Origin of the sequence: Streptomyces sp. NBC_01537, from assembly GCF_045040445.1 — a bacterium.
In the GTDB taxonomy this organism is placed as follows: Bacteria; Actinomycetota; Actinomycetes; order Streptomycetales; family Streptomycetaceae; genus Actinacidiphila.
In genome coordinates this window covers 4,137,501-4,598,873 of record NZ_CP109392.1, presented here as the reverse complement: position 1 = coordinate 4,598,873, position 461,373 = coordinate 4,137,501, and the positions used below count along the sequence as shown (strand labels likewise).

At 69.9% G+C, this 461,373-nt stretch carries 410 protein-coding genes, 10 tRNA genes, 9 pseudogenes and 1 riboswitch (2 of these 430 running past the window's edge); of the genes and pseudogenes, 219 read left to right on the top strand and 210 right to left on the bottom strand.

Annotated features, from left to right (window positions below):
- Positions 1-32 carry the 3' portion of a pectinesterase family protein gene (locus OG607_RS21155; RefSeq protein ID WP_405725530.1) on the top strand. It extends 2,695 nt beyond the left edge of the window, so the window shows 32 of its 2,727 coding nt (coding positions 2,696-2,727); the start codon falls outside the window, past its left edge; it ends in the stop codon at positions 30-32.
- Between the two features lie 52 nt (positions 33-84).
- Here the strand turns inward: OG607_RS21155 and OG607_RS21150 are convergent, their stop codons facing one another.
- The gene (locus OG607_RS21150) at positions 85-531 is read right to left on the bottom strand and encodes a hypothetical protein (protein ID WP_405725527.1); all 447 of its coding nucleotides are present in this window, start codon (positions 529-531) and stop codon (positions 85-87) included.
- A gap of 118 nt (positions 532-649) precedes the next feature.
- Here OG607_RS21150 and OG607_RS21145 point away from each other — a divergent pair, with 118 nt between their 5' ends.
- Positions 650-1,174: a hypothetical protein gene (locus OG607_RS21145; protein WP_405725524.1), complete on the top strand. Its 525-nt coding sequence runs from the start codon at positions 650-652 to the stop codon at positions 1,172-1,174.
- A 58-nt stretch (positions 1,175-1,232) separates the two neighbouring features.
- Here OG607_RS21145 and OG607_RS21140 read toward each other — a convergent pair whose 3' ends face one another.
- The 6 genes from OG607_RS21140 to OG607_RS21115 all read right to left on the bottom strand — a co-directional run bounded on the left by OG607_RS21140 (position 1,233) and on the right by OG607_RS21115 (position 3,909).
- On the bottom strand, positions 1,233-1,709 hold the full coding sequence (locus tag OG607_RS21140; protein WP_405725521.1) for a hypothetical protein: 477 nt from the start codon (positions 1,707-1,709) through the stop codon (positions 1,233-1,235).
- Between the two features lie 2 nt (positions 1,710-1,711).
- Positions 1,712-1,846 (bottom strand): hypothetical protein, encoded by a 135-nt coding sequence (locus OG607_RS21135; protein ID WP_405725518.1) that lies wholly within the window; start codon positions 1,844-1,846, stop codon positions 1,712-1,714.
- Positions 1,847-1,861: 15 nt separating this feature from the next.
- Positions 1,862-2,014: a hypothetical protein gene (locus OG607_RS21130; RefSeq protein WP_405725515.1), complete on the bottom strand. Its 153-nt coding sequence runs from the start codon at positions 2,012-2,014 to the stop codon at positions 1,862-1,864.
- 75 nt (positions 2,015-2,089) lie between these two features.
- Positions 2,090-2,806, bottom strand: a complete 717-nt coding sequence (locus tag OG607_RS21125) for a GAF and ANTAR domain-containing protein (RefSeq protein ID WP_405725512.1) — start codon at positions 2,804-2,806, stop codon at positions 2,090-2,092.
- A gap of 30 nt (positions 2,807-2,836) precedes the next feature.
- A complete protein-coding gene (locus OG607_RS21120; RefSeq protein ID WP_405725509.1) occupies positions 2,837-3,469 on the bottom strand; it encodes a GNAT family N-acetyltransferase in 633 nt (210 codons plus the stop codon).
- Complete coding sequence (locus tag OG607_RS21115; protein ID WP_405725506.1) at positions 3,466-3,909, bottom strand: STAS domain-containing protein; 444 nt, start codon at positions 3,907-3,909, stop codon at positions 3,466-3,468. Before OG607_RS21115 ends, OG607_RS21120 begins: the two co-directional genes overlap by 4 nt.
- 350 nt (positions 3,910-4,259) lie before the next feature.
- Between OG607_RS21115 and OG607_RS21110 the strand changes: the two genes are divergently transcribed.
- Positions 4,260-4,580, top strand: coding sequence for a GlsB/YeaQ/YmgE family stress response membrane protein (locus OG607_RS21110; RefSeq protein ID WP_405725503.1), 321 nt, complete (start codon positions 4,260-4,262; stop codon positions 4,578-4,580).
- A gap of 19 nt (positions 4,581-4,599) precedes the next feature.
- On the opposite strand, the gene OG607_RS21105 is transcribed toward OG607_RS21110, so the two are convergent.
- Entirely contained in the window at positions 4,600-5,514 is a 915-nt protein-coding gene (locus OG607_RS21105; RefSeq protein ID WP_405725500.1) for a LysR family transcriptional regulator, read from the bottom strand.
- 279 nt (positions 5,515-5,793) lie between these two features.
- On the opposite strand from OG607_RS21105, the gene OG607_RS21100 reads away from it, so the two are divergent.
- From OG607_RS21100 to OG607_RS21080, 5 genes are all read left to right on the top strand, one after another.
- A complete protein-coding gene (locus OG607_RS21100; protein WP_405725497.1) occupies positions 5,794-6,075 on the top strand; it encodes a UBP-type zinc finger domain-containing protein in 282 nt (93 codons plus the stop codon).
- Between the two features lie 21 nt (positions 6,076-6,096).
- Complete coding sequence (locus OG607_RS21095) at positions 6,097-7,092, top strand: acyl-CoA desaturase (RefSeq protein WP_405725494.1); 996 nt, start codon at positions 6,097-6,099, stop codon at positions 7,090-7,092.
- A gap of 4 nt (positions 7,093-7,096) precedes the next feature.
- Positions 7,097-7,723: a GNAT family N-acetyltransferase gene (locus OG607_RS21090; RefSeq protein WP_405725491.1), complete on the top strand. Its 627-nt coding sequence runs from the start codon at positions 7,097-7,099 to the stop codon at positions 7,721-7,723.
- 79 nt (positions 7,724-7,802) lie between these two features.
- Positions 7,803-8,159 carry a PRC-barrel domain-containing protein gene (locus OG607_RS21085; RefSeq protein ID WP_405725488.1) on the top strand — a complete coding sequence of 119 codons (357 nt, stop codon included), beginning with the start codon at positions 7,803-7,805 and terminating at the stop codon, positions 8,157-8,159.
- 25 nt (positions 8,160-8,184) lie between these two features.
- Positions 8,185-8,352, top strand: a complete 168-nt coding sequence (locus OG607_RS21080) for a hypothetical protein (protein ID WP_405725485.1) — start codon at positions 8,185-8,187, stop codon at positions 8,350-8,352.
- Positions 8,353-8,470: 118 nt separating this feature from the next.
- Here the strand turns inward: OG607_RS21080 and OG607_RS21075 are convergent, their stop codons facing one another.
- On the bottom strand, positions 8,471-8,650 hold the full coding sequence (locus OG607_RS21075; RefSeq protein WP_405725482.1) for a hypothetical protein: 180 nt from the start codon (positions 8,648-8,650) through the stop codon (positions 8,471-8,473).
- A 4-nt stretch (positions 8,651-8,654) separates the two neighbouring features.
- Positions 8,655-9,233: a DUF5994 family protein gene (locus OG607_RS21070; RefSeq protein ID WP_405725479.1), complete on the bottom strand. Its 579-nt coding sequence runs from the start codon at positions 9,231-9,233 to the stop codon at positions 8,655-8,657.
- A 239-nt stretch (positions 9,234-9,472) separates the two neighbouring features.
- On the opposite strand from OG607_RS21070, the gene OG607_RS21065 reads away from it, so the two are divergent.
- Positions 9,473-9,952 (top strand): DUF5994 family protein, encoded by a 480-nt coding sequence (locus tag OG607_RS21065; protein WP_405725476.1) that lies wholly within the window; start codon positions 9,473-9,475, stop codon positions 9,950-9,952.
- An 81-nt stretch (positions 9,953-10,033) separates the two neighbouring features.
- On the opposite strand, the gene OG607_RS21060 is transcribed toward OG607_RS21065, so the two are convergent.
- Complete coding sequence (locus tag OG607_RS21060; RefSeq protein ID WP_405725473.1) at positions 10,034-11,638, bottom strand: ice-binding family protein; 1,605 nt, start codon at positions 11,636-11,638, stop codon at positions 10,034-10,036.
- Between the two features lie 498 nt (positions 11,639-12,136).
- On the opposite strand from OG607_RS21060, the gene OG607_RS21055 reads away from it, so the two are divergent.
- The 3 genes from OG607_RS21055 (at position 12,137) to OG607_RS21045 (ending at position 14,287) form a co-directional block, all read left to right on the top strand.
- Entirely contained in the window at positions 12,137-12,511 is a 375-nt protein-coding gene (locus OG607_RS21055; RefSeq protein WP_405725470.1) for an STAS domain-containing protein, read from the top strand.
- Between the two features lie 121 nt (positions 12,512-12,632).
- Entirely contained in the window at positions 12,633-13,514 is an 882-nt protein-coding gene (locus OG607_RS21050) for a SigB/SigF/SigG family RNA polymerase sigma factor (protein WP_405725467.1), read from the top strand.
- Between the two features lie 17 nt (positions 13,515-13,531).
- Positions 13,532-14,287, top strand: a complete 756-nt coding sequence (locus OG607_RS21045) for a hypothetical protein (protein WP_405725464.1) — start codon at positions 13,532-13,534, stop codon at positions 14,285-14,287.
- Positions 14,288-14,350: 63 nt separating this feature from the next.
- Here the strand turns inward: OG607_RS21045 and OG607_RS21040 are convergent, their stop codons facing one another.
- Positions 14,351-17,680, bottom strand: a complete 3,330-nt coding sequence (locus OG607_RS21040) for a S8 family peptidase (RefSeq protein ID WP_405725461.1) — start codon at positions 17,678-17,680, stop codon at positions 14,351-14,353.
- 241 nt (positions 17,681-17,921) lie between these two features.
- Between OG607_RS21040 and OG607_RS21035 the strand changes: the two genes are divergently transcribed.
- Together OG607_RS21035 and OG607_RS21030 are read left to right on the top strand one after the other, a co-directional pair.
- Positions 17,922-21,599 (top strand): hypothetical protein, encoded by a 3,678-nt coding sequence (locus OG607_RS21035; RefSeq protein WP_405725458.1) that lies wholly within the window; start codon positions 17,922-17,924, stop codon positions 21,597-21,599.
- Positions 21,600-21,723: 124 nt separating this feature from the next.
- The gene (locus OG607_RS21030) at positions 21,724-23,214 is read left to right on the top strand and encodes a subtype B tannase (RefSeq protein WP_405725455.1); all 1,491 of its coding nucleotides are present in this window, start codon (positions 21,724-21,726) and stop codon (positions 23,212-23,214) included.
- Between the two features lie 45 nt (positions 23,215-23,259).
- Here OG607_RS21030 and OG607_RS21025 read toward each other — a convergent pair whose 3' ends face one another.
- Positions 23,260-24,309, bottom strand: a complete 1,050-nt coding sequence (locus OG607_RS21025; RefSeq protein WP_405725452.1) for a LacI family DNA-binding transcriptional regulator — start codon at positions 24,307-24,309, stop codon at positions 23,260-23,262.
- Positions 24,310-24,511: 202 nt separating this feature from the next.
- Between OG607_RS21025 and OG607_RS21020 the strand changes: the two genes are divergently transcribed.
- Positions 24,512-25,294 carry a TIM barrel protein gene (locus OG607_RS21020; RefSeq protein WP_405725450.1) on the top strand — a complete coding sequence of 261 codons (783 nt, stop codon included), beginning with the start codon at positions 24,512-24,514 and terminating at the stop codon, positions 25,292-25,294.
- Positions 25,295-25,338: 44 nt separating this feature from the next.
- Positions 25,339-26,364 carry a Gfo/Idh/MocA family oxidoreductase gene (locus OG607_RS21015; RefSeq protein WP_405725448.1) on the top strand — a complete coding sequence of 342 codons (1,026 nt, stop codon included), beginning with the start codon at positions 25,339-25,341 and terminating at the stop codon, positions 26,362-26,364.
- 98 nt (positions 26,365-26,462) lie between these two features.
- Here the strand turns inward: OG607_RS21015 and OG607_RS21010 are convergent, their stop codons facing one another.
- Both OG607_RS21010 and OG607_RS21005 read right to left on the bottom strand, forming a co-directional pair.
- Complete coding sequence (locus OG607_RS21010; RefSeq protein WP_405725445.1) at positions 26,463-26,636, bottom strand: CsbD family protein; 174 nt, start codon at positions 26,634-26,636, stop codon at positions 26,463-26,465.
- A gap of 500 nt (positions 26,637-27,136) precedes the next feature.
- The gene (locus tag OG607_RS21005; RefSeq protein ID WP_405725442.1) at positions 27,137-28,111 is read right to left on the bottom strand and encodes a DUF1152 domain-containing protein; all 975 of its coding nucleotides are present in this window, start codon (positions 28,109-28,111) and stop codon (positions 27,137-27,139) included.
- A gap of 54 nt (positions 28,112-28,165) precedes the next feature.
- Between OG607_RS21005 and OG607_RS21000 the strand changes: the two genes are divergently transcribed.
- Together OG607_RS21000 and OG607_RS20995 are read left to right on the top strand one after the other, a co-directional pair.
- Positions 28,166-29,011 carry a DUF1932 domain-containing protein gene (locus OG607_RS21000; protein ID WP_405725439.1) on the top strand — a complete coding sequence of 282 codons (846 nt, stop codon included), beginning with the start codon at positions 28,166-28,168 and terminating at the stop codon, positions 29,009-29,011.
- A gap of 190 nt (positions 29,012-29,201) precedes the next feature.
- Complete coding sequence (locus OG607_RS20995) at positions 29,202-30,770, top strand: carbohydrate-binding protein (protein ID WP_405725436.1); 1,569 nt, start codon at positions 29,202-29,204, stop codon at positions 30,768-30,770.
- Positions 30,771-30,901: 131 nt separating this feature from the next.
- On the opposite strand, the gene OG607_RS20990 is transcribed toward OG607_RS20995, so the two are convergent.
- Entirely contained in the window at positions 30,902-32,503 is a 1,602-nt protein-coding gene (locus tag OG607_RS20990) for an MFS transporter (protein ID WP_405725433.1), read from the bottom strand.
- Positions 32,504-32,654: 151 nt separating this feature from the next.
- Here OG607_RS20990 and OG607_RS20985 point away from each other — a divergent pair, with 151 nt between their 5' ends.
- Positions 32,655-33,650, top strand: a complete 996-nt coding sequence (locus OG607_RS20985; protein WP_405736941.1) for an Lrp/AsnC family transcriptional regulator — start codon at positions 32,655-32,657, stop codon at positions 33,648-33,650.
- A 25-nt stretch (positions 33,651-33,675) separates the two neighbouring features.
- Here OG607_RS20985 and OG607_RS20980 read toward each other — a convergent pair whose 3' ends face one another.
- On the bottom strand, positions 33,676-34,596 hold the full coding sequence (locus OG607_RS20980) for an alpha/beta hydrolase (RefSeq protein ID WP_405725430.1): 921 nt from the start codon (positions 34,594-34,596) through the stop codon (positions 33,676-33,678).
- A 107-nt stretch (positions 34,597-34,703) separates the two neighbouring features.
- Here OG607_RS20980 and OG607_RS20975 point away from each other — a divergent pair, with 107 nt between their 5' ends.
- The gene (locus OG607_RS20975; protein WP_405725427.1) at positions 34,704-35,636 is read left to right on the top strand and encodes a LacI family DNA-binding transcriptional regulator; all 933 of its coding nucleotides are present in this window, start codon (positions 34,704-34,706) and stop codon (positions 35,634-35,636) included.
- A 17-nt stretch (positions 35,637-35,653) separates the two neighbouring features.
- Here the strand turns inward: OG607_RS20975 and OG607_RS20970 are convergent, their stop codons facing one another.
- Positions 35,654-36,115: a hypothetical protein gene (locus OG607_RS20970; RefSeq protein WP_405725424.1), complete on the bottom strand. Its 462-nt coding sequence runs from the start codon at positions 36,113-36,115 to the stop codon at positions 35,654-35,656.
- A 23-nt stretch (positions 36,116-36,138) separates the two neighbouring features.
- Entirely contained in the window at positions 36,139-36,675 is a 537-nt protein-coding gene (locus OG607_RS20965; RefSeq protein ID WP_405725421.1) for a GtrA family protein, read from the bottom strand.
- Between the two features lie 236 nt (positions 36,676-36,911).
- Between OG607_RS20965 and OG607_RS20960 the strand changes: the two genes are divergently transcribed.
- From OG607_RS20960 to OG607_RS20940, 5 genes are all read left to right on the top strand, one after another.
- A complete protein-coding gene (locus OG607_RS20960) occupies positions 36,912-37,250 on the top strand; it encodes a helix-turn-helix domain-containing protein (protein WP_405725418.1) in 339 nt (112 codons plus the stop codon).
- A gap of 9 nt (positions 37,251-37,259) precedes the next feature.
- Positions 37,260-37,520, top strand: a complete 261-nt coding sequence (locus tag OG607_RS20955) for a helix-turn-helix domain-containing protein (RefSeq protein WP_405725415.1) — start codon at positions 37,260-37,262, stop codon at positions 37,518-37,520.
- A 252-nt stretch (positions 37,521-37,772) separates the two neighbouring features.
- Entirely contained in the window at positions 37,773-38,210 is a 438-nt protein-coding gene (locus OG607_RS20950) for a hypothetical protein (RefSeq protein ID WP_405725412.1), read from the top strand.
- Between the two features lie 294 nt (positions 38,211-38,504).
- A complete protein-coding gene (locus OG607_RS20945) occupies positions 38,505-39,461 on the top strand; it encodes a YrhB domain-containing protein (RefSeq protein ID WP_405725409.1) in 957 nt (318 codons plus the stop codon).
- 106 nt (positions 39,462-39,567) lie between these two features.
- Entirely contained in the window at positions 39,568-40,146 is a 579-nt protein-coding gene (locus OG607_RS20940) for a DUF5919 domain-containing protein (protein ID WP_405725406.1), read from the top strand.
- 37 nt (positions 40,147-40,183) lie between these two features.
- Here the strand turns inward: OG607_RS20940 and OG607_RS20935 are convergent, their stop codons facing one another.
- Positions 40,184-41,809: an MFS transporter gene (locus OG607_RS20935; protein WP_405725403.1), complete on the bottom strand. Its 1,626-nt coding sequence runs from the start codon at positions 41,807-41,809 to the stop codon at positions 40,184-40,186.
- A 207-nt stretch (positions 41,810-42,016) separates the two neighbouring features.
- Between OG607_RS20935 and OG607_RS20930 the strand changes: the two genes are divergently transcribed.
- A complete protein-coding gene (locus OG607_RS20930) occupies positions 42,017-42,307 on the top strand; it encodes a hypothetical protein (protein WP_405725400.1) in 291 nt (96 codons plus the stop codon).
- 43 nt (positions 42,308-42,350) lie between these two features.
- On the opposite strand, the gene OG607_RS20925 is transcribed toward OG607_RS20930, so the two are convergent.
- The gene (locus OG607_RS20925) at positions 42,351-42,995 is read right to left on the bottom strand and encodes a TetR/AcrR family transcriptional regulator (RefSeq protein WP_405725397.1); all 645 of its coding nucleotides are present in this window, start codon (positions 42,993-42,995) and stop codon (positions 42,351-42,353) included.
- A 105-nt stretch (positions 42,996-43,100) separates the two neighbouring features.
- Positions 43,101-43,289, bottom strand: a pseudogene (locus tag OG607_RS20920) (TetR/AcrR family transcriptional regulator); the annotation flags it as partial.
- 15 nt (positions 43,290-43,304) lie between these two features.
- Between OG607_RS20920 and OG607_RS20915 the strand changes: the two are divergent.
- Positions 43,305-43,826 (top strand): LmeA family phospholipid-binding protein, encoded by a 522-nt coding sequence (locus OG607_RS20915; RefSeq protein ID WP_405725394.1) that lies wholly within the window; start codon positions 43,305-43,307, stop codon positions 43,824-43,826.
- 37 nt (positions 43,827-43,863) lie between these two features.
- Here OG607_RS20915 and OG607_RS20910 read toward each other — a convergent pair whose 3' ends face one another.
- Positions 43,864-44,649: a hypothetical protein gene (locus OG607_RS20910; RefSeq protein WP_405725391.1), complete on the bottom strand. Its 786-nt coding sequence runs from the start codon at positions 44,647-44,649 to the stop codon at positions 43,864-43,866.
- Positions 44,650-44,874: 225 nt separating this feature from the next.
- Between OG607_RS20910 and OG607_RS20905 the strand changes: the two genes are divergently transcribed.
- Positions 44,875-45,603 carry a DUF4232 domain-containing protein gene (locus tag OG607_RS20905; protein ID WP_405725388.1) on the top strand — a complete coding sequence of 243 codons (729 nt, stop codon included), beginning with the start codon at positions 44,875-44,877 and terminating at the stop codon, positions 45,601-45,603.
- Positions 45,604-45,637: 34 nt separating this feature from the next.
- On the opposite strand, the gene OG607_RS20900 is transcribed toward OG607_RS20905, so the two are convergent.
- The 4 genes from OG607_RS20900 to OG607_RS20885 all read right to left on the bottom strand — a co-directional run bounded on the left by OG607_RS20900 (position 45,638) and on the right by OG607_RS20885 (position 48,192).
- Complete coding sequence (locus OG607_RS20900) at positions 45,638-46,444, bottom strand: Rieske 2Fe-2S domain-containing protein (protein ID WP_405736938.1); 807 nt, start codon at positions 46,442-46,444, stop codon at positions 45,638-45,640.
- Positions 46,445-46,788: 344 nt separating this feature from the next.
- The gene (locus tag OG607_RS20895) at positions 46,789-47,289 is read right to left on the bottom strand and encodes a DUF6328 family protein (protein WP_405725385.1); all 501 of its coding nucleotides are present in this window, start codon (positions 47,287-47,289) and stop codon (positions 46,789-46,791) included.
- A 44-nt stretch (positions 47,290-47,333) separates the two neighbouring features.
- Positions 47,334-47,906 carry a type 1 glutamine amidotransferase domain-containing protein gene (locus OG607_RS20890; protein ID WP_405725382.1) on the bottom strand — a complete coding sequence of 191 codons (573 nt, stop codon included), beginning with the start codon at positions 47,904-47,906 and terminating at the stop codon, positions 47,334-47,336.
- Positions 47,907-48,018: 112 nt separating this feature from the next.
- On the bottom strand, positions 48,019-48,192 hold the full coding sequence (locus OG607_RS20885) for a CsbD family protein (protein ID WP_405725379.1): 174 nt from the start codon (positions 48,190-48,192) through the stop codon (positions 48,019-48,021).
- A gap of 340 nt (positions 48,193-48,532) precedes the next feature.
- On the opposite strand from OG607_RS20885, the gene OG607_RS20880 reads away from it, so the two are divergent.
- Positions 48,533-49,075, top strand: a complete 543-nt coding sequence (locus OG607_RS20880; protein ID WP_405725376.1) for a hypothetical protein — start codon at positions 48,533-48,535, stop codon at positions 49,073-49,075.
- 179 nt (positions 49,076-49,254) lie between these two features.
- On the opposite strand, the pseudogene OG607_RS20875 reads toward OG607_RS20880, so the two are convergent.
- Both OG607_RS20875 and OG607_RS20870 read right to left on the bottom strand, forming a co-directional pair.
- A pseudogene (locus tag OG607_RS20875) lies at positions 49,255-49,722 on the bottom strand (SRPBCC family protein); the annotation flags it as partial.
- A gap of 77 nt (positions 49,723-49,799) precedes the next feature.
- Positions 49,800-50,840, bottom strand: coding sequence for a cation diffusion facilitator family transporter (locus OG607_RS20870; RefSeq protein WP_405725373.1), 1,041 nt, complete (start codon positions 50,838-50,840; stop codon positions 49,800-49,802).
- 188 nt (positions 50,841-51,028) lie between these two features.
- Between OG607_RS20870 and OG607_RS20865 the strand changes: the two genes are divergently transcribed.
- Positions 51,029-51,355, top strand: coding sequence for a carboxymuconolactone decarboxylase family protein (locus OG607_RS20865; RefSeq protein ID WP_405725370.1), 327 nt, complete (start codon positions 51,029-51,031; stop codon positions 51,353-51,355).
- 118 nt (positions 51,356-51,473) lie between these two features.
- Here OG607_RS20865 and OG607_RS20860 read toward each other — a convergent pair whose 3' ends face one another.
- Positions 51,474-51,641, bottom strand: a complete 168-nt coding sequence (locus OG607_RS20860; RefSeq protein ID WP_405725367.1) for a hypothetical protein — start codon at positions 51,639-51,641, stop codon at positions 51,474-51,476.
- Positions 51,642-51,686: 45 nt separating this feature from the next.
- Positions 51,687-51,869, bottom strand: coding sequence for a hypothetical protein (locus OG607_RS20855; RefSeq protein WP_405725364.1), 183 nt, complete (start codon positions 51,867-51,869; stop codon positions 51,687-51,689).
- A 179-nt stretch (positions 51,870-52,048) separates the two neighbouring features.
- Here OG607_RS20855 and OG607_RS20850 point away from each other — a divergent pair, with 179 nt between their 5' ends.
- Both OG607_RS20850 and OG607_RS20845 read left to right on the top strand, forming a co-directional pair.
- Positions 52,049-54,925, top strand: a complete 2,877-nt coding sequence (locus OG607_RS20850) for a SpoIIE family protein phosphatase (RefSeq protein ID WP_405725361.1) — start codon at positions 52,049-52,051, stop codon at positions 54,923-54,925.
- Positions 54,926-55,168: 243 nt separating this feature from the next.
- Positions 55,169-56,956, top strand: coding sequence for an endo alpha-1,4 polygalactosaminidase (locus tag OG607_RS20845; RefSeq protein WP_405725358.1), 1,788 nt, complete (start codon positions 55,169-55,171; stop codon positions 56,954-56,956).
- A 253-nt stretch (positions 56,957-57,209) separates the two neighbouring features.
- On the opposite strand, the gene OG607_RS20840 is transcribed toward OG607_RS20845, so the two are convergent.
- Both OG607_RS20840 and OG607_RS20835 read right to left on the bottom strand, forming a co-directional pair.
- Entirely contained in the window at positions 57,210-57,383 is a 174-nt protein-coding gene (locus OG607_RS20840; protein ID WP_405725355.1) for a CsbD family protein, read from the bottom strand.
- A 53-nt stretch (positions 57,384-57,436) separates the two neighbouring features.
- Positions 57,437-57,577: a DUF5670 family protein gene (locus tag OG607_RS20835; protein WP_405725352.1), complete on the bottom strand. Its 141-nt coding sequence runs from the start codon at positions 57,575-57,577 to the stop codon at positions 57,437-57,439.
- Positions 57,578-57,815: 238 nt separating this feature from the next.
- On the opposite strand from OG607_RS20835, the gene OG607_RS20830 reads away from it, so the two are divergent.
- Complete coding sequence (locus OG607_RS20830) at positions 57,816-58,532, top strand: ribonuclease BN (protein WP_405725349.1); 717 nt, start codon at positions 57,816-57,818, stop codon at positions 58,530-58,532.
- Positions 58,533-58,563: 31 nt separating this feature from the next.
- Here OG607_RS20830 and OG607_RS20825 read toward each other — a convergent pair whose 3' ends face one another.
- The 9 genes from OG607_RS20825 to OG607_RS20785 all read right to left on the bottom strand — a co-directional run bounded on the left by OG607_RS20825 (position 58,564) and on the right by OG607_RS20785 (position 63,954).
- The gene (locus OG607_RS20825; protein ID WP_405725346.1) at positions 58,564-58,704 is read right to left on the bottom strand and encodes a hypothetical protein; all 141 of its coding nucleotides are present in this window, start codon (positions 58,702-58,704) and stop codon (positions 58,564-58,566) included.
- 123 nt (positions 58,705-58,827) lie between these two features.
- On the bottom strand, positions 58,828-59,544 hold the full coding sequence (locus tag OG607_RS20820; RefSeq protein WP_405725343.1) for a GAF and ANTAR domain-containing protein: 717 nt from the start codon (positions 59,542-59,544) through the stop codon (positions 58,828-58,830).
- 54 nt (positions 59,545-59,598) lie between these two features.
- Positions 59,599-60,336, bottom strand: coding sequence for a GAF and ANTAR domain-containing protein (locus tag OG607_RS20815; RefSeq protein WP_405725340.1), 738 nt, complete (start codon positions 60,334-60,336; stop codon positions 59,599-59,601).
- On the bottom strand, positions 60,323-60,994 hold the full coding sequence (locus OG607_RS20810; protein WP_405725337.1) for a GNAT family N-acetyltransferase: 672 nt from the start codon (positions 60,992-60,994) through the stop codon (positions 60,323-60,325). Before OG607_RS20810 ends, OG607_RS20815 begins: the two co-directional genes overlap by 14 nt.
- Positions 60,991-61,407, bottom strand: a complete 417-nt coding sequence (locus OG607_RS20805; protein ID WP_405725334.1) for an STAS domain-containing protein — start codon at positions 61,405-61,407, stop codon at positions 60,991-60,993. Before OG607_RS20805 ends, OG607_RS20810 begins: the two co-directional genes overlap by 4 nt.
- Before the next feature lie 285 nt (positions 61,408-61,692).
- Complete coding sequence (locus tag OG607_RS20800) at positions 61,693-62,667, bottom strand: magnesium transporter CorA family protein (protein ID WP_405725331.1); 975 nt, start codon at positions 62,665-62,667, stop codon at positions 61,693-61,695.
- A 61-nt stretch (positions 62,668-62,728) separates the two neighbouring features.
- Positions 62,729-62,956: a three-helix bundle dimerization domain-containing protein gene (locus tag OG607_RS20795; RefSeq protein ID WP_405725328.1), complete on the bottom strand. Its 228-nt coding sequence runs from the start codon at positions 62,954-62,956 to the stop codon at positions 62,729-62,731.
- Positions 62,957-63,132: 176 nt separating this feature from the next.
- Positions 63,133-63,507, bottom strand: coding sequence for an ATP-binding protein (locus OG607_RS20790; RefSeq protein WP_405725325.1), 375 nt, complete (start codon positions 63,505-63,507; stop codon positions 63,133-63,135).
- A 96-nt stretch (positions 63,508-63,603) separates the two neighbouring features.
- Positions 63,604-63,954 carry a PRC-barrel domain-containing protein gene (locus tag OG607_RS20785; RefSeq protein ID WP_405725322.1) on the bottom strand — a complete coding sequence of 117 codons (351 nt, stop codon included), beginning with the start codon at positions 63,952-63,954 and terminating at the stop codon, positions 63,604-63,606.
- An 884-nt stretch (positions 63,955-64,838) separates the two neighbouring features.
- On the opposite strand from OG607_RS20785, the gene OG607_RS20780 reads away from it, so the two are divergent.
- On the top strand, positions 64,839-65,336 hold the full coding sequence (locus OG607_RS20780) for a hypothetical protein (RefSeq protein ID WP_405725319.1): 498 nt from the start codon (positions 64,839-64,841) through the stop codon (positions 65,334-65,336).
- Positions 65,337-65,597: 261 nt separating this feature from the next.
- Here OG607_RS20780 and OG607_RS20775 read toward each other — a convergent pair whose 3' ends face one another.
- The 3 genes from OG607_RS20775 to OG607_RS20765 form a co-directional block, all read right to left on the bottom strand.
- The gene (locus OG607_RS20775; protein WP_405725304.1) at positions 65,598-66,347 is read right to left on the bottom strand and encodes a transposase family protein; all 750 of its coding nucleotides are present in this window, start codon (positions 66,345-66,347) and stop codon (positions 65,598-65,600) included.
- Positions 66,348-66,641: 294 nt separating this feature from the next.
- Positions 66,642-67,292 carry a response regulator gene (locus tag OG607_RS20770; protein ID WP_405725316.1) on the bottom strand — a complete coding sequence of 217 codons (651 nt, stop codon included), beginning with the start codon at positions 67,290-67,292 and terminating at the stop codon, positions 66,642-66,644.
- Positions 67,280-68,539 (bottom strand): histidine kinase, encoded by a 1,260-nt coding sequence (locus tag OG607_RS20765; RefSeq protein WP_405725313.1) that lies wholly within the window; start codon positions 68,537-68,539, stop codon positions 67,280-67,282. The genes OG607_RS20770 and OG607_RS20765 overlap by 13 nt, the downstream gene beginning before the upstream one ends.
- A gap of 134 nt (positions 68,540-68,673) precedes the next feature.
- Here OG607_RS20765 and OG607_RS20760 point away from each other — a divergent pair, with 134 nt between their 5' ends.
- Genes OG607_RS20760 through OG607_RS20750 form a run of 3 tightly spaced genes read left to right on the top strand, consistent with a single transcriptional unit; the run spans position 68,674 to position 70,564 of the window.
- Complete coding sequence (locus OG607_RS20760) at positions 68,674-69,189, top strand: hypothetical protein (RefSeq protein WP_405725310.1); 516 nt, start codon at positions 68,674-68,676, stop codon at positions 69,187-69,189.
- Between the two features lie 53 nt (positions 69,190-69,242).
- On the top strand, positions 69,243-69,785 hold the full coding sequence (locus OG607_RS20755; protein WP_405725307.1) for a methyltransferase domain-containing protein: 543 nt from the start codon (positions 69,243-69,245) through the stop codon (positions 69,783-69,785).
- Positions 69,786-69,814: 29 nt separating this feature from the next.
- A complete protein-coding gene (locus OG607_RS20750; RefSeq protein ID WP_405725304.1) occupies positions 69,815-70,564 on the top strand; it encodes a transposase family protein in 750 nt (249 codons plus the stop codon).
- Positions 70,565-70,606: 42 nt separating this feature from the next.
- On the opposite strand, the pseudogene OG607_RS20745 reads toward OG607_RS20750, so the two are convergent.
- Together OG607_RS20745 and OG607_RS20740 are read right to left on the bottom strand one after the other, a co-directional pair.
- Positions 70,607-70,774, bottom strand: a pseudogene (locus OG607_RS20745) (cyanate hydratase); the annotation flags it as partial.
- Between the two features lie 74 nt (positions 70,775-70,848).
- Positions 70,849-71,472 carry a DJ-1/PfpI family protein gene (locus tag OG607_RS20740; RefSeq protein WP_405725301.1) on the bottom strand — a complete coding sequence of 208 codons (624 nt, stop codon included), beginning with the start codon at positions 71,470-71,472 and terminating at the stop codon, positions 70,849-70,851.
- A gap of 99 nt (positions 71,473-71,571) precedes the next feature.
- On the opposite strand from OG607_RS20740, the gene OG607_RS20735 reads away from it, so the two are divergent.
- Together OG607_RS20735 and OG607_RS20730 are read left to right on the top strand one after the other, a co-directional pair.
- The gene (locus OG607_RS20735; RefSeq protein ID WP_405725298.1) at positions 71,572-72,909 is read left to right on the top strand and encodes a PLP-dependent aminotransferase family protein; all 1,338 of its coding nucleotides are present in this window, start codon (positions 71,572-71,574) and stop codon (positions 72,907-72,909) included.
- Positions 72,906-73,083: pseudogene (locus tag OG607_RS20730) on the top strand (TerD family protein); the annotation flags it as partial. The gene OG607_RS20735 and the pseudogene OG607_RS20730, both read left to right, overlap by 4 nt.
- 142 nt (positions 73,084-73,225) lie before the next feature.
- Here OG607_RS20730 and OG607_RS20725 read toward each other — a convergent pair.
- Positions 73,226-73,654, bottom strand: coding sequence for a hypothetical protein (locus OG607_RS20725; protein ID WP_405725295.1), 429 nt, complete (start codon positions 73,652-73,654; stop codon positions 73,226-73,228).
- Between the two features lie 531 nt (positions 73,655-74,185).
- Between OG607_RS20725 and OG607_RS20720 the strand changes: the two genes are divergently transcribed.
- On the top strand, positions 74,186-74,494 hold the full coding sequence (locus OG607_RS20720; protein WP_405736935.1) for an SRPBCC family protein: 309 nt from the start codon (positions 74,186-74,188) through the stop codon (positions 74,492-74,494).
- Positions 74,495-74,594: 100 nt separating this feature from the next.
- Here the strand turns inward: OG607_RS20720 and OG607_RS20715 are convergent.
- A pseudogene (locus OG607_RS20715) lies at positions 74,595-74,807 on the bottom strand (nucleotidyl transferase AbiEii/AbiGii toxin family protein); the annotation flags it as partial.
- Positions 74,804-75,151, bottom strand: a complete 348-nt coding sequence (locus OG607_RS20710) for a transcriptional regulator (protein ID WP_405725292.1) — start codon at positions 75,149-75,151, stop codon at positions 74,804-74,806. The pseudogene OG607_RS20715 and the gene OG607_RS20710, both read right to left, overlap by 4 nt.
- A gap of 612 nt (positions 75,152-75,763) precedes the next feature.
- Here OG607_RS20710 and OG607_RS20705 point away from each other — a divergent pair.
- From OG607_RS20705 to OG607_RS20675, 7 genes are all read left to right on the top strand, one after another.
- On the top strand, positions 75,764-75,901 hold the full coding sequence (locus OG607_RS20705; RefSeq protein WP_405725289.1) for a hypothetical protein: 138 nt from the start codon (positions 75,764-75,766) through the stop codon (positions 75,899-75,901).
- A gap of 226 nt (positions 75,902-76,127) precedes the next feature.
- Positions 76,128-77,078: an aKG-HExxH-type peptide beta-hydroxylase gene (locus OG607_RS20700; RefSeq protein WP_405725286.1), complete on the top strand. Its 951-nt coding sequence runs from the start codon at positions 76,128-76,130 to the stop codon at positions 77,076-77,078.
- Entirely contained in the window at positions 77,075-78,259 is a 1,185-nt protein-coding gene (locus OG607_RS20695; RefSeq protein WP_405725283.1) for a HesA/MoeB/ThiF family protein, read from the top strand. Before OG607_RS20700 ends, OG607_RS20695 begins: the two co-directional genes overlap by 4 nt.
- A gap of 119 nt (positions 78,260-78,378) precedes the next feature.
- The gene (locus tag OG607_RS20690) at positions 78,379-79,674 is read left to right on the top strand and encodes an MFS transporter (protein ID WP_405725280.1); all 1,296 of its coding nucleotides are present in this window, start codon (positions 78,379-78,381) and stop codon (positions 79,672-79,674) included.
- Positions 79,671-81,053 carry a metallopeptidase TldD-related protein gene (locus OG607_RS20685; RefSeq protein ID WP_405725277.1) on the top strand — a complete coding sequence of 461 codons (1,383 nt, stop codon included), beginning with the start codon at positions 79,671-79,673 and terminating at the stop codon, positions 81,051-81,053. The genes OG607_RS20690 and OG607_RS20685 overlap by 4 nt, the downstream gene beginning before the upstream one ends.
- Before the next feature lie 36 nt (positions 81,054-81,089).
- Complete coding sequence (locus OG607_RS20680; protein WP_405725274.1) at positions 81,090-84,089, top strand: lantibiotic dehydratase family protein; 3,000 nt, start codon at positions 81,090-81,092, stop codon at positions 84,087-84,089.
- Positions 84,086-85,021 (top strand): lantibiotic dehydratase C-terminal domain-containing protein, encoded by a 936-nt coding sequence (locus OG607_RS20675; RefSeq protein ID WP_405725271.1) that lies wholly within the window; start codon positions 84,086-84,088, stop codon positions 85,019-85,021. Before OG607_RS20680 ends, OG607_RS20675 begins: the two co-directional genes overlap by 4 nt.
- Positions 85,022-85,102: 81 nt before the next feature.
- Here OG607_RS20675 and OG607_RS20670 read toward each other — a convergent pair whose 3' ends face one another.
- The 3 genes from OG607_RS20670 to OG607_RS20660 all read right to left on the bottom strand — a co-directional run bounded on the left by OG607_RS20670 (position 85,103) and on the right by OG607_RS20660 (position 88,377).
- A complete protein-coding gene (locus OG607_RS20670; protein WP_405725268.1) occupies positions 85,103-86,806 on the bottom strand; it encodes a DUF885 domain-containing protein in 1,704 nt (567 codons plus the stop codon).
- A 97-nt stretch (positions 86,807-86,903) separates the two neighbouring features.
- The gene (locus tag OG607_RS20665) at positions 86,904-88,127 is read right to left on the bottom strand and encodes a threonine aldolase family protein (protein WP_405725265.1); all 1,224 of its coding nucleotides are present in this window, start codon (positions 88,125-88,127) and stop codon (positions 86,904-86,906) included.
- Positions 88,128-88,137: 10 nt separating this feature from the next.
- Entirely contained in the window at positions 88,138-88,377 is a 240-nt protein-coding gene (locus tag OG607_RS20660) for a response regulator transcription factor (RefSeq protein WP_405725262.1), read from the bottom strand.
- 570 nt (positions 88,378-88,947) lie between these two features.
- Between OG607_RS20660 and OG607_RS20655 the strand changes: the two genes are divergently transcribed.
- Positions 88,948-91,830 carry a BTAD domain-containing putative transcriptional regulator gene (locus OG607_RS20655; protein WP_405725259.1) on the top strand — a complete coding sequence of 961 codons (2,883 nt, stop codon included), beginning with the start codon at positions 88,948-88,950 and terminating at the stop codon, positions 91,828-91,830.
- Between the two features lie 119 nt (positions 91,831-91,949).
- Entirely contained in the window at positions 91,950-92,126 is a 177-nt protein-coding gene (locus tag OG607_RS20650; protein ID WP_405725256.1) for a hypothetical protein, read from the top strand.
- Positions 92,127-92,201: 75 nt separating this feature from the next.
- On the opposite strand, the gene OG607_RS20645 is transcribed toward OG607_RS20650, so the two are convergent.
- Positions 92,202-92,612, bottom strand: coding sequence for a hypothetical protein (locus OG607_RS20645; RefSeq protein WP_405725253.1), 411 nt, complete (start codon positions 92,610-92,612; stop codon positions 92,202-92,204).
- Positions 92,613-92,973: 361 nt separating this feature from the next.
- Here OG607_RS20645 and OG607_RS20640 point away from each other — a divergent pair, with 361 nt between their 5' ends.
- Positions 92,974-93,582: a leucyl/phenylalanyl-tRNA--protein transferase gene (locus tag OG607_RS20640; protein ID WP_405725250.1), complete on the top strand. Its 609-nt coding sequence runs from the start codon at positions 92,974-92,976 to the stop codon at positions 93,580-93,582.
- 8 nt (positions 93,583-93,590) lie between these two features.
- Here the strand turns inward: OG607_RS20640 and OG607_RS20635 are convergent, their stop codons facing one another.
- The gene (locus tag OG607_RS20635; RefSeq protein ID WP_405725247.1) at positions 93,591-94,334 is read right to left on the bottom strand and encodes a 4'-phosphopantetheinyl transferase family protein; all 744 of its coding nucleotides are present in this window, start codon (positions 94,332-94,334) and stop codon (positions 93,591-93,593) included.
- A 283-nt stretch (positions 94,335-94,617) separates the two neighbouring features.
- Between OG607_RS20635 and OG607_RS20630 the strand changes: the two genes are divergently transcribed.
- The 13 genes from OG607_RS20630 (at position 94,618) to OG607_RS20570 (ending at position 113,375) form a co-directional block, all read left to right on the top strand.
- The gene (locus OG607_RS20630; RefSeq protein WP_405725244.1) at positions 94,618-95,433 is read left to right on the top strand and encodes a phytanoyl-CoA dioxygenase family protein; all 816 of its coding nucleotides are present in this window, start codon (positions 94,618-94,620) and stop codon (positions 95,431-95,433) included.
- Positions 95,430-98,786, top strand: a complete 3,357-nt coding sequence (locus OG607_RS20625) for a non-ribosomal peptide synthetase (RefSeq protein ID WP_405725241.1) — start codon at positions 95,430-95,432, stop codon at positions 98,784-98,786. The genes OG607_RS20630 and OG607_RS20625 overlap by 4 nt, the downstream gene beginning before the upstream one ends.
- 31 nt (positions 98,787-98,817) lie before the next feature.
- Positions 98,818-99,048, top strand: coding sequence for an MbtH family protein (locus OG607_RS20620; RefSeq protein ID WP_405725238.1), 231 nt, complete (start codon positions 98,818-98,820; stop codon positions 99,046-99,048).
- A complete protein-coding gene (gene gntD / locus OG607_RS20615; RefSeq protein ID WP_405725235.1) occupies positions 99,041-100,021 on the top strand; it encodes a guanitoxin biosynthesis L-enduracididine beta-hydroxylase GntD in 981 nt (326 codons plus the stop codon). The genes OG607_RS20620 and gntD overlap by 8 nt, the downstream gene beginning before the upstream one ends.
- Positions 100,011-104,732, top strand: coding sequence for an amino acid adenylation domain-containing protein (locus OG607_RS20610; protein ID WP_405725232.1), 4,722 nt, complete (start codon positions 100,011-100,013; stop codon positions 104,730-104,732). The genes gntD and OG607_RS20610 overlap by 11 nt, the downstream gene beginning before the upstream one ends.
- The gene (locus OG607_RS20605; RefSeq protein WP_405725229.1) at positions 104,729-105,544 is read left to right on the top strand and encodes a class I SAM-dependent methyltransferase; all 816 of its coding nucleotides are present in this window, start codon (positions 104,729-104,731) and stop codon (positions 105,542-105,544) included. Before OG607_RS20610 ends, OG607_RS20605 begins: the two co-directional genes overlap by 4 nt.
- A gap of 24 nt (positions 105,545-105,568) precedes the next feature.
- Positions 105,569-106,222: a phosphopantetheine-binding protein gene (locus OG607_RS20600; protein ID WP_405725226.1), complete on the top strand. Its 654-nt coding sequence runs from the start codon at positions 105,569-105,571 to the stop codon at positions 106,220-106,222.
- 24 nt (positions 106,223-106,246) lie between these two features.
- Entirely contained in the window at positions 106,247-107,188 is a 942-nt protein-coding gene (locus OG607_RS20595; RefSeq protein WP_405725223.1) for a hypothetical protein, read from the top strand.
- Positions 107,185-107,478, top strand: coding sequence for an acyl carrier protein (locus OG607_RS20590; RefSeq protein WP_405725220.1), 294 nt, complete (start codon positions 107,185-107,187; stop codon positions 107,476-107,478). The genes OG607_RS20595 and OG607_RS20590 overlap by 4 nt, the downstream gene beginning before the upstream one ends.
- Positions 107,475-108,674 (top strand): acyl-CoA dehydrogenase family protein, encoded by a 1,200-nt coding sequence (locus OG607_RS20585; protein ID WP_405725217.1) that lies wholly within the window; start codon positions 107,475-107,477, stop codon positions 108,672-108,674. Before OG607_RS20590 ends, OG607_RS20585 begins: the two co-directional genes overlap by 4 nt.
- Positions 108,671-109,531 carry a hypothetical protein gene (locus tag OG607_RS20580; protein WP_405725214.1) on the top strand — a complete coding sequence of 287 codons (861 nt, stop codon included), beginning with the start codon at positions 108,671-108,673 and terminating at the stop codon, positions 109,529-109,531. The genes OG607_RS20585 and OG607_RS20580 overlap by 4 nt, the downstream gene beginning before the upstream one ends.
- A 158-nt stretch (positions 109,532-109,689) precedes the next feature.
- Positions 109,690-112,128 (top strand): alpha/beta fold hydrolase, encoded by a 2,439-nt coding sequence (locus tag OG607_RS20575; protein ID WP_405725211.1) that lies wholly within the window; start codon positions 109,690-109,692, stop codon positions 112,126-112,128.
- Positions 112,077-113,375: an MFS transporter gene (locus OG607_RS20570; RefSeq protein ID WP_405725208.1), complete on the top strand. Its 1,299-nt coding sequence runs from the start codon at positions 112,077-112,079 to the stop codon at positions 113,373-113,375. The genes OG607_RS20575 and OG607_RS20570 overlap by 52 nt, the downstream gene beginning before the upstream one ends.
- A 383-nt stretch (positions 113,376-113,758) precedes the next feature.
- Here the strand turns inward: OG607_RS20570 and OG607_RS20565 are convergent, their stop codons facing one another.
- Positions 113,759-115,234, bottom strand: a complete 1,476-nt coding sequence (locus tag OG607_RS20565) for a hypothetical protein (protein WP_405725205.1) — start codon at positions 115,232-115,234, stop codon at positions 113,759-113,761.
- A 957-nt stretch (positions 115,235-116,191) separates the two neighbouring features.
- Between OG607_RS20565 and OG607_RS20560 the strand changes: the two genes are divergently transcribed.
- Positions 116,192-120,673: a DNRLRE domain-containing protein gene (locus tag OG607_RS20560; RefSeq protein WP_405725202.1), complete on the top strand. Its 4,482-nt coding sequence runs from the start codon at positions 116,192-116,194 to the stop codon at positions 120,671-120,673.
- A gap of 596 nt (positions 120,674-121,269) precedes the next feature.
- On the opposite strand, the gene OG607_RS20555 is transcribed toward OG607_RS20560, so the two are convergent.
- From OG607_RS20555 to OG607_RS20530, 6 genes are all read right to left on the bottom strand, one after another.
- Positions 121,270-121,431 (bottom strand): hypothetical protein, encoded by a 162-nt coding sequence (locus tag OG607_RS20555; protein ID WP_405725199.1) that lies wholly within the window; start codon positions 121,429-121,431, stop codon positions 121,270-121,272.
- Positions 121,428-121,802 (bottom strand): SseB family protein, encoded by a 375-nt coding sequence (locus OG607_RS20550; protein WP_405725196.1) that lies wholly within the window; start codon positions 121,800-121,802, stop codon positions 121,428-121,430. Before OG607_RS20550 ends, OG607_RS20555 begins: the two co-directional genes overlap by 4 nt.
- A 918-nt stretch (positions 121,803-122,720) precedes the next feature.
- On the bottom strand, positions 122,721-122,987 hold the full coding sequence (locus OG607_RS20545; RefSeq protein WP_405725193.1) for a hypothetical protein: 267 nt from the start codon (positions 122,985-122,987) through the stop codon (positions 122,721-122,723).
- Positions 122,988-122,989: 2 nt separating this feature from the next.
- Complete coding sequence (locus OG607_RS20540; RefSeq protein ID WP_405736932.1) at positions 122,990-123,802, bottom strand: FAD:protein FMN transferase; 813 nt, start codon at positions 123,800-123,802, stop codon at positions 122,990-122,992.
- A gap of 32 nt (positions 123,803-123,834) precedes the next feature.
- Positions 123,835-124,296: an FMN-binding protein gene (locus tag OG607_RS20535; RefSeq protein ID WP_405725190.1), complete on the bottom strand. Its 462-nt coding sequence runs from the start codon at positions 124,294-124,296 to the stop codon at positions 123,835-123,837.
- Positions 124,297-124,320: 24 nt separating this feature from the next.
- Entirely contained in the window at positions 124,321-125,715 is a 1,395-nt protein-coding gene (locus tag OG607_RS20530; protein ID WP_405725187.1) for a ferric reductase-like transmembrane domain-containing protein, read from the bottom strand.
- Between the two features lie 482 nt (positions 125,716-126,197).
- Here OG607_RS20530 and OG607_RS20525 point away from each other — a divergent pair, with 482 nt between their 5' ends.
- Both OG607_RS20525 and OG607_RS20520 read left to right on the top strand, forming a co-directional pair.
- Positions 126,198-127,748 (top strand): SDR family oxidoreductase, encoded by a 1,551-nt coding sequence (locus tag OG607_RS20525; RefSeq protein WP_405725184.1) that lies wholly within the window; start codon positions 126,198-126,200, stop codon positions 127,746-127,748.
- A 16-nt stretch (positions 127,749-127,764) separates the two neighbouring features.
- On the top strand, positions 127,765-129,144 hold the full coding sequence (locus tag OG607_RS20520; RefSeq protein ID WP_405725181.1) for a cryptochrome/photolyase family protein: 1,380 nt from the start codon (positions 127,765-127,767) through the stop codon (positions 129,142-129,144).
- Positions 129,145-130,056: 912 nt separating this feature from the next.
- On the opposite strand, the gene OG607_RS20515 is transcribed toward OG607_RS20520, so the two are convergent.
- From OG607_RS20515 to OG607_RS20505, 3 genes are read right to left on the bottom strand one after another with little or no spacing between them, the layout of a single operon-like run.
- On the bottom strand, positions 130,057-130,809 hold the full coding sequence (locus tag OG607_RS20515) for a hypothetical protein (RefSeq protein ID WP_405725178.1): 753 nt from the start codon (positions 130,807-130,809) through the stop codon (positions 130,057-130,059).
- A complete protein-coding gene (locus tag OG607_RS20510; RefSeq protein WP_405725175.1) occupies positions 130,809-134,567 on the bottom strand; it encodes a DUF6531 domain-containing protein in 3,759 nt (1,252 codons plus the stop codon). Before OG607_RS20510 ends, OG607_RS20515 begins: the two co-directional genes overlap by 1 nt.
- Positions 134,564-135,301 (bottom strand): WXG100 family type VII secretion target, encoded by a 738-nt coding sequence (locus OG607_RS20505; RefSeq protein ID WP_405725172.1) that lies wholly within the window; start codon positions 135,299-135,301, stop codon positions 134,564-134,566. The genes OG607_RS20510 and OG607_RS20505 overlap by 4 nt, the downstream gene beginning before the upstream one ends.
- Before the next feature lie 604 nt (positions 135,302-135,905).
- Here OG607_RS20505 and OG607_RS20500 point away from each other — a divergent pair.
- From OG607_RS20500 to OG607_RS20485, 4 genes are all read left to right on the top strand, one after another.
- Positions 135,906-136,373, top strand: a complete 468-nt coding sequence (locus tag OG607_RS20500) for a helix-turn-helix domain-containing protein (protein ID WP_405725169.1) — start codon at positions 135,906-135,908, stop codon at positions 136,371-136,373.
- Positions 136,374-136,418: 45 nt separating this feature from the next.
- Positions 136,419-136,985, top strand: coding sequence for a PIN domain-containing protein (locus OG607_RS20495; protein ID WP_405725166.1), 567 nt, complete (start codon positions 136,419-136,421; stop codon positions 136,983-136,985).
- A 975-nt stretch (positions 136,986-137,960) separates the two neighbouring features.
- Complete coding sequence (locus OG607_RS20490) at positions 137,961-139,166, top strand: cytochrome P450 (protein WP_405725163.1); 1,206 nt, start codon at positions 137,961-137,963, stop codon at positions 139,164-139,166.
- Between the two features lie 28 nt (positions 139,167-139,194).
- On the top strand, positions 139,195-140,811 hold the full coding sequence (locus tag OG607_RS20485) for a type III polyketide synthase (RefSeq protein ID WP_405725160.1): 1,617 nt from the start codon (positions 139,195-139,197) through the stop codon (positions 140,809-140,811).
- 264 nt (positions 140,812-141,075) lie between these two features.
- Here OG607_RS20485 and OG607_RS20480 read toward each other — a convergent pair.
- Positions 141,076-141,149, bottom strand: a tRNA-Gly gene (locus OG607_RS20480).
- Positions 141,150-141,648: 499 nt separating this feature from the next.
- Here OG607_RS20480 and dcd point away from each other — a divergent pair.
- Together dcd and OG607_RS20470 are read left to right on the top strand one after the other, a co-directional pair.
- Positions 141,649-142,224, top strand: a complete 576-nt coding sequence (dcd, locus tag OG607_RS20475) for a dCTP deaminase (protein ID WP_405725157.1) — start codon at positions 141,649-141,651, stop codon at positions 142,222-142,224.
- A 6-nt stretch (positions 142,225-142,230) separates the two neighbouring features.
- The gene (locus tag OG607_RS20470; RefSeq protein ID WP_405725154.1) at positions 142,231-142,731 is read left to right on the top strand and encodes a phosphoribosyltransferase; all 501 of its coding nucleotides are present in this window, start codon (positions 142,231-142,233) and stop codon (positions 142,729-142,731) included.
- A gap of 71 nt (positions 142,732-142,802) precedes the next feature.
- On the opposite strand, the gene OG607_RS20465 is transcribed toward OG607_RS20470, so the two are convergent.
- A complete protein-coding gene (locus tag OG607_RS20465) occupies positions 142,803-143,606 on the bottom strand; it encodes a Yip1 family protein (RefSeq protein ID WP_405725151.1) in 804 nt (267 codons plus the stop codon).
- Positions 143,607-143,772: 166 nt separating this feature from the next.
- Here OG607_RS20465 and OG607_RS20460 point away from each other — a divergent pair, with 166 nt between their 5' ends.
- Positions 143,773-144,534 carry a DsbA family protein gene (locus OG607_RS20460; RefSeq protein ID WP_405725148.1) on the top strand — a complete coding sequence of 254 codons (762 nt, stop codon included), beginning with the start codon at positions 143,773-143,775 and terminating at the stop codon, positions 144,532-144,534.
- Positions 144,535-144,579: 45 nt separating this feature from the next.
- Here the strand turns inward: OG607_RS20460 and OG607_RS20455 are convergent, their stop codons facing one another.
- The 3 genes from OG607_RS20455 to OG607_RS20445 all read right to left on the bottom strand — a co-directional run bounded on the left by OG607_RS20455 (position 144,580) and on the right by OG607_RS20445 (position 148,371).
- On the bottom strand, positions 144,580-145,521 hold the full coding sequence (locus tag OG607_RS20455; protein WP_405736929.1) for an FG-GAP repeat domain-containing protein: 942 nt from the start codon (positions 145,519-145,521) through the stop codon (positions 144,580-144,582).
- Positions 145,522-145,562: 41 nt separating this feature from the next.
- Positions 145,563-146,000, bottom strand: a complete 438-nt coding sequence (locus tag OG607_RS20450) for a hypothetical protein (protein WP_405725145.1) — start codon at positions 145,998-146,000, stop codon at positions 145,563-145,565.
- Positions 146,001-146,106: 106 nt separating this feature from the next.
- Positions 146,107-148,371 carry a (Fe-S)-binding protein gene (locus tag OG607_RS20445; protein WP_405725142.1) on the bottom strand — a complete coding sequence of 755 codons (2,265 nt, stop codon included), beginning with the start codon at positions 148,369-148,371 and terminating at the stop codon, positions 146,107-146,109.
- 353 nt (positions 148,372-148,724) lie between these two features.
- Here OG607_RS20445 and dnaK point away from each other — a divergent pair, with 353 nt between their 5' ends.
- From dnaK to OG607_RS20425, 4 genes are all read left to right on the top strand, one after another.
- The gene (gene dnaK, locus OG607_RS20440; RefSeq protein ID WP_329314600.1) at positions 148,725-150,575 is read left to right on the top strand and encodes a molecular chaperone DnaK; all 1,851 of its coding nucleotides are present in this window, start codon (positions 148,725-148,727) and stop codon (positions 150,573-150,575) included.
- Positions 150,572-151,228: a nucleotide exchange factor GrpE gene (grpE, locus tag OG607_RS20435; protein ID WP_405725138.1), complete on the top strand. Its 657-nt coding sequence runs from the start codon at positions 150,572-150,574 to the stop codon at positions 151,226-151,228. The genes dnaK and grpE overlap by 4 nt, the downstream gene beginning before the upstream one ends.
- 66 nt (positions 151,229-151,294) lie before the next feature.
- The gene (dnaJ, locus tag OG607_RS20430) at positions 151,295-152,470 is read left to right on the top strand and encodes a molecular chaperone DnaJ (protein ID WP_405725135.1); all 1,176 of its coding nucleotides are present in this window, start codon (positions 151,295-151,297) and stop codon (positions 152,468-152,470) included.
- Positions 152,471-152,474: 4 nt separating this feature from the next.
- Complete coding sequence (locus OG607_RS20425) at positions 152,475-152,951, top strand: heat shock protein transcriptional repressor HspR (protein WP_405725132.1); 477 nt, start codon at positions 152,475-152,477, stop codon at positions 152,949-152,951.
- Positions 152,952-153,031: 80 nt separating this feature from the next.
- Here the strand turns inward: OG607_RS20425 and OG607_RS20420 are convergent, their stop codons facing one another.
- From OG607_RS20420 to OG607_RS20400, 5 genes are all read right to left on the bottom strand, one after another.
- The gene (locus OG607_RS20420; RefSeq protein WP_405725129.1) at positions 153,032-155,464 is read right to left on the bottom strand and encodes a hypothetical protein; all 2,433 of its coding nucleotides are present in this window, start codon (positions 155,462-155,464) and stop codon (positions 153,032-153,034) included.
- Positions 155,465-155,568: 104 nt separating this feature from the next.
- Positions 155,569-157,611 (bottom strand): hypothetical protein, encoded by a 2,043-nt coding sequence (locus tag OG607_RS20415; protein WP_405725126.1) that lies wholly within the window; start codon positions 157,609-157,611, stop codon positions 155,569-155,571.
- Between the two features lie 71 nt (positions 157,612-157,682).
- Positions 157,683-158,498, bottom strand: coding sequence for a hypothetical protein (locus OG607_RS20410; protein ID WP_405725123.1), 816 nt, complete (start codon positions 158,496-158,498; stop codon positions 157,683-157,685).
- An 18-nt stretch (positions 158,499-158,516) separates the two neighbouring features.
- On the bottom strand, positions 158,517-158,921 hold the full coding sequence (locus OG607_RS20405) for a pyridoxamine 5'-phosphate oxidase family protein (RefSeq protein WP_405725120.1): 405 nt from the start codon (positions 158,919-158,921) through the stop codon (positions 158,517-158,519).
- 13 nt (positions 158,922-158,934) lie between these two features.
- Complete coding sequence (locus OG607_RS20400; protein WP_405725117.1) at positions 158,935-160,989, bottom strand: PA14 domain-containing protein; 2,055 nt, start codon at positions 160,987-160,989, stop codon at positions 158,935-158,937.
- A 182-nt stretch (positions 160,990-161,171) separates the two neighbouring features.
- On the opposite strand from OG607_RS20400, the gene OG607_RS20395 reads away from it, so the two are divergent.
- On the top strand, positions 161,172-163,823 hold the full coding sequence (locus OG607_RS20395) for an ATP-dependent Clp protease ATP-binding subunit (protein WP_405725114.1): 2,652 nt from the start codon (positions 161,172-161,174) through the stop codon (positions 163,821-163,823).
- Positions 163,824-163,892: 69 nt separating this feature from the next.
- A complete protein-coding gene (locus OG607_RS20390; RefSeq protein ID WP_405725111.1) occupies positions 163,893-164,426 on the top strand; it encodes a YbjN domain-containing protein in 534 nt (177 codons plus the stop codon).
- A 97-nt stretch (positions 164,427-164,523) separates the two neighbouring features.
- Here OG607_RS20390 and OG607_RS20385 read toward each other — a convergent pair whose 3' ends face one another.
- From OG607_RS20385 to OG607_RS20375, 3 genes are all read right to left on the bottom strand, one after another.
- Entirely contained in the window at positions 164,524-165,381 is an 858-nt protein-coding gene (locus tag OG607_RS20385; RefSeq protein ID WP_405725108.1) for a hypothetical protein, read from the bottom strand.
- Between the two features lie 80 nt (positions 165,382-165,461).
- Positions 165,462-166,529, bottom strand: coding sequence for a glycoside hydrolase family 26 protein (locus OG607_RS20380; protein WP_405725105.1), 1,068 nt, complete (start codon positions 166,527-166,529; stop codon positions 165,462-165,464).
- Between the two features lie 103 nt (positions 166,530-166,632).
- Positions 166,633-167,952, bottom strand: coding sequence for a UDP-glucose dehydrogenase family protein (locus tag OG607_RS20375; RefSeq protein ID WP_405725102.1), 1,320 nt, complete (start codon positions 167,950-167,952; stop codon positions 166,633-166,635).
- 331 nt (positions 167,953-168,283) lie between these two features.
- Here OG607_RS20375 and OG607_RS20370 point away from each other — a divergent pair, with 331 nt between their 5' ends.
- From OG607_RS20370 to OG607_RS20355, 4 genes are all read left to right on the top strand, one after another.
- A complete protein-coding gene (locus OG607_RS20370; protein ID WP_405725099.1) occupies positions 168,284-169,603 on the top strand; it encodes a glycosyltransferase family 2 protein in 1,320 nt (439 codons plus the stop codon).
- Between the two features lie 79 nt (positions 169,604-169,682).
- On the top strand, positions 169,683-170,807 hold the full coding sequence (locus OG607_RS20365; protein WP_405725096.1) for a glycoside hydrolase family 26 protein: 1,125 nt from the start codon (positions 169,683-169,685) through the stop codon (positions 170,805-170,807).
- Positions 170,804-172,393, top strand: coding sequence for a glycosyltransferase family 39 protein (locus tag OG607_RS20360; RefSeq protein WP_405725093.1), 1,590 nt, complete (start codon positions 170,804-170,806; stop codon positions 172,391-172,393). Before OG607_RS20365 ends, OG607_RS20360 begins: the two co-directional genes overlap by 4 nt.
- Before the next feature lie 18 nt (positions 172,394-172,411).
- Positions 172,412-173,761 carry a glycoside hydrolase family 26 protein gene (locus OG607_RS20355; protein ID WP_405725090.1) on the top strand — a complete coding sequence of 450 codons (1,350 nt, stop codon included), beginning with the start codon at positions 172,412-172,414 and terminating at the stop codon, positions 173,759-173,761.
- Here OG607_RS20355 and OG607_RS20350 read toward each other — a convergent pair.
- Positions 173,753-174,937 carry a pyridoxal phosphate-dependent aminotransferase gene (locus OG607_RS20350; protein ID WP_405725087.1) on the bottom strand — a complete coding sequence of 395 codons (1,185 nt, stop codon included), beginning with the start codon at positions 174,935-174,937 and terminating at the stop codon, positions 173,753-173,755. The two genes, OG607_RS20355 and OG607_RS20350, sit on opposite strands and share 9 nt — an antisense overlap.
- Positions 174,938-175,661: 724 nt before the next feature.
- Between OG607_RS20350 and OG607_RS20345 the strand changes: the two genes are divergently transcribed.
- The 12 genes from OG607_RS20345 to OG607_RS20290 all read left to right on the top strand — a co-directional run bounded on the left by OG607_RS20345 (position 175,662) and on the right by OG607_RS20290 (position 186,925).
- Positions 175,662-176,186: a DUF2617 family protein gene (locus OG607_RS20345; RefSeq protein ID WP_405725080.1), complete on the top strand. Its 525-nt coding sequence runs from the start codon at positions 175,662-175,664 to the stop codon at positions 176,184-176,186.
- Positions 176,187-176,358: 172 nt separating this feature from the next.
- Entirely contained in the window at positions 176,359-177,828 is a 1,470-nt protein-coding gene (locus OG607_RS20340; RefSeq protein ID WP_405725077.1) for a polyamine aminopropyltransferase, read from the top strand.
- Between the two features lie 89 nt (positions 177,829-177,917).
- Positions 177,918-178,724: a carbon monoxide dehydrogenase subunit G gene (locus tag OG607_RS20335; RefSeq protein WP_405725074.1), complete on the top strand. Its 807-nt coding sequence runs from the start codon at positions 177,918-177,920 to the stop codon at positions 178,722-178,724.
- A gap of 22 nt (positions 178,725-178,746) precedes the next feature.
- The gene (locus tag OG607_RS20330; RefSeq protein WP_405725071.1) at positions 178,747-179,547 is read left to right on the top strand and encodes an aldose 1-epimerase; all 801 of its coding nucleotides are present in this window, start codon (positions 178,747-178,749) and stop codon (positions 179,545-179,547) included.
- Positions 179,548-179,578: 31 nt separating this feature from the next.
- The gene (gene pyrE, locus OG607_RS20325) at positions 179,579-180,127 is read left to right on the top strand and encodes an orotate phosphoribosyltransferase (protein ID WP_329314549.1); all 549 of its coding nucleotides are present in this window, start codon (positions 179,579-179,581) and stop codon (positions 180,125-180,127) included.
- A gap of 134 nt (positions 180,128-180,261) precedes the next feature.
- Positions 180,262-181,302 (top strand): class II fructose-bisphosphate aldolase, encoded by a 1,041-nt coding sequence (gene fbaA, locus OG607_RS20320; protein ID WP_405736926.1) that lies wholly within the window; start codon positions 180,262-180,264, stop codon positions 181,300-181,302.
- 95 nt (positions 181,303-181,397) lie between these two features.
- The gene (locus tag OG607_RS20315) at positions 181,398-181,811 is read left to right on the top strand and encodes a DUF3151 domain-containing protein (protein ID WP_405725068.1); all 414 of its coding nucleotides are present in this window, start codon (positions 181,398-181,400) and stop codon (positions 181,809-181,811) included.
- Between the two features lie 170 nt (positions 181,812-181,981).
- Positions 181,982-182,827, top strand: coding sequence for a tryptophan 2,3-dioxygenase family protein (locus tag OG607_RS20310; RefSeq protein ID WP_405725065.1), 846 nt, complete (start codon positions 181,982-181,984; stop codon positions 182,825-182,827).
- Complete coding sequence (gene kynU / locus OG607_RS20305) at positions 182,820-184,028, top strand: kynureninase (RefSeq protein WP_405725062.1); 1,209 nt, start codon at positions 182,820-182,822, stop codon at positions 184,026-184,028. Before OG607_RS20310 ends, kynU begins: the two co-directional genes overlap by 8 nt.
- A gap of 3 nt (positions 184,029-184,031) precedes the next feature.
- Positions 184,032-184,874: an alpha/beta hydrolase gene (locus tag OG607_RS20300; RefSeq protein WP_405725059.1), complete on the top strand. Its 843-nt coding sequence runs from the start codon at positions 184,032-184,034 to the stop codon at positions 184,872-184,874.
- Between the two features lie 93 nt (positions 184,875-184,967).
- The gene (locus OG607_RS20295) at positions 184,968-186,266 is read left to right on the top strand and encodes a sensor histidine kinase (RefSeq protein ID WP_405725056.1); all 1,299 of its coding nucleotides are present in this window, start codon (positions 184,968-184,970) and stop codon (positions 186,264-186,266) included.
- On the top strand, positions 186,263-186,925 hold the full coding sequence (locus OG607_RS20290; RefSeq protein ID WP_405725053.1) for a response regulator: 663 nt from the start codon (positions 186,263-186,265) through the stop codon (positions 186,923-186,925). The genes OG607_RS20295 and OG607_RS20290 overlap by 4 nt, the downstream gene beginning before the upstream one ends.
- Before the next feature lie 12 nt (positions 186,926-186,937).
- Here the strand turns inward: OG607_RS20290 and OG607_RS20285 are convergent, their stop codons facing one another.
- Complete coding sequence (locus OG607_RS20285; RefSeq protein WP_405725050.1) at positions 186,938-187,177, bottom strand: hypothetical protein; 240 nt, start codon at positions 187,175-187,177, stop codon at positions 186,938-186,940.
- Positions 187,178-187,326: 149 nt separating this feature from the next.
- Complete coding sequence (locus OG607_RS20280; RefSeq protein ID WP_405725047.1) at positions 187,327-188,058, bottom strand: DUF6082 family protein; 732 nt, start codon at positions 188,056-188,058, stop codon at positions 187,327-187,329.
- A gap of 278 nt (positions 188,059-188,336) precedes the next feature.
- On the opposite strand from OG607_RS20280, the gene OG607_RS20275 reads away from it, so the two are divergent.
- Positions 188,337-189,560 carry a cytochrome P450 gene (locus OG607_RS20275; RefSeq protein ID WP_405725045.1) on the top strand — a complete coding sequence of 408 codons (1,224 nt, stop codon included), beginning with the start codon at positions 188,337-188,339 and terminating at the stop codon, positions 189,558-189,560.
- Here OG607_RS20275 and OG607_RS20270 read toward each other — a convergent pair.
- Positions 189,550-191,124 carry an ABC transporter permease gene (locus OG607_RS20270; RefSeq protein ID WP_405725042.1) on the bottom strand — a complete coding sequence of 525 codons (1,575 nt, stop codon included), beginning with the start codon at positions 191,122-191,124 and terminating at the stop codon, positions 189,550-189,552. The two genes, OG607_RS20275 and OG607_RS20270, sit on opposite strands and share 11 nt — an antisense overlap.
- Entirely contained in the window at positions 191,121-192,023 is a 903-nt protein-coding gene (locus tag OG607_RS20265; RefSeq protein WP_405725039.1) for an ATP-binding cassette domain-containing protein, read from the bottom strand. The genes OG607_RS20270 and OG607_RS20265 overlap by 4 nt, the downstream gene beginning before the upstream one ends.
- A gap of 115 nt (positions 192,024-192,138) precedes the next feature.
- Between OG607_RS20265 and OG607_RS20260 the strand changes: the two genes are divergently transcribed.
- Complete coding sequence (locus OG607_RS20260) at positions 192,139-192,558, top strand: GbsR/MarR family transcriptional regulator (RefSeq protein WP_405736924.1); 420 nt, start codon at positions 192,139-192,141, stop codon at positions 192,556-192,558.
- Positions 192,559-192,561: 3 nt separating this feature from the next.
- Here the strand turns inward: OG607_RS20260 and OG607_RS20255 are convergent, their stop codons facing one another.
- Positions 192,562-193,386, bottom strand: coding sequence for a diacylglycerol kinase family protein (locus tag OG607_RS20255; protein ID WP_405725034.1), 825 nt, complete (start codon positions 193,384-193,386; stop codon positions 192,562-192,564).
- Between the two features lie 138 nt (positions 193,387-193,524).
- On the opposite strand from OG607_RS20255, the gene OG607_RS20250 reads away from it, so the two are divergent.
- The 4 genes from OG607_RS20250 (at position 193,525) to OG607_RS20235 (ending at position 197,765) form a co-directional block, all read left to right on the top strand.
- Positions 193,525-194,808, top strand: coding sequence for an adenylosuccinate synthase (locus tag OG607_RS20250; protein ID WP_405725031.1), 1,284 nt, complete (start codon positions 193,525-193,527; stop codon positions 194,806-194,808).
- A 104-nt stretch (positions 194,809-194,912) separates the two neighbouring features.
- A complete protein-coding gene (locus OG607_RS20245; protein ID WP_405725029.1) occupies positions 194,913-196,271 on the top strand; it encodes an aspartate aminotransferase family protein in 1,359 nt (452 codons plus the stop codon).
- A 101-nt stretch (positions 196,272-196,372) separates the two neighbouring features.
- On the top strand, positions 196,373-197,047 hold the full coding sequence (locus tag OG607_RS20240; RefSeq protein ID WP_405725026.1) for a GntR family transcriptional regulator: 675 nt from the start codon (positions 196,373-196,375) through the stop codon (positions 197,045-197,047).
- Between the two features lie 61 nt (positions 197,048-197,108).
- Positions 197,109-197,765: a hypothetical protein gene (locus tag OG607_RS20235; RefSeq protein ID WP_405725023.1), complete on the top strand. Its 657-nt coding sequence runs from the start codon at positions 197,109-197,111 to the stop codon at positions 197,763-197,765.
- Positions 197,766-197,801: 36 nt separating this feature from the next.
- Here the strand turns inward: OG607_RS20235 and OG607_RS20230 are convergent, their stop codons facing one another.
- Positions 197,802-198,530, bottom strand: a complete 729-nt coding sequence (locus tag OG607_RS20230) for an SLATT domain-containing protein (protein WP_405725020.1) — start codon at positions 198,528-198,530, stop codon at positions 197,802-197,804.
- Positions 198,531-198,767: 237 nt separating this feature from the next.
- Between OG607_RS20230 and purD the strand changes: the two genes are divergently transcribed.
- From purD to OG607_RS20210, 4 genes are all read left to right on the top strand, one after another.
- Complete coding sequence (gene purD / locus OG607_RS20225; protein ID WP_405725017.1) at positions 198,768-200,045, top strand: phosphoribosylamine--glycine ligase; 1,278 nt, start codon at positions 198,768-198,770, stop codon at positions 200,043-200,045.
- 269 nt (positions 200,046-200,314) lie between these two features.
- Complete coding sequence (locus OG607_RS20220; protein ID WP_405736921.1) at positions 200,315-202,033, top strand: hypothetical protein; 1,719 nt, start codon at positions 200,315-200,317, stop codon at positions 202,031-202,033.
- 142 nt (positions 202,034-202,175) lie between these two features.
- Complete coding sequence (locus OG607_RS20215; protein WP_405725014.1) at positions 202,176-203,666, top strand: N,N-dimethylformamidase beta subunit family domain-containing protein; 1,491 nt, start codon at positions 202,176-202,178, stop codon at positions 203,664-203,666.
- Positions 203,667-203,739: 73 nt separating this feature from the next.
- On the top strand, positions 203,740-204,639 hold the full coding sequence (locus OG607_RS20210; RefSeq protein ID WP_405725011.1) for a phosphoribosylaminoimidazolesuccinocarboxamide synthase: 900 nt from the start codon (positions 203,740-203,742) through the stop codon (positions 204,637-204,639).
- A 93-nt stretch (positions 204,640-204,732) separates the two neighbouring features.
- Here OG607_RS20210 and OG607_RS20205 read toward each other — a convergent pair.
- The 4 genes from OG607_RS20205 to OG607_RS20190 all read right to left on the bottom strand — a co-directional run bounded on the left by OG607_RS20205 (position 204,733) and on the right by OG607_RS20190 (position 205,553).
- A tRNA-Gly gene (locus tag OG607_RS20205) sits at positions 204,733-204,805 on the bottom strand.
- Between the two features lie 122 nt (positions 204,806-204,927).
- Positions 204,928-205,000: transfer RNA gene (locus OG607_RS20200), tRNA-Gly, on the bottom strand.
- A gap of 56 nt (positions 205,001-205,056) precedes the next feature.
- Positions 205,057-205,128: transfer RNA gene (locus tag OG607_RS20195), tRNA-Gly, on the bottom strand.
- A 107-nt stretch (positions 205,129-205,235) separates the two neighbouring features.
- On the bottom strand, positions 205,236-205,553 hold the full coding sequence (locus OG607_RS20190) for an Lsr2 family protein (protein WP_329314503.1): 318 nt from the start codon (positions 205,551-205,553) through the stop codon (positions 205,236-205,238).
- Positions 205,554-205,819: 266 nt separating this feature from the next.
- Here OG607_RS20190 and purS point away from each other — a divergent pair, with 266 nt between their 5' ends.
- The 9 genes from purS (at position 205,820) to purM (ending at position 215,862) form a co-directional block, all read left to right on the top strand.
- The gene (purS, locus tag OG607_RS20185; protein ID WP_329314501.1) at positions 205,820-206,065 is read left to right on the top strand and encodes a phosphoribosylformylglycinamidine synthase subunit PurS; all 246 of its coding nucleotides are present in this window, start codon (positions 205,820-205,822) and stop codon (positions 206,063-206,065) included.
- Positions 206,062-206,745, top strand: coding sequence for a phosphoribosylformylglycinamidine synthase subunit PurQ (purQ, locus tag OG607_RS20180; RefSeq protein ID WP_329314499.1), 684 nt, complete (start codon positions 206,062-206,064; stop codon positions 206,743-206,745). The genes purS and purQ overlap by 4 nt, the downstream gene beginning before the upstream one ends.
- Positions 206,742-208,991, top strand: a complete 2,250-nt coding sequence (gene purL / locus OG607_RS20175; protein WP_405725006.1) for a phosphoribosylformylglycinamidine synthase subunit PurL — start codon at positions 206,742-206,744, stop codon at positions 208,989-208,991. Before purQ ends, purL begins: the two co-directional genes overlap by 4 nt.
- 97 nt (positions 208,992-209,088) lie before the next feature.
- The gene (locus OG607_RS20170) at positions 209,089-209,940 is read left to right on the top strand and encodes a hypothetical protein (protein ID WP_405725003.1); all 852 of its coding nucleotides are present in this window, start codon (positions 209,089-209,091) and stop codon (positions 209,938-209,940) included.
- A gap of 98 nt (positions 209,941-210,038) precedes the next feature.
- Positions 210,039-210,242: a DUF4177 domain-containing protein gene (locus OG607_RS20165; RefSeq protein ID WP_405725000.1), complete on the top strand. Its 204-nt coding sequence runs from the start codon at positions 210,039-210,041 to the stop codon at positions 210,240-210,242.
- Between the two features lie 223 nt (positions 210,243-210,465).
- Entirely contained in the window at positions 210,466-211,254 is a 789-nt protein-coding gene (locus OG607_RS20160; RefSeq protein ID WP_405724997.1) for a sterol carrier family protein, read from the top strand.
- A 23-nt stretch (positions 211,255-211,277) separates the two neighbouring features.
- Positions 211,278-213,014, top strand: a complete 1,737-nt coding sequence (locus OG607_RS20155) for a hypothetical protein (protein ID WP_405724994.1) — start codon at positions 211,278-211,280, stop codon at positions 213,012-213,014.
- A 225-nt stretch (positions 213,015-213,239) separates the two neighbouring features.
- Positions 213,240-214,760, top strand: a complete 1,521-nt coding sequence (gene purF / locus OG607_RS20150) for an amidophosphoribosyltransferase (protein WP_405724992.1) — start codon at positions 213,240-213,242, stop codon at positions 214,758-214,760.
- A 34-nt stretch (positions 214,761-214,794) separates the two neighbouring features.
- Positions 214,795-215,862 carry a phosphoribosylformylglycinamidine cyclo-ligase gene (gene purM / locus OG607_RS20145; RefSeq protein WP_405724989.1) on the top strand — a complete coding sequence of 356 codons (1,068 nt, stop codon included), beginning with the start codon at positions 214,795-214,797 and terminating at the stop codon, positions 215,860-215,862.
- Between the two features lie 326 nt (positions 215,863-216,188).
- Here the strand turns inward: purM and OG607_RS20140 are convergent, their stop codons facing one another.
- Positions 216,189-216,449 carry a DUF3073 domain-containing protein gene (locus tag OG607_RS20140; RefSeq protein WP_329314483.1) on the bottom strand — a complete coding sequence of 87 codons (261 nt, stop codon included), beginning with the start codon at positions 216,447-216,449 and terminating at the stop codon, positions 216,189-216,191.
- A 291-nt stretch (positions 216,450-216,740) separates the two neighbouring features.
- Positions 216,741-217,853 (bottom strand): Leu/Phe/Val dehydrogenase, encoded by a 1,113-nt coding sequence (locus tag OG607_RS20135; RefSeq protein ID WP_405724985.1) that lies wholly within the window; start codon positions 217,851-217,853, stop codon positions 216,741-216,743.
- A gap of 137 nt (positions 217,854-217,990) precedes the next feature.
- On the opposite strand from OG607_RS20135, the gene OG607_RS20130 reads away from it, so the two are divergent.
- Positions 217,991-218,881, top strand: coding sequence for a hypothetical protein (locus OG607_RS20130; protein WP_405724982.1), 891 nt, complete (start codon positions 217,991-217,993; stop codon positions 218,879-218,881).
- 464 nt (positions 218,882-219,345) lie between these two features.
- On the top strand, positions 219,346-219,552 hold the full coding sequence (gene bldC, locus OG607_RS20125) for a developmental transcriptional regulator BldC (RefSeq protein ID WP_027749187.1): 207 nt from the start codon (positions 219,346-219,348) through the stop codon (positions 219,550-219,552).
- Positions 219,553-220,164: 612 nt separating this feature from the next.
- Here bldC and OG607_RS20120 read toward each other — a convergent pair.
- From OG607_RS20120 to OG607_RS20070, 11 genes are all read right to left on the bottom strand, one after another.
- A tRNA-Asp gene (locus OG607_RS20120) sits at positions 220,165-220,239 on the bottom strand.
- Positions 220,240-220,732: 493 nt separating this feature from the next.
- A complete protein-coding gene (gene hrpA, locus OG607_RS20115; RefSeq protein WP_405724978.1) occupies positions 220,733-224,704 on the bottom strand; it encodes an ATP-dependent RNA helicase HrpA in 3,972 nt (1,323 codons plus the stop codon).
- A 108-nt stretch (positions 224,705-224,812) separates the two neighbouring features.
- Positions 224,813-224,886, bottom strand: a tRNA-Phe gene (locus tag OG607_RS20110).
- A 4-nt stretch (positions 224,887-224,890) separates the two neighbouring features.
- Positions 224,891-224,965, bottom strand: a tRNA-Asp gene (locus tag OG607_RS20105).
- A 47-nt stretch (positions 224,966-225,012) separates the two neighbouring features.
- A tRNA-Glu gene (locus tag OG607_RS20100) sits at positions 225,013-225,085 on the bottom strand.
- A gap of 81 nt (positions 225,086-225,166) precedes the next feature.
- Entirely contained in the window at positions 225,167-226,633 is a 1,467-nt protein-coding gene (locus OG607_RS20095) for a metallophosphoesterase (RefSeq protein ID WP_405724975.1), read from the bottom strand.
- Between the two features lie 56 nt (positions 226,634-226,689).
- Positions 226,690-227,040 carry a metallopeptidase family protein gene (locus OG607_RS20090; RefSeq protein WP_405724972.1) on the bottom strand — a complete coding sequence of 117 codons (351 nt, stop codon included), beginning with the start codon at positions 227,038-227,040 and terminating at the stop codon, positions 226,690-226,692.
- Positions 227,041-227,071: 31 nt separating this feature from the next.
- A complete protein-coding gene (gene crcB / locus OG607_RS20085; protein ID WP_405724969.1) occupies positions 227,072-227,428 on the bottom strand; it encodes a fluoride efflux transporter CrcB in 357 nt (118 codons plus the stop codon).
- Complete coding sequence (locus OG607_RS20080; RefSeq protein ID WP_405724966.1) at positions 227,425-227,778, bottom strand: DUF190 domain-containing protein; 354 nt, start codon at positions 227,776-227,778, stop codon at positions 227,425-227,427. Before OG607_RS20080 ends, crcB begins: the two co-directional genes overlap by 4 nt.
- A complete protein-coding gene (locus tag OG607_RS20075; protein WP_405724963.1) occupies positions 227,775-228,236 on the bottom strand; it encodes a fluoride efflux transporter FluC in 462 nt (153 codons plus the stop codon). The genes OG607_RS20080 and OG607_RS20075 overlap by 4 nt, the downstream gene beginning before the upstream one ends.
- The gene (locus OG607_RS20070; protein ID WP_405724960.1) at positions 228,212-228,838 is read right to left on the bottom strand and encodes a hypothetical protein; all 627 of its coding nucleotides are present in this window, start codon (positions 228,836-228,838) and stop codon (positions 228,212-228,214) included. The genes OG607_RS20075 and OG607_RS20070 overlap by 25 nt, the downstream gene beginning before the upstream one ends.
- 258 nt (positions 228,839-229,096) lie before the next feature.
- Here OG607_RS20070 and OG607_RS20065 point away from each other — a divergent pair, with 258 nt between their 5' ends.
- The 6 genes from OG607_RS20065 to OG607_RS20040 all read left to right on the top strand — a co-directional run bounded on the left by OG607_RS20065 (position 229,097) and on the right by OG607_RS20040 (position 243,444).
- Complete coding sequence (locus tag OG607_RS20065; protein ID WP_405724957.1) at positions 229,097-231,256, top strand: DEAD/DEAH box helicase; 2,160 nt, start codon at positions 229,097-229,099, stop codon at positions 231,254-231,256.
- Positions 231,257-231,394: 138 nt separating this feature from the next.
- Positions 231,395-233,458, top strand: coding sequence for a LamG-like jellyroll fold domain-containing protein (locus tag OG607_RS20060; protein ID WP_405724954.1), 2,064 nt, complete (start codon positions 231,395-231,397; stop codon positions 233,456-233,458).
- A 167-nt stretch (positions 233,459-233,625) separates the two neighbouring features.
- Positions 233,626-236,709, top strand: coding sequence for an FG-GAP-like repeat-containing protein (locus OG607_RS20055; RefSeq protein WP_405724951.1), 3,084 nt, complete (start codon positions 233,626-233,628; stop codon positions 236,707-236,709).
- Between the two features lie 59 nt (positions 236,710-236,768).
- Positions 236,769-238,739, top strand: a complete 1,971-nt coding sequence (locus OG607_RS20050) for a hypothetical protein (protein WP_405724948.1) — start codon at positions 236,769-236,771, stop codon at positions 238,737-238,739.
- 69 nt (positions 238,740-238,808) lie between these two features.
- Positions 238,809-241,856, top strand: coding sequence for an FG-GAP-like repeat-containing protein (locus tag OG607_RS20045; protein ID WP_405724945.1), 3,048 nt, complete (start codon positions 238,809-238,811; stop codon positions 241,854-241,856).
- Positions 241,857-241,926: 70 nt separating this feature from the next.
- Positions 241,927-243,444 carry an amino acid permease gene (locus OG607_RS20040; protein ID WP_405724942.1) on the top strand — a complete coding sequence of 506 codons (1,518 nt, stop codon included), beginning with the start codon at positions 241,927-241,929 and terminating at the stop codon, positions 243,442-243,444.
- On the opposite strand, the gene OG607_RS20035 is transcribed toward OG607_RS20040, so the two are convergent.
- Complete coding sequence (locus OG607_RS20035; RefSeq protein ID WP_405724939.1) at positions 243,431-244,165, bottom strand: SDR family NAD(P)-dependent oxidoreductase; 735 nt, start codon at positions 244,163-244,165, stop codon at positions 243,431-243,433. The two genes, OG607_RS20040 and OG607_RS20035, sit on opposite strands and share 14 nt — an antisense overlap.
- Before the next feature lie 88 nt (positions 244,166-244,253).
- Here OG607_RS20035 and OG607_RS20030 point away from each other — a divergent pair.
- The 5 genes and pseudogenes from OG607_RS20030 to OG607_RS20010 all read left to right on the top strand — a co-directional run bounded on the left by OG607_RS20030 (position 244,254) and on the right by OG607_RS20010 (position 246,497).
- Positions 244,254-244,326 (top strand) — tRNA-Lys (locus tag OG607_RS20030).
- Between the two features lie 173 nt (positions 244,327-244,499).
- Positions 244,500-244,706, top strand: a pseudogene (locus OG607_RS20025) (transposase); the annotation flags it as partial.
- Positions 244,707-244,836: 130 nt separating this feature from the next.
- Complete coding sequence (locus OG607_RS20020) at positions 244,837-245,037, top strand: hypothetical protein (RefSeq protein WP_405737505.1); 201 nt, start codon at positions 244,837-244,839, stop codon at positions 245,035-245,037.
- A 484-nt stretch (positions 245,038-245,521) separates the two neighbouring features.
- Positions 245,522-245,986 carry a hypothetical protein gene (locus OG607_RS20015; RefSeq protein WP_405724936.1) on the top strand — a complete coding sequence of 155 codons (465 nt, stop codon included), beginning with the start codon at positions 245,522-245,524 and terminating at the stop codon, positions 245,984-245,986.
- Between the two features lie 7 nt (positions 245,987-245,993).
- Positions 245,994-246,497, top strand: a complete 504-nt coding sequence (locus OG607_RS20010) for a hypothetical protein (RefSeq protein ID WP_405724933.1) — start codon at positions 245,994-245,996, stop codon at positions 246,495-246,497.
- 153 nt (positions 246,498-246,650) lie between these two features.
- Here OG607_RS20010 and OG607_RS20005 read toward each other — a convergent pair whose 3' ends face one another.
- On the bottom strand, positions 246,651-247,007 hold the full coding sequence (locus OG607_RS20005) for an immunity 51 family protein (protein WP_405724930.1): 357 nt from the start codon (positions 247,005-247,007) through the stop codon (positions 246,651-246,653).
- A gap of 210 nt (positions 247,008-247,217) precedes the next feature.
- Here OG607_RS20005 and OG607_RS20000 point away from each other — a divergent pair, with 210 nt between their 5' ends.
- A complete protein-coding gene (locus OG607_RS20000; RefSeq protein ID WP_405724927.1) occupies positions 247,218-248,069 on the top strand; it encodes a hypothetical protein in 852 nt (283 codons plus the stop codon).
- Positions 248,059-252,315, top strand: coding sequence for a caspase family protein (locus OG607_RS19995; RefSeq protein ID WP_405724924.1), 4,257 nt, complete (start codon positions 248,059-248,061; stop codon positions 252,313-252,315). The genes OG607_RS20000 and OG607_RS19995 overlap by 11 nt, the downstream gene beginning before the upstream one ends.
- Before the next feature lie 19 nt (positions 252,316-252,334).
- On the opposite strand, the gene OG607_RS19990 is transcribed toward OG607_RS19995, so the two are convergent.
- The 6 genes from OG607_RS19990 to OG607_RS19965 form a co-directional block, all read right to left on the bottom strand.
- Positions 252,335-256,909 (bottom strand): hypothetical protein, encoded by a 4,575-nt coding sequence (locus OG607_RS19990; RefSeq protein WP_405724921.1) that lies wholly within the window; start codon positions 256,907-256,909, stop codon positions 252,335-252,337.
- A 471-nt stretch (positions 256,910-257,380) separates the two neighbouring features.
- Positions 257,381-257,812: a GntR family transcriptional regulator gene (locus tag OG607_RS19985; RefSeq protein ID WP_405724918.1), complete on the bottom strand. Its 432-nt coding sequence runs from the start codon at positions 257,810-257,812 to the stop codon at positions 257,381-257,383.
- A complete protein-coding gene (locus OG607_RS19980) occupies positions 257,770-258,528 on the bottom strand; it encodes a hypothetical protein (RefSeq protein ID WP_405724915.1) in 759 nt (252 codons plus the stop codon). Before OG607_RS19980 ends, OG607_RS19985 begins: the two co-directional genes overlap by 43 nt.
- A gap of 92 nt (positions 258,529-258,620) precedes the next feature.
- Positions 258,621-260,489, bottom strand: coding sequence for a SpoIIE family protein phosphatase (locus tag OG607_RS19975; RefSeq protein WP_405724912.1), 1,869 nt, complete (start codon positions 260,487-260,489; stop codon positions 258,621-258,623).
- Between the two features lie 55 nt (positions 260,490-260,544).
- Entirely contained in the window at positions 260,545-261,225 is a 681-nt protein-coding gene (locus OG607_RS19970; protein WP_405724909.1) for a class I SAM-dependent methyltransferase, read from the bottom strand.
- A gap of 238 nt (positions 261,226-261,463) precedes the next feature.
- On the bottom strand, positions 261,464-263,752 hold the full coding sequence (locus tag OG607_RS19965; RefSeq protein WP_405724906.1) for a M4 family metallopeptidase: 2,289 nt from the start codon (positions 263,750-263,752) through the stop codon (positions 261,464-261,466).
- A gap of 276 nt (positions 263,753-264,028) precedes the next feature.
- Here OG607_RS19965 and OG607_RS19960 point away from each other — a divergent pair, with 276 nt between their 5' ends.
- On the top strand, positions 264,029-265,597 hold the full coding sequence (locus tag OG607_RS19960) for a serine/threonine-protein kinase (protein ID WP_405724903.1): 1,569 nt from the start codon (positions 264,029-264,031) through the stop codon (positions 265,595-265,597).
- 317 nt (positions 265,598-265,914) lie between these two features.
- On the top strand, positions 265,915-267,855 hold the full coding sequence (locus OG607_RS19955) for a phosphatase PAP2 family protein (RefSeq protein ID WP_405724900.1): 1,941 nt from the start codon (positions 265,915-265,917) through the stop codon (positions 267,853-267,855).
- Between the two features lie 33 nt (positions 267,856-267,888).
- On the opposite strand, the gene OG607_RS19950 is transcribed toward OG607_RS19955, so the two are convergent.
- Positions 267,889-268,848 carry a D-2-hydroxyacid dehydrogenase family protein gene (locus OG607_RS19950; RefSeq protein ID WP_405724897.1) on the bottom strand — a complete coding sequence of 320 codons (960 nt, stop codon included), beginning with the start codon at positions 268,846-268,848 and terminating at the stop codon, positions 267,889-267,891.
- A 38-nt stretch (positions 268,849-268,886) separates the two neighbouring features.
- On the opposite strand from OG607_RS19950, the gene OG607_RS19945 reads away from it, so the two are divergent.
- Both OG607_RS19945 and OG607_RS19940 read left to right on the top strand, forming a co-directional pair.
- Complete coding sequence (locus tag OG607_RS19945) at positions 268,887-269,399, top strand: GNAT family N-acetyltransferase (RefSeq protein ID WP_405724894.1); 513 nt, start codon at positions 268,887-268,889, stop codon at positions 269,397-269,399.
- A 155-nt stretch (positions 269,400-269,554) separates the two neighbouring features.
- On the top strand, positions 269,555-270,865 hold the full coding sequence (locus OG607_RS19940; RefSeq protein WP_405724891.1) for a hypothetical protein: 1,311 nt from the start codon (positions 269,555-269,557) through the stop codon (positions 270,863-270,865).
- A 42-nt stretch (positions 270,866-270,907) separates the two neighbouring features.
- Here the strand turns inward: OG607_RS19940 and OG607_RS19935 are convergent, their stop codons facing one another.
- Together OG607_RS19935 and OG607_RS19930 are read right to left on the bottom strand one after the other, a co-directional pair.
- The gene (locus tag OG607_RS19935) at positions 270,908-271,885 is read right to left on the bottom strand and encodes a zinc-binding dehydrogenase (RefSeq protein ID WP_405724888.1); all 978 of its coding nucleotides are present in this window, start codon (positions 271,883-271,885) and stop codon (positions 270,908-270,910) included.
- Positions 271,886-271,939: 54 nt separating this feature from the next.
- Positions 271,940-272,437: a superoxide dismutase family protein gene (locus OG607_RS19930; protein WP_405724885.1), complete on the bottom strand. Its 498-nt coding sequence runs from the start codon at positions 272,435-272,437 to the stop codon at positions 271,940-271,942.
- A gap of 209 nt (positions 272,438-272,646) precedes the next feature.
- Here OG607_RS19930 and OG607_RS19925 point away from each other — a divergent pair, with 209 nt between their 5' ends.
- The 4 genes from OG607_RS19925 (at position 272,647) to OG607_RS19910 (ending at position 278,465) form a co-directional block, all read left to right on the top strand.
- A complete protein-coding gene (locus OG607_RS19925) occupies positions 272,647-273,849 on the top strand; it encodes an IS110 family transposase (protein WP_405719032.1) in 1,203 nt (400 codons plus the stop codon).
- A 172-nt stretch (positions 273,850-274,021) separates the two neighbouring features.
- Positions 274,022-274,534 (top strand): SigE family RNA polymerase sigma factor, encoded by a 513-nt coding sequence (locus tag OG607_RS19920; protein WP_405724882.1) that lies wholly within the window; start codon positions 274,022-274,024, stop codon positions 274,532-274,534.
- 25 nt (positions 274,535-274,559) lie between these two features.
- Positions 274,560-275,765 (top strand): hypothetical protein, encoded by a 1,206-nt coding sequence (locus OG607_RS19915; RefSeq protein ID WP_405724879.1) that lies wholly within the window; start codon positions 274,560-274,562, stop codon positions 275,763-275,765.
- Positions 275,766-276,002: 237 nt separating this feature from the next.
- Positions 276,003-278,465 (top strand): lamin tail domain-containing protein, encoded by a 2,463-nt coding sequence (locus OG607_RS19910; protein WP_405724876.1) that lies wholly within the window; start codon positions 276,003-276,005, stop codon positions 278,463-278,465.
- 100 nt (positions 278,466-278,565) lie between these two features.
- Here the strand turns inward: OG607_RS19910 and OG607_RS19905 are convergent, their stop codons facing one another.
- The 4 genes from OG607_RS19905 to OG607_RS19890 are packed head-to-tail and all read right to left on the bottom strand — an operon-like array spanning position 278,566 to position 281,440.
- The gene (locus OG607_RS19905) at positions 278,566-279,612 is read right to left on the bottom strand and encodes an NAD(P)-dependent alcohol dehydrogenase (protein WP_405724873.1); all 1,047 of its coding nucleotides are present in this window, start codon (positions 279,610-279,612) and stop codon (positions 278,566-278,568) included.
- The gene (locus OG607_RS19900; RefSeq protein WP_405724870.1) at positions 279,596-280,531 is read right to left on the bottom strand and encodes a helix-turn-helix transcriptional regulator; all 936 of its coding nucleotides are present in this window, start codon (positions 280,529-280,531) and stop codon (positions 279,596-279,598) included. Before OG607_RS19900 ends, OG607_RS19905 begins: the two co-directional genes overlap by 17 nt.
- Before the next feature lie 59 nt (positions 280,532-280,590).
- Positions 280,591-281,280, bottom strand: a complete 690-nt coding sequence (locus tag OG607_RS19895) for a hypothetical protein (RefSeq protein ID WP_405724867.1) — start codon at positions 281,278-281,280, stop codon at positions 280,591-280,593.
- Between the two features lie 4 nt (positions 281,281-281,284).
- Positions 281,285-281,440 carry a hypothetical protein gene (locus OG607_RS19890; RefSeq protein ID WP_405724864.1) on the bottom strand — a complete coding sequence of 52 codons (156 nt, stop codon included), beginning with the start codon at positions 281,438-281,440 and terminating at the stop codon, positions 281,285-281,287.
- Between the two features lie 129 nt (positions 281,441-281,569).
- On the opposite strand from OG607_RS19890, the gene OG607_RS19885 reads away from it, so the two are divergent.
- The 5 genes from OG607_RS19885 to OG607_RS19865 all read left to right on the top strand — a co-directional run bounded on the left by OG607_RS19885 (position 281,570) and on the right by OG607_RS19865 (position 287,823).
- Positions 281,570-281,896, top strand: coding sequence for a hypothetical protein (locus OG607_RS19885; RefSeq protein WP_405724861.1), 327 nt, complete (start codon positions 281,570-281,572; stop codon positions 281,894-281,896).
- Between the two features lie 96 nt (positions 281,897-281,992).
- Positions 281,993-282,403 carry a hypothetical protein gene (locus tag OG607_RS19880; protein WP_405724858.1) on the top strand — a complete coding sequence of 137 codons (411 nt, stop codon included), beginning with the start codon at positions 281,993-281,995 and terminating at the stop codon, positions 282,401-282,403.
- A 9-nt stretch (positions 282,404-282,412) separates the two neighbouring features.
- Positions 282,413-284,854 (top strand): substrate-binding domain-containing protein, encoded by a 2,442-nt coding sequence (locus OG607_RS19875; protein ID WP_405724855.1) that lies wholly within the window; start codon positions 282,413-282,415, stop codon positions 284,852-284,854.
- Positions 284,851-286,224: an extracellular solute-binding protein gene (locus OG607_RS19870; protein WP_405724852.1), complete on the top strand. Its 1,374-nt coding sequence runs from the start codon at positions 284,851-284,853 to the stop codon at positions 286,222-286,224. The genes OG607_RS19875 and OG607_RS19870 overlap by 4 nt, the downstream gene beginning before the upstream one ends.
- A gap of 218 nt (positions 286,225-286,442) precedes the next feature.
- Positions 286,443-286,594: riboswitch (cyclic di-AMP (ydaO/yuaA leader) on the top strand.
- Positions 286,595-286,605: 11 nt separating this feature from the next.
- Positions 286,606-287,823: a M23 family metallopeptidase gene (locus tag OG607_RS19865; protein ID WP_405724849.1), complete on the top strand. Its 1,218-nt coding sequence runs from the start codon at positions 286,606-286,608 to the stop codon at positions 287,821-287,823.
- Positions 287,824-287,901: 78 nt separating this feature from the next.
- Here the strand turns inward: OG607_RS19865 and OG607_RS19860 are convergent, their stop codons facing one another.
- Positions 287,902-288,177: a hypothetical protein gene (locus OG607_RS19860; RefSeq protein ID WP_405724846.1), complete on the bottom strand. Its 276-nt coding sequence runs from the start codon at positions 288,175-288,177 to the stop codon at positions 287,902-287,904.
- A gap of 122 nt (positions 288,178-288,299) precedes the next feature.
- Complete coding sequence (locus tag OG607_RS19855; RefSeq protein WP_405724843.1) at positions 288,300-289,028, bottom strand: DUF6227 family protein; 729 nt, start codon at positions 289,026-289,028, stop codon at positions 288,300-288,302.
- A 568-nt stretch (positions 289,029-289,596) separates the two neighbouring features.
- Here OG607_RS19855 and OG607_RS19850 point away from each other — a divergent pair.
- Positions 289,597-290,499 carry a PfkB family carbohydrate kinase gene (locus OG607_RS19850; protein ID WP_405724840.1) on the top strand — a complete coding sequence of 301 codons (903 nt, stop codon included), beginning with the start codon at positions 289,597-289,599 and terminating at the stop codon, positions 290,497-290,499.
- A gap of 8 nt (positions 290,500-290,507) precedes the next feature.
- On the opposite strand, the gene OG607_RS19845 is transcribed toward OG607_RS19850, so the two are convergent.
- The 4 genes from OG607_RS19845 to OG607_RS19830 all read right to left on the bottom strand — a co-directional run bounded on the left by OG607_RS19845 (position 290,508) and on the right by OG607_RS19830 (position 292,452).
- On the bottom strand, positions 290,508-290,756 hold the full coding sequence (locus OG607_RS19845; protein WP_405724837.1) for a hypothetical protein: 249 nt from the start codon (positions 290,754-290,756) through the stop codon (positions 290,508-290,510).
- A complete protein-coding gene (locus tag OG607_RS19840; protein WP_405724834.1) occupies positions 290,756-291,247 on the bottom strand; it encodes a hypothetical protein in 492 nt (163 codons plus the stop codon). Before OG607_RS19840 ends, OG607_RS19845 begins: the two co-directional genes overlap by 1 nt.
- Positions 291,248-291,391: 144 nt before the next feature.
- On the bottom strand, positions 291,392-291,607 hold the full coding sequence (locus OG607_RS19835; RefSeq protein WP_405724831.1) for a DUF397 domain-containing protein: 216 nt from the start codon (positions 291,605-291,607) through the stop codon (positions 291,392-291,394).
- A complete protein-coding gene (locus OG607_RS19830; RefSeq protein WP_405724828.1) occupies positions 291,607-292,452 on the bottom strand; it encodes a helix-turn-helix domain-containing protein in 846 nt (281 codons plus the stop codon). The genes OG607_RS19835 and OG607_RS19830 overlap by 1 nt, the downstream gene beginning before the upstream one ends.
- 197 nt (positions 292,453-292,649) lie before the next feature.
- On the opposite strand from OG607_RS19830, the gene OG607_RS19825 reads away from it, so the two are divergent.
- From OG607_RS19825 to OG607_RS19815, 3 genes are all read left to right on the top strand, one after another.
- Positions 292,650-293,342: an ATP-binding protein gene (locus OG607_RS19825; protein ID WP_405724825.1), complete on the top strand. Its 693-nt coding sequence runs from the start codon at positions 292,650-292,652 to the stop codon at positions 293,340-293,342.
- A 150-nt stretch (positions 293,343-293,492) separates the two neighbouring features.
- Complete coding sequence (locus OG607_RS19820; RefSeq protein ID WP_405724822.1) at positions 293,493-294,497, top strand: DNA cytosine methyltransferase; 1,005 nt, start codon at positions 293,493-293,495, stop codon at positions 294,495-294,497.
- A 148-nt stretch (positions 294,498-294,645) separates the two neighbouring features.
- Positions 294,646-295,743, top strand: coding sequence for a DNA cytosine methyltransferase (locus OG607_RS19815; protein WP_405724819.1), 1,098 nt, complete (start codon positions 294,646-294,648; stop codon positions 295,741-295,743).
- 124 nt (positions 295,744-295,867) lie between these two features.
- Here OG607_RS19815 and OG607_RS19810 read toward each other — a convergent pair whose 3' ends face one another.
- Genes OG607_RS19810 through OG607_RS19800 form a run of 3 tightly spaced genes read right to left on the bottom strand, consistent with a single transcriptional unit; the run spans position 295,868 to position 299,834 of the window.
- The gene (locus OG607_RS19810; protein WP_405724816.1) at positions 295,868-296,776 is read right to left on the bottom strand and encodes a DUF6339 family protein; all 909 of its coding nucleotides are present in this window, start codon (positions 296,774-296,776) and stop codon (positions 295,868-295,870) included.
- Positions 296,773-297,750 carry a hypothetical protein gene (locus OG607_RS19805; protein ID WP_405724813.1) on the bottom strand — a complete coding sequence of 326 codons (978 nt, stop codon included), beginning with the start codon at positions 297,748-297,750 and terminating at the stop codon, positions 296,773-296,775. Before OG607_RS19805 ends, OG607_RS19810 begins: the two co-directional genes overlap by 4 nt.
- Positions 297,747-299,834: a helix-turn-helix transcriptional regulator gene (locus tag OG607_RS19800; protein ID WP_405724810.1), complete on the bottom strand. Its 2,088-nt coding sequence runs from the start codon at positions 299,832-299,834 to the stop codon at positions 297,747-297,749. Before OG607_RS19800 ends, OG607_RS19805 begins: the two co-directional genes overlap by 4 nt.
- Positions 299,835-300,519: 685 nt before the next feature.
- On the opposite strand from OG607_RS19800, the gene OG607_RS19795 reads away from it, so the two are divergent.
- The 5 genes from OG607_RS19795 to drmB all read left to right on the top strand — a co-directional run bounded on the left by OG607_RS19795 (position 300,520) and on the right by drmB (position 312,798).
- Positions 300,520-300,855, top strand: a complete 336-nt coding sequence (locus tag OG607_RS19795; protein ID WP_405724807.1) for a hypothetical protein — start codon at positions 300,520-300,522, stop codon at positions 300,853-300,855.
- A 138-nt stretch (positions 300,856-300,993) separates the two neighbouring features.
- Positions 300,994-305,796, top strand: coding sequence for a DEAD/DEAH box helicase family protein (locus OG607_RS19790; protein ID WP_405724804.1), 4,803 nt, complete (start codon positions 300,994-300,996; stop codon positions 305,794-305,796).
- On the top strand, positions 305,793-307,739 hold the full coding sequence (locus OG607_RS19785; protein WP_405724801.1) for a UvrD-helicase domain-containing protein: 1,947 nt from the start codon (positions 305,793-305,795) through the stop codon (positions 307,737-307,739). Before OG607_RS19790 ends, OG607_RS19785 begins: the two co-directional genes overlap by 4 nt.
- Positions 307,736-310,966, top strand: coding sequence for a helicase-related protein (locus OG607_RS19780; protein ID WP_405736918.1), 3,231 nt, complete (start codon positions 307,736-307,738; stop codon positions 310,964-310,966). The genes OG607_RS19785 and OG607_RS19780 overlap by 4 nt, the downstream gene beginning before the upstream one ends.
- A 2-nt stretch (positions 310,967-310,968) precedes the next feature.
- On the top strand, positions 310,969-312,798 hold the full coding sequence (gene drmB, locus OG607_RS19775) for a DrmB family protein (RefSeq protein ID WP_405724798.1): 1,830 nt from the start codon (positions 310,969-310,971) through the stop codon (positions 312,796-312,798).
- 48 nt (positions 312,799-312,846) lie between these two features.
- On the opposite strand, the gene OG607_RS19770 is transcribed toward drmB, so the two are convergent.
- The 4 genes from OG607_RS19770 to OG607_RS19755 all read right to left on the bottom strand — a co-directional run bounded on the left by OG607_RS19770 (position 312,847) and on the right by OG607_RS19755 (position 316,791).
- The gene (locus tag OG607_RS19770) at positions 312,847-313,248 is read right to left on the bottom strand and encodes a very short patch repair endonuclease (RefSeq protein WP_405724795.1); all 402 of its coding nucleotides are present in this window, start codon (positions 313,246-313,248) and stop codon (positions 312,847-312,849) included.
- 96 nt (positions 313,249-313,344) lie between these two features.
- The gene (locus OG607_RS19765) at positions 313,345-314,685 is read right to left on the bottom strand and encodes a DUF222 domain-containing protein (protein ID WP_405724792.1); all 1,341 of its coding nucleotides are present in this window, start codon (positions 314,683-314,685) and stop codon (positions 313,345-313,347) included.
- 253 nt (positions 314,686-314,938) lie between these two features.
- Positions 314,939-315,856 carry a hypothetical protein gene (locus OG607_RS19760; RefSeq protein ID WP_405724789.1) on the bottom strand — a complete coding sequence of 306 codons (918 nt, stop codon included), beginning with the start codon at positions 315,854-315,856 and terminating at the stop codon, positions 314,939-314,941.
- Positions 315,857-315,885: 29 nt separating this feature from the next.
- The gene (locus OG607_RS19755) at positions 315,886-316,791 is read right to left on the bottom strand and encodes a hypothetical protein (protein ID WP_405724786.1); all 906 of its coding nucleotides are present in this window, start codon (positions 316,789-316,791) and stop codon (positions 315,886-315,888) included.
- Between the two features lie 412 nt (positions 316,792-317,203).
- On the opposite strand from OG607_RS19755, the gene OG607_RS19750 reads away from it, so the two are divergent.
- Together OG607_RS19750 and OG607_RS19745 are read left to right on the top strand one after the other, a co-directional pair.
- Positions 317,204-317,503, top strand: a complete 300-nt coding sequence (locus OG607_RS19750; RefSeq protein WP_405724783.1) for a hypothetical protein — start codon at positions 317,204-317,206, stop codon at positions 317,501-317,503.
- A gap of 55 nt (positions 317,504-317,558) precedes the next feature.
- On the top strand, positions 317,559-318,080 hold the full coding sequence (locus OG607_RS19745) for a hypothetical protein (RefSeq protein WP_405724780.1): 522 nt from the start codon (positions 317,559-317,561) through the stop codon (positions 318,078-318,080).
- Between the two features lie 62 nt (positions 318,081-318,142).
- Here OG607_RS19745 and OG607_RS19740 read toward each other — a convergent pair whose 3' ends face one another.
- The 5 genes from OG607_RS19740 to OG607_RS19720 form a co-directional block, all read right to left on the bottom strand.
- Positions 318,143-318,943 carry a DUF4184 family protein gene (locus OG607_RS19740; protein ID WP_405724777.1) on the bottom strand — a complete coding sequence of 267 codons (801 nt, stop codon included), beginning with the start codon at positions 318,941-318,943 and terminating at the stop codon, positions 318,143-318,145.
- A gap of 114 nt (positions 318,944-319,057) precedes the next feature.
- A complete protein-coding gene (locus tag OG607_RS19735) occupies positions 319,058-319,795 on the bottom strand; it encodes a class I SAM-dependent methyltransferase (protein WP_405724774.1) in 738 nt (245 codons plus the stop codon).
- Positions 319,796-319,907: 112 nt separating this feature from the next.
- A complete protein-coding gene (locus OG607_RS19730) occupies positions 319,908-321,095 on the bottom strand; it encodes a hypothetical protein (RefSeq protein WP_405724771.1) in 1,188 nt (395 codons plus the stop codon).
- Between the two features lie 249 nt (positions 321,096-321,344).
- On the bottom strand, positions 321,345-321,734 hold the full coding sequence (locus tag OG607_RS19725) for a hypothetical protein (RefSeq protein WP_405724768.1): 390 nt from the start codon (positions 321,732-321,734) through the stop codon (positions 321,345-321,347).
- Between the two features lie 138 nt (positions 321,735-321,872).
- Positions 321,873-322,694: a hypothetical protein gene (locus OG607_RS19720; protein WP_405724765.1), complete on the bottom strand. Its 822-nt coding sequence runs from the start codon at positions 322,692-322,694 to the stop codon at positions 321,873-321,875.
- Positions 322,695-322,825: 131 nt separating this feature from the next.
- On the opposite strand from OG607_RS19720, the gene OG607_RS19715 reads away from it, so the two are divergent.
- On the top strand, positions 322,826-323,464 hold the full coding sequence (locus OG607_RS19715) for an HAD family hydrolase (RefSeq protein WP_405724762.1): 639 nt from the start codon (positions 322,826-322,828) through the stop codon (positions 323,462-323,464).
- Here OG607_RS19715 and lepB read toward each other — a convergent pair.
- Positions 323,445-324,254, bottom strand: coding sequence for a signal peptidase I (gene lepB / locus OG607_RS19710; protein ID WP_405724759.1), 810 nt, complete (start codon positions 324,252-324,254; stop codon positions 323,445-323,447). The genes OG607_RS19715 and lepB overlap by 20 nt on opposite strands.
- Positions 324,255-324,484: 230 nt before the next feature.
- Here lepB and OG607_RS19705 point away from each other — a divergent pair, with 230 nt between their 5' ends.
- Positions 324,485-324,871, top strand: a complete 387-nt coding sequence (locus OG607_RS19705; protein WP_405724756.1) for a hypothetical protein — start codon at positions 324,485-324,487, stop codon at positions 324,869-324,871.
- Positions 324,872-324,910: 39 nt separating this feature from the next.
- Positions 324,911-325,147 (top strand): DUF2277 domain-containing protein, encoded by a 237-nt coding sequence (locus tag OG607_RS19700; RefSeq protein ID WP_405724753.1) that lies wholly within the window; start codon positions 324,911-324,913, stop codon positions 325,145-325,147.
- Here OG607_RS19700 and OG607_RS19695 read toward each other — a convergent pair.
- The 4 genes from OG607_RS19695 to OG607_RS19680 form a co-directional block, all read right to left on the bottom strand.
- Positions 325,144-326,643 (bottom strand): PrsW family intramembrane metalloprotease, encoded by a 1,500-nt coding sequence (locus tag OG607_RS19695; RefSeq protein WP_405724750.1) that lies wholly within the window; start codon positions 326,641-326,643, stop codon positions 325,144-325,146. The genes OG607_RS19700 and OG607_RS19695 overlap by 4 nt on opposite strands.
- 10 nt (positions 326,644-326,653) lie before the next feature.
- Positions 326,654-327,439, bottom strand: a complete 786-nt coding sequence (trmB, locus tag OG607_RS19690; RefSeq protein ID WP_405724747.1) for a tRNA (guanosine(46)-N7)-methyltransferase TrmB — start codon at positions 327,437-327,439, stop codon at positions 326,654-326,656.
- A gap of 78 nt (positions 327,440-327,517) precedes the next feature.
- A complete protein-coding gene (lhgO, locus tag OG607_RS19685; RefSeq protein WP_405724744.1) occupies positions 327,518-328,747 on the bottom strand; it encodes an L-2-hydroxyglutarate oxidase in 1,230 nt (409 codons plus the stop codon).
- Positions 328,748-328,851: 104 nt separating this feature from the next.
- Positions 328,852-330,948: an asparagine synthase-related protein gene (locus tag OG607_RS19680; protein ID WP_405724741.1), complete on the bottom strand. Its 2,097-nt coding sequence runs from the start codon at positions 330,946-330,948 to the stop codon at positions 328,852-328,854.
- Between the two features lie 720 nt (positions 330,949-331,668).
- On the opposite strand from OG607_RS19680, the gene OG607_RS19675 reads away from it, so the two are divergent.
- The 3 genes from OG607_RS19675 to OG607_RS19665 all read left to right on the top strand — a co-directional run bounded on the left by OG607_RS19675 (position 331,669) and on the right by OG607_RS19665 (position 335,119).
- A complete protein-coding gene (locus OG607_RS19675; protein ID WP_405724738.1) occupies positions 331,669-333,114 on the top strand; it encodes an MFS transporter in 1,446 nt (481 codons plus the stop codon).
- A gap of 177 nt (positions 333,115-333,291) precedes the next feature.
- Positions 333,292-334,608, top strand: coding sequence for a D-inositol-3-phosphate glycosyltransferase (gene mshA / locus OG607_RS19670; RefSeq protein ID WP_405736915.1), 1,317 nt, complete (start codon positions 333,292-333,294; stop codon positions 334,606-334,608).
- On the top strand, positions 334,601-335,119 hold the full coding sequence (locus tag OG607_RS19665; protein WP_405724735.1) for a YbjN domain-containing protein: 519 nt from the start codon (positions 334,601-334,603) through the stop codon (positions 335,117-335,119). The genes mshA and OG607_RS19665 overlap by 8 nt, the downstream gene beginning before the upstream one ends.
- Here OG607_RS19665 and OG607_RS19660 read toward each other — a convergent pair.
- On the bottom strand, positions 335,051-336,295 hold the full coding sequence (locus OG607_RS19660; protein WP_405724732.1) for an MDR family MFS transporter: 1,245 nt from the start codon (positions 336,293-336,295) through the stop codon (positions 335,051-335,053). The two genes, OG607_RS19665 and OG607_RS19660, sit on opposite strands and share 69 nt — an antisense overlap.
- A gap of 96 nt (positions 336,296-336,391) precedes the next feature.
- Here OG607_RS19660 and OG607_RS19655 point away from each other — a divergent pair, with 96 nt between their 5' ends.
- A complete protein-coding gene (locus tag OG607_RS19655) occupies positions 336,392-337,153 on the top strand; it encodes a phosphoglyceromutase (protein WP_405724729.1) in 762 nt (253 codons plus the stop codon).
- A gap of 80 nt (positions 337,154-337,233) precedes the next feature.
- Here the strand turns inward: OG607_RS19655 and OG607_RS19650 are convergent, their stop codons facing one another.
- On the bottom strand, positions 337,234-337,518 hold the full coding sequence (locus tag OG607_RS19650) for a DUF5959 family protein (RefSeq protein WP_405724726.1): 285 nt from the start codon (positions 337,516-337,518) through the stop codon (positions 337,234-337,236).
- Here OG607_RS19650 and OG607_RS19645 point away from each other — a divergent pair.
- Positions 337,510-337,902 (top strand): hypothetical protein, encoded by a 393-nt coding sequence (locus OG607_RS19645; protein ID WP_405724723.1) that lies wholly within the window; start codon positions 337,510-337,512, stop codon positions 337,900-337,902. The genes OG607_RS19650 and OG607_RS19645 overlap by 9 nt on opposite strands.
- A 329-nt stretch (positions 337,903-338,231) precedes the next feature.
- Here OG607_RS19645 and OG607_RS19640 read toward each other — a convergent pair whose 3' ends face one another.
- From OG607_RS19640 to OG607_RS19630, 3 genes are read right to left on the bottom strand one after another with little or no spacing between them, the layout of a single operon-like run.
- Positions 338,232-338,513 carry a type II toxin-antitoxin system RelE/ParE family toxin gene (locus OG607_RS19640; protein ID WP_405724720.1) on the bottom strand — a complete coding sequence of 94 codons (282 nt, stop codon included), beginning with the start codon at positions 338,511-338,513 and terminating at the stop codon, positions 338,232-338,234.
- A 4-nt stretch (positions 338,514-338,517) separates the two neighbouring features.
- Positions 338,518-338,799: a type II toxin-antitoxin system Phd/YefM family antitoxin gene (locus tag OG607_RS19635; RefSeq protein WP_405724717.1), complete on the bottom strand. Its 282-nt coding sequence runs from the start codon at positions 338,797-338,799 to the stop codon at positions 338,518-338,520.
- Between the two features lies 1 nt (position 338,800).
- Positions 338,801-339,265 carry a hypothetical protein gene (locus tag OG607_RS19630; RefSeq protein ID WP_405724714.1) on the bottom strand — a complete coding sequence of 155 codons (465 nt, stop codon included), beginning with the start codon at positions 339,263-339,265 and terminating at the stop codon, positions 338,801-338,803.
- 493 nt (positions 339,266-339,758) lie between these two features.
- Here OG607_RS19630 and OG607_RS19625 point away from each other — a divergent pair, with 493 nt between their 5' ends.
- Entirely contained in the window at positions 339,759-341,030 is a 1,272-nt protein-coding gene (locus tag OG607_RS19625; RefSeq protein WP_405724711.1) for an aldehyde dehydrogenase family protein, read from the top strand.
- A gap of 24 nt (positions 341,031-341,054) precedes the next feature.
- Here OG607_RS19625 and OG607_RS19620 read toward each other — a convergent pair whose 3' ends face one another.
- From OG607_RS19620 to OG607_RS19600, 5 genes and pseudogenes are all read right to left on the bottom strand, one after another.
- On the bottom strand, positions 341,055-341,369 hold the full coding sequence (locus OG607_RS19620; protein ID WP_405724708.1) for a TetR/AcrR family transcriptional regulator: 315 nt from the start codon (positions 341,367-341,369) through the stop codon (positions 341,055-341,057).
- Positions 341,370-341,604: 235 nt separating this feature from the next.
- Complete coding sequence (locus OG607_RS19615; RefSeq protein ID WP_405724705.1) at positions 341,605-342,579, bottom strand: NmrA family NAD(P)-binding protein; 975 nt, start codon at positions 342,577-342,579, stop codon at positions 341,605-341,607.
- A 71-nt stretch (positions 342,580-342,650) separates the two neighbouring features.
- Positions 342,651-342,872, bottom strand: coding sequence for an alpha/beta fold hydrolase (locus tag OG607_RS19610; protein WP_405724702.1), 222 nt, complete (start codon positions 342,870-342,872; stop codon positions 342,651-342,653).
- A gap of 183 nt (positions 342,873-343,055) precedes the next feature.
- The gene (locus OG607_RS19605; RefSeq protein ID WP_405724699.1) at positions 343,056-343,757 is read right to left on the bottom strand and encodes an SDR family oxidoreductase; all 702 of its coding nucleotides are present in this window, start codon (positions 343,755-343,757) and stop codon (positions 343,056-343,058) included.
- A 124-nt stretch (positions 343,758-343,881) separates the two neighbouring features.
- Positions 343,882-344,696: pseudogene (locus OG607_RS19600) on the bottom strand (oxidoreductase).
- A gap of 93 nt (positions 344,697-344,789) precedes the next feature.
- Between OG607_RS19600 and OG607_RS19595 the strand changes: the two are divergent.
- A complete protein-coding gene (locus tag OG607_RS19595) occupies positions 344,790-345,323 on the top strand; it encodes a TetR/AcrR family transcriptional regulator (RefSeq protein ID WP_405724696.1) in 534 nt (177 codons plus the stop codon).
- Between the two features lie 87 nt (positions 345,324-345,410).
- Here the strand turns inward: OG607_RS19595 and OG607_RS19590 are convergent, their stop codons facing one another.
- The 5 genes from OG607_RS19590 to OG607_RS19570 form a co-directional block, all read right to left on the bottom strand.
- Positions 345,411-345,980: a TetR/AcrR family transcriptional regulator gene (locus OG607_RS19590; RefSeq protein ID WP_405724693.1), complete on the bottom strand. Its 570-nt coding sequence runs from the start codon at positions 345,978-345,980 to the stop codon at positions 345,411-345,413.
- Positions 345,981-346,214: 234 nt separating this feature from the next.
- Positions 346,215-347,513, bottom strand: coding sequence for an SNG1 family protein (locus tag OG607_RS19585; protein ID WP_405724691.1), 1,299 nt, complete (start codon positions 347,511-347,513; stop codon positions 346,215-346,217).
- A 379-nt stretch (positions 347,514-347,892) separates the two neighbouring features.
- Positions 347,893-348,336: a hypothetical protein gene (locus OG607_RS19580; RefSeq protein WP_405724689.1), complete on the bottom strand. Its 444-nt coding sequence runs from the start codon at positions 348,334-348,336 to the stop codon at positions 347,893-347,895.
- A gap of 748 nt (positions 348,337-349,084) precedes the next feature.
- Positions 349,085-349,576: a DUF6114 domain-containing protein gene (locus OG607_RS19575; RefSeq protein ID WP_405724687.1), complete on the bottom strand. Its 492-nt coding sequence runs from the start codon at positions 349,574-349,576 to the stop codon at positions 349,085-349,087.
- Between the two features lie 118 nt (positions 349,577-349,694).
- A complete protein-coding gene (locus tag OG607_RS19570) occupies positions 349,695-350,309 on the bottom strand; it encodes a DUF6230 family protein (RefSeq protein ID WP_405724685.1) in 615 nt (204 codons plus the stop codon).
- Between the two features lie 273 nt (positions 350,310-350,582).
- On the opposite strand from OG607_RS19570, the gene OG607_RS19565 reads away from it, so the two are divergent.
- On the top strand, positions 350,583-351,287 hold the full coding sequence (locus OG607_RS19565) for a MerR family transcriptional regulator (protein ID WP_405724683.1): 705 nt from the start codon (positions 350,583-350,585) through the stop codon (positions 351,285-351,287).
- 298 nt (positions 351,288-351,585) lie between these two features.
- Here the strand turns inward: OG607_RS19565 and OG607_RS19560 are convergent.
- Positions 351,586-351,690: pseudogene (locus OG607_RS19560) on the bottom strand (MMPL family transporter); the annotation flags it as partial.
- Between the two features lie 341 nt (positions 351,691-352,031).
- Between OG607_RS19560 and OG607_RS19555 the strand changes: the two are divergent.
- Positions 352,032-352,865, top strand: a complete 834-nt coding sequence (locus OG607_RS19555; RefSeq protein WP_405724681.1) for a PIG-L family deacetylase — start codon at positions 352,032-352,034, stop codon at positions 352,863-352,865.
- A 342-nt stretch (positions 352,866-353,207) separates the two neighbouring features.
- On the opposite strand, the gene OG607_RS19550 is transcribed toward OG607_RS19555, so the two are convergent.
- From OG607_RS19550 to OG607_RS19535, 4 genes are all read right to left on the bottom strand, one after another.
- A complete protein-coding gene (locus OG607_RS19550) occupies positions 353,208-354,365 on the bottom strand; it encodes an L-dopachrome tautomerase-related protein (RefSeq protein WP_405724679.1) in 1,158 nt (385 codons plus the stop codon).
- A complete protein-coding gene (locus OG607_RS19545; protein ID WP_405724677.1) occupies positions 354,362-354,520 on the bottom strand; it encodes a hypothetical protein in 159 nt (52 codons plus the stop codon). The genes OG607_RS19550 and OG607_RS19545 overlap by 4 nt, the downstream gene beginning before the upstream one ends.
- Positions 354,521-354,658: 138 nt before the next feature.
- A complete protein-coding gene (locus OG607_RS19540) occupies positions 354,659-355,177 on the bottom strand; it encodes a nuclear transport factor 2 family protein (RefSeq protein ID WP_405724675.1) in 519 nt (172 codons plus the stop codon).
- A gap of 50 nt (positions 355,178-355,227) precedes the next feature.
- A complete protein-coding gene (locus OG607_RS19535) occupies positions 355,228-356,040 on the bottom strand; it encodes an oxidoreductase (RefSeq protein WP_405736912.1) in 813 nt (270 codons plus the stop codon).
- 214 nt (positions 356,041-356,254) lie between these two features.
- Between OG607_RS19535 and OG607_RS19530 the strand changes: the two genes are divergently transcribed.
- On the top strand, positions 356,255-356,713 hold the full coding sequence (locus tag OG607_RS19530; protein ID WP_405736909.1) for a hypothetical protein: 459 nt from the start codon (positions 356,255-356,257) through the stop codon (positions 356,711-356,713).
- 61 nt (positions 356,714-356,774) lie between these two features.
- Here the strand turns inward: OG607_RS19530 and OG607_RS19525 are convergent, their stop codons facing one another.
- A complete protein-coding gene (locus OG607_RS19525) occupies positions 356,775-357,416 on the bottom strand; it encodes a TetR/AcrR family transcriptional regulator (protein WP_405724673.1) in 642 nt (213 codons plus the stop codon).
- A 152-nt stretch (positions 357,417-357,568) separates the two neighbouring features.
- Between OG607_RS19525 and OG607_RS19520 the strand changes: the two genes are divergently transcribed.
- The 5 genes from OG607_RS19520 (at position 357,569) to OG607_RS19500 (ending at position 362,664) form a co-directional block, all read left to right on the top strand.
- Positions 357,569-358,480, top strand: a complete 912-nt coding sequence (locus OG607_RS19520; RefSeq protein WP_405724671.1) for an SDR family oxidoreductase — start codon at positions 357,569-357,571, stop codon at positions 358,478-358,480.
- A gap of 4 nt (positions 358,481-358,484) precedes the next feature.
- Entirely contained in the window at positions 358,485-359,621 is a 1,137-nt protein-coding gene (locus OG607_RS19515) for a hypothetical protein (RefSeq protein ID WP_405724669.1), read from the top strand.
- The gene (locus tag OG607_RS19510) at positions 359,618-360,541 is read left to right on the top strand and encodes an alpha/beta fold hydrolase (protein WP_405724667.1); all 924 of its coding nucleotides are present in this window, start codon (positions 359,618-359,620) and stop codon (positions 360,539-360,541) included. The genes OG607_RS19515 and OG607_RS19510 overlap by 4 nt, the downstream gene beginning before the upstream one ends.
- An 87-nt stretch (positions 360,542-360,628) precedes the next feature.
- On the top strand, positions 360,629-361,540 hold the full coding sequence (locus OG607_RS19505) for a metal-dependent hydrolase (protein WP_405724665.1): 912 nt from the start codon (positions 360,629-360,631) through the stop codon (positions 361,538-361,540).
- Between the two features lie 23 nt (positions 361,541-361,563).
- Entirely contained in the window at positions 361,564-362,664 is a 1,101-nt protein-coding gene (locus OG607_RS19500) for a PDR/VanB family oxidoreductase (protein WP_405724663.1), read from the top strand.
- 336 nt (positions 362,665-363,000) lie between these two features.
- Here the strand turns inward: OG607_RS19500 and OG607_RS19495 are convergent, their stop codons facing one another.
- From OG607_RS19495 to OG607_RS19485, 3 genes are all read right to left on the bottom strand, one after another.
- Positions 363,001-363,261 carry a hypothetical protein gene (locus OG607_RS19495; protein WP_405724661.1) on the bottom strand — a complete coding sequence of 87 codons (261 nt, stop codon included), beginning with the start codon at positions 363,259-363,261 and terminating at the stop codon, positions 363,001-363,003.
- Between the two features lie 440 nt (positions 363,262-363,701).
- Positions 363,702-364,070: a hypothetical protein gene (locus OG607_RS19490; RefSeq protein ID WP_405724659.1), complete on the bottom strand. Its 369-nt coding sequence runs from the start codon at positions 364,068-364,070 to the stop codon at positions 363,702-363,704.
- A 261-nt stretch (positions 364,071-364,331) separates the two neighbouring features.
- Positions 364,332-365,204: a metallophosphoesterase family protein gene (locus tag OG607_RS19485; protein ID WP_405724657.1), complete on the bottom strand. Its 873-nt coding sequence runs from the start codon at positions 365,202-365,204 to the stop codon at positions 364,332-364,334.
- Between the two features lie 179 nt (positions 365,205-365,383).
- On the opposite strand from OG607_RS19485, the gene OG607_RS19480 reads away from it, so the two are divergent.
- Positions 365,384-365,749 carry a hypothetical protein gene (locus tag OG607_RS19480; RefSeq protein ID WP_405724655.1) on the top strand — a complete coding sequence of 122 codons (366 nt, stop codon included), beginning with the start codon at positions 365,384-365,386 and terminating at the stop codon, positions 365,747-365,749.
- Positions 365,750-365,811: 62 nt separating this feature from the next.
- Here the strand turns inward: OG607_RS19480 and OG607_RS19475 are convergent, their stop codons facing one another.
- The gene (locus tag OG607_RS19475) at positions 365,812-366,852 is read right to left on the bottom strand and encodes a hypothetical protein (RefSeq protein ID WP_405724653.1); all 1,041 of its coding nucleotides are present in this window, start codon (positions 366,850-366,852) and stop codon (positions 365,812-365,814) included.
- Positions 366,853-367,092: 240 nt separating this feature from the next.
- On the opposite strand from OG607_RS19475, the gene OG607_RS19470 reads away from it, so the two are divergent.
- Complete coding sequence (locus OG607_RS19470) at positions 367,093-368,088, top strand: matrixin family metalloprotease (protein ID WP_405724651.1); 996 nt, start codon at positions 367,093-367,095, stop codon at positions 368,086-368,088.
- Positions 368,089-368,101: 13 nt separating this feature from the next.
- Positions 368,102-368,518 carry a DUF6281 family protein gene (locus OG607_RS19465; protein WP_405724649.1) on the top strand — a complete coding sequence of 139 codons (417 nt, stop codon included), beginning with the start codon at positions 368,102-368,104 and terminating at the stop codon, positions 368,516-368,518.
- Positions 368,519-368,874: 356 nt separating this feature from the next.
- Here the strand turns inward: OG607_RS19465 and phoU are convergent, their stop codons facing one another.
- Positions 368,875-369,561 carry a phosphate signaling complex protein PhoU gene (phoU, locus tag OG607_RS19460; protein WP_405724647.1) on the bottom strand — a complete coding sequence of 229 codons (687 nt, stop codon included), beginning with the start codon at positions 369,559-369,561 and terminating at the stop codon, positions 368,875-368,877.
- Between the two features lie 198 nt (positions 369,562-369,759).
- Between phoU and OG607_RS19455 the strand changes: the two genes are divergently transcribed.
- Positions 369,760-371,022 (top strand): sensor histidine kinase, encoded by a 1,263-nt coding sequence (locus tag OG607_RS19455; RefSeq protein WP_405724645.1) that lies wholly within the window; start codon positions 369,760-369,762, stop codon positions 371,020-371,022.
- Positions 371,019-371,699 carry a response regulator transcription factor gene (locus tag OG607_RS19450; protein ID WP_031525271.1) on the top strand — a complete coding sequence of 227 codons (681 nt, stop codon included), beginning with the start codon at positions 371,019-371,021 and terminating at the stop codon, positions 371,697-371,699. The genes OG607_RS19455 and OG607_RS19450 overlap by 4 nt, the downstream gene beginning before the upstream one ends.
- Before the next feature lie 73 nt (positions 371,700-371,772).
- On the opposite strand, the gene OG607_RS19445 is transcribed toward OG607_RS19450, so the two are convergent.
- Positions 371,773-372,384, bottom strand: coding sequence for a DUF461 domain-containing protein (locus OG607_RS19445; RefSeq protein ID WP_405724642.1), 612 nt, complete (start codon positions 372,382-372,384; stop codon positions 371,773-371,775).
- A 617-nt stretch (positions 372,385-373,001) separates the two neighbouring features.
- On the opposite strand from OG607_RS19445, the gene OG607_RS19440 reads away from it, so the two are divergent.
- From OG607_RS19440 to OG607_RS19415, 6 genes are all read left to right on the top strand, one after another.
- Positions 373,002-373,484 carry a CarD family transcriptional regulator gene (locus OG607_RS19440; RefSeq protein WP_033174074.1) on the top strand — a complete coding sequence of 161 codons (483 nt, stop codon included), beginning with the start codon at positions 373,002-373,004 and terminating at the stop codon, positions 373,482-373,484.
- Positions 373,485-373,699: 215 nt separating this feature from the next.
- The gene (gene ispD, locus OG607_RS19435) at positions 373,700-374,431 is read left to right on the top strand and encodes a 2-C-methyl-D-erythritol 4-phosphate cytidylyltransferase (RefSeq protein ID WP_405736907.1); all 732 of its coding nucleotides are present in this window, start codon (positions 373,700-373,702) and stop codon (positions 374,429-374,431) included.
- Positions 374,432-374,569: 138 nt separating this feature from the next.
- Complete coding sequence (gene ispF, locus OG607_RS19430) at positions 374,570-375,073, top strand: 2-C-methyl-D-erythritol 2,4-cyclodiphosphate synthase (RefSeq protein WP_405724640.1); 504 nt, start codon at positions 374,570-374,572, stop codon at positions 375,071-375,073.
- A gap of 74 nt (positions 375,074-375,147) precedes the next feature.
- Positions 375,148-376,542 carry a cysteine--tRNA ligase gene (cysS, locus tag OG607_RS19425; RefSeq protein WP_405724638.1) on the top strand — a complete coding sequence of 465 codons (1,395 nt, stop codon included), beginning with the start codon at positions 375,148-375,150 and terminating at the stop codon, positions 376,540-376,542.
- 70 nt (positions 376,543-376,612) lie between these two features.
- Positions 376,613-377,566, top strand: a complete 954-nt coding sequence (rlmB, locus tag OG607_RS19420; RefSeq protein ID WP_329314200.1) for a 23S rRNA (guanosine(2251)-2'-O)-methyltransferase RlmB — start codon at positions 376,613-376,615, stop codon at positions 377,564-377,566.
- Positions 377,567-377,676: 110 nt separating this feature from the next.
- Positions 377,677-379,263: a DoxX family protein gene (locus OG607_RS19415; RefSeq protein WP_405724635.1), complete on the top strand. Its 1,587-nt coding sequence runs from the start codon at positions 377,677-377,679 to the stop codon at positions 379,261-379,263.
- An 82-nt stretch (positions 379,264-379,345) separates the two neighbouring features.
- On the opposite strand, the gene OG607_RS19410 is transcribed toward OG607_RS19415, so the two are convergent.
- From OG607_RS19410 to OG607_RS19400, 3 genes are all read right to left on the bottom strand, one after another.
- Positions 379,346-380,074, bottom strand: a complete 729-nt coding sequence (locus OG607_RS19410; protein ID WP_405724633.1) for an NDP-sugar synthase — start codon at positions 380,072-380,074, stop codon at positions 379,346-379,348.
- A 33-nt stretch (positions 380,075-380,107) separates the two neighbouring features.
- Positions 380,108-380,518, bottom strand: a complete 411-nt coding sequence (locus OG607_RS19405; protein WP_329314194.1) for a hypothetical protein — start codon at positions 380,516-380,518, stop codon at positions 380,108-380,110.
- A gap of 205 nt (positions 380,519-380,723) precedes the next feature.
- Positions 380,724-381,845, bottom strand: a complete 1,122-nt coding sequence (locus OG607_RS19400; protein WP_405724631.1) for an ABC transporter ATP-binding protein — start codon at positions 381,843-381,845, stop codon at positions 380,724-380,726.
- Between the two features lie 214 nt (positions 381,846-382,059).
- Between OG607_RS19400 and OG607_RS19395 the strand changes: the two genes are divergently transcribed.
- Both OG607_RS19395 and OG607_RS19390 read left to right on the top strand, forming a co-directional pair.
- Positions 382,060-382,133, top strand: a tRNA-Thr gene (locus OG607_RS19395).
- A 78-nt stretch (positions 382,134-382,211) separates the two neighbouring features.
- Complete coding sequence (locus OG607_RS19390; RefSeq protein ID WP_405736904.1) at positions 382,212-383,369, top strand: MFS transporter; 1,158 nt, start codon at positions 382,212-382,214, stop codon at positions 383,367-383,369.
- Between the two features lie 46 nt (positions 383,370-383,415).
- On the opposite strand, the gene OG607_RS19385 is transcribed toward OG607_RS19390, so the two are convergent.
- The 7 genes and pseudogenes from OG607_RS19385 to OG607_RS19355 form a co-directional block, all read right to left on the bottom strand.
- Complete coding sequence (locus OG607_RS19385; RefSeq protein ID WP_405724629.1) at positions 383,416-384,180, bottom strand: hypothetical protein; 765 nt, start codon at positions 384,178-384,180, stop codon at positions 383,416-383,418.
- Positions 384,181-384,288: 108 nt separating this feature from the next.
- Positions 384,289-385,164: pseudogene (locus tag OG607_RS19380) on the bottom strand (TauD/TfdA dioxygenase family protein); the annotation flags it as partial.
- 27 nt (positions 385,165-385,191) lie between these two features.
- Positions 385,192-386,550: an LLM class flavin-dependent oxidoreductase gene (locus OG607_RS19375; protein ID WP_405724627.1), complete on the bottom strand. Its 1,359-nt coding sequence runs from the start codon at positions 386,548-386,550 to the stop codon at positions 385,192-385,194.
- A 219-nt stretch (positions 386,551-386,769) separates the two neighbouring features.
- On the bottom strand, positions 386,770-387,468 hold the full coding sequence (locus tag OG607_RS19370) for an ABC transporter ATP-binding protein (protein ID WP_405724625.1): 699 nt from the start codon (positions 387,466-387,468) through the stop codon (positions 386,770-386,772).
- Positions 387,444-388,295: an ABC transporter permease gene (locus tag OG607_RS19365; RefSeq protein ID WP_405724623.1), complete on the bottom strand. Its 852-nt coding sequence runs from the start codon at positions 388,293-388,295 to the stop codon at positions 387,444-387,446. Before OG607_RS19365 ends, OG607_RS19370 begins: the two co-directional genes overlap by 25 nt.
- 8 nt (positions 388,296-388,303) lie before the next feature.
- Positions 388,304-389,377, bottom strand: a complete 1,074-nt coding sequence (locus OG607_RS19360) for an ABC transporter substrate-binding protein (protein ID WP_405724621.1) — start codon at positions 389,375-389,377, stop codon at positions 388,304-388,306.
- 364 nt (positions 389,378-389,741) lie between these two features.
- Positions 389,742-390,983: an ROK family protein gene (locus OG607_RS19355; protein WP_405724619.1), complete on the bottom strand. Its 1,242-nt coding sequence runs from the start codon at positions 390,981-390,983 to the stop codon at positions 389,742-389,744.
- Positions 390,984-391,250: 267 nt separating this feature from the next.
- Between OG607_RS19355 and OG607_RS19350 the strand changes: the two genes are divergently transcribed.
- The 4 genes from OG607_RS19350 to OG607_RS19335 all read left to right on the top strand — a co-directional run bounded on the left by OG607_RS19350 (position 391,251) and on the right by OG607_RS19335 (position 395,847).
- Positions 391,251-392,567 (top strand): wax ester/triacylglycerol synthase family O-acyltransferase, encoded by a 1,317-nt coding sequence (locus OG607_RS19350; RefSeq protein WP_405724617.1) that lies wholly within the window; start codon positions 391,251-391,253, stop codon positions 392,565-392,567.
- A gap of 223 nt (positions 392,568-392,790) precedes the next feature.
- Positions 392,791-393,576, top strand: a complete 786-nt coding sequence (locus tag OG607_RS19345; protein ID WP_405724615.1) for a VOC family protein — start codon at positions 392,791-392,793, stop codon at positions 393,574-393,576.
- A 96-nt stretch (positions 393,577-393,672) separates the two neighbouring features.
- A complete protein-coding gene (locus OG607_RS19340) occupies positions 393,673-394,797 on the top strand; it encodes a nitrous oxide reductase family maturation protein NosD (RefSeq protein WP_405724613.1) in 1,125 nt (374 codons plus the stop codon).
- 3 nt (positions 394,798-394,800) lie between these two features.
- Complete coding sequence (locus OG607_RS19335) at positions 394,801-395,847, top strand: methyltransferase (RefSeq protein WP_405724611.1); 1,047 nt, start codon at positions 394,801-394,803, stop codon at positions 395,845-395,847.
- A gap of 25 nt (positions 395,848-395,872) precedes the next feature.
- Here the strand turns inward: OG607_RS19335 and OG607_RS19330 are convergent, their stop codons facing one another.
- From OG607_RS19330 to OG607_RS19295, 8 genes are all read right to left on the bottom strand, one after another.
- Positions 395,873-397,237, bottom strand: a complete 1,365-nt coding sequence (locus OG607_RS19330) for an acetyl/propionyl/methylcrotonyl-CoA carboxylase subunit alpha (protein ID WP_405724609.1) — start codon at positions 397,235-397,237, stop codon at positions 395,873-395,875.
- A 5-nt stretch (positions 397,238-397,242) separates the two neighbouring features.
- On the bottom strand, positions 397,243-397,797 hold the full coding sequence (locus tag OG607_RS19325) for an acetyl-CoA carboxylase biotin carboxyl carrier protein (RefSeq protein WP_405724607.1): 555 nt from the start codon (positions 397,795-397,797) through the stop codon (positions 397,243-397,245).
- Entirely contained in the window at positions 397,781-399,694 is a 1,914-nt protein-coding gene (gene accA / locus OG607_RS19320) for a carboxyltransferase subunit alpha (protein WP_405724605.1), read from the bottom strand. Before accA ends, OG607_RS19325 begins: the two co-directional genes overlap by 17 nt.
- Entirely contained in the window at positions 399,694-400,047 is a 354-nt protein-coding gene (locus OG607_RS19315; protein WP_405724603.1) for a TcmI family type II polyketide cyclase, read from the bottom strand. The genes accA and OG607_RS19315 overlap by 1 nt, the downstream gene beginning before the upstream one ends.
- Complete coding sequence (locus OG607_RS19310; RefSeq protein WP_405736901.1) at positions 400,044-400,304, bottom strand: acyl carrier protein; 261 nt, start codon at positions 400,302-400,304, stop codon at positions 400,044-400,046. The genes OG607_RS19315 and OG607_RS19310 overlap by 4 nt, the downstream gene beginning before the upstream one ends.
- 8 nt (positions 400,305-400,312) lie before the next feature.
- Positions 400,313-401,542 carry a ketosynthase chain-length factor gene (locus tag OG607_RS19305; RefSeq protein ID WP_405724601.1) on the bottom strand — a complete coding sequence of 410 codons (1,230 nt, stop codon included), beginning with the start codon at positions 401,540-401,542 and terminating at the stop codon, positions 400,313-400,315.
- Complete coding sequence (locus OG607_RS19300; RefSeq protein WP_405724599.1) at positions 401,539-402,843, bottom strand: beta-ketoacyl-[acyl-carrier-protein] synthase family protein; 1,305 nt, start codon at positions 402,841-402,843, stop codon at positions 401,539-401,541. The genes OG607_RS19305 and OG607_RS19300 overlap by 4 nt, the downstream gene beginning before the upstream one ends.
- A gap of 167 nt (positions 402,844-403,010) precedes the next feature.
- Positions 403,011-404,147 carry a SchA/CurD-like domain-containing protein gene (locus OG607_RS19295; RefSeq protein ID WP_405724597.1) on the bottom strand — a complete coding sequence of 379 codons (1,137 nt, stop codon included), beginning with the start codon at positions 404,145-404,147 and terminating at the stop codon, positions 403,011-403,013.
- Positions 404,148-404,300: 153 nt separating this feature from the next.
- On the opposite strand from OG607_RS19295, the gene OG607_RS19290 reads away from it, so the two are divergent.
- Positions 404,301-405,938: an FAD-dependent oxidoreductase gene (locus OG607_RS19290; RefSeq protein ID WP_405724595.1), complete on the top strand. Its 1,638-nt coding sequence runs from the start codon at positions 404,301-404,303 to the stop codon at positions 405,936-405,938.
- Positions 405,939-405,993: 55 nt separating this feature from the next.
- On the opposite strand, the gene OG607_RS19285 is transcribed toward OG607_RS19290, so the two are convergent.
- Both OG607_RS19285 and arfB read right to left on the bottom strand, forming a co-directional pair.
- Positions 405,994-407,112 carry a threonine aldolase family protein gene (locus OG607_RS19285; RefSeq protein WP_405724593.1) on the bottom strand — a complete coding sequence of 373 codons (1,119 nt, stop codon included), beginning with the start codon at positions 407,110-407,112 and terminating at the stop codon, positions 405,994-405,996.
- A 10-nt stretch (positions 407,113-407,122) separates the two neighbouring features.
- On the bottom strand, positions 407,123-407,560 hold the full coding sequence (gene arfB, locus OG607_RS19280; RefSeq protein ID WP_405736898.1) for an alternative ribosome rescue aminoacyl-tRNA hydrolase ArfB: 438 nt from the start codon (positions 407,558-407,560) through the stop codon (positions 407,123-407,125).
- A 139-nt stretch (positions 407,561-407,699) separates the two neighbouring features.
- Here arfB and OG607_RS19275 point away from each other — a divergent pair, with 139 nt between their 5' ends.
- The 4 genes from OG607_RS19275 to OG607_RS19260 all read left to right on the top strand — a co-directional run bounded on the left by OG607_RS19275 (position 407,700) and on the right by OG607_RS19260 (position 411,030).
- The gene (locus tag OG607_RS19275) at positions 407,700-408,275 is read left to right on the top strand and encodes a TerD family protein (protein ID WP_405724591.1); all 576 of its coding nucleotides are present in this window, start codon (positions 407,700-407,702) and stop codon (positions 408,273-408,275) included.
- Positions 408,276-408,364: 89 nt separating this feature from the next.
- Positions 408,365-408,859 carry a hypothetical protein gene (locus tag OG607_RS19270; RefSeq protein ID WP_405724589.1) on the top strand — a complete coding sequence of 165 codons (495 nt, stop codon included), beginning with the start codon at positions 408,365-408,367 and terminating at the stop codon, positions 408,857-408,859.
- A 109-nt stretch (positions 408,860-408,968) separates the two neighbouring features.
- On the top strand, positions 408,969-409,955 hold the full coding sequence (locus OG607_RS19265) for a zinc-binding dehydrogenase (protein WP_405724587.1): 987 nt from the start codon (positions 408,969-408,971) through the stop codon (positions 409,953-409,955).
- Positions 409,956-410,238: 283 nt separating this feature from the next.
- The gene (locus OG607_RS19260; protein ID WP_405724585.1) at positions 410,239-411,030 is read left to right on the top strand and encodes a triphosphoribosyl-dephospho-CoA synthase; all 792 of its coding nucleotides are present in this window, start codon (positions 410,239-410,241) and stop codon (positions 411,028-411,030) included.
- Positions 411,031-411,032: 2 nt separating this feature from the next.
- Here the strand turns inward: OG607_RS19260 and OG607_RS19255 are convergent, their stop codons facing one another.
- The 3 genes from OG607_RS19255 to cdgB form a co-directional block, all read right to left on the bottom strand.
- On the bottom strand, positions 411,033-411,716 hold the full coding sequence (locus OG607_RS19255; RefSeq protein WP_405724583.1) for a response regulator: 684 nt from the start codon (positions 411,714-411,716) through the stop codon (positions 411,033-411,035).
- Positions 411,717-411,737: 21 nt separating this feature from the next.
- Positions 411,738-412,937: a sensor histidine kinase gene (locus OG607_RS19250; RefSeq protein WP_405724581.1), complete on the bottom strand. Its 1,200-nt coding sequence runs from the start codon at positions 412,935-412,937 to the stop codon at positions 411,738-411,740.
- A gap of 133 nt (positions 412,938-413,070) precedes the next feature.
- Complete coding sequence (gene cdgB / locus OG607_RS19245; RefSeq protein WP_405724579.1) at positions 413,071-414,816, bottom strand: diguanylate cyclase CdgB; 1,746 nt, start codon at positions 414,814-414,816, stop codon at positions 413,071-413,073.
- Positions 414,817-415,235: 419 nt separating this feature from the next.
- Here cdgB and OG607_RS19240 point away from each other — a divergent pair, with 419 nt between their 5' ends.
- From OG607_RS19240 to OG607_RS19190, 11 genes are all read left to right on the top strand, one after another.
- Positions 415,236-415,709 carry a flavin reductase family protein gene (locus tag OG607_RS19240; protein ID WP_405736895.1) on the top strand — a complete coding sequence of 158 codons (474 nt, stop codon included), beginning with the start codon at positions 415,236-415,238 and terminating at the stop codon, positions 415,707-415,709.
- Between the two features lie 129 nt (positions 415,710-415,838).
- Positions 415,839-416,753, top strand: a complete 915-nt coding sequence (locus tag OG607_RS19235; RefSeq protein WP_405724577.1) for a Rossmann-like and DUF2520 domain-containing protein — start codon at positions 415,839-415,841, stop codon at positions 416,751-416,753.
- Entirely contained in the window at positions 416,750-417,619 is an 870-nt protein-coding gene (gene panC / locus OG607_RS19230; protein ID WP_405724575.1) for a pantoate--beta-alanine ligase, read from the top strand. Before OG607_RS19235 ends, panC begins: the two co-directional genes overlap by 4 nt.
- Entirely contained in the window at positions 417,616-419,346 is a 1,731-nt protein-coding gene (locus tag OG607_RS19225) for an L-aspartate oxidase (RefSeq protein WP_405724573.1), read from the top strand. Before panC ends, OG607_RS19225 begins: the two co-directional genes overlap by 4 nt.
- A complete protein-coding gene (gene nadC, locus OG607_RS19220) occupies positions 419,343-420,329 on the top strand; it encodes a carboxylating nicotinate-nucleotide diphosphorylase (protein ID WP_405724571.1) in 987 nt (328 codons plus the stop codon). The genes OG607_RS19225 and nadC overlap by 4 nt, the downstream gene beginning before the upstream one ends.
- Complete coding sequence (locus OG607_RS19215) at positions 420,329-421,129, top strand: type III pantothenate kinase (RefSeq protein ID WP_405724569.1); 801 nt, start codon at positions 420,329-420,331, stop codon at positions 421,127-421,129. The genes nadC and OG607_RS19215 overlap by 1 nt, the downstream gene beginning before the upstream one ends.
- A gap of 78 nt (positions 421,130-421,207) precedes the next feature.
- Positions 421,208-421,852 carry a hypothetical protein gene (locus OG607_RS19210; RefSeq protein ID WP_405724567.1) on the top strand — a complete coding sequence of 215 codons (645 nt, stop codon included), beginning with the start codon at positions 421,208-421,210 and terminating at the stop codon, positions 421,850-421,852.
- A 33-nt stretch (positions 421,853-421,885) separates the two neighbouring features.
- Positions 421,886-422,056 carry a hypothetical protein gene (locus tag OG607_RS19205; protein ID WP_405724565.1) on the top strand — a complete coding sequence of 57 codons (171 nt, stop codon included), beginning with the start codon at positions 421,886-421,888 and terminating at the stop codon, positions 422,054-422,056.
- A gap of 295 nt (positions 422,057-422,351) precedes the next feature.
- A complete protein-coding gene (locus OG607_RS19200; RefSeq protein ID WP_329314126.1) occupies positions 422,352-422,747 on the top strand; it encodes a BlaI/MecI/CopY family transcriptional regulator in 396 nt (131 codons plus the stop codon).
- 9 nt (positions 422,748-422,756) lie between these two features.
- A complete protein-coding gene (locus OG607_RS19195) occupies positions 422,757-423,275 on the top strand; it encodes an amino-acid N-acetyltransferase (protein ID WP_405724563.1) in 519 nt (172 codons plus the stop codon).
- A 143-nt stretch (positions 423,276-423,418) separates the two neighbouring features.
- Positions 423,419-423,763, top strand: coding sequence for an Lsr2 family protein (locus OG607_RS19190; RefSeq protein ID WP_405724561.1), 345 nt, complete (start codon positions 423,419-423,421; stop codon positions 423,761-423,763).
- Here OG607_RS19190 and OG607_RS19185 read toward each other — a convergent pair.
- Positions 423,694-424,152 carry a hypothetical protein gene (locus OG607_RS19185; RefSeq protein WP_405724559.1) on the bottom strand — a complete coding sequence of 153 codons (459 nt, stop codon included), beginning with the start codon at positions 424,150-424,152 and terminating at the stop codon, positions 423,694-423,696. The two genes, OG607_RS19190 and OG607_RS19185, sit on opposite strands and share 70 nt — an antisense overlap.
- Positions 424,153-424,580: 428 nt before the next feature.
- Between OG607_RS19185 and OG607_RS19180 the strand changes: the two genes are divergently transcribed.
- Positions 424,581-427,106, top strand: a complete 2,526-nt coding sequence (locus tag OG607_RS19180) for an ATP-dependent Clp protease ATP-binding subunit (RefSeq protein ID WP_329314118.1) — start codon at positions 424,581-424,583, stop codon at positions 427,104-427,106.
- A gap of 80 nt (positions 427,107-427,186) precedes the next feature.
- On the opposite strand, the gene OG607_RS19175 is transcribed toward OG607_RS19180, so the two are convergent.
- The 3 genes from OG607_RS19175 to OG607_RS19165 are packed head-to-tail and all read right to left on the bottom strand — an operon-like array spanning position 427,187 to position 431,213.
- Positions 427,187-427,639 (bottom strand): PPOX class F420-dependent oxidoreductase, encoded by a 453-nt coding sequence (locus tag OG607_RS19175; protein WP_405724556.1) that lies wholly within the window; start codon positions 427,637-427,639, stop codon positions 427,187-427,189.
- A gap of 17 nt (positions 427,640-427,656) precedes the next feature.
- A complete protein-coding gene (locus tag OG607_RS19170) occupies positions 427,657-430,863 on the bottom strand; it encodes an NACHT domain-containing protein (protein WP_405724554.1) in 3,207 nt (1,068 codons plus the stop codon).
- Positions 430,864-430,868: 5 nt separating this feature from the next.
- Positions 430,869-431,213: a trypco2 family protein gene (locus OG607_RS19165; RefSeq protein ID WP_405724552.1), complete on the bottom strand. Its 345-nt coding sequence runs from the start codon at positions 431,211-431,213 to the stop codon at positions 430,869-430,871.
- Positions 431,214-431,506: 293 nt separating this feature from the next.
- Between OG607_RS19165 and OG607_RS19160 the strand changes: the two genes are divergently transcribed.
- Complete coding sequence (locus OG607_RS19160; RefSeq protein ID WP_405724550.1) at positions 431,507-432,226, top strand: M23 family metallopeptidase; 720 nt, start codon at positions 431,507-431,509, stop codon at positions 432,224-432,226.
- Here the strand turns inward: OG607_RS19160 and OG607_RS19155 are convergent.
- Entirely contained in the window at positions 432,208-432,795 is a 588-nt protein-coding gene (locus OG607_RS19155) for a TetR/AcrR family transcriptional regulator (protein WP_405724548.1), read from the bottom strand. The genes OG607_RS19160 and OG607_RS19155 overlap by 19 nt on opposite strands.
- Positions 432,796-432,957: 162 nt before the next feature.
- Here OG607_RS19155 and OG607_RS19150 point away from each other — a divergent pair, with 162 nt between their 5' ends.
- Positions 432,958-434,547 (top strand): MDR family MFS transporter, encoded by a 1,590-nt coding sequence (locus OG607_RS19150; RefSeq protein ID WP_405724546.1) that lies wholly within the window; start codon positions 432,958-432,960, stop codon positions 434,545-434,547.
- On the opposite strand, the gene OG607_RS19145 is transcribed toward OG607_RS19150, so the two are convergent.
- The 5 genes from OG607_RS19145 to OG607_RS19125 all read right to left on the bottom strand — a co-directional run bounded on the left by OG607_RS19145 (position 434,527) and on the right by OG607_RS19125 (position 439,009).
- The gene (locus tag OG607_RS19145; protein ID WP_405724544.1) at positions 434,527-435,870 is read right to left on the bottom strand and encodes a sensor histidine kinase; all 1,344 of its coding nucleotides are present in this window, start codon (positions 435,868-435,870) and stop codon (positions 434,527-434,529) included. The two genes, OG607_RS19150 and OG607_RS19145, sit on opposite strands and share 21 nt — an antisense overlap.
- Positions 435,871-435,882: 12 nt before the next feature.
- Entirely contained in the window at positions 435,883-436,569 is a 687-nt protein-coding gene (gene cseB, locus OG607_RS19140) for a two-component system response regulator CseB (RefSeq protein ID WP_405724542.1), read from the bottom strand.
- Positions 436,562-437,203, bottom strand: coding sequence for a hypothetical protein (locus tag OG607_RS19135; protein ID WP_405724540.1), 642 nt, complete (start codon positions 437,201-437,203; stop codon positions 436,562-436,564). Before OG607_RS19135 ends, cseB begins: the two co-directional genes overlap by 8 nt.
- Positions 437,188-437,787: a SigE family RNA polymerase sigma factor gene (locus OG607_RS19130; RefSeq protein ID WP_405724538.1), complete on the bottom strand. Its 600-nt coding sequence runs from the start codon at positions 437,785-437,787 to the stop codon at positions 437,188-437,190. Before OG607_RS19130 ends, OG607_RS19135 begins: the two co-directional genes overlap by 16 nt.
- 328 nt (positions 437,788-438,115) lie before the next feature.
- Positions 438,116-439,009: an A/G-specific adenine glycosylase gene (locus OG607_RS19125; RefSeq protein WP_405724536.1), complete on the bottom strand. Its 894-nt coding sequence runs from the start codon at positions 439,007-439,009 to the stop codon at positions 438,116-438,118.
- Between the two features lie 211 nt (positions 439,010-439,220).
- Between OG607_RS19125 and OG607_RS19120 the strand changes: the two genes are divergently transcribed.
- The gene (locus OG607_RS19120; RefSeq protein ID WP_405724534.1) at positions 439,221-439,955 is read left to right on the top strand and encodes a hypothetical protein; all 735 of its coding nucleotides are present in this window, start codon (positions 439,221-439,223) and stop codon (positions 439,953-439,955) included.
- 308 nt (positions 439,956-440,263) lie between these two features.
- Here the strand turns inward: OG607_RS19120 and disA are convergent, their stop codons facing one another.
- Both disA and radA read right to left on the bottom strand, forming a co-directional pair.
- Positions 440,264-441,388: a DNA integrity scanning diadenylate cyclase DisA gene (gene disA, locus OG607_RS19115; protein ID WP_405724532.1), complete on the bottom strand. Its 1,125-nt coding sequence runs from the start codon at positions 441,386-441,388 to the stop codon at positions 440,264-440,266.
- 66 nt (positions 441,389-441,454) lie between these two features.
- Positions 441,455-442,843, bottom strand: coding sequence for a DNA repair protein RadA (radA, locus tag OG607_RS19110; RefSeq protein ID WP_405724530.1), 1,389 nt, complete (start codon positions 442,841-442,843; stop codon positions 441,455-441,457).
- 301 nt (positions 442,844-443,144) lie between these two features.
- On the opposite strand from radA, the gene OG607_RS19105 reads away from it, so the two are divergent.
- Positions 443,145-444,671 carry a BACON domain-containing protein gene (locus OG607_RS19105; RefSeq protein ID WP_405724528.1) on the top strand — a complete coding sequence of 509 codons (1,527 nt, stop codon included), beginning with the start codon at positions 443,145-443,147 and terminating at the stop codon, positions 444,669-444,671.
- Here OG607_RS19105 and OG607_RS19100 read toward each other — a convergent pair.
- Positions 444,668-445,462, bottom strand: coding sequence for a hypothetical protein (locus OG607_RS19100; RefSeq protein ID WP_405724526.1), 795 nt, complete (start codon positions 445,460-445,462; stop codon positions 444,668-444,670). The two genes, OG607_RS19105 and OG607_RS19100, sit on opposite strands and share 4 nt — an antisense overlap.
- A 98-nt stretch (positions 445,463-445,560) precedes the next feature.
- Between OG607_RS19100 and OG607_RS19095 the strand changes: the two genes are divergently transcribed.
- From OG607_RS19095 to ilvD, 4 genes are all read left to right on the top strand, one after another.
- Positions 445,561-446,499 carry a Ppx/GppA family phosphatase gene (locus OG607_RS19095; RefSeq protein WP_405724524.1) on the top strand — a complete coding sequence of 313 codons (939 nt, stop codon included), beginning with the start codon at positions 445,561-445,563 and terminating at the stop codon, positions 446,497-446,499.
- A 176-nt stretch (positions 446,500-446,675) separates the two neighbouring features.
- Complete coding sequence (locus OG607_RS19090) at positions 446,676-447,479, top strand: sugar phosphate isomerase/epimerase (RefSeq protein ID WP_329322021.1); 804 nt, start codon at positions 446,676-446,678, stop codon at positions 447,477-447,479.
- Positions 447,479-448,105, top strand: coding sequence for a TetR family transcriptional regulator (locus OG607_RS19085; protein ID WP_405724522.1), 627 nt, complete (start codon positions 447,479-447,481; stop codon positions 448,103-448,105). The genes OG607_RS19090 and OG607_RS19085 overlap by 1 nt, the downstream gene beginning before the upstream one ends.
- Positions 448,106-448,236: 131 nt before the next feature.
- On the top strand, positions 448,237-450,090 hold the full coding sequence (gene ilvD / locus OG607_RS19080; RefSeq protein WP_405724520.1) for a dihydroxy-acid dehydratase: 1,854 nt from the start codon (positions 448,237-448,239) through the stop codon (positions 450,088-450,090).
- A gap of 37 nt (positions 450,091-450,127) precedes the next feature.
- Here ilvD and OG607_RS19075 read toward each other — a convergent pair whose 3' ends face one another.
- Complete coding sequence (locus OG607_RS19075; RefSeq protein ID WP_405724518.1) at positions 450,128-452,308, bottom strand: protein kinase domain-containing protein; 2,181 nt, start codon at positions 452,306-452,308, stop codon at positions 450,128-450,130.
- A gap of 123 nt (positions 452,309-452,431) precedes the next feature.
- Here OG607_RS19075 and OG607_RS19070 point away from each other — a divergent pair, with 123 nt between their 5' ends.
- Positions 452,432-452,722 carry an SH3 domain-containing protein gene (locus OG607_RS19070; protein WP_405724516.1) on the top strand — a complete coding sequence of 97 codons (291 nt, stop codon included), beginning with the start codon at positions 452,432-452,434 and terminating at the stop codon, positions 452,720-452,722.
- Positions 452,723-452,807: 85 nt separating this feature from the next.
- Positions 452,808-453,662: a class I SAM-dependent methyltransferase gene (locus tag OG607_RS19065; protein ID WP_405724514.1), complete on the top strand. Its 855-nt coding sequence runs from the start codon at positions 452,808-452,810 to the stop codon at positions 453,660-453,662.
- On the opposite strand, the gene OG607_RS19060 is transcribed toward OG607_RS19065, so the two are convergent.
- The 4 genes from OG607_RS19060 to OG607_RS19045 all read right to left on the bottom strand — a co-directional run bounded on the left by OG607_RS19060 (position 453,619) and on the right by OG607_RS19045 (position 456,789).
- On the bottom strand, positions 453,619-454,071 hold the full coding sequence (locus OG607_RS19060) for a hypothetical protein (protein WP_405724512.1): 453 nt from the start codon (positions 454,069-454,071) through the stop codon (positions 453,619-453,621). The two genes, OG607_RS19065 and OG607_RS19060, sit on opposite strands and share 44 nt — an antisense overlap.
- A 33-nt stretch (positions 454,072-454,104) precedes the next feature.
- Positions 454,105-455,625, bottom strand: a complete 1,521-nt coding sequence (locus tag OG607_RS19055; protein ID WP_405724510.1) for a SulP family inorganic anion transporter — start codon at positions 455,623-455,625, stop codon at positions 454,105-454,107.
- 20 nt (positions 455,626-455,645) lie between these two features.
- Complete coding sequence (locus tag OG607_RS19050) at positions 455,646-456,248, bottom strand: carbonic anhydrase (RefSeq protein ID WP_405724508.1); 603 nt, start codon at positions 456,246-456,248, stop codon at positions 455,646-455,648.
- 139 nt (positions 456,249-456,387) lie between these two features.
- Entirely contained in the window at positions 456,388-456,789 is a 402-nt protein-coding gene (locus tag OG607_RS19045) for a hypothetical protein (protein ID WP_405724506.1), read from the bottom strand.
- 150 nt (positions 456,790-456,939) lie between these two features.
- On the opposite strand from OG607_RS19045, the gene OG607_RS19040 reads away from it, so the two are divergent.
- From OG607_RS19040 to proC, 3 genes are read left to right on the top strand one after another with little or no spacing between them, the layout of a single operon-like run.
- On the top strand, positions 456,940-457,770 hold the full coding sequence (locus OG607_RS19040) for an ABC transporter ATP-binding protein (protein ID WP_405724504.1): 831 nt from the start codon (positions 456,940-456,942) through the stop codon (positions 457,768-457,770).
- Positions 457,767-458,504, top strand: a complete 738-nt coding sequence (locus tag OG607_RS19035; RefSeq protein WP_405724502.1) for an ABC transporter permease — start codon at positions 457,767-457,769, stop codon at positions 458,502-458,504. The genes OG607_RS19040 and OG607_RS19035 overlap by 4 nt, the downstream gene beginning before the upstream one ends.
- 42 nt (positions 458,505-458,546) lie before the next feature.
- Positions 458,547-459,356, top strand: coding sequence for a pyrroline-5-carboxylate reductase (proC, locus tag OG607_RS19030; protein ID WP_405724500.1), 810 nt, complete (start codon positions 458,547-458,549; stop codon positions 459,354-459,356).
- On the opposite strand, the gene OG607_RS19025 is transcribed toward proC, so the two are convergent.
- Positions 459,357-459,938, bottom strand: coding sequence for a cysteine hydrolase family protein (locus OG607_RS19025; RefSeq protein ID WP_405724498.1), 582 nt, complete (start codon positions 459,936-459,938; stop codon positions 459,357-459,359). It abuts the gene before it with no gap.
- A 95-nt stretch (positions 459,939-460,033) separates the two neighbouring features.
- Between OG607_RS19025 and OG607_RS19020 the strand changes: the two genes are divergently transcribed.
- Complete coding sequence (locus OG607_RS19020) at positions 460,034-461,020, top strand: GlxA family transcriptional regulator (RefSeq protein WP_405724496.1); 987 nt, start codon at positions 460,034-460,036, stop codon at positions 461,018-461,020.
- On the opposite strand, the gene trpS is transcribed toward OG607_RS19020, so the two are convergent.
- Positions 460,987-461,373, bottom strand: the end of a protein-coding gene (gene trpS / locus OG607_RS19015) for a tryptophan--tRNA ligase (RefSeq protein WP_405724494.1). The gene runs 615 nt beyond the window's last position; 387 of the gene's 1,002 nt are visible here — the last part of the coding sequence; its start codon lies beyond the right edge, outside the window; its stop codon occupies positions 460,987-460,989. The two genes, OG607_RS19020 and trpS, sit on opposite strands and share 34 nt — an antisense overlap.

The window sequence follows — 461,373 nt, the reverse complement described above, 5'->3', positions numbered from 1 at the left end:
ACATCGTGCAGAGCAAGGCCACCGTCAAGTGATCACGTAGCACCGACCCGACCCTGACGCCGTGACCGGCCCGAGAACCACCGGTCACGGCGTCTGCGTCGGGGTCGGCGTCGGGGAGGAGCCGTAGGGGCCCTGCTCCTCGACGGTGCCGCCGAGTTTGGCCGCCAGGGTCTCCATGTACTGCTTGGACTTCGCCGAGAGCACCCAGCGGTTGCCGACGAGATAGACCCCGCCGTACATCTCGGCGTAGTCCAGCCAGGCGCGTTGCCCCGCGGTCGTGTCGAAATCAAGGAAGACATGCTCGACTCCGGAGGCCTTGCAGGTCGCCTCGCGGTAGTCGGCAGCCTTTGAGGTGATCTTGGCTGTGCACCCGACGGCGGCCGCCAGTTGCTTCACGGTCAGGGCCCGGGAGGCGGCCGTCGTGCGTTCGGCGGCTGCGGCGTCCGGCGCGGTGCTTCCGCCGCATCCGGCAACGAGCAGCGCCGAGGCGGCTGCCAGGACGGTGATCACCAGGCGGGACGGATTGTGCATCGGTGCCCTCTCGTGGCAGGCGGGCGTTACGTCCATCCGAGATACGCGCGTCCGGCGGCCGCCGTTCAATCTCTGCGGATTCGTGCACGGGCCAGGGCAGGTAGGCGAGGGTGGGCCCATGCTGATGACACCGAGCCGCCCCGGGACCATGACCAGGACCAGGCCGTCGGCGAAGGCGCTGTTGATGTTCGCGACCGCTGTCGTGCTGCTCGCCATCGTCGTCATTGCCGCCGCGTTCACCGGCCTCGGCGACAACAGCACTCGGGCAACGGCGACCCCCAGCACCGCGTTCCCGCAGTTCACCGTCCCCTTCGACACCGGGTCGGCGGGCGGAAAGGGCCTGGCCGACATCACCGTCGAACCCGGCCTGATCGGCCGCAACAGCGTGCAGGCCGTCATCCTTGACGCCGAAGGCGGCCTCGCGGCGGTCCCCGAGGTACGCATCACCTTCACGCTGCCCACCAAGGACATCGGTCCGCTCGACGCCGAGCTCAAGAACAAGGGCGGCTACTGGTCGTCCGATTCCCTGAACCTCCCCTTCCCCGGTACGTGGTCCATGTCCGTCACCATCCGTACCTCGGACGTCGATCAGGCGACGGTCCGCAGGAACGTGACCATCAGGAGCAGCAGTTCGGCCTCCTGAGTTGGTTCGGGCTCGACAAGTGGATGCTCCGCGACTTCTGGCGCCACATCAAGAGTCGTTACGGATACTGATCCGCCCGCGACCGAGGAGTACCGAGAGCTCGACCGGTAACGCATGCACGGGCGTCGCCCTCGCAGGGAGCGAACAGCACCCACAGGCCCGCGCGCAGCCGGGTGGCGATGGTGTGCTCGGGCAGGCCGAGGGTCCTGGAGACGGTGGCGCAGGTGCGGTCGCCGATGAGGGCCAAGGTCAGTTCGATGCGGTCGAGGGGTGAGGAGGCGTCGTCGGGGCACTGGTCCCGGGGGGTCAGGGTGCGGGCGGGTGCGGGTTGCGGGCGGGCTCCGAGTGGTGCGGGCGCGGCGAGATCGGCCAGGGCCGCCTCGACCACGAGCGGGTCTTCCAGCATGAGGGTGGACAGGGCGTGGACGGTCATCAGGTGACGGTCGCACCAGTCGGTGATCGAACGCCGACGGGCGAGGTACTCCTCGGCCCCGGGAACGAGTGGACGGGGACTGGTTCGCGTGGTGTCCGGCATGGTCACCACGGCAGTCGTGCGTCTCGTACCCGGCCTGTGACGGCTGCCGGGGCGTGTGCGTCGAACCAGGACAGGCACATGAGGGTGCCGAGCAGGAGGTAGGGGGTGAGGGAAAGGAAGAGCAGCAGCGCGTACATGAGTACTGCCTGTCGTCAGATGCGTGCGAAGCCGACGGGCAGCGGGTTCAGGCCCGTGGTGCGCGCATCGGGACCGGCCGCGCCGGGCTCGCGGTGCGCAACGTGCGCCTCCGGGGGGAGGCGGTGGCTTTCGACGCTGCCGGGGACCGGAGCCGCGCTGGTTCGCACGGTAGTCCTGTGTGCGGGATCCGAACAGGTGGCGGGCGGCATCCGGCCACGCCGCCGTGGCGCGGTCGTGGGTGGTCAGCGCATCAGGCCGGTGAGGAGTTCGGTGCCGTTGACGAAGTCGCGGGCCACGTCGGAGAGGCGGAGGTTGTGTGAGCGGGCGTGGCCGCGCAGGGCGGTGAAGGCCTGTTCCATGTCGATGTCGAGGCGTTCGGCGAGTTTGCCTTTGGCTTGTTCGATGAGCACGCGGCTGTTGAGGGCGGTCTGGAGCTGCTCGTTGAGGACGGTGCTGCGCAGGGCGGAACGCTCCTGGAGGAGGCTGATGGTGGCGACGTCGGCCAGGGCCTGGGCGATGGGCGTGGCGACCGGGTCGAACGGGCCGGGGGCGGCGCGGAAGAGGTTGAGGGCGCCGACGACCTCGTCGCGCAGGCGCATGGGCAGGGCCTGGACGGCCGTGAAGCCGCTCGCCCGGGCCTCGGCGACGAAGCGCGGCCAGCGGTGGGCCTCGGTGGCCAGGTCGGGGACGGTGACGGGGGTGCCGTGGTGGAAGCACTCCAGGCAGGGGCCTTCGTCGTTCTGGAGCTGGAAGAGCTCCAGCAGGCGTACGCGTTCGTCGGAGGCGGCCATCACGCGGAGTTCGCCGTCGCGGTCCGCGAGCAGGACGCCGGCCGCGCCGGCGCCGAGCATGCCGACGCAGCGGTCGGTCAGCAGGCGCAGGAAGTCGATCAGATCGAAGTCGGCGACGAGGTTGTCCGCCAGTTCGACGAATGTCTTGGCCAGGAGCCGCTCATCCATCGTGCACACCCTCTGTTGAGCTGCCGGGGGTCATGTGGTGCCTTGGACACGGGCTCGGGCCCGGGCACGGGCCCGGGCGCGCTGCGCCCGGTCGGCCGAATCCGCCGCCGTACGCTCTTCGGCGCGCAGGACCAGCGCTCGCAGCACCGTGGGACCGGGCGGCCGGTGGACCTCGCCGATCTCCTGCCACCCCCAGGACCAGAACGCGCTGCGGGCCGCGCGATTGACCCCGTCCACCAGGGTGGCCCCCAGAGACGCCCGGTGGTCGGTGAGCAGCCGCTCCTGCATACGGCGGGCGAGCCCGCGGTTCCGCTCGTCCGGATGCACGACCATCCCAGTGATCGCGAAGACGTCCCCCGACGCGGTGAGCCGCGCGACACCGGGCGGCAGTTCGCCCTGGAAGCCGCTCCACCAGGAGCCGTCAGGCCGGACGGGGAATCCGAAGGCGCATCCCGCCAGGACCGGTGTCTCCGCGACCAGCATGGCGAATTGCGGCCGCCGGATGTCACCGGCGAGACGGAGCAGGAAGTCCTCCCGGCTGCGATGTTCCCATCCGGGCGCGGTGGCGCAGGAGCGTACGTACAGCTCGGCCAGTTCGTCCCGCCGGCCTTCGGTCTGCCCGCGGTTCAGCCGGTTCAGCCACACCCTGAGCGGATCGGTCACAGCACACCGCCGGCGACGGCGGGCCAGGCGGCGGCCGGTACGAGCCGGAACACCGACTCGTACACGGGAACAGGCGGCAGGGCGTCCGGCGCACTCCCGTCGAGGGTGCCGGGCAGTACGTGGAAGAGGGAACCCGCGCCGGTGAGGGCGAAGAGCCTGGTCAGTGCCGGACGAGGGTGGTGCAGTCGCAGGGTTCCTCCGGCGGATGCGGTGCGAAGTGACGCGTGCAGGAAGGCGTTGAGGCCGCTGCAGTCGCAGAAGGTGACGTCGGAGAGGTCGACGTCGATGGCACGTATGCCGTCGTGCAGGCACTGCGCCAGCGTCCGGCGCACCTGGGGCGCCGAGGACAGGTCGATCTCCCCGGAGAGGCTGATCTGCGAACCCTGTTCCGTGTCGCGTCGGTAGACGTTCAGGATGTGCGGCATGCGCGATGTGGCCATGATGCCTCGGTTCACGAGACCGCCCGGGTTTCCCGGTACGGTCGGTCGTACATCGGGTAGGCGAATGACCTGTCCAGCAGCCGGAGTGCTCGAACGCTTCCTGAACGTCGGGACGTCGGGACGGAGCCGGTCCGTTCGGGGATGCCTTGGGCATCCGCCCAGCAGAGGTGAGCCGCCGGGGTCTGGGACGTCTGCTCAGGAGCATAGCCCGCATGCCTGCGGGCGTGGGCGCCCCGGTGATCGGCGGAGGAGATGAGCTCTTCCCGGACCGGTGCTTTCCCGGTGGGCTGGGGTGGGGTTGGCTCAGGACTCCGTTAGTACTTTCGTTCGACTGTTGTCTGGAGTCGGTCATGGGCATCATCGCCTGGGTCATTCTCGGTCTCGCGGCCGGGATGATCGCCAAAATGCTGGTCCCCGGCAGGGATTCCGAGGGGCTGATCGTCACCACCCTGATCGGCATCGGCGGCGCGCTCCTCGGCGGCTTCCTGGCCACGAAGGTGTTCCATGTCAGCGGCACCCAGGGGTTCTTCAACCTCTCCACCTGGGTCACCGCCATCGCCGGGGCGGCCGTCCTGCTGTTCGCCTTCCACACGTTCGGCGGGCGCGGCAACAGCCGGGATTCCGGGCGCCGTTCCAGCCGCCGTTCCGGGCGCCGTTACGGCCGTAACTGAGGGCGTCAGCCGAGGGGCGTCAGGTCGTGGCCCGGTCCGTGGTGACCAGCCAGCCGAGCCGCGCGGACATGGCCCGGGCGCAGTCGACGATGGCGCGTACGCGGTCGGACTCGTCGCTCGCGCGCCACAGCACGGACCACGGGTAGTACGACGCCGGTTCGGTGAGCGGCCGCCAGATGGTCCCCGGAAGCGCGGAGATGCAGGAGGCCGGCACGCAGTACAGGCACCGTCCCTGGGCGACCAGGTCGGCGGCGGCGCGGATGCTTTCCACCGTGCCTTCGTACACGGTGGGGGTGAAGCCGGCGGCCCGGCACATCTCGACGGTGAACTGGTTGAACTCCGGTGCCTGGACCTCCTCCGCGAGCAGCAGCGGCTCCTCGGCCAGTACGGCGACCGGGATGCCGCCCATGGCCGCGAAGCGGTGGCCGCTGGGCACCATGACCCCCAGCGGGTCGTGACGGAACAGATACGAGGCCACCTGGGGCGGGGCGAGTGCGGCCCTGCCGATGCCCACGTCCAGGCGGCCGTCGATGAGTTGCTGGTACTGCTCGGGCACGCCGGTCTCGACCTGGTGGATCACCAGGCCGGGGTAGCGGGCCTGGGCCTCGTGCAGGATCTGCGGCATCGAGTCGTAGCCGGAGTCGATGATGCCGACCCGCAGCGCGGGGGACGTACCGACCGTGCTGCGGGCGATCAGCACGGCGCGCTCCACGTGGGCGAGGATCTGCCGTGCCTCGACCAGGAACACCGCCCCGGCGGTGGTCAGTGCGACATGGTGCGTACTGCGCTCCACGAGGCGGACGCCCAGTTCCCGCTCCAGCCGCTGGAGTTGCTGGCTCAGCGCCGACTGCACGATGTGCTCGCGGGCGGCCGCCCTGCCGAAGTGCAGTTCCTGGGACAGAGTGACGAAGTAGCGAAGCTGGCGCAGTTCCACGCCGTGCCACCCCCTCGCCGGCCGGGCCGGCCGGAAGGCCGTGCCGACTGTGCCGGTAAGCCAGCCTACTTCCGCGCCCCGGGCCCTGGAAGACGGGTCGGAAGGCGGGCCGGAACACGGGTCATCGGCTGCGGTGATGGACCTTGCTCGGGTTGCTCGTTTCCGTCACCGGGCCGCCGGCGTTGACTGATGCCGACAGGCCGGGCCACGCCCGGCGTCCTCGTCGCGGTAGAGAGGTTCGCCATGATCTCCGGCCGGCCCATGGTTCAGGGAACGCCTGTGGCCAGTGTGAACGGGTCGGCACCCCGGTGCGAACACCTCTACGGCCTCCCGCCGGTCATACCCAGATGGGACGGCTGCCGGGACTGCCAGGCCCGTGACGACGACTGGGTGAGCCTGCTGCTCTGCCTGAGCTGCGGCTGGGTGGCCTGTTCCGACGACTCACCGGGCCGGCACGCCAGGGCCCACTACGAGGAGACCGACCACCCGGTCGCCCGTTCCCTGAGAGCGGGCCCGGGAACGAGCCAACGCTGGTGCTACGTCCACCAGCGTGCCGTGTGATCCGATGCGAAGGAGCCAGCGATGACCCTGACAACTCAGGGGACCATGCCCGCCGCCGACTACGACGGCACGGGGCCGTTTCCCGCCGACAGCGCCGAAAGCACCGACAGCGCCGAGCCTCAGGCCGCCGGGTGGCGGATCCAGGCGGCGCTGACCGGGCTGTTCGTCGTACTCCCGTTCGCGGGCCTGGCAGTCGCGGTGTGGTTGCTGTGGGGCCACGGCATCCGGCTCGCCGACGTGCTGCTGGCCGTCGGTTTCTACGCGCTCACCGGTCTGGGAGTCACGGTCGGCTTCCACCGACTGATCACCCACCGCAGCTTCACCGCCCGCCGGTGGCTGCGGACCGGGCTGGCGGTCGCGGGCTCGATGAGCTTCCAGGGCAATGTCATCGACTGGGTGGCCGTCCACCGGCAGCACCACGCCTTCACCGACCGCCCCGGCGACCCCCACTCGCCCCACCGGTACGGGACCGGGCCCATCGGCCAACTGCGCGGCCTGGCCCACGCCCACCTCGGCTGGCTGTTCCGCTACGCCCCCACCTCCGCCGCCCGCTACGCCCCCGACCTGCTCGCCGACCCCGCGATCGTCCGGGTCGCCCGGGCGTTCCCCGCCCTGTGCGCCGCCTCGCTGCTCCTGCCCGCCCTCGCCGGCTGGGCCATCGGCGGCAACCTTTGGGCGGCGCTCACCGCCTTCCTGTGGGCCGGGCTGGTGCGGATCCTGCTGCTCCAGCACGTCACCTGGAGCGTCAACTCCCTGTGCCACATGATCGGCACCCGCCCGTACGCCAGCCGCCGCTTCGACCGGTCCACCGACCTCTGGCCGCTCTCGCTGATCTCCTTCGGGGAGAGCTGGCACAACGGCCACCACTCCGCGCCGACTTGCGCCCGGCACGGAGTGGGCCCGCACCAGATCGACCTGTCCGCCGGCCTGATCCGCGTCTTCGAACGCCTCGGCTGGGCCACCGCCGTCCACTGGCCGGCGCCGGAACGCCCCCTTCGAATTCCAGAACCGAGGTGACCGCATGCGTTCCGTCCCGCAGCCGTCAGGGCTGTCCTTCGCGCGGCTGCGGCGGCTCAACCGCTGGCAGGCCGAGGGCATGCGCGAGGACCTGGCCGACCTGTACGTGGAGTCCACCAGCACCGCCGCCGGCGCGGAGTACCGGGGGCGGGAGGACTTCCTCACGCGGCTCGCCGCAGACGTCCGGCAGCCTGGGTTCAGCATGCTGGTCGCGGAGACAACATCCCTGGCCGGGTGCGTCTTCGGTTTCCCCGTGGGCCGTGACGGCTCCTGGTGGCACGGGTTTCGCGGGCCCCTCCCGCAGAATCTCGAACAGCTCACCGCCTCCGGCCACGTCTTCGCGATCACCGCGATCGTGGTCCATCCGCACGAGCGCAACCGCGGCCTCGCCGGCCGCCTCCAGGAGCGACTGCTCGGCGACCACCACGCCTCGCTCGGCGCGGCCCTGCTGGACGAGGACGACCACGCCGCGTACAGCGCCTTCCTGTCCTGGGGATGGCAACAGATCGGCGAGGTCCACAGGTCACCCGGCCCGGCCGTGCTCCGGGCACTGATCCTCGCCCTGGGCGAGCGGACCGCCGCCGTACCTGACGGGCTCGCGCACGACGCACGCACGCAGCGCCCCGAATAGCCGCGGCTGAACATACCCGCGGAAGGATTCGGAGTGCCGAGAGCGGTAAGACGTCGGGTAGCGGGCAAAGGAGGGCACTGTGTTCGAAGCCGGCGACATCCGGGAATGGCGGGGCCATGCGGTCGTCGACGCCGGCGGCCACAAGGTCGGCACGCTTGAGGCGATCTACGTTGACACGCGCACCGACGAGCCCTCGTTCGCGACGGTCACGGTCGGTCTGCCGACGCGGCACCGGCTGGTGTTCGTGCCGCTCACCGGGGCGACCGTGGGCCCGGAGTACCTGAAGGTCGCCTACGACAAGCAGCAGGTCAAGGACGCTCCCTCGATCGGTACCGACGGGGAGCTGCTGGCGGAAGCGGAGGAGAAGGTCTTCGCGCACTACTCCCTCGGCTACCAGCTCGGCAGCGGGGGCGAGCGGCGGCTCGCCCGCCGCTGAGGTACCGGAGAGAGGAAGGCCGGGGATGGCGCTGTTTCTGCTGCTGCTCCTCGTGGCGGTCGCCCTGGGCATCGTGGGCGCGGTCGCGAAGGGTCTGCTCTACCTGCTGGTCATCGGGGTGGTCGTGTTCGCCGCCGCCCTCGTCCTGGGAGGCGTACGGCTTCGGCGAAGCGGCAGAAGCCCCGGGCGCTGAGGCCGACTGGTCAGGCGGGCGACGGGGACCTCAAACGGCCCCGGCGCATTCACGCAGGCACACCGAGGCCGTCCCTTCCGGGCCGTCCCACGTGAGGGTGGTCGACCCACTTTCCAGGCTACTGCTCCCCGCCGTGTTCGCCCCGGCGCCTCCGGTGCCGTCGGCCGACTCCCGGCAGGACGTCGCTGTAGTGGAAAGCCGTGATCCTCTCGCCGTGCTGCAGGTTGAGCCGGTGGATCAGGACCACTCCTGCGATGATCGCAACGACGATCACGGCCACGGCGACAACGGTCTCCATGTCCTCACATCCCTTGGGTGCACAGCAGCCCGGTCGGGACCGGGCTCCCGACCTCGACGGGGGCGCCGCCTCCGTCGGTCTCCCACTCCTCCTCGCGGCTCAGCGTCTCCCACGCCTCACGGGGGCCGTCCTCACCCGCCATCAGAGCGCTGGCGGTGAGAAGGTCGCCAGGCGCGGCGGCGGCAGCCATCAGCCGGGCCGCGGCGGCCGCCCCGGTCTCCGGAGGGATCACCAGCAGGTCCCAGCGGCCCACGCTGTACGAGAACAGCATCAGCTTGTTCGGGTCCTGCTCGGCGGCGAACCAGCCCACGCGCAGCGTGTGCCCGGTGACGGGCACCTTGTGCGGGATCACGGGCCAGTGCGTCGGGTTCACGGTGACGTGGGTGATCCGGCCCCAGCGCCCGTCCAGCGCGTCCGTAAGAGCCGGCAGTTCACGGGAGAGATCGCGGGAGCGGGGCCACCAGGCACCGTCCAGGAGGCCTGGACCCGACCCTGTCGGAGTGAGGGAGAGACGGGCCGCCGGTGCAGGTACGCGCTCGTTGACGATCGTGCGGTTGATGTTCGCGGTCGCGGTCGCGGTCATGGCGCGGACCTGTCCCCGGGTTCGTGTTCGACGTCCCGGCGTTGTTGCTCACCGAGAACGACACCGGCGCAGGAGCCGGTGCGCGAAGTACTCCCGGTGTCTCCAACCCTACTCCGGTCGGCAGGCCGCGGACGGGGCGCGTGACCAGGTATTTCCCGGGGAAGCGGCACCCGGAGTACCGTGAACTGACGAGATCGATTCCTTCGGCGGACCCCACCCCGACGACGGGCGGACACACGATGGCCGACTCCGACACTCCCCACGACCTGCGGCTTCTGCCGGACGCGATCAGCCATGCCGTGAAACCCGGGACGGCTCTCCTCAGGCTTGAGACGACCCATACCCGCGCCAGAATTCTCGACGGCGCATGGTGGCCGCGTTCCCGCGACATCGGCGCCGAGCTTCCCAGCCTGATCACCGCCCTGACCGAGCATCTCGGACCCGTCACGCGCGTCGGCCTGGACGCCAGTGCCTGGGAGGAACTGCCGTCACGCCTGATCGTCGACGACCGGGTCGTGCACATCGACTCCTTCCCGGTCGGTGACGACACCGTCCTCATCACCCGAGGGGACCGCGACCACTTCTCCCTGCTGGTGATCCCGCCGCGCGCTACGCCTGATGCGGCGCGCGCAGCGATGGCCAAAGCTCTCCGGGCCGACAACGTCACCCAGCCCGAACAGATCCTCATCGACACGGGCTCGGGGCGCCGCGAACGGTGAGGATGCCTCTTCGAAGGGGCGCCCCCGTTTTCCGGGAGCGCCCCTTGGCTGTGCGTTTTCCTTTCTGTCAGTTGCGGCCCGTCACCACTCGGGCTGCCACATCGGGCTCCAGTGGTCCTCCTGGTGCTTGAAGGGCGGCTTCACGTCTTCAGGGGGGCAGTCCTTCTTGTGGTCGCCGTGGTCGCCGTGGTCGCCGTGGTGATCGCCGTGATCACCGTGGTCGCCGTGGTCGCCGTGGTGATCGCCGTGATCACCGTGGTCGCCGTGATCACCGTGGTGGTCCTCGCCCGGACCACCACCAGGCCCGGCAGGGCCCTGCTCTCCGGTGTCACCCTTGGGTCCCTGCTCTCCGGAGTCGCCCTTGGGGCCGCCAGGGCCGGTCGGGCCTTGCAGACCGGTGTCGCCCTTGGGGCCGCCAGGGCCGGTCGGGCCTTGCGAACCGGTGTCGCCCTTGTCGCCCTTGGGTCCCTGCGGGCCGGTGGTTCCGGGAGTTCCGGCAGGTCCCTGCGGGCCGGTGGCTCCGGGTTTACCCGGTGTTCCGGGTGTTCCGGGTGTTCCGGGCGTTCCGGCGGGTCCCTGCGGGCCGGTGGTTCCGGGTGCCCCGGGGGTCCCGGGTGCCCCGGGCGTCCCGGGTGCTCCGGGCGTCCCGGGTGTCCCGGCGGGTCCCTGCGGGCCGGTGGTTCCGGGTGTTCCGGCAGGTCCGGCGGGTCCGGCGGGACCGGCGCCTCCGGCGGGTCCGGCAGGTCCAGCAGGTCCGGCAGTTCCGGCGGGCCCAGCGGGCCCGGCGGGCCCGGCAGTTCCGGCGGGTCCAGCAGGTCCGGCAGTTCCGGCGGGTCCGGCGGGACCAGGAGTTCCGGTAGGTCCAGCGGGTCCGGCGGGGCCCTGCGGGCCAGTGGTGCTGCAGATCGAGTTCGTGATGACGTTGTTGTCCAGCGTGACCTGGGCGGTGCTCGCCAGAGCTCGGCCTTCGATCGTGGCGCCGGTCTGTACCGCGATTTGGGCAAGGGCCATGATGGTGCCCACGAACTTGGCACCGGTCGCGATGGTGGCGGAACTGCCCACCTGCCAGAACACGTTGCAGGGCTGTGCTCCGTTGACGAGCTTGACCTGGATGTCCGAACCCGTGATCAGCGTCGATGCGGCCTGGAAGATGAAGACGGCGTTCGGGTCGCCCCCGGCGTTGAGAGTGAGGGGGATGGGTCCGGTGATTGACATCGCGTCTGTGGAGTTGTAGACGCCGGGCACCAGTGTCTTTCCGCCCAGATCCACGTTCGTGACGTCAGCTCCGCCGGTCCGTCCGGCCGCATTGTTGTAGGCGGTGGTCAGATCGTCCTGCGCCTTGAGGGACACGGCGTCGGCGCGGTGCACCGCGCCGAAGACATGCCCCGCGCCGGGGGTCGTCGAAAAGTCGAAGCCCGTCACGGCAGCGCCCGGGGAGGTCCCCAGGTCACCGTTGATGACGGTGGGGCTGAGGGGGGTATTGGTGACCGTTGGACCTGCCAAAACCGCGTAACTGGCAGCGGTCCCCATGGGGACGGTGGCTACTACTGCGGCGTGCGCGACGCCCGAGGCCATGGTGGCCGTTGCCAGCAGCGCTACGCCGGGCAGCAGAGCGAGACGTGCCTTGAGCCGATTGGCTATACGGCTTCCGCGTGGTGGACGGGACGAGGTGGCATCCACTGCCATGGGACAGACCTTTCTTGTCGCCGTTTGAGCTCAGCCGCCCCGGCAAAGGGGGACCCCGAACTCCCGTAGTGAGCTGCAGTCAGGTGATGAACCATCACCTACTCGCCAAAACCTAGGCAATAGACTGATAAAGGACATACAGATAAAGGGCCAATGGGGTTACAGGGGGTCCCTCATTCACTCGGCCGGTGGTGTCCGTAGCGGATCGAACGGGCCGTCAGCCTGGTGATCGGCCACCGAGATGAGCCGTTGCCGGATCGGTTCTTTCCCGTCCCGGGCGGGTGGGGTTTGCTGTGGGGTGAACGAGTGCGCGGATGGCGGCCCGGAGCAACCGCCGCAGGAGCGGCGGGAGTTCACGACGCCGTTCGGGCGGCCGGCGCGGCCACAGCCGCCGATGACAGGACTTATCCGGCGCATACACAGCAGGACTAGGATGCTCGGTGAAGCCCCAGACTCCCGGCAGCGTGATCGACTGTTCCGCTCCGAGGAGGCACCTGAATGCGCATCGAAGCCCTCCGCTCCGCACGGACGCTCACCCGCGCGTCCGCCGAGGACGGCATCGTCATCGCCATCGTGGGCCGCCTGGACCTCGGCACCGTTCCGGAAGTGCGAGAACGCCTCCTGCGGGCGTCCTGCGGTCCCGGCGCTGCGCTGGTCCTCGATCTGTCGGGCGTCGGCTTCTGCGATGCGCTCGGCCTGGGGATGCTGGTCGCTGTCGACCGGAGGGCCCGTCAGCGCGGTGGTGGCATGCGCCTTGTCGCGGCGTCAGATGCTGTCGTCGAGGCACTGAGAGCCAGTGGGCTGAACCGCATCCTCCCGGTCGTCCCGGCCCTTCCCGTCCTGCCCTTCCCGGAGGTCGGGGAGGCTGCCTAGGACGCCGAAGGCCGGATCACCAGGGGTGGCCGGACTTCGACGGCGTACGCATGCCGGTCCCGGGTACACGAGCGCTGCCACCTGTCACACGGGGAAGGTCTGCCTACGGAAGGTCCAGCACATGACTGCACTTGCGGGTTCGGCTTTACGGGCGCCGGTTGGGATTCGGTCGGCGGAGGAGTGTGCCGTGGCCGGCCGGCTTCCGTGGATCGAGGAAACGGGCAAGGTCGCTCCCATGGACGCGCGGGTGCTGTCGAAGGAGTTCTTCGTCCGGCTCCGGGTTCTGGAGGAGGGCACGCCGGAATACCAGTACGCGCGGAACACCCTCATCGAACTGAACGTGTCCGTGGTCAAGTTCGCGGCGGCCCGGTTCCGGCACCGCAGGGAGGGGATGGAGGAGCTCATCCAGGTCGGGATGATCGGTCTGATCAAGGCCATCGACCGCTTCGACCTCTCCCGCGAGGTCGAGTTCACCACCTTCGCGATCCCCTACATCTCGGGGGAGATCAAGCGGTTCCTGCGTGACACGAGCTGGGCGGTGCACGTACCCCGTGATCTGCAGGAGCGGCGCCTGGCGCTGGCCAAGGCCACGGAGGCGCTGTCGCAGACCCAGGACCACATGCCGACGACGGCGGAGCTGGCGTCCTACCTGGATCTGAGCCCGGGACAGGTCCTCCAGGGCGTGGTGGCGGGCAACGGCTACACCGCCGGATCACTGGACATCCCCACCGGCGAGGGCAGCGACGCCCCCGGCACCTACTCCTCCTACGCCGACCGGCTCGGCGAGGAGGACCCGGGCATGGAGAACGTGGAGAACCTGGAGGCGCTCAAGCCGCTGCTGGCCCAACTCGGGGCACGCGACCGGACGATCCTGCGGATGCGCTTCGGAGCGGAGATGACACAGTCCGAGATCGGTGCCGAACTCCACCTCTCCCAGATGCACGTGTCCCGGCTCCTGGCACGAATACTCAGGACCCTGCACGCCGGGATGTTCACCCAGTAACCGACCAGAGGATATTGATGGGTGATCCGGGAGCGGACGAAGAAGCAGAAGAAGGACGAACCCCCGAGCGCAGGGTGCTCGACCTCAGCGCCGTCCAGGTGGCCGCGAGCACGCTCGCGGCTGTCGTGGGCGCGTTGATGGCGTCCTTGCTGGGGGTGCACGGGACGATCGTCGGCGCCGCCGTGGTCAGCACCAGCGCGACCACCGGCGCCGCGCTCTTCCAGCATCTCTTCCACCGGACCGGCGAGGGGATCCGTGGGCGCATGCCGGTCGGGGGAGCGCCGAGCACACCGGGCGAGGAGCGGGTGGCTCACCGCGCCGACGCCCGGGAGGCGTTCGGTCCGCCGGCGGACGCCACGGACACCGAGCAGCGGGACGGCGTGGGCCGGAAACCCAGGGGCTGGAAGACGTACGCCCTGACGACGGGCCTGGTGTTCGTCCTGGCGATGGGCGTGGTGACCGCGGTGGAGCTGATCGCGGGCAAGCCGGTGGCGGCCGTGGTCAGGAACGAGCCGGGCAGCGGAACCTCGCTGGGCGGCGGCTCGACCGGCTCGACCGGCACCCCGAGCCCGTCCACCAGCGGGACACCAACACCAGGCGTGTCCACCGACGTGGCACCGCCGGCGGACGCCTCCACCTCCGCCTCCGCCTCGCCCGGCGCAAGTGCCTTGCCGGACGCAAGCGCCACCGCCTCCCGCACTCCGAGCCCGGGTCCGACTTCCGGTGTCAGCGTTCCGCCCTTGCCGGTTCCGTCCAGCGGCAGCGCCGGCTGAAAGGGGACAGGGACAGGAAAGGCCTGCCGGAAGTCGCGCTTCCGGCAGGCCTTTCCCCTCACTTCACTTGCCGTAGTACGCGTTGTAGATCGAGATCATCGACGTGTTGTTCTTCTTGTCGGTGATCTTGGCGCGGAGGGAGACGGCCTTCCCCTTGGCCGGGTTCTTCACGGTGATCCTGCCGTGCGTGACGGTGACCTTCTTCCACGTCCGGCCGTGGTCGTACGACACCCACACCGCCAGCGACTTGAGGTTGCGGCCCTTGGCCGGGCCCTCGACGGTGACCGGGAAGGTGGCCTTCTTTCCCGCGACGACCTTGCTGTCCAGGCCGGTGGTGACGTTGAAGCGGACCGAGGAGGCCGGCAGCTGGACCGCCAGGCCGCCGGACGGCTTCTTCGAGCGGAACGTCCAGGTCGCGTCGATCCGGTTGGAGGCGGCCGCGACAGCGGCGCTGCGCCTGACCGAGGTGGTCAGCCTGTACGTGGCGACGCCGGCCGGGACCTTGAACTGCTTGTCGCCGGTGAGCGGGTCGTGGTTGGTGCCGACCTTCACGCCGTTGCGGTACAGCGTCGTCGTCGCCGAGGTGAAGTCCGAGTCACCCGCGTGGCCCGCGCCGTCGGTGAACATCCGCATCATGCCGTAGACGCTGTTGCCGTCGCGGTAGACGCCGTTGCCGAAGGTCTCGCTGCCCGTGATCCGCGGCGCGACCACGGCCGCGTTGAACTTCTGCTGATAGGTCCGGCCGGCCTTGAGAGGGAGGTAGTCCTCGGCCCCGGAGGTCACGTCGGAGAGCGGGTTGCCGTCGGCGTCCTTCTTCCCGGAGTACTGGTAGAAGTCGGGCCGCCACTGGACGCCCTCGATGGCCGACACGTGGTACGTGCGAGTGCTGGGCAGCGTCTGCGGGACGGCGTCGGCGAAGGCGGACCGGTAGCCGAGGCCGTCGGACACGACGCCGGTGAGCGTGACGGCGCCTGTCTTGCCGGGGACCGAGGAGCCCATGCCGACCTTGAGGGTGGCGAAGTCGGCGGCCTTGTAGTGGCGGACGTACGCCCCCTTGAGCTTCTTCACCGTGGCGGCGGCGGCGATGTCGTACTCCGCCTTGCCGCCCTTGGTCCACTGCCCGGACCAGGTCTGGGTCAGGTAGGGGACCGCCGGGCCGATGTGCGCGATCCGGAGGTCGGAGAAGGAGTGCACCAGGACGCTGCTTCCGTTCTGCCCGTTCGCACCCGCGTAGTACTTGTACCCCACCTCGGCGTTCAGCGGCTTGGCCGCGGCATCCGGCACGGTGATGTCGGGCGACTTGGCCTTGTTCAGGTCGAGCGTGATCGTCGTGTCCTTGGTGACCTTGAACAAGGGCGCGATCAGCCAGTCGAGGCCGCCCTCATAGGTGGTGAGGTTCTTCGAGCTGAACGACTCCAGCATGAACGTGCCCTTGGTCACGCGGATGGTGTCCGTGTCGGCGGTGGACTCCGACGACTGGTAGGAGAGCGCTTCCGCGCTGTCGACGCTCAGCACGGAGGAGAGGTGCAGCGGGGCCTCACCGGCGCGGTTGATGTACTTCAGGGTGAGGTTGTAGTGCTCGGTCTCCCGGATGACGCCCACCGAGGTACGGACGCTCTGGCCGTCGCCCGTGGCCGTCACGACACCCGAGTAACCGCCGTTGAGGGTGCCGCCCAGCTTGGTGTTCACGGTGACGCCGGCCGAGGCCGTGCCGCCGGCCGGGACGGTGACCGTGGTCGAGGCGAGGCCGAAGAAGCCCGCCGGGGCCGCTTTGCCCTTGGGGTCGCGGCCCGCGACGGACAGGGCCAGCGTGATGTCCTTCGTACCGAGGTTGCGGTACGTCACCTGCTGGGTCGCCGGGGTGTCGTCGGTGTGCGGCCACTGCTGGACGGGGAAGAGCACCGACGCCGACTCGGCGACCACGGTCTGCGCGATGGCCTTGTCGACCTGGATGCGGCCCGCACCGCCCTGGAACGCCGAGTAGTCGCCCGCCTTCGTGGAGCCGATGAGCGCGTCCTTCAGCCGGCTGAAGGTCCAGTCCGGGTGCTCCTGCTTGAGGATCGCGGCGGCGCCGGCCACATGCGGGGTCGCCATGGACGTACCCGAGATCGTCAGGTAGCCGGCGGGGTTCTCGCCGACCTCCTTGTCGACGACGCTGCCCTTGGCCGCGGCGGCGGTGATCTGCACGCCGGGTGCGGTGACGTCCGGCTTGATGGTGCCGTCGGCGGTCGGGCCCCGGCTGGAGAAGTAGGCGAGCTTGTCCGCGCTGTCGACGGCGCCGACGGTGAGCGCGTCGGCCGCGCTGCCCGGGGAGTCGATGGTCGAGGCGCCCCCCTCGCCCTCGTTGCCGGCGGCGATGGCGAAGAGCATGTTCTTGGTCTCGGAGAGCTTGTTCACCTCGGCTTCGAGCGCGTCGACGCCCTCGCTGTCGGCGCCGCCGAGGCTGAGGTTGACGATGTCGGCGCCCTGCTGGGCGGCCCACTCCATGCCCGCGAGGATGCTGGAGTCGTCACCGTTGCCCTCGTCGTCCAGGACCTTGCCGTTGAGGATCTGCGCGCCGGGCGCGACCCCCTTGTACTTGCCGCCGGACTTGGCGCCGGTGCCCGCGATGATGGACGCCACGTGCGTGCCGTGGCCGAAGCGGTCGACGGTGTCCTTGGAACCGGAGAAGTTCTTGGCGGCGATCACCTGGGTCTTCAGGTCCGGGTGGGTCGTGTCGACACCCGTGTCCAGGACGGCGACCTTGACGCCCTTGCCGTTGTAGCCCTTCGCCCAGGCCGTGGGCGCGCCGATCTGCGGCACCGACTTGTCGAGGGCGGCCTTGCGGACGCCGTCGAGCCAGACGTGGGCGACGCCGGAGGCGGCCTTGTCGCCGTCGGTGACCGCGTCCCACAGCTCCGGCGTGTCCGCGACCGGGGTCTGCACCGCGTCCGCGTTCAGCTGCTTGAAGGTCGCGTGCAGCGTTCCGGTGTCCCGGACGTTCGCCTTCGCGGCGGATGCGGCGCCCTTGTAGCCGACGATGACCTTCAGGCCGTTCCGCTGGCTCTTGCGGGTGGCGGCCTTGTTGAGCACGGTGACGTCGAACAGCCGCTGGTCGATCCTGCCACTCGCGATCAGCCGGACCGCGTCCATCGGTATGACGAGGGTGTGGCCGCCGACGGTGCGCATCTGCACGGGGACGCGCTCGCGCCCCTTGGCCCGTTCCACGCCGACGACCTTGCCCTTGGCGTCGACGACGACACGGTCACCGGTGATGAGGGTGATGGTGTGATTGCCGGTGACGGCCGCGCCTTTGACTGTGGTCACGGACGTCGCCTGTGCCGTGCTGGTCAGTCCCGTGGCGAGGGCGGCCACCGCCGCTGCCGCGGCTGTGCCCACGCAGGCGATTCTCATTTGTTTGCGCAAGGTTCCCCCTGGAGCCGGAGTGTCGGGTGATGCGTTGCCGGTCTGCCGGCGACACCGAGACTCGCAAGCGGAAAGTTGATGCACAGCCCCCTCCCACCAGATGAATCAACTCGGAGGACTCCGCCCGGCTGTCATCAACGCCACACACCCGAGGCGCACCTTTTCGCACCGCAGCGGCATCTAACGCGGTGACCGGAATGGTTCGCTCCGTGCAGGAGGAGGTGGGCCCGTGGGCCGTCCCGAGAAACCCCTGGACCCGAAGGCCGGGCCCGTCCAGCGCCTCGCGCACGAACTGCGCGAGCTGCGCCGGGCCGCCGGCAACCCGTCGTACCAGAGCATGGCCGCGAAGGCCGGGTTCTCCGCGACGACGCTGTCCCGGGCCGCGTTCGGGGAACGGCTGCCGTCGCTCGACGTCCTGCGGGGATACGTACACGCCTGCGGGGGCGAGCCCGGGGAGTGGGAGCCGCGCTGGAAGGAAACCGAAGCGGCCAGCGTCGAAGCCGTACGGGAGGAGGCGCAGGACACGAGTCCGCCGTACCGGGGGCTGGCCCGCTTCGAACCCGGCGACCGGCATCTGTTCTTCGGCCGCGACCGGATGGCGGAGGAGCTGACCGGGCTGGTGCAGAATCACCGGCTCGCGGTGCTGTTCGGCGCGTCCGGGAGCGGCAAGTCCTCGCTGCTGCGGGCCGGGCTGATCCCCCGCCTCCAGGAGAGGATCGCCGGCCGGAGGAGCCCGGCGGTGCTGCGGATCCTGACCCCCGGTGCGCGGCCCGCTGCTGCCTACGGCCACCTCCTGGCGCCCGCCGAGGGCGAGCCCGAGAGCTGGGTCGTGGTCGACCAGTTCGAGGAGGTCTTCACCCTCTGCAAGGACCCGGCCGAGCGGGCCCGGTTCATCGACCTCCTGCTGGCCTCAAGGGCTCCGGGCAGCCGGCTGCGGGTCCTGATCGCCGTACGCGCGGACTTCTACGCCGCCTGCCTGGAGCACCGGGGCCTGGCGGACGCGCTGAACGGCGCCGGACTGGCACTCGGGCCCATGACCGCGGACGAACTGCGCGAGTCGGTGGTCAGACCGGCCGCCGCGACCGGCCTCATGGTCGAGCGGGAACTGACCGCGCGGATCGTCGAGGAGGTCCTGGACGAACCCGGCGCCCTGCCCATGCTCTCCCACGCGCTGCTGGAGACCTGGCGCCGGCGCAGGAGCCGGATGCTGACCCTCGCCGCGTACGAGGCGGCCGGCGGGGTGCGCGGCGCGATCGCGGCGACCGCGGAGGAGGCGTACGAGCAGCTGTCCCCGCCGCAGGCGCGCGCCGCGCGGCAGTTGCTGCTGCGGATGGTGGAGCCGGGCCGGGGCGCCCCCGACACCCGGCGCCCGCTGACCCGGGTGGAACTGGACGAGTGGGCGGACCCCACGGTGCCGCCGGTCGTCGAGCGGCTGGCCGGCGCCCGGCTGCTCACCGCCGACGAGGACGGCGTCCAGCTCGCCCACGAGGCGCTGCTCACCTGCTGGCCCCGCCTGGCCGCCTGGCTGGAGGAGGAGCGCGAGCGCCTGCGCCACCACCGGCAGCTGACCGAGGCCGCCCGCGCCTGGGCGGAGACCGACCGCGACCCCGGCGCCCTGTACCGCGGGGCTCGGCTCGACCGCGCACAGGAGCTGTTCACGCACGACGGCTCGCTCACCGCGACCGAGCGGGCCTTCCTCACGGCGGCGCTGGAGGCCCGCGACGCGGAGCGCCGTACGGCCGTCCTGGCCGCCCGCCGCTCCCGGATCCTGCTCATGTCGTTGTCCGCCGTCCTGGCTGTGGCCCTGCTCGCCGGGCTGACCGCCTGGACCCAGCACCGCGCCAACGACCGCCAGCGCACCGATGCCACCGCCCGCCGCGTCGCCGCCGTCGCCGACTCCCTGCGCACCACCGACCCGCGCACCGCGATGCTGCTCGGCGCCGCCGCCTGGCGGACCTCCGCGCTGCCCGAGACCCGCACTGCCCTGTTCGACGCGCTCGCCCAACCCGAACTGGACGCCTTCACCGACCCCACGCCGGGCAACGAATCCAATGACTTCCTCACCGACTCCGGCCGCACCCTGCTCGGCGTCAACGGACGGACCTGGCGCACGTGGAACGTGGCCACGCACCGCCGCACCGCCTCGGGGACGCTCCCGGCCGGGACGCAGGCGTTCGCCGCGGGCCCCGGCGGCCGGGCACTCGCGCTGTACACGGACGACGGGATACGGCTGTGGGACACGGCGCGGGACCGCTGGACCGGTGAGGCGCGCCTCCTGCCCCGTGCCTCCACCGACATCGCCTTCGGCACCAGCGGTCGCAGCTACCTGGTGAGCGACTCGCGCGACGACCGCGTACAACTGCGCTCCCTCACCGACGGCCGGCTGCTCTTCGAGACCCGCGCGCCCGGTACGGCTGTCGCCCCGAGCCCCGACGACCGGTACGTGGCCGTCTGCACCGCCGGGAAGGCCCCGCAGGTCTGGGACACGCACAGCCACAGCACGCTCCCCGGCGCGTGGAGCGGCGACCGCGGCCTGTGCGACGAAGGCGACGTGGACGTGGTGTTCGGCGCCCACCGGTTCGCCGTCGTGTCGCCGCCGGGCGTGCGCGTGTGGGACACGAGGACGGGACGCCAGGTGGCCGCTCTCGACGACTCGCAGGTGAAGTCCGCCGTGATCAGCGCGGACGGGGCGTTCCTGGCGACCGCCGACGGCGCGCAGATCAAGGTCTGGCGCCTCTCGGCCACCGACACCCCCGTCTTCAGCCACTCCCTCGACGAGCAGCAGACCTACGGCACCCTGGCCTGGGACCCCGGCCACGCCACCCTCCGCTACCTGACGGGCGGCACCGTCCACTCCTTCGACACGGCGACGGCCACCACGTCGGCCTGGCGCGCCCGCGCCCTGGACGGCGTCCTGCTCGCCCCGGACGGGCACACGCTCGCCACCGCCGAACGCAGCGGCACCCAGTACCGATTCGAGCTGCGCGACACCCGCGACGGGCACGTGCTGCGGACTCTGCCGTCCGTGCCGCTCGCCGACTCCGCCGCCCCACTGATGGCGTTCAGCGCCGACGGCAGGACGTTCGCGTACGGCGTCTCTGCCCGGCGGATCACCATCTGGGACCTGCGCCGCAGCCGCGCCCTGGCCACCCTGGACCTGGCACCGGCGGGATCCACGGCGGGCGTGGTCGCCCTCGCCCTCGGCTCCGGCGGCCGCACCCTGTACGCGGCCCGTCCGACGGACGACGGCCAGGTGGTGGACGAGGTGTGGGACACGACGGCCCACCGCAGGCGGGCCGTGCTGACGGGACTGGCGAGCGCCCACCTCACACTCCGCGCCGACGGCCGGCTCCTCGTCGGCGACAACCACGCCGCCCGCCTCACCGCAGAGATCCCCGACGGCCGTTCCACTGCCCTGAACCTGGTCCAGGGCGAGGGGATCGAGGCCCTCGCCTTCGCGGCCGACGGCTCCCGGCTGGCCGCGAGCGACCTCACCGGCCGAGTGGCCCTGTGGGACGGCGATCTGCGCCACCGCGTGGGCGTCCTGCGCAACGCCTTCCCCGGCTCCCCGGCCAACAGCCCGGAGACCGTCAGCGCTCTCGCCCTGAGCCCCGACGGCCGTACGCTCGCCGTCGGCGGCGACCAGGGAACGCTCCAGCTGTGGGACACGGAGACCCTGCAACCGCTCGGCGGCCCCCTGCGGACCCCCGGCGAGGCGATCGCCTCCCTGGCCTTCGCCGCCGACAACCGCACCCTGTACGCCGCCGGCGCCCACGTCCCCGTACAGGGGTACGCCGTCGACCCCGTCCAGGCGGTCCGACAGGTCTGCGCCCGCGCGGGCGCAGACCTGACCCGGGCACAGCGGAAGACATACGTGCTGCGGACCGCCCCCGTATGTCCGCGATGAAACATGTACGTTAGCAATAAGGTCAACATGATTGTTGACAATGTTGTGCGAGGGTCCTACGTTCGCTGTGACAACGCCGGTACCGGGCGTCACGCGCACCTACGCGAATGCGAAGGAGAGACCAGTGAAACGCAGGACCATGGTCAAGGGATTTGCCGCGGCCGCCGCGGTGCCGGCGGTCGGCGTCGCCCTCGGTTCGCCGGCATCGGCCGCGACCGGCTCGGCGTCCTCGGACTCGCTCGTCTTCGATCCGGCCGGTTACACGGAACTGACCACCACCATCACGGACACCGACGGCGTCGCCCACGAGGTGGTCTACCACTTCTACAAGGCCATCACCTACGTGGCCAAGCCGGTGGACGCGACGTACCAGTCCCTGAACGTCAGTGTTCCCGTGAAGATCGACGGAACGGCCGTCGACGCGACCCACGCGCCCATCCTGCTCGCCAACCAGGTGGGCGGATACATGCCGTCGTCGACGGCGAGCGCCACCGGCATCGGCGGCGCCATGGGCCCCGCCGGCACGATCAGCCGCCAGCAGCTGGCGCTCGCCGCCGGGTACGTCGTCGTGGAGCCGGGCGCCCGCGGCCGCACCCTGGTCGACTCCAGCGGTACGTACTACGGCACCGCGCCCGCCGCCATCGTGGACCTCAAGGCCGCCGTACGGTACGTGAAGTCCAACAAGGGCCGCATCCCGGGCAACGTGCACCGGATCGTCTCCGCCGGCGTCAGCGCCGGCGGCGCCCTGTCCTCCCTGCTCGGCGCGTCCGGCGACAGCCCGATCTACGACTCCTACCTCAAGGAGATCGGCGCGGCGGAGGGGAGCGACGCGATCTTCGCCACCGGCGCCTGGTGCCCGATCACCGACCTCGAACACGCCGACATGGCGTACGAGTGGAACTGGGGCGCCAACGCGCTGAGCAGCGGTTCGCTGGTCGACCGGACCATCTCCAAGGAACTGCGCACCGCGTACGGCGACTACCTGGCCTCCCTCAAGCTGCACGCCAAGGGCTTCGGCAAGCTCACCGTCCGCAACCTCGACGAGTACCTGGTGAAGACCCACCTGGAGCCCTCGGCCACCAAGTACCTCGCCGCGCTGTCGGACGCGGACCGCGCGACCTACCTGGCCGCGAACACGTTCATCACGTGGTCCGGCGGCAGGGCGACCTTCGCCTGGGCCGACTTCCTCACCCACGTCGGCGCGCGGAAGAAGGACGCCCCGTCGTTCGACCTCTTCGACCTGTCCTCCGGTGAGAACAACCTGTTCGGTACGGGGACCACGAAGGCCCGGCACTTCACGCTGTACAGCCTCCGGCACGAGAGCGGCAGCAGCGCGCGCCTCGACAGCGACATCCCCGGCAAGCTCGACCTGATGAACACGATGCACCACCTCGCCGGGGACGCCAACCAGAACCGGTCCAAGCACTGGTGGATCCGCCTCGGCACCAAGGACAGCGACACCTCGCTCTCGGTCGCGAGCAACCTCGGCGCCCGCCTGGAGAACCTGGGCGACGACGTCAACACCTCGTACTACTGGGACGCCGGTCACGGCGCGGACGAGGACCCGGGCGACTTCATCACCTGGATCGGCAAGGTGTCGGGCTACCGCAAGTAGTCCCAACCACGGCCTGAACCCCACCGACCACGACGCCGGTGGGGTTCAGGCCGTGGCGGGTGGTGGGGCCGTGGTGCCGCGCGTGATGAGATGCGGGGCGATGACGGTCTCCGTCCCGGGTGCGGGTTCGTCCGCCGGTTCGCCTTCCAGCCGGGCGATGGCCCGGCCGACCGCGAGTCCGGCCATGCGCGGGATGTCCTGGCCGACGGTGGTGAGGTCGATGTGGGCAAGGCGGGCGAGCCGGCTGTCGTCGAAGCCGATGACGGAGATGCCGGCGGGGACCGGGACACCGGCGCGGAGGAAGGTGTCGAGCAGGCCGGTGGCGCAGCGGTCGTTGAAGGCGAGCACGGCGGTGGGGGGCCGGGGGCGGGTGGCGAGCAGGGCGCGGGCGGCGGCGGCTCCGTCGTCCTCGGTCAGTCCGCCGGGCAGCACGCGGGCGTGGGCGGCGAGGCCGTGGCGGTTCATGGCGGTGCGGTAGCCGCGCCGGCGGTCGGCGGCGCCCGGGGCCCGGCCGCCGTCGACGTGGGCGATGTCGCGGTGGCCGAGCGCCACCAGGTGGTCCACGGCCTGGCGGGCTCCTTCGTCGTCGGCGGTCCGTACGACCTCGACGTTCCCGGCGGACGGGCGCAGCCGGCGGGCGAGGGACACGACCGGCAGCTGCGCGGCGAGTTCGGCCAGGCGGGCGGCGGGGGCCTGCGGGCCGAGCAGGATCAGGGCCTCGCAGCGGTCGGCGAGGAGGGTGTCCACGGCGTGCTGTTCGCTGCGGCTGGGGGCCACGGCGCTCAGGGCGACCTGGTAGCCGGCCGGTTCGGCCGCCGCGTAGATGCCCTCGACCAGGTCGGTGTGGAAGGCGTGCTGGAGGTCGAACTGCACGCCGAGCAGGCGTGAACGGTGGCTGCGCAGCAGCCGGGCCCGGGTGTCGGGCCGGTAGCCGATGTCCTTGGCGGCCTGCAGGACCCGTTCGCGGGTGGCGGCGCTCGCGCCCTTGGTCCCGCGGATGACGATGGAGACCAGTGCCGTGGACACGTTGGCCCGCGCGGCCACGTCGGCGAGAGTGGGCCGCTTCCCGTCCGGGACCTCGGGGGTCGGTGACACCGCTGCCCTCCCTGTCGTGGAGTTAAGAGGCCGCGCCGATAGGGCCCGCGGCGTCGCCCGCGCTCCCCATCGGCGCGGCCTCTAAGTCGCTGCTCCAAGGTACTGCAACGTTCTAGTTTTCGTGCGGCGGGCTCTTGACAGGCCGAGCCGGTGGCTGGCGTACTACTGGAACTAGAACGTTCTATACGTGGAGGTGGTGGCGATGGTCACGCTGGCTGTCTGCGCCGAGATGGTCTTCCGGGACCGCCCGATCCAGGAGCGGGTCCGCCGCATCCACGACGCGGGCTTCCAGGCCGAGATCTGGGACTGGACCCGGCACGACCTCGATGCCCTCGCCCGCACCCCGGCCGACTTCTCGTCCATGACCGGCTACATCAGCGGCACCCTGACCGACGAGGACGGCGCCGCCGAGCTGCTGCGCACCGCCGAGGAGTCGGTGAAGGCCGCCGAGCATCTGAGCTGCCCGCGGCTGAACCTGCACGGCACAGGCCTGGACGGCAGGGGCCTGCCCGTGGTGCCGGTGACCGGCGAGCCCGACGGCCCGATGCGGGCCACCGCCCACCGCACGCTCACCCGGATCGCCGAGCTGGGCGAGAGCGCCGGTGTCGTCTTCACCCTGGAGAACCTCAACACCGCCGTCGACCACCCCGGAGTGCCGTTCGCCAGGGCCGCCGACACCCTGGCCCTGGTCGAGGCCGTGGACCGGCCGGGCCTGCGGATGAACCTGGACCTGTACCACGCACAGATCGGCGAGGGAAATCTCATCGAACTGGTCCGCCGGGCGCACGGACTGGGCCTGATCGGAGAGATCCAGATCGCCGACGTACCGGGCCGCTGCGAGCCGGGCACCGGGGAGATCAACTACCCGGCCGTCGCACGGGTCCTCGCGGACCTCGGCTACGACGGCACGGTCGCCATGGAGGCCTGGGCCTCCGGTGACGACGACCTCGCCCTGGACCGTTTCCGCGCCGCCTTCACCCTCTGACTCACGCTGACCCACCCTCTGACAACGACGTACGGAGAACTCTCATGACCACTCAGCAGCCGCTCGCCGTCGCCCTCGTCGGCGCCGGACGAATGGGCTCCTTCCATGCGGAGTCCCTGGCCCGCCGCATCCCCGGGGCCCGGCTCGCCGCCGTCGCCGACCCGGCCCCGGGCGCCGCGCGGGGCCTCGCGGACCGGCTGGGCTGCCCCACGTCGTACACCGACATCGGCGAGCTGCTCGCCGACCCGGACGTCGACGCCGTGGTCATCTCCACCCCGGCCCGCACCCACGCCGACCTCGTCGAGGCGGCGGCGCGGGCGGGCAAGGCCATCTACTGCGAGAAGCCCATGGCCGTCACCCTCGCCGAGGCCGACCGCGCGATCGCCGCTGCCGAGAAGGCGGGCGTCGCCCTCCAGGTCGGCTTCAACCGGCGCTACGATGCCGGCTTCCGCGCCGCCCACGACAAGGTCGCCTCCGGCGCCATCGGCACCCCGCAGCTGCTGCGCTCGCTCACCCGCGACCCGAAGCTGGCCGACCCGGCGCCCATCCCGCCGTGGACGATCTTCCTGGAGACCCTCATCCACGACTTCGACACCCTGCGCTACCTCAATCCCGGCGCCGAGCCCGTCGAGGTCTTCGCCATGGCCGACGCCCTGGTCCGCCCCGACTTCAAGGACCGCGGCCTGCTCGACACCGCCGTCGTCACCATCCGCTTCGACAACGGCGCCATCGCCACCGCCGAGGCCAACTTCCAGGCCGTCTACGGCTACGACGTACGCGGCGAGGTCTTCGGCTCCGCCGGCATGCTCACCATGGGCGACGTCCGCCGCACCCACCTGACCTCCTACGGCGCGGAGGGCATCGCCGCCGAGTGCGTCACCTACGACCAGGACCTCTTCCACGACGCGTACGTCGCCGAGCTCGCCGACTTCACCACCTGCGTACGCACCGGGACCAGCCCCACCGTCACCGGCCAGGACGCCCGCGCCGCCCTGTCCATCGCCCTCGCCGCCGTCCAGTCGGTCACCACTGGCGGCCCCGTCCGGATCGACGAGCTCAAGGAGCAGTGAGCGCGAGGGACTGCGCTGCCGGACGCCCCGTCGGTCGCCACCAACCTCACCGTCGTCATGGCAGCCGAGCTGATCGCCGAGCGTTTTCGCGCACCGCGTCACCGCTTGAAAGCGGCCTTGGCCTTCTCTCCGGACTGCTTCAGGCTTCCCATGACCCGGCCGGCCCTGCCTTCCCTCTTCAGCCGCTGGTTTCCGGTGGCACGGCCGAAGCCTTCCTTGATCCTGCCCTTGACCACCTGCGTGTTGTTCTTGAACTTCGCTCCGAGGCTCATGGCTCTCCCATTTCGCTGGTCTCGTTCATACGCCTTGAGATACGCGGGGCCTACGGGGCCCGGGTGCGGCGAGGCGGGGAGGACGTCGACCGGGCGCGGCAGCGGTAGTGGTAGTGGCAGCGGTAGCGGCAGGGCCCGGGATGGGTCTGCGTGGTGCCTCGGGGGTGATTGGGGTCGGTTCGGTCTGGGGGAGGATGTGGTCCTCCAACCAGGCCAGGCCCATGACGGTGCCGAGCAGGACGAAGGGGGTCAGGGCGGGGAGGAGTAGCACGTACATGAGTACTGCCTGTCGTCGAATGCGTGCCGAGCCGACGGGCAACAGGATCATGCCCGGCAAGGAGCGCATCGAGAGTTCCCGCGCTGATGCGCATCAGGGTGCCTCCCGGGGAGGCGGTGGCTTGCGACGCTGCCGGGGGCCGGAGCCGCGTCCTCACAGGGCGCCTGCCCGCATGACTCAAGAAGATGCCGGCCGGTCGAGTGGCCGGCCCGGAGGAGAGCGATCAGTGCGGGATGGTGCGTGGCGGGCGCTGGCGGGGCAGTTCGTCGCGGAATTCCTCGATGATGGTGCTGATCTGCCGGGTGAGATGGGTCTGTTCCAGCCGGTCGAGGTAGAGGTTGCGGCGGGCCAGGCCGGGGGCGTCCACGCAGAAGTACAGGGACATCAGGGGGTTGACGAACAGCTCGCTGTGTTTGGTGCGTTCGGTGAACTGCACGTTGCCGAAGTCGCCCCGTACGGCGGCGGCTATGGAGCCGTTGACGATGCTGGGGTGGTCCGGGGTGCAGGCGTGGGCGTGGGCCACCGCTTCCAGGTAGAGCGCGCCCTCGCGGGAGGTCCGGGGGAGGGAGAACGCTCCGAGGTAGGCGCCGTCGCGTTCCAGGGCGGCGAGGTTCTCCAGGACGAGGGCGTGGTTGACGCCGTGGTAGGCGTCGATGCCGAAGCCGAGGCAGGCCACGAGCCGGTGCGGGACCTCGTGCAGCCCGTTGACGGCGGCGAGGCTGGCCATGTCCTCCTCGGGGGTGCCGAGTCCGTTCTCGTCGCCGCGCATGAGGATGTCGGTTCCGCCGTCGACCAGGACGATCGCGTCGACGGGGTCGGTGCCGCCGAGGTGGTCGAGCAGTGCCCGGTAGGCGGCGCGCAGCGGCTGCACGCCGGTGCGGCTGAGGGCGTACACGGTCGAGGGCAGGCCCTGCAGTTCGAGCCACTGGGCGAGGGTGCGTTCGGGGAAGTAGTCGCCTCGGGCGGTGGTGTCCGGGCGGATGGCGGCGACGTCGTGGTCCAGCCATACGTCCAGGTCCAGGCCGTACAGGTCGGCGAAGGAGAGGTTGGCCAGATGGACCTCCTTTCCCGACGCGCGCAGGGCGAGGGCCAGCGGGAGTCCGGCGTAGACGTCGAAGCCGCCGCCGGCACCGGCGATGAGCACGCGCCGGGCGTCGCGCAGCCGGGTGAACAGGGCGGGCTCGTGGAGGGAGAACACCGTGGGACGGTAACAGGGCGTCCCAGGTCAGGACTGCTGAATATGATCGGGCACATGATGGATCAGGGTGTCGGGATACTTCATCCGGGCTCGATGGGCGCCGAGGTGGGGCGGCAGATCGTGGCATCCGGCACGCCCGTCCTGTGGTTGCCGCAGGGCCGGGGAGAGGCGACGCGGCGGCGGGCGGAATCGGCCGGACTGCGTGCCGCGGCGGGCCTCGGGGAGTTGGCCGATTCCTGCTGGCTGATCATCAGCGTGTGCCCGCCCGCCGCGGCGCTGGACGTCGCCGAGCGGGTCGCGGCGTCGGGGTTCACCGGCGTCTACGCGGAGGCGAACGCGATCAGCCCGCAGCATGCCCTCCAGATCGCCGATCTGGTCGGCGCCGCCGGGGCCACGGTTGTGGACGGCGGGATCGTGGGGCCGCCGCCCCGGTCCTCCGGCGCGGCGCGGCTGTATCTGTCGGGGCCGCACGCGGCGGTGGACCGGGTACGCACGGTGTTCGACGGCACCTTCCTGGAGCCGGTCGTGATGAGTGGCGGTGTGGGTCGCGCCTCGGCTCTGAAGCTGGCGTTCGCCTCGTACAACAAGCTCACCTACGCGCTGGCGGCCCAGGCATGCGCACTGGCGGACGGGCACGGGGTGCTTGAGGAACTGCTCGCGTTGGCCCATGACAAGCTGCCGCGCACGCCGCTCGGGCAGGCCGAGCAGTTGCTGAGCGCGGGACCGCGTGCGTGGCGGTGGGCGCCTGAAATGGGAGAGATCGCCGAGGCGTGCGCCGCGGCGGGTCTCTCCGACGACCTCGTCAGGGCGTCTTCGGCTCTCTTCGAACGCTGGGAGTCCTTCAAGGACGCCGAGGATCTGACGTTGGATCAGCTGATCGCCGCCCTGGGCACTATGTAACGCCCGCCATTCATACTCGTGAACAAAAATTACGTACGTGGATATTGACGTGCCCATGGTCGCTCCCTAGCGTCGGAGAAAGCGCTTTCCGTCTGTGTATGCCAGGTACGACAGGGGGCCCTGTTCACGCACTCGGACAGATCAGACCTGCCAACCAGACACGGCGATCCACCGACCTGGAGGCACCACGATGCAAGCGAGACCCGTCATTACGTGTGTCAGCCTGCTGGCAGGCGCGCTCGTCGCGCTCTCCGGCAACGCGGCGCAGGCCGCGTCCGTCCGCTACGAGGCCGAGAGCTCCCCGGCGGTCTGCACCGGCACCATCGACTCCGACTGGACGGGCTACTCCGGCAGCGGATTCTGCAACGGCACCAACGCGTCCGGCGCCTACGCGCAGTTCACCGTGACCGCCGCCACCGCGGGCACGGCGACACTGAACGTCCGCTTCGCCAACGGGACCACCACCGCACGGCCCGCCGACGTCACGGTGAACGGCTCGGCGGCGACCTCGGCCTCGTTCGAGGCCACCGGCGCCTGGTCGACGTGGGCGACGAAGACGCTGACGGTGCCGGTGAGCGCGGGCAGCAACACCATCCGGCTCAACCCGACCACCGCCGCCGGCCTGCCCAACGTCGACTACCTCGACGCGGACGTCTCCGCAGCGGCGACAGGCACCGTGCTGTACGTGTCGCCGAGCGGCACCGACAGCGCGGCCGGAACGGAGTCGGCCCCGACCACGCTCACCTCGGCGATCAGCCGCATCACCTCCGGCGGCACGATCTACCTGCGCGGCGGGACCTACGCCTACTCGTCGACGGTCACCATCCCGGCCGGCACCGACGGCACCTCCAGTGCCCGCACCACGCTGTCCGCCTACCCGGGCGAGACCCCGGTGCTGAACTTCTCGGCCCAGAGCGAGAGTTCGTCGAACCGCGGGCTCCAGCTGAACGCCTCCTACTGGCACGTCTACGGCCTCACCGTCGAGCACGCGGGCGACAACGGGATCTACGTGGGCGGCAGCAACAACGTCATCGAGCGCACGGTGACGGCGTACAACCGCGACACGGGGCTGCAGCTCGGCCGGATCGCCTCCAGCACCCCGAGCAGCCAGTGGCCGTCCAACAACCTGATCCTGAGCGCGGAGTCGCACGACAACGCCGACTCCGACGGCGAGGACGCCGACGGCTTCGCCGCGAAGCTCACCACCGGCACCGGGAACGTCTTCCGCTACGCCGTCTCCCACAACAACATCGACGACGGCTGGGACCTCTACACCAAGACCGACACGGGCGCCATCGGCCCGGTGACCATCGAGTACTCCCTCTCCTACAACAACGGCACCCTGAGCGACGGCACCGTCAACGCCAACGGCGACCGCAACGGCTACAAGCTCGGCGGCGACGACATCGCGGTCAACCACGTCGTCCAGCACAGCATCGCCTACGGCAACGGCCATCACGGGTTCACCTACAACAGCAACCCCGGCACGATGACCATCTCGAACAACGTCAGCATCGACAACGCCGAGCGCAACTTCTCCTTCGACGCCGGTACTTCGGTGTTCCGGACCAACACCTCGTGCCGGTTCGCCGTCGACGGGTCCAACGACAAGACCGTCGGTGACGCCGACAGCTCCAACCAGTTCTGGACCGGCTCCAACGGATCCCGGTGCTCCTCCTACTCCGGGGCCCTGGGCTGGTCCTTCGCCTCGGACGGCCACCTCGCCGTCACCTTCGGCGGCACGGTGGTGACGCCGTAGCGCATGAGGCCCCCGGGCGGCTCGACGCCGCCCGGGGGCCTGGCGAGGGCCGGGCCCACCCGTGGTGGAGGAACAGCCCCTGTGAGACCCGCTGGACGCGGACGAGGGGCGTCACGCTGTCCGTCGATGCCTCACCGGACGAGATCGCCCGCCGTGCGCCGGCTGTCCTGCCGTAGGGATGAGCCGGCGATCGGGCGATCAGGTGCCTCCCGGGGGCGGCGCAGCAGGACGGCGGAGACCACGGCGGCGAGCAGGGTCAGGGCGGCGGCCACGATCAGGCAGAGGCGGAGGCCGTCGAGGAAGGAATCGCCCACCGCGGCAAGGACCCGCCCGGTGTCCGCGCCCAGGTTCAGCTGGGCGACCGCGCCCAGTCCGCCCGCGTCCGCGGCGGACACGATGGTCTGCTGCGTCCCGCCTGTCAGCCCGGCGTCGGCGAGATGACCGGGAAGCGTGTCGACGGCCCTGGTGGTGAGCAGCGCGCCGAGGACGGCCGGGCCCAGGGCGCCGCCGACCTGGCGGAAGGCGTTGTTGCCGGCAGCCGCCATACCGGCCAGCTGATACGGCACGGAGGCCACGGCGGTGGCTGTCATGGGGACGATGACGGTGCCCATGCCCAGGCCCAGCAGGGCCAGCCGCCAGGCCACGGAACCGAAGGAGGTGTCGGCGTCGAGGGGTATCAGCGAGAACAGCGAGCCCGAGACGACGATCAGGCCGCCGGTGATCAGGACGCGAGCGGAAACCCGGTGCATGAGACGCCCGACCGGCTGACCGACCACGATCGCCGTCAGGGTGACCATCAGCAGACGCCAGCCCGCCTGGAGGGTGTCGAGCTGCTGCACCATGCCGAAGTAGAGGCTGAGGACGAAGAAGAAGCCGATCAGCCCCAGGAAGCTGATCATCGCCACGAGGGTGGTGGCGGTGAAGGCCGGGCTGCGGAACAGGGCCAGGTCCAGCATCGGGCTCTCACTGCGCCGCTCGGCCAGGACGAAGGCGACGGCACTGACAGCGGCCGTGACCAGTGCCACCAGCACCTTGGTGTCCGTGAAGGAGCCGGCGCCGCCTTCGATGACGCCGTACACCACGGCGGTGATCGCCAGTGCGGCGGTGATCTGGCCGGGCCAGTCCAGTCGGCGCCCGTGCGCGGCGCGCGAGTCGGTCAGCAGCCGTGCGGCGAAGACCATGGCGACGAGGGACACGGGGACGGGCAGCAGGTAGATCCAGCGCCAGGCGAAGTGGTCCAGGAGCACCCCGGCGATCAGCGGGCCGACGGCCAGCGACATCAGCAGGGAGGTCGCCCACAGGCCGATGAACCTGCCGCGCTCCCGGTGGTCCGGGACCGCGTGGCTGATCAGCGCCAGCGTGGTGGGCAGCAGTGCGGCCGCGCCGAGACCCGCGACGGCCTGGCCGGCCCAGAGGACCTGGACCGACTGGGCGCAGAGGGCGACGCCGGCACCGATGGCGCAGAAGGCCAGGCCGGCCTGGAACACCTTCTTGCGCCCGTGGACGTCGCCGAAGACACCGGCGGTCAGGATGAGTGCGGCCATGGGCAGGACGAACGCGTCCGAGACCCAGGACAGTTGGGCGGTCGACGCACCCAGAGCCGCCTGGATGGCGGGCAGGCTCGCCGCGACGGTGGTGACCGGCAAGTAGGCGACGAAAACGCCCAGGCAGGCCATGACGAGCGTGGCCGCGCGCCGGTCGGTCGGCCCGCTCGCCGCGGTCGTGACGTTCATGCAAGTTCTCCAGTGGCTCGGATCGACTAACCCCGCAGTGCAGCATCGGTGATGCCCGCAACAACCACCAACGAATCAACTCACACTGAACACGAACCGCCACCTGATCCTCTCCAGGTGGCATACTTCCTCCGTGGCTGACGACATCGACATGAAGATCCTCCACGCATTGCTGTGCGCACCGCGTGCCCCGTTCCGGCGCATCGGTGAGGTGGTCGGCGTCTCGGAGCAGACCGCGGCCCGCCGCTACCACGCCCTGCGCCGCAGCGGGGTGGTGCGCGTGGCGGGCCTGGTCAACCCCAGCGTGTACGGACAGGCGCAGTGGGTCGCCCGCATCCGCTGCCGTCCGGACCGCGTCGGCCCGCTCGCCGACGCACTCGTCCGGCGGCCCGACATCGCCTACGCCAACCTCGCCTCCGGCGGCTCCGAGATCATCTGCGTCATCAGCTCACCGGTCGAGGCGGAGCGCGACGACATGCTGCTCCGGCAGCTGCCCAAGTCGGCCTCCGTCCTCGACCTGAGCATCGACCTGCTCATCCATCCGTTCGGCGACCCCGGCACCGTGGGCTGGACCAGCCAGGGCGGCCGCCTCACCCCCGAGCAGGTGCGGCAGCTCACCGGCGACCGGCCCGCCGCCCCCACCGGCCCTCTGCTGCCCCCGGCCGAAGAGGACGCCCCGCTGCTGGATGCCCTCGCCCAGGACGGCCGCACCACCCACACCGAGCTCGCCGCACTCACCGGCTGGTCCAAGGCCCGTGTCGCCCGCCGCCTCGAAGCCCTGGAGACCTCCGGCACCCTCTCCTATGACGTCGACTCGCTCCCCGAACGTCTCGGTTACCACCTCAACGCCACCCTCTGGCTGCGCGTCTCCCCCGCCCACCTCCAGCGCATCGGGGAAGAACTCGCCCGCCACGACGAAGTCGCCTTCGCCGGTGCCACCAGCGGCCGGCACAACGTGATGGCCATCGTCATCTGCCGCGACGCGGAGGACTTCTACCGCTACCTGACCACCCGGGTCGCCGCCATCCCCGGCATCGACGCCTACGACGTCAGCATCAGGGTCCGCCGCCTCAAACAGGCCGCGTCCCTCATCTCCCGCGGCCGCCTGGTCCGCCCGGCCCCCGTACAGGCCGCTGCTCGACAGTGATCGCGACGGTCAGGCGCTCAGGCGGTCAGGCGGTCAGCCGTGCGCCCAGCCAGGCGCGGCCGCGCTCCAGCAGTGCGCGGGCCACGCGCGTCTCGGGTGCCCATACCTCGAAGCCGTGGGGACCGCCGGGGACGAGGTCGAAGGCGCAGCCCACGCCCGCGTCGCGCAGGCGGTCGGCGTAGGCGCGGCACTCGTCGGCGAACAGGTCGATGTCGCCCACGCTGATCCAGGCCGGCGGCAGTCCGCGCAGGTCGGCGCGCCGGGCGGCGGCCGCGCGGTCGGGGGTGTGCGGGCCGCCGGGCTCGGTGCCGAGGTAGGCGGCCCATCCGGTCCGGTTCGCGGTGTTGCTCCACACCCGGTGTTGCAGCTGGTCGAGTTCGCGGCGTGCGGCGGTGCGGTCGTCGAGCATCGGGGAGAACAGCCACTGCCCGACCGGCTGGACCCCGCCGGCATCGTGCAGCCGCTGCGCCAGGCAGGCGGCCAGACCCGCGCCGGCGCTCGACCCCCCGACGGCGATGCGCTCCGGGTCGACCCCGAGGGTCCCGGCCGCCTTCTGCAACCACTGCCAGGCGTCCAGGACGTCGTCGAGAGGGGCCGGGAAGGGGTGTTCAGGGGCAAGGCGGTAGTTCGTCGAGACGACGACGATGCCGAGTTCATGCGCTGTCGCGGAGCAGAAGGCGTCGTCCTGGACGACATCGCCGATGACGTAGCCACCGCCGTGCACCCACAGCAGTGCCGCGCCCGAACCGCCACCCGCAGGGGTGTACAGGCGTATGCCCTGACCTTCGTCGAGGTTGCTGACGTCGACGCCCTCGACCGGCTTCCCCAGCCCGCGCCGGCGGACCAGGGCGCGCACGACGCGCCGTCCCCACTTCCCACGGATCGGCAGTCGCGGCATCCGCGCGACGCTGCGGCGCAGCTCCGGGTCGACCAGGTCGAGCTTCATGGAGGCGCGCCCTTTCCGGTGGTAAATCGTATTACCACGTGCCTGCGGTACTGTAACCAGCGCACCCACACCGCACAAGCCCCAGACCGGACCGCAGGAGCGAGCGAGTGAGCAGGTCCACGCGCGCGACGGCCAAAGACGTCGCCCGGGCCAGTGGCGTCTCGCAGACCACGGTGAGTTTCGTCCTCAACGACGCGGCCGGGCACGTCTCCCAGGAGACGCGGGAGCGCGTACAGCAGGCCGCTCGCGCGCTCGGCTACGTCCCCAACGGATCGGCGCAGGCATTGCGCAAAGGGGCGTCCCGCATCGTCCTGCTCAACGTCGAGGGAATCCCCACCGGCAGCAGCCTCGGCGGCTACATCCACGGCCTCGACGCCGAGCTCGCCTCGCACAACCACGTGCTCCTCGTGCTTCACGGCCACCTCTCCTCCCAGGCACTCTCCGACGTGGCCCAGGCCGTCTCCGCCCGAGCCGTGATCGACCTGAGCAACGCCGGCCACGCGGACGCGCTCGCCACCGACACCCACACCTCCCTCGACGCCTTCTCCGCACAGGCCGACGTCCCGGTCCGCCACCTCGTCGACCGAGGCCACCGGCACATCGCCACCGTCCTGCCGGACACCCCTGAACTCCAGGCCCTCGCCGGCCTACGAGAGCGACTCATCCGCCAGGCCGCCCACACCGCAGGCCTGGACGGCTGCCCGACACTCGTCCTTCCCAGCAGCCTCGGCCCCGCCGAGGAACGGCTACGGTCCTTCCGCGCCGAACATCCGGAAGTGACCGCCGTCGTGGCCTACAACGACGACCTCGCACTCGTGACGCTCGCCGCGATGCGACGCATCGGTCTGCGGGCGCCCGCGGACCTCGCCGTCATCGGATTCGACGACACCCCGCACGGAGCACTGTTCTCTCCCGCCTTGACCACCGTGCACATTGATGCGGAGGCCATCGGCCGAATCGCCGCGCGCAAAGCACTCGGCCTGCCGGCCGCCGACACCACCCCCGAACCGGCGCGGGTGATCGTTCGGGAATCCGGGTAGTGCCGGGCCGGGGTCGGCTACTTGTCGCTGCTGGTGGCGGCCTCCGCGGACGGCCACTGCGCCAACGAGATCATCCCCATCACCCGGTGGATGAGGAAGGCGGCCAGCGGCAGTTCGACGAACACCGCGAGCGCCGCCGACAGCCAGACCTCCGAGGTGCCGAAGGCGAGCGACACGTCGAACCACGCGTCGCAGATCAGCAGCACCGCCATCGCGAGTCCCGACACGATGACGGCCCGGTGCCGCAGCCAGCCGAGGATCGCGGTGGACGCCATCGCGATCACGAGCAGGACGTCGAATCCGACCCAGCTCGCGCGCCACTGGTGGACCTTGTACTCGGACGGCAGCGTCAGCGCCAGCACGACCGTCCACGGGACGAGCCCGACAGCGCAGACGGTGAGCAGTTCCAGCGTGTGACGTCGGTGCCGTCGTACCCGCTCGAGCACGTCGGTCGCCGTGCCTGCCTGTGAGTCGCTCACGTCGACTGCTCCGTTCTGGTCTGTCAGTACTGGCCGGCGAGGGTCATCGGGCGCGGGAGATGGTTCAGCGCCCGCCTGCTGCCGGGGCTGACCGGGATGGGCGCCTGCTCCGTCGTGCGCTGGGTCCGGTCGCCGGCGAAGACGAACAGGCGCAGTACCAGGAAGCGTCCGATTCCGGCGAGCGCGGAGGCGCTGAGGTAGACGACTTGCTCACGCAGCATTCCGGGCGAGGGCTGGACTGTGTGGAGTATGAACATCGCTGTGCAGGTCACAGCGTAGGCGGCCGTGGCCGACCCCGCGGACTGCCAGTGCTGGCGCCATCCGGCGCGCTGCCCGGACCCGAAGGTGAAGCGGGCGTGTAGCTCCGTGCAGAGGATGGTCGAGGCGATGGTGATCAGCGCGTTCGCCATTGCCCACGGCATCAGCGTGGCCAGCAGCGCCACGGCGGGGCTGGAGGCGACCCCGACCCCTCCGCCGCACAGGACGAACCGCGCGAAAGCGGCCAGCGGACCGGGAGCTGCCAGGCTCCGGGGCGCCTCGTCCATGCTGGTCGCGTTCATGGGGGTTTCCTTCCGGAAGGGTGGGTTCGGGCTGTGAGCCGCTGGGGATCACCTGAGGTCAATGTTGGCAGACTTACTTAACTCACGCAACTAAAATGACTGCTTGACTTAGGCAAATATATCTGGGAGTGCGAGGACGTCGAGGTGAAGCGGGCCAGGCAGGCTAAGCAACTGCGTGAGGCGGAGCATCCGGCTGCCCACGACACGTACAGTCGAGAAGCACCCGAGGAGGAACGATGACCCACGCACGCTGGAAGCTGGCCCGTGAGCGGCAGCTGGCTGAGGGGTACACCGACCCCCCCGAGGCGACAGTGGAGCGCGAGCAGATCCGGCTTGCCATGGCGCTCGGCCAGCTCGTCTATGACCGGCGTACCGAACTGGGCTTTTCCCAGGAGGATTTGGCGCGCCGACTCGGTACCTCGGCCGACGAGGTCGACAGCATTGAGGTCGGAGGAGCGCTGCCGGTCACTTCGGACTTGCTGGCCCGGCTGGCTGCGGCCCTGGAGGTGGGCGTTGATGTGCACCTGGCTCCGTCGGGTGGCACTGCTGTGTCCTTCGACAAGCACGCCGCGTAGGGGCGCGCGGTGGACTATGCGCAACGTCTGGCTGACGGAGTACGCGAGAGGCGTCGGCAACTAGGCATTTCGCAAAGTGAGCTCGCCCGTCGGGCGGGCATGACTCAACCCGGGATCTCGCGCATAGAGCTGGGTGGCACCACCCCGACACTGCCGCTGCTCTCGCGGCTGGCTCAGGCGATGGAGTCCGACCTGGACATCCACGTTGCCCCCGAACGCGGCGAGGTCATCGTTCGCTTCACGCCGCGCCGGGCACAGGAAGCGGCCTGAACGGGACCCGGCTTCTGGCACGGATCTGGCACGAGCACTTGGGCAGGTCGAGTGGGGTCTGACGTCGCTTGGATGATGTCCCTCTCTCCTGCTTGCCGGAACAGATCGGACAGCTTCCGCCCGGTCGACACAGGGCAGCATGCCGAGGGTGTACGCCGGTGGGACCGGAGTCAGGGTGGCAAGTCGATCGACAGCCCTCTTCGTCATCGGAGACGATGTGAAGCCACTGATTGTGTTTTCGCAGGAGCCGTCATGTCGTCCAGAACCTCTGACATCGACTTCACCTTTAGGCGTGAGGTGACGGTACGTGGTGCGGTTGGCGCTCTGGCCGACGGAGGGTGGTCGTTGAAGGAGCCCCTCGGCATCTCGTATGTGGTAAACGACGACGACGCATACGACTGGCAGTCTACGAACCTCGACCGCGCGGCGGAGGTGTTCACGCTGCTGGACGCGCCCGAGAACCTGGGATGCCACGTTGGTGTCTGCGTCTACCACGCGGAGGCCGAAACGGGCGGTCAGCTTCTCTTCTTCCCAGGTCGTACGCGGTGCGCCTTCAGCCCGACCATCAACCGGCGAAGCCTCCCCGATGCGCCGGCATTCACCGATGTGTCGTGGTATCTCCAAGCATTGGTGAAACCCCTCCTGCCGATCGGCCTCCACAGCTACGAGGCCTGCGACATTGGGTTCTAACTCGCTGCTGGTTACGGCCTGTCCTGGTGTACAGCACCAGTTCGGAAGACACCCTACGCACCTTGCTGCTGGCCTGGGCCTCCGTCGGCCTGCGCAGGAGTGGTCTCTTCGCCGTGATTTCCCGCTGTTCCCCGTGCCGTGCCCTCCGTACGGGCACGCGGCGGGCGGGCACGGGTTCACTCGTAGACGCGGGCGGCACTGAGCGCCCGCGCGAAGAACGCAGAGAATTTCGCTGGCCAGATCAGGTGGCAAGTGTGGATGATCCGTCCCGTGAGGTTCGAGCGGGATGCTGCGGTGGGTGTGGTTGAGGCCTGGCTTGCGCGCGAGCGGGTGCTGGAGGAGCGGGCACATCGGTGGACGCAGGACCTGCAGGTGTCCGGCACGGAGGAGCACCCGCTGGGCTGGTTGGTCTTCTGCCAATCGGCCGAGTACATCCGCACTCGCGACCCGGGGCACATGCTGGGCGGCCTGGGCCCGTTCCTGGTTGATGCGGTGGACGGCAGCTTGCACCTGATCCCGGTCACGACCTATGTGAGCGACGCATGGCAGGACCTCTACCGGTACGACGTGAAAGGCCTCTCACGCCCAGACCCGGTCGCCGGCATGGTCCGCACCGTCCTGGACGCCCAAGGCACCGTGGCGGCGATGCGGGAACTGCGCCGACAGGCACCGGGGATGAGCATCGGTCAGGCCCGCGAATACGTCACTGCTCTCGCCTCCCACCAGACACCCTCTGCCGAACTGGCCGCGCTCACCCAGCCTCCGAAGGTCTGCCCGCCGCTGCCGATCACCACTCTGACCCTTGTTCCGGTGGCCGCCCAGCAGCTCGGCGTAGGCGCAGACGTGGCCCGGACCCTGGGCTACTACCGCGAACTGGTGCCTGGTGAGGAACGGGCCCCGAGCGTACTGCCGTTCCTGCGGGCCCACCCCGGCGAGGACGACCCCGCTCTCGTCTCCTATCTGCACGCGGGGACAGTCCTGGTGGCCACCGCCTCCGCAGCCAGGTGCCGCCTTGCAGCAGGCGCCCCGTCGCTGGGCAGTTGGGCGCTGCTGACCGACGGCACATGGTTCTGGCACAGCGACCTGGTCCACTACATCGAGCAGCACCACTTGCAGCTCCCGCCCGACTTCGTCGACCACGCGCGTAGCAACAGCTGGGCGCCCCCACAGGTCAGCCCGCAGCGCCTACGGGACCTTGAGCAAGAACTCATAGGAGATCAGGACTCCGACGACCCACCCTCCTGCAGCTGATACTGGTCAGAATCAGCCCAGGATTACGCCGCTGCTTCCGCTGGGTCCATCGGCACGGGCAAGCAATCGTGAGGACGCCTGCCGGGCGTTGGGAGTCGATGAAGAGATGTTGTGGCCCCGGGCAGTGAAGGACCGGATCAAGACCGGCAACGACCGTGAGCTGGTCCACTCATACCCATACCGGTCTGCCTGTCCTTCCACGGTGTGGGCTGAGCTTGTCGAGAACAGCGGCGAGGAACTGTTCCTGGCCGGGTACACGAATTACTTCTTCTGGACCCAGCTCCCCCAGTTCTCCGAGACGGTCCGCCGCAAGGCCGAGTCTGGATGCCGGGTCCGGTTCCTGCTGGGGGATCCCGCCGGGGAGGTCACACGGCAGCGCGAGACGATCGAGGACGTGGCGCTGAGCGTGTCCACCCGCATCCGGATCTCGCTGGAACATCTGGAGCGGCTCGGCCATCTGCCGGGGCTGGAAGTGCGCTACAGCAGTGTTGAGGACGCCGTGAACCACGTTTCCCTGTCGGTGTTCCGGTTCGACCGGGACGCGCTCGTGACGCCGCACCTGGCCCGGCTGGTGGGTCACGACTCGCCGCTGCTGCATCTGCGCCGCCAGAGCGCCGGGGGCATGTTCGACCGGTTCGCGGAGCACGCCGAGGAGCTGTGGAGCCGGGCTGTGCCGGTGGCGTGAGCTTCGGGGGCTCCGCGGGGCGGCGGCCACCGTGGCGTCACTGGACGGAGTCGGCGTACGCCTCGTCCCGGTCGGCTTCCGTGGCTTCCGCCGGCTCCTCCGGGCCGGGCTTTGCGGCACCCCGGCTGCCGGGCAGGACGGCGAGGACGACGAGGGTTCCGGCGGCCATGATGATGCCGCCGACGAGGCTGGTCTGGACGACGCCGTGGGCGAAGGCCTGGTGGACGGCGTCTGTGAGGGCCTGGGCCTGCTGGAGTCCGCCGGAGGGGTTCTTGGCGATCTGCTCGGCGACGGCAAGGCCGCCGCCGACGGAGTCCTTGGCGGTGTCCAGTGCGGCGGCCGGGAGGTGGCCGCCGACGAGGTCGGCCAGCTTGTCGCGGTAGGCGGTGCCCAGCAGCGAGCCCAGCACCGCGATGCCCAGGGAGCCGCCGAGTTCCAGGGCGGTGTCGTTGGCGCCGCCGCCGACGCCCAGTTCGCTCTCCGGGAAGGAGCCCATGATGGTGTCGGTGGCCGGGGAGACGCTCAGGCCGATCGCGAAGCCCAGGAGCAGCAGGGTGGGCAGGAAGTCGGTGTATGTCGAGCTCTTGTCGACCTGGGTGAGCAGGAACACGCCCACGGTGCCGATCGCCATGCCCGCCGTCACCATCGGCTTCATGCCCACCTTCGGGGTCAGCTTGCCGGTGAGGGCGGCGCCGACGAAGACGGCCCCGGCCAGGGGAAGCAGCCGTATGCCGGTCTCCAGGGCGTTGTAGCCGAGGACGAACTGCAGGAACTGGGTGGCGTAGTAGATCGAGCCGAAGGTGCCGAAGAAGAAGAACAGCACGGCGAGCATGGAGCCGCTGAAGGGGCGCTGCCGGAACTTGCGCACGTCCAGCATGGGCTGCGGGTGGCGCAGCTCCCAGGCCACGAAGGCCAGTAGGCCGACGCCCGCGACCACGGCGGCGGTGACCGGGCCGGCGCCCCATCCGAAGTGCGGGCCCTCGATGGTCGCGTAGACCAGGCTGCCGACGGAGACGATGGACAGCAGGCCGCCCACGTAGTCGATGCGGCCGGTGCCCTGTGCCTTGGACGGCGGGACCAGGGCCAGCGCGCCGATGGCGGCGACGACGGCGATGGGGACGTTGATCAGGAAGGTGGAGCCCCAGGCGTGGTCCTCCAGCAGCCAGCCGGCGACCAGGGGGCCGACGGCGATGGCCAGGCCGGAGGTGGCGGTCCAGGCGGTGATGGCCTTGGCGCGCTCGGCCCGCGGGAAGATCGCGACCAGCAGGGACAGCGTGGCCGGCATGACGACGGCGGCGCCGACGCCCATGATCGCGCGGGCGGCGATGACCAGTGCTGTCCGGTCGACCAGGCTGCCCATCACCGAACCGCCCGCGAAGATCACCAGGCCGGTGATGAGCGCGCCCCGGCGGCTGTACTTGTCGCCGATCGAGCCCAGCACCAGCATCAGGGCGGCGTACGGGACGGTGTAACCGTCGATGACCCACTGCAGGTCGCTGCTGCTCAGGCCGAGGTCCTTGGTCATGTCCGGTGCCGCGACGATCAGGGACGTGTTCGCCATGACCACGATCAGCAGGCTCAGGCAGAGCACCAGCAGGGCGAACCAGCGTCGTGGATACGGCCCGGTCATCTTCTCGACCGGTGTGTTGGCAAAGAGCGGCATCGGAAGCTCCTCAGGGTGAAGCGGCGCAGGAGAGCAGCGCGGGCACAGCCACGGGCACGGCACTGCGGGCAGTTGTTTGCCCATTGATGTGCAGATTAATTTATTGCCCATCGATGTGCAAGTAACTCCCACTCGCTCACGCAGGGACCCCGGACGGGTATGATCGGCGTGTAGTTTTGAACTCGTTCAAAAAAGGGGGAACGGATCATGCCTGACCTGGTCGTGTCCGACGGAAGCGACACACCCGCTGTCGCGCTGGGCCCCACCGCACTCGTCCTCGGCGCGTTCTCGGCCGTGGGCGCATGGGTGCCCGCGCTCGTGTTCGTCACGCTTCCATGGGCGCTCATGGCCGGAGCCCTTGCCGTCACCTTCGGCGCATGGGGCGTCCACCACGCCCGCCGCGGCGCCGGCCGCCTGTGGACCGCCGTTGCCGGAACCGCCCTCGGCGCCATCGGATGCGCCGGCACCATCACCCTGCTCTGGGCGCTCGGAGGCTGACTCCGGGTCTCAGCTGACCCCGAGTGTCAGCTGTCGGCGGGTGTCAGCTGTCCGCGGCGGCGGTCCGTAGCTCCGGCGCCATGCCCTCGACGACCGCGGACGCCTCCTTCTCCGGTACGCCCGCCGCGATCAGTGTGGCGACGGCGGTTCGCGTCCCGTCGTCCTCCCACGTCCCGGTGTTGACGCTCTCCAGGAGGGAGATGGTCAGGGCTTCCAGGGCGGAGCTGAGCACTGCCGCCGGCAGCCGGTCGTGAAACACGCCGTCGCGCTGTCCTCGCTCCAGGATGCCCGCGACCTCGTCGCGGGCAGGTGTCAGAGCCTCGGACACCCGTTCCGTGCCCAGGTCCTGGCGGGCGAGGGTGAGGAGCAGCCGGTAGCGGTCTCCCACGGACCAGGTCGACAGGACGAAGTGGGCGAGCGCGCGCTGGGGGGTTTCGGCTGCGCCCGGCTGCCGGGACACGGCTGCGCGCAGGGCCTCGGACGCCTCCTCGGCGAGGGCCTCCATCAAGGCCGCTCGCCCTGGAAAATGCCCGAAAAGCGTCCGGCGGACCACGCCGGCGGCCTGGGCGATCTCCTCCAGGGTCACGTCGGGGTTCCGGCCGAGTTCCTGTCGGGCGGTGGCGAGGATGCGGGCCCGGTTGGAGCGCGAATTGCTTCGCAATGGTTCACGAACCACGGGCTTGGACACGACACATCCTCGCGGGTGCAGGGGGTAGGGGCGGCCTTCGCGGGTAGGGGCGGGCCCTGTCGATTCTCCCACGGGGCTGAGCCACCCCAGGGGCGTCTCCGCTCGTCAGCCGAGGTCGGGGAGGGGGCGCCGGGCGACGTCGTGGGCGTCCTCCGGCGGGACGCCGAGCATGCGCAGCAGCATCTCGGCCAGGTTCGCGGCCGCCTCGTCGCCGTCGAGATCCGGGCGGGCGAACCGCAGTTCCAGGAGGGCCAGCAGGGATCCGCCCAGGGCGGACAGGGCGACGATCGGGTCGGCACCCTGCGGCACGTGGACATCACCGCGCACGACATCCCCGCCGACGGGTCCACCCGCCCCCTGCCGGTGACCGAACTCGACCTCAAGTTGTACGACTTGCGGAAGTCCGACGACGACAGCGAGGCGCGGGCCCGCAGCGCCGAAGCGGCCGCCCACCTGTCGTACACCGACATCTCCAGCGCCCTCGGCGTGGAAGTCTCCCAGGGCACCCGTCCCGGCCGGATCAGCGCAAGCCTCCAGCTGCCCCTCCTTGGCGAGACCACCGTGACGGCGACCGTCTCCGCGGTCTCCGGCAACCGCGTCGCCTTCACGGACTTCCAGGTGACGGGCGGCGCACTGCCCGGTGCGGGGCGAGCACTGTTCAACGAGATCTTCGAGAAGCCGATCCAGCTGCAGAACATCCCCGACGGCCTGCACCTGCGCTCGGTCACCACCACCGCCGACGGCCTCACCGCCCGCTTCTCGGGCCAGTCGGTCACCTTCCGGCCCGACAGCGCCTCGCGGAGCAACTCGGCACAGGACAGCTCGGCGTAGGGGACATGTGGGAGCCGCAGGCGGACGGCATCCCGGATCAGGAGTGACCGCTCCCTGCCCCCGTTGCTGTCCCGTCCGGTCCGCCCACCACGTGGGTGGGCGGGGCGTCGTCATCCAGGTCGCCGCGCAGGGCGGCGATGGCGAAGGCCACCATGGAGGCCAGGAGGAGCAGCGCGAGCGGTCCCCAGATGGCCGGGATCGCCCATAGCGGCCAGTCGTTGGCCGCCTGCGCCCAGAGCGTCAGGATGGCTGCGACGCCCATGCCGACGCCGTGCCGCCGCACCGTGGCCGCTGCTGCCGCGTGGCGCCGGTTGCCCGGAACGAAGAGTGGCCACAGCCCTCCGACCAGGGCGGTAAGGCCGAACGAGATGCAGGCGAGCGCGCCGCCGAGGCGGTCCTCGGGCCACTCCAGGGGCCCGGAGGACGTCTCCTGCCGCCGTCCGCCGGCGTCCCGTACCTCGACGACATGCCCGTGCCAGATCAGGCCGACGACCTTGTCGCCCGGCTCCATCTCCGACACCACCGGATCGGTTTGCTGGAACGTCACTTCCCACGGCTTTCCGGATGGCAGCAACAACTCCGCCTCCGGCGACGCCCGCTCGCCGCGGTGCGCGTCGGCCTTCCGTACGGTGAATTTCTGCTCCCACAGGCACCCCGACGCCTTCACCGGGACAGAGGCGCACGCCGGCGCGGCACGGAACTCCCGCTCTCGCTCCAGCGCTCCGCGGACCTCAAAGGCCGTCACCACCCCCATGACGAGCGCCACTACAGCGATCAGCAGCCACACCACGGTCTGTACTGCCTTGTGCTCCCCCGACCCCACCGTGCCTCATCACCTTTCCCGCGAACCCCCGCACGCGTATTTGAGCACACCGGCCGAGTGCAGTGTCACGGGCTCGTGACATTCCCCGTTACAAACGGGACAGACCCGCGACGGGCCCGTGACAGCGATCTCCGAACTTCCCCTCAGCCGGCCACATCGAACGGGGTGTCCGACAGAAAGCCGGACAGCGGACCAGAACACGGAACACAACCACTGGGGGACCCCATGTCGAACCGTCGCACGAACCTTCGCCTCCGCAAGAGCGCCGTGGCCCTGACGGGCGCCGCCGCCCTGATGGCTCTGCTCACCGCCTGCAACGGCACTGTGAACGGCACCATCAGCGACACCTCGCCGAAGCCCGCCACCAGCGACTCCGCCACCACAGGTGCCACCACCGGAGCCACCGGTGGTGCCACCACCGGCGCCACCAAGAGCGGCTCGTCGACCGCGGGCAGCGGCCAGGGCACCGCCAAGGGCTCCGACACAACGGGCAAGGGAACCGAGGACGGGGTTGGCTCCGGCGTCGACACCGGCAATGGTGAGCGGGTGCCGGTCGGCCAGAGCTGCGGCGCCAACGACATCACCTGGAGCACCAGGTCCGAGACCCAGGCCGGCGGATACATCCTGATCATCGCGAAGGCGAACCCGGGGATCACCTGTGTCCTGCCCGCCGCGCTTCCGACGGTGGCCTTCGGATCCGACGGCACCGAGGCGGGTCCCGCGGAGCAGGCCGTCGGCAAGCAGATCACGCTCAGTGGTGGCACCACCGCCTACGCCGGGGTGAACCCGAAGAGCACCGGGGGCAACGGTGGCAAGGAACTGGACACCATCATCGTCGCCGTCGGTGACGACGACGCCAATCCGGTTTCCCTGCCGGTCGGCACCATCACCGTCGAGGACCCGATCGTCACCAACTGGCACACCGCTGCGAAGGACGCCGTTCCCTTCAGCTGAACAGACCCGCAGCCGGCGGCCCGCTACGCCTCCGTCACCGGGGCGGCGTAATGCGCACCTCGACCTGGCCGTCGGCGGTGACGCGGCTGTCGAAGGCGGGCTGCGGGGACGTCGCGGGGCCGTGGAGGTTGGCGCCGTCGGAGAGCCGGAAGAGGCTGCCGTGCCAGGGGCACTCGACGCACCCGTCGAGGATCTTGCCCTCGGACAGGGGGCCGGACAGGTGGCTGCAGCGGTCGGCCAGGACATGCACCCGGTCCGCCTCGCCGTCGGGTTCCGGGATCACGACCACCAGCACGGGGACCTCGTCGGCCATGCGGCGGACCGGTTCCCCGGCGGGGAACTCGGTCAGGGCGCCCACCCGGTGCCAGCCGGGCTCGACCAGCCGCGGCACCGCCTCGGCGTGGTTGACGCCCGCGGCCTGCCGGTATGCGAGGTGGCCGCCGAGAATGCCGCCGACCGTGGCGACGGTGAGGCCGGTGAAGCCGAGCGAGCGTCCGAGGACCGGGCGGCCTTTGAGCCGGGCGGCGAGCGAGCCCGCGTACGCGGCGACGGCCGTGATGTTGGCGGCGGCGTGCACCAGGCCCACGCGGGCCTGCGGAGGCCGCTGCTCGGCCCAGTCCACCCACCCGGCCAGCGCCGCCGGCCCGGCGCCGGCCAGGCCAAGGGCGACCATCAGGCGCGCCGCACGGCTCTGGCCGGGCAGCAGGTCGAGCACCGCCGCCGATGTCCAGGCCCCGATGGGCACCTGCACCAGCGCCGGATGCATCGGATGGCCGATCCACAGCCCTCGCAGTACGTCCCGCCCCCGCCCCAGCGGCAGGGCCCGTACGGCGCGCCGCATCACGTCGGCGGCCCCGTCCAGCCACTCCTGGTTCTCCACTGCGTCCAGCGCGGCCGCCACGGGCGGGGCCACCGAAGCGTTACGGGGGCCGGGACTCTGCAATATCTGCGTAAGCCTCATAGGGTCCGGCTTTCTGTGCCTTGTCTTGGCAAACCATTACATTTCGGACCAGATGACCGGTGCGGCGTTCCCCAGTGAGATGTGCGCTGTCCCGGGCGCCGAGCCGGGGGGAGAAACCCGGCGCCCGGGACCCGCACATTCACGGCCGCTCAGCCGCAGTCATCGGGTGCCCTCCGGCTCGCGGCCAAAACCTGGCCACGAGCCGCAGATCCCCCGAGCCGGGTTCACCGCCTGGACGGGCGCGCACGGCGAGCCCATATCGGCAGAGCGAACCAGCACAGGGCGAACCACAGCACCATCCCGATGACCACCCACACGGCGAACGTGTCGTGCACGGCGATCCGGAGGATGAGCAGAAGGGACGACGCCATGGTGCACAGCAGGAGCACCAACCCGAGCACGGTCAGACGGGAAGCCCAGACCACCGTCTCGGGCTTCAGCCGCTTGCCGGTCAGCAGGCGGTGCATGGACACCGGCCCGATCAGCGCACCCGTGGTGGCGGCGCCCAGGATCACGGTCACCACATAGATGTTCCGGTCGGCGGCTGACAGTTGGGGGAAGCGTGCCTGGAAGACCACGGTGAGCAGGAACCCGAAAAGGATCTGCACGCCCGTCTGGGCAACCCGCAGCTCTTGCAGGAGATCGCTCCAGCGCCGATCGGCCCGCTCCTCAGCGGTCTCCTGCCGACCCCGGCCTCCCTCTGGGTCGCGAGTGGCGTCAGCCACGGCCGTCACCTGCCCTTCGGAAGAACGCGCCCCTCGGCCGTCTGCTACTGCTTCGGGCCTTTGGCGAATTCGGTCACCAGCGACTCGTCGAACGCTTTGAGATCGTCCGGCATGCGGCTGGTGACCAGGACGTTCGGGGCGTTGTCCCTGTCACAGACTCTGACCTGCTCGTCGACCCAGGTGCCGCCCGCGTTGCGGATGTCGGTGCGCAGACTGGGCCAGGAGGTGAGGGTGCGGTCGCGCACTGCCTCCGCTTCGATCAGAGGCCAGGGGCCGTGGCAGATCGCCGCGACCGGCTTGCCCGCGTCGAAGAAGGCGCGGATGAAGGCGACGGCCCTGTCGTCCGTGCGCAGGATGTCGGGGTTGGCCACCCCGCCCGGCAGCACGAGGCCGTCATACGCGCCCGGGGACGCCTCGGTCACGGTCTCGTCGACCGCGAAGGTGTCGGCCTTGTCCAGGTGGTTGAACGCCTGGACGCGTCCGCTCCGGGTGGACACCAGCCGTGGCGTCCCACCCGCCTCCTGGACGGCCTGCCAAGGATCGGTGAGCTCGATCTGCTCGACGCCCTCCGGAGCGACCAGGAAGGCCACCGTCTTGCCCTGGAGTGAGGTGAACATGCTCCGACACCGTCCTTCCGTAGGCGATCCTCCTCTTGGCCGCCTTACCGGACGGCCCCGGCCCAAACCCGGCCTCGCGGGCCGCCCGGTAAGGCGGCCGCCTTCGGTGGGTTCAGTGGCGGAAGGTGTCCTTGCCCTTTTCGACGGTCTGCTTGGCGTCGCCCTTGATCTGCTCCGCCTTGCCCTCCGCCTCCAGGCCCCTGTCACCCGTCGCCTTGCCCGTGGCCTCCTTTGCCTTGCCCTTCAGGGTCTCGCCCGTATTCCTGGCTTTCTTTCCGGCACCCATGTCCTTCTCCTTCCGGGATCCGTTCATGATCGGCTCGCAGGTGCTCAAGCAGTGTGAGGACCTGTCGGGGAACCGCGCCTGACGGGCGGCGCCGGCGGACGGCGCACCACCGCAATGGCGGCCGACCTCGACCCGCCACAGGGCATCACTAACATCCTCACACCGACGGTGAGCGGCTACAACGCGGGGACTGCCGTTTATCAACGCTGGTAGGCGAGCGCCCGGCGCGGGTGCAGGGCACGATGGAAGAACACGTCCGCGCCGCACGGCAGCCCGGCGCCCCTGCCCGAGCCGGCCACGCGGCGGCCCTGATCGGCCCACTCTTGTCGGAGGACACAACATGTCTCCTCAACTCCTGACGGAGCCCCTGGACGTCTATCTGAACGACCATCTGACGGGGGCGTTCGCAGGCACCGCGCTCGCCCGCCGCATGGCCGACACCCATGCCGACAGCCACCGCGCGGCCGAGCTGCGCCGCCTGGCCCGCGACGTTCAGCAGGACCGGGACGACCTCGTGCGGATCATGAACCGCCTCGGTGTGCCCGTACGCCACTACCGCACCTGGCTCGGCCTCGCGGGCGAACGGCTCGGCCGTCTCAAGCCCAACGGGACGCTGATGCACCGCTCCCCGCTGAGCGACCTGATCGAGCTGGAGACGATGCGCACCGGCGTCGAGGGCAAGACCGCGCTGTGGCGGGCGCTTCGCGCCCTCGCCGACAGCGACTCCCGTCTGGACCCTGACGAGCTCGACCGCCTGGCGGAGCGAGCTCGCGAGCAGGCCCACACCCTCAACAGGTGGCACCAGACGGTCAGCCCAGCCGTCCTGCGCCCCAATGGCGCCGCGACCGTCGGCCACGACAGTGGCTCGTCAAGGCCCCTGTGAGATCAGATCACGGAGAGTCACGCATGGCCTGTGTCGTCCGGGTCCACGGGACGCGAGCCGGGGGCCCGGTCCGAGGGAGTGCCGAACCGCGTGTCCTCGGGCGGGGGCGGCGCTCCTTCATCGGTCATGCGGGACTGCGGTGTCTCCCTGGGGGCATTTCCCGTGGACGGGCCGGCACCCGCACCCGCACTGCCGGGGGTGATCCGGCCACGCCAGCCGCCGCTCTCCTGTCCGCGCCCCTCGATGAAGCCCTTGAACCGCTTGAGGTCGCCCTTCACCTGCCGGCCGGGAACGCCCAGCATGGCGCCCGCCTTCTCGGCCAGGCCCCGGGGTTCGAGCTCCATGACCAGGCTGACCCGGGTGTGGGCGTCATCCAGCTGCTGGAACGTGACGACGCCCCTCTGCTGCACGTCACCGCCCATGGTGCGCCAGGAGATCCGCTCATCGGGCAGCTGGTCGACGATCTCGGTGTCGAACTCGCGCCGTGCACCCGCGACCTTCGTCGTCCAGTGGCAGTGCCGGTCGTCGGTCTGACGGACCTCCTCCACGCCGTCCATGAAGCTCGGGAAGTCCTCGAACTGCGTCCACTGGTTGTAGGCACGGTGCAGCGGGACGTCGACGTCTATGGATTCCTTCACTGTGCTCACAGCGTTCTCCTCCACACGATCAGGCCGGATAATCCGGGCAAACGGGTCTGGCCGACGCCTGCCCAGTGCACCGGGCCTCAATCCCGGTCACCGGTCGCGCCTCGCTGACGTGCGCCCCGGGCGCGGGCCCGGTCCTCCTGGGAGGCGTCGGTGATGTCCAGGAACACGCGGTCCACGGACGGCCATCGCTGCTCCACGGAGTCCTTGATCCGCTCGGAGACCACCTCGACCTCCTCGCTGTCCAGCCCGGGGACGAGGTCGATCCGCGCCGCCAGCAGGGTCGAGTCCAGGCCGAGCCGCATCGTGAGCAGCGCGGTGACCGTGTCCACTTCCGGCTGTCCGTCCAGGTGGGCCAGGATGGCCTGCCGGAGCTCGGGGTCCACCGCCTCGCCGATCAGCTGCTCGCGAGCGTCGCGACCGAGCCCGTAGGCGACGTAGACGAGCAGCGCGCCGATGCCCAGGGAAGCCCACCCCTCCCACAGCACACTCCCTGTGACCATGTGCAGGCTCAGCCCGGCGATGGCGGTCAGTACGCCCAGTACCGCCGTGCTGTCCTCGGCCAGCACCGTACGCAGGGCGGGGTCCTCGCCGCGCCGGAGCTGCCGCAGGAACCCGTGCCCGGTCCGCCGGGCCTGACCGTGCACCTGGTGCAGGGCCCTGACCAGCGACGTGCCTTCGGCGAGCAGCGCGACGCCGAGCACCGCGAGCCCCATGAGGTAACCGGTACGCGTCTCGGAGCCGCCGGAGCGTATGGCCTCGATGCCCTGGAAGAAGGAGAAGCAGCCGCCCATGACGAAGATGCCGACCGCCGCCAGCAGGGACCAGAAGTACCTTTCCTTGCCGTAGCCGAAGGGGTGGGCCGCGTCGGGGGCGCGTTTGCTGCGCCGCAGCGCGACCAGCAGGAACACCTCGTTGAAGCTGTCCGCGACCGAGTGCGCGGCCTCCGAGAGCAGCGCGGGAGAACCCGAGTACAGACCGCCCAGGATTTTGGCGACCGCGATGACCATGTTGGCGGCGAGCGCCACGAAGACCGTGACCCTGGTCCGCCCGTCCTCGCCGCCGCTCCTGCCCGCGCCGGGCGCCTGAGTTTCCCGCCCCCCTGTTCCTGTCCTGTCCACGGATGAGTCCCTCTCGCCGACCACCGGCACCTACCCCGCCCGACCCCGGTGAGTCATCCGTGCCCAGCCACGCGACGAGCGCTCCCAGCCGCCTCCTCGGACGATCCCCCGACAGGCAATCCGCAAGAAACGGACTTACGGTCGAGCAGTAGACGCTGCATCACGACACCAACAGGAGACGACCCGCCATGGCCACAGCATCTGAAACCCCGGTACTGGACACCCTCGCCGCGATGACCGTCGACTCGGTTGAGCGGTGCGGGCTGGCCCCGGACGTGTTCATGCTCACCCGCATCGCGGCCCTCGCCGCTTCGGACGCTCCGCCGATTTCCTACGTTGCCAACATCGACCCCGCCCTCCAGGCCGGCCTGACCGCCGAGCAGCTGCAGGACGTCCTGGTCGCCATCGCTCCCATAGTGGGCACAGCCCGCGTCATGACGGCAGCCGGCAACATCACCAAGGCCCTCGGCATCGCGATCGCCGTCGCCGACGCCGACGCCCAGGGCCGAGCGTAGGGACGCCGCCGGAAGTGCTTCGAGGTCGATCAGGCTCCAGCGGCCCGCCGCGGCTTTCACATCGATGAGAACGCCGCTCGCTCCGACGCGCAGACCGCGTCGGAGCAATGGGGGTGGGTCAAGGTTGTCCACCGTCCTTCGTCGGGGCGAAGAGGAGGATCAGGCCGTGCAGGACGGGCGTGACGTTTGCGGCGGTGGTCGGCGTGCGTCGTGCGGGGGCGGGGGTGGCGTGTGCCGGTCGACCGGTGCGGGATTCCTTGGTCGCTGCGGTGGTGGTGTGCGGCATGGGAGACGCTCCTGCGAGTCGGAGGGATCGGAGGACCGGAGAGGGTCAGGCTCGCTGTCCGCGGCTGCGGAGGAGGCCGGTGCCTGCGCCGAGGGAGACGATGCCCATGCCGGCGCTGGTCATCAGACCCTGTGTGCCGTCGATGGCGAAGGGTGCGACTGCGGCGACAGCGAGGTTGAACAGGAACAGGAACCACAGGGCGGGGCGGGAGGAGAGGAGCGCCTTCATGGGAGTTGCCTTTCGGGGAAGCGGGGCTGCTGATTTCCTTACTTGAGTTAGGCAACCACATCAGGCTTACTTGAGTCAAGCAACGTTTTTGAGGAGGGTGTCTGCCGTATTGACCGGTGTGCTGTTCACGGTCAGTATGCGACTTCACCAGCAATGCGGATCTTCTGTACATTATGGACATGAAGGGGCGGCTGAACATACTCCGTGCCATCGATGACGGCTTGCCGTTGACCGAGGCCCTGCGTCTCGCTCTCGAGCACGCCGTGGCCGAGCTCGGCGGGGTGGGCGGCATGATTCATGTGCGCCGGCTCGGCGGCCTGCGCGGCCTGCGCCTGGTGGCGAGCAGCAACCTGCCGCCGGCGCTGACCGGCCCCTGGGAGCGCATCGAGGATGACGGAGACTGGCCCCCGGCCCACGCCACGCGGGAAGAGGCCCGTGTCTGGCTGCCCGCACTCCCGCCCGACGGACCCGGCCTCGGGACCGCCGACGCCGCGGGTTCCGCAGGCGGTGCCGCCGCCGTCCCCGTGCCCGGCCCGGACGGCCCGCTGGGTGCGCTCACCGTCCTGACCACCACCACCCGCGAGCCCGACCCCGAGCAGTGGGCCTTCCTCGACGCTGTCGCCGCCTGGGCCGCCTCGCGGATGAGTCGCCCGCTGACGCCCGCGCCTGCGTCACCGCAGGATCAGCCGGTCGCCGGGGGCGGGGGAGGACTGCGGCAGGCGCTCAAGGCCGTACGCGTCGGCTCCTGGGAGTGGCGCATGGGCACCGGAGAACTGGTCCTGGACGAGTCGGCAATGACCGTGCTCGGCATCGATCCGGAGACGTACGACCGGCGGACGGAAACCTGGCTGGGCCTCGTCCACCCGGACGACGTTCCCTTGGTGACGACAGAGGTCGACAAGGCGGTGCGCGACCGGAGCCTGTACGGCACCGAGTACCGGGTGAACCGCCCGGACGGCACGACCGGCTGGGTGCAGGTGCGCGGCCGGGTGAAGGTGGACGACGCGGACCGGACGGTCGGCATGGTCGGTACGGTCTGGGACACCACGGAGTCCCGAAGTGCTCATGACGCGATCAGCCGCGCCCTGCGTCACATGAGCGACGGCTTTCTCGCCCTGGACCAGCAGTGGAGGATCACTTTCGTCAACGCGGAGGCGGAGCGGGTCCTCGGCTGCGGCCAGGAGCTGATCGGCCGCACGGCGTGGGAACTCTCCGCCGCTCTCCAGGTCCCCGGTCTCCGGGCGCTCTGCGAGGAGACGGCCGCCCGGTCCACGCCCACCGGCCTGGACGTCCTGGCCGGGGGAACCGGACGCTGGTACCACATGCGGCTGGTCCCCCTCCCCGACGGCCTGGCCTTCTACTTCACCGACGTCCACGACAAGCGGATGCGGGACGCCGAGCGCGAGGCGGCCGCGCGCGCCGAGGTCGAGCGGGCCGCCCGTATCGCGGAGCTGACGGCTGCGCTCGCCAGCGCGACCGGCTCGGCGGGCGTGGTGGACGCCGTGGCCCGGCACGTACTGCCGCCGTTCGGTGCGGCCGGGCTGGTCGTACAGGCCATCGAGAACGACCGGACGCAGGTCGTCGGCAGCCTCGGCTATCCCCGGGAATTCCTCGACCGGCTAGACGACCGCCCCCTCTCGGAGCGCGGCGCGGCCATGGACGCCCTGCGCCTGCGAACCCCGCAGTTCATCTCCTCGCCGGAGGAGTACGTCGCGCGCTACCCCCCGCTGGCCGACCATCCTGAGGCGGGAGGCAAGAAGGCCTGGGCGTTCCTGCCGCTGATCGCTTCGGATCACCCGATCGGGGTGTGCGTCATCTCCTTCGACCGGCCGCGCCGCCTCACCGGTGAGGAGCGCACGCTCCTGGTCGCGATCAGCGGCTTCGTCGCCCAGGCGCTGGAACGTGCCCGGCTCTTCGACGCCGAGCACACCCGAGCCCAGGAACTCCAGCGCGGCCTGCTGCCACAGGCGCTGCCGTCGCTGCCCGCCTGCACCGCCGCCGCCCGCTATCTGCCGGCCGGTCAGGGCATGGACGTCGGCGGCGACTGGTACGACATCATCCCGCTCTCCGGCGAGCGGGTCGCTCTCGTCATCGGCGACGTGATGGGCCACGGCCTGCCGGAGGCAGCCACCATGGGGCGGCTGCGCACCGCCGTACACACCCTCGCCGAGCTGGACCTGCCCCCGGACGAGATCCTCGCCCACCTCAACGACATCGTCTCCGGGCTCGGCGACGACTCGTACGTCACCTGCCTGTACGCGGTCTACGACCCCACAACCGCCATCTGCGCCTTCGCCCGTGCCGGGCACCCGCCGCCCGCCGTCGTCCTCCCCGACGGCACCGTCGACTTCCCCGATGCGGCTCCGGATCCCCCACTGGGCGCCGCCGACCCGCCCTTCGAGAGTGTCGAACTCGCGCTGCCGGACAACAGCCTCCTCGTCCTCTACACCGACGGGCTCATCGAGTCCGCCAGCCGCGACATCGACGCCGGCATGGCCCATCTCGCCCGGCTGCTCGCCCAGGACCGCGGCAGCGATCTCGACGTCCTCTGCGACACGCTGACCGCCGGCCTTCTCCCGGCCCAGCAACAGTCCGCGGACGACGCGGCCCTGCTGGCCGTCCGCGTACACAGGCTTCCCCCCGAGGCGATCGCCGCCTGGCCACTGCCCATGCTGCCCCAGGCCGCGGGCGAGGCGCGCAAGCTCGTCCGTGAGCAACTCTCGCAATGGCGCCTGGACGACCTGGCAATGACCACGGAACTGCTGGTCAGCGAATTGGTGGGCAACGTCGTGCGCTACGCCAAGGGCCCGGTGCTGCTCCGCCTGCTGCACAGCCGCACCTTGGTCTGCGAGGTCTCGGACGGCAGCCTCACCACCCCCCGGATCCGCCGGGCGTCGGAGACGGACGAGGGCGGCCGGGGCCTGCAACTGGTCGCGGCTCTGTCGCAGCGGTGGGGCGCGCGGTACACCGCGACGGGCAAGTGCATCTGGACGGAGCAGGCCCTGACCGGCCCCGACTCGCCGGATGCCCTGCTGTCCGTCCTGGAAGCGGCATGAAAGCGAACAGTCTGCCGAGCACCGATGGCAGTTGGAGGGACGTCACCCGGGAAAGTGCTTCGGGTGCTCATTCCTTCGTCTCGGCATCGCCCGCCCGCACAGCCTCGTCCTCGCCGGACAAGCCGAACTGCGGCAAGCGACCGGCCCTATCCACCGGGACCCAGAGATCATGTTCGGGACAGCCTTTAGTCTGATGCCCTGAACGGCTTTTCGAAGCACGGCACATGGGAAAGGTGACCGGTGATGCCGCTGAGCCCCGGAGATTTGGAGTCCATAGGCGGCTATGCGCTGGTCGACCGGCTCGGTAGCGGCGGCATGGGCGTCGTCTTTCTGGGCCGCTCGGCCTCGGGACGCCAGGTCGCGGTCAAGGTCGTGCACGCGCAGTACGCGCAGGACGAGGAGTTCCGGACACGCTTCAGGCAGGAGGTCGCGGCGGCCCGCCGGGTGAGCGGGGCATTCACGGCCCCCGTGGTGGACGCCGATCCGGACGCCGTGCAGCCGTGGATGGCCACGCTGTACGTACCGGGCCGCACGTTGTCCGACACCGTTGCCAAGGGCGGCCCGCTGCGCGGACACGAGTTGCGCGCGCTCGCGCTGGGCCTTGTCGAGGCGCTGCGGGACATCCACCGGGTGGGTGTGGTGCACCGTGATCTGAAGCCGAGCAACGTCCTGATGGCCGAGGACGGACCCCGCGTCATCGACTTCGGCATCTCGCACGCCGTCGACAACCAGGCCCTCACCGTGACCGGGCGATTGATCGGCACCCCGCCGTTCATGTCTCCCGAGCAGTTCACCGCGCCGCGGGATGTCACCGCGGCCTCGGACGTCTTCTCGCTGGGGTCGCTGCTGGTGTACGCGGCCACCGGCAACCGCCCGTTCGACGGCGCCAGCCCCTATTTGACGGGCTATCAGGTGATGTACGAGGCGCCGGTTCTGGAGGGAGTCGCCGAACCGCTCCGGAGCATCGCCGAACGCTGCCTGGACAAGGACCCGGCCGCCCGGCCCGAACTCGCCGAACTGCACCGTATGCTCCTGGCGCTGCCCGATTCCGCCGCTCCGGTCGTGTCGGTCGTGCCGGGAGTGGCCGACTCCGCGGAGACCACCCGCCAGGTTTCCCATGCAGGCCCCGTTCAGGGAACGGAAGGTACGGACAGGACCCGACCCGGTCACGGACGTCGAGGGCGGCGCATCCTCGTCAGCCTCGCCGCAGCGCTGGCCGTCACCGGACTGAGCATCATGGCGGTGAGAACCGGATCGCACCAGAACAACACATCCCAGTCGTCCACCGCGCCCGCGTCCACCGTGCCTACGTCCGCCGCCACGGTGACGCCACCGCCGAAGCACGTGCGGTGGGACTACCAGGTCGGCGGCGCGTATACCCCGCCCACCGGTGTGCAGGTGGTCAGTCGCAGCCACGAGGACCCGGCCGCGCCGGGTGTCTACAACATCTGCAATATCAACGCTTTCCAGGCACAGGAGGACGCGGAGGGCGACTGGGACCCCGACCTGCTGCTGCGCGACGCCAACGGGGATGTCGTCTACGACGAGGACTGGGGCGAGGCGGTCCTGGACATCCGCACTGACGCCAAGCGGCAGCGCATCGCTGCCAAGGTGAACGCCTGGATCGACGAGTGCGCGGCCAAGGGGTACGAGGCTGTCGAGCCCGACAACTACGACACGTTCACCCGCTTCCCGAAATACCTCGCGGCAGGCCAGGCCAAGGCGTTGATGAAGCTGCTGTCGGTGCACGCCCACGAGAAGGGGCTGGCCATCGCCCAGAAGAACACCCTTGAGCTCGTGCCCGACCGTGCGTCCGTGGGTCTGGACTTCGCCGTGGTGGAGGAGTGCGGCGAGTGGAACGAGTGCGGCGAGTTCGCCAAGGCGTTCGACAACAACGTGCTCGTGGTCGAGTACACGGCGAAGGGCCTGTCGGATGTGTGCTCCGGCTGGAGCAGCACACTGAGCATTGTCCGCCGCGACCAGTTGATCGTGTCCAAGGGCACGAGCGGCTACCTCCGCCAGACCTGCTGACGCCTCGTCCGGGCCTACACGGCGGCCACCCCTGTAGCTCCGCGCTTACCTCCGGCCAGGTGCTGGTGGGCCTCGCGGTACGGGCGGCGATGCGGCGCTTCCTGCGGCAGCTGGACACCGCCGCCATGGGCCGCCGGGTGATGCGACGGCGGTTTCTCCTTCGCGTCGGCGCGCTGGCGCCGCCTGCGAGCGGTCGCCCGGGGTCACCCGCCACGGCCCGGGTGCGTGCCGGGTGTCACCCGGGCGGTCGTGGTCACCGCTTGAAAGCGGCCTTGGCCTTCTCGCCGGACTGCTTGAGGTTTCCCATGACCCGGCCGGCCCTGCCTTCCCTCTTCAGTCGCTGGTTTCCGGTGGCACGGCCGAAGCCTTCCTTTATCCTGCCCTTGACCACCTGCGTCTTGCTCTTGAACTTCGTTCCGAGGCTCATGGCTCTCCCATTTCGCTGGTCTCGTTTGCTGGAGGGGGGTGTACCGGCGTCGGTCAGTGGCTCCGGCGGTGGCGGGCGAAGCCGAAGAGCCAGACGACCAGGAGTACGGCTGCGGCGATCCACAGCATGTGCGTGGTGAAGCCGAACCCGAACAGAACCAGGGCCAGCAGAAGGAGAAGAATCCAGAGGATCATGACCGGGCCTCCACATGGTCACAGGGAGATTCCCTGTATTCCGCGGGGTCCGGGCGAAACGGAACGGGGCGCGTCTCCCGGACATTCCGGAGCGTCATAGCCCTACGCCGTACTTGTCAGTGAACGCCGGATACCGGTGCCTGTCAACGGACCGGGAATACTGGTGCTTTCCGGGCCTGGGGCCTGGGGTCGTCGCGCCCTCGCGCGGCGACGTCATCGATCGTGGTAGTCGAGAGCCATGTCGATGAAGCCATCCAGTGCGGCGGGCCGTTCGTCTCTGCTCGGACGGCTGCGTCGCGTGATCAGCCATTCGCCGGCCGGACGCGGGCGGGGCTTCGCGCAGTGGCTGGGGGAAGGACTCGGCGTGTCGGCGGCCTCCAGAGAGCAGGTCGAGCTGCTGTTCACCCGGCCTGGTCAGGCCCTGCGTACCACGACCGTGTTCGGCATCGTGGTCCTCGCTGCCTTCGGGCTGACCTTCGGGGCGGCGGTGCAGGCCGGCTACGAGAAGATCTGGAATCTGCCGCCGGCCCGCTGGTGGGCCGGGTGGCGGCATGTGGTGTGGCTCGGCGTGCTCACCGGCTATCTCTTCGTCTCCGCGACCACCACGCTGCGACGCGAGTCCCCGGCCGGTGCGTTCGCCGCGACGGTGAGCGCCGTCCTGTTCTTCTGGTGGTCCCAGCGCCTGCTGCTCGGCGGGCGGGTCCGCTGGCGTGCGCTGTTGCCCGGCGCGGTCGCCACCATGATGGGACTGCTCGTTCTCAGGGTCTTCTCCCGGCTCGTCTTCTCCCCACTGATCGCATCCAACGCCGTCACCTACGGCGCCATCGGCACCGTCCTGGTCCTCCAGTCCTGGCTGGTCGGCGTCGGCCTCTTCGTATTCGGGGGCGCCCTGGTCGGCCGAGTGGTGCACGAGGAACTCCCGCGCGTGGCACGTGCACTGAAACGTCGGGAATGAGATGCGCACCCCTGACGGGACTGGGCGTTCGTCAACGGCTCTGGCAGGTACGGCCGAAGCCGAGGATCCAGATGAACACCAGGGCGGCCGCACCTGTCCACAGGATGTGCATGGTGATGCCGGCGCCGAACAGCACCAGGATCAGCAGGAGGACAACGATCCAGAGGGTCACCGGCCGGGCCTCCACAGGGTCACAGGGATGACTTGCCACGCTGCCGGGGGCCGGAGCCGCGTTCTCACAGGGCTCCTGCCCGCATGGCCCGAGAAGATGCCGGGCGACCTCTGGCGCGGGTGTTCAGGCTACGAGGCCGTTGAGGGGTTCGGTGCCGTCGATGAAGCCCCGGGCGAGGTCGGACAGGCGGCGGTTGTGGGCGCGGGCGTAGGCGCGTAGCGCGGTGAAGGCTGTTTCCATGTCGATGTTGAGGCGTTCGGCGAGTTTGCCCTTGGCCTGTTCGATCAGCACGCGGCTGTTCAGGGCAGTCTGCAGCTGTTCGTTGAGGACGTTGCTGCGGTGGGTGGAGCGCTGTTGCAGGAGGCTGATGGTGGCGACGTCGGCCATGGCCTGTGCGATGGGGGTGTCGACCGGATTGAAGGGGCCGGTGCTGGTGCGGAAGAGGTTGAGGGCGCCGACGACCTCGTTGCGCAGCCGCATCGGATGGGCTTGGACCGCCGCGTAGCCGCTTTGGTGGGCCTGTGCGACGAAGCGCGGCCAGCGGTCGGTCTCGGTGGCCAGGTCGGGGACGGTGACGGGGGTGCCGTGGTGGAAGCACTCCAGGCAGGGGCCTTCGTCGTTCTGGAGCTGGAAGAGCTCCAGCAGGCGTACGCGCTCGTCGGAGGCGGCCATCACGCGGAGTTCCCCGTTGAGGTCGGCGAGGAGCACGCCGGCGGCGCTGACATCGAGCATGTCCACGCAGCGGTCGGTGAGCAGGCGCAGGAAGTCGATCAGGTCGAAGTCGGCGACGAGGTTGTCCGCCAGTTCGACGAACGTCCTGGAAAGGAGCTGCTGGTTCATCGTGCACATCCTTTTGGTGGGACTGGTTCCGTCGGGGAGGGGCGGGACGTGCGGTCAGTTGTCATCGTCGCTCCGGTCTGTGCCCGTGTCCGGGGGAAAGCGGAGACGGCGGGCGACCACGTCGGCGGCCACGTCGGCGAGGCGGCGGCCATGGGCGTAGGCGTGGGCGCGCAGCCGGACGAAGGCCTCTTCGAGGCCGACGCCGAGTTGTTCGGTGAGCATGCCGGTGGCCTGGTCGATCTCGGCCCGGTACCCGCCCAGGTCCGCCAGGCCTCCGTCGTGCGGCCCGTCGGTCCCGGCATCGAGCAGTACCAGGGTGGCTGTGTCGGCGAAGGCCATCGCATCGGCCAGCTCTTCGGTGTCCAGTCCACCCGGCGAGGTGGCGTACATGTCGAGGACGCCGGGGCTGATCGCCCCGATCTGCAGGGGGAACGCGAAGACCGCCCCGGCGCCGGCCTCGGTGGCGGCGGGGGCGAACACGGGCCAGCGTGCGAATGCTTCATCGGTCCGCAGGTCGGGCGTCAGAACGGCCAGCCCGAGGGCGAAGGCATCCACGCATGGTCCCTCGCCGAGCGTGAGCTGCAGTTCCTCCAGCTGCTCGCTGACGTCGTCGGTGCTGCACAGGGGGTGGCTGACGGCGGTCCGGGACATCGCCGACACCCCGGCCCCGCCGACCGGCAACGCCGCCACCGCCGCGGCACACACATCCACCACGCCGACCCGCGCGCCTCGGCGGGCCGCCTGCTCGGCCACCAGCCCCTGGATCCGGGCCGACCGGCTACCAGCCGTCACCGGGCACACCTGCCGCCCGGTCGGTCGTCGGGTGATCCTGCCGGCTCATCATCCCTGCTCTCCCTGAGGCTGTTGAATCCGTGCGCTCTGCGAGGGGAAGGACCAGCGCCCGCAACACGGTGGGGCCCGGCGGCCGGTAGACCACGCCGATGTCGCGCCATCCCCACGACCGGAACCCGGCACAGGCCGCACGATTGGCCCGGCCCACCAGGGTCGCGCCGAGCGACGCCCGCTGGTCGGCGAAGAGCCGCTCCTGCAGACGCCCGGCCAGGCCGCGGTTCCGCACGGTGGGATGGACCACCATGCCGGTGATCGCGAAGACCCGCCCGGACGTGGCGAACTGTCCGACCTCTTGCGGAAGTACGCTACGGAACCCGCTCCACCAGTCGCCGTCGCGCCGCACGGGGAATCCGGACGCGAACCCGACCAGCGCCGGCGACTCCAGCGCCGGCGACTCCAGTGCCGGCGACTCCGCGACCAGCATGGCGAACCCCGGGTGCCGGAGGTCGCCCGCCAGACGGTGGAGGAAGTCCTTCCGGCCGCGATGCTCCCAACCGGACGCCGTGGCACAGGACTCCACGTACAGGTCCGCCAGGTCCTCCCGCAGGTGCTCGGCCTGCCAGCGGCTCAGCCCGCGCAGGCGCACCCTGCGGTTCACCACACCGCACCTCCGCTGAAGGCGAGTGCGACCGCAGTGCGCTGGTCCGGCGTCTGGTGGCCCGGCGCGGTGTCGGCGAGGGGGTCGGGAAGGCTGAGGAAGAGGGATCCGCTGCCGGTGACGGCGAAGAGCTGCTCCACGGCCGGGCTGGGGTAGTGGAGGCGCAGGTATCCGCCGGTTCCGGCGGTGCGCAGTGCGGCGTAGAGGAAGGCGTTGAGGCCGCTGCAGTCGCAGAAGGTGACGTGGGTGAGGTCCACGTCGATGGCGCGGATGCCGTCGTGCAGGCACCGCTCGAGCGTGGCGCCGAGCAGGGGTGCTGTGTCCAGGTCGATCTCGCCGGACAGGGCGATCAGTGCGTGGCTGCGTCTGTCGTGCCGTAAGACGTGCAGGGCGGGTGGGACGGTCGTGGGCATGGCGCCTCGGTTCACGGGACCGGCCGGGTTTGCCGGTGCGGTCGCACTGTTGGGTGGCAGGTGAATGACCTATCCAGCAGCCGGTGTTCCGGGGCGTAGGACCCAGCCGGTTCCCCTCGGGGATGCCGCTTTTCGCGGCATGTGTGCCAAGCAGCAACTGGCCGTCGGGGTCTGGGACGTCCGAACAGCAGCGTAGTCCCGGGGCCGGTCGGTTGGTCGGCCCGGAGGAGAGCGATCAGGATGTTTACACGGCGGTGCCGGGCCGCGACGCCGGCTCCACGGCCGTCACAGCCAGTCCTTGCGTTTGAAGGTGACGTACAGCAGCACGGAGAGGATCACGATGGCGGCGGTGGAGGCGATGAATCCCGACTGGTGGGCGAAGCCGGGATAGGGGAGGTTCTGCCCGTAGAAGCCGGTGATGGCGGTGGGAACGGCGATGATCGCGGCCCAGCTGGTGACCTTTTTCATGATCAGGTTCATGTGGTTGGACTGCACCGACAGGTTCGTCTCCATGGCCGACTCCAGCATGTCCCGCACGGACTCGGTCTGTTCGGTGGCGCGCAGCACGTGGTCGTAGACGTCCTGGTAGTACGGCAGGAGCGGCTCGGTGACCACGTGGAGGCCGGGGCGCATCAGTGTGTTGACGACCTCACGCATCGGAAGGACCACGCGGCGCAGGCGGACCAGGGATTTGCGCAGTGCGTACAGGCGCCGGTGCACGGTCCGGATCTGCCGTCGTCCTTCTTCGAAGAGCAGGTCCTCAAGCCCCTCGATGCTGTCGTCGAGTTGCTGTACCGCGGCGAAGTGCCCGTCGACGACGTGGTCCAGCAGGCCGTGCAGCAGGAATCCGACGCCGTGCCCGGCCAGGTCCGGGCTCTGGTCCCAGCGGGCGACGACGTCCTCGACAGGGAACCCGTCGTCCTTGCGGACGGTGATCATCGCCTGGGTGGTGAGGAAGGCGGAGATCTCGCTGGTGGACAGGGCCGCGCTGTCCGGGTCGATGGTGACGGCGTAGACGCTGAGGAACTCATGGGTGCGGTAGCGGTCGAGTTTCGGACGCTGCCCCTGGTGCGCGGCGTCCTCCAGGGCCAGTTCGTGGATCCCGAACTCCCGGCCGACCATGGCGAATTCCTCCGGCCCGGGCCGGAGCAGGTCCAGCCACACCACCGACGACGGATCGGCGAGGTGCTCGGAGATGTCGTCGGCGGGGAAGTCTTCCAGGACCAGGGTGCCGTTGCGGTACAGCCGGGTGCGCGCCATGCCCCGAGCCTAGGGCTACGCCGCAGCCACGCTCAGCGACAAACGGATGCGGGACGTGGCGTCACTGGTCCCGAGGGGACTGACGGTGTTCTCCTGAGGCGTCGAGCGTGGTGCGGGCCTGGCGTTCGATGAAGATGGGCACGTAGTCGCGAATCCGGGACTCGAGGCGGTTGTCCCGGGCTGTCCTGACCGCTGCGTCAACCGTGGCCGGTTCGGTAGTGGTGTAGCAGGACTTCAGCCGCTCGGAGATCTGCTGGATGGCCTTGGTCTCGCTGTTCCTGGTGCGCATGACTGCTGCTCCTGCCGTGGATGTGCGACTCATGCGGGTCTGTGTCAAGCGTCGCACGGTTCGGGAGTCGCCGGGGCCCGAGCCGCCGTCGCACTTGGCGCGGCGCGACCGCAGGATATTGCGGATGCGCTTCGGCGCGGAGACGCGGATCCCGGCGACCCTGCGGGCCGGGATGCTCACGCGGGCGTGACGTCCGGCACCGGGCGCAGCCACATGGCGCGGATCGTCTTGCCGGCGGGATGCTCGGTGATCTCCACGCGTGAGGCGAGGGTGCGGACCACGTGCCATCCCAGGCCGCCACCGTCGTGGTGCACGCTGCGGGGACGGCAGGCCGGCAGGGTGTGGCTGGAGTCGTCGACGGCAACGGTGAGGCGGTCGGGGGATCCTTCCATGCTCAGCTGCCACCAACCGGTGGTGTGCCGGACGGCGTTGGTGACCAGCTCGGAGACGACCAGGATCACGGCGTCCAGGTCGGCCCATGGGCAGACCCGGGCCACGAACGCGGTCACGGCCCGGCGGGCCTGAGCCACAGTGCCGGTCAGAGAATCCATGATGACCATCCGCTCACCCTCCCTCCAGTCGGGCCCAGCGCGTGGCCGGCACCGGCGAACCCCGATGTCGGCCACCGCGTTCGTACGGAGCGCGGGTCAGGCGTGGGGCGTCCCGTAGTAGCCGGCGACCCGCTCGTGGTAGCCGGCGTCGCCGGTGTGCCTGTCCTTGTCGAACTCGGGGGAGTCCTTGATCTCCTCCTTGGTGCGGTCGACGTGGATCCTCTGCTCCGCGACGTCGATGGACGAGATCGTGCCGACGGGCAGCAGCACATGCTTGCCGAAGATCCACATGCCGGTGTCGACGACTATGTGCGCGGCGCCGACGTCCTCGGAGTGCTTGTCGACCTTGCCTATGCTGCCGTCCCTCGCCTCGACCTTGAATCCCGTCAGGTCCGTCCCTGCCTTGTGACCCGACTCTTCCTGATAATCCCACACGCCGTCGGTCATGAAAGCCCTTCCGTTGTGGTACGCGAATATCAAGAAAGCTGGCCCGATATTTCCGCGGGCATCGCTCGGTAGGTCGAATACCCCTCATCCTCCCGTGCACACTGTCTGTGCTTCGTTTTCGAGAATGACGGATCCGGGAAGGTGCGGATATGGGTGGCTGTCCGGCGGTCGTCTGCCCGGCCTGGGAAGAACCATGCGCCTGGAGAGAAGGAAATACCGCCGCATTATGCGAGGTGGGCAGATCTCGAAATCTGGAGTTTCCCGTCGGTCGGGGGACAACCGCGCGGGGAAAGTCCGCGACTACCGCAGGAGGTAGAGGAGGTGGCCCGTCAGTACGCCGCCCATTGGGGATCGGGTGGAGCTGCCCGCTCGTGGTGAGTAAGGTCTGGCAGCGGCCCGGCAGGAGTGACTCGACGGATCTGAGGATGGTTCGGGCGGTCGGGGTCTGGCACGACGAGGAAAGTCAGTTCTGTGGTCAACCGCGATGGGCGAGGTAGGTGTGGCGTGGTATCAGGAAGGCTCACCATTGGGCAGTCAGCCACAGGAAAGGCATTGCGATATTCGCAGGCTACGCGTCAATCGGAGTATGCACCTTCACCGCAGGCGTGGGATGCGCCATTGCGGGCGGAATAGCCTTTGGGGCATCTGTCTTTAAGGGCGGATACGGCAATGGTATATTTCAGCGCCACATCAGGCATAGGAAGTGGCGAAGATTCGCAAGGGGTCTCGCCATCGACTACGCATTCAATAAATTCCGTGGACTCCGCCACGGACTGACACGCGACATGGAATTGAGCAGGGTCCTCGAAGCGTATACTTCGAGGGCGTCACGCGGCATGGCAATGGATCGGTGACCGGTGATCATGCATCGTCAACTAGGTCCCTTGGAACTCGTCGCAGGCGAGTGGATCGTCGGTGATCCTTCAGGTCGCCAGAGCAGGTACCTGAAGCTCCAGGGGCAGGGCATCAGCTGCTGGGTGGGTGGAACGGAGACCGAAGTCATTCCCTGGTCTCGGTTCATGAACCTTCACCTATCGGTCCAGCCCAGTCGGCTTGGAAACTCAAAAGTACTCGCGAAGGTGACGGACATCGCCCTCGCCCTCACGGGAATCTTGCGTATCGGCGGAGGGGAAGCCTACCTTGCTGCGACGCTGCGCCATCCTTACGAGGACTGGAGCGCGGATTTTACGCACGCTGCCAGGAAGTATGACAGGCGTGAGATTCATCTGGCAGAAGAGTTCTTCAAGCAGGTAGTGGAATCCGGCCGTGCTACAAGGCTCGGCGACCCTCAGTGGGTCACCGAAATGGTCGAGAAAATCGCAAGCCTGCCGCCCTCCCCTCGGAATGCGAAAGCCGCCGTTGGGGAAATTGTACGGAGTTAGTCCCGAAATCCTTGTGGCGTAGTGCCAATGCGCGGCGCCAAACGTCAACGATGCATCCATAGCTGCCACGACTTCAGTCGTGCGACGCCGCGCTCAGCTGGTGCCCGCGCCGCGGACAACACCCGGAAAACCAACAGGGCTCCTGCGCAGGTGAGTTGAGACTTCGAACGCCTCCCTCAACGGCACGGGAGCCTCGTGCGTAGCGGACACCGACACCCTCCCCCGATCAGTGGCCGCACCGAAAAGGCTCAGTGAGCTTCTTCAGCGTTGCCGCTCCAGGGTGAGGACGGCTTTGGCGATTGACGTCATGCGGTTGGGGCTGCATCGGGATCTGCGGAAGATCCGCCAGGACTTCAGCCGTGCGACGCCGCGTTCGACCGGTGCCCGCGCCGCGGCCAGCGCCTCGTTGAGGGTCTTTTCGGTGGGGGTGAGTTCCTGCAGGGGCCTGCGCTTGATGCCGGTGGTCAGCCAGGGGCCGGCGCCCTGGTAGGCGAGATCGGCCAGGATGGGGACGCCCTGCCGCTCGCAGATGCGGATGATCTTGTGGGTGCGGGCGGCGGTCAGGTCGTGGGCTCGGCCCGGCAGCGCGGGTGGGAGCCACAGCAGCCGGCCGTCCGGATCGGTGACCACCTGCACGTTCACCCCGTGGCGGCGGTGCTTGGCCGAGTAGTCGGCCCGACTGTCGCGGACCCTGTCGCACTCGGCGAGCGTACCGTCCAGCAGGACGAACTCGGGATCTGCCTCGCGCAGGACCTTCAGCAGACCCGGCGCCCGTTCAGAAAGCAGGCCGATGACCGTGCTGGTGTAGGCGTGGGCGGTGGACTCGCTGATCCCGAACCCGGCAGCGATCTTCGCCAGGGTGGTGTGCTCTCGCAGATAGACCAGTGCCACCATCGCGCGCTGGGACGGGCGGAGCTTGCAGCGCCGATCACCCTCGCGGGTGACGATCAGCATGGTGACCCACTCCACGAGCCCGTGGGGCAGGTCGAGTGCGGCAGGATAGATAGCCAACGAGGCCCCCGAGCAGCGTGATTGAGACGTCAGACATCTCGATCAACAGCCCGGAGGCCTCGCCCGTTGCGGCTCACGGCCATCACCCGATCGGTGGCCACCTCGAAGAAGCCCACTGCGAATACACCAGCGCTGACCGGCCCCACCCATGCCTTGGCCCTGCGCACGACGGCCACCGCCTTCGACGCCCACCGCGGCAAAGCCTGGTGAAGAGCACGTGTCCGAAGGCGCCGCATTCCCCACCAATTGGCGATCAGCACCGTTGTCGACTGGGCATGCGGGCGTGATCGCGCACTATGCGGTCACAACGCCCAGGAAGCGCAGCACCGCCAGGACTCGGCGGTGGTCGGCGTCGGCCTTGGGCAGGTCGAGCTTGGTGAAGATGCTGTTGATGTGCTTGGCGACCGCGCTCTCGCTCACCACCAGCTCGGCGGCGACGCCGGAGTTGGACCGGCCGCCCGCCATCAGCTCCAGCACCTTCCGCTCGCGCGGCGTCAGCCGGTCGAGCGGATCGCTGTGCCGGCGCACCAGCAGCTGCGCGACGACCTGCGGGTCGAGCGCGGTGCCGCCGGCCGCCACCCGGCGTACCGCCTCGGCGAACTCCTCGACGTCGGCGACGCGTTGCTTGAGCAGATAGCCGACGCCCGAGGTGTTGGCGGCGAGCAGATCGGCCGCGTACCGCTCCTCCACGTACTGCGACAGCAGGAGCACGGCGGTACGCGGGTACTGGCGGCGGATCACCAGCGCGGCGCGCACTCCCTCGTCGGTGAAGCCGGGCGGCATGCGCACGTCGACCACGGCGATGTCGGGCTGGTGCTCCTCGACGGCCGCCAGCAGCCCTTCTGCGTCGGCGACTTGCGCGCACATCTCGAAGCCGGCCGCCTCCAGCACCTTGACCACGCCGATGCGCAGCAAGAGGGAATCCTCGGCGATCACGGCGCGCACGGCAGCTCCACGGTGATGACGGTCGGGCCCCCGGCGGGGCTGCGGCAGGAAAACGTGCCGTCGACGGACGCGACGCGCTTGGCGAGCCCGGCGAGCCCGGTGCCACCGCCGGCCGCCGCGAGATCCGCGCCGCCCGCGCCGTCGTCCGCGACGACCACCAGCAGTGTCTCCCCGATCCGCTCCACGGTCACGTCCGCCCGGGTCGCCTGGGCGTGTTTGACCACGTTCGTCAGGGCTTCGGAGACCACGAAGTACGCGACGGCCTCGACCGTGGGTGAGGGGCGCTGCGGCAGGTCCACCGCCACGCGCACCGGGATCGGGAGGCGGGCGGCGACCCCGGACAGCGCGGCGTCGAGGCCGCGGTCCTCAAGGACGGCCGGATGCAGGCCGCGCACCAGGTTGTTCAGCTCGGCGATCGCCTCCTTCGCCTCGCGGTGCGCCTCGTCGATCACCTTGCGGGCGTCCTCCGGCAGGTCGCCGAGGGTGGACCTGGCCAGGCCCAGGTTGACGGCGAGTGAGACGAGGCGCTGCTGTGCGCCGTCGTGCAGGTCGCGCTCGATCCGCCGCCGCTCGGCGTCGGCGGCGTCGAGCACACCGGCCCGGCTCTCGGCGAGGTCGGCTACCCGGCGGGCCAGCTTCTCCGTGCGGCTGGGGCCGAGCAGGACCTCGGCCGCCCGGGTGTCCAGCCGCACCAGAGCGCCGGTCAGCCGGGGCCCGAGGAACAGCAGGGCGAGGCCGCCAGCGGTGATGTACGCGGCCTGCGTGGTGTACCCGAGGTCGGTGACCCGCCACTGCGGGGGCAGCGCCCAGATCCACACGTAGATGGAGGCGGCCACGAGAGCGGCGGCCCAGACGGCGAGGACGGCGAGGTCCAGGACGGCGAGCAGCGGACCCGCCACGGCGTGGTAGCAGACCTGCCGCCACAAGGCCCGGCCGGTCAGCCGGCGCACCGCCGACTTCCAGTTGCGTCCCGGCCCGGGTACGGCGGGGCGCGGGAGGTCCTTGCCGACGAGCGCCCGGTAGCGCCGCCGCTGCCCGACGGTCAGCAGGGGTGTCACCACGAGCGTGAGCAGCACGGGCAGCGGAGTCACGGCCGGCACCAACGCCGCCATCGTGCCGAGCAGCCAGAGCCACAGTGGCACCACGGCGAGGTGGAGCGGCAGGCCGGCGGCGACGAGCGCGGTCCGGTGTCCCGCCCTGCGGAACGGCCGGCCCAGCACCAGCTGCAGCCACGTCGTGAGTTGCATGCGTCAAACGGTAAGCCGCAGGCCATCCCCGTGCCATGACGCTCCCGCCCGGTTCGGGGGTGCACTTATCTCCACCCCGGGTCGGAACCCTGCGTGACTGACGGCGCCCCCGTGTGCGGCGGAGGGTGGAGCACGTGAAGGGGAGAGCCGGCGGGGAGCGGGGGAAGACGATGCGTCAACTGGTGTTGCGCAATGACGAATTGGCCGGTGCCGAGGGCTTCGACCGCGCCGAGGTCATCCCGCTCCACGAAGAGGCGGAGGAGCCGCGCCCGGCGCGGGGCATGCGGCGGGCCGGGTGGCTGCTGGTCGCCTGCGGGCTCGCCCTGCTGCCGTGGCTGTACGTGCTGGCCACCGGCCTGCCGGCCACCGCGACCGCGGCGCACTGGCCAGTCGCCTGGGTCGGGCTCGACGCGCTGGAGGCGCTCGGCCTGATCGCCACCGGCCTCCTCGCCGCCCGCGGCGACCGGCGGCACGCCCTGGCAGCCGCCGCGACCGCGACGCTGCTTGTGGTGGACGCCTGGTTCGACACCACGACCGCGGCCCCGGGCGGCGACTTCGCCACCGCGGTCGCCATGGCGCTCGGCGCCGAGCTGCCGCTCGCCGCGCTGTGCGGCCGGCTGGCGCTGCGGACGCTGAGCCGGCCCGCGTGACGCCGACCGCCCGACTACGTACCACGGACCGAATCGATCCACCGGAGAACACCATGCACCGCATCACCACCGCCCCCGTCGCCCCGATCCCGGCCCGGACCCGCTGGGCGGTCGCCGCCGGCGCGGGCGCCGCGTTGGCCGCCGCCTGGTGGCTGGGCGACACAGCGCCCTATCCGTACGCCCAACGCGGCCTGCTCGACGTGCCGTTGCCGTTCCTGACCGCCGGCAGGATGGACGCCGTACTGCGGCCGCGACCGGGGGAGCGGATGCTGAAGATCGGCCCGGGGACCGGCCTGCAGTCGCTGCACGTCGCCCCGCAGCTCGGGCCGGAGGGACGGCTCGATGTGCTCGACATCCAGCAGGAGATGCTCGACCATGTGATGTGCCGCGCCGAGCGCGACGGCCTGGCGACGATCACGCCCACCCGCTCGGACGCACGTGAACTGCCCTACGCCGACGGGACCGAGTCGAGGATTGCCTCATCACGAGTCACCCGGCGGACGATAGCAGTGGGCTTCTTCGAGGTGGCCACCGATCGGGTGATGGCCGTGAGCCGCAACGGGCGAGGCCTCCGGGCTGTTGATCGAGATGTCTGACGTCTCAATCACGCTGCTCGGGGGCCTCGTTGGCTATCTATCCTGCCGCACTCGACCTGCCCCACGGGCTCGTGGAGTGGGTCACCATGCTGATCGTCACCCGCGAGGGTGATCGGCGCTGCAAGCTCCGCCCGTCCCAGCGCGCGATGGTGGCACTGGTCTATCTGCGAGAGCACACCACCCTGGCGAAGATCGCTGCCGGGTTCGGGATCAGCGAGTCCACCGCCCACGCCTACACCAGCACGGTCATCGGCCTGCTTTCTGAACGGGCGCCGGGTCTGCTGAAGGTCCTGCGCGAGGCAGATCCCGAGTTCGTCCTGCTGGACGGTACGCTCGCCGAGTGCGACAGGGTCCGCGACAGTCGGGCCGACTACTCGGCCAAGCACCGCCGCCACGGGGTGAACGTGCAGGTGGTCACCGATCCGGACGGCCGGCTGCTGTGGCTCCCACCCGCGCTGCCGGGCCGAGCCCACGACCTGACCGCCGCCCGCACCCACAAGATCATCCGCATCTGCGAGCGGCAGGGCGTCCCCATCCTGGCCGATCTCGCCTACCAGGGCGCCGGCCCCTGGCTGACCACCGGCATCAAGCGCAGGCCCCTGCAGGAACTCACCCCCACCGAAAAGACCCTCAACGAGGCGCTGGCCGCGGCGCGGGCACCGGTCGAACGCGGCGTCGCACGGCTGAAGTCCTGGCGGATCTTCCGCAGATCCCGATGCAGCCCCAACCGCATGACGTCAATCGCCAAAGCCGTCCTCACCCTGGAGCGGCAACGCTGAAGAAGCTCACTGGGCCAGTTGTAGGGCAGAAGCCCCGTCGTGGGCCGCGCGCCCGATGTCCAGCTTGAAGTTGATCGCGCTCGTGATCCCGTCGCCGAACTGCTCGTGGATCAGCTCTTTCAAAGCCGGGCCATAGACCTGCAGCGCCTCACAGAGGCGGTAGATCGTCGGATCGGTCGGTATCCCGGTGGGAAGCCCGCCGCGGTACGGAACGGCCGCGAGCGACCGGCCGGCCTCCGGGGGCGTGGCTTCCTGGCCGGTCGCCGCTTGCGACTGGTGGTTTTTCAGACGAGCGTCGGTGTGGGAGCGGGCAGGTAGGGGGTGATGTTGCGCCAGGCGCGCTCGATGTATTCCTCCTTCTCGCCGACCGGGGCGACATAGTGCAGCGCGCTTTCGGCGGCGTCGTTGCCCTCGAGGCGGGCGATGATCCAGGCGGCGAGGTAGTGCGAGGCCAGGCAGCCGCCGGCGGTGGCGATGTTCTCCTTGGCGTAGAAGGGCTGGTTGAGTACCTCGACGCCGGCGGCGACGACCCAGGGCTTGGTGATCAGGTCGGTGCAGGCGGGGATGTCGTTGAGCAGGCCGAGCTTGGCCAGTACGAGCGCGCCGGAGCACTGTGCCGCGATGAGCTGGCGTGAGGGGTCCAGGCGGCGCAGGGTGTTCATGATCGCAGGGTCTTCGACGACCTCGCGGGTGGCGATGCCACTGCCGACGATGACGGCGTCAGCGGCGCACGCCTCCTCAAGGGTGGACATCTGTTCGATGACCACCCCGTTCATCGACGTCACCTTGGGGCTGGGGGTGGCGATGGTGACGCGCCAGTCGTCGGTCCTGATGCGGTTGAGCACACCGAGCGCGATCAGGGAGTCGAGCTCGTTGTAGCCCTCGAAGGTGAGGATGGCGATGTGCACGGCGGCTGTCCTTCCGCGTGGGTGGATGGGTGGTGGGTCTTGACGGTAAGGACCCACGAACAGGACAGTCAAAGAATTGTCATGCGTACAATTCGGCGCATGGCAGCCTCGCGGTACAAAATCCTGGTCGACGCGCTCGCATCCGACATCCGGACCGGGCGGCTCGCCGCGGGCGTGCGGCTGCCGACACACCGCGGGCTCGCCGCCCGTGAGGGCATCGCCGTGGTGACCGCGACCCGGGTGTACGCCGAGCTGGAAACGATGGGCCTGGTGAGCCGGGAACAGGGCCGCGGGACGTTCGTGCGTGACATCGCGGTTCCCGCCGGTCACGGCATCGATCAGCAGGTCGTCGCCACGGACGCGGTCGACCTCAACTTCAACTATCCGTCGCTGCCCGGGCAAGCCGATCTCCTTCGGCAGGCCCTGCGAGAGCTGGCCACCTCCGGTGATATCGACTCGCTGCTGCGCTACCAGCCACATCGGGGGCGTCCCCAGGACAGAGCCTCGATCGCACGGCACCTGAGGCGCCGGGGAATCACCACTGACGCGGACCGGATCCTCATCGTCAACGGTGCGCAGCACGGCCTGGCCATCACCGTCATGGCCTCGCTCAACGCCGGCGACGTCGTCGCGGTCGACGCACTCACCTACCCGGGCTTCAAGGTGCTCGCGCATGCCTTTCATCTCGACCTGGAGCCCATTCCCGTAACCGCAAACGGGCCCAATCTCGATGCCCTCGAGAAGCTGTGCGCGACCCGCCCTGTGCGCGCGATCTACACCATGCCCACCTTGCACAACCCTCTGGGCTGGGTCATGCCGGCAACCGACCGAACCCGCCTGATCAAGATCGCCCGAGAGCACGGTCCGCTCATCATCGAAGACGCCTCCTACGCCTACCTGGTCGAGGACCCTCCCCCGCCTCTGGCCGCGACCGCGCCGGACATCACCGTCTACGTCTCAGGACTGTCCAAGAGCATCGCCACCGGCCTCCGGGTCGGCTTCGTCGTCGCCCCGCCATCCGCGGTGCCCTCGCTCGAACGCGCGATCCGGGCGACCACCTGGAACACCCCGGCCCTCACCACCGCGATCGCCTGCCGCTGGCTCGATGACGGCACGGTGGACCACTTGGAAGCGCAGAAACGAGACGACGCCAAGGCCCGCCAAGCACTCGCCGGACAAGAGCTGGCAGGCCTACCACTCATCAGCCACCCCTCCTCCTACTTCACCTGGCTGCCGCTGCCCGACGACGCACGCGCCGACCGCCTGACCGCCACCCTCGCCCGTCAGCACATCTCGGTAACCACGGCCGAGCCGTTCACCACCTCGATGCACACACCGCAGGCGATCCGCCTCGCTCTGGGCTCGACCGATCTGGACAGCCTCCGGCCGACGCTGCGTACAGTGCGACGAGTCGCCGTCGAGGACGCCTACGCCTGAACTCCCCTCGATCAGCCGATTCCTGCCCGCACCGGCGTCTCAGCGAGGACACCGCTTCGGTGGTCTGAGCCTGTCGTGGAGCAGCGCGGCGGGAGACGGGGATGCGGATGTGTCCGTCCTGCTGCTGGACCTGACGGGAAGGTGCGCAGCGACGCGGACTTCTTCTTCTACAACAAGGGGGACCGACGAAATGCGGCTGCGGAGGTGACGGAATGCGCCGAGCGGGGGTAGCGGGCCGGGTGGCCGCCGCGTTTGTGGCACGCTGGCTGGCCACTCTGGGCGTCGCAGTTGGCCGGCCCAACGAACCCGTTGCTGGTCAGCAGTTGATGGGGGGATTACCGGAAGCGACTCTGCAGAAGTCCGACCCGAGTCCGCCGTCGACAATGCCGGCGTTCGGGCCGACAAAGATGAAGTCGCCGTCGGCGCCGCCCAGGATCCTGCCGGTCGCCGTGGTACCGGCGTTGGCCGTGATGGAGTCGCCGCCGGCGCCGCCGTCGACGGTGCCGGCAACGATGCCGTTGATGACGATGTAGTCGCTCCCGCCCAAGCCGCCGACGCTATCGCCCACGGCAAGGGCGCCGCAGCTGATGTAGTCGGGGCCGGCAGTACCGGTGACGGTCGTACCGGACACGGGCCGGCCGTTGACCGTACATGAAGTCAGGGCTTGTGCAGGCGTCGCGGTCAGGGCGAGGGGAGCGGCCACGAGGGTGGCGGTGCAGAGCGTGCGTATCGCGTGTCTGATCATGTAATGAGTGGTTCACGGTGACTTCATGATCGCAATTCTGCACCATCGGTGACTCTGCCGTCCGGGGTGGTTTGCCGCCCGGACGGGCCACCGAGGCTGACGGTCGGATGATCGGGTTTGCGGCTGGTGTCCGAGGCAGGAGTCCGGGGCCCATCCCGCAGGTTCCCTCGGTAGCCCCACCACGGGGGACCGACGAAATGCGGAAATGGCGCCTGCCCGGTGCGCAGGTACGGAAATCTGGTGCCCGTGGCAAATGGTCGGCACAGGTATAATTCTGGTGATCGCGGTCCTGTTGCCGAGCATTGATGGGCCAGTGTCTTCGCTCTCGCCGGATCCGGTGCCATCCGCCTCATTCTGAGTCAACTGGGCGGAGACTGATTCCCATGCTTGGCCGTTGGTATCCGCTCACCGAAAGCGGAGATGCATTTCTGAAGTCCGCGCCCTTCCGCTATGTGCACTCGGTCGAGACCGCGGCCCCTGCTGAGCGCCTCTGGGTAATCGTGGGATTCACTGCCGCCGTTGACCGGTACGGTGCGTGACGTCACGCTGCTGAGAGTGCTCACCGCCCGTGAACGGTTCTTCCGCTGGGATGACGGAAAGCGTTGTACGTACGCCGCCGTCGAGGCGTCCCTTCCCGGTCTGCGCCGTGTGGCGGAGGACTGGATCGTCGAACCCACCCCTGGCGGCTCGCGACTCACCTGGACCCTGGCCATCGAGCCCGTCACGCCGGCCAGCCATTGCTGTGGGCAGGCAGCCCCGATGATCAATCTCATGAAACAGCACGTCATGCGCGTCGTACGAGTCCATGCGGGAAGCCGAGGCACCACTTCCGGAGCCTGACGGGCACCTGGCGTCCAGGTCTGTGGTCGGAACCACATTGCCCGGTAAGGCCGCCGACGTACGATATGGCACACGCCGCGGCGGGTGGCGTTCGCTCGTACCAGCCAGCCGAGCTTTCCAGGCCGGTCCGGACGGTGGCGGCGATGTCTGCCATGGGGTCGGGGTTCTCGGTGGCGACGTCGAGATCACGGCTGAGCCGGCTGACCAGGCCGTGGGCTTGTACGGCGTAGCCCCCGGTGAGTGCGAGCGGGTAGTCCCCGCCGACGGCGAGTACGTCGGCCAGCAGGCGGCGGTGCAGGTCGGTGAGGTTCACGCGGCAGGCCGGGCGGCGGAGGCCGGCTCGGGGAAGGCGTCCTCCCAGACGTCGCGGAGGTCGCGGCTGATCAGCGTACGGAGTACGGGCCACAGGCTGATGAGCAGGCTGTGGTTGAGGTAGCGCACCAGGTCGCCGTGCATGCCTTCGGCCAGGACGATGCGGTAGTAGCTCATCCGCAGCCGGGGCTGGTCGAGGTCGAACCGGGTCAGGCCGGACCACGCCAGGTGGACGGGGAGCGCGACCGTACCGTGGGCGGGGCCCGCGAGCTCGGCCAGCTCTGCGGGCTGCCGTCGGGCGTACCTGTCGCGGCGCAGCTCCGAGATGCCGGGCGTTGATGACATGCCGCGATTATCCCCGGCCTGCCATGTCGTGGCTAAGGCGCACTTCGCGTGTACGCAATGTGGTCAGAGCGTCACGCGAACGGCTGGGGGGCTTGCATGCACCGGGGCGACGTACGCCAGCCCCGGCTACGAGCGGCGGCGGGTGTTACGCGGCCGTCGCGGGCACTCTGGCCCGGACCCCATGGATGGCTGTGTCAGGGGCTCCTTCAATACCCAAGCCTGGGTGCAATTCGCGACATAGTCCAATGCTCCAGTGTGAATTCATGTGGTGCAGGGCGCTTGAAATGTACCTAGCCATGTGGGCGCCTGCGGCTATCCACGGTCAATGGGGGGCAATTCGTGGCCTCTTGGGCCCGGATCCCGCACCATCTGGCACGGGTCTGGCGCGAGAGCCTGCAGGAGGCCTGGACAACAAACAAGCCTCAGGCCTCTGACCTGGGGCGGGTGCCTCGGCTTCCGTGCGGGGTCGGCGGCGAGGAGCAGCGAGACGGAAAAGCATTCATCAAGCGAGCCACTTGTCAAGTCGTGTTCTCACACGACTACTCGGCACCTGCGGCTGTATTGGATTATTTCATCAAGCCCGAACGGCGGGCCCCGATAAAGGAGCAGAAAATGGCTGAGAACAACGAGACCCAGGTCGCCCAGATCCAGGACCAGGTCGAGACGAAGGTCGCTGCGGACCTCGACGTCGAGATCGAGCTCGAGACGGCGGAGACCTCCTTCACCTACACCGAGCCGCGCCTCGCCTGAGCATTCAGCTGTTGAACGGCAGCGGTCGCCGTCCCCGGTGGCGCGACCACCAGGGGACGGGCTCGCTCAGAGCGTGAACGGAGCCCGGCTCCGGCACAGGCCGCACGTCTGAGAGCTGCCCGAGGTGCGGGCAGCAGCCCCGGGGCGGGACCTGACACAAGGTCCCGCCCCAGCTCGTCGCAGACCAAGACGGGATCGGAGAGAAGAAAGCCGAGAAGGAGGACCAGTGAAGGCGATACCCGCTGATCTTGCCGAGCAAGTGCGCTCGGTCGGTATCGACACGGGCGCGACCGGGAGGCTCGCTGCGACCTACCACCGCAGCCTCGCCCGCCGAGCCGTGAACCAGATCGAGGAGGCCCAGCGGCTGCACATGGACGACCTCGTCCGTCACACCCGACGGCTCGCGCCGGCCACCGTGTACTCCGTGTACAAGGGCACCCCCGGCACTGATCCCGCCGAGACCGCCCGTCGGCTCCAGGCCGCTGCCGAACTCGCGCCGACCGCGGTGTACGACGGCCCTCACGACCCGCTGTGGCTGCGCGACGGACTCCAGGAAGTCCTGCGCTCGCTGAACTGGGGCGAGGAAGAAGTCGGGACCGTTGTCACCGAGCTTCCCCACCAGGTGAGCACCGCGCTGGAACTGGCCCGTCAGGCGCTTCGCGTCTCCTGGCCCCAGGCATGGGCCGAGCACAACACGCTGGTGCACTATCTCGTGTTCGCTCAGGGCCCCCTGCGCTCGGCCACCATCCAGAGCACCTTCGGCGTCGTGTACGCCGAGGTGGAGGAAGCCGCCGACCCCCTGCGCATGTACGAGCTGCTCCTGCACGAATCCGCACACCACGCACTGGCTCTGCGCGAGCAGTTCACGCGCTTCCTCGACAACCCCGACACCATCGGCACCCATGCGCTGCGCCCGGACCCGCGGCCGCTGCGCGGGGTCCTGCATGCCGCGTTCGTCATGTGCCGCATGGCCGAGGGCATCAGCCGGTACCGGCAGAGCCACCCCTCCGGCGGCCCACTGGACGGATGCCCGCTGGCGGAACGAGGGAAGTTCGCCATGGACTCCCTGCGCGAGGCGCTGAACGTCCTGGACGAGTCCGCGCAATGGACTGACGACGGACGTGCCCTTCGCATGGCGATGGAGATGTGCGCCGAGCGTCAGGGCGTGCGGTCATGACAGCGACGACCACCGCTCCAGCCACGGGTCCGCGCTTCGGCGTCAGCGGACGCACCACGGCAGACCGCACGATCGACCCCGGCCAACCCGGACAGCGCTGGCAGTTCAGCACGCAGTGGGAGATGCTCGAACTGGCTGACGGGTCCCTGTTCTTCGACAGCGTCTACGCTGACCACCGCGTCATCGCCGCACCACCCCCGGTGCTGCGCCAGATCCTGCTGCTGATCGAAGAGAGCAAACCGGCGCTGGAGACCGTGGCCGGACACATCGCCGGTGCCGCGGACGCCGCGACGGTCACCCGTATTGAACGGCTCCTGGAACCCTTGGTCAAAGCCGGCATTCTCGTGCCGCTGCGCGACGGCGACCGCCCCGAATGGGCGGACGACGCCCTGGTGGAGCGGTTCTCCACACAGCTCGAGTGGCTGGGCACCCTTTCCGCCGGGTCCCAGGGCCACTGGGACTACTTCGGCCGCCTGCGCCAGGCGCACGTCGCGGTGATCGGCCTCGGTGGGGCGGGAAGCCTGCTGGCCCAGGCGCTGACGGCCGTGGGGGTCGGCAGTCTGACTCTCGTGGACGGCGACACCGTCGAGAACTCCAACCTGGTGCGGCAGATCCTCTACAGCCCCGACCAGGCCGGCCGCGGGAAGGCCGACTCGCTGGCCGAGCAGCTGCGGCGGTTCTCCCCCTACACCCGCTATCAGGTGCTGCCCAAGTACGTCAGCAGCCAAAGCGACGTGCAGCACTGCATCGAAGGGGCCGACTTCGTCGCCGTCTGTGCGGACGCCCCCCGGTTCGTGCTCAACCGCTGGATTGACGCGGCCTGCAAGGCGGACGCAACACCGTACCTCGGCGCGTTCGCCGGGGCGGTCGGGCCGATGTACCGCCCGGGGTCATCCGGGTGCTTCGGCTGCCTTGAGCACCAGTTCCGCAGTGAACTGGGCGACCGCCATGACCTGCTGGTCAATGCGCTGGCTGCCAAGAAGGCGTGGCGCTATCCGGCGTTCGTCTCCGGGCCGCTCACCGTTGCGCAGCTGATGACAACGGAGATAGTGCTGCATCTGACCGGAGCGGCGAAACCGTCCTCCGCCGGCGGGATCCTGCGCTTCCAGCACCCGCACACCGTGCTGGAGCCCTTTACCGGACATCCCGACTGCGACTGCTCGGCGTCGCCGAGCCAGTGATGCGGGATCGGAGCCCGGCGCACCGAAAGCCCCCGTCAGACCTGGCTGTCCGAAGCCGGCCCGTTCGCCGTTGACACAAGTGCGCCGGCAACGGCCACCAGGAAGCAGAGCGAGGTCGTATGAAAACCGCCCTGAAGAACTACAAGGACATCGCACACCTTCCCGACGTCCGGCGCCTGCTGGCCGCGGACGCGATCTCGAAAGGTGGCGACTGGATCCTCTACGTCGCGATGAGCGCCCTGGTCTTCCAGTCAGGAGGGGCGAGCACCCTCGCGCTGTTCACCGCGCTGCGCATCGTGGTGCCGTTCGTCCTGGGGCCCTGGGCGGGGCGCTGGGGAACGGCACTGCCCCCGCGCACGCTCATGGTCTGCGCCGATGTGGCCCGGGCGCTGCTGTTGTTGTTGGCAGCCGCGGCCGCCGGCACCGGGCAGTCGGTATGGGTGCTGGTGGCTCTCGTCGTGGGCTGCGCGATCCTGTCCGCGTTCCACGCGCCGGCGGAGCGCCGCTTCCAGCGTGATGCCGTCGACGCCGACCAGCGGGCGAGCTTCAACGCCGTGCTCGGGGCTACTGGCACCACCGTCATCGTGGTGGCTCCCGCGTTCGGTGGGCTGTTGACGACCACGGTCGGCAACGTCGGCGCGCTCATCGCGGATGCCGTGAGCTTCCTGGTCTCGGCTGTGTTCGTAACCGCAGTCCGCAGGCCTGCGGCCGTCTCGGCCACCGAGTCCCCGGCGCAGGAGCCGGCCGCAGCGGCCGCCGGCATACGCAAGGGGGCCCTGGCCACCGCCCTGCGCGCCATGAAGAAGGACCCCGTCGTCATGGCCTGCGTGGTGACGCAGGCCGTGGCCTGCACCGTTGCCGGCGCCTCCCTGGTTCTCGTGCCGATGCTCGGCAGCCGACTCGACGCCGGAGCAGGAGCGATCGGATGGCTGACGGCCGCGATCGGCGCCGGTTCCGTGACGGGCGTCCTCATCGGGGGCAGTGTCGCGCGGCAGGGCCGGCTGCTGCTGTGCGTGGCCAGCATCATCGCCATGGGCCTGATCCTGGGCCTGATGGGATCCAGTCCCAACCTGCTCGCCGCCCTCGTGTGTGCTGCCGCGGTCGGCACCGCCGCGAACATCCCCGAGCCGATGTACTGGACCTCCTACGGCGACCGCGTGAGTGAGGCCGACTCCAGCTCCTTCTATGGACTGGTCGAATCGTCCATCACCGGAGGCTTCGCCCTGGGCGGGGTTATCCTCAGTGCGGTGGTCGCCGCCATGGGAACCACCACCGGGACATGGATCCTTGGCGCCACAGGCAGCGTGCTGGCCACCGTCGCGCTCGTTCCCGCCCTGCGGCACCACCGGGCACGCGGCACCCGCACCATGAGCCCGCCGTTGGTGAACGCCGGTGCCGTGGAGCAGATCTCGTGACCAGCGCACTGGAACAGGCCGGCGGTGACGCTGCGGCCATGGTGTCCGAGGGCGACGTGGGCTGCGTCCTGGTCCGCAGCCAGCGCCGTGCCGCCGCGGTGGGTGGCCGCTGCGAGGGCCCCACCCAGGCTCGACGGCTCGCGGAGCACGCCGAGCAAACCACTGCCGCGCTCCTGCTCGGCGGGGCGGCACGCGACGAGCAACCGGCCCGGTACGCGGCTGTCACCGGATGCGGAACCCAGTCGGTGCACCGCGCAGCCCGCCTTGCAGCCGAGCGGTCCGGGGGCCACTGGCGGGGCGCTCCCAGCGCGGCAGACGAGCACCGGCTTGTCGACACGCCGTCCATGGACCGGGACCCCGCCGAGATCATCAAGGAGATCGTCGGCCACATGCCCCGCGCGGACTCGCTGGAGATCTCCGCCGAGGCTCACACCGCGGTGGAGAACAGGCTGTTCGTCCCCGCACACGGATCGCCTGTCCGCGAGACGCTGCACACCGGCGCGGCGGTGGTCGACGTCCTCCACGCGGGAGTGCGGGTGGCGGAGGCGGACCTGGCTTGGAGCGGCAGAGCCCTCCCGAACCTCGGCAAGCTCGCGGAACGTGTGGAGCAGGCCCTTCACCGGGCCCGCGCTCCGCACCGGCCGGTTCCTGCGCAGATACAGATGCTGCTGCTCGACGGCAGCGCCGGCGCATTCCTGCACGAGGTGTGCGGCCACCTGCTGGAAAGCACCCGGCAACGTCCCTCGCTGCTCGCGGAGCACGAAGCACGCCACGTGGCGCACCACTGCCTGAGTGTCGACGACGACCCCCGCCACCCCGCGGGCTTCGGAACGCACCAGTACACGATGCTCGGCACACCGGCACGCCGCCGCGCCCTGCTCACGGATGGACGCCTGACCGGTCTGCTGAAGGACACCTCTGACGGGCCGTGGCGCGCCGAGAACGCCCGTCACCGGCCCCAGCCGCGCATGAGCCACCTGACACTGGCACCCGCACCGAACTTCGAGCCCCTGGACGAAGCCATCGGTGACGCACGCGTCCCCGTGGTCCACGTGCACCGCCTCGGGTTCGGGTCCTTGGACCACCGCGATGGAACCGTCGTCCTCGAAGTCAAGGACGCCACCCTTCACGAGGGCTCCAGGGGACATCGCCTTCAGCCGTTCCTGGTCACCGCGGAGGCCCGCCAAGTGCTGAGAGATATCAGGGCCGTGGGGTGTGCGGCGAGCGTGCAGACGTGGTCGGCGTACTGCCTGGCGACTTCCGGCAGCCTCCCTGTCGGGGCGAGCGTGCCCTCCCTCCTCACCGGTCCGATGGCGACACTTCCTCACCGCCCACTCGCCCCGCCGCGCACCGCTGTCCCCACTTCCCGCAGCCGGTGACACCCCGGACATGACACCGCAGCGAAGGAGAACCCGATGACGATGACGCCGCAGCCGTCCCCTCTCACCTTCACCACCGCCGGACCTGTGCTCATCCGGATCCCCCTCGCCCCGCTCAGCGATGCCGCCGGCACTCGCGCGGTGCCGCGCGAGCCCGCCGCTGAACCCCCCACGGCCGTACAACTGCGGGCGCGCATCACAGCCCTGCTCGATGACGACCTGCTGATGGAAGCCGTCGCCCTGGCAAGCCCCTCGACGGCGCAGACCTGCCGGCAGCCGCTGCACAGTCTGTCTCCGAAGAAGCTCCGCACCCTCGCCGCAAGCCTCACGGGCTACGCGTCGCGCATGCAGGCCCGCGCCACCCCCTTCGGACTGTTTGCCGGGGTCACCCTGGCGCACCCCGCGCCCGTCGGCCGGGGGGAGGTCTCGGACCTCTCCGGCCATCGTCGTGTCGCCCGTCCGGACGCGGGCTGGCTGCAGTCGGTCCTCCATGGCATCGAACGGTCGGACGCGGCGCTGTCCGCCCTCGCATACATCGCCAACCCCGCCGTGCAGCGCGAAGCAGACATGCTCGTCCTGCTCGCACCCGACGCGGACACGCGCCGCATCAGCCTGCGCGCCACTGCGGGCCGCCATGCGGCACTGGACGCCGCCGCCCGGTATGAGTCCGGCCGCCGGATCCTCCAGGCCGTCGCGGAGCACTGTGACACCGAGGACGACGCCCTCCCTCTCGTACGCACCCTGGTCGAGCGCGGCTACCTCCTCTCCGAGCTCCAGCCGCCCGCGCACGACGCCGACCCCCTCTCCCACGTCTTGCGCTGCCTGCGTCTGCGACAGCTGCGCCCGGACATCGTCACCGTGCTGGAGGAGTTCGAGACGGCCGCCGCGACCTATGCGGCTCAACCCCTCGGCCGGGCCGGAACGGCTCTCCACCGGGTCCATCAAGTGGCCGACTGCGCAGCACAGATGGCCGGGGCATCGGCCACGGCAGCAGGCAGCCCTCTGCAGGTCGACACCGTGGTGCAGGCTGACATCGCACTGGGCCCCCGGGTCATGACGGAAGCCCAGGAAGCGGCGGGTGTCCTCGCACGGTTCGGCACTGGCCGGGACCGACAGCACATGCAGCGCTATCTCCAGCAGACCGCGGGCGGATACGCGATCCCGCTGACCGAGGTCTCCTGCCCGCCTCTGCCGATCCGTGAGCGCACCTCATCCCCCGCGCTGCTGGCCGCCTATGCCGCCTCTTTGCACGAAGACCGCACCGAGATCGAGCTCGACGACGCTCTGCTGGATGCCATCGCTCCCGCGGAGCAAGGCGTCCCGGTGCTGGAGATGGACCTCTTCGCCGTCGTCAGTGCTCCGGACGTCGCCTCGCTCGACCGCGGCGACTTCACCCTCCACCTGCGCCGTCCTGCCTCCAGCAGCTCCGGCACCGCCCTGGCCCGCTTTGCCGCGGCCCTGGGCACGACCGGTGCGCAGGCCCTCCGCACTATCAACAACCAGGCGGACCGGGCCGCCGCCGGCGCGCAGTCCCCGAGCGCTCTCACCGCCGACGTCACCTTCCGCCCCCGCCAGCACGCCGCCCAGAACGTGGCACGCTCGACCCTCACGCGAGGGATCCGTATCTCCACAAACGGCCCGACCGACAAGCCGGAGCCCGGGGCTGTTCTGACCCCGCAGGACCTGCTGCTCTCCGCCGGCCCCCACGGCCCTCAGATATGGTCGCGGAAACTGCGAACGCAAATCGTTCCGCGGGCGGTCACCGCCCTCAACTCCGAGGCCACCGGCCCCCGCAGCGCTCATGTCCTTGCCGCAGCGACCAGCCAGAACGTCGCCGTCGGCTTCGACTGGGGGGCACTGGCCACAGCACCCTGGCTGCCGCGTGTCCGCCGTGGCCGCACCGTCTACAGCCCGCAGACCTGGCAGCCGGGAGACGATCTCCTGTATTCGGGCGCCAAGGACCCGGCATGGCACACGCACTTTGCCCGCTGGTGCCGGCAGTGGTCCGTCCCCGAACACGTCACTCTCGTGGACGGCGACCGTCAGATCCCTCTCCACCTGAGCGATCCCGTCGATCTCGGCATGCTGCGGCGCCAGGCTCAACGGGGACCGGTCGTCCTGACCGAGACACTCTCCTCCGAACACTGCTGGGCGCGCTCACCGCGCGGCGCACATCTCGTGGAAGCCGTCTTCTCCCTCGTCGCCTCCGGACAACGCTCCGCACCGGCCGGGCCTGCCTTCGCTCCCCCCGAGCGCCCCCTGCCGGTGAGCCACGCGCTGCCCGGCGGTGACTGGCTGCGCGCCCGGCTGAACTGCCCCGGGGCGAAGCAGACCCGCCTGCGACACGACCTCAACCGCACACTCGCACAGCATCACTGGTTCCTCACCCGGCCCGACCCGGTCCACCTGGAGATCCATGTGCACCGGGGAACAGCGCCTTCGGCATCATGGGACCAGCTGGTGTCCCAGCTGTCCCAGGCCATGGTCAGGGCCGGCGCACCGCACCACCACAACGCGCTGACGATCCTGACGTATCCGCGCGACGCCGGCTTCGGGATGCCGGTGCGCCACCCCGATCTCGCGGAGCGCTGGGCCATGGCCGACACTCGCTGCACGCTCGCCGCCCTGGATACCGGATCGCCGGACACACTGTTGCTCAGCACCCTCGACCTCGCCCGGCACCTCGCCCGGATCACCAACTGCACGCCCTTGTCCGGCATCGACCCGGACCGCCAGGGCTTCGCACCCCTGCGGCGTCGGGTACTGCCGCTGATCACACGCGACGGCGGCCTCGTGCCCCCGGCACAAACGGCGGGCGACCTGCCCCAGCTCTGGGAACAGCGCGCGGCAGCGACGCAGGAGTACCTGTACGCCCTCCGCACCCCTGCCGAAACGGCCCACGCGGGGAGTCTTCTCCTCGAGCAGCACACCCAGCGGCTTGCGGGACGCGACGGTGGCCCCGCTCTGCTGGCACTGGCCGCCGCGGCAGAACACACTGCCCGCGGATGGCACCGAGCGACCAGGAACATCGCATGAACCGCAGTCCGGCACCGAGCGCCCCTTCACAGCCCCTGCGGCCGGTCACATCCGGTGCCGAGGACACACTCATCCCGCCCCACCGGGCCGGACACCGCGACGCATGGGTGGATATCGGACTGGCCTTGCCCGCCTACCCCCCTTCACCCGAGATCTACCAGCGACTGCTCGACGAAACGCAGAGCCTCCAGGTGACCGGGCACGCCGGCCTGTGCATGTTCATCCACAAACCACCGGGCCTGCGCTGGAGGCTCGACGTGCCGGACCAGGCGCCTCTCACCGAACTGCGCGAGGCGGCAACGGCGGCCGCCGCACGGATCGTCGGTGCGGACCATGTCCGCTCCGCCGTCTACGAGCCGCAGCAGGCACTCTTCGGCGGTGAGCGCTCCATGCGTTTCGTTCACCGCACCTGGAGTGCCGACTCCGTCCTCTGGATGCGCTGGCACGCGCAGATCCCTCGCCCTTCGCCCACGCGACGATGGGACCTGTCCCTCAAGGTGCTGGCGCACGTCTTCACCCAACTGGGTGTGGTGGGCTGGGAGGACCGGGAAGTCTGGGACTGCGTCAGCGAGGACACCGGCCGGCGGCTGGCTGAGCGCGAGTGGACGCGACCGGAAGTCGCCGCGCTGGCCGGTTCGATCCGCAGCCACTGGGACACGATCTGGCGGGGCGCGGCGCGCCAGGACCGAGCGTCCGGCGCCGAACCGCCGGGCGATGCTCTTCGCGATTTCGTCCACCACACGGGCCCCGTCCTGGCCGACTGGCACGCGCAGTGCCTGACCAACCCCCTCACCCACCACCCGTTGACGCCGCGCAGGGCTGCCGCCTACTGGACGGTCTTCCACTGGAACCGCGCCGGGCTCACCTCCGCGCAGCAGGCGCTGGCCGCCCAGGCACTGGCCGGCCGGTCCATGGACCCGCCCGCCGGGTGAACAGCCCATGGGCAGCCGCGCGCGTGCCTCCGGCACAGCGCGGCAGGCGGGTGGCCGGAAGCGAACCGGCCACCCGCCTTGTCACAGCCTCGACAGCTCATCGACGAGGTCGTCCAGGCCCAGCGAGCCGAGGGACAGGGCCGCCATGTGCCACCTCTTGAGGTCGAACGCCTCGCCGTGGTGTCGGCGGGCCTTCTCACGACCCAGCAGCCACGCCCGCTCCCCGAGCTTGTAACCGATGGCCTGCGCGGGCATCGACAGATAGCGCGTCAGCTCGCTGGAGATGAACTCGTCGGAGCGTCCGCTGTGCTTGCGGAAGAACTCCTCGGCGAGCTTCGGCGTCCAGCGCTCTCCGGGACGGAAGGAGACATCGGCCGGGATCTCCAACTCCAGGTGCATGCCGATATCGATGATCACGCGGCAGGCCCGCATCATCTGTGCGTCCAGGTACCCGAGGCGATGTTCCGGATCGGTGAGAAAGCCCAGCTCGTCCATCAGACGCTCGGCGTACAGGGCCCAGCCCTCGCAGTTGGCCGACACCCAGCCGATCGTGGTCTGGTAGCGCGAGAGCGACTCCGCGACGTGTGCCCACTGCGCGAGCTGCAGATGATGCCCCGGCACCCCCTCGTGGTACCAGGTGGACACCAGGTCGTAGACAGGGAAGCGGGTCGCGCCCATGGTCGGCAGCCAGGTGATTCCCGGCCGTGAGAAATCCTCCGAGGGCGGCGAGTAGTACGGTGCGGCCGCGCCGCCGGGCGGGGCGATCCGCGACTCCACCCTTCTTATGCGCTCGGCGAGTTCGAAGTGCGTGCCGTCGAGTGCACTGATCGCCTCGTCCATCAGGCCCTGCAGCCAGTTCCGTACCTCCTCGACACCGTCGATGTGCCTGCCGTGTTCCTTCAGGTGCGCGAGCGCCTCCCACGGCCACTCCGCTCCCGGAAGCACCTTCTCCGCTTCCGTCCTCATCTCGGCGAGCAGCCGGTGATACTCCGACCAGCCGTACGCGTACGCCTCGTCCAGGTCGAGTTCGGTGCCGTTCCAGTAGCGCGACCACAACGCGTAGCGCTCGCGTCCCACCGCGTTCGGTGTGCCCGTGATGGCCGGAAGGTAGACCTCGCGCATCCAGTCTCGGAGCGCGACGAGGGCTGCTGCCGCCTCCTGTGCCGCCGAGTCGAGTTCGGTGCGCAGCGCCGGCGCACCTTCCGCCACCAGCTGCTGGAACCAGCCCTGCTCGCCGCCCGTCCATTCGTCGAGTTGTACGACGAACGCTTCAGCGGGACGCGGCCCGCCGTACAGGTCGTGTTCCAGGCCCAGCGCCAGCGACTCCCGGTAGCCCTGCAGCGCTGCGGGCACGGCCCGAAGCCGTGCGGCGATCGCCGCCCAGTCCTCCTCGGCGTCGGTGGGCATCACCGCGAACACGTCGCGCAGGGCGTGCACGGGAGAGTGTGTATTGCTCACTTCACGCAGTTCTTCCTGCGCGGCGTGGACCGCCAGCTCCGCTGTCAGCCTTTCGCGCAGCAGGCGGGCGCAGCGCCGCTCGGCCTCGCACCGCGCGCCTGGATGCCGCTCGGCGGCATCCAGCTCCGCCAGAGTCCGGTGGCACAGGTCGGCCAGCCTCGCGCGGCCGGCGGGGGAGAAGTCGGGCAGATGAGCGGAACTCTGCTTCAGGCCCAGGAAGGTACCGGTGATGGGATCAAGAGCTGTGAAGCGCCGCACATAGGCGTCGGCGACCTGGCGGGGGAGCATGATGACGGTTTCCGGCGCGACGGTCGCGGTGTCCGGCATGCGGGGCCTCCTTGATGTGTCGAGGGACAAGCGATGCGGGACTGCGCTTCCTGGTGGGCCGCGGTCCACAGCGTGAGTTCGGGATGGCCACCGGCAGTCAGGCCTCGATGCGGCGGACGAAATCCATCACGGCTTCCCGGACGTCGCCCGGCGTCCAGTCCAGGCTTGCCGCACCGACCGTCACCTCGGTCAGAGCGATGCCCGGCGGCAGGCCCGGTTCCCACCACGGCATCTGGAACACGGCGACCCCGGTTTCCTCCGCCTGCCGTGCGGCTGCCTCCACGAGCGACTCGGCAGGGAAGGGAAGCCAGGCCTGGAACTGCAGGGTGTGCGGCTTTTCCGGCAGCACCTTGAACCATCCGAGCCCAGCGTCCCGGAAGCCGTCGGCCATGGCCGACGCGACCATGTGCGTCTGCGCCACGTATTCCGAAAGCCGCGGCAGTTCCCGGTCCAGCCCGATGAGTGCGGCGAGTGCGGCGGGAAACTGCTGGAAGACCCTCCCTCCGTAGCGGTGCCGCCAGATCCTCGTCTCGGCGATGAGCGAGTGCGGGCCCGCCAGCGCGGCACCGGACAGCCCGTCGAGCGACTTGTAGAACGACACGTACACGGTGTCCGCGAGCGCGGCGATCTCCGCCAGCGAGCGGCCGAAGTGGGCAGTGCACTCCCACAGCCGTGCGCCGTCGAAGTGGACGATGGCGTCCCGCTCCCGCGCGGCGTGGGTGACGGCGACCAGTTCTTCCCAGGTGGGCAGCAGGTACCCGGCGTCGCGCATCGGCAGTTCGAGCATCAGCGCACCGAACCGCTCCGGTATTTCACGGATTTCCTCCGCGGTCGGATGCCGCGGCGCTCCCGTGGTCCGCACGGGGTGCAGGTCACTTACCGTACGGAAGGCGTTCGCCTCGAAGACCTCGGGGTGGGACAGCGGGTGGAGTGCCACCTGCTTGCTGCCCGTGCGCTCCGCCCAGCATCGCAGCGCGACCTGCTGGGCCATCGTGCCCGTGGGGAAGAAGGCGGCGTCCTCCTTGCCGAGCAGGTCTGCGACCCGCTTCTCGAGGTCGGCCACAACGCCGTCACCGTAGGTGTCGGGGGACGACGAGAGGTCGTAGACCGTGGGGCCCTGCTCGATCAGGGACGAAAGACGTTCGCGCAGCGACACCGTCGCCGAAGGGCGGGCGAGAACCCGCTTCGCGTTACGCATGACGCGCTGGTGCCGGTCCTCCGTCCGCTCGGCGCACGGGTCGCCGTCCGCGGTAGAAGCGGTGGAAGCGGTGGAAGGCGAGTCGGCGACGTCGGTCCTGTCGATCAAAGTATTCGTGGTCATGCCGTCCCTTTCAGAGCCCGAGACGGATCGCGGCACGGATCAGATCTGCCCGTGTCGGCGCGTCCAGCTTGGTCCGGATCCGCTGCAGATATGTGTCGACCGAGCTCTGGCTGATGCTGAGCCTCCTGGATGTCTGAAAATGGGTGTAGCCTGCGGCTATATGGGCGAGAACCTGCCTTTCCCGAGGAGACAAGTCCTTTCCGGTACCGGAGTCGAGTGCCACCTGGGGCGCGGTGAGGTTGGCAGCCATGCGAGCTTCTCCCTCTTCTCGTCTTGCGTCATGTGCCGGCCGCGGCGGTATTGATGCGGATATGCGGATACTTGGACCGCAGATCCCTGTGCCACGGAGAGAGCCTGGCCGGGCTGATTCCCGATCCGCTCCCGCCCCGGTACCGCCCTTCCGCTTGATGGCCCTTGACGGCATTGCTGTTGCAAAAAAAGCCCCATGCTTCCGAGATCGGCCTTGGTCAGCGCGGTGCGACGTACCGAGTGAGCCGATCCAATTGGCGATCCGTCAGAATTCCGCAAGCGGTTCGAGAGGCTGGGACCAGCGGCGATAGCCCGTCCGAACGTCCCTCGCGCTCCTGACGCTGTCCGAAGGGAGTACCGCATACGATCAGCACTGGCTCCGGTCCGATGTGACCGACCGTAGGTTGATGGGGGCAATATGCGGATAGATACCGAGGTTGAGGGACAACTTCGTTTCAACGTGCTGGGTTCATTGGAAGGATGGGTCGGGGATCAGAGAATCCGCCTCGGCGGAATGATCCAGGAACGGGTTCTTGCCACTCTGCTGCTGGAGCCGGGCAGGGTGTTGCCTGTGCCACGCTTGGTGGCCGCCGCCTGGGCCGAGGAACCTCCCGCCACCGCGACTCATCAGGTCCGCAAAGCCATTGCCGATCTGCGCCAGCGCATTCCCCGCGGCAACGAGGTGCTCGTCACCGACGGCCCCGGATATCGCACAGCACTGAACGACGGCCAGCTCGACCTGTCCGAGTTCAACACTCTTGTCAGCAGCGCCAGACAGGCCGCAGCGGCCGGCCGCGCAGCGGACGCCGTCACCACCTACAGCGATGCGCTCGCCCTGTGGCGAGGCCCGGTGCTCTCCGGCGCCGGAGGTCCGGTCATCGAGGCGGCTGCCACCGCTCTTGAAGAGCGCCGACTGGCCGCGGCAGAGCAGTTCTTCGCGCTGCGGCTCGCACTCGGCGAAGCCGCCGAGCTCGTCGTGGACCTGCGCGAACTTGTCGGCGCCCACCCCTTGCGGGAGACCCTGCGCGGACAGCTGATGCTGGCGCTCTACCGCTCCGGCCGCCAGGCCGAGGCACTCGAGGAATTCGGCCGGGTCCGCGACCTCCTGGTAGAAGAACTGGGCATCGATCCCGGGGCGCAACTCACCAAGCTGCACGAAGGCATTCTCCGTGAGAGCCCCGAGCTGGCCGCCCCCGAGACCGAGCCCGCTGCCGCCTCGTCCGCCCCCACCCCTTCGCCTGCTCCGGCCTTCCTTGACTCGCCATGCACCCTGCCCTACGACACACCGGACTTCTCCGGCCGGGAACACGAACTCAGCCGGATCGTCGACCGGGCACAAGGCACAGGCACCCGCGTCATCGCGATCGACGGTATGGGCGGCAGCGGCAAGACCTCACTGGCCGTACGAGCCGCACACCGCCTGGCCGACGACTACCCGACCGGCCAACTCTATGTCGACCTGCGCGGTTACTCGCCGGACCAGGGACCCGTCAGCTCGTCAAGCGCCATGAACGCGATGCTCAGAGCCTTGGGACTGCCCGACGACCAGATACCGGACGACGTCGCGGGGCTGGCAGCACTGTGGCGCACGACCGTCAGCGGGAGGCGCATGCTGATCCTCCTCGACAACGCGTCGAACGACAGCGATATCCGCTCACTGCTCCCCACGGGAACCGACTGCCTGGTGCTGGTCACCAGCAGGGCCCGTCTCGTCGACCTCGACGGAGCCGACTGGATCTCCCTCGACGTGATGACCACCGAGGAGAGCGTCGCCCTGATCGCCGAGACGCTGGGCGTGGAGCGTGTCGACGCCGAACCCGAAGCCGCGGTCGAGCTGGCGCAGCTGTGCGGCGGCCTTCCCCTGGCCCTGCGCATCGCGACCGCCCGTCTGGGCAATCGCCCGCGGTGGAACCTGCGGTACATGACCGACCGGCTCCGCGACGAGACACGACGGCTGGACGAGCTCAGCCTGGGCGAGCGGAGCGTGGCCGCCAACCTCCGGTTGTCCTACCAGGCGCTCGACGCGGACAGCCGTACCGCCTTCCGGCTCCTGTCCCTCCACCCAGGAGGCACCCTCGATGTGTACGCTGCGGCAGCGCTGCTGGACAGCACACCGCGCCACGCCGAAGACGTCCTGGAGTTGCTGCTCGATGATCACCTGGTCCAGCAGCCGGAGATAGGCCTCTACACCTTCCACGACCTCGTGAGCAGCTTCGCCCGCGCACTGCACGCGGGCACGGCCGCGGACACCGGCGAATCCGCGCGAGAGCGCCTGCTCACCTACTACCTCGATGTCACCGAGGTGGCCTGCACGACGCTGTTCCCGGGGCGCCGCAAGCTCCAGACCGGGATCAACGGGCCCGCGTTCGCGCAGCCCGACGTAAAGGACCCCGACCTGGCCCGTGCGTGGTTCGTGCGCGAGCAGACCACACTGCTGCCGGCGGTCGCAATGGCCGTACGACACAGACACGACAAACACGCTGTGTTCCTGGCCCGAAACGTCGCCTTCCACCTCAACGCCCGCGGCCTTCTCAATGACTTCGAAGAACTGTGCCGCAGCGCGGTAGCCGCCGCCCGCCGACTCGGCGACGACGCGCTGCTGGGCCTGAGCCTTGCCAACCTGGGCGTCGCCTACTGGAAGATCGGCAATTTCACCGAGGGCATCGAGGCAGCCGAGGAAGGACGCGACGTCGCGGCACGCCTGGGCGACCGCGGCACGGAAGCCCACAGCAACAGCACACTCGGCCTCTACAAGAGTCTGCTGGGCCGCTTCCCCGAAGCCCTGGAGCATCTGCGAACAGCCATTGCCCAAGAAGCCGAACTCGGCCTGAGCCGAGCGGAGGCAGAGTCCCTCACGATCCTCAGCAGCCTGTACGAGCAGTGGGGCCGACATCGAGAGGCTGCGGAGGCAGCCCGCCGCGCGGTGGAGCTGTGCCGAAAACTCGGCCAGCACGAGAACGAGCTCGAGGCCCTGATCGACCTGGCATTCGCACAGGTCGGTCTCGGCCAGCACGCGGAAGCGGACACGCTGATGGCCCGGGTCCGGCAGCTCTGTGACGACACCCGAGAAGCAGGCACCGTCGCCATAGCCATGGCGCTGTCGGCCGACATCGCCTACCGCCTGGGCCGTGAGGAGCAATCCGCTGAGTACGCCCGCTGTGCCGTCGAACACGCCGATTCCAGCGCATCGCCGCTGCGCCGCGCCAAGGCCGGGAACATGATCGGACGTCTGCTGCACAAGCGCGGCGAGCACGCCTCAGCGAAAGCGCTGCACACTCAGGCCTACGAGTATGCCGTCAGCATGAACTACCGACCCGAGCAGGCATACGCCCTTCTCGGAATGTCCCAGGCCGCACACGCCCTCGGCGACCACCGGATCGCAGCCCGACAACGGGCGGAATGCGAGGAGCTGTTCGAAGCCATGGGAGTGCCGGCGGATCGCCGCCGCACCTGAGCCCGCCACATGACACGACTGCGCCCTCCCGGGCGGAAACCCGGGAGAGCGCAGTCGTGTGAGGGGTGAGGTCCGGATCAGGACCCTGCCCCCGTCGGACCCTTACCTTCGGCAAGAACATGACGCACGTCCTGCTGCACCGGGGAGTGACCCATCTCGACCGTTGCCGTGAGGCCGAAGGCCAGCACAGCGGTGACAATTCCGATGAGTCCAGCCAGCTTGCGTCCCATGCTCATGCCCTTCGAGTGGTCCTCGCTTTGACGCAACTGATGCTGGTCGTGACCCTTCCCGAATGATTCCCGCTGTATTACCCCGGCCGGGATCGCACCGGGAACGGCGCCCAAGGGCGGATCAGGGACTGGGCCAGCGGGTCATTCGGCTTCACGATTCGTCGCCGCATCGAGCCGGAGAGCGCTGATCCGCGGGCCCCGAGCCGTCAGGACAACGTCCGTGCGAGCGACGCCGGACTCGTACCGCGCCAGATCGAGCACCGCCGTGACCGCGGAACGCAGCACCGCGAGTTCGGCCTCGTCAGACGGCACCGGAGCAGAGCTCTGCTCCTGATGCGCCTGTCCGGAGGAGATGCTGACCACCTGATGCATTCCGTTGCTGCTCCGCGTCTCGACGCAGAACACCGGGCCTTCCAAGGGCTCATGGGCAATGTAGACGCCTGATCGCCGGGCGGTTTCGACATGCGCAGCCCATCGCTCGGCATCCACGAGCTCTCCGGGCGACATGCGCAGACCCGCGCCGTCACTGGGGTGGTTGTTAGGGGGAGCCATCGAACGATCCTCCTGCAAGTACATCTGGAATGGTCAGAAGACTGTCCCGCGCCCTGGTTCTGATTCACTCCCGGTTGACTCCTGTCGGCGGCGGCCGAACCCTGGCCCTGGCCGGGGCGCCGCGGTGACCAGCAGCCGTCAAGCCGTGAAACCGGACAAGCCGGTCGAGACTGCCCTTTGGCGAAGGCCTGAGTCACAAATGGCAAGCTGATAGCCTGGCATTATAGGAAGGTCGGGAGCCCGGCCTCTTGGCGAGCTCATCATACGGGGGGATCGTGCGAGTAAGGAAAACAGGAGATCCGTCGCCTCGAGGGTGCGAAATTCCAGGCCGCTTGGAGCGACGTTGAGTGCGCAGGTTGGCGTGGCTGACGCCCTCGCCTATTATGCCAACGGCTGGTACGTCGGCGGGCGGGCTGACAAGCCGGATGCCCCACTCAAGTGGGAGAGGCCTGAAACTCGATGCATTATCGATCTACGGGGCCGCACATGGGATCGCTATCTCAAGAGGGCTTGTCGTTCCGTGGAATCCGCGGGATTCGAATTGCGGTGGAATACTGCTTTCACTGACGTAGTGAAATCCTGTGCCGTGGGCCGCAAGGTCGGCGAATCAACGTGGATCGATGGCGCAATGATCGACCTCTATGGGAGACTTCATATCGCGGGGGCGGCCCACAGTGCAGAAGTGTGGCTCGATGGCCGTCTTGTGGGCGGCACTCTGGGTATAGGCATGGGCCGCTGGTTTTCCATGGAGACGCTCTTCCATACCGTGCCGAATGCGGGACACGGGGCCATCGCCGCAATGGCCGACCTGATGGCGCGGCGGGGCTGCGTACTCGCCGATGTGCAGGAACTCCACGGCTTCACCAAGCAGCTCGGCGGTATCGAAATCCCGCGGGACGTCTATCTCCAGCTTCTGCGAGCAGCCCTGGATCCGACGAACGCAGCGGGGGCCGCCGTAGTTGACCAGTGATCACTTGCTCATGCGGCCTTCGGTGATGGCCGCCTTTCCGCGACCGCGCCGGCGTAGCCCGCAGGTACGGGGACATCGCGGAGCCGCCACCCGCGCGGAGCGGAGGCAGGGGCCGGCCCCGCCCCCACATGGTCGAGTGAGAAATCGCGAGCGAGGCCTATTCCTATTCCTTTGAGATAGGCCTCTTTGCGCGCCCAGGTCCGGGCGAAGACCAATGGCTTTGCATCGTCCGAGGCCGCAGCCAGCTCCGCTTGTTCCGCAGGGTGCAGTCGAGCGCCGACTTCTCTTGCCGTATCCAGTTGTGGTATTTTCTCCACGTCTATGCCCACGGGTGAATCGGCCAGTGCAAGCAGGGAAATGCTACCGCTGTGCGAGAGCGAGAAATGAACACCGCCTCCCTCTGTCGCGGGACGACCGTGCGGGCTGCCGCATTTCGGGCAGTCCTCTCGGGTGAATCGTACCGCTGCGGCAGGGATATCCAGGAAGGAGCCGAGCAGTAGTCGCAGCGCCACATGGGCCACGACGTAACTGACCCGGTTCGGTTCCTGTCGGATCGCCGCTGCCTTCTGTTGCTCCGACGCGTCAAGAATCCCAGAAGCCAGGCGACAGGCAGTTTCCCCCTGTTGTTCGGCGTTCGCAATCCATACCGATGCCGAGTTCGCTGCACGACGATGCGCCGCTACGTTCAGTTCCCCCTCGCGCAGTTCGAGGTTCAATTCCGCCGGCAGGTTGACCGCTGGTGACGTGGACATCCGCCGAGCATACCCACACCCGCACCCGCTCCCGCGGCAGCACTGTCACGCGTGCACGATCACACAAGGGCCTGGGCGGTCATCCTCCACGACCGTCCTGGGGCGTCAGGCTCCTGGTGTCAACGCCTCACCGATCACTCCCGCCTTCTCACACCTGAGGGGCTGCGTAAAGTCACCAATTCCGCTGACTGATAGCAGGGCTCCCGACGGTAAATAGTGACACCGGGATGCTGACGAGGACTGGCTTGTCGGTGGCCTTATGGGAAGGGGCGGTGACTCATAGATGCTGACCGGAGAGCAGATCCAGCTATTCGAGCAGGACGGGTACATCCTGTTGCCCGAAGTCTTCGACGAAGCGGAGTTGGACAAGCTGCGCGGGGAACTCCCCGAAGTTTTCGGCGAGGCGGGCCCGCACCGGGTCGTCGAGGCAGAGTCGGGGGTGGTCCGAGGCGTCCACGGAGTCCACGAGACCAACCCGGTGTTCGGCGCGCTCGTGAGGCTGCCGAGGCTCGTCGAGCCGGCTCGTCGGCTCCTCGGTGACGACGTCTACGTTCACCAGTTCAAGATCAACGCGAAGCTCGCACTCGTCGGCGAAGTATGGGAGTGGCACCAGGACTACCGCTTCTGGCGCGACGAGGACGGCATGCCAAGCCCTCGCGCGCTGAGCGCGGCGATCTTCCTCGACCGCGTCGACGAGTTCAACGGGCCGCTCATGGTGGTGCCGGGATCCCACGAGGACGGCGTTCATGAAACGACGGTTCGGGACGATGCCGGGTGGGCCGAAACGCTGGCGGCGAAACTGAAGTACTCGCTCAACGTCGAGGCACTCGCCCACGCGACCAGTGGCCGGGGGATCGTCGCCCCGAAGGGCGAGGCGGGTTCGGTGCTGCTGTTTCACAGCAATCTGCTGCACGGCTCCACGCCGAACATGTCTCCCAGTAACCGAACCATTGCCCTGGTCAGCTACAACAGTGTGGAGAACCGCCTCAACGAGGTGCCGGATCCGCGGCCGGAGTTCATCGCGAGCCGGAAGTTCGTGCCACTGATGACGATCGATGACGAAGCGCTCGTCGCCAACGGAAGCCCCGTTTCGGCATGACGACGAATGACGGCAGCCCTGAGCGCCGGATCGAAGAGCTCATCGCGCAGCGTGGGTTGCGCATTCCCCGGGCCGCCCGTGGTGTGACACGGCGAGGGTTGTCAGGGGGGCCGCTGGCTCCCGGGCAGCAACGGCTCTGGATGCTGGACCGGCTGCATCCCGGAAGCAGCCAGTACAACGTGCCGATGGCCTGGCGGATCGAGGGCGCACTCGACGAGGACGCGCTGGGTCGGAGTCTGCGCGAGGTCTGCCTGCGCCACGAAGCGCTCCGCACGCTGTTCCGGGTCCGCGACGGTGAGCCGGAGCAGGTCGTCATCGGTGACGTACCTGTGCTGGACATCGTGGATCTTGGTTCCGTTCCGCTCGATGAGCGGGACGAAGAGGCACTCTCTCTCCTTCGTGCCGATGCCGACGACCCCTTCGACCTGGCGGCCGGGCCTCCGGTGAGACTGCGTCTGTACCGGCACGGCGACCACAGGTGGACGCTGTCGGTGATCGTCCACCACATCGTCTTCGACGACTGGTCGTCGGCCGTCCTTGAACGTGATCTCACTGCCCTGTACCGATCCGCGGCGACCGGGAACGCCGCTCAGGTTCAGCCACTGCCGATGCAGTACCTGGACTGGGTCGTACGGGAGCGGGAGTGCGACAGTGCGGCCGCCGAGCAGCTGGGCTACTGGCAGAGGCAACTCGAAGGGGCTCCGGCCACCATTGAGCTCCCGGCCAACGCCGTGGTGAGTCGCGATCCTGCTCCAGCGGTTCAAGAGCGCGTGGCCGCCGATCAGGCGGATATCGAGGCCCTGGAAGTGCTCGGCCGGGCAGAGGGCTGCACCTCGTTCATGGTCATGCTCGCCGTCTGGTCCGCGCTGCTGCACCGCTCCACCGGCCAAACGGACCTGGTGATCGGCACCCCCTACGCACAGCGGGAGTCGGCCGAGACCCATGAGCTCATCGGCTTCTTCCTCAATACGCTCGCCCTGCGTACGGACCTTGGCGGCAACCCGAGCTTTCGGGACGTGCTGGCTCGTACACGCTCGGTGGCGACCGAGGCCTTCGCACGGGCCGATGTGCCCTTCGACTCCGTCGTCGAAGCCCTGCGCCCCGAACGGGCCGGAGGTCGGCATCCGCTCTTCCAGGTCTGGTTCGCCGCCGATAGCGCGGGCGGGGACGGGCTGGACCTCGAAGGAGCCGTGTGCACCAAGCTCCAGCTCGATGGAGGCCAGGCCAAGTTCGATTTGGCGCTCTTCGTCACCCGTCAGCCGGGCGGTGCCGGGCTGGTGCTGGAATTCGACAGCGCCCTGTTCGAGCGCAGGACCATCGCCAGTCTGGCGCGTCAGCTCTCCCGGCTGATCGGGGAAATCGCCGCAGCGCCGGACCGTCCGCTCTCGGAGCACGACCTGTTCGACCCGGGTGAGCGCGAGCTGGTCCTGAAGACCTGGAACGACACCGCGGAGTCCTTCGACGCTGAGTCCCTCGTTCATCGCTGGTTCGAGAAGCAGGTGGAACGCACCCCGGACGCGATCGCAGTGGAGTTCGGCGACGAGCATGTCTCGTACGCGCAGCTCGACAGGCATGCGGACGACGTGGCGCGGGCTCTGCGGAGGGCCGGCGCGGGTACGGGCACCTATGTCGGCATCGCCGTCCGGCGTTCGGTGCCCATGCTGGCAGCCGTGCTGGGCACGCTGAAGGCAGGGGCCGCGTACGTACCGCTGGATCTGAGCCACCCCAGGGAACGCGTGGCCCTGCTCCTGGAGGACACCGGCGCTTCCGTCGTCCTGGTGGACAGCATGACGCGGGGACAGCTTCCGCCCACCGGAGCCCGGTGCATCGACGTGGCCGACGTGGCCGACGTGCCCGCAGAACCGGATACCGGGATCATCTCCGGCGCTTCGGGCGCCGGACCTGATTCCGTCGCCTACATCACGTACACCTCGGGCTCGACGGGCCGGCCCAAGGGAATCCTGATGTCACACCGCGCGGTCAGCAATCTGGTGGCCTGGCAGCTGGACCGGTACGGCCCGTGGCAACCCGGTTACCGGACGTTGCAGTTTGCCTCCCTGAGCTTCGACGTCTCCTTCCAGGAGATCTTCACGTCGCTCGCCACCGGCGGCACGCTCGTCCTGATCACGGAGGACGAGCGGCGTGATGTGCACGGTCTGGCGGCGCTGCTGAACCGGCGCCGCGTGCAGCGGCTGTTCATCCCCGCGGTGGCTCTGCAGCAGGTCGCCGAGGGGTGCCGGGCGGGCGGCCAACTGCCGTGCACGCTGGACACGGTGATCGCCGGGTCCGAGCAACTGGTGGTCACGGATGACCTGCGTGAACTGTTCGCCGCCCTTCCCGATGGGCGGTTGCACAACGAGTACGGGCCGTCGGAGACTCATGTGACGACCGCGTACACGCTGCCCGACGACCCTTCGCAGTGGCCGGCCTGGGCACCCGTCGGACGGCCCATCGCCAATGCCCGGGTGTACGTACTCGATGCGCAGCGCAGGCCGACGTCGGTCGGTACCCGCGGCGAGGTGTACATCGGCGGATCCGGGCTTGCGCACGGGTACCTGGGGCGGCCCGGCCTCACCGCGGCGGCCTTCGTGCCCGATCCGTACGCGGACGAACCGGGTGCCCGGTTGTACAGGACCGGCGACATCGCGCGCCATCTGCCGAGCGGCGACCTGGAGTTCCTCGGACGCGCCGATGGGCAGGTCAAGATCCGCGGGTTCCGCGTCGAGATCGGCGAAGTGCAGGCACATCTGGGCGCCCACCCGGGAGTCAGGTCCGCCTTCGTCAGGGTGGACGGGGAGCAGTCGGCGGAGCGACGGCTCGTGGCCTATGTCGTGCCTGCCACCGGAGGGACTCTCGACCTGGGAGCGCTGCGTTCCTTCCTTCAGCAGCGGCTGCCCGACTACATGGTCCCCTCGGCGTTCGTGCTCCTCGAACGCTTTCCGCTGACGGTCAACGGAAAGGTCGACCAACGCCGTCTTCCGGAACCCGACTTCGGCGCCTTTGGGAGCGAGTACTCCTATGCGGAGCCGCGTGACGCAATGGAGAAGGAAATCGCCGGCGAGGTGGCGAGGCTTCTCAGGATCGTGAGCGTCGGAAGGGACGACGACTTCTTCACGCTCGGAGGCCATTCCCTCCTGGCGACACGGGTGCTGTGGGCCGTGCAGACGAGGTTCTCCGTCGGGCTCGCCCTTGGCGACTTCTATCAGCGGCCGACCGTGGCTGGTCTCGCGGACAGCGTGCGTCGGGCGCAAGCGGGCCCATCGGCACCGGTCCGGGAGACGACCGAAGCACAACAGGGGGTCGAGCAGCGTCTTGACGCCCTCTTCGACGACCTGCTGGGGCCGGCGAATTAACGAGGCGACCCCTCGGAAGGAGAACGTATTCATGAGCGAAAAGACGACCACCACCGCGCCCCCTCGCCAGTACGCCGTAGTGGTGAACAACGAACGGCAGCACTCCATCTGGCCGGCGGAGCAGGAAGTGCCGCTCGGCTGGGCAACAGTGGGACGCCCCGGCGACGAAGCGGAGTGCCTGGCGTACATCGAGGCGCACTGGACGGACTTGCGCCCGCTGTCGGCCCGCAGGACCGAGGCGGCCGGAGTGACCGATGGCTGAGGCTACGGCCGGACTCGACTTCGCGCTCGACCATGATGAGCGTCGGCTGCTGACGGAACTGGCGGCGAGTGTCGCGGGACCCGCCGCCGGGGCGCACGCGCACGACTTCTTCCGGCAGGCCCCGGTGCTGGCACAAGAATTGCCGGTACGTCTCAGGCAGGCCCTGGTAGGCATGCGGCAGCGGGAAGACACCGCCTATGCCCGGGTGACCGGGCTGACGGTGGATGACGAGGCCATCGGGGATACTCCCGGCCGGTGGCGGGAGCGCGCGTCGCGGCACCGCACCTGGCTGCACGAGAACCAGCTCACCCTGGTCGGTTCCCTCTTCGGCGAACTGTTCGGCTGGAGCGGCCAGCAGGACGCGTCCGTGATCCATGACGTTCTGCCGATGCGGGAGTTCGAGAACGCACAGATCAACTTCGCAAGTCAGGAGCCGATCTGGTGGCACACCGAGGACGCCTTCCACACCTACCGACCCGACTACGTCGGTCTGATGTGTCTGCGCAACCCGCAGCGTGCGGCCACCACGGTCAGCTGCGCCTCGGACTGGGACCTCAGTGAAGCGAAGTTCGACCTCCTCTTCGAAGAGAGGTTCCAGCAGCGCCCCGACCAGTCGCACGGTGGGGCGGCCGAGTCGGCCAAGCCACGCTCCCTGCTGACCGGCGAGAGGAACAGGCCGTTCGTCTGTGTGGACCCCTACTACCTGGAGGACCCTACGGACGACACGGTGGCCAAGGTCCTGCAGGACTTCTACGCGGTGGTGGATTCCGCACTCCGGCAGGTGGTGCTGGAGCCCGGGGACGTACTGATCGTGGACAACTTCCGTGCCGTGCACGGACGGAAGCCGTTCCGTGCCGCTTATGACGGTCGCGACCGATGGCTCAAGCGCATGTCCGTGAGCAGGGATCTGCGCCGCTGCTGGCCTGCCTGGACCACGGATTCATGCCAGGTGCTGGACAGCAATGACCACTGACGGGGAGCGAATGACCAAGGAGACGGCCGTGGTGGGGTCGGCAGGATGGACATCGGTGATCGAGGCGTTCACGGCACAGCGTGCCGCGAGGCCTCGGGCGGCAGCAATCACAGGCGACTACGGGACGTTGTCATTCGAGCAGCTGGGGACGATGGCGGATGCGATCGCGGAACGGGTACGCCGAAGCGGAGAGCTCCGTGTCGGCTACCTCGGGACCCGCGATCCGCAGTTCCTCGCCGTGCTTCTCGGTGTGCTGGGCTGCGGAGCGGCCTATGTGCCGCTGGATCCCGCCTGGCCCGCTGCCAGGATCGCGGAGGTCGCCGACGAGGCGGCGATGAGCTGCGTCTTCGTGGACGCCGACCACGCTGCGGTGGCGGCCGCCGCCGGGCTCGACGGAGTTCTCGGCGTTGAGAATGTGCTCGCACGGACCGGGCCTTCGGCCCGTCGGCTGGCCTGGTCGGGAAGCGGCCGCGACCTGGCGTACATCGTCTTCACCTCCGGGTCGACCGGCCGGCCGAAGGGAGTGCTGACCGAGCATGCCGCCCTGCTCAACAACTGTGCAGGCCTGGCCGACCGGTGGGCGCTCACCGAGGACGACCGCGTGCTCCAGTTCACTCCGCTCGGTGTGGACATCACGCTGGAGGAGGTGTTCTCCGCCTGGGCAGCAGGCGCCGCCGTGGTGCTGATGGAGCCGTCCGCCGCAACCGACCTGGCACGCTTCACCGGCTTTCTCGCCAGGCACCGCGTGAGCGCCCTCGACCTCCCCACCTCGTTCTGGACGACCTGGCTCTCGGCGATCGAGGCCGGCGACGTCCCCGAACCACCCCCCACGGCCCGGGTGATAGCGGTGGGCAGCGAGGAAGTCGACTCCTCGGACATCGCACGGTGGCATGCGGTCGCCGGGCCCCACAGCCGCGTCTTCAACATGTACGGATCCACGGAACAGGCGATCACCTCCCTTGTCCACGGTCCTGTCGCCGCAGGTGACCCCATCGGGGTCGGCGTCATCGGTGTGCCTCTGCCCGGTGTCCTGGTCCATGTGCTCGACGAGGAGCTCCGGCCCGTGGCCCCGGGAGTTCCGGGAGAGCTGTACGTCGGCGGGCTCGCCGTGGCCCGGGGCTACGTCGGGCAGCCCGGCCGGACGGCGGCCCGGTTCAGGCCCGACCCGTTCGCCGGAGTCCCCGGTGCCCGGATGTACGCGACCGGGGACCGTGCGGTGGCGCTCACGGACGGCAGCTTCCGCTTCGCCGGACGGATCGACGGGCGGCTGAAGATCCGGGGCTTCACCGTGCAGCCCCACGAGGTCGAATCGGTCCTCGCCGAAGTGCCCGGTGTGGAGCGTGCCGTCGTGACGGCCGAGCCGGGCCCCGACGGCCGTGACCGGGTGGTCGCCGAGATCTTCGCCACGGTCTCCGACGACGAGATCGCGGAACTCGTCGGTGTGCTCACCACGAGCATCGCCGACCGGCTGCCCGTCCCTTCCCACCCGCAGCGGTACATGGTCCATGTCCCGGGCCGGGAGTCCCCCCGCACGCTTCGCGCGGGTGTGTCCCGCACCCCTTCCGAGCCGGACGAGGTCGCCGAGAGCCCCGAGTACCGCGCGGTCGCCGATGCGGTCACCAGCCTGTGGCAGGAGCTGCTGGGCCCGCAGCGCATCGGTCCGCACGACAGCTTCCTCGATCTGGGCGGCAACTCCCTGATGGTCACCCAGCTCCTGACCCGGCTGCGCAGCCGCCTCGGTGCGGAACTGGGCTTCGCCAGGTTCTTCGAGGCTCCGACGGTGACGGCGGTGACCGCGGCGGTCCTGGAGTCGGATGCCGATGTGCCCGAGGTCGGCGGCACCGCCCGCGGGGCCGCCGAGGACATCGAGAGCACGTCGGCCGTCGAAGGACCGTGCTGGCCCGGCCAGGAACGCATGTGGTTCCTGCACCGCCTGGCGCCCCAATCGGCGGCGTACAACCTGCCGCTCGCCTTCGAAGTGGCGGGCGGCCTCGATCCGGCGGCACTGGAGACCGCGGTGCGAACCGTCGTCACCCGCCATGAGCCGCTGCGCACGGCCGTCCGGTTCGACGGCGGCGGGCTCGTACAGAGCGTCCGAAGCGCGGACATCCGTATCGAAATCGTCGACGCCCAGGGATCAGTGGAGTCGGAACTGCGGCGCTCCGACGGATTCCTGGCCGCATTCGTCGCGCGTCCCTTCAGCCTGGAGACAGGCGACGTGTTTCGTGCGGCGGTCCTGAACTGCGACGACGGAATGCAGTTGCTGGCCTTCGTCGTCCACCACTCGGCGTTCGACGAGTGGTCCTCCGGACTGTTCGTCGACGAACTGACCCGTGCCTACGACGCAGCTGTCCGTGGCGTCGACCCCGCACTGCCGCCGCTCGGCGTGCGTTACCTGGACTTCAGCGCCTGGCAGGCGGGCGAGGACTTCCGGCGCCACGCCGACCAGCAGCGTGACTTCTGGCGGGAATACCTGCGCGGGCTGCCGGCGTCCCTGCCGCTGCCCGCCGACCGTGAGCCGTCCCGGCAGCCGACCGGCGCGGGCGCGGCGAAGGCGTTCTCCATCCCGCGCAAGGAGGCGGCCGCGCTCGGCGCGCTCGCCCGGCGGGAAGGCGTCACCCGGTTCCACACGCTCCTCACGCTGTTCTCCGTGTTCCTCGCCCGGCACGCCGGGCAGTACGACCTGGCCGTCGGCGTGCCTACGGCCAATCGCGGATCGGAAGAGCTGGAACAGCTGATCGGGCTGTTCGTGAACACCCTTCCGGTACGGGCGGCCCTGGACGACAATCCGCGGTTCTCCGAAGCGGTTCAGCGCCTCAGCAAGAGCACGCTCGCCGCGCAGGCCGCGGGCGCCCTGCCGCTCGACGAGATCGCGCGCGCCGCCGGCACGCACAGTGCTCCCGGGCAGAACCCGGTCTTCCAGACCATGTTCCTGATGGACGAGGAACGGATCGGCGCACAGGAGCTTGCCGGTGCCCGGCTGCGCCCGCTGGAAATCCCCGCGCGTACGTCCACCCTCGATCTCACGCTGATCCTCGGTGAGAACGACGGGCAGCTGGACGGAAGGCTCTGGTACTCCACCGACCGGTTCGACGAGGAGACGGCGGGTCGCCTGGTCGAAACCTTCCTCGCCCTGGTCGAGCAGGTCGTGACCGATCCCGATCTCCGGGTGAAGGACCTCGCGTTCGTACGCCCCGCTGACCGCGCGCTCGCCGCAGGCCCTTCCCGCGACACCGGCGCCGCGCCGCGTCCGCCGCTGGCGATCCAGATCGCCGAGGCGGCTCGCGTGTGGCCGGAGCGGCCTGCGGTGGTCTCGGGCGCGCGGACGCTGTCGTACGCACAGCTGATGCGGCTCGTCGACGACATCCGGGGCCGGCTGCTCGCGGCGGGCGACGCGGGGGCATTCATACCACTCGTACTGCCCGGCGGCATTGCGATGCTCGCCTCGATGATCGCGGTCAACAGCATCGGCCGTGCCTTCGTGCCTGTCGACCCGGAGTGGCCCGCGCAGCGCACGGCTGACATCCTCCGTGAGATCGGCAGCCCGTTCGCCGTGGTGGCCGACGACGCCGACGACCTCGCGGGAACCGGTGCGGCGCGTTGTGTACGGGTCCCATCGGAGCCGGTCGGGGAGCACGGGCCGACGCCCTGGCAGCTAACCGCCGACGACACCGGCCGCCCGATGTACGCGATCTACACCTCGGGTTCCACCGGGCGCCCCAAGGGGGCGATCGTCCACCATCTCGGGGTCGCCAACCGCATCGCGTGGATGAACCGCGAGTTCGGGGCCGAGGCTGCCGCGTCGGTTCTGCAGACCACGCCCCCGGTGTACGACAGCTGTGTCTGGGAGTACTTGTGGGCGCTCACCCGCGGTGGCAGGACCGTCCTGTCCGGGCCCAGGCTGCAGGCCTCCCCCGACAAGCTGATCCAGGTCATCGCCGACAACGAGGTGCGCACCATCGACATGGTGCCGAGCTTGCTCGACGGCCTGGTCCGGCACGCGGCCAAGGATCCCGCGACCGCGGCCGCCCTCGCCACGCTGAGGATCGCGATCGTCGGCGGCGAGGAGCTGGGCCGTGACCTGGCCATTCGCTTCGAAGAGCTCGGTCTGACCGCCAGGCTCTACAACCTGTACGGGCCGACCGAGGCGAGCATCGGGTCGATGTTCCACCGGGTGAGGGGCACGGACAAGGGCAGGGTGCTGATCGGTCTCCCGATCGACAACACCGGTGCGGCCGTTCTCGACGCACGGCGTCAGGTGGTCTCGCGCAATGTGGTCGGTGAGCTCTACCTGGCCGGCGACTGCGTCGGTTCCGGCTATCTGGGCGACGCGGGACAGACCCGGCGGCGCTTCGTGGAGAACCGTTTCCCGGACGCGCTGCCCGGAACGCGCCTGTACCGGACGGGAGATCTCGCCCGGATGCGGCCGTCAGGCGAAGTGGAGTTCTGGGGACGTGCCGACGACCAGATGAAGATCCGCGGTGTGCGCGTGGAGCCCGGTGAGGTCGCCGCCGTCCTGGAGTCGCACCCCGGTGTCCGTGGCGCCGCCGTGATCAGTGCGCCGCGGCGTACCGAAGCCGACTCGACACGTCTGCGGGTGGAGGCCCTTCTGGCCGCCGCCGCACCCGAGTTGGCCGCTGCCGCGCTGCTCCGGGTGACCGTACCGGACTCGACGGCAGGGCTCCTGACCACCACAGAAGCGGGGGAATGACCGTGCTGCGCCGTTACAAGGACTTCACCATCGAACTCGGGCTGCACCGCGGCTCGTTCATCGCCGCCCCGCGGTCGGAACAGCAGCGCTGGGTCGTTCACCGTGCGGTGGACGAGCTGGCCGAGCAGCTGCGTCACCTCGATGTCATCGCTCCTGATTTCGTGGACGGCACGACGCGCGGCGAGATCAACGCGGAATGGCAGGACAGCGAGGCCGATTACCACGATGGCCAGCTGATCATCGAGGGTCAGCAGGTGATGCAGGACTGGGAGGAAGCTCTCATGCGGCGCATGGCCGAAAGGGTCGGTGCATCGCGCGGGGACATCCTGGAGATCGGCTTCGGACTCGGACTCTCCGCCTCCTTCATCGAGGAACAGGACGTCAGGTCCCACACCATCGTCGAATTCAACGAGGAGGTCCTCGCCAAGGCCCGCAAGTGGGCTGCGCAGCGGCCCGGGTCGGACATCGAGTTCGTCCAGGGAAGCTGGCAGACGGTGCTGCCGCAGCTCGGGGACTTCGACGGGATCTTCTGGGACGCGTTCCCCACCAGCGAGGACGAGTTCGACCAGTACGTCCTGAGGGACAGCACCGTGGCCGAAGCGTTCTTCTGCGAGGCAGCGGCTCATCTGCGGCCCGGCGGTGTCTTCACGTACTACACCAATGAGCGCGACTCGCTCAGCCGCCGGCACCAGCGAAGTCTGCTGCGGTACTTCAGCTCGTTCGCGGTGGAGGTCGTGGACGGCCTGGTTCCGCCTCCGGACTGCCAGTACTGGTGGACCGACCGCATGACCGTCGTCACCGCGACCCGCTGATCCGCCGCAGAGAGAGGAACGCCCATGCCGTACAGCGTCGAAGGCCTTTCCGAGTCCCAGCTGCGGGAGCTGGAGCGGCTGCTCACTGCCGGGAGCCAGGACAGAGCAGAGCCCGAGGAAAGTGAACTGGTCGCCTATTTCGTGCCGGAGGGGCCGGCTCCCGCGCCGGCGGAACTGCGGGTCCACGCCGCCCGGTCCCTTCCCGCCTCGCACGTACCGGTCAGGTTCGTGGCAGTCGCCGAACTGCCGAGGCTGGCCAACGGCAAGCTCGATCGGCGTGCGCTCCTGAACGCGACGTGCACCGAGGGCATGGACCCGGAGGCCGCGGCGTCGGCCGAGCTGCCGTCCGATGACGTCGAGCGGTGGCTGGCCGCGGTCTGGGCCGCCGTGCTCGACGTGCCGGTGCCGTCCCTCCGGGCGGACTTCTTCGCGATCGGCGGCAGTTCTCTGCGCGCGGTGCAGGTGCTCGCACGTGTCGAGACCGTCATCGGTGTCGAACTGCGCCTGGCGGGTCTCTTCGAGAACCCCACGCTGGGTGCTTTCGCCGCGATGGTGAAGGCCCAGTCCGTACGGGTGGAGGGATTCGACGAGATCGTCGCCGTCGCGGCGGAGGTCTACGCCCAGGAAGCACCCGGATCCGTCCCCGCGGCCACGCCCCGGTTCGCGCCGAGCCACTGACCCGTACGGGAACGGAGGAGGCTGATGATGCCCGACAAGAACAAGCCCGGGACGCTGTCCCTGCCGCATCCCCGGTACACGGGGGAAACCCCTTTCGGGAGCTGCTACCAGCAGTCCGTCGCCAACCTGCTCGAATGGCAGGGGCTCGGGGACGCGGCGGATGCCATCGGAATGAGCTGGGGCTTCTCCTGGACGTCCGGGGACTTCCTGGAGGGCAGCGGACGCTGGCTCGAATCCGTCCGTACGGTGCACGGCACGGATCTGGAGGATCTGCGTTTTCCCCTCGCCGGTGCCGCGTTGGAATTCGAGCGGGAGTCCGTCGCCTCAGGGCATCCCGTGGCGGCTGCGGTGGATTCCTACTTCCTTCCCTCGCCCTTTGAGAACCAGCGGCACATCACGCATTGCGTGCTGGTGATCGGCGCCGATTCCACCGGCGTCCAGGTCGTCGATCCCATGAACAACGTTTCGCCCGCCTTCTACGGATTCGACGACTGGGTGCGGATGAGATCGGCCTCCTGCGCGCAGGAGTCGCGTACCTTCCTGGTCCGTTCGAAACCGGACCGGGTCCCCGGGCCGCTCCGGCTGGCCCGCGCCCTCGCGGACGATCTGCGCGCGGGTAAGGAACGGGACGAGGCCGCACTGTCCGCATACCTCACCGCCTGCGACGAAGGGATCGTGACCGGGACGCCGGACGTGAGCGGGGTGGCGGCTGAGCGGCTCTATCTCGCCCTGTTCCTCAAGGCGCTGGCCCAGCGGCTGCCCGGACTCCGGCCCGCGGTGGAGGCAGTGTCCTCGCTGGAGCGCCGCTGGTACCTGGCGCACACGCTGGCCATCGAACCCGGCGGCGTCTCGCGTGCGCGCCACATCAGGCTGATCCGCGATCTGGGCCAGCGGGAGCTGGAACAACGGCGGCGCACGCTCGCCCTTCTGGAGGCGCTGCCCGACGACACCGAGGAGAACGAGTGAAAACCCTACGCGATCGATGTGAGCAGGTTGTCCGTGCCAAGCTCGACGCCCACGCGGAACTGCAGGCGACGGCCGACCGGTTGGCTCTGACGGACGATCTCTACGATCACGGTCTGACGTCCCTGGCCGCCGCCCGCGTCATGCTGGCGGTCGAGGGGGAGCTGGCCATCGAGTTCCCGGAAAAGTGGCTCGGAAAGGCGCTGTTCTCCAGCATCGGGCGGCTGACCGACGCATGTGCCGAACTGATCGGTGCCCAGAGCGACTCGATGTCCGTCGGGGCGGCGAAATGACCGTCGAGGCGCAGCCGCAGCCGTCCACCGCGGCGCACGCCCCGCTGACCTTCCACGCCGCGCAGGCCGCTGTGGAGGCCCTCGCGGGTGTGCTCGAACAAGAAGCGGTCAGGGCCGACCGGACCGCCACCGTGCCGCGGGCCTCCATTGACGCGCTGCGCGAGGCCGGTCTGTGGTCGGCCGCGATCCCCGGGGAGTTCGGCGGCCACGGCTTCGGCGTCGAGGATCTCACCCGGCTCGGCATGCGACTGGGCGGACACTGCGCGGCCACGGCGATGATCTGGGCGATGCACCAGCTCCAGGTCGCCTGCCTGGCCAGGTCCGCCACCGAACAGCCGGTGCTCGGCGACTACTTGAGGCGCGCGGCCCATGACCAGCTTCTGATCGCCTCCGTGACCTCCGAAGCGGGCATCGGCGGCAGCCTTCGTACCAGCAGTGCGGCGGCCGTACGTCTGGGCTCGGTCGTCAGCTTCGAGAAGCAGGCGACGACCGTGTCGTACGGGGCGGTGGCGGACGCCTTCCTCGTGTCGCTGCGCAGGGATGAGGCCGCTCCCGCCTCCGACCAGGTACTCGTGCTGGCCGAGCGCGGCCAGATGGACCTGGAGCAGACCGGCGGGTGGAACACGCTCGGTATGCGGGGCACCGGCAGCCCGTCGTTCCGGGTCCGGGCCACAGTCCCCGCCTCCCAGATGCTGGACGAGCCGTTCGGTTCGATCGCCGCCCAGTGCATGGTGCCGCTGTCCCATGTCCTGTGGGCCGGTGTCTGGGCGGGCGTCGCGGGAGACGCCGTACGGCGTGCGGCGAGGCTCACTCGGGCCAAGGCGCGGTCGGCGGCGCGGGCGGGAAACACCCACACCGACGAGCGGCTCGGAGAGGCATACGCACAGCTTCGCCTGCTCCAGGGCGCGGTCCACCACTTCGCCGGCGAGTACGCCCGATGGGACGGGGGCGAGGACGACGGCAGCATCACGGTGCGGGCCAACGCTCTCAAGACCTCGGTCTCCGTGGAGGCGTCCCGCATCGTCGAAAGGACCTTGGAAATCTGCGGCATGGCCGGATATTCCGAGGACGGCCCCTATTCCGTGGCACGGCACATCCGTGATCTCTACTCGGCCCGCCTGATGGTGTCCAACCGTCAGATCAATCTGGCCAATTCCGAAATGCTGCTCTTTGGCGAGAGGATGTTCCAGCAGTGACCACTGCGACGGGCCGGGCCGATCAGTTCACGGGCCAGGGCGGATGGGCGAAGGAGACGGGGATCCCCGGGACGTTCGGGTTCGGGGCACGGTTCGAGGAGGTGGTGTCCGACCTCCAGTCCGCATTGACCCGTACGGCACAGGACGTGATGTTCGGACCGACCTGGTATCCGCCGATCATGGCGACGCCGCGGGTCGAGCGCTCGGAGTACGCCGAGTCCTTCCCACACCTGCTCGGAACCGTGCACGCGTTCTCCGGCGAGCAGGCCGGCGATGCGACGGAACCGCAGGGTGCGCGGCAGCCCACTGATGTGGTGCTCGCTCCCGCCGTCTGTTACAACGTCTATTCGGAACTCGCCGACCTGGAACTTTCGGGGCTCAACACCTTTGACGCCTCCGGCTATTGCTACCGGCACGAAGCGACCAGTGAGATCGGACGGTTCCGGGTCTTCCGGATGCGTGAGTTCATCGCGGTCGGCGGGCCGGAAGCGACGGCCACGTGGCGGGACGAGTGGATCGGCCGGTGCCAGTCGCTCTTCACCGGCCTGGGTCTTCGGATCGAGACCGTGTCCGCGACGGACCCTTTCTTCGGCCCCGGCGGCCGGTTGATGCGCTCCACCCAGCTGGAACAGGGCCTCAAGTACGAGTTCGTCGCCAAGGTCCGGGAGGGGGACCCAGGGACCGCCATCGCATCGGCCAACCGCCATCGGGACCATCTGGGCCGACGGTTCGACATCCGGTACGAGGGCGGGGAGAGCGCCCACAGTTCCTGCGTGGCCTTCGGCCTGGAACGTATCGCACTCGCCCTGATCCACGCGCACGGCGACAACCGGAGCAATTGGCCGGAGATCTCCTAGGAACTCCTGCGCGACCTGGCGTCCGACCGTTGTGTTGAATGAGCGAGCAGGGAAAAGGAATGGGAACCGACAGGTACGAACGCTTCATGCGCTTGTCTCCACGAGAGAGACAGTCATTTCTGGCGCGGACGGCGGAGGACGCCGAGCTGGCCGATCAGGTGCGGCTCTCAGAGGCGCAACGACGCCTGTGGTTCCTGGAGCGCCTCACCTCGGGCAAGGCGCTCTACAACCTGCCCTCGGCACACCGCTTCCGCGGGGAACTCTCCCTGGACTCGCTGCGCTCGGCGCTCAGGGAACTGGCGGACCTGCACGGGATGATGCGGATGCGGTACGCCGATGTGCTGGGCGAGCCGCTCCAGATGCCCTCCGGCGAACCGCTGGACTGCCCCGTGACCGATCTGCGGGGGATGCCCCCGGCCGACCGTGAGGCCGAGGTCCGCCGGCGCGCCGAACAGGATGCGCGTACCCCGTTTTCCCTGCTCGGTGGCCCATTGGTGCGGGCCGCCGTGCTCAAGGTGGCCGAGGACGATCACGTGCTCCTGCTGAACCTGCATCACAGCATCGCCGACGGCTGGTCCCTGGGTGTGCTCTACGATCAACTGGCGACGCTCTACGACGACTTCGTCCAGGAACGCCGGCCGTCGGTGTCAGCTCCGAAGTCCGGCTACCTGGACCACTCGGCACGGCAGCGCCGCTGGCTCCGTACCCCGGATGCCGAGCGCGATCTCGACTTCTGGCGCCAAGAGCTGGCCGGGGCGCCGACCGAACTCGGTCTGCCGCGGGACCCGGTCGACCCGGCCCGCTCGGCCGGCGACGGCGGGGTCGTGTCGCTGGACGTACCCGCCGCGCTGGCGGAATCGCTGCGTGCCCTCGCGCGCCGGGAGAGCGCCACGCTCTTCATGGTGTTGCAGAGTGCGTACGCCATGATGCTGCGGCGCTTCTCCGGCAGCGACGACATGGTCATCGGTTCAGCGGTGTCCGGGCGCGACCACCCGGACACCGCTGGAATTGTCGGACTGTTCACCAATACGGCGGTCTTCCGTATCCGTCTCGACGGCTCCGCGACCTTCCGTCAGTTGCTCGCCGGAGTGCGCGGCACCGCTCTGAACGTATACGCGCACCAGGACGTTCCCTTCGACTGGCTGGTCGAAAAGCTGAACATGCCGCGGATCTCCGGCCGCAACCCGCTGTTCTCAGCTTTCCTTTCGGTGGAGAGCTTCTCCGAGCAGCCCGTTTCCCTCGGGAGTCTCATCGGAGAGGACGTGGAGGCACACGGCATCACCTCCTGGTTCGACGTCAGCCTGTGGGTCGGTGAACGACAGGACGGAAGCCTGCGCGTGGACCTCACCTACGCGGCCGACCGCTTCGAACCCGCAACCGCCCGAGCCATGACGAACCATGTGCTGGAAGTCCTGGAAGCGGTGGCGCACGACCCGTCCGCTCTCCCCGTCGACGAGGTGTCGCCTCTCCTCGGGCGCACCCACACGGCGTTGTCGCCCAAGGCGCCGCTCGCGGGCTGCGGGGAGGGAACGGCCGAAGGCCGGGCTCCGGTGACCGCCATGCAGCGCGTGGTCGCGGAGACCTGGGGCGAGCTACTGGGACAGGCGGAGATATCCCTGACGGACGACTTCTTCGAGCTGGGCGGCCGCTCGATCGTTGCCCTGCAGGCCGTCGCCAGGCTCAACGAGATCTGCGGCACCGATCTGCACCCGGTGGAGCTTTTCGAGGCACCGACCGTCGAAGGCTTCGCCCGGCTGTTGTCCGAGGTGGGAACGGAGCCCCTGACCTCACTGCGTACCATCCGCCCGGGATCTGGCCCGGCCATCGTCTGCCTGCCGCCGGTCGGCGGGGACATCCTCTGCTACGCGGGCCTGGTAATGGCCCTGGACACCGGGCGGCCGGTGTACGCGGCGGCCATGCCGGGACTCCACGACGGCGCACCCCCGTTGCGTTCGGTGTCCGAACTCGCCGACCACTACCTGGAGCTACTACGCGAGGAGGGAGTGACCAGCCTGTCGACGCCGGCGCTGACGCTGATCGGCTGGTCCATGGGCGGGCTCATCGCCCTGGAGATGGCCCGCAAGCTCGATGACTCCGGAGCGGGGCAGCCGAAGGCGGTGCTGATCGACAGCCCTCCCCCGGGGCCCAGGGACGAAGAGTCGGACCTGGTCGAGGAGTTCAGCGGCTATCTGTCGGCTGCCGTGGGCCGGAGCGAAACGCTGACCGCTCGGGAGTGTCCCGACGACGCGACGCTCTGGGCCTGGGCTCGCAGACTGGAGATCATCGGCCCTGAGATCGACAAGGACCGCTTCGGCAGGCTGTTCGAGCTCTTCCGTACCAACGTGCACGCGATGGATGAGCACCGGATTCCGCCGTACGAGGGTCCGGCTCTCTATCTGGCGGCCGGTGAGGACGCATCCGAGCAGCGGTGGTTCCCATGGCAGTCGGCACTCGGGCCCGGGCTCGAGGTCAGAGAGGTACCGGGCGACCACTTCAGCATGATGGCACGACCCCATGTCGCGATGCTCGCGGCGGAGATCGGGCAGTGGAGCGATCCGTCATCCGACGGAGGAGCGCACAACAGGAGGACGCGTTGAACGGTATGGGGTCGGAGTTCCGCAAGTTGTGGGTCGGCAGTGCCCTGTCCAACCTCGGGGATGGCGTCAGCTTCGTCGCCATCCCCCTGCTGGCGGCCACGCTGACAGACCGGCCCGAGCTGGTGGCCGCACTGTCAACCGCCTACGCCATGCCCCGGCTGCTGGTCTCCGTCGTCAGCGGAGCAGCGGTGGACCGGCTGGACCGACGCAAGCTGATGGCCGGTGTGAATCTGGCGCGCGGTGCGGTGCTGGCCGTGCTCGGGGTGCTGGCCGGGTTCGACCTCGCTTCCATCTGGACGCTCTACAGCGTCTTCGTGCTGCTGGGTTTGCTGGAGACGCTGGCCGATGTCTCGGCCTTCTCCGTACTGCCCACCATGGTCAAAACCAAGGATCTGGACAGGGCCAACGGCCGGCTGGCCGGTGCCCAGACCGTGTGCGACGAAATCGCCGGACCTCCGCTGGGCGGCCTGCTGTTCGGCATCGCGGTGATGCTACCGATCCTCTTCGACGCGGCTTCCTTCATGGTCGCCGCTGTGTGCTTCTGGTGGATGAAGGGGGACTTCGCCCCGCGTCCGGCCGCCGCCGACAGCCCGCGACCGCATATGGCACGGGAGATAGGCGAAGGCCTGCGCTACTTGAAGGGGCATCGGCTGCTGCGGTCGCTCGCGCTGATGTCCTTCTCCGCCAACCTGGCCTATATGCTCCCGTTCTCCGTGTTGGTGCTCTTCGCCACCAAGACGCTGGGCCTCAGCCCAACGGAATACGGCGTGATCCTGACGGTCTCGGCCGCGGGCAGCCTCGCCGGCAGCGCCGCCGCCGTCAAGGTGCGCCAACTACTGGGCACCGGCCGGACGATTGGCGGTACGTTGCTGCTGGGCGCGACCGCGTACCTGGTGATCGCGGTGACCGATTCCGTCGCTCTTGTCACCTCGATGCTGGCGGTCTACTTCTTCTACACGTCGGTGTGGACCATCACTGTCACCTCCTTGCGCCAGGCCCTGATCCCCAGCGAACTGCTCGGCAGGGTCGCCGGTGCGAGCAGGACCTTCAGCCTTCTCGGCCTGCTCGTGGGCTCACTGTGCGGTGGGCTCGTCGCGTCCGCCTACGGGCTGCGGGCCCCATTCTGGTGCGGAGGTGTGCTGCTCGTCCTCACCGCTCTGGTCACCTTTCCGCTACTGGGCGCATCGGTCGGTGAGCACCAGGAAGCGGAGGTGGAGGCCGAGAAAGACATGGTGCCGAGCGAATGACCCTGCGGATCCTGACCTGGGCCTTTGTCGTGGAGCGGGTGACGGGAATCGAACCCGCGCTCTGAGCTTGGGAATCACATGATAGCGAGCGCCCGAAAGGCCAGCTGAGCTGGGAAAACCCGGTGAGTGAGTACTTCCCGGCAACGTGAATCCACCCCGCTGCTGACCCTGGTGTACCGCCCGTCAGGGCACGGCCAGGGCATGCCCACCGGGTAGGGGTGTGAGGACTGATGCGGCTCCCCGGCCTCAACGTTGTGCCGCAGCACTCGGCGACCCCGCGCCGGTGTGTGCGGCCGGAGAAGGCGACCGCGGAGAAAGGATTACGTAGGAAAGTGGCATCTCGGCTGGTGTTGGGCTCCGCCCGTAGTCGTGGCGACGAGGCGTCACGGCAGCAGGCGCTCCAGGAGGGTGTTGCACTCCTCGACCAGCCGGGCGGTGACCTGGTCCATCAAGGCGAACGGCTGGAGTTGCACGGTGATGCCGCCCAGCCAGCCGGCCAGGTCCTCGGCTATCACCGCACCTCCGGGGCTGTTCTCGAAGGCGGGAATCAGGGCGAGGAGCATCCGCGCCCAGGTGGCTCCGTAGTCATGGAACTGGTAGCGCATGGACATCACTTGGGCCCGGGAGGCCGCGGCGAACAAGTAGTGTGCCTCGCGACCCAGGAGACCGGCCTCGCGGGCGCTGGACGGGTCCGGGTCGTTCAGGAGGTCGACGGCGAGTCCGGCGAGCATCGTCGCGACAGCGGGTGCGGTCTGCGTCTGGCAGCGCAGTGAGGGGACCACGGTCGTGGCCCTGTCCGCCGGGTCGAACGCGAGGTCTCGCAGCGCCGATGGCACCCTGTCGTCACCGAGTCGCCGTGCTGCGGCGGCCAGGGCGGCGGAGAAGGACGCCGACAGCGGCTCGTCCCCGTTCCCGGTGGCCTCAGCCTCGGCTGCGGTCGCGGGATCGAGCCTGTGGCCCTCTTCGATGAGTTCTCCGCCCTCATCGGTACGACCAGCGTCGCGAAGAACGAGTCCGTGGCGGGTGAGGGCCGAGGCCAGGTGGGCGAGGTCCTCGGGGGCGTTCGACCGGGCCATCGCCCTCGCGCTGTGCACCTCGGTCGCGCCGACGGCGAGGGCGATCTCGGGCCGGCCCTGTTCGCTGTGCACACGCGCCGCGATCCCGGCGGCCCCCCGCAGGTACCGCCCGTGCATGAAGGACTCCGCGAGGGAGCCGCTGTTGATCGCTTCGGCCCTGGAGAGGTAGAAGCGGACGCCCCAGTCCGCCGAACAGACGGCGAGGTCGTGGTCACCGTAGCTGTACAGCACATTCGCGTTCAGGGTCAGCACCCGGGCGAGGTCCAGGCACAAGGGGTGAGCGGAGTTGTCCGCGCCGAGGTCCAGGTAGGTCATGACCGCCTGGTCCGACTCCATGACGGCGGACACCCCGCGGCCCAGCTGGGTCAGAACCTGCGCCTTGCGTGCCCGGACGTCAGCGACCAGCGGCCGCATGTCGGGCTCCCCGAGTTCCGCGAGCTCCTCGTAGACTCCGGCGCACTCCGTGAGCGCCGCGAGCGCCCGGTCCGGTTGCCTCGCGCTGACCAGCGTCGAGCCCAGGCCGTACAACAGGCTGCCGAGCATCAGCTTGGCCTCCCGATCGCCCGGGTCGCGCTCCACGAGCACGTACATCAGCCTCCTGGCCTCCTGCTGAAGCGGCGCAGCGTCGGCGGAGAACCCACTGACCATCAGCGCCTGCGCCTCGGAGGACAGCTCTCCCACCTGCCGCTGAAGGTCGGCGGTACCGGCTGCCTGGGCCGGTCCCGGTCCCGGTCCCGTACTGCCACTGGATGAGCTGGACTTCGCCGAACGACGCCACTTCATGCGCCCGCCCCCTGTCGGATGACCACCATCTGCTGGACCCGCCTGACCTCGTCACCGGCGAGATCGATCGGCATGGGGACCGCAGGAGTTATCAGCCGCTCTGCTTGCCGAGGGACACATCTGACCCCGGATCACACCCCTCAAACCCCGCCCCTACCACCTTCCTCCCCCGTCAACTAGCTCGAAAACAAGGGGAGTTGGTTCCTCCGGAGCGCTCGGGACGCCGGATCGACCGACGCCGGCAGCGAGCCGCCCCCGGAAGGCGACGACGCACGCCCCTTCCAGCGCGGGCGCGCTGGCGGTGGGTCGGTGCCGTCGTACTTCTACCGTTGCGGGGTAGAGGTGGGGTGCCATGGTGTCGTTGCCGGAAGAGCTTCAGGCGCGGGGGGCTGCGGCTCGACAGCGGGTGGAGGAACTTGAGGCCGAGGCGGTGGAGTTGGCTGTCCGGCTGCGGAGTCACTGCGGCCGTCCTCTTCGCGAGCAGTACCTAGCTCGTACAGCGGTACGGGTTCTTTACGCCCACCGGTAGGCGAGGCGGCGGTCAGTGACGCGCGCGGGTTCGCCGCAAAGCCGTCACAAAATGATCACAAAATGCGGCCGGGTGCTCGCCTGTGCGGTGAGCGGGTCCATAAATGGTGGCAAAGCGGATCATGTCAGCGGTTTGTCGTGCCCAAATCGGGTATTGCGTTGCTTCGTTGCTTTGTGCCGGATGGAGAGTGCGGCTCCGAGGGCGAGCGCTCGGCAATGTGTATATCGGGATAAAAGCTTTGGTCAACTCCTGGTCTGTTCAGGTTCTTGATGCAGACTCCTGCGGATGCCGGTCATGATCATGTTCCGGTCTCTTTGGGGAGGGAAACCGAGTTGAGAGTGCTGTTCCGAAGAGGGTCCTTCAGTCGCATACGCAGGGGAGGGACCGCCGCGCTGCTGGTCCTGACGCTGACCGGCGGAGCCGTCAGCATGGTCGCAAGCCGGGCCGCAGCCGACGACACGCAACAGGCATCGTCCGAAAGCGCAGCCCAGGATGTGGCCGAGGCTGACCTCGGGCCTGCCGAAGCTGACGACGAGGCGACGGCGCGGGTACTGGCGCAGGCTCAGAACCGCGCGATCGAGATCCTCTCGGCGCGCACCGAAGACTCGTCCACGTATGCCAATCCGGACGGCACCCTGACCGTGAAGGCTTACGCCGGGCAGATCCGGTTGAAGCAGGACGGTGAGTGGAAGGACATCGACACCACTCTGGCCGACACCGGCGCCAGTCTGACTCCGGAAGCCGCTCCCACCGATGTCACCGTTTCCGACGGTGGGGACACGCACCTCGCCTCGGTGACCGACGGGGGCAAGTCATTCGGCCTTGGCTGGGAGGACAGCCTTCCGACGCCCACGGTCAAGGACGACACAGCCTCCTACGACCTCGGGGACGGCCAGACGCTCAGCGTCACGGCGCTGCCGCAGGGATTCTCGCAGAACGTACTGCTGGACAGCCCGCCCGACGAGGCGGTGTCGTACCGGATCCCGCTAAACCTGGACGGGCTGACGCTGTCCCAGGCCGAATCCGGCCACCTGCTGCTCAAGGACACCAGCGGCAAGCTCGTGGCCGAGGCCCCGGCGCCGATGATGTGGGACTCGACCAAGGACGAGGCGTCCGGAGAGCCGGAGCACCAGGCCAGAGTGGCCAGCCGGATCGAGACCGCCGACGACGGATCGCAGACCTTGGTACTGACCCCGGACGAGGACTTCCTCGCCATGGCGACGTATCCCGTCACCGTGGACCCGACATCGACGCTCGCAGTGACCACCGACACCTGGGTGGCCACCAACTACACCGACTCGCAGGTCTCCTCCACCGAGCTGAAGTCCGGCACCTACAACGCGGGCTCGACTGTCGCCCGGTCGTTCCTGAAGTTCGACGTGTCGGATTTCGTGGGCAAGCACATAGTCGACACGAACCTGGGGCTGTTTTCGTACTACTCCTCGACCTGCTCTACCTCGGGTGCCGGAACCCGAGTTCGTCGAGTCACCTCCGCATGGTCGTCCTCCGACATCACCTGGGGTGATCAGCCGACCACCACGACGGTGGGCGCGGTGGTCAACACCAGCGCCTACGGCTACAGCTCCTCCTGCCCGGCGGCATATTCGAACTGGGACATTGACGACATCGTGCAAGCGTGGGCCGACGGCCTGCCCAACTACGGGCTGCGGCTCAACAGCGCTGACGAGGACGATTCGCTGACCTGGCGACGCTACCGCTCGGCGAACTACACCACCTCCGGCTACGCACCGAAGCTGACGGTCACCTACAACTCTTACCCCAGCACCGCGACCCTCGTCACTCCCCCCAACGGCACTGCCACGAGCGACACGACACCGACCCTCTCGGCCAAGGCGACCGACGCCGACGCAGACGAACTCCGCTACACCTTCGAGGTCTGGAACAGCGCCCTGACTACCCGTATGACCACGGGTAACTCGGCCTACGTGCTGTCCGGCAGCACCGGGTCGTGGACTTCGGGCACGCTGTCGACCGGCACGTACAAGTGGCGGGCCAAGGCATACGACACGACCGACCTTTCCAAGGCCTGGTCCTCCTGGCGGACCCTGGTCGTGGACCCGACCGCGCCCACCGCACCGACGGTCACAAGCACCAGCCACGCCTCGTCCACCTCCTGGTACGCCGCCAACGACTTCACCGGCACCCTGACCGCCAGCGACACCAGCAGCATCGTCGGCTACGCCGTCAAGATCGACCAGAACCCCTCCACCTCTGCCGGCACCACGGTCACCCAGACCACCACGGCCGTCACCGCCTCCGACAAGGCCGACGGCACCTGGTACGTCCACGCCGCCGCCAAGAACGCGGCCGGACTGTGGTCGGCCACCAGGACCTTCACCTTCAACATCGACACCACCGCGCCCGGCACCCCGACGGTCTCCTCCTCGACCCACCCACTCAGCACCGCCACCTACGCGAGCCGCGCGGCGAGCTTCAGCTGGACGGCACCCAGCGACCGCTCCGGCGCGGCCGCGTACACAGTCTCTGTCGACCAGAGCGCAACGACTCTTCCGTCCAGCGGCGGCACCACCCAGACCACCACGGCGTACAGCACCACGGTCAGCGCCGACGGCACCTGGTACCTGCACGTACGCGCCAAGGACGCGGCCGGCAACTGGTCCGCCTCCGCCGCCCACTTCGCCTTCACCGTCGACTCGACGCTGACCCTGCTGCCCACCATCAAGTCCACCACCCACCCCGACCAGACCAGCGCCTACAACTCCGGAGCCCTGACGGCGACCTGGACCACCTCGGGCACCGCGACCGGCTACAGCTACGCCGTGGACTCCAGCGCCACCACCGTCCCGGACACGACCAGCGACACCACCTCAGCTGCCTACAGCGGCACCAAGGCCGAGGGCACCTGGTATCTGCACGTCCGCGCCGTCAACTCCTCCGGTACCTGGGGCGCAACTGCCCACTACCGCTTCACCGTCGACACCACCGCCCCCGCCGCGCCGACCGTCGGCTCGGCGGACTTCCCCACGGACTCCTGGACCGGCGACGCGGGCGACACCGGTGTGTTCACCCTCACCTCCAACGACAGCCGCCTGGCCAAGCTGAGCTACTCCCTGGACGGCGCCACGGCGACCTCCCTGACCGTCTCCGCCGCCACCACCAGCATCACGCTCACCCCGGCCGACGAGGGCAGCCACCTGCTGGCCGTCACCGCCACCGACAAGGCCGGCAACGTCTCCGCCGTCACCTCGTACACCTTTCACGTCGGCACCGCTGGGCTCACCGCCCCGCTGAACGGCGAAGAGGTCGGCTACGCGGCTACCTTGGCCGCTGCCGGGCCGTCCGACCTGACCGGCGCCACCTTCCAGTACCGCCGCAGTGATGCCGAAGCCTGGGCCGACATCCCCGCCACGGACGTTGTCCAGGCGTCGGACGGCGGCGCGGTCACCTGGCCCGTCACCATGACCGACGGCGTCGCGCCGGAACTCACCTGGAACACCGGCGGCCTTGCCGCTGATGGTGACCTCGAACTGCGTGTCGTCTTCGGTGGAGCCAACTCGCCGGCACCCTCCGAGGCCGTCACCGCACTGCTCACCCGCGTCGACCTCCTCGGTGACACCTCCGACGACACCACCGAACCCACCACCGTGCAGTCCTACGCCCTGGACGCGGCCGAGACGAGAGCCGAGGCCAACCCCGACAACTTCGCCCCGCCCTACCTCGACGAGAGCAGCGGCAACATCGTCGCTCCTGTCACGGATCTCACTGCCGAGGACGACGCCTCCGAAACCATCAGTCTCACCGGTGTCCCCGCCGACATCGGAACGGACGACGACACTGTCGACGATGCGGAAGAGGCTGCCGACGGCACTACAGACACCGAGGACGGCATCGCCGACGCGGCGGCCACGGTCAGTGTCGATGTGACCCCTGCCACCGGTGTGGTGGCCCACAGCCAGGCCGAACTCGAATCGATCTCGGACGAGATCCTGCTCCTCGACGACACGGACATCCCTGGAGCCTCCGCGCTGGCCACAGCCGGCGTCGATGCGGAGACCAACCGGGTCGTCGTCCAGACCGCGACCGAGGACCAGACCCTGGCTGACCTGCTGGGACAGCGCTACGGCACCGACACCATCGCCATCCAGGTGTCCCCCGGCGTCGGCACGATTCAGCAGGCCGCAGGCCGATGGGATGACACCACCCCGTACAAGGGCGGTGCCGCTTTCCGCGCCGGCGACCTGAGGACCGACGACGAATACCTCTGCACCACAGGATTCGCCTGGAAGTACAACGGCCATCCCTACATGGTCAGCGCCGGGCACTGCACCACGAGCACCGGGTACATGGACAGCTGGGATCCGGATCTCACCATCGGATATGTGTCCGCGGACAACTGGGCCAACAGTTCCGGCTCCGTCAAGCTCTCCGGGCAGGGATACTACTCCGGTGACCTTTCCCTCACCGAAATCATCGAGAACAAGTACAACGTATCCGCCCGTATATACAAGGGCACCAGTGAGAGCAAGACGATGAGGCGGGTCGAAGGGAGATGGACGACCCGGTCCAAGGCGGGTGAGCAATTCTGCAGCGGTGGAACCAGGACCGGTGAGGTGTGCGGCTGGAAGGTCACCGGGACCAAGAAGAAGGTGAAGTACAAGGAGGACGGAAAAACGTACGTCGCCCAGAACATGACCATTGCCCAGAAGAATTCCGGAAGGTGCATCAAGAAGGGAGACTCCGGGGGGCCGGTGTACACGGTGAAGAAGAACGGGCACGCGTACGCCAAGGGGATCATTTCCGGCAGCGAGTGCGATTCAGTGACCGACGATGGTGAATGCAGCGACGCGTGGGATGGGAAGTGCACGATCATTTTCACGGATATCTCGCTCGCGGAGAAGGCTCTTCCTGGAGCGGTGAAGCTGTGGTGAACTCGCAGATCCGTTCGCAGGGCCGAGTGCTCCGTCTGATGGCTGCGGCCGCCGTCGCTCTCACCCTCGGCGTGGCCGGGTGCTCCGCTCCCGGGGCTGATTGCGCGGCAGCGCCGGCGCCGTCCTCCGTGACTGTCCTTTGGCTACAAGCCGATTATTCGGATCTCGGCAACGCGGCCTACGAGCTGTGCGTCGAGGGGAATTGCAGCACCCAAGCGCCAACGGCTCAGACGATCACGAAAATGTCAGTGGACATACCGAGCGACTCTGGCCCGGGCAAGGTTCAAGTCCACCTCCGCATCACTCCAGCCGGAGAGAAGACAGCCAGCGTCGACGAATCCGCTCGGATCGCGCTCAAAGAGCGCGACAAGGTCTGCGGCCAGCCCGGCGGTTACGGCGCGCGACTCGCTCTGACGCCCGAGGGCGGACTGACGGGCTCCATCCCCACCGGCGGGGACTGGAACTGGAGGGGCGGCTCCCAACAGTCGACCGCCACTGCGCGGAACTGACCGAAGACCCGCCCAGGGGAGGGGAGCGCCCGTCGCTCCCCTCCCGAGGCGCCCGCAGCCGTCCTCCGGGCCTGTGCCGCCGTCAGTTCACCGCGGGCCGCTCAGTTCCTCGAAGCCCCGGCCGACATCGGAGTAGCCGATCTGCCCGGTGACGTCCTTCAGCTCGGCGATCACACCGTTCAGACCCTTGGCCACCTCCGCCAGCGCCTCCGGGTCCGCGCTGTAACCGTCCCCCGCCCCGCCGCTCACGCGTCCACCGCCACCGCATCCGGCACGATCCCCGCCACCGGCGGCAACATCACCGGCCGCTCACCCGCTACATCCAGCGCCACCCCGGTAGGCACACCGACCTGAGGGATCACCACATCCAGCAGCCGCGCACCCAGCACGGATATGAACTCCCAGCCCGGATCGGCTGATTCGGAACGCGCCCCGCGCGCTGCAGCGAACCGTGCCAGCTCAGCCTCGTCCGAGAACGCGTAGATCCACCGGATCCCGCCCAACTCCGCTGACCACATCCCGCCCCCGGCATCCAGCGGCACCAGCACCGCAGTGCGCCGGAACTCCCCCAGCAGCACGCCGAACCACCGCCTGAATTCCGTGGTCCCGGTTGTGGGCACGGCCGCACTTCCCCCGTTAGCACGCATGAACGCAATCCTCCCAGCTGGCACTTTGCAGCCGCAACGCCCCTTTGGTGCCGTAGCGGATTCACGGGTCCGGCAATCCGCCCACATCGACTACAGTCCGGTGCTGCCAGGCCGTGCCTTCCCACCTGCGGCGGCACCGGCGGTCATGGCCCGGGAGCCGGGCCGTGGTGTTTCCGGTTTGTCGGGGTGCCGTTGCTGTGCGGCGGTGCAGATGGTGGACGGTTCGCGGGTTGCTTCGGCGACCCGGCTGGGAACCCCGCCTCGCCGCCGCAGGCCCGCCCGAGAAACACCCCCACCGCCCAGCGCAACGTGCCACCGACGCGGGCACAACATGAGGCCTCTCGAGAGATGCATCGGGCACGCAACGGGTACGGGAGGGGTAAATAGGTCTAGACAATAAACAAGGCCCGGGTCGTTGACCTGGGCCTTTGTCGTGGAGCGGGTGACGGGAATCGAACCCGCGCTCTGAGCTTGGGAAGCTCGCGCGCTCGGATTTCGTACATGCAGGTCAGCGGCTTGCGGCACGGTTGGGTGCGGCCTCCGGAGGCTGCCGACTTGTGCCCTGACTGTCCGTGGTTTACCGCCTCTACTGGTGCGGCGGTGGCGTGAGGCGGGGTGCATTTCCGCACTGTGGTGCGGACGTGAGTGCTGCGGCGGTTATGGGTTTTCGGCGGCGTCGGAAGCCGCCAATGGCCGACGCCTCGCACGAATCTCGTGATGCCCGGAGTCTGGCTGATATGCCCACTCCGACCGGGGCTCTGATCAGTTTGCGCCATTCACCGGGTGAGGCGGGCCAGGGCTTTGAGGGCCAGTCGCGTCGTCCGCATCCACCGGCACCCCCACCGCATCGCCGATTCGCAGTGCTTGGTCGTCGCTCAACAGTTCATGGGGTCACGTCCGCCGGACCAGGCGTTTGGCGAGCCGGTGGAATCCCAGGAGAACCCAGCCGTCCCGCCGCAGGCGGCGCGGTTCCACCCAGCCGTGGTTCACCGTGTCGTACATCGCATCGCGCCCGTGCCAGCACTCAGCCGTCAGCGTCAGCTCGCCCGGTGACGTTGCCGGGCCGTCCGCGCACAGCACCGCGTCGGTGAGCTCGAACAGCGCATCCGCACGGGAGCAGAGACAGTCGTAGAACTCGACACGAAAGTGGGACAGCACACTCAGGGCGTCGGCCTGCCGGGTGCGCTGAGGGCCGGGAGCGCGCTGCGCCAGTCTGCGGGGTCGGGGGTGGGGAGGGCCGGGGCCGCGTAGGCGGGGAAGCCGGAGGTCCAGCGGCGGCTCCCGTCGGGCAGGACGGCCAGAGCGTCCAGTCCGTCGACCGCCTCGATACGGGTCAGGCAGTCCGGACCCATGGCGAAGCCGGCGGTGGCCCAGACGTCGGCCCGGGTGATGCCGGCGCCGACCACGGTCAGCGACGCCAGGGCGGTCGCCGGGCGGCCGGTGTGCGGGTCGAGGATGTGAGCGCCGCGTTCTGCGGTCCCGGACGTGGCCACCGCGATGTCCTGGCCGGCGACCACGGCCGTGAGTATGCCCGGCTGCAGGGGGTGGGCGATGCCGATCCGCCAGGGCTGCTCCGGAGCGGGCCCGCCCACCGTCTGGACGTCGCCGCCGCCGGAGATGCTGTGGCGCACCGAGCCGGCTTCCCGCAGCAGGCGGGAGGCCTCCTCGACGGACCAGCCCTTGACGTAACCGCAAGGGTCGAGGCGCCCTGCGGGCCGGTCGCTGAACCAGCCTCCGGTCTCTCGTGCGGCCTCCGCGCAGGCCCGCAGTACGCGGTCGACCTCCGGGTCGCAGGCGTCGAGCGCGAGTTCGCCGCGGTCGAGCCGGCTGATCTGGCTGTCTTCGCGGTAGGGGGAGAACAGCTCGTCGATGCGGTGAAGGCGGTCCACGGCGCGTCGCAGCGCGCCCTGGACGGCGTCCCTTCGCGCTCCTGATCCGGCGTCACGGATGTCGAAGGAGAACACGGTGCCCATCACGTGTTCCACGTGCCGCAGCGGTGTGCCGGTCACAGCCCCGCCTGGTCGATTGCGCTCTGCAGCGAGCTCACGTAGCCGTCACTCGTGTACGTGGCCCCGGATACGGAGTCGATCTGGGCGCTTTGGGCGCTGATCGCCTCCTGGTTGAGGACCGGCAGGGCGTAGTTGTTGATCTCCTGGTCCTTCGGGTTGTCGCTGGGGTACTCCACCACCTCGATGTTGGTGATCTTCTTGTTCTTGACGGTGATCTTCACCTGGACGGGGCCGAAGCGGGTCTGCGCCGCCGTGCCGGTGAAGGTCCGGGTGGAGGTGGACGAGCCGGCACTGGGGCTGGGACTCGCACTCGTGCCGCCGGCTGTCGAGCTGCTGCTCTGGGAGGAGCCGGTGGAGATCGACGCACTGGAGGTGGTGGCGGTGGAGTGTGGTTTGAGGGAGAGCAGCAGGACGACGCCGGAGATGGTGGCGGCGCAGCTGACGATGATTCGACGCACAAGAAGCTCCTGGAGCGTTCGGTATCAGAAGGTGAATGACTCGTGGTGAATGCGGCGGGGGGGCACCCCGGCCGCGCGCAGGGCGCTCACCGCGGTGGCGGTCATCGCATCCGGGCCGCACAGGAAGACGTCGTGCTGGGCGAGGTCGGGCACGTATCGCTTCAGGTTGTCCGAGGTGAGCGGCTCGCCCACCTCGCGGCGCGCTCCGATCACGTAGTGGATCCGGGCGCCGCGGCCGGTGGCGATGGCCTCCAGTTCGGAGCGGAAGAGCAGGTCCTCGGGCCGGCTGGCCCGGTACACCAGGGTCAGGTCCCCCGGGGCGGCAGGCAGCGTCTCGAACAGCGCGCGCAGAGGGGTGATGCCGACGCCGGCCCCCAGCAGCAGGACCTTGCGCGACCGTCGGCGTGCGGCGGTGAAGGCTCCGTACGGGCCTTCGGCGCGTACCCGGGTGCCCGGCCGCAGCCGCGCCACCGCCGCGCTGTGCCCGCCCAGGTCCTTGACGGTGAAGCGCATGTAGCGCGAGGTCACGGGGGCGGACAGCGAGTACGGGTTGGAGGCCCAGCGCAGCCCGGGGGTCAGGAACTGCAGCCGGAAGAACTGGCCCGATTCGGCCTTGAGCTCGTCCAGCCGCCGCCCGGTGAGGATCACCGAGACCGTCCCGGGCCCCTCGGGCCGTACCTCGGCCACCGTCAGCCGGTGACGCCGGTCGGCGAGGAACGGCACGAACAGCCGGTACCAGCCGATCGCTGCGATCGTCCCCAGGTACAGGCCGTACCAGGCGGCGCGGGCCAGCGGCTGGGAGACGAAGTCGGCGCCGTTGGACAGCTGGTGGGCGAACCCCAGGGCGACCGCCAAGTAGGTGGCCAGGTGCAGGTAGTACCAGGTCTCGTAGCGCATCCGGCGGCGCGCGGCGCGGGCGGAGACCGCGGCCACGCCCAGCAGCAGCAGGGTCCCGATGGTGGCCTTGAGCATGTCCGGATAGTTGAAGACGATGTCCACCGTCTCGCCGATCAGGCCCTTGCCGTCGGTGAGCGCGTAACCCCAGATGATGAGCACGACATGGGCCAGTACCAGGCCGACCATGTACCGCCCGCCCATGGCGTGCCAGCGGGTCAGCCGGTCCGCGCCGACGCCCCGTTCCAGGAACGGCAGCCGGGCCATGAGCAGGACCAGCAGGGGCGCGGCGTAGCCGGCCAGCAGCCCCGTGATCCGCCCGGCGTCGGTGAGCCAGGCCCCGGTCCCGGAGACCGTCGAGGTGTTGATCCACCACAGGCCCAGTACCGCGGCGGCGCCGGCCCAGATGAGCGTGAGTACCGCTGCGGGCAGCGCCCCGGGCGGGATGGCGGGCGGGGGTTCAGAGGGACGGCGGTGGCTGGTCGACTGGTCGTAAGCCGATCGGCCGTCCGCGACGGTGGTCACGACGGGGCCTCCTCACTGCGCCGCTGGCGGGACGGAATGCCCCCGATGTACCGCGACGCACTGCCAACGCTGGAGGCACAACTTCTACGTTTTCTATGAGGCGTGGCCGCCGGATGACGACGTCTGACAGCGAAATCGCAGGTCAAGAGAGGTAATGAGGCATGGGAGTCCTGCCGGGATGACAGCCGGTTCTCAGGAACTTCTCAGTGAGCCTGTTTCAGCCTGATGTTGCTGGTCGCGGCTGGCTGTCCGGGCCGTGGATCATCTGTCAGCGGGCGATCTCAAGGTTGGTGAGCCGAGCCCGCTGTCACCCTCCGTCCGGGATCGGCGAGGTTGCGGCGCTCGGCCACGGGCCCAAGCATGGACTCAGGGAAACAGCGACAGGGCCCTGGGAGGGGCACGTCCCCGGGAGATATGAGAGCCATGACGTTTCTTGCGGTCCGGACCTCCAGCCGTCGCCGGACAAGGCGCACTCGGCCGGCATGCGAGCGATCGGTTTGACCGACGACGACCGGCCGCTGCGCTGTCTGGTCACCGGTGCCACCGGTTACCTGGGCGGCAGGCTGGTGCCGGAGTTGCTGGCCGCCGGGCATTCCGTGCGCTGTCTGGCCCGCTCGCCGGCCGGGCTGCGGGACCATCCATGGGCCGGGCAGGCGGAGGTCGTGCGCGGGGACGTGACGGACGAGGTGTCCGTGCGCGCGGCGATGGAGGGGATGGACGTCGCGTACTACCTGGTGCACGCGCTGGGCGCCGGACGGGGTTTCGAAGAGACCGACCGACGCGCGGCCAGGATCTTCGGCGAGCAGGCGCGCTCCGCCGGAATCCGGCGGATCGTCTACCTGGGCGGGCTGACGCCTTCCGGAGTACCCCAGCACGCGCTGTCCCCGCACCTGCGGTCCCGCACCGAAGTGGGCAGCATCCTCCTGGCCTCGGGGGTCCCCACCGCCGCGCTGCGGGCAGCCGTGATCATCGGGTCGGGTTCGGCCTCGTTCGAGATGCTGCGGTATCTGACCGAGCGGCTCCCCGTGATGGTGACCCCGAGCTGGGTACGCACGCGCATCCAGCCGATCGCCGTCCGCGACGTGCTCCGCCTCCTCGTGGGATGCGCGCGGCTGCCGTACGACGTCAACCGCACCTTCGACATCGGCGGGCCCGACATCGTCACGTACCAGGACATGATGCGGCGGTACGCCGCCGTCGCCGGCCTGCCGCGACGCGTCATCCTCCCCGTGCCGCTGCTCACCCCCCGGTTGTCCAGCCTCTGGGTAAATCTGGTCACCCCGGTGCCGGGCGCCCTCGCTCGCCCGCTGGTCGAGTCACTGAAGCACGAGGTGGTCTGCGCCGAGCGCGACATCGTCCGTTACGTGCCGGACCCGCCGGAGGGACCGGTCACCCTCGACCGGGCGATCCGGCTGGCTCTCCGGCGCGTCCAGGAGGCGGACGTGGCCACCAGATGGTCCTCGGCCTCGACTCCCCGCGCCCCCAGCGACCCGTTGCCCACCGACCCCGGCTGGGCCGGCGGAAGCCTCTACGCGGATCACCGTGAGCGCACGGTCGCGGCGTCGCCGGGGGAGCTGTGGCGGGTGGTGGAGGCGATCGGCGGCGAGAACGGCTGGTACTCCTCGCCGCTGGCCTGGTCCCTGAGGGGATGGCTGGACACGCTGGTGGGCGGTGTGGGCCTGCGCAGGGGCCGCCGGGACGCGACCCGGCTCCGGGCCGGCGACAGCCTGGACTTCTGGCGCGTGGAGGAGATCGAGCCGGGCCGGCTGCTCCGGCTGCGCGCGGAGATGCGCCTTCCGGGCCTTGCCTGGCTGGAGATGAACGTCGACCGGGATCCGCGGGGACGCACGGTGTACCGGCAGCGGGCACTGTTCCATCCACACGGACTGGCCGGGCACGCGTACTGGTGGGGCGTGGCACCCTTCCACGCCGCGGTCTTCGGCGGCATGGCCCGCAACATCGCCGCCGCGGCTGAGTCGGCCGCCCCTGAACCGGCCCGTACACACTCCCGTTCCCACTCCCGTTCGCACTGAGGGGGCTCAAGGAACCGTGCGCGTCTCGGTCGCCCTGTTCACCGCGGACCTGCGGGTGCACGACAACCCGGTCCTCCAGGCCGCCCTGCGGGACGCGGAACGCGTGGTGCCGCTCTTCGTCGTCGACACCGGCATCCGGCGTACCGGCTTCGTCGTACCCAACCGCGCGGCGTTCCTCGCCGACAGTCTGGCCGACCTCGACGCGGCCCTGCGTGCCCGGGGCGGCCGACTGACGGTGCGTGTCGGCGACGTGGCCGAGGAGACCTGCCGGGTGGCGACGGAGACGGGGGCCGCGGCGGTTCACATCGCGGGCGGGGTGAGCCGTTACGCGGCACGGCGCGAGGACCGGCTGCGCGCGGAGCTGGCCGGCGACCGACGCGAACTACGCGTTCACGACGCCTCGTTGACGACCGTACCCCCTGGGGCGCTGACGCCGGCGGGCAAGGACCACTTCGCGGTCTTCACCCCGTACTTCCGCCGCTGGCAGGGCTTTTCCGTACGCGGCGTTCTGCCGGCTCCGGGCGCGGTGCCGGTCCCGGACCTACGCTCGGCCGGCCTGCCACCTGCGCAGTCCCTCGCGTCGGGCCCCACGTCGCCGGGCCTGCCCGCCGGAGGGGAATCCGAAGGCCGCCGCAGGCTGCGGTCATGGCTGTCCGGCCCGCTGGCCGCATACGCGGACCGCCAGGACGACCTGGCCGCCGACGCGACCTCCAGGCTCTCCCCGTACCTGCATTTCGGCTGCCTCTCACCGACCGAGCTGCTGCACCGGGCCCGCGCACAGGACAGCCCCGGGGCGCATGCCTTCGTCCGCCAACTCGCCTGGCGGGACTTCCACCACCAGGTCCTGGCGGCCCGCCCCGACGCGGCAGACCACGACTACCGCCCCCGGCACGACCGCTGGCGCCGCGCCACGAAGGAGGTCAAAGCCTGGCAGGAGGGCCGTACGGGCTACCCCGTCGTCGACGCGGCCCTGCGGCAGCTCCGCCACGAGGGCTGGATGCCGGGCCGGGCCCGCCTGCTCGCGGCAAGCTTCCTCGCCAAGACGCTGTACGTGGACTGGCGGGTGGGAGCCCGCCACTTCCTGGACCTCCTCGTCGACGGCGATGTCGCGAACAACCAGCTCAACTGGCAATGGGTCGCCGGGACCGGCACGGACACCCGGCCGAACCGGCTCCTCAACCCACTCGTCCAGGCGCGCCGGTTCGACCCCCGCGGGGAATACGTACGCCGCTGGCTCCCCGAACTCCGCAACCTCGACGGCACGACGGTCCACCGTGTCCCGTACCTCGACGATGCCACCCGCACGGGCCTGGACTACCCCGCATCGATCGTGGATCTCGCGGCGGCCGCTGCCCGGTACGGGGAGGGGCGAGGGCCGGCCGAGCCACGTGCGTAGATCCACTGCAGGATCCGGGTCCCGCCGAGGAGGATGGCGTACAGCACGAAGAGGGTCAGGACCACGGCCGAGGGCCGCCGGGGCAACCGTGCTGGTCACCTGGAATCTTGATGACTTCCCCGCCGGTGAACTCGCGGCGCGCGGCGTACGCGTTCTCGCCCCGGACTCCTATCTGTGCGAGCTCCATGGCGAGTTGCCTCAGGAGGCGTCCGACGCTGTCGTCCGACTGGCTGCCGAAAAACGCAACCCACCGATGACAGCGCATGACGCGATCACTCGCCTGGGTAAGGCGGACTTCCCCGCAAACGGTGCGCAAGTGGTGCGAGGCCTTCGATAGGTCTAGACAATCAACAAGGCCCGGGTCGCTGACCTGGGCCTTGTTGTGGAGCGGGTGACGGGAATCGAACCCGCGCTCTGAGCTTGGGAAGCTCGCGCGCTCTTTTTGCGTACGCGCAGGTCAGTGGCTTGCAGCGCTGTCAGGCGCGGCCTCCGGAGGCTGCCGTCTTGCGCCCTGACTGTCCGTGGTTTACCGCCTCTACTGGTGCGACAGTGGCGCGAGGCAGGCAATTGGGGCATTTCTGCACTGTGGTGCGGGCGTGAGCCCGGCGGTGGTTACGAACTCGGCATGGTCCGCGGGTGCGTCGTCCCCCGCCAGGTGGAGCGGCCCGGTCCGGGAATGATGGCTCCTTTGAGTCCCCCGAGAAGCTGGGGGCGGAGACACTGATACGGCCGGAAGCTCGACGTACCGCTCCGCCGGGCCAGGCAGATGTGATGGCGCGGACTTTTACCGTGCTCGGCCAGGGGCTCAACGATGAGAGATTCCCGACTTCGCTTTGATCGAGAAACGGCTCTGTCGACCACCGAATTGGACGAACGGACATAGAGCGTTGGGCGTTGGCGATATCATGTGTGTCAGGCGCTGGTGTCGGACGACTCTTTAGGGTGCACAGGATCCGACTCGAGTGCTGTCAGCGCCAGTTTACCGGCCCGCAGTGCCGCGCCCCAGTTCGCTTCGGCCAGGCCTGGGAAGTCGGCCGCCACCTGGTCTGGGATAGCCGTACCGTCTGCGTACCACAGCACCTCCGACAGTCGGAGGTGGTATTTCTTCAGACACAGACCCACATTCTGTCCAGTGGGGCCGTCCTCGACCGAGACTTCCAACTGATCGACAGCCTGCTGGAACTCTGGAGTCCGTGGTCCGAACTCACGCAGTGCGTTGGCAATGTCCCCGGTCAATCGGGACAGTGGTGCCTGCGGATTCTCGCCGATCGCCCACAGGGCTTCCCTCAACCGTAGCCAAGCAGGCGTGTCACCGGATTCAAGGGCGAGAAAGATGTACTGACAGATCCTGAATGCGGCGTCCCATTCGGCCTGGGTGAGCTCGGGGAGGTCCTCTCTTGCTTCGATGGGGATCGGGCCACCGACCGCGACTCCGATCAAGCGGGAGAGTCGGACGTGAGGACGCTTCAAGCACAGCGCTGTGCCGCCCGCGGATGTCACATCGAGTGATTGAACCATTTCCAGATTGTCAGGCGTTTCGGACCCAAAGTCGAGCAGTGCCCTGACCAGATCATTCGCGAGTCCAATGGGTGCCTTTTCCGGTTGATCGCCGATCGCCCGGAGCGCAGCGCGAAGACGTGCGTACGTGACGGTCTGACCGGTCATTACCTCTTCCTCCGGATCTGGATGGTCTTGGTGCTGATGACATGCTCGTTGAATTCATCGACCTTGTCAGCGGGCACGGCGTAGCGGTTCGGCTCATTAGTCGGTTTGATCTCGTATTGTTTGAGCCAGTCGAGTACTTCGGGCTTGCAGGTGAACTCCATTTTATGGGTGTAGTTCTTTCCCTGGCCGAGTGTGCTGGAATTCACTACACCGTTCTTGGCGATCCATTTCGGTTGACGGTCATGCGGTGCCGGCTTGAGGACAAGCCCATTGGCAGCCTGGCTCGCCTTGGCCTCGTCCTCGTTTCCGTAGCGCTCGATGATGACGTTGGCGCACTTCTTCGCCAGGCCGAGAGGATCGATTTCCGCGAGCGGGTTGTCCACGTATGCGTAGGCGTCCGGAGCTGGGTCGAGCCCGAGCGGGTCGGAGGTGAGGTAGCGACCGGTGTCGGGGTCGTAGTAGCGGTGGAAGTTGTAGTGCAGCCGACTCTCGGGGTCGTAGTACTGGCCTGGGTATCGCAGCGGCGTACTGGTGCTGGTGACTGCCTGCCTGGCGGTGGTGCCCCACAGGGTTGCACGGGCCTGCCAGGCAGTGCTCCCGTCTGGGGCGATCAGATGGGTGGGAGCCCCGACAGGGTCCGTGATGATGGCGAAAAAGCGCCGGTCGACCTCGTCCTGCGGCATTTCTGAGGCTGATATCCGCTCGGTCTGAGCGACGGGCTGCAGGCCCTGATGGTCCCATGTGAGAGTGTAGGGACCGGGAAGCTGCGGACCGTGGGCGGTTTGCTCAGCCAGGGCTGGGCCGTCCCAGGTGAAGTCGGTCCACTCGACCACCGCCGCTGTGTCGTCGGCCATGCGCTGCTTGCTGATTCTTCGGCCGAGGGGGTCGTAGCGGTACTCCCATCGGGTGCCGTTCGGGGTGGTGACGTGGGTAAGACGGTCCTCGGCATCCCACACGTAGGCCCATGTGGTGGTGCGGCCGGACAAAGTGATTACTCGTCGGCTCGTGACGCGGCCCTGTGCGTCGTACTCGTAGCGCGTACGTCCGGCTGCCCGGACCAGCGTGCCGCTGTACGCGCGGGTCCCCAGGGCTTCGCTGCTCTGCGACGGCCATTGGGCGTCAGCGAGCCGGCCTGCGGCGTCGTAGACATAGGTCTCTGTCCAGTCGGTGGCCCGGACAGCGGTGACCCTGCCCACCCTGTCGAGGTCAAAGCGTTGGGGGCCGACGTGCTGGTCAGTAACGCCGATCAGCTTCCCGTCGGCCCGGTAGGTATAGGCCCGGTGCTGCAGGGGGCTGGGAGCCGCGCCACGCCCGAGTGACTGTGCGACGAGCCGGTCCAGTTCGTCCCACGTGGAGTTGAGGATGAGACCGGGGGCGAGATGGCGGGCGGTCTCCCTGCCGAGTTCGTCGTGCTCGAAGGAGATGGTGTGCCCGGACGCGACGAGGGCACTGAGGTTGCCGGCATGGTCGTAGGACCAGCTCGTCTCGGCGCCGGAGGGGGTGCGCCGATGGGCGCGGCGGCCGAGCAGGTCATGGCTGACAGTGAGGGTGCGTCCGTTGACCGTCTCGGTCAGAGTGGTGCCAGGCCCGTCGTACTCACGCACCAGACTGCACGATGGACTGATCGCGGTAAGCAGCCGTCCAGCCCGGTCATAGCCGAACGTCGTGGTCTGTCCATCGGCGGACTTGCCGGTCAGCCTGCCCATCGAGTCGTAGGCATGGCTGATGGTCTGCCCGAGGGCATTGGTACGAGCCGTGAGGTGCCCGACGGCGTCGTGTGTGTAGCCCTGGTGCCGGCCGTTGAAGTCGGTCTCGGAGCTGATCTGACCGAGACTGTCGTACGTGTAGCTCCAGGTCAGCCCTTGGGCATCGGTGACGCGAGTGAGCCGCAACTCCGTGTCGTAGGCGAAGGTGCAACGGGCTCCATCTGGCTCGGTCCGGCAAACGAGCAGGTCGAAGTGCGTGTATTCCATGCGGGTGACACCGCCGAGTTGGTCGGTGTGAGTGAGCGTGTTGCCCTCAGCGTCGTAGGTCCACCGCTCTTGCGCGCCGTCGGGGGTGATGCGTGAAACAGGCTGTCCTTCCGGCGTCCAGATGGAGCGGGTGGTGCGACCGTCGGGGCTGGTCACCGCAATCGGGTGGCCGAAGGGATCGTAGGCCAGGTGGGTGGTGCGGCCCAGCGGGTCGGTCACCTCGATGAGCAGGCCGGCTGGATTGCAGCGCAGCTGAGTCGCGTTGCCAAGAGGGTCGGTCAGCTGGTTGACGCAGCCGCGTTCGTCGTAGCCGAATTCGGTGACGGCGCCGGTGGGGTCTGTCAGGCGGATGCGATTTCCGGCCTGGTCGTAGGCCTGCCGCCACACTTGCCCGTCGGCGGTGACGATCTCGACGGGCAGCCGGAGCGGATTGTACTCGGCGCTTGTGCTGGTGCCGTCGGGGCGATCGATACGGATGAGGTCTCCGCGAGCGTCATAGCTGTAGCGGGTGGTGTGACCGAGGGCGTCCGTGTGGGCAAGCAGGCGGCCGTAGCGGTCATGGTCGGCGCGGACGGTGTGGCCGAGCGGGTCCACCATCATGCTGATGTGCTGATAGCGGTCGTAGTAGAAGCGGGTGGTGTGGCCGAGGCTGTCGGTCACCTCGGTGGACCGCTCGTTCAGGTCGTAGTCGAAGCTTGCTTCGAGGGCTCCGTCTGAGCCGACGCCGCGGATGACGCGGCCGTCGGGGCCGTATTCGTACTCGTACCAGTGGCCGTTGCGGTCGGTCCAGGAGGTGATGCGGTCGTCGGTGTCGTGCGCGTAGACCAGGGGGAGGCCGGAGGAGTTGACGATGTCGGTGAGGCGGCCCAGTGCGTCGTAGCGGTAGGTGATGACGGTGGTGCCCAGGCCGGTGTTGGTGCCGTCGAGGAGGCGGAGGGCTTCGATGCGGGGGCCGGCGCCGGTGTGGATGCTGTCTATGGCGACGCGGTAGCCGCCGGAGTGCTCGACAAGGGTTGGGAGGCCGTCCTCATCGTAGGTGTACGTGATGCGATTCCCGTTACGGTCGGTGAGGGCTGTGAGGGGACGTGTCGGTGCGCCGCCGGAGGGGGCGTCGAAGTGGCGGGTCCAGCCGGCCTGCGGGTCCTCGATGCGGATGCTGCCGGTGTCGTCGTCCCAGGTGAGGGGCCATTGGGCGCCGTATTCGGGGAGGACTGGGCGGTCGGGGGCGGTAGGACGGGGGTAGTGCAGGATCTGCCCGTCGTCGCCGGCGTAGTGGATTCCCTGGGTGTCGATCTGGACGCGCTGGTCGAGTGTGGCGGACCAGCCGGGCCCGAAGTGGCGGCCGGCGCTGTAGCCGGAGGCGTACGCGCGGCGCAGGATCAGGGGTAGCAGGCCGGGGAGTTCGAGATCGGTGGCCGACATGATCATCTGTCCCGAGACCACGTCCACCGGGTCGCCGCCGGTGGTGCACCTGCCGTTGCCCTCGGACGATTGGCCGCCCCGGCTTGTGCCGCCCAGCGATGGTTCCTCGCCACTGCCGTTCCGGCCGCGCGAGCCCACCGCCCCGGGGGCGTGCGGCAGGTCTTCCTTGCCGCCGCCCTTGAGGATCTTCTCCATCTCGGAGGCGTGCTTGGCGTCGTTCTCGACGTGGTTCTCGGCGACCTTCTTCAGGCGTTTGCCGGTGTCCTGGTAGAACTCCTTGACCGCCTTGCCGGCGTCCTCGCCGATGGTCTTGCCCATTTTCTGCGCCCCGTGTTCCAGGGCCTTGACGATCTGGTTGGTCACTCGAAGCTCACCCCGGCGAGCTTGGTGCGGAATGCCTCGGCGTGCGAGGCCACCGTCTCGGCGTGGCCGCGCATGAGCTCCGCGTGCGCGTGCATCTGTTCCGGATGGACCGAGAAGCCCTCACCCACCGACCCGGTGCCCCCGGTGTCGGCGGACACTCCGAGCGCGGATTCGGCGGCCTGGAACACCAGCCCCGTCACGGCCCGCCCCACCACTTCCACCAGCGGGTCCATGGCAGCCTCGATGACCTGCCCGATGATGTACTGCTCCAGCTGCTGCTCCAGGAAGTCCATCAGCTTCTCCGCCGCCTCCACGACCAGCACCTCGGCCGCCTCGGCCAGCCCCAGGGTCGCCACCGCTGCCGCCTGGTCCGCGACGAACGTCGCCGCCAGCACCGCCAGTTCGGCGATCGCCTCGACCTTCATCGCCACGATCACATCCGCCGCGGCATCCAGACCGGTGGCCACGGTGTGGCAGGCCTGCACCAACTCGCTCATATGGCTGTTCGACAACTTCGCCCAGCTCGCGAGCAGCGCCTCGTACGACGCCCCCTGGTAGGACTCGCCCAACCGCTTGATCGTCGCGGTGGAGTCCTGGTGCGTGCTGTCCACGTTCTCCGCGAACTCCCGCACATGCGCGGCGAACTCACGGACCTTGTCCTCGTTGACGTTCGGCCAGTTCACCCCGATGAACTGGAGGAACGACACCACCTCGCCCGGCAGCTCGATCGCCATCCTGACCCCCGTCGGTCATGTCTCCGACAGCTCATCAGACACGTCGCTCAAGGAGGGGCAATGGACAGGTAAACGCACAATCAAGGTCGATGACCTCGACCCGTACGCAAGAACCTCGACACGGTCCAGGTCCAGCGCTGCCCGACACTGAGCCGTATACCTCTGCCCGCCCGGTGAGGACTGGCAGGCACCCCAGTGCTGACGCGCAAAGTGCGCGGCGAACCCCCGGAAAGGTCTGGACAATAAACAAAGCCCCAGGCTGCTGACCTGGGGCTTCGCGCTGGAGCGGGTGACGGGAATCGAACCCGCGCTCTGAGCTTGGGAAGCTCGCGCGCCTCCCGGTGCGTATGCACAGGTCAGCTGGCATCTGCTCCTGATCGGCTGGGGGAGGACCTGTTGCCGCTGCTGCCCCTTGTTGCCCGTGGGATGCCGCCCTGACTGGTGCGGAAGTGGTGCGCAACGTGCGGAGTGTGTGGTTCGGTCCTGCCCGGTGGGTCAGGGGTAGGACCGGGATGAGGAGGCTGCGTCCGGCCGGGATGGGGTTTGTGCCCGGTTGCCCGAGCCGTAGTCGGGAGTTACAGTTATTTCTGATACGAGGACTGACGTGGATCGGGAGGTGGCTGTGGTGCGCACGAGTGTCCTGGCGGGTGCCACGAAGGTCGAACCGAGCCCGGCGGATCAGACTGTGTTCGCCGAGGCCGGCCGGATGGCGCCTGATCGGGTCGAGGTGATACTGCGCGCGGCTGATGGCAGTGAGCTGGTGCTGCCCATCGAGTTGGTCAGGATTCTTATTGCTTCGGCGGGTGAGCTGGCGACCGGGCACGCCGTGACGGTACTGGCTTCCGAGACCCAGCTGACTCCGGCCGAGGCGGCTGAGCTGTTGGGTTTGTCCCGGCCGTTCGTCGCGCGGTTGCTTGATTCCGGTGACATCCCGTCGAGCCACCTGCCCGACAGTCGTCATCGGGTTGTGCGTCTCGCCGATGTGCTGGCGTTCCAGGGGCGCCGTGAGCGCCGACGGGAGGGGCGTCGGCGGATCGCTGACGCGATTGACGAGGCAGGGCTGCCCTACTGAGTCCGGCTGTGGCTGTGTTGAACGTTCGAGGGGGAAGGTGTACCGGTGCGGGTCTTTGTGGACACCAATGTCCTCTTCCCGTTCTCTGTCATGGATCTGATGCTGGCCCTCACGGAGGACTCGGTCCACGAGATCGTGTGGTCCGAACGGCTCCTGTTGGAGTGGGAACGAGTCATCATCCGGGAACAACGACGCTCGGCCGAGTCGGCCGCAGCTGTCACCCGGGCCATACGCCGGTTCTTCGCGGACTCAGAGATCCCGGAACCTGCCTATGCCCACCTCGTTGACGAGATGCCCGGCGGCGACCCGGATGACCGACACCACTCCGCAGCCGCTGTGGCCGCTGGGGCAACCGCGCTGATCACCTGGAATCTTGATGACTTCCCCGCCAGCGAACTCGCGGCGCGCGGCGTACGCGTTCTCGACCCGGACACGTATCTGTGCGAGCTCCATGCCGAGTTGCCTCAGGAGGTGTCCGACGCTGTCGTACGGCTGGCTGCCGAAAAGCGCAACCCACCGATGACAGCACATGATGCAATCGCTCGCCTGGGCAAGGCAGGATTGCCCCGCTTCGCTGACCTCTTGCTGCGAACACTGGACTTGAGCGCGTGACCGTTCGATCTGCTTTTTCAAGTGGCGCGCAAGTGGTGCGAGGCCTTCGATAGGTCTAGACAACAAGCAAGCCCCAGGTCCCTGACCTGGGGCTTCGCGCTGGAGCGGGTGACGGGAATCGAACCCGCGCTGTGAGCTTGGGAATCACGGGTTCTTCAGGCTGTCCATGACTCCTGACCTGCGGAAACGTCTGAGTCACCACGCTTTGATCGACGCGATGATGTACCGCTGTTAATCGTGGCGTACCACCTTATCTGGCACAGATCTGGCACGACCCGGATCGACATTCGTCGCGGCGCCACGGGCTGTGGGCGGTCAGGTACCTTCGTCCCCGCCTCGCCCACACCCACCGCAGGTGAACGGCCCCCGACCAGGCGATTCGGTCGGGGGCCGTCTGCATTTCCGCCACCGCCGGTCACCGTGGTTCCCTGCCAGATGGGGCACGACAAGGGCGCGGACCGGGCACGTGGGTGGAGGTCGCTCCGTTGATGTGTCCGTCCTGCTCGCCGCCGTTCAGTCGAGAAAGCAGGACCAGAACGGGATCGTGGCGGATTGATGGCCCTGGCAGACCCGTCCGGCCGGCCTGAGCCGACCGGAGGCCCGTACGCGGGTGCGGAGGCGTAGGGCGGCTCCGCCGCGCCCGCTCTGCGTGCGAGGGGATGTACGAAGCCGCGGCAGGCGCGCGGCTTCGACACCCCCTCCCGGCGACTGTGCCGGTGGTGATGTCCCGCCCGAGACGAAGCCACGGACGGACAGGGGATGGCTCACGAGGCGGCAACATCCCTGGTCGGCGGCCTGCTCTTGCGTGGATGGGCGGTCAGCAGGGCGAACAACGCCTCGGACGCAGTAACGGCCCTTCATGTGGACTAACGAAGACGGAGCCGTGCGTACATCTGTAGGTGATTGGGAATTAATGCCACGTTCAGACCAGTAAGTACCGATTCACCCGCTTAGTTCCCCTATCTGGAACTCCGCATGGAACCCGGCTCTACCGCACGGAACTGTCCTTTCGACTATGCCGAGGCCCTCGAATTCGACCCACTACTCAAGCAACTACTGACCGACGAACCCGTCGCCCGCATCCGGCTGCCCCATGGCGAGGGGGAAGCCTGGCTCGTCACCCGCTATGAGGACGTGCGTATGGTGACCACCGATCGGCGTTTCAGCCGGAGCGCCATCATCGGCCGGAACTTTCCGCGGATGACACCTGAGCCGATCGTTCAGGACGAAGCGATCAACGTGATGGACCCACCGGCCAGCAGCCGCCTGCGCAGCCTGATCTCCAAGGGTTTCGCACCGCGCCACATGGAACACATGCGAGTCCGTACCCAGCATGTCGTGGACCAACTGCTGGACCGGATGACGGAGTACGGCTCCTCCGGCGACCTTGTCGAGCACCTGGCGAACCCCCTGCCCCTGACCACGATCTGCGAGGTCCTCGACATCCCCGAGGCCGATCGCTCGCAGTTGCGTGCTCACGCGCGGACCATGATGGATACCGGCGTCGACAACCGGGACAACGCCGTACGGGCCAAAGCCGACCTCCGCGCCTACTTCAGCACGCTCACGGCGCACCGGCGCAAGAACCCCGGCGACGACCTGATCAGCACGCTGGCCACCGCTCGCGACGGAGATGAGATCCTCGACGACGAGGAACTGACCGTCATGGCCATGGTCTTGCTCATCACCGGCCAGGACACAACCACCTACCAGATCGGGAACATCGCCTACACGCTTCTCACTCGGCCCGAAGAGCTCGCCATGCTGCGTGCCCGCCCCGAGATGCTCCCGCAGGCCATCGAGGAACTGTTGCGGTTCATCCCCTTCCGCAAGGGTGTCGGCATCCCCCGCGTCGCAACCGAAGACGTAGAACTGAGCGGGGTGACCATCCGAGCAGGGGACATCGTGCACGTCTCCTACCTGACGGCCAACCGGGACGGCCGGAAGTTCGACCGGCCTGACGAGCTGGATCTGGAACGCACTGGTCCGCCTCACATGACCTTCGGCTGGGGTGGGCACCACTGTCTCGGCGCTCCGCTTGCCGCCACGGAACTCCACGTCGCATTCCGAACTCTCCTGGAGCGCTTCCCTGAACTGAGGCTGACGAAGGCGGTCGAAGAAGTGCGCTGGAACACAACCTCGATCTGGCGCTATCCGCTCGAACTGCCCGTCACTTGGTGACGGTGGTACCCCAGCAAGGCGCAAAGCCATGGTGCTCGGCCTTGCCGATGCCGGCCTGCGGATCAGCAACCGTGCGACGGCAGAGCGCGATCAAGACCACCATTGGCAGCCGGCGGCCGCGTTCTGCGCGGCCACCGGCTGCGCACGCGGCACCCGACCCGAGGGTCGGTCATGCGCGTTCCGGACGGCAGCCGGCTCCGGTGGCCCGCTCGCCACGACCGTGACCGCAGACATCGCTGTCATGGATGATCCGCCGCCCCATGAAGAGCGGCAAATCGGAATCATTCATGGGTCGTCCCGGTGGCATTCCGCTCGACATGCGGCCCTCATCTGCCTGCCGTACATTCAGATCCGGGTGCCAACCACGTGGCAGACGCCCTCTGCTCGTACGGCGAGAACTCAACTGTTCGACGGTCGGCCCGTCCGTACCCTCCCAGGGGTGCGGACGCCGTCGCCGCCGGATCCGCTGGTGGTCTGTTCCGCGTTCCGCGCGAACAGCGCCGCAGCGGCTACCGGGGGCGGACGAAGGCTTCGATCGGCCAGGGTCGCACCGTGTGGATCACAGTCCGCTAGGAGGAGATCCATGGCGGTTCTCTGCAAACCGGCAATCGCGGTCCCCGAGTACGTCATCACCAACGACGACACCCTTGAACTGGCCCGGAGGTTGCACAGCGACCATCCGCAGCTCGACCTCGTCCTCGATCTGATCCAGCACACCGGGGTGCTGAAACGACACCTCGTACAGCCGATAGAAAAGGTACTGAAGCACCCAGGCTTCGATGAACGCAGTGTCGTTTACGAGGCGGAAACCAAGGCCCGCGTTCCGGCCGTAGTGCGCCAGGCACTCGAGCACGCGGAACTCGAGCCGGAGAAGATCGACTTGATCATCTACGTCTCCTGCACCGGCTTCATGATGCCGCCGCCGACGGCATGGCTCATGAGCACGATGGGCTTCCGCCCTGAGACGCGGCAGTTGCCGATCGCCCAACTCGGCTGTGCCGCAGGCGGTGCGGCTGTCAACCGGGCCCACGACTTCTGCCAGGCCTACCCTGACGGCAACGTGCTCGTCGTTGCCTGCGAATTCTGCTCGCTGTGTTACCAGCCCACCGATCTGGGCGTGGGATCGCTCCTGTCCAACGGCCTGTTCGGCGACGGGATCGCCGCCGCGGTGGTACGGGGCAACGGAGGCACCGGGATCAGCCTGGAACGCAACGGCTCCTACGTCATCCCGGACACCGAGAACTGGATCTCCTACGCGATCCGCTCCACGGGCTTCCACTTCCAGCTCGACAAACGCGTGCCTGGAACCATGGAACCACTCACACCGGCTCTGAGCGCTGTCGCAGAACAGCACGGGTGGAACGCCGGCAAGCTGGACTTCTACATCATCCACGCGGGCGGTCCACGCATCCTGGACGACCTGAGCCGCTTCCTCGACGTGCCACCCGAAGCGTTCCGCTTCAGCCGCGCCACGCTCGCCGAGTACGGCAACATCGCCAGCGCGGTAGTGCTCGACGCCATGGCCCGCATGTTCAATGAGGCGTCGGCCCTCGACGGCCACCGCGGCCTGATGGCTGGCTTCGGGCCCGGCATCACTGCCGAGATCGCCCTGGGCACCTGGACTTCGGATCCTGCGGAAGCGTAGTGAATCGGTCACACGCCGGCGCGTGTGACCGACACACCACCCGGCCGGACCTGACGATGCCGGCCTCCATATGCCGCAACGCGACGGCGCTGAACAGCCGTGAGTTCAGACTGCCGGACGGGGGCGGAGCTCGTGGCCCCGATTGGGCAATTGCGGGCGAGCGGTAGCAGCGCGTTCGCGCGATTCAGGGCACGCGGAGAGCACGGCGGGCCGAGAGGTCTAGACAAGAGACAAGGCCCTGGTCTTTGACCTGGGCCTTAGTGGTGGAGCGGGTGACGGGAATCGAACCCGCGCTCTGAGCTTGGGAAGCTCATGTTCTACCATTAAACTACACCCGCGAAGATCGCCGGTTGGGCGTCTCACCGTCGCACACTGTACCTCATGGCAGGCCCTGGACGCATACGTCCAGGGCCGTTTCGCTGCGTGGACGGCTGGGTGGAAGTGGGTGCGGGAAGGGTTCTGCGGGGCGTACGTTGGGGGGTGATTCCTGGTGCGGGTGCGTGCGGAGTGCCGTGTGTGGGGTGGGGTGGTTGATCCCCTAATGTGGCTTTCGTCGTTGGCGTACAGGGGAGAAGGGGAGCGATGGATCGCACCGTCGTTCGTTGTGCCGAAGGGCATGTGTTCAGCACCACTACGTTTCCGATGCAGAACCTGGGGGCCGACCGGCTGGGGCCGGGGCGGCTGATCCGGTGTCCGCGGTGTGCGCGGTTGAGGAGTGCGGTGCCGGTGGATGTGCGGGAGCTGCAGCAGTAGGAGTCGGTGAGGAGAGAGGGCGCGGGCGCGCGGCTCCGGGGTGGTGGATTCGGCCGGGGCCGTGTGGCCGCGTAACCTGCTGGGGTGCTTCTCTCTGACAAGGACATCCGGACCGAGATCGACGGTGGACGGGTGCGGGTGGACCCGTTCGAGGCGTCGATGGTGCAGCCATCGAGTATTGATGTCCGGCTGGACCGGTTCTTCAGGGTGTTCGAGAACCACCGGTATCCGCATATCGATCCGGCGGTCGAGCAGCCGGATCTGACGCGGCTGGTGGAGCCGGAGGGGGATGAGCCGTTCATCCTGCATCCGGGTGAGTTCGTGCTGGCGTCGACGTATGAGGTCATCTCGCTGCCGGACGACATCGCCTCGCGGTTGGAGGGCAAGAGCTCGTTGGGGCGGCTGGGGCTGCTTACGCACTCGACGGCCGGCTTCATCGACCCGGGGTTCTCGGGGCATGTGACGCTGGAGCTGTCGAATGTGGCGACGCTGCCGATCAAGCTGTGGCCGGGGATGAAGATCGGGCAGCTGTGCCTGTTCCGGCTGACGTCGGCGGCGGAGTTCCCGTACGGGTCGGACAAGTACGGGTCGCGGTATCAGGGGCAGCGGGGGCCGACGGCCTCGCGGTCGTTCATGAACTTCCACCGGACGCAGGTGTGACCGCGGATGGGTGACGAAGTGCGGGAGAACCTGACGTACGAGGGCTTCGGTACGGCCGTGCGCGAGCTGGCGCAGACCATCGCGGACGACGGGTATGAACCGGACATCGTGCTGTCGATCGCGCGGGGCGGGGTGTTCGTGGCGGGCGGGCTGGCGTATGCGCTGGACTGCAAGAACATCCACCTGGTGAATGTGGAGTTCTATACGGGGGTCGGGACGACCCTGGAGATGCCGGTCATGCTGGCGCCGGTGCCGAATGTGATCGACTTCTCGCGGAAGCGGGTGCTGATCGCGGATGATGTGGCCGATACGGGCAAGACGCTGAAGCTCGTGCACGACTTCTGCGTGGGCAATGTGGCCGAGGTGCGCAGCGCGGTGATCTACGAGAAGACGCAGTCGCTGGTGAAGTGCGAGTACGTGTGGAAGCGCACGGACGACTGGATCAACTTCCCGTGGAGTGTTCAGCCGCCTGTTGTACGGCGGGCTGGGCAGGTGCTGGACTCGTAGAGCGTGTAGAGCGTACGGAAATGTGTAAGGGGCGCCCTCCATTGGACGGCGCCCCTTACGCGTACGTGGTTCTAGATCACCGGGAGCTTGAAGAGCACCAGCAGCGCGATGAGCTGGATCGAGGCGGCGCCCAGGGCCTTGGGCCAGGGGAGGTCGTGGGACTTGGCGACCATGGAGGTGAGGAGGGCGGCGCAGGCGAGCCAGGTGAGCCAGCCGAGGACCTGGACGAAGCTGTTGGCGCCGCCGAGGAAGACGGCGAAGAGGAGGCGGGGGGCGTCCGTGAGGGAGGTGATGAGCATGGCGAGGCCGATGGTGGGGGCCCAGGCGCCGTCGCCGCCGAACTGGCGGGCGAGGGAGTTGGTGACGGCGCCGAGCATGAGGCCGCAGAGGATGACGGCGACGGCGGTGCTGATCATCCAGGGGATGCTGGTGGAGATGGTGGAGTCCAGGACGTCTTCGCGGGCCGCGTCGAAGCCGAAGACGGCCAGCAGGCCGTAGAGGAAGGTGATCAGCAGGGCCGGGGCCCAGACCTGGTAGTCGCGCATCTGCAGGAAGGTGGCGGCTGGGCGGAGCACGATGCCGCTGATCAGCTGCTTCCAGGGCAGGCGGGGGCCGGAGGGCGGGCCGGTGGTCTGGCCGGCGCGGTAGGTGGCGACGTGGTCCTGGTCGGCGCCCGCCTGCGCGTCGGGGGTGTCGCCCACGGAGAAGGCGACGGTGTGGCCGGGGTTGTCGTCGTACGACGGGGTGGGGCCGTAGCCGGGCGCGCCGGGGCTGCCCGGGGAGCCGAAGTACTCCGGCTCGCCCTCCACGGCGGGGGCGTAGCCGTAGCCGTACGGCGTGTTCTGCGGTCCGTCTGAGTTCCTGATTCCAGCCACGTCATCGAAATTACCCGGTCCGGGCGGGCGGGGCGCGGGGACCCCGGACACCGTGACTCATTGCTGCGAAGCTGTGACAGACCTGAGTGATTTTCTCCGGTTACCCAAAGGGCCCTGCCAGCCCCTAGCGTTCGGGGTGACGGGCAATCGGAAGGGACCTCTGTTCATGGCCGTACGAATCACCGCCGCCGCCACTGCCGCCACTGCCGCCGCCGCTGTGCTGGTCATGCTGTCGCTGACGGCGTGCGACCCGCTCAGCGCGGTGACGACCGACTCCGATGCCAAGGCCACGCCGTCCTCGACGGCCTCGGCGACGGGCGGGCCCGCGCTGTCGGACCCCGCCGTCCTCGGCTCGATCCCGGCGAAGATGGGCTCGGACGGGACGACGATCATCGTCGGCCAGGCGTCCGCGAAGAACACCGTCCAGGTGTACGAGGACCTGCGGTGCCCGATCTGCAAGAGCTTCGAGACCGCGTCGGGTGCGACGCTCGCCGCGCTCGCGAAGTCGGGGAAGGTGAAGATCGAGTACACCCTCGCCTCCTTCCTGGACGGCAACCTCGGCGGCAACGGCTCCAAGCGGGCGGCCAACGCGCTGCGCGCGTCGGTGGAGCAGGGGAAGTTCGTGCCGTACCACGAGGCGCTGTACGCGAATCAGCCCGAGGAGACGAACGACGGCTTCACGGCGGACTTCCTGCTGAGCATCGCGGGCAAGGTGGACGGCCTGCGCACGACGGCTTTCGAGGCGGCGGTCAAGAAGGGCACGTACGACAGCTTTGTGCAGGCGTCCGAGAAGGCCTTTCTGAAGAGCGGCGCCGCGGGCACGCCGTACGTGAAGATCAACGGCAAGGCGGTGTCGGGGGACGACGCGGCGAAGCTGCATGACGCGACGCAGTTCGCGGCGCTGCTGAAGGAGTACGGGGTCGCCTGAGCCGGGGCCCAGGTGGCCCAGGCGACCCCGTCACCGCCCGGCGGGCTACCTGCCGAAGCCGGAGGCGAATTGACCGACCTGCGACTCGCTCAGGCCCAGGTCCGCCGGGCCGAAGGCGGCCAGTGGCGAGGTCGTGGTGATGCCCCCGTTGGCGCCGGCGGTGCCGCGCAGCACGGTGGCCGTGTCGTGCTTCGCGTCGCCGAGGGCCAGATCGACCCGGCCGTCCCGGTTGGTGTCCAGCAGCATGGCGGCGCCGCCCAGGCCGGTGAAGAGCTTGCTGTTCTCCGTGGTCAGCCCCTTGGCGCTGCCTCGCAGGACGACGATGGTGGGCCGGTCGTCGGCCAGTCGCGCGGCGAAAGCGACGTCGGCGTAGCCGTCGCCGTTGGTGTCGCCGGCGACCGGCGTGGAGCCGAAGCTGTCCCACATGAACGTCGGTGATCCGGGCAGCCCGGCGGCCTTCTCGTTGATCCGGACCGGCTTGAGCTTGGTGCTCTGGCCCTTGGGGCCGCCGTACGACACCACGATCTGGGCGCCGCCCGCCGGGGTCATGGGCTCGCCGAGGAGCTCGTAGGGGAGTCCGAGGACGATGTCGGCGTAGCCGTCCTTGTTCACGTCGGCGGTGGTGACCTCGCCGGACCATGCGTCGGAGGCGTAGATGTCCTTGCCCTTGGCGTCCTTGAGGCGGGGGCCCTTGACCAGGGTGCCTGTCTTCGTGCCGCGGTAAAGGACGGTGGCGCGCGGGGTGTACTCCCCGTCGCCGTAGATCCGCGACCAGGTGACGACCAGGTCGGTGCGGCCGTCGCCGGTGACGTCCCCGGCGGCGGCGACGGTGGCGAGGAGGTCCGGGTCCGACGGAGTGAGGTTCAGCGTGGTGCTGCGCTTCGGCGCGCCCTTGCGGCTGAAGGGGCCGAGCCGGAGCGTGGCGGTGCTGTCCTTGGTGGTCTGGGTGACCAGGTCGGCGCGTCCGTCGCCGTTGAAGTCGCCGATGAGCGGGATCCTGCCGGTGATCCGGGCGGCGCCGCTCAGGCTCAGACCCTTCTACCGCCCCAGACGATGAAGATGGTGTTCCTGCCGGCCGAGGTGGCGAGGTCGCTGTAGCCGTCGTGGTTGAGGTCGCCGGTGACGGTGTGGTCGCCGAAGTCGAAGCCCTGGCCGGCCTTGCCGAGGTTGAGGCTGTTCTGCGTGATGATCTTGCGGTGTCCGGTGTCCGGGCCCTTCGCGGAGCCGTAGACGACGGCCACGTATCCGGCGGAGTAGACGCCTTCGACGGTGGCCGTGGTGTCGGTCAGGACCAGGTCGCCGTAACCGTCGCCGTTGAAGTCCGAGTGGGCTCGGGCGCCGGCGGCGGCTTTGCCGGCCATCCACGACGGAGTCTCCGACGGAGTCCCCTGGGCCGCGCCCGACTGCCAGCATGCGGCGGTGCCGGCGAGTGCGAGGGCGAGAACGGCAAGTATGGGTTTACGCATACCGGTTCGACATGCGGTGAGGGCCAAAGGCTGTGCTGGTGAACAGCAGTGGCCGGCGCCCGGGTCGGGCACCGGCCACTGCCGCGTCCATGCGGATCCGTACGGGCTACTTCACCGGCTCCGGCTCAGGAGCGGAGTCCGCGTCGGCGTCGTCCGCCGCCACGGGGGTCTTGACGGACTGCAGCAGCAGCTGGGAGACGTCGACGACCGTCAGCGACTCCTTCGCCTTGCCTTCGTTCTTCTTGCCGTTGACGGAGTCGGACAGCATGACGAGGCAGAACGGGCAGGCGGTGGAGACGATGTCCGGGTTGAGGGACAGCGCCTCGTCCACGCGCTCGTTGTTGATGCGCTTGCCGATCCGCTCTTCCATCCACATGCGCGCGCCGCCCGCGCCGCAGCAGAAGCCGCGCTCCTTGTGGCGGTGCATCTCCTCGTTCCGGAGCCCCGGCACCTTGGCGATGATCTCGCGCGGCGGTGTGTAGACCTTGTTGTGACGGCCCAGGTAGCAGGGGTCGTGGTAGGTGATGAGGCCCTCGACCGGGGTCACCGGGATCAGCTTGCCCTCGTCGACGAGGTGCTGGAGCAGCTGGGTGTGGTGGATGACCTCGTACTCGCCGCCGAGCTGCGGGTACTCGTTGGCGATGGTGTTGAAGCAGTGCGGGCAGGTGGCGACGATCTTCTTCTTGGACTTGGGGAGCTTGGTGCTCTCGTCCTCGTCGTCCTCACCGAAGGCCATGTTCAGCATCGCGACGTTCTCGGCGCCGAGCTGCTGGAACAGGAACTCGTTGCCCAGGCGGCGGGCGGAGTCACCGGTGCAGTTCTCCTCGCCGCCCATGATCGCGAACTTAACGCCCGCGATGTTGAGCAGCTCGGCGAAGGCCTTGGTGGTCTTCTTCGCCCGGTCCTCCAGGGAGCCGGCGCAGCCGACCCAGTACAGGTACTCGACCTCGGTCAGGTCCTCGATGTCCTCGCCGACGACCGGGACCTCGAAGTCGACCTCCTTGACCCACGCCAGGCGCTGCTTCTTGGGCAGGCCCCACGGGTTGCCCTTCTTCTCCAGGTTCTTGAGCATCGTGCCCGCCTCGCTCGGGAACGAGGACTCGATCATCACCTGGTAGCGGCGCATGTCGACGATGTGGTCGATGTGCTCGATGTCCACCGGGCACTGCTCGACGCACGCGCCGCAGGTCGTGCACGACCACAGCACGTCCGGGTCGATGACGCCGTTCTCCTCGGCGGTGCCGATCAGCGGCCGCTCGGCCTCGGCGAGGGCCGCCGCCGGGACGCCCGCGAGCTGCTCCGCCGTGGCCTTCTCCTCGCCCTCCGCGTCCTTGCCGCCGCCCGCGAGCAGATACGGGGCCTTGGCGTGGGCGTGGTCGCGCAGCGACATGATCAGGAGCTTGGGGGAGAGCGGCTTGCCCGTGTTCCAGGCCGGGCACTGCGACTGGCAGCGGCCGCACTCCGTACAGGTGGAGAAGTCGAGGATGCCCTTCCAGGCGAAGTGCTCGACCTGCGAGACGCCGAACTGGTCGTCCTCGCCCGGGTCCTCGAAGTCGATCGGCACGCCGGCCGAGGTCATCGGCTGGAGGGCGCCCAGCGCGGTCGCGCCGTCGGCGTTGCGCTTGAACCAGATGTTGGGGAAGCCCAGGAAGCGGTGCCAGGCGACGCCCATGTTGGTGTTGAGCGAGACCACGATCATCCAGATCAGCGAGACGCCGATCTTGATCATCGCGGTGAGGTAGATCAGGTTCTGGAGCGTCTCGGTGCTCAGGCCCCTGAAGGCCACCACGAGCGGGTACGAGAGGAAGTACGCCGCCTCGTAGTGCTCCACGTGGTGGATCGCGCCCTCGAGCCCGCGCAGGGTCAGGATCGCCGCGCCGATGGTGAGGATGACGTACTCGACGAAGTACGCCTGCCAGGCCTTGGAGCCCGCGAAGCGGGACTTGCGGCCCGCGCGGGAGGGCAGGCTGAGGAGCCGGATCGTGATCAGGACGAGGATGCCGAGGATCGTCATCACGCCGATGAACTCGATGTACAACTCGAACGGCAGGAAGCCGCCGATCCACGGCAGCGTCCAGTCGGCCTGGAACAGCTGCCCGTACGCCTGCGCCAGCGTCGGCGGCAGCGTCAGGAAGCCGATCGCGACGAACCAGTGCGCGAAGCCGACGATGCCCCAGCGGTTCATGCGCGTGTGGCCCAGGAATTCCCGGGCCAGCGTGATCGAGCGCTGTTTGGGGTTGTCGGTACGGCTGCCGGCCGGGACGGGCTGGCCGATCCTCACGAACCGGTAGATCTGCGCGACGGCGCGGCTGATGAGCGCAACGCCGACCGCGGTGAGGACCAGCGACACGATGATCGCGGCGAGTTGCATTCCGGGCTCCTCGGACCTGCGAGAGCGGTTCTTACTAATCGGTAACTTGTGTGGTCTTCCTGAGATTATCGCCTCCGGCGGGCGGTCAGAAGCAGCCTGGCCGGTGATCTGCGTCGCCCTGCGGGGTCGCGCCGTCGCGGCCGGGGCCCGTGGCCGGATGCGGGCCGGTTGTGCCCACCTGTTCTGCCATACGGAACGCCTGCCCGCAGCCTACCTCTGAGCTGCGGCAATGGAGCTTATGCGCGCCTTACGCGACAGAAGGTTGAGCCTGGTCCGCTCATGCCTTTTGACATCGGCCGGGCCGGTGATGCACCCTTGAGTCAGTTCCACTCAAGTCGCTGGAGGATTCCAAAATGGCACGTGCGGTCGGCATCGACCTGGGCACGACTAACTCCGTCGTCAGCGTTCTCGAAGGCGGCGAGCCCACCGTCATCACCAACGCAGAGGGCGCCAGGACCACGCCGTCCGTCGTCGCCTTCGCCAAGAACGGCGAGGTGCTCGTCGGCGAGGTCGCGAAGCGCCAGGCGGTCACGAACGTAGACAGGACCGTCCGGTCGGTCAAGCGCCACATGGGCACCGACTGGAAGATCAACGTTGACGGCAAGGACTTCAACCCGCAGCAGATGAGCGCCTTTATCCTGCAGAAGCTGAAGCGCGACGCCGAGGCGTACCTGGGCGAGAAGGTCCAGGACGCGGTCATCACGGTCCCGGCGTACTTCAACGACTCGGAGCGCCAGGCCACCAAGGAGGCCGGCGAGATCGCGGGCCTCAACGTCCTTCGTATTGTCAATGAGCCGACGGCTGCCGCCCTCGCCTACGGCCTCGACAAGGACGACCAGACCATTCTCGTCTTCGACCTCGGTGGTGGCACCTTCGACGTGTCGCTGCTGGAGATCGGCGACGGCGTCGTCGAGGTGAAGGCCACCAACGGTGACAACCACCTCGGTGGTGACGACTGGGACCAGCGGGTCGTCGACTACCTGGTGAAGCAGTTCCACTCCGGCCACGGCGTGGACCTGTCCAAGGACAAGATGGCGCTGCAGCGTCTCCGTGAGGCCGCCGAGAAGGCGAAGATCGAGCTGTCCTCGTCCACCGAGACCTCGATCAACCTGCCCTACATCACGGCGTCCGCCGAGGGCCCGCTGCACCTGGACGAGAAGCTCACCCGCGCCCAGTTCCAGCAGCTGACGGCCGACCTGCTCGACCGCTGCAAGAACCCGTTCAACAACGTCATCAAGGACGCCGGCATCCAGCTGTCCGAGATCGACCACGTGGTCCTGGTCGGCGGCTCGACCCGGATGCCCGCCGTCGCCGAGCTCGTCAAGGAGCTGACCGGCGGCCGCGACGCCAACAAGGGCGTCAACCCCGACGAGGTCGTGGCCATCGGTGCCGCGCTCCAGGCGGGCGTGCTCAAGGGCGAGGTCAAGGACGTACTGCTCCTCGACGTCACCCCGCTGTCCCTCGGTATCGAGACCAAGGGCGGCATCATGACCAAGCTGATCGAGCGCAACACCACGATCCCGACCAAGCGCTCCGAGATCTTCACGACGGCCGAGGACAACCAGCCGTCCGTCCAGATCCAGGTCTACCAGGGCGAGCGCGAGATCGCGGCGTACAACAAGAAGCTCGGGATGTTCGAGCTGACCGGCCTGCCGCCGGCCCCGCGTGGCGTGCCGCAGATCGAGGTCACCTTCGACATCGACGCGAACGGCATCATGCACGTCGGCGCCAAGGACCTCGGCACCGGCAAGGAGCAGCGGATGACCGTCACCGGCGGCTCGGCGCTGCCGAAGGACGACATCGACCGCATGATGCGCGAGGCCGAGCAGTACGCGGACGAGGACCACAAGCGCCGCGAGGCCGCCGAGACCCGCAACCAGGCCGAGCAGCTCGTCTACCAGACCGAGAAGTTCATCGCCGACAACGCGGACAAGGTCCCCGGCGACGTCAAGACCGAGGTCGAGGCGTCCATCGCGGACCTCAAGGAAGCCCTCAAGGGCGAGGACACCGCGGCGATCCGTGAGGCCACCGAGAAGGTCGCGGCCACCAGCCAGAAGCTGGGCCAGGCGCTCTACGCCAACGCCCAGGCCGAGGGTGCGACCGCCGGTGCCCCGGGCGCCGACGCGGGCGCGCACGCCGCCGCCGATGACGACGTCGTGGACGCCGAGATCGTCGACGAGGACAAGAAGGACGGTGCCGCGTGACGGAGGAGACCCCGGGCTTCGACAACAACGAGAAGCCTGACGTCCCCTCTGCCGATGCCGCAGATTCCGTTCAGAACGACGCGGCGCAGGCCGCCGGACCCGCCGACCAGGCGGGCCCGGCGGCCCCGGCCGGGGACGCAAACGCGACAGCCGGCCTGATGGCCGCCCTGGACCAGGCCCGCAGCGCGCTCGGCGAGCGCACCGCAGACCTCCAGCGGCTCCAGGCCGAGTACCAGAACTACCGCCGCCGGGTGGAGCGGGACCGCATCGCGGTCCGGGAGATCGCCATCGCGAACCTCCTGACCGAGCTGCTCCCGGTGCTCGACGACATCGGCCGCGCCCGTGACCACAACGAACTGGTCGGCGGCTTCAAGTCCGTCGGCGAGTCGGTGGAGACCGTGGCGGCCAAGATGGGCCTGCAGCAGTTCGGCAAGGAGGGCGAGCCCTTCGACCCGCTGGTGCACGAGGCCCTGATGCACAGTTACTCGCCGGATGTCACCCAGACCACCTGCGTGCAGATCCTCCAGCCGGGGTATCGCATCGGAGAACGTACGATCCGCCCCGCGCGGGTCGCGGTCGCCGAGCCCCAGCCGGGCGCGCAGAAGGCCGACGAGACATCCGAAGAGGAGAACGGTGGCCCCGACCAGGGCTGACGCACAACAGGCACAGGGCACGACAGGCACAACAGCACGACATGAACGGAAGGAGGGACGCCGAGGATGAGCATCAGCAGGGACTTGCTTGAGAAGGACCTCTACAAGGTCCTCGGCGTTCCGAAGGACGCCACCGACGCCGAGATCAAGAAGGCGTACCGGAAGCTCGCCCGCGAGTTCCACCCGGACGCCAACAAGGGCGACGTCAAGGCCGAGGAGCGCTTCAAGGAGATCTCCGAGGCGAACGACGTCCTGTCGGACGCCAAGCGCCGCAAGGAGTACGACGAGGGCCGCGCCCTCTTCGGCAACGGCGGCTTCCGGCCCGGTCCGGGCGGTTTCGGCGGCGGTGGCTTCGACCTGGGCGACCTGTTCGGCGGCGGCCAGGGCGGCGGCGGCACGGCCGGCGGCGGTGGTTTCGGCGGCGGCCTCGGCGACGTCTTCGGCGGCCTGTTCAACCGCGGCCCCGGGCGGGCCGCGCCCCGCCGCGGCCAGGACATCGAGACCGAGGTGACGCTCAGCTTCACCGAGGCCGTGGACGGCGCCACCGTCCCGCTGCGCATGTCCAGCCAGGCCCCCTGCAAGGCCTGCGCCGGCACCGGCGACACCAACGGCACCCCCCGCGTCTGCCCCACCTGCGTCGGCACCGGCCAGGTGTCCAGGGGCGGCGGCGGAGGCTTCTCCCTCACCGACCCCTGCGTCGACTGCAAGGGCCGCGGCCTCATCGCCCAGAACCCCTGCGAGGTCTGCAAGGGCAGCGGCCGGGCCCGCTCCTCCCGCACCATGCAGGTCCGCATCCCGGCCGGCGTCACGGACAACCAGAAGATCCGCCTGCGTGGCAAGGGCGCCCCCGGCGAGACCGGCGGCCCGGCCGGTGACCTCTACGTCCTCATCCACGTCGACGCCCACCCCGTCTTCGGCCGCAAGGGCGACAACCTCACGGTGACGGTCCCCGTCTCCTTCACCGAGGCCGCCCTCGGCGGCGAGATCCAGGTCCCCACCCTCGGCGGCCCCCCGGTCCGCCTGAAGCTTCCCCCCGGCACCCCCAACGGGCGTACGCTGCGTGCCCGCGGCAAGGGCGCCGTGCGCAAGGACGGCACCCGGGGCGATCTCCTGGTCACCGTCGAGGTCGCCGTACCCCAGGTGAGCGACGGCAAGGCCCTCGACGCCCTGGAGGCGTATCGCGAGGCCACCGCGGAATTCGACCCGCGCGCAGAGCTGTTCAAGGCCGCGAAGGGAGCGTGACCTGATGAGCATGGACGGCATCGGAGGCGGCGGAGGCCGCAGCCGCAACCCGTACGAGCTGACCGAGGAGTCCGCGGTCTACGTCATCTCCGTAGCCGCCCAGCTCTCCGGCCTGCACCCGCAGACGCTCCGCCAGTACGACCGCCTCGGCCTGGTCTCCCCCGACCGCACCGCCGGCCGCGGCCGCCGCTACTCCGCCCGCGACATCCAGCTGCTCCGGGAAGTCCAGCGGCTCTCCCAGGACGAGGGCATCAACCTCGCCGGCATCAAGCGCATTATCGAACTGGAGAACCAGGTCGCCGCCCTCCAGGCCCGCGTGGCCGAGCTGGCCGCCGCCGTCGAGGGCGCTGCGGCCGCTCTGCAGCAGCGCGAGGCCCAGGTCCACGCCTCGTACCGGCGGGACCTGGTGCCCTACCAGGACGTCCAGCAGACCAGCGCGCTGGTGGTGTGGCGGCCGAAGCGGCAGCAGTCCTCGGACTGAGGCGTACGCGCGCACGCTCACGCTCACGCGAAAAGGGGCCCGGAGGATTCTCCGGGCCCCTTTTCATGTGCCGATCGCGGTCAGAGCCAGTCGTCCCAGATGCCGTAGGCCTCCTGCTCCACGACCTCCTCCGTGCCCGCCGGGTCGATGTAGACGGCCCGGTAGTAGTACAGGCCGAGGCGGTCCTCGTGGACCGTCGTGTCCATGTGGAAGTCCGGGTCGGCGACCTTGCCCCTGGCGAACGTGGTCCAGGAGGCGGTGGCCGGGTCCCACTTCTCCCAGCGGTAGTCGGTGTAGTCACCGCACGGCATGTCGTAGATGGTGACACCGCAGCGGACGTAGAGATCCGGGTACTGGTCCTCGATGACGTCGGTCCCGGTCCAGCCCGGCGGGCGGGTGTCCGGCAGGGTGACGGAGATGTCGGCGGGGTGGTAGGCGTCCGGGCCGTCGGCCGGGTCGTACAGGCCGGAGCTGTCCAGGCCGGCCACCCGGTAGACGTGGGTGGCGCCGTCGGGGACGGTCGGGCAGAGGATCTCGGTGTCGGCCAGCGAGGGGCTGTCCCAGCAGTTCCGTTCCCAGGTCGTCTCGCCGGTCTCGGGGTCGGTGACGCCCTGCCACACCGCGTAGCCGGCGACGTCGTCGTCGGCGGGCGGCGTCCAGGTCAGGCGGACGCCGAGCGGGATCTGTTCCGCGGTCAGGTTCTCGACCGGGGCCGGGCGCTGGGTGTCCGGGGTGGTCTCCGTGGCGGCCGGGCCGGGCTGCGATGCGTGTCCGTAGGGGTCGACGGTCACGACCCGGTACTCGTACGTCGTCTCGGACGCGCCCGAGACGTCCCAGCAGACGCCGTTGATCTGCTTGCGGCCGGCGTACGCGGGGGCGTCGTCACCGGTCACCCACGTCCAGTACGTCGAAGGGGCCTCCAGCGGCAGGTTGTCGTTCGAGCTGTTCGGCTTGCACAGGTCGACGGTGCTGCTCTCACCGGTCGCCGTGTCGGTACGGATGATCCGGTACGTGAGAAGCGGGCCTCCGTCGAAGGTCCACGGGTCGGCGCTGCTCCACTCGATCATCACCCCCTCGTCGAACCGGCTCGCGGTGGTCGCGAAGGCGGGGATGGCCTCGGGCCGGTCCGCCATCGGCAGCGTGATCTCCACCGGGGCGGCGGCGTTGCTCTTCGCGTCAACCGAGCGCACGACGTACTGGTAGCTGTCGGCGATCGCGACCAGCTGGCGCGGTACGACGTCGGTCTGAGCGGTGGTGCCTCCGCCGGGCAGGGCGTCGAGGTAACCGCCGGTCGCCGGGTCGTACTGGAGGACCTGGTACGAGGCAGCCCCGCTGACGGGGGACCACACCAGGTGGGGAACGCCCGACCGGTACTCGACGTGGGCGTCGGCAGCGGTCGCGGGCGGTGTCAGGTCGGACGTGGTGAGCGTGGTGGCGGCCGAGTACACGGACCAGTTCCCGGCGGCGTCGCGGGCCCGGCCCCGGTAGGTGACCTTGCTGCCGTCCGCCGGGTAGCCGGTGTCACAGATCGCGCCCTTGGTGCCTGTGTACACGGTGGTCCACGCATTGGTGGCCGTGTCCCGGCGCTGCATCTCGTACAGGGCGATGTCGGCCGCGTTGGCGGCGGTGGTGACAAGTTGCGGGGCCGAGTAGGGCTGGAGGTCCGGGCAGGCGTCCATATCGACGAACGGTGCTGCGGGCGGGGTGGTGTCGACGGTGGTGACACCCCGGTCGGCGCTGCCGGCCGACTCGTTGCCCGCCTTGTCGTAGGCGCGGACCTCGTAGTAGTACGTCTTGCCGGTGGGCGGCGGGGTGTTGGTGTACGAGGCCGAGGTGGTGGCCGTCAGTTTCGTCCAGGTGCTGCTGCCCTTGAGGCGCCGGTAGACGCGGTATCCGGCGAGGTCCATCTCCGTGTTCCTGGACCAGGTGACCTTGGCCTTGCCGGTGGAGGCGGAGTACGCGACCGATGTGCCGGTTGGGGCGAGGGGCTTGACCTTGTCGACGGAGGCCGAAGTGCGGGGTGCGTACGTGAACTTGACGTTCGCCGTGCCTTTGAAGGCGGCGAAGTCGACCCGGAGGGTGTGCTTGCCCTTGGGGATCGTGACGTTGACCGTCTTCTTGGCGGTCTTGGTCACGTCCTTCCAGAGGCTGATCTTGCGGGTGCCGTCGAGGTAGACGCGGATGCCGTCCTGGGCGGAGGCGGCGAAGGAGAACGGGCCGCCGGAGCCGAAGTTCCTCGTCACGGTCCAGCGGACGCCGAAGTTGTCCTTGGGCAGGGTGACCCCGGCGGGGTCGCCGGTGCCGTAGTTCTCGCTGATCGCGGTGTCGCAGGCGGTCTTCTTCGCGGTGCCGCTGAAGGCGGTGTTCGCGAAGTACGACACCTTCCACACGTTCGTGGCGCAAGTGACGGCGGCCTGGGCCGTGCTCGCGGGCAGCGCGAGGCCTGCGGCGGCGACGGCGAGCGCGAGCGCAGCGGCGCGGGCGGTTGCCGCCCTGCGCGTATGTATGGACATGGTCAAAGATCCCCTCCCTGATGTGGGGATTTTGCCAGACCATTGCGGTGACCATGCGCGCGGGGTGACTCACCCCACGCCGCCGCGCTCAGCCCGTCAAACCGTCAGTCCGTGGCCGGGGCCAGGATCGCGTAGTCGGCGCCGGGGGCGGATTCCGTGCCGTCGGCGTAGACGGCGGTGACCCAGTAGTAGTGGGTGGTGCCGGAGGCGGCCGTGGTGTCGGTCCAGGCGGTGCCGGTAAGGGGGTCGGGGTCGGTGGTGAGGCGTTCGTACGCGGCCGTGCCGGGGTTCCAGCGGTAGACGCGGTAGCTGACGGCGTCGGTGACCGGGTACCAGTCCAGGTCCACACCGGTGCCGGAGGAGGCGGCGGTGGCGTCGAGGTCCACCGGCGAGCCGGAGGGCGTCTCCACCGTCGGGGTGAGGTTCAGCTCGGTGACGGTGACGTAGGGGATGGGCTTGCGCTGGGCGACCAGGGAGTTGCCCCAGACGTCGACGGCGTCGACGAGGAAGGACCAGGTCTCGCCGTCCTGCTCCAGGCGGTAGACGAACTCGGAGGTGGTGCCGCTGACGTACTGGTAGCCCTCGGTGATGAAGTGGGCTCCGTCCTCGTCGTCCTCGACGATGGTGCCGCGGTAGACCACATAGCGCTGGAGGTCGGAATCGGGGCTGTCGTCCCAGTCGAGCGCGATGCCGTAGCCGGTGGCCTCGGCGGTCAGGCCGGTGACGGCGGCGGGGGCGACCTCGTCACCGGGGGTGGTGAAGGAGATCTCGGCCGGGAGGGAGACGTCGCCGTCGTCGTCCACCTGGACGACGGCTATGTAGTAAGTGGCGCCGCGGCTCGCCGAGTTCGGCGTGCAGGAGAACTTCGCGACGGCCGCGCCGAGGTCGCTCTCCCTGTACGGCGTGCACCACTCGTTGCTGTCGAGCGGCACCGGGGAGGTCTTGGAGGCGTAGACCTTCATCTCGCCGGTCCAGTCGGCCGCGGGCATGCTCCAGGTGAGGGTGAACCAGGTCTCGTCGTTGGTGAGCGTGGCGGTGACGTTCTGGATGGTGGCGGGGAGGACGGTGAGCGCGGTGCCGGCGCCGACGGGGACCGACTTGGCGGAGGTGTTGGCCGCCGCGTCCGTGGCCGCCACGGCGTAGTAGTACGTGGTCTTCTCGGCGGCCTTGGTGTCGGTGTACGACGCGGCTGCCGTGGTGCCGATCGAGCTGTACGTCCCGGTGGCCGAGGTCGCCCGGTAGACGGCGTACTTCGTGGCGTCCGTGACGGACGTCCAGGCCAGGTCGTAGCCCTTGCCGTCGGCGCTGACCGCGACCGTGAGGCCGGTGGGAACGGCGGGGGCCGCCTTGTCGATGGAGGCCAGGGTCACGGCGGCCGACTTGGCGGAGGCGTTGCCGGCCTTGTCGACGGCGGTGACGGTGTAGGCGTACTTCGCGCCCGTGGCGGGCGGGGTGTCGGTGTACGCGGGCTTGGCGAGCAGCGAACTCCCGCTGATCAGGCCGCCGTTGCGGTAGACGCGGTATCCGGCGAGGTCCAGCTCGGCGTTCTTGGCCCAGGTGAGCTGGGAGGTGTAGCCGGAGACGGTCCCCTTGAGCGCGGTGGGGGCCAGCGGCTTGACCTTGTCGACGGAGGCCGAGGTGCGGGGCGCGTAGGCGAAGGCGACGTTGGCTTTGCCCTTGAAGGCGGCGAAGTCGACGCGGAGGGTGTGCTTGCCCTTCGGGATCGTGACGTTGACGGTCTTCTTCTGGGTGGACGTGTAGTCCTTCCAGAGGCTGATCTTGCGAGTGCCGTCGAGGTAGACGCGGATGCCGTCCTGAGCGGACGCGGCGAAGGAGAACGGGCCGCCGGAGCCGAAGTCGCGGGTCAGGGTCCAGCGGACGCCGAAGTTGTCCTTCGGGAGCGTCACCCCGGCGGGGTCGCCTGAGCCGTAGTTCTCGCTGATCGCGGTGTCGCAGGCGGTCTTCTTCGCGGTGCCGGCGAAGGTGGTGTTGGCGTAGTACGCCGCCTTCCAGACCCCGGTGCCGCAGGTGACGGACGCGGTGGCGGCGGCATGTGCGGCGGTGGCGGGCAGCGCGAGGCCTGCGGCGGCGACGGACAGCGCGAGCGCGGCCGCACGGGCGGTGGTGATGCGCTTCTGAGCGTGCATGGTCAAAGATCCCCTCCCTGGTGTGGGGATTTTGACATACCTTTGCTGAACCTATGCGCGCAGGGGGTGCGTCAGGCGATGGAGGGGTCGAGGAATTCGTCGATCCTCCAGTCCAGGTCGTCGGACAACTGCTCCACCTTCTTGGTGACGTTCAGCCCGGACGCCGCGATGGCGGCAGCGGCGGCGGCGCACAGCAGCCAGGACAGGGCGGGGACGCTGCCGAGGAGGCCGAGGAGAGCGGGCAGCAGAAGTACGTATGCGGCCAGGAGACGGGCCAGTTGGGGGAGGTGGAGGCGCGGGCGGAACTTGGCGGGCGGGGGAGCGGCCGGGTGGTGCGGTCGGGGGTGGTGGGGTGGGGGTCGGTCCGGAGGTGGCGCATGCTCGAGTCGCGGTCCACCTCGCCCCAGGTGATGTGGCCGCTGTCGCAGACCAGCGCGACGGACTTCCAGCCACCGGTGGTTCGTCACCGCGATCGCTCCGGGCTTGTCGCCCCGGCTGCTGTGGCGCTGCCAGACGGCGGCGCCGAAGGCGACGTAGGCCAGGAGCCCGAGGGTCAGCAGCAACAGCAGCAGCATGACGAGACCGCCGAGCAGGCCGATGCCGGAGCTCCCGTCGTTCGTGGCGACGCACCGGAGCGCCGTGACCGGGCCGAGCACGGTGAGCAGGGCGCCGAGGGCCAGACCGTAGTCCTTGGCCGGTGGGCGGAGCTTCGCGGGTATGTGCGGGGGTACGTGGCCCGGCGCGGCGGCCGGGGTGGCCGTTGCGGGGCGAAGCGGTGGGGCGAGGCGGCAGGCGGCGGCCCAGGCCGCGGCGAGCAGCAGGGCGGCGGCGACACCGGCGAGGGCGCCGCCGCCGAGGAGGCGGGTGAGCAGGGTGGATTTGCGCACAGGGGCTCCCAGGGGGTGCTAGCCCCGCCCCATGGCCCGGGTAAGGGCGATTTCGATGACGACGCGGTCCGGGTTCTCGCGTGGGGTACGGCCGTAGCGCTCCGCGTAGCGGCGTACGGCTTCCGCCACAGCTGCCGGGTCGGTGCTGACGGTGGCGGTGCCCTCGAGGGTGGCCCAGCGGGCGTGATCGACCTGGCAGACGGCGACGGGGGCGCCGCCGGGGCCGGCGGCGCGGATGTGGGCGACCTTACGGCTGGCCTTGCCGGTGATGATGCGTGCGAGCCCGGCCCCGGGGTCGTACGTCACGCCCACCGGCACGACGTGCGGGGAGCCGTCGGGCCGGTGGGTGGTGAGGGTGCTCAGATGGTGCTCCCGCCAGAAGGCGAGGTAACCGGGGTCGGGGTCGCGCGGGTTGAGCGTCATGCGGCCAAGGGTGTCACTCCGCCGGCGGGAGAATGACGTACTCCTGGGCCGGAAGCGACTCCGTGCCGTCGTCGAAGACGGCGGCCACCCGGTAGAAGTGGGTGGTGCCGTCCGCGGCGGTGGTGTCGGTGTAGCTCGACGGGGCGGTCGCCAGGATCTCGTCGTTGAGCTTGACGTAGGCGCCGGTGGCACGGTCGTAGCGGTAGACGTTGTAGCCGGTGATCTGGTCGCACACACTCTGGTTGGAGCAGTACCAGTCGAGGAAGACCCCGCCGCTGTCGGCTGCGGACAGGCTCAGTGCGACCGCGCCGGTACCCGAACGCGGCACGGAGTAGGGGCCGGAGCCGAGGTCGAGTTCGGTGACTGCGACCATTGAGGCCGACGTGTCCGTGATGGTGTAGCTGTCGGTGTCTACGCCGACGACCTGGAAGGTCAGGCTCGCGCCGTAAGGCAGCTTGAGCAGGCGGTAGTGCGAGCCGCTCAGCAGGGCTGACGACCACTGGTGGAAGAAGTAGGTGCCGGTGTGGTCCGTCTCCCAGCGTCCGTAGGAGACCCTGTAGCCGGCGAGGTCCGCATCCGTGCTGTCGTCCCAGTCGAGTTCGACGCCGTACTCGGTGGCTTCGGCGGTGAGGCCGGTGACGGCGCGGGGCCCGCCCGACGTTTCGGTCAGGGTGACCGACGCCTCCCCGGACTTGGCGGACTCGTTCCCGGACTTGTCGAGGGCGGTCACGGTGTAGGTGTACGTCGCGGCCACCCCGACGGGCAGTTGGTCGTACTCCTGCGCCCAGGTGAGCAGGGGGCTGTCGGGGGTGACCTGGACCCAGTCGCCGTCGGTGTCGGTGCGGCGGTAGACCCGGTAGGTCTGGAAGCCGGGGTCGGTGACGGCGCTCCACTTGACGAGCGCTCGGCCGGTGGAGTCCGAGTACGTGACGGTCACGTCGGCCGGAACGCCGGGAGGCGTCCTGTCGGCCGAAGCGGCGGACGATTCCGTGGACTTGGCGGACTCGTTGCCCGACGTGTCGACGGTGGTGACGGCGTAGGAGTAGGTCTCGCCGGTGGCGGGCGGGGTGTCGGTGTACGTGAGCGAGGTCAGCAGGGCGGTGCCGCTGACCTTGGTCCAGGTCGTGCCGGTGCCCGCGCGGCGGTAGACGCGGTAGCCCGCCAGGTCGGCGTCGGTGTTCGCGGCCCAGCTCACGGCCGCTTGGCCGGTTTCCTTGGCGTAGGTGACGCCCGCACCGGTCGGCACGGCCGGCGCGGTCTTGTCGGTGCTGGTGACGGTGTCCGTGCCGGACTTGGCGGAGGTGTTGCCCGCCTTGTCGACGGCGACGACGGCGTAGACGTACTTCGCGCCCGTTGCGGGCGGGGTGTCGGTCCAGCCGGCCGAGGTCACCAGGGCGGTGCCGCTGACCTTGGTCCAGGCGGTCCCGGTCGTGAGGCGGCGGTAGACGCGGTATCCGGCCAGGTCCATCTCGTGGTTCCTGGACCAGGTCAGGCGGGCCTTGAGGGTGCCGGCGGAGTACGTGGCGTCCAGACCCGTCGGGGCCAGTGGCTTGACCTTGTCGACGGAGGCCGAGGTGCGGGGCGCGTACGCGAACGAGATGTTCGCCTTGCCCTTGAAGGCCACGAAGTCGACGCGGATGGTGTGCTTGCCCTTGGGGACGGTGACGTTGACCGTCTTCTTCTGGGTCGAGGTCACGTCCTTCCAGAGGCTGATCTTCCGCTTGCCGTCGAGGTAGACGCGGACGCCGTCGCGTACGGCGGTGGTGAAGGTGAACGGGCCGCCGGAGCCGAAGTTCCGGGTCACGGTCCAGCGGACGCTGAAGTTGTCCACCGGGAGTGACACGCCGAGCGGGTCACCGGTGCCGTATGACTCGTCGATCTTCTTGTCGCAGGTGGTGTTCTTCGGGTCGCCCTTGAAGCCGGTGTTCGCGTAGAACGCCTGGTGCCAGATGTTGCTGCCGCAACTGCTTGCCGAGGCGGCTCGGGCGGTGGCGGCGGGCACGAGCCCGGCGGCGGCCACGGCGAGTGAGAGCACGGCTATGGAAGCCGGGCGATTGTGTATGCGCATGTAAAGGATCCCCTCCCCTGAGGAGGGATCTTGGCAGAGGTGTGAGGGACTGGCAAAGAGGTTCGAATAAAGCTGTGGGACGGCTGTGGCGGCGCGATTCCTGGCATTCGCAGCCTTGAGTGGCATAGACTCAACTTGTCTCAGGGTGTATGGGGCAGGTTCGAGAGAGAGGTACCGCAGACGTGGACGCCGAGCTGACCAACAAGAGCCGGGAAGCGATCAACGCCGCCAACGCGAAGGCGGTGGCCGGCGGCCACCCGGATCTGACCGCCGCCCACCTGCTGCTGGCACTGCTGGAGCAGCCGGAGAACGAGAACGTCCTCGACCTGCTGACGACGGTCGGGGCCGAGCCGGAGGCCGTACGCAAGGGCGCGGAGCGCCTCGTACAGGCGCAGCCCAGCGTGCAGGGGTCGACCGTCGCGCCGCCGCAGGCGAACCGTGACCTGCTGGCGGTGATCGCGGACGCGGCGCAGCGAGCGAAAGAGCTCGGGGACGCGTATGTGTCGACGGAGCATCTGCTGATCGGGACCGCGGTGAAGGGCGGTCCGGCCGGGGAGGTGCTGACGCAGTACGGTGCGAGCGGCAGCAAGCTGCTGGACGCGTTCGAGAGCAGCAGGGGAGGGCAGCGCGTGACGAGTCAGGACCCCGAGGGGACGTACAAGGCGCTGGAGAAGTACGGCACCGATTTCACGGCGGCCGCGCGCGAGGGCAAGCTCGACCCGGTGATCGGCCGGGACAACGAGATCCGGCGGGTGGTGCAGGTGCTGAGCCGCCGGACGAAGAACAACCCGGTGCTCATCGGCGAGCCGGGCGTCGGCAAGACGGCGGTCGTCGAGGGGCTCGCCCAGCGCATCGTCAAGGGCGATGTGCCCGAGTCGCTGCGCGGGAAGCGCCTCGTGGCGCTTGACCTGGGCGCGATGGTGGCCGGGGCGAAGTACCGGGGTGAGTTCGAGGAGCGGCTGAAGGCGGTCCTCGCCGAGATCAAGGCCAGCGACGGCCGGATCATCACCTTCATCGACGAGCTGCACACCGTCGTCGGCGCGGGCGCCGGCGGCGACTCGGCCATGGACGCGGGCAACATGCTCAAGCCGATGCTCGCGCGCGGCGAGCTGCGCATGGTCGGCGCGACGACGCTGGACGAGTACCGCGAGCGGATCGAGAAGGACCCGGCGCTGGAGCGGCGCTTCCAGCAGGTGCTGGTCGCCGAGCCGACGGTCGCGGACACCATCGCCATCCTGCGCGGGCTCAAGAGCCGGTACGAGGCGCATCACGGCGTACAGATCGCCGACTCGGCGCTGATCGCGGCCGCCCAGCTCTCCGACCGCTACATCACCTCCCGCTTCCTGCCCGACAAGGCCATCGACCTGGTCGACGAGGCCGCCTCCCGGCTGCAGATGGAGATGGACTCCTCCCCCGTCGAGATCGACGAGCTGCAGCGCGCCGTCGACCGGCTGCGCATGGAGGAGGAATCGCTGCTGGCCAGTGCCTCGGACGGCAAGGAGCGCAAGCTCCTCAAGAAGCGCGACCCCGAGGACGACCTCAGTGAGGACGCCCGCGAGCGGCTGGAGCGGCTGCGCAAGGACCGGGCCGAGAAGGAGGAGGAACTGCGGGGGCTCACCGCCCGCTGGCAGAAGGAGAAGGCGATCCACACCCGGGTCGGCGACCTGAAGAAGCGGCTCGACGAGCTGGACACCGAGCGCGAGCTGGCTGAGCTCAAGGCCCCGGAGACGGGGGACTGGGTCACCCCCGGCAAGATCCGCACCGAGCTGATCCCGGCCGCCGAGAAGGAGCTGGAGGACGCCATCGCCGCCCAGCAGGAGCTGGAGGCCATGGTCGACGAGGAGGTCGGCCCCGACGACATCGCCGATGTCGTCGCCGCCTGGACCGGCATCCCGGCCGGGCGCCTCCTGGAGGGCGAGACCCAGAAGCTGCTGCGCATGGAGGAGGAGCTCGGCAAGCGGCTGATCGGGCAGACCCCCGCCGTACGCTCCGTCTCCGACGCCGTACGCAGGTCGAGGTCCGGCATCGCCGACCCCGACCGCCCCACCGGCTCCTTCCTCTTCCTCGGCCCCACCGGCGTCGGCAAGACCGAGCTGGCCAAGGCGCTGGCGGACTTCCTCTTCGACGACGAGCGGGCGATGATCCGCATCGACATGAGCGAGTACGGCGAGAAGCACTCCGTCGCCCGCCTGGTCGGCGCCCCGCCCGGCTACGTCGGCTACGAGGAGGGCGGCCAGCTCACGGAGGCGGTGCGCAGGCGCCCGTACAGCGTGGTGCTGCTCGACGAGGTCGAGAAGGCCCACCCCGAGGTCTTCGACGTGCTGCTGCAGGTGCTGGACGACGGGCGGCTCACGGACGGCCAGGGCCGGACCGTCGACTTCCGCAACGTCATCCTCATCCTCACCTCCAACCTCGGCAGTCACTTCCTGGTCGACCCGACCCTCACCGATGCCCAGAAGAAGGACAGCGTCCTGGACACCGTCCGGCTCTCCTTCAAGCCCGAGTTCCTCAACCGCCTCGACGACATCGTGGTCTTCAGCGCCCTGGAGAAGACCGAGCTCCGCCGTATCGCCCGGCTCCAGACCGACCGCCTCGCCGCCCGCCTCCGCGATCGGCGGATTACCCTGGACGTCACCGACGAGGCCCTGGACTGGCTCGCCGACGAGGGCAACGACCCGGCCTACGGAGCCCGGCCGCTGCGCCGCCTCGTCCAGACCGCCATCGGCGACCAGCTCGCCCGGGAGATCCTCTCCGGCGAGGTCCGCGACGGCGACACGGTCCGGGTGGACCGGGCCGGGGACCGGCTGATCGTGGGAGCAGTCAAGGCATTGTGACCCGCTGTTTGCCACCTCCGGGGCGTGATGGGGGAGGATGGCGGTAATCCGCACGAAGGGAACCCAACGGTGAGCATCGACCCGTCCTCGATTCCGAATTTCGGGGGCCAGCCGGACCCCGAGCAGACCGGCCCAGAAGGGGTCGTGATCCCCAACCAGGACCTGGTCAAGCAGCTTCTGGAGCAGATGGAGCTCAAGTACGTCGTCGACGACGAGGGTGACCTCGCGGCGCCGTGGGAGGACTTCCGCGCGTACTTCATGTTCCGTGGTGAGGAGGACCAGCAGATCTTCGCGGTCCGCACCTTCTACGACCGCCCGTACACCGTCGACGACAAGCCGATGCTGCACGAGGCCATCGACGACTGGAACCGCCGCACCCTGTGGCCCAAGGTCTACACCCACACCAATGACGATGGCTCCGTCCGTCTCATCGGCGAAGCCCAGATGCTGATCGGGCTGGGCGTCGGCCTGGAGCACTTCGTGTCCAGCACGGTGAGCTGGGTGCGGGCGTCCATCGAGTTCGACAAGTGGGTCATCGAGACCCTCGGACTGGAGAAGGACGCCGAGTCCCAGCCGGACGAAGGCGAAGGCGACGAGGGCTGAGCCGCCCTCTCATGACGTGACGTGCCGCCCAGGACACGACCTGGGCGGCACGCCTCGTCTACGATCCGCTCTCGCAATTACTGCCGCCGGACAGGTTCTAGTCCATTGCGATCAGGCGCGAGAGGGAGTAGGCGGCGATGCCCTGGCCGGCGGCGATGGCGCCACTGTCGCCGTCACCAGCCGAACCGGAGTTGGGACCGGCTGTCGTGCTGTAGAGGAAGCGGTCGTGGACGGCGTGGGTGACGGCACAGGAGACCTTGCCGCAGAAGTCCGGGACGCCGGACTTGCCGCCGACGGCGGTGATCCTGCCCTTGAAGGCGGCCTCCGCGGCCTTGGCGTCCGCGGCGCTGGGGAAGACCATGACGCCCACCGTGACCGAGTCGCTGCCCGAGGTGTAGGTCGCGAGCATGACCTGGGTGCAGTGGTTCTTGTCCACAACCGCGCCGAGGCCGTTCTCGGTGGCCTTCCAGCAGGGGGTTTCGTGGGACGTGGACTTGCGTACGAACTTCTCCCCGTTGACCGGGAGCGTGGCGGCGGCGAACAGGTCGCTGCCACGCATGGTGGCGGCGGGGTCGGCACTGCTGGTCGCACCGCCGGTAGCGCTCGGGGAAGGAGCGGCCGACGACGTCGCGCTGCTGGGACTGGTGCTGGGACTGGCAACGGTGTCGCTGTCCTTGTCCTGCGCAACGTTCGCGGCGACGAAGACGGCGCCGGCGAGCAGCGCGGCGCCGCCGAGGACGGAGCCGATGATCACCAGCCGCTTCCTGCGTTTGGCCGCGGCTTCCTGCTGCGCTGCCAGAGCCAACCAGTCGGGCTCTTCGGGGGGGATCGGGAGATAGGGCTGCGGCGGATAACCCTCCTGGGGCGGAGGATAGCCGTAGCCATAGCCCGGCTGGGCCGGCGGATAGCCATAGCCCGGCTGCTGTGGGTCCTGGGGTCCCTGTGGGGTACTCATGGCCTGGGGGCTTCATCCTTCCAATCACTCAATTGGGTGAATGTTAGCGTTGGCTGAGCCCTCAGGAGGCAGGTGATGCGTCATTGTGTGAGCACTGTCGCCACTGGCCAGGCCCGTAGGTGGAGCGAGTTGAGCCCGTTCTGGAACGCCGCCTTCGTCGCCGGATTGATATCGAACCGGTAGTCGTACTGGCCGCCCTGGTCCTTGCTGAACTGGAACCACACGAAGCCGATCACGTTCGGGGTCTTCTTGATCCAGCGGAACAGGTCCGCCGTCCAGCCGGGTTGCTGCGAACCCGGCGACGACCCTGTCTCACTGAGCAGGACCGGCTTGCCGGAGAACTTCCGGAGCACGTTCAGCGTGGGCTGGAGTACCTCGGTGGCCGTCGACTCACCGAAGCCGTATCCGTCGATGCCGATCCAGTCCACGTACTGGTCGCCCGGATAGAGCGGCCTCAGGTCGGCCTTGGCGCCCCGGATCACGTTGGGGCTCCAGACCCAGATCACGTCGGTCGCGCCGACGGCCTGGAACAGGTCGTGGATGTGCCGGTACGCCTTCACGTAGTCGCCCGAGGAGTTGCCGTTGTTGCCCTCCGACCAGGGGTACCAGGTCCCGTTCATCTCGTGGCCGAAGCGCAGCGCCAGCGGCCGGCCGGTGGCCTTGACCGCACGGGCGAACCGGATGATGTACGCGTCGTGGGCTCCCGAGGCGATCTGCTTCAGCGCGTACTCCGGCTGGTACTTGTCGAGGGTCCTGCCGCGGGGTTCCCAGGTCAGCAGTGGCAACGCGCCCTGCTCATAGGTGAGTTCCGCGTCAGCGGCCTTGAACGGCTGTCTCCACCCCTGGTAGTACTCCAGGATTCTCGGACGCTGGCCCGACGCCTGGGTCACCGCGTCCGTGGCCTCCGCCGTCGGCCCGTTGTAGGTGGCGACGCCGAAGTAGTCCCCGTCCGGGTGCAGATACGTCTCCCTGCTCTCCGCCTCGATCGATACGGACGGCGTCGGCGCCGCCGGCGCTGTCGCGCCGGCTGAGGAGGACGACGCCGATGGGGTGGCGGGCGGCGAGCTGCCGCCCCAGCCCGTGACGCTTGCCGAGTCGCTCCCGGAGGACGAGCACGAAACGAGGCCCAGCAGCAGTGCGCCTGTCAACGCGGCTGCCCGGACACCTCGGTTGGTGGTCCGCCATACGGCGAGGGGTTTCAATTCCCGTCCGTTCTGTCATGTGGACGCATCGGCGTCTCCTCGGCCGACTTTACGGCCGTCCGAGTGCGCGGTAGGTCCAGCCGGCCGCCCGCCAGCTTTCATGGTCCAGGATGTTGCGGCCGTCGATGATCCGCGGGTGGGCCACGACCCCGGCGACGGCATGCGGGTCCAGCGCCCGGAACTCGGGCCATTCGGTCAGATGGAGAATCAGGTCCGCGCCCTCGGCGGCGTCGAGGGGGGTGGCGGCGTAGTCCAGTTCGGGGTGGCGTTTGCGGGCGTTGTCCATGGCCTTGGGGTCGTAGACGCTGACGGACGCACCGCGGGCGTGCAGTCGCTGGGCGATCTCCAGCGCGGGAGAGTCGCGTATGTCGTCGGAGTCGGGCTTGAACGCGGCTCCCCACACGGCAATGTGACGCCCCGCCAGCTGACTCCCGCACAACTCCTCGGCGAGAGTCAGCACGCGGGTGCGGCGGCGCAGGTTGATCGCGTCGACCTCGCGCAGGAAGGACAGGGCCTCTCCGACGCCCAGTTCGTCGGCTCGGGTCATGAACGCGCGGATGTCCTTGGGCAGGCAGCCGCCGCCGAAGCCGATCCCCGCCTGCAGGAAACGTCCGCCGATCCTGGTGTCGTAGGACATCGAGGCCGAGAGCTGGGCCACGTCGGCACCGGTCGCCTCGCAGACCTCGGCCATCGCGTTGATGAAGGAGATCTTGGTCGCCAGAAAGGCGTTCGCCGCGGTCTTGACCAGCTCGGCGGTGGGGAGATCGGTGATCACCAGCGGTACTCCGGCGGCCAGCGGGGTGGCGTACACCTCTCGCAGCAGCTGCTCCGAGTGCGGGGCTTCGGGGCTGATGCCGAAGACCAGGCGATCCGGACGCAGCGTGTCCTGGACGGCCATGCCCTCGCGCAGGAACTCCGGGTTCCAGGCGAGTTCCGCCCGCGCGCCGGCCGGGGACAGCTCCGCGAGCCGGGCCGCGAGCCGGGCCGCCGTGCCGACCGGCACCGTCGACTTGCCGACCACGAGGGTGGGCCGCCTCAGGTGCGGGGCCAGGGACTCGATCACGGCGTCGACATACCGCAGGTCGGCGCCGGTGCCGTCGTTCCGCTGGGGGGTGCCCACGCACGAGAAGTGCACCTCACCGAAGTCGGCGGCTTCCTCGTACGAAGTGGTGAAGCGCAGCCGGCCGTTCGCCAGGTTCCTCATCAGCAGCTCGGGCAGACCGGGCTCGTAGAAGGGGACCTGCCCGGACTGGAGCGCGGCGATCTTGTCCGGCTCGACATCCACCCCGAGGACTTCGTGGCCCAGCTCCGCCATGCATGCGGCGTGCGTGGCGCCGAGGTAGCCGGTGCCGATGACGGTGAGGCGCATGAGCGGATGTCCTTCCGGGGCGCTCGGGTGACCGTGGGATTCCGGTGAGAGTAGCCCGAAGCAACGCGTGGGCCATCCGACTGCCCGTCAGACCCGGTGACCGCAGGATCCTGTCAGGCAGTGATCCGGTGGGGCGTTTGGGCTGATCCGGCATGGATCTGACGGTGATTCCCGGACGAAACGCATTCCATGTCACTAACACGTAACGCTTGTGGATCACAGGGAGGGATAGTGAGCATTATCGGATTTGCATGTTGTTGTCCCCGACTAGAGTCTTTGCAGCATGCCGCATCGTGGCGGCCCTGAGGGATTCGGTCGACAAGAAGAAGACATGCTGGCCTTTCTGCTCGAATTGCGCGAGTTGCGGCTGCACGGTGTGGTGTACCCCTTCGCGGCCTTCATGGCGCTGATCTGGGTGTTGTGGGTCATCAAGGTGGTCCTCACGCGCCGCTACAAGCCCTGGAAGCGTTCCTACGAGGCCACCACCTCCGTGATCATTCCGGTGGTGGACGAGCCCGAGGACCTGTTCCGTGAGGTCGTCGGCCGGATCATCGAGCAGAGACCGACCGAGATCATCGTCGTGATCAACGGCCGCCGCAACGAGGCGCTGGAACGTATCTGCGACGACCTCCGCGTCAGCTGGCAGTGGACGGCCATCCCCGGCAAGCGCAACGCGCTCAAGGTGGGACTGGAGTCGTCGAGCGGCGAGATCGCGGTGCTGGTCGACTCCGACACCATCTGGACCGAGAACACCCTCAGCGAACTGCTCAAGCCGTTCCGTGACTCCGACGTCGGCGGAGTGACCACCCGTCAGCGAATCCTCCAGCCGAGCCGCACCGTGCTCACCCGCTGGGCCGACTGGCTCGAGAGCGTGCGCTGCCAGTACTCGATGCCGGCGATGAGCGTACTCGGCACCGTCGGCTGCCTGCCCGGCCGCACCATCGCCTTCCGCAGCCACATACTCGTCGACTGCATGGACGCGTTCCTCGGTGAGAAGTTCCTCGGCGTGTTCCTGGAGGTGAGCGACGACCGCACGCTCACCAACTACACGCTCAAAGCCGGATACCGCACCGTCTACCAGTCCACGTCGCTGGTCTACACGGACGCCCCGCTGGAGCTGCGGAAGCTGGCGAAACAGCAGTTCCGCTGGGCGCGCGGCTCGCAGTACAACACCCTGCGGATGATGCCGTGGATGCTGCGCCACGCGAAGATGCTGGCGCTGTTCTACGCGGCGGACGTCGCCGTCCCCTTCGTGCTGCTCGGCACCTTCGCCTCCTGGGTGGTCGCGGCCTTCCACCGGGGCCGCCCGGGGATCTACCAGGACCTGCCGCTGCCCAGCGACCCCGCCAAGTCGCTGGTCATGCTTGTTGCGCTGGCGGCACTGATGTCCCTGATCTCGATCATGATCCGGTTCGGCCGACACTTCGCGTACCGCCCCCAGGACCTGCTCTTCCTGCCCACCTTCATGGTGATCAACACCTTGCTGCTGCTGCCCGTGCGTCTGCTCGGCTTCTTCCGCTGCGCGCACAACGCGAGCTGGGGCACCCGGGCGGACAGCTTCGCCGGCGAGAAGTCCCGTACTCCGCTGGTGCTGGTGCCGTATCTGATCGGAGGGCTGATGCTCGGCGGGTCGGTGATGATGAGTGTCTAGCCCCGGCAGGCGCCGCCAGCAGAAACAGAAGAAACTTCACTGGTGGAGCCGAGGCAGCGGCATCCGGCTCCGGGTGTGGATGGCCGTCAACGTGGTGCTGCTCGGCACGCTGTCGTACGGCGTGTACGCGGCCGTGCTCTCCAACGCGAGCAGTGGCGACTACATCGGGCTCGGCGCCCAGTCGGAAAGCCAGGGGCTGATCAACCGGCTGAAGGGCGCGAGCGGCTCCACCATCCCGACCAAGGAGCAGTTCCTGAACCCGGACGGGACGTACTTCGGCGCGGCCACGTTCAAGGCGCCTTACAACGCCAAGGAAATCGACCAGCTGGCCACCGACGCGGGCGGTATCCGTCCGACGATGGCCTCGTACTTCCTGTCGTGGAACGAGAAGTTCAACCCCGGCTCGATCACGGCCGCCTACTCGCACCGCACGCTGCCCGTGCTGACCTGGGAGCCCTGGAGGGGCGGACAGCAGAACCCGAACGGGCTCGTCCTCAAGTCCAACATCGACCAGCCCGAGTATCAGCTGTCCGACATCATCGACGGCACGTACGACAGCTACATCACCAGGACGGCCAAGTCCATCGCGAAGGCCGAACTGCCGCTGGTGCTGCGCTTCGCGCATGAGATGAACGGTGTCTGGTACCCCTGGTCGGAGCGGGTGAACGGCAACAAGCAAGGCGAGTACGTCAAGGCGTGGCGGCATGTCCACGACCTGTTCGACAAGGCCGGGGCCAGCAATGTGATCTGGGTCTGGGCGCCGAACATCGTCCGTCCGGCGCCCAACGTCAAGTTGAAGCTCCTGTATCCGGGCGACGACTACGTCGACTGGGTGGGCATGACGGGCTACGGCGTGCGGGAGACGTCGCCCGCCGCCACCTTCGGGGCGACGATCAAGCAGATCAGGACCTTCACCGACAAGCCGATCCTCATCACCGAGACGGGGGCGCAGATCGACAGCCGGCAACTGGGCTGGGTCAACGCCTTCTTCCCCTGGCTGAAGAAGAACCCGGACGTCATCGGATTCATCTGGACGCAGAAGGACAAGAAGACCGGCGCGGGGGCCAACTGGCGGTTCACCTCCAGCGCGGCCGAACAGCAGGCGTTCCAGAAGGGCCTTGCAACCCTCGACCTCGCCACCGGAGAACAGGTAGGCGCGTCGAGCAGGTCCTCCAGCAGCTCCTCGTCAGGGAACAAGCCATGAGCGAGTCCGGCTTCCCCGACAACACTGTCCGGCTCCGCGTCATCTCGCAGCCGCGCCCCGAGCAGCCCGCCGACACGGATCCCGGCGCCCCCGGGCCCGCCCGCGGGCGCGGGCGCGACGAGCAGGGCCGCACCGGCATGGGCCCGGGTGCCACCATGCTGCCGCCGGCCCTGGTCATGCTCGGCCTGGGCGCGTACAACCTGGCGACCACACAGGTACGGCAGGACGAGTCGGCCACCTGGTGGGCCGCCCATCTGTCCTGGACCGACCTGGGACGACTGCTCGACAACACGGACGTCGTGCTCGCCCCCTACTACGTGCTGATGCACCTGTGGGTCTCGCTCGTCGGCGCGGACCCGGCACCGTTGCGGCTCCCGTCACTGGTGGCGATGGCAGCGACCGCCGGTCTGCTGGCGCTGCTGGGCCGCCGGATGTTCGACGCCCCGACCGGGCTGGTCGGCGGACTGGTCTTCGCGGTCCTCCCCGTCACCACCCGGTACGCCACGGACGCCAGGCCCTACGCGATGTCGGCCCTGGCCGTGGTGGTGGCCGCGCTGCTGCTGTACCGCGCGCTGGACCACGAGGGTGCGGACCGCTGGGGCGGCTACGCCCTCGGCATGCTGTTCACCGGGCTGTTCCACCCGGTCGCCGCCACTGTGGTCGTCGCCTACTTCGTGCTGACGGTCATCAACGAGCGCCAGCGCGTGGGCGCCTGGTTCGCCGTCACCCTGGTGCCGGTCGCGCCCCTGCTCGCGGTGCTGGTGCTGGCCCGCGGCCAGAACCACCAGGACCCGCAGAGCGGCACCGGCATCGACACGCTGCTGCACCTCCCCCAGGATCTGCTGGGGTCCGCCAAGGTCGCCGCCGCGGTGGGCGTACTCGCGTTGCTGGGCGTGCTGCTGGGCCGGAAGACCGGGCTGGCACTGCTGGTGTGGGTCGCACTGCCGCCGCTGGCGCTGTTCGGCCTGCGCTCCTACGTCAACCTGTTCACGCCCTCCTACTTCGTCTTCACACTGCCGGCCCTGGCTCTGCTCGCGGGCGCCGGGGTGTGCGGACTGGCCAGGGCGCTGCCCGGCCGGGACCGGGGAGTGCCGACCCGGCAGCTGGTGGCCGGTCTGGTGGCCGCGGCCGCCGTCGCGGTGGTCTCGCTGCCTGCCTTCCGGCCGCTGAGCGTCGACCCGCAGGCGGGCCAGCCTGATTACGAGTCGGCCGCCTCCTACATGCTCGGGCAGCAGGAGGCGGGCGACGGCATCGTCTACGGCGGCGACCAGGCGGCCTCGATGCGGGCCCTGGCGTATCAGCTGCGGGACGACGTGAGCCGGCCGAGCGAGGTGTACGTCGTGGTGTCGCCGCAGCAGGACGGCACGTACACCGGGCAGCCCTGTTCGGCACCGGTGGTGTGCAGCGAGGGCGTCAAGCGGATCTGGTTGGTGACCACCGCGAGTACCGCCGCCCCGTACGCCGGTATGACGAAGGTGGAGGCCACGTACCTCCAGGCCAATTACAAGGTGACGGGCGCACGGAAGTTCGCGGGCGAGCTGCAGGTGGCGCTGCTGCGCCGGGTATCGGCGAAGAGCGGCGAGTAGATCACGTTGGAGAAATCGATGTCCGACCGGACCGACGAGGCCGAAGACCGGACCGACGAGGTCGAAGACCGGACCGACGAGGTCGAAGACCGGACCGACGAGGCCGAAGACCGGACCGACGAGGCCGACGACCGGACCGACGAGGCCGACGACGACCACACCGACGAGGCCGACGACGACCACACCGACGAGGCCGACGACGACCACACCGACGAGGTCGAAGACCGGACTGACGAGGTCGAAGACCGGACTGACGAGGCCGACGACCACACCGATGACGGCGGGCAGAATCCGGGCAGCGGTACGGGGCGTACCAGGCTCGCCGTCGCAGGCCTGGTCTCCGCTCTCGTGATCGGCGTGGGCGCGTACGAGCTCGGCAGCAGCGGGAACCACGGTGGTGCTGCCCAGCCCGCGGGCAAGAGCGTGACCCTTGCCTCGCCGACCCCGGCGGTCGTCATCCCCGGCAAGGCGGCGCTCCTCACCCCGCCGAAGGGGTCCAAGTACTTCGGGATCGCCGCCCCTGACGCGCCGTGGCGGTCCTCGGCCCTCTCCGGGATCACCAAGGACGCGGGCGGAACCGCCCCCAACATGGTCCAGTACTTCGTCAACTGGACGAAGGGCTTCGACCCGGGGGTCATCCGGGCCGCCTACCGCCAGAAGGCCCTCCCGGTCATCTCCTGGGAACCCTGGGCCGGCAGGGCCAAGGGCACCAAGCAGCCCGGGTACTCCCTCGCCACCATCATCGACGGCGAACACGACGCGTACATCAGGACCTTCGCCAAGGCGGTCAAGGAGAACGGCTGGCCCGTGGGCCTGCGCTTCGGCCACGAGATGAACGGCCACTGGTACCCCTGGGCCGAGCGCAACGGTGTCAACAAGCCCGGCCAGTACAAGGCCGCCTGGAAGCACATCCACGACATCTTCCGCCAGGCCGGTGCGGACAACGTGATCTGGATCTGGTCCCCGAACACCTTGCGCGGCGCCGACCCGGTGAGCCTCAAGTCGCTCTACCCGGGCGATGCCTACGTCGACTGGCTCGGCATCTCCGCCTACGACGTCCGCGAGCGGACGGCGAAGCAGCTGCTCGACCCGACGCTCACCAGGATGCGCACCTTCACCGAGCGGCCGCTCCTCGTCACCGAGACCGGCTCCCAGCCCGGTGCCCAGAAGGCGGCATGGACCGCCAGTCTCTTCCCCTGGCTGAAGAGCCATCCGGATGTCATCGGCTTCATCTGGTTCCAGTACACCCGCGCCGAGGGCGGTGGCGCGGACTGGAGGTTCAACTCCACGACCGCTGCCCAGGACGCCTTCCGTAAGGGCGTCAGAACCCTCAAGCTGACCAGGGTTCCGGACGGTCGCTCAGACTGAGCGGGAGCCCCTCAGCTTCCCCAGCCGGGAGACGGCTTCGGACAGCACGGCCTCCTGCTTGCAGAAGGCGAAGCGCACATACGGGGCCCCGACCGCCTTGTGGTCGTAGAAGACCGCGTTCGGGATGGCGACGACGCCGACCCGCTCGGGCAGGGCCCGGCAGAAGGCGAAGCCGTCGGTCTCGCCGAGGGGGCGGATGTCGGTGGTGACGAAGTAGGTGCCGGCGGGCCGGAAGACGGTGAATCCGGCGTCGGCCAGGCCGGCGCTGAGCAGGTCGCGCTTGGCCTTCATGTCGGCGTGGAAGCCCGCAAAGTAGGAGTCGGGCAGGCGCAGGGCCTCGGCGACGGCGTACTGGAAGGGGCCGGAGGCCACGTAGGTCAGGAACTGCTTCGCCGAGCGGACGGCGCCGACGAGCTCCGGGATCGCGGTGACCCAGCCGACCTTCCAGCCGGTGAAGGAGAAGGTCTTGCCGGCCGAGCCGATGGTGACGGTGCGCCCGCGCATCCCGGGCAGGGTGGCCAGCGGGATGTGCTCGCCGTCGAAGACCAGGTGCTCGTAGACCTCGTCGGTGACGACCAGCAGGTCGCGTTCCACGGCCAGCTCGGCGACCGCGGTGAGCTCGGCGCGGGTGAGGACGGTGCCGGTGGGGTTGTGCGGGGTGTTGAGGAGGATGAGGCGGGTGCGGGGGGTGACGGCGGCCCGCAGCTCGTCCAGGTCCAGGGTGAAGGTGTCCCCGTCGGGGCGCAGCGTGACCGGCACGCGCACGCCGCCCGCCATGGCGATGCAGGCCGCGTAGGAGTCGTAGTACGGCTCCAGGGCGATGACCTCGTCGCCGGGCTCGACCAGCGCCAGCAGGGCGGCGGCGATCGCCTCGGTGGCGCCCGCGGTGACCAGCACCTCGGTGTCCGGGTCCCAGGTGAGACCGTACCGCCGCTGCTGGTGCTCGGCGACGGCCGTGCGCAGCTCGGGGATGCCGGGCCCCGGGGGGTACTGGTTGCCCTTGCCCTCGCGGATGGCCCGGATGGCCGCTTCGGCGATCTCGGCGGGGCCGTCGGTGTCGGGGAAGCCCTGGCCGAGGTTGATGGATCCCGTACTCAGGGCCAGCGCGGACATCTCCGCGAAGATCGTCGTCCCGAAGCCCGCGAGACTGCGGTTCAGGTACGGCCTTGCTTCCATGGCTTCTGCTCCCTAGATGTGCCTTACTGCGCCGCCCACGGCTCTCCCTGAACCGTAGACGATGCGCGCCGAACCTCTGGACTTCCTCAACTCTGCTTTGGCCCGGACCGGCCGGGGGCATCACCGTGCCACGTACGAGAACTGCAAGGAAAGGGGGGTCGGGAGATGGGGATATTCCTGATCGTTTTTGCCGCACTGATCGTCTTGGTGGTGCTCCGGGCGATGCTCCGGGCAGGACGGGGGAACGGACGGGGTCACGGCAGCGCGGCGTCCGCCGGCAGCTGGTGGGCCGGGGACGGCGGCGGCTCGTCGGACGGTGGGGGAGGCGGTCACCACGGGGGAGGCCACTCCTGCGGCGGAGGGCACTCGTCGTGCGGGGGCGGGTCCTCCTGCGGAGGCGGCGGGGGCTGCGGCGGCGGCAGCTGAGGGCAGTGGCCGGGGCTGCCGGAAATTGCGAGCAGCTCATGCCTATTCGCATATGCGCCCGGCGGGTCAACTCACTCGCCGGGCGTCTTAGCGCAGAACATCTGAGCCATTAAGCGTCCTTGGGGATGTAAAGCGGCGGTAGATGGGTAAAAGAGCTGAGGGCACCGCGCATTTCATGATTGCGTATTCACCGACCCCCGACCCATCGTGGGCACGAGCCGACGGACGATGATCCCCACAGGCGCGGGTCGGCCCATCACCTCTCCTCGCCCTCATTGCGTGTTTGCGGAGCCGACCCATGCTCACCATCCTCCAGACCGCCTATACCGACACCCGCGCCGGAGATCTGGCCTGGTGTCTGGGCAAGGACGCGTTGCCCGCGCTCGCCGTCCTTGACCGGGGTCTCGACGCCACCGACGGCGTAGAGGTCCAGATGCGCCTGCTCGGCGCCTCCCACCAGGTGATTCTCGACTCTCCGCGCGGCCGTTGCTCGGAGACCGTGGCCTGTATGAAGGGCAGTACGACCCCGCTCCCCTTCGGGGTGGCCAAACGGGTCGCCGGCTGGGACTACGAATTCGCGGCGCGCATCGAAACCCTGTCCCGGGGCTCCTTCGCCGGACGCGCCCAGGAACTGCTCGCGCTGGTCGCCGATCACCCGAACGGGCTGGCGGGAACGTTTCCGGGCGATCCGCACGCGTTCACCGCGATGCTCGTCCAATACGACAACGGCAGCGTTCATTGGCGCACTTGGCACGCCTATCCGCAGGAAAACCGCCTCGTGGCGACTCGCTCGCGGCTCAGCGCACTTTCATACGGTCCGTAGAGCCGTTCAGCAGCGCCGTTCAGCAGCGCTGTTCGGCAGCGCTGTTCTGAAGCGCCTTCCGTGGTGCTTCCACAGCCGTCTTCCACATCCGCGTCCGAATCCGCCCTCGAATGCGTGGATTCCACCCTTGTGGGTGACGAGTTACGCCGCAAACCTGACATACCGTTCAGGGGTGATCGACCAGTCCCACATCCGCCCCGCCCGTGACCGCCGGCTCCGGCTGCCGGTCGCCGCCGGGCCGGCCCGTTCGCTGGTGCTGGTGACGGTGTTCGTGTGTGCGGCGTGCGGGCTGGTGTACGAGCTCGAACTGATCGCCCTCGCGTCCTACTTGGTGGGCGACACCGTCACCCAGGCGTCCGTCGTGCTGTCCGTCATGGTCTTCGCGATGGGCGTCGGCTCGCTGCTGGCCAAACGTCTCTGCATGGTGGCGGCCGCCGCCTTCGCCACCCTTGAGGCGGCCCTCGCGCTCATCGGCGGGCTGTCGGTCATGGCCCTGTACGCGAGCTTCGCCTGGCTCGGCCAGTCGCGCCCCGCGATGACCGTCTTCGCCTTCGCGATCGGCGTGCTCATCGGCGCCGAGGTCCCGCTGCTCATGACCCTCATCCAGCGGATCCGCCGCCAGGACGCGGGCGGCGCGGTCGCCGACCTCTTCGCCGCCGACTACGTGGGCGCCCTGGCCGGCGGGCTCGCCTTCCCCTTCCTGCTGCTGCCGCTGCTGGGCCAGCTCACCGGCGCCCTCGTCACCGGCGCCGTCAACGCGGCCGCCGGCGGGGTCATCGTCCTGTGGCTGTTCCGCAGCGACCTCACCCGGCGGGTCCGGGTCCGTGTACTGCTCGTCAATGTCGCCGTGCTGGCCGTGCTGGCCACCGCCGCGCTGGCCTCCGGCCCCTTCGAGCGGGCCGCCCGCCACGCGCTGTACGGCGGCGACGTCACCCTGGCCGCCCAGACCGCCGTCCAGGAGGTCGTCGTCACCCGCGGCCCGCGCCGGCTCTACCTCGACGGGCGGCTGCGTCTGCGCTACCACGAGGCCCTCGTCCACCCCGCGATGGCCGGGCCCCGGGCGCGGGTGCTGGTCATCGCCGGCGGCGACGGGATCGCCCTGGGCGAGGTCCTGCACTACGCCGACGTCCGCTCCGCCACCGTCGTCGACTCCGACGGCCGCCTGATGCGGCTCGCCCGCACGGACCCCGGCCTCGCCCTGCTGAACCGTCACTCCTTCAGCGACGTGCGGGTCCATGCCGTCCCCGCCGACCCCTTCGACTGGCTCCGCGCCCATCGCGGCCCCTATGACGTCGTCCTGGTCGACCTCCCCGACCCCTGCCTCTCCCGCAGCGCCAAGCTCTACTCCCAGGAGTTCTTCGGCCTCGCCGCCCGCACCCTCGCCCCCGGCGGCCGTCTCGCCGCCCACGCCCCCGGCGATTTCTGGACCCTCGACGCCACCCTCCGGGCCGCCGGCCTGCACACCCTTCCCTACGCCCCCGGCGGCCCTCCCGCCCCCGGCGGCCTCGACCTCGCCGCAGCTGCCCCGCCCCGCCTCCGCCTGCCCGCCGACGCGCCGCCACTGCGCGGGCTCACGCTCCGCGTGCTGCGTGGCCCGGAGCGTGACCTCCCGCCGTCGTCGCTGATGCGGCCGCGCCTTTAGAGGGTGGCCGGCTCGCGCGGCCACGCACCGCCAGCAGGCGACCGCGAAAAGACCCCGAACCGTCCCGCCGCCGATTAGGCTCCTTCGGCATGGACCATGAGGTGTTCGTTCCGTTTCCCGCCGAAGCGATTCGGCAGGCCCTCGCCGACCCCGCCCGGGTCGCCCGGTCCGTACCGGGCCTGCAGCAGGAGGCGGGCGCGGAGGCCGAGAGGGAAGCGGTCACCGGCCGGCTCCGCCTCCGTATCGGCGGATCGACGATCACGTACCGCGGGACGCTCCGCCTCGCGGCAGGCGGCACCGACCGCTTCACGGCCGAGGCGGAGGCGACCGAGGCCCGGGGCGCGGGCGCGGTGAAGCTCGCGATCGTGATCGGCCTCGAGCCCGCCGAGGGCGGGAGCGGGACCCTCCTCACCTTCAGCGGCAGCGTGCAGGCGGACGGCGGACGGCTGGCCGAGTTCGAGCCGGGTGCGACGGAAGCCGCGGGCCACCGGCTGCTGGACCGATTCGTGGGCGCGCTGACAACGGACCTTCCGGACGCCGAGGACGCCGTGGACGCAGCCGCCGACGAGGACGACGCCGACGCCGACGACGAGGCGCTTCCCGAGGGCGTCACCGTCCCGGAGAGCGCGGCGGAGCTGGACCCCCTGGACTCCCTCGACCTCGAAGCCGTCGACCCGGAGTCGGAACCGCCCGCCGAGGCCGCGCACGCGCGCCGCACGATGATCGGCCGCAGCGCCGAAGAGGTCGACCACGCCCCACCGCGCGGTCGCTACGCCCCCGTGCCGCCGCCGGAGCCGGCCTCCGCCACGGCGACGCTGCGCTGGGCGGCCCCGGCGGCGGCCGTACTGATCGCGGGAGCGGTGGTCGTCGGGCGGGTACTGCGGCGCCGGCGTTGACCGGTCCTCTAGGGTTTGTTCCGTGGCTGACCAAACTCGCGTACTGAGCGCCGGCGGCGCGACCCTGACGGTCCTTCCGGAGATCGGCTGCCGGATCGGCTCGCTCACCGTGGACGGCATCGAACTCCTCCGTCAGGGCAGCCATTACGGCTCCTTCCCGATGGTCCCGTGGTGCGGCCGGACCGAGAACGGCCGCTTCCGCAACGGCGGCACCGTCCACCAGATGCCGCTGGACGCCGGCCCGCACGCGATCCACGGCACCGGACGCCACACCGCCTGGCAGCCCGCGCCGGGGGCCACCGACACCACCGCCGGCTTCTACTACGACCTCGCCGAGCCGTGGCCCTACCCCGGCCGGGTCACCCAGCTCTTCGAGCTCGGCGAGAACACCGTCACCCTCACCCTCGGCGTGGAGACGTACGGCGACTCCTTCCCGGCGCAGGCCGGCTGGCACCCGTGGTTCCTGCGCAACCTGGGACAGGGCGGCCAGGACGCGGAACCGTCCTTCACCCCCGCCTGGCAGGAGGAGCGCGGCGAGAACCACCTCCCCACCGGCCGCCGGATCGACCCCAAGCCGCGCCCGTGGGACGACTGCTTCGGCATGCCGGACGGCGTGGACGTCACCCTCACCTGGCCGGGTGAGCTGAGGCTCCGCGTCACGAGCCCCGGCGAGTGGGTCGTGGTGTACGACGAGCAGCCCGAAGCGGTCTGCGTGGAGCCGCAGTCGGGCCCGCCGAACGGCCTGAACAGCCTCCCCCACCTGGTCACGCCCATCGAGCCGCTGGAGATCAGCACGACCTGGACCTGGGAACGCCTCGGCTGAGCGGGGGACAACTGGGGATAACCTCGTAGCCATGACTGACGCCGACGACGCCCGCGAAGCCCTCCTTCAGCAGATCAAGGCCAAGGCCGTGGTCCACGGCAAGGTGATCCTCTCCTCAGGCCTGGAGTCCGACTACTACGTCGACCTGCGCCGGATCACCCTGGACGGCGAGGCCGCCCCGCTGGTCGGGCAGTTGATGCTGGACGCCACCGCCGACCTCGACTACGAGGCCGTGGGCGGGATGACGGCCGGCGCCGACCCCGTCGCGACCGCGATGCTGCACGCCTCCGCCGCGCGCGGGAAGCGGCTCGACGCCTTCTTCGTGCGCAAGGCCGCCAAGGCCCACGGCATGCAGCGCCAGGTCGAGGGCCCGGACGTCAAGGGCCGCCGGGTGCTCGCGGTCGACGACACCTCCACCACCGGCGGCTCGCCGCTCGCCGCCGTCGAGGCGCTGCGCGAGGCCGGCGCCGAGGTGGTCGGCGTCGCGGTGATCGTCGAGCGCGGGGCCGCCCCGGCGATCGCGGCGGCCGGGCTCCCGTACCGCCAGGTGTACGGGCTGGCGGATCTCGACCTCGGCTGAAGCGGCACTGAATCATCCCTGGGCCCTGTTCGGGCGATCAGCCCGTTTCACGTGAAACCGGCCATCTGAGAAGATGCCCTCGACGATGACGTCGACCCCAGGTCAGGGTCACCCAAGGTCACAAAAACCCGCAGATCACAAGGAGCGGACAGATGCCCATCGCAACCCCTGAGGTCTACAACGAGATGCTGGACCGGGCGAAGGCAGGCAAGTTCGCCTACCCGGCCATCAACGTCACCTCGACCCAGACCCTGCACGCCGCGCTGCGGGGCTTCGCGGAGGCGGAGAGCGACGGCATCGTCCAGATCTCCACCGGCGGCGCCGAGTTCCTGGGCGGCCAGTACAGCAAGGAAATGGTCACCGGCTCGGTCGCGCTCGCCGAGTTCGCCCACATCGTCGCCGAGAAGTACCCGGTGACGGTCGCGCTGCACACCGACCACTGCCCCAAGGACAAGCTCGACGGCTACGTACGCCCGCTGCTCGCGGTCTCCGCCGAGCGCGTCGCCCAGGGCCGCAACCCGCTGTTCCAGTCGCACATGTGGGACGGCTCGGCCGAGACCCTGGCCGACAACCTGGCCATCGGCCAGGAGCTGCTGGCCCTGGCCGCCGCCGCCAAGATCATCCTTGAGGTGGAGATCACCCCGACGGGTGGCGAGGAGGACGGCGTCAGCCACGAGATCAACGACGAGCTCTACACCACCGTCGACGACGCGCTCCGCACCGCCGAGGCCCTCGGCCTGGGCGAGAAGGGCCGCTACCTGCTGGCCGCCTCCTTCGGCAACGTCCACGGCGTCTACAAGCCGGGCAACGTGGTCCTGCGCCCCGAGCTGCTCAAGGACCTGCAGGAGGGCGTCGCCGCCAAGTACGGCAAGGGCTCGCCGTTCGACTTCGTCTTCCACGGCGGCTCCGGCTCCACCGAGCAGGAGATCGCCACCGCGCTGGAGAACGGCGTCGTGAAGATGAACCTCGACACCGACACCCAGTACGCCTTCACCCGCCCGGTCGCGGACCACATGTTCCGCAACTACGACGGTGTCCTGAAGGTCGACGGCGAGGTCGGCAAGAAGTCCACCTACGACCCGCGCACCTGGGGCAAGCTCGCCGAGGCGAGCATGGCCAAGCGCGTGACCGAGGCCTGCGCGAACCTGCGCTCCACGGGCACCAAGCTCAAGTAGCGGCTCGTACGAAGGGCCCGGCACCTCGGCGCGAGGTGCCGGGCCCTTCGTATGCCTGACGCCGCGACGCACCGCGGCAGGGCAGACTGGAGCCCATGTCCATTCACGAGAACCTGCTCGGGGGTCCGCCCCCGACCCATCTGCCCGACGACCCGGAGCCGCGCGAGCTGCTCGCCTCCGGCACCGCCCCCGCCGAGGTCGCCGCCAAGTACCCGGTCTCGTCGCTCGCCTGGGCACAGCTCGCCGACGACGCCTTCGAGGGCGGCCGGGTCGTGGAGTCGTACGCCTACGCCCGCACCGGCTACCACCGCGGCCTGGACGCGCTGCGCCGCAACGGCTGGAAGGGCCACGGCCCGGTGCCGTGGGAGCACGAGCCCAACCGCGGCTTCCTCCGGGCGCTGCACGCCCTCGCCCGCGCCGCGCAGGCGATCGGCGAGCAGGAGGAGTACGAGCGCTGCTCCGCCTTCCTGCGCGACTCCTCCCAGACCGCGGCCGACACCCTCGGCTGAGTCCCGCCTCGCGGACAGCGGCTCTTGCGCGGCCCACCGTGTTTCGAGCATGATTCGCGGTGGGCCCGCTGACGCGTGATCGCGCGCGGGTCCGAGGGGACCGGCGTTCCGCAGCCGACGGGCGCGGGACGGACCGCCACCCGGTAGCTACTCGACCGGAGAAACCCCCAATGTCCCACGAGCCCCATGAGTCCCAGGGATTCAGCGTGCCCCCAAACCTCGATTTCGAGGGCACCACCCCGTACGAGGACTACGTCCAGGCGGACGTCCTCACCCACCTCCAGCACCCGCGCTCCGACGATCCCGGCGAGATGGTCTTCCTTGTGACCACCCAGGTCATGGAGCTGTGGTTCACCGTCATCGTCCACGAGTGGCGCACCGCCGCGCAGGCCCTGCGCGCCGACGACCTGCCCACCGCGATGGCCGCGCTGAAGCGCAGCACATACGAACTGGAGTCGCTCAACGCCTCCTGGAAGCCGCTCGCCCACCTCACCCCCGGCCAGTTCAACGCCTATCGCAGCGCCCTCGGCGAGGGCTCCGGCTTCCAGTCCGCGATGTACCGGCGGATGGAGTTCCTGCTCGGCGAGAAGTCCGCGTCGATGCTCGTCCCGCACCGCGGCGCGCCGCGCGTCCACTCCGAACTGGAGAAGGCCCTGCAGGAGCCGAGCCTCTACGACGAGGCGCTCGGCTTTCTCGCCCGGCGCGGCCACGACGTGCCGGCCGCCGTCCTCACCCGTGACCTGGCGCAGCGCTACGACGCCGACCCGGGCGTCGAGCAGGTCTGGCAGCGGATATACGCCGGCCCGGGCCAGGACAGCGAGGCGGTCCGTCTCGGCGAGGCGCTGACCGAGGTCGCCGAACTGGTGTGGCGCTGGCGCAACGACCATCTGGTCGCCACCCGTCGCGCGATGGGCGCCAAGACCGGCACGGGCGGCTCCGCCGGCGTGGCCTGGCTGGAGAAGCGTGCCACCAAGAATGTCTTCCCCGAGCTCTGGACGGCCCGCAGCCATGTCTGACGACCTCGCCCTCAGGGCAGAGCGGCTCGACGCCGCCGACGAACTCGCCAAGGTCCGCGACCGCTTCGTGCTCGACGACGCCGTCTATCTCGACGGCAACTCGCTCGGCGCGCTCCCCGCCGCCGTCGGCCCCCGCCTCCAGGACGTCATCGCCCGCGAATGGGGCAGCCTGCGCATCCGCTCCTGGGACGAGAGCGGCTGGTGGACCGCCCCCGAGCGGATCGGCGACCGCATCGCCCCGCTCGTCGGAGCCGCGCCCGGCCAGGTCGTGGCCGGTGACTCGACCAGCGTGAACGTCTTCAAGGCGGTCGTCGCCGCGATACGCATGGCCGGGCCCGGCCGTGCCGAGGTGCTGGTCGACGCGGCCACCTTCCCCACCGACGGTTACATAGCCGAGTCCGCCGCCCGCATGACCGGCTGCCGGATCCGGGCCGTGGCGGCCGCCGACATGGCCGCGCAGATCGACGCGAACACCGCCGTGGCCCTCGTCAACCACGTCGACTACCGCACCGGCCGCCTCCACGACCTCCCCGGCATCACGGCCGCGGCCCACGCCGCCGGTGCCCTGGTCGTCTGGGACCTCTGCCACAGCGCGGGCGCCCTCCCGGTCGGCCTGGACGAGCACGGCGTCGACCTCGCCGTCGGCTGCACGTACAAGTACCTCAACGGCGGACCGGGCTCCCCGGCCTATCTCTACGTACGCCGCGATCTCCAGCCCCGCTTCGACTCCCCGCTGCCCGGCTGGAACTCCCACCGCGACCCCTTCGCCATGGAAGCCGCCTACCGGGCGGCCGAGGGCAGCCCGCGCGGCCGGGTCGGCACGCCGGACATCCTCTCCCTCCTCGCGCTGGACGCCGCCCTGGACGTCTGGGACGGGGTCGCCATCGAGGCCGTACGGGCCAAGAGCCTCGCCCTCACCGACTTCTTCCTGGAGTGCGTCGCGGCGTACGTCCCGGCAGGGCTCATCGAGTCGGTGACCCCGGTGGCGCATGAACAGCGCGGCAGCCAGGTCGCGTTGCGCTGCGCGGGGGCGGACGAGGTCATGCGCGCGCTGATCGCCGGGGGCGTGGTCGGCGACCACCGGCCGCCGGATATCCTCCGCTTCGGCTTCACCCCGCTCTACACGAGCTACGCGGACGTCCTGCGCGCCGCGCGCACACTCGGGTCCGTACTCGGATCCGTAGCGGAAGGAATCACGTAAGGCATGCCCAACGAGGAGGAGTCGGCCTTCGCGCACGCGCCCGTACCCCCGGACGCGACCGCCGCGTACGGCGAACTGCCCGACCAGCTGGTCGACTTCTACCGGCCGGGCCGCCTGCTCGCAGGGCGGCCCGCGCCCCTCGTCGTGCTCTTCCACGGCGGGGCGTGGCGCGCGGCCTACGACCGCGCGCACATCTCGCCCCTCGCGGCCTTCCTCGCACGGCGGCACGGCTTCGCCGTCGCCTCCGTCGAATACCGGCGCGGCGCCGACGGGGGCGGCCCGCTGGCCGGCCGGTGGCCCGACACCCTGGACGACGCCGCGGCCGCCACCGAGGCCGTGCCCGCCCTCGCCGTGGCCGCCCTCGGCGACGAGAGCGTCGACCCGCGGCGCATCGTCCTCGCCGGGCACTCCGCCGGCGGCCACCTCGCGCTCTGGGCCGCCGCCCGCCACGTACTGCCGTCCGATTCCCGCTGGCACCGCACCACACCTCCCCCGTTGCGCGGCGTCGTCGCCCTCGCGCCCATCGCGGACCTCACCTCCGCGCGGGCGCTGGGCGTGTGCTCCGACGCCGCAGTCCAGTTCCTCGGCGGGCACTTCGAGGCGCGGCTGCCCCACGCCGATCCCGCCGTGCTCGTCCCCACCGGTATCGCCACCACCATCGTGCACGGTGCCACTGACAGTGACGTCCCGCCGCAGGTCGCCGAGGCCTACGCGGACGCCTCCGCCAAGGCGGGCCAGGAAATCCAGCTCACCGTCCTCGACGGCGTCGGGCACTTCCCGCTCATCGACCCCTCGGCCGACGCGGCCGCCGTCGTGGCCGAGGAGATCACGCAGCTGGCCTGGTAGGTGGCGGAGCGGGCTCGTAGTACCTGAGATGTACGCGCGGACATCATCTCCGCTGGTGACGACGGCGACCTTGCCGCTGCCTACTGTGAGAGCGTGACCGAGACCAGCCAGACGACCCCCCAGCCCTCCTTGCGGACCGAACTTCGCATAGCCCGCGACGCACTCGGCGCCTTCCGCCAGGACCTCTTCACCGACGCCTTCGCCTTCCGCCCGGCCCCGCCGCTGCCGGACGGCCACGCCCTGCTCCGGGTGCTGCCGCAGCGCGTCCGCCCGCAGGTCCGCTGGCTGCCGCAGGCCGCGGTCATCGCCTTCACGCTCTTCCTGATGCTCGTGGCCGTGGCGGTCGACGATGGGCCGGAAGGCGGCATCAGCGCCCTGCTCACCGGGGCGCCGTTGATCTTCATGCTCTTCCGGCCGCTCGGCGGCTGGTGGCTGTCCTTCGCCGCGAGCGCCTTCACCGGCGTGGCACTGCCCGACGACTTCCCCTCGCCGTGGACCGCCACCGGATTCGTTTCCCACATCGCCGTGATGGTGTTCGTCGCAAGCCGCTCCAGGCCGCGTGTCGCCGCCGAGATGTGGCTGCTCACCGTGTTGCTGGGCCTCTTCTACACCCTTTCCAACAGCTGGCGCCCGCCGTCCGTCGTCCCCATGGCCATCGTCTCCGGCCTCCTGCTCCTCGGCGTCCTCGCCGTACGCGGCCTGCGCGAGTCCAAGCAGGAGGTCGCCGCCCAGGTCGCCGTCACCGAGGTCGAACGCTCGCGGCGTACGGTCCTGGAGGAGCGCACCACCATCGCCCGCGAGCTCCACGACGTCGTCGCCCACCACATGTCCGTCATCGCCATCCAGGCCGAGGCCGCGCCCTACCGCGTCGACAACCCGCCCGAGGAGCTCACCCGCAGCTTCGCCGTCATCCGCGAGAACGCCGTCATCGCCCTGACCGAGCTGCGCCGCGTGCTCGGCGTCGTCCGAGCCGAGGACTACGAAGCGCCGCAAGCGCCGCAGCCCACCCTCGCAGTCCTGGATTCCCTACTGGCCAACGTCCGCGACGCCGGCCTCACCGTCGACAAGGTCATCACCGGCGCCGTCCGCGACCTCCCCCAGGGCGTCGAGCTCTCCGCCTACCGCATCATCCAGGAAGCCCTCAGCAACACCCTCCGCCACGCCCCCGGCGCCCCCGCCCGCGTCGAGCTCTCCTACGTCCCCGTAGGCCTCGGCCTCCGCATCCTCAACGGCCCGCCCACGGGGGCCCTGCGGCCCTCACCCGGCGCCGGCCACGGCCTCCTCGGCATGCGGGAGCGCGCGGCCGTACTCGGCGGCGAGGTCACGGCCGAGCCGACCTCCGACGGTGGCTACGAAGTCATCGCCTTCCTCCCCGTCGGGAGCGACGCGTGAATGCCATCCGTGTGCTGATCGTCGACGACCAGATGATGGTCCGCGAAGGCTTCTCCGTCCTCCTCAACGCCCAGCCCGGCATCGAGGTCGTCGGCGAGGCCGTCAACGGCCACGAAGCCATCACCCAGGTCGCCGCCCTCCGGCCCGACGTCGTCCTCATGGACATCCGCATGCCCGAGCTCAACGGCCTCGAAGCCACCCGCGAGATCATCGCCGCCGACGCCGATGCCAAGGTCCTCGTCCTCACCACCTTCGACCTAGACGAATACGTCTACCAAGCCCTCCGCGCCGGCGCCTCCGGCTTCCTCCTCAAAGACGCCTCCGCCCAGCAACTGGCCGACGGCGTCCGCATTGTCGCCGCCGGCGAAGCGCTCCTGGCTCCCGCCGTCACCAAGCGCCTCATCGCCGAGTTCTCCCGTCTGGGGTCCCCCCGGCCTCCCGCCCAGGACCGCGTGGGCGACCTGACGGAGCGGGAGACGGAGGTGCTGGTGCTGGTTGCGCAGGGGCTGTCCAATGCGGAGATCGCGTCGCACCTGGTCGTTGCCGAGTCGACGGTGAAGACGCATGTGAGCCGCGTCCTGGTGAAGCTCGGGCTCCGTGACAGGACGCAGGCGGCGGTCTTCGCGTATGAGGCCCGATTGGTTACGCCGGGTGGGTGAGCGTTGCCCTGCCTAAAGCTTGGCGATGTCGTCCTTGGCCCGGAGCAGGGTCTCGCGAGTGATGACGACGATGCGCTCGTAGGACGCGACCCCAGCATCGGCTGGGAGTTTCCCCGTGAGTTCGTCGGTCATGTCTGTGCCGATGACAGCGAACCGGCCGTCGCTGAGCTCAAACAGATCAGGGCAGGTGTTGTTGCATACACTGCCGCGCTCCCGTGGAGCGGCGCCCAGTCTGCGAGTGATGTCTGTCACCGGGCGTTCCTACCGCGTGATCACCGCCGAGTCCCGTCGACACGCCGTATGTCCTGGCCCTCATCCCCCACGAGTACGTCCCTTACGGACTCCTGCGCACGCAGAATGCCCGAAGTCCGACCCGAGTCCATCGAGCACCACGCTCTGCTTCACAGACCTTGGTCGACTACGCGGAGATCTGGCGAGACGAACCGATCCGCAGTCTGTGCCATGGCCTCTTCGACGAGGGCGGCGAAGTGATGTTCTTGTGTGCCGGGTTCCAGCTCCTCGCGAGCTGATCGGCCAGCCTCCCAGTAAGCGCGGAACAGCGGAGAGCCAACGATGTTCCGCATGTGGGCGACGATCTGGAGGTCCGTGGTCTTGCTCAGCCGGTGCACCAACATGACGTGGCAGTAGATGAGGTTGGCGTACAGATACTGTCGATTGCGCTTGGCAGAAAGGCCGGGCGAGGATTCCGGCCACACTTCCGCAAGATCGGGGTCGGCGATTGCCAACTTGAGCAATTGCATGTGCAGGCTCCTAAGCTCTGCTTCCGCGCTGCGGTGCAGCTCACCTGCGGACCGCCTCATTTCCTGCCTCTGGAGCTCCAGCTCGGTCCGTTGCAGGCGCATCTCTTCCCTTTGCAGCTCGAGTTCCTGCCGCTGCAGAGATGTCTCTTTCCGCTGAAGGCGCAGCGTCTTCGCCATGTAGAAGAGCACCATGACGGCACTGGACGAGGCCGCTGCGCCGTAAGCCTGCCCGGCGTTGCCGCTGGCTGTGGTGCGCAGGCCCGGAACGAGGGTCATGACGATGCTGGCCAGGGCACATCCAGCCGCAGCCAGGACGGCAAAGCAGAGGAAACGTAAGACGGGCTTCGCGCGCCGCCTGTCAATCGCACTCATGGGTCCACCTCCACACCGCCCCGTGCGGGACGCGGCAGCCTGGGGTGTGGCCGTCGGCATCACGCTCGTGGTGATGACCTGTAGGGGCGGTTGACCGGAGAGGGGACTCCGGGGCGCCGCCGATAGGGGGTTCTCCCCGCGATGGGTGGTCGGCCGGCCCATGCGTTGTGCTGTTCGTTAGCGTGATGCCCGCTGCCGGGTGGCCACAATCGCCGGGGAGGGGCGTAGTGGGGGCGTACGTGCGCAGATGAGAAGCACGCCGGATACCCTCCGGAGGCATGAGCACAGCAGAGCAGCAGCCCGCGTTCGACCCGTGGTCTCCGGACTTCGTGGCGAACCCCTACCCGGCGTATGCCGCGCTGCGCGCAGCGGGCCGGGCGCATTGGTTCGAGCCGAGCCGGCAGTGGCTCATCCCGCACTACGAGGACGTGAGCGCGCTGCTGCGGGACCGGCGCCTGGGCCGGACCTACCTGCATCGATTCACGCATGAGGAATTCGGCAGGACGGCGCCGCCGCCGGAGCACGAGCCGTTCACGACGCTCAACGGGAACGGGCTGCTGGACCTGGAGGCGCCGGATCACACCCGGATCCGCCGGCTCGTGTCGAAGGCGTTCACGCCGCGCACGGTGGAGCGGCTGACGCCGACCGTGCAGCGGCTGGCGGACGAGCTGGTCAGCGAACTCCTCGCGGAGGGCGGGGGCGACCTGATCGCCACCGTCGCGGAGCCGCTGCCGGTGGCGGTGATCGCGGAGATGCTGGGGATACCGCAGGGGGACCGGCACATGCTGCGCCCGTGGTCGGCGGACATCGTGGGGATGTTCGAGCTGAACCCGACGGAGGAGGCGGCTCGCCGCGCCGTCCAGGCGAGTGTGGACTTCACGGCGTACTTGCGCGGCCTGATCAGCGAACGGCGCAAGACGCCGGGCGAGGACCTGATCAGCGCACTGATCGCGGCCCATGACGAGGGCGACCGGCTGAGCGAGCAGGAGATGATCTCGACCTGCGTACTCCTGCTCAACGCGGGGCATGAGGCGACGGTGAACACGACCGGAAACGGCTGGTGGACGCTGTTCCGAAATCCTGCGCAGCTGCAAGCGCTACGCGCGTCGCCTGACGCACTGCTGGCGAGCGCGGTCGAGGAGCTGATGCGGTACGACACGCCGTTGCAGATGTTCGAGCGGTGGGTGCTGGACGACATCGAGATCGGCGGCACGGTCATCCCGCGCGGGAGCGAGGTGGCGCTGCTCTTCGGCTCGGCGAACCGTGACCCGGCCCGGTTCGGGCGCCCGGACGAGCTGGACCTGGCCCGGGCGGAGAACCCGCACGTGACCTTTGGCGCGGGTATCCACTTCTGCCTGGGGGCGCCGCTCGCCCGGATCGAACTGGCGGCGTCGTTCGGGACTCTGCTGCGCCGGGCGCCGGGAATGCGGCTGGTCGACGAGCCCGAGTGGAATCCCGGTTATGTGATCCGTGGGCTCAAGGCCCTGAACGTCACGCTATGAGGTCCCGGCGGCGCAGGGCAGCCAGCCCCGCGCCGCCTACGGCGAGAGCCAGAAGGGTCAGGAGGAGCAGTGGCCCGTAAGTCACGTCGGCGGAAACCACCTTGGGCAGGTGGGTGAAGGCCGAGAGATCCATCACCCACCGGTCGAGTTTGAGGGCAGGGCCGTAGAGGCCGATGGCGAGCGTCAGGGAGACCACGCTCCAGCTGGCCACCGCCAGCCTGGGCACGGCGCCGTAGAGCAGCATGGCGACGGCGGCGACCAGCCAGACCGCCGGGAGCTGGACGAGCGCGGCGCCGGCCAGACGGGCCATCTGGTTGCCGGTGTCGTCGGCGGAGGCGCCGTAGCCGAGACCCATGGTCAGCCCGGAGACGAGCATGAGGAGGACAGAGCCGCACACGGCGACCGCCAGATGGCCGGCGGCCCAGCGGACGCGGCTGATGGCGGTGGCGAGGACGGGCTCGGCGCGGCCGGAGTTCTCCTCGGACTGGAGCCGCAGGACCGCTTGGACGGCATAGACGGCGGCGATCATGCCCATGATGCCGGTCATGGAGGCGAGGTAGGAGTCGGTGAGCGCTGAGGAACCGCCCATGTCGCGCATGGTCTCGGCGAGCTGTTTGTTGTCCCGGATGAGGTCGGCCACGCCGTTGGTGAGGCCGCCGAGGACGCCGCCGCCCACGGCGAAGCCGAAGGTCCAGCCCCGCAGGGATCCGCGCTGGAGCCGCCAGGCGAGGCCGTAGGCGCTTCGCAGCCGGGGCCCGGCCTCGGCGGGGCCTGGGCGGGACGGCAGAAGTGAGGCGTCGAGGTCGCGGCGGGCGACCAGGGCGTACGCCACCGCGACGAACCCGGCGACCCAGGCCGCGAACAGCCCGGCCACCCACCAGCGCTCGCCCCCGTAGGGCCGCAGGTTCTCCGCCCACCCGAGCGGCGAGATCCAGGTCAGCGTGCCGGATCCGGCGTCGCCCGCCGCGCGGAGCAGAAAAGCGAGCCCGAGGACGGCTCCCGCCATGCCCTTCGCGGCTCGGGCGCTCTCTGTCAGCTGGGCGGTGGCGGCCGCGACCGCGGCGAACGCACAGCCCGTGCCGGCGAAGGCGAGTCCGAACGCCAGCGCCCCGACCGCCCCCTGCTGAAGCAGCACCAGTGTGACGAGCAAGCCGAGGAGGAGCGAGGCGCCGAAGGCGGTGAGCAGGGCGGCGGCCAGTGGCGCCCGGCGTCCGACCGCGCCCGCGCCGACGAGTTCGAGCCGCCCCGTCTCCTCCTCCTCACGGGTGTGCCGCACCACGAGCAGCAGCCCCATCAGTCCGGCGAGCGCGGCGCCGAAGGCCATCACCCGCCAGGCAGTCAGCCCGCCGATGCCGGTGTCGAAGACCGGGCCGTACAGTGCCCGCAGCGAGCCGTTGCCGGCCGTGCTCGACGCGACGTCGGCCCGCTTGGCCTCGGTGTCGTACAGCGAGCCGAAGGCGGATGCCGTGGTCGCGACCATCAGCGCGAGGGGCAGCACCCAGGCCGGGATCATGATCCGGTCGCGCCGCAGTGCCAGTCGTGCGAGCACACCGGTGCCGTTCATCGGACGGTCTCCGCTTCTTCGTCCTCGTAGTGCCGCAGGAAGAGCTCCTCCAGGGTCGGCGGGGTGCTGGTGAGACTGCGCACGCCCGACTCACTGAGCTGCCGCAGCACTGCGTCCAACTGGTCGGTCTCGACCTGGAGCTTCACGCGCCGGCCCTGTATGTCCAGGTCATGGACTCCGGGCAGCTGCGACAGCCCGTTCGGCGGCCCCGCCAGGTCGGCGGTGACGGAGGTGCGGGTCAGATGGCGCATGTCGGCGAGGGTGCCGGTCTCCACCGTCCGGCCCTTGCGGATGATGCTGACCCGGTCGCAGAGCGCCTCGACCTCGCTGAGGATATGGCTGGACAGCAGCACGGTCCGGCCCCGGTCGCGCTCCTCCCGCACGCAGTCGCGGAAGACCTCCTCCATGAGCGGGTCGAGGCCGGAGGTCGGCTCGTCCAGGATCAGCAGGTCGACATCCGAGGCGAAGGCGGCGACCAGTGCGACCTTCTGCCGGTTGCCCTTCGAGTAGGCGCGGCCCTTTTTCGTCGGGTCGAGTTCGAAGCGCTCCAGCAGATCCTTCCGCCGTCCGGCGTCCAGCCCTCCGCGCAGCCGTCCGAGCAGGTCTATGACCTCGCCGCCGCTCAGGTTGCGCCACAGCGTCACATCCCCCGGCACATAAGCGAGCCGCCGGTGCAGCTCGACCGCGTCCCGCCAGGGGTCGCCGCCGAGGAGCCGCACCGCGCCCGCGTCGGCGCGCAGCAGGCCGAGCAGCACTCGGATCGTCGTGGACTTCCCGGCGCCGTTGGGCCCCAGGAAGCCGTGGACCTCGCCCTTCTCCACGACGAGGTCGAGGCCGTCCAGCGCGTGTGTGCGGCCGAAGGACTTGTGCAGGCCCACCACATCGATTGCCTTCTCCATATTTTGAATGTACGCTACTTTCAGGAACTTGTGAAGACAGTGAACGGAGGCGGTTGTGGAAGCCGAGTCCCGGACGTTCGTCGAGCGGTTCGCCGCCGAGCTCGTGGAAGCGGGCATGCAGCGCATGGCCGCCCGCGTCTTTGCGGCGCTGCTCGCCTCGGAGGAGGGCGCGCTCAGCTCCGCCGAACTGGGGGAGCGGTTGCAGATCAGCCCGGCCGCCGTCTCGGGCGCGGTCCGCTATCTGTCCCAGGTCGGCATGATCTCGCGCGAGCGGGAGCCCGGATCGCGGCGCGAGCGGTACCGGATGCACACCGACCAGTGGTACGAGACCTTCAGCCGCCGCGACCAGGTCCTCCTCCGCTGGGAGAACACCCTGCGCGGGGGAGTCGAGGCGCTCGGTCCCGACACGCCCGCCGGGCAGCGGATAGCGGAGACCGCGAGCTTCTTCGAGTTCCTGCACAAGGAGATGCTGGACATGATGGACCGCTGGAAGGAGCACAAAGCCGCCCTGCGCGAGCAGAGCGCACCCCTGTGAGGGCTAGCGCGGCACGGTCAGCCGCCAGGCCGCGGGCTGGAGGGTCCAGGTGCGGGTACGGACCGGCCCGCTCACCGAGGCGTCCGCCCGGTAGCGGAAGTCACGTCCCGAGACGGTGACCGTGCGGGCCTGTACGGAGACAGGGCCGCTGCCGTTGGACCCCCGCACCAGCACCTCGGCGAGGCCGGGCTGCTGGGCCGTGCGCACCGACACCTCGTGCACCGGGCGGTCGAGGTCCGCGAGGATGACGCCGTCCGCCTCCACTCGGAGTCGCTGCGGATGGCCGTTGGCCACCAGGGACCGCACCAGGGACCGGGCCGCGCGCGCCGTCCGCGCCGCCTGTTCGATGGGGGGCCACCCCAGCCGCACCGGCGGCGCCGCGCCGCACGGAATGTGCAGCGCGCCGACGACGATGCCGCCGCTGTCGTCCACCAGCAGGTCGAGCTCCCGCTCGGCCCCGTCCAGTACCGCGCGCGCCGCCGGCACCGCACCGGCGGGGACCCCGAGCGCCCTGGCCAGCGGCAGCGCCGACCGGTGCCCGACCGGTACCAGGCCGACCGGCGCCTGGCCCAGCGTCCGCTCGCGGTGCAGCGCGCGCACGACCCGCAGCAGCGCGCCGTCGTCACCGATGATCACCGTGCGGCGGCGGCCCCGGTGGGCCAGCGCCCGCTCCACCTCCTCGGCGGAGTCCGGAAGTGCGATCTTTACGGAGGAGGATCCCGCGCACAGGACATCCTTTGCGATGCGTACGGATTCGCCGTCCATGGCACGGGCGGCCGGGTCGATGACCACGAGCAGCGGGTGTCCCGCCGGTCGCTGAGCCGACACCTTGGTCCTTCCTCAGGTAACATCTCGGTGCAAGAGCCCCTTGCGCTGTCTTGCGCCAGGGGCTTCGTCTATTCCGGGGCACGGGTTCGACGGCTCTCTGCACGTTGGACATGCCCCGCCCGGAAGGGGTGTACGCACGTGCCCGCACTTGTGCTGCTCGGTGCTCAGTGGGGTGACGAAGGCAAGGGGAAGGCCACGGACCTGCTCGGCGGCTCCGTGGACTATGTGGTGCGCTACCAGGGCGGCAACAACGCCGGCCACACGGTCGTCGTCGGCGACCAGAAGTACGCGCTCCATCTGCTCCCCTCCGGAATCCTGTCGCCGGGGTGTACCCCGGTCATCGGAAACGGTGTCGTCATCGACCCGGCGGTCCTGCTCTCCGAGCTGAGCGGACTGAACGAGCGCGGCATCGACACGTCCAAGCTCCTGATCAGCGGAAACGCTCACCTCATCACGCCGTATCACCAGACCATCGACAAGGTGACGGAACGCTTCCTCGGTAAGCGCAAGATCGGCACCACCGGGCGCGGCATCGGCCCCGCCTACGCCGACAAGATCAACCGCGTGGGCATCCGGGTCCAGGACCTCTTCGACGAGTCGATCCTCCTCCAGAAGGTCGAGGCCGCGCTCAACGACAAGAACCAGGTCCTGGTCAAGCTCTTCAACCGGCGCGCGATCAGCACCGAGCAGGTCGTCGAGGAGTACCTCGGCTACGCGGAGCAGATCAAGGACTACGTCGCCGACACCACCCTGGTCCTCAACCAGGCCCTCGAACAGGACAAGGTCGTCCTCCTGGAAGGCGGCCAGGGCACCCTGCTGGACGTCGACCACGGCACGTATCCCTTCGTGACCTCCTCCAACCCCACCGCCGGCGGCGCCTGCACCGGCTCCGGCATCGGCCCCACGAAGATCAGCCGGGTCATCGGCATCCTCAAGGCCTACACCACCCGCGTCGGCGCGGGCCCCTTCCCGACCGAGCTGCTCGACAAGGACGGCGACGAGCTTCGCCGTATCGGCGGCGAGCGCGGCGTCACCACCGGCCGCGACCGGCGCTGCGGCTGGTTCGACGCGGTCATCGCCCGCTACGCGACCCGGGTCAACGGCCTCACCGACTTCTTCCTCACCAAGCTCGACGTCCTCACCGGCTGGGAGCAGATCCCGGTCTGTGTCGCCTACGAGATCGACGGTGAGCGGGTCACCGAGCTGCCGTACAGCCAGACCGACTTCCACCACGCCAAGCCGGTCTACGAGTACCTGCCCGGCTGGAACGAGGACATCAGCAAGGCGAAGACCTTCGCCGACCTGCCGAAGAACGCGCAGGACTACGTCAAGGCGCTGGAGGAGATGTCCGGCGCGCCGATCTCCGCGATCGGCGTCGGCCCCGGCCGCACCGAGACGATCGAGATCAACTCGTTCCTGTAGAAGACGGCGCTCGCCACTTACACCGACACAGTGTCGGCGTAAGTGGCGAGCGCCATACAAGGTGACGGTGTTCCGCGAGGGGCCGAGTCCTTAGCCTGGGGCTCATGACCCCTCCTTACGCTGACCCCGAGACCGGCGCCGCCGTGAAGGCCGCCGACCGCGCCCACGTCTTCCACTCCTGGTCCGCGCAGGCGGTCATCGACCCGCTCGCCGTCGCCGGTGCCGAAGGCTCGTACTTCTGGGACTACGACGGCAAGCGCTACCTGGACTTCTCCAGCGGTCTCGTCTACACGAACATCGGCTACCAGCACCCCAAGGTCGTCGCCGCGATCCAGGAGCAGGCCGGCAAGCTCGCCACCTTCGCTCCCGCCTTCGCGATCGAGGCCCGTTCCGAGGCGGCCCGGCTGATCGCCGAGCGCACCCCGGGCGACCTGAACAAGATCTTCTTCACCAACGGCGGCGCCGAGGCCGTGGAGAACGCCATCCGCATGGCGCGTCTGCACACCGGCCGCCACAAGGCGCTGAGCGCCTACCGCTCGTACCACGGCGGCACCTCCACCGCGATCAACCTGACCGGCGACCCGCGCCGCTGGCCCTCCGACCAGGCCGCGGCGGGCGTCGTCCACTTCTGGGCGCCGTTCCTGTACCGCTCGCCCTTCTACTCCGAGACCGAGGAGCAGGAGACCGAGCGCGCGCTGGCGCACCTCGAGGCCACCATCGCGTTCGAGGGCCCGGCCACTATCGCCGCGATCATCCTGGAGACCGTCCCGGGCACCGCCGGGATCATGACCCCGCCGCCCGGCTACCTCAAGGGCGTACGCGAGATCTGCGACCGGCACGGCATCGTCCTGGTCCTCGACGAGGTCATGGCCGGCTTCGGCCGCACCGGCAAGTGGTTCGCCGCCGAGCACTTCGACGTCGTCCCCGACCTGCTGACCTTCGCCAAGGGCGTCAACTCCGGCTACGTCCCGCTCGGCGGCCTCGCCATCAGCGAGGAGATCGCGGCCACCTTCGCCACCCGCCCCTACCCCGGCGGCCTCACCTACTCCGGCCACCCGCTGGCCTGCGCCGCCGCCGTCGCCACGATCCACGTGATGGAGGAGGAGGGCGTCGTCGACAACGCAGCCCGCGTCGGCGAGGACATCATCGGCCCCGCCCTGCGCGCGATCGCCGACCGCCACCCCAGCGTCGGCGAGGTGCGCGGCCTGGGCATGTTCTGGGCACTGGACCTGGTGAAGAACAAGGAGACCCGCGAGCCGCTGGTGCCCTACAACGCGGCGGGCGCCGCCAACGCGCCGATGGCCGAGTTCGGCGCCGCCTGCAAGCGGGCCGGCCTGTGGCCGTTCATCAACATGAACCGCACCCATGTCGTCCCGGCCTGCAATGTCTCCGAGGCCGAGGCCAAGGAAGGCCTGGCGATCCTGGACGAGGCGCTGTCGGTCGCGGACGCGCACACCGTCTGATCTCCACCGCTCGTAACGCTTAGACGTGGCCCTCGCCTAGGCCCGGACAGGGCCTAAGGTGGGCGGGGGCCACGCAAGCGTTTACAGCAGGAGGATCAGGCATGCCGGACGCCACGCCGGTCAGGCGAAGCAGTCTGCGGCAGCAGATCGCCGACGCGCTGCGCGACGAGGTACTCACCGGCAGGCTCCAGGCGGGCCGCCACTTCACGGTCAAGGAGATCGCCGAGCTGTACGGGGTCTCCGCGACCCCCGTCCGCGAGGCGCTGGTCGACCTCGCCGCGCAGGGCCTGCTCGACCTCGAGCAGCACCGGGGCTTCCAGGTCCGCTGCTTCTCGCACGACGACTTCCGGTCGATGGTGGAGGCCCGCACCCTCGTCGCCGACGGAATCTTCCTCCGTACCGCCACCGAGGGCGTGCGCGAGCAGGATGCCGCCGCGCTCGCCTCCGTACGCCGCCGGGCCGAGGCCGCCGCGAACGCGGCGGTCACCGGGGAACTGGACATCCTGATCGGCCACGACATGCGCTTCTGGCGTGAGGTCACGGCGCTGTGCGGGAACGCGCATGTCGTCGAATTCATGGACCGCATCCGCGCCCACACCTGGGTCTATTCCGTGCCCTTACTGCGCCGGCAGCCGTCGGTCGCGGGACTGTGCTGGTCGGACCACGTCGAGCTCGCCACGGCCATGGCCGAACGCGACCCCCAGGCCTCCCGCCGGATCATCGGGGAGTACCACGCCCACTCGCTCGCCCTCATGGACAAGCTCGCCCGCTCCTGACGGACCGCGCACATCCCACTACGCTGTCCCGCACTGGACGGACGGACTTGGAGCGACGCCTGTGGCCTGTGACTTGTGGCTGGTTCCCCTCGTGGATGTGCTCTGTCACAGCCCGGAAAACCCTTTCGCCGAGGAAATCGCCCGCTACGACAAGGCCTTGAGCGCGGCCGGACTGCCGCCCGTGCCCGTCTACAGCTACATGCCGGGGCTGTCCGGCGACGTGGCGCCGGTCGCCGGCTTCGACTACGACGCCCTGCACTTCCTGCGGCGGGCGTATCTGCTGCACCTGCAGGGCCTGGAGGTCACCCCGGTCGACGAACTCGGCGGGGACTACGAGCAGTTGCTGGAGATGTTCGAGGCGACCGCCCAGCAGTCGCACCTCGTCTGGCACTACGACCACGCCGGCGCGTATGTGCCCCTGGACTTCCCGCACCCCGTCGTCAGCGACGAACTCCTCGACGGCGGCGGCCCCCTGGGCTCCGCCCACGGCCTCATGCGCGAACTCGACCTCGTCGCCCCCGTCATCGGCATCGACCCGCTCAACCCGCCGGCCCCGCCCGCGCCGCCCACCCGCCCGACGGAACTGGAGGAGCCGGCGCCACCGCCGTACGGCTTCGTCGAGGACAGCCCGTTTGCGCGCGAGCGGCACGTCTGGCTGGGCCTGCACACGGCGGCGACGCGCTCGCTCGGACAGGGCTCGATGATCGTCTTCAGCTAGGCCCTGTCCGGGGCCAGGGCCCGCCCCAGGGCCCTGTCAGCTGGCCCGGGGTCCCTCCGGCGGGCGCTGCCTCGGCATGTTCGGCCGCCCGCCCGGCAGCAGCGGAAAACGCCCGACGGGCGCGCCGCTCTCCTGGCGCTGCCCCCAGCCGGCCAAGGACTGCGTGCGCAGCGGCGCGCTACCGGCCCGGAAGTCCACCATCCAGTCGGCGGTCTCGGTCCGTACGAGCTCCGACACGTCGTCGCTGAACCGGCGCAGCACGCCCAGGCAGCGCTCCGCCGCCTCCGCCGCCGTGCCCTCGGTCGGGCCGAGCACCTCCCGTACGGACTCCGACGCCCAGTCGAAGCGCAGCGCGTCCAGCCGCCGCTGCACGGCCTGCGCGGTCGCGACATCCCGCATCCACCCGGCCGTCAGCCCGAACGCCCGGTCCAGGCCCACGCACACGACCGCGCCGAGCAGCGCGACATAGCCCCACTGGTACGGGCCGGTCAGCGCCAGCACCGCGCCCGTCGCCATGCCCAGGGCCGCCCCGAGCCGCAGTGCGCGGGCGCCGCGGCGCTTCCACACCCGGTCCGCCAGATACCAGTCCGTGGTGCGCAGCGCGCCTTCCTCCGCCCACCGGTACAGCTCTTCCAGCCGCTCCGCCGGCTCACCCCAGTCGCCCAGCGGGAACGGCATGGCCCGCAGGTCCTCGCGGCGCGGCAGCGCGCGCCGCGCCTCCTGCGGAGCCTCCTCGGGCTCGGGATACATGTCCGGCTGGCTCACTGCGCGCTCCCTCGCATTACGGGCACTCCGGCGGACCTCCCGACCGATGGCCCCTCTTCTTACCGCCGAACGGCTGACCGTGCAGGCCCGATCCGTAGATTTCCGCTCGTTTGTGGGCCGTGATCAGGTATACGCCCTTACCTGCCCCACCCAAAAGAGTGACCCCCGTCACGTCCATGGGCTCCAGAGCGAAGCCGCAGGCACGGCGACGTCGGGCCCAGCCGTTACGCTGGGCGCGTGAACGTTCTGGTCATCGGCGGCGGAGCCCGCGAACACGCCCTGTGCCGTGCGTTGTCCCTCGACAGCGACGTGAGCGCACTGCACTGCGCACCCGGCAACGCCGGAATCGCCGACGCGGCGAAGCTGCACCCCGTCGACGCGCTCGATGGCGAGGCCGTCGCCGACCTGGCGGTCCGCCTGGAGGCGGACCTGGTCGTCGTCGGCCCGGAGGCCCCCCTCGTGGCGGGCGTGGCGGACGCGGTGCGCGCACGCGGGATCGACTGCTTCGGCCCGTCGCGGGAGGCGGCGGAGCTGGAGGGGTCGAAGGCGTTCGCGAAGGACGTGATGGCGGCCGCCGGGGTGCCGACGGCCCGCAGCTACGTATGTACGACGCCCGCGGAGGTGGACGAGGCGCTGGACGCCTTCGGCGCGCCGTATGTGGTGAAGGACGACGGCCTGGCCGCGGGCAAGGGCGTCGTCGTGACGGAGGACCTCGAAACGGCGCGTGCGCATGCGAACGCATGCGAGCGCGTGGTGATCGAGGAGTACCTGGACGGCCCCGAAGTGTCGCTGTTCGCGGTGACGGACGGCGAGACGGTCGTCCCGCTGCAGCCCGCGCAGGACTTCAAGCGGGCGCTGGACGCGGACGAGGGCCCGAACACCGGCGGGATGGGCGCGTACAGCCCCCTGCCCTGGGCGGACCCGAAGCTGGTGGAGGAGGTCGAGAGGACCGTCCTGCAGCCGACCGTGGACGAGCTGCGCCGACGGGGGACCCCGTTTTCCGGCCTTCTTTACGCGGGACTGGCGATCACGTCGCGCGGCGTGCGCGTGATCGAGTTCAACGCGCGCTTCGGCGACCCGGAGACGCAGGTGGTGCTCGCCCGGCTGAAGACCCCGCTGGCGGGTCTGCTGCGGGCGGCGGCGAACGGCACGCTCGCCGCCTTCCCGGCGCTGCGCTGGAGCGAGGGCGCGGCGGTGACCGTGGTGATCGCGTCGCACAACTACCCGGACACGCCCCGCACCGGAGACCCGATCACGGGCCTGGAGGCGGTGGCGGAGAAGGACGAGCACGCGTACGTACTGCACGCGGGCACGAAGCTGGACGCGGACGGGCGGATCGTCAGTGCCGGCGGCCGGGTGCTGTCGGTCACGGCGACCGGCTCGGGCCTGGGCAAGGCCCGGGAGCGGGCGTACCGCGCGGTGGAGCGGATCACGCTGGACGGCTCGCACCACCGCACGGACATCGCCGCCAAGGTCGCCGAGGCCGCAGAGGTGGCCGAAAACCCGGCAGGGTAACCGATCATCTGACCGGCTTTGACCAAAGCCACTCCATGGGGTGATGGCTCGGCCATATGGCTGACTATCTTCCGAAGCCCAACTAGGGTTCCCCGAAAGCGCGCTGCCGGACTCGATGCCGGATGCGGCAACTGGCCGCACACACATTGCGGTGTCAGTGGGCGGTGCGACAGTGGGGGCATGGCAGGCATGCAGTCAGTCGCGTCAGCTTGGGGGTGAGCAGCCCGTTGGCCGGAGAAGCAGGTGAGGGATTCGCGCGCGCCCGCGCGATGTCGGTGCTGCGTATCCGCGGCGCCGCGCTGGCGGTCGCGCTGCTGCCCGCCGCGGTGGCCGTCATCCTGCTGGTGGGCGGCGCGACGGGCCGCATCGTGGGGGAGAACTCGGACACGGTCCGCTGGTCGGTGGTCGGCGGCGCCCTCGTCGTGCTGGCGCTTGCCGCGGCCGTCGCGGCAGTGATCGTACGGGCCAGGCCCGCGGTCAGCCCCACCGTCCCCGTGGCCGAGTCGGCCGCGCCGGACCTGCATCGCATGGTCCGCGATCTCGCCGTACGCCTTCAGGTCCCCGCGCCCTCCGGCATAGAGCTGACGCCCGACTGCGACAGCTGGCTGGAGGACCGTACGCACCGGACGCGCCGCCGTCGGACGGCCGGCGGGGAGCCCACGGCCCCCGTCCTCGTCATCGGCTCGCCCTTCATGTGGTGGATGCGGGTCGCCGAGCTGCGCGCGCTGCTGGCACCCGTGGTGGCTGGCACGGGCCCGTCGGCCGATCCGGACATAGCCGCGGCCCGGCGCTTCGTACGGGGCCTGGACGCCGCGGTGGCCATCGCGGCCCCGCCCCCGTCCCGGCAGTCCCGGCCGGGTGTCCGCCAGGGCGTGCGCCGTCTCGCGCGCCCGGCGTACGCGTTCCTGGGCTGGGTGGCGCGGCTGCTGCTGCGCGGCTGCCGGGCGCACGCGGCGGAGATGGAGCGGGCGGTGGCGGCCTCGGCGTCCGAGCGGGCGCAGGCGGTGGACTACGGGCTGCGGATCGTGGCGCAGGAACAGGTGGGGCTGGCCTACGCGGGCTGGGACCGGCTGCTGACCAGGGTCGCGCTGCCCGCGTGGCGGATGGGCCGCTGGCCGAACCGGCTGGACGCCGGGGTGGTGGCGGCGCTCACCGAGCTGTCGCGCAGGGACCGGCTGGCGGAGGGCTTCGAGACGCGGCTCGGCGAGCGTCCGGCCTGCGACCTGCTGGAAGAGCCCGGCACGGTGGACGAGGCCGCCTCGCTGCTTGCCGCCCGGCTGTTCCACGGCGGGGCGCAGCGGCCGGGGCCCGACTGGTCGCCGGTCGGCTGGGACACGTATCCGGAGGAGGTCGTGGACCGCATCTGGCGTGCCGACGCGGCCCGCCTGATCACCGTCCTGGACGAGGTGCGCGGCCCGGTGCGCACGGCGGTGGCCGTTCCCGAAGCCGGACGACCCGCCCCGGAAGCCCCCGGGAAGCTGCTGATGGGCGGCCAGGCCCTGCGCGGCTCCGTACCACCCGCGCCCGAGCGGGCGGACGAGCCGGGGCGGGCCACGCTCGCCCGGGTGCTGGACCGCCTGGAGGCGGGCGGCAGCGAGGAGCTGGCCGCGCGGATCACCGGGCGGGTCGCCCGCGAGACGGCCCGCGTATCGGCCGATACGGGCGGCGCCTCGGGCGGCACCACGGACAGCGCCTCGGACGGCACCGAGGGGCTCACGCCGGTCTACCAGCTGCTTCCGCCCCGTACCGGCCGCGAGCTGCTCACCGACCATGTCACCGCGATGGTCTGCTGCGCCGCCGTGGACACCGCCGGCGCCGCCCCCGGCCTGGACTGGCTCGACGGCCCGACGCTGCTGGTCAACGGCGCCCGCCGGGCCGACCTCGGCTGGCCGGTGCTCCGGCTCGTCGAGGACGGCGACGCGGCGCCCCTGCGCTCCTGGCTGGCGGCGGTGGGCGTACGCCTGGAGAAGCCGGTTCGTCTCGTCTGACCGCGTCGCCGGTACTGACTGAATTTGGCTTCAATTCGCCACGAACAGTAACGGACTGAGTGCTTTATGTGATGTCCTGGATCCGGTACAGAACAACACCACCTCGGGGGACGCGAGAGAGCGGGACGAGGAGGGGCGCGACGTGGGGACGGAACAGGTCCGCCGGTGGCAGTCAGGTGCGCTGGCGCACGGGGTCACCGACCCCTTCGGGCAGGGTCCGGTGCCGTGGCTGCGCGGCCCGACCGAGTATCTGGACGACACCGGCCAGGTCGTCCCCTGGTACGTGGACCTCGCCGCCAGCAGTGGTGAGACCGTGCCCCACCCCCGCCGGAGCCCCGGCCCCCGCTCCTCGGACGACGTACGCCGCCAGATCAAGGGCTTCGCCTCCGCCGGAGCCGTCGCCCCCGGCGAGGCCATCGATTTCCGCGTCACCGTCGACCCGCCCCAGCAGTTCGGCATCGACATCTACCGCATCGGCCACTACGGCGGCGACGGCGCCGCCCAGGTCACCACCAGCCCGCGACTGTCCGGCATCGTCCAGCCGTCCCCGCTGGCCGCCGGCCGCACCATCTCCTGCCACCACTGGTGGCAGTCCTGGCGGCTCCAGGTCCCCGCCCACTGGAAGACCGGCGCCTACGTCGCCGTCCTCACCACCGATGACGGCTACCGCAGCCATGTCCCCTTCACCGTCCGCGACCCGCACGCCGTCGCCGACCTGCTCCTGCTGCTTCCCGACGTCACCTGGCAGGCCTACAACCTCTACCCCGAGGACGGCCGCACCGGTGCCAGCCTCTACCACGCCTGGGACAGCCACGGCCGCCTCCTCGGCGAGGCGGACGCCGCCGTCACTGTCTCCTTCGACCGCCCCTACGCCGGCGCGGGCCTCCCCCTCCATGTGGGCCACGCCTACGACTTCATTCGCTGGGCCGAGCGCTACGGCTACGACCTCGCCTACGCCGACGCCCGCGATCTGCACGCAGGCCGCGTCGACCCCGCCCACTACCGGGGCATGGTCTTCCCCGGCCACGACGAGTACTGGTCCGCCCCCATGCGCCGCGCCGTCGAGGACGCCCGCGACCAGGGCACCTCGCTGGTCTTCCTCTCCGCCAACTCCATGTACTGGCAGGTCGAGCTGGGCCCCTCCCCGGCCGGCGAGCCCGACCGCCTGCTCAGCTGCCGCAAGCGCCGCCGCGACCCGCGCGGCCGCACCGCCCTGTGGCGTGACCTCGGCGAGCCCGAGCAGCTCGTCCTCGGCATCCAGTACGCCGGCCGCGTCCCCGAGCCCTCCCCCCTCGTCGTCCGCAACGCCGACCACTGGCTCTGGGAGGCCACCGGCGCCGCCGAGGGCGACCAGCTCCCCGGCCTCGTAGCCGGCGAGGCCGACCGCTACTTCCCCCGCACCCCGCTCCCCGACTCCACCGACCGCATCCTCCTCGCCCACTCCCCGTACGAGGACGCCAACGGACGCCGGCGGCACCAGGAGACCTCCCTCTACCAGGCGCCCAGCGGCGCCCTGGTCTTCGCCTCCGGCACCTTCGCCTGGTCCCCGGCGCTCGACCGTCCCGGGCATGTGGACACCCGCGTCCAGCGGGCGACGGCCAACCTGCTCGACCGGATCAGCAAGCACGGCTGACGCGACCCGGTGCGCGCCGGGACCCTCCGCATACGGAAGAATCGGGAGCTGAACCGCCGACCGTGGAGGACCCATGTCCGGATTCGTCGACAAGCCGGAGCCTGTGCAGGTGCCGGGACTGGTGCATCTGCACACCGGAAAGGTGCGCGACCTGTACCAGAACGAGGCCGGGGAGCTGGTGATGGTCGCCAGCGACAGGATCTCCGCGTACGACTGGGTGCTGCCCACCGAGATCCCGGACAAGGGCCGGGTGCTGACCCAGCTTTCGCTGTGGTGGTTCGACCAGCTCGCCGACCTCGTGCCGCACCACGTCATCTCCACCGAGGTGCCCGCCGGCGCCCCTGCCGACTGGGCCGGGCGCACCACGGTCTGCAAGTCCCTGCGCATGGTCCCGGTCGAGTGCGTCGCCCGGGGCTATCTGACCGGCTCCGGCCTCGTCGAGTACGACCAGGACCGCACGGTGTGCGGGGTCGCCCTCCCGGAGGGGCTGTCCGACGGTTCCGAGCTGCCCGCGCCGATCTTCACGCCCGCCACGAAGGCGGAGGTCGGCGAGCACGACGAGAATGTCTCGTACGAGGAGGTCGCCCGCCAGGTCGGCGCGGACACCGCCGCGCAGCTGCGCCAGGCCACGCTCGCCGTATACGGCCGGGCCCGTGACATCGCCCGCGACCGGGGGATCATCCTGGCCGACACGAAGTTCGAGTTCGGCTTCGACGCCGGCGACGTCCTCACCCTCGCCGACGAGGTGCTCACCCCCGACTCGTCCCGCTTCTGGCCCGCCGACCAGTGGGAGCCCGGCCGCTCCCAGCCCTCGTACGACAAGCAGTTCGTGCGCGACTGGCTGACCTCTCAGGCCTCCGGCTGGGACCGCGCGAGCGAGCAGCCGCCGCCGGCCCTGCCGGCCGAGGTGGTCGAGCAGACCCGCGCCAAGTACATCGAGGCGTACGAGCGGCTGACCGGGACTTCCTGGTAAGAGGTCGCGCCCTATTGGCGCGACCTCTAAGCCCTGGTAATCGCGGAAATGCCGAGGGCCCCGGATCATTCGATCCGGGGCCCTCGGGCTCTGAGCGGACGACCAGGTTCGAACTGGCGACCTCAACCTTGGCAAGGTTGCGCTCTACCAACTGAGCTACGTCCGCTTGCGGTGTTGCGAGGCCTACTCTAACCGAGCCCCGCGCGAGCGCCAAACCCGTTTGGCACGGACACGACGAAGGCACGACGAAGGCCCCGGATCGATGATCCGGGGCCTTCGCAAACACAGAGCGGACGACGAGATTCGAACTCGCGACCCTCACCTTGGCAAGGTGATGCTCTACCAACTGAGCCACGTCCGCACGGCGACTACTGTACCTGATCGTTTTTGGGCGACCGGACCAAGTACTGCAGTCAGAGCGGGTGACAGGAATCGCACACTGCGCCTCCCCCCTGGAAGGGGGGCGCTCTACTACTGAGCTACACCCGCGTGACCTCCGCTGACCTGGCCTTTCGGCCCTGTCCTCGGCGCGCCTCAGACTCTAGCGGATCACCGGGGGTGCCTGTCCAATCGACTCGGGGCGGGGCCCGGTCGGCTCAACTGGCCTCGGCGAAGGCCTCGTAGACCTTCTTCGGGATGCGGCCGCGCGGCGGCACGTCGAAGCCGTTCGAGCGCGCCCAGGCCCGGACCGCCGCCGGGTCGGGGGCGACCGAGGTGCGCTTGTAGGTCTTGCCCGAGCGTGCGTGCTTGCGGCCGGCCTCGACGTACGGCGAGAGCGCGTCGCGCAGTTTGTCCGCATTGATGGAGGAAAGGTCGATCTCGTAGGACTTCCCGTCCAGGCCGAAAGTGATCGTTTCCTCCGCCTGGCCGCCATCGAGGTCGTCGGAGAGGGTGACCACTACGCGCTGCGCCATGGATATCGGTCCTTTCGTGCGGAACAGGTTCGCACCTGTGATGACGTGCGTTGTTGTATCGAATCCGACCGGCCGAGGTCAATACTTTTCATTTGTACATCGGGAAACATTGCCAAACGAAGCCACAGGATATTTCCCCAGCGTGTCCTGGCCGCAATCGGGGCCGCTGGATTTCCGCTCCGATTTCCACCCATATCTACGCGAGTAGATTTTCGAACGGGGTACGCTGAGGCACGTCTCACGCAACACCACCACCGGGAGTGACCGTGGCACGCGTCGTAGTCGACGTCATGCTCAAGCCGGAGATCCTCGACCCGCAGGGCCAGGCGGTGCAGCGTGCGCTGCCGCGTCTCGGGTTCAAGGGAATCGCGGATGTACGGCAGGGCAAGCGCTTTGAACTCGAAGTCGAGGGGCCGGTCGACGATGCCGCCCTCGCCCGTATCCACGAGATGGCGGAGACCTTCCTCGCCAACACCGTGATCGAAGATTTCACCGTGCGGGTGGACTCGTGACCGCGCGCATTGGCGTCGTCACTTTTCCCGGCACTCTCGACGACCGCGACACCCAGCGCGCGGTCCGCCTCGCCGGTGCCGAGCCGGTGGCCCTGTGGCACCGCGACAAGGACCTCCAGCAGGTCGACGCGGTCGTCCTGCCGGGCGGTTTCAGTTACGGCGACTATCTGCGGGCCGGCGCCATTTCGCGCTTCTCGCCGCTCATGGAGACCATCATCGCGGGCGCGAAGGACGGTCTTCCGGTCCTGGGAATCTGCAACGGGTTCCAGGTACTGACCGAGTCGCACCTGCTGCCCGGCGCGATGCTTCGCAACAATCACCTGCACTTCATCTGCCGTGACCAGAAGCTGAAGGTCGAGAACGCGCAGACCTCCTGGACCGCCGATTACCAGCAGGGCCAGGAGATCAGCATCCCGCTGAAGAACATCGACGGCCGTTACGTGGCCGACGAGCACACCCTCGATGAGCTCGAAGCCGAAGGCCGGGTCGTCTTCCGTTACGCGGACTGGAACCCCAACGGCTCGCTCCGCGACATCGCCGGAATCACCAATGCGGCCGGCAATGTCGTCGGCCTCATGCCGCACCCCGAACACGCCGTCGAGCCGCTGATCGGCACCGGTCGCACCGACGGTCTCGGTTTCTTCACCTCGATCCTGAGGAAGCTGGTCAACGCGTCATGACTTTGGACACCGTCAAGCACGCTGCCGAGACCCCGGAGGTCGGGCAGCCCTGGGCCGAACTCGGGCTGAAGCAGGACGAGTACGAGCGCATCCGTGAAATCCTCGGCCGCCGCCCGACCGGCGCCGAGCTCGCGATGTACTCCGTCATGTGGTCCGAGCACTGCTCGTACAAGAGCAGCAAGGTCCATCTCAAGCAGTTCGGCGAGAAGGCTCCCGCCTCCGACGCCATGCTCGTCGGCATCGGCGAGAACGCCGGTGTCGTGGACGTGGGTCAGGGCTACGCGGTCACCTTCAAGATCGAGTCGCACAACCACCCGTCGTACATCGAGCCCTACCAGGGCGCGGCCACCGGCGTCGGCGGCATCGTCCGCGACATCCTCGCGATGGGCGCCCGCCCGGTCGCCGTCATGGACCCGCTGCGCTTCGGCGCCTTCGACCACCCCGACACCAAGCGCGTCCTGCCCGGGATCGTCTCGGGCGTCGGCGGCTACGGCAACTGCCTGGGCCTGCCCAACATCGGCGGCGAGGTCGTCTTCGACGCCTGTTACCAGGGAAACCCGCTGGTCAACGCGCTGTGCGTCGGCGTGATGAAGCACGAGGACATCCACCTCGCCAAAGCCTCCGGCCCCGGCAACAAGGTCATCCTCTACGGCGCCCGCACGGGCGGCGACGGCATCGGCGGCGTGTCCGTGCTGGCGTCGGAGACCTTCTCCGAGACGGGCCCGACCAAGCGGCCCGCCGTGCAGGTCGGCGACCCCTTCCAGGAGAAGCTGCTCATCGAGTGCACCCTGGAGATCTTCCGCGAGGACCTCGTCGCGGGCATCCAGGACCTGGGCGGCGCCGGGCTGTCCTGCGCCACCAGCGAGCTGGCGAGCGCCGGCTCCGGCGGCATGCGGGTCGAGCTGGACACCGTGCCGCTGCGCGACTCCTCCCTCTCGCCGGAGGAGATCCTCATGAGCGAGTCGCAGGAGCGCATGTGCGCGATCGTGGAGCCTGCGAAGGTCGCCCGCTTCCTGGAGATCTGCGAGAAGTGGGATGTCATCGCCACCGTCATCGGTGAGGTGACGGACGGCGAGCGGCTGGAGATCTTCTGGCACGGCGAGCAGATCGTCGACGTGCCCCCGAGGACCGTCGCCCACGAGGGCCCGGTCTACGAGCGCCCGTACGCCCGTCCCTCCTGGCAGGACGCCCTCCAGGCCGACGACGCGAACGCGCTGCCGCGCCCGGCCGGCGGCGACGAGCTGCGGGCCTCCGTCCTCGCGCTGGTCTCCTCCCCGAACCAGGCCTCCAAGGCGTGGATCACCGACCAGTACGACCGCTTCGTGCAGGGCAACACCGTGCTCGCGCAGCCCGAGGACTCGGGCATCGTGCGGATCGACGCCGACACCAACCTCGGTGTCGCCATCGCCACCGACGGCAACGGCCGCTACGCCAAGCTCGACCCCTACGCCGGCGCACAGCTCGCGCTGGCGGAGGCGTACCGCAACGTCGCCACGACCGGCGCCAAGCCGCTCGCGGTCTCGGACTGCCTCAACTTCGGCTCTCCCGAGGACCCGGCGGCGATGTGGCAGTTCGCCGAGGCCTGCCGTGGCCTCGCGGACGGCTGCCTGGTGCTGGGCACGCCGGTGACGGGCGGCAATGTGTCGCTGTACAACCAGACCGGCGATGTGGCCATCCACCCGACGCCGGTGGTGGCCGTACTGGGCGTCATCGACGACGTCACGCGCCGCACGCCGATCGGCTTCTCCGACGAGGGCCAGCTGCTCTACCTGCTGGGCGACACCAAGGAAGAGCTCGGCGGCTCGGCCTGGTCCCAGGTCGCCCACGGGCACCTCGGCGGTCTGCCGCCGGTGGTCGACCTGGAGCGCGAGAAGCTGCTCGCCGAGATCCTGATCTCGGCCTCCCGGGACGGCATGGTCGACGCGGCCCACGACCTCTCGGACGGCGGGCTGGTCCAGGCCGTCGTGGAGTCCTGCCTGCGGGGCGGGCTGGGCGCGCGGCTGGTGGTGCCGGACGGGCTGGACCCGTTCGTCTTCCTGTTCAGCGAGTCCGCCGGGCGGGTCGTCGTCGCGGTTCCCAGGAGCGAGGAGCTGCGCTTCACGGACATGTGCGGTGCGCGGGGCCTGCCCGCGACCCGGATCGGTGTCGTCGACGGCGACTCGGTCGAGGTCCAGGGCCAGTTCACGATTCCGCTTACGGAGCTGCGCGAGGCGCACGAGGGCACGCTTCCCTCTCTGCTGGCGTAACCGGCGTAACGGTGGGCGGGGCGGGGGATTCCCTCCGCCCCGTCCCTTAACCCGGCCGGAACCCGGGCTCATAGCGCCGGGCACCATACTCACGGGCGTGACCGAAAGCGATAAGGCGCTGCCCGTGTGGCTGACGCGGGACGCCACGCGATGGGCGGCCTGCCGGCCGGCGACGTGGGCGCGGCCCGTGTGGGCCGCGGCAGGGCTCGTCGTGGCGGTCGCGATCGCCGTGGGCATGGAGCCGCACGAATGGGGCGCCGTCCACGTGGCCCTGGCGGCGGCCCAGTTGTACTGGTACCTCCGCCTTCCCGAGCTCACCCTCATAGCCGCGCCCGGGCTGGCCGCATGGCTGATCTGCACGGCACCCCCGGCGGCGTACGCGCCCGTGCTGGCCGCGCTCACGTTCGGCTGGGCGGCGGCCCGGCACCGTACGAGCACCCGCCGCCGCCAGCGGCTGCTTGCCGCGAACGCGGCGGACGGGACCCGGCTCGCGCTGCCGAGGCCGGTGCCGGCACTGTGGACGGGGACGATACGGATCGGGCTCGGGGCGGCCCTGGCGGTGCCGTCGGTCTGGGTGCCCGCGCTGGGGCCGGTGGCCCTGGCCTTCGCCTCGGCCGGGGCGGCGGCGCGATACCGGGCCGCGCGCCTGCGCAGGCGTCCGGTGCCCGTGCTGAGGGCCCTGGCGCGGGAGGACGAGGACGGCAGGCTCTGGGTGTACGCCGGGGACGACACGGCGGGCCGCCGGCCGCTCTTCTCCTGCCCGGTGACGCCCGAGACGGAGGCCGGCGAGCCCGAACGCGCCGAACCGCCCGCCGAAGGCACCCGGCTGCGGCCCGCGGTGCTGTTCGGGGCGCCGTACGAGGGCGGCGCGCTGCTGCTGCTCTGCGCCGACCGCGACGGGGGCCCGCTGGTCGACCGATGGGCGGGGCCGGTACGTCCGACCGGTTGATCACGGGCGTGCTGTTGATCTCCTCCACAAGGGGCTGCGCGACCAGGCCGTACGGTGATTGGCTTGGGCCGTTCCTTCCAACCGAAAGGCCCGGACCCATGAGCTACGAGTACAAGGTCGTCAACTTCCGCGAATCGCTGATCGGCGACGCCATCGACAGCGACAAGCTGGAGAAGACCCTCAACAAGCAGGCCGCGGACGGCTGGCAGCTCAAGGCGATCACCGCCGCCGACGTCAAGGGCCGCATCGGCCCCGGCGCCGTCGAGGGCCTGCTGCTCACCTTCGAGCGTCCGACCGCCTGATCCAAAGCCTGACCAGGCTCTAGGGCCTGTCCGGGCGATCATGGCCGGGTCCGCGACGCCACAGTGACATCAGCCGCTGGCGCGGCGGGCGGCACCTCGCGGCGTTGCCGGAACGCCCACAGACAAACCAGTCTGCGGGCATTCCGGCGCCTTGCGATGCACCGCGCCAGACGCCGCGGCCTATCCGACCCTGATCGCCCGGACAGGCCCTAGGCTCGGGCGTATGCCGCCCCGTAGTTACGCCCCCGCCAAGACCCGCGCCGCGCTCGTCGCCCAGGTCGGCCACGTCCTGGACGCGGCCCGCTCGCTGGGCGCGGACGCGCTCGCGGGTCCGTCCGGGCTGCCGAACTGGGATGTGCACCACCTGCTGGTGCACATCGCCCGGCAGATCGAGGTCATACCGCGCCTGGTCGCCGAGGAGGTCGCGGGCAAGCCCGATCTGGACCTCTCCACCTGGGCGCGGTCCACGGTCACGATCGCCGACCGGCTCGACGAGGACACCCGCGAGGCCGCCGCCGCGACCGGGCGCGCGGACGCCGCCGCCCGCATCGAGGAGGCCGCCGAGCGGCTCGCGACCGTGCTCGACGCGGCCGCCGACCCGGACCGGCTGGTCCGGATCACGCTGGGCACCATGCGCTCCACCGACTTCCTCGTCACCCGGCTCGTCGAACTCGTCGTCCACACCGACGACCTGGCCACCGCCACCGGCCTCGACATCCCCCTGGACAAGGGCGCCCTCGCAGCCGTCGTCCGCCTCCTCGCCGACGCCCTCGCCGACCAGGCCCCCGGCAACTCCGTCGAGGTCCGCGTCCCGCCCTACGCCGCCGTCCAGTGCGTCCCCGGCCCCCGGCACACCCGCGGCACCCCGCCCAACGTCGTAGAGACCGACCCCCGCACCTGGATCCGCCTTGCCACCGGCCGTACGACCTGGGCCGCCGCGCTGGACGCGGCCGCGGTGTCCGCCAGCGGCGAGCGGGCCGATCTCACGTCCTACCTCCCTGTTCTGGGCTGAGGCGGGAGCCGCATAATGCGGCGGTGACCACGACTCCCGTGCGGCCGGAGGATGTTCCGGCCCGCCCCTGGCTGACCGCCGACGCCGAACGCTGGGCTGCCGCCCGCCTGCCGGCCTGGGCCCGGCCCAAGTGGCCGGCCCTGGCCTTGGTGGTGGCCGTCTTCCTCGCGGCGGTGGTGCTGTCGCCCGACGAGGTGTGCACGGTGTCCGCGCCCTGCGGTCCGGAGTGGGGCGGGGCGGTGGTGACCTTCCTGTTCGCCTGCCACGCCGGCTGGCTCTGGCTGCTGCCCGAGCTGGCCGTGGTCTCGGCTCCCGTGCTGCTGTGGACCATGACCGACCGCAGCATCTGGGTGGGCGGCACCGGCGAGAAGGCCGCCGACATCGCCGTGGTCGCCGTTCTGTGCTGGTCATGGGCGAGCGCGGGCGTACGGCTGCGCGTACGGCGACGCCAGCGGGTTCTCGCCCTCGACTCGGCCGGCGGTCTGACCTTCCCCGCCCCCGTCCGCAAGCCCGGATCGCGCCGCCCACCGCGTTCGAGTCGGGCCTTCATCGCCGCCGTACTGGTGCTCCTGGCCGTCTCGGCCGCCGCCACCGCCCTCGGCGTCTCCGGCTTCCGGTCCGACGAGGCGAAGGCCGCGGCCGCCACCCGCACCCCGGCCGTCGTCCTTGCCAACGGGTCCGAGGACACGATCACCGTCCGCTTCACGGGCGGCGGCCCAGCCGGCCGGCACCGCATAGAGGCGCTCTACCCGGAGGACCACGTCCTCGACAGCATCGTCCCCGTCCTCGTCAAGGGCTCCTGGATGCGGCTCGCCGCCGAGCCCTACCGGGAGCGTTTCGGTCTGCAGAGCGCCGCGCTCGCCGCCGGTTCCCTCGCCGTCACCCTCCTTGCCTACGGCCTCCTCGCTGCCACCCGCACCAGAGCCCTCGCCGGCGCCCCCACCCCCGCGCTGCGCGTCCAGGCCCGCCGCCGCCACGGCCGCACGCACATATATGCCGCCGACGACACCGGCGGTCAGCGCCCGCTCCTGACGTACGAGCCCTTCGGCGGAACCGCTTCCTCGCTCGGCGAGGCCGTACTCTACGGCGCCCCGCACGAAGGGGCCGAGGTCGTGCTGCTGCGCATGACCACGTCCAGCGTGCTCGCGATGGAGATGAGCGCCTTCCCGGCCCGTCAGGAGGGGCCGCAGCACCGTCGGGCGCAGGATCGCGCGCTGGACGGAGAGAGGACGAAGTCCGCCAGGCTCCGACGCGACAAGGAGGCCAAGGAAGCCGAGATCCTCGTCGCGGTCGCGACGATGGGGCCCGCCAAGGGGCCGGTCCGCTGGAAGGGCGGCCCGGTGGCCCGGATCTTCGGTGCGCTGATGATGTGTTTGGCCGCCGGGATGTTCACAGGCCTGCTGCTCGACGCCGACCGCAACGGCATCTCGCACTGGCTGGGTGCCCTGTTCGGCGGCTCCATGGCAGCCGTCACCGCCCTGCCACCCCTCACCTGGCGGATCACAGCCGACGCCGCCGGCCTACGGATCCGCCGCTTCGGCCGGTCCCGGCAGCTCCCCTGGGCGGACATCACGCGAGCCGTCTACACCGACGGCGGCCACCTGATCGTGCGCACCCGCAGCGGCCTCGACGACATCAACCTGGGCTCGGTCGGCTTCCCCCAGGCCGAGCGCGCCTTCGGGGTCCCTGCCCGCGCCGCCCGTGCCGCCACCGAGATCACCGCGATGGTGCGCGATCCCGCTCTGCGGCCCTCGGGCTGACCGGGCGGCCGGAGGCCGGCGCAGGGGCCCGATGCAAGCGGAGCGCCCGCGAGGGGTCCGGGAGGGAGGGGTCCGCCATGGTGCGCGACCCGGATCTGCGGCCGTCTGCCTGACCGGACGGCGTACGTCACATGCCGTACAGCGCAACGGGTTACGCGCATAGACCCGCAATTCGCCAAGATCCCCCGTTCGGACGACACCCGAACCTGCCCTAGACTCGGTCCCGTGCCTCGTGGTGATGGACTCCTCAACCACGACCTCCTCCCCGGCGAGAAGGGCCCCCAGGACGCTTGCGGCGTCTTCGGTGTCTGGGCCCCCGGCGAAGAGGTCGCCAAACTCACCTATTTCGGGCTGTATGCGCTGCAGCACCGTGGACAGGAGTCCGCGGGCATCGCGGTGAGCAACGGCTCGCAAATCCTCGTCTTCAAGGACATGGGACTGGTCTCCCAGGTGTTCGACGAGACCTCCCTCGGCTCCCTCCAAGGTCACATCGCGGTGGGCCATGCCCGCTACTCGACGACCGGCGCGTCGGTCTGGGAGAACGCCCAGCCCACCTTCCGCGCCACCGCCAACGGGTCCATCGCGCTGGGCCACAACGGCAACCTGGTCAACACCGCCGAGCTCGCCGAACTGGTCGCCGACCTGATCCCCCAGGGGAACGGCCGGTCGACCCGGGTCGCGGCGACCAACGACACCGACCTGGTCACCGCCCTGCTCGCCTGCCAGGTGGACGAGGACGGCAAGCCGCTGACCGTGGAGCAGGCCGCCACCCGCGTCCTGCCGCAGGTCAAGGGCGCCTTCAGCCTCGTCTTCATGGACGAGCACACCCTCTACGCCGCCCGTGACCCGCAGGGCATCCGCCCGCTGGTGCTCGGCCGGCTGGAGCGCGGCTGGGTGGTGGCCTCGGAGTCCGCCGCCCTGGACATCGTCGGCGCGTCCTTCGTCCGGGAGATCGAGCCCGGCGAGCTGGTCGCGATCGACGAGAACGGCCTGCGCACCTCCCGCTTCGCCGAGGCCCGCCCCAAGGGCTGCGTCTTCGAGTACGTCTACCTCGCGCGCCCCGACACCGACATCGCGGGCCGCAACGTGTACCTCTCCCGGGTCGAGATGGGCCGCCGGCTCGCCAAGGAAGCCCCGGTCGACGCCGACCTGGTGATACCGACTCCGGAATCCGGCACGCCGGCCGCCGTCGGCTACGCCGAGGCCAGCGGGATCCCGTACGGCTCGGGCCTGGTGAAGAACAGCTACGTGGGCCGGACCTTCATTCAGCCCTCGCAGACCATCCGGCAGCTCGGCATCCGGCTGAAGCTCAACCCGCTCAAGGAAGTCATCCGGGGCAAGCGCCTGGTGGTCGTGGACGACTCGATCGTCCGCGGCAACACCCAGCGCGCGCTGGTCCGGATGCTCCGCGAGGCGGGCGCGCTCGAAGTCCACATCCGGATCAGCTCGCCGCCGGTGAAGTGGCCGTGCTTCTTCGGCATAGATTTCGCCACCCGCGCCGAGCTGATCGCCAACGGTATGACGATCGACGAGATCGGCAAGTCGCTGGGCGCCGACTCGCTCGCGTACATCTCCATCGACGCGATGGTCGAGGCGACCACGATCGCCAAGCCGGACCTGTGCCGGGCCTGCTTCGACGGCGAGTACCCGATGGACCTGCCCGACCCCGAACTGCTCGGCAAGCAGCTCCTGGAGACCGAGCTGGCCGGCGGCGCGGACGCCGCGGACGCGCTCCGTCGCCCGTAATCACGATCGACCCGACGCAAGGACCACCACGGACATGTCCGAAACCACCGGTGCCAGCTACGCCTCCGCAGGCGTCGACATCGAGGCGGGCGACCGCGCTGTCGAGCTGATGAAGGAGTGGGTGAGAAAGGCCACCCGCCCCGAGGTCGTCGGCGGCCTCGGCGGCTTCGCCGGGCTCTTCGACGCGAGCGCGCTCAAGCGCTACGAGCGCCCGCTGCTCGCCTCCGCGACGGACGGCGTCGGCACGAAGGTCGACATCGCGCGCCGGATGGGCGTCTACGACACCATCGGCCACGACCTCGTCGGCATGGTCGTGGACGACCTCGTCGTCTGCGGCGCCGAGCCGCTCTTCATGACCGACTACATCTGCGTCGGCAAGGTCTACCCCGACCGCGTCGCCGCCATCGTCAAGGGCATCGCCGAGGGCTGCGTCCTCGCCGGCTGCGCCCTCGTCGGCGGCGAGACCGCCGAGCACCCCGGGCTGCTGGGCGCGGACGACTTCGACGTCGCCGGGGCCGGTACGGGGGTCGTCGAGGCCGATGCCGTGCTCGGCGCGGATCGTATCCGTAAGGGTGACGCCGTCATCGCCATGGAGTCCTCCGGACTTCACTCCAACGGGTACTCCCTCGTCCGGCATGTCCTCTTCGACCGCGCCGGCTGGGCCCTGGACCGCGACGTCCCCGAGTTCGGCCGCACCCTCGGCGAGGAGCTGCTGGAGCCCACCCGCATCTACTCCCTGGACTGCCTCGCCCTCACCCGTACGGCCCCCGTGCACGCCTTCTCCCACATCACGGGCGGCGGCCTGGCGGCCAACCTGGCCCGGGTCATCCCCGACCACCTGCACGCCACCGTGGACCGCTCGACCTGGACCCCGGGCGCGGTCTTCCACACGGTGGGCGAGCTCGGCGGCGTCGAGCGGCTCGAGCTGGAGAAGACGCTGAACATGGGCGTCGGCATGATCGCCGTCGTCCCTCAGGAATCGGTCGACGTCGCCCTCACGGTCCTGGAGGACCGCGGCGTCGGCGCGTGGGTCGCCGGCGAGGTCGTCGAGCGCGGTGCCCACGGGGACGCGGTGGCGCTCACCGGTGACTACGCGGCGTAGGTCGTGGTGGGCTTGTCGCGCAGTTCCCCGCGCCCCTTACGGGGCCCGTCGGCCGATGCCCAGCACGGGTTCTGCGGCCGACCTCGGCGAGTGAGCCGAAGCGGAGCGGCCGCTGTCGAAAGGGAGAACGCGCGGAGGCTCGCGAGGAACGAGTGAGTCGAGCACGATCGACCGTCGACAGTGGCTGAGCGCAGCGGAGGCGAACCGAGCCGCGAAAAAATGGAGACAGTGGCTGAGCGAAGCGGCGGCGAAATCGCCGCTAAAAAAAGCACAGCTGACCCGGTCCGGGGCGGAGCCCGGACCGGGTCAGTGGGACTGCTGTTGCGTCAAGCGCGACGGCGTTGCGTGGACGGCTCCGACTCTTCGTCGTCCTCGTCCTCGTCGTCGTTGTAGAGCGCCGCGTACTGAGCGTACGGGTCGTCGTCATGCTCATCGTCATCCTCCACAGGCTCCGGATTAACGTTCACCGGCTGTGTCGACGATGCGCCCAGCTCGTTGGCCAGACGTGACAGGTCGGTTCCGCCGCTGTTGTACTTCAGCTGGCGGGCGACCTTTGTCTGCTTGGCCTTGGCCCGGCCGCGCCCCATGGCTCGACCCCCTTAACGGCGGGGCTCGACGGCCCCGAGTCTTGACACGCGTTCACGATAGGGAACGGCCTCTCGGGGGAGAGTCCGGTCCGTGGCCTTCAACGGTACCTGCTTCCGACGCCGCACGGTACGTCGCCCGCACGACGCGCGTCGGAGCGGGTGCCCGTCTGGGCCCCTTCCTGGCTGGTCAGTCGCGATTTTACCTTCTTCCCGTGCGGTCTTGCGGGCGGGGCGTGGTAACGGCCTGATTGCCTTTTCGCGCGGCGCCGGGTGCGGCACCCTACCCCGTCCCTACCCCGCCGTGGGGCGCAACCAGCGCTCTGAGGGCGTCCGGTCGGCGATGCGCTGCTCGGCGAGGCGGTCGGCCGCGGCGGCCGGGGGAATGCCGTCAGCGGCCGCGCGCTCGAAGATGGCCAAAGTGGTGTCGAAGATTTTCGTGGCCTTGGCCTTGGCGCGGTCGAAGTCGAAGCCGTGGAGTTCGTCTGCGACCTGGATCACACCGCCGGCGTTGACGACGTAGTCGGGCGCGTAGAGGATCCCCCGGTCGGCGAGGTCCTTCTCGACGCCGGGGTGGGCGAGCTGGTTGTTGGCTGCGCCACAGACGACGGAGGCGGTGAGGGCGGGGACGGAGTCGTCGTCGAGGGCGCCGCCGAGTGCGCAGGGGGCGTAGACGTCCAGGGGGGTGCGGACGAGGACGCCCGCGTCGGTGACGGCGGTGACCTGGGGGTGGCGGGCGCGGACCCGGTCGACGGCCTCGGCGCGGACATCGGTCACGACGACCTCGGCGCCGTCGTCGAGGAGGTGCTCGACGAGGTGGTGGCCGACCTTGCCGACGCCGGCGATGCCGACCCGGCGGCCGCGCAGGGTGGGGTCGCCCCATTTCACCTGGGCGGCGGCGCGCATGCCCTGGTAGACGCCCCAGGCGGTGAGGACCGAGGAGTCGCCGGCGCCGCCGTTCTCGGGGGAGCGGCCGGTGGTCCAGGGGTTGGTGCGGGAGACGACGTCCATGTCGGCGACGTATGTGCCGACGTCGCACGCGGTGACGTAGCGGCCGCCCAGCGAGGCGACGAAGCGCCCGTAGGCGAGGAGCAGGGCCTCGGTCTTGTGCAGGTCGGGGTCGCCGATGATGACGGCCTTGCCGCCGCCGTGGTCGAGTCCGGCCAGGGCGTTCTTGTAGGACATGCCGCGCGAGAGATTGAGCACATCCTCGACGGCCGCGTCCTCGTTCGCGTACGGGAAGAAGCGGGTGCCGCCCAGGCCGGGGCCCAGGGCGGTGGAGTGCAGCGCGATGACGGCCTTGAGGCCGCTGTCGCGGTCCTGGCAGAGCACGACCTGCTCATGGCCTCCGTGTTCCGATCGGAACAGACGCGAGACGATGCTGTCGGTCTGACGTACGTCGGTCACTGTGGTGACTCCCGAAGTCCATAGGTCGCCCTCCATGCGGGTGGGGAGGGCCGGTTGGCAGAAGAGTAGAGCCACCTGCTCAAGGACATGCTCCCAGTGTCGTGGATCACTCCCGGCGGGGGAAGCGCCGTGGGACGATGCGAAGGCATCACCAGGGCAGAAGCCGTCTTGAGGGAGCGGGTGTGGGCTTGTCATCGGTGCTCGTCCCGTACGCCGCGTATCTGCGTGTCTACGAGCCGCTGGCGGCCTTTCCTGAGCCCGAACGCACCCGCTGGTACCGGTATGCCGCCTCGGGCGCCGAACGGACCGCACAGGACGAGCTGCGGCAGTCCCTGGCCGACCTGGTGCCGGTGCCGCCGGTCGCGGTGCCGGTGCACGAGAGCCGGGACGCCTTCGTGGCCGTCGTGGACGGCGTCACCCACATCTGCCCCTGGCGCACCCGCCTGCGCGGCTGGCTGGCCCTGGAGGAGCTCTCCGAGCAGCTCCCGCCGCCCGTCCTGGACGCGGTGCTGCCGCCCGTCGTGCGCGTGCAGGCCGAGGCGGACTACGAGGAGTGGCGGGCGGACAACCCCGACGCCCGCCCGTGGATCAAGTCGGCGACCTGGCATGTCCCGGTGCGCTGGTTCGCGCTCTTCGACGACTCCGAGCGGCAGTACGAGCCCTCGGGCGACGGCGAGTCCAAGCAGCCCGTGCTGCGCTACCGGACCCCGATGGTGCAGGCCCGCCGGCGTACGGCCCGGGGCCTGAGGGTGCTCAAGGATTCACTCGAAGAGGGCCCGATGATCGAGGGCCTGGTTGACGTCGGCCGCTGGCTGGAGGAGTTCCACCCGCGCTCCATGGTCGAACTCGACTACGGAGGGCTCGTGCACGCCATCGGTGTGGACGTCCTCGCCGAGGACCGTTCCGCCGCCGACGTGGCGGAGGGACTGTCGGCCCTGCGCGACGGCGACAGCACCCGGGCGGGCGAGGCGTACGAGCGGCTCACCGAACGCTGGCGACGGGTCCGTGAGCTCCAGTACGCGAGCTGAGTTGGAAGTTGACGGGCAGTCGGGAACTTTCCCAGATCCTGACCGTTGGCCTAAGGGTGACGTAAAGCACGTTTGAGGGCCTTGCCGTACTACCCCACCCCCGTGACAATATGGGACAAGGGGTCCGGAACGGCCCCTTCTGTCCGTCTATGTGCGGCTTGTTGGGCGTTACGCGCGTTGCGGTGGGGCTGGGGCTCATGGGTTCGCTGTGACTGATCGTTACTCTCGGGTGACTGTCCGTTATGGCATGGTCCATCGGCTTCCGCCGAGCTTGAACACCTGCGATGGCAAATCCATCGGTTTGGCCGACACGGCTGGACAGATGGTGTAGTTGTAGTGCCAAGGACAAGCCGTTCGTCCTATTACCGACTCGACTCGCGTCCCCCATTTCGGGCAACGCGGGTCAAGGTGCAGAATTTAGAGGAAAGAACCGTGTTGGTTCGGTTCTCTCGAGGAGGCCGCTCATGACCGCTCGCACCCCTGATGCCGAGCCGCTGCTGACCCCCGCTGAGGTTGCCACCATGTTCCGGGTGGACCCGAAGACGGTCACGCGCTGGGCCAAGGCTGGCAAGCTCACGTCCATCCGTACGCTCGGCGGGCACCGCCGCTACCGCGAAGCGGAGGTCCGCGCACTTCTGGCCGGCATTCCGCAGCAGCGCAGCGAGGTCTGACCTGCTCTAACGGGTGTTCTGCCGGGGCCCCCACCCCGTCGGCCCACCCGCTCCACCGGGTCCTCTGCCCCCATCAGGGGAACCCATCGGATGCGTTGATCGCACCGGACTCCGCCGGGTCCGGTGCGATCTTTTTTTGTGCCCGGGGGGCCTCCCGGGCGCGCCCGGGGGTGCCTGGGGTGCGTTCCTGTGTGTTTTCTGTGCCTGTCCCAGTGAAGTGCAATTGCACATATTAAATTGACAGGTCCGCAGAGGGTCTCAGGTTCCACCCTCACCGAGAAACTTTGCGTGACACCCGTCACAGGCTTGGCTCTTGTCCCTGCTCAGCCTCATACGGTAGTGGAACCCCCCGCCCCACCGGTACCACGCCTCGCGCGGCCGCGGACAGCACAACGGCCCGCCCCCGGTTCGGGATGCGGGCCGTGACGGTCCCGGAAAGTACTACGGCCCGCATCCCAAGATGGGATGCGGGCCGTGACATCTACTGCGGTCCTGACGGGATTTACTGCGTCTCATCTGCGGCCGGCGCCGCGTGGCGCGGCCTCCGGTCTGCCGCCTCGGACAGCGCTACGGCCCGCTCCCTGAGTGGGATGCGGGCCGTGACATCTACTGCGGTCCTGACGGGATTTGAACCCGCGGCCTCCACCTTGACAGGGTGGCGAGCACTCCAAACTGCTCCACAGGACCAGGTTTTCGCAGCCGGTGTTTCTTGGCTGCGAGAGAGACTGTACAGCAGGTCAGGGGGTGCAGGCGAACTCGTATCCGCAGGGCCGGGACCTCGGGGGTTCGGGCCGGTTCCGGGTCCGGCGGACGGAGTCCGGCGCAGCGGCTCGAAGCCCGGGAGGCCCCCTGGGGGCCGAGCGGTGCGAGGGGCGCGTTGGGGGTTGGGTCTGTACAGCAGGTCAGGGGGTGCAGGCGAACTCGTATCCGCAGGGCCGGGACGTCGGGGGTTCGGGCCGGTTCCGGGTCCGGCGGACGGAGTCCGGCGCAGCGGCTCGAAGCCCGGGAGGCCCCCTGGGGGCCGAGCGGTGCGAGGGGCGCGTTGGGGGTTGGGTCTGTACAGCAGCTCAGGGGGTGCAGGCGAACTCGTATCCGCAGGGCCGGGACCTCGGGGGTTCGGGCCGGCTCCGGGTCCGGCGGAGCGGCTCGAAGCCTGGGAGGCCCCCTGGGGGATCGGTGGTCAGCCCCAGGCCTCGTCGAGGGCTTTGAAGATGCGCTTGTCGGAGACGGGGTGGGCTGTGCCGAGGGCGTGTGCGAAGTAGCTGACGCGGAGTTCCTCGATCATCCAGCGGATGTCGCGGACGGGCTGGGGGACCGGCCGCCCCGGCGGCTGCGCGGCGAGGAGTTCGGCGTACTCGGTCTGGATCTCGCGGACCTTGTCCATGCGGGTGGTGTCGCGCTGGGCGGCGGCCGGCATCTGCTGGAGGCGGCGGTCGAGGGCGACGAGGTAGCGGAGGAGGTCGGGGAGGCGGCGGAGGCCGGCGTCGGTGACGAAGCCGGGGTGGACGAGGGCGGCCAGGTGCTGCTTGGCGTCGGCGAGGTTGGCGACGAGGGCGAGGCTGGTGGTGGCCTTGAGGCGGCGTTCGCAGGCCTGCCAGGCGACGAGGACCTGGCGGACGCGGGCGATGGTCTGGATGGTGAGCTCGACGAGATTGGCGCGCACGGAGTCGAAGAGCTTGCGGAAGGACTCCTCGTCCCAGGCTGGGCCGCCGTGGTCGGCGATGAGCCGGTCGGCGGCGGCGGTCATGCAGTCGTCGAAGAGGGCGGCGACGGAGCCGTGGGGGTTGCGGGCGAGGGCGAGCTTGTCCTGGTTGCTGAGCCGGTCCTGGGCGAACTTCGAGGGGTTGGTCGGGACGTTGAGGAGGATGAGGCGCCGGGTGCCGCGCCACATCGCCTCGGCCTGCTCGGGCTCGGTGTCGAAGAGGCGTACGGAGACCGAGTCGCCCTCGTCGACGAGGGCCGGGTAGGCCTTGACGGGCTGGCCGGAACGGCGGGTCTCGAAGGTGCGGGTGAGGGTGCCGATGGTCCACTGCTTGAGGCCGGTGCGCTGCTCGACGCGGGCCACGGGGGAGTCGGCGGCGGCCTCGAAGGCCTTGGTGATGGCGGCCTGGGTCTTGGGCCGCAGGCGCAGCTTGAGCGCCTCCAGGTCCTTGTCCTCGGCGAGCTTGCGCTTGCGCTCGTCGGTGATCCGGAAGGTGATTTTGAGGTGGTCCGGGATCCGGCCGAGGTCGAAGTCCTCCTCCGCGACCGGCACGCCGACCATCCGCTGCAGCTCGCGCGCCAGCGTCTGCGGCAGCGGGTCCTGCACCGGCACGACGCGGTCCAGGAAGGCCTTCGCGTAGTTCGGGGCAGGCACGTAGTGCCGGCGGACCGGCTTGGGGAGGGAGCGGATCAGCTCGGTCACGACCTCCGCCCGGAGGCCCGGGATCTGCCAGTCGAAGCCCTCCGCCGAGACCTGGTTGAGCACCTGAAGGGGGATGTGGACGGTCACGCCGTCCGCGTCCGAGCCGGGCTCGAACTGGTAGGTCACGCGGAACTTGAGCCCGCCCTGCCGCCAGGAGTCCGGGTAGTCATCCTTGGTGACGGCCTCCGCGCTCTCGTTGATCAGCATGGAGTGCTCGAAGTTGAGCAACTCCGGCTCCTCGGCGCGCTTGTGCTTCCACCAGGAGTCGAAGTGGGCGCCGGAGACGATGTGCTCGGGGATGAGGCGGTCGTAGAAGTCGAAGAGCGTCTCGTCGTCCACCAGGATGTCGCGGCGGCGGGCGCGGTGCTCCAGGTCCTCGACCTCCGCGAGCAGCTTGCGGTTGTCGTGGAAGAACTGGTGGTGCGTACGCCAGTCGCCCTCGACCAGCGCGTTGCGGATGAACAGATCGCGCGAGGTCTCCGGGTCGATCCGGCCGAAGTTGACCTTGCGGTCGACGACGATCGGCACGCCGTACAGCGTCACCTTCTCGGTCGCCATGACCGCGGCCATCTTCTGTTCCCAGTGCGGCTCGCTGTAGGTGCGCTTCACCAGGTGCTGGGCGAGCGGCTCGACCCACTCGGGCTCGATCTTCGCGTTGACCCGGGCCCAGAGGCGGGAGGTCTCGACCAGCTCGGCGGACATGATCCAGCGCGGCGGTTTCTTGAAGAGGGAGGAGCCGGGGAAGACCGCGAACTTGGCGTTGCGGGCGCCGATGAACTCGTTGTTCTTCTCGGGGTCCTTCAGGCCGATGTGGGAGAGCAGGCCGGCGAGCAGTGACGTGTGCACAGCCTGTGGAGGAGCGGCGTCCTCGTTCCCGGCCGCGTTCTCGGTGATGTGGATGCCCATGGTCTTGGCGACCGAGCGGAGCTGGCTGTAGATGTCCTGCCACTCGCGGATCCGCAGGTAGTTCAGGAACTCCGTGCGGCACATGCGGCGGAAGGCGGAGGAGGACAGGGTGCGCTGCTGCTCGCGGACGTAGTTCCAGAGGTTGAGCAGGGCCAGGAAGTCGCTGGTCTCGTCGGCGAAGCGGCGGTGCTTCTCGTCGGCGGCCTGCTGCTTCTCGGAGGGGCGCTCGCGCGGGTCCTGGATGGACAGGGCGGCGGCGATGACCATGACCTCGCGTACGCAGTTGTTGCGGTCGGCCTCCAGCACCATGCGGGCCAGGCGGGGGTCGACGGGCAGCTGGGCGAGCTTGCGGCCGGTCTGGGTGAGCCGCTTCTTGGGGTCCTTCTGGGTGGGGTCGAGCGCGCCGAGCTCTTCGAGGAGCTGGACGCCGTCCTTGATGTGGCGGCTGTCCGGCGGGTCGAGGAAGGGGAAGCGGGCGATGTCGCCGAGGCCGGCGGCGGTCATCTGGAGGATGACGGAGGCCAGGTTCGTACGGAGGATCTCGGCGTCGGTGAACTCGGGGCGGGACTCGAAGTCCTCCTCGCTGTACAGCCGGATGCAGATGCCGTCGGACGTACGGCCGCAGCGGCCCTTGCGCTGGTTGGCGCTGGCCTGGCTGACGGGCTCGATGGGGAGGCGCTGGACCTTGGTGCGGTGGCTGTAGCGGGAGATGCGGGCGGTGCCGGGATCGATGACGTACCGGATGCCGGGGACTGTGAGGGAGGTCTCGGCGACGTTGGTGGCCAGGACGATGCGGCGGCCGGTGTGCTGCTGGAAGACGCGGTGCTGCTCGGCGGAGGAGAGTCTCGCGTACAGCGGCAGGACCTCGGTGAATCTCAGCTGTTTCTTGTTGAGCGCGTCCGCCGTGTCGCGGATCTCACGCTCGCCGGAGAGGAAGACCAGGATGTCGCCGGGGCCGGCCGACTGGAGCTCGTCGACGGCGTCGCAGATCGCGGTGATCTGGTCGCGGTCGTCGTCCTCCTTCTCCTCCGCGAGGAGCGGGCGATAGCGGACCTCGACCGGATACGTACGGCCGCTGACCTCCACGATCGGCGCGTCGCCGAAGTGCCGGGAGAAGCGCTCCGGGTCGATGGTCGCCGAGGTGATGACGACCTTGAGGTCGGGGCGGCGGGGGAGGAGCTGGGCGAGGTAGCCCAGGATGAAGTCGATGTTGAGGCTGCGCTCGTGGGCCTCGTCGATGATGATCGTGTCGTACGCGCGCAGCTCGCGGTCGGTCTGGATCTCGGCGAGCATGATGCCGTCCGTCATCAGCTTGACCAGCGTGCTGTCGCCGACCTGGTCGGTGAAGCGGACCTTCCAGCCGACGGCCGCCCCGAGCGGGGTGTTCAGCTCCTCCGCGACCCGCTCGGCCACCGTGCGGGCCGCGATCCGGCGGGGCTGGGTGTGGCCGATCAGGCCGCGTACGCCGCGTCCCAGCTCCAGGCAGATCTTGGGGATCTGGGTGGTCTTGCCCGAGCCGGTCTCGCCCGCGACGATCACGACCTGGTGGTCGCGGATGGCCGCCAGGATGTCGTCCTTCTTCTGGCTGACCGGCAGCGCCTCCGGATACGTGATCCGGGGTATGGCCGCCCGCCGCCGCTCGACCCGGGCCTCGGCCTTGGCCAGTTCCCCGTCCAGTTCGGCGAGCACGGCGGCCCGGGCCTCGGGCTTGCGGATGCGGCGGGCGCCGTCGAGGCGGCGGCCCAGCGACTGCGCGTCGCGCAGGGTCAGTGACGCGAGGCGGGCGCCGAGGTCGGCGAAAGCGGGAGCGGGCGCGGCATCGCCGCGGGGGTGCGTAGACATACCGCCGTCCAGGATCGCATTGGGTACGGCTTTCCGGCGAACAGCTTTTTGCGTCCGCGTCCGGCAACGACGAAGGCCCCGTCCGGAGACGGGGCCTTCGTCGTGCGGTGGCTGGGGCCGGGGTCGAACCGGCGACCTACCGCTTTTCAGGCGGTCGCTCGTACCAACTGAGCTACCCAGCCGCAGCGGTCCTGACGGGATTTGAACCCGCGGCCTCCACCTTGACAGGGTGGCGAGCACTCCAAACTGCTCCACAGGACCTTGCTGTACAGCGTGCGAACGCAAGTCTCGCACACAGTTTTGTTGCGTGCCCCCAACGGGATTCGAACCCGTGCTACCGCCTTGAAAGGGCGGCGTCCTGGGCCACTAGACGATGAGGGCTGATGGCCCGCCGTCCGGTTTTCTGCGGCCGTCGGGGACGTGAGAAGCATATGGGATGCCAGTCGGTATCGCCAAAACGGTTTAACGCGAGGTGGCGGGCGTCGGTGATCGGCCCGGCTTCACGTCCTCCGGGAGGTGGCGGCTGACCTCGGCCGTGGTGAGTCCGAGGCCGCCGAGGGTGATCTCGTCCCAGGCCTGGAGCTGGTGGGTGTCGCGGTCCAGGTAGAGGACCGAGGCCATGATCTTCTGCGGGGTCTTGTTCTCGACGGCGCGCAGTCCGCCGCCGCCCGTGGAGCCCTCGATCATCATCCGGCTGCCCTGCTTCAGGACGCCGATGTCGCGGTGGTGGAGGTGGCCGCTGAGGATCAGCGGGACGGTGCCGTCGGCCTCCGCCGCCGCCACGGGGTTGTGGGCGATGGCGATGTCGACCTTGTCGCCGGTGGCGTTCTGGCGGCGGATCGCGGCGGCCAGCTCCTGGCCGGCCACGCGCTCGGAGGGGTCGCCCTCGGCGGCGACGGAGCGGTCGGGGGTGAACTGGGGGTCGCCGATGCCGGCGATGCGCAGGCCCTTGACCTCGATGGATTCGCCGTTGTCGACGACGTGGGCGCCCTTGCGGGAGGCCACGGACTGCTGGCTGCTCAGTGAGTCGTGGTTGCCGCGTACGAAGACGTAGGGGGCGCCCAGGTCCGGGATGGCGGAGGTGAAGCCGTTCTCGGCGGTGGTGCCGTGGTCCATGAGGTCGCCGGTGTCGATGATCACGTCGATCTTGTACTCGGTGACGATGGACTCGATGATCTGCCAGGCGGCGGGGTTGAGGTGGATGTCCGAGACATGCAGTACGCGCAAGGTGGTGGGGTCCGGGTTGTACGCGGGGAGGGTGGAGGCCGCGTCGTAGAGCTTGGTCATGTTGGTGACCAGGCGGGCCAGCTCCTGCTGGTAGACGTCGAAGTCGCTGACGATGCTGCGCGCGTTGCCGACGACCGAGGGGGCGCTGCTCAGCAGGCCCGAGTAGCGCGGCTCCAGGACGGACTTCGGGTTCCAGGTCGCGTACGCGGTCCCGCCGCAGGCCAGCAGCACGACGAAGGCCAGCCCGCCGGCGGCCATCGCGCGGCCTGGCCTGCGGTAGACGGCGAGGCCGAGGGAGGTGGCGCCGACGAGGACGGCGGCGGCGGACTGGGCGGCGAGCTGGAAGGTGCTGTGCTGGACGTCGCGGGCGACCTCGTCCTGCAGGCCGCTGATCCGCTCGGGGTGCTTGACCAGGGCCTGGGCGCGCTCGGGGTCGAGGGCGCTGACATCGACCTGGAGGGCCAGGGGGCCGTCGTGGCTGTCCAAGTCCAGGGCGCCCAGCGGGGATACGTTCACCTTCGTGTCGCCGGTCCAGGAGGGGTGCAGCGACATCCGGGTGTTCATGGGGCCGACCGGCTCGCTGATGCTGCCGAGCACGACGAGGCCGAGCCAGCCGCCGACCAGAGTGACGGCGATCAGGGCGAGGACAGGCGCGAGGGTGGAAGGAAGGCGGCGGACGCGGTTCGGTAGGTCTCCGGCCATTGCCGACGTATGCCCGCGCACGGCGGGCCCTATGCCTTCAGTCTTCAGCCTCGGTCTCAGCCCCAGCCCAGCTCGTGCAGCCGCTCGTCCTCGATGCCGAAGTGGTGGGCGATCTCGTGGACGACGGTGGTGGTGATCTCGTCCACGGCCTCGTCCGGGGTGTCGACCATTCGCAGTATCGGGCCCATGTAGATCGTGATCCGGTCCGGCAGCACCCCCGCGTACCACTCGCCGCGCTCGGTCAGCGGCGTCCCCTCGTACAGCCCGAGCAGGGTCGGGTCGGTCTGGGCGGGCTCGTCCTCGACGAACACCGCCACGTTGTCCATCACCCGGGCAAGCTCCGGCGGGATCTGGTCCAGGGCATCGCTCACCAGTTCCTCGAACGCGTCGCGCGACATCTCCAGCACAGGGCCATTGTCCGCTGTCCCGGCCCGGTTTTCAGAGCGCGTGTGCGATCGCCACTCCCGCGAAGGCCGCGCCGAGACCGGCGACGAGGCTCGCGACGACGTTCAGCAGCGAGTAGAGGCGGGCGCCCTGCTCGGCGAGCCGCAGGGTTTCGTAGGAGAAGGTCGAGTACGTGGTCAGCGCGCCGCACAGGCCGGTGCCGAGGAGCAGTTGGAGGTGCGGGGAGAGCGCCGCGCCGGTGAGGAGGCCGAGGATCAGGCAGCCGGTGACGTTCACGGCGAAGGTGCCCCAGGGGAGGACGGAGTCGTGGCGGGACTGGACCGTACGGTCGGTCAGATAGCGCAGGGGGGCGCCGACGGTGGCGCCGGCGATGACGAGCAGCCAGTTCACTTGCCGTCCTCGCCGTTTCTGCCGGCGTACCGGATGACCTCGACCTCGTCGACCATGACCAGGCCTCCGGTCACCAGCCTGTCGAGCTGGGGGAGGAAGGCGCGGACGCGGTCCTCGCTGTCGACGATGACGATGGCGACGGGCAGGTCCTCGCTGAGCGAGAGCAGCCGGGAGGTGTGGATGCGCGAGGAGGCCCCGAAGCCTTCGACGCCGTGGAAGACCGAGGCGCCGGCCAGCCCGGCGGCGTGGGCGCGGTGGACGATCTCGCTGTGGAGGGGGCGGTGGTGCCAGGTGTCGTTCTCGCCGATGAAGATCGTGACCCGCAGGGCCGGGCCGGTGAGTTTCGTCACGTCAGCAGTCTCCTGGTGAGGGCGGCGGCGGCCCATACGGACAGCATGGCGGCCAGGAGGGTGGCCGCGAGGTAGGCCAGGGCGAGGGCGGCGTGGCCGCCGTCGGCGAGGCGCTGGATGTCGACGGCGTACGTCGAGAAGGTGGTGAAGCCGCCGAGGACGCCGGTGCCGAAGAAGGGCCGTACGAGGCGGTGCGGTGACAGCAGTTCGGTGATGACGACCATGAACGCGCCTATGACCGCGCAGCCCAGCGCGTTGACGGCCAGGGTCGTCCAGGGGAACGCGCCGGGGGCGGTGGGCCACAGCAGGGCGGCGCCGTAGCGGGCGCAGGCGCCGGCCGCACCGCCGAGGGCGATGACGGCGAGGACGGGGGCCTGGCCGCGCAGGACGGCCGGGCGGCGGACGGGGGCCCGGGGCGGGGGACCGTCGCCGATCACCTGTGATTCGGGGCTGCCCATGGTCCGGGACGGTACCTGAGCCCCGCTGTTCGTGCCGTACCGGGCCATACCGTGCCCGTGCCCGTGCCGTGCCCGCGCCGTCCTGCCGTGTCCTGGCGGCCCGGCGGTCCGTTGGACAGCGCGAAGCCGCCGCCGTAAGGCCCGAAGAGCGCTGAGGTGTCCCCCGTGAGCGTACGTACGCGTACAGCCGCCGCCCTGCTGTTGCCCGTGCTGGCCGTCACCGGCTGTATGAGCGTGGCGGGCCAGGGCGGCGACGACCCGAAGTCCAAGGGCGGCACGACGGCCGGGGCGGGGGAGGCGGGCGGCACGAGCGGGGGCGGGCCGGGCGGGGGCGCGGCCTGGCCGGGCGGGCGGAACGCGGCGGCGGGCGGGACGCCGTCGGTCTCGGGGACGGGCAAGGGCGGCGCCGGGTCCGGGTCGCCGTCGGCGAGCGCGCAGGAGTCGGTGCCGGGGCCGACGCAGGGTCCGGGCGGTTCGGGGAAACCGTCGGCGGGGGGCTCCTCGGCTCCGCCGTCGGCCTCGGCCGGGCCCTCGCAGTCGGCCGAGCCGCCGGCCTCGGCCTCGCCGAGCCATGTCGACCCGTCGCCGGAGCCGAGCTCCACGCCGCCGACCCCGGAGCCGTCGAGTGCGCCTCCTGCGGCGGCGTAAAGGTGCAGGTCAGGCGAACGGAAGGGAGGCGATTGGTCAGCAGGGGGATTGATGCGTATGCTGGTAGATCGTTTGATCCCACCGCCCGGCACCGAACCGAAGAGTGCCGCGTTGGCGCGTTCCTTTAACTCCTTGGCTGACCGCATTGAGGCGGTTGTATGCAACCTACGGAGCCGGCGCGTGCCTGAGTCTCCGAGAGGTTTTGCTTCAGCATGTCTATTGACACTGCCGACCGTTCCGCCATGCCCACGGACGAGTCCGTCGTCGTCGAGATCGCCGACGCGATCGACGCCGTCGAGTCCGCCGAGGTCATCGACGACATCACGGCCGACACCGACGCCGAGGAGACCACTCCCGGCGTCACCTTCGCCGACCTCGGCCTCGCGGACGCCATCGTCCGCAAGCTGGCCCAGAACGGCGTCACCACCCCCTTCCCGATCCAGGCCGCGACCATCCCGGACGCCCTGGCCGGCGAGGACATCCTCGGCCGCGGCCGCACCGGCTCCGGCAAGACCCTCTCCTTCGGTCTGCCGCTGCTGACGCTGCTCTCCGGTGGCCACACCGAGAAGAAGCGCCCCCGCGGCGTCATCCTCACCCCGACCCGTGAGCTCGCGATGCAGGTCGCGGACGCGCTCCAGCCGTACGGCGACGTGCTCGGCCTGAAGATGAAGGTCGTCTGCGGCGGCACCTCGATGTCCAACCAGATCTACGCCCTTGAGCGTGGCGTCGACATCCTCGTCGCCACCCCGGGCCGGCTGCGCGACCTGATCGACCGCAAGGCCTGCGTCCTGGACCAGGTCCAGATCGCGGTCCTCGACGAGGCCGACCAGATGGCCGACATGGGCTTCCTGCCCGAGGTCACCGAGATCCTCGACCAGATCCCGCAGGGCGGCCAGCGGCTGCTGTTCTCCGCCACGCTGGAGAACGAGATCGACACCCTGGTCAAGCGCTACCTCAAGGACCCGGTCACCCACGAGGTCGACGCCGCCCAGGGCGCCGTCACCACGATGTCCCACCACGTCCTGGTCGTGAAGCCCAAGGACAAGGCCCCGGTCACCGCCGCGATCGCCGCCCGCAAGGGCCGCACGATCATCTTCGTACGCACCCAGATGGGCGCCGACCGCGTCGCCGAGCAGCTGCGCGAGGCGGGCGTCAAGTCCGACGCCCTGCACGGCGGCATGACCCAGGGCGCGCGCACCCGGACCCTTGAGGACTTCAAGTCCGGTTACGTCAACGTCCTGGTCGCCACCGACGTCGCCGCCCGCGGCATCCACGTGGACGGCATCGGCCTGGTGCTGAACGTCGACCCGGCCGCCGACCACAAGGACTACCTGCACCGCTCGGGCCGTACCGCCCGCGCCGGCGAGTCCGGCACGGTCGTCTCGCTGGCCCTGCCGCACCAGCGCAAGCAGATCTTCCGCCTGATGGAGGACGCGGGCGTCGACGCCTCGCGTCACATCATCGGCGGCTCCGGCGCGTTCGACGAGGAGGTCGCCAAGATCACCGGCGCCCGCTCCCTGACGGACGTTCAGGCCGACGCCGCCGCCAACGCCGCCCAGCAGGCCGAGCGCGAGGTCGTCGAGCTCACCCGTGAGCTGGAGCGCCTGCAGCGCCGCGCCACCGAGCTGCGCGAGGAGGCCGACCGCCTCACCGCCCGCTCCGCCCGCGAGCGCGGCGAGGACCCGGACGAGGCCGTCGCCATCGCCCAGGCCGAGGCCGCTGTCGCTGTCGAGGCCGCGGTCGCCGCTGCCGCCGTCCCCGTCCAGGCCGCGCCCCGCGAGGAGCGCTCCGAGCGCAGCGGCGGCTACCAGCGCCGCGACGACCGGGGCAACTACGAGCGCCGCGACAACCGCCGCGACGACCGCCCGTCCTACGGCAGCCGCGACAACCGCCGCGACGAGCGCCCGGCCTTCAACCGCGACCGTCGTGACGAGCGCCCCAGCGGCGGCCGTTCCTTCGGCAACCGTGACGACCGCCCGTCGTACAACAGCCGTGACCGTCGTGACGACCGCCCCACCGGTGGCCGTTCCTTCGGCAACCGTGACGACCGCCCCTCGTACAACAGCCGTGACCGTCGTGACGAGCGTCCGGCCTCCGGCGCCGGCCGCTCCTTCGACCGCCGCGACGACCGTCCGTCCTACGGCAGCCGCGACCACCGCCCCTCCGGCGAGCACCGCCCCGCCGGCGGCGACCGCCCCTTCAACCGCGACCGTCGTGACGAGCGTCCCGCCGGCCGCACCTTCGACCGCCGCGACGACCGTCCCGCCTACGGCAGCCGCGACAACCACCGCCCCGGCACCACCGGCTCCGGCACCAGCACCGGTTCCTTCGGCCGCCGCGACGACAAGCCGCGCTGGAAGCGCAACGGCTGACGTTGAGTAGATGAGTCGGGCCCGGCAGATGCACCGCATCCGCCGGGCCCTTCTTATTTGTGTGGCGGGAGTGTCAGCGCGCCTGGATAGTCTCCGTGGGCATGCCAACTGGCAGCGCTCGCAACGGGAGGGGACCCTATGGCTCACCAGGCCATCAGACGGTATGCGGCTGCCACGGCGGCCGCCGCGCTTGTACTCATCGCCCCGGGCACGGCCTTAGCGGCTACGAACGCGCCGCCGTCACAGCCGCTGCTGTCCGAACTGACCACCGGTTCCAAGGCCTGCGCCGCTGGGGCCGACCGGCCCTACGTCTCCGGCGTGCCGCAGCTGCACGCGGTGCTGCGCGACCCGGACGCCACCGGCGCCCAGACGGTGTCGCTCAAGGCACAGTTCGAGGCGTCCTGGACCGACGCGGCCGACGCGCTCCAGACCCGCACCTACACCACCACCTACTCGCTGAGCAGCGGGTCGACCTTCTACTGGACGGCCTCTTCGGACATCCCGGCCGACACGGTGGTCTCCTGGCGGGTCCGGGCCACGGACGGCACCGACTGGTCGCCGTGGAGCTCGGACGGCGGCCAGGGCGAGTGCGAGTTCATCTACGACAGCATCAGCCCGGACAAGCCTGCCGTCTCCTCGGCCGAATATCCGGACGACCAGAACTGGTACGACGGCGTAGGGACGTACGCCGGCTTCACCTTCGACTCGCCGTCGGACGACGTGGTGGCCTACCGCTACTCCTTCACCGGTGGTGGCACCGCGACCGTACAGGCGCCGAATCCGGGTGACCCGGCGTCGATCCGGTGGATGCCCGAGCGGGCGGCCCCTTATGTCCTCGCCGTGCAATCGGTCGACAGGTCCGGCCGGTTGAGCGCTTCCGCCAACTACACCTTCAAGGTGGCGGAGGGCCGCGCCCCCGTCGGGTCCTGGACGCTCGCGGACGCGGCCGGTTCGCCCGAGGCGACCGTCGGCAGCGGTGTGACCTTCGGCGCGCCGGGCCCGGCGGGCACGGATCTCGCGGCGGCCGCGGAGTTCGACGGCACGGCGGAGGCGTATGTGACGCCGGGCGCGCCGGTCGCCGACACCACGAAGACCTTCGCGGTCAGCGCGTGGGTGCGCCCGGCCTCGGTGGACCAGGATCTCGTGGCGGTCAGCCAGAACCCCGGGGTATCCCTCGGCCTTACCGACGGTTCCTGGTCCTTCGCGCTCGGCGGCGTCCAGGTGACCGGCGGCAGCCCCTCGCCCGGAGAGTGGGCGCACCTCGTCGGCGTGTACGACGCCGAGCTGAACTCGGCCCGGCTGTACGTCAACGGGACCCCCGTCGGCTCGGCCGACGCCTCCCCCGCGGCGTCCGGCGGCGACCTGAACATCGGCCCCGGCTGGCAGGGCGGCCTCGCCGACATCCGGGTCTGGGACCGTGTCGTCGTCCCGGCCGAGGTCACCCAGCTCGCTGCCCGCACCGCCCAGCGCCACGGCTACTGGCAGCTCAACGACGCCCTGGACGGCGCTGCTCCCGACCTCGGCGGCGGCCAGCCGCTCACCCTCGCCGGCGACGCGTCCATCTACACCCTCCCGGCGGACACCTGCGACTGGCTCGACCCCGACTGCGTCCCCGCCGCCGACCCCCTCGCCGGCACAGGCAACCTCGTGCTCGACGGGGACGGCGACTACGCCTCCACCGTGACCCCCGTTGCCGACACCGACGACAGCTTCACCCTCACCGCCCTTGTACGGCTGGACGACCCCGACGCCACCCGCGACATGGCCGTCCTCTCCCTGCCGGGCGAGCACACCAACGCCGTCGTCCTGCGCTACGCCGCCGCCACCCACAGCTGGGAGCTGACCTTCTCCCACGCCGACAGCCCCGACGCCGCCGTGACCACCGTCCGCACCTACGCCGGCCCCGGCGACACCACCGGCGTCCAGGCCCTCGCTGTCGTCTACGACGACAGCGCCGATCAGATCCGCCTCTACGTCGACCGCCAGCTCACCACCACCGCCCAGGTTTCCCTTGCGAGCGCCGACACCTGGAAGGCCACCGGCGGCCTCCAGATCGGCCGTGCCCTGACGGCGACCGCCGACGGCACCGGCTGGGGCGACTACCTCGACGGCCAGATCGACGAGGTCCGCGCCTACGCCGGTGTCCTCAGCGCCACGGCGATCACCCAGGTCGGCTCGGGAATCGAGCTTCCCGACATGTGACGCAGGAGCCCCACAAACGCCTACTGGCGTCTGTGGGGCTCCTGTTATGCTCACGACACTTGCATGGGGGGATAGCCGGGGGGCTTGAGAACTGCGCAGCCGACTCGCGTGCCGAGCCGCCGCTGATGTCCTGCCATGCCTTTCTTCTTGAACACCAGGAGGAACGGGTGGCCCGCAGTGCCCTCGTCCGTAGCGGCATCGCCGCCTTCGCGCTGTTCGTCGGTGCCTTGCCACTGACGGCTCCCGCACACGCAGAGACCGTTTCGGAAACGGTCATCCCCGCCACCGCCCAGGTGACCCCGCGCATCGCGTATGTGCAGAGCGCGGGCGCGACAGGCTTTCTCGAATACCGGTACGCGGCCTCGGGCAGTGGGCGTCTGTACTGGACCGGCTACGACGGCACCCGGCGGGAGGTGGCCGGCACCGAGGGGGTGGGGACGGGCACCAACGGCAAGTACGGCGCCAGCTCCGATGTCGTGGCACTCCAGAACGGCGACGAGGTGCTGCTGCGCGACATGAGCACGGGTGCCGAGGAGACCATCACCCGTCCCGCCGGGCAGAGTTATATGCGGACGTACGGGAGTACGGTCCTCACCGGCGTCACGGACTCCTCCGGCAACCGGACCGCCCTCCATCTGCTGCGCGAAGAGGCCGGCGCGACGGTGGATCTTCCGGTGACCGGCCTGCCGGACGGGACGGTCATCCCCGTCCACCCGCTGGACGGAGACGCCGACGGACTCCTGCTGTATGTCCAGCTCCCGGGCAGCACGGTCTTCCGCTGCGCATGGGTGGACCTGGGCTCCGGCGTGGCGACGGTGCTCCCCTCGGGCGTCGCCTACTCGGATTCCGTGGTCAACGGCCACTATCTGACGAGCTGGGCCCCCTCGAAGACCATCCAGGTCTTCGCCAACGGCTCGTACGACTCGCCCGTCAGGACGGTCCAGTTGGCCGACCGCACCGACACCGCGCTCTTGGGCACGGTCGGCGACGCAGCCATCATCGCGCGCCACATCGCGGACTACGGCAAGGACTACGCGTCCGAGAACCGCCCGGTCTGGCGTATCTCCGCCGTGCCCTTCGACGGTTCCGCCGAGCGTGTTCTGGCCACCCGCGCGAGCAAGACGGTCTCCAGCGCCCCTGACGGAAGCCTGGTGTTCGCCGGTGGTGAGTCAGCGGCGGACTACGGCATCGCCACCATCACCGCTGACGCCGACGGCCACCCCCAAGTGCGGCGGGTCGTGGATCTGGCGTCCGTACCGATGTCCGTCGAATCGCTTGATCTCACCGGCGGGCAACTGAGCACATTCGAGTACGGTGACTACGCGACGCGGCTGTTCAGCCGGTCCGTCCTCGACAGCGGGGAACTGACGGTGGGCACGCGTGCGGAACGCGGGAGCATCACCAAGTGCTGGGCGGCGTACAGCCCGTGCCCCGCGCTCACCGGCAACGGTGACGGCCGGTTGTTCTACGGAACGCTCTCGTCCAGCGGGTCGGGCGAGCAGAAGAGCATCTACGCACTGGAGCCCGGCCAGTCACTCCCCGCCACCGAGATCGCCACGGCCGCCACTTACGACGCGGTCAAGGACGCCTCGGGACGCTATGCCGTCTGGAAGGAGTACACCGGGAGCGGCGACATACAGCTGGTGGTGAAGAATCTCGACAGCGGAACCACCGTGCTCACCCGCACCGGTGACCAAGTACCGGACGCGGAGGCCCTGTGGGGCGGGACGCTGTGGTCACAGCGCGGGGGAACGCTCACCGCCACCGACATCCTCACACACGAGACGATCACCACCGCGAGCCTCGGAGCGTTGTGCACGACCCCCAGCACCTATGAAATCAAGTCGGTGGGACGCTGGGTCCTCTGGCGCGGATACTGCTCCCTCTCGTCCGGGGGAGGAGAGACCAAGAGCTTTGTTTACGACACCCGGAAGCGGACGTGGATCAGCGTCCCCTATGCCACCTCGACCGGTCTGGGCGACGGCTTCGTGGTGACAGGCCGGCTCACCATCACCGACCTCACTACCGGCTCGGCCGTGAGCAGGCAGCTCGACGTGACGGCCGCACGCTTGGACGTCGACCCGTACACCGGTCTCATCGCCTATGTGGACCCCGCTACCCAGGACATTCATGTCGTGCCCAGCGGTATCCCCGCCACGGCCCTGTCGGTGCTCGGCTCCACGCCCGACGCGTCCGTCGACCTGAAGGCGGCGTCGCCTTCGTGGGACGGGAAATGGTGGCTGTCGAAGCCTGCGGCCTCCTGGACGCTGGCTTTCAAGAACAAGGCAACCGGAACGACAGTCCGCACTCTGTCGGGAACCGGAGCGGCGGACACCATCGAGGCGTCGTGGAACGGCAGGACGTCTGCTGGGGTGTATGCCCCGAACGGTACGTACACCTGGACTCTTGTGGCGCAGCCGGCCGACGGATCGGGGAGCGCGGTCACGCAGTCGGGCACGCTGAAGCTGACCGGTGGTGCGGCGGTGCGCCGCGACCACGCCGGCTCGGACGGATTCGGGGATCTGCTGACCCTGAGCTCCTCCGGTGCCCTGACGTTCCAGAAGGGCACGGGCACCGGCAAGTTCAGCGGCACGGTGTCGGCGTCGGGCTGGCCGGCTTCTGTGAAGGCGGTGCCGTTCGGGGATCTGAGCGGTGACCGGTGCAATGACGTGCTGGTGCGGCTCGCCAACGGCTCCATGCGGGCGTACCGGCCGGGCTGCGGCAAGGCGCTGACGACCTCGACGGCGTACACCTCGCTGGGGACGGGCTGGAACCAGTACGACCTGCTGACCTCCCCCGGCGACCTGACGGGCGACGGCCGCGCCGACCTCATCGCGCGGAACTCCTCGACGGGTGCGGTGTACCTGTACAAGGCGACGAGCGCGGGGAAGCTTTCGGCGCGGGTGAAGCTCTACTCCAACTGGAAGACCTACAAGAAGATCGTCGGCGCCGGTGACCTCAACGGCGACGGCTTCGGCGATCTGCTGGCCCAGGACAAGTCCAACGTTCTGTGGCGTTACAACGGCACGGGTACGGGCGGTTTCAAGTCCCGGGTGAAGGTGGCCTCCGGCTGGGGTGCGTCCTACAACGCTGTGGTCGGTGTCGGGGACATCACGGGTGACGGCAAGGCGGACCTGGTGGCCCGGGACACCTCCGGCAACCTGTGGCGCCAGAGCGGCAACGGCAAGGGCGGCTTCGCGGCCCGTACGAAGATCGCCACCGGCTGGAAGGCCTACAAGGGCCTCTTCTGAGCCGCGAGTTCAGTCCACTGTTCCTGTTCCTGTTCCTGTTCCTGCTCCGTAGGAGAAGCGTGTTCAAATCCCACCGGTACGTGCTGCGTACCGCGCTCGTACCGATGCTGGCCGCCACCGTCATCGGCTCCGGCGCCCTGGCGCCCGCCGCGTCGGCGGCCACGGCGGCCACCGCGCCCTGGGGCGCGCCCGTTGCGCTCACCGGCACCGCGGACATCACCTCGCTGCTGGACCTGACGGTCGCGGCGGACGGGTCGGCGGTCGCGCTGTGGCACTCGATGCCGGACAGCCGATCCGAGAACGACGTGTATGTGTCGGTACGGCCGGCCGGGAGCAGCGCGTGGGGAGCGGCGCATCAGCTGGATGTGACGCCGACCGAGCGGGGCGAGGGCACGTTGCTGGCCTCGCCGGACGGGTCGGTGACGGCGGCGTGGACGGAGTTCCCGAACGATGTGGCGCCGACTACGGCGAACCCGGGGGGACGGCTGCTGACGGCAGTCCTGGCGGCGGGCGGGAGCACGTGGTCGGAGCCGGTGGAGCTGGACAGCGCCGCGAGCTGGCTGGGTGACGTACGGCTGGCCGAGGACCCGAAGGGCGGCCTGGCGACGGCGGTGTGGACGGCGAACTCGGGGTCCGGGTCCCAGATCCACTCGGCGGTGCGCGAGCAGTCGGCCGGTGGCTGGTCGGCGGCGGAGCGGCTGGACGTGCCCAGCGTCACGGGCGCGACCGCGGGCGGCCCGCAGGTGGCCGTGGACCAGTACGGGACGACCACGGTCGCGTACCGCGAGCAGGTCGTGGACCAGGACGCCGGTACGGAGGAGCTGACGATCCGTACGGTCACCAAGGCCCTGTCCGCCACGGCCTGGGGCGACCCGGTCACCGTCTCGGACGCGTCGGCCCTGGCCGGGTGGCCGAGGCTGGGCGTGGCCGTCGACGGTGACGCGACCCTCGTGTGGCACGCCACCGACCCGTCCACCGAACAGGCGACCCTGGTGTCGGCCACCCGGCCCGCCGCGACCGGCGTGTGGGGCGCGATCGAGCCGGTGACCGGCGCTCTCGACGACGCCACCACGACCACGGACCCGCTGATCGGCCCGAACGGCGATGTCACCGTCCTGTGGGTCGACTACACGACGTCCTTCGGCACCCGTACCGCGACCCGCTCCGCCGCCACCGGCACCTGGTCGGCCGTGCGGACGCTCTCCACGCAGTACGTGCCCGAGCAGTTCGACGCGACGATCGACGAAGACGGCACCGTGCAGGCCGTCTGGACCCAGGACGCCTCCGCCGCCGACGAAGCGCCCCGCGTCCTCGTAGGGTCGGCCATGGTCAACGGCACCTGGACCGCCCTGAAGACGCTCACCCCCACGGCCACCGATTCTGTCTACGGCCAGGTGGCCGTGGCCCCCGACGGCCGGGCGACCGCCGCCTGGGCCGCGACGGTCGACGACGACAGCAGCAGTCAGCACTGGCAGCTGTCCAGCGCCTCCACCATCCCGGCTGCGGCCACCGCCCCGGCCGTCTCCGGCACCGTCCGCACCGGCTCCACCGTCGCCTGCAAGGTGACCTGGAGCGGGGCGACCTCGGCCACCTCGTACGCCTGGCTGCGCGACGGCAAGGCCATCGCCGGCGCGACGGCCGCGAAGCGCAAGCTGACCGGCGCCGACTACGGCCACAAGGTCGCCTGCCGGGCCTCGGCCGCCAACGAGGGCGGCAGGGCCACCGCCACCTCGGCGGCGAAGAAGGTCGCGGCGGGGCCGGCGCTGACCGCCACCACCAAGCCCTCCATCACGGGCACCGCGAAGGTCGGGAAGAAGCTGACGGCCAAGGCGGGCAAGTGGAGCCCCGCCGCCACCTCCTACAGCTACCAGTGGAAGCGCGGCGGCACGTCGATCAAGGGCGCCACCAAGTCCACGTACAAGCCGGTGAAGGCCGACAAGGGCAAGAAGCTGACGGTCACGGTCACGGCCAAGCTCACCGGTTACGCCAACGGCTCCGCCACCAGCAAGTCGGTCAAGATCAGCGGCTGACGCCGGATACCCGCACTGCACGCACTGCACGCACTGCACGTACACATCGCAAACAGGGGGGAACCTGTGATGCAACACAGACGCCGCCGGCTGACGACCGCCGCCATCGCGCTCGCGCTCACCTCCGGTGCGGCCGTCGCGACCGGCGCGGTCACCGCCGCGACGGCCAGCGCCGCGGACTCCACCGGGGTCTCGATACCGTCGCCGGACGCGAGCGTCGACCGCGGGGTGAAGATCCTCGCGAGCGGCCTGAACGGCGTGCTCTACCAGGAGGAGGGCACCGCGGGCTATCTGTGGACGAACACCTCCAACAGCGGTACGAAGACGGTGACCGCGCTCGCGGGGGTCGAGCCGGAGGCGATCGTCAGCGGGTACGACGCGTACAACCGGGTCGGGTACTGGAGCACCGCCGAGGACGGCAGCGCCGTGATCACCTGGCTGTGGATGGAGAACAGCAACCCCGCGCAAACCCTCACGGTGCCCAGCGGCTATGAGAACCCGCAGGCGAGCGGCGGGTTCGTGGTGGCCTCGCACGCGCTGGAGGACGGTTCGCGCGAGCTGCGGGTCCTGCGGGGCGGCGGCGCGACCCCGTACGACGTCCAGGTGCAGCTTCCCGCGGGCGCCGAGGCCGGGGCCGAGCCGGAGGTGCTGGCGGGGGAGGGGACGGACCTGATCCTCGGGTACCGGCAGGACGGCAAGCCGGCGTACGCGATCGTCAGCGGCATCACCGGCGCGGTGCGGGTGCTGCCGGTGACGGGGACGGCGAGTAATTTCCGGATGACGACGGGCCGGGTCAGCTGGTTCAGCCGGGAGGGCGCCGACGGCACCACCGGCTTCCGGGTCCTGAGCCGGACCGGTACGTCCACGACCCCCGCGATCACGCCCGTGACCCCGCAGTCCGAGGACAGCGAGATCCACTCCTACCTCGTGGGCGCCAACGTGCTCTGGTACGAGGGCTCGCACGGGCCGCTGCAGGGCTCGTCGGTGCTGGCCGACGTGGACCAGGCCTTCCAGCACGGGAGCGGGGCGATGCTCGCGGTCGGCCGGGCCACCGCGGACGGCACGCGCGCCATCCACTACCTCTCGGTGGACGGCAACGGCGAGATCTCCGACTATTCGCTCCACACGCTGGCACCGGTCCTCTACTACGGCTCCGTCCAGGCGCTGAGCCTGGACCGGGGCACCGTACGCTTCGTCAACTCCCTGCGCGGCTCCCTGAGTCTGGAGGGCAAGGACATCGGCCCCGGCCTGGACCCGGTCGCCGGGGCGGACGCCGCGTCGGTGGCCACCACCTCCGGCGCGGGACGCTTCGCCGACGGCACCGACGAGGGCCTGGCCCTGCTCACCGCCGACCCGGACACCGGCCTGGACGTCCTGACCACCGCCGACGACAGCGCCGGCATCGCGCTCCCCAACTCCGGCGGCCGGATCGTTGACGCCTCGCCGCAGTACGTGCTCTACGAGACCGGTGACAGCACGAGGCAGTACGTGGTGGACATCGGCCGGAACGCGATCGTCCGCGCCCAGGCCGCCGAGGCCTCGGCGCTCGACTACGCCACCTTGTGGACCCCCTCGCCGACCACCCCCGGCACGGTCGTCGCCATCAGCATGCGCACCGGCAAGACCCTGAAGACCCTCGACCTCGGCTACGACTGCACCCCGGACGACCTGCGGGCCACCACCGCGCTCCTGTACTGGAGCTGCGGGGCCGCGGCCGAGGCGGGCGTCCGCAACATCGCCTACGGGCAGAACTACTACGCCCCCGTCGGCGCCGACCTCCTCCTCGGCGACAACTTCTACGCCTACTACGACGCGGCCGCCGGTGTGATCCGGCGGTACGAGGCCATGAACGACGGCAACTCCTCCCTGGACCCGATCACCGGCGTCAAGGCCACCGCGGCCACGGACACCCGGGGTGTCACCTGGGCCGTCGACCCACACTCGAACAAGGTGGCCTACGTCGACTCGAACGAAGTCGTCCATGTCGTCAAGGCCTACTCCTCCCTGTACCTCGTCTCCGCCCTCTCCGTGCCCGACTCCACCGTCCCCGCCACCTTCGCCTCGGCCGGCGGCGCCGCCCGCTGGAAAGCCCAGTGGTGGCTGTCCAAGCCCGCCGCCTCCTGGACCGTGACCCTCAGGAACACCGCGACCGGCGCCACGGTGAGGACCTGGACCGGCGGCGAAAGCCGCAGCACCGTCCGGCTCGCCTGGGACGGCAAGGACGACGCCCTCACCCTGCTCCCCAACGGCTCGTACACCTGGACCCTCACCGCCGCCCCGGCCGACGGCCAGGGCGCCGCGCTCACCAGGTCCGGCACCGTGGCCCTCACCGGCGCCACCGCCGTCCGCCGCGACCACGCCGGCTCGGACGGCTTCGGCGACCTGCTGACCCTGAGCTCGTCGGGCGCCCTGGCCTTCCAGAAGGGCACCGGCACCGCCGCCGGAAAGTTCAGCGGCACCCTGTCCGCCTCCGGCTGGCCGACCTCGGTGAAGGCGGTGTCGTTCGGGGACCTGAGCGGTGACCGTTGCAACGACGTGCTGGTGCGGCTCGCCAACGGCTCCATGCGGGCGTACAGGCCGGGCTGCGGCAAGGCGCTGACGACCTCGACGGCGTACACCTCGCTGGGGACGGGCTGGAACCAGTACGACGTGCTGACCTCGCCGGGCGATCTGACGGGTGACCGGCGGGCGGATCTGATCGTCCGGAACTCCTCGACGGGTGCGGTGTATCTGTACAAGGCGACGAGTGCGGGGAAGCTGTCCGCGCGGGTGAAGCTGTACGCGAACTGGAAGACCTACAAGAAGATCGTCGGCGCCGGTGATCTGAACGGCGACGGCTTCGGCGATCTGCTGGCGCAGGACAAGTCCAATGTTCTGTGGCGTTACAACGGCACGGGTACGGGCGGTCTCAAGGCCCGGGTGAAGGTGGCCTCCGGCTGGGGCGCGTCCTACAACGTCGTGGTCGGTGTCGGGGACATCACGGGTGACGGCAAGGCCGATCTGGTGGCCCGGGACACCTCCGGCAATCTGTGGCGTCAGAGCGGCAACGGCAAGGGCGGCTTCGCGGCCCGGGTGAAGATCGCCACCGGCTGGAAGGCGTACAAGGGCATTTTCTGAGCCAAGTTCTGAGCCATGTTCTGAGCTGTGTGACGCATGTCACGCCCCCGGTAAGGGAATTGCTGGGGGCATGACAGCTCCCATCTCGGAACCACTCTCTGATGAGGAACGCCTCCGCCAACTCGGCTACACCCAGGTGCTGGCCCGCCGCATGTCCGCGTTCTCGAACTTCGCGGTCTCCTTCACCATCATCTCCGTCCTCTCCGGCTGCCTGACCCTCTACCTCTTCGGCATGAACACCGGCGGCCCCGCCGTCATCACCTGGGGCTGGGTCGGCGTCGGCCTGATGACCCTGGTCGTCGGGCTCTCGATGGCCGAGATCTGCTCCGCGTACCCGACCTCCGCCGGCCTCTACTACTGGGCGCACCGGCTGGCGCCCCCGGACAGCGCGGCGGCCTGGGCCTGGTTCGCGGGCTGGTTCAACGTCCTGGGGCAGGTCGCGGTCACCGCGGGCATCGACTTCGGTGCGGCCAGCTTCCTCAACGCCTACCTGGACCTGCAGTTCGGCTTCGACGCCACCCCCGGCCACACGGTCATCCTGTTCGCCGCGATCCTGGTCCTGCACGGCGGGCTCAACACCTTCGGCGTGCGCATCGTGGCCGTGCTCAACGACATCAGCGTGTGGTGGCACGTGGCGGGCGTCGCCCTCATCGTCGGCGCGCTGACCTTCGTGCCCGACCAGCACCAGTCGACCTCGTTCGTCTTCACCCACTTCGTCAACGAGACCGGTTGGGGAAGCGGCTTCTACGTCGTCCTCATCGGCCTGCTCATGGCCCAGTACACCTTCACCGGCTACGACGCCTCCGCCCACATGACCGAGGAGACCCACGACGCCTCCACCGCCGGCCCGCGCGGCATCGTCCGCTCGATATGGACCTCCTGGATAGCCGGCTTCGTCCTCCTCCTCGGCTTCACCTACGCCATCCAGGACTACGCCGCCGTCGCCGGCAGCCCCACCGGCGTCCCCCCTGCCCAGATCCTCATCGACGGCCTCGGCGCCACGGCCGGCAAGCTCCTCCTCCTGGTGGTGATCGGCGCCCAGCTCTTCTGCGGCATGGCCTCCGTCACCGCCAACTCCCGCATGATCTACGCCTTCTCACGGGACGGCGCCCTCCCCTTCTCCCGCTTCTGGCGGCACATCAACCCGCGTACCAAGACCCCGACCAACGCCGTCTGGCTGGCCGCCCTCGGCGCCCTCGCCCTCGGCCTGCCCTACCTCATCAACTACGCCGCCTACGCCGCCGTCACCTCCATCGCCGTCATCGGCCTCTACATCGCCTACGTCATCCCCACCCTCCTGCGCCTCTTCAAGGGCGACGCCTTCGAACGCGGCCCCTGGCACCTCGGCCGCTGGTCCCGCCCCATCGGCGTCCTCGCGGTGGCGTGGGTGGCCCTCATCACCGTCCTGTTCATGCTGCCCCAGGTCAGCCCCGTCAAGGTCGGCACCTTCAACTACGCCCCGGTGGCCGTGGCGGTGGTGCTGGGCTTCGCGGCGGTGTGGTGGTTCGTGAGCGCCCGTACGTGGTTCATGCAGGGCGACCGGGTTGCGGCCGCCGTTACCCCCGCCCCCACCGCTACCGGAGATTGAGCCCGCCGTCGAGGAGGATGACCTCGCCCGTCAGATACCCGTGCGCCACCACCGACGCCACCAGATCGGCCACGTCCACGGGCTGCGCCGGCCGCCGCATCGGCGACCGCTCCCGCCACAGCTCGTGGGCGTCGGCCCAGTCCTTCGTCATCGGCGTGTCCACCAGCCCCGGCGCGATCGCGTTCACCCGCACCTCCGGCCCCAGCGCCGCCGCCAGCAGCTTCGTGACGTGATTCAGGGCCGCCTTGCTCGCCGCGTACGGAATCGATGACCCCTTCGGCCGTACGCCCGCGTGGCTGGTGATATTCACAATGCTCCCGCCCCCGGGCGCCACCCTCAGGGCGGGCAGCGCCGCCGTGCACAGCACCCACGGCGCGATCAGATTCACCTCCAGCAGCCGCCGCCAGTCCTCGGCCGACGCCGCCGCCAGATCCCCGTGCGGGATCGGCCAGCTGATCCCCGCGTTGTTCACCAGCACATCCAGCCGCCCGTACCGCTCCACGGCCCCCTCCACCAGCCCCCGCGCCTGCTCCTCATCCCCCAGATCCGCCTGCCCGTAACTCCCGCCCAGCTCCGCCGCCAGACCCTCCCCCGCCTCCCGGCTCCGCCGCGAGTGCACCACCACCCGCATCCCATCCGCCGCCATCCGGCGCGCCACGGCCTCCCCGATACCCGACGTCGACCCCGTCACCAGAGCCACCGGTCGCTGATCTTCCACCATGCCGGCGATCCTGCCACGCCACTGCCACGCCGCCTGATCGTCAATGCGCTCGGAGCCGGTGCCGAGGTCCGGCTATGCTGCGGTGTGCGGGCCGTTAGCTCAATTGGCAGAGCAGTGGACTTTTAATCCATTGGTTGTGGGTTCGAGTCCCACACGGCCTACCCGCAGGCGGTTGGTCTCGCCACCGCTGTCCTGCGTGAACGCGGCCCCTCCGGTTCCGACCGGAGGGGCCGCGGTGCGTTCTGAGGGCGGGTGCGTGAGCGGGCCGGACCATGATTCTCCCCGGGATGAGCTTCGCCGCGGCTTCTGCTGCCTCCTTGGCCGGCTCGGGGCAATGGCGCCGTGGCGCAAGCCGCGGACGGTGCACGACCCGGGCAAAGTCCTGCTGGATGTCGCGCTCGCGACGGCTCTGGGCGGGGACTGCCTCGCCGATGCCGCCATGCTGCGGGCCGAGCCCGACGTGTTCGGCCCGGTGGCGTCCGGCCCGACGGTCTCCCGTCTCATCGACGCCCTCGCCGCAGCCGCACCGAAGGCCCTCACCGCGATCCGCACGGCGCGAGCCGAAGTACGCACGCGGGTCTGGGAGCTGGCCGGTCAAGTGGATTCGGCTGCACCGCTGGAGCTGGACCGATCTGCGAAGGCACCTCACCGACCACACCGGCCGGTGGCGAATGCCTTCATCAGACGAGGTCGAACTCCCGGCGGCGGTGACGCACGACACCGCCCAGAACCGGATCTGGCTGGAGATCGTCTCCCTCGCGTTCGACCTCCTCGCCAGGACAGCCAAGTCCTCGGCGCACTCGCCGAGTTGCGCCTTCGTCACATCCACCAGCAGGACCGCTCAACGACACAACCGATCAAGGGTCACATGATCTGCCGCTGTAGTACACGGATGACCGTCGAGCGAAACACGCAGACTGGATACTCCAGACCGCGACAAAGTACCCCAATTGCTAATCTTGCTTGAAAAGACTTGAGCGGCATTTGAGGTAAGCGGTAAAGTATTCCAAAAGCTCGTTGACCATTCAATGACAACTGCGCTAGGTTCCGCTTCAGTCGCAAACGGCAATGTCGTGCACGACGAGTGGGGGAATCAATGAGTGCGAGTCCTTTCCAGGCCATTGACCCGGCCTGATTCCCCGCTGTAATTCACAGTCGCACTTTTCGCGTGGCTTAACTCATCAAATCGGGGAAAACACTTTCATGACCCAAAAATCAGGTAGACAGCTCGCGCTCGCCACTGTCCTGAGTATTGCAGTGGCATCCGCAGTAATCGGCCTGGGAACGGCGTCCCCTGCCGATGCCGCTTGCACGGCGGCGATTACCGATGCCGTCAGCACAGGTTGCGGCAGCACAGTGAGCACCAGCCCGACCACCAGTGCCACACCCACGCCCACAGAGACCGACGTCAAGCCCACCGGCTCCGCAGCCCCGCCGGCCAGCGGCCCGACGGTCACAGTCGCGCCCAGCCCGAGCAGCGTCCCCCCGGCCTCCGGCCCGGCCACGGTCAGCGGCAAATTCACCCTGGGCAACGGCGCGCCCCTGGCCGGCGCGACCGTTGAGCTGACCGCCGTGGACTCCGTGCCCGACGACGGGACCACGGTCACCCCCACCAGCGTGGGTACCGCCACCACCACGTCGGACGGAACCTGGTCCTTCACCCTGCCGTCCGCTCTGCCCAGCGACCTCCAGGCGCTGGCCGACGCCAACGGAGGCGTGCTCTCCCTCGAAGCCTCCTACAACGGCGGATCGCATGAACACGACGTCTGGGGTGCCAAGGACGGCGTAGAGGGGAAACCCGGTGTCATCTATTCGTTCTAAAGCCACCGTGGTTCTGATCCTTCTACTCGGGGTCACCGGATGCTCGGCCAATGGTATAGAGACCGGAACTGCCCTGCTTGGTGAGGGCTCCGGTATGGTGATCGGATATCCGAATGCCAAGATCGGCAGGAATTACCGGTTCGCTTTCCCGCTCCTCAAGAACAAGTCAAAGGAATCCATCTCGATCACTCGATTCCGCGTGGCGAGTGTCCCGCCCGGGGTCAAGGTCGTCGGATACCCGGTGTATTCGGTGTATCACACATCGGGTCATCAGCTGGCCTACGACGACTCCTCTCACGAGGGCGGACCCGAACTCGATAAGACCCCGAACTACGCCGCACACCCCTACACCATCAAGCCAGGGGTGCTCAGCGACAAGTACGCGATGGTGCACCTGCACGTGACCGGCAAAATATCCCAGCACATCAAGGGATGCGAGGTGTACTACACCCAGGACGGACGGTCGTACCGCCAGTCCCTGAACTGTGAGTTCGCCCTCGACATGAAATAGGCGGCAAGCAGACACCTCGACGGGAAGCCAGAGGTGGTCACCAGCCGCTCGAAGAGGTCGGTGATCCGGTCCGGGTGTAGCCAGGTCCCGTCCTCCTGTACTTCCGCGGCAGGAGTGGCTGGGGATGCACCCGCGCGTCGGTCGCGGACTGCCTCAGTCGAACCAGTCCGGCTCGCCGGCGTCGATCAACTCTCCCAGCACACGGTGGTCTTCGAGCGCCTGCACCAGCAGCGGTGCCAGGGCCCGCAGGGCGTCCGCGTCCTCGCCGTACGCGACGAACATGCCCGCCTCGGGGTCGAGGCCGAAGCGGTCGGTCAGTTCGGGGGCGCGTGAGCGCACCGCGGATCGTGCCACGCCGGCCCAGCCGTACCCGTTGCCTTCGTACCCGCGGTCCGCGAAGACCTTCTCGGTGTCCAGCATGTGCTGGTCACTGAGCATGAGGCAGAAACTGCCGGGCTTGTGGTCGTACTCGAAGAAGACCAGGGGTGCGAAAGTGTCGCGATCAGTCATGGGCCGACCTTATGGGCCGCCACTGACAATCGAACACGCCCTCCTCGTCGGATCGAACACCTCCCTCCCCGTCAGTCGGTGTCGGCCTGGTACTCGGGGGCCAGCCTGCGTTCGTCCTCGCTGGGCAACGGCTTCCCTGACCTGACGGACAGCCAGGAGAGGCGATGTCTAAGGTGAATGCAGCGCTTCGGATGACAAGAGGGGGATTGTGTGGCTCGGGTCGTTTGTGTGCACGGAATCGGTAAGCAGCAGTCGGGGGAGCAGTCACTGAGCAACGAGTGGGTGCCGGCGATGCGGGATGGGATGCGGCGGGGCGGGGCACCGGATGCGATGTTGGGTGCCGAGGTGGGGGTCGCCTTCTACGGAGATCTGTTCCGGCCACCCGGGCGGAGACTGGGCGTGGGGGATCCGAGGTACAAGGCGGCGGATGTCGAGGGCGGGCTGGAAGAGGAACTGCTGCTGAGCTGGTGGCGGCATGCGGCGCAAGTGGATCCTGGCGTGGTCCCGCCGGACGCACAGACGCTGGTGCGGGTACCGGGGTCGGTGCAGGCCGGATTGCGGGCGCTGTCGCAGTCGAAGTTCTTCGCCGAGGTCGCGATGAGCTCGCTGATCTTCGACCTCAAGCAGGTCAGCCGCTATCTGACGGATCCGCAACTGCGCGGAGACGCGATCGAACGCGTCTGGTCCGCGATGGGCCGGGACACGGAGGTCGTGGTGGCGCACTCGCTGGGCTCGGTGGTGGCCTACGAGGCACTGTGCACGATGCCCCAGGACCGGGTGCGGGCATTTGTCACGCTCGGCTCCCCGCTGGGTGTACGGAACCTGATCTTCGAGCGGCTGCGGCCTGAGCCAGGGGCATGGCCCGGGGGCAGCTCATTGGTTTGGACGAACGTGGCGGACGCTGGAGACGTGGTGGCGTTGGAGAAGGACCTCAGTGCGTTCTTCGGCGAGCGGGTGATCTCGGTATTGGTACACAACGGCGCCCGTGCACACGATGCGTCCGCCTATCTGACCGAGGCGCTGACCGGTGAGGCGATCGCCAGGGGGCTCGGTGCTCGGTGAGTTGGACGGCGGAGGCAGGAGAGGCCGCCGCTATCTGATCGCCACGGCTATCACCACCTATCCCAAGGCCCCGCAGTGGAACGAGCCCGATCTGGCGGATGCCCGGCAGCAGATTGTCGAGCTCTTCACCCGCGACCTCGGCTATCAGCTCGTCGCAGGCCTCGGACTGAACCCGACCAAGAACCAGCTCACTGACGGACTGCGTGAGTTCGCTCGGTCGGAGCAGCGACATCCGGATGACCTGGTCACCGTCTACATCGCCGGGCACGGGGAGGTGGTGGAGGAAGGCCAGCGGCACGTCCTGCTGACCGCCGACACAGATCCCGACGACCTTCACTACGCTCTGCCCACTGTGGAAGTGGCCCGCGCGATGCTGCTCGGCACACCGGTACGGCGTCTGATGCTTCTGCTGGACACGTGCTATTCGGGGCGGGGCGGTAACGAGGCTGCCGCCGATGTCTTGGACCGCGTGACCAGCGCCTGGCAGTCCGACACCGGCACCGGCTTCGTCGTCGTCAGCTCCGCTCAACCCGATGAGCAGGCTCAGGTGGGCGCGTTCCCGCATTTGCTCACCGAGGCCGTACACAACGAGGCGCTCGCGGGGCACGCCCCCGCCACCCTGGCGGTGGACGCCGTGGTCGCAGCCATGAATGCCCATGACGACCGGCCGCCCTATCACCGCATCACCCTCACCCAGGCCGGGTTGTCGGGTCGGGTACCCCCTTTCTTTCTCAACCCCCGCCGCGATGCCCGGGACGAACTCGCCTTGCGGCGAGCGGCCCGCAGGGACAGCGTCACGGAACTCCGCGAGACCGAAATGCGCCGGACGCTGCTGGTGAAGGCCATGGGCGATCACGGCTACAGCGGCCGTGCCGGCGGCTGGTGGTTCTCCGGCCGCCACCAAGCGCTCACCGACATTACCGCCTGGCTCACCGAATCCGCCGGCGGCTCGTCCGCCCTGGTCGTCACTGCGGGGCCAGGCTCCGGAAAGAGTGCTGTGCTGGGCCTGATCGGCGCCCTTTGCCACCCCGACCACCGGCGTACCGTGCCCTTGCACACCCTCGGCCTGCCCGCTGCGGCGGTCCCCCCACAGGGCGCGGTGGATGTCACGATCTATGCCCAACAGCTCACCGACGGCCAGATCTTGGAAGGTCTGGCGGCCGCTGCTGGCGTTGAGGTCACCACGGTGGGCGAACTGCTTACCGCGCTGCGGGGCCGCACCCGGCCGCTGACCGCGATCATCGACGCCCTGGAAGAGGCTGCGACCCCCGCCTCCCTCGTCAGCACCGTGCTCCGACCGCTCATCGACCGTGCGGACGGCCGCCTGCGACTGCTTCTCGGTACCCGGCCCCACCTCCTGGGCGCTCTCGGTCTTCCCCGGACGGAAACCGTCGATCTGGACGCCGACCGCTACGCCGACCTCCGGGCGCTCACCCACTACACCGTCCGCAATCTGCTGCAGGCCGCACCCGACAGCCCCTACCCGGCAGCCGGGACCGAGCGGCTCCGGGCGGTCGCGACCGCCGTCGCCGAATCGGCCATGCCGTCCTTCCTCGTCGCCCGGATCAACGCGACCGCCCTCGCCCGCGACCCCCGGATACCCTCGCCCGACGACCAGGTCTGGCGCGCCTCGCTGCCCCGTGTCCCGGGCGACGCGATGCGCCACGACCTGGACACCAGGCTCGGCCCGGACGCGGCACGCGCCCGTGACCTGCTACGCCCCCTGGCCTGGGCTCAGGGCCAGGGCCTGCCGTGGGAAGACCTCTGGGCGCCGCTCGCCTCCCGTCTGGCCGACCGTAGGTACACCGATGAGGACCTGCACTGGCTTAATCGCAACGCCGGCTCCTACATCGTCGAGGCCACCGAGACCGACCGGTCCGCCTACCGGCTCTACCACCAAGCTCTCGCCGAACATCTGCGGGCGGATACCGACCCGCGCACCGCTCACGACGCCATGACCACCGGGCTCATCGACCGTGTCCCCTACGCGGCGGACGGCACCCGCGACTGGGCACACGCGCACCCCTATGCCCTGCGCCATCTCGCCACCCACGCCGCCCGCGCATCCGCCGGTCACCTCGACGCCCTCATCGCCGACACCGGCTACCTCGTTCACGCTGCCCCCGACACCCTGCTCAACGCTCTTCGCTACGTGCGCCGTGACGAAGGGCGGCGCATCGCCGCGGTCTACCGCTCCTCGGCAGGCCGCCACCGCCTCCTCGACCCGGAAGGACGGCGCTACGTCCTTGCCGCTGACGCGGCTCGCCACCGTGACGAATCGCTGCGACGTGCCTTCACCGACGGCCTGCCCTGGAAGGTTCGCTGGGCGACCTCGCGGCAGGTGAGTGGCGCGCTGCGGGCGATGCTCAACGGCCATACCGGTACGGTGCGGGCGGTCGCCTGCGGCGGCCCGGCCGACCGGCCCGTCGCTGTCACCAGTGACCACATGACCGTGCGGGTGTGGGACCTGACCGATGTGGAACAGACCATCGAGTGGCAGGTGAACCACCCGGTGGGCGCAATCGCCTGCACGACGCTGGAGGGAAAGCCGACCGCTGTCAGCATCGACTTCCATGACGGCGTGCGGGTATGGGACCTTGCCACAGGCCGCCAGCTCGCTGTTCTCATGGGCTACGACCCGGGGGTCCGGGCGGTGGCGTGCACCACGACGAAGGACGGGCCCGTCGCCGTCACCGGTCACGACAACGGCGATGTGCAGATTTGGGACCTTGCCACCCGCCGTCGACTAGCCACGCTCGAAGGACATACGCACCAGGTGACGGCCGCGGCGTGCGTCACGACGGACGAGCGGTCCGTCGCCATCACCGGTGACGAGAGCGGCGAACTCCGAGTGTGGGACCTCGACACCGGCCGTCAACTCGGCCTTTGGGCCGCTCGCACCCGCTCCACCGCAGAGAGCCGCCACCGCTCCACGAAAGTGCGAGCGGTGGCGCTCGCCGCGCATGGGGAGCGTTTCCGGGCCGTCGTTGCCGCAGGCGACCAGGAAGTGTGGGTGTGGGATCTCACCGTGGGGAGACGTCTCGTGCTGGGCTGGGACCCCGGGGTTACCGGCATCGCCTGTCATGAGATGCCGAGCGGTCCAGTCGCCGTGACCACCAGTATTGACGGAACGGCCAAGATCTGGGATCTGCTGACCGGGCGTCAGCGGGGGGTGCTCACCGGGCACGCCGGATGGGTCGAGGGCGTCGGATGCGCTGTCGTGGACGGGAAACTCGTCGCCGTCACGGGTGGCGACGACCGAAGCGTGCGGGTCTGGGATGTCGCAGCCGCTCCCGAACCCGGTACGGAGCCCGCAACGGGGCGGATGCGGCTCTTTCACGGCGACGTACAGGCCGCTTTGTGCACCGAGATAGCAGGCCAGGCGGTGGTCGTCGCGGCTGGCCGCGGGCTGTTCGCTCAGGCCCTGGACCTGGCCACGGGCGTGCTGCGGGCCGGTCTGACCGGCCCCCGTGCATGGACGGACGCGCTGGCCTGTGCGGACCTGCCCGGTCAGCCGGTCGTCCTCATCGCCGATACCGTCGCACGCCTTGGTGTCCTGGAGCTGTGGAATCCGCTTACGGGCGACATCACGGCGCTGGGCGAGATGACCGCCGAGCAGGTGAACGCTGTGGCGTACACCCGCGCGGGGAACCGTCACCTCGCCGTCATGGGCGACAGCAGTGGAGCCGTACACATCTGGGATTTGGTCGCCGGCCAGCCGGTAGCGGTCCTCGAAGGCCATGCCACCTCGGTTGAAGCGGTTGCCTGCACGACCATCGGTGGCCGGCCCGTCGCCGTCACCGGCTCCGGAGACAGAACGGTACGGGTCTGGGACCTGATAACTCATCAGGAGATCGCGCAGCTCGACGGCCACTCCTCAGGCGTGGTGAGCGTGGCGTGCGTCGCCGTCGGCGGCCGTACCCTCGCGCTCTCCGGTGACACCGTTGGAACGGCGTATGTATGGGACCTCTCCGGTGAGGGCGAGCCCATGTCCTTGCAGGGTCACGATGGCGCGGTCTACGCAACCGCCTGCGCAGCGCCCCTGGGCGGGGTCATGCTCGTCACCGGCAGTCGCGACGCGACGGTCCGGCAATGGGATGTGACCACAGGGATCTGCACTGCGGTCCTGCCCCAGCCCGGGAGCGTGCATGCGCTGGCCATCGGCCCCGAGGGAGAGCTGGTCGTGGGGTGCGGGTGGGACGTGATCGTCATGACTCCTGGCAGTCGGTCGTGGACATGCCAATGAGCCTGCCGATGCTGGGGGCTCAGCGCAATACGTCAATGCTGAAGGAACGGGCTTTGACGCCTTCGGGCCCGATCACCATGACTGTTCCCCGAGACTTGTACCCAGGGTGGTGGATGGCCGGCGCGACGTTCCAGATCACTCGCTCGCCGTCCGCAGCGAGTGTGGCGTCGCCGAGCGCGGTGCGTGCCCCGGAAGGTTTGATCATGATCTCCAGGCGGGCCAGCAAGGCACTCCGGCGCTGTCCCCACCAGCTGTCGGGCGCGGCGGGAATCTGATGGACCAGGCTTCCCAGTACCTGATCGAGATGGCCGTAAACCTGCACATGATGCGCTATCTGTGCCGCCCCGCGGACGTCGGCGGCTTCCTGTGCGGCGCGGTGCACGGCATCGGCTGCTGAACGCCGACCGCCCAGGAACGTGCTTCCTGATCCCGAGCGCAAGGCGAGGAGCTGGCCGGACGAGCTGATGATCCTCAGGGTGCGATCCCTGCTGATCAGCTCCAGCGTGTCGGAGACCGCGCTGGAGAGGTAGGGATCCAGCAGGCTCTGGCTGTTCTTGCCGCGCTGCATGATGAGAGAGACGCCGGAGGCGGGCCCGGGCGGATGGAGCCGAAACGTCCCGCCGGCTTCCGCGGGGATCTCCCAGGGGGTGGCAGGCAGCCAGTGGCAGATGGCGTTGAGTCCGAGCCGGAGGTCGTGAGCATCCGGGCTGGGCAGCCTCAGCAGGGCGAGGTACAGCGCCTGGCTCACCTCGCCCGCTCTGTGGTGCAGGAACTCGTAGGGATCTCGGCAGCCGTCGATCCACGCCTGGAGGAGTTGGTCGCCCTTGAGCAAGGGATGGTTCTCCAACTCCCGGCGCCACAGCAGGAAAAGCCGACGGGTGTCCACTGCGTGTGGGTCGAACTCCTCGCTGGCTGCCTCCTGGTCGAACAGAACCGGCGGCTCTGGCCGCAGGCCGGCTTCTACGCGATCGCCGGTGTCACTGTTCGCCTCCACCGCGCCGGCCGTGCCCTCGTGGTGAGGTGCCCGCTTCCGCCCGTCCGCCTCGGTGCCATCCGCTCCCGCGTCACCCTTGGCCTCGGGCCCGATCCAGAACACCGCCGCCACATCGGCCGGCCGGTGCCGGTTGATGAGGTCCGTGACTTCGGCGCGAGTACCGAGGCCGCTGTCGATAGTGAAGCTCGCCAGCTCCCGCAAGTCGTCAGTGGAAGTATCAGATCGCAGAGCCTTCCACATCATGGAACGAGCCGCCTTCACGTCGAAGCGCAGCACCTCCGCAGCCAAGGCGATCAGGTGCGGCTGTGGCAGATACCGCGGCGCGCAGTTGCGTACATGCGCCAGGTCATCGCGGCGGTTCTTCTGGTGGAGCGTCTCCATCAAGGTGGCGATCGACTCGACACTCAGTTCTTGTACAGCGAACTCCAGAACGCGGTCTGCGCGCTTGGGCAGGTGAAGCTTCTGCCGCAGGAGGTACGTGAGGTCACAGATGTCGGATACGGCCGTGGGGTACAGACCCGGAACGGCATCGGCGGACTGGTCGGCTATGTGGAGCGCGAAGCCCAGCAACGGCTCGCCCGAGTCCAGCACTTCGAGTAGGGCGATGACCTCGCCCGTCGAGAAGGACCGGATCGACTCCAGCAGCACCCGCAGAGCGAGATCGGGATCGTCGTGTTCGAGCGCCGACTTGGCCATTTCGAAGCCCTCGTTCGCCGATTCTCCACACGGTACGGAAGGCTTACGGCGAGGACCGCCCCTGCTCCCCTGGGCTGCGAGCCAGGCGGCTTGCCGAGGCCGGTGCATGCCCGTCAGATGCACGGCGACATCCAGCATGCGCTTCCCCGGACACCTCGCAGCGGCTTGCAGCACCTCGATTAACGCCCACCAACTCCCGGTGGCAGCGAGGGCGACAAGCATGGCGGCCACATCGCCGGGGTCGCCGTACGCAGCGATACGGAGGAGCAAGGTGTCGGCGTCCTGTGCGGACATCAATTCGCTCAGATCAGCCAACGCGGAGTATTCGACATCGTCGACCAGCTGATCGATCAGTCGGTCTGCGTCGTCGTGCCACCCGGCTTCCCGCAGGAAGTTCAGCGCGGCTGCGAGACCGGCCGCGTCGGACTCGGTCACAAAATGACCGAGCACGAACCATGCGGTGGCGCCGTGACCGGATCGCAGCAGCTCCTCCACCAGTGGCATGATCTCGTCAGCCGGGCGGTTGCTCCAGCCGACCAGCAGCTGCCGGATCTCCGTGCCGTAGATGGCATTTCCCAGCGCTTCGATCAGAACGGAAGGTGATATCCGCTGTTCAGCGCCCGCTGACCGGAGCAGTTCGTGAGCCTCGGAATGCCACCCCGCCGCTCGAAGCGCGCCGGCGACTTCGAGAAGGTGCCCCAGTGGCAGTTCCGCACCGATGACGATGTGCGGCAGCCGGTCGGCGATATGGGCACTGGCCACATCGAGCAACTCGTCCAGGAATGAGACCGCCTCCGCGACGGGCCGGAGGACGATCTGCTGCAACACCTGGGCGGAGATGTCGTCCTGTTGCCGGTGTCCGAGAACACCCACCAGTTCCAGCAGGTCAGAAGGTGAGCGTTGGGCGATCGAGCGGGTGAAGGCACCGTATACCTCCTTCGGCAGCCCGTGGAGCTTAAGGAGCAGGTCGGCTGTCTCCGTAGCCGGATACGAGCTGGCCGGCCCGTCCAGAAGACGGCCGATCAGGTCGGCTCGCCCATCCTGATGCAGTTGTTCCAGGAGTTCCAGCATGCCCGTGACGCCGCCCAGAGCGCGCGAGTCCAGCAGCCAGTCGGCTTCCTGAGCACAGCCTTTGTCGGCCAGCACCGCGGCGATGCGTGCGACATCCGACGGAGTGCGGCCGCCGACCTTCTCGAGGACCTGACCGATCACGATGGTTTCTCCGGCCTCGGCAAGCGCCTGTACGGCTGCCACCACCGCAGCCACCGGCCGGCCTGCCGTGACGAGCGTGATGTGCTCGGCGAACGGAGCGGCCTCACTGACCAGCAGGGTCCGCAGCAACTCGACCATCTCGCGGCCGGAGCGCCGTACCGCGGCATCCTTCACCAGTCGTTCCGCCTCACCGGTCCACCCGGCGCCGACCAGTACCACCACCAGGTCGGCCACCTCGCGCGCCGAGCGCCGTGGCGGCGCGGCGTCCAGCAACCGCCCTGCGTCGGCGCGCATGCCCTGGCCCAGCAACTCCAGCGTCAGTGAGGTGACATCCTTCGCCTCGGCTCGGGCGGCGGCGTCCAGCATCCAGCCGACCTCCGCCGCTCGGTCCACGGCGTGCAGAGCTCGGATGGCCGCTGCCACCGTGACCGCAGGCTGTTGTGCCGCCGAAACCAGCAGCAGCTCCTTCTGCGGATAACAGCCGACCTCTTCCAGGGCCTGCACCAACGCGACCACTTCCGCACCGGGCCGCTCGGCCGCACGTGCCAGAACTTCCCGCGCACCGTCCGGATCCGCTTGGGCCACCAGTCGATTGACCACTTGTGCCACCTGCGACGGACTCCCCACCGCTGCGGTCTGCAGCAGATCGTCGTCCGAACGAACGTGTGTGGCGGAAGGCGTCGCTCCAGTGTCGGCGACGGCCGCAGACACCGCGGCCCTCGCCTCCAGGCGGCGTGCTGCCTCCACCGCCGCCTCGGCGTCGGCCAGCACCATGTACTCCTGCAGCCTGATCTCATGCTGGGCCTGAAGCTGCGTCCGCTCGTCCTTCGCCTGCTGGAGCATCTGGTTCAGGAGCGTCACATGCTCCTCGAGCTGTACGTGTTCCCGCTGCTCCACCTGCGCCCGCTGCTCGGCTATCGTCAGGCGTTCCGCTACCCGCGCCCTCTCTTCCCACGACCTCTGCTGCTCTTCCTGGGCACTTTGCAACTCCGCTGTCAGCCGGGTGACTTCGGATTCCAGCCGTCGGACCTGCTCCTTGAGTTCGTCGCGCACCACATGCAGCTCGGCTGCCATCTGGAGGCTGTGCGCCTGCGCGGTCCTGCGCTCCTCGTGTGCGGCCTCCAAAGCCCGGTGGGCGGCGGCTGCTTCCCGCTTCGTGGCGGAGTCCGTCCGCTGGAGTTGCTCCTCGGCCTGGTTCTGGGCAAGTACCGCATGACGCCACCGCGTTTCCAGCAGCGCCGCCGCGCCCTCATTCTGGGAGTACCGCGTCCGCCATGCCCGCACTTCCTCCACGGCCATGTACAGGTCGTACGCCGTCTGGTTGGACTGCCTGATCGCTCTGAGGTGGCGGATCCGCATCTCGTCTCGCACCTGCTGAGGAAGCGGGGCGCCGACCGCTTTCTCCGAGAAGGACAGGATCGCCTCGAGTTCCTCGAAGGAGGGCACCTTCGTGCCTTTCGAGATCCGGGACAAGGTGGTGGGGGTGTACCCCGCCCCCATTTGGGCGCTGAGGTCCCGGAAGCTCAGGCCCAGCCGTGCGAAGAAGTGCTCACGGAGCGTTTCAGCGAGATGCTGTATCTCGCCGGGGCTGCTCTCTTCGATCTCAGCAGGCGGCCGGCGGACGGAAACCTCCTGGCCCCCGGCAGCCGATGGTTTCTCCTCGCCACGGCGGCCCTCGTCGTGAACCGTCACTCGCTACCGACCCCCCGGACGGCAAGACCCTTGACCCATGCCCTGACCTGCACCGTTTTCTTCTGGCGCCAACTCTTCATCCTGCGAGGCTGAGGCAATGGCCTGGCGTGGCGAGTGCCAGTGATGCCGGCACGGCGGCCTCTCACCCGATGCGGGAGAACCAGCATGCGTGACATTGCCCCCCGGCGCCAGGAACTTGCCCATCTGTCCGGTACCAGTTCCGTTACCGGCTACCGCACGGCTTGCCTGCGTCGGCGGTTCCGAGTCTCAGCCATGTCGCGCACCGTGAACCGGGCTGCTTCGGTGAGGGCCCGCAGCAGGTATGACTTGCCATGCCGGCGGCGCCCGGAAACGATGCCCAGCCGCATAGCGGGGGAGGGGTCGGTGACGAAGTCTGTACATGCCGACTTAGACGAATTCTGTCTAACTGTACTTCGACGGATTCTGTCCTGCTGGGATTGCGCGGAGTGGTCAGGGGGTCTTCTTCAGGGTGTCCAGGGCGTCGCGGACCGCCGCTTCCACTGCTGCGTCGTCCGCGCCCAGGGCCCGGGCTTCGGTGGTGAACCGGTGGGCCAGGGCGGCGAGTGCGGCGAGGGCGGTGGGGGTGGGGCGGGGGGTGTGGGCGGGGGGTGGGGCTACGCGGGTGCCGGCGCCGCGGCGGGTGTGGATGAGGGAGGCGGCTTCGAGTTCGCGGTAGGCGCGGGCGACGGTGCCGGTGGCGAGGCCGAGGTCGGCGGCGAGCTGGCGGACGGTGGGGAGGCGTTCGTTCTCGGGGAGCCGGCCGGTTGTGATGAGGGCGGCGAGCTGGGCGCGGATCTGCTCGTACGGGGGTACGGGGCCGGCGGTGTCCACGCGGATGTTCACCGGCGGGTTGCCCGGGGTGAGGCGATGCTGACGAGGCACCAGGGGACGGTGACGAGCGAGATCAGGGCGACTGGGTAGAGCAGCCAGTTGGCGATCGTGCCGGGGGTGCCGTCGCAGTTGAGGCTCATCAGGGCTCCGGAGGCGGTGGAGGCGACGCCCAGCAGGGGGGCCGAGACCAGCAGGCCCCAGGCGGCGGTGATGGCCAGGGAGCGGTCGTGGCGGGCCTGTTCGTCGCCGGGGCGGCGGGCGATGCGCAGGAGGGACCAGCCGCAGGCGACGGTGGACAGGGCGAGGGAGACCAGGACCGGGAGGCCGTAGAAGAGGCCGGGCCAGGGGCCGGCGGACTCGGTGACGCCGTGGCAGGTGGCGGCGAGGGAGCGTCCGGCGCGGCCCATGTCGTCGGGGGAGGCGACGGTGGCCGCGACCGCCAGAAGGATCACCAGGACGGCTGCCTGGCAGAGCAGGAGCGGGGTCATGCGGCGCGGTACGTAGTCCCGGACGCGGCGTGGCGTGAGGCCTGCGGTGCGCACCGGCCCTTGCGCGCGAGGCGTCAGGGCGTCGCCGACCAGTACCCCGATGACCGCGCAGAGGCCGAACGCGGGGATGGAGTAGAGGATCCCGACGCCCAGGCCGTCGTCGAGCGAGGCCACGGCGCGGGCGGCCACGGCTCCGGCGGCCAGGCCGCCCCAGCGGGCGTAACGGTCCGCGCGGGATGCCGGGAGGGGCCGGTCGGTGCCGGCGTTGAGCTCGGACATGGGAATCCTCACCGCTTGTATCAAGTAGTGAGTACAAGATGGCGGGGCCGCTTGGCTTGTGTCAAGTGGTTGATACAAGGGTGTGGGTTGGGCTACTGGTCGGGGATCTCCTGTTCGAACCAGACGACCTTGCCCGTGCTCAGCCGCCGCGCGCCCCAGCTCCGGGAGAGCTCGTTGACGAGGAACAGACCCCGGCCGCCCTCGTCGCCGGGCGCGGCGCGCCGCATTCTGGGCACTTGGGGGGAGTCGTCGGCGACCTCGCAGCGGAGGACGTCGGTGCGGAGCAGTCGCAGCGCGATGGGGCGGGAGGCGAAGCGTACGGCGTTGGTGACGACCTCGCTGACCATGAGTTCCGTCGAGTCGATCATGGAGTCCAGGCCCCAGCGGTGCAGTGCCCGGCGGGTCAGCTGGCGGGCTCGTCCGGCGGTCTGCGGGTGGGGGCCCAGCAGCCAGTAGCCGACGCTGTCCGGGGGGAAGCCGTCGAAGCGGGCGGTGAGCAGGGCGATGTCGTCGTCGCGGTCGCCCGGGCCTACGGTGTCGAGGACCAGGTCGCAGAGGTCTTCCAGGGGCGGGGGGACGCGGCCGTGGACCGCGGTCTGGAGGCGGGCGCTGAGCAGATCCACGCCCGTCCAGACGTCGGTGCCGCGGGTCTCGACGAGGCCGTCGGTGTAGAGCAGCAGGGTGGCGCCGTTGGGGGCGGACATCTCCACGGACTCGAAGGCGACATCGCCGACGCCGATCGGTGCGCCCGGCGGGATCCGCAGCACCTCGGCACGGCCGTCCGGGTGCAGGAGCACGGGGGGCGGGTGGCCGGCGTTGGCCATGAGCAGGCGGTGGGATATCGGGTCGTAGACGGCGTAGAGGCAGGTGGCCATGTGCTCGCTGCCGAGGCGCTGGGCCTGCTCGTCGAGGTGGTGCAGGACCTCGTCGGGGGGCAGGTCGAGCCCGGCGAGGGTCTGGACGATGGTGCGGAGCTGGCCCATGATCGCGGCGGAGGTCATGGAATGGCCCATGACATCGCCGACGATGAGCGCGACGCGGCTGCCGGGCAGCGGGATCGCGTCGTACCAGTCGCCGCCGACCTGGGCGGTCTCGGCGGCGGGCAGGTAGCGGCTGGCGAGGCGTACGCCGGTGGGCTCGGGGAGCGAGGACGGGAGCATGGCGCGCTGCAGCGCGTCGGCGACGGAGGCTTCGCGTTCGTACATCACCGACTTGTGGAGGCCGAGCGCGGTGTGTGTCGCGAGCTGGGAGGCGACGAGCAGATCGTCACCGGTGAAGGCGGGCTGATCGGGGCGGCGCAGCAGCACCACGGTGCCCATCATGCGGTGGCGGCCGCGCAGCGGGGCGATGATCAGCCGCCGGCCGGGCGGCAGTGCCGCGGGGGTCATGGCCGCCGCTCCGAGCAGTTCGCTCACCGCGGGGGCGATGCCCGGTACGTCGCCGAAAACCGGGCGCCCGGCCGCCAGCAGTCCGGCGAGACGGTGGACGAGGGCCGGATGCGTGGCCTCCGGCGCGGGACCACTGTTGTGCAGACGCAGGACGATGGGCGTGGCCGTCTTCTCGTCGCCGACCGTGAGCGGATCGTGCAGATGGACGAAAATCGCGTCGGCGAACGCGGGGACGGCCGCCCGGCGCAGTTCCTTGAGCGTCTCGTCGGGGTCCATGCCGCGGGCGATCCGCCGGGTCGCCACGTCGAGATACCGGAGCCGGTCGGTCTGCGGCCCGGCGTCGGGCGCCGCCTCGCCCCCGCTGCGGGCATGCTCCGGATGCCCCCCGTCGGGCAGGGGCGGGTCGTAGCCGCGCTGAGGGAGCGGCTGAGGCGTCCAGGTGTCCTCCGGGGCCGCAGAGGCCACAGGAGCCTCCGGGGCCACCGGGGCCTCCGGGGCGGTCCGCCCCACCCAGCCCAGGCCTACGCCGGGCGGCCCGGTGGGGCCTTCATGGGGGGTACGGTGCTCTGTCACGCGTTCGGTTCCGTCCGGTGGGCGCCGCGGGCCGCGGCTGGCGGATGGTGGGTCGTCAGTCGCGTCGCCTGCAGCAGAGGAAGAGCTGCTCCTCGGGCGGCACGTCGGTGACCTCCGGGGCGTAGGTGTACGAGGACTCCTTGACGATGTCGAAGCCCCCCTCCTCGATGGCCTTGTGCAGGTCGTCCCGTAGATAGCCGGACACCCGGATGGTGTTGCCCAGGAACGGGATCGCGAAGTCGTCCACGTCGGCCTCGACCATCGACAGGATGAACAGGCCGCCGGGGGCGAGCAGGGCGTGGATCGTCCGCAGTGCGACGGGGATCTCGGCCCGGGGGAGCATCAGCAGGGCGAAGAACGCCGCGACCGCGTCGAACCGGCCAAGATCAGCGGGTCCGCCAGGCCGGAGGTCCGCGATGTCCAGCTGGTGAAAGGTCGCGGCGGGGACGTTTTTCCTGGCGAGATCCACCATACCGCCGGACAGATCGACGCCGGTGACCTCGAAGCCGGCGTCCGCCAGCTGGAGGGCGGTCGGCACCCCGGTGCCGCAGCCCAGATCCAGGACGCGGGATCCGGCCGGCAGCGTTCCGATCAGCCACTCACCCGCGGAGACCTGGCCTTCCTTGTGCGGGAAGGCCTCGTCGTAGCGGTCGCCGATGGCGTCGAAGGCTTCGGCCTGACCGCTGCGGTCGGGCCCTATGCCCTCGTAATCGGTCCCGCTGGTCCCGTTGGTCACGGAAGCGCCCTTTCAAGCGTGACGTCGAACCAGTCCATAATGCACATGGTCCGTCAGATTCTGGCCATTATGCAGGGCGGTTTGACCTCGCGAGGCCGTTATCGATGACGGCCGCCGAACGGGCGATCTGCCCGTACAGCGGCCGTCGAACATTTGGGTGATTAGGCCGCGACGCTGCTGCTGCGGCGGCGCCTGCGGGCGGCGAGGACGGTGGCCGCGCCGGCGGCCGTCGAACAGGTCAGAAGGTCAGCTTCCAGGTGTCGATGTAGCCGGAGTCCAGGCTGAGGACGTCCTGTACGCGGAGCTTCCAGGTGCCGTTCGCGGTCTCGCTCGACGCGTCGACCGTGTACGTCGTGTCGACGTTGTCCGTCCCGTCGGCGCTGCTGGAGGACTTCAGCCGGTAGGCGGTGCCGTCCGGGGCCACCAGGTCGATGACCAGGTCGCCGCGGTAGGTGTGGACGATCTTGACGTACACCTGGAGGGTGCTCGGCGCGCTGCCGGTACGGCCCGCGACCGTGATGGGGGACTCGACGGCGGCGCCCGCGTCGGGGATGTCGACGTCGCCCGGGTTCTCCCAGACGGAGGCGCCGGTGGCGTTGACCAGCCAGGTGAAGGAGACGGTGGCGGCGCTGCCGGTGGCGTCGGTCACCGTGACGCTGACGGTGAAGGTGCCGGCGGTGGTCGGGGTGCCGGAGATCAGGCCGGTGTCGGGGTCGATGGAGAGGCCGTCGGGGAGGCCGGTGGCGGCGTAGGTGAGGGCGGAGCCGGTGTTGGTGGTGGTGGCCTGGATCTGGAGGCTCGCGGCCAGTTCGGTGACGCCGGCCTGGGCGCCGGGGTTGGTGACCGAGGTGCCGTGCACGATGCGGGTGCCGACGTTGATGGCGGCCCAGGTGTTGGCGACGGTCTCGTAGGTGGCGCTGTCGGCGCCGAAGAGGTCGGCGGCGGCCTGCAGGGTGGCGGTGCGCGCGCCCGCGTACTTCGTCGTCGAGGTCATGTAGGTGGTCAGCGCCCGGTACCAGATCTTGGCGGCGTTGCCGATGCCGATGCCCGGGACGGGCAGGCCGTCGTAGGTGGGGCTGTCGTAGGCGACGCCGTTGACGGTCTTGGCGCCGCTGCCCTCGGAGAGCAGGTAGAAGAAGTGGTTGGCCGGGCCGGAGGAGTAGTGGACGTCGACGCTGCCGAGGCTGGAGGACCAGTAGTCGCGGGAGGAGCCGTCCTTGGAGGGCTTGTCCATGTAGCGCAGCGGGGTGCCGTTGCCGTTGATGTCGATGAGCTCGCCGACGGTGTAGTCGGGGACGTCCTTGGGGTTGTTCGCGTAGAACTCGACGGCGGCGGCCATGATGTCGCTGGTCGCCTCGTTCAGGCCGCCGGACTCGCCGCTGTAGTTGAGGGCGGCGGTGGCGGCGGTGACGCCGTGGGTCATCTCGTGGGCGGCGACGTCGAGGGCGGTGAGCGGCTTGGCGTTGCCGGAGCCGTCTCCGTAGGTCATGCAGAAGCAGGAGTCCGACCAGAAGGCGTTGACGTACGAACTGCCGTAGTGGACGCGGGAGTAGGCGCCGACTCCGTCGTTGCGTATGCCGTTGCGGCCGAAGGTGTCCTGGTAGAAGTCCCAGGTCTCCTGGGCGCCGTAGGCGGCGTCGACGCCGGCGGTCTGGCGGTCGCTCGTGGTGCCGTCGCCCCAGGTGTCGTCGGCGTCGGTGTAGAGGGTGCCGGTGCCGGAGGAGCCCTGGTTGAGGTCGTACGTCCGGTGGCCGCCGCGGGCCGCGTCGGTCAGCTCGTACGTGCTGCCGGACAGGGTGGAGCCGATGGTGACGGTGCCGCTGTACTGGCTGTTGCCGGTGCCGGTCTCGACGGCGTCGTACTGGGACAGCTTCTTGCCGGTCCGGGCGTCGGTGATGACGTGCAGCTCGCTGGGGGTGCCGTCGGGCTGTGCGCCGGTGGCCACCGACTCCCAGGCCAGCGCCGGCCGGCCGGACGCCGCCCAGACGACCAGGCGGGGGGCACCCTTGGCCCTGGTGCCCTTCGGGGCGGCCGGGGCCTTCGCCGTGGCCTGCGCGGTGGGGACGGACAGCCGGGCGCCGGTGGCCCTGGTGACGGTCCGCGTGCCGTCGGTGCGCTGGTGGACGACCAGATCACCGCCCAGGACCGGTAGTCCGGCCAGCGAGCGGGCGTAACGGGTGTGGAGGGTGCCGTCGGCGTCCTTGGTGACGTCCTTGACGATCAGCTTCTCGCTGTCCCCGAGCTTCAGGGAGTCGGCGGTGGCGGCCAGGGAATCCGAGGCCCGCTGGAGGAGGGCGGCACGCCGGGCGGGGGTCAGCGCCACCTGGGCGGCGCCGGCCCTCGGTGTGGCGATGGTCCTCGGTGTGGCGGTGGTCCTGCCGGGCTGTGCGTCGGCGTCGGCGGTCCCCGTCTGCGCGCCGGTGGCGAGCAGCAGCGCGGTGAGCGCGAGCAGGGCCGCGGTCGCGGTGCGGCGGGGGGTGTGCGGGGTGTGGGGGGTGTTGGGGGCGTGGGGGGATAACGGTCGCACTGTTGCTGCTCCTTCTGCCGCGGCTGCCTGCGGGATGAGCGGGCAGCCGGAGGTGACCGGACGGTCGGTCAGGCCGTCCGGGCGGTGCAGTGATCCGGACGATGGTTGCACCCGGGCAGTGGAGTTGTCAGGAGCGCATCAACACAATTCCTTTACGTTTTACTCGCATTGTGCAGGGCCTGGACCTGTTCGTCCGCCGCCATACGAAGAAGAATTTTTCGCAGGGGAAACACACAGCCGGCCGTACGATATGCGCCATCACGGTGAGGGGATGCGGTGGGACAGCGCGGGCACGGCGAACTGATCGACGGGCGTTTCGAGTTGCTGGAGCGGCTCGGCGGCGGGGGCATGGGCCTGGTGTGGCGGGCCCGCGACACGATGCTGCACCGGGAGGTCGCGCTCAAGGAGGTGCGGCCGCCTGAGGATGCCCAGGAGGGCGAGCGGCAACTGCGGGAGCGCGTACTGCGCGAGGCCCGGGCGCTGGCCAGGGTGCAGCACCCGAACGTGGTCACCATCCACCACATCGTGGACCAGCCCGGACTCCCGCACCCCTGGCTCGTCATGGAACTGGTGGAGGGCGGATCGCTGCAGGACCGGCTGGAGCACGGCCCGCTCTCCCCGGCCGAGGCGGCCCGGGTCGGCCGGGGCGTGCTGGCGGGACTGCGGGCCGCGCACGCGGAGGGCGTCCACCACCGTGACGTGAAGCCGGCCAACGTCATGCTGCGCCGGGACGGCACGCCCGTGCTCACCGACTTCGGCATCGCCACGCTGCGGGACGCGACCCGGCTGACCTCGACCGGCGGGCTCATCGGCTCGCCCGAGTTCATCGCCCCGGAGCGGATCCGCGGGGAGGAGGGCAACCCGGCGTCGGATCTGTGGTCGCTGGGGATGCTGCTCTACGTCGCCGTGGAAGGCCGCCATCCGCTGCGGCGGGAGAACAGCCTGGCCACCCTGGTCGCCGTGATGGACGAGCCGCTGCCCCCGCCCATCCGCTCCGGAGCGCTCACCCCGGTGCTGCTCGAACTGCTCGTCCGGGACACCGCCGCCCGGCCTGACGCGGACCGGCTCGACCGGCTGCTGGCGGACGTGGCCGGCGGCGGCACGCTTGGCGGCACGGTTCCCCTTGTCACGTTGACGGGCCCTGCCCCAGCCCCGGCCCCGGCGGCGGACTCGCCGACGCGGCCGCTGAACTCCCGAGCCCGCGCCTCCGACCCTGCCCCCGCCCCGGCCCCCGTGCGCCAGCGCAGGCGGCGGCGGTGGACGGGGGTTCTGGCCGTGCCGGCGGCCGCCGTGATGGTGCCGCTGATCGGACTGCTGGCCTGGCACCTGATCCCGCCCGGTGTTTCCATCGGCTCCGTCGGCCTCGGTAGCAGCGGTAGCGGCGCGCAGACCTCCAACGTCAATCTGCTCACCCCGGCGGGAGTGCGCAGCGTCATCAAGGCCGTGCGCACGAAGGTCGGCAGTACGAAGGTGGTCAAACTCTCCCTCTATCCGCAGTACGCCTCCGTCACGGCCCCGACCAAGGCCGACAAGACCGAGTACGACCAGTACGACTACCGGGACGGCGAGCTCACCCGCACGGACATCGGCGCCGGCACCCGCAAAACCAGCGATCCCCTGATCGACCTCGCCAAGGTCAACTGGGACGCGCTGCCGGGCCTGTTGAAGCAGGCGGACAAGAAGCTCAACGTCCCCAAGCCGCAGTACCGTTACGTCCTCGTTGTCTCCGGCTCGATCGACAAGGTGCCGTCGCTGATGATCTACCTGTCGGACAAGTACGGCGCCGGCTACCTGGAGACGGACCTCAAGGGCCGGGTCACACGCGTGAACCCGAAGGGCTCCTAGGGCCTGTCCGGGCGATCATGGCCGGGTCCGCGACACCTGACACGGCACCTCGCGGCGTTGCCGAAAAGCCCACAGACAAACCAGTCTGCGGGCATTCCGGCGCCTTGCGATGCACCGCCCGCCGCGCCAGCGGCTGATGTCACTGCGACGCCGCGGCCTATCCGACCCTGATCGCCCGGACAGGCCCTAGGGACCCGGCGGACAGACCGGAAACGTTCATGTAACGAACACATGCGATTCAGCCACCCACCCGCTCATCTGCTCGATAATCCCAGCGCACGGGGCCGAGAAAGCGCTTGCGGAGAGAGACGGGCAGCATGACGGACACGATGGAACGCAGCACCAACAACCGGACGAGCGGCATCAACCGGCGGAAATTCCTCACCTTCGGTGCTGCCGCGACAGCCCTCGCGGCCGGTCCGGCCTGGCTGCTCACCCCGCGCGCCCTCGCGGCCGCGGCGACGTCCACCACCACCTCCGCGGTGCTCCCCTTCGTCGACCACTACACGACGAACGTCACGGCGAACCTGACCACCGACACCAACGCGGCGGTCGAGATCCTCTCCGGCTTCCAGAAGATCTGGCAGACCGGCACCGCCTGGAACACCGGCACCGTCCTCGCACCGGAGACGCTGCGCGCCAACGTCCGCTACTCGGTGAAGATCACCACGACCCGCACCGACGCCGAAGGCCGCAAGGCCTTCATCTACGACCGCCAGCACCAGAGTTACGCGGCCATCGAGGGCCTCGGCCCGCTCGCCGGCCTCTACAAGACCGGTGCCAAGGCCGTCACGGGCATCACCAGCGCCCCGGACACCACCCCCGCCACCACCATCAACGACGCGATCCCCGCCGACGCCCCGGCCGGCTCCGCCCTCGGCCCCGGATCGCCCACCTCCGACCTGGGCCAGGTGGCGACCCTCGTCAACACCCTTCGCGGCAACTACGCCTCGGGCAACCCGAGCAAGTACGCCTTCCAGTACCCGCGCCCCTGGCGGATGACGGAGAACAGCGAGGTCGTCGACACCGGCACGGTCGACTCCCTCGGCTTCCCGGTCTACGAGTCCGACGTCGTGGTCGTCCCGCAGCTGCTCCGTCAGCGCTCCACCAGCCCCACCGACGACGGCGGTTTCGTCAGCGGCCACACCAACGCCTTCTGGCTGGCCTCCCTCGCGTACGCCTACGCCGTGCCCGAGCGCTTCCAGGAACTCGTCGCCAGCGCCTTCGCGCTGAGCCACACCCGCATCGTCGCCGGCATGCACAACAGCGTCGACGTCATCGGCGGCCGCATCCTCGCCACCGCCCTGGCCGCCGCCACCCTCTCCGACCCGGCCAACGCCACCCTCAAGGCCGCGGCCCGCGCCCAGGCCGCCGCGTACTTCCAGGCCGCCACCGGCACCACCGCCGACACCCTGTACGCGTACGCCCACTCGGCGGGCAGCGCCACCGACCCGTACGCCGACCGCGAGGCCAACGCCGCCGCCGTCGCCCCGCGCCAGACCTATGTCCTGCCGCGCAAGGGCCGCAGCGCGGACATGACCGTCCCCAAGGGCGCCGAGGTCCTCCTGGAGACCCGCCAGCCCTACCTCAGCGCCGACCAGCGCCGCGAGGTCCTGCGCACCACCGCCCTGCCCGCCGGCTACGTCCTCACCGACGGCCCCGAGCAGTGGGGACGCCTCAACCTCTTCGCCGCCGCCGACGCCTACGGCTCATTCGACGCCGACGTCACCGTCACCCTCGACGCCTCCGCCGGCGGCTTCGCCGCCGCCGACGCCTGGCGCAACGACATCGACGGCTGCGGCGCCCTCACCAAGCTCGGCACCGGCACCCTCACCCTCACCGGCCACAACGAGTACGCCGGCGGCACCACCATCGCCGCCGGCACCCTCGTCGCCGGCTCCGCCCGCGCCCTGGGCGCCGGCGACATCGCGGTCAAGGGCGGCACGCTGCGCGTCGAGGACAAGCTCTACGCCCGCGCCTCCTACGCCCAGGCCTCCGGCGCCGTCCTCGACATCGCCGTCTCCGGACACGGCGACCACGACGCCCCGCTCTCCGTCGACCGCAACGTCGTCCTCGCCAAGGGCAGCGTCCTCGCCATCCGCCTCACCGACGGCCTCAAGCCCGGCCGCGCCCTCCCCGTGATCGACGCCCGCCGCCTCCAGGGCCAGTTCGCCTCGATCACGGTCGACGCCGACGGCTACAAGGCCGTGCCGGTCTACACGGCGAAGGGCCTGTCCGTACGGATCGTCAAGGGCTGACCACCTGACGGCCCAGCCGGGCCCGGTCCGTCGTCAGCCGAGGCGGCGGACCGGGGCTCCTGCCAGGAATGCCTGGATGTCCTCGACGGCCTGGCCGTAGTACGTACGGTAGTTGTCCCGCGACACATAGCCGAGGTGCGGAGTCGCCAGCAGCCCGGGCAGCGAGCGCATCGGATGCGCGGGCGGAAGCGGTTCGGTGTCGAAGACGTCGACCCCAGCGCCCGCGATCCGTCCCTCCTGCAGCGCGTCGGCCAGCGCGTCCTGGTCGATGATCGCGGCCCGCGAGGTGTTGACCAGATAGGCCGTCGGCTTCATCAACGCCAGCTCGGCGGCGCCCAGCAGCCCGCGCGTACGGTCGCCGAGCGCGAGGTGCACGGACACGAAATCGCTGCTCGCCAGCAGCTCCTCCTTCGAGGCCGCGCGGACCACCCCCACCTCCTGCGCCCGCTCCTCCGTGAGGTTCTGGCTCCACGCCACCACCTCCATCCCGAACGCCAGCCCGACGGCCGCCACCCGCCCGCCGATCTTCCCCAGCCCCAGCAGCCCGAGCCGCCGCCCGTACAGGTCGGCCCCGACCGTGCTCTGCCACGGCCCGCCGTCGCGCATCGCGTTCGCCTCCGGCACGATGCCGCGCGCGAGCCCCAGCAGCAGGGCCCAGGTCAGCTCGACGGGCGGCGTGGAGGCGCTCCCGGTGCCGCACACGGTCACGCCGTGCTCGGCGGCGGCGCCGTAGTCGATCACCGAGTTCCGCATGCCCGAGGCGACGAGCAGCTTCAGCCGGGGCAGGCGCGCGAGCAGCGACGCGGGAAACGGGACGCGCTCGCGCAGGGTCACGACGATGTCGAAGCCTTCGATCGCCGCCGCGAGTGCGTCCTCCGTGCCGAAGTGCTCCGTGAAGGTCGTGACCTCCACGGCGTCGGCGACGGGCGTCCAGTCGGCCAGGGTCGTGGCGACTCCCTGGAAGTCGTCCAGTACGGCGCAGCGCAGCTTCATCCCCCCATGTTGTCAGTGGCCGCTGGTAATACGGAGGCATGACGAACGTACGGATCGAGCCCTGGCAGGACACGGACTGGTTCCTTGATCTCCAGCGGCGGATCAATGCGCCGGAGATGATGACGCACCTCGGCGGCCCGGAGACCGACGAGCAGGTCATCGCCCGTCACAAGCGGTACGCGGGGATCGCGGAGAAGGGGACGGGGCGGATGTTCGGCGTCGTCGTGCTGCCGGAGGGGGAGGCGGCGGGCGGCATCGGCTACTGGGAGACGGAGCTCCAGGGCGAGCAGGTCTACGAGACGGGCTGGAGCGTGCTGCCGCAGTACCAGGGGAGGGGCATCGCGGTCGCGGCGGGGGAGGCGGTCATCGCGTCCGCGGCGGCGGAGCGGAAGCACCGGTACCTGCACGCGTTCCCGAAGGTCACGAATCCCGCCTCGAACGCGATCTGCCGGAAGCTGGGCTTCGAGCTGCTGGAGGAGATGGACTTCGAGTACCCGAAGGGGCATCCGATCCGGTGCAACAACTGGCGGTTCGAACTCTTCCGGCCCTAGGCCGGGGACATACCGGTCAGGGCGGGTGCGCGGTGTTGTAGGGCAGCCGTAAGGTGGGCCATCGCCAGCTGGCTTGTCATCCTGTGCTGCGCTGGCTCTGCTGCTGCCTTGCCTTGCGCCGTCGTACGCCCTCCTCGCTTGGAACCGGACCTCATATGACCGCAACCTCCTCGCCCACCTCCTCCCTCACCACTGAACTGCGGGAGGACCTGCGCAGTTACGCGGACCTCGGCGGCCTCACCCTTACCGCCGACACCCACGCCTGGTACGCCGGCGTGGACACCATCAGCACCCCGGAGGAGGCGCGGGCCGCCTCCACCGTCCTCGCCGAGCTGCGAGGCCGGGACCTGCCCGCCGTACGGGAGGCGGCATCGTCGCTCGTCGGCGCCCCCGGCACGGTCGGTGAGACCGGCCGGGCCGTCGCGCTGCTGATCCGGGTGCGCCGCACGCTCGCCGCGCTCGGCCCGCAGGCGTACGAGACCGAGGACCTGGACGAGCTCATCGCCGCCACGGCGAACGGCGCCTGGCGCAAGGAGCGCGGGGTGAAGGTGCCCCTGCTGCGCCGCCGTTCCCTGCGGGGCCGGGCGCGTGGCCTCGCCTCCTCGCGTTGGGCACGGTCCGGCGCACTGCACGCCGCGCTCACGGCCGCCGCCGAGGACCGCACCAAGTGGGCAGCGCTCGCCGGTGCCGACGCCGGAGCCCCGGCCCTGCCCGACGACGCCGAGCTGATCAACACCGCCGCCGAAGCCGTGCAGGCGACGAGCACCGGACTCGCCGCCCTGGGCAAGCTCCTTCAGCCCGAACGCGACCTCGAAGCCCTCGCCTTCGACGACCTGGCCGACCTCCTCGACCGCCTCGCCGCCGACGAGGGCACGCTCTACCGCCTTCCCGCGCTCCGGTCCCTCCGCGACCGCCTCCCGGCCGAGGGGCTCGACGCGCTCTACGCCGAGCTCACGGCGGCGGAGGCCGCTGCCGAGCCGGTCGTCGAGCCGGTCGTCGAGGCCGTCACGGTGCCGGAGCCCCGGGCCGAGGAGCCGGTTGCCGAGGCCGTGGCGGAGCCCGAGCCGGTGGAAGAGCCCGTCGCCGAGGTCGTCGCCGAGCCCGTCGTGGTCTCCGAGCCCGAGCCCGAGCCCGTCGTCGAGGTGGTCACGGAGCCCGAGCCCGAGCCCGTCGCGGTCGTCGAGGCCGCGCCCGCGCCTGAGCTCGCGCCCGAGCCCGAGCCGGTCGCCGTGCCGCAGCCTCGCCGTCCGCGGCGGCCGCGCAAGCCGTCGATCACGGTGGGGAAGCCGGTGACGGCGTACAGCCCGGAGGAACTGACCGCGGTCGTCCGGTGGATCGACACCGACGGCGAGAAGCGGACGGACGACGAGCTGCTGCGCGCCGCGATGAAGGAGCTGGGCTTCGCCCGCATCGGGCCGCGTATCAAGGAGGCCCTGGGCGCCGCCGTCAGCGAGGTCCGCGGCTGACGCGCACGTCCATAGGTCCCGCCGGCTCGCGGCGGCGGTCGCTCAGCGAACCGTCGCCGCGGGCCGCACTTCGAGCAGCGTCTTGCCCAGCACCTCCCGCGCTTCGATCGCCGCATGTGCCTGCGCTGCCCGCTCCAGTGGGAAGCTCCGCCCGATGACCGGCCGGAACCGGCCCGCAGCCGCCTCCGCCAACGCCCGCTCGGCCAGCTGCCGTACCTCCTCCGGCGGGAACTGCAGCTCGGCGATGCCGCGCAGGGCCACACCCCGGGTTTCCGCCTCCGCCGCCTCGATCGGCGCGAAGCCGCCGCTGGGGGCGCCGTGGGCGGAGAACCGGCCGCCCGGCGCGGTGATGGCGAAGGCGGCGCGGCCCACGGAACCGCCGGCGCCGTCCAGCACGAGGTCCACGGTGCCCAACTGGGCCGTCCAGTCCGGCAGGGAGTAGTCGACGGCGGCGTCGGCGCCCAGCTCACGGACGAGGTCGAGCTTGGCCTTGCCGCGTGCGGCGCCGATGACGTACGCCCCCGCGGCATGGGCGAGCTGGACCAGCAGCGTCCCCATGCCGCCGGCCGCCGCGAGGATCAGCACCCGTTCGCCGGGCCGGAGGGGCAGGGCGTCGAGCAGGCCGAGCGCTGTCGGACCGTCCGTCAGCACCGCGGCCGCCTCCGGCAGTCCGAGTTCCTCCGGCACCGCGATCAGCGCGTCAGCGGCGACGACGGCCTGCTCGGCGTAGCCCCCGCCCGCCGCATTGGTGCGCGCGGCGACGCGTCGCCCGACCCAGCCCGGGTCCACGTCCGCCCCCACTGACAGCACGTGCCCGGTGAAGGCCCCGCCCGGCACGTAGGGCGGCTCCACCGTGAAGTAATCGCGGCCCCACCCGCTGCGGATCTGCGTCTCGACGTAGATCACATCCGTGACCGCCACCCCGACCACGGCCTCCCCCGGCCCCGCTGTCAGGTCCGTCACCTCCCGGGCGACCAGTACGTCAGGTTCTCCGAACCGCACCGCTTCGACTATTCGCATGCCGTCAGCCTGCGACCTCAAGCCTGCTTGAGGTCAAGAAGGGGTCGACGGACGTCAGACGAACCGCACGCTGACGCACGCGAGCCCGTCCCCGATCACCACGGACCGCGCGCCGCCCGCCCCGAAGCGCCAGGCGACCACCGCCTCGCCCATGCCCTGGCCCAGCCGGTCCGCGGTGAGGTCGAGCTTGAGGGGCTTGGCGTACTCGGGCCCCGCGTCGGCCGGCTTGGGGCCGCAGGACTTGGTGTGGACGCGGGCCTCGTACGCCCGCCCGTCCCCCGGAAGGCCGCGAAGCCGCAGGATGACGCGGGTGCCGCCGCCGTCGAGGTGGCGCTCGGTGACGAGAGCCCAGGCGCCGACCGGGACGGCGGCGGGGTCGTAGGTCACGGCGGCCGGCTCGGGTTCGGCCCGGTCAGGGGCGGCGAAGCGGCCGAGGACGACGGCGACCGGGAAGAAGGGGTCGGCGGCGGCCCGGGCGGGGGCCGCGAGGACCATAGGGACGATGGACAGGGCAGCGGCCGCGGCCGCGCCGAGCGCGTGGCGAAAGCGCATGGGGGGTCCCTAAGAATGTTGGCGGTCCAGGAGGACCGGGTGTGGCTGATGCTGGGTTGCCGTTGATGGCTCAAGGAGAATGGCCGCCCGGTCCTCCGGGACGCTCCGACCACTGATTGAGAACTGCGGTCATCGCTGGTTAGGGACCTGTCGGCGGAGTGTTCTGCGGGCCGTGAAAGTTCTGGTCACGGTGGAACGGAGGGACGGGCTTGAGCACGTTTCACGCACGGATATGGGTCGGCATCGATGCGGGCAAGGGGCATCACTGGGCGGTGGCGGTGGATGCCGACGGGGAGACGCTGTTCTCGACAAAGGTGATCAACGATGAAGCGCAGATCCTGACGCTCATCGAAACGGCCAAGGAGAAGGCCGACGAGGTGCGGTGGGCGGTGGACATCTCCGGCCGCGCGTCCACGCTGCTGCTGGCTCTGCTGATCGCCCATGACCAGCAGGTCGTCTACGTGCCCGGCCGGACGGTCAACCGCATGTCCGGGGCCTACCGGGGCGAGGGGAAGACGGATGCCAAGGACGCGAGGGTCATCGCTGATCAGGCCCGCATGCGCCGGGACTTCGCTCCGCTGGACACTCCGCCCGAGCTGGTCTCCACCCTCCAGTTGCTGACGAAGTACCGCGCCGACCTGATCACCGACCGGGTCCGGCTGATCAACAGGCTGCGTGACCTGCTGGTGGGCATCTGCCCCGCCCTGGAGCGGGCCTTCGACTACTCCGCGGCCAAAGGCCCCGTCGTCATGCTCACCGAGTACCAGACCCCGGCCGCTCTGCGGCGCATCGGCGTCAAGCGGCTGACGACCTGGCTGGAGCGGCGCAAGGTCCGCGGCGCCGACGTCGTCGCCGCCAACGCCGTGGAGGCTGCCCAGTCCCAGATGACCGCGCTGCCCGGCGAGAAACGTGCCGCCAAGCTGGTCTGCGACCTCGCCCACCAGCTCCTGGCGCTGGACGAGCGGATCAAGGACAACGACCGGGAGATCCGCGAGACCTTCCGCACCGACGACCGTGCCGAGATCATCGAGTCCATGCCCGGCATGGGCCCCATCCTGGGCGCCGAGTTCGTCGCCATCGTCGGCGACCTGGGCGGCTACAAGGACGCTGGCCGCCTCGCCTCCCACGCCGGCCTGGCCCCGGTCGCCCGGGACTCCGGCCGCCGCACCGGCAACTACCACCGGCCCAAGCGTTACCACCGGCGCCTGCGACACATCTTCTACATGTCGGCGCAGACCGCGATGATGCGACCCGGGCCCTCCCGGGACTACTACCTCAAAAAGCGATCCGAGGGCCTTCTGCACACCCAGGCCCTGCTCTCGCTCGCCCGCCGCCGGGTCGACGTGCTCTGGGCGATGCTGCGTGACAAGAGGCTGTTCACCTCCGCCCCGCCGGTCACGCAGACGGCTTGACACGATCATTGAGATTCTCCTTGGTCGTGCCATCCACACTCGTCCCATCCACCTTCCGCGCGCCCTGCGCGCGAAGCGCGCGCGGCTGCGCCGAACGGGTTGCCAAAACAGCCGTGCAACATTTCCCCCGCCCCATCGCGTCAATGAAGTGTCGGCAACGATGGGGGAGGACATGACACACGCGGACTCGGACGGATTCCAGGACTTCGCGGCCAACCGCGCAGGCCATCTATTCCGCTCCGCGTGCCTGCTCACCAGCGGGGACACGCACTTCGCCGAGGACCTCGTACAGGAGACCCTCGGCCGGATGTACCTGACCTGGCGGCGGATCTCGGTCATCGACAACCCCGCCGGCTACGCCCAGACCGTGCTCGTACGCACCTTCCTCAGCCACCAGCGCCGCCGCAGCAGCGGCGAGCGGCCCACCAGCGAGTTCCCCGACGCGCCGAGCGCCCCGGAGGCCGCCGGGGACCCGGCCCTTCGGCTCGCGCTGCTCGACGCGCTCGGCCGGCTGCCGGCCAAGGACCGGGCGGTGGTGGTGCTGCGCTACTGGGAGGACCGCAGCGTCGAGGAGACCGCCGAGGCGATGCGCGCCAGCTCCAGCGCGGTACGTACCCGCAGCGTGCGGGCGCTCGCCAAGCTGCGTGAGCTGCTGGGCGGCAGCCTCGCCGAACTCATCGTCTGAACGCACCACGGAAGGGTGGTCCACGATGCCATTCGAAGACGAACTCGGCGCCGCTCTGCGCCGTACCGCTGACACCTTCGACACCGACACCCAGTCCCTGGTCACCGCAGGCGCCGCCCGGGGCCGCGTCCTGCGCCGGCGCCGTACGACGGCGATCGTCGCGGGCGCGGCGGGGCTCGCCCTGGTGGGCGTGGGCGGCTTCGTCCTAGCGGGGCTGGGGACGGGGGAGGTGGGGAAGAGCTCCCGAGTGGCGTCACCGGCCGCACCGGTCTCGTCGAGCGCGACGAAGACGATCATCACCGGCGACGAGGTGGTCGCCCTGCTCAAGAAGCAGCTCCCCAAGGGGACGTTCTCGCAGGAGAGCGGCAGCGTTCTGGGCGCCGACGGCGCGGTCGCGAATCTCGTATACGACGACGGGAAGGGCGCATCCGCCATCGCCCTCGGCCTGAGCCGGGCCAGCACCGACCCGCCGACCTGCCCGGATCCCGCCTACGCGGCCGAAGGCGCCACCTGCTCGGTCACCCAGCTCGCGGGCGGCGGGCAGCTCTATCTCAACCTCGGCTACGAGTACTCCGACCGCCGGGTTGACACCAAGGACTGGAACGCCATCCTCACCGCCGCCGACGGCCGCCGGATCGACCTCCAGGAGTGGAACTCCTCCGCCGAGAAGGGCGCGGCCATCACCCGGACCGATCCGCCGCTGTCCGCCAAGCAGCTGCGTGCGATCGTCTCCTCCAGGGTCTGGGACAAGGTCTTCAAGGCGCTTCCCGAGTCGAGGACCACAGCGACGCCGAAGGCCCCCGACACGGTCTCCGTCAAGACGATCATCGCCGCCTTCCAGAGCATGCTGCCGTACGGCATGAGCGGCACCATCCCCGCCGAGACCGACGACTTCCCGGATCTGACGGTCGACGACGGCAAGGGCGCGAGCCTGGTCGAGATCAATTACGAGAACTGGGGCAAGGACGGCTACACGGACGCGATCTTCGCCGACGCGACCGTCCTGACCGACGGCACGAAGGTGATCGTGAGGCAGGGGGCCGCGGAGAAGGGCGCGTCCGGCACCGTCCAGTGGATCGTCGACACGGTCCGCCCGAACGGGCTGCGGGTGGCTGTCTCCGAGCTGAACGCGCCGGGCTACCACGACGCGCCCTCGCGCTCGAAGCCGGCGATCTCGATCAGCGACCTGCAGGCGATCGCCACCAACGCGAAGTGGGCCAAGCTGGGTTGACGTCCCGCAATCTCCGTGTACGGGGCAGGCATACCGTCGCCTGTCCCGTACACGGAGTTGGACGACCCGTCAGATACCCGACTCGCAGATTTAACCGCACGCCACTTGTCGTGCCCATTTCTACGCGCGTAACCTCAGCCGATCGCATGGTTTCAGCCAGCCACCGGCAGGGGGTGGCTGATCATGCCCATGCCAGCCGGACGTCGGTTGTCGACGCACGTTGAAGGAGTCACCCTCGTGCCGCTTCACAGACCCAGCGCAACGCGCGTAGCCAGCGCCGCGTTCATAGCCTCGGCCGCGACCGCGGCGGTCATCGTGGCGCCGTTGCCCGCGGCCTTCGCCACCCCGTCGGCGACCGCCGTGATCGCGGAAGCGTACGGCGGCGGCGGGAACTCCGGCGCGACGCTGACCAATGACTTCGTCGAGCTGGCCAACCGCTCCACGAGCGCGTACGCCCTCGACGGCTACAGCATCCAGTACCTCCCGGCGTCCGCCTCCGCCAGCTCGCTCTGGCAGGTCACGGCCCTGACCGGCTCGCTCGCCCCCGGCGGCAGCTACCTGGTCTCCGAAGGCGCGGGAGCCGGCGGCACCACGGCCCTGCCGACCGCCGACGCGACCGGCAGCATCGCCATGGCCGCCGCCAGCGGCACGATCGCCCTGGTCAAGTCGACCACCGCGCTGACCTGCAAGACGGTCGCCGACTGCACCGGTGACGCCAACGTCGTGGACCTCCTCGGCTACGGCGCCGCCGTCGTCCGCGAGGGCACCGCCGCGCCGGCCGCCAGTAACACCAACTCCGTGTCCCGCGCGGCCTCGCTCGCCGACACCGACGACAACTCGGCCGACTTCACCGCCGGTACGCCCACCGCCACCAACAGCGCGGGCGACACCGCGAGCGGTACCGGCTCCGGCAGCGGCGGTTCCGGCGGCCCGACCGCGCCCGGCGCCTTCCGGATCCACGACATCCAGGGCACCACCCGCGTCTCGCCCCTCAAGGGTCAGAGCGTCGTGGGCGTCCCCGGCATCGTCACCGCCGTCCGCACCAGCGGCAGCAAGGGCTACTGGATCCAGGACCCGACCCCGGACGCCGACCCCGCCACCAGCGAGGGCGTGTTCGTCTACACCGGCTCCGCCGCCCCCACCGTCGCCGTCGGCGACTCGGTCCTGGTCAGCGGCAAGGTCTCGGAGTACTACCCGGCCACCGGCACCCAGTCGGTCACCGAGATCGGCAGCCCGGTCTCCACCACCCTGTCCACCGGCAACACCCTCCCGGACGCGGTCGTCCTCGACGACTCGACGATCCCGGGCTCGTACACCCCGACCAACGACGGCGGCAGCATCGAGGCCCTGACCCTCCAGCCGACCGTCTACTCCCAGGACTTCTACGAGTCCATCGAGGGCGAGCGCGCCCAGGTCACCGACGCCCGCGTGGTCGGCGCCACCAACGAGTACGGCGAGATGTTCGTCACCGCCAAGCCCGACGAGCACCCCACCAAGCGCGGCGGCACCATCTACGGCGCCTACGACCAGCAGAACACCGGCCGCATCGAGATCGTCGCCGCCGACGGCTCCACCCCGACCCTCAACGTCGGCGACGAGCTGTCCGGCACCACCACCGGCCCGGTCGACTACGCCTCCTACGGCGGCTACCTGCTCGCCCCCTCCTCCGCCACCACCGGCACGGCCGTCGACAACGGCCTCAAGCAGGAGGTGACGCGCAAGCAGCGCGGCCAGGAGCTGGCGCTGGCCACGTACAACGTCGAGAACCTCGACCCGACCGACAGCGACGACAAGTTCGCCCGCCTGGCCAAGGGCGTCGTCACCAACCTCTCCTCGCCCGACATCGTCACCCTGGAGGAGATCCAGGACGACAACGGCGCCACCGACGACGGCACCGTCTCCGCCGAGGCGACCCTGACCAAGTTCACCGACGCCATCGTCGCGGCCGGCGGCCCCCAGTACTCCTGGCGCTACATCAACCCGGTCAACGACCAGGACGGCGGCGAGCCCGGCGGCAACATCCGCCAGGTCTTCCTCTTCAACGAGCACCGCGTCCAGTTCGTGGACCGCGCCTCCACCGGCGACGCCTCCACCACGGCCGTCTCCGTCGTCAAGGACCGCAAGGGCCAGGCCCACCTCTCCGCCTCGCCCGGCCGCATCGACCCGACCAGCACCGCCTGGAACAGCAGCCGCAAGCCCCTCGTCGGCGAGTTCAAGTTCCAGGGCGAGACGGTGTTCGTCATCGCCAACCACTTCAACTCCAAGGGCGGCGACCAGCCGCTGCACGGCCGCTACCAGGAGCCGGCCCGCTCCTCGGAGACCCAGCGCAAGCTGCAGGCCGAGGAGGAGAACGCCTTCGTCGACTCCCTGCTCGCCGCCGACCCCAAGGCCCAGATCGTGGCCGCGGGCGACCTCAACGACTACGAGTTCTCCGACGCCGTCAAGACCCTCACCGATGACGGTGACGTCCTCACCGACCTCATCAACACCCTCCCGGTGAGCGAGCGCTACAGCTACGTCTACGACGGCAACAGCCAGACGCTCGACCACATCCTCACCAGCCCGTCCATCACGCACTACGACTACGACGTGGTGCACATCAACTCCGAGTTCGCCGACCAGGCGAGCGACCACGACCCCCAGGTCGTCCGGATCGATGTGAAGGACTGCGGCCAGAAGGCGTACAAGCACCGCAGGTAAAGCAGTCGTGGGCCCCCGGGCAACTGCCCGGGGGCCCACGAGGCTTTCAAGGGGCGCGGAGAACTGCGCGAGCAGCCACCCGCGACCCGCACGTCATCGACTACCGCAGCGACGCCACGTCGATCACGAACCGGTACCGCACATCGCTCGCCACGACCCGCTCGTAGGCCTCGTTGATCTGCTCCGGCGCGATGACCTCGATCTCCGAGCCCAGGCCGTGCTCCGCGCAGAAGTCCAGCATCTCCTGGGTCTCCTGGATGCCGCCGATCATCGAGCCGGCGAGCGACTTGCGGCCGCCGATCAGCGAGAACAGGTGGAAGGAGCTGGGCGTGTCGGGCGCGCCGACATTGACCAGCGTGCCGCCCACCTTCAGCAACGAGAGGTACGCACCCACGTCGTAGTTGGCCGAGATGGTGCTGACGATCAGGTCGAACGTCCCCGCGAGCTCCTCGAAGGTCGCCGGGTCGCTCGTCGCGTAGTAGTGGTCCGCGCCCAGCCGCAGCGCGTCGTCCTTCTTGCGGAGCGACTGGCTCAGCGCAGTCACCTCGGCGCCCATCGCGTGCGCGATCTTGAGGCCCATGTGGCCGAGCCCGCCCACACCGACGATGGCGACCTTCTTGCCCGGACCCGCGTTCCAGCGGGCCAGCGGCGAGTAGAGCGTGATGCCCGCGCAGAGCAGCGGGGCCGCGACATCCAGGCTCAGGCCGTCCGGGATCCGGAGGACGTAGTTCTCGTCGGCGACGATGTGGCTGCTGTAGCCGCCGTACATCTTCTCGCCGTCGAAGCCCTCGCCGTTGTACGTCGGGATGTTGCCGCGCAGGCAGTACTGCTCCTCCCCGCGCAGGCAGTTCTCGCACTCCCGGCAGGAATCGACGAAGCAGCCGATGCCGACCCGGTCCCCGACGGCGTACTTCGTCACCCCGGGGCCGACCTCGGTCACGACACCGGCGATCTCATGCCCCGGCACCATGGGGAAGGAGGCCTGTCCCCACTCCTCCCGGGCCTGGTGGATGTCGGAGTGGCAGATGCCCGCGTACGCGATCTCGATCAGCACGTCGTGCTCGCGGACCGTGCGGCGGGTGATGGTCGTCCGCTCCAGCGGCGCCTTGGGGGCGGGGGCGGCGTAGGCGTTAACGGTGGTGGTCACGCTTGCTCCTCATATCTGCGATATCTGCGTCCCTCGCGGGCGCCTTGCTTGCTTCGGGTTCGGGTTCGGGCCGGGCTTCGGCCGTCCAGCTGGCCAGCAGCCGCAGCGCGGCCTCCGACGGCGACCCGGCTTCCGCGGTGTAGATGCACATGGTCTGGCCGGAGTCGCCGAGGAAGGCGACGTTCTCGTAGCGCAGCGTCATGTCGCCGACCACCGGGTGGTGGTAGAGCTTGACGCCGCTGGTCTTCTCCCGCACGTCGTGGTCGGCCCACCACGCGCGGAACTCGGGGCTCTTGATGGTCAGTTCGCCGACCAGCTCGCTCAGCCGCCGGTCGTCGGGGTCGCGGCCCGCGGCGAGGCGCAGGCTGGCCACCATCTCGGAGGCGTACTTCTCCCAGTCGCGGTACAGCTCGCGCGCGGCGCCGTCGAGGAACATGAAGCGGGCCATGTTCCGGTCCCGGAACGGCAGCGCGTCGAAGTCGGTGATCAGGGCCCGGGCCAGCCGGTTGGTGGCCAGCATGTCCCCGTTGCCGTTGAGCACGAACGCCGGGGAGCCGCCCGCGTCCAGGACGTCCAGGACCGCCCGCACCTCGGGCCTGACCCGCTGCGGCCGGCCGGGGCGCTTCCGGGCCGCGCGGGGGCGGTGCCGGGCCAGCTCGAAGAGGTACGTACGCTCCGCCGGGTCCAGCCGCAGGGCTCGCGCGACGGCGTCCAGCACCGTCTCCGACACATTCAGGTGCCGGCCCTGCTCCAAACGGGTGTAGTAGTCCGTACTGACCCCCGCCAGCCGCGCCAGCTCCTCCCGCCGCAGCCCCGGCACCCGGCGCGGGGTCCCGTCGACCGGCACCCCCGCCTCCTCCGGACTCAGCCGCGCGCGGCGGGTCCGCAGAAACTCTCTGAGCTCGGCGTTGTGATCCATGGGTTCCAGTATTGGCGGTCGCGGGCTCCCTCAGCGCACCCAACCTGGCCCTGTCAGACCTACCCGGCGGCCGGCGGGTCGCCCTCCAGCTCGGCCAGCCGCTCCTGGAACTCGTCCAGCCGTGCCCGCAGCAACGCCGCCTCGGCGGCGAGCGCGGGCAGCCCGTCCTGGGCGCCCTGGGCGCCCTGCGTGAGAACCGGGTCCGCGACCGCCGTCGTGACGTTCACCCACGCCCCCGCCAGCGCCGCGAACTCGCGCAGCTCCAGCAGCCTCAGCCCGCCCGCGCAGGGCACGCACGTGCCCCGCAGCTCCCGCCACCCCGGCAGGCCCGTTTCGGTCCGTACGAACGCCTCCGCCGCCCGCCCGCACCGGCACGCGCCGACCCGGACATTGCGTACGCGCTGCCGCGCATACCGCACCCCGCGCTCGTACCGCGTGTACGCGCCCAGCACGCTGACCTGCAGAATCACCGCGTCGCGGCAATCCGTGGCACAGGTCAGCGCCTGGGCTTCCGCCGCCGAGTGCAGGCAGTAGAACCCGCAGTCGCAGCCCCGCGCGGGGCTGCCGTGCCGGCGGCCGTAGCCGCACCGTGCCTCGTCCAGCGCCCCGTAGACAATCCGCCCGCCGAGCGACACCCCGCGGAACCCGGTTCTCGTACCGTCCCACGACAGCATCGGGAAGGCGACCTTGTACCCGGTCGGCGGCACCGCGGGACGCTCCTGCGGCAGCCGCTCGCGGAACAGTCTCACCGGCTCACCGGCCTGCGGTGGCCTCGACCGGCTCTGGTGACTCCAGCCGTACCGGTTGTGGGGCGTGGGTCTCGTCGGGGATCACGGCGGCCTCGGCCGTGACCGTCTCGTCGTCGATTTCTTCCGCGAATCCGGTCGCGAGGGGCTTTCCAAGCTTCATCGCAGCCTCCTTCGGGCTCTTCCGGAATGATGACTCAGCTCGCGGGCCCGCACCAGAGCACCCCCAATGAGCACAGACCTGAGCACGCGTACTCAGGCGCCCCGGCGGCTGCCCGGCCAACCTGTTGCCATGACTGAGATCGACGAACCCCACTCCACGCCGGCCCAGACCGTTGCCGCGGTCCTGGCCTGGGGCGTGGCGATCCTCGCGCTGGGCTTCTTCGCGTTCTGGGCCGTGTTCGTCATCTGGTACGTACGGGCCGCCGAGTCCAGGTGGGATCTGTGGCCCGCCCTCTACGGGCTGGGCCCGCTCGCGGCCTCGGTCGCGGTCTGCCTGGTGGTCCGGGCCACCCCGAGGGTGCGGGGTCTGAGCAAGGCCGGCCGGCTGGCGGTGCTCGGGGCGTGCGCGGCGGCGGCGCCGGTGGCACTGGCGGTGGCTTTCCGGGGGGCGGTGTGAAGAGGTGGTGACCCAGAGGCAAATGACGACACGTCAGCGTAAGCTGGTGATGACGGGACGCCACGTCGACGGGACGACGGGGGAGGCGGCACGCGCATGTCCACGGACAGCACGGACAGCACGCACAACACGAACAGGCCGATGGAGCCGATCACGGTGACGCTCGCCGGGGCCGAGGACCCGGCGGAGGATCTGCGCCGCCTGGAGTTGTGGCTCCGGATGGACGAGGACCTCGCCCCGCTCCTGGCGCACCGCGAGCGCCCGGCCGGCGAGACGATGGGCATCGGCTACGACCTGATGGTCCAGGTCCTCCAGGAGACGCTGCAGGTCACCGCGCTGACCCTGCTGCGCTGCGTGTACGACCACCTCCACACCCGCCCGGCCGACGACCTGGAGGTCACCGTCCAGGTGCAGGACGTGCGGGTGGTCCTGACCGGCCGGGACACCCTCACCCGTGGCGAACTGGAGGCGATGGCGGCCCGGGTCCGCCAGGCCATCGAGGAGTAGGGGCGCCCCATGGCCTACGAGCCGTTCGCGTCCCGCTCCCGGGCGGTGCTGATCGGCGTGGCGAAGTACGAGCACGCCGGGGACTTCGCCAACATCCCCTCCGCCTACGCCAACACCACCGCCCTGCGGGCCGCCCTCACCTCCGACGCCCTCGGCCGCTTCATCCCGCGCACCGTGGAGACCCTCGCGGAGCCCTGCACCCGCGACCGGGCCCTGGAAGCCATCCGTACGAGCGTGGCCCAGGCCCAGGACCTCCTCCTCTGCTACTTCACCGGCCACGGCCACCTCGACCTGACCGGCGACCGCCCCGAGCTCTACCTCATGACCCGCGAGTCCACCAAGACCGACGCCCGCCTCGACGGCATCCCGTACACCGCCCTGCTCCAGCTCCTCGCGGGCTCCCGCGCCGAGCGCGTCGTCCTCGTCCTCGACTGCTGCTTCGCGGGCAACGCGGGCCTCGTCCCGCTCCCCGACCGGCCCTTCTCCCTCCTCACCTCCTCCCGGGTCGGCTCCCGCATCCACAAGGGCGACGGCATCGACCCGACCCCCTTCACCGCCGCCCTCGTCCGCGTACTGAGCGAGGGCACCCACACCCACGACCCGGTCACCGTGAGCACCCTGGGCATCCGCCTCGGCGAACTCGCCGCCGAACAGCCGCCGTTGCCCGACGCCGACTACGACCCCTGGCAGCCCACCGAGCGCTCCAGCGCAGCCGCCGGCGACACCGTCCTGTCCCAGGCCCGCCGGCCCAGGCCCACGCCCGCCTGGCAGCGCGCCCTGGACCGCGTACGCCGCCGGCTGCGCCGCCTCGCCGGGTACTCCGCCTTCGCCTGGACCTGGACCGCCGGCCCCGGCCAGCCGCTGTGGCACCGGGTCACCGGCGGCTGCCTAGCCCTCGCCCTCCTCACGGGCGGCGTCACCGGCTACGCCATCGCCAACCGCCCGGCGCCGCTGTGCCCCGCCCCGCTGGAGCTGCGCGTGCTGTCCTCCCCGGAGACCAGGGCCGCGCTCGCCTCCGTACTGGACGCCTTCCAGGACAGCACCGAGGCCACCATCCCGCTCACCGCGGACGGCGCCCGCCCGCAGGGCTGCGGCCAGATCAACACCACGGTCTACGCGGCCCCGACGGACAAGGCGATCGCCGCCTTCCGCGACTCGGCCGCGTGGGCGGAGCCGGAGCACGCCTGCGCGGCCGACGACACGGCCTGCCGCAGCCCGCTCGTCGACGTCGGCGCCCACCCCGACATCTGGATCCCGGAGTCCACGGCCGCGTACACCCGGGTCCGCGACGCCACCGAGCGCCCCGAGAGCGCCCTCGCCCTCGGCACCCCGCACACCCTCGCCCGTTCCCCGGCCGTCGTCGCGGCGACCGAGGACCTGCCCGGCGTCTCCCGCAGCGGCAGCACCCTCGCCCAACTGGTCACCTCCGCCCGCGCCAAGGGCATGACCGTACGCAGCGCAGACCCCCGCTCCTCCGACGCGGCCCAGGCCGCGCTCCTGCACCTGCCAGTGACCGGCTCCCTGGGCTCCGGCGCCGCCGACGACCGCGAACTGGCCTGCCAGGCCCGCGCCGGCCTCATCGACTCCCCGCCCCAGCGCCTCGCCCTGCTCACCGCCGAGTCCACCGTCGCCGCCGCCGTCACCCCCGGCCTCGACTCCCGCCCGCCCTGCCTCGGCAACCAGACCGACCCCTACGCCGTCTACTACCCACGCGACGTCCCCCCGCTCGACCTCACCTACATCCCCGTCACCTGGGAAACCGGCCGCTCCGACCTCCCCGACCGCTCCGCCGCCGTCCAGCGCCTCCTGTCCTGGCTCACCTCCCCCGCCGGCCGGCACCACCTCGCCGCCGAGGGCTTCCGCCCGGCGTCCACCCCCCTCGGCGCCCCTCTGGCCACCTACCGCTTCTACGCCCACCCCGCCCTGGCCACGGGCGCCGCCGTCCCGCTGCGCCGCCTCACCGGCCTCCTCCAGTCCTACGCCGCCTCCGGCGAAGCCCCGCGCCGCATCCTCTTCGCCATCGACCTCTCCACCTCCGCCTACTCCCGCGGCACCATCGACTCCCTCGTCACCCGGGCGGCGAACTCCCTCGGCAGCACGGACCGTTATGCCATCAGCGCGGTCCCCGGCGGCACCGTCCTCCCGCTGGGCACCCATTCCGCCGGGGAGCGCGACACCGCCCTCAGCCGTCTCAAGCCGGTCGGCCGCGACGCCCCGATCGCCTCCACCGTGCAGAGCGTCCCCAGCGGCTACTCCCTCCTCGTCCTCATCACGGACGACGAGGACAGCCCCCGCGCCGCGCAGCCGAGAGCGCCGGTCCCGGTGGTCGTGGTGTCCCTGGAGGACTTCGGCTGCGCGCTGGCCTTCAACAAGGCGGTGACGGCACACGGGGGTGCGTGCGTCGACACGTCGCAGGATCTGGCCGACGCCCTGGTGGAGGCGCTGAGATGAGCCCGCGGTCAGCCCTCATTGCCGCCCTGCTTGCCCTGCTCGCCCTGACGGCGGCCTGCGCCACCACGACGGCCCAGCCACCGGGGCCGTCCCCCGACACCTCCCGCCCCCTCCTCGTCGCGAGCGGCGCCGACCTCACCACCCCCGGCAGCCCCGCCGGCACCGGCGTACGCCGCACCCTCATCGACGAATGGAACCGGCTCCACCCCACCCGCCCGGCCCGGATCGTCGAGCTTCCCAACGCCACCGACGACCAGCGCAGCGAACTCATCGGCGCCCTCCAGTCCGGCAGCGCCACCTACGACGTCGTCAACCTCGACGTCACCTGGATTCCCGAGTTCGCCGACAGCGGCCTCATCCGCCCGCTCCCCGCGTCTGCCCTGCCCGACGACGACTTCCTCCCCCAGGCGGCGGCCGCCGGCCGCCGCAACGGCCGCACTTACGCCGTCCCCTTCAACACCGACGTCGGCCTCCTCTACTACCGCACCGACGACCTCCTCAAGTCCGGCACCCGCCCCTCCGACCTGGCCGCCTACCACTCCGTCGGCGACCTGCTCGCCGCCGTCCGCCCGCTCTCCCACAACACGTACACAACCCAGCTCGCCGCCTACGAGGGCCTCACCGTCAACACCCTCGAAGCCTTCTGGACCGCCGACGTGAACCTCGTCGACGGCGAGGGCCGCTACACCGGCACCGAGGACGACCTCCGCAAGGGCCTGGACGAGCTCAACCGCCTCACCACCGCCAACTACCTCAACCCCGCCTCCCTCGAAGCCGACGAATCCGTCTCCCTCGCCCAGTTCACCCAGGGGGCCAGCGTCCTGATGCGCAGCTGGCCGTACGCGTACAACCGCCTCGACGCCGCCCTCGACCCCTCCTCCCCGCTCACCCGCTTCGGCGTCGCCCGCCTCCCCGGCGTGGCGGCCCTCGGCGGCCAGAGCCTGGGCGTCTCGGCGACCAGCACCCGCCCGGACGACGCCGCCGAGCTGATCCGCTTCCTCACCAGCCGCTCAAGCCAACGCGAGCTCCTCCAGGCGGGCTTCGCGCCCGCCCGCCGCTCCGCGTACGGCGTCGAGGACTCCGCCTGCACCCCCGCCAACCCGGCCGCCTGGTACTACGACCGCCCGGTCCGCAAGGGCTCCGAGCCGTCCGCCTCCCCATCCCACGAGGGGGAGCGCCCCGGCTACACCACCCTCCTGTGGTGCGCCCTGCGCGAGGCCCGCGCTCGACCCGCTACCGCCCACTACGTCACCTTCACCCGACTTGTCCAACGTGAGGTACATCGCATGCTCGCCACCCACGACCCGGGAGTCGACGCGACCGCGCACCGACTCCAGGAACGGCTGGCCAGAGCGCTGGGCGGTCGCTGAATCGTCACGGCGGGTGACCGTGCGTAAGCCCCCCATAACATCTGACGCATACTCACATCTCCCTCCGGTCACAGCAGTCGCAAACCTTTGCCCCCATACACCCGTTCCATCCGCATAGATTCCTGCTGTGAACTCCCTGAACGGGCTTGGAATTCACCCGCGCCTCTATTAACGTTCGATAACGCAGCGCGGTCGTCCCGCCGTCGAACAGACAGCACCGCGCGGCATTGCCGAATCCCGTCCGCGGGAACCGGGGAACCACCACTTGGGGTGAATCAGGGGCAGCCTCGCGGCAACGAGGCGGCCTCCGTAGGAGACCTTCCTGCTCCGAACCCGTCAGCTAACCCGGTAGGCGAGAAGGAAGGAAAGGACAACGCACGCGTGGCGTCGAACAACCCTGCCCTAATACCCGGGGCCCAGCAGCACCAGGACCAGCAGCACCAGTACGTCGAATGGGACACCGCCGAGTGGAACATGGCGGCCGGCTGGACGCCCCCCGCGACCGAACAGGCCGCACCCACCAAGAACGCCGTCGACGGTTGGGACACCGCCGAGTGGAACATGTCAGCCGGCTGGGCCGAGCTGCGCGAGGCGGCCGCGGCCGCCGGGCTGATGGCCGACGAACTGGCCGCGGAAGCAGCCGCCAAGGACGAGGCCCCCGAGCCCCACGAGCAGGCCGAGTCGTACCAAGCGCCGTACGAGCCGGGCGAGCCGTCCGAGACGCCGTACGAGACCTGGAACCCCACCCGTGAGTCGACCGCCCCTCCGCGCGGCCGCCACAAGGTCGCCAAGCCGGGCCTGTTCGGCCGCCGCCGCGGGTCCGCCGTCTTCGGTGTCGCGGCGGTCGCCGCCCTCGGCGTCGGCAGCGGCGTGGCTACGGCGGAGGGCCACAACCCGCTCGCCGTCTCACTGCCGGACCTGCCCGACGTGTCGAGCGTCCCCGGCATCGGAGCGCTGGTGAGCGCCGACGAGACGCCGGCCGCCGACCCGGCCGACAACCTCGGCATCGACGCGGGCGAAGCCCTGCGCACCCGCATCCTCGACCAGGCCTCCGCACAGAAGTACGCCGCCGACAACGCGGCCGCCGTCGCGGAAGCCAAGTCCGTCGCCGCCGAGAAGGTCCGCGCCCAGGCCGCCGCCCACAAGGCCGCCGCCGCTGCCGCCAAGAAGAAGGCCGAGGCCGCCCGCCTCGCCGTCCTGGCCAAGCAGTACGTCAAGCCGGTCGCGTCCTACACCCTCACCGCCGGCTTCGGCGAGTCCAGCTCCCTGTGGTCGTCCACCCACACCGGCCAGGACTTCGCCGCCCCCACAGGCACCCCCGTCAAGGCCATTCACGGCGGCACCATCACCTCCGCCGGCTGGGCCGGCTCGTACGGCTACCGCATCATCCTCACCCTCGACGACGGCACCGAGCTGTGGTTCTGCCACCTCTCCTCGATGACCGTCACCTCGGGCAAGGTCTCCACCGGCGACACCATCGGCCGCGTCGGCTCCACCGGCAACACCACCGGCCCCCACCTCCACCTCGAGGTCCGCCCCGGCGGCGGCGACCCCATCGACCCGCTGCCGTGGCTGCGCGCCAAGGGCCTGCAGGTCTGAGCCCCGAGAAGCCCCGAAGGCCCTGCTGACACCCCCGACAGCAGGGCCTTCGGTTTGGGGGCCTCCGGGGGCCGAGGGCTACACCACGTAGTTGTAAACCGGCGAGATCCTCCGCTGCTCGGCCGGCTGCTGGATCCCGACCTGCTGGGTCAGCGGCAGAACGACCTCCAGGAACGCCTTCAGGTCGGCCTCCGTCTCCCACAGATCCACGATCCGCAGCCCGTCGTCCCCCGCTATCGCCACATGCGAGATCGCGCCCGGCGGCTTGCCGTCGCCGACCCCGGCCAGCTTGCGTACCTCCTCGTACTGCAGAGCGGTCGCACCCGGGAACTCGATCTCCACCAGGATCGCCATTAGGCGGCCTCCGTTCGCACATCTACGTACGTATTTACACCCCTACGTACCAATCTGCGCGAGCCCGGCCCCTCCCGCAATGGGAGCCACCGGGCGTGCGGAAGCACCCCGCCATGCCTGCGTCAGCCCTGTAACCCCTCAAGCCGCCCGTCGGCCGTGTCGCACGCGACCCGCTCGTCCTCGTAGACCTCGCACACCGGCCGCCCCTCGGGATTGATCGTGTGCTCGATCTCCCACAGGCTGACCTCCTCACCGGTCGCCAGCAGGAACGCGTGCTCGTACAGCGTCCAGCCCACCACCCGCCCGCAGGCGCGCAGATGCCGCCCGGTGACGTACGCGATGTCGTGGCCGATCGCCGACAGCAGTAACCGCCGCATCCGCTCCCCGGGCGCGTCCTGGTTCTCCGCCCGCCGCAGCACCCGCCACGCGTGGTCCGCCGAGTGCTCCTCCGTGTACTGCCGGGGGCACTGCGGCAGCTCCAGCGCCGCCAGCTCGGGCAGCCGGGCCAGCCACTCCGCCGCCTCCGCCTCCAGCTCCTCCGGGCTCGGGTCGCCGAAGCGCGCGTCGATCAGATACTGCGCCGCCGCCAGCGACACCTGGTCCTCGTACACCTCGTGCCGGCGGTCGTCGCCCGGCCCGGTGTTGTGCTCGATCTCCCACAGGACGAGAGAACTCCCGTCCTGCAGGAGGTAGTTGTGGCGCAGCGTCCGGCGGCTCAGCTTCCTCGGCGGGCCCTTTCGCTGCCGGAACGAGGCGAGTTCGGTGTGGGCCATCAGCGCGGTGGTCAGCCGCTCCAGCACCTCGTCGCCGATCTCGAACCCATTCCCGGCCCGCGCCAGCAACTCCTCCACACCCACCCCCTCCCCGCCTACCGGCCGCCCCGGCCCAGAGCCCGGCCCCGCCTCTCCCGGTCGTGCGTTCCCCATGCGGTCCTCCCGCTCACCATCTCGTACCGTCCCCGCACGTCCCCGCTGCCACAATGAGTGGGCACTCAGCGTAATGGCACGACCGCGCTCAGCGAAGGGCCCTCCCAGAAAAATAGTCCCGCAGTATGCGTAGGCCGTGCGTAAGGGGCGCCCGCCCCAGCCCTAGGCGCCCCTCAACCTCTCCCGCGCGACCGCTTCGCCATCAACGCGAACACAAACCCCGCCACCCCGATAACAACCCACCCCAGCGGCGCCCCCGACACCGCATCCGCCGTCTGCCGCGGCAACAGTGCCACCCCGCCCACCACCGCCAGCACCGCCACCACGCAACTGGCTCCAGCCATCATCAACAACCGCAACATCTCGGCTCAACCTCACCGCTCGTAGCTCGAAACCCGCCATCCCCCAACCGCAGTCACCCACCTGCCGGCCCACCCCGCCCGACGTTTCCCGCTACCCCACCGACACGGCCTCCGCAGCCTTACACTGACCGATGCCCCGTGCCCTTTTTGTCGGACTCTGCACTCTGGACCTGATCCAGCTCGTGCCCCACGTCCCGGCCGCGAACGAAAAACTCACCGCCCTCGCCCAGCTCACCGCCGCAGGCGGCCCCGCAACGAACGCCGCCGCCACCTACAGCCATCTCGGGAGTGATGCCACCCTCCTCACGGCGATCGGCTCTCACCCTCTTGCCGCAGCCATCACCCACGACCTGGCCAACTTGGGCGTCAACGTCATCGACCTGACCCAGGCCTCCCCCGAACCCCCCGCCCTCTCCTCGATCCTGGTCACCGCCGGCACCGGTGAACGTGCCGTAGCCTCCATCAACGCCTCCCAGCACAGTGCGCTCCCGCTTCCACGCGACCCAGCCGCCCTCATCGAAGCTGCCTCGCTCGTGGCATTCGACGCCCACCACATGGATCTCGCCCTCGCCGTGGCCCCGGCCGCCAGAGCCCTCGGCTGCCTCACCCTCCTCGACGGCGGCAGCTGGAAACCCCGCACCGAACACCTCCTGCCCTCCATCGACGTCGCCGTCTGCTCCGCCGACTTCCACCCACCCGCCGCCCCGTCCCCCACCCCCTCCGGCACCCTCGCCTACCTCCACGCCCAAGGCGTCCCCTACGCCGCCATCACCCGCGGCCCCGCCCCCATCCTCTGGTCCACCCCCGACGCCACCGGCGAACTCCCCGTCCCCCACCTCCCCGTCCTCGACACCCTCGGCGCCGGCGACGTCCTCCACGGCGCCCTCGCCCACCACCTTGCCGACGCCGCCCCCCTGGATACCCACCGCTTCACCCGCGCCCTCGCCCAGGCCGCCGAAGTCGCCAGCCGCGCGTGCGCGTCCTTCGGGACGCGGGCGTGGATGGAAGCCCCCGTTCCTCCGGGGCTTCCGTAAGGCCTGGCTCAGGCGCGCTCTCGCGAAGCCGTCCTCCACAGCACCAGTGCGCAGAGGCAAGACCCCGCTCCCAGCACCAGCAGCGCCACTGCACCGTCGGACAGCGAGCGCTCCACGCTGTCCGGCAGCAGCGCCAGGCACACGGGTACGAAGACGCCCGCGACCACAAAGCTCAGCACGGCGGTCAGCAGCCAGCGGACCAGCTTGCCCTGCCATACGGGATGAAGTTCCTTGCCCATCGCCTTGATCAGCCTCATTACTCGATGATGTTGTGGCACTGCGTCCCGCGCCTGGCTCCGCCGGCGTAGAAGTCCGCGCATGCCTTTCCGTAGTGCTTCAACGTCCGCCGCGTCGTGTCGATGCGGCCCATCGAGCTCACATCGGCGCACTTGTGGTTCACCCGGCCCTGGCTGGTCAGATACGTGTGCCCGTCGGTGTCCGAATAGCGCCAGTCGATCCGCCAGTTGCACCAGCGCCCGCCCGCCGTGTCCGCACCGAGCGTGTCCTGGATCGACGCCTCTTCGCGGGTGATGGTGCGCCCCGACCCCTTGATGAAGTGCCCGATCGTCGTGGACGGCAGGCAGATCTGCGTCCCCTTCGCCTCGAAGCAGTAGCCCGCGACCTTGCCGTACCCGACGGCGCTCGCCGACGCAGGCGATGCGGCTGCGGCCAGCGTGAGCGCCACCGTCGACATCACCATCAGCAGGCGGCCCGGGACAAAGCGGCTGGACTCTGCAACTCGGCGCATGGCGGGACCTCCGGTGCCCTGGACTTCAGATGCACCGGAAACGCAGGCCGGGGATCACGCGATACGTGATGTTGCAGGGCAGTGACACAAGGTCGCCCCCAGGGGTGTTGCAGGAACCTTTAAGCGGCAACTTTGCAACAGGAACTACGCGTTCGGTCGATTCCCCTGCTCCACCGACGCAACGAATGCGCTCCAGGAGCCCCGCGAGAACGTCAGCACTGGGCCTGCCGCGTCCTTGGAGTCCCGCACGGCTACGAGGTCCGGCAGGACGGCCGTCTCCAGGCACTCACTCGTACCCGCCCCACTGTAGGAGGACTTGAACCACGCCCCCGGCGGCACCGGCGGAGTCAACGCACTCATCACAGCTCCTCACGGACCCGCTCGATCAATGCCGAGGAGGCAGTCATGTCCAGCGCCTGCGCTCGCAGGTAGTCGAACGCCAATCGGTAGCGCGCCAACTCCTCCTCCTTCTCCATGAAGAGTGACCCAACATGGATGTCGACGTATACGACGTCCAAGGTCGGCTCGCCTCCGCCGAGGATGACAAAGCTTCCCATCGCCGCAGAGTGCGCACCCTTGGAGAACGGCAACACCTGGAGGGTGATGTTCGGTGCCTCATTGGCAGTCAGCAGATGCGCCAGTTGCTCCCGCATGACATCCCGGCCCCCGACCACCCGACGGATCACCGACTCATCGAGCACCGCCCACAGATGGGGCGGGCTCGGACGGGTGAGGATGTCCTGCCGCTTCATGCGAATGTCCACCAGCCGCTCGATTTCCCCCGGCGGCAGTCGCATCTCCGATGCGTGCTGGATGGCCTCGTTGTACCCACGGGTCTGCAACAGGCCAGGGACGTAGAGGCAGGCGAAGTGGTCCTCGCGCGTGGCCTCGTCCTCAAGGGTGAGCAGCAGATTCATGCTCTCCGGGATCGAGTCCGCGAATGAACTCCACCAGCCCTGCTGCTTGGCGCCCTTGGCCATGCTCACGACGGCCTCGCGCTCCGCTTCGCTCGCGCCGTACTCGCGGCACAGCGCATCGACGATGGGCCACTTGACCGGTCCCTCGGTCGTCTCATAGCGGCTCACCGTCGCCTTGGAAACCCCGACAAGACCCCCGGCCTCTTCGAGAGTCATGCCCTTGCGAGCCCTCAGCTTCCGCATAGTTGCGCCGAGTTGACGGCGACGAGTCGTGGCTCTCGCGGTCATGGCAGCTACTCCCCTTCGGCGTCGGCCCCCGCTTGATCAGCGGTAACAAGGCTATGTCCCCGCCAAGCTGATACACCACCAGATTCACCCAGAGAAATCTTGTGAGAAGTTACATGGCGGAACATCTCATGCAATACTCGCTCGCAGAGCGCTAATGAGCGCGTACGCCTAGTGACCCTCGAAAGGGGCTGGTAGCCGTGCCCTCTTACCGAGTCAGCGAACCCCGCCGTCAGTGCGTCTTCCCCTTCGAAGCCGAGCCGAGAGCTGTCGCGGGCCTACGCCGAGCGGTCGGCCTCCAGCTCGCCGCATGGGACGCCTCCGCCATCGTCGACGACGCCCAACTCGCAGTCTCCGAACTCGCCACCAACGTGATCCGGCACGTCGGCGAGGGATCCGCGGCAACTCTGGTGATAGAAGATGACGCCGACCACCTCCGCATCGAGATGCACGACACCAGCCCCGTCCTTCCTCGCTGTCGCCAGGTTGACTCCTGCGAAGAGTCCGGACGTGGTCTGGCCCTGGTGGCGGCCATCAGCAATAGCTGGTTCGCGGTCTCCACGGTGTCCGGCAAAGCCGTCTGCTGTGACCTCTCCCGCCCGGACCTCGCCCAAGAGGAATCCCTGGTTCGGCAACGAGTCGAGCGAGGCACAACTCTCATCCAGCTCTACGCCCTCCAGTGGCGCAGTCCGGAGGTCCTGCCAATCCACAGCGTCCCCGCAGTAGCCGAAACAGCCACAGCCCTGATCACGGACCTGCTGTACTGGCTCGCCGACAGGGGCTGCGATCCGGATGACATCCTCGATCGTGCGCAGATGCACTTCGAGTCAGACTTGGGTGCCTCATGCTGGTCAGCCGTGGGTCGGCCAGGGTGTGCAGAACGTGGGACCTGATTAGTTCCCGCTCCTCGGTCTCGGCCCCGTTGGCGTTACCGTTGCTGGACCCGTAGGGATGGCTTGACGTCTCGTCACCTCTCGCCATCTCTGGTTTGGTGATCCGTGCGTGTCAGCCGATGTTCGAGGGTGGAAGGACGGTGATCGACCATGGGTACGGCCCGTGCCAGCGGGGCGGGACGCCGGTTCACCTCCCTGGAGATCTGTGCCGGCGCGGGAGGCGCGGCGCTCGGGCTGGAGCGGGCGGGGTTCGACCCGGTGCTGCTGATCGAGAACCGCTCCGTCGCATGCGAGACGCTGCGGACGAACCGGCCGGAGTGGCACGTGCTCGAAAAGGACCTCATAGAGTTCCTTCCCGACGAGCATCCGCAGTGCTACGACGTGGACCTCGTCTCCGCCGGCCTGCCCCGGGTGAAGGCTGCGGCTGCGGTGAGCCGTAGGCGCGACGACGCACCGGAGCTGGAACTGCTGAAGGCGACGGCGTACCTCATGCATGCCGTTCAGCCGAAGGCTCTGCTTATCGAGAACGTTCCGGATCTGGCGACCAAAGTGGTCCATGCCCAGGCTCGCAGGATTTTGGAAGATGAATTGGAGCATCTCGGCTACCGCTTTCGCTGGCAGGTAGTGGAATCCGCCGAATACGGTGTGCCGCAGAAGCGTGAATTGGGCCTTCTGATTGCCTTCAAGGGGGACCTGATCGACGCCTTCGAATTGCCCGAGGTTGTGCACGAGCCTCCGTCTACCGTCGGGCAAGTTCTCAGCCACTCCATGGCCGCGCGCGGCTGGACGGAAGCACCGAAATGGGTGGCGCAGGCGGACCGAGTGGCGCCGACGATCGTCGGCGGGTCGTGGGAGCGCGGTGGGCCCGATCTCGGTCCATCGGGCGCCAAGAGGTCTTGGGCCCGTATGGGCGTCGACGGAGGCACGGTGGCGGACGACGTCCCGGCCCCGGACTTCCACTGGGATCCTGCGCTCGGACGTCGCGGCATGATGCCCTTGACCGTGGACCAGGTCGCCCTGCTCCAGGGCTTCCCACCCGACTGGTATGTGGCGGGTAAGAAGACCGCCCGGTACCGACAAGTCGGCAACGCGATGCCGCCGCCAGTCGCCGAGGTTCTGGGGCACTCGATCGCCAAGGCCCTGGCGGTTGCATGACCGCTGCGCGAGCGGGCCGCATGCCGTCGTCACCCGAACGCTGGTGTGAGCTGCCTCGGCGCCGACTACCATGGGGCAGCTCAATGCCCGTGACCTGGGGCAGCCAGAACGAAGAACTGCTCCCTTCCCTATCCCGCAAGGATTGCGTGTGTCCGACACCTTCAAGATCGTCGATCTATTCGCCGGCCCGGGCGGGTTCGACGTGGCCGCTCGAAATCTGGGCGTGAAGGTCGTCATGGGAATCGAATGGGACGAGGACGCGTGCGCCACTCGCGTCGCCGCAGATTTGCGTACGCGATGCGGAGATGTGCGGGAATTCGGACCAACAGACTTCCCGGACGCGAACGTGCTGGTTGGCGGCCCGCCCTGTCAGACTTTCACGGTGGCCGGCTCCGGTGAGGGACGTGCCGCGTTGGATGAGGTGTTGAAGTTCGCCGAGCGGTACGCCGAGGTTGCGCGCATCGAGGACTTCGCAGCAATCCGCGACGAGCTGAAGCAGCTCAGTGACGACCGCACAGGCTTGGTGTTGGAGCCTTTGCGGTGGGCGCTCGAGGCGCTGCTCAGAGGGACGCCCTATCAAGCGATCATTCTCGAGCAGGTCCCGGCCGTCCTTCCGGTGTGGAAGGCGTTCGCCAACATTCTCTGGACCAAGGGCTATCAGGTCGCGGAGCCCAAGGTGCTACGGACCGAACAGTATGGCGTGCCGCAGACACGCCGCAGGGCGATCATGATCGCGCGCTGGTCTGGCGCGGGAGCGCCGTTGCAAGAGGAGCCGAAGCTGCCCGCGCCCACGCATTGCCATTACAGCACCAGCCTCCGGCGCGACGCGGGTGACCCCAAGCTCAAACGCTGGGTCACGATGGGCGACGTGCTGGCCCGCCGGGGTCCCTTCGAGGTGGTCTCCAACTACGGCACAGGAGGGGATCCGAAGGCTCGCGGGCGACGGCGGCACGATCAGCCTTCGGCGACCGTGACTGGCAAGGGCTCGCGCAACAAGCTGGAGTGGAATGGGCACAAGCTCGGCGAGTTCTCGCTGGCCGAGCTGGGGCAGCTGCAGACATTTCCGGCGAACTACCCGTGGCGGCGACGCAACGGCGATGACGCCAGTGTCGACGGTGTGCGCAGCGTCATCGCCCAGCAGATCGGCAACGCCGTTCCACCGCGCTTCGGCATGCACGTCCTCGCCGCCGCGCTGGGCCTCGACGCTGAACTCGCAAGCGCGCTGGAGACGTCTCACGCTGGGTAGCCCGTCAGCAGGCCCGCTCCCTGCCTCACCACCCTGGGTTCTGCGCCCGACTTGGGCTGCCTGACAACTGAACCGGGGCCCCGACAGGAACATCTCGAAGAGGTCCGTGCCTGGGCCGTGAAGGTCAGTGAAGCCGCGATCCCTGGGAGCTGCGGTCACGCAACGGGGCCTTCGCATGGAATTTCTCGAAGAGCCGACTCAGAGTTTCGACCGATGTCCGACGAGTCGATCCGTCATCAGGTCCGTCCGGGAGCCGGTCCCAAGGGACAGCTGGAACCGAGTCGGCGTCCTCGATCCAGTCATGCAATGCGTCCTGGTCGGGCAACTCGTCAGGGGCAAGAACTTCGTACATGAGTGTGCTGCCGGCAGCGTTCACGGCCGAGCAGAGTGCGTTGACGCGGTCGCCGAGTCGAGCCACCCCCGATATGGCGAGCCCTTCCAACACGCTCACCATCGCCAGAGCCGTGGGTCGGTGGTCGATGGCGTCCAGGCGCATGGCGGTGTTGAGCATGTCCTGGTTACTGCAGGCGATCTCGGCCGGACGGTAGTCCTTGCCGTCCCGGAACAATTCGGCGGCCCACCAGAGCCGGGCGAACGCCTGAACGTAATGCGCGCCGGTGAATCGTGCGGCTGGAGTCGGGCCGGGCGTACCGTCGCTCTGTACCGCCGAAGGACGGTGCCGCCAGATCACGTAGTCGGGAGCGACAAGGAGGGCACAGAAGTTCCATAGCGCCGGATCCGCTGCCTCACTGCGGGACATGCGCAGGGTGGCGTGCAGCCGCGGGGCCAGCCAGGCGTCCGCCTGAGTACGGGCGTCGGTGAACCTGCGCATCGCCTCATCGAGGAGGTCACGCAACGGAGCACTGTGCCACCGCGCGGACTCATCCGCGATCGGCGCGCTCGCGCGCAGCAGCGCGACACGGGGTGGCTGCTCCTGCCCGGTCAGCGCACCGCGCGTCAGGTACTTGGATGCGACAGCTCCGGGAAGCAACGCAATGCGGTCGGGCGTGTCGGCGCCGGATGAACTACTCATCGATCCGTACCCTCCTGGGAGCGAGCGATGGCGCGGACAGCCGTGGTGAGGTTCTTGGACACCTGAGCACGCCGGGCAGCGGCGAAATGAATCTGCGACTGCAACTCGGCCCACCCGTAACCGGCGAGGCGTCGGCTGTGCACCTCGAACAGTGCGTCTGGCAGGGAGAGACCCGGGAGAATGTCGGGCATCATCGCCCTGAGCACGGACCCTCGCCACCCATTCGGGACGGACGGGGTGCCGACTTCGTCCAGTTCGAGGTCGCTGACTGCAGAGTGGAACATGGCTGTCCATGCCTCGTCGGCTATCTGTGCAGCCACGAGTCCCGCGGTGGCCTTCTCCAGCAGACTGCCGGAGCCCTTGAGCAGGTGGGTGATGCCCTCGAAGGAGCTGTTGAGGAGGATCGTGGGCATGTCGCCGGTCGTCTCCACCAGCCACGGGGCGTCCTTGAACGGGCGCAGCCACTCCTGCGGACCGTCGCGGAAGTCCAGTTCGACAATCTCTATTTCGCGCTGCCGTACCGGGGTTCGCGCCAGCAGATCGATAACCCACGCGTCGTCGGCCGTTCCGATGGTGCGTCCGGCGACGCCGTCCACTGTCCCAACAGCGCTGACGTTTAGGATGGCACGGTCGCGGTGCATGGTGCGCAATACCGGGACGGAGCCGGTCCACGTTCCGGAGCGTCTGTCCTGTTGCAGGCGGCGCACGATACGGGTGTTGGTGGATCCTTCGGTGACGATCGCGATGCAGGCCACTTCGGACCACGGGCCGTCGGCGAGTTCAAGTGCGGGCAGGGTCACCCGGAGGTCGAGAGTGCCCTCGTCCCAGTTGCTGCGCTCCGCCTCGTGCAGGGCCACCGCGCGCTGTGGCCTGGAAATCATGGAGTAGGGCAACGCCCTACTGTCGATCCGGACTCGCTCGACATCGACATCGATCTCTCCGATCAGTGTCGGATAGGGGTAGATGGTGCTCATGCGGAGGTCCCCCGTGCCTTCTGAATATCGACGGTCACGCCCGCCATGTGCGCGTCCACTGGATGGCTGCCTGTCGCGGTCACCCCGCTGAACGTGGCGCTGCGAACGTTCGGATCGACCAGCACCACGCCGTCGACGATCCGACAGTTCTCCACGGCTGTAAGGGTGGCCCAGTCGAGCGTCGGACGTCCTCCCGATCGCACGTCGAACTTGGCGATCGGGGCGAGCTGCCAGGAGTCCTCCCGTTGCGGGACCTTCAGGAACACCCGGAGCGACCAGGCGCCCGACGCGTCCACCTCACCGTCGATGCTGCGGACGGTCGGATGACCGTCCGCTCGGCGGCCTGCCCCGGCGGACGGCGTGTCCAGGCGGAAGAGACTGCGCAGCGTCTCGGGGCCACGTGCCTCCTGGACCGGGCGGCGTCCGACCAGCCCGCGCAGCGCGGTGTCCATGGCGGCCCGGAACTCGGTGATCCGAGTGAGTGCGCCGCGAGCATAAGTGGCGGCGAGCTCCTCGGTTCTGTCCCAACGGTCGTGCTCAGGTGGTTCTGAGGCACGAAGGAATGCCTCGGCGAGTTCAACGTCCTTGGTGTCCACGCCCGTTGCGTAGCCCGCGAGCAGCACGGCCTGGAACGGGTCCACGCCCATGCCGAGGTCGCGGGGGCGGCGGGTTGTCACTGTCATGCGGCTACCGCGCATGCAGACCAGCCGGCTGTGCAGTTGGTCGGTGTCATCGGCCGGGGTGACCAGGAGGACGGCCTCGTGCACGAGGCCCTTGCCGCGGCTGCCCGTCTCGCGCAGGGGTGGGACCAGGAGCGGGACCTTCGCGACCGCAACCTGGTCGACGGCGGTGATCTCGGTTACGGTCTCGTGATCGAAGTAGGCCTTGAGCGCGCGAACCAGGGCGGGATGGCGTTCCTGCGGGTCCACACGCTTTTCCGGTATTACAACGGCCCCGTTGCGCATCGTGCGGACCGAGGCTTCGAGGAGCGCAGTGGTGGAGCGCCCGGAGGTCATCGCCGCCCAGAAGTTGTCTGAGAGCGCGGCGTTGAGCTTGTCGTGCATGTCCTGGAGGCTGTCGGTGTCCCCTGCCGCATCGTGGGCGCCCACGATGAGGAAGGAAGTTCCGGGTGCGGAGCTGTCGCGCTCCAACCAGAGCGTGGAAGCTGCGTTCTCATCGGCCCACCAGGAACGGGAGACTCCTTCGTAGTCCTTCTCCGTGTCGGGCTCGCCCAGCCAGGCCGGTCCTGCGTACGGCGCGCCGCCCACCTCACGCCAGGGAAGATCGAGGCGTCCGACGAGGCGACGTGCGGTGCGTCCCTCGTGGCTCTCCGAGAGAGTGCTGTTGATCAGCACCAGCCCGAGGCGGCTGGTGGCCCAGAGAGTGGCTTTTCCGAGGCCGTAGGAGCCGCCGGCACGGGCATTTGTCTTGTGGCTGTCGAGCTGACGGCGCACCACGGCGGAGAAGCGGCCGTCCTCGTACTCGGGTCCGGTCAGACCGGAGGCGTTGTAGTCGTCCACGCGTAGCAGGAGGAGCGAGTTGGTCTCGCGCATCTCCCGCAGCCCCTCAGCCAGAACCCGGCCGACCTTCTGCCGGGATCCGGAGGCAGCCTCGTAATGCGCCTCCAACTCGGTCCACTTCAAGGCATCCAAGAACGTGGTGAAGTGTTCGCCCGTCAACTCGTGCAGTGTGAAGCGGACACGGACTGGCTGCTCGGGATCGAGACGCTCGTCCAGGCTGTTCTGCGTGGTCTCGCGAGCGAGGACGGCGAGGTCCGCGTCGAAGGCGAAGGCAGCTGCGTTGCCGAACTCCCGTCCCCCGTCGGCGTGGGCGGGGCGGTGGTACCACTGGATTGGACGCGCGGTGACGGCGTCTGTGGTGCGGTTGTGCACGGTGGCGATGTCGGTGCCCAGGACGGACGCGATTTCGCGCACCATCTCGGCACGGGGCTGGGCTCGCCCGGTGATCCAGGCGGACACGGCCGCACGGGTCAGGCCCAGTCGTTCGGCGAGTTCGGCCTGGCTCATCTCGTTGCGGCGTAGTTGCCGACCGAGCCAGGGCCCGAACTCTTCGCCGTCCTGCATGGATTCGACTCCTCCTACTGGACCCTCGCCCCATCCCGTGCGACAGGGCTGGGCCTGCCTGTGGGAGGTGATCCTACCAGGGGCGATTGACGCGACGTTGGGTGTCAAACAAAACTTGACACTTCGGTCCCAGGTGAGCGCTAGTGGACCCCGTTCTTTGAAATCCGCTGGTCAGACGTGTTTGTCAGTGACATGCCCTAGGTTGTGCGACATGTCGATGCGCGCGCCCTGCGTGCAGAGGGAGCCTGTTCGCCGGTGGACTATCGATTGTGCGCGAAGATTGCCCCAAGTTGGGGCGATTGCCACACTTTGATGCGCAGCGTCCGATATCTTACGCGGAAGGGGAAGCGGAAGTCCCTTGAAGGGCTCCGCGAAATGTGCCAGGCTTATTCCTGACGACGGGTCATTCTCCTTACGTGGCAAGCTCGTTGGGCTGGCATCTGTTTTTGGGAAGTTGCTCGAACCGCTTGCCGAGAGAGATGGATTGGCTCTAGGCTCTGGCTCACTCGAACCCCGGGGGGATTGAGTGGACTACCGATGCAAAATATTTACCGCCCCGCAGAGCTCTGCCCTGCGACCGGATGGTGGAAGTTGCGCGGAGATTTTACCTGCACGTTGCACGGAGGCTGAGACGGGAAAAACGTTTCGGCTCAACTTTCACACCGGCTGCCATAAGGGGATGGGCATGACGCGTTTCGACGACGACCGCATGCGGGAGATCCAGGCGATGTACAGCTCTGAAGAGGATCCGGTTCTTCGGGCTGAAATCCTGGCCATGAACGGCATTTCCCTCGAAGAGCTCTGCTCCTGGATCGCGGGGCAGACGAGGGCGCGCGCGGAGAGGAACGCCCCCGATTCGGAGGTCGTCGTAGTCATCCGGATCCCCAGGTCGCGGGGCCTTCGTATCGTGGAACGGCGTGGCCCGAAGACGGGTCCGCCGCGCGGACCCCGCTCCGCTCCGGGCCTTCGCCGGGATCGGCGGACGGTCCGCTATGTCGTCGTGCTCAAGTTCGATGACTGAAATTCCTCGTTACTAGGGGTGGGCATCGCTCTCGAATGCGACACTCACGCCTCACATTTGTCGCCGGCCGGCTGGGAACTCTCCAGCCGGCGGCCCCCTTTCTCTCACACTGAAGATTCCCAGGTGAAGTAGGCGCTCATGAGCGATCAGCAGTCCGGCGAGTCCCCTTCCTCCCCCGTTATCGCCAAGGTTCTGGAGCAGTCAACCCGCGTTTTGGAGACATATAGGGTCGACCCCGGGCTGGTTCAAGAGCACGCGAACAATGAGCGGCGCATTACGCAGGGTGGCTACGGCGACCGTCAGCTCTTCGAGCTCGTTCAGAATGGTGCGGACGAGATCGGCTCGAGTAATGGGGGAAAGCCCGGGGGAAAGCTCCATGTTGTGCTGACCGCCGATCATCTCTACTGCGCGAACGAGGGCGCCCCGGTAACCCCCGAAGGCGCCGAGACAATCCTCCGTATGAGCGTCTCGCGGAAGCGCGGTGGTCAGATCGGTCGTTTCGGGGTGGGTGTCAAGTCGGTCCTCTCGGTGAGCGACGCTCCCCAGTTCTTCAGCAGCACAGGCAGCTTCGGCTTCGACAGGACATGGTCAGCCGAGGAGATCGCGAAGGCTCTCGGCAAGGCAGGGGGCACGCTGGACGCTGACACGCCTGTTCTGCGCATGGCTCGCCCACTCGACGTCGAGCAGGAGCGCCGTGATGATCCGGTGTTGAACGGTCTCCTCAAGTGGGCCACCACCGTCGTCAGGTTGCCGCTGTTGGAGGGGGCGGCAGAGCGTCTGGGACACGACATCTCCGGCCACAAGCACCTCGACGGTCGTAGCGCCGATGCCTTTCCCGTGGGCTTCCAGCTCTTCTCTGCCCACGTCGGCCAGGTCCTGCTCCGGGACGAGCGCCCCCTGCCTCCTGTCGAGCGGGACATCACAGTCGAGAACGACGGTGTTCATCGCACTCTTCGTGAAGTGCGTAAAGGCTCAAAGCCGGAGACCAGCCGCTGGAAGGTCTACAGCCTTGCCCACGTTCCCACGGCGGAGGCCCGCGACAGCGCGGGAGAACTGCACGACCGGGGCGTCATCGACATCTCCTGGGCGGTGCCCGAATACACCCTCCGGGACGGGCTCTTCACTGTCCCCCCGGGACGTGGACAGTTCTGGTCCTTCTTCCCCACCAAGTATCCGGTGTCCTTGACCGGCTATCTGAACGCCGCGTGGAAGACCAACGAGGACCGTCAGAACCTGCTCGACGGCAGCCCGTTCAACCGGGAGTTGCTCCAAGTCGCGGCACGTCTCGTCATCGAGTCGCTGCCCCAACTGGCACCGGCGGAGGACCCCGCCGCCTACCTTCCGCTGCTGCCGGGCCGAACGAACGAGTTCATCAACTGGGCGGACGACTACCTTCTGCGTCAGGTCTGGCAGGCCGCGTCACAGCGCCCCTCCCTGCCCGACCAGAATGGCGAGCTGCGTGTTCCCCGGGATCTGAACATCCATCCCAGGGGCCTCGACCGGGAGTGGCTGGCGATCTGGGCCGAATACCCGGGCCGTCCTTGGAACTGGGTCCACCGCTCAGTGGACGCGACCGACCTGCGGCACGGCAAGATGGAGCACATCCTCGGCGAGAGTAAACAGAAGACGGAAGACGTCAAGACCTGGCTCGAAGCACTCGTCGAGGACGGCTCCGCCGAAGCCTCCTGTCACGCCATCCGTATCCTCTCCGCGATGGTGACCAAGGACCGGGCCGGGCAGGGCGCTGCGGAATCTCCGCTGACGATTGCGGCTCGACAGGCACGGATCGTTCTCACCGAGTCCCACGGCATGGTCGCTCCTGGCGCGGGCAAGGTGTACCACCGGACGTCAGAGGACGAGCTCCGGGACGACATGGTCTACGTGGACACGAGAATCTCGGACCGGCCGGAGATGGGTCGCCACCTGCATGCCGTCGGGATCCGGGTGGCGGACGCCCAAGGTCGCTTCCAGGGCGTGCTCGACCAAGGATTCACAGGTTACGACGGCCGATCCTGGTCGAAGTTCTGGTTGCTTCTGCGCAGCGCGGGCGGTAATGCACAGGTGGATCGCATACGCGCGAAAGTGCCGAACCCTCGCAGCGTCCTGCAAGTCCGGACCGTGGACGGCCGCTTCCGCTTGATGCGGGACTGCCTGCTTCCCGGACCTGTTGTTCCCGCGGATGGGAGCCGCGACGACTCGATCGCGGTGGACCTCGACTTCCATGGCGACGACAAGCCGGTGTTCCGAGACCTCGGGCTGCTGGACCGGCCATCCTCTGGACACCGTCCGGACGGCGAGACATGGTTCGAGGAATATCAAGAAGCCATTCATGACAGCTACCTCCGCAGGCTGCCCGCGTCGGCGCCCCGCCCGAGCCGCACCCGTCTTGCGCTCGAAGGAGCGGCCCCCGCAGGTCCACTGCACCTGCTTCCACTGTTGTCGGAGGAAGGCCGTGCCGCGTTCGTCGAAGCGCTCCCCGACGCCGGCATGGTGGAGAGCTGGACCAGGCAGTATGGTGCGCAGAGCAGTACGCGAGCGACTGTCTCCTCCCCCCTGCGGTGGATGCTGAAGAAACACGGTCGGGTGCGTACTTCGCAGGGACTGACCAGGATCTCTGAGGCGGTCGGTCCCCAACTCAAGGAGTACGCGGGCGTCCTGCCTGTCGCGGAGATCAGCCCGGAGAAGGCCAGAAGGCTCCGGATGCCCGTCGTGGCGGACGAAGTTCCGTCCGAGCGCTGGGGCAAGTTGCTCGACCGCGTACTCGTGAGCGAAGAGGACGCCTTCGTCGGCCGTGCCTACGCCCTGCTGCTCAGGGTCGGCATGCCGTTCCCGGAAGGCATCTCCACCCGTTGTCGGATCGGCTCGTCCTGGGGCAGCCGCCCCGACGGGGAGATCGCCGTCGCGACCAACGAGACCGATTACAAGGAACTGATCCGTGAGCAGTTGCCGGCTCTGCTGGTCGCTGACAAGTCCGATGCAGCGACCGCGCGGCAGATGATCGAGGAATGGGGGATGCTCAAGGTCGCCGACGTCATCAGCAAGAACATCCGCAAGGTCGCCAACGGTCCGGCGACCGTCCTTGTCGATGAGTTCACGCCTCTGCGGCAGCGGGTCGGAAACGCCGCCCAGAACCGGAAGGTCCTGCGCTGTTCGGAGTTGGAGCAGACCATCCGTACCCCGCTGGGTAGCACCATGATCCCGTTGACAGCGGTGCGGCAGGGACAGACGTTGTTCGTACTGGATTCCCTCACGTCCCTGGAGGTTCTGATTGCAGCGGATAAGGAGTTCGGCTGGAACATCGGCGCTGCGGGCTGCCGACAGGTGATCGAGCTTCAGGTGCGTCAGCAGCAGAACAAGGAGGTCCAGGCCCGGCTGCGGGAAGTGCGTGAGGCCGAGAGTGTCATCGACAAGATCGCCCTGCTGGTCGGCGAGGACCAGCTCCGTGGGGAGCTCCCCCCTGGGCTCCTCGCCAGCGAGCTGAACGAGAGCGGGGCCGAGCCGAATATCCGGCGGATTGCGGAGATGGCTTTCAACGCCCACGGTGAGTCGATCCTGCGCATCCATGGTCGGGATCTGGCCGTCGACTTCCCTGCTGTCGCGCCGAGCTCCTTCACCGGCTCGCCCAAGGCTCTGAAGTTCGTCACGGATCTTGGATTCCCCGACTCCTTCGCCGGAGCCAGGGTTCCCGCGCTGGATCCTCGCATAGAGGTGGAGGGCCCGTCCGAGTTTCCCGCCCTGCACGACTATCAGGAGCAGTTGGCTCGCGCCCTCTTCAACCTGCTCGACAACAGGATGCCGCAGCGCGGCATGCTGAGCCTGCCGACCGGGGCGGGTAAGACCCGGGTGACTTCCGAGGGCGTGATCCGCTGGATCCGCGAGCAGGGCCGGCTGAGCGGCCCCGTACTGTGGATCGCGCAGACCGAGGAGCTGTGCGAGCAGGCCGTGCAGAGCTGGAAGTTCGTCTGGTCGAAGGTCGGCGCGGAAGTCCCGCTGGTCATCAGCCGGCTCTGGTCGACCAACGAGGCGACGCCAGTGAACGACCGACCCCACCTGGTTGTGGCGACGGACGCCAAGCTGCACCACTGCCTGGGAACCGATGACTACGCCTGGCTGCGGGAAACCGCCCTCGTCATCGTGGACGAGGCTCATGTCGCGATCTCCCCCCGCTACACAGCGATCCTGGAACTGCTGGGGTTGACCCACAATCGGACCAGCCGGCACCTTGTCGGGCTGACCGCGACCCCGTACCGAAATAACGAGGATCTGACCCGTCGCCTGGTTCAGCGCTTCGGCAACCGGATCGACACGGGTGTGTTCGACGGTGATCTGGCCGACGCCACCAAACAGTTGCAGCATCTTGGCGTACTCGCACAGGTCCGGCACCGGGAACTGACGGGTGGCACGATCCAGCTCAGTGCCGACGAGCTGAGCCGCTCCGAACAGTTCTCCGGTCTATTGCCCAAGGGCGCGGAGCAGCGACTTGCGGACGACCACGACCGCAACCAACGCATAGTGGATGAGATCGCCAGGATGCCTGCGGACTGGCCGGTGCTGGTCTTTGCGACATCCGTGGCGCACGCCAAGTTCCTGGCCGCCAAACTGGGCGACCGCGACATCAGGGCTGCGGCGATCGACTCGGCGACGCCGACCGCCGAGCGTCGCAAACGCATTGAGGACTTTCGCAAGGGAGAGATCCAGGTGATCACCAATTACGGCGTGCTCACCCAGGGGTTCGACGCACCGGCGACCCGTGCTGTCGTCGTCGCCCGACCGACCTACAGCGCGAACATCTACCAGCAGATGATCGGGCGTGGGCTGCGCGGGCCGCGCAACGGTGGCAAGGAGACCTGCCTGATCCTCAACGTCCGCGACAACATCACCAACTATGGCGAGGCGCTGGCGTTCACGAAGTTCGAGTACCTGTGGGGAGTCGAGAAGTGACATCCCCGGACCTGGAGGAACATTGCCTCACCCTCGACCAGCAGTTGGTCGTTGACCAACCCTGGGACGCTCGCGTGCTGGTCACCGCTGGCGCCGGATCGGGCAAGACACACACCTTGGTCCGACGCCTGGACGCCCTGGTGGACAGGGAGGAACTGGAGGCTGCCGAGATCCTGGTGCTCAGCTTCTCTCGCGCCGCAGTCCGGGAGCTACGCGAGCGTATCGACCGGCATGGGGATGCTGCCCGGCGCGTCCGTGCCCAGACCTTCGACTCCTGGGCCGCGTCGCTGCTGGCGCGGGCCTACCCGGAAACCGATTGGAGCGGGAGCACCTTCGACCAGCGCATCGTGGCTGCGACCGAGGCGATCGGGCGCGGTGCGATCGAGGTAGGGGAGCAGGGTCCACCCGCCCACGTGGTGATCGACGAGGTTCAGGACCTGGTCGGTGTGCGCCGGGAAATGGTGGAGGAGTTGCTGGACCGTTTCTCAAGTAACTGCGGCTTTACCGTCGTCGGCGACGCCGCCCAGGCAGTGTACGGATTCCAGGTCTCGGATCCGGAGCAGCGGGCGCTTGAGACCAACTATTTCCTCGACTGGGTGCGAGCCTCCTACGGGGAGGACCTGGTCGAGTTGCACCTGGGCGACAATTTCCGGGCCCGTACGGACGAAGCCCGCGTCGCGCTTTCACTTGGTCCTTGCCTCCAGCGACTCCCCACCGACAAGGCCGAGGCCGTCTTGGCGGCCGAGCACATCCATAGGGAGTTGCGAGCCCTGCTCATGGAGGCCCCGAACTTCGGAGACCTGGCGGACAGCTTCGTCCAGGAATCCCTTCGCTACTTCCCGGGCACGACCGCAATCCTTTGTCGGGACAACGGCCAGGCACTGCGGATCTCCGAACTGCTCGACGAGGCCGACGTCCCGCACCGCTTGCAACGCTCGACCCGCGACCGCCCGGCGCCCGCGTGGATCGCCGGTCTCCTCACTGCGACAGCCTCCTCCAGCCTCACCCAGGAACGGTTCGCGGAGTCGCTCACGGATCTGGGGCTCCCCACGGGCAGCGCCCCCGAGTCACTGTGGCGGTCCCTGCGGAAGGTCGCTCGGGGCCCTCGCGCGACGCTGGATCTCGCGGCTCTGCACCGAGTGGTGGCCGAGAAACGGCTCCCCGACGAACTCACCGCTCCCGAACCCTCGCCGCTGGTGATTTCCACGGTGCACCGTGCCAAGGGATTGGAGTTTGACCGGGTTCTGATCCTCGAGCCCGCTGTACTCACCGCGCCGCGTCCCACAGCGAAGAAGAAGTACGACTACGACCCACCCGCCGAGGCCCGCCTTCTGTACGTCGCGATGACCCGCCCCCGCGACGACCTCTACCGCCTCGATGCCCCGGTCACCTGGCTGCTGCGCAAGGACCAGCGGTTGGACCGCTGGTACGTCGCCGGACGGAAGTCCTGGGCCCGCAACGGCATGGAGGCCCTTGGCCTGGACGTGTCCCACGAGCACCCCCCGGGGGTACATGGCATCCACCAGGATCCGGTGGGGCTGCAGAAATACCTGCGTCACGAGGCCGGAACCAACGCCCCCGTGGAACTGCGGCTGTTGCACCGGCTGCCGGTCGCCGACGACCAGACCCCGCCGTACGCCGTCGTCCACGCCGGACATCCGATCGGTGAGGTTTCCGCACGGTTTCGGCAGGATCTACATCGGCTGTTGCGACAAGGAGTTAACTGGGAGGTCCGCACCTGGCCCGCCCTCATCACCGGACTACGTCTGGACGGAGTGGAAAGCGTCGCCGGGAGCACCGCTGCGACAGAACGCGCTGGCCTCGGCGCGCACGGTTGCTGGCTCGCACCCCGACTCAGTGGTCTGGGACGTTTCCACTGGGCCGCCGAGGCCGCCGAATCCCCGTCCGACGACAGCATGCCCCAGGGAGAGAGCTACTCGTGAGCACACCGGAGTACAAGGCTCACTACGAGCTGTGCGAGATCCTGCTCGATTCCCTGCGCGCCGATCTGCTCGGCCCGGTCGGCGGCAAGTATGAGGTACTCAAGGACGACGCGCCGATTACCGTCTACCCGATCGGTGTGTTGTTCCCCCAGTCCCAGGACGAGGAGACCCGAGCGGAGATCTCCGCCACGGAGTCCGAGAACGACGGCCTGGACGAGGCACCGTTCGCCTCCCGCAGGGACAGCGAGGAGCAACCCCAGGACCTCGGCGTGGCGCTGGCCAACACCCGCAGGCCCTCCTCCATGGGCCTGACCTTCGCGGTGGACCCTGCGATCAGCGGCAGCATCGCCTTGACAGTGCAGGCCGCCATGTATGCCCCCGAGGATGCCGAGGGCAATCCGATCTCGGCCCGCCGAACCGAGATCCGCAGCACTGAGGATCAGCGCGAGCACTGGCGGCGCACCGCGCTGGTGCTGGAGCCCATCACCGTCGATGTGACAGTCCCTCGCTCGCACGAACCCGTGGTCCTCCACCCCGGTTTGGAGTTGCGCGTGTTGGTGCGCCCGGCAGCCGAGCCGCACGGGACCGTGACGGTGACCGCCACCGTCGTCAACAGCCTGACGGTGGGCAAGTTCGACCTTCGCGATGCACACTGCTTCTACCAGCCGGTCCTGGAAGTCAAGCCTGCGGACGGCCGCTCCGCGCCATTCGTGGAGCGTCCCGCTGCGCTAGGCGCCGTGGACAAGGAGCAGGCGCTCAGTCGACTGCTGCACCGGCATGCCCCAAGCTTTGCGACGGGGCATGGCTGTGCGGCCCACTGGGACTGGGCTCCGCCGTCGATCGGTACCTCCAGTGGTAGGCGCGCCGCTGTTGCCGCCGTCCGTACCGAGTTTGTCCCCTCACACGAGGTGCTGTTGACCGACTCCAATCCGGAGATCGACGACAACAGGCTGACGATGCAGGGCCTGGGCACCGAGCCTGTCGCCGAGGTCGTCGCCGCGCTTCGTGATCTGCTGCGCGGCTATGAGGAGTGGATCGGAGCCGAGACGGCAGGAGCCGAAGGTCTCAGCGGCACTGAACATGCGGAGGCCGCGCAAGAGCAGCTCGTCCTGTGCCGGCAGACCCTGCGACGGATGCACCGAGGTGTGGACCTGCTGGCCGACCCGCACAGGCCGGAGATCATGAAGGCGTTCCGGCTCGCCAACCTCGCCATGGCGGATCAGCGTGCCCGCACCTCCTGGATCAAGGACGGAAAGCCGGGGGCCCCGGCTCCGGAGAAGGGAAAGTGGCGTCCCTTCCAGATCTCCTTCCTGCTGCTGTGCCTGGAAGGCATCGTCGACGCCAACCATGACGACCGCAGGATCGCCGATCTGCTCTGGTTTCCCACGGGCGGTGGCAAGACCGAGGCGTATCTGGGGTTGATCGCCTTCACCACCTTCCTGCGACGCATTCGCGACGGGGCTGCGGGTGCCGGCGTCACCGTACTGATGCGGTACACCCTGCGGCTGCTGACGCTCCAACAGTTCGAGCGCGCCGCCGCGTTGATCTGCGCGATGGAGCAATTGCGCGTGGCTGACCCCAAGGCCCTGGGGAGCGAGCCGATCTCTATCGGCATGTGGGTCGGGAGGTCCGCGACCCCGAACACCCTGGAGGCCGCGGCGACCAAGCTCAACGAGCTTCGGACCAACCCCGGGAAGCCGTTGCAGAAGGAGAACCCCGTCCAACTGCACGCTTGCCCCTGGTGCGGCACCGCCCTGGACGCGAGCGACTACGAGGTCGAGGAGGCGTCCACGCGTATGGCAATCCGCTGCCCGGAAACCTCCTGCGCCTTTCACTCCGGGCTGCCGATTCACCTCATCGACGAGGCGGTCTACCACGCCCGTCCCACGCTCGTCATTGCGACGGTCGACAAGTTCGCTTCCATGCCGTGGCGACCCGCGACCGCCGCCCTGTTCAACCGGGACCGAGACGACGACACCAAGCCGCCCGAACTGATCGTCCAGGACGAGCTCCATCTGATCTCCGGCCCCCTCGGCACCCTCACGGGGCTCTATGAGACCGCCGTCGACGCTCTCGCCGACCGACCGAAGATCATTGCCTCCACCGCCACCATCCGTCGCGCGGACGACCAGGGCAAGCGCCTGTTCAACCGCGAGGTCAGCCAATTCCCCCCGGGAGGGCTGGACTCACGCGATTCCTGGTTCGCTGTGGAAACGCCCAGGGATCGTAAGGCGGCCCGGCGCTACGTCGGACTGCTCACCTCCACCACCAGCCAGGCGACCCTGCTCGTCCGGGTCTACGCGGTCCTCCTTCAGCGCGCCGCCGCCTGCGGTGCTCTGCCGGAGGTGCAAGATGCCTACTGGACCCTGGTCGGTTACTTCAACAGCCTGCGCCTGCTGTCGGCGGCCGAACTACAGGTGCTCGACGACGTCCAGGACCGGGTGGAATACCTGGCTCTGCGGGACGGCCAGGAGCCGCGTGCGATAGAGGCTCCTACGGAGCTGAGCAGCAGGGCGAACGCCAGCGACATCCCCAAGCGGCTCAAGGCCGCGGAACGGCATCTGCCAATGGCGGACGTCGTGGATGTCCTGCTCGCCACCAGCATGATCTCTGTCGGCGTCGACGTGGACCGTTTCGGCCTCATGGCCGTCATGGGGCAGCCGCAGACCACCGCCGAGTACATCCAGGCGACCAGCCGCGTAGGCCGACGCCATCCCGGTCTGGTCGCGGTGATGCTCAACTCGACCCGTTCGCGCGACCGTTCCCACTACGAGAGCTTTCTGCAATTCCACTCCGCTCTCTACCGGGAGGTGGAGTCCACCAGTGTCACTCCCTTCTCGGCCCGCGCTCGCGACCGGGGACTGCACGCCGTGATCGTGGCCCTCGCGCGGATCCTGCTTCCGGTAGCCCGCCCCAACGATGCCGCACGACACATCGAGGATTTCGTCGACGACCTCAACGCGCTCGTCCGCCCCATCGTTCTCGCCCGCGTGGCCGAGGTCGACCCGAAGGAGGCCGAAGCCACTGCCCACGCATTCGACAGCTTCGTCGACTGGTGGCAGGTCGAGGCGGGCGTGAATCCGAACCTGGTCTACGAGGCTCGACGCAGTAGCAGGATCCCCGCACTGCTGAGTGGCTTCGACGACGACTCAACGGCAGCGGGCCAGCCCACTTTGTGGAGCCTGCGCGACGTCGACGCCTCCTCCACCTTCTTCCTGGAGTCCTGACCATGAGCCCGTTCCCGCCCCGCACCCGCCGCGGCATGGGGGCCGCCCCCGTCCGGACCGCGCGCAAGCTCGGCGAGATCCGCCGTGCCCAACTCATCACCACCTACGGCGTCGGCGCCATGATCGCGGTGGAGAACGAATCCTTCATCGTCTCCGGCCTCGACTCCTGGAACGTCGAGCAAGCGACATGGATCTGGGAACACAGACTGTCCCGGCCACTCGGCGTCAAGGGTTTCCGACTCCCTCCGGCGCCCGATCCCGATCTGGCGACCGACGGTGTACGGGCCGCCCGCTTCCCCCTCATGTACTCATGCCCGGACTGCAAGGCACTCCAGCACTTCCGAAAGTTCAACTCGCTGGCTGGCAAGGCGGAGTGCTCAACCTGCCAGGAGGACCTTGTCCCTTCCCGGTTCGTCATGGCCTGCGCCCACGGCCACCTTGACGACTTCCCGTACTGGAAATGGGTCCATCGGGGCACCGAGCACGCAGGAGGTGGGCTCTGCGGGGGCGAGCTGAGTTTGCGTGCCGACGGCTCCACCGCCTCACTGCGTGCTGTGCTGATCAGTTGCAGCTGCGGCGCGAAGGAGGTGTCCATGGAGGGCGCGTTCCGCAGACAGGCGCTGAAGAACCTCGGCGTCCGCTGCTCAGGGAAGCGCCCATGGATCAAAGGCGCGCTTGCGGAGTCCTGTGAGGAACCACCGCGCACCCTTCAGCGTGGTTCCTCATCGGTCTGGTTCCCTGTCATTCACTCCGCGCTGTCCATTCCGCCGTGGAGTGACGGCCTCAGCAAGCTCGTCGCACCTATCTACCACAAGCTGAAAGAGGAGACTCCGGACGGCATCCGGGCGATTCTGCGGTTCGACAACACCCTGGCGCATCACCCCGAACACACCGCAGACATGGTCATCGCCCTCGTGGAGAAGTTGAAGAAGGAGGACGAAGAGCCCCTTGTGGAGACCTCGGCCCGCGACACGATTTACGAGGACGAGTACCTCAGGCTCCAGGAGGAGTGTCCGGAACGGGAAGGGGCAGCACTTCAGAGCTTCGTCTGCGAGCCTCCCGTCACCGACACCTCGGAGCTGCGTCGACAGCACGGACTGGACCAGATCATGCTGGTGAAGCGCTTGCGCGAGGTCCGTGCTCTGCAGACCTTCAGCCGAGTCGATGAACCAAGCTCGGCGGACGACGCCAGCCGCCGAGCACCGCTCTCCGCCCAGAAGCTCGACTGGCTTCCTGCCGTCGAGGTGAGCGGTGAGGGCGTCTTTCTGCGGCTGGACACCGCTCGCCTCAAGGTCTGGGAGCAGTTGCCGGGGCCTCTCTCCCGAGCGGAACAGATCCGGGACAACCACAACATGCTGCTGCACCAGCGGGCCGCTGACCCGGACAAGCCCGTACCGGTCTCGCCGGTCTCGCCCCGCTACCTGCTGCTCCACAGCCTTGCCCATGTCCTCATCAACGAGTGGAGCCTGGATGGTGGCTACCCCGCTTCAGCACTGCGCGAGCGTCTCTACGTCGGCGAGGACATGGCTGGCATTCTCATCTACACCGCCACCAGCGACTCCGCAGGCAGTCTCGGAGGCATCGTCGCTCAGGGTGAACCCGATCGCCTCGACGTCGCCCTGCGCTCCGCGCTGCGGCGCGCCGAGTGGTGCTCCAACGATCCGCTCTGCATGGAGTCCGCAGCCAGCGGCGCTGACAGCCTCAACCTCGCCGCTTGCCACGCCTGCGTGCTACTCCCGGAGACAAGCTGCGAGACCAACAACACCCTGCTCGACCGCGCGGCACTGATCGGCACTCCGGACGGGAGCGTGGCAGGCTACTTCTCGCGCTGACCACCCCGATCCTGGCTGGCGGGCACTTCCCGACGGAGGCCGCCGCACTCAAGTACGGCGGCCTCCGGAGCCAGTGGATCGGGCCTGGGCGATCACAGCGGCGACGCGGGCGGCAACGACGTCGGGGGCCTCGTGTTCCCAGAAACGGAGGACCGTCCAGCCGGCGTCGATCAAGTGCTTGGTGGTTTCTTGATCGCGAGCCATGTTTCGGTTGAGCTTCGTGCGCCACCATTCGGCATTGGTCTTCGGGCTTGTCGCGTGCTGGGGGCAACCGTGCCAGAAGCAGCCATCCAGGAAGACCGCGATCTTGAGCCTGCCGAAGGAGATGTCCACCGTGCGGCGTGCCATGCCGGGGACGCGTGTGTGAAGGCGATAGCGGTACCCGGAGGCGTGAAGCAGGCGGCGAACAGCCAACTCGGGGGTCGTGTCTCGGCTGACCTGCTTGCTCATGCGGGCTGAGACGCTGGGGGAGGAGGGGGCAGCGGGCACACGTTCATTGTGCCGGCTTGCGAATTACTGACATCGATGGCGACGGCGCCCGTCAGCTCAGGTTCGGTAGTCAGCGACCTCGGTCGCGTACACGTGCCCAGTCGGGGCTGTCCACCTCACCTTGCCCGTGTCCGGCTCCCGCTTGACGCGCCAACCCGCCCGATGCTTGAGCAGGTGGTGGCGTCGGCAGAGGGGGATGAGGTTGTCGGGGGTGGTGGGGCCGTGCTGGGGAGGGCCGAAGGGGATGAGGTGGTCGAGGTCGCAGCGGTGGGAGGGCATGCGGCAGGAGGGGAAGGTGCAGAGGGGGTCGCGGGTGGTGATGTGGCGGGTGAGGTCGGCAGTGGGGCGGTAGGTGGTGGGGTCGGTCTTGATGAGGGTGCCGGTGGTGGGGTGGATGAGGAGGCGGCGCCAGATGCTGTTGGGGCGGGAGGCGAGGGCGCGGGCTTGGCCAGCGGTGAGGGGGCCGTGGCCTTTGAGGTCGGCGGGGTGGTCGGCGGTGCCGATGAGGGTGTCGTAGGGGACGGTGATTTGGACGATGGGGGCGGAGCGACTGGGGGTGGGGCTGGTGGGGTTTGTCCCGTCGGACTGGACAGAGTGGTTGACGAGAAGGTCGAAGGCGGCATCGGCGCGGCGTTGGTTGAGGTTGCGGGGGTCGTTGTCGCGCTTGAGGACGGAGGCGTGGGCATCGACGGAGGCCTGGATCTGGGCGGCTTGTTCGGCGGGGAGGTGAATGGACCACCAGGACATGCCGTCGAGGTCGGGACGGAGGCTGACGTGGCGGTTGGCGCGGGCGGATTGATGGCGGATTTCGGCGCCATCGGGGTCGGCTTTGAGGACAGCTCGGTGGAGGGCTTTGCGGGTGGCGGAGACGGATTGGTGGGGCATTTTGTCGAGGACGAGGGCTTCGACGTGTTGGGCGGTGGGGGTGTCGAGGTTGCTGGTGACTTCGACCAGGGCGTGGGTCTGCATGTAGTGCACGTCGCCGCGTTCGAGGAGGCCGAGGGTGGGAGCGAAGTGGGCGGCGAGGGCGCGGGCCGTGCCCAGGCGCGTGGCGGCGGTGGTGTTGGAGAGGCGGAGAGCGCAGGCGACTTGTTCGCAGGTGAAGTCCCAGCGGCGCTCGTCTGGGGTGGGCTGGGGGAAGTCGGGGAAGGGGTCGACGGGTTCGGCGTCGAGTGAGGCGAGGAGCCGTACCTGCTGGGCATCGATCCAACCGGCGTGACGCTCAAGGGCTTTGAGGGCGTCGATGCGCCCGGCGGGGGACAGACGGTCCGGGTCGAGGAGAGGGAGCAGGACAGAGGTGTCGGGGCCGGGGGTGGCAGCGGACAGCCAGGTGGCCCACTCGTCCGGGGTCTCCGGGGCCGAGAGCGGTGAGGTGATGGGTACGTCGGTGATGGTCATGGTGCCCCCCCCGTGCGTATGAGATCCGGCCTCTCCGGCCGGGCCCCGTACGTCGATTTTCGCTCACGGAGAGTTATATAGCCAGGTTGGATGGACGGATTCATTCGAATGGTTGATCGGTTGCGGGGGTGGTCGGCTCCTTCTTCGTGGAGTGGCTGGCGCCGATGGGGGTGCGCGGTTGTCCTCCTGGCCTTGGCGGCGGCGGCCTTGCAGCCCTAGCGCGACTGCCAGCGATCGGCGCCGGGGTTCGGTGCTACGACCAGGGCAACGGATCGGGGTGGCGATACCACCACCAATCATGTGCCCCGGGGTCTTCTCCTGGGACTGCCAGCTGCTGGGCAAGCAGGTGCTCGGGGTCCTCGATGGTCAGTTCGATGAACAGCCGGTCCAGTTGCTCCAGGGAGTCCTGGAGCAGGTTGGCTGCGTTCTTCGGCAATCGGTCGTGGGGCTTTGCGAGGAGCTCGGCGAGTCCGTCGCGAGAAGCGAGTCTGTGCCGGTAGAGGTCTTGTGGATACCAGTCGGACGGTGCCCATTGAGCCGCCATCTGCCTGATCAGCATCTCCCAGGACCCGAGTCGGGTGCAGGCGTGCCAAGCGGGGCTGCCGGGCTCCTCGGACAGGGCAGGATCCGGAGATCCGGACGGGAGCTGCCGAAGAGACGCGAGAGCGTTAGCGAAGGCATCAGCCGTGGGCGTGGCGATCCGCGCCTCGCGGACGACCTCCGGGATTCGGGTCAGTGCGGCGTTAGGGAGCTGCGGCACCGGGGCTTCGATCGCGTCGACGGTGTACACCGGTTGCTCGTCGTCAGAGGCCAGGAGGCGAGCCCGTGTCACAACTCCCTCGGGAGTGGCCAGCCAGTAGGCGCTTGGAGGGGACTCTTCGGCTGGAAACAGCACGGCTGTCTGCGTGGCGGACGCAAAGGCCGCTGCCAGCCGGCGCTCTGTCGGCTGATGGGCCACAGCGTCCTGAGCGTAGATGTCCAGGGACAGGTTCACGTCCCCTAGGACCGCGGAATACTCGCAGGATACGAGGGCATCCCAGTTGCGGTCGTCGGGGTCGCCGTCGGTATCGGCCACATCGACCTCGCTCACCGCTACGCCCAGGTGCTTGGCCAGAGCCGCAGCGATGGCCTCCGGGGTGATGGGGTCGACGGTGAGGAAGTTGTACGTCATGCGACCTTTCTTCTCCCGGTCCGTCGGAGTCACGCATCTGTCCACGGAAGAGGTTCCGGACGCCGACGCCACCACCAGGCGCGCCCTTCAGCAGGAACGGGGGCCTTCGAGGCCGCCTCGACGATCCCCTCCGTGTCCTCGACGGTCAACTCGTTGAACCGCTGGTCAAGCTGTTCCAGTGCACCTGCAAGCAGGGAAGCGGCAGCAGGCATAAGGACAGTTGCGAAGCCCTGGATTTGATCGCGGTACTCCAGGCTCTCCACGTAAAACTCCAGCGGGTACCAGCCGGACGGCTGCCAGGCTGATGCGATCCGTTGGACGAGCTTTTCCCATGCGCCGAGATAGGAGCGGGCGTCCCGTGCTGTGTCCGCGATCTTTGTGATCGCTGTTGGATCGGTCGTTCCATATTGGGACAACGGAAGAGCCTCGAACGCGGTGGTGAAGGCGTCGGCAACCGGAGTTTCGATCCGCTGCTCTCGCACCACCTCGGGCAGGTGCATGACGCGAGCACGGGGAAGTTGCTGGATGGGCGTCTCGACGGCCTCGACCGTGTACGCGAGGTTGTCGTCTGGCGGGACGACGCGGGCCCGGGTCACGATGCCCTCGGGGCTTGCCAGCCAGTGGGCGCTGATCTCGCTCTCCGTGGGCGAGTACAGGACGACTGCCTTTACTTGGGCCGCGAACGACAGGCCCAGCTCCGCCTCGGTCGGCGGGTTGGTTACATCGTCCAGAGCGTAGATATCAAGGGCCATGGATACGTCACCGTGGAAGATGGAGTACTCGCAGGACACAAGGGCATCCCAGTTCCGTGCGTCCGGATCGCCATCGACATCTGCCACGTCCACTTCGGCGACCGGCACATGCAGGCACTCCGCAAGTGCGGTCGCGATGGTGTCGGACCGGGGCTGCCCCATCAGGAGGAAGTTGTAGTTCATCGTAGGTTCCGTTGTAGAAGCCCCGTGTCGCGTTGCTTGCTGCTGCCAAACATCTGACGCTACCTGAGGGGTCGGTGTGCTCCCTGTGACCGGGTTCAAGGACCGGTAAAGCTCAGTGTCTGACATCCGGGGTCAGGCCGGGGTGGCCAGCGGGCACCGGGGCTGGGCCGTGGCCGTCGCTGAAAGTTGCGTAGCGAGTTGCGTAATTCCCCCTATGTCTCCTGCCAGGACGACTGGGAGACTTGCCCGGCGGCGGACAGGAGATTGCGCACCGCTGCGCCTGGGGGACGGCTCACATGAGCACGGAGACTGCGGCAGGACGGGCTACTGTCCCGGCTGCGGTGCCGCTGACTCGGCCTGGTCTGCCGCCGTGCACACTCTTGGAAGAGATCAACAGACAGGAAGAGGCAACGTGTCCACACAGACAGGCATCTCCGTACAGGGGCGCCACAACCCGATGCAGGTGTTTCTCTACTTCATACGCCTGACGGTTGAGGTCGATGGAAAGGCCCAGACCGGTGCTTGGCGCGGCCGCTTCATACCGCTGAGTCCTGGCTCGCATCAGGTCAACGTCTTCTTCCGGTACCTGTTCAAGGCCCGGTGCTGCGCGGCCGGCATCACCGTCCAGGTCGCCGACGGACAGACGGTCGCGCTGGAGTACCGCACTCCGCAACTCATGACGTCGGATGGTCGTCTCACGGTCATCGGCTGAATCGCGCGTAACCTCGGGTCATGACGCACGCCATGGAATCCCGCTCGGCGGCCCAGTGAGCGGCTGGTGGGCCTACCTGGAGGAAGGGACCCGCCGGGAGGTCGACGCGGAGGTGCTGCACGACCGCCAGTTGACAGCAGTCAAGGCGGTGTGGGAGGCCCTGCGCCCATTGGGGCTGGGCCTGCGCGAGGCGCAACTGGTGGTCCACGCGCGCTACGAGGCACTAGGCGACCGCGTGCAACGCAGGGCGCCTGATCCGCTCGACATCCCCTCACTCACGGCCCGCGCCGCGGCCCTCCCGGGCCGGGTGGCCGCGATCGAGGCCCTTTGGGACGGCGACACGGTCCATGACTGGTTCGTGCTGCTGGTCGCGGTCCTGGACGACCCAGCCGCGGAAGGCCACCTGGCGACCGTCCACCACCGCGCCGGCGGGCCCCCGCCGGGCACCGCTGCCGCCGAGGCGGGGCAGGGCCTGGCCGACCACCTCGGAGTGCCGTTCCATTTCGCTTCCCCGGACGTCCCCGACGACGAGGCCCCGCGCTGGCGGACAGCCCAGCGTCTGCCCGAAGGGTCGTGATCGGAACCAGAGGCGGATCGCGGCTACGCCCGAGACCAATGCCGGCTGCCGACTGAGAGACCTCACTGATCCTCAGGTCTTACGGCCTGCGGCGGAACAGCCGGTGGGCGCACGTGAGATGGCGGCCGAGGGCAGGGCCCGGGACGGGTGTGCGGCGACAGGCGGATGACGGATGCGGCAACCACGAACGCGCCCGCGAAGACGTCCAGGAGACGTGCGCCGAGGACGATCGGTATGCGCCCGTCGGGGAGCAGTACGGAGATAACGGTGCCCATGGTCAGGGCTGCGGCCGCCGTAGCCCAGAAGAGTGCGGGGCGGCGGACGGTCTGGGGAGGTGGGCCGTGCCAGTGCCGGAGGAGCCCGTGGCGGCCGATGTGGACGGTGGCCCAGATCCAGCCGATCAGTCCGAGGAGGCTGGAGGCGGTGTGGAGCACTTCCCACCAGGGGATGCCGGGCAGCGCAGGTCGGCCAAGTGCGGCGAAGCCCAGCGAGGTCCCTGCCAGTCTGTCGTGGGTGACGTCGTCCCACAGCCGGTGGGTGACGGCGCCGATCCAGGCCGAGACCGCTGTTACGTACCAGGGGTGGCGTACGCATCCCAGGACTCCGTACTCCTGCCACCATCCCGGCAGATGGGCGGCGACGACAGGCGCCGACCAGCGGATCAGCACGGCCGCAGTCATGGTCAGCGGAACGCCCCACAAGGCGAGCCCCACCCATGTGTGGCCGTAGGTCGGCAGCGGAGCCCCTACCGCGTAGGGCAGATCCGGAGCGGTGGATCCGACCACGAGCGCGACGCCGTCGAACCAGCGGGGCCGTATGAGCTTGAGCGGCATGACGGCGGCGGCATGGGAGGGAAAAGTCATCGGCACCGGTTCATCATCACCGGCTGTCCTATGCCCCGTCGCTGTCTCGCCGAATGTGGAGCTCACGCGCGACCAGCGATCGCGGTCGGTCACGGCATGTTCGGATGGCGGGTACTACTGCTCGTAGCGCCGACGCGCGAGGTGGACGGTGATGTCGGCGGCAACCTCGACCGTCTCAGGCAGTACCTGCATGATCTGGCTGAAGACCTGCTCCTGCTCCGAGGCCGGCAATACGAGATAAGCCGAGATGGTCGTGAGCTGGCCGACGTAATCGCGGGCACTCATCGTCAAGCGCCGTTCGATCACGGACTGTTGAACACCTGTGAACCACTCGGACCGTCGAAGTTCCGTACCCGGCCACTGCATGTCGTGCCCCGGAGGCGTCCCGTCCGGGGACGGAATCTCGTCGCTCTCCAAGAACGGTGCTCGTGCCGCGCGAACGGCTTCCGCCACGTCCGGGTCAGCCAGCTGGATCGGCCCGCCGAAGGAGGCGAACACGCCGCCTGGCTCCAGCAGCGCGGCCATGCGTGACCACCGGCCCTCCGGGTTCGTCCAATGCAGGGCTGCTGCCGCATAGACCAGCCCGTACGTCTCGCCCGGTTGCAGGTCCTCGAACGCGGCTTGCACCGTCCTGACGCTTGCCGGCACGTGCTTGCGCAGCTCGGCGAGCATGGCCCCGTCAGGCTCGGTCGCGGTGACCGTGACCCCCTGTTGAGCGAACAGGCGGGTCGCTTTGCCTGTCCCGGCGCCGATCTCGAGGGCGGTCCCGGCCGGCTGACCCGCGTACGCCATCACCATGTCGAAAAGCTCTACGGGATAGCCCGGCCGGAACCGTTCGTATGCTTCCGCCATTGCTCCGAAGCTCAGTGCGCGACCAGACATGGCGAGCATCCTGACACGATTTGCGTCGTCAATGCCTGGTCATTTCGCGCGACCCAGCCAACCGTCGCAACCAGTCCGGGCGTCAGCCGTGCTGCGGTACCCAGAGGGTGGCGTGGTAGGAGCCGTCGGGGGTGGCGCCATTGCCTATGACGGAGCCGTGGCTGTCGGCGTTCATGGCGGTGGAGGGGAGGCCGCCGGGGGCGGGGAGTTCGGTGAACTGGCCGGTGTCGGGGCGGTAGACGTAGCCGAAGGAGCCGGGGTAGACGTCGCCGAGGACGAAGGGGCCGGTGGCGTTGTTGAAGTTGGTTCGGCCGAGGCCGGGGCGGAAGGGGGCGAGGGTACCGGTGGAGAGGTCGTAGGTGTAGGCGACGCCGCGGTTGGAGGAGACGACGGTGTGGCCGGTGACGATGGGGCGGTAGTTCATCTCGGCGCCGAGGTCGGTCCAGGCGTGGGTGCGGATGTCGTAGGCGAAGCCGTTGGGGGTGTCGCCGGAGGTGGGGAGGCTCGGCTCGGTGTAGCCGACGATCGTATGGCCGCTGATGGAGGTGGGCTGGCTGGAGAGGGCGCCGTTGGTGCCGAGGTCGGTCATGACGTGGGTACGGAGGTCGTAGACGAAGGCGTGCCGCACGGGGTACGGCTCCCCGGGGATGTCGGAGTAGCCCGCGATGAAGCGGCCCTGGGAGATGCCGATGGAGGTGCTGACGCCGGAGGGGCCGGCCAGGCTGCCGAGGTCGGTCATGACGTGGGTGCGCAGGTCGTACGCGAAGGCGTGGGAGCCCTGGTTGCCGGTGGTTCGGGCGTTTCCGGTCACGAAGTGTCCGCTGATGCCGGTGACGTTGCTGGAGCTGCCGCCGAACGTCCCCAGGCCGGTCATGTGGTGGGTGCGGAGGTCGTAGACGTAGGCGCTCGACGAGCCGCCTTCGTCAATCGTGGAGTCGCCGATGACGTAGGGGCCCTGGACGGCGAGCGCGTGGCTGGTTCTGCCGCCGAGGGTGCCGAGGTCCGTCATGAGGTGCGTGGCCCGGTCGTACGCGAAGGCGTGGGTTTCGATGCCGCCGGCGAGGTCGGAGGCGCCGACGACCGTGTGGCGGTCGAGGTCCCAGCCCGAGCTGCCGGTGCCGCCGAGGGTGCCGAGGTCGATGGCGGTGTAGTGCGGTGCGGGCGGCGGGTTGTGGGCGAGTGCCTGGCCGGAGCCGAAGGCGGAGAGTGCGAGCAGTGCGAGTGCGGCCGTCCCGGCCGTGGCGCAGGCGCGTAATCGAGCGAATCTCATCGAACCCCCTGAAAGAGAAGCGCGGACACGGGGAACATGCCGGAAGGTCCACCGTCCCGAGGACGCGTCCGGCCGTTCACCGGTGATCTTGTGCTTGCTACCGTCCGACCGGTCCGGCTAACCGGTACGGCAGCGGACGTACGGTAAATCTGGTTCAGAAGGTGATCGACGGTGACCATTGTGGGCGCATATTCGGTCGCAGTCGGGCACGACCCGGGTACGCATCCGGGTGCGCCGGGTTAGAAGGTGCTAAGCACGGGGCGGAATGCCTCCATGGGGACTGTTGACCACCATGGACACGGACCCTTCAACGAGGTAGGGGTGCTCGGGGAAGTAGTCGATGTGGAGGTGGCCGCCGTCCTCTGCGGTGGCTATGGCCTGCAGATTGTCGGCGAGGATCGCCCTGGCGGTGGGATCGCCGCTGATCACAAGGATCTGCCGCGGGGCGTCGAGATCGATACGGACCCCCGGGCCGTAAGCCTTCCTGATGTCGATCCCTGCCAAGGCGCCGCTGTCCAATGGAGACGTGGAGCTGATGAACCCGTCACCCTCGGCCACCGCACTTGCCAAACAGGCCAGTTCTTTCGCCGAAGCAGTGAGATCCACTTCGCCGAACACGGAGTCGGAAACCAGTCTCACGGGCAGCACTCCTTCGAGGTAGAGCTTCCATGATGCCTGCGAAGATCGTCCGCCATGGGCCCAGGCCAGCAGAGACGATCAGACGGGACCAGGTACATCGGAGCCATTCGTCTGGTGGCCGGGGCTGCTGGAGGGCGGTTACTCGCCGGGCTCGGACCAGATGGTCACGGAGAAGCGGGCGGTGCTGTTTTCGAGGCTCTTGTTGGTGACTTCCTGGGTGGTGAGGAGGACGGCGAGGTTTCCGTTGCCGCCGGTCTGGAGGTAGAGGCAGTAGCTGTAGCCGACCTGGATGGGCATGATTTTGTACTGGGAAGGGTGGCTGGTGGCCTCGGACTTGCAGGTCTTGGGGCCGATGGTGCCGGCCTTGGTGAGGCGGACGATGGTGTGGTCGTAGACCGGCTCGATGTAGGGGTCGCCACCGTCGGTGCCGCCGATGCGGAACTCGGCGCCGCCGCTGTTGGAGGTGGGGGGCTTGACGCCGAAGTTCATGCCGCTGTAGCCGACGGTTTCGGTGCCGCGGTAGAAGACGAGCCAGCCGTCGTTGGTGGTGGCGAGGGTGCCGGAGGTGGTTGTGCCGGCGGTGTCCGTGGCTACGGCTTCGGCGTTGTTGGCGGCAGGGGTGGCCGTGACCGTCGCGGTCGTGGTGGCGGTTGTGGTGACCGTGGCGGTGGCGGTCACGGTGGGGGCGGGGTTGCCGAGGGGGAGGACGTTGGTTTTGGCTTGGAGGGCGGCGCCGCCGGTGAGGCCGAGGAGGGTGGCGGCGGCGAGGATGAGGGCGGCCGTGCCGGAGAAGAGGGTGCCTAGGGCGGCGGCGCGGGCGGGGGCGGAGGAGCTGGGGGAGGAGGCGGGGGCGGTGGAGGCGTGGGTGCTGATGTGGATCTGATTGCCCGAGCCGGTGTTGGTGTGCGGGTTGGTGCCGTTGGTGGGTGGGGTTTCGGGTGGGGTGGGATTGGTCGGCATGGTCATGTGTCCCCCGGTGTGATTGAGAGTCAGATCGTTGCAGGCGGGAGGAGGAGCTGTCCCGCGATTTGGGTGAAATGTCGAAGTGTTACAGATCGTTTGGGGAGTTGGGGTTCGTCATGATTCGTGCGGTGGTTTTCGATGTCGGGGAGACGCTGGTCGACGAGACGTCGGTCTGGGCGGGGTGGGCGGACTGGATGGGGGTGCCGAGGCATACGTTCTCGGCGGTGCAGGGGGCGGTGCTGGCGCGGGGGCAGCACCTTTGGGAGACGTTCCGGGTGTTCAGGCCGGATTTCGACGTCCGGGCCGAGGCCGCGAAGCGCGAGGCGGCGGGGGTGGGGGACCGGTTCGGGCCGGAGGATCTGTACGGGGATGTGCGGGGGTGCATCGAGGAGTTGAGGGAGATGGGGGTGTGGGTGGGGATCGCCGGGAACCAGCCGGTGCGGGCGGAGGGGGATCTGCGGCGGTGCGGGCTGCCGGTGGAGCTGATCGCCACGAGTGAGGGGTGGGGGGTGAAGAAGCCGGACGTGGCGTTTTTCGAGCGGGTGGTGGCGGAGGTGCCGTACGAGGCGGGGGAGATCCTGTACGTGGGGGACCGGCTCGACAACGACGTGGTGCCGGCGCGTAAGGCGGGGCTGAAGGCGGCGTTGGTGCGGCGCGGGGCATGGGCGCACGTCAACGCGTTCGACCCGGAGGGGATCGCGGACGTACGGGTGGAGGGGCTCGGGGAGCTGCCGGGGTGGGTGGCGGCTACTCGGACTCGGGCGTGAGAGCGGCGCGGCGCCGGCGGTACCAGAGGGTGAGGGGGAGGGCTCCGGCGACGGCGCCGAGGGAGGGCTGGTCGAAGGTGGAGGGGACGGACAGGGTCTGCCAGTGGGTGACCGGCCAGGCGACGACGATGGCGCGGCCGATGACGTCGGAGACGGGGACGAAGCCGCCGTCGTTGCCCTGGAGGCGCTGGAAGCGGGAGTCGGCGGAGTAGTTGCGGTGGTCGCCCATGACCCAGAGCTTGCCCTTGGGGACGGTGACGGTGCCGACGGAGTAGTCGTCGCAGGGGGTGGAGCCCGGGAAGATGTACGGCTCGTCGAGGGCGACGCCGTTGACCTTGACGGGGGAGCCGGCGGTGCACTGGACGGTGTCGCCGCCGACCGCGATGACCCGCTTGATGAGGTCCTTCTCGTTGGCGGAGGGCATCAGGCCGACGAGGCTCAGGGCGGACTGGACGTCGCGCAGGACGACGTTGCTGCTCTGGGTGGAGGAGGTCTCGCCCTTGAGCCAGTTGTCCGGGTCGTGGAAGACGACGACGTCGCCGCGCTGCGGGGTGGATCCGAACCAGGGCGTGAGCTTGTCGACCAGGACCCGGTCACCCGTCTGGAGGGTGTTCTGCATCGAGTCCGAGGGGATGGAGAAGGCCTGCAGGAGGAAGGTCTTGATGAGCAGCGCCAGCACCAGGGCGGTCAGGATGAGGATCGGGAGTTCCTTGCCGAACCGGGCTTTCCGTCGTTCCGCGGCGGGTTCTGCCGGTGCCGGGACGGCTGCCTCGTCCAGCGTGTCGTTCATGGTGCTCCCCTGGGTTTTTACGTGGGCCTTCAGCCCCAACGAACGGGAGTTCCCGGCCGTGCCGCGCCCCGGGCGGTGACCGGAATGGTTCACCGGGCTCCGTCGGGTGGCCGGTTCCGTCCTCAATCGCCGGACGGGCTGAAATTCAGCCCGTCCGGCGATTGAGGACACAGCACAGCTGGCGGCTGCGCAACCCGGTGAGCCTTCAGGCCTGCCCTACTGTCCGAGGCATGACGGAGAATCAGATCAGGACACCGGTGGTGGAGGGGTTCGAGGCGGCGCTGGGGGCGTTGCGCAAGGCGCCGTACGGGAACGGGGACCCGGCGGTGGGGGAGGGGGAGGCGGCCGGGCGGGTGCTGGCGGTGTGGGAGGCGCTGGTGCGGCGGATCGAGGCGGGGTGGGGGTGGACGGAAGCGGAGTTCCGGGAGGGGCTGGGGGCCAGGGACCGGATTCCGGAGTACGCGCACGGGCTGGCGGCGCCGGTGGAGGCGCTGTTCAGGGAGGCGGTGGGGGAGGTCGACGGGGTGTTCGTGACCCTGACGGTGGAGGACGAGAAATGGCTCGCGGGCGAGGCCGCGCACGGCTGGTGGTGGCATCGTCGGCCGCGCATGGGGTGACGGCCCCCGGCTGTCAGACCGGCGCGGCACACTGAAGGTATGTGCCGAAGCATTAAGACCCTGCGCCCGCCGGTGATGCCCGAGGCCGGCGAGGAGGACATCCACGCGGCCGCGCTGCAGTACGTACGCAAGGTGTCCGGCTTCCGGGCGCCGGCCGCGCACAATCGGGAGGCCTTCGACCGGGCCGTGGCGGCGGTGGCTGCGGCCACCCAGGAACTGCTGGAGGATCTTGTGGTACGGGGGGCTCACCCGGCGCCGTCGGAGCGCAGCGCCTAGCGGTGACGGCCGCCGTAGGGGCCGTACGGGCCGGGCTGGCCGTAAGGGCCGGGCTGGCCGTACGGATTCTGCGGCTGCTGGTACGGCTGCGGTTGCGGCTGGTGCTGTTGCGGAAACGCCCCGTACCCGTACCCGGGCCCCTGCTGCCAGTGCGGGTGGCCGTAGGTCTGTTGCCCGTATCCCTGCTGGCCGTACCCCCACGGGGACGGCGGGTACGGCGGCCGGATGGTGAAGGCCGCCTGGGTGAGCGCGGGCTGGGCGATGGACTTGCGCTGCCACAGGTGGTGCAGCAGCTCCTGCTCGCGCGCGGCGAAGTCCGGCCCGGCGGCGCCCCGGGTGGCGCGGGCGCGGAGGAAGGCGAGGGAGGTGGCGAAGGAGACGTACTCGCGGACGGTACGGGCGGCGTCCTTGCCCTGGGTGCGGCGGGCGAGGTCGCGGGCGAGGCCGCGGGCCTTCATGGAGCCCAGGGCCACGGGTTCGGGGAGGCCTATCCAGCCGGCCATGGCGTAGACGGGGAGCTGGGTGCGGATGGTCTTGAGCTCGTGCGAGCGGGACCAGATCGCGAGCCAGACCAGCAGGCCGAAGAGCGGGATCATGATCGTCGCGTAGACGCCGAGGAAGCCGATCGGGGACAGGGACGCGGAGCCGTTCCAGGTGCCGTGCAGGAGCATCGCGAGCAGCCAGCCGCCGAGGGGGGCCAGCCAGCGGCGGGCCTTGCCGGGCGGGCTGATGGCGGCGATGGCGAAGCCTATGCCGGTGACGGAGGTGAAGAGGGGGTGCGCGAAGGGGGTCATCACGACGCGTACGAAGAAGGTCGCCGCGGTCGTCGAGACCCCGTTAGTCCCGTAGGCCTGGTCCTCGCCGAAGGCCGAGCCGAGGTAGAGGATGTTCTCGGTGAACGCGAAGCCGGTGGCGGTGAGCCCGGCGATGACGACGCCGTCCACGATCCCGGTGAAGTCCCGGCGCCGGAAGACGAAGAGGAGCAGGATCGCCGAGCCCTTGGCGCTCTCCTCCACCAGCGGGGCCACGAAGGTCGCACCCCAGGTGTCGGTCTGGGTGGGGGTCGTGGTGAAGGTCGTGGCGAGGAGGTGGGTCGCGTACTCGTTGGCCAGGATCGCGACGAGGGTCGCCGCGCACGCGCCCCACGCGAAGGCGAAGACCGCGTTCCGCCACGGCGTCGGCTCCACCCGGTCCAGCCACAGGAACGCCGCACCGAGCAGCGGGACGGGCAGGATCGCCAGCACCAGGCCGACGAGGAAGCCCTCGGTGCCGGTCTGCCGGCGGACCAGGGCCAGGATGATCACACCGCAGAGCGCCAGGACCGTGAAGAGCGCGACCACGCGCAGGGTCTTGTTCTCCCAGAACGGGCGGCGCGGCTTGTAGTGCCACTGCCCGGCCGGGGGCTCCGGGGGCTGGGCGGGGTACTCGGGGACGGCCGGGAGGTGCTGTGGGGGATGCTGCTGGTCGGACGAATGCGAGTACGAGGGCGAGGACACTCAATCGACCTTACGCGGTCGGGGCTGACGCCGTGCGGGCGTTACGGGTGAAGACCAGGTCATGCACCACGTGGCCCTTGGCCAGGCCCTGCTGCTCGAACTTCGTCATCGGCCGGAAGGCGGGCCGGGGCTCGGCGTAGCCGCTCTGCGTCGCGTACGCGTTGGTGAGGTCCGGGTCGGCCGACAGGACCTCCAGCATCTGCTCGGCGTACGGCTCCCAGTCGGTCGCGCAGTGCACGGTCGCGCCGGGGCGCAGCCGCGAGACGGCCAGGGCCACGAACTCGGGCTGGATCATGCGGCGCTTGTGGTGCCGTGCCTTGGGCCAGGGGTCCGGGAAGTAGACGCGCAGCCCGGCGAGGGAGTCCGGGGCCAGCATGTCGCGGAGCAGGATGATCGCGTCGCCGTTGGCCACCCGGATGTTGGACAGGCCGTCGCGCTCCGCGAGGGCGATCAGATTGCCCTGCCCCGGGGTGTGCACGTCGGCGGCCAGGATTCCGGTCTCCGGGTCGGCGGCGGCCATCCGCGCGGTCGCGTCGCCCATCCCGAAGCCGATTTCGAGGACGACCGGGCCGTCGGGCGCCAGGCCGGCGCCCTGGTAGAGGGCGGGCAGATCGAGCGTGCTGCCGTCGATGTCCACGCCCCATTCCGCCCAGTGCCGTTCCAGGGCTGCCGCCTGGCCGGTCGTGACCCGGCCGCGGCGCGGGTGGAAGGTGCGGATGCGGCGCTCGGAGTGCGCCTCGGGATGCGGGTGCGCGGCGGGACCGCCGGCGAAGCGGGGCGTGGGGGTGCGGGACATAGTGCGCCCAGTTTACGGGCCGCTGCTCACGGGCTTACGGTCCGCTTCCGACCGGCTGACGGGTCGCTTCTCACCGCCCTACGGGCCGCTGCTCACCGCACCGATGCCCACCGCGGCCAGTGCCCGGCGGGCCACCTCGCGCCCGATCGGCAGCGACGCGGTGGCGGCGGGGGAGGGCGCGTTGAGCACATGCACGAAGGGGCCGCTGCCCGCGAACAGGAAGTCGTCGACCAGCGTCCCGTCGCGCAGCACCGCCTGCGCCCGGACTCCGGCGGGCGCCGGGGTGAGGTCGTCGGGGGTGACCTCGGGCAGCAGCCGTCGCACGGAGGCGGTGAAGGCCCGCTTGGACAGTGACCGGTGGATCTCGGAGGTCTCGTAACGCCAGTGCTTGCGGGCGATCCGCCATGTGCCGGGGAAGGTGACGGTGTCCGCCACGTCCCGGGGCCGGACCGTCCGGCGGCGGTAGCCCTCGCGCGCCAGCGCCGGGACCGCGTTCGGGCCGACGTGGACGCCCCCGTCGATGCCCAGGGTGAGGTGGACGCCGAGGAACGGGAAGGCCGGGTCGGGCACCGGGTAGACCAGGCCCCGGACCAGCCCGCGGCGGGCGGGCACCAGTTCGTAGTACTCGCCGCGGAAGGGGACGATCCGTACGTCCTGGGCGTCCCCGGTGAGGCGCGCGATGCGGTCGCTGTGCAGGCCCGCGCAGTTCACCACGGCCCGGGCGCGGACCGGCGGTCCGGTCGTGGGCTCGACGATGACGGCGGCTCCGTCGCGGTGGATGGCCCGTACTTGCGTGCCGTAGCGGATGCGGGCGCTGCCGGTCTCGGTGGCGAGGCGGGCCAGGGTCCTGGTGACGGCCGTGTAGTCCACGATGCCGGTCGTTCCCACGTGGATGGCCGCCAGGCCTGTGACGTGCGGCTCGTACTCCTCGATCTGGGCCGCGCCCAGCTCCCGTACAGGGATGCCGTTCTCCCGGCCGCGTTGCACGAGGGCGTGCAGGCGCGGGAGCTCCTCGCGCTCGGTGGCGACGATCAGCTTGCCGGTGACCCGGTGCGGGATGTCGTGCGCCGTGCAGAACTTCACCATCTCCGCGGCGCCCTGGGTGGCGTACCGGGCCTTGAGCGAGCCCGGGCGGTAGTAGATCCCGCTGTGGATCACCCCGCTGTTGCGGCCCGTCTGGTGGCGCGCCGGGCCGTCCTCCTTGTCCAGCACGGTGACCGTCGTCCCGGGGGCGGCCTGCGTCAGCGCGTACGCCGTGGACATGCCGACGATTCCGGCGCCGATCACGGCGACGTCTGCGGTTTCCACGGGGGCACCACCCTTCCGGTGCGGCGCGTTACGGTCTGCGTGCGCTGGGTTTCTGCCCCGGCTTGCCCCTGCCTGAAACCCCGGGAGTCCGGGCGGAACCAAGCTCAGAGTGACAGCCGGTGTACGCCGCCCGCCACCGCGCGCTGCTCCGGGACGGCGGTGCCCGTCCAGCAGGACCCGCGCCGGGCGAGGAGCCGCCGCAGCCAGACCTCCGTGGCGACCAGATCGGCGAGGCCGTCCAGCGGCAGCGCCTCGCCGCTCGCCGCGGCCCGCAAGGCCTTCCGTACGACCCGGGCCTCGATCAGCCCGGCGTCGGCGAGCAGCGGCGCGTCGAACAGGTCGACGAGATCGCCGACCGCCGCCCGGAGCCCGGCCCGGCCCGCGACGGCCGCCGAGGCCATCGAGTTCGCGCCCCAGCCCGCCGGGAGGTCCCGGATCCCGGCCCCGGCGAGCACATCACGGAGTACGGAAGCCCGGGCGCCGGGCTGGACCCGCAGGGCCTCGGGCAGGGCGCGGCATGCGCGCACGACCTGGTTGTCGAGAAAGGGTGCGTGGAGCCGCTGGCTGCGCACTTCCGCGGCCTGCTCGAAGACGCGGTGGTCGGCGGCGTGGCGGGCGAGGACGGCGCGGGCACGGCGTTCGCCGGGGCGGCCGACGGGGCCGGGGCGGGCGGCGGCGTCGGCGAGGCGAACCGATACTTCAGCGAGGGCCTCGCCGGTGAGCCAGCGGGCGGCGGGGCCCGGCCGGCACCAGGTGAGGGCGGCGAGGGAGGCGGACAGGGCGCCGCCGGGACCGGCGAAGGGGCCGTCGAAGCGCCGCTCCATCAACTGCGCGGCGGCGTCCTCCACACCCTGTTGATAACTCGTGCGGGCCAGCCGCCGTGCCGCCCGGTAGACGGTGAAGGGGACGAGGGCCGAGCGCCCGGACAGCCCGTCCGCCCGGGCCAGTGCCGTCGCGGGCCGCCGCAGCTGCCACCGGTGGCGGTCCATGAGCAGGTCGGCGAGGCGCGCGGGGTGCGCGTCGAGCACCTGGCGGGCGCCGTGGCCGACGAAGTGGTCCGCACCGCCCGCCGCGAGCCGGCGCCGGTGCCGCTCGGCGATGACCAGCGAAGGGCCGGGCTCGTCCGTCAGCGGACCGTTGTCCAGGAGGTCGGCGTACGGCAGGGCCTCCTCGCCGCCGGTGACGACGACATGGTGCAGCCGGGGGTCGGCCGCCATACTGCGCGCCCGCTCCAGCTCGGCGGTGCCCGAACCGCCGCCGGTGGCGAGGTCGTTGAAGGTGACGGCGAGCAGCCGCTGGCCCGACGCCGCGCCGTGCCCGAGCGGTGTGCCCGGCATGCCCGGCAGTCCGGCGGCCAGCAGGGCGAGCGTGGCGGAGGCGGCCCCGCCGGACAGGTCGGCGCCGACGCCGGGGGCGGGGTCCTCGCCGGGCTCGGGTACGTAGCGGGGCTGGGAGAGCCGGGCGCGTACGGCGTCGACCAGGGCGTCGCGCACACCCGCGATCGCGCGGTCCGCGTCGGCGGTCGGGGCGCCGACGACGAGGGAGGCGCTGGGTTCGTAGTCGGCGATCTGCGGGGCGCCGTCGCGCAGGATCAGCGCATGTCCCGGCGGGACCCGTCTTACGCCCGCGTAGGGCGTGCCGTCGCCGAGCGCCTCGGGCGAGTCGGGGCAGGCGAGGAAAGCGGCGAGGTGGGTGACGTCGAGCGCGGCCTCGGTGAGGTCGGCCAGCGGCAGCGCGGCGGTGGCGTAGGCCGTGCCGTGCGCCCAGCGGGTGTGGAAGACCGGCCGGGCACCCGCGAGATCGCCGAGGACGGTGACCCGGCGGCCGATCTGGAGCACGGCGGTGTAGCTGCCGGGCCAGTTCGTCAGATGCCGCAACGCCCCGCCGCGCGCGGCGAAGAGGCCGACCCGCAGCTCACTGTCGGAGGCATGACATCGCCCGAGCACGGCGAGCCGGGCGATCGAACCCGAAGCATCATGCCCGTTACGGCCGTTACGGCCGTTGCTGCCGGGCCCGCCGCCGCCGTTGGCATTCGTCGGATAGCCGTTGCGCGGCTCCGCCTCGATCAGCCGGACCTCGTCCGGCCGCCAGTCACCCACCGCCCACAGCGGATCCGGATCACCCCACAGGATTTGCGCCCCGACAGGCATCACCGTACGTTCCGCCGCGGCGGCGCTGCTCCACCCCACCAACCACCGCATCGCCGCCTCCGCTTCCGTATGGGCAACATGCTGCCACGGAGCGGGGCGCAAAGGGGTGTATGAGGGCAGCAACAAGCGACCTGTCGACCTGCCGACGCGGGTGCCACCCGGCCGACTTGTGAGCGGGAGCTGCCCAACTCCCGTACCGGAAAAGCGACTTCGAACATCTTTACGGACTTGAAACGTCGCTTTCACGCCAAAATGTTTGACCTCGCAGAAATATTCTCAACGGCCCGCTAAGGCCCCTGTAAGAGCCCCTGCGGAGCCGCCGCATGCCGCGGTCCGGGAGGCGTGGCTGCGCCTCCCGGACCGGTCCGCCGCCCGCGGGGATTGTGGCGGCGGAGCCCCCTGGCCCGCCTGAACCCCCCCAAAGCCGCTAATGGGGGCCGCGGGCCGACCCACTTCACCATGGAAGCGCTCCCGCCGGACCGGGCCTAGAGCGCGCAGCCGGGCGCACGGCCGCATACGCCGGGAGCACGCGCCACCTGCAGTGCCCCGCGCCGGCCCTCCGGCAGCGCAGGAATCTCGCCATCCGGGACAACAGCTCTTAACGGTCGGGATGCGGCGAACTACGCTGGGTGCACCCGAGTTTGCGAACGCCCCGAAGTCTCCACAAGAGGAGTCGGGGCGGCCGTTCTTGCGTCGAGGGGGTGTTGTGGCGTGGCGCGATGTGACCACGTACGCGGCAGCCGCGCGTCCGGCGAGGAGTGCTGAGTGCTCATGACCATCAAGGAACACCGAGGGCCGAACGAGAAACTCGGCACCCTCCTCGCGCTGGCCGGCATCAGCAACGCCGGACTCGCCCGCCGGGTCAACGACCTCGGGGCCCAGCGCGGCCTGACGCTGCGCTACGACAAGACCTCTGTCGCCCGCTGGGTCACCAAGGGCATGATCCCCCAGGGCGCCGCGCCCCACCTCATCGCCGCAGCCATCGGTTCCAAGCTCGGCCGCCCCGTCCCCCTCCACGAGATCGGCCTCGCCGACGCCGATCCCGCCCCCGAGGTCGGCCTCGCCTTCCCGCGCGACGTGGGCGAAGCCGTCAAGTCCGCCACCGACCTGTGGCGCCTCGACCTCGCCGGCGGCCGCCGCGGCCCCGGCGCCCCGGGCGGCAGCGGCGGCTCCGGCTCCGGCATCTGGCAGTCCCTGGCCGGCTCCTTCGCCGTCTCCGCCTACGTCACCCCCGCGTCCCGCTGGCTCATAACCCCGGCCGACGCCCGCGTAGCCCGCGACGCCCCCGCCCCCGGCATGAACCACGTCGGCCACACCGACGTCGCCAAGCTCCGCGAGGCCGCCGAGGACGCCCGCCGCTGGGACTCCAAGTACGGTGGCGGCGACTGGCGTTCCGGCATGGTCCCCGAATGCCTCCGCGTGGAGGCGGCCCCTCTCCTCCTCGGCTCGTACAGCGACGACGTCGGCCGCTCCCTCTTCGGCGCCACCGCCGAGCTCACCCGCCTCGCCGGCTGGATGGCCTTCGACACCGGCCAGCAGGAAGCCGCCCAGCGCTACTACATCCAGGCCCTGCGCCTCGCCCGCGCCGCCGCCGACGTCCCGCTCGGCGGCTACGTCCTGGCATCGATGTCACTCCAGGCCACCTACCGCGGCTTCGCCGACGAGGGCGTGGACCTCGCCCAGGCCGCCCTGGAGCGCAACCGCGGCCTCGCCACCGCCCGCACCATGTCCTTCTTCCACCTGGTCGAAGCCCGCGCCCACGCCAAGGCCGGCGAAGCCGCCGCCTGCGCCGCGGCCATCTCCGCCGCGGAGGGCTGGCTGGAGCGGTCGAGAGACGGCGACGCCGACCCCGCCTGGCTCGGCTTCTACTCCTACGACCGCCTCGCCGCCGACGCCGCCGAGTGCTACCGCGACCTGCGCGTCCCCAGGCAGGTGCGGCGCTTCACCGAGACCGCGCTCGCCCGCCCCACGGAGGAGTTCGTCCGCTCGCACGGGCTGCGCCTGGTCGTCTCCGCCGTCGCCGAGCTCGAATCCGGCAACCTCGACGCGGCCTGCGCCGCCGGCACCAAGGCCGTCGAGGTCGCCGGGCGGATCTCCTCCGCCCGCACCACGGAGTACGTCCGCGATCTCCTCCACCGCCTGGAGCCGTACGGCGACGAGCCCCGGGTCGCCGAGCTGCGCGAACGCGCGAGGCCGCTCCTGGCGGCGCCGGCGTAGGGCTTCGCAACCCGGTGCACCCGGCGATGGCGAGCACCCCGACGCTGCTGGTCCGTGCGAAGGTCGGACGGGGGGGAATGGAATCGACCATTCCCCCGGTTGTACCCGTTCGGGGCAGGCACGTGCCCGTAGCAGACCGCCGTCGACCGCAGGAGGGCCCGAGACGTGAGCCAGTACATGGCCAAGGCCCAGGCACGCATCGCCCGGCGCATCGCCGTCGGCCGGCGCCCCCGCCGGGTGGCGATGCTCAGCGTGCACACCTCACCCCTCCACCAGCCCGGAACGGGCGACGCGGGCGGGATGAACGTCTACATCGTGGAGCTGGCGAAGCGCCTCGCGGACCTCACCATCGAGGTCGAGATCTTCACCCGCGCCACGACCGGCGCCCTGCCCCCCACCGTGGAGCTCGCCCCCGGCGTCCTGGTGCGGCACGTGGACGCGGGCCCGTACGAAGGCCTCGCCAAGGAGGACCTCCCCGCCCAGCTCTGCGCCTTCACGCACGGCGTGATGCGCGCGGAGGCGGGCCACCGCCAGGGCCACTACGACCTGGTGCACTCCCACTACTGGCTGTCCGGCCACGTCGGCTGGCTCGCCGCCGAGCGCTGGGGCGTCCCCCTGGTCCACGCCATGCACACCATGGCCAAGGTCAAGAACGCGGCCCTCGCCGAGGGCGACACCCCCGAGCCGCCCGCCCGCGTGATCGGGGAGACCCAGATCGTCGCGGCCGCCGACCGTCTCATCGCGAACACCGCCGAGGAAGCCGCCGAGCTGATCCGGCACTACGACGCCGACCCCGCCAAGACCGCCGTCGTCCACCCCGGCGTCAACCTCGACCGCTTCACCCCCGCCGATGGCCGCCACGCCGCCCGGGCCCGCCTCGGCCTGCCCCAGCACGCCGTGATCCCCCTCTTCGCGGGCCGGATACAGCCCCTCAAGGCCCCGGACGTCCTCCTGCGCGCGACAGCCGTCCTCCTCGCCCAGGACCCCGGCCTGCGCGAGCGCCTCGTCGTCCCCGTCGTCGGCGGCCCGAGCGGCAGCGGCCTGGCCAAGCCGGAACGCCTGCAGAAGCTCGCCGCGCGCCTCGGCATCTCCGACGTCGTACGGTTCCAGCCGCCCGTCGGCCAGGAGCAGCTCGCCGACTGGTACCGGGCGGCCACCGTCCTGGTCATGCCGTCCTACAGCGAGTCCTTCGGCCTGGTCGCCATAGAGGCCCAGGCCTGCGGCACCCCGGTGGTCGCCGCCGCGGTCGGCGGCCTGCCCGTGGCCGTACGCGACGAGCAGACCGGCTTCCTCGTCCCCGGCCACGACCCGGCGCACTACGCCGCCGTCCTGCGCCGCTTCATCGACGACCCCCACCTCACCGACCGCCTCGGCAACGCCGCCGCCCGCCACGCCCAGGACTTCGGCTGGGCCACGGCCGCCGCCGCGACCGCCGACGTGTACGCGGGGGCGATCACCGAGCGGCGCCGTCGCCTACGATCGCTGCATGGCTGAAGCAGTGGAAGCCGTAGAACAGGCCGTAGAACAGGCCCTGAAGGACGCGGACCTCAGCTGGGAGCGGGCCGAGGACGGGGCGTACGTCGTCGCCCTCCCCGGCACGCGCAAGCTGTCCACCACCGTCTCCCTCAAGGTCGGCCGGCACACCCTCTCCCTCAACGCCTTCGTCGTCCGCCGCCCCGACGAGAACCACGAGGCCTTCTACCGCTGGCTCCTCGAACGCAACACCCGCCTGTACGGCGTCGCCTACGCCATCGACCGCCTCGGCGACGTCTACCTCGTCGGCCGCCTCCCCCTCGCCGCCGTCACCCCCGACGAGGTCGACCGTCTCCTCGGCTCCGTCGTCGAGAACGCCGACGGCAGCTTCAACACCCTCCTTGAGCTGGGCTTTGCCTCCGCGATCCGCAAGGAGTACGAGTGGCGCACCTCCCGCGGCGAGTCAACCCGCAACCTTGACGCTTTCGCTCACCTCACCCGGGCCACCGGCGCCGACCGCCCCGGCGCCTGAGCCCTCCCGCAGCAGCACCGCGTACCCCACCGCCGCGACCGCGCCGACCCCGGCGCACCCCGCCCACAGGGCGTCCGTACCGGCGTGGTCGATGACGAAGCCCCCGATGAGCGGCCCGGTGAAGTTGGCCACCGACCACGACAGGCTGTACATGCCGCTGTAGCGTCCGCGCGCGTGCAGCGGCGAGAGCTTGGCGACGACGGCCGAGCTGGTCGGCATGTACACGATCTCGCCCATCGTCCAGACGCAGACGGTCAGCATGTACAGCGCTATGGACCCGGCGAACGCGGTCAGCCCGAGCCCGGCCCCGAACAGCACAGCACCCAGCGCGAGCAGCCGGGCCGGGCTGCGGCTCGTGGCGAGCTGGGTGAGGGGGATCTGGAGCAGCACGATCAGAATGCCGTTGGCGCTGATCACGATGCCGAAGTCGGTGCTGGACATCCCGTCCTGGCCCATCGCGATGGGCAGGCCGAGGCCGCTCTGCGCGAAGATCCCGGCGATGAGCAGGTTGAGCCCGACCAGGGCCATGAAGCGCCGGTCCCGCAGCGCCTCGCGCGTACCGGCCTGTGGCTCGCTCACGGCCTTCGGCGCCGTCACCGGCCGGGTCTCCGGCAGCTTGACGAAGACGACGAGCGCGCACAGCAGCGTCGTCGCGGCATCGAGCAGGAACAGCAGCAGATAGCCCTGGGCCGCGATCAGACCGGCCGACAGCGACGCGACCGAGAAGCCGATGTTGATGGCCCAGTAGTTCAGCGAGAACGCCCGCTGCCGGTCCGCCCCCGGCACCAGATCCGACAGCATCGCCTGAATCGCCGGCCGCGAGGCCTGCGCCCCGAAGCCCAGCGCGAACACCAGCCCCGCGATGGCCGTCCGTCCGGTCGCGAACCCCAGCGCCGCCGTGGCCCCCGCAGCCGTCAGCTGGGCCGCCAGCATCGTCGGCCGCCGCCCCCACCGGTCGGCCAGCACACCGCCGACCGGCGACGCGAGCATCCCGCCCAGCCCGAACAGGGACGCCACGAGGCCCGCGTACGAGGCGGAGTACCCGCGCTGCACCGTCAGGTACAGCGCGAGGAAGGTCACGACAAACGACCCGACCCGGTTGACCAGCGTAGATGTCCAAAGCCACCAGAAACCGCCCGGAAGCCCCCGCACCGCCCCCCGCACCGCCTCACGCATCGCCCGCCCCTTGTCCACGTAATGGTCACCAGCCGCTGGCGCAGCTTACGGTGGACACCCGAGGGAGGCCAAAAGGTTTTCTTTTAGACTCCTCGCATGGCAGAAGCTCCGTACAAGCTGATCCTCCTCCGCCACGGCGAGAGCGAATGGAACGCGAAAAACCTCTTCACCGGCTGGGTTGACGTCAACCTCAACGAGAAGGGCGAGAAGGAGGCGGTCCGGGGCGGCGAGCTGCTCAAGGACGCCGGACTCCTCCCCGACGTCGTCCACACCTCCCTCCAGAAGCGCGCGATCCGCACCGCGCAGCTCTCCCTGGAAGCCGCCGACCGCCACTGGATCCCCGTCCACCGGTCCTGGCGCCTCAACGAGCGCCACTACGGCGCCCTCCAGGGCAAGGACAAGGCCCAGACCCTCGCCGAATTCGGCGAGGAGCAGTTCATGCTCTGGCGCCGCTCCTACGACACCCCGCCCCCGCCCCTCGCCGACGGCACCGAGTTCTCCCAGAGCGACGACCCCCGCTACGCCTCCATCCCCCCTGAGCTGCGCCCGCGAACCGAGTGCCTCAAGGACGTCGTCCTCCGCATGCTCCCCTACTGGTACGACGGCATCGTCCCCGACCTCCTCGCCGGCCGCACCGTCCTCGTCGCCGCCCACGGCAACAGCCTCCGCGGCCTCGTCAAGCACCTCGACGGCATCTCCGACGAAGCCATCTCCGGCCTCAACATCCCCACCGGCATCCCCCTCGCCTACGAGCTCGACGCCGACTTCCAGCCCATCACCAAGGGCGGCACCTACCTCGACCCGGACGCCGCCGCGGCCGCCATCGAGGCCGTCAAGAACCAGGGCAAGAAGAAGTAACCAGTCCGGAAGAGGCCCCCTACCAGCGGTTTCTCCGCCGGTAGGGGGCTCTTTCGCTGCGCTGGGCCGTCTCCGGGCCGTCAATCCTTTCGGCGCCACTCGTAGACACCTGGCGACGTCTCGGCGACCTCACGGGGAAAGGCACCGCGAACGCCGTCGAGCAGAGCGCGCTGTTCGAACTCCCAGCCCGGCGCAGGAGCGAAGAGGGGCACCTGCACGGTCACTCCCGAAGACGGCGCATCATGCACGGACACCCAGATGCCGCCGGTGCTCTCAGGCTTGATCTTGAGATTTGGCGTCCGGCCGGAGTTCAACCACGAGACGGACTGGTGGGCTTCCAACCTGTCCAGTGCAGCATGCCCCACCTCTTGAGGAGGCTCTACCTCGAAATCGCCAACGGCGGCTTCGGACCGTGGCGAGTGGTGTCCCTGACCGACACCGGCAACTGGTTCAGCGACTGCGCCGACATTGCGATGGCCTGCCACCAGTTCGCCGCTCCCAACTACCCCCTCCCATCCGGAATCGTCCCGCTGATGGACCGAGGCTGTGCCATGTGGGCCCTGATCGACTTCCGTACGGCGGACGGGCAGATGTGGGACTGGGATCCCAACCTCTGCTGCCTGCCGCACGCTCTAGCCCCGCTCGAACAGTCCCTGGCCCAGTGGCTCACCGACTGGTTGCTCGACACAATGCCGCAAGGCCCTTACCAGCACCGTGAGTTGGCCACCAAGGACTGTCCCGGCCTGTGACTCCGGAGACTAGGACGGCGTCTCAGTTTCCGTCTCATTCAGCTTCGTTCACGGCCGTTCATACGAGACCCGAGGCCGAGTTGCCCTCCGCGACCATCCGCCCGTGAACCCAGGTGAACGGCCCTGCACATACCCCGCCACCCACCAACACAGTTGGAAAGCGTGTTGGGGGGAACCCCTCACGAGTTCGAATCTCGTATCTTCGGTGTGCGTCAGTTGCAGTTTTGGTTGCGTTTACAGGCGGCATTCGGGACATCTCGACAAACAGGCAGGCGCACGCCTCCGCGACTCCCGGCGGGCAGTCGGCAACAACCTGCACTGTGGAGGGCCTACGGAACTTGGCGGTAGATGTCGCGGCGGTTGCCGACGGCCAGGACCCACACGATCAACTGACCGTCCTCAACGGTGTAGACGACGCGGTAGTCGCCAACCCTGAGCCGCCAGCGGGCGCTGTGTCCTTGGAGGGCCTTGATGTCGAACGCCGTGGTGTCCCCCACATGCATCGCCTTCTGGAGTTCGGCCATGCGGTACAGGATGCGCAGGGCGTCCGGGCGCGGGATCTTGAGCATGTCCCGCTGGGCGTGCGGCGTGAAGCGTGTGACGTACCCCATCGGGTCAGCCCTGATCGGCGCGCAGCAAGGCGGCCATCTCTTCGAGCGAGACCGACCCCTCCGTGCCCTCGGACTCGGCTTCGTCGGCCAGCTGGTTGAGCCATGCCTCCTCGGCGTTCTCCGCGATCTCACGCAGGCGCTGGTACTCCTGGATGTCGATCACGACGGCTTCCTGCTTGCCGCGCCGGGTGATGATCGTCGGGGTTTGCTCCCGGCGGGCGCGATCGATGACATCCGCGAGGTGGCTGCGGACATCGGCCATGGACTCGACTACCGGATCACTCATGTCATGAATGTAGCAGATGTACATGAAGCGGGTCCGGATCGTACGCGTGCCACTGGGGCCGCGACCGGGCAGCCAGGATCGGGTGCGCCGTTCCGCGAACCCGGCTCCGGCAGACCCCAGGGGCGCTTCGCCACCGGACTTCGAGGGGGTAAGCGGTGAAGGTCGCCACAAGAGTCGGGTCGTTGAAGGCGGTGATCCGGGCGATGCGGTACCCACGCAGGGTCAGGACCTGGATGCCGTAGGGCTCGTACCGGCCGTCGCCCGTGTGGTGGTGAACGATGACGGCAGGCTGGCCGTTGGCACGGGTGGGCGTCATCCGCCACAGGTCCGGACGCAGGACGCGGGCGGACAGGAAGCCCAGGACGGCGTGGCGGCCGGTGAACCAGGTCGGGGTCGGCGGCATCTCCATTTCGACGTCGGCGCGGAGCAGGTGCACCAGTGCGTCGGGGTCGGCGCGGGACGCCACGTTGTAGTAGATGCCGCCGTCGCGGTCGCGCGTGTTGCCGGTGAATGTGTCCCCATCCGGGCATGGACGTTGCCCGCCGCCATCGGCTCACCGCAGGCGGCACACGCCACCTCGGCGTGACTCTCCTGCCCGCAGACGTCATGGTGCGTCACCGCAGGCGGACCCGCGCGATCGAGCAGGGCCAGGGCGCAAAGGATGTCCGCCTCATGGCGGCCAGCCTACGGTTCGTCTGGACATAAGGCTCAGCAGGTAAAGCTGGCTGCGACGATCACACCAGGGATCGCCCCGACTCCCTTGACTCGACGACGTCAGCTTCACTCCTTCCATCTGATCAGTCCGCAAAAGTCCCACCGTGCCATTGGGTGAGCGGCGGCCTCCCGGCCCTTGCCAGGAGAAACCGAGCGGTTTACAGTGATCCCTATCCGAGGATTGTTGAACAATCCTCCTGGCATCCTCTTGCCACGTCTTGCGCTTGGACCGAGAAGGGACCGATGTGAGCAGGAACGAGAAGAGCGTGCCCCGCTCCGTCCAGGAAGCGGTGCACGCCTGCGCAGTCCGGGCCAAGCAGGGCTCGGCTGCCCTGGCCCGGGCGTCGGACGCGGAGATCGACACCGCTTTGCGCGCCATGGCGGAGCGGCTGCACACGGCACGCGGCACGCTGACGGCGGCGAACCAGGACGACCTGAGATCGGCCGAGTCCGGCGGAATGTCGAAGGCACTGCAGGATCGCCTGCGGCTGACCGGTCCGCGACTGGAGGACATGGCTACGGAGCTGCGTACGCTGGCGGATGTGCCGCACGAGCCGCGGGACAGCGTTCTCGAAGAACGCCCCGACGGCCTGGTCCTGCTGGAGCGCCGCCGCCCGGTGGGTGTCATCGGTGCGAACTTCGAGGCCCGCCCGAATGTGACTCTCGACGTCACCTCCCAGTTCCTCAAGTCCCGCAACGGCGGCGTGCTGCGCACCGGTTCGGCGGCCCTGCGCTCCTCCCAGGCCTTGATCGCCCACGTGATCACGCCGGCACTCACCGACGCGGGACTGGACCCGGACGCCATCCAGCTGGTGCCCAGCGAGGACCGAGCGGCGGCCTACGCACTGGTGTCGCTGCCCGAGACCGTCCCCCTGGTCATCCTGCGCGGCAGCGGCGAAAGCACCCGGGAACTCGGCCGCGCGGCCGCCCGCCACGGTGTGCGCACCCTGGCGCACGCGGACGGCGGCGGAGTGCTGTACGTAGGCCGGGACGCCGACGAGAAGATGGTGCATGAGCTGGTCAGCAACAGCCTGGACCGGCTGGGCGTCTGCAACCGGCTCAATCTGCTGCTCATCGACCGGGCTGTCTACGAAGGGCTGCTGCCGGGCCTCCTGAAGGCTCTCGAAGGCCTGGGCATCGCGGCGTCGTTGCCGCCGCACACCCACGCGCGCGGTTACGAGTGGTCGCTGGACTCCGAGCATGCCGCAACGGTGACGATCGACGCCGCGGACGGCCCCCTCGAAGCAGCGCGGATCGCGAACGAAGAGACCTCCGGGCTTGCCGCTGCGGTGATCACACAGGATTCGGACGCCGCTGCCCAGTTCATGGACGCCTACGGTGGCTCAGGCGTCTTCTGGAACTCCACCACGCGTCTCCTCGACGGCTTCAAGCTCCTGCACCTGCCGGAAACCGGCATCAACATCGACCGCGTCCCCGGCCCTCGCGGCCCCGTCACCTACCGAGACCTGTACCTGCGCCAGTACGTCGTCCGGCCCGCGACGTCCATGCGCATCTGAGCCGATACCGCACCGGAGTCGATTTCAGCCGGTCCAGGAAGGCCTCGACGTCAGCCGGTCCTCGCTCGCCCCGCGCCTAAGGCCCAGCATGTCCCGCTTCAGCACCGTGCAGTGCGACAGCGCCGCCACCAGCAGGTCCACCTTCGAGCCGTAGTCGTACGGGCTCGACGTGGACAGCCCGGTCGCGGCGGCGGTATCCGCCATCGGCGCGTCGGAGTAGTCCTCCCGCCAGAGCAGCCGCATCACGGCGTCGAGGACCGGATGGTCCAGACGTCGGTCCAGCGCACAGGATGTCCTGGAGGCGGCCGGACGGGTGAGGAAGACTTGGGCGGCGCTCACCGGGTGGCAGTCGTCCGCCTGAGGAGGCGGTTCCAGCAGCAGCCAGAACCGCCTCTGTCTCAGGAGCCGGTTGCGTCCGCGGCCGGGTCGAGGTGAGTGCGGAACCACGAGAGCGCAGCGCCGCTGGACCGTGACGTCGCCACCAGTCAGCCGTAGCCCGTCGGCACGGCGCCCTTCCACGCGTCAAAGGGCGGGATCCGACGAGTTGGAGAGGTGGGCCGGATCGCTCAGCGGTTCAGGCAGACGCCAGCTTCCGGATGCGCGGGTGGTTCTCCAGCGCCCACCGCACGGTCTTCGGCGGGCGTCCGAGCAGGGTTTCCAGTTGGTCGGTGGTGCCGCGGTAGCCGCCGCCGCCCTTCAGCCGGGTCAGGGTCTTGAGGTGCTCCGCGGTGTGCGGGAGCGCGGACAGGGCGGTGTCGACGTAGGTCTCGTTCCAGGTTTCGACGTCTTCGGGAACGTACGTGACCTCGCGTCCCAGAACGGCCGCGTAGTCCTCCGCGAACCCGTGCATGTCCTTCAGCTCCGGGCCGTTGAGGTCGTAGGACTTCGAGATGTGCGGCTCCGGGTCGGCCAGGATCTTCACGCACAGCTCCGCCACGTCGTAGCCCGCGATGGGCGCGAGCCGGTGGTCACCGAAGGGCAGGCGCAGTTCACCCCTGCTCAGCGGCTCCAGCGCCAGCCAGGTCATCAGGGGGTTCTCGACGAACATGGCCGCCCGGATGTTGACGGTCGGGAGGCCGGACCAGTCCAGCACCTGCTCGGCGACCCAGTGGGCGCGTTGCTGCGGCGACCAGTCCGCGACGAGTCCGCCGAGCCACGCACGCCGCTCTTCCTCCGGCGCGGTCATCTTGTCGAACGTCATGAACGACTGCTCGTACTCGGAGATGTTGACGAAGACCTCGATGTCGCCCTGGGCCCGTGCCGCGGCGGCCATCAGGCTGACGGCGTCGGTGTAGTACGGCGACAGGCTCATGCTGAAGTAGATGCGGCGGACGCCCTTCAGCGCGGCACTCACGTCGGCGATGGTGAGCAGGTCACCGACGAAGACCTCGGCCCCGGCCTGGCGGAGCGCATGCGCGCGTTCGTCGTCCTGGCGCACGAACGCGCGCACCGGGTGCCCTTGTTCGAGCAGCATGTCGACCATCGTTCGGCTCACACCACCGACTTCGCCGGCGGCACCGGTGATCAGGATGGGGTTGCGCTCTGGCATCAATGTGTCCTCTGTCTGGTGGTGGGGGGATTCAGCTGTTGAGAAAGCCACGTGGCCGATGCCGCGTAACGTCATCGGGACGCTGGGTCGTCGATGCGGGTGAGGGAGTCGAGGAGCGCGGCGTTGACCTCGGCGGGACGCTCCTGCTGCGTCCAGTGCCCGCAGCCCGGCAGCACCACCGGGCCGTGCAGGAGAGGTGCGACAGCGGTCAGCGGGTTGTCCGACCCGCCCTGGCCACGGACAATCTCGCTCAGCGAGCTGCCCCCGTCTGGGGGACGCAGCGCGGTGACCATGTCGCGGTCTCCACCACATACAGCGCAGGAACGTCGGTCCCGCGCCGCCGGAAGGGTGCGAGCAGTTCGTTGTTGCGTTCCTGCCCCTGCTCGGCGATGTGCAGTCTGACCCCGTTGACATCGACGAAACGGTGAGTGAGCGAACCTTCCACGCGGATCCTCATCGAGGTGCGTGAATGCGTGCTATTGCTTCAGTTGGCCGTACATGGCTTCCAGGTCGGCGGACAGCTGGGACTTGACCCAGCGGGTGGTGTCGTCGGCCAGCACCTCGTGCGCTCCTGCCTCGATGCCGTCGAGTGCGGCCACGGCGATGTCGCGGGGGTCGGCCTTGGGTGCGTCGACGCCCGAGGTCATGTCGGTGTCCACGTAGGCCATGTGGAGCCCGGTCACCGCGATGCCGCGCGGCTGCAACTCCAGGCGCAGGGAGTTGGTCTGCGACCACAAAGCGGCCTTGGAGGCGCCGTAGGGCGTGCCGTCGGCCAGCCAGGACAGAGCGGAGTGGGCGTTGAGGATGTGGCCCCCGCCGTTGCGCTCGATGACCGGCACGAAGGCCCGGGTGACCAGCAGCGGCCCGTAGAAGTTGGTCTCCAGATCCCGGCGCACGTCCTCCATCGGGGAGTTGAGGTACGAAGCGCGGACGGAGGCGCCGGCGTTGTTGATCAAAATGGTGACGTCCTGGGCCTGCTCGGCGGCCGCCGCCACAGATGCCGGGTCAGTGGCCTCGAGCGCCAGCGGAACGGCATCGGGGTGAGTCACCGTGCGCGGGTCACGGGCCGTGGCGTAGACCTTGCCGGCCCCGCGCGCATAGAGCTCCTCGACCAGCATCTTGCCGATGCCACGGCTGCCTCCGGTGACGAAGACGCTGGCGCCCTTGATTGTTGTCATGACTACCTCCACGAAGGTGAAAACCGATCGGTTTCCACCACCGTAAACCGATCGGTTTCGTCATGCAAGTCGGGTTGAGCACCGGGTGACTACGGCACGCGGGGGGCTTGAGTGTGGGCAGGCGTCAGCCGGCCGGCTGGTTCATCTTGCGGATCTGCTTGTCGAAAACCTGGGCGGGAGCGACGCGGCGCAGTATGCGCGCGCGTCCGGCCAGGGGGTCGGCGGTGTAGCGCAGCTTCGGTTTGGCGTCGGTCGCCGCCGCGACGATCGCCTTGGCGACGATGGCAGGGGCGTCACCGTCCCTGATGGCCTCCGCCATCACGCGGTCGACGGTCTGCCGCTGCTTCGCGTAGGCGTGCAGGGGGTTGTCGGGCTTCGCGCTGTTGGCCTCGAATCCCATCCTGGTGTAGGCGGGTTCGACGGTGAGCGCCCGGATGCCGTGGTCGCGGACCTCGTGGTCCAGGGGCTCGGTGTAGCCCTCGATCGCGTGCTCGGAGGCGGCGTAGGCGGCCATGTAGGGCTGGGGCAGGAACCCGAGTACGGACGAGATGTTGATGATGCGCCCACGTCGCTGAGCGCGCGTGTGCGGCAGGACCTCGTTCACCATGCGCATGACCCCGAAGATGTTGGTGTCGAAGACGCCCTGGGCCTGAGCGAGGGAGGTTTCCTCGGCCGCACCCATCGAGCCGACGCCGGCGTTGTTGACCAGGACGTCGATCCGCCCGAACCGCTCGCTCACCTCCTGGACCGCGGTGGCGACCGAGGCGTCACTGGCGACGTCGAGCCCGAGGAACGTCACGCCGTCGAGCGGGGTGACGCGTGAGGTGTCGCGGCTTGTGCCGACCACGTTGAATCCGGCTGCGACCAGGGCGAGCGCGGTTTCCTTCCCGATGCCGGACGAGGCACCCGTCCCCGAGCCACCGGCCGATCTGTCGTCATCAGGGACTCCCACGCCCACTCGAAACCGATCGGTTTTTGCTATAGTAAACCGATCGGTTTCCGTCTGCAGGTTCAAGCAGGGAGAATGACGTCATGGGAAGGATCAGTGCGCTGGAGAGGCGTGAGAGCGTCATCCGCGCGGCGGTCGGCGAGTTTGCGCGCACGGGCTACCACGGCACCTCCACCGCGGCGATCGCCCAGCGGGTCGGCGTCACGCAGCCGTATCTCTTCCGGCTCTTCCCGGACAAGAAGGCGATCTTCGTCGCCGCTCTGGCGCGGAGCATGGACGACACCCGCCTGGCTTTCGAGAGGGCGGTCGAGGGGGTGGAGGATGGCGAGCAGGCCCTCCAGGCAATGACGAGCGCTTACGCGCAGCTGATCTCGACGCGTCCCGAAACGCTCCTGATGCAGATGCAGGGATACGTCACCGTGGCGGCCGCCGAGGCGCAGGGCGATGACCTGATCGGCGAGCTCGTCCGGGCCGGCTGGATGAGACTGTGGGAAACCGTGTACCTGTCGCTGGGTGCCGATGTCCACGCGACCACAAGCTTCTTTGCTTGCGGCATGCTCGGCAACACTCTTACGGCCATCGGGCTTCCCTTCGATCGCAGAGAAGCAGGGGCGTGAGGCCACGGGCGCTGCTCCGGCTGCCGAAGTCGGGCATCAACCCGAAAGAGCGCTTCGGTCGCCGATCCTGCTCGAAGACGGGGCGGATCAGTGCATGTCCGCCGCGTCGAGCAGGGTGGTCACAGTGGGCGCGATGAGCCCGGTCAGATTGTCGGCGCCAATCCCCGCGCGGGCGCTGGCGCCGTCGAAGACCAGAATGAGCTGCCGGGCCAGCAGGTCGGGGTTACTCGCCCCACCCCGTTCGGCCTCGGAACGGAAAAAGGCCGTCAGGTTCTCTTTGATCTGGTGGGCCACCCGGCTCGCGGGGTGGCCCTGGTCCTTGAGTTCGATCTGCACAGCCAGGTACCGGCAGCCTTGGAAGTCGGGTACACCCGCCTGCGACTCCACCCGCTCGAAGACGTACTGGATCCGCTCGCGGGGGGAACGGCCATCATCCGCCGGGGGCAGGGCCCTCGCCACGAAGGCAGCGGCACGTTCCTTCAGGCTCGCCGCCAGCAGTTCATCCTTACTCTCGAACAGCTGGTACATGGAGCGCTTCGACACCCCCGCCGCCTTGCACAGCGCCTCGACGCCGATGCCGACACCGTCTCGGTAGGTGAGCGTGGCCGCCGCCTCCAGCAGCCGCTCCCGGGGGCTTTGCTTCACTTCGGTAGTCATACCGTGAGGTTAACTCGAATCGGACGAAATAGAAACCGATCGGTTTCCATGGAGTGTCGGGGAGACGCCCGCCGCCGGGCGGACGCCTGAAGGCCACTCAGAGGCTCGGCGACGGTCTTGGGGGAGAGGCCGTCGCCGAGCCCTGATGGTGCACGCGCCTCTCGTCCCCACGGGGGGCGACGCACACCGGGGCCACTCCGAGTAATGGCCCCGTCTTGGGTGAGCCGCCTTCCGCTACGCCGGGGCAGCGGTCTTCTCGGGCTCCGTCTCGACGGGGATACGGTGGAGCCCTTTGCGGTCGTACCAGTTGGTCATGCCGAAACCGAAGAGGGCGGCTGCCGCGAGGCCGACGGCCATCATGACCCAGCCCCGCGTCAGGCCGGCGTCGGCCTGGGCGTCGTAGTAGAGGATTGAGCGGATGCCGCCAGTGATCTGCCGCAGCGGTTCGAACTCCGCCAGGAAGCGGTAGAAACCGGGCAGCGCCTGAAGCGGCGTGGTGGCGTTGGCCGTCGGCACCGCCATCCCGATGAAGACCAGAGTGACCACCAGCATGCCGGGCGTGCCGAAGACGGCGAGCAGGGTGAGCGCGCCGATCCCGGTGACGGCGATGGCGCACACCGAGTACAGCCACAGCAGGGGCAGATGGGCGGCGTGCATTCCCATGAGGCCGACCGCGCCCACCATGACCAGGCTCCCCATCAGCAGCGACAGCCCGGCCATGAGAGTGCTGCTGATGGCGAGGGTCTGCACCCGGGTCGCCCGGATCAGCGGGCGGTGCAGGCGCAGCGGGCCCATGTCGTTGTGGGTGTAGCCGAGGGCGTGGTCCACCTGGCCGCTGATGACGTTGGCGGAGAGCATGCCGCAGACCACGAGGACGAGGGCGTAGTAGAACGCCGTCAGGCCCAGGCCACTGTGCGAGTCGAGGGGATGGCCGTCCTCGACGGTGACGGCGGCCGGGTCGGCCAGCAGGACGCGTGCCGCGGCGGGCAGCTTCGCCTGCCCGGTCCCGCCCTGGGACGTGAGCTCCTTGCCCACCTGGAGCGAGGCGCTTTCGGCCGCCTGCGTCGTCGCAGTCCGGGCCAGACTGGAGCCCACACTGCCGGCGGACTGGTTGGTCAGCACCGTCAGTGTCGGACGGGTCGGGGCCCCGGTGGTCGCGGCGCTGGTGAGTGCGGTGGTGGCGGAGGTGAAGTCGGCGGGGACGACGAGCGCGCCGTACAGCTTGCCCGTGCCGAGTTCCTCCTTCATCTCCTTCTCGTCCATCACCTTCCAGTCGATCTTGTCCCCGCTCGCGGTGGACTTCTTGATCGACTCGGTGATCCGAGCCCCGAGGTTGACCTGCTTGCCACCGACAGCGGCCCCCTTGTCGGCGTTGACCAGACCGACGGGCAGATTCTTCATGTGATCGACGGGATCGATGTTGGCCCCGACGTAGAACACGGTGAACAGCAGCGCGAGAACGCCCGTGATGACGCCATTGGCGATCCACAGGGGTTTGGCACGCAGGACGCGGAACGGATGAATACCACTCATGACTTACTCCGGTCTCGGACAACACGCTCATATCCGGAGAAGGGCGGACAGCTTCATCGCGGTCCGGCGCCCCTCGGAACGTTCAATCTCGGCACGCACGGCCGTCGACGCGGAACCGGAGATGCAGCACCCTGCCGGGACTCCGACTGATGAAACCGGTCGGTTTCAAGCCCATCGTAAACCGATCAGTTTACAAATTCCAAGTCGAGGCACCGGCCCGTATCCCGGCAGCGCCAGGAAGCCGCGTGCCGGCGCCATCCCTGTCATCGGGTCGCTGCGAGCCGCGAGTGGAGTGGCTCGCTTCAGGTCGCGCAAGCCCTCCAGGTCCGTCGCGCCGTCACCCATGGCCACGACCAACCACAGCCGCTTGCGGCTGGCTTCAGCGTGGCGTTCCATACCCGTGGATCCCCGGGATGGCGAGTTTTCCGCCTGTCTGTCCGGCCTGGTCAATGTCGGCGTCGTCCAGGCCGAGTTGGAGCTTGAGGTCGAGTTTCCCGACCGTGTCGTAGAGCCACTCCGGCACCGTGTCGGGGGTGAGGTGCAGGCGGAGGACGGGCGGTACGGGAACGCCTTCGACGGCGGAGAGGGTGCCCGTCAGGCTTTCGACGTACATGGTGATGCCGTCGCCTCGCAGCGTGGACGTCGAGCCGGGCGCCCCGTCGATGTGCTGGATCTGCGGGCCGACGGGCACCGCCATCTTCAGGTCACGGATCGTGACGCTCCCCGCGGAGAACTTGAGTACCCGCTTCGGTCCGGCGGCCGTGTTCACGGTCACCACGCCGTGGAAGACGAGGTCGTGCAGTTCGAGGCGGCTCCCCTTCATGTTCCATGCCTCGGCGGAGAATCGGCCGGCCTGATGGTCCTCGGGGGCCTTGAGGCCAGTGATGTCGCAGGTGCGGGCGGTTCCTCGGGTGAACTCCGGTCGGGGCGACGGCCCGGCTGTCCGGTGGCTGGGTGCAGGTGATGCGGGCGTGGTGGACAGCCGGGGCTCGGACGGTGCTGTGGCCTCTGGCCTCGAAGTGGCCGAGCTTGGTGGGGGGCTCGCGTCGGGCGACGGGCTCTGCTGCTCGGCGTCGTCGCGGAAGAGGGGACCGAGGATGTCCGCGAGGCTTGTTGTGGCGGAGGTTGCGCTGGGTGAAGGGGTGGGAGTGACGGCCGGTGCTGAGGGCGGCCCTGCTCCCTCGTCGTCCGTGTGCTCCGCCGGCTTGACGGGCTCCCCGCTCGGGTGAGCGCTGGACGTACGGGAATCAGCGGACGGGGTGGGGCTTGCGGGAGTCTCCGTCGCCGAGGCTGATGCGCCGTCGGGACGGGCGCAGTCGACACCGTGGTTTCCAGGTCCGCCCGGCCCCTCTTCGGAAACGGAGAGCGCCACGGTGGCGCTCGTGTCGGCGGACTCGGGGAGGCGTTGACTGCCCAGGATGAGGACGGTCGGCAGCGCGGTCAGCGCGAGAGCCCTCCCGACCGGCAGACGCAGGCGTGTCAGCGCGGACGTACGGGGGATGGCGTGCCGGCCTCTCGGCGGTCGAGCGAAGCGGGGTTCTGCGGCCTCGCCGTGAGTGTCGGGCGACTGGTCACTCACTCCCCTGTCCTCCCACCCGGTTGACGGCGGCTGACGGCCCCTCCGCGCCGTCGGCCATGTCCTCCGGGTGCCCGTCCCCGTCGACCGGGCCCCATGCCAGAGCCAGGAGTCCGCCCGCCGCCGCGAGCAGCGTGCCGACGAAGAATCCACCGAAATTGGAAATGGGAAGCGACAGCACGCCGAGGAACACCGCGACGCAGCCGGCGAAGAACCTGATGATCGGCTGGAACCAGAGGAGTCCGCCAAGGACGATCAGAGTCAGGCCGATGACCAGGGATCCGGCCCCCGCGGTGGTGGACATCGCCACGGACAGGGCGCCCAGGGAAAGGTTGAAATAAGGGAAGTAGATGATGGGCGCAGCGGCAAGGAGCACCAGCAGGCCCGCCCAGAAGGGACGGGTGCGCCGCCAGGCCTGGAAGTCCCGGCGAGCGCGGGTGAAGCCGCCGTCACTGCGGGGGTGCGCGGGTGCACCGGCACTCGTCATGTGGCAGCTCCCAAGTCGTGAGTGGGTGAGGGTGTCCGCGAGGACGGTGGAGCACTGCCGCCCCCTGGGCAGTCGCCGGTCGCTTCCGCGCGCGGGAGGCGAGGGGGCGGGAGCGAGGTCAGAAGCAGTCGTGGCGGCCGGCCGCGATGCTCATGTGCAGGCCCGCCAGTTCGAACGTTCCCGCAGTCGTGGCCCAGACCGTCTGGTGGGCATCGATGATCTCGACCGCGTCCGCCTGCTGGGCGTAGCCGTCGGGATCGACGTGGTCCTTCGGGTTGACCTGGCCCTTGGTCATGGAACCGGTGGCGACGCCGATGTCGACGTTCTTGAAGGTGCCGCTCTTGGCCTGGAGGTCGGTCATGTCGATGTACAGGTCCTTGGCCTTGACCGGCGTACCCGACCCACCGGCCTTGAGCGACATCGTGTAGGTCCCAAGGACGGGGATGTCCACCGGCACGGACTGGCACATGTCGGTGACCGTCGCGTTCTTGATGGACGAGACGGAGACGGGCACGTGCTTGCCGTTCTTGGCGACGTCCACCGTGGCGTAGTTGGCGAATCCGGTGCCGCTCAACTTGCCGGCCGAGACCTGGAAGGCAGAACCGGAGATGCTGAACGAAGCGGCCAGGGCGCCCTGAGCCATGGAAATGGCGACCGCCGCCGTGGCGGCCACGGTCGGCACCGCACCGATGGCGAAACGCTTCCAGTGGGTCTTGCCGATTCGCTGGGACATGGTGTGGTCTCCGTTGTCGATGCGTACGAGACGACCGGACCCAGAGCTGACTGGCCCGGGCCCGGGGCGGGGGGAGAACTGCGGCTGGGTGTGGCCGTGGCGGTGCAGGCGGCTTCCGCGGGCGCATGTCGTCCACGCGCACGGAGGAAGTGGGCACACCGAAGAAGCGCTCGATAGTGTTACTACCGAGTACTCGATAGTGACACTATCGATCCCGTCGGGGCAACCCCCGGTAACGCGATACTGGTGGGACAGTTGAGCGTGAGGGAGCGCATGAGGATTTCAGAGCTCAGCCGACGGTCCGGGGTGCCGATGGCGACCATCAAGTACTACCGACGGGAAGGGCTGCTTCCCGAGGGACGCGCGCTGAGCCCGACGGCGGTCGAGTACGGCGAGGAGCACATCCAGAGGCTCCGTCTGATCCGTTCTCTCATCCAGCTCGGCGGACTGTCTGTCGCGCGTACCCGTGAAGTGCTCGATGCGGTGGACCGTCCACTGGATGCGTTCGAGACCCTGGGCGTCGTCCACCATGCACTGCCCGTGCCCTCCGCAGACAAGAACGCGAAGGGCACGAAGGACGACGACGGGCCGGACAGCGCTGTCGACGAAGCGGTGTCAGGTGAAGGAACCGCAGCGAGCGTCGACGCTCTCATCGAGACCATGGGCTGGCGGATCTCCGCCGCATCGCCGCACCGCCCGGCACTCGCCGAAAGTCTCGCGGCGCTGAGCCGCCTCGGCACCGACTACACGGCCGACGACCTCATCCCCTACGCACAGCTCGCCACCTCCACCGCCGATTTGGACTTCGCGCAGTTCGAGGGGATCGAGGACCGTATCGCCCTCGCCGAGCGGGCGGTGGTCCTCACCGTGCTGTTCGAGCCGGTCGTCCGGCTGCTACGGCGCCTGGCCCAGGAGGACGCGAACCACCGTCGCCATGATCGCCGTGCATGTGGGCGGGGCGAGCACCCGGAGGAGTGAGTCCCCAGCAGTGCACCGCCGACACCCCCCGCTCGCGACGGCAGCGAGGGCAGAAGTGCCCCGGGTGAAGACACTTCGGCCCTCGGGAGGGTTCAGCCCGTGGCGACGGGGACCCGCTCGTCGGTGTCCTCCGGCACGTCGGTCTCCTTGATGCCGAACCGGTCGTAGAAGCGGGCCAGCGGACCCGGGCCCACCAGGCCGCCCTGCCCAGCAGTCTCATGACGGCCGTTCCCAGCAGGATGCGCACCACCCCGACCGCCGCGAGTGGCACGCACATCAGCACCGCGGCGCTCACGACCAGGCGGCCGACGGGCTGCAGCCCGGTCGCCACGGCTTCCGTGCTGTCGCCCAGCTGGTCGTACTGCTCCCGCATTCGGGACACCAGGAACACCTCGTAGTCCATGGAGAGCCCGAAGATCGCGGTCAGCGACAGGTTCAGGGGTTCGCGGACGTGGCGTGAGCCCGGAGCCGGTACCGCTCCGGGCCTGAACGTACGGTTCAGCGGGACTCTTTCGGGTCGCGTCCCGCGAGGTGGTACATGAGTCCCCGCTGCCCTGGCCGGTCTATCCTGCCGGGACCCGTTCTGAAATGATCAGTTCTGAAATGATCAGTTGAAGGACAGCAGCGGGTGAACCAGGCCACTCGGATCCTGGGGACATTGGACGGACTCGGCGGGCTGCGGGCGGTCACGTACCGCTGTACCGCAGACTGGGTCGATCACTTGACCGACCAGGGATGGTTTTCATGACTAACCGGCCTTTGACGCTGATGGCAGTGCACGCCCACCCGGACGACGAGGCTACGGGAACTGGGGGTGTCCTGGCGCGTTACGCGGCGGAGGGCATCCGCACGGTGCTCGTCACGTGCACCGACGGTAGCTGCGGTGACGGTCCGGGGGGCACCAAGCCGGGCGACCCCGGGCATGATCCAGCTGCCGTTGCCGTGATGCGTCGAGGCGAGCTCGAAGCGAGCTGTGACGTCCTGGGGGTCGGTCATCTTGAGCTGCTCGGGTACGCCGACTCCGGGATGATGGGCTGGCCGGCCAACACCGCGCCCGGATCGTTCTGGAGTACGCCCGTGGATGAGGCAGCCGCTCGGCTGGCCCAACTGATGCTGCGTTACCAGCCTGATGTCGTCGTGACCTACGACGAGAACGGGTTCTACGGCCACCCCGATCACATCCAGGCGAACCGGATCACGATGGCAGCGCTGTCGCTGACCGGGATGACGTCGAAGGTGTACTGGACGACGGCGCCGCGCTCGATGATGAAGGAGTTCGGGCAGATCATGCGCGAGTTCGGCGCGGACTGGGAGGAGCCGGGTCCGTCCGAAGCCGGAGCGGGGCCCGAAATCGGCCTGCCCGACGAGGAGATCACCACGTGGGTGGACACCACCGACTTCGCCGGCCAGAAGTTCGACGCGCTGGCCGCGCATGCCAGCCAGGGTGAGAACATCTTCTTCCTGCGGATGGGCAAGGAGAGGTTCACGCAGCTCATGGGCGTGGAGACGTTCGTCCGGATCCACGACACCACCGGCGCGCCCCAGTCCGAGAACGACCTCTTCGCCGGCCTGCGCTGAGCGCGAGCGGTTCGCCGCCGCCTCCGGTCTCCCGCCCGTCCGGCCGCACGACCTCCGGCACGGCGCGGTCACCTTCATGCTCGCCGCAGAGGTTGTCGGAGCCTTGTTCAAGGCGGACCACGCGCGTCCTGTCCTCGTTGAAGGCCAGTCCCCTCGGCGCCGGCCAGACCGCGAGCTGCTGCTTGACCTGTCGGGCCTGTTCCTCGCTGACGCACAAGGCCACCAGATCGTCGGCACAACGGATCACCGCGGGGGTGCCCGGCTCCGACCTACCGGCGTGCCTCATGCCATCAGGGAGGTACCGGCCCCGGTCTGACCGCCGCCTGACGCGGGCCGGAGAGGTCACACGAGCCTGACCGTCCCGGCGTCGATCGGCAGGCGGACCAGGAGATAGGGCTTGCGGCGCAGGTCCTTGCCCTCGTGGAAGGGCGACAGCCGGTTGAGCTGGTTGGCGATGGCGTACAGGTGCCGGTCCGAGGCGACGGACAGGGTGTCGACCCAGAGCAGGTCGCGTCCCTGGGCGAGGGTCCGGTAGGTGCCGTTCGGGCTCCTGCGCCAGATGGAGTTGTGTTCCAGGTCGCCGCCGTAGAGCCGCCCCCTGTCGTCGCTCTCCAGGCCGTCGGCCATCGGCTTGAACCCGTGGTCCTCGACGGTCGCCGCCACCTCGGCGTCCGTGGCGTCCGGGTCGGCGAGGGCGTCGATGGACACGCTGTGCAGCCGGCGACTGGAGAGCGGGCAGTAGTACAGGCGCGTGCCGTCGGCGCTGAGAGCGATGCCGTCGGAGCCGGTCTCGTAAGAGGTGGGCTCGCCGCCCGCGGGGCGGACCATGAAGGGTTCGCCATCGATGATCGGAACGAAGTCCGGGTCCGGGAGTACCGAGGGGTGCCCGGCCAGCCGCCGCCAGGAGCGGCCCGTGGCGAGGTCGACCACGATGATGCCGTTCGAGCCGCCCGAGTCGGTGATGAAGGCCACGCCCTCGGCGCCGCGCCGCAGGTCGAAGCGCACGTCGTTGGGGTAGCTGTTCGCCGGCACCACCTCGGGCGGGAAGAGGATCTTCCGTACGATCCGGTCCGTGCGCAGGTCGACCGCCACGAGCTTGGGACCGCCGTAGGAGGACCCGGCGAACAGCGGACTTCCGGTGTCGAGGATCCACAGCCGGTCGGCCGGGTCGACGACGACGCTCTGCACCGACTGGAAGTGCCCGGCCAGGTCTGAGGCGTCCTGACGGTTCACCTCGGCGTCGGGGTAGGCCACCGGCTTCCCGCCCCGCAGTTCGGCGACCGTGAACGGGACATCGTCGCCCCAGCGGGGAAAGTTGACGAAGATGCGGCCGCGGCGCGAGACGGTGACCCCCGTCGGCATCGCGCCCCAGAAGCGGGCAACGACCTCGTAGTTTCCGGCTGTTGAACTGGAGGTGGATGCGGAGGCGGATGCGGGCCCTGCGAGTTGGGTGGCGGCCAGCGAGGCGGTGGCCGCCGTAAGGAACGTACGTCGATTCATGGGAGCGTCTCCTGCTGGGTCAAGTCGCTGGAGCGCGCGGCGAGTTGCCGCATCACCTCGGCGCTTAGGGGGATCGGCCGGACGCTGCCGTGGCCGGTGGAGGACGCCGCCTCCAACAGCCGCTCGTGGGGAGTCGGCTTCGCCCGTGTGGTCATGGCGAGCCGAAGCCCACCTGGATGACACGTACTTCCTGCGTTTCTGCGACCCGAAGCTGTCCGCCGAGGACATCGCCTGCGGCTGCCGCCGACTCCTCGAAGGGGAACGGGGTCAAACGGCCGGTGGACCTGGTGCTCTCAGGTCCGCCGGACTGCCGGGCGGGTCTTCGCGACCATGCTGCGGTCCCCCGAGGAGACCATCGCGTGAATGGGTACGGTGCTGACGCTCATGAGCGTCGCAAGGCCCCGGCGGCCCTGCTGGCGAGCGAGCGCCGGACCCATGAGGTGCATCAGGGCGGTGAGGGCCGGCATCGGACGCCCGAAGAGCGTGATCTCCGTGATGCGTGCTTGGTCGTCGAGCCGCAGCATCTGCACCTCCTCGAACGACTGGGAACCCACCCGCGCCCGGTAGACCAGGGCGTACGTGTCGCCCTCGCCGGTCTGGGTGTGGTAGTGGACGTCCTTGACCGCCGCGAACGCCACGGTCAGGAAGTCGCGCAGCTGGTCAGATCCCTCGAAGGGGAACTGGTCGGTGAGCGGCGAGCTGAGCACGACGTCCGGGCTCAGGCATGCGACCGCGGCTTCGACATCACCGCGTTCCTCGGCGGAGCGCCAGCGCGCGATGGTAGTGGCGGCGGAGTGCAGGGTCTCGGACACGGGTCTCTCCCGGTATCAACGGCGCGATGGGGGGTGTGGGGTGGTGGGTGTCAGCCGGTGAGCTTGTTCATCGTGCGGATCTGCTTGTCCAGGACCCAGGCGGGAACGAAGCGGAGCATGCGTGCGCGTCCGGCCATGGGGCCGGCGGCGTAGCGCAGTTTCGGCTTCGCGTCGGTCGCTGCCGTGACGATCGCCTTGGCGACGACGGCGGGGTCGTCGCCGGCCTTGATCGCCTCTGTCATCAGGCGGTCGAAGACGTGTCGCTGGTTCGCGTAGGGCTGCAGGGGGGTGTCGGGCTTCGCGCTGTTGGCCTCGAATCCGGTCCTGGTGTAGGCGGGTTCGACGAGAAGCGACCGGACGCCGTACTCCCGGACCTCGTGGTCCAGGGACTGGGAGTAGCCCTCGATCGCGTGCTTCGACGCGCCGTAGACGGCCATGTAGGGAGCGGGGATGAACCCCTGCACGGACGAGAGGTTGATGATGCGCCCGCGTCCCTGGGCACGCATGTGCGGCAGGACCTCGTTCACCATGCGCATGACCCCGAAGACGTTGATGTCGAAGACGCCCTGGGCCTGCGCGACGGACGTTTCCTCGGCCGCGCCGATCGAGCCGATGCCGGCGTTGTTGACCAGGACGTCGATCCGCCCGAACCGCGTGATCACCTGCTGGACCAAGGCGGTGACCGACTTGTCACTGACCACGTCGAGGTCGAAGAACGTCACACCCTGGAGCGGGGTGACGCGTGAGGTGTCGCGGCCTGTGCCGGCCACGTCGAAACCCGCCGCGACCAGCGCGAGTGCCGTTTCCCTGCCGATGCCGGAGGACGCGCCCGTCACGAGGGCCACCGGCCGATTTGTCGTCATCATGCACTCCCGAAATCATCCGGGAAACCGATCGGTTTCCCCTTGGCTTCACTGTAAACCGATCGGTTTCCCATGCGCAAGCTCAAGCAGGGAACCGATCTCGGGCACGTGTCACCGGCCGGCTTCAGGTTGAGCCGGCCGGCGCCCGCCGGCATGGCGGCACGGGCCGGATGAGCAGGCATGACAGACGTGAGAGCGTCATCCCCACGCCGCGATCGCCGAGTTCGCACTCAAGGGCTACTACGGCACCTCTGCCACGGCGACTGCCAGGCGTGCCGGTGTCACGCAGCCGCACCTCTTCCGGCTGGCTGCGGGCAGGAAGGCGATCGTCGCCGCCTTGACGCGGAGTACGGACGACGCCCGCCTGGCGTTCGAGAGCGTGGCCAAAGGGATGAGGGGGTGCGCGGGCCAGGCCGCCCCGGGGCGGGGGCGCCGGCGGGGGCGCAGGCGGGGGGTGATCCCCAATCGTTCAGCAGCTCCCACGACGCAACGGGCCCGTCATGGTTCGCGGTCGCTCAGCCCGATCGCCTTGCGTCGCTTCCGGATGGACGATGGGTATGGAGCCCGTCCGGCAGTCGATAACCAGCAGGTGCGCCGCACCTGCGTTCATTGTGCGTGGTTCTCGCGGGCCTGCCTGATCGAAACAGGGCCGCCGAGTGCGCCGGACCGGTGAACAGGGGCCATGGGCTGCCGTCCGGTGCGGAAAGCTCCTGAAGGAATCCGGGCCTGCGTGATCAGGGCTGATCGCTGATGGCTCGGTAGGCCGCGATGAACAGGGTGTAGCACAGGTCGATCAGTTCTTCGACGGTGGCGTTCTGGTGGCCGAGCGTCCAGTCCACGAGGAGTTCGTTGACTCCGCCGACCAGGCTCATCGCGGTCATGGTGAGCCGGCTGGAGGAGGCTTCCGGGCCAGGGAGCGGTCCGACGACGGCGGCGACCATTGCGGCGAATTCGTGCAGGACCTCACGGCGGCGTACTTCGAGGCGGGGGCTGGCGCCCACGACCTCGATGAGCACCAGGCGGGCCATGCGGGCGTCGCCGGCCAGTGTGCGGATGAACACCTCGAGGCCGGCGCGCAGCTGGGCGTCGACATCGGGTGCGGCAGCGGCTGCGGCCTGCGCGGTTTCGGCGCTGATCGTAGCGATCAGCTCGTTGTAGACCCCGGCGAGAAGGTCTTCGCGGTCGCGGAACGACTCGTAGAAGTAGCGCTCGGTCAGTCCGGCATGCGAGCACACCTGCTTGACGGAGGCCGAGGCGTATCCGACCGTGCCGAACATGTCGAGGCCTGCCTGGATCAGGCGGGTGCGGCGCTCCTGCTGTCGTTGCGCCGCATCACGTCCGCCGTAGCGCCGCCCGGCGGTCTGTGTGCCGGTCATTCTTCCCCTTCGCAGAGGTGTTGACACCGGTGTGCTCCGAACTGACACTCTAGCTTGTCAGTTCATCTGACACGGCATCGTGTCAGACATGCGTGGGGGCCGCTTGCCGCTCAGCGTTCCGCTCATGCTCAGGGCAAGGAAGGGGCTCGGCCGTGGCAGCACCGCCCAAATACCCGTACGCGTTCAGCCGGAGAGCCCGCGACAGGCTCTCTCGCACACAACCGCTGACCGGCCGAGTGATCGCGGTCACCGGGGCGGGCCGCGGAATCGGGCGTGCCGTCGCGGCCCGGCTCGCCGCGGCCGGAGCCGCCGTGGCGATCGGCGATCTCGACGCGGAGCTTGCCGTGGAGACGGCTGGTGCCATCGGCGCGCATCCCGGTGGCCGGCTGCTCGGGCTGTCTCTCGACGTCACCGACACACCTTCCTTCGATGACTTCCTGCACACGGTCGAGACCCGGCTGGGGCCGATCGACGTACTGGTCAACAACGCCGGAATCATGTGGGTGGGCCCCTTCGAGGAGGAACCGGAGGAAGCCGCCCTGCGCCAGTTCGACGTCAACGTCCACGGCGTAGTGCGTGGGATGAAACTCGTGATCCCGGGGATGCGGAAACGCGGTCGCGGCCACGTGGTGAACATCGCCTCCGCCGCCAGCAAGGTCGCCCCGCCCGGCGAGGCGACCTACGCGGCGACGAAGCACGCCATCCACGGCTACAGCACAGCCGTCCGCGCCGAACTGCGCGGCACCGGCGTGCACGTGTCCCTGGTGATGCCCGGCGTCGTGGACACCGAGCTGGCCGTGGGCACCGCGACCGGCCCCACCCGGCGCCTGACGACGGATCAGGTGGCCGACGCGGTGCTCGACGTCGTGCTGCGCCCGCGGTTCGAGGTCTTCGTTCCACGCCAGGTAGCCGCCCTGACCCGGTTGGCCGCGCTGCTGCCGGGCCGTGCCCGCGACGCCCTGCATCACCTCCTTGTCCCCGACCAGCTCGCCGCCCTGTCCGACCGGTCGGTCCGCGCGGCGTACGAGCAGCGCACCCGGACCGCCCGCCTGCCCGAAGGATGAGACCGTGACCACCACGCCCAAACTGGCGCCCAGCGCGAAGAAGGCCCAGGACGCCGCCGCTCCGCGTCCCATCCCCGAATTCGAAGGTGTCCACGACGTATGGCCGCGCGGTGACCGGCTGCGCGCCGTGCGCAGCGCCGCGGCCTCCTACCGTGAGCGGTTCATCCAGCAGGGCCGCATCCACGCCGTCCGCAGTTTCGACATCGCCGCCGCCCCGTACCCGACCCGGTTCGGCTTCCACGGCGCCGCGCTCTCCGTCAACCCGTTCGTGAGCATTGTCAACCGGATGCTCGTCGTGCAGTTCGAGGGCTTCGACGGTGAGCCGAAAACACTGGTCTGGGAGCCGACCGTCGCCGCCGGAACGGCTCAAGCGCCGTTCTACGCCCAGCTCAAGCGTCTGGCGGGGGACTTTCTCACCGAGCACGTCTTTGCCCGCTTCTACCAGGACCCGAACACCGTCCTGCCCTCCTGCGGTCTGCGACCCGAGGACGTGGACTTCGTCAGCTTCGACCACCTGCACGTCCAGGACGTGCGCATGATCATGGGAAGTACCAGCACCATTCCGGGGGAACGGGCGCCCCGCGAAGCGCTGTTCCCGCGCGCCCGGTTGTTGGTGCACCGCAGGGAGCTGGGCACCTTCGAATCGGTGCATCCGATGCAGTGGGCCTGGTACGTCGACGGAGGCATGGACGGGGTACCTGACGAGCGCGTCACCGCTTTCGACGGCGATGTCGAACTCGGTGTCGGCGTCAGCCTGCTGTGGACCCCCGGCCACACGGACGGCAACCACTCCCTGGTGCTGAACACCCCCGACGGGGTGTGGGTCTCCTCCGAGAACGGCATCTCGGCCGACAACTGGCAGCCCGAGCTCTCCCGCATCCCCGGGGTGCGCCGCCACGCCGCGTTCTACGGCCATGAGGTGGTGCCCAACGCCAACACCCTGGAGGACTCTCTCGACCAGTACGACTCGATGGTCAAGGAGAAGACCCTCGCCGACCCCAGCCGACGCGATCCGCGCTGGCTGCAGATCCTGCCCTCCTCGGAGCTGGCCCCCTTCAAGCGGCACTGGCCGGTGCTGCCCAGCTTCCTCCACGGCGGTCTGAACTACGGCGAACTGACCCCTTCCGGCAGTGGCCGATGACCGGCCCGGCCGCCTGCCGGATCGCCACTGACGGCGTGGAGTTGGCCGCCTACCAATGGGGAGCGTCCACGGCTCCTCCGGTGGTGCTGGTCCACGGCTACCCGGACACCAGCGCCGTGTGGCACCCCGTCGCCGAGCGCCTGGCCGACCGCTTCCACGTCACCGCCTTCGACGTGCGGGGAGCCGGTGCCTCCCACCGGCCCAGGGGTCTGCGCGCCTACCGGATGTCCCGCCTGGAAGCCGACCTGGAGGCGGTTCTCGACGCCGTGAGCCCCGACCGCCCGGTGCACCTGGTCGGACACGACTGGGGATCGATCCACTCCTGGGAGTCGGTCACCGGCACCCGCCTGGCCGGGCGGATCGCCTCGTTCACCTCCATCTCCGGACCCTGCCTGGACCACGTCGGCCACCTGATCCGGGCCCGCCTTCGGCCGCGGCATCCGGACCTGCCGAAGATGCTGCGGCAGGCCGCACGGTCCTGGTACATCGCCTACTTCCATCTTCCGCTCCTGCCCGCCCTGACCTGGAGAGCGCTGGGACACCGCTGGCGCGCCTTCCTCACCGGATCCCAAGGCGTACCCGGGCACACCCCCTACCCCGCGCCGACGCTGACCCGCGACGCCGTGACGGGCACCGCGCTGTACCGCGCCAACATGCTGCCCCGCCTGCTGCGTCCCCGGGACCGGCCGACCACCGTCCCGGTTCAACTCGTCATCCCCACCCGCGACTTCTGCGTCACCCCGGTGCTGTCGTACGGAGTGGAGCACTGGACGCGCCAGATACAACGGCGCCCGATCGACGCCGGGCACTGGGTACAGCTCAGCCACCCCGAGGAGATCGCGTCCCGGATCGCGGAATTCGCCCACCGCGTCGAAGACGGCTCCCGCCGCGATCAGGAACACACCGCGCACCCGATCTGACAGCCCAACAGCCCAACGGGCCAGCAGTACTGGACGACTGCCTGACCGCCCCTTCGCACACACCCATCGCTGATGGAGGAACCTGTCATGTTCCGAGCCGCACATGCCCACCGGGAACGTCCGTCCGAGCCCATCGACCACCACGACCTGGTGCTGCAACCCCGGGACGTCACCTTCGACTGGGGCACCACCCCGCTGCACTGGCTGCCGGGTGAGCCCTTCGCGACCCACACCTTCGATGTGCTCCACCTCATGCTCCCCGAGCTCGAACGCTGGTTCGTGCGCACCTTCGAGCAGGCGCTGCCACTGATCACCGATGACCGGCTGCGCGAGGACGTACGCGGCTTCATCGGCCAGGAAGCGATGCACGCCGAGGCGCACCAGGGGGTCCTGGAGCACCTGCTCGCCAAGGGGCTGGACCCGGCTCCGTACACCCTGCAGTCCGAATGGATCTTCCGAAGGGTGCTCGGAGACCGGCCGGAGCTGACGCCGGCCGCCACACACGCACACCTCCTCCAACGGCTCGCCCTCGTAGCAGCCTTCGAGCACTTCACCGCGTACATGGGTCACTGGATTCTCAGCAACGGGCACCTGGACCAGGTCGGCGCAGACTCCGCGATGCTCGATCTGTTCCGCTGGCACGGCGCGGAGGAGGTCGAACACCGTTCGGTCGCGTTCGACCTGCTGGTGCATCTCGACCCCCGGTACCGGCGCCGAGTGGTCGGCATGCTCGTCACCGCGCCGGTGCTGACCCGGCTGTGGATCCGCGGAGTCCGCTTCCTGATGAGCGCCGACCCAGAACTCGACGACCGGGTCAAGGTCCGCTTTCGCGACTACCTGGCCGCGGCCCGCAAGGACCTGTTGCCGCCACCGGGCGCGTTCGCCCGCTCGGTACTGCGCTACTTCCGCCCCGGCTACCACCCGACCCAGGAGGGCTCGACCCAGCAGGCGGTCGCCTACCTGGCGGCGTCCCCCGCTGCCCGAGCGGCTGCCCGATGAGCCAGCAACCAGTGAGGCCTCCCATGGACATCAGCACACCCGTCACTCGGCCGCCGGACCTGTACGGCCGACCGCGCAGCGACTCCTTCATGCAGAAGCTGGCGGCTTTCAGCGACAACGCGGTCACTCGCCTCGCGCGGCATAGCACTCCTCCTAGGCGCCCGCCGGCCACCGAGATGCCCCTGATCCGGGAACTGGTGGTCGCCACCAAGCACCAGGAGGCCGAGGATGTCGTCTCCCTGCGGCTGGCAGCGCCCGACGGGGGACTGCTCCCGCCCTGGCAGCCCGGCGCCCACATCGAACTGCACCTGCCCTCCGGCCGCAAGCGGCAGTACTCCCTGTGCGGCGACCCCGCCGACCGGTACCAGTACCGCATCGCGGTGCGCCGCATCGCCAACGGCGGAGGCGGTTCGGCCGAGGTGCACGACACCCTCGGTGACGGTGTGCGGGTCGCCGTCACCGAGCCCCGGAACGCCTTCCCCTTCGCCGCCGAAGCGTTCATCCTGCTCATCGCGGGCGGCATCGGAATCACCCCGATCCTGCCGATGGCCCGGGAAGCCGCCCGACGCGGGCTGGACTGGAGGCTCGTGCACACCGGCCGCAGTCGCGGCTCGATGCCCTTCGCGGCAGAGCTGGCCGAACTCGCGGCCGCCGCCCCTGGCCGGGTCTCCATCCGTCCTGACGACGAGTCCGGCGTGCCCGAAGCCGCCGAGCTGTTGAGCGTGAGCCCGGCGGCGGGTGCGGTGTACTGCTGCGGGCCCGCGCCCATGATCGACGGCGTTCGGCGCGCGTTCGGTGGTAGCCGCGCGTCAGCCCTGCACTTCGAGCGTTTCGCCCCGGCCCCGATCGCAGACGGCCGTCCCTTCGAACTTCAGCTGGGCGACACCGGACGGGTTCTGCCAGTGCCGCACGACCGCTCCGCCCTGGATGTTCTCCACGAGGCCCTGCCAAACCTGCCGTTCTCCTGCCGCCAGGGGTTCTGCGGCACCTGCCGGGTACGGGTGACCCATGGCCATGTCGATCACCGTGACCGGCGGCTCACCGCCACCGAACGCGCGGTTGGCGCCATGCTGCCCTGCGTCTCACGTGCACCGGAAGGAGAGCGGTTGGTGCTGGATGTGTGAGCGATGGCCGAGCGCCCGTAGAGAGCGGCCGTCACTGCGAGGAACCTCAGCGGCAGCTGGAGGTTCCTCGCAGGACGTGCTCCACCAGACGGCGGCGCGGGGCGGTGGGGCAGGCGGTGGCGAGGCAACGACGGAAGCCGCAGGTGGGGCTGTCGGGCAAGTCGTGGGCCGTCTCTGGGCCGTCCGAGGGCGATCGGTGGTGGCCAACAACGACAATCGCGATCACGCCCCTGAGCTGCGCCTACGGTGCAGCTCGGGGGCCCTTGTCTGCTCTGGGCCCACTTTGGGCAAGTGCCGCAGCGCGTGCATGCCGTGCTCGCGGCACGTCGCGCAGCGCTAGTCGCCGGGCGCGGTCACGCATGGACGGCCGGCATCGTGGCGCACGCATCCGCCCGGCGGTACGGCATGCACTCCCCAGCGGATCCCGAACACCAAGGCCGCCGCGGCCGCCAGGAAGACCAAGGCGTGGGCCGATCTGGCCCACCAGCTCTCCCAGCCTCTGACAGTCAGCCCCAGGAACATGACGAACAACCCCGAAAGGCAAATGGCGGCTACGGAGAGGCCCGCTATGAGTATCTGAAACAGCGCCTGATACATGGGACGAGGATGCCCACCCGCGCCCGTGCCCATCCTCGGTTGGGAGGTGCGGCCAGAGGCTCTCCGGGCCCGGAGCCGGGCCCTGTCCGGGCCGTCAATCCTGACGTCGCCACTCGTAGACACCCGGCGACGTCTCGGCGACCTCGCGAGGAAAGGCACCGCGAACCCCGTCGAGCAGAGCGCGCTGCTGAGGCTTGATCCTGAGAATTGGCGTCCGGCCGGAGTTCAACCACGAAACGGACTGGCGGGCCTCCAGCCCGGCATAGAGCGATCCACGACCCGAACACAGACACTGTGCCCACTCGTCCCCGGCCGGTCGGCCAGCCGTATCAGGTCGATGACCTGGGATCCCTCGTCCATGGCAACCCTCTCCGATGCGTCACGCCGCACGATCCTGCCCGACGACCATGCGTGAGCACGGCAGCCGCCACCCCGCCCCGTCACGCGCTCGCGGTGCCTTCCTGGAGCAGGATCGGCTCTGCCCACACCGTGGATACGAAGACCGGGTAGGACTCCATAGCCCGACGATTCAGCACGGCGTCAGCCACGAAAGCGCCGACGTGCTCGTCGGGGGCGACAATCGCTCGGCCACGTCCGCGTAGTCCGACGCGGACCAGGTAACGCAATCCCTCGATCTCCACGACACCGCACTCACCCGCCGACCAGTCCACGGGCTCGGCCAGCTCCTCGACCTGCCAGCCGGCCTTTCGCGCGTGGTGCATCCACACGCCCAGCGCCTGGACCTGATCCTCCGCGAGCCAGCTGGCCGGTCGGGCGATGATCTGAATCGGATCAACGCGCTCTTCCACGTCCCACCCCTCACAGCTCGAACCTGTCGGGCGATCTTGCCAGGCCGAGCGGCCGGCGAGACGCCGGGGTGCTGGAAGGGGGTGGGGTCGGAGCTGCACGAGGCCCCGGGACCGTCAGGCTCGGGGACCTCTACTGAGCCACCCCCCTTGGCCGTCATGCCCATCATCTGAGGCATCGGACCGGCCCAACGCTCAGCAGGCTAACGCCGGCCACTGACAGCGGCGACGGCAGCAGGTCTGACCAGAAATCCCGTGCTTGGTTCAGTCCCGCTGCGGCGGGCCGAGCCTTTCGATGACCTCGCGCATCTCCTCCTCATCAGCCTCGTAGACCGTCTCGCCCATGCGCGGGTCCCGGGCATGGAGCGTGTGGATGAGTGGTCCGTAGGGTGTTCCCAGGTGGACGAGGGAGGCCGACGGGCCGTGGATGGCGCGCTCGGTGCCCGGGCGGGCGGTCAGGTCGATGCGGCTGACGACGCCGGGGGTGACCCAGACGGTCGCCTGCTCCAGGCGCGCCAGAATCTGTAGGTGGAAGTGCCCGCACAGGACGAGCTGGACGTCGGTCCCGCGGATCGCTTCGGCCAGCTCGGCACGGTTCTGCAGGCCCAGCGCCTGCTGGACGTCGACGTCCAGGGCGACCGGCGGGTGGTGAAACGCCAGGACGGTACCCGACGGTGCGGGCGTGGCCAGCAGATCACGGAGCCAGTCGAGCTGGCTGCGGTCCAGTCGACCGTAGCCCTTGCCCGGCACGAGCGTGTCCAGCGTGATCAACCGCCATCCGCCCACAGTGCTTGCTGCCGCCAGCTCACCCGCCGCTCCCTCGTACACCGCCTCGGGCTGACCGTGGCCGCTGCCGAGTACACCGGCGAATGCGGAGCGGTCGTCGTGGTTGCCGGTCGTGTAGAAGACATCCGCCCCTCGTCGGCCGGCGTAGTCGGACAGGAGTAAGTCCGCCCTCGTGTAGGCCTCGCGAGAACCGTCGTCCGAAACATCGCCGGTGACCACTACCGCGTCGAGGTCTTCCAGGTGGTTCAGTTCGGCCAGCAGAAGACGGAGCGCCGCAGTGCCGTCGGCCCCGTCGGCGTCCGGGCCGCCCGACTGGTCGAGATGAGTGTCCGAGAGATGCAGGATGCGCATCGTCCGAAGGTAGCCTCCGGCACCGCGCCGAGCCACGGCCTTCCCTGCCGCTGGACCCTCCTCCTACTCACCATTGCTCAGGATCCTGCGCGGAATCTTCCGAACCGGCAGCACCGGCTCCTACCATGTCGATGTCCGCGCCGGGGCGAGGAGGCGGGGGCTACGGGGGGATGACGGATATGGGCCGCTCACGAGTTTCACGAGTTCGGGTCGCCGGCACTGTGCTGAGCGGGGGCTTCGTTCTCTTCACTCTTGCCCGGATCCTGCACGGCTGGCGGGACTGGGTTTTCGCAACGGCCTTCTACCTTGGCGCGGGTGGCATGGTCTTCCTCTTCATGCAGTGGCGCCAGCACGGCAACCTCGCTGCCCGAGCATGGTGTGTCACGGCGTTCGCAACGTGGATGGCCGCAGTGTTCCTTTTCAATTCCGCCTACATCGTGGCGTCGGTCATCGCTGCCGTGGCGCTCGGCATCGGACTCGTGGGCGCCTTGACGGTGTTCCTGCGGACGAACCGACAGAAAGACGCGAGGGCCCGCCCGGAGTGATCCGGACGGGCCCTCGCCGTGCTGACACCAGCTTCAAAGATCGGCAGTGCCAGCCCTGACGGCTACTTGAGTGCGTCGGAGAAGCTCACCCGCACCGCAACAACGGCGCCCGATGAATCGAGGTCGGCAGACACTGGGAAGTAGCCGTCGCCCCAGCTCGTCATCGCGCACAGCAGTCGGACATCGCCGATATCCACGGTTCCGGCCTCGGCTTCGGAGGCGCGGATCTGGCGCATGACCTGCCAGTGATGCGAATGCGGCCGGAAGTCCACGGCCATGCGGCGTCCAGTTTCCTCCTTCCATCTCAGCAGAGCGCGGGCCTTTTCGATCGCCTCCGGTAGGGCCAGCCCGGTCCACCCCCGGACGCCTTCCTCACCTGGCTCGCCCAGTTCAGGTGCTGCGAACGTCGCGGCGACTTCGTCCGCCGCAGCACCCCAGAATGCGACATCGGCCAAGCCGTCCACAGGCTCGTCGTGCTGCCAGGCGTTCAGTGCATCGGCATCGCCGAAGAGCACCCGGGCCCAGTCGACGCCGATGTCACCCAGCGGCACGGATGACTCCACGAGGGCGTCGCTCATCCGAATCGATATCTGAGACCAGCGCGACCCGACTCCGTCGCCGAAGTCAACGCGCGAGGCCAGCACCGGCAGGTGACGGTCGCGTGGCACGCCACCCACCGCGACGACCGGCACCCCGAACACCAAGAAGCTGCCACCGCCTTCGTCGGCAGTCCGACGCACCCGTTGGGCATGTGGTTCGCGACTCGGCAACGCCTCCAGGCGGGCATCCAAGCCTGCGGTCCGGCAGTGCTCTGCGAACGTCGTCCCCAGTTCCGCGGCCTTGGAAGCCGGGATGTCGTGGAGCATGGCGCCTGGCTGCCGGCCGAAGCTGCGGACCGCTGTCGCAGCGTCCGGGCCGACCACCGCGAAGTCGACCGCGTCGATGACATCAGCAGCCATCATCGGGTCATCGATTCCAAGTGAAGCGGGATCGATCTCCGCCGGCGACCGCTCTCCACTCCACAGCCCCAGGTGACCGCCGTCGATGACAACGAGGTTCCCGGAGGGGCAGTTGATCTCGCCGAGTTTGAAGATCTCGTCCATGGCGCGCAAGCCTACGACCGCCCATCAACTCCCCAGCAGGCACCTCGGGCCGGTGGCCTATTGCTGCAAATGTTCGAATGTCGGTGGATGAGGCGTCCGGGCGTGCGCTAGCTTCTGCCGTCACATCGATCACATCAGTGTCATTTTTTGGGGGGACAGCTGATGCACATGCACATGCCCATGCGCAACCGCGGTCGAAGAGGTCACGGCCGTCTGAGGCCCGGAGCAGTCGCTTTCCTGGTGCTCGCCGCAGCACTCGCCGCAGCCCCGAACGGGCTCGCCAATGCGGCGGAAGCGGGCGGCGCGAGTAACTGCACTTCCAAGACAGGCGCCTTGAATGTCACCGACCTGCCTTCGGGCACGTCGGTGGTGGACTGCGGATTCGTGGGACGGGTCGTGTCCTTCGACGGCCGGAGGCTGACGATCCCGCCGGCGGGGGAGGGAGTCGGCGTCGAGGCGATCCTGGTCAGTGGCGGGACAAGCGGGTTCCATGTCGAGGTCTCCAGCACCGGGACGATCTCGTACGACGTCACGGGCGAGCAGCAGTCGAGCTCATCGGCATCCACGTCGGCGTTCACGTACGCGGTCGATGACGAGGACTTCGACGACACGAGCGATGCCGGTGTCACATCGACCTCGGCGTGCAGTGACGGCGCGCACTCGGGGGAGGACCTCATGGAGTACGACACCTACAACTGGTACGTCGGGGACGGGGCGATGCCCGGCGCCATGACGCAGTCGGAGGCGCACACCGCGTTCGCCGACGCCATCAACAACATCACCGGCAGCTACAACAACTGCGGTTACAGCGACACCGTGAGCGCCACGGCGGCATACCAGGGCACGACGACGTACGAGGCGGACATCAACAGCAGTGGCGACTGCACCGACCGGGACGGGAAGAGCACCTGGGACGCGGGCAACCTGGACTCCGGCACGGTCGCCGAGACCTGCTGGTGGGATACGTCGTACCTCGGGATGGAGAACGACCTCAAGGAGGCCGACGTCCGCTACAACACGACGGACCTCGACTTCACGAACTCCCCTACGAGCAGCTGCACTTCCAAGTACGACATCCGGTCGGTGGGCACCCACGAGGCGGGGCACGTCTTCGGGCTGGGGCACGTCGGGAGCGGCCACTCGAACCTGACCATGTACACCAACTCGTTCCTCTGCTCCACGAAGGCCAGGACCCTGGGCAAGGGTGACATCCTCGGCCTGCGAGACATCTACTGAGGGGACAGTACGGATGACTGCTCGAACCGCGTTCAGCCGGAGCGCCACCATGCGGGCCGTGCTGGCGACGGCTGCGCTGGCCGCTCTCGCCGTCGGATGCACGACAACGTCCGGGAGTTCAGGCGGCGGCGGTGCCGCTTCCTGCGCGAACCGGGTGAAGTTCGACGACCAGACCTACCGGGATCTCGTGAACATCAAGTTCACCGTCGGAGACAAGGTGGGTACCGCCACCACACTGGCCTGCGACGACACGGGCGGCAACAGCGAGAGCGACTCGGCGGACGCGGTCAAGTCGACCGCCTACAAGATCGACGGTCTCGACACCCGCGACGCCATCGCCGTCGGTGACTCACCGGACGACCTCACGTTCTTCGTGGACGACTCCGGCGATCCCCCGGCGGCGGTCCAGAAGCTGATCGACGCCTCGTAGCTCCTGGCATGACAGGGGCCCGCCCGGAGTGATCCGGACGGGCCCTCGCCGTGCTCGTGAGGAATGCTCGCGCAGAGGTGTTGTCAGCAGCCACCACAGCGGCAGGAGCCGCCGGCCTGGCAGCCGCACCCGCAGCCCGAGCCGCAGCCGCACGCTCCGAGTACGGGCAGCTGGGTCCGTACGGGCCGCGGGCCCTGATCAAGTGACGGCTGCTCTCGGACGGTCGGGGGTATGGGGGAGTCCTGCATGGTTACCCTCCTCGGCTCGGGTGCCTGCGGCCAGTGAACGCGACCCGGGGCGGGCGCATCAACGGCGCATTGCAGCACAACGCGGCACAAATCAGAGCATCAGGCGGGCTACGCGGGCTCGGCGGTGATGGGGGTGGGGGGCGGGGTGAGCTCGTCGGCGTGTTCGCCGGTGACGAGGAAGACGACGCGCTTGGCGACGGAGACGGCGTGGTCGGCGAAGCGCTCGTAGTAGCGGCCGATGAGGGTGACGTCGACGGCGGTCTCGATGCCGTGCTTCCAGCGGTCGTCGAGGAGGTGCTGGAAGAGGGCGCGGTGGAGCTCGTCCATGCGGTCGTCGTCCTGCTCGAGCTGGAGGGCGTCGTCGACGTCCTTGGAGACGATGACCTCGGCGGCCTTGGCCATGAGGCGCTGGGCGAGCTGGCCCATCTCCAGGATGGTGCTGTGCAGGTCGCCGGGGACGGCGCTGTTGGGGAAGCGCAGCCGGGCGAGCTTGGCGACGTGGCGCGCCAGGTCGCCGGAGCGCTCCAGGTCGGCGCTCATACGGAGCGAGGTGACGACGATCCGCAGGTCGGTGGCGACCGGCTGCTGGCGGGCCAGCAGGGTGATGGCGCGGTTCTCCAGCTCGCGCTGGAGGTCGTCGACCTTCTCGTCGGCCGCGATCACGCTCTCCGCGATCTTGAGGTCGGAGTCGAGGATTGCCGTGGTGGCACGGCCGATGGCCGAGCCGACGAGGCGGGCCATCTCGACCAGCCCGTCACCGATCGAGTCGAGTTCCTCGTGGTATGCGTCCCGCATCGCTGTCGCTGTCCTTCCATTCCGTCCGCACAGAGGTTTGTGTTTCCTCCACGCTCCCACGCTGATGGGTGAACGCGTACCGGCCTGGCATCCGGGATGAACCGCCCCTGACGTCAGAGTGAACTCTTGGCAACGCGCGTTCGAGGAGTCGCTCCCATGGCTGTGACCAGCCCGATTCGTCAGCCTAGTCTTAAGGACATGGACGTGAACGCGGCAGTCGCCGCAGCAGCAGCGATCGCCGGTCTCCTGACCGGCGTCATCGCGGTGCTCGCGTTCCGCTGGAGCGAGCGGGAACAGGCCCGCCCGACCCGCACCTCCCTGCACACCGACGCCGTGCTGCCGCCCGGGGTGGACACGGTCCTGTCCGTGCTGCGCTCCTCGGCGGTCGTCCTCGACGAGGGCGACACGGTGGTCAAGGCAAGCTCGGCGGCGTATGCCCTCGGGTTGGTACGAGGCGGCCGGCTGGCCGTCGACCAGATGCTGCAGATGGCCCGCGAGACCCGGCGGGACGGCGAGATACGCCAGGTGGAGCTGGACCTGCCACGCCGCGGCGGGGGCCGGGGCGAGGGGCTGGCGGTGTCGGCCCGGGTGGCGCCGCTGGGGTCGCGGCTGGTGCTGCTGCTGGTGGAGGACCTGACCGAGGCGCGCAGGATCGAGGCCGTACGCCGCGACTTCGTCGCGAACGTCAGCCACGAGCTCAAGACCCCGGTCGGCGCGCTGTCGCTGCTGTCCGAAGCGGTGATGGACGCCAGCGAGGACCCGGAAGCGGTGATCCGCTTCGCGGGCCGGATGCAGCACGAGGCCTCCCGCCTCACCAGCCTGGTCCAGGAGATCATCGACCTCTCCCGGGTCCAGGACGACAACCCGCTGGACGACTCCGAGGCGGTCCCGGTCGACGACCTGGTCGCCGAGGCGGTCGACCGCTGCCGCCACCAGGCCAACACCAAGCAGATCACCATGGCCGCAGGCGGCACCCCTGATCTCAAGATCTGGGGCAACCGCGGCCAACTCGCCGCAGCTCTCGGCAATCTCGTCGAGAACGCGGTCAACTACAGCCCGGCCCGCACCCGTGTGGGGATCGCGGGCCGCCGGATCGCCGCCGCCGGCGGCGACCTCATCGAGATCTCCGTGACCGACCAGGGCATCGGCATCTCCGAACGGGACCGGGACCGCATCTTCGAGCGGTTCTACCGGGTCGACCCGGCGCGCTCGCGCCAGACGGGCGGCACCGGCCTCGGTCTGTCCATCGTCAAGCACGTGGCCGCCTCCCACGGCGGAGAGGTCACGGTGTGGAGCGCCGAAGGCCAGGGCTCCACCTTCACCCTGCGGCTCCCGGAAGCCGGGATCGCCCGCGACCATGTCATCGCGTCCGACGAGGACGACGACCGCGACGACCGCGATGACGAGCAGCTGTACGAGCCCTTCCCTGATCACATCCCTGCCCCGGAGGTCCTTCCGTGACCCGTGTACTCGTCGTCGAGGACGAAGAGTCCTTCAGTGACGCGCTGTCGTACATGCTCCGCAAGGAGGGCTTCGAAGTCGCCATCTCGGCGACCGGGCCCGACGCGCTGGACGAATTCGAACGCAATGGCGCCGACCTTGTACTGCTCGACCTGATGCTGCCCGGCCTGCCCGGCACCGAGGTCTGCCGCCAGCTGCGGCTGAAGTCCAATGTCCCGGTCATCATGGTGACCGCCAAGGACAGCGAGATCGACAAGGTCGTCGGCCTGGAAATAGGAGCCGACGACTACGTCACCAAGCCGTTCTCCTCGCGGGAGCTGGTCGCCCGCATCCGGGCCGTCCTGCGCAGGCGCGGCGAGCCCGAGGAGATCTCCCCGGCCGCCCTGGAGGCCGGGCCCGTGCGCATGGACGTCGACCGCCACGTCGTCACCGTCGGCGGCGGCAAGGTCGACCTTCCCCTGAAGGAGTTCGACCTCCTGGAGATGCTCCTGCGCAACGCCGGCCGCGTCCTCACGCGCATGCAGCTCATCGACCGGGTCTGGGGCGCGGACTACGTCGGCGACACCAAGACCCTCGACGTCCACGTCAAGCGCCTGCGCGCCAAGATCGAGCCCGACCCGGGTGCGCCGCGCTACCTCGTCACGGTGCGGGGCCTGGGATACAAGTTCGAGCCGTAAACCGACCCTGAGGTATTAGAGGGCTCAACGCCGGGCGGGCTGATTTTCAGCCCGCCCGGCGTCGTCGTCAGCTCTAGCTCTTGTTGGACGCGGAAGCCGACACCGAGGCGGAGGCGGACGCGGAAGACGAAGCCGTCGGGGAGGCCGACCCGCTCGGCGACGTGCTCGCGGACGCGCTGGGCTTCGCCGTCGGTCCGAAGGACTCGAAGTACCCGGTCGCCGGGCGCACCAGCGCCCGCACCGTCACCGCGCCCGTGTCACTGAGGTCGAACGTGACCTGCTGGAAGTCACCGTCCCGCTTGCCCTCGGCCGTGCCGGGGACGGTCACGGACGCGTTGCCCTTGCCGCCGATCAGCACGGAGCCGTGAGCGGGGACGACGATGGTCTGGCCGCCGTCCTTGTCGCTGAGCGCCGCGTTGCCGCCGGTGCCGAGGGTGACGGTCTCGATGGTCTGGCGGGCGGAGCCGTTGTTGAAGACCCTGGCGGAGACCACGGAGTCGCCGTCGCCACTCTGGGTGAGCACGACCGCGTTCTGGATCTGGATGTCGCCGACGGTGGTCGCGGCGTTGTCGGGCTTGACCTGAAGCGTCTGCGCGTCGTTACCGGCACCGCATGCCGCGGCGAGCGGGGCGATCGAGAGCGCGAGGACGGCGGCAAGGGCGCCGCGACGAAGGCTGCTGCTCACGGCGGCGGCATCTCCTAAGGCAGATAAGGCAAGTAAGGAACTGACAGCGGCCTTAGGTTACCGAGCCGCCGTGGCGCGCCCGCACCCGGCCACCCTTCGGCGAGGCGGGCTCACCCGCGCGGCCCTCGCGCCGCCCCCGCCGGGCGCCTGTCAGGCCCCCGCGCGGCCTCTGCAGGGCGCCTGTCGGGCGCCTGCGCGCCCCCGCCGGGCCCGTCCCGGAATCCATTCCGGGATTCAACCGAAAGATTCCCGCCACTTCATACCGGCCAGGCAAGATCGATTTAACGTTCCCCCGGCACCCGGAAATCCAGAGTTGTACGAAAATTGGATCACCATCGGCCCGTAGATCCGAACGGAGTAGCGGTAGTCCACTCGGGAGGGCCAGACAAATCTGGACGTTACGCCCCTGTTCAAGTGGTTCCTGAGCGTGTAACGGGGGCGTTTCACCCTCCCTGTGCACCCGCTCCGACCTGCGAATACCCCTCCGGGGCAGCCACCTCCAGCACGTCCCGGCCGCACTTGTCAAGCCCCGAGATATGCCCTGACCTGCGAAAACGCCATTCAGAACGGGCCGTTCACGTGTTAGCATGGATAGCCACGGAAGGGGTACCTGTCACATGACGTTCAAGGTTGGCGACACCGTGGTCTATCCCCATCACGGGGCCGCGCTGATCGAGGCTATCGAAATCCGCCAGATCAAGGGCGTGGACAAGACCTACTTGGTGCTCAAGGTCGCCCAGGGCGACTTGACGGTACGTGTGCCCGCGGACAATGCGGAGTTCGTCGGCGTGCGTGACGTGGTCGGTCAAGAGGGACTGGACCGGGTCTTCGAGGTGCTGCGGGCGCCGTACACCGAAGAGCCGACCAACTGGTCCCGCCGCTACAAGGCAAATCTGGAGAAGCTCGCCTCCGGTGACGTCATCAAGGTCGCGGAGGTTGTCCGCGATCTGTGGCGTCGTGAGCGGGAGCGTGGGCTGTCGGCCGGCGAGAAGCGCATGCTTGCCAAGGCCCGTCAGATCCTGGTCAGCGAGCTGGCCCTCGCTGAGAACACCAATGAAGACAAGGCCGAGGCACTGCTCGACGAGGTCCTCGCGTCCTGACGCACGATATGCCGCGGTGCCCGGTGCGATACGCACGCCGGGCACTGCGGCATGCGTGGGCCTGGACGAAAACGGACCATGATTGACGATTGACGATACTGGCGTGCGTAAGCTGATCAGCTGATCGTGCCGGGCCCGGCACCCGGGCAGGCTGCCACCGACGCGGGGTTCACGGAAGGGCCCCGCGAGGGTTTAACGCCCGGCACGTTGAGGCGATACCCACCTCGGCCAAGGACACAAACCTGACTACCGCCGCTGTCATTCCCGCCGCCGGACGCGGAGTCCGGCTCGGCCCCGGCGCACCCAAGGCGCTGCGCACGCTGGGCGGCATCCCGATCCTGGTGCACGCGGTACGGGCCATGGTCCGCGCCCGCGCCGTCTCGCTGGTGGTCGTGGTGGCCCCGGCCGACGGAGTCGCCGAGGTCAGAGCGCTGCTCGACAGCCACGGGGTGCCCGAGGCGAAGGACATCCGGATCGTCCCCGGCGGCGACTCCCGCCAGGAGTCGGTGCGGCTCGGCCTCGCCGCGCTGCCCGACGACGTCGATGTCGTGCTCGTGCACGACGCCGCCCGCCCGCTGGTGCCCGTCGAGATGGTGGACGCGGTCGCCGCCGCCGTACGGGACGGGGCCCCGGCCGTCGTCCCCGGGCTGCCGCTCGCGGACACCGTCAAGGAGATCGACCCGGCGACCGACGCGGTCGTGGGCACCCCCGAGCGGGCCCTGCTGCGGGCCGTACAGACCCCGCAGGGCTTCGACCGGGCAACGCTCGTCAAGGCGCACGCCACCATCACCTCCGACGTCACCGACGACGCCGGCATGGTCGAGCAGCTCGGCATCCAGGTCCTGGTCGTGCCCGGCCACGAGGAGGCCTTCAAGGTCACCCGCCCGCTGGACCTCGTCCTGGCCGAGGCGGTACTCGCCAGGAGGCGGGCGAACGATGACTACTGAGATGACTCCGGAGAGGCGCGAAGTGACCGACCCGCACGGTGTTTCATTGCCGCCCTCGCACTGCTTCGCAGGCTTCGAACGGCTGCGCCGGACTCCGTCCGGCGGGCCGGGTCAGGGCGCACGAGCACGGAGGACAAAGTGACCGGCATCCCCCAGGTGGGAATTGGCACCGACATCCACGCCTTCGAGCCCGGCCGCCCGCTCTGGGTCGGCGGCCTGCTCTGGGAGGGCGAGGGCGACGGCCTCGCCGGCCACTCCGACGCGGACGTGGTGGCCCACGCCGCCTGCAACGCGCTGTTCTCCGCCGCCGGGCTCGGCGACCTCGGGGCGCACTTCGGCACCGGCCGCCCGGAATGGGCCGGGGCGTCGGGTGTGACGTTGCTCACTGAGGCGGCGCGGATCGTGCGGGAGGCGGGCTTCCGGATCGGGAATGTGGCCGTCCAGGTGATCGGCGTACGCCCGAAGATCGGCAAGCGGCGCGAAGAGGCGCAAAAGGTGCTTTCGGCGGCGGTCGGCGCGCCGGTGTCGGTTTCCGGGGCCACGACGGACGGCCTGGGATTCACGGGCCGGGAGGAAGGCCTGGCGGCCGTGGCGACCGCGTTGGTTCTCCGTAGCGACACCTCAGGTGACACGTCCGGGTGACCCGATCGTCACAGGACCATGAAGCCCGGTAACGATCGGCTTCGCCACCCACTCCGGGCCACTACCCTTGATGCGTGACTATTCGCCTGTACGACACCGACGCGCGCCAGGTCCGTGACTTCATCCCGCTTGTGCCGGGCTGCGTCTCGATCTACCTGTGCGGCGCCACCGTGCAGGCTGCCCCGCACATCGGGCACATCCGGTCGGGACTCAACTTCGACATCATGCGCCGCTGGTTCGAGTACCGCGGCTATGACGTCACCTTCATCCGCAACGTCACCGACATCGACGACAAGATCATCACGAAGTCGGCCGAGCAGGGCCGCCCCTGGTGGTCCATCGGCTACGAGAACGAGCGGGCCTTCAACTCCGGCTACGACGTGCTCGGTTGCCTGCCGCCCACCTACGAGCCGCGCGCCACCGGGCACATCACCGAGATGGTCGAGATGATGCGCGGCCTGATCGAGCGCGGCCACGCCTACGAGGCCGACGGCAACGTCTACTTCGACGTGCGCTCGTACGACGGCTACCTCAGCCTGTCCAACCAGGAGCTGGACAATCTCCTCCAGCCCTCCGGCGAGGGCGAGACCGGCAAGCGCGACCCGCGCGACTTCGCGATGTGGAAGGCCGTCAAGCCCGGCGAGCCGAGCTGGGAGACCCCGTGGGGGCGCGGCCGGCCCGGCTGGCACCTGGAGTGCTCGGCGATGGCCCACAAGTACCTGGGCTCCGCCTTCGACATCCACGGCGGCGGTCTGGACCTGATCTTCCCGCACCACGAGAACGAGATCGCGCAGGCCAAGGCCTTCGGTGACGACTTCGCCTCGTACTGGGTGCACAACGCCTGGGTCACGATGAGCGGCGAGAAGATGAGCAAGTCGCTCGGCAACTCGGTGCTGGTCAGCGAGATGACCAAGCGCTGGCGGCCGATCGTGCTGCGCTACTACCTCGGCACCCCGCACTACCGCTCGATGATCGAGTACAGCGAGGACGCCCTGCGCGAGGCGGAATCCGCCTTCGCGCGCATCGAGGGTTTCGTGCAGCGGGTCGTGGAGAAGGCCGGTCCGGTCGAGCCGGCCGCCGAGGTGCCGCTGTCCTTCGCCGAGGCGATGGACGACGACCTGGGCGTCCCGCAGGCGCTGGCGATCGTCCACACGGCCGTCCGGCAGGGCAACTCCGCGCTGGGCGCCGACGACAAGGAGACGGCGGTCGCCCGCCTCTCCGAGGTGCGGGCGATGCTCGGCGTGCTGGGCCTGGACCCGCTCGACGAGCAGTGGGCGGCCGAGGACGGCGAGCGCAGCGCGGATCTGCACGGGGTGGTGGATTCCCTCGTAAGGCTGGTGCTGGAGCAGCGGCAGGCGGCGCGGGCCCGCAGGGACTTCGCGACGGCCGACGCGATCCGCGACCAGTTGCAGCAGTCCGGGCTGGAGATCACGGACACCCCGGAAGGCCCGAAGTGGTCGCTCGGCTAGCGCTGAGAGACCCTTCATACATACGTACTTTTTTCTGAGCAGTACCGAGCAGTAAGAGATTGGGATACCCATGGCCGGCAACAGCCAGCGGAGAAACCGCCGTACGTCCAACAAGAAGGGCGCCACGGTCGGCAGCGGCGGACAGCGCCGCCGCGGGCTGGAGGGCAAGGGCCCGACGCCGCCCGCCGAGGCCCGCAAGGGGCACAAAAAGAACCGTGTCGCCAACGCGGCCGCCAAGCGGGTGTCCACGCAGTCCCGGCGGCCCTCCGGGCGCGGCGCCAAGTCGACGTCCGAGATGGTCGTCGGCCGCAACCCGGTGGTCGAGGCGCTGCGCGCCGACATCCCGGCCACGGCCGTCTACGTCCAGCAGTTCATCGACACCGACGACCGCGTCCGCGAGGCCATCAAGCTCGCCACCGAGCGCGGCGTCCCGCTCATGGAGGCCCCGCGCCCCGAGCTGGACCGCATCACCAACGGGCTCAACCACCAGGGCCTGGTCCTGCAGATCCCGCCCTACGAGTACGCCCACCCCGAGGACCTGGTCCGGCTCGCCCACGACAACGGCGAGGACCCCCTGATCGTCGCCCTCGACGGCATCACCGACCCCCGCAACCTCGGCGCCGTCGTCCGTTCCATGGCGGCTTTCGACGGCCACGGCGTCGTCGTCCCCGAGCGCCGCGCCGCCGGTATGACCGCCGGTGCCTGGAAGACCTCCGCCGGCACCGCCGCCCGCGTCCAGGTCGCCCGTGCCACCAACCTCACCCGCGCTCTGGAGGCCTACCAGAAGGCCGGCCTCACGGTCGTCGGCCTCGCGGCCGACGGCGAGGTCGAGCTGCACGAGCTGGAGGCCCTGGCCGGCCCCGTCGTCATCGTCGCCGGCTCCGAGGGCAAGGGCCTGTCGCGACTGGTCGGCGAGACGTGCGACGTGCGCGTGCGCATCCCGATGCCGGGCGGCGCGGAGTCGCTCAACGCGGGCGTGGCGGCGGGGATCGTGCTGTACGAGGCCGCACGTCGGCGGGCCTGAGCCACCCGCTTCTCGCAAAACGGGGCATATGCTGACGTAAACTGCCTTGACGGGCCTCCGACATGTCGTGACCCGTCAGGCAGTGTCCTAATCGGGTGTCACTCGGTTAGATGAGCGTGGACACCAGAACAGCCCGCACTCCTTCGGCGGACGAGCCCGTGCTCAGCATGGTCAAAGTCCCCTCCGACCCGGCGCAGGTCGTCGTCAGCCACGCGAGCTTCCGCGTGCAGCTCGGCGCGTCGTCCTCCCGCGCGCTGAACCGCAACCAGCGCGTCCCGATCGTGCCCAGTGCCGTACGCCCCTCCGCGGCGGCGCGGCGCGCGCCGGTCGTGTGGGCGGGCCGGTCCGACACACGCGACGGCGCGGCCACGCAGATGCTGCACGCCGCCGTACGCGGCGCGGATGGCGCGGGCGGGACGACGCAGGTCCTGCCGCGCATCGACGCGCAGGCGCAGCCGACGGTCGCGGGCCCGCGCAAGCCGCCTTCCGGGCTGGTGCCCGGGGAGATGCTCGGCGGAATGCGTCCTGCGCAGGGCGCTTTCGATGACGACGGGTACGACGGTCCCGGCGGGTACGACACTCCCGGTGGGTACGACGACGAGGGCTTCGAGCCCGAGCCCCCGCGCCGCGAGCGCGTCAGCGACCCCGTACGGCACGCCTTCTACCCGGGCCGCCGGATGAACCTCGGCGTGGTGCTCCTCCCGCTGCGCATCTTCCTCGGCTTCATCTCGATCTACGCGGGCATGGGCAAGCTCTGCGACCCCGTCTACTTCGACGGCGGCAAGCGCGGCTCCATGGTCACCTGGCTCGCCTCCCTCCACCCCTGGGCCGCTGCCGAGCCCCTGCGCGAGCTCGCCCTGAACCACCCGGTCGGCGCGGGCCTGACCATCGCCTTCCTCCAGGTCATCGCCGGTGTCCTGACGGTGTTCGGGCTCTGGCAGCGGTTCGCCGCCTCCATCGGCGCCCTGCTGTCCATCGCCCTGCTGGTGACCGTGAGCTGGCGGACCGTCCCCGCCTACGACGCGCCCGACATCATCTACCTCGCCGCCTGGAGCCCCCTCGTCATCGCCGGCGCCCCCGTCTACTCGGCCGACGGCCGCCTCGCCGGCGAGGCCTGGCGCCGCCTCGGCCCCCGGGCCCGGCTCTGGGACCTGCGGCGGCGCGTGCTGCGGCGCGGCACGGTGATGGCGACCGTACTGGTCGGCCTGACCCTCGTGGCCGGCTCCACGCTGGGCGCGGCAGTACGGTCCACGTCGACGCACTCCGAAGTGCCCGGCCCGAGCGGCGTACCCACCAACAACCTCGACGGCTCACCGCTCCCCGAGGTCTCCGGCGAGTCCCGCGGCAAGGCCTCCGGCTCGCCCTCCGCCTCCCGGTCGGCCGGCGCCTCGCCCTCCGCCTCCGCGTCGCCCTCGGCGTCCCGCTCCTCGTCCGCCCCGGCCGCCGCCACCCAGCAGTCCGGCACCGCAGGCGGCCAGGGCACCAGCCCTTCCCACTCCGTCCCCTCCGCCCAGCCCCGCCCCACCCAGAGCAGCAGCGCCCCCTCCTCCGCCCCAACCGGCGGCTCCGGCACGGGCGGCGGCTCCTCCGACTCCGGCGGCGCGCTCGGAGGCCTCCTGGGCAGCGGCTCCACGTCCGGGTGGCTGCTGGGTGCGCCGGGAGCGCACCACGCCTCCGGCCCGGCGGGGATGGCGTAGCGGCACAGCTGGCCTCACATCGGAAAGCACCCCCGGCTACGCGCAGCCGGGGGTGCTTTCCGTTGCCGTCCGCTTACGCGGCTCAGAGGGGCCGCTGAGCGGCCAGCTCCTTCGCCGCCTCGGTCAGGTCCTTCGCCGTGTCGATGGCCCGCCAGTACGCCCCCTGGGGCAGCGGGAAGCCGGCCAGCCGCCGTTCCCTGGCCAGCTGGGGGAACGTCGAACGCTCGTGGTCGCCCCGCTCGGGGAGCAGCTCGGTGAATTCGGGGTCGAAGACATAGACACCGGCGTTGATCAGGAACGGGGAGGGCGGGGCCTCGATGAAGTCGAGGATCTGGCCGAGCTCATTGGTCTCGACGGCGCCCCAGGGGATCCGGGGCCGGGCCAGGGCGAGAGTGGCCGTGGCGGCCCGCTCGAAGTGAAACGCGGCCATCTCGCGCAGCGAGAACCGCGTCCAGATGTCGCCGTTCGTGGCGTACCAGGGCTCGTCCGGCCGGGGGAGCGACTTCGCGGCGTACTTGAGGCCACCGCCGCGCCCGAGGGGCTCGGACTCGACGACCGTGGTGACGCGGAGCGGGAGCTCGGTCGCGTCGAGCCAGTCCTGGAGGACCTCAGCAAGGTGGCCGCACGAGACAACGGCGTCGGTGACGCCCTCGGCGGCCAGCCATGCGAGTTGGTGGCCGATGATCGGTGTCCCGGTCCCCGGGATCTCGATCATCGGCTTGGGACGGGTGTCGGTGTAGGGCCGCAGTCGCGAACCCTGCCCTCCTGCGAGGAGGACGGCCTGGGTGACGGAGGAGAGCGCGCCTGTCATGAAGCGCACCCTACGTGAGCCCGTGCTCCCGGGTCAGCCGACCGAGGCGATACCGGTGGCGAACGACGTGTCGCACACCGGGCGGGACCATCCCTGGGCGCGCTGCTGGCCGTACCGGGCGACCGCGGCGCGGCCGAGGGACCGGGCGAGGCCGGTGCAGTACTTGGCGAGGGACGGCCGCTCGGCCATCTCGCGCTGGAGGCTGGTGAGCGCGACGCCGGGGTTCTTCTCCTGGAGTTCGGTCAGCAGCCGACGGCGCAGCACCTCCTGCGGGGCGGAGCGCTGGGCGTCCGTCACCTTGGTCTGGGCGGCGGTGAGGGTCTGGGCCTCCGAGGCCGAGGTCGCCCACGGAACGCGGGTGACGGCGAGGGTCCCGGAGAGCACGAGGACGACCGGGAGTACGAGGGCGAGTGTCTTGCCGATGCGGCTGGCTACCTGGTTCACGGCCATGATGGTAGCGAGGAGTAATGATATGGCGACATTTAGCCACTCTGACGAGTGATAAATGCCCCTTGATCGCTTAAGGGCCGGTTGACGAACATGCTCGAAAGGCCGATGTGTGCGGGTATTTGTCGATACCCCATGAACGCGTACGGCCCGGCCCTCCACAAGGGAGAACCGGGCCGTACGGACAACTGAATCCGCTGGATCAGTCGGTGAGGCGCTCGCCCGTCGTGGTCGAGAACACGTGGGTCTCGCCGCCGCGCGGCACCACGTGCAACACCGAGCCCTTCTCCGGGATCTCGCGGCCGCCGACGCGGATGACGACATCCTTCTTCTCGCCGCCCGCGACCTCGGCCGTGCCGTAGACGAAGCCGTCCGCGCCGAGCTCCTCGACGACGTTCACGGTGACCGCCATGCCCGCCGGCTCGTCCTTGGCCAGGGACGCCGCCTCGCCGTTGACGATGTCGAAGTGCTCCGGACGGACACCGACCGTGACCGTCGTGTCACCCTTGTCCGACGCCGCCTTGATCGCGTCGCGGTCCACGCTCACGATCGAGTTGCCGAACTTCGCGCCGCCGTCCACGATCGGCACCTCGACCAGGTTCATCGCCGGGGAGCCGATGAAGCCCGCGACGAAGAGGTTGGCCGGCTTGTCGTACATGTGGCGCGGGGTGTCGACCTGCTGCAGCAGACCGTCCTTGAGCACCGCCACCCGGTCGCCCATCGTCATGGCCTCGACCTGGTCGTGCGTGACGTACACCGTCGTGACGCCGAGGCGGCGCTGCAGCGAGGCGATCTGCGTACGCGTCTGCACACGCAGCTTCGCGTCGAGGTTCGACAGCGGCTCGTCCATCAGGAACACCTGCGGCTCACGCACGATCGCGCGGCCCATCGCCACACGCTGCCGCTGGCCACCCGAGAGCGCCTTCGGCTTGCGGGCCAGGTAGTCCGTGAGGTCCAGGATCTTCGCGGCTTCCTCGACCCGCTTGCGGATCTCCGCCTTGTTCACGCCCGCGATCTTGAGCGCGAAGCCCATGTTGTCCGCGACCGTCATGTGCGGGTACAGCGCGTAGTTCTGGAACACCATCGCGATGTCCCGGTCCTTCGGCGGCAGGTGCGTCACATCGCGGTCGCCGATGCGAATGGCGCCCCCGTTGACGTCCTCCAGACCCGCGAGCATGCGCAGGGAGGTCGACTTGCCGCAGCCGGACGGGCCGACGAGGACGAGGAACTCGCCGTCACCGACTTCGATGTCCAGGCCGTCCACGGCGGGCTTCTCGGTGCCCGGGTAGATCCGGGTCGCCTTGTCGAACGTGACAGTAGCCATAGCTTTGCTGTCCCTTCACCGGCAGGAACGTGCCGGACGATCCGAGTAAAGGAATGAGGTCTAGTCCACGACTAATGTGAACTCCACGTGACGCTACCTGGCCAGGAGGCTTCTTGTCAGTAGCGGAGGGGCGACGAATTTTCGGCCTGTGTTGGTCTACGTGCTGGGTACACTGCTTCCTGGCGGCCGCCCATGTACGTGGGCGGCCGGCCATGCCGCCTTAGCTCAGTTGGCCAGAGCGTCGCTCTTGTAAAGCGAGGGTCGTCGGTTCGAATCCGACAGGCGGCTCTTCCCGTGAGCAGCCGAATGCCCCGGACCATGATCGGTCCGGGGCTTCTGACGTCGCGCGTGATCGGAGAGCGGCGGATGCCGGTTGGACTCATAGCGCTGGCGATCGGCGGGTTCGGCATCGGGCTGACCGAGTTCCTGATCGCCGGGCTGCTGCCGCAGGTGGCGTCGAGTTTCGCGGTGTCCGAGGCGGCGGCGGGCCGGCTGATCTCCGGGTACGCGTTGAGTGTCGCGGTCGGTGCGATCGTGCTGACCGCGGCGACGGCGCGGCTGCCGCGCAAGGAGGTCCTGGTCGGTCTGGTGGGGTTGTTCGTCATCGGCAACCTGTTGTCCGCGGTCGCGCCGGGCTACGGGGTGATGTTGCTCGGGCGGATCGTCGCGGCGTTGTGCCACGGTTCGTTCTTCGGTATCGGCTCGCTGGTGGCTCGCAGCCTGGTCGCGCCGGAGAAGAAGTCCCGCGCGGTGGCGGTGATGTTCGGCGGGCTGACGCTGGCGAATGTGCTGGGCGTGCCGTTCGGGGCGCTGGTCGGTGAACGCTGGGGCTGGCGGGCGGCCTTCTGGGCGGTCACCGGAATCGGCGTGCTCGCGCTGGCGGGAATTGTCGCCCTGGTCCCCGGCTCGACGGCGACGGGCCGTTCGGACGCGGTACAACCCGGGGGGTTGCGGGCCCAGTTCAGGGCGTTCCGGTCCTGGCAGGTCTGGCTGACTCTGACGGCCACCGCGCTCGGCTATGGCGGGATGTTCGGTGCGTTCAGCTATATCGCCTACACGTTCACCGAGGTCGGCGGCTTTCCCGACACGGATGTGGCCTGGTTGCTGATGGTGTACGGCGTCGGCCTGGTCGTCGGGAACCTGGTCGGCGGGCGGGCCGCCGACCGAGACCGTGACCGTACCCTGGTTTTCGCTCTGCTCGGACTCGCCATCACGCTGGCCGTGTTCGGTCTGCTGGCCGGCAGCGCCACGGCGTCGGTGATACTGGTGTTCCTGATGGGGGTGTTCGGATTCGCCGGCGTCCCGGGCATGATCACTCGCGTCACGGACTACGCCCACGGGGCGGCCCTGGCGGCCAGCGCCAACGTGTCCGCGTCCAACATCGGCAACGCCCTCGGCGCTTGGCTCGGGGGCCTGGCCATCACGGCGGGCCTCGGCTATACCGCGCCGCTCTACGTCGGCGCCGGTATCGTCCTGACCTCCGTCGTCGTCATGGTCATCGCCGCACGGCAGGCCGGCGGCTGAACCTCCGAGGACGCCTCCCGCCGTCATCCGGCGGGAGGCGGGCTCGTCAGGCTGTGTACGGGGGCTGGGGCTGGGGCTGTGCCGGGTACTGCTGGGGGGTGGTCGGCCAGGGTGCTGGGGGCTGGGGTGCGGGGTGCGCGGCCAGGGGGGCGGCGGCAGGGCGCCGGGTGCCCAGGAGGGTCACTACGGTCGCGGCGAGGGCGAGCAGGCAGGCGAGGGCTATCAGGTAGAAGCCAGGGCCGAGGGTGGTGGAGCGGCCGTCCGTGTCCCACATGGTGTCGTTGACCCCGGAGGTCGCCACCGTGAACGTCGTGCCGAACAGCAGTACCGAGCCCGCCACGCCGAGTACCCGGGTCAGGGGGAGGCGGCGGCTGACGCCGGCGAGGAGGAGTACGGCTGTGGCGATGGCGAAGAGGCCGCCGATGAGGAGCGGGACCCCGTAGAGCTGGGTGACCGACTGCGACGGCTCTCCTAGGTTCGTCGTGGAGTAGGACCATGCCTTGGCGACGGTGGTGTAGACCACTGAGTCGCCGCCCGAGACGGTCGCCACCGACTTGTCGAGCACGGCGAACGAGCCGCCGATGGCGAGGAGGGCGGCGAGGATCAGAACTCCGCCGGAGACCCGCTCAAGGACCGCTGCCGGGTCTTTCGGTGGGGCGGGCGGTCTGCCGTAGCCGACGGCCGGCGCCGTTGCGTATGGGCTGACTCCCTGTTGAGGAGGAGGCGTTGGCCAGCCGGGCGTGGGCGCGGGCGGCTGGGCCGGAGGGGCGGGCTGGCCGCCGTACGGGCCGGATTGCGTCGGATCCGTCATCCTTTGAGGATAATCCGACAAGTTCTCAATCAGCAGGTGTGGCACGGCACTTGTCCTCAATCGCCGGACGGGCCTAGGCCGGCCCGTCCGGCGATCGAGGACACCGCACTACGCCGCGACCGTCGTGTAGTGCGAGGCGTCACCGGTGATCGAGTGGCTCTGCTTGCCGTCGATGCCGGCCGGCACGTCACCGGCCACGGTCACGCGGTTCAGGCGGCGGGGGCGGTCGTCGTAGTTGTCGATGGCGTAGTGCTGGGTGATGCGGTTGTCGAAGAGGACGAGCTGGTTGGGGGACCAGCGCCAGCGCAGGATGTTCTCGGGGCGGGTGACGTAGCTCTGGAGGAGGTCGAGGATCTTGCGGGACTCGGCGGTGGAGAGGCCGACGATGCGCTGGGCGAAGCCGCCGATGAAGAGGCCGCGCTCGCCGGTGAGGGGGTGGACGCGGACTACGGGGTGGGCGGTCTGGTAGGTGATGGAGGTGAACTGGGCGCGCTGTTCCGCCTGGGCCTCGTCGAGGCTCTCCTCGGGGACGGCGTAGTCGTAGTCGTTGGTGTGGACGGCCCAGAGGGTGTCGGCGAGGTTGCGGAGCGGCTCGGGGAGGTCGCGGTAGGCGGCGGCGGAGTTGGCGATGAGGGTCTCGCCGCCGTAGGGCGGGACGACGATGCTGCGCAGGGTGCTGGCCTGCGGGGGGTTGAGGACAAAGGTGACGTCGGTGTGCCAGTGGTTGGCGCGGCCGCGCTCGCTGTCGACGGGGAGGACGTTGGGGGCGCCGTCGACGGCGGGGACGGTGGGGTGCGCGGTGGTGAGGGGGCCGAAGTGGCGGGCGAAGTCCTGCTGGCCCTCGTCGTCCAGGTCGACGTTGTCGAAGACCAGGGCCTTGTGTTCGTTGAGGGCGGCGCGCAGGGCGGTGACGGTCTCGTCGTCGAGCGGCTTGCTGATGTCCACGCCGGAGACCTGGGCGCCGATGTTGGCGGTGACCTTGCGGGGTGTCGATGGCCATGACGGGTCCTTTCAGTGTGCGGCTAGGGCGAGTTCGGGTGCGTTGACGTACTGGTTCTCGGGGCGCGGCAGGCCGTAGCGGTCGCGGAGGGTCTGGCCGGGGACGTACTCCGTACGGAAGAGGCCGCGGGAGCGCAGGATCGGGACGACCTGGTCGACGAAGAGGGCCAGGCCGGAGGGCAGGACGGCGGGCATGATGTTGAAGCCGTCGGCGGCGCCGTGGGTGAACCAGTCCTGGATGGCTTCGGCGACCTGCTCGGGGGTGCCGGCGAAGGTGAGGTGGCCGCGGCCGCCGCCGAGGCGTCCGATGAGCTGGCGGACGGTGAGGTCGTCGCGGCGGGCGAGTTCGACGATGAGGGTGTAGCGGCTCTTGGCGCCCTGGATCTCGGCCTCGGGAGGCAGGTCGTCGGGGAGCCGGGAGTCCAGGTCGAGAAGGCCGGGGTCGATGCTCATCAGCTTGGCGAGCTGGCGAAGGCCGTGTTCGGGGACGATGTGCTCTTCCAGTTCGGCCTCGCGGCGGCGGGCCTCGGCCTCGGTGTCGCCGAGGACGGGGACGATGCCGGGGAGGATCTTGATGTGGTCGGGGTCGCGGCCCGCCGCGCTCGTACGGGATTTGAGGTCGGCGTAGAAGGACTGGGCGTCGGCGAGGGTCTGCTGGGCGGTGAAGACGGCCTCGGCGTAGCGGGCGGCGAAGTGCTTGCCGTCCTCGGAGGAGCCCGCCTGGACCAGCAGCGGGTAGCCCTGGGGGGAGCGGGGGACGTTGAGGGCGCCCTCGACCTGGAAGTAGCGGCCGCGGTGCCGGGGCGGGTGGACCTTGGCGGCGTCGCCCCAGACGCCGGAGGTCTTGTCGGCGACGACGAGGTCGTCCTCCCAGCTGTCCCAGAGCTTGAGGGACACGTCGAGGAACTCGGCGGCGCGCTCGTAGCGGGTGGCGTGGGCGGGCTCGCTGTCGAGGCCGAAGTTGCGGGCGGCCTCGGCGCCGGCGGTGGTGACGATGTTCCAGCCGGCCCGGCCGCCGCTGATGTGGTCCAGGGAGGCGAAGCGGCGGGCCAGGTTGTAGGGGCTGTTGTAGGAGGTGGAGGCGGTGGCGATCAGGCCGATGTGGTCGGTCGCGGCGGCCAGCGCGGTGAGCAGGGTGATCGGTTCGAGTACGCCGGAGGGGCGCTGGCCGACGTTGTTGAAGAGGACGGGGCCGTCGGCGAGGAAGAGGGAGTCGAAGGTGCCGCGCTCGGCGATGCGGGCCAGGTCGCGGTAGTGGGCGAGGTCGGCTCCGGCGTGGGGGTCGCTCTCAGGGAGGCGCCAGGAGGCCTCGTGGTGGCCGGTGCTCATGAGGAAGGCGTTGAGGTGGAGTTGGCGGGGTTGGCGGGTCACGATGCTGCTGCTCCCTGGGGGTTCGCGGGGTAGGGGGTGTCTGGCGGATTTCCGTGGGGAAGGAGCGGGGTCTGGTGCCTGTGATCGCAAGGCGGAGGAGGGAGGCAACGCGGTGGGGGCACCTCCCAGCGTCTAGCTGGGGGACGTTGTGGACCGACGACAACGCGGCGAGCGCTGGTGCCAGGGCACGCGACGCCACGGAGATCCGCCAGACACCCCCTAGACCTCGACGACGCCGAGCGCGGCAAGCAGCCGTTCGCGGTATTCGCCGAGGCGCGGGTCGCGGTAGGAACGGGGGTGGGGGATGTCGACGGTCAGGTCGAGGCCGATGCGGCCGTTGTCGAGGACGAGGACGCGGTCGGCGAGCACGATCGCCTCGTCGACGTCGTGGGTGACCAGGAGTACGGATGGCCGGTGGCGCTCCCAGAGCTCGCGGGTGAGGGCGTGCATCTTGATCCGGGTGAGCGCGTCGAGCGCGCCGAACGGCTCGTCGGCGAGGAGGAGTTCGGGCTTCCAGACCAGGGAGCGGGCCAGGGCGGCGCGCTGGGCCTCGCCGCCGGAGAGCTGGGTGGGCCAGGCCTTTTCGCGGCCGGCGAGGCCGACCTCGGCGAGGGCGGCGCGGCCGCGTTCGAGGGCGTCGGGGCCGGGGGCGCCGAGGATCACGTTGTCCAGGACGCGGAGCCAGGGGAGGAGGCGGGAGTCCTGGAAGACGACCGAGACCCGCTCGGGGGCTTCCAGCGAGCCGCTGCCGGTGACCTCGTGGTCGAGGCCGGCGATGGCGCGCAGCAGGGTGCTCTTGCCGGAGCCGCTGTGGCCGAGGAGGGCGGTGAACTGCCCGTCGGGGATGTGGAGGTCGATGTCGTGCAGGACGGTACGGGGGCCGAAGGAGCGGGTCAGTTGCTCAACGTGCGTCGCCATGACAGGACCCTTCGCTCGATGAGGCGGACGGCGGTGTCGGAGACCAGGCCGAAGACTCCGTAGATGGCCAGGCCGAGGATGATCACGTCGGTCTGGCCGTAGTTCTGGGCCTGGAACATCAGGTAGCCGAGGCCGCTGGTCGCGTTGATCTGCTCCAGGACGACCAGGGAGAGCCAGGAGCCGGTGACGCCGAGGCGCAGGCCGACGAAGAAGCCGGGCAGGGCGCCGGGGATGACGATCCGCCGGATGAACTGCGGGCGGCTGAGCCTCAGCACCTCGGCGAGTTCGACGAAGCGGTTGTCGATGCCGGAGAGGGCGGAGTGCAGGTTGAGGTAGATCGGGATGTACACGACGATGGCGATGATCGCGACCTTGAAGGTCTCGCCGATGCCGAGCCAGAGGATGAACAGCGGGATCAGCCCGAGGGTGGGCACCGCGCGGTTGAGCTGGACGGTGCCGTCGATGAGGGCCTCGCCGGTGCGGCTGAGCCCGGACAGCAGGGCCAGCACCACTCCGCCGGTGAGGCCGAGGGCGAAGCCGAGCGCGGCGCGTTGCAGCGAGGTGAGGACGTCGGTGCGCAGGGTGCCGTCGGTCCACAGGTGGACGCCGGTGCGCAGGACGGTCCACGGGGCCGGGATGAATCCGGGGTCGAGGCTGCCGGTGGCGGAGGCGATCGCCCAGAGGGCCACCACGAGGGCGGGGCCGATGAGGCGGGAGGCGGGCAGGCGCTTGCCGGGGGCGAGCCTGCGGCCGGGGCGGCGGGCGGGGCGGCGGGCTTCGGCCGCCCGGGTGATGGGCGCGGCGCTCGCGGCGATGAGGTCGGTCATGGCTGCCCTCAGCTCCGGTATCCGGCGGGGACGGCCTTGGCGGCGATGCCCTCGAAGCGCCGGTCGAAGAGGGATGCGACCTTGAAGGACTTGACGAAGCCGCCCTCGGCGAGCAGGTCGGCGGTCTCCTGCTCCCAGGTGATCGCCTCGTCCCAACTGGGCGGGAACAGCGGCTTGTTGGCGAGCGCGGTGATCCCCTTTGCCTGGGCGAGGGTGAGGTTCTGGGTCTTGACGTAGAACTCCTCGTTCCACGCGTCGGGGTTCTCGTACGCCCACACCTGGCCCTTGGCCCAGGCCGGGATGTACGCCGCCACCGCGGCGGCCTTCGCGGAGTCGGCCAGCACGGAGGCCGGGGCCCACAGCAGGTTGAGCAGGTCCACGACGTCGGTGGTGATGGCGTGGGCGCCCTTGGCCTCGTACTGCTTGAGGTAGGCCGGTGCCTGCGAGTTGGCCAGCGGTGCGATGTCCACCTGGCCGGACTGGAGGGCGGTGAAGAACTGGTTGCTGGTCAGCGGCACGAGCTTCACGTCGGAGTACGCGATGCCGGCCTGCTTGAGGGCGCGCAGCAGGACCACGCCCTGGGCCTGGCCCTGCGAGAAGGCCAGCTTCTTGCCCTTGAAGCCCTGGACGTCCTTGATGTCGCTGCCCGGCTTGGTGGCGAAGAGGTAGTTGGGCTTGCGGGTGATGTTGATCGCGACGATCTTCGCGTCGTAGCCCTGGTAGTGGGCCTGGATCGGTGGGATGCCCGCGTTGTTGGCGACGTCCAGGGACTTGGCGCGGAAGGCGTTGATGACATCGGGCCCGGCGCCGATGTTCACCCAGTTGGAGACGGTGAAGGGGAACTTTTCCAGCCCGCCGAGCTTGAACTGGAGCTGCTGGATGCCCAGGTACGAGGCGATGCTGAGCTTGGTGCCGGCGGGGACGGCGGTGGGCAGCGCGGCGGACGAGGACAGAGCGGGTCCGGCGGCGGTGGCGGTGGAGCACGCGCCGAGGCCGAGGGCCGCCGCCGTACCGAGCAGGGAGCGGGTGAACATTCGCCGGTCGAGGGCGGGTCCGAGGGCAGCGGAATGGGGACCGGGCATGAGGGAATACTCCGTTTCCGGGATGCGGGGAATGACATTCGGGCATGCCGAGAAAGCGCCTGTCGCGCGAAAGGGAAAATTAATGCGGCGGCGCGTGAAGAAGGCGTGGGAAAGTGGCTGATCGCCAAGGTGGAAGGCAGGGCCGACTGCGGCCGGAGACCGGGGGCCGGGCGGCGTCAGCTACAGCGTGTCAGCTACAGAGGGTGCGTCCGACCCGCATCAGGTCGATGACACGGCACCTGGTCAGCGCGACGCGCCGGGCACGGATCTTCCGTGTCCGGGCGGCCAGGGAGAAAGGCTGCGCGCTCATGGGAAAGATGTTCCCGTCAGTCCGCATTGCCTGTCAACATTCCAACTTTCTGAATTAATGGGAATCTCCGGTCATGGATTCCAGCACGCCGAGCGGGTCCCGGTACAGCACGTCGAGGGCCACCGAGCCGCCGGCCACGGCGAGTATCTCGTCCGCCGGGAAGCTGGTCGGGACCACCGTCCGCTCGACGTCGACAACCGCCGACGTACGGGCCGCGACCTCCTCCCGCAGCGCGGCCAGGCAGTCCTGCCGGTGGATGACGCCGAGCTCGGTGATGACGACCGTGTCCGGGTTCAGCACGTCCAGCAGCAGGGCCGCCGCCCGGCCGACCAGCCGGGCGCGCTCCAGCAGGAGCCGGACCGCGCGTCGGTCGCCCTCTTCGGCGGCCGCGAGGACCAGCAGCGGATCCGACGGGGCCGGGATGATGCCCGCTTCGTACGCCCGCCTGCACAGGGTCTGCTCGGACACCTCGGCCTGCAGGCACCCGGTCCGGCCGCAGGGGCAGGCCACCGTGCCGCGCTCCACCGGCAGATGGGCGATCGCGCCCGCCTGCGACCGGGGCCCGTGGTGCACGCCGTCGCCGGTGGCGAAGGCGGCGTCCACGACGTTTCCGATGAACAGGTGCAGCGAGCTCCGGTCGCCGCGGGTGATCCCGAAGAGCCGTTCGCCGTTGGCCAGAGCCCGTGAATGGGCGTCCACATGGACCGGGAGGCCGGTGAGCCCGCCCAGCCGGTCCGAGGCGGCCACATCGCGCCAGCCGAGCATCGGGTGCTCGACGACGGTGCCCTGAGCGCGGTCGACCCAGCCGCCGGTGGCCAGGCCGACGCCGAGCAGAGCGGTACCGGGATCCCGCGCGGCCAGCAGGGCGCCGAGGCCTTCGGCGGCGTTGGCGAGTATCCGGCCGGGCTCGGTGCCGTCGGTGCCGGCGTGGTGCGTCAGGCGCCGCTGCGCGACGACCTGGCCGCGCAGGCCCAGCAGGGCGACGGTGGTGTACGGCACGGCCACGTGCACGCCCCCGGCCAGAAAGCGGGAGTCGTCGAGGTCGACCGGGATGTGGGGGCGGCCCACCCCGTTCGTGCGCAGGGCCTCCGGCGCCTCCCGCAGGAGGCCCAGCCGGGCGAGCTGTGCGCAGTGCCCGGTGACGGACGCCGGGGACAGGCCGGTGCGCCGGGCGATGCTGCTGCGGGCGACCGGTCCGTCCTCCAGGACGGTGCGCATCACCGCGCTGGCGCTGGTCCGGCGGCGCGCGCCGTCTGCGACGCGTTCGAGCTGCTTTCCACTGGGGCTGGGGTGCATGGCAGGGTCTTCCTCGTGAGCGGGGCCGGTTACGGTGCCTCACTCCGGGCGACAGGTGGCCGTGCTCTGGCGCAGCAGGTCGACGTAGCGACGCGAGAAGAGCCGGCCAGCCTGGGAAGCCATGCGCCGAAGCTAGCAAATCGGTTCGAGTACGCACAGAGGCCTGTTCGGGGCGCGTACGTTTCGCGAAGTTTACGTACCGTTTGGTAACGCTGTGTTGATCATGTGTCGCTTGACCGTAGCCGTGTGCGGCGGTTTCACTGACGCATGAGCAATGAGCTGCTGGGCCCCCTGGACCTCGCCTTCTGGCACGCGGACTCGCAGGACCACCCCCTGCACATGGGCGCGCTGGCGGTCTTCGCGCCGGTGGCCGGGCGCGGGCCGCGGGAGGTGGCGGAGCTGCTGGCGGCCCGGGCGGCCCAGGTGCCGCGGCTGCGGCGGCGGGTGCGGGATGTGTGGATGCCGGTGGGCGGGGCGGCGTGGGTGGACGATCCGCGGTTCGATGTGCGGCGGCATGTGTACCTGCACCGGGAATGGCCCGACCTGGCGGCCGAGCTGATGGAGCGTCCGCTGAACCGGGACCGGCCGCCCTGGGAGATCCACGTCATTGAGGGGGCGGACGGGGAGCCCTTCTCCGTACTGCTGAAGATCCATCACGCCCTGGCCGACGGGCTCCGGGCGGTGTCCCTGGGTGCGGTGCTCTTCGACGAGAGCCCTGGGCTGGTGCGGCTGACGGCTCCGCGGAAGGCGGCGCCGGTGACGGTCGCCGGGCCGGGTCCGGGCCTGCGGTCGCGGGTCGGGGCGGCGGTCGGCGAGGCGGGGCAGGCGCTGGGGATCGGGGCGGCGATGGCGCGGGCCTCGCTGGGGGCGTCGGTCGGGTCCCGGACGATTCCGGCGCTGGCGGCGCCGTCGAGCGGGTCGCGGCAGCTCGCGACAGCGGTGCTCGATCTCGACGCCGTCCAGCTGATCCGCAAGGCGGGCGGCGGCACCGTGAACGACGTGCTGATCGCGATGGTCGCCGGGATGCTGCGGCGCTGGATGAGCGAGCGCGGCGAGGACGTGACCACGGCCACGCCCCGCGCGCTGGTGCCGGTGTCCCGGCGGCCCGGCGACGGGCACCGGGGGGCCGGGAACCGGCTGTCGGGCTACCTGGCCGAGCTGCCGGTCGCCGAGCCGGACCCGCTGCTGCGGCTGGACGCCGTACGCGGGGTCATGGACCGCAACAAGGCCGCCGGACCCGGCCGGGGCCCGGGCGCGGCGGTGCTGCTCACCGACTACCTGCTGCCGGTGGCCAGCCGCCTCGGCGCCCCACTGGCCGGGCACGCGGTGCGGCTGCTCTTCGACATCCTGGTGACCAGCGTCCCCGTCCCCGACCTGGGCTTCACGGTCGGCGGCTGCCCGCTCACGGCCCTCTACCCGCTCGCCCCGCTGGCCCGGGGGCAGTCCCTGGCGGTGGCCATGACCACGTACCGGGGCAGGGTGCACCTGGGGCTCGTCGGGGACGGTTGCGCCGCCCCTGACCTGCAGCTTCTGGCGGATGCGGCGCACGCGGAACTGGCAGACCTGGGCGCTGCGGTTGCCTGAGCGGGACGGCAGGACGACGCTGTCCGGAGGGACGCTTCCCGCACTCACGGCCGACGCTCACCCGGCATCTGCGGCCGACGTAGGCGAGTGAGCCAAAGCGAAGCGGCCGCTGTCGAAAGGGAGACGCGCGCAGGGAGCGAGGTACGAGCGACCGAGCACGTCGACCGTCGACAGTGGCTGAGCGCAGCGGAGGCGAACTCGCCTCAAAAAATAGGAGGCAAACATGGCGCAGATGACCAAGTACAGCGAGGGTGTGCCCTGCTGGATCGACCTGGGCACGCCGGACGTGGGCCGGGCCAAGGAGTTCTACACCGCGCTCTTCGGCTGGGACATCACCGACACCGGTGAGGAGACCGGCCACTACCAGCTGGCCATGCTCAAGGGCGTGCCGGTCGCCGGGATCATGCAGCAGCAGGAAGGCTGGACCGGGCCGAGCGCCTGGACGACGTATCTGTGGACCGAGGACGCCGACGGCACGGTGAAGCGGATCCAGGACGCCGGCGGTTCTCTGCTGTTCGAGCCGATGGACGTCACCGACCAGGGGCGCATGGCCATCGCCACCGACCCGGCCGGCGCGGTCTTCGGGCTCTGGCAGGGCCGCGCCCACCAGGGCGCAGGGCTGGCGAACGAGCCGGGCGCCTTCACCTGGAACGACAACCTCTCGACGGACCCGCGGGCCGCCCGCGAGTTCTACGCGAGCGTCTTCGGCTACGACTACGAGGTCGTGCCCGCCCCCTGGGACGAGTCCGCCGAGTACGCCATGATCAAGGTCGACGACCGCCCGGTCGGCGGCATCGCCGGACAGCCCCCGAAGATCCCGGCCGGTACCCCCTCCTTCTGGAACACCTACTTCTCCGTCGCCGACGCCGACGCGGCCGTCCGCGCAGTTGAGCAGGGCGGCGGCCAGGTCGTGGTGCCGGTGCGGCCCGCCCCTTACGGGCGGCAGGCGGTGGTCCGGGACAACGGCGGGGCGGGGCTGGTGCTGGTCGACGCGAGTGGCGGGAGCTGACGATCACTCATAACGTCCCTTTCGGCGGCTTCACACCATATGACCTTCATATGACCTCCGTGTGACACTTCGTGCCGCCGGAAGGCAGGTACGGTCATGCCACCACGAGGGGCCAGCGCCGTTGTCGCGGCCACCACCGTCGTCCTGGGCCTCGTCCCGGTCCTCGCCACCGCCCCCGCGGCCCACGCCGCACCGCAGCGGCTGGTCGTACGGGCCGGGGAGTCCATCCAGGCGGCGGTGAACCGCGCCGCCCCCGGCGACGACATCTACGTGGAACCCGGCGTCTACCGGGGCAGCGTCCAGATCACCGTCCCCCGGCTCACCCTGCGCGGCGCCGGCCCGGGCACGGTCATCGCCCCGAGCGCGGCCGGTACGGAGAACGCCTGCGCCCGGGCCGGCCACGGGCTCTGCGTCACCGGAACGGCCGATCACAAGGCCAACAATGTCCGTCTCGGCTATCTGACGGTCGCCGGCTTCAAGAAGAACGGTGTCAACGCCACCCTCGCCGACCGCATCGAGGTCCGCAGCCTCATCGCCCGCGACAACGGCCAGCAGGGCATCAGCCTGGAACAGTCGGTGCGGGGCCGGTTCATCGGCAACGAGTCCCAGAACAACGGCGAGTCCGGCATCTTCATCGCCAACTACGTCAATGCCGAGGGCGGTGCCCTCGACACCGACGGAGCCGTCGTACGTGCCAACCGCCTCGTCGGCAACCGCATCGGCCTCGTCCTGCGCCGGCTCCGGAACCTCGTCGTCGAGAACAACCGCATCACCGACAACTGCGGCGGCGTCTTCGTCGTCGGCGACGAAGGCCGCCCCCAGGCCGGCGACCTGACGGTCCGCCGCAACCTCGTCGCCGAGAACAACCACTACTGCGTCAGCCCCTCCAACCACGGCCTGCCCAACATCCAGGGCGTCGGCATCCTCCTCACCGGAGCGGCGGACGTGCTGGTCGAGGGCAACAGCGTGCTCGGCAACGCCAGCACCGGCCCCACCCCCAAGGCCTCGCCCATGGCGGGCGGCATCGTCCTCTACGCCAGCAACGCCCCCGGCACCCACAACACCGGCAACACCATCCGCAACAACCTCGCCCTGGGCAACGCCCCCGCCGACCTCGCCGACCGCGACGTCGCCGACCGCGACCCCGGCAGCAGCGGCAGCGCCGTCAACACCTTCACCGGCAACCGCTGCCACATCTCCGAACCGACAGGCTGGTGCTGACCCATGACCGACACCGCTGAGACCGCTGACACCGCCGCGCCCCAGAGCGGCGCCATGCGCCTGCGCGAACTCGTCTTCGGCGCCGCCTGCGCCGCAGCCGTACGCGCCGCCGCCCGCCTCGGCGTCGCCGACGCCCTGGGCGACGCCCCCATGACGCCGGAGGACCTGGCCGCCGCCGTCAAAACCGAACCCCGCCCGCTGGCCCGGCTGCTCCGCGCCCTCTCCTCGTACGGCGTCTTCGAGGAACTGCCCGACGGCCGCTTCGCCCACACCGACATGTCGCGCATGCTCCGCGTCGACGCCCCCAACAGCCTCCACTACATCGCCCTGTGGTGCACCGAACCCTGGACCTGGCAGGCCTGGCCCCGCCTCGACGACGCCGTCCGCTCCGGCCGCAACATCTTCCCCGAGCTCTACGGCAAGGAGTTCTTCGACTACCTCCAGGACGACGCCCGCGACAGCGCCCACGTCTTCGACCGGGCGATGACGCACTCCAGCCGCCAGTCCGCCCAGGACATCGCCGAACTGCTGGACCTGACCGGCGTCGGACACGTCGCCGACGTGGGCGGCGGGCAGGGGCATGTGCTCGCCGCGCTCCTCGAAAAGCACAGCGGCGTGCACGGCACGCTCCTCGACCTGCCGAAGGTCGTCGCCGGAGCCGATCCGCGACTGCGGGCCGGCGGCGAGCTGGCCGATCGCGTGCGGCTGGTCGGCGGGGACTGCCGCGAGGCGATTCCGGTCGCCGCCGACATGTACATCATCAAGAACATCCTGGAGTGGGACGACGACAGCACGCGGCGCACACTGCGGAACATCGTCGGCGCCGCCGCACCGGGCGCCAGGGTCGTCGTCATCGAGAACCTCGTCGACGACACGCCCTCGATGCGGTTCACCACCTCCATGGACCTGATGCTGCTGCTCAATGTCGGCGGCCAGAAGCACACCCGGCGCAGCCTCACCGGGCTGATGGCGGAAGCCGGGCTCGTGGTCGGTGACGTCACCCCCGTCAACCCCTACCTTCACGCGCTGCACGGCGTGGTCGGGTCCTGAGAGGCGGGGCGGCGGCCGAGGGGGATCAGCCCTCCTCGGCCGCCACCATGCCGCCCACCAGCGAAGTCGTATGGCCGGCAGCCCTGAATGCCGGGTTGCCGAGCACCGTACGGAGGAAATCCTTCGTCGTACGGACGCCCTCCCCAGCCACCCGGAACTCCTCCAGCGCCCGGTCCGCCCGCGCGAGCGCGCGCTCGCGGTCGGGCGCCCATGCGCACACCTTCGCGAGCAGCGAGTCGTAGTCCGGCCCGACCCGCCATCCGGCGAAGGCATGGGTGTCGACGCGTACGAAGGGACCGCCCGGCGGCGTGAACTCCGTGAGAAGCCCGGGCGTGGGAGCGAAGTCCCGGGCCGGGTCCTCCGCGTTGACGCGGCATTCGAGGGCGACGCCGCGCGGGCGGATGTCGTCCTGGCCGAAGGAGAGCGGGAGGCCGGCGGCGATGAGGATCTGCTCGCGGACGAGGTCGATGCCGGTGACGAGTTCGGTGACGGGGTGTTCGACCTGGAGGCGGCAGTTGACCTCCATGAGGTGGAAGTCCTGCTCAGGGGCCGGGGAGACCACGAATTCAAAGGTCCCCGCGCCCTCGTAGCCCACGGCGAGCGCGCCGCGCACCGCGGCCTCGCACATGGCGGTACGGAGCCTGGGCGGCAGATTGGGCGCGGGGGACTCCTCGATGAGCTTCTGGTGGCGCCGCTGGACGGAGCAGTCGCGCTCGCCGAGATGGACGGCGGCGCCATGCGCGTCGCAGAGCACCTGGACCTCGATGTGGCGGGCGTTCTCGACGTAGCGCTCCAGGTAAAGCCGGTCGTCGCCGAAGACCGCGCGGGCGTGCGCGCGGGTGGCGGCGTACGCGGTGAGCAGGTCGTCGGAACCGCGTACGACGGCCATGCCGCGGCCTCCGCCGCCTGCGACGGCCTTGAGGATGACGGGGTAGCCGGTCTGCTGGGCGGTCTCCTTCGCATCGGCGGGGGAGGACAGGGGACCTGCCGAGCCGGGGAGGACGGGGAGGCCGGCGGCGGCCATGAGGGCACGGCAGGCGGCCTTGTCGCCGAGCCGGGCGATGACGGAGGGGGCGGGGCCGATGAAGGTGATGCCGTTCGAGGCGCAGACCTCGGCGAAGTCGGCGTCCTCGGACAGGAAGCCGTAGCCGGGGTGGATGGCCTGCGCGCCGGTGCGGCGGGCGGCCTCGATGAGGGCGGGGATGCTGAGATAGCTGGCCTTGGCCGGGGGCGGGCCGATGTGCACGGCCTCATCGGCCAGGCGTACGACGGCCGAGTCACGGTCGGCGGTGGAGTGGACGGCGACGGTGCGGATGCCCAGCTCCCGGCAGGTCCGGGCGACGCGGAGCGCGATCTCGCCCCGGTTGGCGATCAGGACGGTGGAGAACACGGCGGTCACCCCTCGGCGGTCGGCTCGGGCGGCTGAGGCGGCTCCAGCGGCTCCAGGACGATGAGCCGCTGCTGGTATTCGACGGGGTGCGCGTCCGGCACGAGGACCTCCACCACCCGCCCCGCGCGGTCGGCCTCGATCGTGCTCATCATCTTCATGACCTCCAGCACGCCCACCGGCTGGCCGGGGCGGACGAGGTCGCCGACGGCCACGTACGGGGGCGCCCCGGGCTCGGGGGAGTGGTAGAAGGTGCCGACGGTCGGGGCGCAGAGGCAGTGGGTTGCCGATGCTTCGGTCGCCGGTGCGCTTGCCGGTGCGCTTGGCTGTGTCGTCGGCTCCGGCCGGCGCTGCTCCTCCTGCGGCCACTCGATCTCGACGGAGATCTGCCCATGCTGCAGCTTGATGCGCTGAGGTGGCTTCGGCGCGGACTTCGCGAGCTCGGTCGCGCTCCGGCAGACCGAGTCCAGGGCGGAATGAACGGTGGGAGGGGCGGGGCGGGCGTCGCCGTTGAGGGCTTTCGGCGGGACGCGGTCCGTTTTCTTGTCACTGTTGATCGTCATGGTGCTTCCTCTGGTCCGAAGCGGTCAGTCCGAAGCGGTGGAATCGGTCCCGGCGCTCGGCGAGCAGCCGTTCGGGCCCGTACGGGAGCAGCTCTTCGAACGCCGCCGTCACCGCCTCGCTCAGCAGCGTCGCCGCCGCCGCGTGGTCGGTGTGCGCGCCGCCGGGCGGTTCGGGGACCACGCCGTCGACGATGCCGAGGCGGGCCAGGTCTCCGGCAGTCATGCGCAGCGCGGTCGCCGCGGTGGGGGCGGCCGCGGGGTCCTTCCACAAAATCGCGGCGCATCCTTCAGGGCTGATGACCGAGTAGACGCCGTTCGCGCTGATCAGTACCCGGTCGGCCACCGCGAGGGCCAGGGCGCCTCCGCTGCCGCCCTCGCCCGTGATCACGGCCACGACGGGAACGGGGAGCTGGGACATCAGGCGCAGGTTCTCCGCGATGGCGTAGGCCTGGCCGCCCGCCTCGGCCTCCGGGCCCGGGTTCGCCCCCGGCGTGTCGATCAGCGTGAGGAGCGGGAGCCTCAGCTTGGCCGCCATGCGCATGAGGCGCGCGGCCTTCCGGTAGCCGGGCGGCGTGGCCATCCCGAAGTGATGGCCCTGGCGTGCGGCGAGGGAGGGGCCGCCCTTGTGGTGGCCGATGAACATGAGGGGGCGGCCGCTGCCGGCCAGGCGGGCGGGGCCGCCGATGATCGCCGGGCAGTCGGCGGTCAGGCGATCGCCGTGCAGGGACTGGAAGTCCTCCAGGATGTGCGCGGCGTAGTCGGCGGCGGTGGGCCGGTCCGGGTGCCGGGCGAGGCGTACGGCCTGCCACGCCGTGTCGCGATCGGAGGGGAGATCCCCCACCCCGTCCCTTCCCACTGCATCCGATATGCGGCTGGCGCCGCGTGCCGGGCTCCGCCCGGACCCGCCGGGGGCAAGCCCCCGGACCCCCGAACGCCCTCCGGGCGTGTCCTCAAACGCCGGACGGGCTGAATTTCCCACCGGGTTGTGGGCAGGCGTTCCGCATGGCGGAACGGGTGGGCACAAACCGGCCACGGACCCGCAGGTGTCATCGCTCCCCGAGCGGGGTCCAACGGGCGAACCAACCCGCAGAAGACGCCCGAGCGTGGCCCGTAGCGCCGCACGCGGGACGACGTCGTCGAGCAGCCCCCGCCCGAGGAGGAACTCCGCCGTCTGAAAACCCTCCGGCAGGGACTGCCGGGTCGTCTGCTCGATGACCCGGGGCCCGGCGAAGCCGAGCCGCGCGCCGGGCTCGGCGAGGAGGACGTCCGGAAGGGTGGCGAAGGAGGCGGCGACGCCGCCGTACGTGGGGTCGGTGATGAGGGAGATCGTGAGGAGGCCGGCGGCGTCGAGGTCGGCGAGGGCCTGGGCGGTCTTGGCCATCTGCATGAGGGAGAGGGCGCCCTCCTGCATGCGCGCGCCGCCCGACGCGGTGACGAGGAGCAGCGGATGCCGCATGCGCAGGGCGGCATGCGCGGCGGCCTCCACCTGGGCGCCGACGGCGCAGCCGAGGCTGCCGCCGAGGAAGCGGAAGTCCATGGCGGCGACGACAACCGGCCGTTGCTCGATGGCGCCGCGCGCGCAGAGCACGGCCTCGTCGAGCCCGGTCGCGGCGCGGGCCGCCAGCAGCCGTTCCACGTACGGCTTGGTGTCGGTGAAGCCGAGCGGATCCCGCAGCGGTCCTGGGGCGCAGGCGAGCGGGACCGCCGACCCCGGGTCCAGGAGCTGCGCCAGCCGCTGCGCGGCCGTGAGGCGGGCGTGGGTGCCGCAGTCGGGGCAGACACGCAGCGCGCGGGCGAAGCGCCTGCCGTAGTGGAGGGCGGCGCAGTGCTCGCAGCGCACCCACTCGGGGTCGGCCGGATCAGTGGCGGCGGGCGGCCGTTCGTCGGTGATCGCCATCAGTCATCGCGCTCCCAGCGGTAGAACTCCACGGCCATGGCGTCCTTGGGCTCGCGCCAGGTGGCGGGGTCGTAGGGCTGGACGAAGGCGGCGAGGCGGTCGCTGATCTCGCGGAAGGCGGGATGGCCGGCGTGGCGGGCGACTTCTGGGCCGGGGGGCTGGTCGGCCTCGACGAGGTGGACGTAGACATCGCCGAACTGGAAGAGGCTGCGGCCGCGGACGCCGATGAGGCCGGGCAGTTCGCCCTGGTCGGACTCGGCGAAGACCTCGGCGATCCGGGCCGCGGACGCGGGCTGCATGCGCGCGATGATCAACGTGCGGTGCGAAAGCGTGCGGTGCGAAGGGGAGGTCATATGACACCTGCCTTCAGCGACGCGTTGACGGCATCCATGAAGGCCCCCGGCGTCTTGCAGGAGTCGGCCTCACCGGCGATCGTGACGCCCCGGCGGTTCTCCAGTTCGGCGACGATGCCGAGCAGGCCGAGGGAGTCGAGTCCGTACTCGGCGAAGGGGGTGTCGGGGCCGGCGGCGAGCCGCTGGGGGTCGGCGGTGATGCCGGCGCTGGACTTCATGAGGGCGGCAAGCTCGTCGTAGGTCAGTTCGTTGCTGATCTCGGTGCTCATTTTGTGTACTCCTTCACTACAAGGGCCGCGTTGGAGCCCATGAGGCCGCGGCTGAGGACCAGCGCGGCACGCAGTCGGCCGACCGCCCGGGCCCGGCCGGTGACCAGGTCGATGCCGAGGTCGTCGAGGACCTCGGTGACCTGCGGGGTGGGGGGTACGGTGCCGTGCTCCAGGGCGAGCACGGCGGCCGCGGTGTCGAGCACGGGCCCGCCGCAGTAGGCGCGTCCGGTGCCGGTCTTGGGGGCGGTGACGGGGACGCCGTGGGGGCCGAAGACGGCGGCGATGGCCTCCGCCTCGGCGCGGTCGGCGTCGGGGGTGCCCAGGGCGTCGGCGAAGACGACATCGATGTCGGACGGCGCGAGCCCGGCCTCCTGCAGGGCGCCGCCGATCGCGCGCACCAGGCCTTCCCGGGACTCCGCCCAGCGCGAGGCTCCGGTGAAGGTGGCGGCGTGCCCGGCGATGACGGCCCGGGGCCGCGCGCCACGCGCAAGGGCGTGTTCGGCGTCCTCGACGACGAGCATGGCGCCGCCCTCGGCCGGAGAGAAGCCGCATGCGCGTGCCGTGAAAGGCTGGTAGGCCCGTTCGGGGTCCGCCGCCAGGCTCAGCTCCGCGTAGCCGAGCTGGCACACCCCCGAATACGGCGCGAGCGGGGCCTCGGCGGCGCCGACGACGACGGCGCGGGTGCCGGTGTCGGGGCGGGCGAGGTTACGGCAGGCGTGGCCGATGGCGTCCAGACCGCCGGCCTCGTCGCTGGCGACGACCCCGCAGGGGCCCTTGAAGCCGCCGCGGATGGAGATCTGGCCGGTGCTGGCCGCGTAGAACCAGGCGATGGACTGGTACGGGCCCACATAGTGCGGCCCCTGCCCCCACAGCCGCTGCAGCTCGCGCTGGCCGAACTCGCCGCCGCCCGAACCGGCGGCGGTGACGACGCCGACGGCGAACGGGTCGTCCGGATCGGCCGTCAGGCGGGCGTCGGCCAGCGCCAGGTCGGCCGCCGCCATGGCGAAGTGCGTGAAGCGGTCGGTCTGGACGACGAAGCGCTCCTCGATGGCGGCCGTGGCGTCGAAGCCGCGCACCTCGCCCGCGATGCGCAGCGGCAGGTCCAGGCAGCCCTCGCGGGTGACCCGGTCCAGGACGCTGACGCCTTCGCGGGTGGCCTTCCAGAAGGCCTCGGTGCCGATGCCGTTGGGGGCGACGACCCCGATTCCGGTGATCACACTGGTCATGACCGGCTGCCCTCCGCTCGGTTCAGTACGACGGCGGACTGGAAGCCGCCGAAGCCGCTGCCCACCGACAGCACCGTCCGCAGCCGCGCCTCGCGGGCCGTGCGGGGGACGTAGTCCAGGTCGCACTCCGGGTCCGGGGTCTCGTAGTTGGCGGTGGGCGGGACCACGCCGTGCGCGAGCGCGAGTGTGCAGGCGGCCAGTTCGATCGCGCCGATCGCGCCCAGGGAATGGCCGACCATGGACTTGATGGAGCTCATGGGCGTCGAGTAGGCGTGCGCGCCGAGCGAGCGCTTGACGGCGGCCGTCTCGTGGCGGTCGTTCTGCTTGGTGCCGGAGCCGTGCGCGTTGACGTAGTCGATGCCGGTGGCGTCCAGGCGGGCATGGGCCAGGGCGCGGTCGATGGCCTCGGACATCTCCATGCCCTCGGTCGTCAGACCGGTCATGTGGTACGCGTTCCCGTACGTGGCATAGCCCCTGACCTCGCAGTAGACCGTGGCGCCCCGGGCCCTCGCGTGTTCCAGGTCCTCCAGTACGAGGACCGCGCCGCCCTCGCCCATGACGAAGCCGTCGCGGTTGGCGTCGAAGGGGCGGGAGGCGTGGGCGGGATCGTCGTTGTTGGCGGAGGTGGCCTTGATGGCGTCGAAGCAGGCCACCGTGATCGGGGAGATCGGCGAGTCCGACGCGCCCGCCAGGACGATGTCGGCGCGGCCCTCCTCGATCGCGTGGAAGGCGTAGCCGACCGCGTCCAGGCCCGATGTGCAGCCGGTGGAGACGGTCTGCACGGGGCCGCGGGCACCGTGCCGCTCCGCGATCTCGGAGGCCAGCGCGCTGGGCGCGAAGGCCCGGTGCAGGTGCGGGTCCGCCCGCCGGTGGTCGACGTCCCAGCGGGCACCGCGCTCGCTGACGAGCACGTAGTCCCGCTCCAGGCGGGTGGTGCCGCCGACCGCGGTGCCGAGGGAGACGCCGATCCGCCAGGGGTCCTCGCGGTCCAGGTCGAGCCCGGAGTCGCGGACCGCCTCGTCGGCAGCCGCGAGCGCGAACTGGACGTAGCGGTCCGCGCGTTCGGCGTCGGCCGGGGTGAGTCCGGCCGCCGCCGGGTCGAAGTCGCACTCGGCGGCGATCCGGGAGCGGAAGCCCGTGGGGTCGAAGAGGGTGATGCCACGGGTCGCCGTACGTCCGGCGGTCAGCAGGTCCCAGAAGGCGGGGACCCCCACGCCGCCAGGGGCGACGACACCGGCTCCGGTGACCGCCACCCGGCGTGCGGGGAACCGGGAAGTGCCGGCCCGGGAATTACTGGCCATGGTTGCCTCCTCCAGCCGGTGGCTGCCGGTGCCGCGTGGCGCCTGTCGGCGCCGGCCCGTGGCGGCCGCCGGTGTCCGTCGGGTCGCTCCAAGGCGGGTCTCAGGGCGGGTCTCAGGGCGGGTGTCAGGGCGGTTCATCGATCGTCACCCCCGCCATTTCGCGCCGGTCAGTGCGGCGGCCCCGGCTGCCGGTGGCCCGCGGCCTCGTCCTCGGGGGCGCGGCGGTCGGTGACCATGCGCATGTCGTGGTCGGCCAGGAACCGCTTGATCCCCTGCTCGTCCGTCAGGTTCACGGACTCGTCCAGCAGGCGGCTGAACATGCCCGCCTTGTGCGGCCCGGCCGCGGCCACGGCGGCCAGCGGCGCCTCCTCGAGCGGCACGCGCAGGTCGACCAGCCGTACGACGAGGTCCTCGCGCAGGAAGACCGTGCTGCCCGCCACCGGGCTCGCCGGGTCGTCCGACGCGCTCTCGTCCTGCCGGGCCAGCAGCCTGGCCAGCGCCTGGCCGCAGCCGTCCTTGGCCGGGTAGAACAACGCGTGCCTGCGCAAAGGCCCTCCGGGGTCCCGGCGCGCCGCCACATGGTGCACGGCCGGCAGCGCGGCCCGCGCGAAGAACTCCCGCGCCGAGTGCGGGTCGCTCAGGTCCCGGTCCACCTCCAGGTACGGGTTGATGGCCTCCTCGACCGCCCGCACCTCCGGCTGCACCGCCACGTGCCGCAGCGCCTTCACCAGCTCGCCGCGCACCTCCACGGCCCGCACGACCCGGTTGCCGTGCATGAACAAGGACGTCCTGCGCAGCGAGGTCGTGTCATCGACCCGCGCCTGAGGCGATGTGTAGCCGGCCAGGATCTCCGCGACCTTCGCCTCGGAGCCCGGCTTCACGGTGAAGGTGATCGCGTGCCGGACCACGCCGTCGCCGATGCGCGGCGTGGTCTGCAGGTCACCGGTCCGCGCGCCGCCGCGTACGCGCGTCTCGCGCAGGACGCCGAAGCGCAGGGAACGCGTGTCGCGCACGCAGCCGTGCAGCGGCTCGACCATCTCCAGGTGCGCCGGGCTGTCCACCCACGCGAGGAAGGTCAGCGCGCTCTCCCACTCGCTGGTGATCAGCCACTGCGAGGGGTTCTCGATGGACTGGCACAGCTGGTCGCTGATATGCCCGGGAACGGCCGCCACACGGTGGCACATCTGGTCGTACGCTTCGAGCAGCCGCTGCTCGGCGCCGTCCTCGACCTCCAGGAGGAGAACGACGCGGGTACGGGAGCCGTCCAGCGCGGACTGCGAGACCTTTTCGACCGGCGGAGTCATGGTGCACCTCATCCTTACGGGATCCTGACGAGCGTGTCCGTCGTCCACTGATCGTGGTTCGGTGAGCCGGATGGGGCGAGATATGTGATCCGCTCGGGTGAATCGCGAAAATGTCGCTCCCGCATCGGGCCCGCATCGGGCAATGAGCTGGCTATGACCACAAAGGCCGACGACCGGGTTCCGGTCCTCATCGTGGGCGGCTCCCTCGTCGGGCTCTCCGCCTCCCTCTTCCTGGCCCGCCTCGGGGTCCCCCACCTTCTCGTCGAGAAGCATCCGGGCACCTCCATCCACCCCCGCGGCCGCGGCAACAACCTCCGCACCATGGAGCTGATGCGCACCGCCGGCGCCGAGCCGCTGATCCGCGAGGCCGCCTCGGTCCTGGCCGGCAACCACGGCATCCTGCAGGCCGCCTCACTGGTCGACGCCGAGGCGGAATGGCTGTTCCGCGAGATCGACCCGGGCGGCAAGCTGTCCCGGATCAGCCCCTCCGGGTGGTGCCTGTGCAGCCAGAACGACCTGGAGCCGGTGCTGCTGGAGTACGCGCGGGAGCTGGGCGGCGACATCCGCTTCTCCACGGAGCTGCTCGGGTTCGAGCAGTCCGACGACGGTGTCGTGGCGCAGCTGCTGGACCGCGAGAGCGGCGAACGGCGAACGGTCACCGCCGACTACCTGATCGCCGCCGACGGCCCGCGCAGCCCCGTACGCGAGGCCCTGGGGATCGGCCAGACCGGGCGCGGCGAGCTCTTCCACAACGTCAGCGTCACCTTCCGCGCCAAGCGGCTCGCCGAGGCGGTCGGCGACCGCCTCTTCATCGCCTGCTACCTCACCGACCCGGCGGCGGACGGCGTCCTGCTGCCCGTCGACAACGCCGAGAACTGGGTCTTCCACGCCCCCTGGCACCCCGAACAGGACGAAACCCTGGAGGACTTCACCGACGAGCGCTGCGCCGCCCACATCCGCGCCGCCGTCGGCCTGCCCGAGCTGGAGATCGAGATCACCGGCAAGGCCCCCTGGCACGCCGCCGAGCGTGTCGCCGACCGCTACGGGGCGGGCCGGGTCCTGCTCGCCGGCGACTCCGCCCACGAGATGTCCCCGACCGGCGCCTTCGGCTCCAACACCGGCATCCAGGACGCGCACAACCTCGCCTGGAAGCTCGCCGCCGTGCTGGGCGGCTGGGCCGGACCCGCGCTCCTCGACACGTACGAGCAGGAGCGCCGCCCCGTCGCCGTAGCGACCGGCGAGCGGGCCTCCGCCCGTTCCGCCGAGCACCGCCACCCCGGCTACGCGCCGCCGCCCACCGGCGGCCCCCAGAAGAACGTCATGGCCGTCGCCCTCGGCTACCGCTACCCCGACGGCGCCGTCGTCGGCGCCGACCCCGGACTCCCCGTCGTCCCCGAGTCCTTCCGCCCCACCGGCGAGCCCGGCACCCGCGCGCCCCACATCTGGGTGACCGACGCCGGCGGCGTCCGCCGCTCCACGCTCGACCTCTACGAGCGCGCCCCCGTCCTCCTCGTCGGCACCGGCGACGCCGCCGCCGACTGGCACGCGGCGGCACGGTCCGCCGCCGACCGGCTGGGTGTGCCGCTGGCGGTGTACCGGGTCGGCTTCGGCGCCGACGCCCACCTGGTCCCGGAGCCGGAGGCCGACTGGGCCGCGCTCCACGGCGTGACGGAGGGCGGGGCCGTCCTCGTCCGGCCCGACGGGTTTGTGGCCTGGCGTGCGGCCGAGCTTCCCTCGGACCCGGAGGGCTGGCTGGTGGACGTGCTGGGGGCGGTGCTTCGGCTGGGGTGACGGGGACACCCGAACGCCCTTCGGGCGTGTCCTCAAACGCCGGACGGGCTGAATATCAGCCCAGGTAGGTCAGGAAGTCGGCCACCCCGATGGCCACATCCTCCGGCGTCCACTCCAGCGCGGACGCCGCGACCGTGACCTCGGTCATCGCGAGCCCCGGCGCCCCGCCCACGTCGAACCACTTCCCGAAGACGGCCGTCTTCGTCTCCTCGGCCTGCCGCACCCCCGCCTCGTTCAGGGCCTCCGCAGACGCGGCCAGCCAGACCTGGAACTGGTGGGTGTACGGGGTCTCGGGGTTCACCCGGAAGTACGGCACGGACCCTCGCAGCGCGCCCCCCAGGGCCGCCGCCACGACCTTCGCGTGGGCGACGTACTCCGGCAGCCGGGGCAGTTCGTGGTCGAGGCCGTGCAGAGCGGAGAGCACGGCGGGCCACTGCTGGAAGAGCAGGCCCCCGTAGCGGTGCCGCCAGGCCTTCGCCTCGGCGATGAAGTCGGCGGGACCGCCGAGAGCGGCGCCGGAGATGCCCTCCAGGGACTTGTAGAAGGAGACGTAGACGCTGTCGGCGAGGGCGGCGATCTCTGGCAGGGAGTGGCCGAAGTGCGGCGGGCACTCCCACAGCCGGGCGCCGTCGAAGTGGACGACGGCGTCGCGCTCGCGGGCGGCGGCGACGGTGGCGGTCAGGCCGTCCCAGGTGGGCAGGATGAAACCCGCGTCGCGCAGGGGCAGTTCGAGCATCAGGGTGCCGAAGGGCTCGTCGAAGTCGTGGATCTCGTCCGCGTCCGGGAGCCGCTGCTCGGTGGTGGGGTGAACCGTGCGCAGGCCGGTGAGGGTGGAGAGCGCGCTGCGCTCGTGCGTTTCGGGGTGGGCGAGGGGGTGGAGCGCGACCGTGGGGTTGCCGGTACGGCCGGCCCAGCAGCGCAGGGCGACCTGCTGGGCCATGGTGCCGGTGGGGAAGAAGGCGGCGCCCTTCGTGCCGAGCAGCTCGGCGACCCGCCGTTCCAGCTCGGCGACGACCCCGTCCCCGTAGAAGTCCGCAGGGGCGTCCAGGCCGTCGTACGCGGTGAGCGGGGCGAGCCGCTCGCGCATCGACTTGGGCCTGCCGGAGCACAGCACACGGTCGCAGTCGCGTAGGGCGGCCAGCCGGCGCGCCTTGAACTCTTCCTCGTTGTCCATGCTCAACCCCTCATGCCCAGTCCTTGCCGGATCGGCCGCGCTTGGTGTCGGCACGGCGCTTCTTGTGCTGCAGGCGGCGCTCGTTGATGCCCCGGGGGATACGGGTCGTGCGGCGCGCCTTCGGCGGGGGCGCGGTGGCCTCCGCCAGCAGGGACGCGAGGCGGGCGGCGGCGGTCTCGCGGTTGCGCCACTGGGAGCGGTGCTCGGAGGCGCGTACGGAGACGAAGCCGCCGACGAGGCGGGAGGCGAGCGCGGCCAGAGCGCGCTCCTTCCACACCGGCGGGAGGCATTCGGTGTTCGCGAGGTCGAAGCGGAGCTCGACCTGGCTGTCGGTGGTGTTGACGTGCTGACCGCCGGGCCCGGAGGACCGCGAGAAACGCCACAGGAGTTCGGTCTCCGGGACGGAGACCGAACCGCGGATGAGAAGGGGCCCGGACATGTGTCCCATGATCCCGGTTTCGGGCCCCACGCGTCACACGGTTTTTGGCCGTGTGTCTGTGTAACGGAACCATGCGGTGCCCTGACCGCGTTAGGGCGGGTAAAGGTAGCGTCGGTCGCAACAACCGGCATCACGGAGGGGCATTCCCATGGCTGTAAGCCTGTCCAAGGGCGGCAACGTCTCGCTCACCAAGGAAGCACCGGGCCTGACGGCCGTCACGGTCGGCCTCGGCTGGGACGTCCGTACCACCACGGGCACCGACTTCGACCTGGACGCGAGTGCGATCGCGCTCAACCAGACCGGCAAGGTCTACTCGGACGGCCACTTCGTCTTCTTCAACAACAAGACCTCCCCGGACCAGACCATCGTCCACACCGGCGACAACCGCACCGGCGAGGGCGCGGGCGACGACGAGGCGATCAACGTCAACCTGGCCGGCCTCCCCGCCGACGTCGACAAGATCGTCTTCCCGGTCTCCATCTACGACGGCGAGACCCGCAGCCAGAACTTCGGCCAGGTGCGGAACGCGTACATCCGCATCATCAACCAGGCCGGCGGCGCCGAGATCGCCCGCTACGACCTCAGCGAGGACGCCGCCACCGAGACCGCCATGGTCTTCGGCGAGCTCTACCGCAACGGCGCGGAGTGGAAGTTCCGCGCGGTCGGCCAGGGCTACGCGTCCGGCCTGGTCGGCATCGCGACCGACTTCGGTGTGAACCTCTGACGTAGGCGCTCGTCCAGGCAGGCCCCGGTCCGTGCGGTACGGACCGGGGCCTGCCTGCGTTCCCCGTCGCACGTGACACCATCGGCGGCGTGATCGATATCGGCTACTCGCTCTCCCGCCGCTTCCCGGACCCGCCCCAGACGGACTACCGAACCGCGGACACGCGCGCGCTGCGCCACGATCTCTTCTGCGGCGACGTCTACCTGGCGGATGTGAAGGCCGACCGCGAGCTGTCCACAGCCTGGGGATGGGTGCCGGTGCTGGACTTCGCGTGGGCGCTGTGCGACATCGTCGAGCGGATCGACCGCGACCCGATGGGCAGCCGGGCCGCGCGGCCGCAGTACGCCGAGCTGGACTTCACGGAGTCCACCGACCGGCTGCGCTTCGAGCGGCGCTTCGGCTGGGTGGACGTCACCGCGGACTGGGCGCCGGACGATCCGCCGCTGGCGTTCAACCACACGGCGCTGCGCCGCGAGGCGCGCGACTTCCTGCAGGACCTGGTCGCGGATCTGTCGGACACGCATGACGGGCTGGACGCGAACCCGGTGATCTGGGAGCTGCTGACGCGCTTCCCGCGGCTGTGACCCGGACACCTCGGCCCGAAACACCTTGACCTGAAGTCTGGTTGAGGTTGCAGGCTGGGCCCGGTACGCGATCGCCGCCCACGCCCGCCCACCCGCCGAGGAGCCCGCCGTGCACGCCATCCGCCTCCACGCCTTCGGCCCGGCCGAGAACCTCCGCTTCGAGAAGACCGAGGACCCCGAGCCCGGTCCCGGCCAGGTCCGGATCGCCGTCGAGGCGGCCGGGGTGCACGTCATCGACACCGCCATCCGCTCCGGCAACCCCAAGGGCCCTTACCCACTGCCCGAGCTGCCCACCATCCCCGGGCGGGAGGTCGCCGGGACGGTCGACGCGCTGGGCGAGGGCGTCGGACCCGAGTGGCTCGGCCGCCGGGTGGCCGCCCACCTGGGCATGGTCCCCGGCGGCTACGCCGAGCTGGCCGTCACCGGCACCGGGCAGCTGCATGTCCTGCCGGACGGGCTGGACTTCGCCGAGGCCGTCGCCCTGGTCGGCACCGGCCGTACGGCGATGGGCATCCTGCGCCTGGCGCGGCTGGGCGGGGACGACATCGTGGTCGTCACGGCCGCCGCCGGTGGCATCGGCAGCCTGCTGGTGCAGGCCGCCCGCAACCTCGGCGCCACCGTCCTCGGCCTCGCGGGTGGCCCGGAGAAGACCGGCCGCGCGCTCGCCCTCGGCGCCGACGCCGCCGTCGACTACACGTCCGACGGCTGGACGGACCTCGCCCGCGCCGCACTCGACGGCCGTCCCGCGACGGTGGTGCTCGACGGCGTCGGCGGTGACCTCGGGCGCGGGGCCGTCGATCTGCTGGGCCCGGGCGGCCGCCACCTCGTCCACGGCTGGGCATCCGGCGGCCCACTGGAACCGGCCCCCGACGAGCTTGCCGCCCGTGGCATCACCTCCGAGGTCGCGCTCGGCCCGTCCATGCTGCGGGCGGCCGGCCCGGACGGCCTGCGCGGCCTGGAGGACGCCGCCCTGGCCGAGACGGCGGCGGGACGGCTGACGCCCGTCGTCCAGCGGTTCCCGCTGGCCGAGGCGGCCGCCGCGCACGCGGCCCTCGAAGGGCGCCGCACGATGGGCAAGGTGGTTCTGATCCCTTAGGGCCTGTCCGGCGGCTGCGGTCGACGTGCCGCCGGCGCGGCGTGGCCGTGGCGTCGCGTGCCCTGGCACCAGCGCTCGCCGAGTTGTCGTCGGTCAACGACGCTCCGCGTCGCTTCCCTCCTCCGCCTTGCGATCACAGGCACCGCAGAGACATCAGCCGCTGGCGCGGCAGGCCGCTTCTTCACCCACGGAGATCCGCCGGACAGGCCCCAGAGCCCTCGGGGCGACCGCAGTCTTCGGCTTCCACAGCGGTGGCACAGCTTCCGCCGCTACGCTCCCGCCCATGCCGCTCGCCAACGCCGCCGTACAAGCGATCGTCGACGAAGTCGAGTTGTCGGGTGTACCCGGCCGCGACCCCGATCCGGATCCCGGCGACGCGCGCTGGGCGGCCAAGTCCCTGCTCCCCGGCTTCGAGGCGATGGCCGACGCCGCCCGCCGCATCGGCGAGCCCACCGTGGAACTGCGCGAGGAACTCGGCGCGATCGGCCGCAGCACCGAGTGGACGGCGACCCGCGCCGGCTGCGGCGTACGCATTCACCGCGGCGCCACCTGGGCCGTCGGCCTTCTCGTGGCCGCCGCCGCGCTGGAACTCCCGCAGGCCGACGCCCACACGATCCTCGCCTCCGCCAAGCGCCTCGGGGGCCTGCGCGACCGCCGCGCCCCGCTGCGCCCCTCGCGCGGCTCGGCCGCCTCCACGACCTACGGCGCGGCCGGCGCCCGCGGCGAGGCGCGGGCCGGCTTCCCCCATGTGAAGCGGGCCCTGGCCGCGCTGCGCACGTCGCGCCATGCCGGGGCGGACGAACCGGTGGCCAGACTGGACGCGCTGCTCGCGATCATGTCCTCGCTCCAGGACACGACCCTGCTGCACGCCGCCGGGCCGACCGTGCTGCGGATGGTCAAGCAGCACGCCCGCGAGGCCGTCGAGGCGGGCGGCGCGGCCACGGCCGAAGGGCGGGCCATCCTGGTCACCCTCGACGGCGAACTGCGCGAGCGGAGCCTCACCGCGGCCGGCAGCTCGTCGCTGCTCGCGGCGACGTTCTTCCTGGACGGCCTGCGCGTGCCGGTTCCGCGCTGAATTCAGCTCCCGCTGCCCGCCCGCACCAGCCCGGTCTCGTACGCCAGCACCACCGCCTGCACGCGGTCCCGCAGGTCGAGCTTGGTGAGGATGCGGCCGACGTGGGTCTTGACGGTCGCCTCGGACAGCACCAGCTTGCGCGCGATCTCGCCGTTCGACAGGCCCTGTGCGACCAGCAGCAGCACTTCCCGCTCCCGCTCGGTCAGCCGGTCGATTCCCGCCGCGCCGGGCGTGGCGGAGGAGCTGGGCAGCATGGGGGTGAAGCGGTCGAGGAGGCGGCGGGTCGTGCTCGGGGCGACGACGGCGTCGCCGCTGTGGACGGAGCGGATCGCGGCGAGCAGCTCGCCGGGCGGTACGTCCTTGAGCATGAAGCCGCTGGCACCGGCCTTGAGCGCGGAGAAGGCGTACTCGTCCAGGTCGAAGGTGGTCAGGATCAGCACGCGCGGGCCGTTCTCCCGGTCCTTGCCCTCGCCGCAGATCTGCCGGGTCGCCTCGACCCCGTCCATCCTCGGCATGCGCACATCCATCAGCACCACGTCCACCTTGGTGGCCCGCAGCACCTCCACGGCCTCCGCGCCGTCGCCCGCCTCCGCGACGACCTCCATGTCGGGCTGGGCCTGCAGCACCATACGGAATCCGGTGCGCAGCAGCGCCTGGTCGTCGACGAGCATTACGCGGATCGCCATGGTGCTCGGGTCCTCTTTCCTTTAACGGGTGGTCTTGACGGGAAGTACGGCGCTGATCCGGAAACCGCCGCCAGGCCGGGGCCCGGCGTCCAGCGTTCCGCTGACCATGCCGACGCGCTCGCGCATGCCGATCAGCCCCTGGCCGAGGCCGTCCTCGCCGCCGTCCTCGAACAGCTCGTGCTGCGCGCCGCGCCCGTCGTCCTCGATCAGCAGCGCCAGCTCGCTGTCGCCGAAGGAGAGCCGCACGGTGGCGCTCACCTCCGGGCCGCCGTGCTTGCGCGTGTTGGTCAGTGCCTCCTGCACGATCCGGTACGCGGTGAGCTCCACCCCGCTGGGCAGCGGGCGCGCCTCGCCCGCCACGTCGAACCGCACCGGCAGCCCGGCTCCCCGGACCTGCTCTATGAGGTCGGCCAGCTGGTCGACGCCGGGCTGGGGGACGTACTCCCCGCCCGCGTCGTCGTTGCTGCGCAGCAGGCCCAGCAGCCGGCGCATCTCGGCGAGCGCCTGCCGCCCGGTCGAGGAGATGGTCTCCAGGGCCTGCTTGGCCTGCTCGGGGGAGGCGTCCAGTACATACGCGGCGCCGTCCGCCTGCACGACCATCACCGACACGTTGTGCGCGACGACATCGTGCAGCTCGCGGGCGATCCGGGCCCGCTCGGCCGCGACCGCCGCCTTGGACTGCGCCTCGCGCTCGCGCTGGAGGCGGGCGGCGCGCTCCTCCAGCTGGGCGTAGTACGCCCGCCGCGTGCGCAGGCTGTCCCCGATCACCCAGGCGAGCGCGAAGGGGACGGTCAGGAAGACCATGGCGACGAGATTGCCCCAGTGCCCCTCGCCCTCGCTCGGCCAGCGCAGGGTCGCGACCGGGGACGCGCACAGCCCGACGACGAGCGCCAGCCGGGAGGCCCCGCCGGACCCCTGCGCGGCGACGGTGTAGACGATCACGAGCATCGCGAAGTCGCCGGGGTTGATCGGCACATCGGCCGCGATCTGGACCACGCCCGTCACGATCGCGAGCAGCAGCATCCAGTCCGGCGCCCGGCGGCGCAGCGCGACGACGAGGGACAGCGCGAAGGCGGCCACGATGGCCCCGGCGACCGCTGAGCCGGGGGAATACAGCTCCTCCGAGGTGATCCACATGGCGGAGAGCCCGAGCAGCATGACGGCCCAGAAGCTGTCGACGCCGGTCGGATGCCTGCGGAAAAAATCGTAGAGACGCTGCACGTAACCCAGCGTATGCACGCCGGACCGGTGCGGGAGTCAGCCAGCAGAGCGATCTGCCCTACTCCGCAGGGTGGACCCCGGGGGAACGGGCGTTCGGGCCGGGCAGGCCCTGGGGCTCTACGGCTCCAGGGCCCTAGCCCGCGCGGCGGTGGCTGCGGTTGCCGTTCGCGTTCCGGTTGTCGGGCCGGTTGTCGGGACGCTTGCCGGACCGGCCGTCCGGCCGGCCGTCGCCGCGCCGGTCGCTGCCGTCGTCCTCGGTGCGGGGGCGGCCGGCGGACCGGGAGCGCTTCTCGACGTACATGCGCTGGTCGGCGGACTTCAGGACCTCGTCGGCCGTCATGCCGCAGCCCGCCCAGCCGATGCCGAAGCTGGCCCCGACCTTCACCGAGCGGCCGTCGACCCGGATGGGCGGGATGATCGCGTTGCGCAGGCGGACCGCGAGATCCTCCGCGTCGTCATGCGCAAGGCCGTCCGCGAGCACCACGAACTCGTCGCCGCCGAGCCGGGCGACGGTGTCGCCGTCCCGCACGACGCTGGACAGCCGCCGGGCGACCTCGATGAGCACGGCGTCGCCCGTGTGGTGCCCGTGGCGGTCGTTGATCAGCTTGAAGCCGTCCAGGTCGCAGAAGAGCACGGCGAGCCCCTTGCCGCCGCTGTCTCCCCCGGCGGAGCTCTCCGGGGAGATGGCGTGGGTGTGGTGGTCCCGGCCGGCGAGCGGGGCGGCGATCTCGTCGGGGCCGTAGCCATAGCCGTAGCTGTACGCGTCCACGTTGTCGGCGGCCGCGGTGTCCTGCGGCTGGGAGCAGAGCCGGCCGGCCAGCCGCGTGCGCAGCTCGGCGCTGTTGGGCAGCCCGGTGAGCGAGTCGTGGCTGGCCCGGTGGGCCAGCGTCAGCTCGCGGCTCTTGCGCTCCTCGATGTCCTCGACGTGCGTGAGGAGGAAGCGCGGCCCGTCGGCGGTGTCGGCGACCACCGAATTGCGCAGCGAGACCCAGACATACGTGCCGTCGCGGCGCGACAGGCGCAGCTCGGCCCGGCCGCCCTCGGCGCTGGTGCGCAGCAGCAGGCCGACGTCCTCCGGATGCACCAGGTCGGAGAAGGAGTACCTGCGCATGACGGCCGCCGGCCTGCCCAGCAGCCGGCACAGCGCGTCGTTGGCGCGTACGACCTTGCCGTGCTGGTCGCCGCCCATCTCGGCGATGGCCATGCCGCTGGGCGCGTACTCGAAGGCCTGCCGGAAGCTCTCCTCGCTGGCGCGCAGGGCCTGCTGCTCCCGCTCCAGGCGGACCAGGGCGCGCTGCATGTTGGCACGTAGACGCGCGTTGCTGATGGCGATGGCGGCCTGGAAGGCGTACATCTGCAGGGCCTCGCGGCCCCAGGGGCCGGGGTGGCGGCCGTTGGCGGGCTTGTCGACGGAGATGACGCCGATCAGCTCGCCGCCGCCGGCGGGGGAGGCGTACATCGGGGCGTAGAGCCGGTCGCCGGGGTGCCATTCGTCGGGGAAGCGGGGCGGCGGGCCCTCGGTGTACCACTGGGGCACGTCGTCGCCGTCCAGGACCCAGCCCTCGACGTGCGGTATGAAGCGCAGCGTGCCCCAGTGCTGGGCCATGTTGAGCCGGCGGTCCCAGGAAGCGCGGGAGCCGACCCGGCCGGCCATCAGCGCTTCGGCGGGAGCGCTGCCCGAGACGGCGGCGACGACGAGGTCTCCGTCCGCGCGGACGAGGTTGACCACGGCGATCTCGAAGCCGAGGCCCTTCACGACGCCGTCGGTCACGGCCTGGAGGGTGTCGGCGAGACTGCGCGCGGTGTTGAGCTCTGCCACGACCTGGTACACCTGCTGCAGGGTGGCGAGGCGGACGTAAGGCTCCGACTCGGTGTCCATCGCTCTCCCCGAGCCCTCGACAGCAACTCCTGAGACTGCTTGTGACTGCTGATTGCAAGCTTCGCTTCCGGTTCTCATCGCAACTGAATCACAGCGAGCAGTTCGGCCGGTACACAGGGTCAACAATTCATGCCTGCTGTGACTCAAGTCACAGGCGTTTGTCATATCTTGACTACAGAGGGTGTAGCTTTACGGGTCGATCCCTTCACCTACTGAACACAATTGATCGGTTCTGGCTGTGGAAAAGTCCGGGGAGAGTCCGGGTCCTAGGACTTCCTGCCGCCCGCTCTCGGTCCTGGGGCCGATGCGGCCGCCGCGGTGCCCCGGCTAGCGTTCCTGCCGTGTTCCAGCATCCTGAGACCGTGGACCGGTCCGCTCCCGCCACCCCGCCCGTCGACCCCGAGGCATTCCGCGCCGCTATGGCCCGCCTCGCGGGGGGTGTCGTCCTGGTGAGCGCGCACGACCCGGAGGACGGCCCGCGCGGCGAGGACGTCGGCATGACGGCCACCGCCTTCATGTCCGTGTCCCTCGAACCACCTCTGGTCCTGGTCAGCCTGCGCGAGGGCTCGCGCATGGACGAGGTGCTGGAGCGGCAGGGCCGCTGGGCGGTCTCCGTGCTGAGCGAGAGCCAGCGGCACATCGCCGGGCGCTTCGCCATGCGCGGCCGGATCAGCGACCGGCTGCTCTTCGAGGACATCGCGTACTACCGGGGCGAGCTGTCCGGCGCCCCGATACTCGGCGGGGCGCTCGCGGTCCTGGAGTGCGAGACGGAACAGCGGGTGCCGGCCGGGGACCACACCCTGGTCATCGCCCGCGTACTGAGCGCGGAGACGCCGAGCGCGGAGGGCGGCCCGCTTGCCTACTTCCGGGGCCGCTACCGATTCCTGGCCTGAAGCGGTCCAGAACGGCCGGAAAGAGCCGGAAAGGGCCTGAGCGACTGGCAGGCGGCCGGAAACACTCCCGTAGCATGAAGCCGTACGTCCGGTACCCCGCGAGGACTGGAACGGAAGGCCAGCACGAGCGTGAACGCATCGCACACACCCTCCGACGCCGAGGCGCGCCCCGCCCGCCTCACTGTCGGCGTCGTCGGCACGGGCCGGGTCGGCCCCGCGCTGGCCGCTGCCCTCGCCCTGGCCGGGCACCACCCCGTAGCCGCCTCCGGCGTCTCCGACACCTCCCGCCGCCGCGCCGCCAACCTCCTGCCCGACGTCCCCCTCGTCGAGCCCGCCCAGGTGCTGGCCAAGGCCGAGCTGGTGCTCCTCACGGTGCCCGACGACGCCCTCCCCGGACTGGTCTCCGGCCTCGCCGAGACCGGCGCCGTACGCCCCGGCCAGCTGCTCGTGCACACCTCCGGGCGGTACGGCGTCGGCGTCCTGGAACCCGCCCTGCGCGCAGGCGCGCTTCCGCTCGCGCTGCACCCCGCCATGACCTTCACCGGCACCTCGGTCGACGTCCAGCGGCTCGCCGGCTGCTCCTTCGGCGTCACCGCCCCCTACGAGCTGCGCATGGCCGCCGAAGCCCTCGTCATCGAGATGGGCGGCGAGCCCGAATGGATCGAGGAGTCCGCCCGCCCGCTCTACCACGCGGGCCTCGCCATCGGCTCCAACCACCTCGTCACCCTCGTCGCCCAGTCCATCGAACTCCTGCGCGCCTCCGGCGTCTCCGAGCCCGGCCGCATGCTCGGCCCCCTCCTCGGCGCCGCCCTCGACAACGCCCTGCGCTCCGGCGACGCCGCCCTGACCGGCCCGGTGGCGCGCGGCGACGCGGGCACGGTCGCCGCGCACCTGGTGGAGCTGCGCAAGCACTCGCCCCAGGCCGTCGCCTCGTACCTCGCGATGGCCCGCGCGACGGCCGACCGGGCGCTGGCCAACGGGATGCTGAAGCCGGAGCTGGCGGTGGCGCTGCTGGACGTGCTGCGCGACGAGGGGGAGCGGTGACCGTACACCTGCCGGCAACGGCCGGGGAACTGCGCCGGGCCGCGCGGGACGGCCGCACCAGGGCCGTCGTCATGACCATGGGCGCCCTCCACGAGGGCCACGCCACCTTGATCCGTACGGCGCGGCAGCATGCGGGCGACGACGGCGAGGTGGTCGTCACCGTCTTCGTCAACCCCCTCCAGTTCGGCCCGAACGAGGACCTCGACCGCTACCCCCGCACCCTTGAGGCGGACCTCAAGCTCGCCGAGCAGGCCGGAGCGGACGTGGTGTTCGCCCCTTCCGCCGACGAGGTCTACCCGGGCGGCGAGCCCCAGGTCCGCATCACCGCGGGCCCGATGGGCGGGCGCTACGAGGGCGCGTCCCGCCCCGGCCACTTCGACGGGATGCTCACCGTCGTCGCCAAGCTGCTGCACCTCACCCAGCCGGATGTCGCCTTCTACGGCCAGAAGGACGCCCAGCAGCTCGCCCTGATCCGCCGCATGGCGGCCGACCTCAACTTCCCGGTCGAGATCGTGGGCGTACCCACCGTCCGAGAGGGCGACGGAGTCGCCCTCTCCAGCCGTAACCGCTACCTGTCGGACGCCGAGCGGGTGACCGCCCGTGAGCTGTCCCGCGCGCTGTTCACGGCGGCACAGGCCGTCCCGCGCGGCCCCCGGGCCGTCCTGCGCGCCGCGCGCGCGATCCTGGACGACGCCGCGCGGATGGAGCCCCCGATCGCCCTCGACTACGTCGCCCTGATCGACCCCCGCGACTTCACCGACGCCGCACCGGACCACACCGGCCCGGCCGTGCTCGCCGTGGCGGCCAAGGTCGGCACGACGCGCCTTATCGACAACATCCCCCTGGAGTTCGGAGGCGCCGCGTGAACGGCACCGTGCCCGCCATACCGTCGGCCACCTCGACCGGTATCACCCTGCACGCCCCCGCGCCCGGCTGGACGCACGAGGCCGATGTCGTGGTCGTCGGCTCGGGCGTGGCCGGCCTTACCGTGGCGCTGCGCTGCGCGGCCGCGGGCGAACGCGTCACGGTGGTCACGAAGGCCCGCCTCGACGACGGCTCGACCCGCTGGGCGCAGGGCGGCATAGCGGCCGCGCTCGGCGACGGGGACACCCCCGCCCAGCACGAGGACGACACGCTGGTCGCGGGCGCGGGCATGTGCGACCACGAAGCGGTCCGGATCCTGGTCACCGAGGGCCCGGACGCCGTACGCCGGCTGATCGCGACCGGTGCGCAGTTCGACACGGCGCCGGAGAGCGGCGAGATCCTGCTGACCCGGGAGGGCGGCCACCACCGCCGCCGGATCGCGCACGCGGGCGGCGACGCGACGGGCGCGGAGATCTCGCGCGCCCTGATAGAGGCGGTCCGGGCCGCCGGTATCGAGTTCATCGAGAACGCGCTCGTCCTGGACCTGCTCACCGACGCCGGGGGCCGCACCGCCGGCGTCACCCTGCACGTCATGGGCGAGGGCCAGCGCGACGGAGTGGGCGCGGTCCGCGCGAAGGCCGTCGTCCTGGCGACCGGCGGCATGGGCCAGGTCTTCAGCGCCACCACGAACCCGGCCGTGTCCACCGGCGACGGAGTCGCCCTTGCCCTGCGCGCGGGGGCGGAGGTCTCGGACCTGGAATTCGTCCAGTTCCACCCCACCGTGCTGTTCCTCGGCCGGGACGCCGAGGGCCAGCAGCCGCTGGTCTCGGAGGCGGTGCGCGGCGAGGGCGCGTATCTCGTCGACGCGGACGGCGTGCGGTTCATGCAGGGGCAGCACGAGCTGGCCGAGCTGGCCCCGCGCGACATCGTCGCGAAGGGCATCATGCGCCGCATGCGCGAGCAGGGCACCGAGCACATGTATCTCGACGCCCGCCACTTCGGCGCCGACATGTGGGAGCACCGCTTCCCGACCATCCTCGCCGCCTGCCGGGCGAACGGCATCGACCCGGTGACCGAGCCCATCCCGGTGGCGCCCGCCGCGCACTACGCCTCCGGCGGTGTGCGCACCGACCTGCGGGGCCGCACCACCGTGCCGGGCCTGTACGCCTGCGGGGAGGTCGCCTGCACCGGGGTGCACGGCGCGAACCGCCTGGCCTCCAACTCGCTCCTCGAAGGCCTGGTCTTCGCGGAGCGCATCGCGGCCGACATCACCGCCGACCCCCAGTCCCCCGGCGAGCCGGTGATCCCGGACCCGAGCACCTTCCCGCTGCTGTCCTACGAGACCCGGTTCGAGATCCAGCGCGTCATGACGCGGGGCGCGGGCGTCCTGCGCAGCGCGGACAGCCTGCGGCAGGCGGCCACCGCCCTGGAGGGGCTGTACGACAAGGCCGTGGACGAGCTGGAGCGGGACGGCAAGACCGCCGAGCCGTGCGTGGAGACCTGGGAGGCGTCCAACCTCCTCCTCGTCGCCCGGGTGCTGGTCGCCGCCGCGAGCCGCCGCGAGGAGACCCGCGGCTGCCACTGGCGCGAGGACCGCCCGGACCGCGACGACGCGGCCTGGCGCCGCCACCTGGTCGTACGCCTGACCCCCGGGCGCACGTTGGCCGTGAGCACCACCGATACGGCAGACTTCCCGCTCACCCGCCCCGAAACGGAGCAGCACTCATGAGCACGCCCGAACTTCCCCTCCTCCCGCCTGAGCAGACGGCCGGGGGGTGCGGCGACGACTGCGGCTGCGCAGGCGGCTCCGAGGAGGCGTACGAGTGCGGCCTGGACCCCGCGCTCGCCCAGCTCCTCGCCGACGCCGGGCTCGACCCGATCGAGGTCGAGGACATCGCGAACATGGCGATCGCCGAGGACCTGGACGGCGGCGTGGACGTCACGACCGTGGCCACCGTCCCCGAGGACGCCGTCGCGACCGGCGACTTCACCGCCCGCGAGGCGGGCGTGGTGTCCGGCCTGCGCGTCGCCGAGGCGATCCTGTCCGTGGTCTGCACCGACGAGTTCGAGGTCGAGCGCCACGTCGAGGACGGCGACCGGGTCGAGGCCGACCAGGTGCTGCTCTCCGTACGCTCCCGCACCCGCGACCTGCTGACCGGCGAGCGCAGCGCGCTCAACCTGCTCTGCCGCCTGTCCGGCATCGCCACCGCGACCCGCGCGTGGACGGACGCCCTGGAGGGCACCAAGGCCCGCGTACGCGACACGCGCAAGACGACTCCCGGCCTGCGCGCGCTGGAAAAGTACGCGGTGCGCTGCGGCGGCGGCGTCAACCACCGCATGTCGCTGTCCGACGCCGCCCTCGTCAAGGACAACCACGTGATCGCGGCGGGCGGCGTGGCCAACGCCTTCAAGGCCGTCCGCGAGGAGTTCCCCGACCTGGACATCGAGGTCGAGGTCGACACCCTCCACCAGGTCCGCGAGGTCCTGGACGCGGGTGCCGACCTGATCCTGCTGGACAACTTCACCCCCGCCGAGACCGAGGAGGCCGTCGCCCTGGTCGCCGGCCGGGCCGCCCTGGAGTCCTCCGGCCGCCTCACCCTCGCCAACGCCCGCGCGTACGCCGAGACCGGTGTGGACTACCTGGCGGTCGGAGGCCTCACCCACTCCTCCCCGATCCTCGACATCGGCCTCGATCTCCGTACGGGTAACTGATGCTCCTCACCATCGACGTCGGCAACACCCACACCGTCCTCGGGCTCTTCGACGGTGAGGACATCGTCGAGCACTGGCGCATCTCCACCGACCAGCGCCGTACCGCCGACGAGATCGCCGTCCTCCTCAACGGCCTCATGGGCATGCACCCGCTGCTCGGCGAGGAGCTCGGCGACGGCATCGACGGCATCGCCATCTGCTCCACCGTGCCCTCCGTCCTGCACGAGATGCGCGAGGTCACCCGCCGCTACTACGGCGACGTCCCCGCCGTCCTCGTCGAGCCCGGCGTCAAGACCGGCATCCCCGTCCTCACCGACAACCCCAAGGAAGTCGGCTCCGACCGGGTCATCAACTCCGCCGCCGCCGTCCACCTGTACGGCGGCCCCTGCATCGTCGTCGACTTCGGCACCGCCACCACCTTCGACGCCGTCACCGCCCGCGGCGAGTACGCGGGCGGAGCCATCGCCCCCGGCATCGAGATCTCCGTCGACGCCCTCGGCGCCCGCGGCGCGCAGCTGCGCAAGGTCGAGCTCACCCGCCCCCGCAGCGTCATCGGCAAGAACACCATCGAGGCCATGCAGTCCGGCATCCTGTACGGCTTCGCCGGCCAGGTCGACGGCGTCGCCGAGCGCATGGCCCGCGAGCTCGCCGACGACCCCGACGACGTCACCGTCATCGCCACCGGCGGCCTTGCGACCCTGGTCCTCGGCGAGTCCACCACCATCGACGTCCACGAGCCCTGGCTCACGCTGATCGGCCTGCGCCTGGTCTACGAGCGCAACGTGGCCACGACGACGTAGCGAATGCAGGACGGGCCACGGCACGCCGGGCATATCTGGTTACGCGGCGTTTGTCCGGTTAGTACGTAAAGTCATCTCATGCCCACGCCACACGGGTCCCGAGGCGGTATGGCGTTCAGCGCGGATGAACTGCGCGTGCTCCGGCGCGCCCTCGCAGCGGCCCTTCAGTCCAGCAGCACCCGACCCACCCCCGAGGATGTCCAGGACTGCCTCCGGCTCGCCGAGGCGGTGGAGGAGGCGAGCCGGGAGGGCGGACGCCTGCGCACCTTTCTGTTCGCCGAGCTCGCGCGCTACCGGGCCGCCCTGCCGGGCAGCTCCGCCGGCTATCTCGAACGGCTGCGCGGCGCGCTCGACACCGGGTACGTCCCCGGGCCCGACGACCTGGCCGCGCTGCGCATGCTGCGCGCCCAGTCCTGCGGGGCCATCGAGCAGCGTCGCCGGCTCGGTCTGCTCCACCGCTGCGAGCAGCTCGCCGAGCTGGACGTACGGGCGCGTCTGGAGGCCCGCATCCCGGCCCCGGCCGGCCCGGTGCGGCCCCGGCTGCTCGCCCTCCCCGGCGGGCGCAGCGGGGAGCCCACGAAGGGCAAACCCGGCGCCGACCCCAAGCGCAAGGTACCGACCCCCGGCGAGATCTGGCCCAAGCGCCGTCCCGACAGCCCTCCGGCTCCCCAGGACCCGCCCAAGCCCCCGCCTCCCGAGGAGGAGCAGCGGGCGACCGGCTGAAAGGCGCGGAGGCGCCGTGACTACCCTGGACGCATGGACTACGTCTCCGCACTCGTGCCCCCGACGGTGATGGCGATCGCCTTCATCTTCCTCATCCGGACTCTGATCAAGAGCCAGGGCGGGGCCAACAAGTCGAAGGAAGACGCCGCGGTGGACTCCGCCCTCGCCCAGGCGGAGGCCACCCGACAGGCGGACAGGCTCTAGAGCTCTTCCGGTGCCTGTCGCCCCAGGGACCTGCTGACGAATCTCCGCGGCGTCGCGGTGTCTGGCACCAGCGCTTGCGGCGTTGTCGTCAGTCAACGACTCCCCCAAGCTCTCGGCTCCGCTCGAGCAGGGGGCACCCCCATCGCGTCGCTTCCTTCCTCCGCTTGCAATCACAGGCGCCGCAGTGACATCAGCCGCTGACGCGGCGGGCCGCTCCTTCCCACGGAGATCCGTCAGCAGGTCCCTTCCGGATTATTTCCGGCATTTGCCACTGGCGCGCGACTAGTATTCGGGTGTGCCGCGTCCATTGGGTGACCTCGAAGACGCCGTCATGACCCGGGTGTGGGAGTGGAACCGCCCGGTGACGGTTCGCGAAGTGCTGGAAGACCTGCGCCAGGACCGTACGATCGCCTACACGACGGTCATGACCGTAATGGACAACCTCCATCAGAAGGGCTGGCTCCGGCGGGAAGCCGAAGGCCGCGCCTATCGCTATGAGGCGGTTTCCACCAGGGCCGCTTACTCGGCGGCTCTGATGAACGAGGCCTGGTCCGCGAGCGACAACCCCGCCGCCGCCCTTGTGGCCTTCTTCGGCATGATGTCGCCGGAACAGCGAGAAGCGCTGCGTGACGCAATGCGTGTGGTGCAGTCCACCGACCCCGCGGCGCCGGACGAACCCGGCGGGCGATAGCGTCCGCTCATGTCCCCTGCATCAAAAGACGTCACGATCCGACGGGCGCGTACGGGCGATGTGCATGCCGTCCGGGCGTTGCTCGACTCCTATGTGCGCGATCGCATCCTGCTCGACAAGCCGACCGTGACTCTTTACGAGGACATCCAGGAGTTCTGGGTCGCCGAACGCGATCAGGACGCCGAAGTCATCGCTTGCGGCGCTCTCCATGTGATGTGGGAGGACCTTGCCGAGGTGCGTACTCTTGCGGTGGATCCCGCGCACCACGGCAAGGGTATCGGTCACCTGGTCCTGGAGAAGCTGCTGCACACCGCTCGCTGGCTGGGAGTACGGCGAATTTTCTGTCTCACCTTCGAAGTGGACTTCTTCGCGAAGCACGGCTTCGTCGAGATCGGCGAGACACCGGTCGACGGTGATGTCTTCGGTGAGCTGCTGCGTTCCAATGACGAGGGAGTCGCGGAGTTCCTGGACCTCGAACGAGTGAAACCCAACACCTTGGGTAACAGCCGCATGCTGCTGCACCTCTGAACTGCGGACCGAACTGTCGGTATGTCCGAATCGTTCCCCGAGAGCGTGCTCAGATCCCAAGCAGTTCGTCCAAGGGGTTTGTGTTTTCGGGGAAAAGGCGCTTTGCTTTTACTGTTAATCCGTATTCGATGAAAGGGAAGCCGGTGGCACAGAAGGTTCAGGTCCTTCTTGTTGACGACCTCGACGGCGGCGAGGCGGATGAGACCGTGACGTTCGCACTCGATGGAGTGACGTACGAGATCGACCTCACCACCGCCAACGCGGACAAGCTTCGTGGTCTGCTGACCCCCTACCTGGACAGCGGTCGCCGCACCGGTGGCCGGGCCGGCCGTGGCCGCGCGCCCAAGGGCGCCGTCCGTGGCGGTTCCCCGGCGGGCCAGGACACCGCGAAGATCCGCGCGTGGGCCAAGGAGAAGGGCTACGAGGTCAACGACCGCGGCCGCGTCCCCGCGACCATTCGCGAGGCGTACGAGAAGGAACACGGCTGATCCGGCACGTAGCGCAGCAGCCGGACCCGGTGGCAGGCGTTCGCCAGTGCGGACACCAGCGCCGCCAGGCCGACGCCCGCCGCGCCGGCCGTAAGGCTGAGCGCGGGCAGGCACCCCTCCGGACCGGGAGGCCGCAGCCACACCGAGGCGTAATGGTGGCAGGCGGCCTCCCTGCCGTTCAGCGGCACCAGATCGAGCGGGATCCCGCCCCACTCCAGCCATTCCAGCAGCCCCGGCAGTTCCTCCGCGCCGCCCGGCGCCACCAGGAACTGCATCCGCCGCCCGCGCAGGGCCACCGGGCCGGTGGAATCCGCCGAGGGGAAGCGGTCCAGGACCGCGAAGCCCGCTTCGGCCGGTACATCGAGCACGTCGTACGCGTACGCGTCCATGCCGTATGCAACTGACCCGAGCGCTTCAGGTTACGAAGAGTGGTGCAGCGCTACCTTCCGTAATCACCGGACGCCCGCCGATCGGCCCATTCCCGCGCAAGCCTGTTCGCCCTTAGCAGACACCTATGGTGAATACGGCATGGAGTGTCAGTGCGAGCGGGTAAGAAACTCCTAGTGGGAAGGGACGACTGGCGTGTCGGCGAGGAGGGCGTTCGCCCTGGGCGTACTGGATAAAGGTGCATCCGCCTGGCCTGCGGGAACATCGTCTCGCACCATCGGGTTGGAGCTGTTGTCGGCTGGTTGGGGCTAACGGTCCCGGCCGGGTGTCGACGGTTGAGAAGAGCTGCCCCGCTGTGCGGGACTAGCATGCGGAAGGACAGGGAGGGGACCGACCCCTAACTGCCCGACCGCTCTGAGGAGCGATAACGATGTTCGAGAGGTTCACCGACCGCGCGCGGCGGGTTGTCGTCCTGGCTCAGGAAGAAGCCCGGATGCTCAACCACAACTACATCGGCACTGAGCACATCCTCCTGGGTCTCATCCACGAGGGTGAGGGTGTCGCCGCTAAGGCCTTGGAGAGCCTCGGGATTTCGCTCGAGGCGGTCCGCCAGCAGGTTGAGGAGATCATCGGACAGGGGCAGCAGGCCCCGTCCGGGCATATCCCCTTCACCCCCCGGGCCAAGAAGGTCCTGGAGCTGTCGCTCCGAGAGGCCCTCCAGCTCGGCCACAACTACATCGGTACGGAGCACATCCTGCTCGGCCTGATCCGCGAGGGCGAGGGCGTCGCCGCCCAGGTCCTGGTCAAGCTGGGCGCCGATCTGAACCGGGTCCGGCAGCAGGTCATCCAGCTGCTCTCCGGCTACCAGGGCAAGGAGGCCGCCACGGCAGGCGGCCCGGCCGAGGGCACCCCCTCGACCTCCCTCGTCCTGGACCAGTTCGGCCGCAACCTGACTCAGGCCGCCCGTGAATCCAAGCTCGACCCGGTCATCGGGCGCGAGAAGGAGATCGAGCGGGTCATGCAGGTGCTGTCCCGCCGTACCAAGAACAACCCGGTCCTCATCGGCGAGCCCGGCGTCGGCAAGACCGCCGTCGTCGAGGGTCTGGCCCAGGCGATCGTCAAGGGCGAGGTGCCCGAGACGCTGAAGGACAAGCAGCTCTACACGCTTGACCTCGGCGCCCTGGTCGCCGGCTCCCGCTACCGCGGTGACTTCGAGGAGCGCCTGAAGAAGGTCCTCAAGGAGATCCGCACCCGCGGCGACATCATCCTGTTCATCGACGAGCTCCACACCCTGGTGGGTGCGGGCGCCGCCGAGGGCGCGATCGACGCCGCCTCCATCCTCAAGCCCATGCTGGCCCGTGGTGAGCTCCAGACCATCGGCGCCACCACGCTGGAGGAGTACCGCAAGTACCTGGAGAAGGACGCGGCCCTCGAGCGCCGCTTCCAGCCCATCCAGGTCGCCGAGCCGTCGCTTCCGCACACCATCGAGATCCTCAAGGGTCTGCGGGACCGCTACGAGGCCCACCACCGCGTCTCCATCACCGACGAGGCCCTCGTCCAGGCAGCCACCCTGGCCGACCGGTACATCTCGGACCGCTTCCTCCCGGACAAGGCGATCGACCTGATCGACGAGGCCGGCTCCCGGATGCGTATCCGCCGGATGACCGCACCGCCGGACCTCCGCGAGTTCGACGAGAAGATCGCCGACGTGCGCAGGGACAAGGAGTCCGCGATCGACTCGCAGGACTTCGAGAAGGCGGCCTCCCTCCGTGACAAGGAGAAGCAGCTCCTTTCCGCGAAGACCAAGCGCGAGAAGGAGTGGAAGGCCGGCGACATGGACGTCGTCGCCGAGGTCGACGGCGATCTGATCGCCGAGGTCCTCGCCACGGCCACGGGCATCCCGGTCTTCAAGCTGACCGAGGAGGAGTCCTCGCGACTGCTCCGTATGGAAGACGAGCTGCACAAGCGCGTCATCGGCCAGAAGGACGCCATCAAGGCCCTCTCGCAGGCAATTCGCCGTACGCGCGCCGGCCTGAAGGACCCCAAGCGTCCCGGTGGCTCGTTCATCTTCGCCGGCCCGTCCGGTGTCGGTAAGACCGAGCTGTCGAAGACCCTCGCCGAATTCCTCTTCGGTGACGAGGACGCCCTCATCCAGCTCGACATGTCGGAGTTCAGCGAGAAGCACACCGTTTCCCGCCTCTTCGGCTCCCCGCCTGGATACGTCGGCTACGAAGAGGGCGGCCAGCTCACCGAAAAGGTGCGCCGGAAGCCGTTCTCCGTCGTCCTCTTCGACGAGGTCGAGAAGGCCCACCCCGATATCTTCAACTCCCTGTTGCAGATTCTGGAAGACGGTCGCCTGACCGACTCCCAGGGCCGGGTCGTGGACTTCAAGAACACGGTCATCATCATGACGACCAACCTCGGCACCCGGGACATCTCCAAGGGCTTCAACCTCGGCTTCGCGGCCGCGGGTGACGTCAAGACCGGGTACGAGCGGATGAAGGCCAAGGTCGGCGACGAACTCAAGCAGCATTTCCGGCCTGAGTTCCTGAACCGTGTCGACGACATCGTCGTCTTCCACCAGCTCACCGAGGAAGACATCATCCAGATTGTCGACCTCATGGTCGCCAAGGTGGACGACCGTCTCAAGGACCGCGACATGGCCATCGAGCTCAGCTCCGAGGCCAAGTCCCTCCTCGCCAAGCGCGGCTACGACCCCATCCTCGGCGCCCGCCCCCTCCGCCGGACCATCCAGCGCGAGATCGAGGACATCCTCTCCGAGAAGATCCTCTTCGGCGAGCTCCGTCCCGGCCACATCGTGGTCGTCGGCGTGGAAGGTGAAGGCGAAGCCGCCAAGTTCACCTTCCGCGGCGAGGAGAAGGTCGCTGTCGCCGATGCCCCGCCGATCGAGGCGGCCGGCAGCGGTGGCGCGCCCAACCTGAGCAAGGACGTGTAGCGCGTCCTTCCTCACCGCTGAATGCGAAACGGGGCTGCCCCGGACCACACGGTCCGGGGCAGCCCCGTTTTCGCGCCTCCTCAGGCCCCCGGCCCCTTGCCCGCCCGGAACGGTTCGACCCCGACGGTGCGGTGCACGTGCTCCGGCTCGATCAGCACCGCGACCCGCTGCTCGCCTTCCATCAGCCACGGGAACGTCTCCGTGCCGAGGTAGGTCTGCGCAAGCCGGTCCATGACGCGCACGGCCTCGTCGCCCTCGATGAAGCGGACGGCCCGGCCGCGTACCTCCACCCGGTCGTACGGGTTCTCCGTGTCGAAGCAGGAGAGGGACACGCGCGGGTCCCGGCGCAGGTTCTCCTCCTTGAGGCGGCCGACGGAGGTGTTGATCACCAGGTATTCGGTTCCGTCCGCTCCGTGGAGGCCGGCCCACATGGGGGTCAGCTGGGGCGACCCGTCCGCGTTCAGGGTCGCCATCTGCCAGAAGCGGGGTTCCTGGAGCCAGGTGCGGGTCAGGGCGTCGAGCTGTTTGGCCATGCGGTTTCTCCTGGGGGTCAGAACCTGGTGAGTCGGACGTTGGGGAGGGCCGAGGTGATCGCTGCTTCGATCCGGTCGTCGTCCGCGAGGACGGAGAGGCTGAGCAGGCCCGGGAAGCAGCGGGGGAGGGCTGCGTAGTTGTCGTCGGCGGTGATGTCGTAGAGGTGAAGGTGCTGGATGAGCGGCCAGGGCGAGATGGCGGCCAGGGGCCCGTTGATCACGCCGCCATCGAGGGTGAGGACGGTGAGGGCTGGCAGGGCGGCCGCTTCGGCCCAGTCGGACGGGGCCAGCTCACCGGCGGTGGAGGCGATGCTCAGACGCTCCAGGGTCGGCCAGTGCGCCAGCCCGCGCAGTCCGGTGGTGAGCAGCGCTCCCGTGGTGAATTTCAGAAAGGTCAGCGGAGCCGCCCGGGGAAGGGCGGTCAGGCTGGTGCCCGGGATGTGCTGCTGGATTTCGATCCCGCGCAGCTTGGTCAGTGCACTCAAGCCCTGGAGACCGGCGACGCCCGGCATTGCCTCGAGGGAGAGGGAGTCCAGGGAAAGCGCCGCCAGCGGCGAGAGATCGCTGATGCGCGGGCAGTCCTTGAGGCGCAGGCCGCGCAGTCCGGGGAGGCCGGCGATGAGGGCGAGCCCGTCGAGCTCCGGGTTGTGCTGCAGGGCGAGCTGGGCGAGCCGCCCGGTGCTCAGACCGGCCAGGAGCCGGTCCGGGCCGAATGCGCCGTTGACCGCCATGTTCGGTCGGCCGCCCAAACTGTGGAGGATGTCGAGTTCGAGGGGGGACTGCGCCACGAAGTACGTCTCGCCCTCGGGGAGGCGGGCGATGATCTCGGTGCCGTAGCGAACGGTGTCGAAACGCGGCCAAGACGTGGCGAGTTGGGCTTGTACGACGGCCGACGTGTGGCTCAGGAAGCGTGCCAACAGGGGAATGGCGGCGTCGGAGGCGGTGAACGAGGCAGCTGCGACAACCAACTCCGCTTCGCGGTAGGTCAGGCCCTCCGGTCCGGGGAGCAGCTCCAGGACAACCGGTCCGGCGGCGGCCAGCGCGCCGGCGTCTTCGTAGGAGCGAGGCGGGATGAGGGCGGCCGCACGCTGTTCGACCTCGGTGCGGACGGCGGGGTCCAGCTCGGTGGCGTGTTCGAGGCAGGCCGTGGCCAGGAGGTGGAGGCGGGTGCGGTGGGACTTCGTACGGTCGCCCCGGGCGATGAGCTTGCGCAGGAGGCGGGCGCGCTCGGCGGGACGGGCGTGGGCCACGGCCAGGCGGATGACGTCCTCCCACTGGTCGTGGTGGGCGTTGCGGACCATGAGGTCGAAGTCGCGCTCCTCGACGGCGGCCTTGGCTCCGAGGTAGTCCTGGAAGGTGCGGTGGACGAAGTCGACCGTGCCGTCGGCCGGTTCGCGGAGCAGGCCGCTGCGCAGCAGGAAGTGGTCGTAGACCTGGCGGGCATTGCCGAGCGCGGCGACGGCGGGCATCGCGGGGAGGGCGGCGGCTATGAGGTCGAGGGCGTCGGCGCGGTCCATCTCAGCCTGGCCGTTGCGGATCAGCCAGTAGGCCAGCTTCTGGAGGAGCTGGATCTGGGGCTCCTCGGTGAGCTGGACGTCGAGATCACGTTCACGGTCGCGGCGGGCGAGGAGCATGGACAGGGCCGCGTCGTACAGCTCCTTGCGGCCGTGGGGGAGATAGCCGCGGCGGTCGCGGTGGAGGGCGGAGATGAGGCCGCACATCAGGGGGTTGGTGGCGAGGCGGCCGAGGTCCTGTTTGGTGCGCAGGGCGGCGAGGAGGGAGGTCTCGTAGGCGGCGAGGCGGGACCGTTCGTCGGGGTCCTGGACGGTCGTGCGGACGGCGGCGTGCCAGCGGGCGACGAAGGCGGTGATGTCGTCGCGGCTCATGGGGGAGAGGGTCAGCTCGGTGAAGCCGTCGGCGGCGAGCCAGGAGTCCGCGACGGCGGAGGGGCGGGAGGTGACCAGCCAGAGGTTGCCGGGGAAGGCGGCGAGGAGGTCGCGGAGCCAGACGCGGACGCGTTCGCGGTCGGGTTCGGGGATCTCGTCGATGCCGTCGATGAGGAGGAGTGCCCGCCCTGCGGCCAGGACGCGGGAGGCCCAGCCGGGCGGCTGGGCCTCGGCGAGGGGGTTGCGTACGGCAGAGAGGAAGAACGCGGGGGCGGGGAGTTCCTCGCGGCGGATGAGGGTGCGCAGGGGGAGGACGAAGGGGATCCGGTCGCGGAGGTGGTGCAGGTGCTCGCCGAGGTCCTGGCGGGCGGCGCAGACCGCGAGCCACTGGACGAGGGTGGTCTTGCCGGAGCCGGCGACCCCGCGCAGGAGTACGCGGTCGTGGCCGGCCAGCGCCTGGTCGGCGGGCTGGGGCGGGGCGGGGGCCCGGGCGGTCGAGTACTCGCCCGCCCGGCGGTCCGAGGCGGCGGCTTCCAGGCTGAGGTAGGCCGCGTCGAGGGGCCACTCGGCGCGGGAGGAGTCGGAGAGGTCGACGCCGAAGATGGTGAGGGTACCGTGACGCCGGGCGGTGTAGTCCGCCAACCGGACTTCGAAATCGGTGTCGGGGTCGGTGGGCTGCCCGGGCGGGGTGACGACGACGGGGGTGAAGTCGAAGTACGCCAGCTCGTGTGCGAACCGCGTGTTGTCCAGGAGGACGTGTGCGGCGGTGACCTCTACCCGGCCGTGCTGCCAGCCGTGCGGATCCGTGGTGATCACGCCCACGAAGACGCCGTCGGAGAAGACGGCCGCGCCGGACATGCCGGCCCAGGGCGAGCCGCCGTCCGGCCGTGGCACGGGCGGGGTGTGGTCGCTGTCCAGGACGTAGCGGCCGCCGAGTAACCCGGAACCGGGTTTGAAGGTGCCGACGAGCTGCTCGGTGTCCAGCTTGCCGTCGGGACCGCGCTGGACGTGAGGAAAGCCGATGGCCTGGCAGTCGCGGATGGGGGCGAGGGATGTGGGCCTTCCCCAGCGCATCGGGGTTTCCGGGAACCGGCCGAGGTCCTCCTTGGCGAAGAGGAGGGCGATGTCGCAGTTGTCGGTCCGCCATGAATAGAGCGATTCGCATTCCACGGGGCCGAGGCCTCCCGGGACGGCGACGCGGATGTCCTCGCCGTCCGCGATGACGTGGTCTGCCGTCAGCACGAGCCGGGGCGTCAGCAGATACCCGCTGCCCTGCCTGCCGCCGGAGAAGACAGCCGCTATGCGCTCCCGTACGGGGTCGGGCCCCGGGCCCGGCATCGCGCTCAGCCTCCGTCGGCCGTGAAGTGGCTCGCGTCGCCCTCGTCGTCGGCGGCGATGCGCCAGCCGGTGCCGGTGGCGGCGTTCACCGGCTTGAGGGTGAAGGAGACCTTGTGGGTGCGGGCGGTGGCGCGCCCGGCTTCTGCGGCGGCGTCGATGACCCAGGCTTTGACGCCGCCTTTGGCGCGGGTGTCGCGGCGGAGCTCGACGGTGAACTCCAGGTGGATGTCGCCGAGCTCGAAGCGGAGGGGGGAGCCGGTGGCGGTACCGGCGTCGGTGGCGGTGAGGAGGCCGTCGCGGATGGCCTGGACGGCGTCGGAGAGCTCGATGTCGGTGAGATGAGGGTCCACCGGTCAACGGTAGGGGCGGCGCCGGGGCGGGGGCTATCGGTTTGGGGACTTTGGTCCCGGAGGGGTAATGCCAATGGTCCCGGGGGTGGTGATGCGGGCCACGTGAGCTATTCCACCTACTAGGGAGAATAGTGGGCGTGGTCGGTGCGGGGGTGGGCTGATTCAGGCGGCTGTTTTCTTGCTACTGCCTCGGGTAGTACGCACGGTCCTTGGCGTTTTCGCAATTGCGGGTTACCAAGGGATGGCGATGCCGGTCCGGCTCGTAATTCCCAGATTCAGCGAGGTAATTCCGTATGCGCAGCAACGTCACGCCCCATATACGCGGCAAGGCCGCCGTACTCACGGCCGGCCTGGTGGCGTCGTTGGCGCTCGGTGCGGCGGGGACGGCGGGGACGGCGTTCGCGGCGGAGCAGGCGCCGGGCGGCGGGATTCTGGCGCGGGGGACGGCGGCGAGCCTGGCGAAGGCGACGCGTGCGCAGGCGCAGGTGCAGGAGCGCAAGGCGGACGCCGTGAAGGCGGACCGGAGCAAGCGGGTGGCGCTGGCGGTGAAGGCCGCCAAGGCCAGGGCGGCGAAGGCTGCGAAGGCCGCCAAGGCGGAGCAGGCGCGGCCGTGGGTGAAGCCGGTGTCGGCGAAGTACGCCCTGACGGCGGGCTTCAACCAGAGCGGCGGTATGTGGTCGCACAAGCACTCGGGGCAGGACTTCGCGGTGCCGACCGGCACCAAGGTGCGGTCGGTCCACACCGGGACCGTGGTGACGGCCGGGTGGGGCGGGGCGTACGGGAACAACATCGTGATCAAGCATGCGAACGGGACGTATTCGCAGTACGGGCACCTGTCGAAGATTCAGGTGCACGTCGGCGAGACGGTCGGCAAGGGTGAGCGGATCGGGCTGTCAGGTAACACCGGAAATACCACTGGGCCGCATCTGCACTTCGAGATCCGGACGACGCCCGTTTACGGGTCGGCGGTGAATCCGCTGGCGTTCCTGAGGCATCACGGCGTTTCGGTCTGATCCCGGTGGGCTTCGGTGATGAGGCCCTGGGCGACTTCGAGGATGGCGGCACGCTTTTCCTCGGGGTCGCCCTCGATGTTCTGCATGGCGAACATGCCGGCGTGCATCGAGAAGAGCGCGGCGGTGCAGCGGACCTGGTCGGTCATCGAGAAGCCGGGCTCGCGCAGGAGGCCGTTCAGGGCGGCGATCTTCGACTTGAAGGTCTCGCCGATGCTGAGCTCGCGCACGGTGGCCTGGTTCTCCTGCATGAAGCGGAAGAAGTTTGCGGCGCCCCAGAGGGCGTCGCTGTAGCGGCGCAGGATCTCGCGCTTGGTGGCGAGGGTGCGGGGCTGGGTGGCGGCCCAGGCGATCAGGTCGTCGACGGGACCGGCGAGGTCCTTGGCGACGCTGATGAGGATGTCTTCCTTGGTCTTGAAGTGGTAGTAGAGCGCGGCCTTGGTGACGTCGAGGTGTTCGGCGATCTCGCGCAGGGAGGTCTTTTCGTAGCCCTGCTCGGCGAAGAGCTCCAGGGCTACTTCCTGGATGCGCTGGCGGGTGTCGCCCCGGCGTACCTGCGGCGTGGCCATCATGGCTGCTCTCCTGATGCTGCTGTTTTGCACTGATTTTAACTTGCTTGACGCCCGGCTAGTAGCTGCTTAGTGTCAGTATCGTTAAAGAACTAGCCTGTCGGCAAGTAAGTGCGAAGTGCGTATGAGCACAGCGAAGCACAGCAAGTAGGGGAGAGCTTGATCATGGCGACTACCGCCGACGCCGCGCCCGAGGCGGAGCAGGAACCAAAACAGGAACCGAAGCAGCGAAGCGTTCGCGTGGTGCTGTTCGGGCTGATGATCGCGATGTTGCTCGCGATGCTCGACAACATGATCGTCGGTACCGCGATGCCGACGATCGTCGGTGAGCTGGGCGGGCTCAGCCACCTGTCATGGGTGGTGACCGCCTACACGCTGGCGACCGCGGCCTCGACCCCCATCTGGGGGAAGCTCGGCGACATGTACGGCCGCAAGGGCGTCTTCATGGCGTCGATCGTGCTGTTCCTGATCGGTTCGGCGCTGTCCGGGATGGCGCAGGACATGAGCCAGCTGATCGCGTTCCGCGCGCTGCAGGGCCTGGGCGCGGGCGGCCTGATAGTCGGCGTGATGGCGATCATCGGCGACCTGATCCCGCCGCGCGAGCGGGGGAAGTACCAGGGCATGATGGCCGGCGTCATGGCGGTGGCCATGATCGGCGGACCGCTGATCGGTGGGTCGATCACCGACAACTGGGGCTGGCGCTGGAGCTTCTACATCAACCTGCCGCTGGGCGTGGTGGCGCTGTTCATGATCTCGGCGGTGCTGCATCTGCCGAAGAAGCGGGTGCAGGCGCGGATCGACTACCTCGGCGCCGGGCTGCTGACCATCGGCATCACCTCGCTGGTGCTGATCACCACCTGGGGCGGGAACCAGTACGACTGGGCATCCGGCCAGATCATCGGGCTGCTGGTGCTCGGGGTCGGCGCGCTGGCGGCCTTCCTGTACGTCGAGACCCGGGCGGCCGAGCCGGTGCTGCCGCTGCACATCTTCCGCAGCCGCAACTTCGCGCTGATCTCGGTGGTCGGGTTCTTCGTCGGCTTCACCATGTTCGGGGCGGTCACCTTCCTGCCGCTGTACCAGCAGACGGTGCAGGGGGCGTCCGCGACCAACTCGGGGCTGCTGCTCCTGCCGATGCTGATGTCGATGATGGTGGTGTCGCTGATCGCCGGGCGGGTGACGACGCAGACCGGCCGGTACAAGGTGTTCCCGGTCGTCGGCGGTGGGCTGATGGTGCTCGGTCTGTATCTGCTGTCGACGATGGACACGGGCACGACCCGCTTCATGGCGGGGGTGTTCATGGCCGTGCTGGGCGCGGCACTGGGCTGCCTGATGCAGATCACGATGCTGATCGCGCAGAACAGCGTCGAGATGAAGGACATGGGAGTCGGCTCCTCGTCCTCGACGCTCTTCCGGACCATCGGCGGCTCCTTCGGCGTGTCCCTCTTCGGCGCGATCTTCACCCATCAGGTGACGGAGACCATGGCGGCCCGGGCGGGGAGCTCCGCGGCGGCGGCGACATCGTCCTCGCCGCAGCTGGATCCCGCGAGCCTGGCGAAGCTGCCGCCGGCGGTGAAGGACGCCTACCTTCACGCGGTGGCCAACGGCACGCATCACGTGTTCCTGTGGGGCGCGGTGATCAGCGTGGTCGCGTTCGCGGCGTCCTGGTTCGTGAAGGAGATCCCGCTGCGGGGCGCCGACCCGAAGCCGGACGCCGAGCAGCCCGCGGACGAGGCCCTACTCGCGCGGCAGGATTAGCTGGGCGATCGCCCCGCCGCCGTCGTGCGGCGGGGCGTTGCTGAAGGTGAGGCGGGCGCCGAGGACGCGGGCCTGGCCGGCGGCGATGGTGAGGCCGAGGCCGTGACCGCTGCCGGCACGGTCGGCACTGCCGGTGCGGAAGCGGCTGGGGCCCTCGCGCAGCAGGTCGTCGGGGAAGCCGGGGCCGTGGTCGCGGACCCGGATGTACGGGCCGAAGACGCTGACCTCGACCGGGGGCTTGCCGTGGCGGACGGCGTTGGCCAGCAGATTGGCCAGGACGCGTTCGAGGCGGCGGGGGTCGGTGCGCACGATGGTGTCCTGGCGGATGTCGATGAGCGCGGACGGTTCGGCGAGGGCGACCCGGCGGCGTACGAACTCGCCGAGGGCGACTTCCTGGAGGTCGGCCTGTTCGGCGGCACCGTCGAGGCGGGCGACCTCCAGGACGTCCTCGATGAGGGTGCGCAGGGCGGCGGCGCGGTCGCGTACCAGCTCGGAGGGGCGGCCCGGGGGCAGCAGCTCGGCGGCGGTGACCAGACCGGTGACGGGGGTGCGCAGCTCGTGGGCGATGTCGGCGGTGACGCGGCGCTCGGCCTCCAGCCGGCCGGCCAGGGCGTCGGCCATGGCGTCGACGGCGCGGGCCAGCTCGTGGGTCTCGTCGCGCACCTTGGCGCCGATGGCGTCGCGTACGCGGACGTCGGTGGCGCCGTCGGCGACCCGGGACGCGGCTTCGGCCGCCTTGCGCAGGCGGCGTGAGAGCTGGCCGCCGATGAGCACGCCGAGGCCGGTGCTGCCGACGACGACGGCGGCCGAGCCGACGATCAGGGCCTGGTCGAGGTCGTCCAGGACGGCGAAGCGGTCGGTGAAGGGGCTGCTCAGGGACAGGATCCGGCCGTCGGCCAGCGGGGTCTCGGCCCAGACGACGGGGGCGCCGCCGGTCTGCTGGACGTAGGTGGCGGGCTTGCCCTCGCGGGCGGGCCGCTTGAGGGGGGCGGGCAGGGCGGGGTCGTCGAGGCGGGCGTCTATGGTGAGCCGGCCGGAGGACTCGTAGATCCGCTGGGCGAACTGCACGCGCTCGTTCTGCACCTCGCGCGAATTGTCGATCATGCTTGCGCGTGCGGCGTTGTGCACGACCAGGCTCAGGACGACGGCGACCAGCGCCGACACGACGGCGATCGCGGCGCTCAGCTTCCAGCGAAGCCCGCTCCTCAGGCGCAGCCCGCTCTTGCCGGGCTTGCTGCGTGGGCCGGCTTCGCTGCGCGGGCCGGCTTCGCTGCGCGGGCCGGGTTCGCCGGGCTTGCTGGGTTCGCTGCGCCGCATGCGCATGCGCGCCACAGGTCAGCCTCTCAGCTTGTAGCCGAAGCCGCGCACGGTCTCGATCCGGTCCTGGCCGATCTTCGCCCGCAGCCGCTGTACGTGGACGTCCACGACCCGGGTGTCGCCGCCCCAGCCGTAGTCCCAGACCCGCTCCAGCAGCCGGTCGCGGGACAGGACGCTGCCGGGCGCCGCCGAGAACTCCAGCAGCAGCCGCATCTCGGTCGGGGTCAGCGCGACCGGCTCGCCGCCGCGTCGCACCTCCATCGCGTCCGGGTCCAGCTCCACGTCGCCGAAGGACATCACCCCGGCCTCCGCCTGGTCGGCGGCCGCCGCGGAGGCCTGGCTGAAGCGGCGCAGCACGGCCCGGATGCGGGCGGTCAGCACGGCGCCGTCGAAGGGCTTGGTGACGTAGTCGTCGGCGCCCGCCTCCAGGCCGAGGACGACGTCGATGGCGTCCGCGCGCGCCGAGAGCATGATCACGGGCACAGTCGACTCGTCGCGGATCCGGCGGCACAGGCTGACCCCGTCCAGGCCCGGCACCATGACATCGAGCAGTGCCAGATCGGGCTGCCGCTCGCGGAAGGCCGCCAGGCCGGCCAGGCCCTCGGGCACGGCGGTGACCTTGAAGCCGTCGCGCTCCAGGGCGAGGGTGGTCGCCTCGCGGATGACGTCGTCGTCCTCGACGAACAGGACGTGCGTCTCAGCCATTGGAGTCCTTGGTGGCCTTGTATGCGCGATGCGTGGACGAGATCTCCGTGAAGCCCGACCCCGTCCAGCGGTAGGTGGTGATGTCCTCCCCGGAGGGATTCGACACCGGGTCCTGCGGCTCGTACACCTGATGGGTGACCTTCAGCTCGCCGCCGCTGATCTCGGCGACGACCGGCGGCTGCTCGTCGGCGAAGACGTTGCGGTAGGTGCCGTTCTTGAGCTCGTACACGTAGCTTCCGATGCCGACGCCGTCAGCGCAGGTCGAGACGTTGACGATCATGTCGTCGGTCCGGGAGTCCGTGAGATCGCCGAAATGGGTGTCCACGGGGTACGAGTCGGCGCTGTCGCCGCAGGCCACCAGGTCCTCGCGTATGTCGGTGGCGACCTTGGGGTCCTTCTTCACCAGCTTGACCGGGTCTGTGGCGGCCTCGGCAGCGCTCACGGCGGGGGCCGGGGTGGGGGTCATGGCGGGGGTTGCGTAGGCCTTCACCGAGGCGGTGGCGGCAGTACTGACGATGCCCTCCTCGCGCACGCCGCCGAAGCCCGTGCAGCTGGCGACGGCGATCAGCACACCGCACAGCGCGACCGCGGCGACGCCGGCGGCGGTGGCGATCGGGACTACGCTGCGGCGCACGCGCCTACGCCCTCCGTCCTGCTGTAGCTGTAACCGTTGAGGTGCCCGTTCTGCTCCAGTTCGGCGCGGAGCCGCGCCAGCGCCCGGTGCAGGGTGCTCTTCACCGTACCCACCGACATGCCGAGCGTGTGCGCCGTCTCCTCGGTACTGAGCTGCCGGTAGTGGCGCAGCAGCACGACCTGCCGCTGCTTGGGGGCGAGAACGGCGAGCGCGTCGAGCAGCATCGCGCGGTCCGCGCGCTGCTCGCTGCCGTCATCGATCATGCCCTCGGGGAGTTCCGGGGTGGGGACCTCCTCCAGTTTGCGCTGCCGCCACCACTCGGTGCGAGTGTTGATCATGACCCTGCGCATGTACGCGTCCGCGAGGCCCTTGTCCGCGATGTCCTGCCAGCGGGGGAAGGTGCGGGCGAGCGCCGTCTGGACCAGGTCCTGTGCGTCGATCGGGTCCGGCACGAGGCGGCGGGCGCTGCGCAGCAGGGCGTCCTGGCGGCTGCGTACGTACTCCTCGAAGTCCAGTACCTGGGCCTGGGCCCGGGCCCGGGTACAGGCCTGGGGCTCGGTGATCAGCTGGGCGTTCGCCGCCATGGGTGGTCCCTCCGTCCGGTGTCGTCCGGTCACGACCCTGCTGACGCTACGGAGCGGATGTCCGGCTTCTGCGACTGCGGACGCTCAGCGCTCGCACAGGAAGCCGTCAGTTGTGTAACGGAGGGGCGGAATGGGTACAGGGCCTCTCCGGCCGTGGCTCAGCCGCCTTAGGGCCTGTCCGGCGGATCTCCGTGGCGTCGCGGCGCCTGGCACCAGCGCTGGCGGCGTTGTCGTCAGTCAACGACGCTCCGCGTCGCTTCCTTCCTCCGCCTTGCCATCGCAGGCACCAGACACAGCTCCTTCCCCACGGAGATCCGCCGGACAGGCCCTAACCGGGCAATCTGTACACGCCGTCCGCGACCGGCTCCACCAGGCCGTCCGCCACCAGCCCGTCCAGCGCCCGCGCCCGCTGCACCGGCTCATGCCACACCCGGTCCAGCGCCGCCTGCGCAACCGGCCCGTGCGCCTCGCGCAGCACCGCCAGCAGCTTCCCGCGCACCTGCCGGTCCGTCCCGGCGTACGTCTGGCCACGGCGCGGCGGCCCGTCATGCGCAGGCGAGCCCGCGAGCCGCCATGCGCAGCTCGCCGCGATCGGGCAGCTTGCGCAGGACGGGGTACGGGCCGTGCAGACCAGCGCCCCCAGCTCCATCGTCGCCGCCGCCCAGCGCGCGGCGGTGTCCTCCTCTGACGGCAGCAGCTTCTGCGCGGTACGGCGCTCCGCGGCGGTGGTCGCCTGCGGCGGATACTCCACACCGGTCACGGCCCGGGCGAAGACCCGGCGGACGTTCGTGTCCAGCACGGCGTGTCGCTGGCCGTACGCGAAGGAGGCCACCGCGGCCGCCGTGTACTCCCCGATGCCCGGCAGCGCCAGCAGCTGCGCGTGGTCGCGCGGCACGTCGCCGCCGTGCAGTTGCGCTATCGCCGTGGCCGCCGCGTGCAGCCGCAGCGCCCGGCGCGGATAGCCGAGGCGGCCCCACGCGCGGACCGCCTCACCGGCGGGGTCGGCCGCCAGCGCGGCCGGGGTCGGCCAGCGGCCGAGCCACTGCTCGTAGACGGGGAGCACGCGGCTCACCGGGGTCTGCTGCAGCATGAACTCGCTGACCATCACCCCCCACGGGCCGGCCTCGGCGCGGCGCCATGGCAGGTCGCGGGCGTTCTCGTCGAACCAGTCGATGACGGGGGCGTGGAGGTCTTTACTCATGGCCCTGCCGAGCCTATCCATTTCCCCCGCCCTCCGGGCCGGCGGCAGGCCGTCCGGGCCGCCCCCGGACGGGGCATTAGACACACAAGTTGCGGGCGTGTCCCGCGTGGCCTCGTTGGTTTGAGGGCAGACGGCATAAGGTTTGCGCGTGGGCTCTGTGCGCAATCCCGTGGGACCTCTCCCGTCGTCCATTTACTGGCGGCGACGGGCCGTTGTGGCGTGCCTGGCCGCAGTGCTCGCGCTGTTGGTCCTCTGGGCCGTCAACTCCGGTGGCGGCGGGGGCAGTGGCAACGGTGCCAACGGCAACAACGGCCACACGCCGGTGTCGTCGATCACCCCCGGGCCCTCCGCCAGCGGACCGCTGAACAGCAGCCGCCCGGGCGGGTCGGTGGGCGGCTCCAGCGGCGGCAGCGGTGACACCGGCTCCACGGACGGCAGTTCGAGCAGCGGTGGCAGCGCCGGCGCCACGTCCTCCTCGACCACGGGGACCGGCGACACCGGCGGTACGTCGAGCGGTGGCAGCAGCAGTAGCGGCGGTGGCGGGCAGCTGCCCGCCGGGTCGACGCTGCCGGACTGCGCGAGCGGGAGCGTCACGCTGACGCTGCGCAGCGCGCAGAACTCGTACGAGCCGGGTGTGAAGCCGCAGTTCAAGCTGACGGCGGCCAATGCGGGCAGCACCGCCTGCAAGCTGGACTTCGGCCCGACGGCGGCCGTCCTCACGGTCACGGATGTGGACGACAACCACGTCTGGGCGAGCGACGACTGCCCGGTCGACAAGAGCGCGTATCTGCTGCAGGTCCCGGCGGGCAGCACCACCACGTACGTCGTGACGTGGAACCGGGCGAACAGCTCGCCGAACTGCGCCACGCCGAGGGGCGAGCAGGCGCCGACGGGCACCTATCTGGTCCAGGCGAAGCTCAGCGGGTTCGGGGCCGAGCAGACGTCCTTCGTCCTGAAGAACGACTAGGGGCTGTCCGGCGGACCTCCTCGGCGTCGCGGGGCCTGGCACCAGCGCTCGCCGCGTTGTCGTCGGTCAACGACGTCCCCCAGCTAGACGCTGGGAGGTGCCCCCACCGCGTCGCTTCCCTCCTCCGCCTTGCAATCGCAGGCCCCAGGCCCCGCTCCTTCTCCCGAGGAGATCCGCCGGACAGCCCCTAGGCCTGTTCGCTCGGCCCCCGTACCGCCGGACGGAGTCCGGCGCAGCGGCCCGAAGTGGGGGTACCCCCTGGACGAAGTGCTTGGGGGAGCAGCGCCCGCGAGGGCCGCACGACAAAATCAGACGTAGCGCTCCAGGATCGAGGACTCGGCGAGCCGCGAGAGCCCCTCGCGGACCGAGCGGGCGCGGGCCTCGCCGACGCCGTCCACCGTCTGGAGGTCGTTGACGCTCGCGGCGAGCAGCTTCTGCAGGCCGCCGAAGTGTTCGACGAGGCGTTCGATGACGGTGTTGGGGAGCCGGGGCACCTTGGCGAGCAGCCGGTAGCCGCGCGGGGAGACCGCGGAGTCCAGGGCCTCGGGGGAGCCGGCGTAGCCGAGGGCGCGGGCGACGGCGGGGAGCTCGAGGAGATCGCCCTGGAAGAGGGTGTCGAGCTCGACGAGGGCCTCGGGGACGGTGCGGCTGCGCTTGGCGGTGGGCTCGGGGACGTAGTCGCGCACGACGAGCTCGCGCTCGGGTTCGACGCCGGCGATCAGCTCGTCGAGCTGGAGGGAGAGCAGCCGGCCGTCGGTGCCGAGCTCGACGACGTACTCGGCGATCTCGGTGGCGATGCGGCGGACCATCTCCAGGCGCTGAGCGACGGCGGTGACATCGCGGACGGTGACCAGGTCCTCGATCTCCAGGGCGGACAGCGTGCCGGCGACCTCGTCCAGGCGCAGCTTGTAGCGCTCCAGGGTGGCCAGGGCCTGGTTGGCGCGCGACAGAATGGCGGCGGAGTCCTCCAGGACGCGGCGCTGGCCGTCGACGTAGAGGGCGATGAGCCGCATGGACTGGCTGACGGAGACCACCGGGAAGCCGGTCTGGATGGAGACGCGCTGGGCGGTGCGGTGGCGGGTGCCGGTCTCCTCGGTGGGGATGGAGGCGTCGGGCACCAGCTGGACGCCGGCGCGCACGATCTTGGTGATGTCCTTGTCGAGGATCAGCGCGCCGTCGAGCTTGCACAGCTCGCGCAGGCGCGTGGCGCTGAACTCGACGTCGAGGACGAAGCCGCCGGAGCACAGCGACTCCACCGTCTTGTCCATGCCCAGGACGATGAGACCACCGGTGTTGCCGCGCAGGATCCGTTCCAGACCGTCGCGCAGCAACGTGCCGGGGGCGACGGCGCTGAGCGAGGCGCGCATCAGCACATCGAGGCCGGTACTCCCGCCGGACTTGCCGGGAGATGTCGCCCGGTCGTTGGCTGCCACTGCACTCCTCCGGTCGCTGGGATGCCCGGATGGGCGAGACCAGGGCAAAGTTTACCGTCGGAAGGGTCAGGGGCGTGGGGTCCTCTTGGGCAGGACGCGCAGTGCGTCCCCTATGTCCGCCACTTCGGTCACTTTCATCCCGGCCGGAATCCGGCCGGGATCCGTCGGTACGAGGGCGTGGGTGAAGCCCAGCCGGTGCGCTTCGGCGAGCCGGCGCTGGACGCCCGTGACCCGCCTGACCTCGCCCGCGAGGCCGACCTCGCCGACCGCGACGAGGTTTTTCGGCAGCGGTGTGTCGATGGCGGCGCTGGCGAGCGCGAGGGCGACGGCGAGGTCCGCGGCGGGTTCTGTGAGTTTCACGCCGCCGACGGTGGCGGTGTAGATGTCCTGCTTGCCGATGGCCTTGATCCGGCCGCGCTGCTCCAGGACGGCGAGCATCATCGACACCCGCGAGTTCTCCAGGCCGGAGGTGGTCCGGCGGGGGGAGGGGATCTGCGTGTCGACGGTCAGCGCCTGCACCTCGGCGACCAGCGGCCGCTTGCCCTCCAGGGTGACTGTGAGGCAGGTGCCGGGCACCGGCTCGTCGCGGCGGGTCAGGAACAGGCCGGAGGGGTCGGTGAGGCCGGTGATGCCCTCGTCGTGCAGCTCGAAGCAGCCGACCTCGTCGGTGGCGCCGTAGCGGTTCTTGATGCCGCGGATGAGGCGCAGCCGGGCGTGCCGGTCGCCCTCGAAGGACAGGACGACGTCCACGAGGTGTTCCAGCAGGCGGGGGCCGGCGATCGCGCCGTCCTTCGTGACGTGGCCCACGAGCAGCGTGGACATGCCGCGCTCCTTGGACGCCCGGATCAGGGCGCCCGCGACCTCGCGGACCTGGGCCATGCCGCCGGGCGCGCCGTCGATCTCGGGGGAGGCGACGGTCTGTACGGAGTCCAGGACGAGGAGGGAGGGCTTGACGTCGTCCAGGTGGCCGAGCACGGCGGACAGGTCGGTCTCGGCGGCGAGGTAGAGGTGGTCGGACAGCGCGCCGATACGGTCGGCGCGCAGCCTGACCTGCGACGCGGACTCCTCGGCGGTGACGTAGAGGGTGCGGTGCCGATCGCTCGCCGCCTTGGCCGCCACATCCAGCAGCAGCGTGGACTTGCCGACCCCCGGCTCGCCCGCGAGCAGCGCCACGGCGCCGGGGACCAGGCCGCCGCCCAGCACCCGGTCCAGCTCCGGCACGCCGGTGCTGCGGGCGGTGGCCTGGCGGCCGTCCACCTGGCCGATCGGCTTTGCGGCGCTCGTGACCCGGCCGGGCGCGGTGGTGCGGACCGCCGGGGCGCCGCCCTGCTCCTCCACGGTGCCCCAGGCCTGGCACTCGCCGCAGCGGCCCAGCCATTTGATCGTCGTCCACCCGCATTCAGTGCAGCGGTAGGAGGGACGGTCCTTGGCGGTGGTACGGGTGCGGGCAGCCATGGAGAGCACGGTATCGGCTGCCACTGACAGCCCACGCCCGCATGGGGTTACGGCACGTCACCCATTGGGATGAAGTGCCTGTGCTCTTTTGGGCGGGATGGCCACCCGAACGGGTTAAAGGCCGCCGCGACACCTGAACGCGTACGTGCCATGGGCCTACCTTCACGGAGTGATGAGCAGCAGGTCTGAAACCCCGTCGCAGACAACCGGCGCGCACCGCCGGCACCGTGCTCCGGTTCAGCGCACGCGCAATGACGCGCAGGGCGGTTCCGCCGCGTCAGAGGGTGGCGTGCGCCGGCGCATGCACGGCACGCTCCCGGCGCAACCTCCGGCGCACTACGAGCCGTATCTCGACGGGCTGTTCACCTACTGCCTCTCCGTCCTGTGCGAGCACGACGCGGCCGCCGGCGCGCTCGGCGACGTACTGGCCATGGCCGAACGGCAGCGCGCCCGCCTGCACGATCCCGAGCTGCGGCGGCCCTGGCTCTACGCCCTGGCGCGCTGGGCCTGCCTGCACCGGCTGTCCCAGGACGGGCGGCCCGTGCCCGCCAAGGCCTCCTCCGACGTGGCCGCCCAGCGGCGGCGTGAGCTGTCCGCCCTGGCCTGGCCGGAGGCCGCCGGTACGACGCCGGAGCAGCGCGAGGCGCTGGAGCTGGCCGTACGCCACCAGCTCGCCCCGAACGAGGTCGCGCATGTCGTCGGCATCGAGCCCGACGCGGCCCGGGCGCTGCTCGCGCAGGCCGCCTGCGAGGTGGAACGTACCCGCGCCGCGCTCGCCGTGGTCGAGCTCGGCCGCTGCCCGGCGGTCGCCCGGCTGGCCGGGGACACCCAGGTGCTGCTCGGCACGGCGCTGCGGCGCGAGCTCGTACGCCACGTCGACGAGTGCCCCGACTGCCGCTTCACCGCCGAGCGCGCCGTCGCCACCGGCCCCTGGCCCGGTCTGGCCGCCACGACCGCCGCCACGGCCGTCCTCGCCGTCATCGAGGCCCCGCGCCCGGCCGCGTACGCCGCCCTCCTGGACTCCATGCGGGCCGGCGCCGGCCGCACCCGCGAGGGCACCCCGCGCTTCGACCGGCGCGGCTTTCCCCTCGCCGTGCGGGACCGTGCCGTCCGGCGGGCCCGGTTGAGGAATCGTGCCGTCACCTCGACGGTCATCGCCGCGGTCGTCGCCGCGCCGGTGCTCGCGCTGTGGGCCGCCACCTATCACGGCGCCTCGCTCGCCCCCGACGAGAAGGCGGACGACGGCTCCTTCTCCGCGCCGGAAGGCGGCGGCCTCGACGGCCTCGACGGGCACCTCTACGAAAAGGCCGGCGTCGCGGATTCGGCTCGGCCCGGGCTTATGCCCAGGGTCAGGGTCTCCGTGGCCTCCGCGAGCCAGTTGGGGTCGCCCGCCGCGTCCCTGAGCGCCACGCCCTCGCGCACCGCCTCCTCCGGCCCCGACCGCTCCGTCCCCGGGCCCGGCCGCCTCACGGTCGCGGCCGAGCCGCGCGGTGACGTCACGGTCATCACCCTCACCGCCGACGGCGGCTCCGACGTGCGGTGGTCGGCGTCCACCGGCGCCTCCTGGCTGCGGCTCAGCCGCGACAGCGGGGTGCTGCGGCCCGGCGACAGCACGACCATCACCGTCGCCGTCGACCACGCCTCCGAGCCGGCCGGCCCCTGGACCGCCCGCATCACCTTCGCCCCCTCCGGCGCCGTCGTCACCCTCCAGGGCACGGGCCGCCCCGCGGACTCGCCTTCGGCGGACCCGACGCCTTCCGCGACGGATCCTTCTCCGACGGGCTCCGACCCGTCGGAGCCATCCGACGCCGGTACCCCGTCGGACTAGGGCAGCGGTGACGGGTCCGCCGGATGCGGGGCCAACGGCAGCAGCGCGGCAAGCCGCGCTTCGCACAGCTCGACCAGGGCTCCGTAACCCGGCGCACCCATCAGTTCCGTCAGCTCGGCCCGGTACGAGACGTAGACCGGCTCCCCCGCACCGTGTGCGGAGGTCGCGTTCGTGCACCACCAGTGCAGGTCGTGGCCGCCCGGCCCCCAGCCGCGGCGGTCGTACTCGCTGATGGAGACCTGCAGCACCCGCGTGTCGTCGGGCCGGTCGATCCAGTCGTACGTACGCCGGATCGGGAGCTGCCAGCAGACATCGGGCTTGGTCTCCAGCGGCTCCAGGCCTTCCCGCAGGGCGAGCGTGTGGAGCGCGCAGCCCGCGCCGCCGGCGAAGCCGGGGCGGTTGAGGAAGACGCAGGCTCCCTCGTGGCGGCGGGTCTGGCGCTCGCCCTCCTCATTGACCTCGGCCCATTCGAGGCCGTGGAACTGCCAGGTCTCGGGGGTGAGCCGCTCCGCGTGGGCGGCGACGCGCTTCTCGTCGTCATCGTCGGAGAAGTGGGCGCCCAGGGTGCAGCAGCCGTCGCTGGCGCGGCCGGCCTCGATGCCCTGGCAACCCTGGCCGAAGATGCAGGTCCAGCGTGAGGTGAGCCAGGTCAGATCGCAACGGAAGACCTGTTCGTCGTCGGCGGGATCGGGGAATTCAACCCATGCGCGGGGGAAGTCCAGACCGGTCTCGTCGGACGGGGGGTCGTGCTGTTGCTTCTTCGACTTCTTGGTGTTTGCCGTCTTCGCCACAATGCCAGGGTAAACACGTGAAGCTAATTGAGTGGCCGCACCACGTGGGCGTACCCCGGTTGTCCCGGGCAGGCGCACCGCGCAGTACCTTTCCGGGCATGAGACTCGGTGTCCTCGACGTGGGTTCGAATACGGTTCATCTGCTCGTCATGGACGCGCACCCGGGGGCGCGCCCCCTGCCCGCCTACTCCCACAAGGCGGAGCTGCGGCTCGCGGAGCTGCTCGACGCCGACGGCGCGATCCGCGACGACGGGGTGGACCGGCTGATCGCCACGGTCGCGGAGGCTCTGGAGGTCGCGGAGGACAAGGGCGCGGAGGATGTGCTGTCCTTCGCCACGTCGGCCGTGCGCGAGGCGGCCAACGGCGAGCAGGTGCTGGCCCGGGTCGCGCGGGAGACCGGCGTACAGCTGACGGTGCTGTCCGGCGAGGAGGAGGCGCGGCTGACCTTCCTGGCGGCGCGCCGGTGGTTCGGCTGGTCGGCTGGTCGGCTGCTGCTGCTGGACATCGGCGGCGGTTCGCTGGAGGTCGGCTACGGGATGGACGAGGACCCGGACGCGGCGGTGTCGCTGCCGCTGGGCGCGGGCCGGCTGACCAGCGGGTGGCTGCCGGGCGACCCGCCGGCGGCGGAGGACGTACGCGCGCTGCGCAAGCATGTGCGGGCCGAAATCGCCCGTACGGTGGCGGAGTTCAGCAGGCTCGGACGCCCGGACCACATAGTGGGCACCTCGAAGACGTTCAAGCAGCTGGCCAGGATCGCGGGCGCGGCGCGCTCCGGGGACGGGCTTTACGTGCAGCGCACGCTCAGCCGCCGCCAGCTGGAGGAGTGGGTCCCGCGGCTGGCCGCCATGACGGAGGCGGAGCGGATGGCCCTGCCGGGGGTGTCGGAGGGACGGGCCCGGCAGCTGCTGGCCGGGGCGCTGGTGGCGGACGCGGCGATGGACCTGTTCGGGGTCTCTGAGCTTGAGGTCTGCCCGTGGGCGCTGCGGGAGGGCGTGATCCTGCGCAAGCTGGATCTCATGGTCAACGAACGAGGCTGACAACGGGTCTGGCAACGGGGCTGACAGCTGCCTGACCGATTACCGCCCAGTGTTGATCGCGTCACGTCGGCCGGGATCGATGTGACGTCCGGCCGACCGGCCGCCGTACGCTGTTCCCCGTGGCCCAACCAGCAGACCCGAAGGCGTACGCCGACGCGCTCGCATCCGGGCACGCCGTGCGCGTGCCGGACGCCAAGGTCGCGCTGTCCACGGCCTCCGTCTACCCGGAGTCCACGGCCACCGCTTTCGAGATCGCGGCCCGCCTCGGCTACGACGGGGTCGAGGTCATGGTGTGGACGGATCCCGTCAGCCAGGACATCGAGGCGCTGCGCAGGCTGTCGGACTACCACGAGATCCCGATCCTGGCCGTGCACGCGCCCTGCCTGCTGATCACCCAGCGGGTGTGGTCCACCGACCCGTGGATCAAACTGCAGCGTGCGCAGGCGGCCGCCGAGAAGCTGGGCGCCTCGACCGTCGTCGTCCACCCGCCGTTCCGGTGGCAGCGCAACTACGCCCGCGACTTCGTCAGCGGCATCTGGCGGATGGCGGACGAGACGGACGTCCGCTTCGCCGTGGAGAACATGTACCCCTGGCGCTACCGCGACCGCGAGATGCTCGCGTACGCCCCCGACTGGGACCCCACCAAGGACGACTACCGGCACTTCACGGTGGACCTCTCCCACACCGCCACCGCGCGCAGCACGGCCCTGGACATGGTCGACCGGATGGGCGACCGGCTTGCGCATGTGCACCTTGCCGACGGCAGCGGCTCCGGCAAGGACGAGCACATGGTGCCGGGGCGCGGCACCCAGCCCTGCGCGGAGCTGCTGGAGCGGCTCGCGGGGCGCGGCTTCGACGGCCATGTGGTGATCGAGGTCAACACCCGCCGCGCGATGTCGGCGGCCGAGCGGGAGGCGGACCTGGCGGAGGCACTGGCCTTCACCCGGCTGCACCTGGCCGCCGCCGCGCAGGTCGGCTGATGCCCGCGAAGCCCGCGCCGCAGCGAGCGGAAACCGCCCCGCGCAGGCGCGGCCGCCCCGCCGGGGCCCGGGCGGGCGACGCCGGCACCCGCGACCGGATCCTGGCGGAGGCCCGCACCGAGTTCTCCGAGCGGGGCTACGACAAGACCTCGATCCGCTCGATCGCGCGGGCCGCCGGGGTGGACTCGGCCCTGGTCCACCACTACTTCGGCACCAAGGAGCAGGTCTTCGCCGCCGCGATCGAGCTGTCCTTCGCCCCTGCCCTCGGCGCCCCCGGCGCCCTCACCGGGGACCCGTCCCGGCTCGGCGAGCGGCTGGCCCGCTTCATGTTCGGCATCTGGGAGTCGCCGGGCACCCGCGAGCCCCTGCTGGCCATCCTGCGCTCGGCGGTCAGCAACGAGGCCGCGGCGGCCGTGTTCCGCGACATGGTCACCCAGCGGCTGCTCCTGCCTGTCGCGGGCGGGCTGGACGTCGACCGGCCGGAGCTGCGCGCGCAGCTGGCCGCCGCGCAGCTGATCGGGATCGCGATGCTCCGCTACGTCATCAAGGCCGAGCCGCTCGCCACCGCCGACCTCGACGACATCGTGGCCATGGTCGCCCCCACCCTCCAGGGCTACCTGACCTAGGTCCCTGAAGGGGCGCGGGCGCCGTCCGCCACCTGGACAACCCGTCCGCCATGCGGACACGGTGCCGGAGGCGCCACCCGCAGGCGTACGCTCGAAGGTCCAATGACGCAATGGTAGGGAGTGGAGCAACCGTGCCCGAGCTGAGGTCACGTACGGTCACCCACGGCCGCAACATGGCAGGAGCCCGCGCGCTCATGCGCGCGAGCGGCGTGGACAGCGCCGACATCGGGAAGCCGATCATCGCTGTCGCCAACAGCTTCACCGAGTTCGTACCGGGCCACACCCACCTCCAGCCGGTCGGCCGGATCGTCAGCGAGGCGATCAAGGCCGCGGGCGCCGTGCCGCGCGAGTTCAACACCATCGCGGTCGACGACGGCATCGCGATGGGCCACGGCGGCATGCTCTACAGCCTGCCCTCCCGGGACCTGATCGCGGACTCCGTCGAGTACATGGTCGAGGCGCACTGCGCGGACGCGCTGATCTGCATCAGCAACTGCGACAAGATCACGCCGGGCATGCTGCTGGCCGCGCTGCGCCTGAACATCCCCACCGTCTTCGTCTCCGGCGGCCCGATGGAGGCCGGTAAGGCCACCCTCGTGGACGGCACGGTCCGCACCCTCGACCTGGTCGACGCGATCTCCGACGCCGTCAACGACAACATCTCCGACGCGGACATCCTGCGCATCGAGGAGAACGCCTGCCCGACCTGCGGCTCGTGTTCCGGCATGTTCACCGCCAACTCGATGAACTGCCTCGCCGAGGCCATCGGCCTGGCCCTGCCCGGCAACGGCTCGGTGCTGGCCACCCACACCGCCCGCAAGGCGCTGTACGAGACCGCGGGCCGCACGGTCGTCGACATCACCAAGCGCTACTACGAGCAGGGCGACGAGAACGTCCTGCCGCGCAATGTCGCCACCTTCGCGGCCTTCGAGAACGCCATGGCCCTCGACATCGCCATGGGCGGCTCCACCAACACGATCCTCCACCTCCTCGCCGCCGCCCAGGAGGCGGGCGTCCCCTTCGGGCTTCCCGAGATCGACGCCGTCTCCCGCCGCGTCCCCTGCCTGGCCAAGGTCGCGCCGAACGTCGCGAACGGCCGGACGTACTACATGGAGGACGTGCACCGCGCCGGCGGCATCCCCGCCCTGCTGGGCGAGCTGCACCGCGCCGGGCTGCTCAACGAGGACGTGCACTCCGTGCACAGCGCCTCGCTCGCGGACTGGCTCAAGACCTGGGACGTCCGCGGCGGCTCCCCGTCCCCCGAGGCGCTCGAACTGTGGCACGCCGCCCCCGGCTGCGTCCGCTCCGCGACCGCCTTCTCGCAGTCCGAGCGCTGGGACACCCTCGACACGGACGCGGCCGGCGGCTGCATCCGCGACGCCGAGCACGCGTACTCCAAGGACGGCGGGCTCGCGGTCCTCAAGGGCAACCTGGCGGTGGACGGCTGCGTCGTGAAGACCGCCGGCGTCGACGAGTCCATCTGGACCTTCGAGGGCCCGGCCGTGGTCTGCGAGTCCCAGGACGAGGCCGTGGAGAAGATCCTCCGCAAGGAGATCACCCACGGCGACGTCGTCGTCATCCGCTACGAGGGCCCCAAGGGCGGCCCCGGCATGCAGGAGATGCTCTACCCGACGTCCTTCCTCAAGGGCCGAGGCCTCGGCAAGACCTGCGCCCTCATCACCGACGGCCGCTTCTCCGGCGGCACCTCGGGCCTGTCCATCGGCCACGCCTCCCCCGAGGCGGCCTCCGGCGGCACCATCGCCCTCGTGGAGGACGGCGACCGGATCCGCATCGACATCCCCGGCCGGACCATCGAGCTCCTGGTCTCCGACGACGAGCTCGCCACCCGCCGCGAGGCCCTCGGCGGCCGCTACGCCCCCAAGGCCCGCGAGCGGAAGGTCTCGGCCGCCCTGAAGGCGTACGCGGCCATGGCCACCAGCGCCGACAAGGGCGCGGTGCGGGACGTCGGCCTTCTGGACGGCTGAGCGTCCTGTCCCACGCGTACGGACCCCTCCCGCAGGCCTACCAGCGGGAGGGGTCCTTCGCGTCCACGGCGAAGACCGTGCCGTCCGGCGCGCCGGCGTACACCCGGCCCCCGGCGGCGACCGGCGCCGGGACGGACTGCACGTAGCCGCTGGAGTCCTTGCCGAGCCGGGCCCTGGTCTGGCCGAGAGGGCCGCCGTTCTTCGCGTCGAACGCCAGCAGGCGGCCGTCGGCCGCGGTGAGGTACAGCCGGCCCCCGGCGACGACGGGCAGCGAGGCCTCGGTGACGGAGGTCTCGGTACGCCAGAGCTGCTTGCGCAGGCCGGTGTCGACGGCGACCAGCGCGCCGCCGTAGCCGAACACGTAGACGGTGCCGCCGCGCACCGCGGCCTGGGTGCCGCCCAGTGGCAGGGCGAGCGGCACGCGCACCGTCGTGCGGTCGGCCAGGTCGTAGCGCACCACCGCGTCGGTCCGGGAGTCGGCGTCGGCCGCGGTGAAGTACAGGGCGCCACCGGAGGAGCCGACGGGGGTGAGATTGCCGTCGAGGCGCCGCTGCCACTGCTGGGTGCCGTCGGCCGGATCGACCGCGGTGACCAGTGTGCTGGCCCCGTCATCGGCAACCTCGACCGCGTAGAGGGAGCCGGAATCGCCGTATGTCGCGAAGACCGGTCTGGTGTGTCCGGGCAGGGACCGGTGCCAGCGCTCCCGCCCCGTCGCGCTGTCGACAGCGGTCACGCCACCGCCCGGCGCGATGAGCAGGACGGTGCTGCCCGCGCTGTAGTAGGAGCCGTGATACGAGGACATGTCGAAGCCCCAGCGGGTCTTTCCGGTGTCCGGGTCGAGCCCCTCCAGCCGGGAGCCGTCGCCCGTGACGACGCGCAGGACGCCGCCGGTGAGCACCGGGGCGAGCTGCTTGGCGCCGTCGGCCACGTCCGCCGATTCGGGCCGTGACCACACGACCTCGCCGGTGACCGGATCCAGCTTCGCCGCCTTGAGCCCCGGCTGGACGCAGAACAGGTCCTGCGCCGCGTAGGAGCACAGCGGCGTCCCGGTCCCGCCGCCGGTGACGGGCGAGGCGGCCCAGGGCCGGAAGGCCGTCCCGGTCGCCGGACTGCTGCCGCCGCCGTGCGGCGCGCCACCGGAGCTGCCCTCCTCGCCGCCCGTGAACCGCTGGGACACCAGGACCCCGGCAGCGCTCAGCACGACCAGTGCCGCTCCCGCCGCCGCCATGCGCCCGGCCCGGCGCGGGCTCCGCCGTTCCGGCTCCGCCACGAGATCCGGCGCCGATGCCGGGCCGGGCGAGTGGGTCGGGCGTTCGCCCGGGTGGGGCCTGCGCTGCGCCGGGATGAAGCCTTCCGTGTCGAAGGCCGTGAACAGCTGAGTGTCGTACGAAGCCGAAACCGACCGCAGCTCCGTCAACAGCTCGTCCGGGGTGGGCCGTTCCTCCGGCTCCTTCGCCAGACAGCGCTCGATCAGCGGCTGCAGGTCGTCCGGAATGCCCTTCAGGACCGGCTCGTCGTGCACGACCTGGTACGCCACGATGTACGGGCTGTCCGAGTCGAACGGCCCGCGCCCGCTGGCGGCGTGCACCAGTACGGACGCCATCGCGAACACGTCCGCCGCCGGCCCGACCTCCCGGGGCCGCCGGAACTGCTCGGGCGCCATGAACGGCGGCGTACCGATGATCTTGCCGGTCTCCGTGCGCAACGCGCTGTCCGACGGCCGGGAGATGCCGAAGTCGATCACCTTGGGTCCGTCGGCGGCGAGCAGCACATTGCTCGGTTTCAAGTCACGGTGGACGACACCCGCCCGGTGAATATCGCGCAGCGCCTCCGCCAGTCCCGTCATGACGTGCCGCAACTGCGCGGGAGGCAGCGGGCCGTTCCGCTTCACGTATTCCGACAGCGTCGCCCCGGGCACGAACAGCGTTGCCATCCACGGCCGTTCCGCCTCCGGATCGGCGTCCACCACGGACGCCGTGAAGGCTCCGCTCACCCGCCGGGCAGCCGCCACCTCCTGCCGGAAACGTGCCCTGAACTCAGGATCCGCCGCGTACTCCGTGTGCACGACCTTCACCGCGAGGCGCTTCCCGGAGGACGAGCGCGACAGATACACGACGCCCATCCCGCCGGAACCGAGCACGGTCTCCAGCGGGTACTGCCCCGCGTATTGCGGATGTTCCGCTTCCGGGCCACTCCGGCCCCTGTAGAGCGGCGGCATCCCACCACCCCCGTGAGTTCGACACTGCCGCGACGCACGGAGCCTAGTCGATGACCGGAAAATACGATGGCCGACTTGCTAGCCTGCCCATGACAGAGCGTGAAACTCACGGGGGAGGGCCTGATGGCCGAGGAAAGTGCAGAACTGAGTGCCGCGATAGCGGATGTGACCACCTACCCGGTAGCTCCAGGCGTGCGGCTCAACGTCCGCAGCGGCCCCGGCACCAGCTACCAGATCGTCAAGGTCCTGCCCTACAACGTCCGCGTACCGATCTACTGCCAGAGCCCCGGCACCAAGGTCAGCGGCTACTACGGCACGACGAACATCTGGGACAACATCGGTCCCAACCAGTTCGTCTCCGACGCGTACGTGAACACCGGCAGCGACGGCTACATCGCCCCGCGCTGCGCGTAGCGGTGACCTGAGGGGTTCACCGGGTCCGTCCGGTGGCGCACCAGGCCGCGCATAGCCGATCCCCGGCCCGGGGCAGGATCACCTCATGACCGACAGCCCGTCGCTGAGCGTCCTCGCCACCTCCTTCAACTCCATAGCCGCGCTCTACGCCACCGCCCGCCCCGACTACCCGGCCGCCCTCTTCGACGCCGTCGAGGAACTCGCCGGACGGCCCCTCGCCGGCGCCGACGTCCTGGACGTCGGCGCCGGCACCGGCATCGCCACCCGTCTGCTGCGCGAACGCGGCGCGCGCGTGACGGCCGTGGAGCCCGGCTCCGGCATGGCCGCCCAACTACGCGCCGACCAGCCGGACCTGCCCCTCGTACGCGCCGACGGCAACGCGCTCCCGTTCACCTTGGAAACCGCGGACTTCGTCACGTACGCCCAGGCCTGGCACTGGACGGACCCCGAGCGATCGTTGCCGGAAGCCATACGCGTGCTGCGCGAGGGCGGCGCGCTCGCGCTGTGGTGGAACAAGCCCGACCTCGGCGTCCGGTGGGCGGCGGAGCAGCAGGAGCGCCTGCGCACCCGGCTCGCGGGGTTCCACTCCCACGGCATCTCACGTCGCAGCACCACCGAGACGATCATGGGCCGCTCCGGTGCGCGCCTGCGCGTCGTGGAGCACGAACTGCGCTGGACCAGGCGCGTTTCCCTGGACGGGCACCTGGCCAACCTCGCGACGCACTCCTACTTCTCCGTGCTCGGCCGGCAGGAGCGCGACGCGCTCCTGGCCGACGAGCGCGCGGAACTGCTCAAGTTCCACCCCGACGGCATCGTGGATGAGCCCTACCGGGTCGACCTGACGGTCGCGATCAAGGCAAAGGCCGAGGGCGAGGCCGACCATAGGACTTACTGGGCTAGCCGCGACGGGAAGCCGCGACCGACCCCACAACACCGATGACCCCCGCCACGAGGGCCGCCCGCCACAGTCCGTCCCACAGGCTCCCGAAGAAGCCCTCGGAGCTGAGGATCTGCCGCATCACGAAGTCCGTGACGAGCAGCGCCGCGGCCGGGACGGCGGCGACCTTCCAGGGATGGGCCCGTGCCCAGCGCCGTATGCGGTGATCGGTGCCGGTCTTGCGGCCGAGGACCGCCCCCGTACCGCCGACCAGGAAGAAGAGCATCAGGGCGACGGACAGGGAGCCGGTGAGGATACCGAGCCCGAAGTCGCCGCCGATGGTCTTGAGGGCGAGCTGCACGCCGCCGCCGATCGCGCCCACGGCGGCGGCGGCGCCCCAGGGCCCAAGGGATGCCGAGGCGACGGCGAGCTGCCGCTTCTCGGCCCGGGACACATCAGTGGAATGCCTCATACCTCCAACGGTCCTGCGCGCGCGGACCGAACGCTATAGGGGATGACCCTGAGACGGCCCCGACGCAGCCGGTGCCGCAGCCGGTGCCGCGACGACGACCCGGTGCTCGACCCTCACCGGCTCCACCCCTTCCCCGTTGTGCCGCTCGGCCCAGCCCAGCAGAGCCAGTTCGCAGGCGTGGTCCAGGTGCCGCAGCCGCCGCAGGTCGAGCCGTATCACCCGGTCACGCGGCAGCGCCTCCAACTGGTCGAGCAGCTTCGGCAGTCGCAGGAAGGTGGCGTTGCCCAGGACCCGTACGCACAGCAGGCCCTCGCCGTCCGGCTCGTCGATCTCCAGGTGGACGTGCGAGGTCTCCCACGCGGTCTTCACGATCGCCATCAGCAGCCCGAGCAGCACCCCCTCGAACATGTTGGTGACCACGATCGCGCCCGCAGTCACCGCCAGGACCACCGCCTCGCCCCGGTGTTCACGCCACAGCGGCACCAGGTCCTTCACCGGGATGAGCTTCCAGCCCGCCAGCACCAGGACCCCCGCGAGCGTCGCCACCGGGATCATGCCGAGCGCGCCCGGCAGCAGCACCACGAAAACCAGCAGCCACGCCCCGTGCAGCACCCGCGAGGCCTTGGTCCGCGCCCCCGCCTGCAGATTCGCCGCGCTGCGCACGATCACCGCGGTCATCGGCAGCGCGCCGAGCGCCCCGCACACCGCGTTGCCCGCGCCCTGCGCCATCAGCTCCTTGTCGTAGTCCGTACGCGGCCCGTCGTGCAGCCGGTCCACCGCCGCCGCGCTGAACAGGCTCTCGGCGGAGGCGATCAGCGTGAACGCCAGTACCGTGCCGATGGTCCCGAGGTGCGCCAGCTGCGCGAACTCCGAGCCGCCGGGCGGCTGTACGGCGTCCAGCAGCCCCTTCACCTCGACCCGCGCGACCGGCAGGCCGAACACCGCCGTGGCCGCCGTGGCCAGCGCGACCGCCGCCAGCGACCCGGGCACGACCCGCACCGCTGCAGGCAGCCTCGGCCAGAGCACCAGCAGCACGATCGTGCCCGCGCCGACCGCCAGCGCGGTCAGCGCCCTGCCCGAGGAGATCGTGTCGCCCACCAGGCCGGGCAGCCCGGCGAGCTTCGCGAGGCCACTGCTGGGCGCCTTCGCATCGGCCAGCGCGTACACCTGCCCGGCCATCAGGACCAGCCCGATGCCGGCCAGCATGCCGTGCACCACGGCCACCGATATCGCCCGGAACCAGCGGCCCAGCCGCAGCGCGCCCATGGCCAGCTGCAGCAGCCCGGCGGCCAGCACCAGCGCGCCCAGCGCCCGCAGGCCGTACGTCTGCACGGCTTCGTACACCAGCACCGTCAGCCCGGCCGCCGGGCCGGACACCTGCAGGCTGCTGCCCGGCAGCAGCCCGGTGACCAGGCCGCCGACGATGCCGGTGACCAGGCCCAGCTCGGCCGGCACCCCGGAGGCGACGGCCACGCCCACGCACAGCGGCAGGGCGACGAGGAAGACGACGAGCGAGGCCGTGAAATCGGCCCGCAGAGATGCGAATCGGGACATGAAACTGGACATGTGGCGGCTCACAGGGGAAGGAAGGCATCAGCGGACGGCCGGTGGGCGAGCACGAGCCCCGTGTGTATCTCGTAGAACCACCCGTGCAGCCGGAGCCTGCGTTCCGCCAGCCGCTCCCGCACGCAGGGATAGCCGCGCAGCCGCTCCAGCTGCGCCCGCACATGCCGCTGCACCGCGGCCGTGACCTCGGGGCCGTCGTCGTCCGGCAGTTCGTCGTCGACCTGCTCGGTCAGCCAGTCGCGCACCGACGGCACGCCCGCGAGATCGTCGCCGCGCGCCATGGCCCCGACGGCGCCGCAGTGCGAGTGCCCGCACACGACGATGTCGCGTACGCCGAGCACCCGCACCGCGTACTCGATCGTGGCGGCCTCGGAGCTGGGCCCCTGCCCGTCCCGGTACTGCGGCACGGCGTTGCCCGCCGTCCGCAGCTCGAACAGCTCGCCGGGCCGGGCGCCCGTGAACAGAGCGGGGATCACCCGGGAGTCCGAGCAGGTGATGAACAGGGCCAGCGGGGACTGGCCGGTGGCGAGCCGAGCGAACTCCTCGCGTGCCTGGTGGTGGTCCGCAATCCGGTCGCGGAAGTTGCGGGCATGGTCGATGAAGGTCTGCATTGGGGGATGCCTCCGTTACGTCCCAGGCGCCCGTGAGGGCGAGCGGAAGGGGCGGTGAGGTGTTGCATTGCGTGTGGGGGGTTACCGAGGTGTGCGCGGGCGGGCGCCGGCAGCGCCTGTCACGCGCCTGCCGTGCCTGTCAGCAGCGGAACACCTGGTGGGCGACGGGCAGCTCGTCGGATCTGCCGGATCTGCTCAGCGGAGTCGACTGCCGGGCCGAGCGCGGCGCGGCGGCCGGGGCGTCGGGGCCGTCGCCCGGGTCGGCGTCGGCGGGGCCGTCGTACGCGGCCGCTCCCGAACGCTGGGACGGCGACGGCGCGAAGGGGGAACCGGGCAGCACGAGCCGCAGACCGCCGATGCCGCCGGGCCGCCCGGGGCAGTCCTCGCGCTTCGGCTCGGCGCGCTCGGCGCGCTCCGCCCGCTCGGCGCGGCCGGGGGAGGTGACGGAGTGGGCCGAAGCGCACTCGACGCCGAGGAAGAGGGTGAGCAGCACGGCCGCGAACAGGGCCAGGGCACGCGCAACTCCCCTGGTCCGGTTCATGGTTCACCCCACCCCGTCGGTTCTGGTCGTGATCTCCATATGACCAGATCCCAAGACCATTTTGCAATCCCTTGGGTAAACCCTCCGTAAACAACCGGTCACCGGGCGCGCCTCTTGACGGGGGTCGTACGCCGGAGCATTATTCAGCGTATGGTGAATAAACTGCCCGAGGCGGCCCCTCAAGCCACCCAAGCCGCCACAGCCGACCGCCCCGACCGCGACCCCGCCGTCCGCGCCCACGCCCTGACCGTCGTCCGAGGCGGCCGCACCGTCCTGGACAACCTCGACTTCGCCGTGCCGCCCGGCCGGATCACCGGCCTCCTCGGCCCCAGCGGCTGCGGCAAGTCCACCCTCATGCGCGCCATCGTCGGCACCCAGGCCCATGTCACCGGCACCCTGGACGTCCTCGGCCTGCCCGCCGGTCACCGCACCCTGCGCTCCCGCGTCGGCTACGTCACCCAGGCGCCCTCCGTCTACGAGGACCTGACCGTCCGCCAGAACCTCGACTACTTCGCCGCCGTCCTCGGCGCCCCCCGCGCCGACATCACCCGCGCCATCGCCGACGTCGACCTCACTTCCCACGCCGACGCCCTCGCCGGCAACCTCTCCGGCGGCCAGCTCGGCCGTGTCTCCCTCGCCGTGGCTCTCCTCGGCGAACCCGAGCTCCTCGTCCTCGACGAACCCACCGTCGGCCTCGACCCCGTCCTCCGCCGCGACCTGTGGGCCCTCTTCCACCGCCTTGCCGCCGACCGGGGCACCACCCTCCTCATCTCCTCCCACGTCATGGACGAGGCCGAGCGCTGCCACCGCCTCCTCCTCATGCGCGAAGGCCGCATCCTGGCCGACGACAGCCCGGCCGCGCTGCGCGACCGTACGGGCACGGAAACCGTCGAAGCCGCCTTCCTCCATCTCGTGGACGAGGCGAACTCCCGCCAGGACACGAGCACCGCCACCACCGCCCCGCAAGGAGAGTCCCGGTGAACACGTCCCGCACCCTCGCCACCGCCCGCCGGGTCCTGCTCCAGCTGCGCCACGACCCGCGCACCATCGCCCTCATGATCGTCGTGCCCTGCGTCCTGCTCGCGCTCCTGAACTGGGTCTACGACTCCACCCCCGGCACCTTCGACTCCGTCGGAGCCTCACTGCTCGGCATCTTCCCGCTGATCACGATGTTCCTGGTCACCTCCATCGCGACCCTGCGCGAACGCACCTCCGGCACCCTGGAGCGCCTGCTCTCCATGCCGCTCGGCAAGGGCGACCTCCTCGCCGGCTACGCCCTCGCCTTCGGCGCCGTCGCCGTCGTCCAGGCCTGCCTCGCCACCGGCCTCGCCGTCCTCGCCCTCGGCCTCGACGTGACCGGCTCCGCCTGGCTGCTGCTTCTGGTCGCCCTCGCCGACGCGTTCCTCGGCATCGCCCTGGGGCTGTTCGTCAGCGCCTTCGCCGCCAGCGAGTTCCAGGCCGTCCAGTTCATGCCGGCCGTGCTCCTGCCGCAGATCCTGCTCTGCGGCCTGCTCATGCCCCGCGACCGTATGCAGCCGGTCCTCGAGGCCGTGTCCAACGTGCTGCCCATGTCGTACGCCGTCGACGGCATGAAGGAAGTCCTCACCCACACCGGCGTCACCGGCGACTTCGTCCGCGACCTAGCCGTCGTCGCGGCCTGCGCCGTACTCGCCCTCGCCCTCGGAGCCGCGACCCTGCGCCGACGCACGGCTTAGGGGCCGCGCCGATGCCGCACGCGCAGGTGCGAAAATGGCCCCATGACGCAGAAAGTGGCAGTCCTCGGCACCGGCAAGATCGGCGAAGCGCTCCTCTCGGGCATGATCCGGGCCGGCTGGTCCCCGGCCGACCTCATGGTCACCGCCCGCCGCGCCGAGCGCGCCGAGGAGCTCCGCGGCCGCTACGGGGTCGAGTCCGTCACCAACGCCGAAGCGGCGAAGATCGCCGACACCCTGATCCTCGCCGTCAAGCCGCAGGACATGGCAACCCTGCTCGACGAACTCGCCCCGCACGTTGCCGCCGACCGCTTGGTCATCAGCGCCGCGGCCGGCATCCCCACCGCCTTCTTCGAGGAGCGGCTCGCCGAGGGCATCGCCGTCGTACGCGTCATGCCCAACACCCCCGTCCTCGTGGACGAGGGCATGTCCGTCATCTCCGCCGGCAGCCACGCCACCGAGGCCCATCTCCTCCGTACCGAGGAGATCTTCAACCCCGTCGGCAAGACCCTGCGCGTCCCCGAGAAGCAGCAGGACGCCGCCACCGCCCTCTCCGGCTCCGGCCCCGCCTACTTCTACTTCCTCGTCGAGGCCATGACCGACGCCGGCATCCTCCTCGGCCTGCCCCGCGCCCAGGCCCACGACCTCATCGTCCAGTCCGCCATCGGCGCCGCCGTCATGCTCCGCGACTCCGGCGAACACCCCGTCAAGCTCCGCGAGGCCGTCACCTCCCCGGCCGGCACCACCATCAGCGCCATCCGCGAGCTGGAGAAGCACGGAGTACGCCACGCCCTCATCGCCGCCCTGGAGGCCGCCCGCGACCGCAGCCGCGAACTGGCCTCCGGCAACGGCTGATCAGCCCAGCAGTTCCGCGGTCGTAACCACCCGGGCGAAGCCGCCGCCGTGCAGCGACACCGCCGTCGCCCGCGACAGCTCCTCGGCGGTCGCCGTCCACCCGAAAGGCCCCTCCGCCAGGTCGAACGTGTGCATCGCGTCCAGCGGGAAGATCACGTCATACCCGAGATTCCCGCCCATCCGGGCCGTGGTCTCGTTGCACATGTTCGTCTGGATTCCGACGATCACGATCTGCCGCACCCCCGCGCCCTTCAGCCACGCGTCCAGGTCCGGCTCGCCGTAGAACGCCGAGTTCACCGTCTTCGTCACCAACAGCTCCGGGCCGCTGCCCTTGCCCCGGCGCTGCTCCACGAGGTCCTTGAAGGCGTTGCCCCAGTACCCCGGCCGCAACGGCCCGCAGTCCAGATCCGCCGAGTCGTGCCGTACGAACACCACCGGCCGCCCGGCCGCCTGCCACGCGTCGATCACCGCGGCGATGTTCTCCTCCGCCGCCGGATTGTCCCGGCGCCCCCACACCTCCTCGGCCTCGAAGCCCTTCTGTACGTCCACGACGATCAGTGCCGCGTTCTCCGATATCTCCATGCCGTCGATCGTGCCGCCCCGCGCACACCGCCGACAGTGGCGGCAACGCTCACCATCGATGGGAACCCGCCAAGCCCTCTGCCACACTGGCCACCATGTACCGCGTGGCGCTCGTCGCCTTCCCCGGCATCCGCAGCTTCGACGTCGCCGTCATCACCGAGGTCTGGGGCGCCGGCGGCCACGGCCCCGGCGTACCCGACTTCGAACTGCGCCGGGTGGCCGCCGACCCCGGCCCCATCCCCATGCCCGGCGGCCTCACCCTCACCCCCGACCGCCCCCTGTCCTGGCTCGCCGACGCCGACCTCGTCGTAGTCCCCGGCCTGGAGGACCCCGCCGACCCGGTGCCCTCCGCCGTCCTCCACGCCCTGCGCCGGGCCCACGCCGCCAGGACACCGACCGCCGCCCTGTGCGCCGGCGCCTTCGCCCTGGCCCAGGCCGGCCTGCTCGACGGCCGCCGCGCGGTCACCCACTGGCAACTCGCCGACCTCCTCGCCGGGCTCCACCCCGACGTCACCGTCGAACCCGACGCACTCTTCGTCGAGGACGACGGCCTGTGGACCTCCGCCGGAGTCGCCGCCGGCATCGACCTCTGCCTCCACCTCGTCCGCACCGCCCACGGCGCCGAAGCAGCCGCCGCCATCGCCCGCTCCATGGTCACCGCCCCCTTCCGCACCGGCACCCAGGCCCAGTTCATCGAGCACCCGACCCCCACCGCCGACCGCGACGCCGACGCGCTCGCCGGCGTACGCGAACGAGCCCTCCGCCACCTCCACGACCCCCTCACCGTCGCCGACCTCGCCGCCTGGGCCGGCATGTCCCCCCGCTCCTTCACCCGCCACTTCTCCTCCACCACCGGCACCACCCCGCTCCGCTGGCTCCTCGACCAGCGCATCGCCGCCGCCCAGAAGCTCCTCGAACGCACCGACCTCCCCATGCCCGAAGTCGCCCGCCGCTGCGGCTTCGGCAGCGAAGTGACCATGCGCCAGCACTTCGCCGCCCGCCTCTCCACCAGCCCCCGCGACTACCGCCGCGCCTTTCACCCCGCTGGTCACCCCGCCGGCAGCAGCCCGATCGCCCGGTAAGCCGCATCCACCCTCGGCCGTGCCAGCCCCCGGGCCCGCTCCGCCCCCGCCCGCAGCACCCCGTCCACATACCCCGGGTCCGCACACAGCTCCGCATGCCGCGCCCGCAACGGCCGCAGCTCCTCCACCACCGCTTCCGCCGTGTCCTTCTTCAGAGCCCCGTACGAGTCGTAGTCCTCGGCCAGCGCCGCCGGCTCCCTCCCCGTACAAGCCGCCAGGATGTCCAGCAGATTCGCCACCCCGGGCTTCGCCTCCCGGTCGTACTCCACCTCCCGGCCACTGTCCGTCACAGCCCGCATGACCTTCTTCCGGACGACCTCCGGCTCATCGAGCAGATAGACGATCCCCGCCGC

Bases quoted from the DNA above. Each gene is read 5' to 3' on its own strand.
- OG607_RS20965 (WP_405725421.1), bottom strand. From the start codon at position 36,675: ATGAACGCGACCAGCATGGACGAGGCGCCCCGGAGCCTGGCAGCTCCC.
- OG607_RS19155 (WP_405724548.1), bottom strand. From the start codon at position 432,795: ATGATGGCCACGCCGCAGGTACGCCGGGGCGACACCCGCCAGCGCATC.
- OG607_RS19755 (WP_405724786.1), bottom strand. From the start codon at position 316,791: ATGAACTACAACTTCCTCCTGATGGGGCAGCCCCGGTCCGACACCATC.
- OG607_RS19255 (WP_405724583.1), bottom strand. From the start codon at position 411,716: ATGGCGATCCGCGTAATGCTCGTCGACGACCAGGCGCTGCTGCGCACC.
- OG607_RS19275 (WP_405724591.1), top strand. From the start codon at position 407,700: ATGGCTGTAAGCCTGTCCAAGGGCGGCAACGTCTCGCTCACCAAGGAA.
- OG607_RS20075 (WP_405724963.1), bottom strand. From the start codon at position 228,236: ATGGGCAGCCCCGAATCACAGGTGATCGGCGACGGTCCCCCGCCCCGG.
- OG607_RS19930 (WP_405724885.1), bottom strand. From the start codon at position 272,437: ATGCGCTTTCGCCACGCGCTCGGCGCGGCCGCGGCCGCTGCCCTGTCC.
- OG607_RS19335 (WP_405724611.1), top strand. From the start codon at position 394,801: ATGACCGACACCGCTGAGACCGCTGACACCGCCGCGCCCCAGAGCGGC.
- OG607_RS19640 (WP_405724720.1), bottom strand. From the start codon at position 338,513: ATGGGGTACGTCACACGCTTCACGCCGCACGCCCAGCGGGACATGCTC.
- purM (WP_405724989.1), top strand. From the start codon at position 214,795: ATGTCCGAAACCACCGGTGCCAGCTACGCCTCCGCAGGCGTCGACATC.
- OG607_RS19770 (WP_405724795.1), bottom strand. From the start codon at position 313,248: ATGAGCAAGCAGGTCAGCCGAGACACGACCCCCGAGTTGGCTGTTCGC.
- OG607_RS19195 (WP_405724563.1), top strand. From the start codon at position 422,757: ATGTCCCCTGCATCAAAAGACGTCACGATCCGACGGGCGCGTACGGGC.
- OG607_RS20560 (WP_405725202.1), top strand. From the start codon at position 116,192: ATGGTCGCAAGCCGGGCCGCAGCCGACGACACGCAACAGGCATCGTCC.
- OG607_RS21090 (WP_405725491.1), top strand. From the start codon at position 7,097: ATGCGTTCCGTCCCGCAGCCGTCAGGGCTGTCCTTCGCGCGGCTGCGG.
- cseB (WP_405724542.1), bottom strand. From the start codon at position 436,569: ATGGCTGAGACGCACGTCCTGTTCGTCGAGGACGACGACGTCATCCGC.
- OG607_RS19835 (WP_405724831.1), bottom strand. From the start codon at position 291,607: ATGAGTGCGTTGACTCCGCCGGTGCCGCCGGGGGCGTGGTTCAAGTCC.
- OG607_RS19060 (WP_405724512.1), bottom strand. From the start codon at position 454,071: ATGAGGCATTCCACTGATGTGTCCCGGGCCGAGAAGCGGCAGCTCGCC.
- OG607_RS19555 (WP_405724681.1), top strand. From the start codon at position 352,032: ATGACTAACCGGCCTTTGACGCTGATGGCAGTGCACGCCCACCCGGAC.
- OG607_RS19740 (WP_405724777.1), bottom strand. From the start codon at position 318,943: ATGACTTTTCCCTCCCATGCCGCCGCCGTCATGCCGCTCAAGCTCATA.
- OG607_RS19510 (WP_405724667.1), top strand. From the start codon at position 359,618: ATGACCGGCCCGGCCGCCTGCCGGATCGCCACTGACGGCGTGGAGTTG.
- OG607_RS19550 (WP_405724679.1), bottom strand. From the start codon at position 354,365: ATGAATCGACGTACGTTCCTTACGGCGGCCACCGCCTCGCTGGCCGCC.
- hrpA (WP_405724978.1), bottom strand. From the start codon at position 224,704: ATGTCTACGCACCCCCGCGGCGATGCCGCGCCCGCTCCCGCTTTCGCC.
- OG607_RS21140 (WP_405725521.1), bottom strand. From the start codon at position 1,709: ATGCCGGACACCACGCGAACCAGTCCCCGTCCACTCGTTCCCGGGGCC.
- OG607_RS20695 (WP_405725283.1), top strand. From the start codon at position 77,075: ATGACAGCGACGACCACCGCTCCAGCCACGGGTCCGCGCTTCGGCGTC.
- OG607_RS20755 (WP_405725307.1), top strand. From the start codon at position 69,243: ATGCACCGCATCACCACCGCCCCCGTCGCCCCGATCCCGGCCCGGACC.
- OG607_RS20275 (WP_405725045.1), top strand. From the start codon at position 188,337: ATGAGCACAGCAGAGCAGCAGCCCGCGTTCGACCCGTGGTCTCCGGAC.
- OG607_RS19260 (WP_405724585.1), top strand. From the start codon at position 410,239: ATGCCGCTCGCCAACGCCGCCGTACAAGCGATCGTCGACGAAGTCGAG.
- OG607_RS21095 (WP_405725494.1), top strand. From the start codon at position 6,097: ATGACCCTGACAACTCAGGGGACCATGCCCGCCGCCGACTACGACGGC.
- OG607_RS20490 (WP_405725163.1), top strand. From the start codon at position 137,961: ATGGAACCCGGCTCTACCGCACGGAACTGTCCTTTCGACTATGCCGAG.
- OG607_RS19170 (WP_405724554.1), bottom strand. From the start codon at position 430,863: ATGCCGGGCCCGGGGCCCGACCCCGTACGGGAGCGCATAGCGGCTGTC.
- OG607_RS19085 (WP_405724522.1), top strand. From the start codon at position 447,479: ATGCCCGCGAAGCCCGCGCCGCAGCGAGCGGAAACCGCCCCGCGCAGG.
- OG607_RS19415 (WP_405724635.1), top strand. From the start codon at position 377,677: ATGAGCGTGGACACCAGAACAGCCCGCACTCCTTCGGCGGACGAGCCC.
- OG607_RS19145 (WP_405724544.1), bottom strand. From the start codon at position 435,870: ATGCGCATGCGGCGCAGCGAACCCAGCAAGCCCGGCGAACCCGGCCCG.
- OG607_RS20900 (WP_405736938.1), bottom strand. From the start codon at position 46,444: ATGCGGCGCGCCGTACGGGCCCTGCCGCTGGGGCGGGGGCGGGACGTA.
- OG607_RS20315 (WP_405725068.1), top strand. From the start codon at position 181,398: ATGTCCATTCACGAGAACCTGCTCGGGGGTCCGCCCCCGACCCATCTG.
- OG607_RS20045 (WP_405724945.1), top strand. From the start codon at position 238,809: ATGCAACACAGACGCCGCCGGCTGACGACCGCCGCCATCGCGCTCGCG.
- OG607_RS20600 (WP_405725226.1), top strand. From the start codon at position 105,569: ATGCCGTACAGCGTCGAAGGCCTTTCCGAGTCCCAGCTGCGGGAGCTG.
- OG607_RS20840 (WP_405725355.1), bottom strand. From the start codon at position 57,383: ATGAGCCTCGGAACGAAGTTCAAGAGCAAGACGCAGGTGGTCAAGGGC.
- OG607_RS19935 (WP_405724888.1), bottom strand. From the start codon at position 271,885: ATGCGAATAGTCGAAGCGGTGCGGTTCGGAGAACCTGACGTACTGGTC.
- OG607_RS20690 (WP_405725280.1), top strand. From the start codon at position 78,379: ATGAAAACCGCCCTGAAGAACTACAAGGACATCGCACACCTTCCCGAC.
- OG607_RS20470 (WP_405725154.1), top strand. From the start codon at position 142,231: ATGGGTGACGAAGTGCGGGAGAACCTGACGTACGAGGGCTTCGGTACG.
- OG607_RS19055 (WP_405724510.1), bottom strand. From the start codon at position 455,625: ATGTCCCGATTCGCATCTCTGCGGGCCGATTTCACGGCCTCGCTCGTC.
- OG607_RS19575 (WP_405724687.1), bottom strand. From the start codon at position 349,576: ATGACGAGTGCCGGTGCACCCGCGCACCCCCGCAGTGACGGCGGCTTC.
- OG607_RS19025 (WP_405724498.1), bottom strand. From the start codon at position 459,938: ATGGAGATATCGGAGAACGCGGCACTGATCGTCGTGGACGTACAGAAG.
- proC (WP_405724500.1), top strand. From the start codon at position 458,547: ATGACGCAGAAAGTGGCAGTCCTCGGCACCGGCAAGATCGGCGAAGCG.
- OG607_RS21150 (WP_405725527.1), bottom strand. From the start codon at position 531: ATGCACAATCCGTCCCGCCTGGTGATCACCGTCCTGGCAGCCGCCTCG.
- OG607_RS19675 (WP_405724738.1), top strand. From the start codon at position 331,669: ATGACCATCAAGGAACACCGAGGGCCGAACGAGAAACTCGGCACCCTC.
- OG607_RS19365 (WP_405724623.1), bottom strand. From the start codon at position 388,295: ATGACCGACCTCATCGCCGCGAGCGCCGCGCCCATCACCCGGGCGGCC.
- OG607_RS20765 (WP_405725313.1), bottom strand. From the start codon at position 68,539: ATGCAACTCACGACGTGGCTGCAGCTGGTGCTGGGCCGGCCGTTCCGC.
- OG607_RS20540 (WP_405736932.1), bottom strand. From the start codon at position 123,802: ATGGGCACCGTGTTCTCCTTCGACATCCGTGACGCCGGATCAGGAGCG.
- OG607_RS19880 (WP_405724858.1), top strand. From the start codon at position 281,993: ATGTCCACGGACAGCACGGACAGCACGCACAACACGAACAGGCCGATG.
- OG607_RS19610 (WP_405724702.1), bottom strand. From the start codon at position 342,872: ATGGTCACCGCGCTGCGTCCCCCAGACGGGGGCAGCTCGCTGAGCGAG.
- OG607_RS20835 (WP_405725352.1), bottom strand. From the start codon at position 57,577: ATGATCCTCTGGATTCTTCTCCTTCTGCTGGCCCTGGTTCTGTTCGGG.
- OG607_RS19105 (WP_405724528.1), top strand. From the start codon at position 443,145: ATGCACGGCACGCTCCCGGCGCAACCTCCGGCGCACTACGAGCCGTAT.
- OG607_RS19980 (WP_405724915.1), bottom strand. From the start codon at position 258,528: ATGTCCGAGCTCAACGCCGGCACCGACCGGCCCCTCCCGGCATCCCGC.
- OG607_RS21070 (WP_405725479.1), bottom strand. From the start codon at position 9,233: ATGACCGCGACCGCGACCGCGAACATCAACCGCACGATCGTCAACGAG.
- rlmB (WP_329314200.1), top strand. From the start codon at position 376,613: ATGGCCGGCAACAGCCAGCGGAGAAACCGCCGTACGTCCAACAAGAAG.
- OG607_RS20790 (WP_405725325.1), bottom strand. From the start codon at position 63,507: ATGGATTCTCTGACCGGCACTGTGGCTCAGGCCCGCCGGGCCGTGACC.
- OG607_RS20985 (WP_405736941.1), top strand. From the start codon at position 32,655: ATGAAGATCCTCCACGCATTGCTGTGCGCACCGCGTGCCCCGTTCCGG.
- OG607_RS20990 (WP_405725433.1), bottom strand. From the start codon at position 32,503: ATGAACGTCACGACCGCGGCGAGCGGGCCGACCGACCGGCGCGCGGCC.
- OG607_RS21020 (WP_405725450.1), top strand. From the start codon at position 24,512: ATGGTCACGCTGGCTGTCTGCGCCGAGATGGTCTTCCGGGACCGCCCG.
- OG607_RS19605 (WP_405724699.1), bottom strand. From the start codon at position 343,757: ATGACAACAATCAAGGGCGCCAGCGTCTTCGTCACCGGAGGCAGCCGT.
- OG607_RS19940 (WP_405724891.1), top strand. From the start codon at position 269,555: ATGACCGCAACCTCCTCGCCCACCTCCTCCCTCACCACTGAACTGCGG.
- OG607_RS20885 (WP_405725379.1), bottom strand. From the start codon at position 48,192: ATGGGTGCCGGAAAGAAAGCCAGGAATACGGGCGAGACCCTGAAGGGC.
- OG607_RS19040 (WP_405724504.1), top strand. From the start codon at position 456,940: ATGGTGAATAAACTGCCCGAGGCGGCCCCTCAAGCCACCCAAGCCGCC.
- OG607_RS20995 (WP_405725436.1), top strand. From the start codon at position 29,202: ATGCAAGCGAGACCCGTCATTACGTGTGTCAGCCTGCTGGCAGGCGCG.
- OG607_RS20950 (WP_405725412.1), top strand. From the start codon at position 37,773: ATGTCGTCCAGAACCTCTGACATCGACTTCACCTTTAGGCGTGAGGTG.
- kynU (WP_405725062.1), top strand. From the start codon at position 182,820: ATGTCTGACGACCTCGCCCTCAGGGCAGAGCGGCTCGACGCCGCCGAC.
- OG607_RS19845 (WP_405724837.1), bottom strand. From the start codon at position 290,756: ATGAGGCTGATCAAGGCGATGGGCAAGGAACTTCATCCCGTATGGCAG.
- OG607_RS19050 (WP_405724508.1), bottom strand. From the start codon at position 456,248: ATGCAGACCTTCATCGACCATGCCCGCAACTTCCGCGACCGGATTGCG.
- dnaK (WP_329314600.1), top strand. From the start codon at position 148,725: ATGGCACGTGCGGTCGGCATCGACCTGGGCACGACTAACTCCGTCGTC.
- OG607_RS21060 (WP_405725473.1), bottom strand. From the start codon at position 11,638: ATGGCAGTGGATGCCACCTCGTCCCGTCCACCACGCGGAAGCCGTATA.
- OG607_RS20645 (WP_405725253.1), bottom strand. From the start codon at position 92,612: ATGGCTCCCCCTAACAACCACCCCAGTGACGGCGCGGGTCTGCGCATG.
- OG607_RS20935 (WP_405725403.1), bottom strand. From the start codon at position 41,809: ATGCCGCTCTTTGCCAACACACCGGTCGAGAAGATGACCGGGCCGTAT.
- OG607_RS20525 (WP_405725184.1), top strand. From the start codon at position 126,198: ATGCGAGCGATCGGTTTGACCGACGACGACCGGCCGCTGCGCTGTCTG.
- OG607_RS19955 (WP_405724900.1), top strand. From the start codon at position 265,915: ATGACGGACACGATGGAACGCAGCACCAACAACCGGACGAGCGGCATC.
- OG607_RS19830 (WP_405724828.1), bottom strand. From the start codon at position 292,452: ATGACCGCGAGAGCCACGACTCGTCGCCGTCAACTCGGCGCAACTATG.
- phoU (WP_405724647.1), bottom strand. From the start codon at position 369,561: ATGCGGGACGCATACCACGAGGAACTCGACTCGATCGGTGACGGGCTG.
- OG607_RS20710 (WP_405725292.1), bottom strand. From the start codon at position 75,151: ATGTCATCAACGCCCGGCATCTCGGAGCTGCGCCGCGACAGGTACGCC.
- lepB (WP_405724759.1), bottom strand. From the start codon at position 324,254: ATGAACGACACGCTGGACGAGGCAGCCGTCCCGGCACCGGCAGAACCC.
- OG607_RS19885 (WP_405724861.1), top strand. From the start codon at position 281,570: ATGACTGAGATCGACGAACCCCACTCCACGCCGGCCCAGACCGTTGCC.
- OG607_RS19505 (WP_405724665.1), top strand. From the start codon at position 360,629: ATGTTCCGAGCCGCACATGCCCACCGGGAACGTCCGTCCGAGCCCATC.
- OG607_RS20890 (WP_405725382.1), bottom strand. From the start codon at position 47,906: ATGTTCACCTCACTCCAGGGCAAGACGGTGGCCTTCCTGGTCGCTCCG.
- OG607_RS20635 (WP_405725247.1), bottom strand. From the start codon at position 94,334: ATGTCCACGTCACCAGCGGTCAACCTGCCGGCGGAATTGAACCTCGAA.
- OG607_RS20020 (WP_405737505.1), top strand. From the start codon at position 244,837: ATGCCTTCATCAGACGAGGTCGAACTCCCGGCGGCGGTGACGCACGAC.
- OG607_RS21115 (WP_405725506.1), bottom strand. From the start codon at position 3,909: ATGGCCACATCGCGCATGCCGCACATCCTGAACGTCTACCGACGCGAC.
- OG607_RS20425 (WP_405725132.1), top strand. From the start codon at position 152,475: ATGAGCATGGACGGCATCGGAGGCGGCGGAGGCCGCAGCCGCAACCCG.
- OG607_RS20365 (WP_405725096.1), top strand. From the start codon at position 169,683: ATGGCCGTCAACGTGGTGCTGCTCGGCACGCTGTCGTACGGCGTGTAC.
- OG607_RS19850 (WP_405724840.1), top strand. From the start codon at position 289,597: ATGCCCCGTGCCCTTTTTGTCGGACTCTGCACTCTGGACCTGATCCAG.
- OG607_RS20035 (WP_405724939.1), bottom strand. From the start codon at position 244,165: ATGGTGGAAGATCAGCGACCGGTGGCTCTGGTGACGGGGTCGACGTCG.
- OG607_RS20630 (WP_405725244.1), top strand. From the start codon at position 94,618: ATGCTGACCGGAGAGCAGATCCAGCTATTCGAGCAGGACGGGTACATC.
- OG607_RS19495 (WP_405724661.1), bottom strand. From the start codon at position 363,261: ATGTATCAGGCGCTGTTTCAGATACTCATAGCGGGCCTCTCCGTAGCC.
- OG607_RS19475 (WP_405724653.1), bottom strand. From the start codon at position 366,852: ATGGACGAGATCTTCAAACTCGGCGAGATCAACTGCCCCTCCGGGAAC.
- OG607_RS19215 (WP_405724569.1), top strand. From the start codon at position 420,329: ATGCTCCTCACCATCGACGTCGGCAACACCCACACCGTCCTCGGGCTC.
- OG607_RS21055 (WP_405725470.1), top strand. From the start codon at position 12,137: ATGCGCATCGAAGCCCTCCGCTCCGCACGGACGCTCACCCGCGCGTCC.
- OG607_RS19370 (WP_405724625.1), bottom strand. From the start codon at position 387,468: ATGGCGACGCACGTTGAGCAACTGACCCGCTCCTTCGGCCCCCGTACC.
- OG607_RS20375 (WP_405725102.1), bottom strand. From the start codon at position 167,952: ATGCGCCTCACCGTCATCGGCACCGGCTACCTCGGCGCCACGCACGCC.
- OG607_RS19525 (WP_405724673.1), bottom strand. From the start codon at position 357,416: ATGACCGGCACACAGACCGCCGGGCGGCGCTACGGCGGACGTGATGCG.
- OG607_RS19570 (WP_405724685.1), bottom strand. From the start codon at position 350,309: ATGTCCCAGCGAATCGGCAAGACCCACTGGAAGCGTTTCGCCATCGGT.
- OG607_RS19900 (WP_405724870.1), bottom strand. From the start codon at position 280,531: ATGGATCACAACGCCGAGCTCAGAGAGTTTCTGCGGACCCGCCGCGCG.
- OG607_RS19385 (WP_405724629.1), bottom strand. From the start codon at position 384,180: ATGACGGATCCGACGCAATCCGGCCCGTACGGCGGCCAGCCCGCCCCT.
- OG607_RS19950 (WP_405724897.1), bottom strand. From the start codon at position 268,848: ATGAAGCTGCGCTGCGCCGTACTGGACGACTTCCAGGGAGTCGCCACG.
- OG607_RS20795 (WP_405725328.1), bottom strand. From the start codon at position 62,956: ATGCGCACCAGGAACAGCGAGACCAAGGCCATCCAGCAGATCTCCGAG.
- OG607_RS20165 (WP_405725000.1), top strand. From the start codon at position 210,039: ATGAGCTACGAGTACAAGGTCGTCAACTTCCGCGAATCGCTGATCGGC.
- OG607_RS20160 (WP_405724997.1), top strand. From the start codon at position 210,466: ATGCCGCCCCGTAGTTACGCCCCCGCCAAGACCCGCGCCGCGCTCGTC.
- OG607_RS19440 (WP_033174074.1), top strand. From the start codon at position 373,002: ATGACGTTCAAGGTTGGCGACACCGTGGTCTATCCCCATCACGGGGCC.
- OG607_RS20680 (WP_405725274.1), top strand. From the start codon at position 81,090: ATGACGATGACGCCGCAGCCGTCCCCTCTCACCTTCACCACCGCCGGA.
- OG607_RS19590 (WP_405724693.1), bottom strand. From the start codon at position 345,980: ATGACTACCGAAGTGAAGCAAAGCCCCCGGGAGCGGCTGCTGGAGGCG.
- OG607_RS19485 (WP_405724657.1), bottom strand. From the start codon at position 365,204: ATGCGCATCCTGCATCTCTCGGACACTCATCTCGACCAGTCGGGCGGC.
- OG607_RS20360 (WP_405725093.1), top strand. From the start codon at position 170,804: ATGAGCGAGTCCGGCTTCCCCGACAACACTGTCCGGCTCCGCGTCATC.
- OG607_RS19790 (WP_405724804.1), top strand. From the start codon at position 300,994: ATGAGCGATCAGCAGTCCGGCGAGTCCCCTTCCTCCCCCGTTATCGCC.
- OG607_RS20820 (WP_405725343.1), bottom strand. From the start codon at position 59,544: ATGAACCAGCAGCTCCTTTCCAGGACGTTCGTCGAACTGGCGGACAAC.
- OG607_RS19820 (WP_405724822.1), top strand. From the start codon at position 293,493: ATGGGTACGGCCCGTGCCAGCGGGGCGGGACGCCGGTTCACCTCCCTG.
- OG607_RS20610 (WP_405725232.1), top strand. From the start codon at position 100,011: ATGACCACTGACGGGGAGCGAATGACCAAGGAGACGGCCGTGGTGGGG.
- OG607_RS20310 (WP_405725065.1), top strand. From the start codon at position 181,982: ATGTCCCACGAGCCCCATGAGTCCCAGGGATTCAGCGTGCCCCCAAAC.
- OG607_RS20725 (WP_405725295.1), bottom strand. From the start codon at position 73,654: ATGATCAGACACGCGATACGCACGCTCTGCACCGCCACCCTCGTGGCC.
- OG607_RS20565 (WP_405725205.1), bottom strand. From the start codon at position 115,234: ATGAAGTGGCGTCGTTCGGCGAAGTCCAGCTCATCCAGTGGCAGTACG.
- OG607_RS20210 (WP_405725011.1), top strand. From the start codon at position 203,740: ATGTCCGGATTCGTCGACAAGCCGGAGCCTGTGCAGGTGCCGGGACTG.
- accA (WP_405724605.1), bottom strand. From the start codon at position 399,694: ATGGCGATCACCGACGAACGGCCGCCCGCCGCCACTGATCCGGCCGAC.
- OG607_RS20850 (WP_405725361.1), top strand. From the start codon at position 52,049: ATGAAGGGGCGGCTGAACATACTCCGTGCCATCGATGACGGCTTGCCG.
- pyrE (WP_329314549.1), top strand. From the start codon at position 179,579: ATGACTGACGCCGACGACGCCCGCGAAGCCCTCCTTCAGCAGATCAAG.
- OG607_RS19645 (WP_405724723.1), top strand. From the start codon at position 337,510: ATGCCCCACCTCTTGAGGAGGCTCTACCTCGAAATCGCCAACGGCGGC.
- OG607_RS20660 (WP_405725262.1), bottom strand. From the start codon at position 88,377: ATGGCTGCCAACCTCACCGCGCCCCAGGTGGCACTCGACTCCGGTACC.
- OG607_RS19020 (WP_405724496.1), top strand. From the start codon at position 460,034: ATGTACCGCGTGGCGCTCGTCGCCTTCCCCGGCATCCGCAGCTTCGAC.
- OG607_RS20460 (WP_405725148.1), top strand. From the start codon at position 143,773: ATGGCCGTACGAATCACCGCCGCCGCCACTGCCGCCACTGCCGCCGCC.
- OG607_RS20245 (WP_405725029.1), top strand. From the start codon at position 194,913: ATGACCCCTCCTTACGCTGACCCCGAGACCGGCGCCGCCGTGAAGGCC.
- radA (WP_405724530.1), bottom strand. From the start codon at position 442,843: ATGGCTGCCCGCACCCGTACCACCGCCAAGGACCGTCCCTCCTACCGC.
- nadC (WP_405724571.1), top strand. From the start codon at position 419,343: ATGAGCACGCCCGAACTTCCCCTCCTCCCGCCTGAGCAGACGGCCGGG.
- OG607_RS19680 (WP_405724741.1), bottom strand. From the start codon at position 330,948: ATGCGGTGGTTGGTGGGGTGGAGCAGCGCCGCCGCGGCGGAACGTACG.
- OG607_RS20420 (WP_405725129.1), bottom strand. From the start codon at position 155,464: ATGTCCATACATACGCGCAGGGCGGCAACCGCCCGCGCCGCTGCGCTC.
- OG607_RS20620 (WP_405725238.1), top strand. From the start codon at position 98,818: ATGAGCGAAAAGACGACCACCACCGCGCCCCCTCGCCAGTACGCCGTA.
- OG607_RS20040 (WP_405724942.1), top strand. From the start codon at position 241,927: ATGACAGCTCCCATCTCGGAACCACTCTCTGATGAGGAACGCCTCCGC.
- OG607_RS20805 (WP_405725334.1), bottom strand. From the start codon at position 61,407: ATGCCCACGACCGTCCCACCCGCCCTGCACGTCTTACGGCACGACAGA.
- OG607_RS21110 (WP_405725503.1), top strand. From the start codon at position 4,260: ATGGGCATCATCGCCTGGGTCATTCTCGGTCTCGCGGCCGGGATGATC.
- OG607_RS19810 (WP_405724816.1), bottom strand. From the start codon at position 296,776: ATGAGTAGTTCATCCGGCGCCGACACGCCCGACCGCATTGCGTTGCTT.
- OG607_RS20095 (WP_405724975.1), bottom strand. From the start codon at position 226,633: ATGGCCGGAGACCTACCGAACCGCGTCCGCCGCCTTCCTTCCACCCTC.
- OG607_RS20605 (WP_405725229.1), top strand. From the start codon at position 104,729: ATGACCGTGCTGCGCCGTTACAAGGACTTCACCATCGAACTCGGGCTG.
- OG607_RS19205 (WP_405724565.1), top strand. From the start codon at position 421,886: ATGGACTACGTCTCCGCACTCGTGCCCCCGACGGTGATGGCGATCGCC.
- OG607_RS19580 (WP_405724689.1), bottom strand. From the start codon at position 348,336: ATGAAGGGGAGCCGCCTCGAACTGCACGACCTCGTCTTCCACGGCGTG.
- OG607_RS20845 (WP_405725358.1), top strand. From the start codon at position 55,169: ATGCCGCTGAGCCCCGGAGATTTGGAGTCCATAGGCGGCTATGCGCTG.
- OG607_RS19945 (WP_405724894.1), top strand. From the start codon at position 268,887: ATGACGAACGTACGGATCGAGCCCTGGCAGGACACGGACTGGTTCCTT.
- OG607_RS19545 (WP_405724677.1), bottom strand. From the start codon at position 354,520: ATGACCACACGGGCGAAGCCGACTCCCCACGAGCGGCTGTTGGAGGCG.
- OG607_RS20855 (WP_405725364.1), bottom strand. From the start codon at position 51,869: ATGAAGGCGCTCCTCTCCTCCCGCCCCGCCCTGTGGTTCCTGTTCCTG.
- OG607_RS20300 (WP_405725059.1), top strand. From the start codon at position 184,032: ATGCCCAACGAGGAGGAGTCGGCCTTCGCGCACGCGCCCGTACCCCCG.
- OG607_RS21050 (WP_405725467.1), top strand. From the start codon at position 12,633: ATGACTGCACTTGCGGGTTCGGCTTTACGGGCGCCGGTTGGGATTCGG.
- OG607_RS19760 (WP_405724789.1), bottom strand. From the start codon at position 315,856: ATGACGTACAACTTCCTCACCGTCGACCCCATCACCCCGGAGGCCATC.
- OG607_RS20670 (WP_405725268.1), bottom strand. From the start codon at position 86,806: ATGCCGGACACCGCGACCGTCGCGCCGGAAACCGTCATCATGCTCCCC.
- OG607_RS21010 (WP_405725445.1), bottom strand. From the start codon at position 26,636: ATGAGCCTCGGAGCGAAGTTCAAGAACAACACGCAGGTGGTCAAGGGC.
- OG607_RS19180 (WP_329314118.1), top strand. From the start codon at position 424,581: ATGTTCGAGAGGTTCACCGACCGCGCGCGGCGGGTTGTCGTCCTGGCT.
- OG607_RS20585 (WP_405725217.1), top strand. From the start codon at position 107,475: ATGACCGTCGAGGCGCAGCCGCAGCCGTCCACCGCGGCGCACGCCCCG.
- OG607_RS19175 (WP_405724556.1), bottom strand. From the start codon at position 427,639: ATGGCCAAACAGCTCGACGCCCTGACCCGCACCTGGCTCCAGGAACCC.
- OG607_RS19700 (WP_405724753.1), top strand. From the start codon at position 324,911: ATGTGCCGAAGCATTAAGACCCTGCGCCCGCCGGTGATGCCCGAGGCC.
- OG607_RS19210 (WP_405724567.1), top strand. From the start codon at position 421,208: ATGCCCACGCCACACGGGTCCCGAGGCGGTATGGCGTTCAGCGCGGAT.
- OG607_RS21000 (WP_405725439.1), top strand. From the start codon at position 28,166: ATGATGGATCAGGGTGTCGGGATACTTCATCCGGGCTCGATGGGCGCC.
- OG607_RS19160 (WP_405724550.1), top strand. From the start codon at position 431,507: ATGCGCAGCAACGTCACGCCCCATATACGCGGCAAGGCCGCCGTACTC.
- OG607_RS19315 (WP_405724603.1), bottom strand. From the start codon at position 400,047: ATGACCTCCCCTTCGCACCGCACGCTTTCGCACCGCACGTTGATCATC.
- trmB (WP_405724747.1), bottom strand. From the start codon at position 327,439: ATGTCCCGCACCCCCACGCCCCGCTTCGCCGGCGGTCCCGCCGCGCAC.
- OG607_RS20980 (WP_405725430.1), bottom strand. From the start codon at position 34,596: ATGAAGCTCGACCTGGTCGACCCGGAGCTGCGCCGCAGCGTCGCGCGG.
- OG607_RS19875 (WP_405724855.1), top strand. From the start codon at position 282,413: ATGGCCTACGAGCCGTTCGCGTCCCGCTCCCGGGCGGTGCTGATCGGC.
- OG607_RS20735 (WP_405725298.1), top strand. From the start codon at position 71,572: ATGGCAGCCTCGCGGTACAAAATCCTGGTCGACGCGCTCGCATCCGAC.
- OG607_RS20265 (WP_405725039.1), bottom strand. From the start codon at position 192,023: ATGGAGAAGGCAATCGATGTGGTGGGCCTGCACAAGTCCTTCGGCCGC.
- OG607_RS20350 (WP_405725087.1), bottom strand. From the start codon at position 174,937: ATGGAAGCAAGGCCGTACCTGAACCGCAGTCTCGCGGGCTTCGGGACG.
- OG607_RS19455 (WP_405724645.1), top strand. From the start codon at position 369,760: ATGGACGTGAACGCGGCAGTCGCCGCAGCAGCAGCGATCGCCGGTCTC.
- drmB (WP_405724798.1), top strand. From the start codon at position 310,969: ATGAGCCCGTTCCCGCCCCGCACCCGCCGCGGCATGGGGGCCGCCCCC.
- OG607_RS19595 (WP_405724696.1), top strand. From the start codon at position 344,790: ATGGGAAGGATCAGTGCGCTGGAGAGGCGTGAGAGCGTCATCCGCGCG.
- OG607_RS19720 (WP_405724765.1), bottom strand. From the start codon at position 322,694: ATGCCGACCAATCCCACCCCACCCGAAACCCCACCCACCAACGGCACC.
- OG607_RS19805 (WP_405724813.1), bottom strand. From the start codon at position 297,750: ATGAGCACCATCTACCCCTATCCGACACTGATCGGAGAGATCGATGTC.
- OG607_RS19665 (WP_405724735.1), top strand. From the start codon at position 334,601: ATGGCTGAAGCAGTGGAAGCCGTAGAACAGGCCGTAGAACAGGCCCTG.
- OG607_RS19915 (WP_405724879.1), top strand. From the start codon at position 274,560: ATGCCATTCGAAGACGAACTCGGCGCCGCTCTGCGCCGTACCGCTGAC.
- OG607_RS21045 (WP_405725464.1), top strand. From the start codon at position 13,532: ATGGGTGATCCGGGAGCGGACGAAGAAGCAGAAGAAGGACGAACCCCC.
- OG607_RS19350 (WP_405724617.1), top strand. From the start codon at position 391,251: ATGAGCAATGAGCTGCTGGGCCCCCTGGACCTCGCCTTCTGGCACGCG.
- OG607_RS20860 (WP_405725367.1), bottom strand. From the start codon at position 51,641: ATGCCGCACACCACCACCGCAGCGACCAAGGAATCCCGCACCGGTCGA.
- OG607_RS19705 (WP_405724756.1), top strand. From the start codon at position 324,485: ATGACGGAGAATCAGATCAGGACACCGGTGGTGGAGGGGTTCGAGGCG.
- OG607_RS20800 (WP_405725331.1), bottom strand. From the start codon at position 62,667: ATGGCGCGCACCCGGCTGTACCGCAACGGCACCCTGGTCCTGGAAGAC.
- OG607_RS19400 (WP_405724631.1), bottom strand. From the start codon at position 381,845: ATGGCTACTGTCACGTTCGACAAGGCGACCCGGATCTACCCGGGCACC.
- OG607_RS19305 (WP_405724601.1), bottom strand. From the start codon at position 401,542: ATGACCAGTGTGATCACCGGAATCGGGGTCGTCGCCCCCAACGGCATC.
- OG607_RS21080 (WP_405725485.1), top strand. From the start codon at position 8,185: ATGGCGCTGTTTCTGCTGCTGCTCCTCGTGGCGGTCGCCCTGGGCATC.
- OG607_RS19065 (WP_405724514.1), top strand. From the start codon at position 452,808: ATGACCGACAGCCCGTCGCTGAGCGTCCTCGCCACCTCCTTCAACTCC.
- OG607_RS19095 (WP_405724524.1), top strand. From the start codon at position 445,561: ATGAGACTCGGTGTCCTCGACGTGGGTTCGAATACGGTTCATCTGCTC.
- dnaJ (WP_405725135.1), top strand. From the start codon at position 151,295: ATGAGCATCAGCAGGGACTTGCTTGAGAAGGACCTCTACAAGGTCCTC.
- bldC (WP_027749187.1), top strand. From the start codon at position 219,346: ATGACCGCTCGCACCCCTGATGCCGAGCCGCTGCTGACCCCCGCTGAG.
- OG607_RS19240 (WP_405736895.1), top strand. From the start codon at position 415,236: ATGGCCCGCCTCGCGGGGGGTGTCGTCCTGGTGAGCGCGCACGACCCG.
- OG607_RS20130 (WP_405724982.1), top strand. From the start codon at position 217,991: ATGCGAAGGCATCACCAGGGCAGAAGCCGTCTTGAGGGAGCGGGTGTG.
- OG607_RS19295 (WP_405724597.1), bottom strand. From the start codon at position 404,147: ATGACTCCGCCGGTCGAAAAGGTCTCGCAGTCCGCGCTGGACGGCTCC.
- OG607_RS20595 (WP_405725223.1), top strand. From the start codon at position 106,247: ATGATGCCCGACAAGAACAAGCCCGGGACGCTGTCCCTGCCGCATCCC.
- OG607_RS19150 (WP_405724546.1), top strand. From the start codon at position 432,958: ATGGCGACTACCGCCGACGCCGCGCCCGAGGCGGAGCAGGAACCAAAA.
- OG607_RS20345 (WP_405725080.1), top strand. From the start codon at position 175,662: ATGCTCACCATCCTCCAGACCGCCTATACCGACACCCGCGCCGGAGAT.
- OG607_RS20450 (WP_405725145.1), bottom strand. From the start codon at position 146,000: ATGCGTAAACCCATACTTGCCGTTCTCGCCCTCGCACTCGCCGGCACC.
- OG607_RS19870 (WP_405724852.1), top strand. From the start codon at position 284,851: ATGAGCCCGCGGTCAGCCCTCATTGCCGCCCTGCTTGCCCTGCTCGCC.
- OG607_RS20675 (WP_405725271.1), top strand. From the start codon at position 84,086: ATGAACCGCAGTCCGGCACCGAGCGCCCCTTCACAGCCCCTGCGGCCG.
- OG607_RS20485 (WP_405725160.1), top strand. From the start codon at position 139,195: ATGGTGCTCGGCCTTGCCGATGCCGGCCTGCGGATCAGCAACCGTGCG.
- OG607_RS21015 (WP_405725448.1), top strand. From the start codon at position 25,339: ATGACCACTCAGCAGCCGCTCGCCGTCGCCCTCGTCGGCGCCGGACGA.
- OG607_RS20515 (WP_405725178.1), bottom strand. From the start codon at position 130,809: ATGACCGGTCAGACCGTCACGTACGCACGTCTTCGCGCTGCGCTCCGG.
- OG607_RS19585 (WP_405724691.1), bottom strand. From the start codon at position 347,513: ATGAGTGGTATTCATCCGTTCCGCGTCCTGCGTGCCAAACCCCTGTGG.
- OG607_RS19290 (WP_405724595.1), top strand. From the start codon at position 404,301: ATGACCACAAAGGCCGACGACCGGGTTCCGGTCCTCATCGTGGGCGGC.
- OG607_RS20240 (WP_405725026.1), top strand. From the start codon at position 196,373: ATGCCGGACGCCACGCCGGTCAGGCGAAGCAGTCTGCGGCAGCAGATC.
- gntD (WP_405725235.1), top strand. From the start codon at position 99,041: ATGGCTGAGGCTACGGCCGGACTCGACTTCGCGCTCGACCATGATGAG.
- OG607_RS20260 (WP_405736924.1), top strand. From the start codon at position 192,139: ATGCAGCGCATGGCCGCCCGCGTCTTTGCGGCGCTGCTCGCCTCGGAG.
- OG607_RS20400 (WP_405725117.1), bottom strand. From the start codon at position 160,989: ATGCGCATACACAATCGCCCGGCTTCCATAGCCGTGCTCTCACTCGCC.
- OG607_RS19070 (WP_405724516.1), top strand. From the start codon at position 452,432: ATGGCCGAGGAAAGTGCAGAACTGAGTGCCGCGATAGCGGATGTGACC.
- OG607_RS20140 (WP_329314483.1), bottom strand. From the start codon at position 216,449: ATGGGGCGCGGCCGGGCCAAGGCCAAGCAGACAAAGGTCGCCCGCCAG.
- OG607_RS20650 (WP_405725256.1), top strand. From the start codon at position 91,950: ATGACGCACGTCCTGCTGCACCGGGGAGTGACCCATCTCGACCGTTGC.
- OG607_RS19500 (WP_405724663.1), top strand. From the start codon at position 361,564: ATGGACATCAGCACACCCGTCACTCGGCCGCCGGACCTGTACGGCCGA.
- OG607_RS19360 (WP_405724621.1), bottom strand. From the start codon at position 389,377: ATGCCCGGTCCCCATTCCGCTGCCCTCGGACCCGCCCTCGACCGGCGA.
- mshA (WP_405736915.1), top strand. From the start codon at position 333,292: ATGGCCAAGGCCCAGGCACGCATCGCCCGGCGCATCGCCGTCGGCCGG.
- OG607_RS20370 (WP_405725099.1), top strand. From the start codon at position 168,284: ATGCTGGCCTTTCTGCTCGAATTGCGCGAGTTGCGGCTGCACGGTGTG.
- OG607_RS20960 (WP_405725418.1), top strand. From the start codon at position 36,912: ATGACCCACGCACGCTGGAAGCTGGCCCGTGAGCGGCAGCTGGCTGAG.
- OG607_RS19655 (WP_405724729.1), top strand. From the start codon at position 336,392: ATGGCAGAAGCTCCGTACAAGCTGATCCTCCTCCGCCACGGCGAGAGC.
- OG607_RS20625 (WP_405725241.1), top strand. From the start codon at position 95,430: ATGACGACGAATGACGGCAGCCCTGAGCGCCGGATCGAAGAGCTCATC.
- OG607_RS20830 (WP_405725349.1), top strand. From the start codon at position 57,816: ATGTCGATGAAGCCATCCAGTGCGGCGGGCCGTTCGTCTCTGCTCGGA.
- OG607_RS19285 (WP_405724593.1), bottom strand. From the start codon at position 407,112: ATGGACAACGAGGAAGAGTTCAAGGCGCGCCGGCTGGCCGCCCTACGC.
- OG607_RS19045 (WP_405724506.1), bottom strand. From the start codon at position 456,789: ATGAACCGGACCAGGGGAGTTGCGCGTGCCCTGGCCCTGTTCGCGGCC.
- OG607_RS19765 (WP_405724792.1), bottom strand. From the start codon at position 314,685: ATGACCATCACCGACGTACCCATCACCTCACCGCTCTCGGCCCCGGAG.
- OG607_RS19660 (WP_405724732.1), bottom strand. From the start codon at position 336,295: ATGCGTGAGGCGGTGCGGGGGGCGGTGCGGGGGCTTCCGGGCGGTTTC.
- OG607_RS19480 (WP_405724655.1), top strand. From the start codon at position 365,384: ATGGGCCGCTCACGAGTTTCACGAGTTCGGGTCGCCGGCACTGTGCTG.
- OG607_RS19340 (WP_405724613.1), top strand. From the start codon at position 393,673: ATGCCACCACGAGGGGCCAGCGCCGTTGTCGCGGCCACCACCGTCGTC.
- OG607_RS20905 (WP_405725388.1), top strand. From the start codon at position 44,875: ATGTCGAACCGTCGCACGAACCTTCGCCTCCGCAAGAGCGCCGTGGCC.
- OG607_RS19860 (WP_405724846.1), bottom strand. From the start codon at position 288,177: ATGGCGATCCTGGTGGAGATCGAGTTCCCGGGTGCGACCGCTCTGCAG.
- OG607_RS19075 (WP_405724518.1), bottom strand. From the start codon at position 452,308: ATGCCGCCGCTCTACAGGGGCCGGAGTGGCCCGGAAGCGGAACATCCG.
- OG607_RS19125 (WP_405724536.1), bottom strand. From the start codon at position 439,009: ATGGATAGGCTCGGCAGGGCCATGAGTAAAGACCTCCACGCCCCCGTC.
- OG607_RS20880 (WP_405725376.1), top strand. From the start codon at position 48,533: ATGTCTCCTCAACTCCTGACGGAGCCCCTGGACGTCTATCTGAACGAC.
- OG607_RS20505 (WP_405725172.1), bottom strand. From the start codon at position 135,301: ATGGCGATCGAGCTGCCGGGCGAGGTGGTGTCGTTCCTCCAGTTCATC.
- OG607_RS19535 (WP_405736912.1), bottom strand. From the start codon at position 356,040: ATGACGACAAATCGGCCGGTGGCCCTCGTGACGGGCGCGTCCTCCGGC.
- OG607_RS19800 (WP_405724810.1), bottom strand. From the start codon at position 299,834: ATGCAGGACGGCGAAGAGTTCGGGCCCTGGCTCGGTCGGCAACTACGC.
- OG607_RS20270 (WP_405725042.1), bottom strand. From the start codon at position 191,124: ATGAACGGCACCGGTGTGCTCGCACGACTGGCACTGCGGCGCGACCGG.
- OG607_RS19325 (WP_405724607.1), bottom strand. From the start codon at position 397,797: ATGACGATCAACAGTGACAAGAAAACGGACCGCGTCCCGCCGAAAGCC.
- OG607_RS19565 (WP_405724683.1), top strand. From the start codon at position 350,583: ATGAGGATTTCAGAGCTCAGCCGACGGTCCGGGGTGCCGATGGCGACC.
- OG607_RS19410 (WP_405724633.1), bottom strand. From the start codon at position 380,074: ATGACAGGCGCGCTCTCCTCCGTCACCCAGGCCGTCCTCCTCGCAGGA.
- OG607_RS20065 (WP_405724957.1), top strand. From the start codon at position 229,097: ATGTCTATTGACACTGCCGACCGTTCCGCCATGCCCACGGACGAGTCC.
- OG607_RS20445 (WP_405725142.1), bottom strand. From the start codon at position 148,371: ATGCAACTCGCCGCGATCATCGTGTCGCTGGTCCTCACCGCGGTCGGC.
- OG607_RS19890 (WP_405724864.1), bottom strand. From the start codon at position 281,440: ATGAAGCTTGGAAAGCCCCTCGCGACCGGATTCGCGGAAGAAATCGAC.
- OG607_RS21065 (WP_405725476.1), top strand. From the start codon at position 9,473: ATGGCCGACTCCGACACTCCCCACGACCTGCGGCTTCTGCCGGACGCG.
- arfB (WP_405736898.1), bottom strand. From the start codon at position 407,560: ATGGGACACATGTCCGGGCCCCTTCTCATCCGCGGTTCGGTCTCCGTC.
- OG607_RS20190 (WP_329314503.1), bottom strand. From the start codon at position 205,553: ATGGCGCAGCGCGTAGTGGTCACCCTCTCCGACGACCTCGATGGCGGC.
- OG607_RS19735 (WP_405724774.1), bottom strand. From the start codon at position 319,795: ATGGCGGAAGCATACGAACGGTTCCGGCCGGGCTATCCCGTAGAGCTT.
- OG607_RS19300 (WP_405724599.1), bottom strand. From the start codon at position 402,843: ATGGCCAGTAATTCCCGGGCCGGCACTTCCCGGTTCCCCGCACGCCGG.
- OG607_RS20220 (WP_405736921.1), top strand. From the start codon at position 200,315: ATGTCGGTGCTGCGTATCCGCGGCGCCGCGCTGGCGGTCGCGCTGCTG.
- cdgB (WP_405724579.1), bottom strand. From the start codon at position 414,816: ATGGACACCGAGTCGGAGCCTTACGTCCGCCTCGCCACCCTGCAGCAG.
- OG607_RS20415 (WP_405725126.1), bottom strand. From the start codon at position 157,611: ATGCACGCTCAGAAGCGCATCACCACCGCCCGTGCGGCCGCGCTCGCG.
- purL (WP_405725006.1), top strand. From the start codon at position 206,742: ATGACTTTGGACACCGTCAAGCACGCTGCCGAGACCCCGGAGGTCGGG.
- OG607_RS20005 (WP_405724930.1), bottom strand. From the start codon at position 247,007: ATGACTGATCGCGACACTTTCGCACCCCTGGTCTTCTTCGAGTACGAC.
- OG607_RS19730 (WP_405724771.1), bottom strand. From the start codon at position 321,095: ATGAGATTCGCTCGATTACGCGCCTGCGCCACGGCCGGGACGGCCGCA.
- OG607_RS19130 (WP_405724538.1), bottom strand. From the start codon at position 437,787: ATGGCGGCGAACGCCCAGCTGATCACCGAGCCCCAGGCCTGTACCCGG.
- OG607_RS20335 (WP_405725074.1), top strand. From the start codon at position 177,918: ATGGACCATGAGGTGTTCGTTCCGTTTCCCGCCGAAGCGATTCGGCAG.
- OG607_RS20060 (WP_405724954.1), top strand. From the start codon at position 231,395: ATGGCTCACCAGGCCATCAGACGGTATGCGGCTGCCACGGCGGCCGCC.
- OG607_RS20280 (WP_405725047.1), bottom strand. From the start codon at position 188,058: ATGAGTGCGATTGACAGGCGGCGCGCGAAGCCCGTCTTACGTTTCCTC.
- OG607_RS20930 (WP_405725400.1), top strand. From the start codon at position 42,017: ATGCCTGACCTGGTCGTGTCCGACGGAAGCGACACACCCGCTGTCGCG.
- OG607_RS19345 (WP_405724615.1), top strand. From the start codon at position 392,791: ATGGCGCAGATGACCAAGTACAGCGAGGGTGTGCCCTGCTGGATCGAC.
- OG607_RS20355 (WP_405725090.1), top strand. From the start codon at position 172,412: ATGTCCGACCGGACCGACGAGGCCGAAGACCGGACCGACGAGGTCGAA.
- OG607_RS19390 (WP_405736904.1), top strand. From the start codon at position 382,212: ATGCCGGTTGGACTCATAGCGCTGGCGATCGGCGGGTTCGGCATCGGG.
- OG607_RS20940 (WP_405725406.1), top strand. From the start codon at position 39,568: ATGTTGTGGCCCCGGGCAGTGAAGGACCGGATCAAGACCGGCAACGAC.
- OG607_RS20865 (WP_405725370.1), top strand. From the start codon at position 51,029: ATGGCCACAGCATCTGAAACCCCGGTACTGGACACCCTCGCCGCGATG.
- OG607_RS20385 (WP_405725108.1), bottom strand. From the start codon at position 165,381: ATGAGTACCCCACAGGGACCCCAGGACCCACAGCAGCCGGGCTATGGC.
- OG607_RS19635 (WP_405724717.1), bottom strand. From the start codon at position 338,799: ATGAGTGATCCGGTAGTCGAGTCCATGGCCGATGTCCGCAGCCACCTC.
- OG607_RS21040 (WP_405725461.1), bottom strand. From the start codon at position 17,680: ATGAGAATCGCCTGCGTGGGCACAGCCGCGGCAGCGGCGGTGGCCGCC.
- OG607_RS21145 (WP_405725524.1), top strand. From the start codon at position 650: ATGCTGATGACACCGAGCCGCCCCGGGACCATGACCAGGACCAGGCCG.
- OG607_RS19615 (WP_405724705.1), bottom strand. From the start codon at position 342,579: ATGCCAGAGCGCAACCCCATCCTGATCACCGGTGCCGCCGGCGAAGTC.
- OG607_RS21135 (WP_405725518.1), bottom strand. From the start codon at position 1,846: ATGTACGCGCTGCTGCTCTTCCTTTCCCTCACCCCCTACCTCCTGCTC.
- OG607_RS21075 (WP_405725482.1), bottom strand. From the start codon at position 8,650: ATGGAGACCGTTGTCGCCGTGGCCGTGATCGTCGTTGCGATCATCGCA.
- OG607_RS20405 (WP_405725120.1), bottom strand. From the start codon at position 158,921: ATGACGCTCAACCCGCGCGACCCCGACCCCGGTTACCTCGCCTTCTGG.
- OG607_RS19465 (WP_405724649.1), top strand. From the start codon at position 368,102: ATGACTGCTCGAACCGCGTTCAGCCGGAGCGCCACCATGCGGGCCGTG.
- OG607_RS20705 (WP_405725289.1), top strand. From the start codon at position 75,764: ATGGCTGAGAACAACGAGACCCAGGTCGCCCAGATCCAGGACCAGGTC.
- OG607_RS19185 (WP_405724559.1), bottom strand. From the start codon at position 424,152: ATGGACGCGTACGCGTACGACGTGCTCGATGTACCGGCCGAAGCGGGC.
- OG607_RS19355 (WP_405724619.1), bottom strand. From the start codon at position 390,983: ATGCACCCCAGCCCCAGTGGAAAGCAGCTCGAACGCGTCGCAGACGGC.
- OG607_RS19795 (WP_405724807.1), top strand. From the start codon at position 300,520: ATGACGCGTTTCGACGACGACCGCATGCGGGAGATCCAGGCGATGTAC.
- OG607_RS20785 (WP_405725322.1), bottom strand. From the start codon at position 63,954: ATGACCGACGGCGTGTGGGATTATCAGGAAGAGTCGGGTCACAAGGCA.
- OG607_RS19840 (WP_405724834.1), bottom strand. From the start codon at position 291,247: ATGCGCCGAGTTGCAGAGTCCAGCCGCTTTGTCCCGGGCCGCCTGCTG.
- OG607_RS21125 (WP_405725512.1), bottom strand. From the start codon at position 2,806: ATGGATGAGCGGCTCCTGGCCAAGACATTCGTCGAACTGGCGGACAAC.
- OG607_RS19920 (WP_405724882.1), top strand. From the start codon at position 274,022: ATGACACACGCGGACTCGGACGGATTCCAGGACTTCGCGGCCAACCGC.
- OG607_RS20665 (WP_405725265.1), bottom strand. From the start codon at position 88,127: ATGACCACGAATACTTTGATCGACAGGACCGACGTCGCCGACTCGCCT.